The following is a 461373-nucleotide window of genomic DNA, read 5'->3' as shown; positions in this document are numbered from 1 at the left end:
TTGGAAAGCACGCTCCATCTCCCATACTTGACTGACCAGAGGGGCAATGCGTTTGGAAGATGCCTGATAGCCCCCGGCTGGATATAACACGAAGCCGTCATCTTGCACATAGGCAAGCGGCTTTTCGTCTTTCGAGATAATCAGCGCTTCATCGGGGTTAGGTTGTTTGACGGATAGCCCTTCTTTTCTCAACTGGTAACGAAGCACTTCCAGCAACCGATCAGTGATTTCCATCGACTTTATCCTTTTTTGTCCCCTTCGGACGTGGTTTCGATAAGGGCTGAGACGGTTTCTTTTGTTTTTCGGTTGAAGCCGAACGGTTTGGGGGCTGGCGCATGAGTTGTTCAAAGGGACGAAGTTTTCCTTCCGTAAATAACATTGAATGGCTCCTTTCGCTTTAATCCACAGATTTTTTTGCTTATACACATGTTGTCTACATGTTTTTCCACAAATAAAAGAGAACGAACTATCTTTCCATGCCACGGTCTTTGTGCCGGAGCAACCATTCTTTCTTCGCTTGCTTGGATAGCTCCCCGCCCATTACGCTGATTTTGTCATCGACATCCATTTGGGTACGCATCGCAAGACTCTCCATCATGGTCAGCAGTTCCAACAATAGCTGTTCCGCCAAGGCTAGATGGCGATCTGCTTGCCGCAAGGCAGCAGCCGATTCCTTCTCCATTTTGATCATGGTGCGTAGTGTGGAAAGGATACGGTTTGCCATCCGCTTTTCAGCCTCTGCTTGGTAGTTGCCGCGTTGTTTCTCCAAACGATCTGGGTCGGACGTATAGAGACGGGCTAGCTCCAGCTTGGCCTGCACGTAATCGTTGACCAGTTCTGCCAGATATCGATTGTCACGCAGTAGTTCCTGTACCAGCTCGTCGATATGCATTTTGGTTTCCTGCGGCAGCAATTGATAAGCTAGCCTCCCCGTTGGAGGAAGGTGGCGGCGCAGTTCAAACAGCCGGCTCGCCAAGTGTTTAACGGAAGACGATTCGATGAGATGGTGCTTTGGGAAACGAAGCAGGGAGTCTTCGTTTTCGTGTTCAAAGCGACGCTGGATAGCTCGGAACGCTTTGGGATTCAACTGTTTCAGGTAAGCTTCAAAATCGTCAACAATGCGGTCGGTTTCTTTTGTGATGCCGGATTTGGCCTCGTCTCGCAGTGCACTAAATTCCTTGATTTTATAAGCGAAAGTGTCTTTGATGAGCTGCTTGCGAATACGATTGGGGATTTCAGGATGGGTGAAGTTTTTCGTGATGGTTTGCGACTTGTCCCAAAACACGACGTGGAGATGCGGATGGTCGCGCTCATTATGGAAGGCAGCGGCCCACCATAAGTTTTCAATCTTGATCTGGTTTTGGGTGGAGAGGGTGGCGATATGCTGTTCGATATAATGTTGCCAATCGGTGAAATCCGTTAAGCCGAGTTCAAGCGCGGTTTCGGTTTGAAATGAAATGACACTGCGGTACATATTTTTGCCTTCCCGGGAGATTTGTCGGGCCATCCGGGCGACTTCTTGCCAAGAATCAAAGGCTTTGAGCGTCCCGGGCTTCATTTTTCCAAACAGCCCGTGGCTCTTGTTTGGATGTTTAACCGCACCGGGACGGGTGGCGATATACCCGATGTGCACATAGTTGTTAACAGCCGTTTTCGGATGATTCGGATGAAAAAAGCGCTGTTTATAAATCAGCGCCGACATCGGTATCTCCTCCCCGCAGTCGTTCCAGATTTTGATCGAAGGCATCGCCGGAAAGAAACAGCTTTTCGGCATCGTTCAGTTTCATCTTGGTGTACTCGACAGCCAATTGACGAGCTTTCCGTTCGATTTCTCGAAAGGTGGTGTAACGATGCGTATCAATGAGGTCGGCAATAATCGCAATCGTGGAATAGTACGCCGCGGCGGACATGATGAGGTCTTTGCTGGCAAGTCCGGCTAGTCGGTTACTGAGGCCATTAATGGCAACGCCAATTTCTTGGCGGATGATAGTGGTAATGAAGTCGATCTCCTGGGTATAGGCTTCGATGGACATCCCTTTTTGGATGAAGGCGCGTACTACGTCTGCCATGCTGAGATGCTTGGAAGCCGCGTATTTCTTGAGCGAATCGTACTGTGATTTGGGCAGCTTGACGGTGATTTGTTCGGTTTTTTCTCTTCTGGCCAATGGCATCTCCTTCCTCTAAGACAGTTGTATAGCGACATTCGATTGTCGGGGGGAACTACTAAAAAATGTCGGTGAAAGCTCTGCTTTCACGCTGTTTTCTCGCAAAATGACATTTTGCTATTCCTGCCTTTACACCACTCCTAAGAGTCCCTAAAGGCGGGCCTCTTGGAGAGTGGGAAATCTGAAAAGATATCTGATGAGAAAAAAGATTAAGGCTCATAATCATAGTCCTCCTCTGTGATGAACTGTTTTGTTTGGTGTTTATGTTTGCTCTGTCTGAAGGAAAGGAGATCTTCATTGAAGTCTTTCTGAGTAGGTGTTTGAATCGACGTTGCATAGCCGAGCTCAGCATATTTTTGGACAAATTTAAAGGCAGCCTCTTGTCCCCAATTGGGGGCAGGGCTGCCATTTTGAAATGTGGCGTTATGGTCATTATCTAAGCAGAAAATGATTTGTTTGATATTTTGGTAAGTGAGAAAACGTTCCAGAGCTTTGTCTGATAAGCAACCTAATGAGATTCGATGATCTTGCTTCCAATCTTGATTTGATAGCTTTGTTAGGCTTGCGTGACTCATTGCATCGGTAGGGCTTTCAAATACATAAGCAGATTGACTACTTCCAGTGATATGGAAGGGATAGCTTTTATCTGAAAATGTCCGATCCTGTTTGAACGGATACTTTGGATTGCTTCCTCGGAGCGAGCAGTATTTGGCTGTTCCAGCCTGATCGTAACCAACAAAGACGCAATTGTATGTTTTATCTTGTTGATATAGTTTCTTTTCTCGAATAAGAGAAAAAATAATATCGGGTTCAATACCACGAATTCGATGAAGGTACCATACTACTCGTTTATAGTTAGAGGCCCTGTCTGGCAGAGTTAATTTGCCGGAAGGCTGGGAATGGGCAAGGGATGATTGATGTTGTGGCAAATCTGCATCCAACAAGTACGAAACGGCTTCTTTAAAATTCAATTGCATGAATCGTATGACAAAATCAATGGGACCACCATATGTGTCTGTCGAGAAATGATAATATTTATTGCTATCTCGAAAAAAGTAGAGGCCGCCACTTTGTTTCGCGTGGAGTGCGCGTCGACCTCCATTTTCGAGAATATAGCCATGGTATTTGGCGAGGTCAATCAAGTTGATGTTGTTGGCTATAGTTATTTTATCTTTTGATAAGTAGTAAGAGGCTTTCATTTAAATCACATCCCGTAGCAATATAGATTATTCATTTAAGGAGGGAAAAGAAGGAAGATGTCGAATCTCGTATATATAAAGAACTATTTTTCCGTAGGTCAATAGTCATATGATAACGGGTGCTAATCATGATATAAAAAAATGAATTGGGAGATAGGTTAAATGGATATAGACTATAACAAAATTAGGTTATATAAGGATCGTATCAGGATTTTTTTTATAATATATTTCTTTGGAGAAGATTATCAAGATTCAAGGCGTCAAAACTGTTGTAAAGTGTTGCATTCTGAAGTGAAAATTCAAAAAATAGATTTTCTTTTAAGAAACCCAGATTATCTCGCATATGAATTGTTGGAACTACTCAAGTTAGGAATAGTGGATAAAACAGAAATTAGAGACGTGATAAAAAAGATTTTCGTCGAAAACGAACCGGAAGTACGCAGATTAGAAATGGAGAAATTCTTTTTTGGCGCCTACGAAGACATAGATCAAGTTATTGCATTTTTGATTTCTTGTGGTTTTATTGAATATACGAGTGAACGTGATATAAGTTTAAGAGTAATTAAAAAAAGTTATTATGTTACAAAAGAAGCTGATGAGAAAATGATTGAAAATCTCAAAAGTCTTGAAGTTTTAAATTGGTATGTTAAGAGATGTGAGTTAATTAAAAGGTATTTTGGTGATTATTCTGGCTCAAGTTTAAAAGCTTTACAATATCAAATCGATGAGTATAGAAATACTTCTTATAGAGAACACATTAGTGATATTCAAGAACTTGTGAAAAATCAATTTTTTGAGGAGTTTGGTGAGAATCTATGAATAAAGAATTAGAGAGAGTAATTAGTAAAAAAATTGAAGGATATAAGCATTTAGATATCAGTCAAGCAAAATCCCTTATTGGGTTTGATTCTGTTTACGAAGATATGCCAGTTTCAACAGGGAAAAGATTGATTGTAAGTTATCTAGAATTTAATGGTCAAAAGAAAAATGGTGACAATATAGATTTTAAAAAGGAATTTGAAGAAGGTATAAACATCATTATCGCAGATAATTTGAGGGGAAAATCTACAGTCTTTAAAGTTCTGAAGGCAGCATTAGTTGGGGACGTTAACAGTATTAAAGCTGATGTAAAACCTTGGATAAAGAATATTACTGTGGGTTTTAAAATAAGTAATAGAGACTATACAACGGCAATATCTTTGGAGAAAAGATTTAAAGGTACACTATTCAACGTTTCATGGGAGAAGTTCTCGTGCGAGAAATCTGAGGGTGTACCCATAATATTTGAAGCGAACAGTAACAAACAATATAGTGAAGAAATTCAAAAGTTTTTCTTCAATCAATTTTCTTATTACTCCTTAAAGTGGACACAAAAGTCACCTGCAAAAGATAGCAATGATCTTCTAGAAGCGGGTGCAAGCTGGAAAACATATTATAAGTCTATTTATTTGGAATCAAAAGATAGCGTATCTTTTTATGGAGGACAGGATCAAAAGGTTTTTCAAATGCTATTAGGGTTTGAATATACTAATTGGATAAATCATCTTAGTGTCAAAAGTGATATGTTGCAGTTTGAGATAAGCAAACATAAGGAATTCGAGAACCATAAGGATAATGATGGAAGAATTAAAAAAGATGAAATTGATCTTATGTTGGGGCAAATTCAAAGGAAATTAGAACAAATCTCCGATGGTTTTCCAATGCAAGAACTCTCTCGACTTCAAAAGGAATATAACCGAGTTATAAATAGAATGAATAATACGAATACAGAAACATTAAAGGCGAATCAGGAATCTCAAAAAATAATTAAAAAACAGGCAGAAATAATGAGAAATCTGGAGGAGTATGACCACGAGGAAAGAAGAATTCATAAGGAGATATTAAAGAACAATCGGCTCCTAAACGACTTGCTAGAATATATAGAAATTGGACATTTTTTTTCTAATCTAGATATCAAGTATTGCCCGAGTTGTAATCACGAGGTACATAATCATCATGCTAACATTGATGGAGCTTGCCCTTTATGCCACGAGCATGTAAATAATAACGATGATAACAGGCAAGTTTATGTCCTAAAGATTGATGAAATTAAGGAATTAATAGAGAAATTAGAAGAAGAGAAAGCTCTAATTAAAGTGAAGAAACAGGGAATAAAATATGATTTAGAAGAGACGAATCGAGCATTAGGAGAGATAAACAATCATCTAGTGTTACATGAAAAAAATGAAGAAGAGATGGATACTGAGCTTGCTAATATTATCAATGATATTAATTTGATTCGACAAAACAATAATGATATGTCAGAAGAAGAAAAAAGGTTAATAGCTGAGAGGGCAGTGCTGCTCTACAGGAGGGACATCGCTAGTGATACTAAAAGCAATCAGTTGGTAATAGAAAAAATGGAAGAGGAATTAAACGTTCTAAATACGGTGGTTGATTTTTTAGATAAAAATAGATATGAAAAAAGTAAAAATATTTTAGAAACTTTGGCAGGTTTAATGTTGAGAGAAATTCATGAATTTGGACTTGAATCAATTACAGATATTAAAATCGATAATAAATTTAGTGTAACGTATATTCAAAATGGCATAGCTGTGAAGTTCGATGATATTGCGGAAGGAGAGCAATTGAGAGTAAAGCTTGCTTTTTATCTAGGTCTTATACAGATGGACATCGAGAAAAATTTCGGACGTCACACAAGATTTCTCATTATTGACAGTCCTAATAAAGAAGAAGGAGATTCCAAATATTTGGAAGGTCTAAAGGATGTCCTCATAAATATCCATGATAGACACGGCGGAAATTTGCAGATCATTATTGGAACTGCTACACGCGAGTTAGAAAACATCTTAAAGAATCAAACTGTCTACCATAAGGGAGATTATGTGTTCTAATGGAAATATACACAGAATATTTTAACTGGGAACTGAAACATAAGATACGATTTTGGGACGAGACTTTTGCAGTTGAATCCGATTCATTAAGTGAGAAAGATATTATTAACTTTACAAAGAAAGTTATTATGGAGACAAGTGAAAAAATATATTGTAAAAGACGATCGTTACAAGAGTTGCTTATGATGGTTTATAGGGAGAAGGTAAAACCAAGGCGGATAATTGGATTATTGTTAGATGAATGGGAGGAAGTACAGGAAGCTAGCATTGAATGTTTGAGACTTAAGTATCTAGCTATTTTTTACCAAAACGAAGCAGAAGATATAAAAAGTGTGCTTACAGAAAAATTGAAAGACGATAGCTATGAGATTATGTCAGAAGCAAACTACCAATTAGGACTAATTACTATATTTGAAGCTAACGATTCACTTTCAAAAGAAGATTACAAGCATAGAATTTCTGAAGCAAAGGCATTATTTGAAACAGCAGTAGCGAACGAAGAAAATAGAATTGATGCGGAAATTTTTAAAACTATCTGTGGATATCTGATCGATAGTTTATCTTTTAAGTCAAGAGCCACTGATGAAATATACAGACGTATTATGTCATTGATATGGGAAACTAGATTGTTTTCAATTGATGAAAGTTTGAGTGCAGTTTTTATAGGGATTAGTAGAAGTATCTCGAAGTTGCACATGTTAAAACAAAGTAATCCAGAATACTGGATAGATTATAGAAGTGAATTTAATAATTTATGTGTTCAATTTTATGAACTGAAAAACATCGAATATAAAGCGAATCCGTTTTATGAAAAGTTAGTAAGAAAAACGAGTGAAAATATTATTGTGAATGTTGTGGAACCTATCTTTAAGTATAATTATAAGGCTACTCTCTCAAAAATCGATGTATTATTAAATGATAACAATATTTCTACCGCAGAGAAGGAGTTTTTAAGTTACTTGAAAAGCATTATTATTAAAGATTCAATCTCTGAAGAAAGCACAAGCTTAAGTAACATAAAAGAATTTTATCCTATGGTTGATGAGGCGGATATAGAGGCTTTATTTGTTGGTTTACATGGGGCTAATAAAAGTGCCGCAATATGGAACTTTTTAAAGATTACTAAACGTCATACTTACAATTCATTGCTAAATTCGTTGGTCCTCGCTTGTGTGAAATTACAAGGAAATCATATATATCGAACTGCATCGGAAGATGATCGAAATGGATTTATAAAAAACATTTTGGAGGCAGTAGGGTTCTCAACCAAAGACCAAACAAGATGGGGGGTATCGAATACAGGAAAATCTGCAGGTGAGGTTGATATTCTAATTGAGGAAAACAACTTTCCTTATTCAGTCATTGAGGCACTTAATTTATCGTCTCTAAATTCTAGCTATTTGAATCTTCATATAAATAAAATTTTTAAATATGATACAACGGGACTTCCTTATAACTTTCTTATTAGCTATGTGGTAGTAAAGGACTTTAGGGCATTCTGGGGGAAGTACAAAGAGCATATTGCTCAACATGAATACCCCTATAAATTAGAGAGTATTGATTACAATATAGATAACGAGTTTGATTATTCAGGTGTAAGGATCGCATTGACAAGACACAATAGAGATGGAAAAATTACCGGCTTATATCATCTATGTGTAGTGATTTACGAAGTATAGCGTACAGATATTGCCAATATGTCTGTGCGCTATGTTTAGTTTAACTATATAACTTCTAAACAAAATATCTACTTTATAATTGCTCATATGGGAGCGTAATGGGAGGGGCATTTATGCAAATTTCAAAGCTCAATTTGAAGAACTTCAGAAGTTTTGGCAATGAAGGGACAACAATATCATTGAATAAGCTTTCTGGTTTCGTTGGAGAAAACTCTGCAGGCAAGACTGCCTTGATACATGGTTTAGTTAAACTTTTTGGCGTAACTTCGAACGAACGAACATTAGAAAAGTCGGATTTTCATATCCCTAAACAAGCCAAAGTGGAAACCATAAAAGAACTTCAACTTTCAATTGAAGCTCGGATTGACTTTCCAGAATTAATGGAGACAGATCGAGAGACTTTGAGCCGAGTTAGTATTCCTCCATTTATCAATCAACTCGTTGTTCGTGCTCCTATTGAAGCACCTTATTTACGTGTAAGATTAATTGCAAAGTGGACTTCTGATAATACTCCCGAAGGAGAAATTGAGCAGAGGTTATATTTTGTTACCGTAGCTGAAGGTATTGACGAAACTGAAGAGGATCTAATCCCGGTCACTCCGCATCAACGTTCAACAATACAAGTAATATATGTTCCTGCAGTAAGAGAGCCATCTGCACAACTAAGAAATGCATCGGGCACAATACTTTGGAGGATTTTGAATAATATTTCTTGGCCAGATGATATAAATGACTCCATTAAAGTAAAAATGGAACCTGTCAATGAATTATTTGACGGCATTGATGGGGTTTCGCAAATAAGAAGTGTCATCGGAGAGGAATGGAAAAAATATCACAAGGATGCTCGTTATCAAGATGCAAAATTACAATTTAGCAGTTCTACACTGGCTTCTATTCTTAAAAAAATTGAAGTGTCTTTTTCTCCAACACATGATCTAGGCGAATATAGTGTAGAGAAACTTGGGGATGGTCTTCGATCACTGTTTTATCTTTCTTTGGTATCATCCTTACTTGAAGCCGAGATAAAAATTACTGGGAAATCAAATGCTTCTCTTACTATTCTCGCAGTGGAAGAACCGGAAAATCATATCTCTCCTCATCTTCTGGGACGAGTGATGGAGAATCTAAAGAATATTGCGGATAAGTCAAATGCTCAAGTTATTCTAACTTCACATAGCGCTTCGATTATAAAACGAGTCGATCCAGAAAATCTTACTCACTTGAGAATTGATCAGACGAGTTTCACAACAATAGTCAAGAAGATAATTTTGCCTAGTAAAACATCGGATGCCTACACATACATCAAGGAAGCAGTGAGAGCATTCCCAGAAATTTATTTTTCAAGATTGGTAATTTTGGGCGAGGGAGATTCAGAAGAGATCGTAATTCCCAAAGTACTCGCAGCTAATGGAATACACCCTGATGATTACGGAATAGCAATTGTGCCATTAGGGGGAAGACATGTTAATCATATGTGGAAGCTACTTAATGAGTTGAGCATTCCTCATATTACTTTATTGGATTTGGATCGTGAACGTGGCGGTGGTGGTTGGAGTAGGATTAAGTATGCAATTAAACAGTTATTGCTTAATGGCCGAAACCGTGAAGAATTATTAAAAGTTCGGTATGGACAAAGAGAAGAATTTCTTTCAGATGCCCAAATAGAAGAAATGGATGAATATCCAATGACTCCTGATTGGGTAGAAACTTCGATGAATAAATTATGGCTTCAAAGACTGATGGAAGATAAATATAATGTCTTCTATTCAGCACCTCTAGACTTAGATTTTCTTATGCTCGAAACATTTCCTTATGCCTATAAGGAAACAGTACCTAGAGGGCCCAGCATTCCTGATCGTACTCAGCATCCAGATAAATATGCAGAAAAAATTAAAGGTGGTATTATTGCGACATTAAAGAATGAGAAGGCAACAGGTTACACATATACAGAAGAACAACATGAACTTATGGTTTGGTACAATACGCTATTTCTTGGACGAAGCAAACCGAGCACACACATTGAAGCTCTGATAAAATTGGACGATGATGATCTGATAATGTTCATTCCTGATATTTTTTGTAGGTTAGTTACGAGAGTAAAAGAAATACTGCAAAAGGAAGATTAAGATCATGACATATATAAAATCAGAAAGCTGGCGTCCATCGGAAGGAATTACATTGGAACCAGCAGCAGAGATAGCAGTTAAATCGGAGCTAAATAATCTTATTTTAGCAGGGCCAGGAGCGGGAAAAACTGAGCTGTTAGCTCAACGTGCGTGCTTTTTATTACAAACAAATTTATGCCCAAACCCACAAAAAATCTTGGCTATTAGTTTTAAGAAAGACGCGGCGGAAAACTTGAAGAAAAGGGTAGAATTGCGGTGTGGAAAAGAACTGGCTGCAAGGTTCGAATCAAGGACATTTGATTCGTTTTCTAAACAATTATTAGATCGTTTTAGATTAGGCTTACCAGATGCTTATCGTCCAGTAAAACACTATAAGATTGTAACTAATAATAGGGACATTCGAGAAATAGCTACTGGTTATATCATTGAACGCCATCCTAATCATCCTAATTGGCAGCATGAGATTAACTTTAATCTCTTGTATAGGCGCTTAACGGAGGATGTTCTTCCAATTTATGATGATGGAGATGATATCTATACCTGGATTTTGATAAGGCTTTGGGATGTTATGATTCATGGTAGGAATGGGTTTCCGGGCTCATTGACGTTCCCTATGATTTCAAAACTTGCTGATTATTTGCTTAACCAGAACCCATTAATCAAGAAGGCGCTTCAGGTGACATATAGTCACGTTTTTTTGGATGAATTTCAAGATACAACTTACTTACAATATGAATTGGTAAAAACAATATTCTTAGAATCTTCTGCAATATTGACAAGTGTAGGGGATGATAAACAGAGAATTATGGGATGGGCTGGCGCACTTTCCGATTCATTTCAACAGTTCAACCATGATTTTAATGCAAGTCAAATTGAGTTAACACATAATCATAGGTCTGCTCCTAGATTAATAGAAATTCAAAATGTTATGGCTAAGATTATCAATGAAAATACTGCGGATGTCACAGTTTCTAGCAAACATAATGATTTAGAGGGAGTATGTGAGGTTTGGAATTTTCAAACCCATTTAGATGAGGCTTTTTTTGTAGCTTCGAGTGTAGCAAAAAGAATACAGCAAGAAAATGTGACTCCACGCGATATTTGTATACTTGTAAAGCAACATGAACATATTTATGCCCGAAATATAATTGTGGAGTTAGGAAAACAAGGTGTTCAAGCTCGAATTGAAAAAGAATACCAAGATTTACTATCAGAAGAATGTGTACAGCTAATTGTTGATTTTCTTAAACTAGCTACAACAGAAAAAACACATGATTCATGGGTACGGGTTTCAGAAGTTTTGTCTTTTGTACAAGGTTATGATCCTGATCAGGATCATACAAAAATATTAAAAATGGAATCGAAACTTGATGAACATATCCTCCAAATTAAACGTGAATTTATTCAAGCGATAAATGATGAAAATAGTTGTAAACAAAAGATTGAAAAGGTTGTTAACGGAATTTTTTCCTTTATTGAGACGGAAAAACTCTTTCGATTATATCCAAAGTATGCTAGCGGGGTGTTTTTCAGTCAATTAGTTGATGAAACAATTGAAAAACTTACAACTGCTTATTTGAAATATTTAGACTGGAGTAAAGCTATTTCTGATTTCTTGGGATTGTTTAGTATACCCATAATGACAATTCATAAGAGTAAAGGATTGGAATATGATACTGTCATATTTCTAGGACTAGAAGACGATGCATTTTGGAGTTTCCGAACACAGAGAACTGCAGATATGTGTGCATTTTTTGTTGCATTGTCGAGAGCTAAGAAGCAATGCTTTTTCACTTTCAGTGAATCCAGAGAAATCTTACATTATGGAAATCTTCAGGTGAGACCTCAATTTAGTAATAATATTTCATCTCTATATCAGATATTACAGAATGCAAATGTTGAAGTTAGAAATATTACAGAAGCAAGGGGCTAAAAATGAAAATTTGGGGTGTTGATCTATCGGTTATTATTGTTGCATTGGTGACTGCGTATATAGGTTATCAATTCAATCATCGATCAAAAAAAAGAGAAGCATTTCTAAAGGAGCTGAACACAAGCTACAACGAGATTTATTCCCCAATGTTTGAACAATTGTCCCTTATTGTAGCGACTGAAGATAAAAATGAGAAATTAAAGATGATTGATACTTTCATTCAGGAATATTCGGGTAAAGAATCAAAAATTCGATTAATAGCCTCATCGTTTATATTGGACTACTTTCATAAACTTAGGAAAGTCTACATTAAATATAAAGAAGAGGAGAGCAGAGTCAATGAACGTGAGCTTTTAGATAAAATAAATGGACTGTTTCCTATGATTGAAGATGAATACTGGAATGCTCATGATACTATTTATGAGGATCACAAGCAATTTATCAGTGATACATTTAACAATCCCTTCTTTGTTGTACTATCTAGCATATTTAGAATTGTTTATCACTTGTCAGTATTTGTATTTTGGATAAGTGCGGTTATTCTTTATTTTACAATTGCTCATTTAATTGTTCCTCTTGAATGGGTGCCCAAATGGTGGAACATCACTTATGCACTCTTATTAGTTCTTTTGGCAATAATGTTTTTTGGGATAATGATGATGTTTAAAGAAATGCTGATAAAGAAAAATAGAAGAGAAAGCAGAATTTCGAAGAACTTGAAGAAAAAAATAAAAAGAATTTTTACTAGATAATTGAGCAGTGCCTTAAATCCCCTTTCTAGTGTAGAAAATTGGGGAAATAACGAGGGAAACTTATCTCAGTTCTCTCTGTCAATCTCCATGTCATGAGAAAGATTTCCCTCAACGATTTCCCCATTAAACTGTTCTTGGTCTTGCAGTTCTTTAAACTCCAGTGTTGAATTGATTTCGGATTGTCGAGCCACTAGTTGTTGCAACTTCTGTTCCTCTTCAAATGGTCTACCAATCTCCTTCTGCGCGGCTGCAAGCTTCTCCATAGTATCTTCTCGACTTTGCTCGATCTCCCGGAGCATTGCTGGAATTTTGGCAATCAGGTTCTCCAACCGTGATAGATTCCCCAATGCCGATTCTCCAAGCTCGATGGAGTAGGTTTCCGCTCCATGTACTTGCAGATGGACAGATTCAAAAACAGAACGAAGCAGGTATAGCGGGAAGCCGAAAAATTGACCAATCTGTACCGCAGGTTGCCCCGCCTCGGCCATGTTTGCCAACACAAGCAGAACTTCTCCGGCCTCGGGCCGTTCTTCATAAGTCTTGCCATCAAATTGAATTGAAAAGGATGTCTGGCGATGTTGTTCCGCCGTCTGAATATCGGTCAAAACCTTTTTCCGTTTTTCATCGCAGACTGTAATCATCGTTGGGTAGCTTCTTTGAATTTTGTTTTCGAGCACCGTTTGCTCATTTTGCCAGTTGGCTTTCAGCAGTTTCAATCGCGCAACTTCATTATCTACGTGCATTTTTTCAGCGAGCAGCGGGTTGCCGGTAGCCACGGCCTTGACTTCGGCAGCCGTTAAAACGGTTTCGTCGGCATCCTCGCAGGAACGGGAAATACTCTTGCCACTCATGACTTGGGAGATGTAGCGAAGCTTCTGCTCTTGAATTTGCCACAGGTAGGCGTCAAATGTTCCCTTGGTTACGTAACGAAAGATCTGAACCGTCTCGTTCCGATTACCTTGCCGCAAAATACGTCCATCCCGTTGGGTAATATCAGCCGGACGCCAAGGACAATCTAGATGGTGAGCGGCAATAAGCCGATCCTGCACATTCGTTCCCGTTCCCATTTTCACAGTGGAGCCAAGTAGAATGCGAACTCCGCCGCGGCGCACGCTTTCAAATAATTCTTCTCTTTGTACGTCTGTTTTCGCATCGTGAATAAAGGCAATTTCTCCTTCCGGCACGCCTTGAGCCGTCAATTGCACCTTTATTTCATCATATACGTTGAACTGCCCGGGTTTTGGAGTACCGCTGTCGCAAAAGATCACTTGTGTTAGTCGATCCTCATGAGTGTGCTGCCAAATGTCAAAGACATTGCCGATGCAGCTATTGAGTTTAGAATGCGGATCAGATGGAGCGCCCTCGTCGAGCAACCTCGGATCAATGGACATGAGCTTGGCTTCATGGGTGAGTTTTAGCATATTGTCTTCGGATGCATCGACTTCATTTTTACGAATTTTCTCGGCGCGAACCACAAACTCGTCCATGATCTGCCGTTGAAATGGCGAGCATTCACTGACGACCACGGTTGCTTTCTCATCCTTCAGTCCAGGAGTGGGGAGATTCAGCATATCGGCGGTCTGGATATCTGTGACCAATTGAAACAGACTCATCAGTTCAGGCAAATTATGAAACTTGGCGAAACGGGATTTCATTCGATAGCCGCTGCCTTCTGGTGTCATTTCCAGAGAGGTCACAACTTCACCAAAAGTCGCGGCCCAGTTGTCAAAGAAGTCTAGACCGAGTTTTTGTAGCAGACGCGGCTGAAGGTAACGTTGCATCACATACATTTCGGACATGCTATTGCTTATTGGTGTACCCGTCGCGAAAACAACACCTCTCCCGTTATTCACCTCTTGCAGGTATTGGCATTTGAGCATCATATCAGTGGCCCGCTGGCTGCTTGACTTGCCAATTCCGGCCACATTCCGCATTTTTGTATACGTAAAGCAATTCTTATAAGCGTGAGCTTCATCGACAAACAGCATATCTACGCCAAGTTGCTCGAAGGTGAGCAGGTCGTCCTTTTTCCCTTCATTAACCAAACGTTCCAGCCGGGATTTCAGATTTTTTTCAAATACGACCATCTGCTTAATGCTCCAGTCGTCTCCTTTTTCTTTTTTCATCTGATCGATCATGCGTGCCACATTGTGGATTTCATCTTCTAAAAGCCGTTCCTGCCGTTCGCGGGAAATCGGGATTTTCTCGAACTGCGAGTGCCCAATGATAATGGCGTCATAATCGCCCATTGCGATACGCGACACAAAGCGTTGACGGTTGGCAGGTGTAAAATCTTTTTTGGTTGTGACGAGAATAGTGGCCCCAGGATAGAAACGCAAAAACTCATTGGCCCATTGCTCCGTAAGGTGATTGGGAACGCAATACATTGGTTTTTGTGCTACACCAATCCGCTTCAAGGTCATGCCAGCAGCGACCATGGCGGCCGTTTTTCCGGCTCCAACTTCGTGGGCCATTAGTGCCGTTCCTGAATAGAGGATACGAGCGGCTACATCTTTTTGATGTTTTCGCAGCTCCATTTCTCCACTCATCCCAGAGAATACCAGATGCTCACCGTCATAGTGGCGAGGGCGGATCGTATTAAATTTATCGTTGTATATCGCCAGCAGTTTGTCTGCTCGCTCTTTATCCCGAAACAGCCACGAGGCGAATGCTTCGCGCATTTGTTGCTGCTTTGCTCGGGCAATCATGGTTTCTTTAGCGTTCACAACATATTTCACTTGTTCTTTCCCGGTTGAGTCTAAATATTGGACGGGATCTCGAACAGTGACGCTTTGCAAATTTAGACTGTTTTCAAAAATTGCGTACGCGTTGGCACGATCCGTACCGAATGTTTGATTTACTTTTATGGAGTCTCGCTCCAATGATTTGCCCGATACACGCCACGTATTGGTGTATTCCAAGTAATCAACATCCACAGTATTCGTGTTTCGAAGCACCTGTGATGTGCCAAATGTTTCATACATAAAATCTCGGTAATAGCGCACGGGAATCCACGGACTGCCGATACGAAAATCAATTTCTCCGGGCAGAAGAGGGGCAGGCTGTACACGGGTCAATGCTTCAACATTTCGATTAAATATAGGATTCTCTTGAGCTTTCAATACGGCATAGGCTAATTTGTCTTTAACGTGACCAGACAAATACTCTTCATCAAGCTCCCAGCCCTCATCAATGTCCCCTGTGTAATTTTGCGGGTTTAAATAGATGCGTTCTCCAAGCTCCTCACGAACCTCGGCTGTTGTTTTGTTGCACAAATATGCAATATAAGGCAAGTCAATTCGCAGCCTTTGATTGAGGCAAATTTGCAGCGCTTCAAGGGCAGATTCGGTATGCTCGGGGAGGCGATTTGGTCGGATGGTTGGACGTGAGAAAATGGCTGCTTTACTCCAAGTTTTCTCAGGAGTTAAATCCTCAATGGATCGTAGGAGTGGGAGTTGATCATCATCAGCAAATGCCGTTATATTTGCTCGTTCGTTTATTGCACCGTATGAACGAACAAAACGATCATACACTTGATTGAGTAGCCGTTGGGCTACTGAAAGTTCAGCTTCGTCATACCCGTCCTCCTGTGATTGGATGTCAATGACGTCAAGCAGGGCGGTTCTGATTTCACATAATCCTCTAATTCGCTCCGCTTTTTTTCCTTGAATATTTTGAGAGAGCAGTTCATCATTTTCGCAGTAGTAAATGCGGTTATCTTCTATGATAAAAGTGAAATTTTTAGCACCGCTTGGTGCTTCACGACGTTCCGGTTCAACGGTGTCCATTATCCCCGATGATAGAGAAGGCGGTAATGAAGCAGCCGGAGGCGGGATTGTTGCTTGCAAGGAATGAAGTGCCTGCTCCAAAGCAGGGGGAAAGTCTTGCCCTTCTAGTGGTATACAGGCGGTGGTTTGCTCCGCTCCATACATGCCGCGATCCCAGACCATACGTCCAAGTACCATTTCAGGGTGAGACAAATAATAACGGTTAATGGGAACATCGTCATCGGTCGACCCGACCTCTACCCACTCTGGCCATTCATCATTGGGAAAGAGGCGCGGAGAGGCACGTTTCTGCAGAAAGACGATGTCCGTCGTAACGGTTGTTCCGGCAAGGGATCGAAAGGCAGTGTTGGGCATACGGACTGCACCGATCAACTCAGCCTGCTGTGCTAATAACTTGCGTACACTGGCATCTTGCTTGTCCAGTGTGCCCTTGCTAACGATAAAGGCCAACATGCCGCATGGTTTTAACATGTCCAGTGATTTAATAAAAAAGTAATCATGGATGAGATAATTGCTTGTGTATCGTTTGTCAAACACACGGATATTGTGAAACGGAACGTTACTGAATATGGCATCGAATCGAGTATTCTTCCAGTCCACGGTCTCAAAGCCTTGCAGACGGATGTTGGCATTTGGGTAGAGTTGGCGGGCGATTCGGCCGGTTAAAGGATCAAGCTCCACACCGTGCAGTTCGGCGTTATCCCACTCTGAGGGAAGAACGGAGAAGAAATTGCCTGAACCCATGGATGGCTCTAACAGCATCCGTCCTGTGCCTTCCGTAAGTCCGAAACGTTTTAAAGTGTCGTGAATGGGACGGATGATCCCTTGTTCGGTGTAGAAGGCAGTTATGGTTGAACTGCGCGCCGCTGCATATTCATCCTCATCCAACAATTGTTTTAACTCCGCATATTCATGTTCCCAGCCGGAGGCGGTTGGATGGAACGCATTGGCTAAACCGCCCCAACCGACATAACCGGCCAAGATGTGTTGTTCTTCCGAATTAGCCTGTTGTTGCTCCTCCTCCAATTGCTTGAGCAACCGAATGGCTTCCACATTGCGCTTGTATTTGCTTTTCGGACCGGATACGTAAGGAGAGCGGGACGGATCAAAACGATAGTTGCTTGCTGTAGAAACGGAAATGGTTGTACCAGTGGCGGTAGGATCCGAATCGTGGGAGGTTGGCAATGGATTGTCGGAAACAGGAGATGATGTCGGTTGTAGCTGGTTTTGGGTCGGGGCGGAAGCCTGAGCATTTTCGGTTTTCTGCTCCTCTTGTTCGTTTTGTGCGATTTGCTCGGCATAACTGAATAAAGACCATTCTGGCTCTAGCGGCGGGAAAGGAGGGAGACTTTCGCTATACCGTCCTTCCTGTATCAGGGTGAGCAAGATGGAGGCAACTTTTTTCCAGGTCAGCGTCACTTCGTGCTCGCCATTTGTATCTGTCCATAATAGCTCAATGCCTTTGCCACTGGTCATGTACCCTTGCAGACCAAATCCCAAGTCTCCCCTAGCCCCGCCTATACCGTACGCATTTTTTAGCATAGATACAAGGTCAGCAGGTTTCACCGGATGATGCTCGGTTACAAATTGATAAATGCGGGGTTTGAGCCTTTCCACGCCCTGATGCCGTTGCACCAGAACTTCCAGCATTTCCTCCGCAGTTCGACTCTCCGTAAGGTTATCACCAGTTTCAGGCGAAAAAAAAGAACCGCTGGTTTGCGGCTCCATAGTTGGTTTGGATGAAGTTATCTCACCTTGAATACGATGTCGTTTAAAATCAGTTCTTCGGCGGTCTCCTTGATCTGATTCAGATGACGTGTCCGCTTCAGCGTGTCGTCGGTCTGGGGCAGGGGACGAAGCCGTAGAAGCTGCTCCATCAGTTGTTCCAGCTTCGCTTGGGCTTCCTGTTCCACTTGGTGCATTTTCTTCATGAGGTCGCCTTGCATTTGAAGAATCTGAAAGCGTTGTGGGTGATGGTTGCGCAGGTAATTTAGCGCCATTCGTCCGTAACGGCCCAGCGGCTGCTCGTCCGCTTGCAGTTCGTTCGAGATTTGCAGATTGGGATAGAGCAGGCCGTCTATTTCGTGATAGGTCAGGTTCGGTTTCTCTCTCTTGTCCATGAGTAACACTCCTTTCTTCTTTCATGATTTTTACATGCCTAGCGATATCTTGCAGTAGGGCGTAAGCAAGCGTATTGACTTGATGCCCTAATCGTGCGGTTAATGAAAACGAATCGAAATGAATGATCGTGGAGAAATCCATATCTTCCGGTTCGGGCAGATTGCAACGGTGGTGAATGAGGAAACAAATACTCTCTTGAATTAAGTCTTGCATGTGTTGTTCTAATCCATGTCGAGGAATGGAATCCAGCATATGCTCCTGAATATCAATTTCAATATCTTGAAGCAGTTCATCTATGGATGAGATGGTGGCTTCCCTAGATAAGCTTGCAATGGCTTCACTCAAATTGGTCGTATCATAAGAAGTGAGCCTTCCAGCAAGCTCATCGGGATTGATGGACTCCAAGTTCCAGAGTACAGGAAGTTGCCTGCCAGTCGTTTGTGTTACATCAAATAAATGGCTTAGAGTGGGGTGGCCTTGTCCGAAATCGCAGACGGCAATGCTTTTCTCTCCTGCTTTCACATAGCGGCCAATTTGGTTCCAGATAGGTAGGGGAGCCAACATGGTGGCATCTGGATTTTGACTATAGATCAGCAGCGAGTTATCAAAAGAGTACTTATAAATAGAAGAAGCAAAGCGCAAATAATTCTTCCAGGTTTCTCCGCTTTGGGTCAGTTCTGCAATCGCCGACTCGTATAGATTCCGCAATCGTTCGACTCGACGCATGATGGGGTCTCCTTTCCTTCGGTTGTTTGTAATGCAAGCTTCCTAATGTTCCAAATCGTAGTCAAAACGGTTGTCCGTATCGGTCTTTGGTATATGAATAAAATCATGGGGTTGTAAGCGCGTATACTCGGCATAACGCAATTTGACGGCTTCAAAAAAATAAGAGAGATGGCTGGTGTCAAACATAAAATATGGGCTGTAATTTCGGGCGGCATCCCTTTCTTCGTCCCCGGAGTAACCGTTGTATAAGTTGAACGCCAAACGTGTCAATTTAATGGTGGAACTGGTCTGCCAGCCTTTATTAAGTCCTTCTGGGCGAATGACGTTTTCATCGAAATCGTACAGATCGCGAACGTGGGAACGGGTTTGCTCCGTCAAGCCAAGCAAGTAAAACAATGGTTGACGATACGGGTCCGTCTGGCTGTGAGTCATGCGAAGCATAGCTTCATAAAATTGATGATGATCAAGATCTTTAAACTTCGTTAACATATTCATCCTCCTTGGTTTTGATCGAATTGACGTTGATGAGTGAAATACATCTCCAGCGCCTTTTCGATAACTTCCTCAACCTCAGATGCTTTGCTCTCCGGTGTGAAGTACTTGGCATAAACTTTGTGATTGAGCTTGAAGGGAGCGGGTGACTTGCTGCGCGGCTTGCGAGTAGCTTTGCCAGATAAGATTTTTGTTGCTTGATCAGTGGTGAGTTTGCCGGAGTATGTTCGCAACAATTCGGCTTTCTTCATGTCCACTTTGTACTCGTTTTGCGTCAAAATTTCTTCAATGAAGCTTTGCTCTGTTTCTGGTAAATACGAGAGGCTCACTGCTGGATAGATACCAATTTGCGCATCGTCCACGCGTCGTTTTAGCTCAATTATTAAATGGTCAATTCGCAGTAAGCGGGCAACCGTATTTTTGGATAATCCGTATTCAGCGGCTACAATTTCTCTACTATTCAACTTGTGCCCTATTAGGGCACAAGTTGAACTTTCCTTGTCATACTGCGGGTTTTCCAGCTTTTTAAGTTCGTCGATAATGTCGTTGCGCTTCCCTTGGGAGAACATATCGGAGTACCGAAGAGACAGCACTTTGGATTTTTCAGATGGAAGCATTTCGCTAAATGAGCGCTGAAGCACGTTCGTTTCCACGACATACATAAGCGCTTCTTCATCGGCGAGATTTTCCTTTACGATGGCGGGCAAATTCTCCAGACCGATGAGCAATGCTGCATTCATCCGGTTATGCCCAGCGAGCATCTCGAAGTCGCAGCCATTCTCATCCGTCGCGATTCTACGAGTGATAACAGGTACGAGCACGCCATTACTTTCAATGCTGTTCGCCATATCCGTAAGCCGTTCTCCCTCATATAAGCGAAACGGATGATTCTTGAAAAGTCTTATTTTATTTATCGGAATAGTTTGTATACCTCCTTTTGGGTCGGAGGTTTCCTGTGGTTGTTCCGAAAGCAGCAGTAATTCATCAATGCTGGCTAGTTTGGGAACAGGACGTTTAGTTGCCACTCGCCATCAACTCCTTGGCTAAATCCTTATAAGCTACTGCGACCTTCGATTTTGGATGAAATTCAATAATGCTCTGGCTGTAAAAGTTTGCTTCCCCAACTTTGACGGAATGAGGAATTTGGATATTGAACACACGGAAGGTTTCTCGGTAATAGACTTTTACCAAACGAAAAGCTTCCTTATATAAATTGGTCCGCGTATCACACATCGTCATCAAAATGCCTTCAATGCTGATGCGCGGGTTGATCCGCTTCTTTACCTTCACAATGATCTTGAGCAATTGGGTCAAACCTGTCGCAGACCATAGCTGCGGATTGACCGGAATCAGCACACTGTCACTGGCCGCAAGTGCATTGATGGTTAGCAAGCCAAGCGAGGGGTTCGTGTCGATAATAATGTAATCATAGTTGGGCTTCATCGGTTCCAGCAAAGAAGCCAGCGTTTTTTCGCCGCCCATTTCATCGCGCAGGTTGATTTCAGCTACGGATAATTCAATGTTGCTTGGAATCAGGTCGATGTTGCCATGCGAATGAATGTATTCTTCGGGCGATGGAAGTGGTTCATCCGTCATCATAGCGTTCATGATGTTGAACATTGAAAACTGGAGTTTGTCCGGCTGCTCAATGCCAAAGCACATGGTCAGATTGCCTTGCGGGTCGAAATCGACCAGCAGTACTTTTTTTCCTTCATTAGATAAGGCGTAAGCCAGATTATAAGCGGTGGTCGTTTTGCCTGTTCCACCTTTCTGGTTGGCGATGGTAATCACCGTTGTATTGGTCATTTCAAAACCCTCCCTGAAGCGATTGCTTCATGTTAATTTGTCAATGGTAGGGAGCGGGCTGTTCTGTTATCGTTCTCTCCGAGTTCTTCCCAACGTCCAAAAATGGCTTCATTTTAGGTAGTCACCGGGAAGCCTTACGGAGCCTGAAAAAAACGAAGAAACCCGCGAAAAACCTTGATTTTACAAGGCTTTTCGCGGGTTTTAGATTCCTCTTCTTTGACTTAGTTTCTGCTATCTTCCGAATAGCATGCGCGACTCAAAATCGAATGGGGAGACCCGTGGAGGTTCGAGTCCTCTCACCGGTACCACATTTATAACAAGCAGTTCATTAGGGAATGATTCTAATGAACTTTTTTTATTTTTATGACCTCATTCATTGTATCCTCCGAAGTACATCACTTCTCACAGCCCTCCTACCGCGAACCGCAGTGGCGTCCACGAATAGATCCAATCTCGCGTCGTCTGCGACAAGAACTCCGGAGCCATGTTCAGCAGCGGCATGGAGAAGAACATTAACAGTACGAGCAGACCGGGATTTCCTTTGGCTTCAACCAAGCACTGATCCCATCATCGCTACCCCGAATACGGTAAACACGATCAGGACGAGCACTAATCCAAGCCACTTCATTTATTGTGTAAATATTTTCATGATTCTCTTCCCCTCATCATACGGTCACTTCATTCTTATTTTCGCTCGGCTTCATTGGGTCATTGACGTTATAATTTATCGATCGCTGAGCGGAGGCTCGCCGTCGAGCCAATTCCATTCATTGTTCTCCATAAAGATAGCGGTTGAAAGCTGCGGATCGAAGCCGGGATTCCGGAAGCCGAGCATGATGCTTGCGAAGGCTTTGCATTTCTCTTCCGTAGGGTTTCTCAGCATGTCATTTGCCATTTCGATAAAACCGTCCGGTTTTTCCGGGGCGCTCTCGACAGACGTCATCAAAGACTTGTGACAAGGGAACAGGATGCGATTGTGGGCGAGAATGAGGCGGCCGCCGAAAAGCGCGAGCTGGCTGGCGGAATGGGCTAACAAATAAGGATTATTTTTTTTGACTGCTTCTTCTGCGAAGTAAAAGCCGTACAAAACGATCTGTGCGAAAAAATCCCGGATGTTTCGGTCGCGATTGGCTTCGGGATATACCGGAATTTGTGCGAGAAGCGAATCCAGATCCGGAATTCGCGAAAACCATGCCGTGGATCCGACGAAGGAATATCGTGTCGGCTCACTGCCGCGTTCGGCCGCCTGTTCCAGAAATCGAAGATTGATAATCTTGCCGTCGATATATCCACCCTCATAATCGCAAATGTCCTTGTCGTGGTTCATGTACGCCAGATTGTGTGATTTTTTGCGTTCTGCATATGATTCGTCGTTGACAAGCAGATAGACGTCGACGTCCGACGATTCTCTCGCTTTCCTTTGCGCGACGGAACCCGCTGTAATGACGGCCAGAATGGAAGGATCCGTCTGCAATACCTCCGTCAATTTGTCCAATGCCCGCTTATGATGTTCGTACATTGCTATCCCCCCTTGATCTTAATAAGATGATCTAATAGTAGCAAAACGGAGTGGACCGAAATATGGGCTATTCCGCCAAATTGTCCTGAAGGGAATCGGCCGGGACCCGAAGCACTGAAGTCAACCCGGCTGCAGGAAGATCTGATTAGCGATTTGCTAGCCGTCGAGGACGAAGGAGACAAGCTTTCCGAGCACGAGCTATATGCTCTGGTGTTCGTCTTGATCATTGCTGGCCACGAAACGACGGTAAACCTGATCGGTAACGGGATGTTGGCCTTGCTGGAGCATCCGGAGCAATGGGAGAAGCTACGGGGCAGCCCAGAGCTCATTTCGTCGGCGGTCGATGAAATTTTGCGCTACAACGGTCCAGCTGAGGTAAGCAACACCCGATGGGCAACGGAAGATTTCGAGTTCGGAGGGAAAAGCATCCGCAAAGGAGAAATGGTGTTTGTCTCCTTCTCCTCTGCCAATCGCGATGCTAGGAAATTTTCAGACCCTGACGAATTCGATATTACCCGCAAAGTAAACAACCATATCGCGTTCGGTAAAGGCGTCCATTACTGCCTTGGCGCTCCTCTTGCCCGGCTGGAAGGTGAGATCGCGATAAGTGCCTTGATTCGTCGCATGCCTAATATCCGATTGAAGATAAGCAGCGACGAATTGGAATGGAGACCCGGCATGATCATTCGTGGGGTAAGGGAAATTCCGGTATCATTTTGATAGATTTGTCTGTTATAGCAGTTGCACTTGCGAGCCGGGAAAAGAGACGCAGGAATCAAAAAAGAAGTACATTTACACTTATATCTAGATCCCCCGTCGGGCAGCTTCCCCTTGAAGAATGGATAGCGTAATGCGCGAAAATGCTTGCTTCTATACCTGGCTGTACCAAGTGATAAAGCGTTCAAGGATCACCGACATCTCGGCCCGGGTCACCGCACCCGCCGGATCCAGCAGATTGCCCGGCTTGCCATTCAGGATCCCCCTTGCCACCGCCCAATCCATCGCTCCCACAGCCCAGTCTGCGATCTCGCCCTGGTCTGCGAAGCGCGGACTGTCGCCGCCGGCGTCAGGCGCTCCGGCGTACCGGTGCAGCAGCGTGATCAACTGCTCGCGGGAGATCGCCGCGCCCGGCGTGCTGCCGTCGCTGATCCCCGCCGCGATCGCCCAGTCCTGCGCTTTGCTGTACCAGGTGTCGCCGCCTTCGGTATCGGCGCCATCCAGCCGGGCCAGCACGGTGAAGAGCATGGCGCGGCTCATCGACGCGCCGGGAGCGAAGACGCCGGGCTCGGTGCCCCGGAACAGGTCGCGGCTGGCCGCGAAGCCGATCGCCTCGGCGGCCCAATGGCTGCCCGGCACATCGCGGAAGGCGACCGGGTTCTCCATCAGCTGAACGGACAGCTCGCCCCGGGCCAGGAAGCGCAGGCCAGCCACTGTCAGCACGGAGGTGCCGAGGATCGTCCGGCTGCCGTTGGCATTGACGATGTAGGCGACGGTAGACGCCGAGGCGCCCACAACGGGCAGCGTGATCCACGCCTGGGCCCTGCCAGCCGGCAACTGGACGCTGGCTGTCACTTCTCCCCGCGCGCTCTTCAGCATCTCCACCTGTACACCGTCTGTATCCGTGATGACCGCGCGTCTGCTGCCATCCGGCCAGGTCGTCGTCTCGGTCACCGTACCGGTAGCCGGGTCAGTGACGCGGGTGGTCGTGCTGCCGTCCGCGTTCTGGACGGGTTCGTCCGTATCAGTGTGGTCCGGATCGGCAGGCTCGTCAGGATCAGTGTCATCGTCCGGCTTGACGGGATCAGGGTACGGGAACCACCCGCCGCTGCTGCCGGTATTGTAGACGGCGACCGTGACTGTACAGGTCGCCGTGTGGCTGCCGTCCTCGGTCGTCGCCGTGATGACGGCAGTGCCGGCGGTATGGACGCGTACTAGCCCCCCGGCATCGACGGACGCCACGGCCGGGTTGGAGCTGCTCCACGTTACACCCCGGTTCGTCGCATCCGCCGGCGCCACCACAGCGGTGAGCTGGACGGTGGCGCTGCCATGGTTCGTATACAGCGTGGCGCTCGTCTGGTTCAGGCGCACGCCGGTGACGGGTACCGGCTGCCCGGACGGATCATAGGCCAGGACAGTCAACGCCACATGCGGGCTCGATTGATGGGTGCCCGTGGCGCGGTAACGGACCCAGTACGTCCCCGGCTCCAGATCGGTCAGGACGGTCTCGTCTGCGCCGACAGGAGTCCAATTCGCACCCTCGTCGGCTGACCATTCCATTGCGCCATTCACCCCGTCGATGCTGCCGTCCCCGGCCGCTTCGGCGGTCTCGTGGCTGGCCGTGAGCCCTTCGGGTGCTGCTTTTGCGCCGCCGGTGACCATCACCTTGAAGTCGTCGAAGTCGATCGAGGCGTTGGCGTAGCCGTCGATGCCGAAGCGCTGGCCGGTCAGCCGGTCGCCGCCGGTATGGCGGAAGCTGTAGTCGGTGGCGACCAGGACGTCGTCGATATAGACGCTGTAGGTTTTGGCGTCCCAGTCGGCGACCATCCGGATGTCATACCATGTGTTCAGGACAGCATCCTGTACTCTGACTTTATTGGAGGGGCCGTTCTGGACGATGATCTTGCCTGTATCAAAGGCTGTCACCATGGCATAATTGCCTGTGCCGCTGTCATTGCGCACCATGGCGCCGTTGGCGTATTGGAAGCTGCTGTTCAGTCTGGCACGGTAGGCGATGACGATGCGCTCGCCCGGGGCGGCATTCACTTCGCCGGCAAATGGCAGGAACAGGTTGGCCTTGCCCGAGGTCGCCGTAGTGGTCAGACGCAGGAACTTGTTGCCGCCTTCCTCTTGCACCGCAGCAATCGCGCCATTGGTCAGATCCTCGGTCGTGATGCCGTAAGGATACTTGCCGGTCTCATCGCCGGAGAAATCCCGGTAGGCGTGATAGACGACGCCATCCTCGGTGAGGCTCAGCGAGTCCAGCAGCGCAGCTTCCGCATCAGCCAGACGGGCGACCGCAGCTTCGAACTGCGCTTCATCCAGCTCGGCATCTGCGGCCAGCTCATCCGCGACGTCGAGCTCTGTGAGAAGGGCGTCGTAGGCAGCCTGACTATAGTTGCCCAGTCCTTCGCCCAGCGGGTAGGAGAAGTTGACGATCCTGCCGCGCATGATCGACACGAGCTCATCAAGTCCCCAGCTCGGCAGGACTTCTACAGTCGCTTCCGCAGCAATGCCTGCTTCCTTCAGAAGACCGTGTACCTGCACCGTGCCAAGGGAATTGAAATCCAGTCCCTGCAGCATCCAGGTGACCTCGGCCATCCCGGTCACCCCATCCGGACCTGTCACCGGAATCTCGCCGGGCAGCTCAGGCACCCTGCCGGAAGGCGTCTTAGCGTTCACAGGAGGGACCTGGATTCCCGACTCTCCGGGGTCGGCGGCTATCGCAAGATGGAATGACGTTTCCTTGCCTTCGAACGCTGCGGTGATCACGGTCTCGCCCCGCTGGATAGCCTGGACGAGGCCGTCTTCAGTCACAGCTGCTACTTCGGTATTGCTGCTCGCGAAGCTGGCAGCGTCCGTCACATCCTGCACTTCATAGTCACTGAAGTGAGCGGTGAGCTGCAGCGGTTGACTGGTCTGCCCGCTAACCAGGATTGGCTCCAGCCCGCTGATCGCGATGGATTGCACCGATACCGGCGCCTCCGTGACGGTCAACGTTGCCGTCGCCGTATGGCCGCCATAGCTTGCCGTGATGAGGGTGCTGCCCAGGCCGATCGCCCGTATCGTACCGGCAGACGGATCGGTCACCTCGATCACTTGGTTGTTGGCGGCAACCGAGTACGTAACACCGCCAGCAACAGGCTGGACAGGATTCCCGGATCCCGGATCTGCCGCCAGCTCCAGCACCGGGGGCAGCGTGCGGTTATCATTGCGTCCCAGCGTATACCCCGGAGCATCGAAGGCGATGCCCTCGACCGGTCCGATCACATCCAGACTGTCGATCTCGACATAGTGCTCGCCTTTGAAGAAACGGACCGTATTGTCCCCTTGCGCCAGATGGACTCTTGCCGTGGAGACGCCCCAGTGATTCCAACCGGAGTAGACGGCGTTGAGCCTGCCGCCGGAGCCGCCGTTCACCGACAAGATCAAGTGTGCCGTCCCGCCGCTCGGCGAGCCGTTGGCCGTACGGGCGGACAGCGTATAGAACCCCGCGGTCGGCACGTTGACGGTGAATTCCGCGTAATCGCCGACTTGGTCGATCTGGGTGATCTTCATGCCGCCGGAGGCAGTGGCCTCCCGGCGGACGGCGGGACCGTCTCCGCTGCCCGGATCCTTCACCAGCCTGGCGTGTTCCGCCTCATAGCGCTGCCGTGCCGGCTCGCCAGATGGCAAGGCGATCGGGACGTTCGAGGAGACGGGCTCGCCCAGATTCGGCGTGTCGTCTGCGTTCCAGGTGAAGGTCTGGGCGCGGATGCTGCGGGTCCAGCCCGAGCTCTGCCAGCGCGCAGCATGGTAAAGGAGCCAGTCCTCGCTGCCGTCGGGCGATGTGGTAAAGCTGTGATGGCCAGGCCCGTAGACGCCATTGGCGGTAGAGAAGATCGGTTCGCTCTTTTTGTGCCAGGATGCAGGATCCATCAGATCATCGCCGATGCCGGCCGTGATCAGGCCGAGACAGTAGCTGTCGGTCCAGCTGCCGTTGGCGGAGTAGACCAGATTGATCGTGTTGCCCCGGATATTGACCTGGGGGCCTTCATTGATCCTGGCTGGAGAGCTCTCCCAGTCATACTCGGACTCCGAGATGAGCACGCGCTCCGAGCTGGTCGTCCACGGGTTGCTCATCTCGGCAATATACAGATTCTGAAAGCTGCCGTCCGTGTTCTCCCAGCCCGACCAGAGGAAGTACAGCTGATCCTCGACCTCCAGCACCGTGCCGTCGATCGCCCAGCGGTCGGACGGATCGGTGATCTTCCCCTTGAAGGTCCAGGTGCCGGTCAGCGGATTCTCGCTCTCGTTCTCCAGGACATACATGCGGTGGTTGGCATTGGTCCCGTTGTCGGCAGCGAAATAAATGTACCATTTGCCTTGGACATGGTGGATCTCCGGGGCCCAGATGTTGGAGCTGTACATCGTGCCTCTGGGCGGTGTCCAGGCTACGATCCGGTCGCCGCCCTCCAGACCGGTGATCGTCCTGGAGCGCCAGAGCGTGACGTTCCCGCCAGTCGTATGTGTATAATAATAGTAGCCGTCCGTGTGCTTGTAGACCCAAGGGTCGCCGCCGTTCTGGAACAGAATATTATAGAAGTTCGACACCCCAGGCACCCCCGCAGCCGCAGCCGTGCCGCTCCATTGCGGCAGCATCAGCATCACTGCGAGCCCTAACAGCAGGTACCTGAATTTATTCCTCAACATGTGCAGTCCTCCTTGGATTCATTTCCTTGTTTGTCCAACGCTCAGGCGAATATTTTGTCACCCCCTTTACTTGCATGCGCCATTTAAACCGCTTTCATTTTCTGTTTCCTGATGACTTGGTTTTCTGGCTATGGTGCTCATTCTACCTTTCGGAAAATGGTAAAAAAATGTACGATCTTAAATTGTTTTTTGTATCCAGTTTAAAATGAACTGTTTTATCTTGGATCGGGCTAAAGAGAGTACAAAGATCCATTTAAGATAATCCATTTTTATTGCACAAGCGCGAGCGTACACTTAGGTACATGAGAAACCTCGCCGCAGGCTGCCAGCCGGCTGAGAGGAGACTCAACTTTTAATCAACGAAGGAGGATACAAGTGAAAGCGGTTACTGAATCGTCCAGCATCCCTATCAAACGAAAGAGAAAGCTGCTCTACAGCCTCAGACGTGACGTGATGCTCTATGTCCTGCTGCTCCTGCCGCTCACCTATATCGCCGTCTTCCGATATGGTCCGATCTATGGCGTGCTGATGGCTTTTCAGGATTATAATATTTTCCAGGGCATCAGCGGCAGCGAATGGGTAGGGCTAGACGTGTTTAAGTTTATCTTCGAGCAGAAGAGCTTCTATCGGGCCTTGAAGAACACGCTGGTGCTCAATACCCTTGACTTGGTCGTCGGCTTCCCGGCACCGATCATCCTGGCGATTCTGTTGAACGAGCTGTGGCATACCCGCTTCAAGAAGATTGCCCAATCGGTCCTGTACCTGCCGCATTTTCTCTCGTGGGTGATCATCGGCGGCATGGTGTATCTGATCTTCTCCACGAGCGGGATCGCCAATAGTCTGGTGACGAGCCTGGGCTTGACCGAGATCGAATTTCTCTCCCGCAAGAACAACTGGATCGTCCTGTACGTCCTTGTCGGCGTCTGGCAAAATGTCGGTTGGGGCACGATCATCTATCTCGCTGCGCTGGTTGGCATCAACAAGGAGCTGTATGAGGCGGCGGCGATCGACGGCTGTACCCGGATCCGCAAGATCTGGCATATTACGCTGCCCGGCATCAAGCCGACCATTATTATCCTGTTGATCCTGCAGATCGGACGGATGGTGTCGATCGGGTTCGACCGGCCGTATGTACTGGGCAACTCGCTGGTCAGCGAATACTCCGATGTCATCAGTACCTATGTATACCGAATCGGTATCGGAGCTGGAGATTTCTCGCAGGCGACGGCTGTCGGGCTGTTCCAGTCGGTGGTGGGGCTGATCTTCCTGCTGACGGCCAATTACATTACCAAAAAAGTCGGCGAGCAGGGCATATGGTAGGAGGCGAACCATGTTAACCAATCGAAAAACCGGGCTGGCGGATCTCGCCATTATCGTATTCATTACCATCGTAGCGCTGACCTGCCTGGTTCCGTTTCTTTATATGATCGCGCTTTCTTTAAGCTCCAACAATGCGATTATTTCTCAGAAGGTCGGGCTGTGGCCTGTCGAATTCACGCTGGATACGTACAAAGCCATTCTTAAGGATGCGGAAATGGTATACGCTCTCGGGTACACAGTTGTTCTGACTGCGTTTTTTACGCTCACTTGCATGGTCGTGACGATCTGTGCGGCTTATCCGATGACCAAAAAGCGGCTTAGGGGACGCCATTTTTTCCTCGCCATCATGGTCGTGACGATGTACTTCAGCGGCGGGCTGATCCCGGACTATATCCTGGTCAAGAACCTCCAGCTCATGAATACGATGGGCAGTCTGATCCTGCCGGGGGCGATGAGCGTGTTCTATATGATCATCCTCAAAACGTTCTTCTCCTCGCTGCCAGACAGCCTGGAGGAGTCTGCGGCCATCGACGGCTGCAGCGAGCTGGGCATTCTGGTGCGGATCGTGCTGCCGCTGTCGATGCCGGCGATTGCGACCTTAAGCTTGTTCTATGCGGTCGACCGGTGGAACGGGTTCCAGGACGCGCTCTTCTATATTACCGACAAAAATCTGTATCCGATGCAGCTGAAGCTGTACCAGATTATTACTGAGAGCCAGCAGCTGGACAATCAACAGCAAGGGGAGGGCGGCTTCGGCACCCATATCGTCCCCGAATCGCTCAAGGCGGCCAGCGTTATTTTTGCCACGGTGCCGATCCTGCTGGTCTATCCGAAGCTGCAGAAATATTTCGTCGACGGGCTGATGCTCGGGGCCATCAAAGGCTAAAGGCAAGCATTGAAAACCTAAAGGAGAGGGTATCCATGAAAAGAAAACCTTGGTTGTCTTATGTACTGACATTGACTCTGATGACGAGCTTATTGGCCGCATGCAGCGGCAATACAGCGAATAGCCCGCAGCCATCCAACCACACGCCGCAGACCTCGAATGCACCGGAGGAGAAGCCCGCAGACCCGCCGGCAACGCTGACTGTAGGCATCTTCGACCGGGGGATCCAAGGGCAGCCGGATCTGAACAACAACACCTGGACGAGGTACATAAACGAGAACTTCGGCAAGGCGAACAATGCCGTCGTCAAGTTTGTGCCGATCCCTCGCTCGCAGGAGGTCGATAAGCTGAATGTGCTGATGGCGGCCGACGAGGCGCCTGATGTGTCGTTCACTTATGACGGCGCTACCGTATCAAGGTATGCCAAGATCAACGGGATCATGGAGCTGGACGAACTGCTGGAGGAGCACGGGCAGCAGCTGAAGGCCTATCTGGGCGAGACCGTGCTGGACTATGGCGTATATAACGGCAAGCAGATGGCCATTCCGGCGAAGCGGACGTCTTTGGCGTGGAACGGCCTGTTCATCCGCAAGGATTGGCTCGATAAGCTCGGTCTGCCAGTACCGACGGACCAGGATGAGCTGTATGAGACACTGGTGGCATTCCGGGATCAGAACCCGGGCGGGGTAGATGGTGTGATCCCGTGGGGCGTCGCGGCGACAGGGATGAACTACACGTTCGGCAACCTGGCGGAGTCCTTCTGGGAGGAGCAGACGGAGGAGGAGTTCGTGACGATCCCGGGCTGGCTGCGGCCAGGCAACAAGGAATATCTCCGCTTCCTTAACAAGCTCTACAATGAGAAGCTGATCAGCCCCGATTTCGCGCTCGACAAAACCGCGCAGCAGGCAGATGCTGACGTCACCAACGGCAAGGTCGGCTTCTTCGGCGCCAACTGGGATTATCCGCTGCGTCAGAATATCAGCGAGCCGCTGAAAGCCAATGTCCCGGAAGCCGAGTTCCTGCCGGTCGACACCTTCAAGAACTATGAAGGCAAATACAAAAAAGTAGCCTATAACGAAAACGGGATCAACGTCATCATCCCCAAGAGCAGCAAAAACGCCGAGCTGGCGATGAAATACCTGAACTGGATGGCTGATCCCGAGGTGCTGTTCTTCCTGCAGTACGGCGAGGCAGGCGTGAACCATGAGATGGCGGACGGCATCCCGCAAGTCATCAATCAGACCGGAGACAACATGCAGACCAGCTATCTAAACCTGGACTATACGCTGGTGGTCAACGGCGTTGAGCTGGGCGATCAGGAGAAAAATATCAAGGCGCTCGCTGCGTCGGCGCCGGGACTGGAATCGGTTGCGGAGCTGTCCTACAAGATTAACACGACCGATACCTACACGCATTACTACTACGAAACGCCTAATGAGGCCAATATCAAATTCGGCAAAACGCTAAGCGATCTGACCAAACAAATGACGGATCGTCTCATCGTCTCCAAGCCGGCGGAATTCGACGCCCTGTACGACCAGCTGGTAGCCGAATACATGGAAGCTGGCGGGCAGGCCGTCATGGAAGAAAACATCAAGCTGTATCAGGCCCAGGAGCAATCCAAAAGCTAACAAATCAGCAGTGCGCGGATAGCGCCAATTACGCTGCCGTCAGTATCCGGGAGCAGTCTGAACCCCGCAGCCTACCGAGCTGCGGGGTCGCAGGCTTTTTGCATGAGAGGCGAGCAATCCTATGGTACTGCAGACGAATTAGGCGTAAACTATACTCAGGGTTTTCCAAATATGATATGTTTCCGGGGCCCACGCACAGTATCAGGCTATGCTTCGAAGAAAAGGCTCTACTTTGTGGGGTTCTATAGAGGAGGTCCTTATGTATCGTGTTCTGATTGTGGACGATGAACCGTGGGCGATCAAAGGCATACGCAACGCCTTCAACTGGAGCAAATACGGTTTCGAAATTGCCGGGGAGTTCACGAGCCCCCGCAAAGCCTTCGAAGCCATCTGCGCGCAACCTCCCGATCTCGTGTTTACGGATATCCAAATGGGCGAGATGTCGGGACTCGAGCTGATGCGGCTTATCCGGGAGCAAGATCTGGATGTTGGCTTTGTGGTTGTAAGCGGATACTCGGAGTTTGCTTACGCCCAGGAAGCGTTAAGGTTCGGGGCTCTGGACTATTGTCTGAAGCCGATCGACATCGAGACTACAGACGGACTGATCGAGAAGCTGTTGCAGCAGCTAAGCCAACAACAGAGCAAGAGAAATCAACTGATGCTGGAAGCCCTTACCTCGGCGGACAACACAGAGGTTCAGCGATTTACGCCCTTCTTTGAAGAATCGGAGAAGGTCTGGTATCGCGTCGTTATGCTGGATGGGGAAAGTACTGTAGAGAGCCGCTCCGTATTCGCAGGGTTCGACAGCAGCAAGAGGATGGTCGTCGCCTCCGGCAAAAGGAAAACGCTGCATATTCTGAAAAGCGGGGACCGGGCCGAGCTCGGGCAGTTGGACAATGCGGCTTTTGACGGGGAGGCGTTAAGAGCGGCGGGGATCAGCAGCATTACCGATGACCGGGAAATGGTAGCGAAGCTGATCAAGGAAGCGGATCTGGCGGTTTCGCAGCTTTTTATCCAGGAAGGTCAGGGCCTCTTCACGTACGAGCCGAGACTGGAGATGGTCAAGCCGTTTATCGAAGAGATCCCTTCTCTGATCGAGGAGAAGACGCCGGAGGATATCAAAGCGTTTATTCATCGGATCCAGTCGTACTTCAGGCAGCAAGACCTGGGCATGGGAGAAGCGGTCTTCTTGTGGAATCAGACCGTCGGCGTGCTGATGGGCACGTATGCCGAGGCGTTGAAGGACATGGAGCTTGAGTTTCTGAATTACGTCGAGTTACAAGAGCGTTTCGAGCACTTCGAATCGCTTTGCGGGTTTATTCATGATGTATTGGTCTATCTCAAGCAGATAAGCCGGCCGTTGGATAACGATGGGACGATTCATTCCTGTTTCCTCCAGATGGTGCAATATATCGATCGCAACTACGAGCAGCGGTTGTATCTCAAGGAACTGGCCGCGCAGTTTCATATCAACCAGGTGTATTGCTGTCAGCTGTTCAAGAAGCTGCTCGGCAAGACGTTCTCGGAATACGTAACCGACCTGAGGATCAGAAAAGCTTGCGAGCTGCTGGAGCAAAGCCCGTGGTCGATTGAAGAGGTCGCCGCCAAGGTAGGGTATGTTGATTACTATTACTTCAACAAGGTATTCAAAAAACAGTGCCGGATTACGCCAGCCAAGTATCGAAAACGGAGCCTGGAGGGAGCCGCGTGCGTCTCAGCCGATTGAAACTGAAGCATCAGATCCTGTTTATCTTTTTGATTGCGATCCTGTTATTTACGGTCATGGAGCTTTATTTCTACTACAGCTTTTATCATCTGACGCAGAAGCGCGCCGCCAATTACGGTCACACGATCATCGAACAAACGCGTCAGAAGATCGACTCGGTATTCGAGGATATTATCGTCAGTACGAACATTGTGGTGAGCAACAAGAAGATCCAGGAGTTTACGATCGTCGAGGACAACTACAAGCGGAATATTGAGATCGGAGCATATGTGATCGATCTGATGGATTATATGCGTTCCTTCAACTCCTATGTAAGCGGCATGATCATCAGCGACAGCAAGGGCAGGCGCGTCTTCAGCTCGGCGCCCGCCACCAGCGAGGTTTTTTTTTGAAGCCATACGATGATTTCATGCGTACCTACAGTCAGCAGGAAGACGCGGACGGCGGCATCTTTACGACGCTGCTCCAGCATGACAAGACGGAAGCCGAGTACTTCTTCTATGTCGCACCGATTATCGAATCGATCGGCGGCGTTCATTTTTTGCAGAAAACAGGCTATTGCTCGGTCATGGTCAATACCAGCAAGCTCCAGGAGCTGGTTGAGAATACGGAGCTGACACCTCATTCAACGTTGTCTATCCTGAACAGTCATAATGAGATCATCGCTTCCAACCGGATGGCGGGGCAGGCCGAGTTAGCCGAGGGTCAACTGCTGGCGGAGCGAGGCAGCGAGGATTATATCATCCAGCGGACAGATCTGGAGCTGGCGGACGGCTGGAGCATCGTCAGTCGGATCCCGGTACGCGAGCTGACAACGGATATGAATGCGATACGAAGAGTGAGCATCATTGCCGGCATCGGCATGACGCTCAGCATGATCCTGCTTGGCTATTACTTCCTGAACAGTCTGACCCGGCCGGTCATGGGGCTGATAGCGGATATGCGGAAGATCGGCGGCAGAGAGCGGGGCTTCCGGGTCAAGGTTCGTTCAACCAATGAGGTTGGCGCGCTGGCGTACGATATCAACCGCATGATCGAAAATATGGAGCTGATGACGCGGGACATCTTCCATGCGCAGGCCCAGCTCTATGAGATGAAGCTGAGCAAAAAACAGGCGGAATTCTCTGCTTTGCAGAGCCAGATCAATCCTCACTTCCTCTACAATACATTGAACTGCATCAGCAGCATCGGACTCGAGTACGGCAGCAGGGAGATCGCCCAGATCACCTCTTGCATGTCGAGAATCTTCCGTTACAGCATCAAGCAGGACGAACTGGTAGCGATCCGCGAAGAGATCCAGTGTGTCGAGGATTATATGCATATCATCTCGATCCGTTACGAGAACCGCTACGAGATGGAGGTGCAGGTCGATGACGCGGTAGCGGAGCTGAAGACGCCGAAGATGATCCTGCAGCCCCTCGTCGAGAATGCGGTCTATCATGGGCTCGGGAGCAAGGAATCGGGTGAAGGTCTACAGGTTATCGGAAGCCTGAATGAGCAAGGCGATGTATGCTTCCGGATTACCGATAGCGGAAGAGGCATCGCCAGCGATGCGCTGGAGAGGCTGCGGGCGAAGCTGGAAGCTGCCCCGGAGGCGATCGATCATCCTTCCGGCAGCAGCATCGGACTCAGCAATATCCACTCCCGGATCCGGCTGCTCTTCGGCGACGCGTACGGGGTAAGCGTAGAGAGCCGGCCAGGACGCGGCACGACTGTCATCGTTACCATTCCGAGCATCTAGCGAGGCTGCTGCTTGATTATTCATTTCCCCATTAGATATGATGCTAATGGGTCTTTTTTTATAGAACGGGTTGAAGAGGGGGAAGAAGATTGTACAAGATCGTATTGGTCGAAGACGACTCTGAGCTGAGAAGTCTGATCTCGCGGATGTTGGAGAAGTATGAGTATCGCGTGTCCGTCATCGAACGCTTCGATGATGTCGTGGGGCAGATCATGGAGGCGGAGGCGAACGTCGTGCTGCTCGATATTCATTTGCCGGGCGTGGACGGCTTCCATATCTGCAGAGCGATCCGCAAGCAAAGCCATGTTCCGATCCTGATGATCTCGGCGAGAAATACGGAATCCGATCAGATCCTCGCCATGGAGCTGGGAGCAGATGATTATATGGTCAAGCCGTTCAGCGTCGAATTGCTGCATTCCAAGATCAGAGCGTGCATCCGGCGGACCTATGGCGAATATGAAACCAATCGGAGCGGCGTTCACCTCGGGGATTTTGTCCTGGATGGCGATACCTTTCTTGTTTCCTATCAAGCCCGGCGGGTCGAGCTGACCAAAAATGAATTTAAAATCGTCAAGCGACTGGTGCAGGATCGCAACGTATTCGTCTCCCGCGAAAGCTTGCTGAATGAGTTGTGGGACGATGTCGCTTTTGTCGATCCCAATACGCTTAACGTCCATATTTCCCGAATAAAAAACAAACTGAACGAGATCGGGATCGAAAATGTCATTCATACCAAAAGAGGCTACGGCTACAAATTCGTGACCTACTGGTTAGGAGATGCAGAATGAAACGGGCGGTTTTCAGTTCCTTTTTGAAAGATCATTTTCTGTACACGTTATCCTTTTATGCCAGTGCCGCGCTGGTCATTCTGTTCGTCTGGCTGCAGACGGGAAGGCAGCTCGAAATCGCTTATCCCGTCATACTGGTCACCTTCGTCTATTTGATTTTCATGAGTATACGAGCCTTTCGCTATGCGGCTTTCCATCGTTATCTCGAGCGTTCCGAAGACCATTCCCATCCTACAGCCGTTATACAGGGCTGGAGTGAGGAACAGAGACACGCTATCCATACCCTGCACACGGCCGAGCATCGTTATGTTTCGCTGCTCGATCAATTCGAGATGAGAAACGCCCAAAAAATCGACATTCTTTCGCGGATGATCCATCAGATCAAGACGCCGACTTCCGTAATAGATTTGATGCTGCAGAACAGCAGAGATGAAGCCCTTGCCCCTGCAATGCTGGATAAGATGAACAAGGAAAATCAATTGGTCAACGAACGTTTAAATCAGGTTTTGGCCTATTTGCGGCTGGATGCGTTCCAGCAGGATTATCGGATCGAGAGCACCGATCTGATCACGGCGCTGCGCGAATTGATCAATCGCCAGAAAGAACAGTTTATCCTGCATGACGTTTACCCCAAGTGGGACATTGCGGAGGAGCAGGCCGACGTGCTGACAGACCGCAAATGGAATAGCCTGCTGCTGGAACAGATCGTTTCGAACGCGATCAAGTATACTTCCGTCCAGCAAGCTGCGAGAGAAGTTGCTTTTCGCATCGAGAGAGACGAGGGGCGAGTCATCCTGGTCATATCGGATACCGGCATCGGCATACCCGAGCACGATCTGAGAAGGGTCTGGGAGCCGTTCTTCACAGGCGACAACGGCCGCCGGGTAAGAAGCTCCACCGGCATCGGACTGCATATCGCGAGAAGCATCGCGGAGCAATTGAACCATATGGTCACGATTTCCTCCAAGCAAGGACAAGGCACGACCGTAAAGATTGCTTATCTAACGAAATCGTAAGCTAAGCGTTAGCTGACGTAATTGTATCGCGGCTCCCTCGTCCCTATAATGGCATTAAAGCTGAGAAGGAGGGGGCGCTATGTGCGCGGTAGTCGGAAAAGGCATCAAAAAAGTGTTTGGAAGCGGCAAAGAAGTTATCCAGACGATAGCTCTATCCGGTATCAATATAGAATTGGAGCAGGGAGAGTTTACTGCCATAATGGGTCCTTCCGGAAGCGGGAAGTCATCCCTGCTAAACATCCTGAGCGGGTTCGATAAACCGACATCCGGAGAGGTGCGAATCTGCAATGTTGCATTTAGCGGCATGGATGGCGATGAATTGGCATTATTCAGGAGACAGCATATCGGCTACATCTTTCAGGAATTCAACTTGCTGGACAGCCTGACGATCAAGGAAAACATCATGCTGCCGATGATTCTCAATCGGGACAAGCTTGCGGTTATGAACGACAAAGCGGACAAGCTCATGGAACGTCTCGGTATCGAGCATCTGTGGAACAAATATCCTTATCAGGTGTCAGGCGGGCAGCAGCAAAGAACAGCGGTTGCCCGGGCGCTGATCAACGATACGTCGGTCATCTTCGCCGACGAGCCAACCGGCAATCTGGATTCCAAATCGACCAGGTCGGTGTTGGAGAGCTTGAAAGCCGTTAACGCCTACTATGGAACTACGGTCTTGCTCGTCACCCATGATCCGTTCGCGGCGAGCTATAGCGACAGGGTGCTGTTTCTCAAAGACGGCAAACTGCGTACGCAATTGGACAAGAAAGCTTCGCAAGAGGCATTCGCAAAAGAAATCCTCGATCATCTGGCCGTGTTGGAGGACGATGAATATGACGTTTAACCGGTTCATCTTCAAAACCGTGCTGGCCAATTACAGAAAATATGCCGCTTATTTTCTGTGCATCTCCTTTTCAATGATGATCCTTTTTTTGTTCTCCTCGATCTGGTTTGCACCGGGATTTTCAGATCAGACTTCGGCAGGGACGAGGCAAATCGTGTTGATCGGCGGCGTGCTTTGTGGCGGTTTTTCTGTCTTTCTGATTACATATGCCTACCATCATTTCTTGAAAAACCGAAATCGCGAAATGGGTATTCTATTGTCTTACGGGCTGCTCTACCGGGATTTGAAGAAGATGATTATCCTCGAGAACAGCGTGATCTTCGCCGGTGCTCTTCTGGCGTCTTTGGCCAGCGGCAGCGTATTGGCCCGACTCATCTTCATGGTAACGACAGCGATCCTGGAGCTGGAGGAGATCCGGTTTTCCTTGACGATTCCCAGTTTCCTGTTGACAGCGGCTTGTTTTGCGCTCATCTACCTCACGATCGTAATCTTGACGCTCGTCAAGCTGAAGGAAACGACGATCACCGCGATGATGCAATCCAACCGCTTGCAAGAGCTCAGGCGCACCGGGAGCAAGCTTGCTTCCTTCGCAGGACTGGCGATCATGTTCGCAGCTTTGTTGTTTTTGTATTTGTACACGAGCGATCCGTTGAATACGGATTCGATGCAGAAGGCAATTCTCTTCGGCCTGCTTGCATGCATCGCCGGCATCTGTTTGTGGATGAACAATTTCATTGGCCTGATGGTTGCATTATGGAAAAGGAGAGCGACTTTCTACCATCGCAACCTTCTGATTCTTTCGGAGTTTGCCTCCAGGTTTGCCCAAAATCGGTCCGTCATCCTGATGGTGTGTCTGCTCAGCATCGGCATTGTTTTTTTTGCTACGCTATCCTATACGCTGTATAACCAAAGCTACGAAGTGGCCGATAAAGAACAATGGAACGATGTGGCATTCAAGGATTACGATTCGGTCCAGCTGTTGGCAGGCCTGGACCTGGAAGCCCTCCAAGCGGAGACGGGGACGGATATAAAGAGGATCCAGACATTGGAGGTTGTCTATGTGGAAGCGCCGGAGCTCCGACATGCCCCATGGCGCACCAACAAGCAGGTGATCGCGGCTTCCAGCGACACGGCCAATCTTATCTTGCCGGAGCCGGTTGCCGTCACCCCGGGCGCGGCACTCGTGTTGGACTTTAATGGGGCGAAGGGAGAAGCCTTGACGTATTTTCTGGATGAAGCGAAGCTTGCAGTCGGTCATCAGACGTTTTCATTTCGACATGAGGGGACGGACCGGGTCCAATTATTCGACCGCTATATGTTCCCGCAGCCCTTGCTTATTGTACTGCACGAAGGGGACTATCGGAACGTTGCAGATGCAGCGGCGACGGAGGAGCGGGGGACTATCATCGTCGTTGATTTCGCCGACTGGATGCAGAGCGGGGCGTTCGTGGAGCAACTGAAGGTCCGGATGAACGAGGAGCTCGCGGCCACTGACGAGAGTCGCGCGGCTGCCGTCGCGTCGATCGCCGAGCGGTATCCGGAACCGTTTACCATTTTCTCGAAATATGACCGTTTTGCCCATACGAAGCGTGTCGGCGGCTTTGCTCTGTTTATCCTCTCCTTTATTAGCTTACTCTTTTTTGTGACCGTATGCGTTGTCCTCTACTTCAAAGTGTTTGCCGATCTGGAGGAGGACCGGCGCAAGATCAAGCTGCTGCATACGATCGGCGTTACGTCGGGTGAAGTCAAACACTACCTGGAGCAAAAGCTGAAGATGGTCATCGCCTTGCCTGTCGCAACCGGCAGCTTGATCGGATTGATCTTATGCGTGACGATCCATTTCGGCCAGACGATGGAGCTCGAGATCGACCGCGCAACCATTCTGGTCAATGGCTTGAAGATTACCGCTTTGTTTGCGGTCGCCATCGCTATCTACTACGCTGGCTTGAAATCAGCCTATCGAAGATCGGTATAAGCCTTGTCGTCGGACAGGATACATTTTCCAGACATTAGGCATAGGATGGGGTAGCTTGAAATATGGAGGGAATGAAAATATGATGCATGCTGTTCCACAGGCAACCATGGCCCCGGCCTATCCCTATTACTCGTGGCAACCCTATCAGCCTTATCCTGCACACATTCATCCTCACTACATGATGGCCTATCCACCGGTGTATCCGCCATACTATAGCAATGAGCGGTTCAGTTCTTTGCAGGCGGCGGGGATTGGGGATCAGGGCAAAGAGCCCTATGTCGTTAACATCGAACAAGTAACGAAACAGAATCACACGTACCGTACGGCTATATGGACGGGGGAGCATTTCCAGGTCACCGTGATGAGCATCCCTGTCGGAAGTGACATCGGATTGGAAGTCCACCCGGATACGGATCAATTTATCCGAATTGAAGAGGGGCAGGGCCTGGTTCAGATGGGGGATTCCAAAGACAAGCTGGATTTCGAGGCTGCAGCCTACGATGACTTTGCTGTCATGGTCCCTGCCGGGAAGTGGCACAATCTGACCAACACCGGCAACAAGCCCCTGAAGGTATACGTCATTTATGCGCCGCCGGAGCATCCATTTGGCACTGTTCATGCTACAAAGGCTGACGCTATGGCATCCCACGAATAGCAATCAAGAGGGGGCGCAGGTTCCCATCTGTCTCCGGTATTCCTTCGGCGAACGCCCCTCGAGTTTGTTGAACATATGGGTGAAATAATTGGAATCATTGAAGCCGACGGCTTCGGCGATCTCGAATATTTTCATGTCTGTGCTGCCGAGCAGGAGCTTCGCTTTTTGCATGCGCAGAGACTGGATATAGCCGGTGACGCTCTCACCGGTTTCTTTTTTGAACAGGTTGCTGAAATAACTGGGGTTGAGGTGGACATGGGCCGCCACTTCGGACAGTCCGCATGCTTCCATATACTTGTCCTGGATGAAACGGACCGCTTGTTTGACGGGCGTGTCGTTTTTGCTGTCCAGCCAAGCCTGGTGCGCGTCCAGAAACCCCTCGATATGTGCCTGCAGCCAAGCTGTGATCGCTTGCGGCGAATCGCATGTGTACAGGTCGCTCCACGCGATGGGGCTGGAGGACATCGGCCACTCGGAGAACTGGACCTGGACTTGCCGGATCAGCGCGGTCGCCAGCAGCAAGGCTTCGATCTTCCCTTTTTGCAGAGGCAGCGAGCTGATCGTGTCGGCCTGCTGTTGCAGTAAGGCTCCCAACTGACTGTTATCGCCTGACATGAGGAGGGCAAGAATCTGGCTCTCCTTTTCATGGAGGGCCGCTTGGTCAATCAGGGAATCGCCTAACGCATAAGCCTCCACTCCTGCTCCCCGATCCGGATCGACACCATAACGTTCGTAGCTCTGCTGCAGATCTTCAGGCATACGGCATGGCACGGCGCTGCTGTATACAAGGCTCAGCTTCAGATATTGACGCACCGAACGGGAGAGGGTGTCCAGCCAGGAAGCGGGGAGGGTCGCTGCAGAAGCGGCCCTGTCGACGAGCAGCGCCCATTGCGAGACGGTGAGCGGGATCAGGCGATACCCGTCTCCAAACCAGTGCTGCAGATGTTCCCGCATGATGTTGACAACAGCGTACTGCAATAGCGGGATATCCTGTGCCGTATACAGCTTCTCCCCTGAGGCATATGCGGGAACCGAGAGGAAACAGACTTCTCCTGCCTCCATACGGCCGAGCAGCATCTCCAGCTCGCCGGGATTACAGGAGATCCCCAGCATGGCGGAGCGCAATTGGCTGTCTTCATGCTGCTGTCGCCATTCTTCGATGAGCCGCTGAGACTGGTGTTCTTCCTGGAGGCGGATATAGGTCCGGTCGAGCAGGCTCAGGATGTCTGCCTCCACGCACGGTTTGGTGATAAAATCCAACACGCCGAACTTGAGCGCGGACTGCGCGTAGGCAAAGTCCTTGAAGCCGGTAATGATGACGATCTTCGTCTTCCAGCCGCGGCTGCGAATCTCTCTTGTCAGCTGCAGCCCGTCCATGCCGGGCATCCGGATATCCGTGATGAGCAAGTCCGGGATACAAGCCTCCATCTGGAGCAGGGCTGCCTGCCCGTTGGCCGCTTCTCCGGCTACGATCCACTCGGAGGACCGTTTGCCGGCCAGCTTCAGCAGCCCTTTGCGAAAGTTGGGTTGATCTTCAGCGATAAACAGCTTGCCTTTCATAACTTATCCTCCTGCCCTTCTTGCAGTGCCGTTATTGGGGGAAGCTTGATGCGGACGGTCGTTCCCTGACCCACAGCCGTAATGATGTCCACGCCATAGGGAGCGCCGTAGACGAGCTCGATCCGGCGCAGCACGCTCTGGATGCCGATGCCCGTGCGATCTCCGCTCGGCTGGTAATCGTCATGATGGAGCAGCCCGTGCAGCGTAGGCTCATCCATGCCGCAGCCGTTATCGGTGACCTCCAGCTGGAGGATATCGTTGCGCAGCAGGGCTTCGATCCGCAAGACGCGACCCTTCTCCATGTCCCGGAAGGCGTGAACGAACACATTTTCGACGACTGGCAGCAGCAGACAACGCATCATGGGCGCAGCCAGCAGCGCATCGTCTGCCCGGATATCCGTCTCGATCTCACCGGTGAACAGCTCGGTCTGGATCGTGATGTAGTTGCGGACCTGCTGCAGCTCTTCCCCCAAGGTCGTCTGTGACTGGAGGGGCTCAAGGGAGTACTTGAGCATCTCCGAGATGGCGTGGATGAGATGGGCGGCCTCCAGTTGGTCCTCGCTGTACAGCTTCCAGTACAGTTCATTGAACAAATTGTGCAGATAATGGGGGTTCAGCTGCGCCTGGATCGCCTTCAATTCCAATTCCCGCTGGCTGATCTGGGCCAGGTAGACTTTGTTGATGAGCCCGCCTACCTGCTCGGCCATCTGATTGAAGCTCTCGCCGATGTAACCCAGTTCATCGCCGGACCGTACCCGGATCCTGGCCGAGAAGTCGCCGCCGCGCAGCCTTCGCAGTCCCTGCATCAGATCGGCCAGAGGGGACAGGAGGGTCCGGGACGAGATCGTGATCAGCAGGGCGCTAAGGGCAACGATGCCGATGCCGGCCAAGGCAAAGATCCGGATGATGTCTTTGTTCTTGCGCTGGATCTCCTGCAAGGAGACGCCCCCGAGCAACGTGAAGCCGGCAGGCTCCAGCCGATGTTGGACAACTAAGTAGGTGATACCTGCCATCTTGGCATAGTGAGGTTCCCGGGAACTGGTCAATTCCAGGAGCTGATCCGTCTCCTCAGGCGACGTGTTGGCATAGAGCAGGCCGCCTTCGGGCTCCAGCAGCAGCACCTTGCCGTTGCGCTTCAGATCCGACAAGACCTTGCCGACGAAGCTCTCCTCCAGCACCATCATCATCGTCCCGTAAGGCACCAGCTTGTCGTTAAGCATCCTTCGGGCCGCGATCAGCACGGTTCTGCGGCCGCCCGGATCGATGCTGCTCGGCAGACTTGCCCTGGCCCATACCAGGTTGCCGCGGTGCGTGTGCAGCCTCGCCATCACCGAGGCTACATCGTCCGGATACGGCGTCTGTGAAGCGCCGTTTCTGGAGACGATCGTCAGCTCATCCCGTTCATTGAACAGGAAGACGGAACGGATCGACGGCGCATCGACCTGCAGGTTGGTCAACTGTTCCTCAACATACTTGCGGTTCTTGTATTGGGTGAAGAGCTCCCCTTCGGAGGTTACGCTGTCCTTGACGAAGCTCTCGATCGAAGGATTCAGGATGATGGATTGGGACACCCGGTTGACTTCCTGGATCGTCAGCTCCAGACGGGCCAGCGCCTGTTCGTTGGCGATCGAGAACTGCGTGCTGATCTCGTCCTCCATCAGCTCGATATTAACCTGATAGACCAGCCAGCCTGCGAGGGCAAAAGCAAGCGAGACCATGCAGGAGAGCAGGACCGTCAGTTTGATTTTGAAGCTGCCTTTGATTGTCTCGACGGCCGCTCTTGGCCAACCGCTAGGATGCAGACCAATCCCCTCCCGGCAAGATCTTGATGTAATCCGATTGTACCCTTTTTGGATCTGCTTTGAAATAAACATGGCCCGGCGGGTGCCGGACCAAATAATTTCTGTGTTCATGTACAGAAGAGGCGAACGAACTACTGCAGCTGCGAACGCACCATTTCCAGCGTGTCCTCGCCCAAGAAGGCGGTCTCTTTATTTTCCTGATACCACTCATCCATGTAGGCCTCGATCTGCTTGCCGCCGCCTTTCTCCCACGCAGCCTGGGCATCGGCTATCGCTTGTTCAGCCGAATATTTCGCGCCGCCGATGATGCCTTTGACCAGAATATCGCTGACTTCCTTGCTGACATTGGTGTTGATCACGACCAGTTCGCTTGGCAGGACCGGCATATGCTCATAGTGAGCGAGCGCAGGATATTTGGCCTCCGGGTGAAGCAGGTAGCTGTCCGCTTGCTTCATCATGTCCAGTCCGGCCTTTTGGTCCGGGTCATTGACATCGAAGGCGGCCTCGGACGTCAGATGGTCATTTTGCGGCAGCGAGAAGAACATCGTATAATCGGCAGCCCAGTCGACTTCCTTCATATTCTTGTCGTGATCGGTTACTTTCAGCACGCCATCCGCATCCTTGGACCAGTGCTCGCCTTCCATCCCTTTCCTGAGCGTGAGCACCGTATCGGACTGGAGCATAAAATTGATATACTCCATCGCTGCCTGGGGATTGTTGGCTGCGGCATTGATGACGGTCGTCATTTGGATCGGGTTGGTGACATGATGGACGAATTGTCCCATGGACGAGCGCGGCTGCATCATCGGAGCAATCTCTGCATCCGGCACGCTTTTCTTGATCGTCTTGATGTCCGAGACCGTGCTTTCAAACCAATTGGTAATCGCAGGGGGCAGGTAGACGCCCATCTTGCCGTTAAGGTAATCCTGTTTGGCTTTGGCGCCGTTCTGGTCCGCCAGATAATCACGGTCGACGAGTCCTTCCTCGAACAGCCGTTTCTTGAATTTCAGCGCTTCCAGCGCATTGTCCCAGCTGCGAACGACACGGTCGTCATCCGAGATCTTCCAGCCGTTCGAGCCGAACATCGAATCCACCATGCCGCCCGAGGTATAGCTCATGTTGATGCCGTACGTGTCCTTTTTGCCGTTGCCGTCAGGGTCTTGCTCCACAAAAGCTTTCAGGACCGTATACAGCTCTTCCGTGGTCGTAGGCACCTCCAGATTCAGCTTCTCCAGCCAGTCCTTCCGGATAAAGGCCACGCTTTGCAGATGCGGCTCGTTGATCTTGCCGATCTCGTACAGTTTGCCGTCCGGCTTGGTCCCGACTTGACGCAGCTGCGGATACTGCTCCAGCAGCTTCTCGTACTCGGGCGCATACTGCAGATAATCGTCGAGCGGCAGCAGCTGCTTCTGCTTATACAGCGAATCGCGGAATCCGGTGTCATAATCGTTGACGATGTCCGGCGCGGTGCCCGAGGCGAACATGACGTTCAATTTGTTGACCGCTTCCGAGCGGAGCACCGGCACGAACTTGACCTCTACCGGAGAATGCTCGTTCATCCAGGCGGTCCAGCGGTTGTCCTCCAGCGTGCCTTCCGATGCGGGGATATTGCCCCGGTCATATACGGAAGCTGTAATCTTCGGTTTGGCGTCGCCCTGCTGCGCGCCTTCTTTGGGCTGGCTGCAGCCCGCGACGACGGTCACGGCGAGCCCGACGGTCAGGATCGACGAGCAGACTTTTTTGTAGCTATGGGTTGAATTGATCATGGTACTAACTCCCCCTCGTTATGTGTGAATGCATGCTAGGCTGTCATCCCTTGATGGAGCCGAGCATAATGCCTTTGACAAAATATTTCTGCAAGAACGGATAGACGATCAGCATCGGCACCACCATGACCATGACGCCTACCGCCTTGAGCTTCTCGGAGACCAGCTCCTGCTGCTGCACCATATCCATCGCCATCATGTTGGACATGCTCTGCATCTGCAGCATGCTCTGGACGATGACCGGCAGGTTCTGAAGCTCCGTCCGGTTGATGTAGAGGATGACGTTCATAAACATGTTCCAGTACCCGACCCCGTAGAACAGCGTCAAGGTAGCGAGCATCGGAAGCGACAGCGGCAGCACAATGCGTGCAAGCAGCCGGACCTCGCCGCAGCCGTCCATCTGGGCTGACTCGATGACTTCTCCGGGGATGTTCTCAAAATAGCTTTTCATAATCAGCATATTGTAGGTGCTGACCAGTCCGACAAACCATAGAGACCAGAACGTATTGGTCAATTGGAGATTGTTCATCACAAGATACGTTGGAATCATGCCCCCGTTGAACAGCATCGTGAACAGGGCCGCCAAGGTGATGGGCTTGCGAGCGTACAGATACCGCCGGGACAGCGGATAGGCGGTCGTCACCGTGACCAGCATGCTCAAAAATGTGCCAACCAGTGTGATGATGACGCTGTTGTTGAAGGCTCGCAATGCCGGTGTATTCTCAAAAAAATAGCTGTATGCCGTCAGGTCGAGTCCCACCGGCCAGAGCCAGACGCGTCCCAGATCGACCGCCTGCCCTTCACTTAGCGACAAGGCAATCAGATGCAGGAAGGGGAGAATGCAGGTGAGTGCGATGATTATCAGTACCGTATGAATAAATCCGCTTAATACCTTCTCCCCCATGGATTCTCTCACTCCCGATCCCTCCTTTCAGAATAATCCCTGATCGAACTTCCGCGCCAGCGCATTGGCCGACAAGACCAGGACCAGGCCGACCAGGGATTCGAACAAGCCCATTGCGGTCGTCAGGCTGAATTGGGCCTGCTGCAGGCCGACTTTGTACACGTAGGTGCTGATGACTTCCGCTTTCTCCAGCACCGTCGGGTTCTGCAGATTGTACACTTGGTCGAAGCCGACCTCCATCAAGCGGCCCATCCCGAGGATCAAGAGCAGGATGATCGTCGGCCGCAGTCCCGGCAGCGTGATGTGCCAGATCTGCCGCAGCTTGCCTGCGCCATCCAGGCCGGCGGATTCGTACAGGCTAGGGTCGATGGCGGATAGCGCGGCGAGATAGATGATGGCACCGAACCCCATTTCTTTCCACATCCCGGAGCCGACGAAGATGGCGATCCACGAGTCCGCACGGTACAGGAACGGCACCGGCTCCATCCCCCATTGCATGAGCAGCTTGTTGAGCGTGCCGCCGTCAATCGAGAACAGGGTCAGCACCAGACCGGCTACGATAACCCACGATAGAAAATGAGGAAGGTAGATGATCGTTTGAATCCACCGCTTCAACCAGCTCTTGCGCACTTCGTTGAGCGCGATGGCAATGATGATCGGTGCGGGGAATCCGAACACCAGATTGAGCACGCTGAGGTGCAGCGTGTTCCAGATGATCTGTAGTGTGGCGCTGGACTGAAACAGAATTTCGAAATACTTGAGTCCCGCCCATGGACTCGCCAAGATGCCGTCGTAAAAATTATAGTCTTTGAAAGCGATGACTAACCCGCCTAAAGGCAGGTACCGGAAGATGGCATAAAACAATAACCCCGGAATCAGCATCAGCAGCAGCGGCAGATTTTGCCGGAAGCGCTTGCTTTGGTAAAAGGCTTGCTTTGCCTGTGGCTTCCGCTCTGTGCCGGCGACGGCAGGCGAAGATGTCATGCTCTCCCCTTCTTTCTCGATCGTAGTTTGGCTGGGTTGCCAACAATGTATCATGGCGCCGGGCACGCAATCCTTAATAATCTCTAGGTTTTTCTGTAGTATTTTTGTTTGCTGCGAAGAAAAGATCAATACCAAGAAGTTGTAGTGTACTGTTTATACCAGTACAAAACCAGTATATCATCAGTTTACAAATTCGTGCAGTTAAGTATATCATCGATATACGGTTGAAATGCTAACTATTTGATTCCTCACTAATCTTAACAAGGAGGTTATCGGTTTGGTTCAAGATAGTGAAAGTTCGAATGGGACGAGGATGCGAATCATGGAGGCAACAGCTCAATTGCTGGCCGCCTCACCTACCGGGGAAATTTCAAATCGGGAGGTGTGCGAAGCCGCAGGTGTAAAGGCACCGACTCTATATCACTACTTTGGCGACAAGGATGGTTTAGTACAGGCTGTCGTTATGGATGCATTCGAACGGTATCTCGAGCAAAAACGAAAGGTTGGCCTTACGGGTGACCTTAATGCGGATTTCCGCCGAGGGTGGGACATGCACGTTGAATTCGGAGTAAGCAACCCTGCGCTGTACGACCTGATGTACGGCCGTCCGCTGATTCGAAGTATGTCTCAGGTAGCATCTGTCGCCCAGTCTGAGTTGCTGAAATTCATGCGCTTATATGAAGATGCCGGTCGCCTGCGGCTGCCTATCAGGATAGCGCTAGACGTCGTGGAATCGGTCGCGATCGGGGTAACTCTTCATCTCATTCGTACCAATAGCACCGTTTCTGATCCCTTGGTCTCCATCACTCGCGACGCCGTAATGGCAGCGTTAATCAGCCCGGATCCCGCCTACGGAAGCCATCCTGCATCGCCAGAAATCGTAGCCGCCGCTGCCCGTCTGCGAGAGGAATTACCGAGAGGCCAAGTTTCAACCCTGAGAGCATCGGAAATAGCACTACTGCATGACTGGCTCAACATACTTGCCGGAGACACAGAATGATAAGAGGAATGTGCGATCTTCATTTCCCAAAGGGAGGCAAACTGAACAATGACTCAAACTAAAACGGAACAAGGTAACTATGAAAGCGAAGGACAGGGCAAGCGTGCTTTATCAGAAGAACAGATCGAACAGATTCTGCAAACGATCGCAAGCGACTTCGGTGTATCGATGCGCTCCCCCATCCTGCACACTCCAGCCGAGTATGATCTTGACTTTGAGGAAGTAACGTTCCCTTCTCTGGACGGTGTGCCACTAGAGGGCTGGTTTATTCCGGCACCCAGCTCGAATAAGCTCATCATTGCGAATCATCCGCTGTGGTTCAGTCGCTCCGGTCTTCCATCTCACCTCGAACCGTGGAAGACGATCGGCGCCGCCGGAGGCAACGATTTTGAGGTCAATCTCGTACCGGACTACAAAATATTGCACGATGCCGGGTACAATGTCTTGACCTATGACTTCCGTAACTTTGGCCACAGCGGAGCGGCCAACGGAGGTATCATCAGCGCAGGCATTTTCGAAGCACGGGATGTCATCGGCTCGCTGAACTACGTTCGCAGCCGCGAGGATTTGCGAGATATGATCATTGGATTGTTCAGCCGTTGTATGGGCTGCAACGCTACGATGTTCGCCATGGCCAAATACCCCGAAGCCTTCCGGGAAGTTCGTTGCATGGTCGCGCCGCAGCCGCTTTCTGTCCGAGTCACGCTTGAGCAGTCCCTGGCTCATATTGGAATCGCAGACCGAATCGACGATCTGGAAGAACGCATCAGACTGCACAACAGCTTTAGGCTAGATGATATGTCTCCGGTCCAAGCGGCAAAGAGTGTCAAGATTCCGACGTTCCTCTACCAGGTTCATGACGATGTGATGACCCGGCCAAGCGACATACAGGCGATGTACGACAATATTCCGATAGAAGAGAAGAAGCTCTTTTGGATTAAGGGAACGTCACGGCGCTGGGACGGATATACCTACTTTGCGAAGGACTCTAGCCAAATGCTCGATTGGTTCAACACTTACATGAATTGATTCAAGGCGAAAATAGCTCACGGATGCAAAAACGAGTGCAGGCAGAAACTCGGACCCAGAAAGATCATACTCGCTTCTCTTCGAAACGTTTTATAATCCACCCGAAAAGGGTTGCCTGAATGACCGCACCGGCAATTGAGCCAAATGTGAAAATCATCGCGATGTCTTTTGGCGTAAATCACATTCGTTGTCCTAAGGGTAAGGATACAAAAAATAAGACCATCGGGGTGCTCACTGAGCCGACGATGGTCTTATTTCGGGTGTATAGGAAGCTAAGCATTAATGAACCTGGAGAAATTTTGCGTCTTGTTCCGGATAACGGATCTCGTGATCGCCGAAGTGACCTGAGCGCTCTACCTTTGTTTTCAGATAGCGTGCATTATATTCCGACTGATCGCCCCAGAGCGGAACCCTGCCCAGGACATTCAGACCGGCCGACCGCAAAGCCTCGAGTTTCTTAGGGTTATTGGTGATCAGACGGACAGGGATCGCATGCGCATCTTGTGCAAAATCGCCGTATACCAACACACTCGATTGCTGGCTTTCCGCCAGGTTTAAAATAGACAGACGACGAACAAAGAACTCCACATTAGCGCTGCGGTACTCGTCTATAGCAAGTTGATCTTTCACAGGCAGCCAGCAATACCACTGAAAGACGACGGTATTGCCTTCCAAATTGACTGGCAAATTGATAGGCCCTACCAGCATGAGCGAGGTTGTATCTGAACCGACAGTATGGATCTTGTCGCCAAGCAGGGATAATGCGTGAGGTTGCAACATAGTTGGCACCTTCCTTTGATTTAGAAGGGCCCCAACGCTTTGCGGCAATCGAGAATTCTCTGGCTAATCTGAGCGGCAAGGTGCTCTCGGAGAGGCTGAAGACGTTGGAGGAGGAGGGAATCGTCGAGAGGAAGGTATATCCCGAGAAGCCGGTGCGGATCGAATATTCGCTCACGGAAAAAGGCCACGAGCTGGCGCCGTTGCTTGAGAATATCGCTAAATGGGCGTCTCGCTGGATCGAACTGCCTGACGATTCCGACCCGAAATAAAACGGAGATGAAAAGCGGCTGTTTATGATGCAGTCGTTTTTAATTTTTTATTATTATGTAAATAAACCTGACATTTATATTGACAGTCAATAAGGTTAGACATATAATTCAACTAGGTGTTAGGTTATTTGACAAATGAATTAGGGTTCCCGTAGCACCACCTCTGGGAGCAAAAAAGCTGTCTAGGGTTCCGTTGATCAAAGCCGCGCAGGCATCAAGCTGCTGCTTCGCTGGGTCAAGTCTGGTCCGAGAGACTAGCGTACAGCGAAGGTTTGTAGCCGGGTTGCCGGCGGCCGGATCTGTATAACACGGAAGGATAAAAGCCAGGGAGATCATTGGATCTCTCGGGCTTTTCTTTATTTCCGGGGCAAAATGACGTGAAAAAGAGACAAAGGAGAGGGATCTGATGCGGAGAATGGGACGGCAACGGATGGTCATGGGGATGCTGGCTGCGCTGCTGCTGCTGGCGGGTTGCGGAACGACGACGGAAGGAGGCTCGGGAGCCGGCGGCAATAGCGGCAGCGGCGATCCCGTGACGATCGCACTCAGCCCGTGGCCGGGCTGGTACATGTGGTATGTGGTACAGGAGAAGGGATTCTTCGAAAAGCATGGCGTCGACGTCAAGCTGGAGTTCTTCCCGGTGTATAGCGATTCGCTGCAGGCGCTGGCGACCGGCAAGGTCGATGCCAACAGCCAGACGCTCAGCGATACGCTGGCGCCGCTGTCCAAAGGCATCAAGCTGAAGGCGGTACTGGTCAATGACAACTCGCATGGCGGCGATGCGATCGTAAGCCGTCCCGAATACGATACGATTCCCGACCTCAGAGGCAAGACAGTAGCTACAGAGCTCGGCACGGTAGACCATCTGCTGCTGCTGACGGCGCTCGATCAGCATGGCATGACGGAGAAGGATATCAACTTCGTCAATATGACGGTCAACGACGCCGGTCCGGCCTTCATCGCCGGCAACACCGATGCCTCCGTCCTGTGGGAGCCGTTCCAGACCAAAGCGGTCAATGAGGGGCAAGGCAAGGTGCTGTTTTCCTCCGCCGATGTACCGGGCCTGATCCCCGACCTGCTGGTATTCCAGGAGAAGGTCGTAGAGGAGCGTCCGGAGGATATCCAGAAGATTGTCGACGCCTGGTTTGAAGGGCTGGCTTACTTTGAGGAGAACCGGGATGAAATGATGGAGCTGCTGGCCAAGCAGGCGGAGACGACGCCGGAGGATTTTGCGCTGGGGATCGAGAGTATCCGGCTGTTCAGTATCGAAGACAATCTTGCTGCGTTCCAGCCGGGCGATTCCTACACCTCGCTCAGCTACACGGCCGAGAAGACAGCTGAATTTCTGCATGGGCTGGGAATGGTGGATGCGATGGATGATTTTGAGAGCTTCCTGGAGCCCCGGTTTGTGCAAGCGGCAGGGAGTGAGTAGCGATGGACATCCCCAAAAAAAGGCCGCAGCGGCTGCAGATCTTTAAGGAGATCAGTCCAAGGGCATTTCTGCTTACGGCAGTCGTCTCCTTTGTCCTGCTGATCGGCGTCTGGCTGCTGCTCAGCACCTCCGGCGCCGTCAATCCGATCTTCCTGCCGCCGCCGCAGGCCGTTCTTGCGGAGCTGTTCATCCAGCTTGGCAGCGCGGAGTACTGGGGGCATATCGGCATCAGCGTGTTCCGCGTCTTCAGCGGATTTGCCCTTGCTTGCGCGATCGGCATCCCGCTGGGGATCCTGGCCGGTACATTCAAGTTCAGCGAGGCGTTCATCGAGCCGCTGATGGAATTTATCCGCTATATGCCAGCCGTCGCTTTTATCCCGCTGATCATGGTGTGGGCTGGGATCGGCGAGAGCTCCAAAATCCTGCTCATCTTCATCGGCTGCTTCTTCCAACTGGTGCTGATGGTCGCCGATCTGACGCGGCGGGTGCCGCATGATCTGCTGCATGCCTCCTTCACACTGGGAGCCAGCCGCTGGCAGGCGATCGACTCGGTGCTGATCAAGGCGATCCGGCCCCAGCTGATGCATACGCTGCGGCTAATCCTGGGCTGGGCCTGGACCTATCTGGTCGTGGCGGAGCTGGTAGCCGTCAACAGCGGCCTCGGCTATACGATCATGAAGGCGCAGCGCTTCCTCAATACGGAGCAGATCTTCGTCGGGCTGATCGTCATCGGCCTGCTGGGCTTGATCACCGATCGGATCATGGCTTATCTGAACAAACGGATGTTTCCGTGGGCATAATCCCTTGCTGTCCCGGGTTAAGGCCTGGATTGCGAGATAAATAACTGATTATTCAGATTATTAATCGAAGGAGTGAATATAGAATGGATGCCATATCTTCAACGATTGCCATAACCCTGCCGCCGGGCGCCAAATGGTCGGGCATCATCGGCCGCGGCAAAGCGATGACTTTTACTGCCGAGGAGAGTGGCGCCAACCTGTCGATGCTGCTGTACAACGCGGCCGATCTCTCGGAGCGCTATAGTATGGCTGACTCGCTCAAGGCGCAGTACACGGCATTCCTGTCGCATGGGCGCGTGCTGATGTCAGATAACGGGCGCGTGCTGGCTGCCATCACAAGCGATACCCTTGGCTGGCACGATACGATCTGCGGTCATACGACGGCAGAAGAAATCGAGACTGTCTACGGCCACACGAACTACCAGCAGCATCGTAATGACCGGCTGCGGAACGGCTTCGACAACTTCATCATCGAGCTGACCAAGGCTGGACTGGGGCCGCGCGATCTGGTGCCGAATGTGAATCTGTTCTCCAAAGTAGTCAGCGATGAAGCGGGCATGCTGCAGCATCTCCCCGGGCACTGTCCGGCAGGCGCTTCCGTGACGTTGCGTGCGGAGATGGACCTGCTGCTCGTGCTCTCCAATACGCCGCATCCGCTGGATCGCTCGGCACGCTATCCCTCGGTTCCGGTCACGATGGAGGTAGCCGATGCCCCGGCGACGGGGGCAGGCGACGAGTGGGTGGAGAAGCGTGCGGAGAATCGGCGCGCTTATGAGAATACATGGTCTTATTATCGGCTGAAGAGCAGCTGAAGGGAGCGGATGAGGAAGATGAACAGCAGTTTGACATTGCGGGAGAGCAAGCGCAAGGAGCAGGATGCCATCCTGGATATGACGGTGCTGGCGGGCGATGGCTGGTCCCATGAGCTGGAGCCTGGCCAGGTGCTCCGGATCGTCGATGTCGAAGGCAATCAGGCGGCGGACACCCTCTTCTATGATGCCGAGCATCCGCAGGATCATTACAGCGCGACGAGGACAATCGCCGGGCAGGGCAGCATCTACCTGACGACAGGCTCGGTACTGCGGGCAGAGTCAGGGAAGCCGCTGCTGACGATTATCGCCGATACATGCGGACGACATGACACCTTGGGCGGCGCCTGCTCGGCAGAGAGCAATACCGTTCGTTATGCGCACGAGACGCTGCCGATGCACAACTGCCGGGACACTTTCCTGCTGGAGCTGGCCCGCCTAAGCGAGCGCTATACGAAGCGGGACTTGCCGCCGAATATTAACTTTTTCATGAATGTGCCGGTGACGCCGGCCGGCGAACTGCAATTTGCGGATGGCATCTCGGGGCCGGGCTGCTATGTGGAGCTCGAGGCACACTGCCGGACGCTGGCGCTGATCAGCAACTGTCCGCAGCTCAATAATCCTTGCAACGGCTACAATCCGACACCGATCCGCGTGCTGGTCTGGGACAACTGAGAGGGGAAGATATCATGTTCGACAAAGTATTGATCGCCAACCGGGGCGCGATCGCCGTACGGATCGAGCGCACGCTTCGCCGGATGGGCATCGCCTCGGTAGCTGTGTATACAGACGCCGACCAAGACAGCCTCCATGTCGACGGCGCCGATGAAGCGGTCCGGATCGGCGACGGCCCGGCCAAGGACAGTTACCTGAACGGTGAGCTGATCCTGCAGACAGCTGTTGCGACCGGTGCGCAAGCGATCCATCCCGGTTACGGCTTCCTCAGCGAGAATGCGGCGTTTGCCCGGGCTTGCAGCGAGCAGGGAATCGCCTTCATCGGACCGGCGCCCGAGCAGATCGAGCTGTTCGGCCTCAAGCATACGGCCCGGGCGCTGGCCGAGCGCGCCGGTGTGCCGCTGCTGCCGGGCACGGGACTGATCGCCTCGGTGGAGGAAGCGGCTCTGGAGGCGGCGCGGATCGGTTATCCCGTCATCCTCAAGAGTACGGCTGGCGGCGGCGGCATCGGCATGCGCGTCTGCGAGAGCGAGACGGCGCTGCGCGAAGCCTATGACAGCGTCAGCTATCTGGCGGAGAATAACTTCAGCAATGGCGGTTTGTTCCTGGAGAAATACATCGCCAGGGCGCGTCATGTCGAGGTGCAGATCTTCGGCAACCGGTTCGGCGAAGTCGTCGCATTAGGAGAGCGGGACTGCTCCATCCAGCGCCGCAACCAGAAGGTGCTGGAGGAGACCCCGGCTCCGGATCTGCCGGAGACCGTGCGGACGGCGATGCTGGAGAGCGCCCGCAGTCTGGCCGCCGAAGCCGGTTACCGAAGTGCGGGTACGGTGGAGTACTTGTACGATCCGGACAGCTGCGCCTTTTACTTCCTGGAAGTCAATACCCGGCTCCAGGTCGAGCATGGGGTGACAGAAGAGGTGCTCGGTCTGGATCTGGTGGAATGGATGGTGCGGGAAGCGGCCGACGAGCTGACAGAGCTGGCGGCGCTCGTCCCTGCGCCAGTCGGACACAGCATCCAGGCCCGCATCTATGCGGAGGATTGTCTGCAGCAGTTCCGGCCGAGCGCCGGCCAGCTGGATGCCGTGCGGTTCCCGGCAGATGCCCGCATCGAGACATGGGTTCGCGACGGACTGACGGTGACGACGCTCTATGATCCGATGCTGGCGAAGCTGATCGTCCGCGGCAAGACAAGGGAAGAGGCGCTGGCCAAGCTGCATGATGCCTTGGCGGCGACCCGCGTGTATGGCATCACTACGAATCTTGGCTACCTGCAGGCGCTGCTGCGGGAGCCGGACTGCCGCAGCGGCCGCGTATACACGACGATGCTGGAGCACTTCACACCTGCCGAGCCTGCGCTCGAGGTATTGGACGGCGGCGTCCAGACGACGATCCAGGATTGGCCGGGACGGACGGGCCACTGGGATGTCGGCGTGCCGCCGTGCGGTCCGATGGATCCGCTGTCCTTCCGGATCGGCAACCGGCTGCTCGGCAATGAAGAAAGGGCGGCCGGTATGGAGCTGACGCTGCGCGGCGGCGCCTACCGGTTCCGCGACCGGATGCGTTTCTGCCTAACCGGAGCGGACATGGACGCACGGCTGGATGGTCAGCCGGTGCCGCGCTATGTCCCGGTACAGGCGGAGCAGGGGCAGGAGCTGCAGCTGGGCGAGTCTGCAGCCGGGATGCGGGCGTATTTGCTGGTGGCCGGCGGCTTCGATATGCCGCAGACGCTGGGCAGCGCCGCGACGTTTACGCTGGGCGGCTTCGGCGGTCATGGCGGCCGGGCGCTCCGGACGGGGGATGTGCTGGGCGTGCTGAAGGAGCAGGCAGAGGCTGCGGATGGGGCGGCTCACGGCCCGTCCTTTGACCCGGCATTTGGCCGGGAGTGGACGCTCGGCGTCATCCCCGGTCCCCACTGCACGACGGAGTTCCTGCAGCCGGACTATCTGGCACAGCTTACCGACTACTCATGGGAAGTCCACTTCAACAGCTCGCGGACCGGTGTGCGGCTGATCGGTCCGGCGCCGTTGTGGGCCAGGGAGGATGGCGGAGAGGCGGGCCTGCATCCCTCCAACATCCATGACAATGCCTATGCCGTTGGCACGCTGGATCTGACCGGCGACATGCCGATCCTGCTCGGTCCCGACGGGCCCAGCCTGGGCGGCTTTGTCTGTCCGGTGACGACGGCGTCGGCCGAGTTGTGGAAGATCGGCCAGCTCCGTCCAGGCGACCGAGTTGGCTTCCGGCTGCTGACACTGGAGGATGCAGATCATCTGCGCCAGGCTCAGGAGCGGGGGCTGCGGTCGGTTGCAGCCACAGCGCTGCCAGCGGGAAGTGCGTTGTATGGTGCGGCCGAGACGGATCCGGCGCCAGTCGCAGAGCCCGTCATTTCGTATGTGGAGAAATCAACACGATCTCCAGTAAGCAGCGAGGTAGGCTCTGTCCGCTCGAGACGGCTCCTCCCGCCCGAGTATCCGGTGCTGGCAAGCGAGCGGGAGGGCCGCCGCTTCCCGTTGACGATCCGCTGCAGCGGCGACTGCAATCTGCTCGTCGAGTACGGCGAGCTGGAGCTCGACCTGCTCCTGCGGTTCCAGGTGCATGCGCTCATGCAGGCGATCCGCGAGAGCGGCGTGCTGCCGGTGCTCGATCTGACGCCGGGCATCCGCTCCCTGCAGGTGCATATCGACCCATCGGAGATGAGCGTCCGGGAGGCGTGCGGTCATCTGCTGGAGCTGGATGCCGGTCTGCCGCCGATCGAGTCGATGCGCGTCCCTTCGCGGGTCGTCCGGCTGCCGCTCTCCTGGGACGATCCGGCTACCCAATTGGCTATCGAGCGGTACCAATCCAATGTCCGTCCGGATGCGCCATGGTGTCCGAGCAATCTCGAATTTATCCGCCGTATCAACGGATTGTCCTCTGTGGAGGAGGTGCGGCAAGTCGTGTACGACGCCAACTACCTGGTGCTCGGACTGGGCGATGTGTATCTGGGTGCGCCGGTCGCTACTCCGACCGATCCGCGACACCGGCTGGTGACGACCAAGTACAATCCGGCGCGCACCTGGACCCCGGAGAATGCGGTCGGCATCGGCGGCGCCTACATGTGCGTCTACGGCATGGAAGGGCCGGGCGGCTATCAGTTCGTCGGCCGGACGATCCAGATGTGGAATCGGCTGCGGCAGACGAAAAGTTTTGTTGACGGCAAGCCCTGGTTGCTTCGCTTCTTCGACCAGATCCAGTTCTATCCGGTGGAGGCGGATGAGCTGCTGCAGCTGCGGGAGGACTTCCTGCGGGGACGGTTCGAGGCGGATATCGAGGAGACAACGTTTGATCTCGGTGAATATGTGGCCTTCCTGACCTCCATCGAAGAGGATGCGGGAGCGTTCCGGGAGCAGCAGCAGACGGCTTTCCGCGCCGAGCGGGACGACTGGCGGGCACAGGGACTGGCAGAGTATATCTCGGTGCATGATGTGCCGGATGCTGCAAGCGAAGAGTCGCTGCCGGAAGGCGCCGTCCCGGTACGCTGTACGATGCCGGGCAGCGTGTGGCGGGTGCTCGTACAGCCGGGCGATCGTGTGACCAAGGGCGAAGCGCTCATCATCGAAGAGAGCATGAAGATGGAATTCCGGCAGGAGGCGCCTTGTGACGGCATCGTCGGCGAGATCTACGTCAAGCCCGGAGACGAAGTGCAGGCCGGGCAGCTGATCGTCAGCCTGCTGGGCGAAGAGCTGGCGGCCGTATAAGGAGCGGCGGCTCGGCGGGACTGGCAGAACAGGAGCATTCGCGAAAGGAGCGTGGTACAGATGAGTCAAGCAGCACAGCAGACACGGCATGACGTAAGGCATGCGGAGTACACGGCAGGCCAGCGGGCAGAGGCGCGTCCGACCAAGGGGGAGTCCATCCCGGCACGTATCGAGATCGAGGGCGTACACAAACGGTATGTCTCCCGCAAGAACAGCTTCGAAGCGCTGCGTGAGATCCATCTATCCATCGGCAGCAATGAGTTCCTGACCATCCTGGGCCCATCGGGCTGCGGCAAGTCGACGCTGCTGCGGATGGTGGCGGGGCTCGATGAGCCGACGGAGGGGAGACTGCTGATCGACGGCGAGGAGATCGTGGGTCCGGGGGCGGACCGCGGGATGGTGTTCCAGGGGTACACCTTGTTCCCATGGCTGACGGTGCGGGAGAATATCGAGTATGGTCCCAAGCTGCAGGGCATCCCGACGCTGGAGCGGCGCAGCATCTCCAACCATTGGCTGTCGGTGATCCGGCTGGAGAAGTTCGCACAAGCCTATCCCAAGCAACTGTCAGGTGGCATGAAGCAGCGGGTGGCGATCGCCCGGGCCTTGGCCAACCGGCCTAAGGTGCTGCTCATGGATGAGCCCTTCGGGGCGCTGGACGCGCAGACCAAGCTGGAGATGCAGGAGATGCTGCTGGAGGTGTGGCAGCGTGAGAAGACGACGGTGCTGTTCATCACCCACGATATCGATGAGGCGATCTTCCTCTCCCAGCGCATCGTCGTCATGGGTACGGGGCCCGGACATCTGGCGGCGGAGTATGAGGTGCGTCTGCCCGAGGGGCGCTCTGCGGATGTGCGGGAGCACCCCGACTTCCTGGCGCTCAAGCGTGAGCTTTCGCAGTTATTGAAGCACTAAACTCAATATATACATGATGTATGTTGCTCCCTAATGGCAGACAGGTTACTTTCCTGCTGTCAGAAGGGGAGTTTTTTTGTGTCGAATTCAAGCTGCGAAAGTTGAGCTCTTCATCCAATTACCCCAACGAGCGACTGGTTTGATCTTTGATTAATTGAATGAAAGCCTGCAATTCCTTTATAAATAATTTCGCAGCTTGCCCCCTAAACTTGTCCGTACGATATAAGATACAGATGTCTTGACTAGGAGTAGGATTAATCAGGGTTATCGCAGCAATATTATCATCATCGATGTAATCTAGCAGCATTTTTGGAAGAATGGTCGCTCCTATTCCTTGCTTAACCAATGAGAGAAGTGACGATAAGGTCGAGGTCACAATCGGGTTGTCAATCACGATTCCTTGTTCCCGACAACAGGATTGAATAACTTTGGTCATTTGATGTTCAGAACCGAACAGGACCATCTTCAGTTGCTGAAGCTGATCGAATGGAACCACTTTGGACTTCGCAAAGGGATGATCCGGACGGACAGCCAAAGCAAATTCCTCATGAAACAGAGGGATAACAGCCATCCGTTCATCAGCCTTCGACGGAACAGTAGTTACACCAAGATCTCTAGTACCGTTAAGCACCTGTTCGTAGACATCCATGGTCTCTGTTACGCTTATCGAGAGCTTGGGATGAGTGTTATGGAGTTCAATAAGTAAAGCATCGAACAGTAATTCTCCATCTCCCGGTAAAATGCCGATATCCAATCTGCCGCTATCCAACGTTTTAAGATCCATAATCGCCTTTTTTGCATAATCAACGTGTTCAAATATGTATTGGCTTTGCTCAAGCAATATTTTACCTGCTTCGGTTAATGCTATTCGCTTTCCGATGCGATCGAAGAGAGGGAGACCGAGCTCGTTCTCCAGAAACTTAATTTGTTGACTTAGATTCGATTGCGTGGTGCAGAGGTTTTCTGCCGCCCTGGAGAAATGCATCTCTTTACAAATCGCAGCGAAGTATTCCAACTGTCGTAATTCCATTGCATGTACCTCCTCAAGGTCCTATCTCCACTGCCATTATAGCGATTGCGACCTGTTGTCATCAATTGTTAATTATCGATTACTGAAAACGATGGATTGGATCGGAATTACGTCATTGTTGCATAGAAGCAGGAAAGCTATGCTTGGAGGGTAGAGAAAACAAACGCATTCCTTGAGGAGGAGTCAATTATGGCACAATCAATTATTCATACGGGTAAAGTACTTCGCCAGATCATCATCGGTCAGCTTCAGCAAGTACCGGAGACACAAATGGATATTCAGCCAAAGGGATTTAACAACACGATTCGCTGGAATGTTGGCCATCTTGTCTATTGGATGGATAAATACACGAGATTAAACTTTGGTTCACCAATTGAAATTTCGGTACACTATGAGGAATTGTTTAACTCAGGAACAAGACCATCCGATTGGACAATAACCCCGCCGTCGAAGGAAGAACTGATCGCACAATTGTCTGCTCAGTTAGCCCGGTTCTCTGAATTGTCGCCAGAAATGCTCGATAAGAGTCTGCAATCACCTTTCGAAATGGGACCTTTTAAATTCCATACCTCCGGAGAATTATTTAACTTTGCTTTGATGCACGAAGCGATTCATCTTGGGGTCATCACGAGCCAATTAAAGCTGGTATAAGCCGAATAAAAGTTATAAACACCCTTGACAATTGAACCAAATTATTATAAGTTATGCATGTTAGTACTTACACACATCGAAAGGATGAGAATGACATGCCTGGATCCCATAAATTCGAAACCTCTGATAAATTTATCATGGCAGCAATCGATCTTATGTCGGAGAAAGGCTATAACGGAGTTACGACACTGGAAATCGCCCAGAGGGCAGGCTTCAGCGAGGTCACTTTGTTCCGTCATTTCAAGAGCAAACAAAATTTACTTGAGACAGCATTCCAGCGTTACCATTATGCTGGGGAGATGACTCAATTATTTGGAAACCGGATCAAGTGGGATCTTCATGCCGATTTGCTGATGATTGCTCATAGTTATCACGACATTATGTACCGGAATCGGAAGCTAATCATGATTGCTTCCAAGGACGGCAGTAACCTCCCTGGATTCCGTGAGCGAACACATCAACATCCGCAGCAACTTAAAGCTTTATTGGTTGACTACTTTGAGACCATGATTCAGAGAGAGAGGATGGTCGAAACGGATCCGGAGACGAAGGCGCTATCGTTCATTTATTTGAATTTTGGTGCAGCCATCGGACGTATGAATGAAGATCCCTTGCTTAGAGACATTCCGTTCGACAAATTTATCGAGGAAGAAGTGTGGCTTTTTGTTAGGGCATTATTGCCCTAATTTTTTCTGTCAAAAATGATAGTAAGTACTTACACCCTTGTCGAAGAAGTTTCAAGAGATTACACCAGCTCGTAACTTGTCTAGAGGATGAGCTGGGCGTACGCATCGGTGAACGAAAGGGAGCGAGTGGTATGCGTGTAGTCAGGGTAATTCGTTTTGGAGGTCCCGAGGTGCTGGTTCCAGGCGAGGCGCAGGATCCGGTTGCTGGGCCGGGTCAGGTCGTGGTCGATGTGTCGGTAGCGGGCATGTCTTTTGTCGAGACCCAGATCCGACGTGGTACCGACAAGTGGCATGAACGACCGCCATTGCCATACGTGCCAGGAGGTTTAGTGGCTGGGCGTGTGAGCTCGATCGGCCCGCAGGTGGATCCAACTTGGCTGGGGCAGCGTGTCGTCGCCAGTACGGGAGAGACCGGCGGTTTCGCTGAGCGAGCGGTGTCAGCGGTCGGGGAACTGTTTCGGGTTCCGGATGGCCTGGGTCTGCCGGATGCCACCGCCCTTTACAGCGACGGTAGCACGGCGCAGGGGCTTGCCGAAAACGCGAAGATTGTCTCCGGCGATTGGGTGCTGGTCGAAGCGGCGGCCGGTGGGGTGGGAAGCCTGCTGGTGCAGCTTGCCCGTGCGGCGGGTGCACGGGTCATCGGAGCTGCCCGTGGATCGTGGAAGCTTGATGTGGTCCGAGAACTAGGCGCCAATATAGTGGTCGACTACTCCGAACCGGACTGGACCAAGCAAGTGCTCGCAGCGACCGGCGGAGCGGGACTTGATGTTGCATTTGACGGTGTCGGCGGCCAAATTGGGCGGGCCGCGTTCGAAGTAATGGCCCCCGGTGGCCGTTTTTCAGTGCATGGCGCCTCCAGCGGCGAGGCTACTTTCATCGATCCTGCGGAGGCGAGCCACAGAGGCGTGGAAGTGAAAGGTATCGAGCAGCTCTTTGATTTCGGGCCGAATGTATTGCGGTGGGCTGAGCAGATGATGTCTCTGGCGGCAGCGGGACTCGTCCGGCCGCTCATAGGGCAGACCTTCCCGTTAGAGCGTGCCGCTGACGCCCACACCGCAGTTGAGAATCGCGCCGCCGTGGGGAAGACCCTACTGCTGATCTGAGAGGCCTGTAATATAAAAAAAACTGCGAAATATAAACAGCACCATGTTCTTCATAATTGAAGGGTATGGTGCTGTTTTGTATGTTCTTCCTGCTGGAGTCGGAGTTTACAAGCAGGTAGAGATACGTTTCTAAGATACAGAAAGCATCAGACCATCCGCATTAATTATGGTTAGAATGATGATTAATGCAGTAAAGACGAGGGCCGCTGCCGTTTTGCTGATTGGATCTTTGACCCTGAAATGGGCTAAACACGCTAAGAACATAGTGACCCCAAGCCAAATACCAGCCCAGGCAACCGCCTCTACGTACCAGTAGCCAATCACGAGTAACGCTACACCGACTAGCTGGACGAAACCTGTAAAGCTCGGGTTCGACAGCTTGACCTAGAAGAAATGAAAGATTATGGTAACTTCCACTCACTCAAGTCAAATCCGTCTTCGGACCTGCTATTTCAAAATAGGTGAAGAAAGGAATGAAAATGTTATATGATGCGACAGAAAGCCAGTGGTAATTGTTTACCTATTCATCAGTTCAAGCGATTTATCAGTTGATTGATACTGCCGGACAGAACGGTTTTCTGGAGACGATCAGTGATACAAATCCATAAGGCAACAAAACAAAAAAGGGGAACTGGACTCGCACAAAAGCGAGCCCAGTTCCCTTTTTTAGATTCTTATCCCAAGCCAAGCAAATCCGTGTACCCGAAAACGAGTGCATGAGTTGGAGCGTCAAGGGGCGGTTTTCGTTTTTAAAATTCCCGTGCAACTTCGCGTGTCCGGTGGAGTGCTTTTTCTTTTATTTGTAATGCTTGATCAGGATACTCAGCCATTCCTTCGATAAAAATTCCACTAAAATTAGAAATTCCCATGAACTCCATAATGACGTTTAGGTGGCGGTGGCCCATTTCCCAACTTTCGGCAGGTGACTGTGAGCCAGGTGACATTATACTGCCACTGGCTTGAATGTGAATCGCTTTTTTGTCAGAAAGCAAGCCGATCCTGCCAACATCGGGAAGATATTTGAAAGTCTTGCCCACTATGCAGATGCAGTCAATATATGCTTTCAATATCGGAGGATAAGAGTAGTTCCAAATAGGGCTGACAAAGACATATTTGTCTGCAGCCACAAATTGATCAACTAGTTCATTGATGCGCCCGACTTTCTTTTTCTCATTCACGCTTAACTCTTCGAAAGCTGTGCCGGTTTTAAGCTTTTCCCATCCGTTAAAAACGTCTGCATCCAAGTGCGGAATATCCATCTTAAACAAATCGAGATGAATCACCTCTTCTAGGGGATGGACGGTACGGTAAGCTTGTAAAAATTCTTTTCCGGCCGCCATGGCATGCGATTGCGCATCGTCGAAAGGATGGGCGGTGATATAAAGTACGGTTCCCATAAAAACGTAATCCCTTCCTTTTTGAGGATTGACTGCCGATTTAATCGCGAGTGGCCGAGACATCCACCAGTTGTCGTGTTGAAACATTAATCCGGTTATAAAGATTAACCGTCGCAATGCCTGTGATGAGTGTAGCCAGTGCGCCTTCATCATAGTGAATGGAAGCCTTCTGGTACACATCGTCCGGTACCGGATCGGTACAGTCTTGAAGGCGGGTCATCGATTCACTGAGTGCCAGAGCCGCGCGTTCAGCATCCGTGAAATTTGATGCTTCTCGCCATGCGGATACAACGTAGAGCCGTACCGCCGATTCACCTGCATTCATAGCATTGCGGGAATGAAGATCCACGCAGACGCTATCACCATTAATTTGGCTGGCGCGAAGGTAAGCAAGAAACAGGGTGCGGGCGGGCAAAGCATTTTTTTCTGCAGACGCAAATAACGCCTTGCCCAGCGTTTGCAAAGCTTGGCCTACTTCGGGCAAACCCATAAGGGGATTGCTCATTCTGGATGGTTGCATAAGATACTCTCTCCTTTGTAATTGGATATAGAAGCCTTCCGTTATGCCTCTCACTGCAATGACGTATTGGATAGGGAAAGTGTGACAACTCAAACCTGACGATAGGATTTTGTGCTTACAAGGGGCACCAGCGAAATTACGCCAAGTGTGCCTAAGATGGCGCCAACCCATAAAGGAGAGATCAGACCATATCCCATGCTTATCGTCAGCCCCCCGATGGAAGAGCCGATAACAACTCCAAATGTGATGACCGATGAATGTACGGAGTTAACCAGGGAGCCATCGTTTGCTGCTTTCATCACCCGGGCGGCCATGGCTGGATTCATAGGTACCCCGACAAGTCCAAGCACGACAAGCATGAGGATCGTAATGATAGCATTTTGAGAAAAAATGGTGAAAATAACCAGGCAGACCGTTAAGGTAATAAGCCCATACCACAGAATCGGGATCGTGTAACGATCTGCAAATCTACCTACAACTATATTCCCTACCACGGTTGCAGCACCGTAGAAAGCTAATAGAAAGGGGACAACGGCTGAATCAAAGCCAGTTATTTCTGTGAGAATAGGTGTGAGATAGCTAAATGCGGCAAATGTTGCTCCTATGATGAGTGTGCTTGTTGTGAAAGCAGCCCAGAGCTTACGATTTTTAAAGACGTTCAATTCTTTTTTTAGGCTGATTGAAGTCGTATTAGAAAGGGAAGGAGAAGGAATGATCTTCTGTACCACCAAACCAGCAAACAATACCAACACAGCCACAAGCCAAAAGGTTATGCGCCAACCAAATTGCTGATCAATGAATATGGCCATGGGAAGCCCCACAACCTTAGAAATCATTAACCCCCCAAGCACAACTGAGACCGCCCTCCCGCGGAACTCAGCTCCAGCAAGATTGACCGCAATTGCAATCGATACGCCAAAGCAAGCCGACGAAGCCACACCGGTAATGACTCTTGCTGCGAACATCATTTCATAGCTGGTGGCCAACGCACCGAGCACCTGACCTGCAAAAAAAGCAGTGATCAGAGTTAATAGCGCCTTCTTGTATGTAACCTTCAGCAGCCCCAATGTGATCAACGGGCCGCCCACCACCATACCTGCAGCATACGCAGAGATCAGATAGCCTATCGCCGGGATGGATACTCCAAACTCCTCTGAAAGTGAAGGCATCATACCCGCCACCATAAATTCTGAGGTGGTCATTGCGAATATGGTTAAACCCAAGACGTAAATAGCATATGGCACAACAAATCCTCCTAATTTAATTTTTTACCATTAAGTACAAAATTGCTTGAAAAAAAGTGCTGCTGAAAGAAATCGCGCAGCAGCTTAATCACTTTAATTATTCTTCAAGACCATCTTTTAAGATAGAGCTGCTAAAGCCCCTTCTATTCCAGCATGCAGTACATCATCACTTTGTACCATCTGCCCCAATACGCATAAACCGTAATAGCTCGTTAGAAAGAAGCGAGCAAGCTCAATTGCCGATCGCTCGGATGTAATTTCACCTGATTCTATGCCTTCCTCCATAACTCCAAGCAACGATTTCTCTAGCTGTTGAACATGTTGTTCTACAAGACGTTTCACTGCCTTTTCGTTCCCTGCTTGTTCCATTGCGCTTTTAATAGCCAGGCACCCCCGGCGTTCAGATGTTTGTGGATCAACATGCATTCCCCATTTTATCAATTCACGCAACCGATCTTTAATAGGAATGGGACGGCGTAGAATTTCCTTTTGAACTTGGATACCTATTTCTTGATATCGTTGCAGGGCTAGCTCAAAAAGTTCATGTTTGCTGCCGAAAGCGTTGTATAGACTCCCTTTCCCAAGGCCAGTTTGTTCACAAAGTTCCTGAGTTGAACTTGCTTCAAAGCCTTTCTTCCAAAAAACTTCCATAGCGGCTTCGATTACGGCTGTATCCTTGAATTCACGTGGTCTTCCACTCACAGGTATCCTCCTCTCCAGTTTGTTATTATGAGCTACTGTAACACTTTTGTACCGAACAGTCAATTAACATGTTTAATCCTATAATAAAACTAAGCACCTTTTTTGACCATAGCACATTTTTTCACTCGCTTAGCCCCCTATTTTCCGCAAATTCCCGCCAGTAAAATATGGTGAGGTGAAAAAAATGTGTTGCTTGCGTGAGACCCGCCCTGCGAGCATAATGGGTGTTGGCTGCAGCCCGCTTAAACTACGCATGGAGTTTCTTGAGTTGGAAGGAAAGGGGCGGTGTAAGGAACATGTTCAAGAGCAGGCGATTTCAGTACAACATTCCATTGTTTATTATGTTTGCTCCGATAATCGCTTATTTTCTCATTTTCAGATTTGCCCCAATGGGTGGACTGATGATCGCATTTAAAAATTACAACTTCACAGACGGCATCTGGGGAAGCAGCTGGGTTGGACTGGATCACTTTCGTACCCTGTTTACCAACCCGAACATGCTGAATATCTTGCGCAACACGCTTGTGCTGAGTCTCCTGCAATTGGTGCTTGGCTTCCCGTTTCCGATTCTTTTGGCACTGATGATTAATGAAATCCGCCGATCGTGGTTCAAGAAAACCGTGCAAACCGCCGTTTTCTTTCCACATTTTCTCAATTGGGTTATTGTCGGCGGCATTGTAATCACGATTTTTGCGCAAGAAACAGGCATTATCAATACCATGATGAGATGGATAACCGGAGACAGCTACCCTTTTTTGTACAATTCGGGTTCATGGCTGGCGATCTTCATCGGATCAGGCATTTGGAAGAGTGCCGGATGGGGAGCGATTATTTATTTGGCAGCATTGGCCGGGGTTGACCAGTCACTATACGAAGCGGCTGGACTCGACGGGGCCAATCGGTTGAGACAGATGTGGCATATTTCCCTTCCTTCGATTCGACCCGTCATTTTTATCATCCTCATCCTGTCGATCGGGAGCATCATGGAGGTCGGGTTCGATCAGGTCTATATGCTGCAGAATTCAGCCGTGTCACAGATTGCCGATGTCATTTCAACCTGGAATTACAGGGTAGGCATAACCGGCGGGAGATTTAGTCTCGCTGCGGCTTTAGGATTTTTCGAATCCATTATCGGTCTCATCCTGGTGTTGACGGCCAATGCGATTGCACGCAGATTTAATCATGGATTGTGGTAGGTGATGAGGATGCGAGAATCACGAGGGGACAAAACGTTTGGTGTCGTCAATAACATCTTGCTGCTGTTGTTCAGTTTGAGCTGCCTGCTGCCCATGGTCCATCTGCTTGCTTTGTCATTCAGCTCGCAGTCGGCCATCGTATCGGGACAAGTCGGGCTGTGGCCGGTCGGTTCGACGATGCAGGCCTACGAGAAGCTATTCGAAAACAGCCGTATTTTAACCGCCTTCAAAAATAGTGTCATCATTACGATCGTTGGCGTAGCCTTGAATCTGCTCTTTACGATCTTGTGTTCATTTCCTCTGTCCCGTTCTTATATGTATGGCCGGCGATTCTTTACCTTGGCGATCGTCTTTACGATGCTGTTCTCCGGCGGACTCATTCCGGGATATTTGCTGGTCAAGTCACTGGGGCTGGTCGATACTTACGGCGCGATCTGGCTGCCGGGTCTGGTCAGTGTCTACAACATGCTGGTGATGCGTACGTTCTTTATGGGGATCCCCGAAGAATTGGTCGAATCGGCGCGGATGGACGGCGGCGGAGAATGGACTGTCTTGTTCCGGATTTTCCTGCCGCTTTCGCTGCCAGTTATCGCTGCCCTCGGGTTGTTCTATGGGGTGGGGCATTGGAATGCATTTTTCAATATGCTGATTTTCATTCACTCTCCTGATAAACACAATCTGGCTGTCATGGTCCAGCAGATGATTATGAGTCAGTCCATCATGCAGGAGATCGGCAATTTATCTCCCGAAGATTTTAAGACGATTACGCCTGAATCGATCAAATCGGCAGGCATCATCGTGATGGTTGTGCCGATGCTGCTGGTTTATCCGTTCTTGCAGAAATACTTTATCAAAGGCATGTTGATTGGCGCTGTGAAGGGTTGAGAACATCACAAGGAGGTTTTAGGGTATGAAGACAATGACAAAAAACGTTTCCCTGATGCTTGCATCACTCTTGGTATCCGTGTCTATTTTGGCTGCATGTTCATCAGGCAGCAATGAGGGAACTGCAGGTAATGATCATTCGAATGCTCCGAAAAGTCCCATTACCGTCTCGATGTATGACCGGGGCAACGTCCCCCCGGAAGTGGGCACGGTCGATAACAACTTATGGACGCAGTGGATTAATGAAACGATTCCAGTCGAATATGTTCCCGTGCCTCGCTGGGAGTCTGTGCAGCGGTTCAATACCCTTCTTGCCGCCGGCGATGCACCCGATCTCATCCTCGAATACGATAACGCGTATCGCAATCAATTATATTTGCAGAAGCAATTGATGCCGATCGAAGAGCTGATCGAGCAGCACAGCGTGGAATACAAAGCATTGCTGGAGGAATTCCCGCTGCTGCGGCAATTGGGCACCAAATCGGATGGTCAGCTCTATGAGTTTGGACGATTGCTGGGCTACATACCGGGCGGATATCTGTTTATCCGGGAGGATCTGTTGGAAGCAGCTGGACTCGAGGTGCCGCAGACGGTGGAGGAAGCACATGAAGCGATGAAGAAGGTCAAAGCGGAGCAGCTGGCCACGTTCGGCACAAATATGAGCGGTTACAATTGGATAGATGTTGCTTTTCAGAATACGACGTGGGTGCTTGAAGATGGCGACATGGTGAAGGATTGGGAACGTGTTGCGGCTGCCACCCGATATAAGAAGCAGCTTTTTGACGAAGGGCTGGTTGACAGGGATTATATGACGGATAAAAATGGAGAGAAGGCGTTGCAAGATTTTGTACAAGGCAACACGTTCATGTTTGGATTCGCGGGGAATGCCTTACTCGTCTATAATAATTATGAAACCTTGAAAAGCAATGTGCCGGACGCGAAGCTTGCTGTCATCCCGCTGCCCCGCAGCGAGTTCGGTCAGTTCAGCCCCTATTTTAACGATCCGGTCCAGATGACCGGCGTGGTCAATATCAAAGCGGCAGATCCGGAATCGGTGATGCGCTATGTAGATCTGATGAGCAGTGAAGCGATGGCTCATACGCTGAAGTATGGACAGGAAGGCGTTCATTATGAGATGGTTGACGGCGTAGAGCAGACCTTGGATCAGGACAAATACGAAAAAGAGGTCAGCTGGCTGGGAGACTATCGGATGTTGGGCGGACAACATATTATTAATGAGTTCACCAAGTATCTGGAGGATTTGGACCAGTCAGATCCATTCGATAAAGAGGTTCACACCCTGCTGGAAACGGCGTTTAACCTCTACATTGACAGAGAACGGCCCTTGCCGGAAGTGACCAAATACATGCCCGGGCTGCCGGATGATATCCAGTTTGTCGTCTCCAATGTCAATGAGCCCATGTCCGATCTGTGGAGCAGAGCTATCGTCGGCGGCAGCAGCGCAACGGTCGAGAAGACGCTGGAGGAGGCGAAGACATTGTGGTCCAGATCTGACGGTGAACAAGTCGAACAGTTCTATCTGGAATGGTATAGAGAAAACAAAGACACATGGGTTTTCACAGAAGATCTCTACGATATGAATTTCTAATTTGGTGAAGGCGGCTTCTGTCTGCAGCGTCTGTTGCAGACAGAAGCCTCATGTTATGATGCGATTAGGGGTGAAAGAAGGTGAGCCAGGAAATGAAAACGCGTTCATGGTTTAATCGCTTGCTATTCACCTATCTGCCTATTTTTTACCTGTCAGTTGGCATGCTTGTGTTTATTTTTCTGATGGTGATCAACCAGCTTATGGAGCGTCAAATGACGCATATGAGCGAAAGCTATGGCAAATATGTGACGCAGCAGATAGAATCCTCTTTGCAAAACATAGAACAGCTCATGATTACCGAGATTCATAACAATCCGGAGATTAAGCAATATGTGTATGGAGTAGACGACGAGCTGAACAACCGTTATATGCTGGAGAGAAGCTTGTTTAAGAAGTTCAATTCCTATCTGATCGATTTCCCTTTGATTGACTCGATTTATATTGTGCGGTTCTCAGACCATAGGGTGCTCAGCACGAGTGTGTCTGCGCCGCTGCAAGAGTTTGGAGACCGCTTATTTATTGAGCCGAAGCTGGAAGGATCGATCCCTCTGGAGTGGAGCGGGATCCGTCCGTTTAAAGTGTTCCCGACCGATCAGCATGACTACGCCGTGGTTTCCCTTGCCAAATCGATAACGCTGGGGTCCCAGGCCCGCGGCATTCTTGTAGCGAATGTGTCGGGGGCTGCGATTCAGAGGATGGTTCGCGGGATGAATACGTTAAATGTCAGTTCGACCTCTATCTATGATCAGAACGGGGTGCCCGTCTTTGAAACTGCACCAGATTCCGGGACGATGCTCGCCTCTGTCAACTCCCATTATACCCATTGGAATATTCAAACCGGGGTGCAGGATAAGGTAAATTACAGTATTGTCTCCAGTCTCAAGGAGGTTTGGACCGTCATTGGGTTTGCATCCCTTATCTTTTTTTCAGGGTTGATGATCTACTTTGCCCGCAGGTACACGTATCCCATTGACCGGATGATGAGCAGCATCAAGAAATATTTGAAATCCCGACCCGAGGAGCTGCCTGATATCCTTCATGAGCATCCGGACTATATTGACCGGGCTGTACACCACTTGATCGATGTCGCCAACCAGATCAGTGATGTCCATAAAGAAAATAGTTTGCACCGGCAAAAGCAATTTTTTGTGGATCTGATTCGTGGCAATGTCGTGGAAGAACAGGAAAAAGGAAACGAGTGGGTTGAGGAATTGTACGGATATGCCGATTATCATATTGCGGTTGTTATGATTGATCGTTACGATGAATTCTGCTCGGTGTATCCTGTTCGAGACCAATACCTGTTGAAATATGTGATGTCGAATGTAGCCCAGGAAGTAGCCAAGTCCTACGAAGTGATGATTACTGTAGAATGGCTGGATAGCGGTCGCATGGCTATGCTATTCAAACTCAGCGAGCACAATCCTTTAACGAAGGAAAAGATATGCACCATAACCGAGGCTTTGCGCAATTGGATTAACAGCAATCTCGATTATGCGGTATCCATTGGTGTTGGAGCTTCTGCAGCTGCGATAACCGACATCGCCCGTTCGTTCAAAGAAGCGGAGGAAGCGCTGTCCTACAAAAAATCGGTAGGCGGGAACCGGGTCATCGCCTATTGGGAGCTGGAGGGGAATGTATTTGCCGGGATGCCCAAACAACTGCAGTCGATCCGCGACATTGCCGAATCGTTCAAACGCCGCAATATGGAATGGAAGGGACACTTTGACGGCCTGATGGATACTGTACAAGGCAAATATTTTCATCCCCATGATATTGTCAATTTACTTCATTTCATGCTCTTTCACATCTCCAAGGAAGTATCTGAGCTGCCGCTTCCTTACCGTGAAGTCTGGGACGCGGCCATGGTGGAGCTGAATAAGGAATTGGAACATTTCGAATCCATAGTCTCGCTGCGTCACACCTTTGCGACGGTCTTGACTGCGGCGATCGAGCAGATGAATACCTTGCGTCCGGGCCGCAGCAGTCAGGAGCTGCTCGAGGAAGCCAAAGTCTACATCGAGCAGCAGTACAGCAACCCCGATCTGAGCCTGCAGCTGCTAAGCGACAAATTTCAAATCAACCAAAGTTATTTGAGCCGTCTATTCAAGGATACCTACAGCGAGAATTTCGTGGATTATTTGACAAGAGTACGTATGGATCGGGCCCGTCACTTGCTCATTCATACGGACGAACAGATTGGGCAGATCTCACAGCAGGTCGGGTATGCCCATTATTTTTCCTTTAATCGCATGTTCAAACGAATCTCCGGTGTCACGCCGGGAGAATACCGCAAGCAATTTACTTCCTCCAAGCGGGAAGCAGAATAGGAGCAGTGAATATGAATCGAGAACAAAGGATAAGTTGGATTGGCGATGCTGCGTTTGCAGCTTCCCGCAAACTGGATATACGTCATAAAGAAATGGAGGCTGCTCCTGAGGCCGGTCAGCATCCGGATGATCTGCTCAACCATCACCTGCTGCTTCGCAAATCATTTGATTGCGGGGACACCGCGCCGGTTCAGGCAACTTTGTCTATCAGTGCCGACGATTACTGCAAAGTATATATTAATGGCCAGTATGTCGCTGAAGGACCGGCGCAGGGTTATCCGGACAGATATTATTATCAACGATTAGAGATTCAGTCTTACTTGCAGCCGGGACCCAATGTCATAGCGGTACATCTCTATTATCACGGTAAAATCGCCAGATCCTATACCTCCGGTGATTACCGGCATGGGTTGTGGGCGAGCCTGGAGGCGGATGGCAAGACGCTTTTGGTCAGTGATCCAAGCTGGCGGATCCAAGCGGCAGAGGAGTTCACAGCCAAAACGACCCTCGGTTATGACACCCAATACCACGAACATATCGACAGCCGCTTGGCAGCGACGGGCTGGCGCGAGCTGGACTTTGATGATCGCTCTTGGTCGCCTGCCGCCCTGCAGCCGGGTATGGAGGATATGCAGCTGATTGCCCAACCCACGCCTCCGGTACAGTTATCCACCCGGTATCCTGCGGAGATTCGCCGGATTGGCGAAGATCGGCTCTGGATCGATTTTGGCCAGGAGATCACGGGAGCCTTGCGAGTGAAGGCTTCTGGAGCAGCGGGGCAAGTGGTGGAGATCGGCTGCGGGGAAGAGCTGCTGGACGATGGCCATGTACGCAGTACCATGCGCTGCAACTGCGATTACCGGGACCGGTGGACGTTGTCGGGCGGTGAAGGGGATGTGTTGGAGTGGTTTGATTATAAAGCCTTCCGGTATGCCGAGATCATCACGCCGCCAGGTGTACAGGTGGATCAGGAGAGCATCTATGCCGCCGTTCGTCACTATCCTGTCGATGAAGCGGGTGGACAGCTGCGATCCGATTCGCAGCTGCTGGATGCGATCTGGCACATTTGCCGGCAAGCCGTTGTGTACGGCACCCAAGATTATTATACGGATTGTCCCTCCAGAGAGAAGGGCGGCTATCTGGGTGACAACACGATCATTGCCCAGTCTCATTTTTACATTAGCGGGGATTTGCGGCTGTTCAAAAAAGCGTTGGAGGACTTCGCGGCCACGACATCGATATGCCCGGGCATGATGGCTGTTACGCCAGGCAGTCTGATGCAGGAGATCGCCGATTACTCCCTGCAATGGCCGATGCAGGTGCTGATGTATTACAAGCATAGCGGGGATGTGGCATTTGTGAAACGGATGCTGCCTTACGCGCAAGGTCTGGTTGCCCATTTCCAAGCGTTCGGCGGGGCTGATGGTCTGCTGCATAACGTAAATGACAAGTGGAATCTGGTAGACTGGCCGGTAGGCTTCCTGGACGGGTACGATTTTCCTCTGACCAGACCAGTGGGACCCGGATGTCATAATGTGATCAATGCGTTTTATCGGGATGCGCTCCGGAGTACGAATGAACTGATGAAGATCGCGGGCGAGGAGGGGACGTTGTATGATCTGGCAGCCTTCGATGCCGCGTTCCATCGTGCTTTTTGGGATGAGGACGCAGGATTATACCGGGATGCTACCCGCTCGTCCCATCATTCGCTGCATGCCAATATGCTGCCGATGGCATTTGGTATGGTGCCTGGCAGCAGCCGGTCAGGCGTAGTGGCCTTTCTCAAACAAAAACGGTTGTCCTGCGGCGTATACATGGCCTATTTCTATCTGCGTGCGCTCGCCGCGGCGGGCGAGTACACGGCGATCTGGGACACCATCTTAAGTCAAGAGCCGCATGAATATCCATCGTCTGACCCTAATGATCCGGATGCGGTAACGGTGACGTACGGCTATTGGGCGAACATGGTCAAGGAAGGGGCTACCACATGCTTCGAAGCCTGGTCCAAAGAACTCAAGTGGAACACCAGTCTGTGCCACCCGTGGGCCAGCTCGCCGATTCCGATTATTATCGAAGACATCCTCGGCGTCCAGCCAGCCGAGCCGGGCTGGGGCAGCATCTTACTGCGCCCGCATCTTCCGCCGGATATGCCTGATGTGGAATTGACCTTGCTCTTGCCCTGCGGGAGCGTTCTTGTCCAGGTGAGGAATGGCGAGGTGACGGTGCATCCGCTTACTTAGCATCTGGTGAACAACAAAAAACAGGAGGCATAAAAATGGCCAGCATTCTCATGTGCTACCCGGAGGGACGGCACAAAGCACTGACACTGAGCTACGATGACGGCCGGTTCGCCGATCGGCGGCTGGTGGAGATCTTCAACCGGTACGGGCTCAAGGGGACCTTTCATATCAACGCCGGCCTGCTGGGTGCGCCGGATCGCCTGGCTGCGGAAGAAGCGGTCAAGCTGTATGAGGGCCATGAGATCTCGGCCCATACGCTGACGCACCCGACGATTGCCCGCTGCCCGAATGAGCAGATCATCCATGAAGTGATGGAGGACCGCCGCCAGCTGGAGCGGATCACCGGTTATCCCGTCCGGGGGATGTCCTATCCGAACGGCTCGTACAGTCCGCGGGTAAAAGCGCTGCTGCCGGGGCTCGGCATCCAGTACGCCCGCGTCGTGGCAAGTACGGGGCAGTACGGCTTGCCTCACGACTTGTTGGAGTGGCAGCCGACCTGCCATCACAATTATGATCTGATGAAGCATGCCGAAGCGTTCGCTGCTCTGCATAAGCAGCAGTATTTGTACTTGATGTATGTATGGGGACACAGCTATGAGTTTGACAACGACAACAATTGGCATCTCATGGAGGAATTCGGGGCTTTCATCGGAGGCAAGTCGGACATTTGGTATTGCACCAATATGGCGTTCGTGGACTATGTCAAAGCCTTCGAAAACTTAAGATTCGCGGCGGATCTGAGCTTTGTCTATAACCCGTCAGCCGCCGACGTCTGGCTGCAGACGAACGGCGGCACGGTTCAGGTTAAGGGCGGGGAGCAGGTGTCGCTGAAGCGCCAGACAGAATACGATCAAGGAATAGATCAGCGTCACTGTTAAATTTCCAGGTCAGTCCGAACGAATCGACCAGCATGCCGAAGCAGGAAGACCAGGGCATAGCCGACAGCGGCATGATCACGTGGCCGCCAACCGACAGCTTTTCGAAATAGGTGGCCATGGCTTCTTTATCTTCAATTACGATGCTGATCAGCATCTGATTCCCTTTCACTAGCTCGCCGGTTACAGCTTTCATGGACGGCAGCAAGTCGGATATCATCAATCGGCCGCCTGCAAATTCCAGGGAAGACTCCATAATCAGCGCTTGCTCTTGTTCGGGCAAGGGATATTGGGGATCCTGCGGCATATCCCCGAACCGGACTTTCCTTACGTTGCTTGCTTCAAATACCTCGGCGTAAAATGCGATGGCTTGCTCAGCATTGCCGTCAAAATTCAAGTATGCGATGACTGCCATTTGTCATACCTCCTCTTTGTAATACATTGATTATAGGCTATAATAGGTGACATCTTAGATGTCATCTATTAAGCGTGGTCCCAAAAAAATTGGAGGCTTTCCATGAACAAAGTAGAACGGCTCATTTCGATTGTGATGATTTTACTTCAGCGGGAGGTGATGTCAGCAACCGCATTTTCAGATTTGTTCGGTGTTAGCAAAAGAACGATCCTGCGCGATATGGAGACGCTGGGTCTCGCTAATATTCCGATCTATGCGATCCATGGCGTGCACGGCGGGTATGCCATCATGGATACCTATAAGCTGGATAAGCGTCTGTTAAGTCATACGGATTTGGAACATGTATTGACAGCACTGAGCGGACTGGAGCAATTGCTCGTAAGCAGGGAAGTGGAGTCGACCGTGAGAAAAATCGAGTCTATGGTGAGTGCTGTCACTCGCAAAGAGGTAGTGCAACTCTCATTTTACCATTGGCAAGGGCGTTCCGAGCTCCTGCCTGTATTGGACTTATGCCAACAAGCTATTGTGCAAAATAGGCTGGTCTCTTTTGCATATCTGGACCGCAGGGGCATCGCAACGGATCGCACAGTGGAGCCGTATCGTCTCCATTTTAGCGAGCGGAGCTGGTATCTCAAAGGCTTCTGCCTGGAACGCCAGGCTTATCGGACCTTCAAGCTGACCCGAGCGGAGCACTTCAGACTGCAGGAAGGCCGATTCGTACCGAGGGACGACAGCTCGGAGGAGATGAGGGAAGAAGATTATCGGAGTCAGCTTGTAGCAGTCAAAATGCAGATCTCTCCTCTGGTGAGAGAACATTTCGTTGAACGATACGGCCGCAAGTGTATGGATGATTCCGACCCGGAATGTCTGATCGCTTCGATTGAAGTCCCGCAAGACGAGGAAGGCTTCCGATTTATAGCCGGCTTCGGAGCGGCCGTCAAGATCCTGGAACCCTCATCCTATGTGGAGCAATTCATGGCTTTTTTGGAGGGGATGATGCAGGTCTATAGGAGAAAAGAAAGGAAGGAATAATTGAGGTGGGCAGTTGACGGAAACTAAGATTCGCGTTATCTTAGATATAATAGATATTAATAATCTATAATAGTCAGGCTAAGGAGTTGCGGATAATGACAAACACACTTTTCGATGCAGCGGTTTGGGAACAAGCTTGGCAGGAAGATGAGCATACGCCAGTGAACAAGATGAGGAAAGCCGGTATTAACCCGGCGCGCTCATTTGATACCAAGGCCCAGACATTCGACCGTGAGGTGTTCAGCGAGGCGGGCCGGAAGCGGGCCAGACGGATCATCGGCTGGCTGGAGGATCAGGGTGTTGTGCTGGAAGGGGCGAAGATTCTGGATATCGGCGCGGCGTCGGGCGGATTTGCAGTGCCATTCGCCGAGAAGGGGGCGCACGTAACCGCGGTGGAAACTTCGCCGCCGCTAGTGGAGATGCTGGAGGCGCGCCGTGCCAGCTTGTCGCGCGGGTCGATCGATATCGTCGCCGAGCCGTTCGAGGAACTCGATCTGGAGGCCAGGGGCTGGCTGCAGAGCTTCGACCTTGTCTTCGTCTCGATGTGTCCGGTCATCGTAGACTGGGCGAGCGTGCAGCGCGTCCTGAGCTGTGCCCGCGACTATTGCTATATGAGTCTGTCTGTTGGCGGCAGGGAGCATAGTCTGTTCGATGAAGTATGGCCGCTCGTGTCCAGCTCCATCCGGACGCACGAGAACCTGGAAATGTCTTATCTGATGAATCTGCTGCTGCTCCACGGGTATGCCTATCAGTCGCTCGTCACCCGGGAGATGAAGACGACAGAACTGCCCGCAGTCGCAGCGTTGGAGGAGGTCCTGTCTTTGCTAAAGATGTATGATATCCCCGCAGATGAGCGCGTCCGGGGGATCGTCACCGACCATCTGGAGCGCAGCTATCCACAGGGACCAGTGACGATCAGCCAGGGCGGCCGCTTCGGCAAGGTGCTCGTACGATTGAGCGACCAGCGCATGTACAGCAGAGAGGAGCGCGACTAGCTTGCATTACGTACGCGGCAATTGCTGCGGAGGCGTTCTATCTGGCCCTTGAAATGTAAAGCCATCCCCGTCTGCAGACAGGGATGGCTTTTACATCGGCCTAGTTCGGAACGTGGCTCAGATCATTCGTCACCAAGATCTGATCGACTTCGGAATCAGATTCCCTGCCCTTCAACATCAGGGTGTGGATGCCGCGATGAAGCTGGTACGTATTGACCTCGATCCAATGGAATTGATTATACGTATGGGACTCTGTTTTCAGATAGGGATAGCCGACATTATCAGTATTCATGCGAACATCCATGGAGTTGGAGCCTCCGTCCGGATAATAGACTCTAATCCAGACCTTCCACTCGCCGGTATGCGGAATGTTCACCCCGTACCCTGCCGTACCCGCGTAAGCTGTAGGTGTGAAGATCGTCTGTCCGTTCGAAGCGCCTGCACGATTCCTTACTTCCATCGGCGCTGCGACAGCCAAGTCCTCGGCTTCGAGCAACAGATAGTGAGGCGCGCTTGCCGGCGGCTGCGGCGCAGGATAGGTCAATTCCCCATTCGCGTCGATCTGGGCATTAGTCAGACTGCCCTCTGATTCATAGCTGACGAACTTTGATTTCAATAAGTAGCCGTTATTGTAATCTACCCCGTTCACCTTGCGGGAGAGGATCGTATTGCGCTCCAGATTCTCTTGAAGATACAAGCTATCGTTTCCAGTTTGAACCGTCACTTGATGGACCGCCTGATTCACGGATTGCGTAATCTGGATATTCTGCATATGACTGTTGAAGACCGTTAACGAGCTGAAGTCGTTGGCATCTGCCATCTCCAGGACAAATCCCATCCGTTTATTCTTATCGGTCAGCAGCACATTGGTGGCTGAGTAGTTCAGATAGCTGGTAAGACTGATGACCGGATCGCCATTAAAGGACGTATCCTGCTTCAACAGAATAGGGCGGCTGGCATCGATATTGTTATGACCGTTGATCGCGATGACATCTGACGCAAGAAAGCGGAGGCCGATATAGGTTTGTCCCAGCTGATAGGCCAAGGTATCCGTAGTGGCGAGAGAAGTGTGTGTACCGTTCCAAGGCGATCCGTTGATCAGGATACCGCTGAAGTCCTGGCCTGGAGCCAGCTCATCCTGATGTCCCAGCTCGGCCTTGACACGCAAGCTTTGCACGGTACGGTTTCTTGGATCGAAGTTATAACTGACGACTGCTTTATTCTCCTTCTGTACGGAAGTGACCCAGTGATGATTGAAGTCATCGAGATGAACCGGAATGTCGGTTGCGCGGAAGGCAATGCCGCTTCGTTCGTTGCCATTGTTCACCAGCATCTGGATGCTGTTCTCCTGATTTTCATTGCTTAAGACGGTTTTGGTCGTATTCATAATGCCCAGTGAGCTTCGTCGTCCCGACTGGGTAGCAAGCGAGTAGTGCGGCGTCTGATAGACATGAGAATCCACTCTGCCGAATTGGGCTTGCCATTCCATAGGCTGCGTTTTCTTCTGCTGGTAGATGCTCCTAACCGCCGCATTCGGCTGATAGTCGCTTAATAGCAGCTCTGTGCGCGGCTTAAAATCGAAGTTTTCGAGAGGACCTTCATCAAAGTACAGATAAAAGGCGGTCAGGACGGAAGGATTGGGGACAAATCCGCCATTCAGCGGTCGGGAGCCTGTTGTCGAGAACATCGTGCTAACCGGATGCATCTGATGAGCTACCGTGTACCAATGGAATTCAACCAGTTCGAGCAGGATCGCTTTTAATGTCGGGTCCTGGGCGTGTGAATAGGCATTCTGCAGGGAGGCGAGCTGAACGATATCATAGTTTCGGGAGCCGTATTCATTGATGCCGAACGACTCGGTAAACTGTTTGTACTCCTGCGCCCAAGCGAGCGCGGTCTGCTCATTGCCGACGGTTACCAGCGCATCGATCAGCGCCAGGAAGATATTGCCGTACCAGACCGGCACGTTCTCCCTCAAACCGAGGATGCATAGCTCGGCTTCCTGCAGAGTGCTCCCCAGTGCCGTCTGCACATCAGGCTCAAGCATGCTGTAATGATGATGATAGATATAGCCCAGAGTCGGTATGATGAACGCCACCGCATTGCGGTCGTTCACGGCCGTGTCCTCGTAGTACCAATAAAAATTACCCCGATTCGGCCCCGAAGTTTCCTGAAGGTCGATGACTGCCCGGATCAGATCGTTGGCGCGAGCCATCTCGATGCCTTTCTCCAGATAACAGTATGCCATCCACGCGCCATCCCGCGATAGATGTTTGCCCACGGAAGCATTGAACACCAGGTTCGTCGTTGCATTAAACTGAGGTTCGTAGACGTCCACGCACACATCCAGCATGTCCGCTTTTCGGTCGGCGAAGGTGGAGCTTGATGAAGCAGAGACAGCAGGACTGCTGACGGTATACATCGGAAGCAGCAGCAGGGACGCGAGCAGCAAGAGTAAAAGCCTTTTCATAAACCATACCCCTCTCAGCGTTTAATAGATTACAATATAGATGTATCATACACATGAGGGGAATGGCATTCTCAATATCCTCACTTATGAGCAGCATTACATATTTGAATAAAAATGATGATCAGTGATAAATAGCGAGATCAAACGGTTGTTATTGGGGAGGATTGCTGGCTAGCTGCCGTTTCTGATATTCGCCGGGCGTAACGCCAGTACTTTTCTTGAAGATCCGAATAAACGTATTAATATTGTGGCAGCCTACCTGCTCGGCAACCTGCTGAACCTTGGCATTGGACTGGCATAGCAGCTGTTTGGCGTTCTCTACTCGCACCCTATTGATATAATCGACCAGCTTCATCCCGGTCTGTTTTTTGAAGTACGTGGACAAGTAGCTGCTCGTGATGTTTAAGGGCCCGGATAACAGATCCAGCGGCAGATCTTTGGCGTAATGTTTATGGACATAGTCCGTTACATAATCTATGATATAATCCGATTTTTTCTCCTCTGCGTTCCACCTCTCCTGAATCAGCGCATATATAGCGGTAAAATAATGCTCATAGTCATCGATAGAATGAAAGATATCGGAAAACCGCCCGGGTGCCAGCTCTGTAATCTCCAAATCGATATGCAGAGGGATCGAATGAAGCTTTTTAATGATATAGCGGGTAAGATCCTCGGCATGTAAGGCAAACGTCCCGGATACCGTGCCCTTCTTGTGCAAACGGTGCAGATGCTTAATTGTAATCTGCGCCAGCTCATCGATTTGCGCCGGAGCCCAGTGCGTATCGATGCTTCGCACAATATCATTCAGCAAATGCCAGTTGCTCGGCTGCGGTGTGGAAGGCGATACAATCTGCGTCTCATCGTTCAACTGCCGCATATACAGCCCGCCGGAGAGCTCGTTGTACACCTCCGCGAATTCGGTTCCTGCATCTTGGACAGGACTGACGACAATCGTATAGAAGCCGTTCTCCCGATCCTCATCAAACACTTTCTTGAAGTATTGCAGCGTAGGATCAAGCTGTTCCCACTCCGTATCGGAGAAGATAAGGGACACCACCTGATCGGATTCGATCTGCAGCGTCACAGCATTGATGAACGTTTGCGACAAGATTTGTTCGATGAAGGCTTGGGAGAAGTACGTCCATTCCTCCAGTCCACTTGGCGATTGTCGCTTGATCGGATTCAGGCTGAACAGGATCATCACATAAGGAAGTGAGGCGCTGTGAGGGTCAGCATCGTCCTGTATACGTGTACGGATCCGTTTCAGTTTATTAAGATACGAATAATACTTCAGCTGCGTAGTTTGGCGGGCCAGATGTTGATCGGCTTGTTGGCTCGATTGTCTAGCCTTGATCATCTCACTGCCCAGCCAGTCAAATTCAGCGATGCGAGACGAGAAGGTGCCGTTGTCGACCGAATCGGTCTGGAACCCCTGGATTAACTGCTGCAGCGGGTGATTGATCCGATGGCTGAACCAGAGGGATGCGAGCAGGGCGGTTGCGATCGAAACCATCATGATCGTAATGAGCGTCAAGGTTTGCTGACGACTTTGAGCGGCGAGCGATTGATTGAATACTTTATAAGCATAGACAAGCTCGGTAACTTCGCCTGTATGGTAGATATAATAATCGTTGTTCACCTTGGTATAGCCTTGCTTGTCAGGGAAATGGGGAATGTCTTTCATTTGGTCGGGATGAGAAGCATACAATGCCTCACCTTCACTGTTTAAGATGAAGAAAGGCGATTCGGAGCTGAGCTGGGCAAACTGGCGAAAGGAATCCCGGCTATTGACAAAGGCGATCATCATGACGTTCGGCCGATACGGGTATTTGATAATGACGGGAATCGCGTCGCCCAGCGAAAGGTTTTGCCCGAAGTGACTGCGGGTAAATGGCGCGTCTGCAAGCAGCGTAAAACTGTGAGCGGATTCGAACTGATCCTGCCAAAAAGAAGGCGGATACAGCTCACTTTGCATAAACTTGCTGAACATCGTCGCCGGACTGGTTGTGCCTGACCATTCAATAATAAGCGGTTCATCCTTGAAGTACAGGACAATATTATGGACGAGCAGCATAGGGTTGGCGTTCATATATTTGAGCTCCTCATGGAGCTTTTTAGCCAGCTCGAATTTTTGTCCGGTTCGCTGCGCCGACGTGAACTGGACTACTTTGTAATCCAGAAGCAAGCGGAGCATTTCAGATTTGAGCAGCAGAAATTGCTGTTCATAGTCCCTCGTTGCTTTCTCCAAATTCAATTGGTTCTGTTTAATGATCTCGCGGCTTGCGCTATTCTTGTATAAAGAAAACTGAACGAGATTATATAAAGACAACGTAGCAATGACAATTAAGAAGCCGGTAATCAGTTTGTAAAATAAACTTTTCTTCATTGCCGGGCCCCCTTTATCTTTATATTTCTATCTCATCACCATATTTATAACTAATCTATAAATGACAACAGATGTGAAAGAACCTGCGATATCCAAGAGTAAGACTATAATGTACTATCAAGGTGAAATTAGTCAAGCTGCTGTTCACATCATAATTGAAAAAGGGAGAGATCGTATGACAGGGTCAAAAGCAACGAACACGTTCAAGCTCGGTGTCTTCATGATGATGGCGCTGACCATCGTCGTCTCAGGCTGCAGCTCCGACTCCGGCAGTTCGGAAGGGACGAGCACGCCCGCACCAACGAATCAGCCGGCGTCCCAGACGCCATCGACGGACGAGGGCATATTGGAGGACAGAACGATCTCCAAGTTTCTGTTATCTAATCCCACCTGGCCTTACGATGAGCAGTGGCCGATCTGGAGCATGATCAAGGAGCAGACCGGCTATGACGTCTCCGTACAGGTGTCCGCAGGCAATTATGATGAAGCGCTCAACCTGATCATTGCCGCCAATTCCACGCCGGATTTGCTGTATATGCCGGATATCGCCACAGCCAATCGCTTTGGCCAGCAGGGTGCTCTCGTCAATTTGCTTGACCATCTGGACGTTATGCCGAATTTTACCCAGTGGATGGAGCAGCATCCTGAAGCGGTAGAAGCTGCAAGAGCTGCGGACGGCAATATCTACATTGCGCCAGTCGAAGGAATCGGGGAAGCGAACAGAGATGTATGGTACTACCGCAAGGATATTTTTGATAAACACGGCTTGGAAGTGCCAAAGGATTATGATGAGATGTATGAGGTGCTCAAGGAACTGAAGCGTCTTTATCCCGAGAGCTACCCGTTCACCTCGCGCAGATGGTTTATACCGCTCGGCCAGATGGTCACGGCCTTCGGAGCACCAGCCAAAATTACAGCGGATGTAGAGCCTGTCTACTATGACTTTGACGAACAGACGTTTAACTATGGCCCGATTACAGAGGGCTACAAGAAAATGGTGGAGTACGCAAGCAAGTTTTATGCGGAGGGGCTGATTCCTCCCGACTTCCTCACGATGGACAACAAGCAATGGCAAGATATCTATGCGTCGGACAAAGCGTTTATCACGCCGGACAAGATCGGAAGAATCGACTTCCTGAATTCGGCGATGCGGGAAGGGAATCCGGAATTCGACATCCAGTTCATGCCGCCGCCGGCTGGAGAAGCGGGGGGTGAGCAGATATCGCCGTTCACTGCGCAAGCAGAGGCCAGCCTGTCGGTGTCTACAAGAACGAAGCAGGTCGAAAATGCGATGGAATATCTGGACTTCTTCTATAGCGAGAAAGGCATGCTGCTGTCGAGCTGGGGAGCAGAAGGCGTCTCCTATGAGACGGTCAACGGGGAGAAGCGTTTCCTGCCGGATTACAAGACCGTATCGGACATTCGGATGAAGCTGGGATTGGCTACGCCGGGGGTAAGCACATGGATCGATAATGAAGCGCATGTGTCCTTGTCCTCTGAAGAGACCAAGATTGCCTACACGGAAGCGCCGAGCTATGATGCGCCGAGACAGCCGACTGTACCGTTCACGGAGACGGAAAATGAAGAAGTCGCGCTGCTCGAGCAGACGATCAAGAAGTACAGCGACGAGCAGATCGCCCGGTTCATCCTGAATGAAAAGGACCTGAGCGAATGGGACAGCTACGTAGAGGAAGTTAGAGCCATGGGCGTCGACAGGCTGCTGGACTACTACACTTCAGCTTATGAGCGCATGCAGCATTAATCGCATCCGACAGGAGGTTCCACTCCGGGCTTTGCGGCGGCGGAGCCTCCTGCATCATCTTAGAAGGAGGAGGGCTTACTTGTGAATAGCATGGAGACTGCGCCTCTTGCCGATCATGTTCAGGTGCAACACAAAAAAACATGGCTTCAAAAATGCTACAGAGATCGCTATTTGCTATTGCTGATTCTTCCATGCGTGCTGTATTTCTTGCTGTTCAAATATTTGCCGATGCTCGGCATCGTGGTCTCGTTCAAGCAGTACAACATCTTCAAAGGATTGATGGCCAGCGATTGGGTCGGGTTCAAATATTACGCCATGTTCCTCCAAAGCAGAGACTTTATTCCGGTAATGCGCAATACGCTGCTGCTGGGTCTCTATAAGCTGGTGTTCGGGTTTCCTGCGCCAATCATCCTTGCCTTGCTGCTCAATGAGGTCCGGCTGGGCATTCTGAAACGATTCACGCAATCCATCACCTATCTGCCCCATTTCATCTCCAATGTCGTCGTCGTCAGCATGATGGTGATGTTCCTGTCGCCGCGCGGCGGCCTGATCAATCAGATCATCGGCTGGTTCGGCATCGAGCCTGTGAATTTCATGATCAAGTCGGAGATGTTTCGCGGTCTGTACGTGCTCTCGGAGATCTGGCAGCATGTGGGCTGGGAAGCGATCATCTATCTCGCCGCCCTGACAGCGATCGATCCGCAATTGTACGAAGCCGCCAAGATGGATGGAGCGGGGAGATGGAAGCAACTGCTCCATGTGACGTTCCCAGGGATCGTGCCGGCGATCGTCATCTTGCTGATCCTGAACATTGGAAAAGTGCTGGAAATCGGGTTCGAGAAAGTGTATTTGCTATCCAACCCGGCCATTTATGAAACATCAGACATCATCGGCACTTACGTCTATCGAACGGGACTGCTGAACGGCAATTACAGCTACGGCACAGCAATCGACGTTTTCTCGGGCATCATCAGCCTGATCTTTATCGTCGGTGCGAACACACTGAGCCGAAAAATCGGCGACACGAGTCTCTGGTAGGAGGTGCACGGCTTGAAAGCAACATTTGATATTTACCAATGGATCATCGGGCTTATCTTGCTCTTGATATCGATCACTATGCTTTACCCGTTCATCTATATGCTGGCTGTGTCGCTCAGCTCCGATTATCACGTCATGCGGGGAGACGTCACGATCTGGCCGAAGGGCTGGACGCTCAAGTCCTATCGTCTGGTGCTTGAAGACTCGCGTATCTTCACGGCCTACCTGAACACCTTCATCTATGTCTCGCTGGGGACGGTGATTGCTCTGGTGACTACGGCAATGGGCGCTTACGCGCTTGGCAAACGTGGCATGGTGATGCATAAGCCCTTGACGCTCATGGTCATCTTCACTATGCTGTTCAACGGCGGCATGATCCCGACTTTTCTAGTCGTGCAAGAGCTCGGCCTCATCGATACGATCTGGGCGATGGTGCTTCCGGGGGCGGTCAGCGTCTGGAACTTGATTATTATGCGAACCTTCTTCGCCAATATCCCCAAGGAGTTGGAGGAGTCGGGGAAGATCGATGGACTGAATGAAATCGGCATTTTCACCAAAATTGTGCTCCCCTTATCCAAGCCGGCGCTGGCGACCATCGGTCTGTTCTATGCGGTAGCGCTATGGAACAACTTCTATATGGCATTGCTGTACTTGCGAACCGAGAGCATGTTCCCGCTGCAGGTCATCCTGCGAAACATCGTGCTGGCTGGAGAATTCGACGGCGGCGGCGTCGGAGGCGACGAGGTGATCGTGGAGGAATCCTTGAAGTATGCCACCATACTCGTGTCCACGCTGCCGATCCTGCTGCTGTATCCGTTCTTGCAGAAGTATTTTGTGAAAGGTGCGATGATCGGGTCCGTCAAAGGGTGAAGGCGAGCGGAAGTCTGAGTCATTCCAGTTAGTTGAAAGGAGAAGGTTATGCGGACATCCCCGTTGAAAACGGCTGTACTTGGCGCCGGCAAGATTGCCGACAGTCATTTTGAAGCTATTCGCGCAGTGGACGGCTTCGCGGCGTGCGCGGTGGTCGATATCGACAAAGACAAAGCACACGCGTTTGGTGAACGTTATGATATCCGGGCATATACCGATTATCGCGAGATGTTCGATAAAGAATGTCCGGATGTCGCGATCATTGCGTTGCCTCATTTTCTCCATAGGGAAGCTGCACTTTACGCCGCCGCCCGTGGTTGCCATCTGTTGCTGGAGAAGCCGATGGCGCTCGATGTGCAGCAATGCGACGACATCCTGGCGGCAGTGCGTGAGTACAATGTGCGTCTGCTGATCGGGCATACGCAGCACTATTTTGCCGAGAATCAGAGGGCCAAGGAAATCCTGCGCAGCGGTGAGCTGGGACAGCTGGTGATGATCAACGACGTTCGTCACGTCCAGTACTATAGCGACAACAGGCCGGAGTGGTTCTTCCAGAAGAAGCTGTCCGGGGGCGGGATTCTGACCAATCTCGGCGCGCATGCCGTGGACAAGATCCAGTGGATCACGGACAGCCGCGTCCGCAGCGTGAAGGCGTCGCTTAGCCGCCACGGCGCTCGCGGCGACGTCGAGGGAAGCGGCGTGATCTACCTGGAGCTGGACAACGGCATCCCGGCTACGATCAGCCAATCCGGGTACGCGGGGGCCTCGCGCAATGAGACCGAGCTGGTATTTACAGGCGGGATGCTGAAGCTGGTCACCGGCAGCGGCTTGTGGATCAGTCGCAGCGGGGCATACGAGCCCGTGGAGATGGCTGCGGCGGCGGACCCGTATGAGCTGCAATATATCGATCTATTGATGTCCATACGCGAGCGGCAAGAGAGCTACAGCTCCGGCGAGTACGGGCGGAGTGTGGTAGCGGCGATCGAGCATATCTACAGGTCGGCGGCGACAGGTGCGGAACAGGAGTTGCCTAGGGTATGAGTGACGATCCGCCAGGGCGGCCGCTTCGGCAAGGTGCTCGTACGATTGAGCGACCAGCGCATGTACAGCAGAGAGGATCGCGGCTAGCTCGCGTCAAGTACCCGGCAGCTGTTTATTGCGCTCCCGGAACACCTCGTTGTGCGAGGAGACATAGGCCATCCCGGGCGCATCCGGCGCCAGGTAGCGCTTGGCGCTATTGACAGCCAGGATGGCATCGTTGAATGCGCCTGCGATCAGGCGGACTTTGCCGGGATGGGCAGCGCAATCCCCGGCGGCGTACACACCCGGAATCGCCGATTCGGTCTGTGCGTTGACGCTGAGCAGTCCATCCTCGATCTTGAGTCCCCATTCGGATAACGGGCCGGCGCTGCTGGTATACCCGTGGCTGATGATGACCTCATCGACTTCGAGCATCTCTTGCCCGCCGCCGTCCGGATGGGCCAGGGTGACGGCATGCAGACGGTCCCCGCTGCCAAGCAGCTTGACGATGCGACAGGGGGTCCGTACGTCGGCAACCTGTCGCATCGCCGCCACATTTCGCTCCATGGCGCGGAATGTCTCGCTGCGGTGCACCACCGTTACTTGGCTGGCCAGCTCTGCCAGCTCGATGGCCCAGTCGACAGCGCTGTTGCCGCCGCCGGAGATGAGCACCCGCTTACCGCGGAAGCGGTCCAGCTGGCCGACAGTATAGTGGAGATTCGTCACTTCATAGCGCTCGGCCCCTTCGATATCCAGACGCATGGGCTCCGCTACGCCTCGTCCTACGGCGACAAGTACGGTGCGCGAGTAGTGCCGCTCCCCCGTGTGGGTGCGCAAGACGATGAGCCCATCCGGCTCCCGGCGTTCCAGTCCCACCACCTGCTGGCCCAGGACAACGTCCGGGTCGAACGTGACAGCTTGCTGGGCGAGCCAGCCGATCAGCTTCTCGCAGCGGATAGGCGGGATGCCGCCGACATCCCAGATCATTTTCTCCGCATAGGTGTGCAAGAAGCCGCCCAGCTCCCCTTTGCCCTCGATCAGCTTGACCGACATATCGCGCATCCCGGCATAGAAGGCGGCATACATGCCGGCCGGACCGCCGCCGATGATGGTCAGATCCACGATAGCTTCCTCTTTCATTTCAGGAGCCCCCTTATTGTCCAAAGGCGTCCAGGATGACGTCGATCGCATAGCTGTCCGCCAGCGGCGACATCCCGACGTTGAACCATTCTTTGCCGCCGACCAAGTAGACCTGACCTTGTTGCACTGCTTTCAGCCCCTGCCACAGCGAGCTGGAAGTGAGCTCGTCATACGCGGTTTTCACTTCTTGGCTGGACTCGTCGTCCAACTGGATGATCAGATGATCCGCATCGTAGTCCGGCAGCACCTCCAGCGAGATGGAGAGCGCCGCTTCCTGCTGGGGAAACGCCTCGACCGGCTTCAAGCCGAGCTGCTTGTGCACCAGGCTGCCGCGGGCTATGTTCTCGCCGTGGATGACGAGTTCCTTGGCCATCACCCGCATGTACAGGACGGTCTCGTCGCCGACCAGCGTGTCGAGCTGCTGTGCAGCTGCCTTCTCTTTGGCCTGCAGTTCAGCGATGACTTGCTCTGCGGCCGCTTCCCTGCCGAGGACAGCTGCGATGTCGCGCAGCTCGTCCCGCCAGTCATCACGCTCTGGCAGCAGCACGGTAGGAGCGATCTTGGACAACTGGTCGTAATCCTTCTCTGCCCACCATTGGGGAGCCAGGATCAGGTCGGGCTCGGCAGAGAGGATGGCTTCAAAATTAGGCGTCTTGGCAATGCCTGTTTTGAGCGTATCTTGAAAGGGCTCTTCCAGATAAGCGGGGAATTCGTCATGATAGTTCTGCACCGCCACCGGTACGACTCCGAGCGCATAGAGTAATTCGGGATAGACGACGGACAGCCCGACCACACGCTCCGGATGTGCCGGAATCTCGATCGCGCCGATCGCGCTCTCGACGATCCGGTGCTGTGGGCTCTGCTGCTCCGGCTGCGATTGTTCGGCAGCGGAGCTTTCTTGGGCTGTCTCAGGTGTGGTTGCCCCCGACGCAGTGGCATTGCCGCTGTCCGTATCCTTACCTGCATTACCGCAAGCCGTAAGTATGGCAAGCAGCAACAGGATGAGTATGCCTGTCCATCTGTGTTGTCTGATCATGATCCGATCTCCCCCCTACTAGGTCATTTTTAATGAAAAATGTTTTAATTAAGATTAATAATCATTTTCATTTAGATGTAGTATAAAGGAAAATAATCGGCGCGTAACAGTCACGATCAGGACTTTGTTCTATGCACGATCATGCCATCGCTTGCGGACTTCATCGAGGATCAGGTCATGCGTGAAGGCCGTGTATTCGGATAGCGGACTGGCGCTGAGGCGGTCGATGCGTCCATTGCGCACAGCGTCCAATGCCTGCCACTGCCCGCTGTTCTGAAGTGCTTGCCACTGCTCCATCGCCTGCCGGTCCTCGTCCACGATCACGAGCAGGCGGTCGGCCTGCAAGGTATCCAGCATCGGGAGACTAAGGAACTCTCCAGGCCAATCGGATACCTGGCTGCCGGGTTTGGCGAATCCCAGATCCTCGTAAAAGACATCTGCGATGGTTCCGCTTCCCGGAACGGAAAGGCCCTGCGCTTGCACCCGCATAACAAGCAGACGTTCGTCACGGATCGCGGAAGCAATCTGCGCTCTGAGCGACTCAACCTTCCGGCTATAGCGGGTAAGCCAGGCCTCGGCCATCCCGGGAATCCCGAGGAACCGGGCGACTTCGCGAAGATGCCCGCGCCAGTCTTGACCGCTCCACGGGACCTCGTATACAGCAGCAGCCGCTTCCACTAGCGCCAGCCGCTCTTGCGGGTGCAGGAGGCTGTCGATGGCAAGGATGATATCACAGCTGCCGGCTGCGAGCTGATCGACTCTTTCTCCCGTGTCATCGCTTAAAGGAAGCACACGCTCGGTCTCGTACTTCCGTCGATAATAGCCGGTCCAGGGATGGCTGGCGGGCGCGGCACAGGGAATAATCTGCAGCGCCAGCAGGATGCCGATTATCTGAGGATGGTAAGCCGCGATCCGCTGCCGGCTGCTGCGCATAAAAGCGGCAGGCGTTATTCCCGAGATCTGTTTGAATTTGCGCCGGAAATAAACCTCGTCGGGGTAGCCGACATGGCTGGCGATGTCCTTGAGCGGATAAGGGGACACGGCGTTCATGAGAATCTGGGCCTGCCGGATGCGGTAGGAGGCGAGATAGTCCATGGCACTGCAGCCGTATCTTTTTTTGAACTGCCGCATAAAGTGCCGCTCGCTCATCCTCGCTGCCTGGGCCAGCTCCGTGATCGTCATCTTCTGCCGAAAATGGCGTTCAATATAGTCCCTGGCGTTGGCCAGAGCGGTAGTGTCGCCTTGTACTGCGCCGCTTGCATCGTCCAGCAGCATATACAGCAGCTCCTGGAAGCGGACTTCGGCGCCGAATCGCTGCAGCGGACGGTTCTCCTGCCATGGGCGGACGATCGCCTCGCAGGCCAGGGCCAATGCCAGTGGCGAGGAGGCTGTAAGTTCTTGAAGAGGCAGCCGCGCATCCGGTCTGATCATGCGGATGCGCTCCGTATCACGCTCCTCCTGTACGTAGACGTCAAATCGTAGGACATAGCTCCCTTGCTCATCCATCCCGCGAATCATCGCCTCGGCGAGTTGTCCGGGACTGCCGGCGTATGCGCAGCCTGCGCACAGCTCGATCAGCTGGCCGTCCAGACTGAGCGTCCCCTCGCCGCTGACGACACAGATCAGCAAGTGGGATTCGAGGAACTGATTGCCCAGCGACCACCTTCCGGTCCGGTCACCGATCCGTTCGACGGCTCTTAGTTTGAAGCTTAGGGACGCCAGCGAGGCGTAGACGCTCTCCCCGTTATGGATATCCGACACCGTTCATCTCCCCCTTCCTTATGACCTGTAGTCACGATGTTACCAGCTTACGGCGGAATCGCCCGATTGACAAGACCCTCCCGCTGCCAGTACCTGTCATACCGCTTTACGCTCGACTCCTTTACAATAAGCGTATCCAGGTACATTAATCTGTACATGAAGGAGAGGAAGCTTATGACACCATGGGCATTGGTTACAGGGGCGGACAGGGGATTGGGGCTGGCTCTGGTCAAGAGGTTGTTGGCTGGCGGCTGCCATGTGTTAGCCGGGCAGTTCGCTGATGAAGAAGGGGAGCTGGGGAGACTGGAGTCGCAATCGGGAGCGAGGCTGATCCGACTACGGCTCGATATAAGCGATGCCGGGAGCGTCGCGACGGCTGTGGAGAGGGTGAGGGCAGTCACGGACCGACTGGATATCCTGGTCAATAACGGCGCCGTCTTGGGCAACATTACGGCGACCATCGAGGATGAACTGGACTTCGCCGAGATGGAGCAAGTGTTCCGGGTGAACACGCTGGGCGCGCTTCGCGTGACGCAGGCACTGATCGGTCTGCTGCTGCAGAGCGACAGCAAGCTGCTCGTCAACATCTCCTCCGAGGCAGGCAGCATCGGTGATTGCAAGCGGACAAGCTGGTATGCCTATTGCATGTCCAAGGCAGCGCTCAACATGCAATCGCAGCTTATCTACAACCAGATCCGGCCGCAGGGAGGCAAGGTGCTGGTCATCCATCCCGGCCATGTGCAGAGCTACATGCAGGGCAAGCTGGACACGACCGGAAAGCTGACGCCAGACCAATCAGCCGCTCGCATCCAGCTGCTGATGGAACAGCGTCTGGCAGCTCCCGCAGACGGCGAGCCTCTGGCGCTGCTGGACTGCGAAGGGAGGGTGCTGCCATGGTAGAGCCGCATCCGCACCCTATCCGCACGCTGCTGATCGGTGATCAGGAAACCGCGCCGTATCATCCGTTGGAAGCGGTCCAGGACCGGATACTGGCGCTGCTGGGCGGCGCATTTGCAGTCACTGCCTCCGCAGGCCGCCACCTGCTGCGTGAGGACAGTCTGTCGGCGTACGAGCTGTGCATCTCTTATACCGATAGTTGGGATCAGGCGCCGGCACCCGAGGAGACGGCAGGCCTGCTGCGGTTTGTAGCGGGCGGCGGCGGGCTGCTCGTCATTCACAACGGGATCTCGCTGCAGGCCAGCCCGGAGCTGTGCCAGCTGATCGGGGCCCGATTCATCGGCCATCCGCCGTTTGCTTCGCTGCCTTTCAGCGTCGCAGCACCTGAGCATCCGATCGCCAAGGGGCTTGAGCCCTTTACGATGGAGGAGGAGCCTTACCGGTTCGAGCTGGATCCGCTGTCTGAGCTGGATATCCTGCTGACTTACGAGCATGAGGGCGAGGACTGGCCGGCAGCCTGGACACGTACTTATGGGCTGGGGAGAGTAGCTTACCTGATGCCGGGCCACCACGCTCCATCCTTTGATCATCAGGCATATCAGGTTTGGATCGTGCAAGCAGCTGGTTGGGCGGCGGGAAGATAGCAAGCGGTATGGAAGAAGGGGGTAGACCAGACTACAGGAAATAAAGGGAAAAACCACTTTACTACCGAAAGTATATCAAGTATACTATCGGTATTAAATGATGGAGGTGCTGTATGTTCAAACCTGGTGTTACCGTATGGTATAGTGTCAAAAGCTTGCAGGGAAGTCTTGAATTCTATAAGGATAAGCTTGGCTTCGAAGTGGTCTTCCACGATGCGGAGGGCGGCATGGCCATGATGAATACAACGACCGAAGGCTGTATCATCGGATTCTCGGAAGCGCAGGAAGTGGTGCCTTCGACTTCCTCGACGGTGTTCGAGGTGTATGATATCGATGCTGCGCGCCAGACGCTGGAGCAGAAGGGCGTGACCTTCCTCGGCGAGACGGAGACGATCCCGGATATGGTCAAGCTGGCGACCTTCATCGACCCGGACGGGCACAGTCTGATGCTCTCTGAGGAACTGACGCCGCTCTGAGTACAGAACAACAGGTAATCCGGCTCGCCCAGGCGCTGTCCGGACAGTGGACAGTGCCCATTCTGCTCGCGATGGACCGCGTCCGGGGGCGGTTTACACCGCTGCAGCATGAGCTGCAGATCGCTCCTGCAAGACTCAGCGATAATCTCAAGCGGATGACAGAGGCTGGTCTGGTGACGCATCTGAGTCCGCACGAACGCCGCCATCCCGCCCTGCCCGAGTATGTGCTCACCGAGCACGGCCTGCTGCTGCGTGATGCGGCCCAGGCACAGCAGGCGGCCGAGCAAGCCCTTGGTTACGGCCGGCTGTCAGCCAAGGCCTGGAGCATGCCTGTGCTGCTGGCGCTCCATTACCGGCATGAGCGCTTCAACCAGATCGCCCATGCCCTGGAGCAAGTGACACCGCGCATGCTCTCGAAGCGGCTGGACGAGCTGCATAGTCTCGGCGCTGTCGACAAGCAGCTGGACGGTCAGGCCCGGCCGTCCTTCCTCTACGGGCTTGAACGCGCATCACAGCCGCCTGTACGTCAACTGGCGGTCGATCTGGTTTCCATCGTGTGATCGGCTGCGGTATGATGATACGGATCGGCAGTTCGGGGAGAAAGGCTCATCACACTCGTTTTTTTGGGGTGCGGTGAGCCTTTTTATGCTGTGTATCTTCTATTGTGGATAAGCAGGTCGAAGGATTCCGTGAATAGGGAGGTGAGTGGTAATGAACCGACGAGAGGACACAGTAGGCGCTAATTCGAGCAGGACGTGTGTTTGGCTCGACTTACGGACAGAGGATACGTTATCGGTCTGAAAACAGGACCAAATGAGCACAAAACCAGCACATAACAGATCGTGTGTCCGTAGGGCCTGCTCCGGGTAAGGTTTTGTTCCAAATAGACGCTATGGTGTCCGTTGTCGGCAGTTCTAGGCTGCATAAATAGGTTTATGAATATTGACCCTCAATATGGTATATACGAAGATCTGCCGTTAGCCTGAAAAATGGTCAACAATCCAAAACATTGCATATATCTCTCCCGTACCGGATCTGCTACCATACTAGGCAAGCTTGCACAGGAAGGAGATTATATGCAATCCAACTTACGAATCGGCATGATCGGACTGGACACCACCCGGGCGCCGGCATTCACCCGTCTGCTGCACGAGGAGAGCCACCCGTACCATGTGCCGGGCGGCATCATCGCAGCCGGATACCCCGGCGGGTCGCCGAGCTTTGAGCTTAGCATCACCCGGGTCGACAGGTTCACCGCGCAGCTGCGCGACGAATATGGTGTGAGCATCCTGGAATCTCCGGAAGCGGTGGCAGAGCAGTGCGATGCGATCATCCTGGAGTCCGCAGACGGGCGGATGCATCTGGAGGAGTTCAGACGGATCGTGTCTTACCGCAAACCGGTATTTATCGACAAGCCGCTGGCGGTTGCCAGCGCGGACGCCCGGACCATCGCAAGTCTGGCGGAGGAGTACGGCGTGCCGGTCATGAGCTGCTCGGCCGTCCGCAGTTCCGCAGCTCTGACGGAAGGACTGGCGCTAGCCGGCGGCTCGCCTGTCACCGGTGTGGACTGCTTCGGCCCGCTGCCGCTGGAGGATGCCCAGCCCGGCCTGTTCTGGTACGGCGTCCATACTGCGGATATGCTCTACCGTGCGATGGGACGAGGGTGTAGCGAGGTGACCGCGGTGACCCAGGGCGACCATGAGGTGATCGCGGGCGTGTGGGGGAGCGGCAGGATCGGCACGCTGCGCGGCAACCGGAGCGGCAACGACCGGTTTGGCGCGCTGCTGCATACCGAGGCAGGCACGAGCTTCATCGATGTGGACAGCCACCCCAAACCGTATCTGGCCAGCTTGCTGGAGGAGATGCTGACGATGTTCCGGACGGGCGTCTGTAGCGTGCCGATCGATGAGACGGTCGAGATCGTCCGCTTCCTGGAAGCGGCCAACGAAAGCCGAATCACAGGTCGTCCGGTGGTCTTATAGAAGTGCGAAAATGAAAGGGGCAAGTGAGATGGAAGAAAGACGCGAACTGCGCGTAGCTTTGCTTGGGGCCGGCATCATCGCCGGAGCGCATCTGGAAGCCATCGCAGCCACGTCAGGCGTCATGGCATGCGCGGTGGCGGATATCGACCAGGCCAAAGCCGGCGAGCTGGCGGAGCGTTTCGGGATTCTGAGCTATACCGACTACCGCGACATGCTGCGCGAAGAGCGTCCTGACATCGCGGTCATTGCGCTGCCGCATTTCCTGCACAAGGAAGCCTCGCTGGCAGCGATCGCGTATGGCGCTCACCTGATGCTGGAGAAGCCGATGGCGCTCTCGACCGCTGAGTGCGATGCAATCATCACAGCGGCGGAGCAGGCAGGGATCCGGGTGCTCGTCGGTCATACCCAGCATTACATAGCAGAGAATATCGAGGCCAGGAAGTGGGTCCGCAGCGGCGAGCTCGGTACGCTCATTATGATCCAGGATAACCGTCATCTCCCGTACTTCCGGGCGTCTCGTCCGGCGTGGTTCCTGGACAAGGCACGCTCAGGGGGCGGCATCCTGGCCAATCTGGGGACGCACTCGATCGACAAGATCCAGTGGCTGACAGACAGTGCCATATGCCGGGTTAGCGCGATGACCTCGCATCATGCGGACAGAGGCAACGTCGAAGGCAGCGGGATGATCTTCATGCGGCTGCAATCCGGCGTCGCCGCCACCATCGTCCAATCCGGCTATCCGGGCGAAGTCCGCGACGAGACGGAGCTGATCTTCGCCGGCGGGATGCTGAAGCTGGCGACCGGCCGGGGTCTGTGGATCAGCCGCGGCGGCCCCTACGAGCCGCTGGCGGTGCCGCAGACGGCGACGCCGTTCGAGAGACAGTATGCCGAGCTGGCGGCGGCGATCCGGGAGGGCCGGGAGACGGATTGCCCTCCTGCCTATGCGCGCGGCGTCATCGGCGTATTGGAGGCCGTCTATCGTTCGGCAGAGATGGGAGAAGAACAGACGATCGACTAGCAGCACTCACCACGTACAGAGAGGAGACTGACTGATGAGATGGGATGCGCTGGGCGTATTGACGGACGAAGTGTCCGATGATCTGGAGGAAGCGCTGGACTGGGCAGTAGACAGCGGCCTGAAGCATGTGGAGCTGAGAGTAGTAGACGGTGTACATGTCATGGATCTGACCGACGAGCAGCTGCGTGAAGCACGCAGGAAGGTGGAGCGGCGGGGTCTGTTTGTCTCTGCGATTGCCTCCCCGGTGTTCAAGTGTGCATTGGACACGGAGCGGCAGGTCGCTTCAGGAGACACCTTCGGCCAACAGGAAGAGGATGTGGAGGCGCATTACCGCAAGCTGGAGCGGGCGCTGGACATAGCCGGGCTGCTCGGCACCTCGCGGATCCGGATATTCTCTTTCTGGCGGGAGAGCGATCCGTCCGCCTACAGCGAGGTAATCGTCAGCCATCTGCAGCGTGCGGCGGTGCTGGCGAAGGAGCGGCAGGTAACGCTGCTGCTGGAGAATGAACCGTCCTGCAACGGCGGGTACGCGGACGAAGTGGCTGAGCTGGTCGAAGCTGTTGGTTCGGCAGCGCTGCAAGCGTTGTGGGATCCGGGCAATGAAGCGTATGGCGGCCGGGAGGCGTTCCCGGCCGGCTATGCCCGGATCCGGCAGTCGGTCGGACATGTGCATCTGAAGGATGCGCTTATCCGTCCTGACGGGTCGCCGCAATGCGTGCCGCTGGGATCGGGCCGTGTCCTGTTGCTGGAGCAGCTGCTGGCGCTGCAAGACGATGGTTACGAAGGTCTCTACACGTTGGAGACACATTATATCCCGGAGGGCGGCACGAAGCGAATGGGGACGCAGATGACCCTGGACGGACTGCGAGCCGTACTTGCGAAGGAAGAGGGGAGCAGAGGATGAACATCGCAGCCTTTAGCGGCGCCTACAGCGCGTCCAATTTCCGGGAGGCGGCCTCCGCCGTCAGTCGACTGGGCTTCCAGGGCATCGAGATCGCCGCACGCGGCAGCCATCTCGCGCCAGCGTCGACGGCGGATCAGGTGAGGGAAGTGAAGGCGATCGCCGATGGCCATGGCTTGGCGATTCCAGTCCTGGCAGGCTATGCCGGTGGGTTCTCGACGGCGGCGGACGAGGCCTGTGAGCAGGCTTACGGGGACTTCCTCGAGCTGCTGGAGATCGCCGGGGAACTCGGTGCAGGGGCGATCCGGGTCCAACCGGGCGGGCCCAACGCCTTTCTGGCGGAGCCGGGTCACTATGAGCGGGCAGCCCGCTGGCTGGACCGCTGCGCCGAAGCCGCGCAGCCATGCGGCGTGAATGTGCTGGTGGAGCTCCACAACGAGACGCTGGTCGAGTCGGCCGATGATGCGCAGCGATTGCTCGATCTGCTGGAGTGGGACAATATCGGCTGGATCCACGACGCCGGCAACATGTATATCTCGGGCGCGGACTACGGCGCGGACTCCGTCCGCAAGCTGCGATCCCGCTTGTTCCATGTCCATGTCAAGGATGAGCGACGCCTGGATCCGCAGCTGCCGCCGCAGCCAGGCGAGTTTACGGCGCGGACGCGCCGCGGCGACGAGCGTTTCGTGCCTTGTCTGCTTGGAGAGGGCGAGGCAGATCACCACGGCTTGTTCGCGGGTCTCGCCGAGATTGCCTATACCGGCTGGATCACGCTGGAGTGCCACGCGCCGCTGCCGCCAGACGCGATGGCGGCTGATTTGAAGACAGTGCGTACGTTCTTGAACTACTGATTTGTGAAAAAGTTAGGAGAGGATCGGATCGTGTCTGGAGAAGCGCAGCGCTCGCCTGAAAGCTTTTCGCAGAAAAGCTAGCTTCGGAAGCATACGCTGTCCCCGGATTTCAACCCCTGCCGGGGTTATCTAATCAAGAACTTTGGGGACAACAGCGATCGGAAGAACGAATCGTCCACGCAAACTATTTTTCACTATTTAGAAGGAAGGCGATTAAAGTGACCCAACGCGTGTTGAAAGTAGGACTGATCGGCCTGGGACGCAGCGGCCGGGATATCCACGGCAATCTGCTGATCCAACTGCCCGAGCTGTACACCATTGCGGCTGCAGCGGACCGGATCCCGGAGCGCCGGGAGCGGGCCGTGCGCGAATACGGCTGCCGCACGTACGCCTCCTGGCAGAAGATGACCGAGCAGGAAGAATTGGATCTGGTCGTCAACGCCTCGTTCAGCCACGAGCATGTGCCGATCACGCTGGCGCTGCTGGAGCGCGGCTGCAGCGTGCTGTGCGAGAAGCCGCTGGCCCGCACAGTGGCAGAGGTAGACCGGCTGATCGAGGCGGCAAGCCGCTCCCGCGGCATCCTCGCCGTATTCCAGCAGGCGCGCTATCAGCCAGCCTTTCGCCAGCTGCAGGAGGTGATCGCCTCCGGCGTGCTGGGGCGGATCGTCCAGATCGATCTGACGATCAGCGGCTTTGCCCGGCGCTGGGACTGGCAGACGCAGCAGAGCAAGGGTGGCGGCAGCCTGATGAACACGGGGCCGCATCCGCTCGATCAGGCGCTGCAGCTGTTCGGAGGCGACCGGCTGCCGGATGTGTACTGCCGGATGGAAAAGGCACTGACGCTGGGCGATGCCGAGGACTACGTCAAGCTGATCTTGAGCGGACCGGACGCCCCGCTGATCGACATCGAGATCTCCTCGTGTGCGGCTTACTCGCGTCCGGCGTACCGTGTTCAGGGGACACGGGGCGGTCTGCAAGGGGATGGCAGCCGACTCGAATGGAAATACTATCTGCCCGATGAGGCGCCCGAGCAGCTGCTCGCGGAGGCCCCGCTGGCCAAACCCGACGGCACCCCCGCCTACTGCAGCGAGCAGCTCTCCTGGCAGGAAGAGAGCTGGGAAGCGCCGGCGGCGAGCGTGACGCCCTTCCATGAGATGACGGAGATGCTGTACACCAAGCTGCACGATGCCTTGACCAATGGAGCTGAGCTGGATATTACCTTGCAGCAGGTGCGAAGGCAGCTGCAAGTGATGGAGGCTTGCCGCAGCCAGAACCCCCATCTCTATACCGGATAACAACGAGCAGCCCCGAGTCCGCAGCGCGGATTCGGGGCTGCTGACATATTTGCTCTCCTAATCTTCTAATCCAGCGTCTGATGCTGCCGGCGGTACTCGGTCGGCGTCACCCCGGTATGCCGCTTGAAGGCGCGATTGAACGGAGCGACGGTCAGATAGCCGACGAGCGACGCGATATCCTGGATTTTCAGGTCGGTGCTCTGCAGCATCTCCATTGCTTTCCCCATCCGGAACGTGTGCGTGTATTCGCTCAGATTGATCCCTGTCTTTTCTTTGAAGTACGAAGAGAGATAAGAGTTTGTAATATTCAGCTTCTGCGACAGCAGATCCAGGGAGATGTCTTCTCCGTAATGAGACTCCACATAATCTTTGACGAAGGAAATCATATAATCGGACTCGCTGGCCTCCTTCTTATTTCTAACCGTCTGAGCCAGCAGCGACAGATAATGCTCGAAAAAATGTTTGAAATCGTTCACCGTGCGGCATGCCTTGAGCGCTTCGTAAGTTTGCTTCGGATTCTCGTAGCCAGGTACGGTCAAGGACTTGGCATAGATGACCTTCAGCGCTTTCTCCACGATCTGCTTGCTCAGCGCGATGATATGATGGGCAGGGGCACCGGCTTTGTGAAGCTGTTCGATGAGCTTGTGGACGAGCGGGATGACGATCGCATCGTTGCCCGCATGAAGATTGGCCGTCAGTTCCTGCTCCTGGGCCAGCGTCGGCAGCATCGGCAGCGTCAGCGGCTCCAGGCTGGAGAACACCTGGATATCTTCATCGAGTCTGCGCTGGCCCGTGTACTCGAGCACCCTGTCGTACGTTTCATTGAACTGCTCGGCATCGCTTCGCAAAGCACTGATTCCGATGGTGAATTGGAAGTACAACGTTTCGGGCTGCAGCAGAGAAACGAGCGGTTCCAGCGCATCCTTCTCACTGCGGTGGTGCGAATGCTCGAAGAGGATCGTCAGGATCACATTTTGTTCGATCTGGAACGTCAGCGAATCGGGACTGCGGCTGTGGAAATGCATGCGGATCAGCTCGGTAATCAGCGCATAAGATCGGCTGGATTCAAGCGCTGTGCCCGACAAAGCGTCCTTTTTGAGCGTCAGATGCGTCAGGATCAGACGGTAGGGCCGGTTGCTGTCGATGGCCATCTTAATATCGGTCAGATTGGCGGAGATCATCTTGAGCCGGCTGATATAGGCATACTGCTGCAGCAGCGAGTTTTTGGTGTCCAGATCGCGGTGAATCGTATGATTGATCCGGAACAGATCGTGGATCTTCTCGGCGAGCAGCTTGAATTCGGTGATGCGGCTGGGCTGCAGCGCGAGCGGCTGACCGAGCTGCTCTACGGCCTGCAGGATATTGTGCAGCGGATTCTGAAACTTCCTGGCGAGCAGCAGAGCGACGATCAGGCTAAGCACGCAGGACGACAGCAGGATGAGCAGGAACACCAGATTCATCTGCTTGAACTGGCTGGTCACCGCCCGGATCGGGATCACATCGACATACATATAGCCCGTCTGCGCAGCCTGCTGGTAGAAGTAGATGGTCTCATCCTGCTCGATAAAGCCTTGCCCTGTCAGAGCAGTAAACGCCGGATCCCCCTCCGTTGACCGTCCCGAGGAAGCGAAGATCGGCTGCCCGCTCCGGTCAAGGATGTAGAACCAGCCGCTGTCGGTGCGCTGATGAAAGTCCTTATACATCCCCGTACCATCCACAAGTCCGATTACTCCGAATTGCCTATCATTTTCCTTTTTGGCCAGCACCGGCAGGAGGGTACCATAGTAAGCGTTGCCATATGGCGTTCGTTCGTTGAACTCGGCGCCGGAATAGATATGGAAGCTTTGCGATTTGGGCAGCTCATCCTGCCAGAAGTCAGGCCCGTACCGATCACTGGCATAGAATTTGGAGAACATGGTCTCGGGATCCCGGCTGCCATCCTTATCGATGAGCAGCTTCTTGTCTTTGAAGTAATAGATGATATTCTCCAAATATAAGATGGAGTTGTTCAAGGTGCCTTGGAGATCCTGCTGAATTTTGAACATCGTCGGGTATTCGGAAGGACGGCTGTGTACATCCAGCAGCGTCTGTACTTCTGTATTGAATACATGGGCCATCAAATTGCTTTTGAGCTGGACAAAATGCTTTTCGTAATTGGCGACAGTTGTATGTAAGTTGAGGCTGTTGTTTTTAATAATCTCACTACGAATGTTATCTCTGAAAAACATATACGAGAGGTAATTAAAGGAAGTGAGGAGTAAAATGATTCCGCCAAAGCTGATACATAGCGCTGTGAAGAGAGACGTGTTTCTTGGGCTGGCGAGCTTCATTTTACGGCCCCCGATCGAAAATAAAGTCCATTTTTGCTCGCTAAAGTATAGCACAGCCGCGAGAAAAGCGACAAACATCACTTTTTCGCATCCTTGACTTGTTTTTAACTGCGCAGGCTGCAAAGCCTTGACACCGCAAGATAGATCAAGCTTTGCAAAACGAAATGATTTTGCATTGGCGTCAGTTTTGCTACGATCATGATGTCAATTGGAAGCGGTTGTCGATGAAACCTGCATAACTTACACAAGGTTGGGGGAATGGCCGGATGCATCCTGCGGATCGAGCAATGCCTGTATTCAAGAAAGACAGCTTCGCCCGCAAATGGGGACGAAGCAAATATTTGCTGCTGTTGTTTTTGCCTACTTTGTTGTACTACATTTTGTTCAAGTACGTCCCGATGTTCGGAATCGTGGTCTCCTTTAAAGACTACAATTTATTCCGCGGCATCTGGGCGAGCGATTGGGTTGGCTTGAAATATTACCGCATGTTTTTTGACAGTCCGGATTTCTTCAAGCTAATCCGCAACACGTTCCTGCTGGGACTGTACAAGCTGATCTTCGGCTTCCCGGCCCCGATCATTCTGGCGCTCCTGATGAATGAGCTGCGGCACATGATGTTCAAACGTTTCGTCCAGACGGTCAGCTATCTGCCGCACTTCATCTCCAATGTCGTCGTCGTCAGTATGCTGACGCTGTTCCTGTCGCCATCGAGCGGATTGATCAATCAACTGATCGAGGGCTTGGGCTTGGACGCGATCAACTTCATGGCGCGCGAAGACATGTTCCGCAGCATCTATGTGCTCTCGGAGATCTGGCAGCATGTCGGCTGGGAGACCATCATCTATCTGGCGGCTTTGACCGCGATTGATCCGCAGCTCTACGAAGCTGCCCGTATGGATGGTGCGTCGCGCTGGAAGCAGATGCTGCATGTGACGCTGCCGGGTATCCGTGCGGCCATCATTATTGTGCTGATCCTCAATGTAGGCAATGTGCTGGAGATCGGCTTTGAGAAGGTGTTCCTCATGCTGAACCCGGCCATCAACGGCACGGCGGATATCCTGAGCACCTTTGTCTACCGGACAGGACTGACACAGGGCAATTTCAGCTATGCTGCCTCCATCGATCTGTTTACCAGCCTGATCAACCTGGTCTTCATCCTGACGGCCAACTGGATTAGCCGCCGGGTGAGCGAGACTAGCTTATGGTAAGGGGGAACGCACCAACATGAGAGCCAGACTATCTGTATTCGACCTATTCCTGTTCGCGTTTATGGGCGGTATGATCGTCGCCACCTTGTATCCGTTCATCTATATGATCGCCGTCTCCTTGAGCAGCAATGTGCATGTGCTGAGGGGCGAAGTGTTCCTGTGGCCCAAAGGCTTCAATCTGAACGTCTACAAAATGGTGCTGCAGGATCCCAAGATCATCCAAGCCTACATGAACACGATTGTCTATGCCGTACTCGGAACAGCAATGTCACTTATCGTGACAGCAGCCGGCGCCTTCGCCATATCCAAACGCGAAATGATGTTCCAACGCGGCTTTATGATGATGATTGTCGTCACCATGTTCTTCAGCGGCGGCATGATTCCCACTTTTCTCGTCGTACGCGGCTACGGTATCGTCGATACCATCTGGGCGATGGTATTGCCGACGCTGGTCAGCACCTGGAATCTGATCATTATGAGGACTTTTTTTGCAGGACTGCCCAAAGAGGTGGAGGAATCCGGAAAGATCGACGGCCTCAGCGATATCGGCGTGTTCTTCCGGCTGGCGCTGCCGCTGTCCAAAGCCATCCTGGCCACTATAGGCCTATTCTATGCCGTTGCGATATGGAACAACTTTTTCTCCGCGATGCTCTATCTGCGCAATACCGATCTGTTCCCGCTGCAGGTCGTGCTGCGCAACCTTGTGCTCCAAGGGGGCGGCAATAACGCCGGCGGCAGTGTCGGCGGCGACTCGCTGCTCGTCGACGAGTCCATCAAGTTTGCGACGATCATCGTCTCCACGCTGCCAATCCTTATGGTCTACCCGTTTCTGCAGAAGTATTTCGCCAAGGGCGCGCTGATCGGGTCGGTCAAAGGTTAACATAGAGTCATGCCATCAATCATCTTGGGAGGGTTCAAGTCAATGAAGAAGAAATGGGTATCCGCATCATTGGTTTTGGTCATGGGGGCAACGCTGCTGGCAGCATGCTCGAACAACGGGGGCGCCAATACGCCGCCGGCGAACACAGGTGAGAATACAAGCACGCCGGAAGCGCCGGCAAAACAGACATTTACGTTCCTGAACTATAGCAACCCTAGCTGGCCATATGACGAGAACTGGCCGATCTGGAGCTACCTCGAGGAGAAGACCGGCGTAACGCTGGACATCCAGACACCGCCGGGCGGTTCCCTGGAAGATACGCTCGCCCTGACGATCGCTTCGGGCAATCTGCCGGATCTGCTCTTCACGTTTACCAAGCCGCTGGCCGACAAATACGGTCAGCAGGGAGCGTTGGTCAATATCCTGGATTACGTGGATCAGATGCCGAATTTCAAAGCGTGGATGGAGGAGCACCCCGCAGCCGTGCAGAGCGCCATCGCGTCCAACGGCGAGATGTATATTTTCCCCAATCAGGGGATCGGCGAGACGAACCGGATGATCTGGATGTACAGAGAGGATGTCTTCAGCGAGCACGGCCTGGAGCAGCCCGAGACATGGGAAGAACTCTACGAGACACTCAAAGAATTGAAAGGGCTGTACCCGGATAGTTATCCGCTGACCTTCCGCAGCGGTCTGCGTTATCTGATGAACTTCGGCGCATCCTTTAATACCGTCGGTTCGATGAACGCCGATTTGTCTGCTGTGTACTATGACTTTGACAAGGAACAGTGGGTGTACGGAGCGACGGAAGACAACTTCAAGACGATGGTCGAGTACATGAACAAATTCTATGCCGAGAAGCTGATCCCGCCGGATTTCCTGACGGTCGACACGAAGCTGTGGCAGGATCTTATGTCTACCAATCGGGCCTTCGTCACCTTGGACTATGTCGGTCGGATCGATTTTTTCAACTCGGCGCTGCGTGCCGAGAATCCGGATTTCAACCTGAACTTTATGGCGCCGCCGGCCGGATGGGAGGGCGGACCGCGCAAAAACGCCTTTACCCAGATTTCGCAAGAAGGCTTCATGATCTCCTCCAAGACCAACAAAATCGACGAAATCGTAGCATTCATGGATTTCTTCTACACCGAGGAAGGCCGGACCCTTGTCAGCTGGGGCAAGGAGGGCGAGAGCTACCAAGAGGAAAATGGCGCCAAGCAATTCATCGAGACATACACGGACGTATCCGACATGCGCAAAAAGACGGGGCTTTCTACCGACGGCACCTATATCTGGTTTGACTATGACGCGCATATCTCGCTTGCTTCTCCTGAGCTGAAGGATGCTTATGAGCAGGGGCCGCAGTATGACAGCCAGCAGCAGCCGATCCCGGCTTTCACGGCCGAGGAGCAGGAGGTGCTCAGTACTGTGGGGGATGCCCTCAACAAAAACCGTGATGAAAATATCTCCAAGTTCATCATCGGCGAGCGCAGTCTTGCCGAGTGGGACAGCTATGTCGATGATCAGAACAAACTGGGTGTAGACAAAATTGTTGACACGTTCACCCAGGCTTACGAACGGACGATGAATGCGGCCAACTAGGTCAGACCTGACTGCTTGCTGCTTAAGGGAGGGGGATGAGCGTGATCAAGTTGCTGCAACAGGGAGATTACGAAGAAAGCCTGCAGCTGGCCGAATTTGCTTTCCAGCGCGTCTTGTCGCCGGAGGATAAGGCGGCCAGGCTGGCGGCGATGTCGGGCGAGCAGATCTGGGGCTGGCTGGAGGAGGGCCGGCTGGCCGCCCAGCTCTCCGTGCTCCCGCTGCAGTTCTGGGTAGGCGGGCAAGTATGGGACATGGGCGGCATCGCCTTTGTCTCGACCTGGCCGGAGTACCGCCGCAAAGGCATGATCGGCCGGCTGCTGGGTGCCTCGCTGGCGGCGATGCACGAGCAGGGTATCGCCTGGTCGGCGCTGGCGCCGTTCTCCTATGCCTTCTACCGCAAGTACGGCTGGGAAGCGGGCATCGACTATATCCGGTACGAGGTGCCGTCCGAGCGTTTGCCCCGGCCGGCTGCGGCCGAGGGCAGCCGGATCCGCCGGGTACCCCGGGACAGTCCCGTCCTTCGCCAGCTGTACATGCGTTATGCCCGGCAGTTCAACGGCATGCTGTCACGCTCGGAGGGTTGGTGGGCGACCCGCGTCTTCGGCAAGAAGCAGGGGATGGTCAGCGTCTACTGGAGTCCGTCAGGAGAGGCGGAGGGGTACATCTTTTATCAGGTCAGGGAGCAGGTGTTGTCCGTGCATGAGATGGTCAGCCTGACCGAGGAGGCGCGCCGGGGTATCTGGCGTTATCTGTCCCAGCATGACTCGATGATCAGCCGGGTGCTCTGGCATGCGCCGCTTGATGATCCATGGACATATCTGCTTGAGGAGCCGCGAGTGGGCCAGGAGATCGTTCCTTACTTTATGGTGCGGATCGTCGATGTGGAGCGGGTATTCCGCGACTATGCCTTTGTGGAGCAGACGGATGAAGAGGAGCGTGCGTTCTATATACAGGTAGAGGATGCGCAGGCATCTTGGAACACCGGCACCTACAGGTTATCGCCGCTTCGTCCAGGGCCGGACCGGGTTCAACGGCTCGGGGATCAGGAAGATCGCCCTATCGCGGTTGCCTTGCCTGCCGAGGCTTCGGTCCTCGCTTGCGATATCCAGACGCTCTCCGCGCTCTTAATTGGCTACAAGTCAGCTACCCATCTTCACGTGGCCGGCAGGCTAATCGGCGAGGCCGCCGAAGCTGCCCGTCTGGGACGCTACATTCCTGCCACGACGCCGTTTTTGGCAGATTATTTTTAGAAGCCAGACTGTTGAAAACGGCCGGAGAGGCACGGAATCGAATCTGGAGAAGCGAAGCTTATGCTTACGAAGTCGCTTTCTTGCAGAAAGCGTGCTAGTCCCCGGATTTCACCCCTAAAAGGGGTAAAAATCAAAGAAATCTGGGGACAACAGCGATTGGAAGATCGATCCCTGACCGTAGGCTTTCTTTTTTCAACAGTCTGAGAAGCACACATAACAACAGCATAGACCGATCATACGTCGACCCGTCGCCAAGTCAGCCATTTGCATTCTAAACTTTAGAATTGTGGGAGGTTGTAACGGATGAAGACGAAGATCATGATGGGATTGCTTGTTATCTTGTTAATGGCAAGTGCAGGGAGTGCGGCCTATGGTGCTCCGAAAGTCAATACGTTCGAGAGACCGGCAGCCGGGAATGCGTATACGCTGAGCCAGTGGGGGCAGGATGGCTGGAATGCCCCATGGAGTGAGGGGATGAGCAATCGTACGATCATCGACAGTCAGCATAGTTATCGAGGCGGCAAGTCGCTGCGTGTTTTTTATCCCAAAGATGAGATTGGTCCTTTGAATTCGGGGGCATCGGCGCCGTTCGCGTTGACACCTGGTAATGAGTATTATCTCTCGTACTGGATGAGACTGAGTGATGATTTCAGCTGGGGTACGTCGCTGTATGCAGGCAAGCTAGGTTTAGGTCTGGCCGGTGGTGGCTCCTGTTCGGGAGGGATGGTGTGCGACGGCTACAACGGCTTCAGCTCCCGCATGATCTGGCTCAGCGGCGGCAGGGCAGCGATCTATTACTATCATATGGGCAACGCTGGCCAATACGGGGACTATGTGGAGCTCAAGAACAGCAGTGGTTCGACCATCGTCTATCCGAAGGGACAATGGTTTAACATCGTGCAGCGGCTTAAGGTGAATACCGTAACGAACAACCAGGCCAATCCCGATGGAGAGATCGAGATCTGGTACAATGGCCAACCGGCAGCGAAGAAAACGGGATTGCGCTTCGTTCGCAATGGCGATAAGGTCGACAAGGCCTATTTCTCCTCGTTCTTCGGCGGTGCGACTGATGAGTTCGCTCCGGCCAACGATTCATACGTCTGGTATGACGATCTGAAGGTATCCACGAGCCGGTCAGAGATCTGCGAGCTGGCATCCGGCGGCTGCTACACCCGCAAGACCGAGGCAGAGAACTACACGTATATGTCGGGAATCATGACAGAGCCGACGCCGGATACCGGAGGCGGGCTCAATGTCGGGGGGATCGACAGTCAGGACTGGATGGCCTACACCGGGATCAACATCCCGAGTGCAGGCGTCTATCAGATCGACTACCGGGTTGCTTCGATTAATAACGGCGGCCAGATCTCCCTCGATCTGAACGCCGGAGGCGGTGGCGGAACGGTACTCGGTACTGTCAATGTCCCGAATACCGGCAGTTGGTCCGCCTACCGGACGATCTCGCATACGGTGACGATACCGGCGGGTACCCACCAATTCGGCATCTATGCCGTGACCGGCGGCTTTGACCTCAACTGGTGGCGGCTTACCAAGTTATATTGATCTTTTGGAAGGGGGGAGTCTCGCAGGAGGGTCTCCCCTTCTACACTAGCTATGGAAAAGGAGAGGAATCCATGATATCTGTTCGGTTCAGAAGAAGCGTGTCGATGTGGTTGGCAGCGCTGCTGACCATCAGCAGCATCCAATTGTTTTCCCCTGCGGAGGAGGCGTTCGCCGCACCGCAGGAGGTGCCGATTTCCTTGACGCTCAACAATATGGATTCGCCGGCCAACAGCACCGGCGATACGGTCGGGACGGCCGGCATTGCCGTGGAGGCGAACGCGGACCCGGCTTATATCCGTGAAGGGACAGGCTCGAAAAAGTGGCTGCTGGCCTTTAACGATGCCTCAGGTACGCTGACGGCGGGTTCGGCGCTCATCTATCCCAAGCATGCCCCGCAGGTTGATCTGAACGGGTTCGAGACGCTCAAGGTATGGGCGTATTCGGAGAAAGCCAGGACGGGAGATCAGGCGGACAAGCCGATCCAGCTCCGGTTCTTCATGAAGGGTGATACCAACTACTATTACTACCGGCTGCCGCTGGATTGGAGCGGCTGGAAGGAGATCGAGGTGCCGCTCGCCGTGGTGCAGGAGCAGCGGAGCAGTGCTGAGGCCAAGCCGTGGGGGCCGCTGGACTATATCCGTTTCGACCAGGCGGGCGTCTCCGGGACGACGCTGGACGCCGGGCTGCAGATCTATCTCGACGATATGCGGCTAACCAGCAATGGCGAGCTTCACCCTGTCGTAGCCGACAAACCGGCCGGTGAATATACCAACCGGGTGACGGTCGCCTTGTCGACGCAGACACGACCGGCCAGTCTTGCCGAGCTGTATTATAAACGCTCGGGTGTGGATGATGTTTTCCAACGTTACACCGCTCCGATCACGCTGACTGAGGATACGACGCTTATCACCAAAACGGTACTCCAAGGCGTGGAGAGCGAAGAGACGGAATACGAGTATACGATTGTCTACCGGGATGTCGTAGAGCCGGTCGAGGCTTCACCGCAGGCGGGGACCTATGCAGAAGCCAAGACCGTCACGTTAACTTCCGCAACGGAGGGCGCCTCGATCTTCTACAAGCTGGAAGGCGAGGATGCCGATTTCACACCCTACACGGCACCGCTGACAGTCGATGCTTCGAAGACCATCACGGCTTATGCCGTATCCGAGGACAAGACTAGCGAGGAGATCAGCCATGCCTATACGATCGATCTCTCCGGAAGCGGCAGTCATCCGATCAGCGATATGGAGGGTTTTACGGGCTGGACCAATACGACACCGGATTCGGAGCATCCCGTAATGGGCGAATTCTCGGGCCGCTGGAACAACCCCGCAGCCGCAATCAACGTGACGGGGATTACCGCACCCTGGGACGATCATGACCAGATCGAGTTCTGGTTATACTCGGAGCGGGCGTCCAACAAGAAGATCTATTTCATCCTCCAGACGCCGGACAACGATATTCCGGGCAATGAATACTTCATGGCGACCTTCTTCGTGGACTGGTCCGGCTGGAAGAAGGTTGAGCTACCTTTTAATCGCATGTTGAATTCCAACGGTCATGCAAATTTTGCGAATTTCACCCAGCTCATCATCCATCCGCGCTGGTATGGCTCGGATCCTGAGCCCGATCCGACAGATATCCTTTACTTCGACGGCATGGCGCTGGCTAAAAACGCCATCGAGCCCTCGATCAAGCGAATCGATAAAGGTGCGCTGCCGGGAGCGGAACTGGAATATACCTTCCTGCTGCGCAATATCGGCGGAACAGATACAGCCTACAGCATCTCCCCCAAAGTACCGTTTCCAGCAGGCTACGAAGTCGGCTATGAAACGGCTACAGAAGTCGTAACGGACGGCGAAGAGACGGAAGTAACGTTCCGTGTGCGGGTGCCTGAGGGGGCGCAAGCGGGTGAGACGGCTCATGCAGCATTTGCGGTCATACCGCAGCAGGGCGGCAAGGAGGTCGCGATTGAATTGAATATTGCCATCGGGGAGCGGGGGAGCAAGGTGAAGCAGCACCCTTATGTGATGGTCGCGGCAGAGGAGCTGGATGCGGCCAAAGCCAAACTACAAACGTACCCATGGGCGCAGGACTACCTGGCGGCTGTGCGGGCGAAAGCGGATGACTGGGTGGACAAGACGGTCTATTATCCAGCCAAGCCCGCTGGGGCGACGACCTGGTTCGTGTGCGGCGACGTGACGTTGATCTATGATTACAACAGTCCGCATGCCCACCGGTGTCCAAGCGATGGCCAGATGTATACGGGCGAGCAGGTGGACGCGGGATGGCGGTTTACGACCCATACGCTGAACGTTCAGGCGGCGCGCAATCTGGCGATTGTGTACGCACTGACGGATGAGGTGAAGTATGCGGCCAAGGCCAAGGAAATTCTCGTTAACTATGCCAAGCTGTATCCTGAATATCCGCTGCAGGCGCAGAACGGCCGGCTGTTCTATCAGTCGCTCGACGAAGCGGTGCAGATGATCGAGCTGGTGCATGCCTACGATCTCATCGAGTCCAGCGGCGTGTTGAACGAGGCGGAGAAGCACGACATCGAGCAGAATCTGTTCGCCCCTTCTGCCCGTACGCTGCAGGCCTACGATGTGGGCAAATCCAACTGGCAGACCTGGCATAACGCGGCCATCGGCTTGATCGGCGCCGTTCTGGAGGACGAGATGTTGATGGATCATTCCGTGAACGGACGCAGCGGTTTCCGCTTCCAGATGGAGAACAGTGTGCTGTCGGACGGCTTTTGGTACGAGGGCGCAATCGGTTATCACGTCTATGCCCAGTATGCGCTGCTCCACCATGCGGTCGGACTGCGCGGGATGGGCTATGACTTGTTCGCCAGCGAGCCGTTCAAGAAGACCTTCGATATGCCGCTAGACTACGCTTTCCCGGATCTGGGGATCATCAACAGCAACAATTCCAGCAAGTATCCGACCAGTCTGGCCGCGCCGGGCCGGGTGGTGCCGATGGATTACGAAGCGGTATACGCTCATTATGACGATCCCGTCTACGGCGCGCTGCTGCACCGGCTCTATGAGGAGAACGGCAGGCCGCGGGGCGGTTACATCGTGCCGGGTGACCCGACCTCTGGCATTGCAGGGGAGCAGGCGGTGTTCTTTGGGAAGACCGCGATCGACAATGTCGGCGAGTGGCCTTCCGCCAGCCGCAACTTTGAGGGATTGGGTCATGCAGTGCTGCGCTCAGGTACGGGTAGCGACCAATTGTACGCTTTGGTCGATTATGGCAATCATGGCGGGTACCATGGTCATTTTGACAAGCTGCATCTGGAGGTGTTCGGCCAAGGCGAGCGTCTTGCTCCGGACAAAGGCATTCCTGCGTACAGCAATTCCATGTTCGAGACGTACTACAAAAAGACATTTGCCCACAATACCGTCACGGTAGACGGCGATACCCAGCAGATCCCGGCCGAGAACGGCGTCGAGATGCATGAACCGACCAAGCTGTTCCTGCCGGGTGAAGAATTCGGCATCATGACCAACAGTTCCACGAAGGCCTACGCCAACATGACGCGTTACGAACGGACGGTAGCGGTCACCGGCGATTATCTGATCGATCTTTTCACCGTAGCCTCGGATACCCCGCGTCAATACGACTGGCTGCTGCACGGCCTGGGTGAATTTACGCCGGGCAGCGAGCTGACACCGATGGGGGAAGCGCTCGGGACGAAGGATGCTTATCCATTCTTCCGCAACGGGCAGGCCACCGCGCTGGAAGAGGCGTGGAGCGGCGAGTGGCGTCTGCCGAGCGGAAACGGACTGAAGCTGCACAGTCTGACCAGCTCGCCGGAGCAGCCATCTGTGATGATCGCAGGCGAGGCCCCGGGCCCGGCCAACGATACGAGCGCCTACTCCACGACTGTCGTGAACCGGATTACGGACCAGCAGGAAGTGCAATTCGTCAATGTCATCGAGCCGCTCTCCGGTGAGAGCCGGATCGAGAGCGCAGGACGCACCGCGGATGACAAGATCGAGATCAAGCTGAAGGACGGCCGGAAGCAGGTGTTCTACTTCAATGGTGCCATGGAAACTGAGGGTCAGCTGCACTATTATTGGACGGACGGCAGCGGATACCGGGCGGAGGATGTAAGCGTCGAGGCTGACCTGGCGGGTACGGAGTTGCAGTTGACGGCTGATGTGCCATCCGGCGTCACCGCTGTGACGGCGATCGTCTACGCTCCGGGGACGACCCGAGTATTATGGAATGGCGAGCAAGCTGACTTTACGGAAGACAATGGATTTGTGCGCGCAGGCTTCACGGCGAATCCTGAAGAGGAGCCGCCGGTGTCGCCTCCCGGATGGACAGGAACGATCTCCCCGCCAGTCAGTCAGAGCCGTGTGGAGCGCTTGGTAGCACCCGCTGTAGAGGCCCAACTTGCACTCGGGGACGCGATTCGCGTGTCGGTCCCGGCAGGTGCGATGGGGGAATCGACCCGGTATACGGTCGAGCAAGTGAAGGATAAGCAGCTGCTGCAGCGGTTGTTCGGAGACAGCCTGAAGCAGCTGAGCGGCGTATTCGAGATTACGAAGGATAAGGAAGGCAACTTCCTGGTGCCGATCCGGATCCGTCTGGCGTTTGACCCTTCTATGCTGACGGAAGGGCAGGAGCCATCCATCCATTACTATGATGAACAGCAGCAGGAATGGGTCGCCATGGGTGGAGCAGTTGAAGATTCGTTTATTGAAGTAACGTCCGGCCATTTGACCAAATTTACCGTGCTGGGGGTGGACGCAGCAGAAGCGGGGGAGGAAGAGACTGGAGAGCCGGGGCCGACTGATCCGGTTGAGCCGTCGTTGCTCTCCGATATCGCCGGGCACTGGGCCGAGGCGGATATCCTGACGGGGCTGCAAGCCGGTTATGTGAAGGGCTATGAAGACGGTTCCTTCCAGCCGGCGCGTCCGGTCACGCGAGCAGAATTCGTCGTCATGCTCATGAACGCGCTCCAGCCGGGTGGACAATCGCTGGCGCTGCCGGACTTCCGGGATGTGGAAGCGATCCGCGACTGGGCCGTACCGGCAGTCTCGCTGGTGGTTCAGTCCGGGCTGGTGCAGGGTTATGAGGACGGCAGCTTCCGTCCGGATGCCCGCTTGACGCGGGCGCAGCTTGCCGTCATCCTTGCAGGCGCGCTGGATCCGGCGGCAGTGGAGGCTGAGGGAGCTGTGAGCTTTGCTGACGCATCCAACATCCCGGCTTGGGCGCTCCGGGCGGTCAGCCGCGTGCGCGAAGCGGGACTGATGCAAGGCAGGACGGGCAACCGGTTCGAGCCGCAGGCGGAAGTGAGCAGGGCCGAAGCAATTACCGTCATCGTGCGTTTGATGCAGGAGCGAGGTTGATAAGCAGTATGGCGTAAGGACATGAAAGCGGCGCATCTTCCCGGATGTGCCGCTTTTTTTGTGCGCTTGGCATGCATTTCGCAGAAGGTGTGACGTCCTGGATTGGTGATCAACGCTGTTCATTGCCGAATTTGCAGCCGTCTGGGCAGCAACTTTTCCCATGGGGTTTTGTGTTATGCTGGAAGGACCAAGCTTGTTATGAAAGAGAGGGTTTGCAGCATGACAACAAGACGTGTGCTGTATATCGAAGATGATCCGGAGATCGGGCAGTGGGTTAAGGAGGAGCTGGAGCAGCGCGGCTATGCGGTTCATTGGCTGCGCTCCGGCGAAGGCGCGGAACGGGATGCGACCGGACACGATGTGGCGATTCTCGATATTATGCTGCCCGGCCTGGACGGGTTCACAGTCGGGCAGCGGTTGAAGCAGACGGCGCCGACGCTGCCGGTTCTGCTGCTGTCTGCCAGGACTGCAGTGGATGACAAGCTGCAGGGGCTAAAGTTCGCCGACGATTACGTCACCAAGCCGTTTCACGCCGACGAGTTGGCCGCCAGGCTGGAGGTGCTGCTCCGCCGCAGCGGAACAGGGCTTGGCCAGCGTATCAAGCTCGGGGAACATATCCTAGTCGATCCGACCGGCCATGCGGTAGTGGATATGCGCACGGGCGAAGAGATCGTCCTGACGGCCAAACAGCATCAGATTTTGATGTACTTCCTGCGGCATCCGAACCGGATCCTGACCAAAGAGCAGATCTTCGAAGCGGTGTGGGGGGAACGGTATATGGATGGCGACAAGACGCTGATGGTCCATATCCGGCATCTGCGCGAAAAGTTGGAGCTGGATCCGAGCGCGCCGGAGATCGTCGAAACGATCCGGGGCGTCGGGTATAGGATCAAGCGATGAAGCGGGCCGGGTCTTTTTTCCACCGTTATTTGTGGGTCCATTTTGTGCTCGTGATTCTACTGCCGATTCTGCTGCTTGTGTCGGTTGTTGGCGTATTCCCTTCCCAGGGGCAATCAGCTGCGGACATGCAGCATCAATCTCGCAGCATAAACCTGCTGGTGGGCCTGATCATGACCGTATTTCTCGGCGTGTCGTGGCTGTTCTTTTATCGTCTCCGCCAGCGGCTGATTCGCCTGCAAGAAGCCATGACCGTCTCCACAGACGGCACGGGGCTGCCGCAGCCCGTGCCTGTTCAGACGGGGCGGATGGACGAGGTCGATCAGCTGCAGGCATCCTTCAACCGGATGCTTCGCCAGCTCGAAGAGAGCCGCAGCCGCGAGTTGGAGGAGGAGTCGCTGCGGCGGCGGCTGATCGCCAATCTGTCACATGACTTGCGGACGCCGCTGACCGCCCTTAGGGGGCACGCCTCCAGACTTCAGAGAGAGTCGCTTAGTCTGGCAGGACGCCACTCGCTCGAGGCAGTTGACCGTACGATTACCCGCGTCGGCGGATTGATGGACGACTTGCTGGCCTATACCTTGCTTACCTCGGGCAAATATCCTTACCGTCCGAAGCCGACGGATATGGTCCGTCTGATGAGATCGGCCGTCGCTTCCTGGTATCCGGCATTCGAGAGCGCAGGCTTTCATATCGAAGTCGATCTGCCGGAGCACGCTGCGTTCACATGGGAGGTGGATCCCGGGTGGATGACGCGCGTGCTGGACAATCTGTTCCAGAACGTCCTCCGGCATGCGGATGCCGGCAAGTATGTCGGCATCGCCGTGAATGCGGAACAGGAACAGCTGACGATTAAAGATCACGGTCCCGGCATGGAGCAAGGTTCGAACGATCAGGGAGCGGGCATCGGGCTGTCAATCACGACGCATATGCTGAAGGAAATGCGGCTGCAAGCTGTATGTACCTCGGATGAGAACGGTACGGTCGTGCGGATCGAAACAAAGTTAAACGGAATTTAACCAAAGCGCTCACCGGAAATTTACTTGCACGGGCTATGATAGGAAGCATGATAGGAAGGAGAGGATATCATGCTTACCATTCATCATCTCGTGAAGCGCCGCGGTTCCCGCGATATATTGAGGGATATCAGCTTCGAGGCCCGTCCGGGACGGGTGACCGGATTTCTTGGACCGAACGGCGCAGGCAAAAGCTCGACCCTCCGGATCCTGCTGGGACTTGACCGCCCCACCTCAGGCACGGCTCACATCAAAGGCATGCCGTTTGCGAAGCTTCACAGCCCGCTTGCTGTCGTCGGGGCCGTGTTGGATGGTTCCGGGGCCCATCGGTCCCGGACCGGACGAGCACACCTCCGCTGGATCGCCCGTGCCGCAGGGCTGCCGCGTGCCCGCGTCGAAGAGGTGCTGGAGATTGTGGAGCTTGCCGACGCCTCTTCCAAACGTGTGGGCAGCTACTCACTCGGGATGGGAAGGCGTCTTGGGCTGGCCGCTGCGCTCCTCGGCGACCCAGAGATTCTGATCCTTGACGAGCCAGTGAACGGGCTGGATCCGACGGGCATTCGCTGGCTGAGAACCTTTCTGCGTGAGCGCGCAGCTGCCGGCCGGACCGTACTGCTCTCCAGTCATTTGATGGGAGAGCTTGCCGAGACGGTGGACGATGTCGTGGTCATCCATCAGGGCCGGATCGTCGCGGACGGCACGCTTGCCGAAGTTACGGGTACGCACCGTACGCTGGAAGACGCGTTTTTTGCCCTCACGACAGGGAAGGAAGGCGGTACAAGATGAGGGCGCTCGCGGGTGAATTGTCCAAGCTTGCATCGCTTCCTTCGATCTGGATCGCGATGATCACCGGGGTGGTAGTCCCGAGCGCGATCGCCGCGGTCAACGCTGTCTCGACCCGGAATGCGATCACCCGGGGAGCGGAGAGCATGGCGGGGATCGACACTGGTTATCAAGAATTGGCGTTTGGCGTGATTGGCGTCATTATTGTTGGCGTGGTCGCAATCAGCAGCGAATATTTCACCGAGGGCGGCGAATCCGGCGGCGGACGCCAGATCACCGCCAGCCTGACAGCCATGCCGTCCCGCCTTCACTTCCTGCTGGCCAAGGCGGCGGCGGTAGCCGTGATGAGTGCCTTGCTCGCGGTGGCCGCGACAGCCGTCACGATGAGCGTGCTTCATCTCGTACTTGGCGAGCAGGTGCTTGTCCCGATGAGCACAGATGGGGCGCGGCTGTTCGGCGTTGTCTGTTACTGGGTACTGACTTCCCTGCTGGCCTTTGGGATAACGCTCCTGACAAGGAGCGGCATCATTCCGTTGGCTGTCCTGATCGTCAATACCTCTTTGGTGTCCGTAACTTATCTGCTTACGCGCCTCACGCCCCTCGCGAACTACCTGCCCGATATGGCGGGGATCCGCATGTTCGTGCGTGATATCGCCGACTCCACAGCGGACTTCTCTCCGTTGGTAGGCGGTGCGGTGATGACGGCTTGGGTAGCTGCTCTGCTCGCTGTCGCCGCTGTTGTGTTCTGCCGGAGAGATGCATGAGGTCCCAGCGGACTCGCAGCCGGGAGGCTGTACAGGCGCTTGCTGCGGAACTGTCGAAGCTGTGGTCGCTGCCGGCTGTGTGGCTAACCCTTGGGATTACGGCAATCATGAATCTCGGCTTATCCGCAGCTTTCGCCAGCCATGCTCTGCAGGACTCGGCCGGCGTACCAAACGTCCTGGACATCGGTCTCGCTCCGCTCAGCTACGTGATAGCCGGCTTTGTCATTCTGGGCGTTCTGGCGACCTGTTCCGAGTATACCGGCGGTCAGATCCGCACGACGCTCATAGCGGTGCCGCGAAGAGGCATGCAGCTTGCCGCTGCGCTTCTCGCCCTTACGATTCTTGTACTGCCAGCCGCGACACTCATCGCCGCATCCGGTATCCTGCTCGCCGGCATCATCTTAGCCGGTAGCTCAGCTCCTGTTCAGGCGGGGGATGTCGCTGCAGTCCTTATAGATGTGGCCGGACATCTCGTCTTGAACGCGCTGATTGGCACGACGGTCGGTGTCCTGCTGCGGCGAGCACAGGCGGCCATCATTGTCCTGCTCGGCTACCACTTTATTGCCGGCCCGCTCTTGCGGGAGCGGACAGCCCTTGCAGATTACCTGCCCGATACCGCAGGGCTGCCAGACCCGGGACAAAGCCCCTTTGTTCTGCTCGGCTGGACGGTCGCCCTCATTATCGTAGTGGTCACCGTATATCGCAGGCGAGACATATGACATCCAGACCGAGAGCCGAGTGCACGTCGGCTAAGAGAGAGAGGCCAATGCCAATTGCGCATGGCCTTTTTTGTATTGCTGGGCATGCCAGGCGAGCTGCCCCGATCTTGGTAGAAGTCCAAGTAACATTGTGCCCCTTGTTGGGCGGAACCCCTTGGTATGGTGGAATTCAAGTAACATTGTGCACCTGGTCGGCACAATTCCGCACCACGCAAGCCGCTCGCTCAAGGGACCTGTCATCGGCGTGCTCACCGCGCGGGGCAGGAAGCGCTAGATGGAACTCGAATAAGTTAAGAGCGAGATTTCAAATAAGGAAAAAACTTTTTTTCGAAGGTTGTCGATGTGACGGTCTGTCATTCGTTGTAATAGTAGAGGCCGGCAATATGGATGTTCGGCTGTACCTTAACACTAGGAGGAAGATACGATATGCGATTTATGATGATTGTCAAAGCGACTACAGATTCCGAGGCGGGAGCGCCGCCGAGCCCCGAGCTGTTCGAAGCGATGATGCGCTACAATGAGGAGCTGGCCAAAGCCGGCGTGCTGATCGCAGCAGATGGGCTGCATCCATCCTCCGGCGCGATCCGCATCTCATACGAAGAGCCGGGCGGCAAGCCGACGATTATCGACGGGCCGTTCAGCGAAGCCAAAGAGCTGATCGCCGGCTATACGCTGATCGAGGTGCGGTCGCGAGAGGAAGCGATCGAGTGGGCGCTGCGGATGCCGGATCCGCACGGAAACGGCGAGGGGCGGATCGAGCTCCGGCAGGTGTTCGAGGGGCCTGAGCTTACAGAGGATGCCGAGATGCTGGCGGCGCATGAGACGTTAACCGAAGAGCTGCAGCGGCGCAGCCGGTCATGACAGATCGAGCCAGCCACCGTGCGATCGATGCGGTCTGGCGTCTGGAATCGACCAGGCTGATCGCAGCCCTGACCCGCATGGTCCATGATGTCGGCTTGGCTGAAGATCTGGCGCAGGATGCGCTGGTCATCGCGCTTCGGAAGTGGCCGGAGACGGGGATCCCTGATAATCCGGGAGCTTGGCTGATGACAGCGGCCAAACGGCAGGCTATCGATCTGATGCGCAGGAACAAGGTGCGCGACGAGAAATATGCCGAGGTCAGCCGCAGCGCCGATTTGTTCACGGAAGATGACAGAAGCGGGATGATGGACGGCGAGCTCGGGGATGATGTGCTGCGGTTGATCTTCATGACGTGTCATCCCGCCCTCACCCGCGAGGCGAGAGTGGCGCTGACGCTGCGGTTGCTGGGGGGACTCTCGACAGAAGAGATCGCACATGCCTTCTTCGTGTCCGAGCCCACCATCGCCCAGCGGATCGTACGCGCCAAGCGGCGCTTGCGTGAAGTCCGGGCCGAGTTTCAGATCCCGGAAGGCGACGAGTTGAAGAACCGCATGGAGACCGTGCTGGAGGTTATCTATCTCCTCTACAATGAAGGTTATGCGGCTACCTCGGGCAGCAGCTGGATGCGGCCGCTGCTCTGTCAGGAAGCGCTGCGGCTGGGACGGGTACTGGCGGAGGCCGCCCCGGGGGAGCCGGAGGTTCATGGCCTCGTGTCGCTCATGGAGCTCCAGTCGTCGCGGTTTCGTACCCGGGTCACACCGACAGGCGACCCGATCCTGCTCCAGGACCAGAATCGGGCGTTGTGGGATCACCTGCTGATCCGTCGCGGCCTAGAGGCGCTGGAGCGTGCCCGATCGCTGGGTCATCTCCTTGGCCCCTATGCGCTGCAGGCATCGATATCCGCCTGCCATGCGACGGCGCGGACCGCAGAGGAGACGGATTGGGTGCGAATCGCAGCTCTATACGAAGCCCTGTCCCGCGTGATGCCCTCACCGGTTGTCGAATTGAACCGGGCGGTTGCGATAGCGATGGCCTTCGGGCCCGCATTCGGGCTCCAGCTCGTCGAGCAACTGGAGGCTGTGTCGTCGCTTGCCGAGTATCACCTGCTGCCCAGTGTAAAAGGCGACTTCCTGGAGAAGCTGGGACGCCGCGAGGAAGCGCAAGCGGCGTTCCAGCGGGCGGCTACGCTCACGCGTAATGAGAAAGAACGGGAGCTGCTGCTGAAGCGAGCCGCGGCATGCGAATCAGACGGCGACGGGGAGGAGAACGTGACATGAGATTTATTTTGCTGACCAAAGCGAGCCGGCATTCGGAGGCCGGGATTAGGCCGAGCGGGAAAAGTCTCTCCGCCACTAAAGCATATTATGATGAACTTGAGGCGGCAGGTGTGCTGGTTGCAGTGGAAGGGTTCATGCCCAGCTCGAGCGGACTTCGTCTATCGTATCCCGTCCCGGGACATCGGCCGGTACTGACGCCAGGCCCGCTGCATGACGTGCAGGAACTCATCTCAGGCTACGTCATGATTGAGGTCAACAGCGAAGACGAAGCGATCGCATGGGCGCTGCGGATGCCTGATCCCAACGGATACGGAGAAGGAGCTGCCGAGCTGCGCCGGATGCAGGAGCTTCCCTTGAACGCCGGCAGTCCGTTCCAGCAGACAATGGAAGACGAGTTAAGACTCAGCATCGGTTTGCCAATACAAGGCAGCATGCGTCAAGGCCAGGAGTAGTGTAGTCCCGGTTCGGGACAAGAGCAATTCCCAATCCAAGTAGCAGAGGAGAAGTAATCATGAGTCAGGAAATCACCGATTTTATCGCCGCCGTCCAGGAGTCTTGGCAACGTGAATTATGTACGAGCCTTCGCGAGGTTGTCCATGCTGCCATCCCAGATGTACAGGAACGAATCCAGTACAAGAAGCCGCATTTTCTCAAAAACGGCAAGTACGCCGCTGTCATCTCGACGTCCAAGGATGCGGTGAGCTTTACCATTTTCAATACGACCGAACTGTCGCTGCCTGAAGGATTCGACGGGCCGCCGGAGCGCAAGACGATCAAGCTGCGGCAAGGGCAAGAAGCGGATAAAGAACAGCTGGTGGCCCTGGTCACTCAGGCGTCATCAACCCTTGCATAGACGACCTGCGGGCGGTTAGCAGAAGAGCTGTGAGACAGAATGCAACCGATAGACCAGCGGAATAGCGGCCAAGCTGAGGGCACAGTTGCCAAGCTGCGCCGATCGTCGCGAGCGGACCCAGTAGCGCCTATATTGAACAGAGTCGGGACTCTGTGCAAAGAACGGACAGACGTTCCGTTATGTGCAGGATTTCCGTGTTAAATTGGCCTCAAGGAGTTATATAGCGAATCGTCTGTCCGTAAGCGTGTTTCAAAAGCAGGTATAGGCTGGAATAGCGTCTACTGTGTCCGTCCGGCTCGGAATATAAGGCTAGCGGATTACTCATACAAAGGAGTTCTGACATGAACAGCGTAACTTCAAAAGACGGCACCCGCATTGTCTATGACAAGACAGGGCAAGGCCCGGCACTCATCCTCGTCGCAGGCGCCTTCAGCTACCGCAAGTTTCCGGGGCAGGTGCAGCTCGCGGCACAGTTGTCGGACCGATATACCATCTATAATTATGACCGCCGGGGGCGGGGCGATAGCGGAGATACACCCACCTACGCAATCGAGCGCGAAGTGGAGGATCTCGAAGCCTTGATCGCTGCAGCTGGCGGTTCTGCCTATGTGTGGGGCTTGTCCTCGGGGGCGGTGTTGGCGCTGAAGGCTGCTGCAGGAGGTGCGAATATTACCAAGCTGGCTCTCCATGAGCCGCCTTTGGTCGTGAGTGGGGAGGGACATAGACCACCGACAGATTTTCTTGCCCGCGTGACGGCGCTGATCGCTGCAAATGACCGGGCCGGGGCAATCAAATATTTTATGACAAAGGGGATGGGCGCTCCGGCATTCATCGTGACGATGATGCGTCTCATGCCCGGTGTCTGGGGCAATCTGATGGCGGTGGCGCACACGCTGCCTTATGATGCTGCACTCATGGAAGGCTACATGAATGGACAGCCGCTCTCCCGTGAGTGGGAAGCATCCGTTGCCATGCCAGCCCTGGTATTGGCGGGAGAAGAGAGTCCGGTGGCGTTGCGCAACGGTGCCCGGGCGCTGGCTGAGCTGCTTCCGGATGCCGAGCTGCGAAGCAAGCGTGGCCTCGGTCATACCAGGAAGCTGGATGCCGAGCGCATCGCAGCCGAGTTGAGAACTTTTTTTGTGTAACGCAAAGAAGAGACATCCCGCCTCATCTTACGGGATGTCTCTTGCTATTATGACAACTCCAAATGCTGGAGCATCCGTCTCAGCATAACTGCCGCTTGGGCGTTTGTTGCCGGCTGCTTGGGAGCAAACGCCCCGTCTGGCGAACCGACGACGATACCAGCTGTCGTCAGCTGTGCGATCGGCTCCCTCGCCCAGACGGCTATGTCGCCCGCATCGGTGAATCGGGCGGCGGCTGCTTGCTCCGCACCGGCAATCGCTGTTAGCCCTGCAGCGCTGCCGCGCTGTCTGGCAAAAGCAAGCGCCCGGACCGTCATCACCGCCATCTGCTCGCGGGTAACGGGCGTCTCTGGTCTGAATGAACCGTCCTCATATCCGCCGATCAGTCCCGCTTCCCGTGCCGCCGTGTATATACCGATATTGGGGTCAGCCTCCTCCACATCGGCAAATCCGTGGGGCCCGGTCATCTCCGGAATGCCAAGCGTCCGGACGAGCAGCGTCGCAAATGTTGCCCTGCTGATCGGTGCATCTGGAGCGACGCTTCCTTCCTTGTCGATCTCCCATATCCGGGTGCCTGTCAGAACTCCGATATCGGTCCCGGCCCAGTGACCCTGCCAGCCTGAGTAGACAGGCACGGACTCTACGACGGTGAACAAGCCAGGCTGCAACGAGAAGAAGGCAATCGGGTCTGAACCGTCCTGGCTCATGCGGGCGGGCGTCCTGTATAGACGCTGACCTTCGGCAATCCGTACAACGGAGATACGCTGCCCGTCAACGGGAGCATCGACAGCGATGCTGTGGGCGATATAGCCGTCGTCGTATGCCGCAGCAGCAATCCCGTCCAGCAGGATGGACAGCTCCACGATCTCCGACAACGACCGCATGCCCTGACGGGATAAAGCATGCTGCGCTGCGTCCTCGTCTTCATCTGTCAATCTGGCGATGCGGATCGTCACAATCTCGCTGCTGGTGTGCTGGCTGACGAGTGCCAGCGGCAGTGTGATGCCGGCACCGTTCACCCGAAGCTCGATCGTGCCGTTTGGATGTGCTAGCCAGGATCGACGCAGCGCCGAAGCCGGCAGTTCAGCAAGCACAATCGATTCAGTCAGGTTCATGTCGATGACCGCATGGCCGCCGGCCTCCTGATCATCCAGCATCGCGAGCACCTGCGTCTCATCGAATGTCAGCGTTGCGGCATACCGGCCGTCTGCTGCCTGATTCGATGTCAGCTTCACCTGGATATCAGCTCCATTCACAGACACGACTGTTGTAGACTGCGGCTGCGGCTCTGGGGGCAGCACGGGGGGATAATAGATCCATCCGCCGCCCGTCTGCGATCTGGCCAGCACGATGCGCCCCAGCTCAAGCGTACTTCCAGCCGGGACATCCACTTCCCTTGTGAACGGTTCATAGCCGGGAGCAGATATCTGAATCGTGACGGCAGCAGCGCTGAGATCCGTAATCTGAAAGGTGCCGTCAGAAGCGGTAACCGCCATGCTCTCCCCATTGACCGTCACTGCCGCACCGGATAGCGGGGTGCCTCCAGAAGCATAGACCGTCCCTGCAATAGATCCGGTAACAGGAGGCCTGGCCTGCACCGTCACCGTCACCTCTGCCGTGTGGCCGCCATCTGCGGCCTGCGCCGTAACCGTCGCGGTTCCCGGAGCTAACGGCGTGATCTCGCCCGAAACGTTGACCGTGGCCACACCCGGAGTGTCGCTGCTCCAGCTGACCGCCTGGTTGTCGGCATCGGCCGGTTCGATGACAGCTGTGACGCGCTGCGGCGGATCGCCTGCCGTCAGCGTCAGCTCCGTAGGCTCCACACGAATACCGGTCACCGGGATTGCAGCCCGGATATGTGATGCCTCCAGCTGCACGACGCTCCAGGCGCGGATCAGTCCGCTCTCGTCCGTCTCGTATAGACTGAGGTACTGGCCTGCCGCCGCTCCCGCGATGTCATCGCCTGGCGTGTAGGGCGATGCTTCCGCCGGGGCATGATCGCCGACCAGCGGCCGTGCATGTGCCTCTGCTGACAGCAGATACACGAGACGGTGGGTTGGCTCTATCAGTTCCCCGGATGCCGCGACACTCCCGATCACAGCTCCGGGATAGACCTCGAAGGAAGCGATATCTGGCGCTTGCTCGGTGACTTCAAGCTGCAAGGTCGCTTCTGCGGTGCCGGATCCGATATCCTCGGCAGTGACATGGATTGCAAATGAACCGGCTGTCTCCGGTGTCCCGTGGAGCATGCCGGATGCCGACAGCTCCATGCCGTCCGGCAAGCCGGCGGCGCTCCATGTCAATCCTCCGCCAGCGCCGTCAAACGCGCTGAGCTGAACCTCGTACGGCTCGCCCTTGGCGGCCTGGGGCAGCACCTCCGTCAGGACAGCTGGACGCAAGTAGGGGTAGCCGCCGTTTACATCCGGATGAATCGCCCAGATAGCAGAGAAGTCCCAGTCGACGTACGTCGACTGCAGGTGCATCTCGGCCGTCACCTTCGCTATCGCGCCGCTAGTCGATCCTTGTGCGACACCGGTGGCCGTGCCGGTCGTATCCGTGTCGAAGTAGGATTGCTGGATCCCCCCTCCGCCGAATACATCTCCTGTCAGACCGCCATAGAGAGCGAAGAAGGCGCCTGTATTGGCGGTCTGGTCTATGGGCCCGGTTGCGTAAGTCCGCTGGACAGTGCCGTGTATCATAAATGACGTCAACCCGGCGGAGCGCAGCGCAAATGAGCCGGAGTGTATCCTATTGGAGACGGAGCCCATGGCATAGGCGTCTTCGATGCTTCCATTCCCCAGGGATCCCACAAGGCCGCCAGCATACATATTACCCGTGGGGCCGGCCACGACGTCAGCGGTACTGTAGGCACGCGTGATCGTACTGTTATTTGCCGAACCGACAAGACCGCCGGCTACGCTTACTCCGGCCGCGGGAAACGTTCCGCTTTCCACCGATCCGATCGAGTAAGAACGATCGATGCTGCCTCCCTGTATGATCCCTGCCAATATGCCGGCATTTGCGCCTCCATGGATATGGCCTTCCACGCCCAGGTTGCGGATGACGCCGCTTGAGCTGCCGAAGAAACCGGCCGCCTCCAGATCATTTCCCGTCACAGAAACGCCTGATACAAGGTATCCGTTACCGTCAAATACACCGGTAAAGGCAGGCTTGTCATTGCCTCCAAAAGGCAGCCAATCGTACCCCGACAGATCAATGGATGCCTGAAGCCGGATATGCGCCGATAGATAATCTTCCTGGTTGCTGTTGATGTGAATCAGATGCTCCCGCTGCGACACCAATACCCATTCGCCGTGCTCCGGCGGCTTCGCGTCCAGCTCGGCCCGCGCACTCGGGACCGGCAGCGCCATCTGGATGACGAGCACCATAATCAAGAGCCATGAGCTGCCGATAGTCAACTGTCTCAAACGATCCTCTCCCCTAACAGTGAATGCAAATGCACATTTTCTTCCTTACTCCATCCAGTTTAGTATAAAATGAAACTATCAGATAGTTCATATTTGTGTCATGTTAAGCCCGGGAGTGATCAACAGTCATGGAGAAATCAAACGAATCGGCCTATCATTCTGACGGGATGTATCCTATCATCGGTATCGATCAGCAGTTGGACAGCCTGGCTTTCTGGATGAACGATCCGGATGCCGGGTTAGATCTTGTGTCGGTTACAGGCATTGGCGGGATCGGCAAAACGACGCTGCTGCTGGAAATGAGTAAAATGGCTGCCCGGGGCGGGGCGATGACGCTATGGCTGGACGGCCAAAGCGAGCTGGTCTCCCCCGCAGCTTTCTTATCTGCGCTGGAGCTTGGTATGGAGAGTGAATACGGCATACGCCGCAGCACAGATACAACGCTGCTGCAAAGCATTGTCTCGGAGATGGGCAACCGCAAGACCGTCCTGCTGATCGACAACTGTGAGAATATCAGGAGGCTGGAAGGCTGGTTGATGTCCAGCTTTCTGCCTTTGCTGGCGGCCTCCGACTCACGCACCATGCTCGTGTTTGCTTCCCGGAGAGGGCTGGCGCTATCCTGGCGTACCAATCCGACGTGGGGACCGCGCTTGCAGCATGTGCCGCTCCGACCTTTCTCACGCAGACAAGTCCTGGACTATGTGCGTGCTTGCGGGCTTGAACCCTCGCTGCAAGAAGAAGTCGCTCAGCTGACGGACGGGCATCCTTTATCGCTGGCGTTAACCATCGACCTGATGCGTTCGGAGAGCGCGGATTCGGCGCGGGCGCTGCATGAGCTGCCGTCTCTGCTCAGTGCCGAATTGCTGCAGGAAGTCACCTCTCCTGCGTTGTATGAAGCGCTGGGGGCATTGGCGCTGCTGCCGACTGCGGAAGAGCCGTGGCTTGACCGCTTGCTGCCGGCGCCGCTGTCGGCTGCCGAATATATGGCGCTGGGCCAGCTGTCGTTTGTCCGCCAGACATCCAGTGGGATAGTGCTGCACCACGTCGTCGCCCGCCTGCTCAGAGAGGATAACGCGCGGCGGCGGCCACAGCGATACCGATCGATGCGCCGCCGCACGCTTGAGCTGCTGGCCGAGCAGTTCCCTACCGTCGACCGGCGGATGCAGATGCGCTTCGCAGCGCATGTGTTGGAGCTGTACCGTGAGCTGTTGCCGGATGCCAGTGCCTATGCGAACTTCGCTACACGTCTGGAGCCGGGAGAGGGGCGGATCGCTTGCGAAGCAGATATGCCTGGCCTGGAGCGGCTGCTCGCCGGCTCTAAGGCAAGACCCTTTTGGCAATCCGAGCTGGTGAACCCGGATCAATACGAAGCGCTGTTATCGGCGATCTACCGCAGCTGTCCGGAAGGGATCGTCGTCGTGCATGATGAGAGCGGATCGCCGTTGGCGTTTTGTGCCGGACTGCGGCTGCACAAGGGTACGGTTCCGCTTATGGACCAGTTTGCTCCGGGATGGAGGGTGGTTTTTGGGGACGAGTCGGAAGAGCTGGCGGAACGTCCGGCCGAGCTCGCAGACACCTTGTTTGTCCTGCTGGCTGCAGTCGACGTCAGCCGGCGACTGTATACCGCAGAGGAGTTGGGGGCCCTGCTCATGCAGCAGTGGCTCATTTCGTTGACTGATGGCTTGCGGGGCATCGCCCTGACGGCCGATCCCCATCTGCATGCGCTGCTGCCCCAGCTGGGATTTCGGGAAAACGGGCCTTTGTCGATAAGCCAATCATCGGAGGAGCAGTTGTCAGATGAGGGAACAGCCTTGAAAGCATGGGTGCTGGATTTCCGGCAGGCAGCTTTTCATGATTGGGTGCAGCAAGTGATCCAGCACTCGGAGGCCACAGATGTTGAAGAGACGATGATTGCCGAGGGGGCTGCGGCCAGCGTTGCTTCCATTGAGCGACAGATTCAATCTTCTGCAGTCGTCACCGGGGAAGAAATGAAGCTAGTACTGGAGCATCTGTTTGAAGCAGACAGACTGGGTGGCCTGTCATTGCTGCGACGCTGGGGGTTGAATGGGCCGGCAGTAAGAGAACTGGTAGTTGAGATGCTGCAGGCCGCTGTGCCGACGCCACCGTTGTCGAAGGCGGAGCAGCAGCTGCTGTACAATAGCTACATCCGGCGTGAGGCCAACAAAAACGAGCTCGCCGCGGCCTTCCATATGAGCAGATCCACGCTGTACCGCCATACCAAAGCGGCCATCCGTCACTGTGCTGATGTGTTGTCGCAGCGGTTATTTCCTTAATGCGATGGCAGCTGCGCCCTATAACAATGACACGGAATGTGGTAACCTGTACCTGACTCTAATGTGCGAAGAGGTGTGCAATGGAAGTTACAACGATTGTGCTGATCGTACTCGGCTTTATGATGGTCACCTCTGCGCTGATCCTGACGATCATCTTCCGGATGATCAAGGAGAAGCAGGGAGAGAAGCGGCAGCGACAAGCCATTCTGGCTGAAGGCATCGCCGCTTCAGCGGTGATCGAGTCGATCCGCATGACGAACTCGACGATGGATCAGCAGCCTGGCGTAGTCCTGGAGGTGTCGTTCGTCAAGCCGGACGGCGAGCCTGCCAAGGCGATCATCGACACGTTTATACCGGTAATTCATGTACCTGCATTCCAGCCGGGCGAGACGATCGAGATCCGGTATCTGGATGGCGACCCGATCCAGGCAGAAGCAGTGGAGGCGTATATCCCTTAAGGGATATGCGCCTATGATGTATATGGCGATAAGGTAATATTGTTTATATATATCGTTGTTTTGATAAAATAACGATTTATTGTCCGGGGGTGATTGGCATGCCTACGATTCGACCAAGCTCAGACCTGATGACGTATGAAAAGTTAGTGGGGAATTTTGAGTTGCATAAGCTCTTGGATGAAGGGTTAGAGGCATCGCAACGCCGTGAAGTGAGGCCGCTCCGATATCCGCAGTGGCAGACCCTAGGAAGTATCCCGATTATGGACAAAAGTACAATTAAAAATGGAAAAGTAGACCTTACGGGATGGTTTAAAGACAAAAGTCAGGCTGTTGAAAAACTCCTATGAATTCAACGAATTAACGCGGTACTGTGGTATACTAATCGTAACTAGGAAAGCGGGGGATGCGCGATGAGTTCAGAGCATATGCACCAGGGAAGAAACCAAGTTGAATTGGTGAGTCTAGACATGCTGGTTCCGAAGGATCATTTGCTTCGGATGATTGATGAACACATCGATTTTTCTTTCATCACGGAGAAAACCAAACCCTATTACCCGAAGACGCAAGGCCGTCCCCCGATCCCTCCCGTCCGTCTCTTTAAAATGATGTTAATTGGTTATTTGTACGGCATTCGTTCCGAGCGCCAGTTGGAAAACGAAATCAACATGAACCTCGCATACCGTTGGTTCTTGGGGCTGGGCTTAAGCGAACGAGTACCTGATCATTCCACCATCAGTCATAATCGCAATGAGCGTTTTAAAGACAGCTCCATCTTCCAAGAGCTATTTGACGAGCTCGTCCATTTGGCCATCCACCATAATATGGTAGGAGGTCGCGTTTTATTGACCGATTCGACGCATGTTAGAGCGAATGCGAACAACAATCGATACGTCATGCAGACGGTTGAAGAGACGCCGCATGCGTATCTTCAAGAACTGGAAGAAGCCGTGCAAAAGGATCGGATCAACTCTGGAAAAAAGCCGCTGTCTCCTGCGAAGGAGACAGCGAAGGAAGAACAACGGAAAACCAGTCTGACTGACCCGGAGAGCGGCTTTATGACCCGTCCAGGCAAGCCCGAGGGCTTTCATTACTTGGATCACCGCACCGTAGATCACAAGTTCAACATCATCACCGATGTGTATATCACGCCTGGGAATGTCAACGATTCTGTCGTGTATATCGACCGACTCCGGCGGCAGATTGAAACCTTTGGCTTCCATAACTTAGAAGCCGTGGCGCTGGATTCTGGCTATATGACCCCCTACGTATGCAAACAAACACTGGAAGCGAAATTGTTTCCTGCGATTGTCACCCGAAACGCTGCGACCCGTGCCGGTACGCTTCCTAAAGCTAATTTTACGTATCATTCCAAAAACGATACCTATATTTGCCCTCAGGGCCAAGAGCTAACTTACAAACACACGAACCGGGAGGGGTACCGCGTTTACGGGTCGGATTCCTCGCAGTGCAGGACATGCCCGTTGTTGAATCAATGCACATCGGATAAATCCAAGCAGCGAAAAATTCAACGCCACATATGGGAAGGATTCCGTGAGCGGGTAGAAAAAAATGCGGGCAGCCGGACCGGGCAGTTGCTGCTGAGTTGGCGACAACGAAAGATCGAGCCGAGCTTTGGCGAAGCCAAAGAACTTCATGGTTACCGACGAAGCAAATTTAGAGGGAGAGCCAAAACGCAAGAACAGGCTCTCCTGACGGCGTTTGCCCAAAATCTGAAAAAGATCGCCTGTTATCTGGCCAAGAAGGCCAGAACTGGGTACCATCGTGAAAATTTCTGCCTGGCTTTCTTTATCTGGCTCCGTCAGCCTCTCCAACGTGCTTTTTCAACAGCCTGAAAAGTGCAGTTAGCATCCTGATAAATGGATATAAAAGGTAATTGCAGCTCGATTAATTGTACTTCTGTCGTTATGAACCTTAATGTAGGCTTATTTTTAGAATGTAGTTGTACTTTTGTCCTTAGCTAGCTTAGCTGGCGCGAGTTCTTCCTGAGCAAGCGCTAGGCACACCAGAAGATCAGCGACACCTAACCCTAGTTGCAATCGTTTCTTCCAACCTGTATGGTCGATCAGTGCCCAGGTCCCAGCGCGCGGGATTCGTCTTAAATTATAAACGTTCCCTCCGTTGCTGAACTCCTGCGTCAACCGCCGCAAAACAGGGTAATAGAGGGGTGGGCAATCAGGCGCTCCCTGCCCAATTCGCCAGGCAATACATAAGGTTATCTACTATTTGCATAGCGGGAGGCTTGAACCAGTGAGTGGATGGGAAACGGTGGTGCTGTTCGCTTCAGGCTGCACCGCAATCTGCTTTTTAAGCATGTGGTATTATAAAATTCTGCGGTTATGGCCGTGGTCATACAACAAAGCCGGGCGGCTGATCCTCGGTCTTCTGCCCGTGATGGCCACGATCATCATATTGAGGGTCCTTCGCACGTCGGCTTCTTTTGATGTCGTGGATGATGGTCTGTATATATCCATGTATCTGCTGCTCGGTTTCTTGTGTCTCGCATTCGGCAGCATGATGCTTCGGATGGTGCTCGACCTGTCGTGGGATGACGATGCGCTGCGGCGGAGCAACCGGGCCGGTATTGCGGCGGTTGCCGGAGCGTTCCTGGGGATGACGATGATCTACACCGGGGCCAATATCGGCGACGGACCGGGCTGGTGGACTGTTGTCGTAGCCGGCGGACTGGGCTTTGCGGCCTGGCTGGCGCTGGCTGCTCAGTTCAACAAGTTCGCGCATGTGTCAGAGCAGATCACCGTAGACCGGGACATCGCCAGCGGCATCCGCTTCGGTGCCTACCTGCTCGCCAGCGGCATCTTCCTGGGCCGGGCATCGGCGGGAGACTGGACCTCCTGGTGGATGACGATCGTCGAGTTCCTCGACGGCTGGCCTGTGCTGCTCCTGGTTCTGTGGGCGCTTCAGGTCGAGCGTTCGCAGGTGAACCGCTCCCATACCCGAGGCAGCCGCCACGACCAGACGCTGCCGGCAGCGCTGATCTGGGCAGTGCTGTATGTCGTGTTCGCAGTTGTCAGCGTGATGCTGCTGCCGGCGATCCCGGGCAACTCGATCCCGACGTTCGGTGCCGCACCGTGATGCAGGGCTTGAAGCTGGCTGCGATCCCTCACGATCAGTATGACGACTACCGGTATGACGTCATCTTCAAGGCTTACAAATGGGATCCCCAGGTCGAGGATCATAATACAGTGGCCCGTCATGTGCTGCTGCTGAGCCGCGAGGCCGCCGGGGAGCTGGAGCGGCAGGCGGAGCTCCTGGCTCAGGAGACGGTGCGGATGGAAGAGGCGCTGCTAGGCAGGCTGTCCCTCGCCAGGCAGCTTGGTCTGCCCCGGCAGATCCAGCAGACGCTCGAGCGGCTGCAAGGCTACGATTCGAGCCGTCATGTCCGGCTGATGCGCTTCGACTTCCATCCGGCGCCGGATGGTTGGGCCATCTCCGAGGTGAACAGTGATGTCCCGGGCGGACTGGCGGAGGCAGCGGTGCTTCCGGGGATAGCGGCGCGTTACTTCCCCGGCTACGAACCCCGTCACGACATCGCCGCCTATCTGCTGGACGGGTTCAGAGCCCGGATCGGCGAGGCAGGGACGCTGGCGCTCGTCCATGCAACAGCGTATTCGGATGATCGTCAGGTGATGGAGTACCTGAGCGATTACTTCCAGGCGCATGGCTACGATACAGTGATGGCAGCGCCGGATCATATCCGCTGGGAGAGCAAGCAAGCGTATAGCCTCGCCGCAGGCCAGGAGGGGCAGCTGGATGGACTCCTGCGCTTCTATCCGCTGGAATGGCTGACCAACCTGCCCCGGCGCTCGCAGTGGCGGGACTTCTATGACGGGGAGACGAGCGCCTGCAACCATCCGATCGCGATGCTGACCCAGTCCAAACGCCTGCCCCTCATCTGGGATGAGCTGGGTGTGGAGCTCTCCGCCTGGAAGCGGATGCTCCCCGAGACCCGGGATCCCCGGCAGGTCAGCAGGCCGGGGGAGGAGTGGGTCTACAAGCCGGCGCTTGGCCGGGTAGGCGAAGGCATCCTGATCCCGGAGGCGGTCACGGCCAAAGAACGCAGGAAGATCGAACGGTCTGTCCGTTGGCGTCCCGGCCGATGGATCGCGCAGCGCCGCTTCGTCAGCCAGACCTTGCCGGCCGGAGAGCAGGGTGAGTATCATCTGTGTATCGGCGTGTTTACTGTGGGTGGCAGATGTGCGGGCTTCTACGGCAGGATCAGCCCTTATGCGCGTATAGATCACAAAGCGATCGACATCCCCGTGTTGGTCCAGAAAGAAGGTGAAGAGCATGCTGGATAACTTGAGCGCCTACAAGAGCTGGGCCCCGGCAGGGGCTGTCTGGACGGAGTGGGCCAAGCCGGTAATGTTTATCCGGCCGCCGGATACCGACTGGATCGCGCTCGCCGAGCCGCAGATCAAGTATGTCCAGCCTTCTCAGCATAATACGATGCTGATCCTGGATCTCCCGGATGTCCGGGGGGTGGAGGAAGGGCTGGCCCTGGCCCGGATGGGCTACCGGCCGGTGCCGCTGTACAACGGCGTGCGCAGTCCCAAGTCCAATGCAGCCGTCGTGCCGGTGGAAGCCCTGGTCAAGGCACTGTACAACGGCGCACAGCTGCTGGGCGGTCTCGGATTGCCGGCCACCGCGCCGCCGGCTTTCCTGTTGGATGCGAACCGGATGAAGGGCAAGGGCAAGAAGCCTGGCCAATTCGATAATCGCTGGTGCGTGCTGCCGCAGGATATGCCTTCCGCTGCTTACTTGCGCAAGCAGGGCATCGAACGGATCATCCTGCGCGGATCGGCAATCGAGAATGATCTCTCCCACGTACTGAAACGGTATCAGGAGCAGGGGATCAAGACCTATCACTCCCGCGGGGGCGAGGCGCCGCGCGAGACCACGATCGTCAAGCCGCCCTTGTACCGCACGATCGGCTATCGTCTCAAGGCGATGACCGGTCTGACGCGCCACAGCGCCGGCGGGTTCGGGGGCAAGGTCCCTGATCCGACGACCAGCAGCGGATATGGGTAATACCGTAGATCAGCCTGCCATGCGGCAGGCTTTTTAGATTGTGTCGGGAGGGATTTGCCGCAGCCTATCGAATCTTTACCTATCAGTCCCCCTTCGCTGACTGGGGTGATATACAGGAGCTCCGATTACATGCTGAGACGAATTGTATTTTTTCTTCTTATCGGGTTATGGCTGGCTTACGTCGTCACGCCATTCCTCACTACTAACGCTATTGATGCTTGCGTCCGTACGGATCCAGGAATGGCCGACTACAGCGGGTGTGCATTTGAGGAGGATACCTTATACAGACTGCAGGGGGAATGGTCCTTTTTTCGGGATGCCTTACTGCCCTATGAAGCCATCGGAACTGGCGCAGCACCGGCCATGGATGGTTATATTCGTGTGCCTTCCTCGTGGAGCGGAGCCTGGACGTTTGATTCCGGGAGTCGTCACGGCCATGGAACATACCACCTGCGCCTGATCCTGCCGCCGTCCGAGCAAGAGTATGGCATACGAATCGGCAGCGTGCGCTCGGCCAGCCAGGTGTTCATCGATGGCAGGCCTGCAGGAGGCAGCGGGGTGCCCGGCACGACAGCCGAGACGACGCTCTCGTATAATCAGCCCTATATGGTTACCGTCGGGACGGGTGGCGAAGCGGTCGATTTAGTTATCCATGTCGCCAATTACACCTATTGGCTGAGCGGAATCGCCGAGCCGCTGATGGTCGGAAGCGCAGATGCTGTGGCCAGCCAATCAGCAACTTACGGACGATATGATCTGGCGGTTATGGTCAGTCTGGTGATCAGCGGCGTGTACTATGCCTCTTTGGGCATGCAGGACCGCAAAGAGCCTTCATTTTTTCTGCTGGCCCTGTTTTGTCTCGTTACCTCGCTGTTTGTTGTTGCTCACGGTGAGAAGCTCATCTATCTTTACATTCCCTCCCTGCCTTATAGCACATTATTGCATTTGCAGACCTTAACCCCCATTGCAGCTATGTGGTCGATGATTGGCTATGCCCATTCCATCAGCCCCACCCGCATCTCTCGACTGGCCTTTAGGCTGGCAAGCGTGTGGTTTGCGGGGTTCACGGTCTTGGGACTGCTGACCGGAGGCGAGAGCTCGGCCTTCAATATGCCCCAGACGATTGTGCTGCAGCTGCTGATGGCGGCAGCATTCGTCGCGTACGCCATCTCCCGGGCGATCCTCCAAGGCATCACCGGATCGGTCTATCTCGTGGTTGCGATGATGGGATTGATCCAGTTCTCTGCCAATTATGTGGCCAACGCTGCCTTGCTGCATGAGGTTTACGTGCAAAAGCCTTTTGGCATCGCGATCTTCCTGCTGGCACAAGGATTGTTTCTGGGAGCGCGGAGCAAAGCAGCGATGGACAAGACCCGCGAGCTGACGGTGGAGCTGCGGCGGCAGAGTGCGGAGAAGGACGAGTTCCTCCAGCAGACGTCCAAGGAGCTGCGGACACCGCTGCAGGCGATGCTGCACATGGTCCGCTCGCTGCTGGATGGTGCAGGCGGACCGCTCACAGACCGGCAGCGCAAGGATATGCTGCTCCTGGAGCATACGTCCCAGCGTTTATCCTTCCTGATGAACGACCTCTTCGACTACGAGCGGATCAAGGACGGCAGCATGGCGCTGAGGCGGCAGCCGCTGGAGCTGGCCAGCTTGGTGGAGGTCGTCGTAGAAGTATTCAGACAGGCACGTCCCGATCGCCGGATCCAGCTGCGCAACGCGGTCAACCCTCATCGCTACATGGTGCTCGGAGATGAGGACCGTGTCACGCAGATCGTCTACCATCTGATCGAGGAAGCGATGCAGGAGCTCGCCGAGGGCAGTGTCGAGATCACGGCATCGGAAGATGCGGGATATGCTCGGCTGGAAGTTATCGCTGCAGGTCCCGGCGCCGCGGCTGCAGCTCGCCCTGAGGGGGTTGGCGTAGCGATCAGCCGTCTGCTGGCCCGTCTTCATCATGGCGAGTTGTCGACAGAGCGGCGGACGGAGTCGGAGCGTCGATATGTCGTGCGGCTGCCCATGCCCGGGCCATCGGCCCGCGGGGAGCTGCTTCCGGCGACGGAAACGGCCAGGGCGGAAGTATCGGCTACCGGACTGGAGGTCAGGCCGCGCGAGAGCGGCAGGGAACTGGCTATCCGCATCCTGGTTGTCGATGAACTCGTGCAGGCGAGAGCACTGGCGGGGCTGCTCCAGGCTCAGGGCAACGAGGTGCTGGAGGCTCGCAGCGGCGAGGATGCGCTGCGGGTGCTCGCGTCGGAGGGGGCCCTTGATCTGGCCGTCGTCGATGTACTCCTGCCGGACATGTCGGGATTTGCGCTGTGCCGGCAGATCCGGCAGACACACAGCCTCATCGACCTGCCGATTCTGATGACGACGGCTGCTTCCCGTGTCCAGATGAATGAGACGGGACTAGCCGCCGGCGCCAATGATCTGATCCGCAAGCCGTACGAGCGCCAGGAGCTGATGGCGCGTGTGCGGACACTCACACAGCTCAAGCGCTCTGCGTCGCGTCTGCTGGACTCGGAGGTGGCGATGCTGCGAGCGCAGATCCGGCCGCATTTCCTGTTCAATGCATTCAATACGATCATCTGGATGAGCAAGCGGGATGCGTCCCGGACCAGCCAGCTGCTGCGCGATCTGAGCCGTTTCCTGCGGGGCAGCTTCGACTTTGGCGACGGACAGTCGCTGGTGCCGCTGAGCAACGAATTGGCGCTGGTCAAGGCGTACCTGTCCCTGGAGCAAGCCAGGCTCGGCGAGCGCTTGCGGATCATCTACGAGGTGGAGCACTTCGAGCCGACAATCCCGCCGATGGTCATCCAGCCGCTGGTGGAAAACGCTGTCCGCCATGCATATGACCTCGACGCCGACCGGCTGACGATTACAGTATCTGCTCGGCAGACGGCAGCGGGTGTGGAGATCAGCGTCTGCGATGACGGTATCGGGATGTCGCCGGAGCAGCTGGAGATCTGGGCACGGGAGTCGAAGCTTCCGTCGAGCGGCGAGGGCAGCGGTATCGGACTGTCCAATGTGAATCGGCGGCTGCTGCGCATGTTCGGCCGATCCTTGGACATAAGGGCCAGGGAAGGCGGCGGCACAGTGGTGACGATGAGGCTGCCGGGAGAGTAACAAGACTGCACAGGTGCGGCCCATGACGTATTAGGGTCTGCCAAGATGCTAACGGAAGGCAGCGACCTTATTCCGACCATTCCTGCACCGAATCCGTTGTTAAAGGAGCTTCGGGCTAGCTCCTTTATTGACCTCCGGCTTCAACGCTTGTATGGCTCCGTTCCTAATGCCGTGCTGGCATGCTTGATATCTTAAGGAGGGATTGACTATACTTTTACATAGTCAGGGGGTGACGTTATGGAGATGCATATCTTCGTCGTTGAGGACGACGATGGGTTATATGAGGCGCTGAAGACCGGTTTAGAATCGTGGTCGTTTAAGGTTTCAAGGCCCGATCGTTTTGATGAGGTCATGCGTTCGTTCTCCGAGGCGCAGCCGCAGCTCGTCATCCTGGATGTCGTGCTGCCCAAGTTCGACGGCTTCCACTGGTGCCGGGAGATCCGTGCCGTCTCGCAGGTGCCGATCCTCTTCCTGTCATCGCGCGACCATCCGATGGATATGGTAATGGCGATGAACATGGGAGCAGACGATTATATGCAGAAGCCTTTCCATACGGATGTGCTCTACGCGAAGATACAAGCGCTGCTGCGGCGAACCTATGCTTATGGCGAGAGCAGTTCGGATGTGATGGAGTGGAACGGCGCCATCATCGATATGAAGCGGGGCGTCATCCGCAAGGATGGGCAAGAGGCGGATCTGACCAAGAATGAATATTATATACTTGTCGTGCTGGTGCAGGCGAACCATGAGATCGTCTCTCGGCATGAGCTGATCCGCAAGCTGTGGGAAGACGAGCAGTTCGTCAACGACAATACGCTGACGGCCAATATGACCCGCCTGCGCAACAAGCTGGAGCCCCTCGGCCTGGCCGATGCGATCGTGACCAAAAAAGGGCTTGGCTATATGGCAACTTCGATATAGGAGGAAGCCGATGTTCATACGATATATGGTTGCCCGGAGGAGCTGGCTTCTTCTGTTTGCGGGACTGCTGGGTTTGACCAATGCGCTGCTGCTGCTCGATTCGGGTCTTGCGGTGAATGCTGCATCGCTGATTTATTTAAACGGTCTGTTTCTTCTTATACTGGTGGTCTTCGTCCTGTGGCGCTACAGGCGGGAATCGGCCTACACGGCTGCCCTCGATCAGTCGCGCGATGCGCTATCGGCGCATTGGCTGGAGATGCTGCCCGAGCCTGCGCACAAGCTTGACGAGAGCGTCCATGCGTTTCTGCAGGCCGTCGACCGTTATCATAAGCGCGAGCTCTCCGAAGTCAAGGCTGCGCAGCTCATCGAGAATGACTTTACGGCTGCCTGGATCCATGAGGTGAATACCCCGCTCACGGCAATGAAGCTCATCCTCGACGCCTACCGGGATGACGAGGCAGTGCGCCGGATCGCTGCAGAGTGGCTGCGTATCCATCTGCTGATCGACCGGCAGCTCTATATAACGCGTCTGCCTGCCTTGGAGTCGGACTATGTGCTGGAGACGGCCTCTCTTCAGCGCGTCGCTGCCGATGAGGTGCGCGAGCTGGCCTCGTGGTGCATGGAGAAGAATCTTGCGATCAGCATAGAAGGCGAGGATGTCGAGGTCGTGACCGATCGCAAATGGTGCCGGTTCGTCTTCCGGCAGCTGCTGACGAACGCGATCAAATACAGTCCCTCCGGCACCACGCTGACCATCGTGACGGCAGAGGATGCGTCCGGGCATGGCACGCTGGAGCTGCATGACGAAGGTCCGGGGATCCGGCCGCATGATCTGCCGCGCATCTTCGACAAGGGCTTCACTGGAGACAACGGCAGAATCCACAACGCGGCCACGGGCCTCGGTCTGTATCTTGCCAAGACCGTAGCGGATAAGCTGGGCATTGCCTTAACCGCTCAATCTGGCTCAGGCACTGGCACGGTGATGCGCTTGACTTGCTCTAGCGCCAATGCCTTTGAGGCTGTCCGGCGGAATGCCGGCAGCTAGTCCGCTTGTCATTGCTGCGGCAGGCACTGCTTTTCATCGAGAAGCAGTGCCTTTTTTTGCTTCCGCCAACCAACATGACAATATTGTCACTTTAGATTAGGCGCTTGTCATATGAAGCATGCGACAACCCGGCATGGAAGATCGTACAATTAAGCCAACGACAACGACCAGGAGGCACCGGCATGAATGAGACGAAATCACGGGATACCGTGCTGCAGACTAGGAATGTACAGAAATCCTATGGCACGAAAGGGAATACCCAGCAAGTGCTGAAAGGGATTGATCTGCACGTGGCGCGGCAAGAATTTGTTGGCATCATGGGGCCCTCGGGTTCTGGCAAGACAACCTTGCTCAATGTATTGGCGACCATCGACCGGGCGACAGACGGTACGATTACCATCGAAGGATCGGACATTTCTGGATTTAGAGATAAAGAGCTGGCGGCTTTCCGGCGCAATCATCTGGGCTTTATCTTCCAGGACTACAACCTGCTGGATACGCTGACGGTGAAGGAGAATATCCTCCTGCCGGTATCGCTCAACAAGATGAGCAAGCGCGCAGCGGAGAAGGAATTCCAAGAGATCGCAGCCGTGCTGGGCATCGAAGAGCTGGCCAATAAATACCCGCATGAGATCTCTGGAGGGCAGAAGCAGCGGACGGCTGCCGGACGCGCGCTGATCCATCTGCCGTCGATCATCTTCGCGGACGAGCCTACCGGGGCGCTCGATTCCAAGTCGGCTTCCTCCTTGCTGGGCACGATGGAGGATATCAATCGCAAGCGCGATGTGACGATCATCATGGTGACGCACGATCCGGTAGCGTCCAGCTACTGCAGCCGCGTCGTCTTCTTGAAGGACGGCAAAGTGTATGCCGAGCTGCATCGCGGCGACAAGACACGGCAGGCATTTTTCAAGGAAATTATGGATGTACAGGCCGTACTCGGGGGCGATCACGTTGACAGTCTTTGAGCTTGCGCTGCGCAGCATGCGGCAAAATGTGAAGCATTACTACCTTTACTTTTTTGCGCTAATTTTCACGACGGGTTTGTACTTCATTTTTGCGACGCTGCAGCAGGATGCGGCGGTTCAGGAGCAGACAGGCAGCAGTACGGACTTCTCCGCTGCATTTCAGGTGGCGGGGATCCTGCTGATTGTCATCGCAGTCATCTTCACCGTCTACGCGAACCGCATTTTCTTGAAGCGGCGGAGTCGGGAGCTCGGATTGTATCAATTGATCGGCCTTACCAAAGGGTGGGTGGTCCGGTATCTGATCATTGAGAATGTGGTGCTCGGCATAAGTGCACTTATTCTCGGCATTGTGTCAGGGGCGCTCCTCTCCAGGCTGTTCCTCCTGATCCTGCTGCGGTTAATCGGCTTAGAGGAGGTAGTGGGCTTAGGCTTTTCCATACCAGCAGCCGTGCAAACGGCACTTGTATTCTTGCTGGTGATCGGCCTAACGTCTCTCCAGATGGCAACGACCGTCTATCGCAGCACGCTGCTGCATCTGTTCCAGGCCGACAGGGAACAGGACCATCCTGCGCAGCCGCGAGCATTTGTGGCCACGGTATGCGCGTTGCTGGGCCTAGCTTTAGTCGGTTACGGCTATTGGCTGTCGGGACGGATGATTAATCATTTGCTATTCCTCAACATGCTGCTCGTGCTGGCCGCCACCATACTCGGGACCTACCTGTTGTTTCGGGTGACCATAGGCTGGATTCTGTACCGGATCCGCAAGCGCGCAAACGGTCATTTGGGTCTGGCCAACAGCTTGTCACTGGCGCCGCTCATGCATCGGATGAAGGATAGTGCAGGTTCTTTGACGCTGATCACGGTGCTGTCCGCCATGACGATAACACTGGTTGCCATCGCCTATTCGATGTATTACTCGGTAGAGCGGGATGCACGCTGGGCATTGCCCTTTGATTTTCTGTTCGAGAACAATGAACAAGCGGCGCTGTCGTTTCAAGAAGATCTGGAACGTCAAGGGATCGCTTATGAACAAGGGAGAATCGATGCGATTCGCCTGCAGGGGACGATCTATGACGACGAGGGCGACTCTGAAGGCACGACGAGACAGTTGCTCTTGCTGCCGGCGGAGCAGCTCCGGCAAATAGGTGCGGATGTGCCGATCCCGCCCTTGGGCGAGGTGGTGTACCATAATGCCAGAGCGATTGTCGAGGGCCTGGAGCAGATCGGGGAAGACATCCGGTTTGCAGGGGATGAGGCTTCCTATCGGCTGTCGGATCTCGCCGTGACCAATCTGGTGAATTACAACGTACACGGCATTCAGCTTCTGGCTTCCGAGGCAACGATTCAAGCCGTCAGCGAGCAGACGGCAGAGAACGAGGAGTTTGAGAGGATTCACTTTGATACCTTCCAGATGGAGGATTGGGCAGGACTGGAGCAGGCGTCGGCAATCTTTGCGGCGTACGTAGCGGCTGACCAGTTCTGGCCAGATTTTTACTCGGATTATGAGGCTGGACTGCAAATGCTCGGACTGTTCATTTTTATTGCGGGTTTTCTGGGACTTGCCTTTTTGATCTCCACCGGCAGCATCTTGTACTTCAAGCAGATGACCGAAGCGGAGCAGGAGAGGCAGAGCTTCAAGACGTTGCGCCAGCTTGGATTTGATACGGGAATGATCATGCGGGGCATCATCCGCAAGCAGGCTTTCGTATTTTTGATCCCGCTGTTTGTCGGCATCCTCCATGCGGTATTTGCGGTCAAAGCTGCCTCCATTTTGATCATCTCGGATATTACGGTGCCGACGGTAATTGCCATGACGGCCTACGCATTGGTTTATTTTATGTTCGCCATCCTGACCATCGGCTACTACCGGAACGTGGTCAGACGTGCAATGGGGTAATGAGTTTAATAGCAGAGGAGTGGTACCTTGAAAAAAGCAATTGCTGTGATCGTAGCCATCGTAGTTGTGCTTGGGGGATTATATATGGCGTTTAAAGAAGATTTTGACCGATTCAATCCGCTTTATGAAGAAGAGCATGTCTATGTGATGATTCATGAGCCGGGGGATGAGGATGAAGGCCGATACTACTACCGGCTTACTGGCTATAACGAGGAGGGGGAGCAGCGAAAGGTGAGATTTTCAGCCAGCACAGATTTAGAGCAAGGCATCTATCTAAAGGTGCTGGCCAAAGGGTCGTATACGAAGTCCTGGGAATCCGTCACTGAGGAGGAACTGCCGGCTGGCGTGGCTTGGTAAGTTGCAACGGATTGCGCTTATGAACGCAAGATAACAGCAGCGATGACTAGCAACACGAATACGGCACTGATGATTTTTGGTTCCGTGTAGGGGAGAAATGTAACGCTGATTGCCAGCCATAGGACAGCGGCAGCAATCGTGAGCGCGACAGCCGGCCATTGAGCCAACAGTGTTGGTGCCTGCATGACAAGTATGAGGCCGAACAAGCCAAATAGAATCTCTCCCAATGCAAAGGCGGTGTTCATGCCATAATAATAAGTTGTCTCTATACTGGGAATTCGTTTGCCCCTTATATGCTGGGACAGCACATCAACAATGAATAGCATGGCACCCGAGAGAATCAACCAGCTATAGGCTACTAACCACAAGGTCATCTTCATCGTTATGCATTCTCCTCAGCCCCGCGCCATTGCATTCGACAGCACATCCGGGAAGTATTTTCCGGCAAAACGCAATAGTTTGGAGAAGCCCGGAACGACGCGCTTCCTGTTGCGCTCCATCCCCAGGATGCCATGCCCCACGAGAGTATCCAGGCTCATGCTGGGGATGGGGCCTTCGGTTTCAGGCAGAAGATTGGTTTCCGCCACGAGGGGCGGCACGAGTTCCATTACGTGAATGTTTGTTTTGGAGTTCCTGAGTTGGACCCGCAATGCGTCAGTAAACATATGGACCCCCGCCTTCGTAGCCGAATATACCGGATGAAGCGGTGACGAGACATAGGAAAGGCCCGAGCTTACGGTGACGATCATGGCTTCGGGCTGCCTTGCCAATTGCGGGAGCAGGGCTTCAGTCATCCAGATGGTCCCATTCAGGTTCGTCTCGACCTCTGCAGTGGTCCGCTCCAGATCGATGGTATCGTCCATGACTTTAAATTCGCGCATAATCCCTGCCGAGTTGAACAGGATCGAGACGTCGGGATAGTGTTCACGCAGGAAGGCGGCCATGCTGCGAACAGAATCGGCATTGGCGACATTGCCTTGCAGACCGACCAGTCCTTTGTATTTCTTCGTCACCTGATCGAGGGTGGCTTGATTTCGTCCGATGACGATGACTTTATTGCCGCGTTGGAGCAAGGCTGTGGCAAAGGCGAGCCCGATGCCCGAAGAACCGCCTGTAACAACGACTGTACGATTGGATAATTTCATGAATGATTCTCCTTTTAGTTACGTTTTTTGTTTTTTGTAACCCGTGAATGACCTAAGCATACAATGCCGAGTTACAAAAGTCAACAGTTGTAACTTGTGTTGGTAAAGGGTATACTAACATCATGAAAAATTTAAGCAGAGAACTCATTATGGATACTGCGCATCGGATGGTTGTCGAGCAAGGGATGGAGAAAGTCAATCTGTCCAAAGTCGGCTCTGAGCTTGGAGCGACTCATGCTGCGATCTACAAGTATTTTTCGGGTAAAGAAGAGCTATGGACCGAACTGGCCCTGTCGTGGCTGGATCATGAGCTGGCGCGGCTTTTTCCTTTTGACACGGACAAGTACACGTCCAGGAAGGATATCGTGCATGACTGGCTATGGACATTGAGCGAATCCAAATACGAGGCTTATGTGCGCGAGCCTGAAATGTTCAAGCTGTACACCGCCTATATCGACCGGAATCCCGCAGTGCTCGTGCGGCACATCGGCGATCTGGTGGGCAGTTTGAAAGCAGCGAGCGGTATTGAGGACCATGGGCGGTTGGTTGCCATTCTAATGGCTTTTTCTTATTTTTCCGCGCCTGCTTATGCAGACAATTGGCTGCATATGGATTTCAAAGGCGAATTCGAAGCGGTGTGGAAGCTGATCGAAGCGGGGATTGAAGCTTAAATCTATTCATTAAAAATTCAAGCAGACAGTCTGCTTGGATTTTTTTTTTGGCTTGTTTCACCAATATTCATATTACAAAATGTAATATATAATTGACATTTAGTAATGTGAAATGATATTGTGTTAGTGGAAGGAGATGGGGCATCTTGAAGAATAAAAAAATGAAGATTGCCAGAATAGAAGCCGAAGTATCCCAAGAGCGATTAGCCGAGATCGTGGGTGTGACTAGGCAAACCATAAATTTAATCGAGTCGGGCAGTTACAATCCAAGTCTTAAGTTATGTATTGAGATATGCAAAGCACTTAACAAAACATTAAACGATTTATTTTGGGAGGAATGAGCATGAGTGGAGAAAAGACGGTTAAAGAGACTAAAATGGTCATGATGGTTTCGTTGATTGTTGCTATCATCCTTTTGACAGCCGGTCTGGCATCAGGACAATTGGAGATTGCTTTGCTTTCAGACAACAAGGCTTTGTTCGCATTGTCACTGTTACCGCTAAGTCTGGCATTCGTTTCTTTCATGAAGCTATCAAGGATAAAGCGATCCCCGCAGAAGATGCGAAGCGTCCTAATTAAAGAGAATGATGAACGGCTCGTAGCCTTGCATAACGAAGCTGATGCAAGAACGTTTAAAATAATGTATGGGTTAATGTTTTTAGCATATTTTGGTTACACGTTTCTGTTCCCGCAGGAAGTCTTCAAGTCTGCTGGTTGGTGGATGTTGATCATCCTCCTGTTGGGGTCCATGCTCCTGCAAGGCATATTCCGGCATCAGATATGTAGAACCAATACGAATGCTGGCATGAATGAGTATGAGGTCGAGCAATAACGGTCATCAAAAAAACCTTGCCCCAAGGTCGGCGATCTGAGGCGAGGTGTAAGGCGGTGTCAAAAAAGTGCCTGCCACATCAGAATGGAAAAGGAGCCCGGCGCCGTATACGACGGCCCAGGCTCCTTTTAGTCATATCAAAAGTCCGGTAACCAACTACTTGTTGCTTCCCCGGTTCCAAGGCGTCCCAAGATAGGGAAGTGCCCAGCGGTCAAGTCCGTACCAGCCGGCTACTTTCCAGGCCAGGACGAGCCATGTGGCCAGGATGAAGAGCAGCGGATTGGTACTGAGCGTGCCGGCAAACAGGAAGGTGACATTCATCAAGCCGCCAAAAAAGGCGGCGATTCCGGTCAGCAGCCCCAGGATCAACCCCAGTCCTACCAATACCTCACCGTAAGCGACGAAATAAGAAAAGAGTGTGGCATTGGGCAGTACGGCGTTCTCCAGGAACCAAGCGTACCAGCCCGTCACTTCACCGCCTTCCGCAGACTTGGCGAGCGCGCCGTTGACGAAGCCGGTGACAGCCACGCCGGCATCCTCTCCGACCCAGGCACTGCTTGTGACCTTCTTCCAGCCCGCTGTCAGCCAGGCATAGCCGAGATAGAGACGGACGACCAGCCAGATCAGGCCAGACTTGGTGTTGCTGAACAGGAACTGCGAGACCGGATTGTCCGGGATAAGGATAGTTCCGTTGTCCAAGTTGGTTTTTGTGCGCATGCGATCCTCCTCGGTTCAGTCATGTTAGGTGGCAACAACTTACAGTTGAATTTCACCATATCATAGCTTGATTCGTCAAGGGAATCGTCGATATTCTGTGCTGCTGGAGCAGCTCCGGTTGAGGCGAGCATACTGCCGCAGCGCTGGTCAGTCCTCAGGGGCGGCATCCGGCGCCAGCAACGCCTCCATGGCGAAGGCGGTGCGGAAACGCAGGCTTTCGGCGGCGTCGCAGTTCCCGTCCGGTCAGGCGCTGGCATTTGTCGAGACGGTAAGTGACTGTGTTGCGGTGCACGTAAAGGCGCTTGGCGGTCTCTGCCAGCTGACAGTGCGTCTCGTAGAACATATGGAGCGTCTTCATGAGCTCCCCCCGTTCCTTGTCCTCCAATTGCATCAATTCCTTAAAGGTCTGCTCATAATATTCCTTCATCTCCTCGCGGGGCAGCAGCCGCAGCAGATTAGTCAGATCCTTCTCCCGGTAGGGCTGGACAAAAAGCCGCTTGCCGGCTTCGTAGCCCTGCGCCAGCGCCTTGCTTGCTTCCTTGTAGGAGAGCGGAATGTCAGTCAGCTTGGAGACCGGGTTGCCGACGCCGACCGAGACCGGCATCTCATAACTGGACTGCATCCTGTGAACCATCGCCCGCAGCTGCGGGACCAGGGAGCGTTCCTCTTCACTGCCGTTTTGGGTCGGTGCCGGGAGAGCGATGAGATAGCAGAACGTATCGTTTTTGGTGAAGAGGACGAACGGCAGCTGCAGCTCCGTGAACTCGCTCTTGAGCAGCTGATAATACCGGTCCCGGTCTGAGATGAGCGGGCCGCCGGGGGGCTGGGGCACCCCCGTCTCCACACCGCCGCGCCGCGGGTCGCGCTTGGCCAGAGCGCACACATAGACCGGATGGTGCAGCAGGCCGTAATGTTTGCTGCGATGCAGCAGCTCTTGCTCGGAAGCGATCAGACCGTCGACGAAATCGGAGAAGAACTCGTTTTTATAGCGTCTCGACTTTTCCTGGACGGCTTGTTTCTTTACGAGCTCAAGGCCGATCACATTGGCGGCTTGCTCCATGGCATGGCGCGTCAGTGCCTGATCTCTCCCCGGCCGCTCAGCAAGCGTCGCCAGATAGCCTTCGAGCTGTAACGTATAGATCGGCAGCAAGTGCGCGATTGCTGCCGCTTCGTGACTGCCGGGCAGCGGCAAGCTCAGTTCGGTGAAGCCGTCTGGGGCTGCAGCAGGACATGCGGCGGCGATCGCCTCCAGCCAATATTCCGCCTCCGGCTTGAGACTGGCAAGCTGGGGACAGCCGTGCACCAGCTTCAGCTCCGTGTCCAACAGCAGAACCGGGGCACCGATGAGTGAGGCGAGGGCATCTACGATCTCAGGTGTGCTCTGCCCTTTCATGATCATCTCTGAGAGCTGCTTGTGAGTCGACAGGGCGTAGTGCAGTTCATCCGTCCGCTTCTCCAGGATATGACTGAGGGATTGGTTGGCAAGCTCGCCGATCGAATGGTCCAGCGACAGCTCGATGATCGGGAACCCCAGTTCGTCAGCCTGTCTGACGATTGCCTCGGGGACTTCCTCCAGGAAGCGTTTGGTCTTGATGGCGATTCCTGCACAGCCGACCTCAGCCATGTTGGTTACCAACGCGAGCAGGGCATCAGGGTGGTCTTTCATCGCATAACCGGTCGTTAGCAGCAGTTCATGGGGCTTAAGATAGTGGATGATATCCGGCGCATCCATAATATTGACGGAGAGGACCTGGCTGCCCGAGAGACCTGACTGACCGGCTACAATGCGGGCATTTCTGTAGATGGGCAGGGTGAGGAGCTGTTGGAGCAGCATAGGAGCACCTCTTTCACTGATATCGCGTAAGTATAGTTAACGTAGTTATACCATGTTTCGCATCGAAAGTAAAAGAATTGTTGTGCGAATTGCTCAAAAAGACCCAGGTTGATTTGGTTAAATTGAACAATGACAAAAGGGATGTGAGGCAGTATGATGAATACATACCTGAAAGAGTTAGTTAATATGACATATAAATCGAAATGGAGTTGATGGCATGAAGCTGGAAGTGCGGGATGTAGGCAAAGGGTTCGGCGAACGGTCGATCTTGAGGGACATCAATCTCGACGTGCATGAGCATGAGTTCATCTGTATCCTGGGCCACAGCGGCTGCGGCAAATCCACGCTCCTCAACATGATCGCCGGCTATCTGCATCCGGACACAGGCACGATCAGTGTCGATGGCGACCCGGTCAAAGGTCCCTCCAAGTCCAGGGGGATGGTGTTCCAGGATCATGCGCTTTTCCCCTGGATGACCGTGCTCGACAACATCGCCTTTGGACCGGAAGTACAAAAGGCAGGCAAGGCACAGGCTCGTCAGACGGCAACTGAATTTCTGTCGCTGGTCGGCCTCGACGCTTATGCCGACAGCTATCCGTCCGAATTGTCGGGCGGCATGAAGCAGCGGGTCGGCATCGCCCGGGCGCTCGCCGGGCGGCCGGAGATCCTGCTGATGGATGAGCCGTTCGGGGCGCTGGATGTCCTGACTCGCGAGACGATGAGGATGGAGCTGCAGAAGATCTGCGCCAAGCTGAAGCCGACGATTCTGTTTGTCACGCACAGTATTAGCGAGGCGGTCAGCCTGGCCGACCGGGTCGTGGTGATGAAGCATGGCGAGATCAGCGATATTTTCGAGATCGGCCTGACGCATCCGCGTTCCTTCCATTCGCCGGCTTCGGCAAGATGATGACCCGAATCGAGCGCATCCTGATGGATGAAGAGCCGCAGGAAGCCTTGCAGATGAAGGTGGGGTCGTCATGAGTGGTGCCAAGCTGAGCGCAGTCAAAGAACACACGTTGCAAAGCGCCGCCGACCTCCAGGGGAACGGGTCGAAGGTGGCGGGGCTTAAGCCAGCCGGCCGGCCGGGCGAGCGTACCGTACCCAAGCCTTCTTTTTTCAAGCGCTATAATCTGCTGCCGTCCATCGTCTTCTTCCTGCTGTGGGAAGGCTTCTCCCGGATCAACGAAACGATGGTATTCTTCAATCCAAGATTCCTGCCGGCGCCGAGCGTCCTGGTCCAGGAAGGCTGGGCGCTGGCTCAGACGGGCATCATCACCGAGAGTATTATGTCAAGTACGATCCGGATCTTCGCAGGTTTCCTGCTGGGCAGTCTGTTTGCTGTCGCACTCGGCGTCTTCATGAGCAAGTTCCGGACCGTGGAGCGATGGTTCTCGCCGATCCTCAATCTGGTGGGACCGATTCCGGCGCTGGCGTTGCTGCCGCTCTTCATCATCTGGTTCGGGATCGGCGAGTTTCCCAAGATCCTGCTGATTGCCTGGACGACGTTCATTCCGGTGCTCGTCTACACGCTAGACGGCTTCAAGTCCGTACCGTCGACGCTGATCCGCTCGGCGCTCAGCCTGGGCGCATCGGAGCGGCAGATCTTCACGCGGGTGATGCTGCCGGCGGCGATCCCCAACTTCCTGGTGGGTGCGCAGGTCAGTCTCGGTCTTTCCTTCTCGGCACTCATCGTCTCGGAGATGATGGGGGCGAGCTCTGGATTGGGATATATGATCGTCGATGCGCGCAACTACTTCAAGATTACCAATATGTTCGTCGCCATCATCCTGATCGGCCTCGAGTACAGCTTGTTCTCCTATATGCTGAAGCTGTTCGAGCGCAGAGTGCTGTCATGGCGTAAAGGAGGTCTCCGGGACGCACTCGAATAGAGAGAAGCCGTTTCACCTTGTCCGTCTGCTGACGGCGGGCGGACAAGAGCGCCACAGCGCTTTGTTCTATTATCTATATCAAGGGGAGGAAATATCGATGATCAAAAAAACATTCCAATGGGGTCCTGCGCTGGCGGCTGCGCTGGCAATTCTGCTGCTGCTCGCAGCTTGCGGGGGCGGCAATACAGGCAATAACACGCCGACCAATGCGCCTGAGACGCCTGCCGCTGGCGGCGCGAACAATGATGAGCCGGAGGCGGAGGCAGCATCCCAAGAGCTGGAGACGACGACACTGACATTGGTCGGTGTGCGGGATGCACAGATTTCCTCGCAGCAGATTATTGCCGACAAGCTTGGTTATTTTGCAGATGAAGGGCTTGATGTAACCAGTCAGCTGATCGAGAGCGGTCCGGATATCGGTCCGATGGTGGCGGGCGGCAGCGCCAAGGTGAGCATCCAGACCAACTTTATGGACATCATCCTCAAGTCGACGGATATCCCGGTCAAGATCATCGCGCCGCTGGCACAGATCGCCGGTACCCAGGCTGTGGTCGGCGCGGCTGATCTTGAGCTGACCAGCGCCAAGGATCTCGAAGGCAAGACGATCGGCATCCCGAGCGGCGCCGACGTGATGATCGCGATCAACAATATGGCGGAGGAGCTCGGCGTGGACGCGAGCAAGATCAACTACGTCAACCTGGCGCCAAGTGATGCCGTAGTCGCCCTGGAGCGCGGCGATATCGATGCGATGGCGAGCTGGGAGCCGTTCATCACCAAGGCGATCGAAGGCGGCGGCAAATTCCTCTTCAGCGGTACCAAGAGCGAGCTGCCGGACAATCCGGGCGATGTCGAGTGGATGAGCGTGCATACGACGATCCAGGTGACAGACGACTTCCTTGAAGCCAATCCGAATACGCTCAAAGCAGTGCTGCGGGCCTTGCAAAAAGCGACTGACTATATCAACGACAACCGAGAGGAAGCGATCGAGATCCTGGCGCCGGAGCTGCGTCTCAGCGTCGAAGAGCTGACGGAAATCATGGGGCGCAACGTGTACTCGATGGAAGTGGATGCCTCTTATGTCCACGGCAGCAACGGACCGGCGGTCGGCGAATATCTGCAATCCGTAGGCAATATCACTGCGATCCCGGATCCGGCGTCCTATCATGATCTGTCGCTGCTGGAAGCGGTCGATCCGGCGCTGATCACCGAGCAGCTGCAGTAACGGAACGGCTGATGAGTATGACAGAAGAAGGAGAGATCGTCCATGGAGGCTGCGACGAAAGTAGATCTGCTCATCAAGAACGGGGCGGTCGTCCTGAAGGATGAAGTGCGCCGGCTGGATATCGCCGTCCATGACGGCAGGATCGTCCGGCTGGGCGAAGATTGGGGAGGCGCAGCCATGCAGACCGTCGATGCCGACGGTCTGACCGTGATGGCGGGGATGGTGGATAGTCATGTCCACCTCAATGAACCCGGGCTTGGCGATTGGGAAGGCTTCGACACAGGGACGGCGGCGCTGGCTGCCGGAGGCTGTACGACCCTGATCGATATGCCGCTCAACGGCATACCGCCGACCGTCAGCAGCGAGGCGCTTCGCCGCAAGCTGCAAGCGGCGGAGGGCACAGCCCGCATCGACTATGCTCTGTGGGGCGGTCTGGTGCCAGGCAAGCTGGATGAGTTGGAAGGGCTGGCGGCTGCCGGTGTGACGGGATTCAAAGCGTTCATGTCCTCGCCGGGCGATCCCGACGAAGACGCCTTCCGCGAGGTGGACGACTACACGCTGCTGGAAGGGATGCGCATCATCTCGCGGCTTGGCCGGGTGCTGGCGCTGCACGCCGAGAGCGAGCCGATCGTCTCCGCGCTGGCAGCTCAGGCGCGGGCTGCTGGCAGGACATCGCCGGCGGATTATGCCGCTGCGCGGCCGGTGCTTGCGGAGCAGGAGGCAGTAAGCCGGGCGTTGTTCTACGCGGAGCAGACGGGCTGCGCGCTGCATTTCGTGCATATCAGCAGCAGTGCAGCGATCCGGATGATCAGGGATGCCCGGCGCCGCGGGCTCGATGTGACGGCGGAGACATGTCCCCACTACCTGCTGCTCACGTCGGAGGCATTCGATACGGTGGGCGCCGCGGCCAAGTGCGCGCCGCCGCTGCGGGACGTAGCGGAGACGGAAGCGATGTGGGAGCTGCTGGCGGACGAGGCGATCGATCTGATCGCCTCGGACCACTCGCCATGCCCTGAGGCGCTTAAGGCGCAGCCGGATTTCTTCGAGGCGTGGGGCGGCATCGCCGGAGCCCAGAGCTCGCTGGAGCTGATGATCGGTGAAGGTCACGTGAAGCGCGGCCTTCCGCTGCCGCTGCTGAGCCGGCTGCTGTCGCTGGCGCCGGCGCAGCGCTTTGGGCTGCATCCGCGCAAGGGCGAGATCCGGATCGACGCCGATGCCGATCTGGTCCTGCTCGATCTGCAGCGGCCGTACCGGCTGGAGCGGGAGCAGCTGCTGCAGCGGCACAAGCACAGCCCCTATATCGGGCGGACGATGCACTGCCGGGTAACGTCAGTCTACAGCAGAGGCAATCTCGTATACGGTGCCGGACAGGGTTTGGCAGGCGGCGCTGGAGGACAATGGCTGCGGCATGGAGAGACACGCTAGGGCGATAACAGAGTGGGCTTGGAGCAAAGGAGGAGCGGCCATGGAGCAGGAAGTATTATCCCATCCCCAAGAGCAAGAGAGGCTGCTGGCCAGGCTGGAGACAGAGGTAACAGGTGTATTGGAGTGGCTGTCGGCATACAGCGAAGGCGACGGTGCCGGTGTGACGCGGCTGCTCTATACGAAGCCGTGGCTGGCTGCCCAGCAGGCGCTGGCCGCCCGGATGGCCGGGGTCGGGTTGGAGACGGCTTATGACGAAGTCGGCAATCTGTACGGCAAGCTGCCGGGCAGATGGGCCGAGGCGCCGTCGATCGTCACGGGTTCGCATATCGACACAGTAATCCAGGGCGGCAAGTATGACGGCGCCTACGGCATCGCTGCCGGTCTGGTCGCTCTGGAGTATCTGCATCGCCGCTACGGCAAGCCGCTGCGCAGCCTGGAAGTCGTCTCGCTGTGCGAGGAAGAAGGGAGTCGCTTTCCGCTAGCCTATTGGGGCTCCGGTAATATCGTAGGCAAGCGCTCTCATGCGCAGATCGCGGCGCTGACCGACAGTGAGGGCAGGAGCTTCCCGGATGCGATGGCCGCCTGCGGCTTCGGTCCCGGGAGCGCCCGGCCCGCGCTGCGCCGGGATATCGCTGCCTTTGTCGAGGCGCATATCGAGCAGGGCGGCGTGCTCGAATCGGAAGCGCTCGGCATTGGCATCGTCGACTCCATCGCCGGACAACGGCGCGTGCGGGTCGAGCTGACCGGCGAAGCCAACCATGCAGGCACTACGCCGATGCATCTGCGCCGGGATGCGCTGGAGGGCGCCGGCCTGATGATCCACCTGCTGCGGCAGGAAGCGATCCGCCGGGGCGCGCCGCTCGTCGCGACGGTAGGCAAGCTGCAGGTTTTCCCCAATGTGCCCAACGTCGTCCCTGGCCGCGTCCAGTTTACAGTGGACGCCAGGCATACCGACGATGCGAGGCTGGACGATTTTTGCGAGTGGATGCGGACGACATTTGCGCAGCTGGCCGAGCAGCGCGGATTGACGGTCTCGTTTGACGAGTGGTTCCGTGAAGAGGCGGTCCCGCTCGACAGCGGCTTGCAGCGCAAGTTGGAGCGTATCTGCAGCGAGCAGGGCATTCCGGCGCGGCGGATATCGAGCGGCGCCGGCCATGACGCGCAGATGTTCGGCGGCCACTGCCGGACTGCGCTCCTCTTCGTGCCGAGCCGGCGGGGCATCTCGCACGCACCGGAGGAGTATACCTCGCCGCGCGAGCTGGCGGTGGGCGTGCTGGTGCTGGCCGAGCTGTTGTACAAACTGGGTTATGAGGAGGAGGAGCAGCATGCGTAGTTATCCCGGCTGGTCGCCGCCGGCGAGGACGATTATGACACCGGGTCCCGTCGAGGCGGACCCCCGTGTCTTGCGGGCGATGGCGGCGCCGATCGTCGGTCAGTTCGACCCGGCATTCACCGCGCTGATGAATACGACAATGGAGCAGCTGCGGGATCTCTTCCTGACGGCTAACCATTGGGCCTACCCGGTCGACGGGACGTCGCGGGCCGGGCTGGAGGCGGTGCTCGTCAGTCTGATCGAGCCTGGCGATACGGTGCTGGTGCCGATCTACGGCCGGTTCGGCCATCTGCTGCATGAGATTGCCAGTCGGTGCGGCGCCGAGGTCGTCACGATGGCTTGTGAGTGGGGGCAGACCTTTGCTCCCGAGTCGATCATCCAGGCGATCCGGACGCATAAGCCCCAGCTGGTGGCGATGGTGCATGGCGAGACCTCGACAGGCCAGCTTCAGCCGCTGGACGGGATCGGTGCCGCCTGCCGCGAGACGGGCGCGCTGCTCGTCGTCGATGCGGTGGCAACCCTGGGCGGCGTGCCGGTGCGTACCGACGACTGGCAGCTCGACGCCGTGATCGGCGGGACGCAGAAGTGTCTGTCCGTCCCTTCCGGGCTTGCTCCGGTGACGTACAATGAGCGGGCAGAAGCCAAGCTGCTGCGCCGCAAACAGATCGAGCGCGGCCTGCGCGGCGCCGGCGCCGCCGCCCAAGCCGGAGAGCTCGGCGCCATCCGCAGCAATTATCTGGACCTGAGCCAGCTCCAGGATTACTGGAGTCCGGCCCGGCTCAATCATCACACCGAATCGACCAGTATGCTGTATGCCCTCTACGAAGGGCTGCGGCTGGTCGCGGAGGAAGGGCTGGAGGCTCGCTTTGCGCGGCATCGGGCGCAGGAGGCGGCGCTGGTGAGCGGCATCGAGGCGATGGGATTGTCGCTCTATGGCGAGCGGCGCACCAAGCTGCCGGTCGTCACCTGTATTACGATCCCCGCCGGCATCGACGGCGAGTCGGTGCGGGCGATGCTGCTGGAGCGGTTCGGGCTGGAGATCGCGAGCTCCTTTGGCCCGCTGCAGGGCAAGATCTGGCGGATCGGCACGATGGGCTACAGCTGCAGCATGCGCAATGTGCTGTTCACGCTGGGCGCCCTGGAAGCGGTGCTGACCTGGCACGGCGGCAAGGTGGCGGCTGGCGAAGCCGTGCAGGCGGCGCTCCGTACTTATGAAGGCTTGGCTCTGCAGCCGCAGGAGTAGCCTTCGGATGGAGGGTTTGGCACTGGGCGGTCAGATCTGCTTTCCGGGATTCCCGGAGAGCAGGTCTTTTTTTGCACTTCGCTTGAAGGCTGCTGCGCCCTTCGCAGCCCTGTGTTATTCACCCGGCGCCAAAGACAGCGGGTGCAGAAATCGTTGGACGTGCTATAATGGGGCTGTTATGATCCAATCGGGGAAGGGTGAGTGTATGAGGCCTCCGTATACAGCTGGGGAGTTGAAGCAGGAGATCGTCAAAATTTACAATACCATCAACCAGGAAATTTTCGGTATCGGCATTACCTCTCAAAAAATCGATATTGCAGGCGACAAGGTGTACATCTCTGCGACGCATAAGCGGATTCCTGCGATGAAGATTTTGGACAAGGATCATCGCACCCTGACCGCAAGTGTCGATATGCTGCTGATGGAGGAGAACAAGCGGTTGCTGCGGGAACAGCTGGAGCGGCATTTGGGACTGGACGTGAAGCTGATCCACAAGGATTACGATTATCGAACGGAATATTCAGGGACGGTGATTATACTTGGAGGCAATCCGATCAAAACCTGACGTTAAAGTGACATTAAATTGATGATGTTGTTATTTTTTTTGGAGTTATTGACGGAAAGTCTAACTGTATGATATATTACCTTACAAGATAACTGAAGGGGACAAGAAATAACCTCTGAATATCTATCAAGGAATTAACAGATAAGGTGCTGTTTCTTCTCCGATAAATTGGGGAAAGCTGCAACGCCATATCGGTTAGCTGAAAGGCATACTCGTAGCAGGTAATGGAGAACTCTGTGATCAGAGAGCTTTGCGACCGCTAATTATGACATGGCCGAACCCTGAGAGGGGGGCGGGCGATCATATTTAGCGGTTTTTTTAATTCGCAAATGTTTATCGGCGTACTGCATGCGGGATGAAAGGAGAACGGGCATGGAACAAAAGACAACGCAAGTAACAAACAAGGATGTTGTAGCGGCCTTGAATATCATCACCCGCGGACGGATGGTGACGAGCTGGGATGAGGTGTCATCCGGCAGCAATCCTTACGTCGTCACCAAGACCTCGCATATTCCCGGCAAGGGGATCGTGGAGATCCCCGGGCTGGTCTTCGGAGACCCGGCGGGGCTGGTCAGGCGTATCGGCGTGGGCATGACATTGACCGAATCCATGATCGAGCTGGCTTCGGGCATGGGGCTTGATCTGCTGGTCGTGCATCATCCGGTCGCCGATGCGGCGAGTTCGGGGGGCGTGCCTTTTGCGGATTATCTGCCGCTGTATGGTCTGTCGCTGATCGAGCTGCACGAAGCCTTCCACGGTCTTCATCCCGGAATGACGATGATGCACGGTCACCGCAAGCTCTCGACCGATATTGCCTTTGGGGGCGTGCCCGGCAATGTCCTGCACAAAGGAATCGCGTTGGAAGGCATTGCGACTGTAGCAGGGCTGCTCAGTCAGCTCGCCGGCTGGCTGGATCGCGACAGTGACCAGCGCCTGCTGGAGGCGGAGCGGATGATCCGCGGCGAGTCCTCGCTGCAGGAGGCGACCATGGCCAATCCGGCGCGGCTGCTCAGCGGCAGGATGGACAAGCCGGTCAAGCACATCCTGCATTTCTTCCCGCATACCGGGTTCTCGCTGGAGCATCTGGAGCAAGCGCTATTGCTCTATCCTGAGACGGATACGATCATCGTCAGTATCAGCCGGGTGAGGGAGGATCATCCTTTCGTGACGCTCGCCCGGGAGCGGGGGCTGAACTTCATCGTCGGCAATTCGCATTCCGTCGAGATCATGGAGAATGGTCTGCCGCTCGCCTATGCGCTGGAGATGCTGCTGCCTGAGGTGGAAGTGTTCCTCCTGCGCGAGCGGGTGACGGCGGTGCCGCTATCGGATATCGGTTCGAGCCAGATGGTTGACTACGGCAGGGGGATCGCGGAGGACCATCTGGTCGCCGGGACACCCCGCGCCGTTCAAAATATATAGAAGCGATACCAGGGAGGACGAGAATCCATGAAAACCGTGATGAAGAGGCAGTCCCTATTGTTAATGTTGTTGTGTTTGATGTTGATGATTGCTGCCTGCGGCACCAATAACGAGCCGCAGGCGAGTCCTCCTCCCGCCAGTGCAGAAGAGGGCGCTGCGGCCGAAGAGAACCGGACGGAGACGGAAGCTCCGGCGGAGGTGGTCACGGTCAAGTTCTCGGAGGTCATCCGTTCCATCTTTTATGCACCGCATTATGTCGCGATCGGCCAAGGCTTCTTCGAGGAAGAGGGTCTTGAGATTGACATGAATACCGCGCAGGGCTCTGACAAGGGGGCGGCGGCGCTGATCGCCGGTACGGCGGACATCTCGCTCGTCGGTCCGGAGACGGCCATCTATATCTACAATCAGGAGGGGGACAACAAGATCAAGATCTTCCATCAGTTGACGATGAAGGACGGTTCCTTCCTGCTGTCGCGCGAGCCGATCGAAGATTTCTCCTGGAGTGATCTGGAGGGCAAGACGGTGATTGGTTGGCGGCCGGGCAGCGCGCCGCAGATGGTGATGAATTCCCAGCTGCTCCGTGAAGGCGTAACCGGTGCCGATGTCGTGACCAATCTGGCTTCCCCTGCGATGGCAGGAGCCTTTGCGAGCGGACAGGGTGATTTCATCCAGCTGTTCGAACCGGTCGCCTCGACGCTTGAGCTCGAAGGAGCGGCGCACTACGTGGCTTCGATAGGGGAGATGTACGGCAACTTCCCTGAGACATCGTATGTAGCAACAGGTGACTACATCGCGAGTAACCCGGAGGTCGTCGAAAGGTTCGTGCGGGCAGTGACCAAGGGTACGGCTTGGCTTATGACGGCCGGTGATGACGAGATCGCCGAAGTGTTGATGCCGTTTTTTGAAGGAACCCCTAAGGAAGTTGTCATCCAGTCCGTGAACCGTTACAAAGCCCAGGACACCTGGTCCGAGAAGCCGGAGCTGACGCAGGAGATGTTCGACATCTTGCAGGATGTGCTGGTTGAGAACGGCGTATTAAAAGAAGAAGAACGGATCACTGAGATGAGTGACGTCGTCGATATGAGCTTTGTAAATCAATTGCCGTAAGGAGGAGGATGGCCATGTCGCAAGCCGAAGTGGAATTTCGGGATGTGTGTCTGCGTTACTTTACGCTGAAGGAAGAGACGGAGGCGCTGCGCAATGTCAATCTGTCGATTGAAGCCGGAGAATTTATCAGTATCGTGGGGCCGAGCGGCTGCGGGAAGAGCACGTTGCTCTCCCTGATCTCGGGCATGCTGAAGCCGACGAGCGGTCGGGTGATGATCGAGGGCGAGGCGGTCGGCGGTACGTCGCCCAAAGTGGGCTACATGCTGCAGCATGACCATCTGTTTGAATGGCGGGATGTGCTGAGCAATCTGTTGGTGGGGGCCGAGATTCGCAAGATGGATATGCAGCGTGCCAGGGGCAAGGCTTTGGAGCTGTTGGAGAGGTATGGCCTTGGCGGATTTGCCAAGCATAATCCCGGGCAGCTCTCCGGTGGTATGCGCCAGCGGGTGGCGCTGATCCGAACGCTGGTCGCCGAACCGGACATTCTGTTGCTGGATGAGCCCTTCTCGGCGCTCGATTATCAGACCCGGCTGACATTGGCGGACGAGGTGCATTCGATTATCAAGGATCAGGGCAAGACGGCGATTCTGGTCACGCACGATATCTCCGAGGCGATCAGCATGGCGGACCGGGTCATGGTGATGAGCAAGCGCCCGAGCACGATTTCGTCGATCTACCCGATGCGATTTGAGGAAGGGGAGCATTTGGCCCCGTGGAAAAAGCGGGAAGCGGGACGTTATCCGGCCTACTTTAATACGATATGGAGGGAGCTGGAAGGTCATGTCGTCTCTACCGGTTAAAAAAGCAGGTGCGATGGTGGCGGACGGACGCGGCGGAAATGAACCAAAGACACATGAGCCATCCGCCCAGTATGCTTTGTATTTAAGAAGTAAGAAACGTGAGTTTTGGCTCATTCGAGGCGGCCAGCTGCTGCTTTTGATCGCCTTCCTGGGGCTGTGGGAGCTCGCAGCGGGGATGGGGTGGGTGAACCCGATGCTGACGAGTCGTCCTACCCGGATCTACAACTCGTTTGTCGAGTTGGCCCTGCAGGGCGAGCTGTTCCGTCATACGTGGATCACGGCGTGGGAGACGCTGGTGGGCATCGTCGTCTCGATGGTGATCGGAACGGCGGTAGCGGTGTTGTTCTGGTGGTCGACATATGCCTCCAAGGTGCTCGAGCCTTATATGGTTGTTCTGAATGCACTGCCTAAGGTAGCGCTCGGGCCGATCTTCTACATCTGGCTGGGGGACCGGTATTCCATCTATGGGATGGCTGTGGCGATCTCGGTAATCGTTACGATCATCATGATCGAGAGCGGGTTCAAGGAGATCAGCAAAACGAAGCTTAAGCTGATGGAATCGTTTGGGGCGACGCGCGGCCAGATGCTGCGGATGGTTCTGCTGCCGGCGAGTGTGCCGACGTTTATTGCGACGCTCAAGGTTAATGTGGGACTTACGCTGGTCGGCGTCATCATGGGCGAGTTCTTATCTTCAAAAGCGGGACTGGGATATCTGATTACTTACGGGGGGCAGGTATTCCAGATGAATCTGGTTATGGTCAGTATCGTTATGCTTGCGGTGCTTTCCGTCCTTTTCTACAGTGTAGTCACCTTGGTCGGGCGGTACGCTTTGAGAAGGAATCATTTTGAGTAGAAGTCATAAAAGTTAACAATAACATGACGCAAATTTGGGTGGTGTACCAAAAGAAAAAGAAAATGTAAAATCCGCATTTGACCATCACCATATGAAACGCTTTCATATATAATATTGGAAGGAAAATCGGATTTTTGCTGATGGAATCGACTATTTGTTCGGAAAAAGCCAAATAAAATTGTATACCAAATGCCAAAATTATGTTCAATTCATCCTTTCTGTGATACAATTCGAGTGAAACTCAATAAAAACGGGGAAAGCAGAGGGATGCGGATGTTAGGTTTATCGCATTATTTGTATGCTTTTATAACTCTCAGTGTTATTATTGTGATGCTTTTTCGAAAAGGCGTTGTGATTCCTTCGTTGGTTGGGACATTCTTGATCGGATGGGTGTTCACGGGGGATGTCCTCAGTGGGTTCAAGGCGGTATACAATGCCAATCTAACGGCCGCTCAAGAGTTGTTTACAATTTTCCTCATTATTACCTTTATGGTTGCTCTGCTGGCGTCGCTCAGGGATATAGGTGCGGATCGGCGGATGATTCAGCCCATCCAGAAGTTCATGCTGAATGGACATTTGGCATTCTTCATTCTGGCAGGCATCACCTTTACGATCTCTCTGTTCTTCTGGCCTACGCCGGCTGTCCCGCTGCTCGGCGCCTTGCTGATCCCGGCTGCTGTTCGCGCAGGACTGCCGCCGATGAGTGCGGCCATCGCCATCGCGCTTGCGGGGCAAGGGATGGCGCTGTCATCGGACTATATCATGCAGGTCGCGCCTATGCTGAGCGCCGCTGGGGCGGGCGTGCCGATCGCTGCAGTTGCCGACAAAGCCCTGATCCTCTCGCTGATCACCGGCGGTGTGGCGATCACGACCGCCTACCTGATGAACCGCAGGTCGATTCGCACACCGATCACTGCGGGGCAAGGAGCGACGGCTACTATTGTCAATGTCAAACCTGCAGAAGAAAATGAGTCTACCCATCTGGGCGAGGTGGCGGCAGCGGTGGAGACGCTCGAACCACGTATGGAGAGATGGTCGAAGCTGTTTGCGATATTGGTGCCCCTGTCGATGCTGAGCGTAATGATTGTCATGATCATCAGTAAATTTGGCGGTCTGGGCAGCTTCGAGGGCGGAGATGGCGCGGCATTTATCGGCGGGGTGGCGATCGTTTTGCTTATCATGGCCTCGTTTGCCTTCAGCAAGCTGAAGGCGCTGGACCGTATCAGCGACCATCTGGTGGAAGGCTTTGTCTTTGCATTCAAAGCGATGGGACCGGTCATTCCGATCGCAGGATTTTTCTTTCTGGGCAATTCAGACTTTGCCGGCTCCATCCTGACTCTCGGCGAGGGAGCGACAGCGCCAGCATTCCTTTTCGACCTGGTATCTGCGATCCAGCATGCGATTCCGTCCAGCGCTTCGATCACCGCCTTTGGCATCCTGATCCTGGGGATCGTAACCGGCCTTGACGGCTCGGGCTTCTCGGGCTTGCCGCTGACAGGTTCGCTCTCTGGCGCACTGGGTCCGGCAGTGAATGTCGATCCGTCCACACTGGCCGCGATTGGTCAGATGGGCGCCATCTGGGCCGGCGGAGGGACGATCGTCGCCTGGTCCTCATTGGTGGCAGTTGCGGGCTTCGCGGGCGTATCGGCATTGGAACTGGCGCGCAAGAATTTCATTCCGGTTATCCTGGGGCTAACCGTCGCCGTGATCGTAGCGCTTATCATCTGGTGATCCGGGCACGCGCATCTGCAAGACGATCTTCATAAGGTCCGCCGGCAACGGATGGCTGCTCGCTCAGCAGGGCAGGCAGCAGCTTGTCGATAGACTGCTTTAGTGCCTGTGCCATGATAACAGCCATATCCTGCACAAAGGTGAGGCTCGTCTTGTCCAGTACCTTGGCGTTGATCGGTCCGTAGTTGTTGATGATCCCCTTTAGATGAATATGGCCGACCCCCGGCAGCTCTTTGCCCATACTGGTGCCAGGCAGGAGAGGACCATGAACCAGCTGGATCGTGCCGATCTTGAAGTATTGGCCGAGACAGGCATCTAGTGCGATGGTATAGGCCTGGGCGTGCTTTTTGTTCAGATAGGTCAATGTCTTCTTCAGATTCAGCGCGTGGACAGGCTTCTCCAATGTCCCGAAGAGTCGGACATGCCGGTTGCCCGCATACGTCTGCGCTAGCAAGCTGTTGATGGCAGGGCCCAGAGAGTCGCCGGGCGAACGATTCGTGCCTATGCCGACGATTACGATCTGTCGGAATTGCGTGTGGCGCTCCGCATGCTCGGTCAGTCTGTCAGCCAGAAAGGAAGGCGCGGATCTGTCAAGATAATGTGTATGGTGCATCATCTATACATCATCCTCATATGAAAGAATATACGCATGTCATTTCATCATACTCCGAAATGCCGTAGATTTCAAAGCGGCTGACTCACTCAACAACAGTTTGGTATACAATAAACCTTATTGAAGGGAGGTGAAACGGATGCATCCTGGCCCATCCTATCAGCTGCAGCAGATGACCTGGCCCGAGGTAAGGGAGGCGCTCCAGACCGCCCGGTTGGCCATCATCCCGCTTGGCGCGCAGGAGCAGCATGGTCCCCATATGGCCGAGAGCTGCGACGCCGTACTGGCGGAGCAATTTGCCATCCGGTTGGCGGAGCGGCTCCATCCGCTCGCGATCATGACGCCGCCGATCACGATGGGCGTCTCCAGCCATCATCTTCATTTCCCCGGTACACTCTCGCTGCAGCCATCGACACTAATCGCGATTCTCCGGGATATGATCGTCTCCTTGAAGCCGCACGGCATTGGGCGCTTCCTGATCGTCAATGCCCATGGCGGCAATCAGGCGACGCTCGGCGTTGCCGCCGATGTGCTGACCAGAGAAGAGGGGATCGAATTCTATTATGCCAAGACGACCGCTTCGGCCAAGGATGTGATGGACAAGCATATCTCTTCCCAGCTGTTCGGACACAGCTGCGAACGCGAGGTGTCGGAGGCGCTGTACCTGGCTCCCGAGCTCGTAAGACAAGACCGGCTGGCTAAGGGGGAACTCGTGGATGGCGGACGGTGGCGCAAGCTGCGGCCGGGCAGTCCGCTGCAAGGCTTCTATTATTATGAAGAGATGACCGCAAACGGTTGTATCGGAGATGCTCCGCAAGGCAGCCGCGAGCTCGGCGAAGCGCTCGTGGAGACGGCGCTGACGCGGCTTGCACAGGCGGTCAGAGACATCTTGGAGCGATGAGACTGCAGACTTTGCTCTTGGTGGCGATCCTGGTCTACTTGATCTCTGTTCTATTCCCCGAGCTTCCGCTGGGGTGGCTCGTCTCGTGCTTCAGTGTGCTGATCCTCCTGCTTGTTATCAGCCGGGTGGGTGCCTATGTACGGCTGCTCGGGCTGCTGATGCTGGGGATCGGCGTGCTATTGCTTGTCTCTGCGGGAGCGGAGTGGCAGCACATACTGCTCAGCTTCGGCCGGATGATGAATATTCTGAGCTTGTTTGCCCTCGTGCCGCTCATCGCCCTGCCGATCGAGCTGGGTCGCTATGCACAGCGGATCCGTCAACTCATCGCCCGCCGGGTCCGATCGTCGGGGCTGCTCTACACCATCACTTCCGTTCTGACCTATATCGCCAGCTCCTTTATGAGCCTGGGGGCGATGCCGGTGATGTATCAGACGATGCGGCCTTCGATGGACCTGTACCCGATCGGGCAGAAGGAGCGATTCATCAGTCGCTCCATCACGCACGGCTTTGCCATGCCTACCGTATGGACGCCGGTGACGCCGATCGTCGGCATCGTCGTCGAGATGACCGGCGTGCGATGGCTGCATATTATCCCCATCCTGATCCCGTTCAGCCTGCTTGGCCTGGCCGCTGACTGTGTGATCGCCTACGCGATCGCCCGGCGCCGCCGCAGGCAGCTGGCCGCTGTTGCTGGCCTTAGTACAGCTCCCGGAGAGGCAGCTTCTCACGTCTCCGCTAGTGCAGCAAGCACCGAAGGGGCCGTACTTACGGGGACGGAGCCGGATGGAGCGGCCGACGGGGAACGGCTGACCGATGACAGCCCGGCAAAGGGGGCCCATCCGGTTCACATTCTGCTCGCAGTGGTCGCGTTAAACGGTTTGATCTCATTTCTTGAGAGTCGACTGCATCTTGGTTTCTTATTGCTGGTCACGTTGACGGTGATTCCCTTTGCTCTCGTGTGGTCACTCATGCTCGGCAAAGGACGAGCCTTCCTGGCGCTCAGCCGGCAGCGGCTGCCCCAGCATCTGGGCCGGATGAAGGAGCAGTTCTATATGTTCCTGAGCGCCGGATTTATGATCACGGCGATCCAGTCGACGGGAGCGATGCAAGCGATCAACGCTGCGCTGGGCAGTGTCAAGGAGGCGGTAGGAGGCGAGCTGTTCGTGCTGCTCATCCCATTGATTCCGCTCGGGCTGGCTTTTGCCGGCCTGCAGCCGGCTGTGGCGCTGGCACTGGCGGCCGAGGCGATGAATCCCGCAGCGCTAGGCGTCTCGGTGGAGATAGCGGCGATCGCCATGCTCACGGGCGCTGCCGCCGCATTTATGATGGGGCCTTACAACGCTACGGCCAGTATGATGGCGGGCCTCATCAACCGGAGCGCCTACAAGGTCTCCAACTGGAATCTGCCGTTCACCGCCGCATATATCGGCATGGCAACCATATTGCTGATTGTGCTGGAAATGTCGGGTTGACAAATGCCGGGCGGCTGGGCAATAATAGTCACACCTTATTATTTTGGTATACCATATACCAAAATTCAAAATCTGATCTCACAGAGAGGAGACTGGACAACATGACACAAATCATTGAAAAAAACCGCTTGATGAACAAAGAGGAATTCCGCCGCGCATTGGAGCAGGCGATCGAGGGGAATGCCGTAGCCAAAGCTCCTTTCACGACGATGTGGGCCAATGGCGAACTGAAGCGGGAGCACTTCGCCCGCTGGGTGGAGCAGCATTACGCGTACGTCGGTCCGTTCGCAGAGTATCTCGCTTATGTCTATGCCAACTGTCCGCATGAGGATGCAAGAGACTTCCTGCTGCAGAACATGTGGGAGGAGGAGCTCGGCGGCGATCGCCATACCGATCTGCTGATCCGTTTCGGCGAAGCGTGCGGAACGACGCGGGAGCGGGTGGTGTCGATGAAGGAGCTGCTGCCGGAGACGATCGGGCTGCAGTCCTGGTGTTACCGGATGGCCTTCAAGGAGAATTTCCTGTACGCGACTGCGGCGCTCGTAGTCGGTCTGGAGTCGCAGGTGCCGGCGATCTATCGCCGCCAGACGCCGACGCTTCGCAATCACTACGGATTTACAGACGAAGAAGTGGAATTCTTCGATCTGCATATCGTCTCCGATGAGATCCATGGCGAGCGCGGCTATCAGATCGTCCTGGAGTATGCCAGGACGCCTGAGGAGCAGCAGCGCTGCATCGAGATTGTCGAGGAAGCGACGAAGATGCGACGGATGTATATCGCCGCGATATCCCGAGAGTTCGGGCTCGGCTAGACTCAGCAAGATCAGTAAAGTCCAGCAAAGGAGGCAACCATGCCAGTAGATACGGCAGTACAGACCTATCATAACCTGATCAACGGCGAGTGGCTGCCTTCCTCGAGCGGCGCCACGTTCGACAGCATCAATCCGGCGCGCAGCGGGGAAGTCGTCGGACGGTTCCAGGCCTCTGTCGAGGCCGATGCGGTGGCTGCGGTGGAGGCGGCGCAGCAGGCCTTTGCCGGATGGCGGCGGACCGCGCCGAGCAAACGGGCGGAGGTCCTGCATAAGGCGGCAGACCTGCTGGAGGCAAGGATCGAGCAGTATGCGGCGGAGCTCACGCAGGAGGAGGGCAAGACGCTCGCGAGCAGCCGTATGGAGGTGAAGCGTTCGGCCCAGACATTGCGATATTACGCTTCCGAAGGGTTGAACGTCAGCGGCAGCACACTTCCGTCGGATGACCCGGCGACCTTCGTCTATACAAAGCGAGAGCCGCTAGGCGTCATCAGCGTGATCACGCCGTGGAACTTCCCGATCTCGATCCCGGCCCGCAAGATCGCGCCGGCGCTCGCGACGGGCAATACGGTCGTCTTCAAGCCGGCTTCCGATACGCCGCTCATCGCCCTCCGGCTTGCCGAGGCGCTTCATGAGGCGGGACTGCCGGCAGGCGTCCTTAACTTCGTCACCGGCTCTGCGGCGGATACCGCGGGTCCGCTCCTGACCCACCCGGCAATCAAAGCCGTCACCTTCACCGGCTCGACCCGCGCCGGGGAGCAGATCCACCGGACCGTGCGGCTGTCCACCCGGGTGCAGCTGGAGCTGGGAGGCAAAAATCCGCTGATCGTGCTGGAGGACGCGGATCTGGAGCATGCAGCCGAGCTTGCTGTCAAAGGCGGCTTCGAGCTGACGGGGCAAGCCTGCACCGGTACCAGCCGCGTAATCGTGATGGACGCCGTCCATGACGCCTTTGTAGCCAAGCTGCTGGAGAAGACGCAAGCGCTGCGAATCGGCGACGGTCGTGAGAGCGCCACCGAGATCGGCCCCTTGGCCAATGCCCGGCAGCTGCAGACCGTGCTGTCGTACATCGACATCGGCAAGGAGGAAGGCGCGCAGCTCGTCAGTGGCGGGCGTCAGCTGACGGAGGGTGCGTATGGGCAAGGCTACTATGTCGAGCCAGCCGTATTCACCGGGGTGAAGCGGGGGATGCGGATCGCCAAAGAGGAGATCTTCGGCCCGGTCATCGCCGTCATCCGGGTCAAGTGCTTCAAGGATGCGGTCCGCGCTGCCAATGACGTCGAATACGGCTTATCGGCAGCGATCTGCACGGCGGATCCCGACCGGATGTCTTACTTCATCGATCATATCGAAGCGGGCGTCGTCAAGGTGAACCGTCCCACGACCGGCAACAGCATGAACGCCCCGTTCGGCGGGATGAAGATGTCCAGCACGGCCACCTACCGCGAATCCGGACGGGCGGCGCTCGATTTCTACTTGCAGGAGAAGACGGTCTACCATGGCTCGCAGCCGATCCGCTTCTGCTGCGGCAACTAGCAAAGGAGGCAGGCAGAGATGAGATTAGCGATAAAGCTGGAGCTGGCAGAAGCCAAAACGATGATCGAGGCGGCCAAAGCTGCCGCCGATGGAGCCAATGTGCTCGAGACGATCTGCATCGTCGACGACGGCGGTTGCGTCATCGCCTTGGAACGGATGGATGGCGCGCGCATTACCGGCCCTGAGATCGCGATCGCCAAAGCCTTCACGGCAAGCGGACACAAGCGCTCCACCCATCTGTTCAACCAGCCGGGCGGACCGGCGTCGACGACGGGCGAAGCGTTCGGCATTCATGTGATGATGCCCGGCAAATTTGCCATCTTTGTCGGCGGCTTTCCGATCGTTGTGAATGGAGAAGTCGTCGGGGGCGTCGGCATCAGCGGCGGCAACGGCGAGCAGGATACGATCGTCGGCACCGCGGCGCTCCGGGCGCTTCAGGAATACTTGGGCAGCGGATACGAGGTGCTGACGCAGGCGGATATCAAGAAGTAGCGGGACCGGGTTGGTGTTGTGAAACGACTGGCGTTTCGTATACACTATGGAGTAACAACCCAATTCGGAGGTATACGACATGCCAGAAGGCCCCGTGATCTGGAAAGATGAAGAGCTCAGCCCCATCCGCGACAAGGTCTATGAATATCTGAAGCAAGCGATCGTCCACGGTGTCTACAAATCCGGAGACCGGATCGTCGAGCGCGAGGTGGCCGGGCAGTTGAACGTCAGCCGCACGCCGATCCGCGAAGCCTTGTTCCGTCTCGAGTCGCAGGGCTTCGTGAAGACGCTGCCGCGCAGAGGCGTCGTCGTCTCCAAGCTGTCGCCGGAAGAGATCGTCGAGATCTTCACGATCCTGTCGGTCACCGAGAGTCTGGCGATGAAGCTGGCTGCCCAGCGGGCGGAGGAACCCCAGAAGGACAAGCTGCGGCAGATTATCGCTGAGATTGAAGAAGCGCTGGAGCACAATGTGCTGCGCGAGGAGCATTGGCGGATTCATTTCAAGATCAATGCCGTCGTCTTCGAGGCGGCGCGCAGCCCGCGGCTGCAGGCGATGATCGACAGTCTGTCGGAGTATGTGCAGGCATTCGTCCACTTGGCCTATGAGCTGCCGGGGAGGCTGCGCAAAGCGATGGAAGAGCATCTCGATCTGGCGCGGGCCGTCATGGCGGGCGAAGCGGAGCTCGCGGAGAATCTGACCAAGATACATGTGGAGAATGCGAAGAAAGCATACTTGGAAGTCCTGGCCAAGGAGTAGCCAGGAAGAGTTGGAGGTGCGTCGATGCCCAACATCACATTGCATCAGCAGGGCGGGACATACGAGCAAGAGGTGCAAGAGGGCAGCAATCTGGTCGTCCTGGCGGGGGTCAAGAAGCTTCCCCACCTGAAGTATGGTTGCGGCATGGGCAAATGCACCAAGTGCACCATCCGCGTCATCGCCGGCGGCGAATCGTTGCAGGAGCCCAATTGGAAAGAACAAAAAATGCTGGGCGAACGGCTTGCGCAAGGCTACCGGCTTGCATGCCAGCTTTATATTACGGCTGATCTCGAGTTCAGCCAAGAGTAGCGATTAGGAGGGGAACGACCCATGAGCGATTATGTGCTGATGACGACAACCGAGCGGTACCGCACGGTGACCGACCATCCCCATCTGGAGAAGGTGGCGGAGTACGAATACCATTTCTTCGGCAAGAAGATGTCGACCTTCACCATCTGCAAGATCGTCGATCCCGATATCCGGATTACGATCCAGGGCGTGAAAGAAGTATTCCCCGACAACGTGATCCCGCTCAAGGTGTTTCCCAAGTCGGATACGGTGGAGGACATCGTCAAGGAGATCTTCGAGTTGGATCTGGACGAGGAGAACAAGATCGTTCAAATCAGCTGAGCCCTTGCGGCAGCAGATGTAGAGAAGGCCGGAGCAGGCCGGCGGCGCGGATGCCGTCCGGGTCTCTCCGGCCTTTGCTGCGACAAGCGGCAGCGCGCATGCCTGCTGCTTAGGCGCCAGGCCGCTCTGGCCCGCCTGGTCCAAAAGCAAGAAGGAACCGCGCTGGTGCTGCGGTTCTCCCAGGGCGGACGGGATTTCTTCATTGCGCCGCATTGATGCGGCGCTGGGCGATTTTGTTCAAGCGGGCCAGGTCTTCTTCTCCCCAGGCGATCGTCACGTCTCCCGAGACAAAGGTCTGGCAAGCCAGCCGATAGCCCTCGTCCAGCTTATCCTGTCCCAGCCGGGCGACTTCTTTCTTCATGATACGGCTCAGATTGTCCTGACCTTCAACGATCCGGACTTTGCATGTACCGCACAGGCCGCCTCCGCATTTGTAGGGGACGGAGCCTTCGTAGCGGATCGAGGTGCGGAGCAGATTGCTTTCCTGTTCCACTTCGATCGTCTTGCCGGATGTTTGAAAAGTGACGGTTGGCACGAGCATCCCTCCTTTATAGTATGGGCTCATTATAGCACAATACATTGGTTTATGGTATGCCATAAACCAATGATCGAATAGAATTAGAAAGGTGGATGATGACTTATGAATCGAATAGGAATTATCGGTCTGGGCACGATCGGCGAGGATGTGGCGGAAGCGATCCGCGCGCAGTCGGCTGGAGCGGCGGAGCTGGCGGCCATCCTGGTACGCGAGCGGAGCCGTTGGGCAGCGCACCCGCTCTTGCCCTGGATCGTCGAGGATGCGGAGGCCTTTCACAGCACGAAGCCGACGATCGTCGTCGAAGCGGCGGGGCACGAAGCGGTTCGGCTGTATGGGCGGGATGCGCTGGCGCGCGGGGCCGACCTGATCGTCGTCAGCGTCGGCGCCTTGGCGGATGAGACGCTGCTAAGCGAGCTCAAACGGACGGCGGAGGCGTCCGGACGCAGGATCATTATTCCATCCGGAGCGATCGGCGGACTCGACCGGATCGCTGCCGGCAGCCTGGGACCGATCGAGCAGGTGTCGCTGACGACCCGCAAGCCTCCGCAGGCTTGGTATGGCACGGTCATCGAGCAGCAAGTCGATCTGGCCGGGTTAACAGAACCGTACACGGCCTATGAAGGCGCAGCCCGTGAGGCGGCGCTCCTCTTCCCGGAGAGCGTCAATGTCTCGGCTGCCCTTAGTCTGGCAGGCATCGGGATGGACGAGACCAGGGTCAAGGTCATCGTCGACCCCGGCATTGCCAGCAACACGCATGAGATCTCGGCTAGCGGCAGATTTGGCCGGATTCGTCTGGAGCTCCAGAACACGCCTTCCGCTCGCAACCCCAAGACCGGCTATATCGTCGCGATGAGCGTGGTCAAGGCGATCCGCGACCAGAGCTCCGCATTTGTCATTGGGATCTAGAAAACGATCTCGCCTCTTGACCTTTACGTATACGTAACAGTTTATACTGAAGCAGAGGTGAACGCGGATGTACAGTGTAAATAAGATGACTAAACTTACCGGAGTCACTCGCCGGACCTTGCATTATTATGATGAAATCGGTCTGCTGACCCAATGAGGTGAGGGCAAATGGATACCGGCGCTACAGCGAGCGCGATCTTATCCGCCTGCAGCAGATTCTGCTGCTGAAGTCACTGGGTTATAGACTGGAGAGTATTAGAGAATTGCTTGCTGGCGAGACTTCTTCCGGTGAGGATGAAACTGCTGTCTGGGTAGCGTCCCTAAAGCAGCAGATCGTCTGGATCGAAAATATGCAGCGTGAATTGACGAGAAAACGGGTTCTCCTGCAATCGGTGATCCATGCGATCGGGACAAGCGGCAAGCTGCATGCCGCGGAGATCCTCGGTCTGCTCGGCCAACTGGAGCATCGCGAGGTGGAGGGAGAGGTCATCCCGGCGAGCTTTGACGAGAAGGGATTTACGCCGGAAGAGCAGCGCATCCTCAGCAGTCTGCCGGTGATGGGCAGCGCGGATCCCCGAGTGGAGGACTATATCCGGCTGCTCGGCGGCATACGCACCCTAATGGATAACAAGGCTTCGCCTGGGGCCGCAGAAGCGCAGGCGATGGCGGAGCAGCTGTACCGCTGGGCGCTGTCGATATTTGAGGGCAACGAGATTCTGCTGTCCAAATATTGGCATCTGCTTGCTCCCGGGGACAGCGGCAAGTCGCCAGTGTACGGTCACGACCAAGCATTGATGGATTATATCGGCCAGATGATGGATGTATTGTTGAGCGCAAAGGGGGACTCAGCCAATGATCAGTCGTAACGCGGCTTCGAGATGGTCGGCTTCATCGGTCTCAAGCGGGCATCGGTGAAAGATAGCTGGGGCAATTACGGACTGATGCTCGGAGCGTTCGCGATGAGCCTGATGTTGCTTTCAAGGGCGCTGGAGACCATCGCTCTCAGCACCGCCTATGCCGTGTGGGCCGGGATCGGCACATTGGGCGCGGCTGGGCTGGTGATCATACTGTACCGGGAATCGGTATCGCCCCTGCGGATCGTCGCCATGCTGGGAGTCATCGGCTGCATCATCGGCTTGCGGCTGACGGCATAACCGGATTTGTCGATAAGGCGCAGCGGCTCTTGCCGCACGCGGTTCCCAGCACCGGGTTTTGGCAGGCTTGTTGGATTATCACTGGATACGCAGGGAGATTAAGGAAGATGAAAAGCACAGGGAGGTGATCTTACGAAAATGATTAAGCTTTCTTAAGGTTTTGCTAAGTCAAAACTCAAACCCTGCCCGCCGAATCCCGGTAAGATAGAGACATCAAGCCGGACAGGCTAACATGAAAGGTGGCTGGGCATCATGAATATCAAACGAACCACAGCTCCCCTGCTGTTCATCATCAGTGCGCTATTGAGCTTCGGCGGGACATGGCATACATCTGCGAATCCAAAAGACCGAAAAGCTGCCCGCAACCGCGACTGGCGGCTGCGGCTGGTGAACCGATGGCATGCGATTCCGCAAGACTATATGATGGAACTGGTGCAGCTTCCCGGCGGCGAGTCCGTCGATGCACGGATCCGCCGGGCGCTTCAGCAGATGCTGGATGCCGCGAGGGCTGAAGGTCATTATACTGTAGTGAGATCCGGGTATCGGACGCGGGCAACCCAGCAGCGGATTATGGAAGAGAAGATCGCGGCCTGCCGCGCAGATGGACACTCGCCAGAAGCGTCCAGAGAGCTGGCCGAAGCTTGGGTAGCGCTGCCGGATCACAGCGAGCATCAACTGGGAATTGCAGTGGATATTAATGCGGACAAGGTCCGTTCGACAAACAGGGAAGTGTATGAATGGCTGGGGCAAAACTGCAGCCGCTTCGGTTTTATTCTCCGCTATCCGCGGGATAAAACGCATCTGACCGGCACGCGTTACGAACCTTGGCATTTCCGTTATGTGGGACGAGAAGCGGCAGAAGAGATGGAACGCCTGGGCGTCTGTCTGGAGGAGTATGTGGGAGGGGAGAAGTGACAGGGGCTTGCCTGCTGGAATATACTATTTAATAGCTGCCGCCCGATTTCAGACCGGGAGATTCCCGCTTGTAATTGACGTGCAGCTGGTCGCGCAACCTAATAACTGCTGCTTTGGCATCTTCGACCTCAGTCAACTTGGGTAATGAACGTGGGTAATGGATGTTAAAAGGAGGAGTGTTTGATCATGACCCTGTCACGGTTGTTAAAGTTTTTTGCAGGTTTAGCCGAATTGTTTTTGGCCATCCCAGTCCTGGGAGGGGCCCTGATCATTGCCAGTAATTACACGTTGCTCGGCATCATGCTTATCGTGCATCTGGTTACGTATGTGCTGTCCCGGTCCAATCATGAGCCGGCTTACGGCCCGGCTATAGGCATTGTAACGTCTTTGCTGGCATGGATCCCGTTCGTCGGCTGGTTCCTCCATTTGATGTCGGGTCTGTTCCTCCTGGTGAATGCGACCCAGCGAGGCAGCGGGCCAATCCAACGAACATGACATTTCGAGCTTATTTCAAGGAAAATTGAAAAAAACGCTGAATGAACTTGATTTTTCGAACTCGATTGCGTTTTTTACGTCCTATGCGACGAATGAATATGAAAAATCGAGTTCATAGGCTATTCGGGATGGGGAAGCGTGCGACACTTATGCTGTCGACACAGCCGCCCCTACCGTCGCGCCTCTTACCATCCCCCCCGGGCCCCTGCTGATCAAGCAGGGGCCCGGGGGTTTTTGCTGGCGGAGCCAGGATTCCCTGACCTAACCAAGCAAGTTCTACGCAAGCTGGAAGGAGGCGAAGGACGCCCTGCCCCCAGAGCGTTTCTCAGTATTCAAACTCCAACCGGATTACCAGCACCTCGCCGGGATACTCGTCCACAGGGATGGCCTGGATCTGCAGATACGGCTTCTCCTGCCAATACCAGGGCAGCAGCGCCAAACGCACCGGCAGCTCGCGGCCGTCATTCAGCAGTACGGCCCGGGTCGGCAGCCGATCCAGCGGCTTTAATGTCACACTGCTCGTCTGCAAGTCGCGGCAGGCATGGACATAGATATGGTTGCCTTTGCGCGTCAGCAGCACCTGGTCATAATTGTCCGATTTCAGGTAAGTGGCCGGATACGTCCCGTCGAACGCTTCCCGTACTTTGCCGAACCACGAGCCGATCGCGCGCAGGGTGGCAATGTTGTTCTCTGCGATGGTGCCGTCGGCGCGGGGGCCGACATTGAGCAGATAATTGCCGCCCATGGCGAGGATCTGATCGATGCTCTGCATCAGGAATTTGCGGCTGTAATCATCCTCGTCCGTCCGGTAGCCCCAGCTCTCGCGCCCGAGCGACTGGCACGCCTCTGTCGGCTTGTCGAAGGCATGCCCTTCCGGCAGTTCGCGTTCCGGTGTACTGTAGTCCCCGTCATCTGGCCCGCGGTTATTGATCAGCAGTCCGGGCTGCAGCGACCGCGCATAGGCGTTGAGCTCGGGATTATAATACTCCGCGACGTTCACATCCCAGAACAATTGGTAGATCGGACCGTACCCGGTGAGCAGCTCGCGGATCTGTTCCTTGACGTACGCATAGTAGCGGTCCAGATCGGGCTCATCGTCCGCACGCGGGCCGAACATCTCATGATGCCGTCCCTGGTTCGGATAATGCGGATGATGCCAATCCGGGCACGAATAGTACAGGCTCAGCGGGAATCCGCGCCTATGGCACGCCTCTGCCAGCTGTCTCAGCACATCCCGCCCGTAGGGGGTATTCATGATATTGTAATCCGTCTGCTCCGTATCCCACATGCAGAACCCGTCATGATGCTTGGTCGTAAAGCAGAGGTACTGCATCCCTGCTTCCTGTGCCAGATCCAGCCAAGCCTCCGGGTCGAAATGGACGGGATTGAACTCGTGAATTAATCGTTCATACTGCACTCGGGTCGTATCCCCGCGCCACAGAATCTGCTCATGCCAACCAGGAATCGCATATAATCCCCAATGGATGAACATGCCGAACCGGAGGTCAAAAAAACGGTCGCGGCTGTCATGGAATCGCTGTATTGTCACATCTAACGCCTCCCAAAAGAGTATTGAACCCATCATAACGGCTCCCGTTGACACCCGGTACCGGCTTTGCTAACCTGATATTAGTGAATATTAACCTTATTCCTACTAAAATAAGGGAGGCATGCTCATGCAACCCCATTCTCCCGATACGGAGTCCCTGGCCAGCGTACTCGCGCATCTGCAAGCCGATGTCATCATGGCCAACCTGCAGCAGGTAGACAGGGAGTGGCGGCGGGACGATTACGTACATAGCTTCAACCGGATGTATCTCATCCTGGAGGGGGAAGGCAAGGTCGTCGTAGACGGCAAAACTTATTATCCACAGAAGGATCAGCTGGTCCTCATGCCATGTCATGTCAGACAATCCTATACGGCTATCAGCGATCGGCCGTACTACAAATATTGGTGTCACTTCACGGCCAGGGTAGGCAACCGCGACTTGTTCGAGCTCTACCGTCTGCCGGTCGTGCTCGATCTGGACGATCCGGAGGCTGCGCAGCAGCTGTTTCGGACGATGATCGCACAGCAGGCGCTGCGCACCCCTGCCAGCGTGCTCCAGACGCGGGCAGCGATGATGCAGCTCATCGCGCTTGCCATCGGCCAGTCGCCGCCTCCCGAGCCCGGGGGCGCTGCCCAGCCGGGCAAGCTGACTCGGGTGGCCAGCTATATCGAGGCTAATCTCGACCGCCGGATGACGGTGGAGGAGCTGGCCCAGCTCGTCCATTATCATCCCAACTATTTCATCCGCGCTTTCCACGCTGTGTTCGGCAGCTCGCCGATCCAGTACATCAACCGCCGCAAGCTCGACCGCGCGCGTCAGCTGCTTGCCGGTGAGATGCCGATTGGCGGCATTGCCCGCGAGGTCGGCATCGACGAGCATAATTTCTCCTCCATGATCAAGAGCTACACGGGCTTTACGCCCCGTGAATACCGCCGTATCGTGAAACGGTAAGCGGGCTTGTCCAAATAAAAGCCTATGTGATTTTCTCATCTGCTTAGCTTTTATTTCTCCGGAATGAAACGCGCTGCGCCGTATGCATATGAAGCCAGTTTTGCTTTGCAAAACTCTTAGGCGCAGCCGTTTCACCTTGGCCGCCGCCATCCCCCGCCTTTGCAGGCGGTCCGGGCCTTGGCGAGACCCGGGAATGGCACCTCCCCCGACCTGAGTCTAGGTGCAAAAACCGCCGCAGGTCCGTTTTGAAAAATCCCGTCACACCCTACAATAGAGACATAGAAGCGGAATGACAGGCGGACGTGCCAAGCGGCCGGACGCATTCGGGCCGCGGATCCGATATACGAAGAAAGGTGGTGGGCACTGATATGAATGGCAAAACAGCGCTCGGAGTATTGTTGGTGATTATGGGTGGATGGATCGCACTGAAGATTTTGGGGATTACGCTCGGACCGATTATCGGCTTCCTGTTCCCGATCCTTCTCATGGGACTCGGCTACGTCGGCATCAAAAACGACAGCAAGCTGATCGGCGGCGTCATGTTCGCAATCGGATTGATCATGCTGCTGGGCAAGCTTTCCGGATTTTTCATGTTCCTGGTAGCGGTCGGACTGGTCGTCCTCGGCGTATCGATGTTTAAGAACAACAAACGAGCTTATTGATCCAGACAAGTATTCTTGATGAAGCGGAGGGCAAACGATGAGTTTATTCAAACGGGTGAGAGATATAACGGTAGCTACGCTGAATGAGCGGCTGGAGAAGGCCGAGGATCCGGTCAGGCTGATCGACCAGTTCCTCTGGTCCACCAGAGAAGAGATTATCCAGGCCGAGCGGTTGTACCAGCAGTACGCCGGCCACGGCAACCATCTGCGGACCCAATGGCTGCAGGCCGAGCAACAGAAAGACAAGCGCGAGCAGCAAGCGATGACGGCGCTCAAGGCCGGCGAGGAGCAAGTGGCGCGGATGGCATTGCAGGAAAAGGCGGCACACGACCAACGGGCTGCCCAGTATAAAGAGCTGTATGAGCAAAGCAAGCAGAATATCGACGAGCTTGAGGCGCATCTCCAGGAGCTGCGGAGTGAGTACCAGAGCGTATACGACAAGCGTGAATACTACTCGGCGCGGATGGAGTCGCTGCGATTGCAGCAGCGCATGAATGCACGCTATAATCAGGATTCCGGAGGCAATCCAAACAGTATGTTCCGCAGGCTGGATGACCGGATCAACGATATGGAGCTGGAAGCAATCAGCATGAGGGATCTCCGCAGAGCCGGGGAGCGCTTGATGCACCAGACGAACGCAACGATGCATTCGCTGCACTCGACGATCGAGCAGGAGCTTCAGCAGCTGAAACGGAAACTCGAAAAGGAAGGTTGATGACGTCATGAAGAAATTGTACCGATCCACAAGGGACAGAAAGCTACTAGGCCTGTGTGGGGGAGTTGCCGAAATGCTGAATATCGACGCTACGCTTCTGCGGGTGCTGTTCATTGTGGCGGTCATTTTCTCCAGCGGCGCAATGATCCTGGTGTATATCCTCGCAGGATTGGTCGTTCCGAAAGAACCGCCTGTCTATACCGGATTCGGCGGCGGCTTCGAAAACAGATACAACAACCCCTACGGCCCGGGAGGCCAAGGGTACTATAACTCCGGTCCTTCGCACAGCGATCCATACGGACGCCCCGGACCGGCAGACTGGCAGTCCCAGCAGCGGCAGCAGCCGCAGGGTGACGAGCGCTACGGCAGGAAGTCCTCGGATCTGGATGAGATGATGGACGACATCGAGAAGAAGGCGCTTCGCAAGGAGCTGGATGAGCTCAAAGCCAAACTTTCCAGATATGAGAAGGGAGATCGTTAAGATGGGGATTTTTAAACGGATGAGAGATATGACTAAAGCATCTTTCCATGAAATGTTGGATAAGCTGGAGGATCCGGTCGTCATGCTGAACCAGTACCTCCGGGATATGGAAGCCGAGATTCATCAGGCTGAAGTGACTGTCGCCAAGCAAATGGCTAACGAGCGCCGCATGAAGCAGCGCTTCGAGGAAGCGGCCCGCCATGTCATGGACCGGGAGAGCAAAGCCGAGCAGGCGCTGCGTTCCGGACATGAAGAGTTGGCTCGCAAGTTGCTCGAAGAGAAGGTATACTATGATCAGAAGGCAAATGAGTACAGCGACCTCCATGCACAGGCCAAATCCCAGGCCGATGAGCTGATGACGCAGCTGCATGAGATGAAGGATGAGTTCTACCAGCTGCGCAACAAGCGCAATGAGCTGGTGGCCCGGGCACAGATGGCCAAGGCCAAAAAGCAAATGTCCCAGCTCAGCGGCACGCATACGATCGAGAGCGGCAGCGCGGCTCGCGGCTTCAGCCGGATGGAGGAGAAGATCGTCCAGATGGAAGCGGAAGCCGATGTCATGCGCGTGCCTGGCGGTTACTACAGCAACACTAACCGTGGCATGAGTTCTCTTGATGCCGGCAAGCAACTGCAGGTTGAGGAGCAGCTGCGGGCGATGAAGGCGAAGCTGAATCCACCGGAGCAATCGGAATAAGCACTGCGCACCTGGAGTGTCGGGGCCTTGCCTCTCACTCCCGGTACCTGCAGGATAGGTAGCAAGCAGGCTTTGACGCCGGCTTGCTATTGCACGTTCTTGATGCGCCGTGCGTCTGGATGGCAGCATCCGCAGAGGAGAGTACATAAATAGTTTGGAAGGGGTGTGCACTCATGAATGGCAGCAAGCCGCCGGCCAAGCCGGTCAATCCGGTTCATCCTCCCCGGCGCAACACGGCGGAGACGATCCTGTGGCTGCTTGTCATCCTAGGTCTGCTCGTCCTTGTGCTGCAAGGCACAGGTTATTTGCCTTGGTTTCAATTGCAGGGGACGGCAGCCGTCATCGGGTTGTCCGTGATCGGCGTAGCTCTGGTGAGCGGGGCCGTGTATAGTTATCTGCAGAGCATGAAGCTCAAGCAGACGATCAAGCGGCTGACCGAGCAGCAGCGCAACCGGTTCCGGGGCGTCACGATCAACTCGGACGACGAGCCCGAGGAGACAGTGGAGCAGGAAGAGGAGAAGCTCCGCAACGAGCAGCTGCGCTTCACGGCGATTACCGAGGAGCGGCAGAGGCTGGCCCGCGAGCTCCATGATGCGGTCAGCCAGCAGCTGTTCGCCATCTCGATGACGGCAACTGCAGTAGGACGTACCCTGGAGAAGGACTTCGAGCGGGCCCGCCGTCAGGTCGAACTGATCGAGGAGATGGCTTCTGTCGCGCAGTCGGAGATGCGCGCGCTGCTGCTGCATCTGCGTCCGGTTCATCTGGATGGCAAAAATCTGGCGCAGGCGCTGCAAACGCTGCTGGAAGAGCTGCGGCAGAAGGTGCCGATGCAGATCACCCTAGAGCTGGATCCGATCGTGCAGCTGCTGCCGCATGTGGAAGACCATCTCTTCCGGATCGTCCAGGAGGCGTTGTCCAATACGCTGAGGCATGCCAAAGCAAATGAACTCATCATTCGGATCGAGCGCCACGGCAAGCAGCTGCGGCTGACGATACGGGATGACGGCATCGGGTTCGACATGGAGGAGAAAAAGCAGACTTCATACGGACTGTTGACCATGGAAGAGCGCGTCATGGAGCTGGGCGGCACAATACATGTTATCACGGCGCCCGGTCAAGGTACGGGGATCGAGATCTGGATCCCGATCATAGCGGAGGAAGGCGGAGGCGAATAAGCCGATGGAACAAGAAATTAAAGTACTGCTGATCGATGATCATGAAATGGTAAGAATCGGACTCGCGGCCGTGCTGGATACCGAGGACGGCATCGAGGTCGTAGGAGAAGCCAGCAACGGCATGGATGGGATCCGGCTGGCTGAGGCATACAAGCCGGAGGTCGTCCTGATGGATCTGGTCATGGAGCCGATGGATGGCGTCGAGACGACCAAGAAGCTGCTGGAGATTCACCCGGATTGCAAGGTTATCGTCTTAACCAGCTATATCGACGACGGCAAGATGTATCCGGTGATCGAGGCAGGGGCGTTCAGCTATCTGCTCAAGACCTCCCGGGCCAGCGAGATCGCCGACGCGATCCGGGCCGCTTCACGGGGGCAGTCCGTGCTGGAGTCGCAGGTGGCAGCGAAGATGATGAACCGGTTCCGTCAGCCCAAAGCGCCGGAGACGAAACCGCTCCATGAAGATCTGACGGAACGGGAGATGGATGTGCTCATGCGATTGGCCGAGGGCAAGTCCAACCAGGATATTGCAGATGAGCTGTTCATCGGCATCAAGACCGTGAAGTATCATATTACCAACATTTTCTCCAAGCTGGATGTCGACGACCGGACACAGGCAGCCATCTACGCCCATAAGCATGACCTCGCGAAGTAGCATCTACCGCGCGTTTGTAAGCCCCGCATCTTTCATTTGACTATGGAGGAGCGGGGTTTTTGCTGGGATTTTAATCACTCAATTTTCGCGCCCCAATGAGCTTCATTTTAAGCGAGGCCTATTTTTGCACAGGGGGAGGCTCCTGCTTGCTGGTCCTCGCCGCAGCCCCGCCCAATCCAGCCGGATGATAAGAGCAATAGTCAGCTTGTTGAAAGACATGTCCTGGCGATAAAGAAGAGGGCCCTATAAGAGCCAAACGCTATAAGAGCCCAAATGGTGCTTACAGCCTCTCGTCGCAAGCCGTTCAACTTCTAAGACCCGTACTCTGGTATATCGGAATACGCGACGGAAAAGTACGGATGGTCATTCCTTTGACAGTCGGGAACAAGCATTTGAGTCGGAAACAAGCTCTCTACTCTAACTCAGCGTCAACTCCAGCATTGGATGTCTGATTTACTCAGTTGCATTAAGGCTTCTTTACCGATTTCTGGAGGCGAAAGTTGAGTTGATACGTTTCTAGGGCCCCCGCAAAGTACCTGATTATGCTTCGAAGACAAGGCTCCACGTTGTGGGGCTTCTTGTCTCCGCCTTAAGTGCAGCACCGACCTAGACCTAAAGCTAGGTAGAAAAACCGCCCCTGGTCTGTTATGCCAAACCCCTTAACCCGGTACAATAAAGACATAAGCGAGACAGACAGCTTCAAGGAAAGGATGAGCCAACACGATGAAAAAGTTGTATCGCTCGACAAGAGACAGAAAACTGTGGGGCATCTGCGGCGGCATCTCCGAGATGACGGGCTGGGACGCCACGCTGCTGAGGATCCTGCTGATCGTCGGTACCGTGCTGACGCATGGCGCACTATTGTTCGTCTACGCCATCGCCGGTTTCGTCATCCCGAAGTCGCCTGAACCGCCTTATGGACTGGCCGGCATGGCGGGCGGAGGCAGCTGGAATGCCTATTCGAATTATGGCTCTGCCGCCGACCGCACTTATGATGCGCCGGAAGCCGCTCCGGGCCGGGTAGACCGGATGATGGCGGATATGGAGACGAAGGCGATGCGCAAGGAATTGGATGAACTGCGGAAGCGAATGGCTAACTATGAGAAAGGGGATAACTAATCATGAGTATTTTCAAACGTCTGGGAGATATGACAAGAGCATCGTTGAATGAAGCATTGGACCGCGTGGAGGATCCGGTGATCATGCTGAATCAATACCTGCGCGACATGGAGAATGAGATCTTCGAAGCGGAGCGCACGGTAGCTAAGCAGATGGCATCCGAGCAGATGACCAAACAGCGTGCGGAGCAAGCAGCCGAGCTGGCCGCATCCCGTGAGCAAGCAGCCGAGCATGCGCTCCGCGAAGGCAATGAGGAACTGGCGCGCAAGCTGCTCGAAGACAAGCTGGCGGCCGAGAAGCAGGCCACTGAACTCCGTGATCGTGCGGTGGAACTAAGCTCGCATACCGAGCAGCTCAGAAGCGATCTGGAGCGGATGAAAGAGGAGTTCGTCAACCTGAAGAACAAACGTCAGGAACTGGCATCGCGGGCCGAAGCGGCCAAAGCCTCCAGACAGCTGTCCCAAGTCATCAGTCAGCCTGTGATCCAGGCAGGCGGGGCATCGCGGGGCTTCCATCGGATGGAAGAGAAGATTATGCAGCTGGAGGCCGAAGCGGTTGTGAGCCGGACGACCGGCTTCGCGCCGACGTACAGCGGCACGCCGAGCACATCTGTTGACCCCGGCGCACAGCTGAAGGTTGATGAAGAGCTCGAAGCACTGAAGCGCAAAGTGAATAACTAAGCTGACGAAGGCCCGCTGTCCACCTGGACGGCGGGTTTTTCAATACCGTATAGGATGCCTGGGAGTCAGGCTGCAAAGTGCGGAATTAGCGGCAGAAAGGGTCGTTGGAGCTGCTCGCACCGGAGATTGCGCCGCAATAGCGGCAGAAGGGGTCGTTGGAGCTGCTCGCACCGGAGATTTCGCCGCAATAGCGGCAGAAAGGGTCGTTGGAGCTGTTCGCACCGGAGATTTCGCCGCAATAGCGGCAGAAAGGGTCGTTGGAGCTGCTCGCACCGAAGATTGCGCCGCAATAGCGGCAGAAAGGGTCGTTGGAGCTGCTCGCACCGAAGATTGCGCCGCAATAGCGGCAGAAAGGGTCGTTGGAGCTGCTCGCACCGGAGATTTCGCCGCAATAGCGGCAGAAAGGGTCTTTGGAGCTGCTCGCACCGAAGATTGCGCCGCAATAGCGGCAGAAAGGGTCGTTGGAGCTGCTCGCACCGGAGATTGCGCCGCAATAGCGGCAGAAGGGGTCGTTGGAGCTGCTCGCACCGGGGATCTCGTGGCAATAGCGGTCGGGCCGGCCATTCACCTCGCTCCAAAGCAGCACTTGGTCGCATGCTCGGCGGCATCATAACTTTTTGGTGTAACCTCACATTGAAAGTTGAATAAGTATGAAATTTCGTGCTTATTTCGGGCGGCGAGCCGATAATTGCAGAATAAGCATGATATTTCGTGTTCATGGCGGCATTTTGGTAAAATCGGGCCAAATGAATATGAAATTTCATATTCAACGCATCGCGGTTGGTGCATCGGATGCAGCATTGGATGCACCATCCTCGATGCTGCATTACCACGCAATAAGGCCTTTGCCGCAATTCCTTCAAAGCCCCAACTCTTGCCGAGTTACTGCTCTGGCCCTAAAACCTGCCTAGGGGCTAGGGAGTACAAAACCAACAAATAACGGATCGTGGGTCCGCTGTGCCTGTTTCGGGCAGGGTTTTGTCCCTAACCCATCTGGCCCAGCAGGAAATCGAATATGGCTTCATCCTCATCGCGGCTGAAGTTGGCGGTCTGCTCCGGCAGCTCCACAGTTCCCTGCGCCGCCACAACGGCAAGGATGCGGGTCGTCTCCTTCAGCAGCACAGCATCGTCCGGGCCGCGAAGCATGACGAGCTTGGGATGATTCGCTCGTTTGAAGCCTTCGACGAGCACGACATCCATATCTGTCATCCCTGCGAGCAAGTCCGCTAGCTCCGACGGCTGCTTGCGGATCCAGGCGGTCTGACGGGCAGAGGTGATGGCGACCGCATCAGCCCCTGCCTCCTGATGCTTCCACGTGTCGGTACCCGGATGATCAAGCTCGAAGTCATGGCCGTCATGCTTGACGGTTCCTACCCGCAGGCCGCTTGCTTTGAGATGCCGCAGCAGCTTGCAGAGCAGCGTAGTCTTGCCGGCGTTTTTGTAGCCGACGATCTGGACGACAAAGGGCATGGACATACCGATTCTCCTTCCGTTTTACTGGTGCCATTGTACCTCAAACTCGGGTGATGGGAAATGGCGGCGGGCGGAATAGTCAGCTTTTATTTTGGGGCTGCGGCCATTTCTGGTATGATATGAGAAAAGCGCAAGAGGGGATGTTGGATGTGGGGGAAGAGGAACTTTCACGCTTTAATCGCCGTGCCGTCCCCGTCGGGGAGGCGCAGCAGCTGCTGCTGAGCAGGCTGAGCGGGGTGGAGACGTCCCGGCCGGTGGAGCATGCGGCGCTATGGGAGAGCGGCGGCCGCAGGCTCGCCCAGGCGCTGACGGCGACGTCGGACTGGCCGCCGTTTCCGCGGGCGGGGCTTGACGGCTTCGCCATCCGCAGCGCCGATGTGCTGGAGGCGTCAGCGCGCGAGCCGGTGACGCTGCGGGTGATCGACGCGATCGCGGCGGGAGAGGTCTCCCGCGCGATCGTCGAGCCCGGCACGGCCGTGCGCCTGATGACCGGCGCAGCGGTGCCTGAGGGCGCGGACGCCGTCGTCATGCTGGAGCAGACGGCGCACGCGCTGCTGGCCGGGGCGGCGGCGGTGCAGGTGAAGCACGCCGCCGCCCCCGGCCAGCATATGGCGCAGCCCGGCGAGGAGTTCCGCCTGGGCGGCGCCCTGGCCGGGCCCGGCACGCTGATCACGCCGGGCCATATCGCAGTCTTCGGCACCTTCGGGTATGCCGAAGTGGCGGTCTTTGCGAAGCCGCGCATCGCGGTCTTCGCGACCGGAGGCGAGCTGCTGCCGGTGGGCGCGCAGCTCGAACCGGGCCGCATCCGCGACAGCAACAGCGCGATGCTGGCGGCGCTGGTCGCGCGCAGCGGCGGCGAGCCGGTGCTGTTCGGGGCGCTGCCGGACAGGCTCGACCAGATCGTCGCGGCGATCGATGTTGCGCTCACCTCCTGCGACGGCGTGATGACAACCGGCGGTGTCTCGGTCGGCGACTACGATGTCATGGCGGAGCTGATGAGCAGCATCGCCGAGACGGGCGAATATAGCCGTATGCCATCGCAGGTGCTGTTTACCAAAGTAGCCATGCGTCCCGGCAGCCCGACCTCTGCCGCGATGATCGGGGACAAGCCGTTGCTCGCTCTCTCGGGCAATCCGGGAGCCTGCTTCGTCGGCTTCGAGCTGTTCGGCCGTCCGCTGATCCGGCAGCTGCTGGGCGACGACATGCCGCTCCCGGCATCGCTGCAAGCGGAACTGGGGCACGGCATCGATAAGGGCAGCCCGCATGAGCGGTTCGTCCGCTGCCGGCTGCGGGTAAGCGACGGGCGTCTGCAAGCGGACCCGCTCGGCTACGGCAAGTCCGGTATGATGGCCTCTCTGCCGGCATCCGAAGGCTTGATCCGCGTACCTTCGGGCTCCCGAGGGGCTGCTGCGGGCGACCAAGTGGAGGTACTGCTGCTGCGAGACGCACCGATGGAACAGTAACTGATCAACCGAACTTTTTCTATTGACATCAAGGTGAAACTTCTACGCCTAAGAGATTTGCAAAGCCAAACTAGCTACATAAGCACAAGCGTCGCAGGTTTCATTCATCAGTGGTGCCGCGCAAGCGGCATGAGCGTCTTGTATTCAAAAAAAGGGCCCGGGGGCCCTTTTTATTGTTTGGTCACCCCCCCTCGAGAGGACGGAGTAGCCGCTAATTCGAACAATGACGTGTTTGTGGCAGCACTTTCGGACAGAGGGTACGCTATCTGTCTGGTAACAGCGCATTTATGCCTCAATCCCAGCAATAGCGGAACGTGTGTCCGGCGAAGTAGCATAGAGCCGGGGTTGGTTACAAATAGACGCTAACGTGTCCGTCCCAGTCGCCCATCCCGTCCTAACCTTCCTTGAACGCCAGCAGCTCGTATGTGATGACGCCCATCGGGGCGCTGACATTTACTTTGTCTCCGACTTTCTTGCCGATCAGCTCTTTGCCGAGCGGGCTCTCGTACGAGATCTTGTTATCGGCCACATCCGCTTCCACCGGGCTTACGATCTGGTACTCGATGTTTTCCTTGAACTCGAGGTCATGCAGCGTGACAGCGCTGCCGACACTGACCACACCGGCAGCCCTGCTGCTGGCGTCGACTACTTTGGCGGTCTTGAGCATCCGCTCCAGCTGCAGGATTCGCGTCTCCATGAAAGCCTGGTCGTCCTTGGCTGAGTGGTACTCGCTGTTTTCCTTCAGATCACCGTAACTGATCGCTACTTTGAGGCGTTCGGCGAGCTCCTTGCGCTTGACCGTTTTCAACTCCTGCAGCTCGTCTTCGAGCTTGGCCAGCCCTTCCGGCGTCAGGATCAGTTCATCTTTCTCCACGTGTGCAGCAACCGCCCTTCTTGTTTGTCTTTGGCTGTCCAAAGAGTGTTATGTGCTGCTCCTATTGTATACTATAAGTCTGTTCGAAGCCAAGATGATCCGTGACCGCAGGGCTAAGTATACGACTTGACGAAGGATGATAATCCAGGTTTACTTGAGATTGAGGTGATCAAATCGGATGGATACCAATTATTATGGTACGTTTATCGCGGTCGCGGAGGATTGTCCTGCAGAGCAAGGCGTCGTCCCCCCAACAAGAGGCGGATCAAAGACCAAGGCAGGCATCGAGTATGAGCTGGCCGCAGCCAATCCTTATCGTTATACATCAGACGAGTTGCTTATCGAAACCCATATCCGCCACAAAGGGATGACGGAGGAGGAGCTGCTGCAGCAAGGCGAGGCGATTAAAGCTGCTTTTACGAGCAAGCCTCAGCCTTGCCTGCGCGCGTCCATGCTGCCCAAAAAATTCGGCTGGGGCATTCATTTCGATAGCAAGGGAAGGTTGGCGTTGTACCCGGTGGAGTCTGCGGAGTACCGCGCTTTCGTCGACGGCAGCCGCCCGGACACCAAAGTGCTTCGGGCAATGCGCAACAAAAAGAAAAGCACATGAAGAGCGCCAACTGATCCATACGGCAGTCTGTTGTGGCTGAAATGTTGGAGATTACGGCTGTGTAGGGTGACCGGATCAACCAAAATAGCGATGTCCCTAGCGGACACCGCTATTTGTTCTGCATTAGAAGCGCACGGCTCCTATATGTCAGGCTTGTTCGTTGATCATCCAGCCGCTGTGGGGCATATGCCAGTATGCCTGCATGGAGGCTTCGTAAAGCGTAAACTGGTGCATCAGGTGATCTGCGGGGTTCATCATCTCGCGGGCGGGCAGCTCGCTCAGCTGGCGGAGCATCTGCTCCATCCGCGCAGCCCAGCCGTAAGGACCGCCAAGCTCGCGCTCGACTTTGCCGGGATCTGCCGCCAATGCTGCTCTGAGAGTTGCTTCGTCAAGCGACCAACTGCTATCCTCCTTGCGGAGGAAGCCCAGCTGGGCATAGGCCGGGTCGGACATGACGCTCTCCAGCCGTAGTCTGAGCTCCGGATTGAGGGACTCGGTTACCTCGGTCTCCAGACAGACCAGGGGCCGTAATCTGTCCATAAGGCTCTGGATCCGTATGACGATGGCGTCCGTATCCTGGGCAACCCGCACCGTTATCGGCTGCTCAGCGGATGCTGCCAGCTGCAGCTTCACTCGGCCAGCGTCCAGAATGAGCTCGCTGCCGCGAGCCTCCTGGATCGGACCGCCGTCGATCTGTACACGGGCATGCTCTGCAGCCAGGGAGCGCCTGCCTGCGCCGATGGCCGCGATGATGGATCCGTGGGCGTCACTTAGCCGGAAGCTGTGCGCGGCTTTGACCTCCAACGCCAACAGCTCCCTGGCGCTGTCGGCCAGGATGTCGACGTCCAGGCCAATATCCGCTTGCCGGATCGTCTGCTGCAGCTTGGCCAAGATATGCCCGTTGGTGTCTGCTGCGTTAACATCGATGGTGAGCCGGGTGGTATGCTCGCCGACCACGGCCTCGAAGATATGACGCCCGGGCTCTGCGATGGAGATGCCGTCCTGTGCCAGGTCATAGCTGCAGATCGACTCTGTCCGCGCCGGTGACACGATATGGATCGTATAGGTATGCAATTGGGCTCCTCGGCTGACGCTTCCAGCCAGGCAGCTATCTGATGATGAAGACAATTGCCGTTCCTTCCAGGGGGAGGTATGTGCATGCAGGAAGCTGTGGAGCTCCTGAAGCATCTGGTCGCTTGCCTCACGCCATTCGCGGACGCTATCCGCTGCCGAACGAAGCGTGCGGGCCCAGGTGCCCTTGCCGAAGTAGGAATTGCTATTAAAAGGAGAAATCAGCGATTCCTCATATTGCTGCGGATATGTGGCGTAAGGCATGACCGGTGACACCCGGCTTGCATATTCGGTCCGGGAGATGCTCCTTGCAGAATGTACCATGCGTGCACCCGCCTTCCATGAGGGATAACCTTGCTCTATCCTATACTTAACCCCTTTAGGGATAATTTTACCACTTCCCATAAAAAATGTTGAGCGGCCGCATCAAATGATTAGATGACAGGAAGGAAAATACAAGTTTGAATGGAAATTGTATAGACGCTGAGCAAGCGAGCACATGCTAGCCTAGCAGCTGCACGTACTCGCCCCGTATTGATCATGACAGTACCCTGCTCCAACATGACAGTCCCCAGCTACAATAAGAGGAAGAGGAAGGCCAGCAGGCCAAGCTCCAGTGCGAGCGGCGGGCCAAAGGGATAATACGGCCTTGGGCCATAGCCGGGATAAGGGCCGTAGGGATAGAAAGCCTGTGTTTGAGCAGTGGTATTCTCAGCGGCTTTCTTGCGGTTTTTGGCGTTTTTTTTCTTCTCCGGCTTGGCGGCGCTGATATCGGCCCCATAGCTGTGATGTGCGTGTCCCGGATGACCGGAACTGTCTGACGGATGGTCATTAAGCATCAGTCTGCCGCCCTTGCAGGAGCTGAGCACACCGACGTAGCGGCTGCCGTCCTTCATGACTGCGCATACGACCTGACCGCAGAACTGGTTGATCCGCTCCTCGTGGAGCGGAAAAATGGGTTCCATGCGTTGACACCTCCCAGTGCTTCTGCGAGCAGTATATTCACCCGGGGGCGAATGTGTATGGTCAAATACCCAGGAAGTAAAAAGGCGTTTGCAACCAACGATGGAGGAGGAGATGGCAATGGCAATGGCAGATCATCCACAGGTGTCCAAACGGTGGCGTGGTGTCTGGCTGGCGCTGCTGGTATTAATCGCTGGCGCGATCTGGCTGGTGCGACAGGAAAGCCCTATTCCCGCCGGCAGCCAGCCGGCTGTGTCTCTGCCGGAGACGGTGAAGCAGGTCCGGGAATGGATCGACCCCTGGCTGACTGGAGGCGTTGCAAGCGCCGAATGGTCGTACCGCTGGGACGGACAGGCGACCGGAGCCGGGCTGTCGGCGTTAGGGGAGCGTCTGGGGCTGCCCCCCGCTGCACAGACGAGCGAAGGTTATGTCTCCCGCCGTCAAATCGGGGAGGCTTCCTGGACATTATGGCATGACGAGCCTCAGTTCGTGCATCAGGAAGACGACGTTCTAGCATTTGTCCTGCTGCTGGAAATGCCGCCGGGGCTCTCGCGCGAGGAGCTGGCAGAGCTGGCGGATCGCACGGCAACGGGGGTGGCGGAAGGAGGGATCGAGGCGAGATGGTCGCTATCGTTCCGCGGCGTCTCCGATTCGGAGGAGACGGTGCAGCGGATCGCGGACGCGGCAGGCGCCAGGCTCGTAGAGCGGTATGAGGATAGTGGTTCGTCGAGCAGCACATACTATACGGATCGTGTGCAGCGTTCGGCGTTCAGCGGTGAAGCCCGGGTCAACCTGCAGCTTGCCAGCCATTATGACCGGCTCTCGGGGCGTTATACGATTGCCGGCGGTATTCCTCTGATTACTGGTGATTACAGCGCCCGCGATTACTAGAGCAGAGTGGGGCAGTCATCCGTATTTTTTTATAATGCCTCAATAGCACTTCCCCATCAGATATGCTAAACTACGTACAAGATTATCAGTAATGGATGCTTTCAAATACATAAGAAAGAATGAGGGATTATGGCAGAGCACTATACAACGGAACCTATAGCTGCCGCAGGAGCGGTATTTTACTTGTTTGGAGCTACCGGCGATCTTGCCCGCCGCAAGCTGTTCCCCGCATTGTTCAGTCTATATAAGGAAGGCAAGCTTGCGGACGATTTTGCGGTCGTCGGACTGGCCCGCCGTCCCCGTACCAACGAGCAATTCCGGGAAGACGTGTATGAGTCGATCGTCGAGTTCTCCCGCTACAAAGCGGATGACGCCGAGCTATGGCACCGGTTTGCCGAGCACTTCGTCTATATGTCGCTGGATATCAACAATGTCGACGGCTTCCGCGAGCTGAGCGAGCTGACGGCCCGTCTCGATGCGCAGTTCGGCATCCAGGGCAATCGTCTATTCTACCTGGCGCTGGCGCCTTCGCTGTTCGGTCCGGTATCTTACAACCTGCGCGACGGCGGTCTGCTGGAGACCAAAGGTTGGCATCGCGTCGTCATCGAGAAACCGTTCGGATACGACCTGGCGTCCGCCCAGAAGCTTAATGATGAGCTGGCGCAGGTGTTTGACGAGAAGGATATCTTCCGCATCGACCACTATCTGGGCAAAGAGATGGTCCAGAACATCGAAGTGCTGCGGTTTGCCAATGCGTTCTTCGAACCGCTCTGGAACAACAAGCATATTGCTAATATACAGATCACGCTGTCCGAGACGGTAGGCGTCGAGGAACGAGGCGGCTATTACGACAAGTCCGGCGCGCTTCGCGATATGGGCCAGAACCATATGCTGCAGATGCTCAGCATGATCGCCATGGAACCGCCGAGCCGGCTGCATCCCGAGGACATCCGCGATGAGAAGGTTAAGGTGCTCCGTTCCTTGCGGCAGTACGACACGCCGGAGCGGGTGCGCCGTCATGTCGTGCGCGGTCAGTACACGAGCGGCACCGCTCGCGGCAAGGATCTGCCGGGCTACCGCGAGGAAGAATCCGTGGCGCCAGACTCGCAGACGGAGACCTATTTTGCCGCCCGGGTGATGGTGGACAACTTCCGCTGGGCGGGCGTGCCTTTCTATATCCGGACGGGCAAGCGGATGCCGGTGAAGACGACAGAGGTCGTTATCGAGTTCAAAAATGTACCCAATAACGTGCTGTTCGGCGGCAAGCATCAGCTCAATCCCAACCTGCTCGTCATCCGCGTCAATCCGATGGAGGGCATCTATATCAAGATCAATGCCAAAAAGCCGGGCGGCACGGATTCGCAGGTGCAGCCGGTGGCGATGGAATTCTGCCAGAGCTGCCTGATCGGCCTGAACACGCCCGAAGCCTATGAGCGGCTCATCTTCGACGCGACGCGCGGCGAGTCGACGTACTTCACCCGTTGGGACGAAGTGGCCCATGCCTGGGCATTTGTCGACAAGATCGCTGCGGCCTGGCGTGAGGAAACCGCTCCGATCCCAACCTATCCTGCCGGTTCCTGGGGACCGCAGGAGACCGAGCAGCTGCTGGCCAAAGACGGCTACCACTGGTGGCCGGTGAACGGACAGGACGAAGACAACGTCATTTGGGTGTCCAACTCTAAATAATGATTGGTCAATAAAAGTTTCTGTGTTTAGACGGAGTTACCAGAGGAGTTGCGGAGGGAAGAGGGAGGCTGGAAAAAAGCTTATGATTCCGATGTCGCTTTCTTTCAGAAAGCGTTGAGCGCTCGCCTTTGTTCCCGGATTTCTACCGCTGAGTCGGTAAAAATTATGAAATCTGGGAACAACAGCGATTGGAAGCCCCCTCTACCCGCAGCAACCCTCGCAGGACGAAGTCTAGTACAGTTTGCTTTTTTGAGCCAATTTGCTACGAACGAAGGGAAGGCAAGCATGAGTAAACCAATAACCGACGAATTGAAAAAAGAGGTAGCGCGGCGCCGGACGTTCGCGATCATCTCTCACCCCGATGCGGGTAAAACGACGCTGACCGAGAAGCTGCTGCTCTTCGGCGGCGCGATCCGTCTCGCAGGTACGGTCAAGGCGCGCAAAGCCAGCCGGCATGCCACCTCCGACTGGATGGAGATCGAGAAGCAGCGCGGCATCTCCGTCACCTCCTCGGTCATGCAGTTCGATTACCTGGGCCACCGGGTCAACATCCTCGATACGCCCGGTCACCAGGACTTCAGTGAAGACACGTACCGGACGCTGACGGCCGCCGACAGCGCGGTCATGCTGATCGACGTCGCCAAAGGCGTCGAGGCGCAGACGATCAAGCTGTTCCAGGTGTGCCGCAAACGCGGTATCCCGATCTTCACCTTCATCAACAAGCTTGACCGGGAGGGCAAGAGCCCGTTCGATCTGATGGAGGAGCTGGAGCAGGTGCTGGGCATCCGCGCAGTGCCGATGAACTGGCCGATCGGGATGGGCCGAGATCTGTGCGGCGTCTACGACCGGATGAAGGACCAGGTGGAGCTGTTCCAGGGCAACGATCACTCGAAGATCGAGGTCCGCAAGGTTGACAGCTACAACGATGATATTATCGGCCAGATGGCCGGCGAGTTCCTGCACGAGCAGCTGAAGGGAGACCTGGAGCTGCTGGACGTCGCAGGCGATCAGTTTGATCTGGAGAAGGTGCAGCAGGGCGAGCTGACGCCGCTGTTCTTCGGCAGTGCCGTCAACAACTTCGGCGTCCAGACCTTCCTGGAGAACTTCCTGCAGCTCGCGCCGTCGCCGACCTCACGTGTAAGCTCGGAGGGCGTCATCGAGCCGACCGAAGAGAAATTCTCCGGTTATGTGTTCAAGATCCAGGCCAACATGAACCCGGCGCACCGCGACCGGATTGCGTTCCTGCGGATCTGCTCGGGCCGCTTCGACCGCGGCATGAGCGTCAAGCATGTGCGGGTGGGCAAGGAGATCAAGCTGTCGCAGCCCCAGCAGTTCCTGGCTCAGGACCGCGATATCGTCGAGTCGGCGTATCCCGGCGATATTATCGGTTTGTTTGACCCCGGCATTTTCCGGATCGGCGACTCGCTCTCCCAGAGCGGACAGATTACGTTCAATGAGCTGCCGACTTTCTCGCCGGAGATCTTCGCCAAGGTCACCGTCAAAAATGCGCTCAAGCACAAGCAGTATCAGAAGGGCATCGACCAGTTGACCGAGGAGGGCACGATCCAGGTGTTCCACTCGACCGGCAACTTCGACGAGACGATCCTCGGCGTCGTCGGCCAGCTGCAGTTCGAGGTGTTCGAATATCGGATGAAGGGCGAGTACGGGGTGGATATCCAATTGCACCGGCTGCAGTTTCAGTTCGCCCGCTGGATCGTCGACGACAAGATCGATCCGTCCAAGTACCGGATTAATTCGACCCTCGTCAAGGACAAAAAAGGCAACTATGTCGCCCTGTTCGAGAATGAATATGCGATGCGCACCGCCATGGACAAAAACCCGACCTCGCAATTTTTGGAGACCGCGCCTTAATGAAAAATTCCATCAAATTGTACACGCAGAGTCCCATGCTAAAGAAGCATGGGACTCTTCCGTTTTTAGCCTTACTTCGGTGCTAAATTTAGCTAAAATAAAGCGCTTTATTTCAGCGAAAAATATTTACACTAAGCGGCTCCCTGGACTATACTGATCTTGTAATCAAGCAGGTTTAGAGGTTGCTAAATTTAGCAAAACGGATGTGGGATTTACTTTATTTAGGGGGAGTAATATGACGATACTTCAGATGAATTTTGAAAGTCAATATTTGAAATCGAATCATGACATTTCGATTATTTTGCCCAACAAGCCAAGAGAGATATCGGCAAAGGAATTTTATGAAAGCGGTAAAAAATATAAAGTATTATGGCTGCTGCACGGCACCTTCGGCGACCACTCCGACTGGGTCCGTCGCACGAATATCGAGCTATACGCCATCGAGAAAGATCTGATCGTCGTCATGCCGTCCGCGCTCAACAGCAACTACTCCAACTGGGACAAGGCGATGATGGGCTACGGGATGTACGACTACTTCACGGAAGAGCTGATGCCGATGGTGCACAACTGGCTGCCGGCTTCGAGCAAGCGCGAGGACAACTTCATCGCCGGGCTGTCGATGGGCGGGCGCGGCACGATCAAGTTCGCGGTCAACCATCCGGACAAATTCGCGGCGGCAGCGGTGCTCTCGGCGGCTCCGGTCGACTTCAGCTCGCTGACCGAGGAAGAACTCCATAAGGACGATATGTTCGCCCGCCGTCTGCTCGGGATGGTGGAGAATGCAGGCGGTCTGGAGGCGTTCATCCAATCCGAGGAAAATGTCTGGGACCGACTCGACAAGCTGGCGGGCACTGGGCAATTGCCTCGTCTGCTGTTCGCTTGCGGGGAGGACGACACGATGATCTGGGACAACCTGAAGCGCTTTAGAGCGCACTTCGACGCCAAGGACATCGCTGCCTCGTATTGGAGTCTGGCGGGCTATGGTCACGAGTGGCGGTTCTGGGACCTGGCGATCCAGCACGCATTGGAGTTTTTCGGCCTGGAGGATGTAGGCGCAAGCCCGTATTGATCGCATCACCATCCTATGAACGAGAGGACAGATAAACCGATGAGCGGAAAGATTGTGATCCTGCCTGGCGACCCGGATGACAACAACCGGGATTACTTGCCGGAGGCGATCAAGGACTCGACATTAGTCGTAAATGAAAACGGTAACAACTCCCAGGTTTATCCTGAACGGCTGAAGGAATACAAGGAGAAGATCATCGGCGATCAGGAGGACACCTGGTACGAATATGTACCTGCCTCCTACGATGGGAGCCGCAAGGTGCCGCTTGTCGTCGGCATGCACGGCGGCCTCATGACCGGTTGGGGACAGGCGATCTACACGTCCTGGACGCTGGTGGCCGACCGCGAGGGCTTCATCGTGTTGTTCCCGAGCGCCGGCTTGCGCCGGTTCTGGATCGTCGATTGCGAGAAAGACAAGCTGGATATCGCCGCATCGCCGCGCGAGGACGGCATCTACATCAATATGCCCCCTGAGCGTCCAGAGGATAACCATGATATGAATGTCATCCTCGCGCTGATCGAGCGGATGAAGCAGAAGTACGAGATCGATGCGGGCCGCGTCTATATGCAGGGCATGTCGATGGGCAATATGATGACGAGCCAGATCGTCCGCTACTACGGGCATCTGTTCGCCGGCAAGGCCGGCTCAGGCGGACCGTCGAGCCCCGGGCTGCTGTTCGACCGCAATGACGTGGTGATCAATCGCGGCGGCCCCTTGGCAGTGTGGCAGACGCGGCTGGAGCATGATATTACGCCGCCTCACTTCGAGGGCGATACCGAGTACGTCGTCCGCCGCAACCGGGAGTATTGGCAGCGGATCAACGGCTGCCGCAGCCTGCCGGAGCTGAAGGTGATCGGCGAGGACAACTTTGCCTTCTACAAGGGCGAGCAAGCCGACATGGTGTTCCGCGATGTGAAAAACCGCGACCACGGCCAGACGTTCGACGATGCCCAGCTCGTCTGGGACTACCTGTTCTCCGGCTCCCGGAGGGCGGAGGATGGCCGGATCGTCCATGATGAGTCGATCTCGCCGCGTCAGGGCGACGCCTTTAATATCGTACTCATGGCAGGATGCGAACGCGCTTATGTGAACAACCGTCTCGCCCTGATGAAGGGACCTGCGATCAAGCGGCAGAAGCTGAAGTACCATGGTTTGAACGGCGACTCGATCGTCCGTGGCGAATACTTGTGTGTCCCCGTATCGTTTATCGCCGAGGTGTACGGCGACGGCTCGGGTGTCCGATCCGGCGACGAGGGGCAATCGGCGGAGCTGACGCTGCGGGACGGCCGGACGCTGCAGTTCGCGCGCGGCAGCATTGGTTGCGTGGTCGACAATACGGTGCATGCGATGCTGTGCGAAGCGATCTACGTCGATGGCGAGCTGTACGTACCGATTCAGTGGATCAGCCAGCGACTGCTCGATCATACCGCCTCGACATGCGAGGACGTGCTGTACATTACGGATCATTACGCCGAGCTCTCCAAAAATATGGCGCAGCTGATCCGCGACGAAATTTTCGGCTGAAAGGATGTGCCGGCGTGGCCGTTATTAAAATGAACTTTTTGTCCAAGGCGCTCGGGATGCAGACCAACCTTACGGTATGTCTGCCTAGCTACAGCTTTGCCGACAGCATGGAGGGACGCGAGGTCGCTTACGTGCAAGGCATGAAGTTCCAGTGCCTATACCTGATGCATGGCGGCAGCGGCGATGACAGCGATTATGTCAACTTCACGAATATCGTCCGTTATGCCGATCGCAACAAGCTGGCGGTCATCATGCCGGGGGTTCACAACTCGGCGTACACCGATCTGCCGTATGGACGATACTTCACCTATGTCGCGGAAGAGCTGCCGCAGCTCTGCGAAGCATTCTTCCCGATCTCCGGCAAGCGGGAGGATACGTTCGTCGGCGGGCTGTCGATGGGCTCGCACGGGGCGATGAAGCTGGCGATGCTTTACCCCGAGCGATACAGGGCGGCGCTCATGATGTCCGGTGCCTCGTATCGTCCAGGCATCCCAAGCATCGTCAAGACGAAGAACGGCGAGTTCGACTGGGAGACGGACATGCGGGTCCCGGTCGGGCAGGAGCTGCAGGACAACCTTCATGACGAAGCGTTCCTGCGCGGCACCGTCAATGACGTCTATGCGGCGGCGCGCCGCAATATCGAGGAGGGCAAGCTGCTGCCGAAGCTCATCTTCCGGGTCGGCGACAGCGATCATGCGCTGTACCGGACGATCCGCGCCGAGGAGGATCTGAGGCAGTGGGGCTATGATACGACGCTGGAGATCGTGCCGGGGATGGGCCACGAGTGGGATCTGTGGGACGAGACGCTCCGGCTCGCTGCCGATGAGTGGCTGCCGCTCCGTCGGACGCCGATCTATCCCGACTGAGGACTAGATAGGATGAGGAAGAAAGGAGGGAGAGGATGGCCAGACCAGCAGTCGGTAAGCGTCAAGCAGATCGCCGAGACGCTTGGTCTGTCGCCGAGCACCGTATCGATGGTGCTCAACAACCGGAGCGGTGAGTTTCGGATCGCCGAGAGCACAAGCCAGCGGGTGCTGCTTACGGCCCAAGAGCTCGGGTACCGCTCCTCCGAGACGCGAGTCAAGCGCAAAAAACGCGGCTTCGGCAAAACGATCGTATGCACCTTTTGTCCCCATAACTTCGAAAAGGGGCCGATGTCTTCCTTTTACGAAGGATTCTATCGCTTCATGAAAGAGCAGAGCGACCATTACGAGACGATTATTTTCCCCTTCGAGCTGGGTTTGCTGAAGCAGAAGATGTCGTTTATCTCCAAAGACTTTATGGCCGGCGCGGTCATGATGGCGCTCACCGAGGAGGATCTGGAGTTCCTCGAGAACACCAAGTTCGATGTGCCGATCGTCCTGTACAACCGCACAGCCAAGGGCTATTGCTCGGTGCTGACCGACGACTATTCCGTCGGCAACAGCGCGATGGAGCATTTCATCAAGCGGGGCCATGAGCGGTTCGCGATCGTCTCGCCCAACTACTCCAGCCGGGCGCTTAGTCTGCGGTCGACCGGCTATTGGGACAAGCTGAGGAGCTCGGGGCTGGAGAGCAAGGGCGCAGTCGCGCTGCCCGTAACCTACGGCGACGACAGCGATGCAGGCGGTTATGCGGCTACCAAGGAACTGCTGCAGGGCGACGCGCTGCCGAGCGCGCTGTTCGTCCCCAGCGACAATATGATCAGCGGCGTCCTGCGTTGTCTGAAGGAGCATAACATATCGGTCCCCGGCGAGCTGGAGATGATCTCCTACGGCGACAAGCCGGTCAACTCAATCGTCACGCCGAGCATTACCAGCTTCGTCCCGCCGTCCCGGGATATGAGCTATAACAGCGCCAAGCTGCTGCATTCCTTTATTGAGAGCGGCACATTCACAGATACGGCGAGACTGAGCTTCGAGTCGACCTGTATCTTCCGCGAGAGCTGCCCGGAGTAAATCAGCCAAAGGAGAAGACCATGAACAAAATAACGAATCAGATTATGCTCATCACGTATGCCGACAGCATGGGGAGCAATCTGAAGGAAATGAAGAAAGTGCTTGAGACGCATTTCGAGGGCGTGGTTGAAGGGCTTCATATCCTGCCGTTCTTCCCTTCCTCGGGCGACCGCGGGTTCGCCGTCATCCATTATGACGAGGTCGACCCTGCCTTCGGCGACTGGGAAGATATCCGCCAATTGTCGGAGCGCTATTATCTGATGGCCGATTTTATGATCAATCACGTCTCGATCCGCTCGGAGGAGTTCGTCGACTATATGCAGCGGGGCGACGAATCGCCGTATAAGGAAATGTTCATCCATTGGGACGAATTCTGGCCGGGCGGCGAGCCGACAGAAGCCGATATGGAGACGCTGTATCGCAGGAAGATGCATGGACCGTACAAGGAATTCACGCGGGCGGACGGCAAGACGGTCAAGCTGTGGAACACCTTCTTCGAGGAGCAGGTCGACATCGATCCATGGGCGCCGGCTACACAAAGCTACTACGAGCGCAATCTGGGACGGCTCGCCGAGTATGTGCCGCTGATCCGCTTCGACGCCTTCGCCTACGCTTCCAAGAAGCCTGGCACGAGCTGCTTTTTCGTCGAGCCGGAGGTGTGGGATGTTCTGGATATCGGGATGCGGCCGCTGAACAAATACGGCACGGAAATGCTGCCCGAGATCCACGAGAACTACAAGATCCAGCTCAAGATGGCGGAGCGCGGCCACTGGGTGTACGACTTTGCGCTGCCGATGCTGCTCCTGCACGCACTTATGACCGGGCGCTCGGACCGGCTTCTCCACTGGATGCGGATCTGCCCGCGCAAGCAGTTCACCACGCTCGATACGCATGACGGCATCGGCGTCGTCGATGTCGCCGGTCTGCTGACCGATGAGGAGATCGACCTGGTGCGCGATCGCGTCAATACGAAGGTGGAGCCGCTGCAGCAGTATATCAACTTCCCGCCAGGGATCGTCAAGATGTCCGGCGCCAAAGCGAGACAGTACCAGCTGATGTGCACGTACTATTCGGCATTGGATGAAGATGACGACGCTTACACGCTCGCCCGCATCATCCAGCTGTACGCGCCGGGCATCCCGCAGGTGTACTATGTCGGGCTGCTGGCCGGCGAGAATGACGAGGAATCGCTGAAGCGTCTCGGCGAGCCGCGCAGCGTCAATCGCCACAACTATACGGCGGAGGAGATCGCCGAGCGCGTCCAGCTGCCGATGCTGCAGCAGCTCTATGCGATCATGCGCTTCCGCAACAGCCATCCGGCGTTCGGCGGCGAGGTCGAGATCGGCGAATCGTCAGGTGAGGGCCGGATGGTCATCACCTGGCGGCAGGGCGAGGCATGGACGACGCTGGAGGCCGATCTGGGGACCAAGGCGTATGCGATCAGCGCCAGCGACAGCGAGGGCGCGGCTGAGACGCTCTTCCGTTACGAGGGCGCAGCCGCCGGGGAGGGAGCGCGATGAGCTTCGACCGACGCGTCGATCCCGAGCTGACCGGCGCGCTGGACATCCTGCCCGTGCTGCGGCTGCCGGAGGATATGGGCATGATCCGGTCGTTCGCACCGCCGCCGCGAGACAAATCGCTAGAGGTGCGAGAGACGGATCTATATATCGCAGGGGCAGATGGCCGGCAGATGCTGGTCAAGCGGTTTGAGCCGATCGGTGAGCCCGACGGCCCCCGGCCCGCGATCCTGTGGACCCACGGCGGCGGCTATATCCTCGGCCATCCGGATGGAGAAGGGTATGTGTGTGAGCAGCTCGTCATCCATACCGGCTGTGTAGTGCTGGCGCCCGACTACCGGCTCGCGCCGGAGCATCCGTATCCGGCGGCGCTGGAGGACAGCTACGCCGCGCTGGTGTGGCTCGCGCAATCGGCCGAGGAGCTGCGTGTCGACCCGACCCGAATCGCTGTCGGAGGCGGCAGCGCCGGCGGCGGACTGGCAGCAGCGCTGGCCTTGATGGCCCGGGATCGCGGAGGCCCGCGGATCTGCTTCCAGATGCCGCTCTACCCGATGCTCGATCATCGCAACGAAGCGCCGTCGACCCGCGAGGAACTGCACCCCGCGGTATGGAGCCGTCCCAACAATGAGGTGGCCTGGCAGATGTATCTCGGCACTGCCGACCCGAGTCATCCGTGGGCCTCGCCCGCGCGGGCAGAGGATCTGTCGGGGCTGCCGCCGGCCTATCTGTGCGTAGGGCAGCTGGACCTGTTCCGCGACGAGACGATCGAGTATGCCGCGCGTCTGATGCGGGAGGGCATCGATGTCGAGCTGCACGTCCATCCGGGCTTGTACCATGCCAGCGAGCTGTTCGTGCCGGATGCCGCGATTAGCCAGCGCGTGCGCGCAGGGTATGTGGATGCGCTGGCGAGAGCATTTGCCAGAGCGGTCAAATAGGAGGGGGAAGCATGGGAATCCTTAGGTTCAACTTCCGCTCCGAGGTGCTCAGTCTGACGACCAATGTGACGGTCTGTTATCCGACGAGCGGTCTGACGACGAACCTCGGCTATCGGGAGCCATTGCTGGAGCAAGAGACGAAGCAGGCGTACAAGCCGGGGATGAAGTTCCAGACCGTGTACGTGCTGCACGGCGGCGGCGAGGACGATTCGGTGCCTTACCGCTATACGCGGCTGGAGCAATACGCCGAACGCAACATGGTGATGACGGTCACGCCTGCGGTCAACGACAGCCTGTACACCAACACAAAATACGGCTTTCGTTATCTGGAGTACCTGACCGAGGAGCTGCCGCTGGTCATCCAGTCGCTGTTCGCCTCGGCACCGGGGAGGGACAACACCTTCGTCGTCGGCCTGGCGATGGGCGGCAACGGGGCGCTCGGGCTGGGCGTTATCCGGCCGGATCTGTACAACACGGTCGTCGATCTATCGGGCGGCATCGGGATGACGCTCGATCGCGAGGAATACCGCAAAAGTCTGCATTGGGGCTTCTCGCGGGTGCGCGATACGTTGTATGGCGAAGACGAGTTCGAGGGCTCCGAGCATGATCTTTACGCCTGCGCGGAGCGCAATATCGCCGAGGCCAAGACGCTGCCGACGTTCCGCATCGCCGTCGGCGAGGATGACTTCATCCGCGACCGGGTATTCAAGGACTACGCCGAGCTGCGGCGGCTCGGCTATCCTGTGCAATATGAGGAAGCGCCGTCGATGGGGCACGATTACGAGATGTGGGATGTATACCTCAAGAAGACGCTCGATGAGTGGCTGCCGCTGCGCAGAGCGCCGATCTACGACCATCCATAAGCGAATACCAACCAACTTCAAGGGGGAAGACGAGTATGTGGAAGAAAAGCATGGGCATTGGGTTGACTGTAGTGATGGCAGCGAGCCTGCTGGCGGCCTGCGGCAAGGATAATGCAGAGCAACCGGCGGCTGCAGGGAACAAGGGAGAGGAGCCGTACACGGTCAATTTCGCCTATCATGCGCCGAAAGAAGGCAATCAAGCCGAAGTGAACGAGTTGATCAACGAGCTGACGATGAGAGATCTGAATATGAAGGTCAATCTGATGCCGATCACGTGGGACACATATAATTCCAAAATGCCGATGATGCTGGCGGCCCAGGAACCGATCGACATCTCGTTCGTTTTTGCATTCAGCCTGCCGAGCTTCATCGACCAGGGCTATATCGTCGACGCTTCCGACTACATGGAGCAGACGAAGGATCTGCAGGAGGTGCTTGGCGAGGACTTGCAGGGCGGCTATATCGGCGATATGCTGGCAGGCTTCCCGATGATGAACGTGCGCGCCACGCCATCGGGCATCTTTGTCCGCAAGGACATCTTCGAGGAGCTGGGCTACGAGGCTTCGGACTTCAATATTACGACCGACGACATGTCCACCTTCGGCCAGCTGACCGAGATGTTCGCCAAGGTCAAGGAGCAGTATCCCGACATGACGCCGTTCAACGGCTACCGTACGTTTGGTCTGAACACGATCACGTATATCGACGGTGTCGGCGATCAGTTCGGCGTGCTGGAGAACTATGGCCAGACGGACAAAATTACGAACTGGTACGAATCCGACCAGTTCAAGCAATTTGCGCTCCTGAACCGCGAATGGTTCGAAAAAGGCTACTCGTCCAAGGATATCGCCGTCGACAAGGAGCTGGGCCAGGCCAAGATGAAAGCGGGCAAAACGTTCGCCTTCTTCGCCTCCTACGGCGCGAACGCGCTCACTGATGTCAAATCGCAAACCGGCTACGATACGGTGCTGATCCCGGTATCGCACAAGATGAAGTCGACAACCGCCGTCAACGGCGCGCTGAACGTCGTCCTGAACACGTCGGCGAACAAGGAAAAGGCGTTTGAGTTCCTGAACTGGGCATACACGAACAAAGAATTTAATGACTTACTGAACTGGGGCGTCCCCGGCAAGGACTGGATCGTCAACGACCAGGGTCAGGCTGATTATCCAGAAGGTGTCACGGTATCCACGGTCAACTACCACAACGACTTTGGCTTCATCTATCCGAACCAGTATCTGATGACGCCATGGAGCGGCAGCCCGGCAGACATCTGGGAGAAATACAAGGCGTTCAGCGACGATGCGCTCGTCTCCAAAGCGTACGGCTTCACCTTTGACTCCTCGGCGGTCGCGACGGAGCAGTCCCAACTGGCGGCTGTACTGGCCAAGTACGAGGATGCCCTCTCGTTCGGTGCGGTTGATATCGAGCCGACATTGAAGAAGTTCAACGACGAGCTGTATGCTGCGGGCCTGCAGTCGGTCATGGACGAGAAGCAGCGTCAGCTGGACGAATGGTGGGCTGGCAAGTAATTACAAGTGCCAGAGGCTGCAGACGCAGCCTCTGGCCACTAGTGACGAAGGGAACGGATGGGTATGAGAAAACTAAAGCCGTATATGCCGCTCTATGTCATGATGATCCCGTGCGCGCTATATCTGCTGATCAACAATTATGTACCGATGGCCGGCATTATCGCCGCCTTCAAGTCGTTCAAAGCGACAGAAGGACTGCTGGGCAGTCCGTGGGTAGGCTGGCGCAATTTTGAATATTTGTTCAAGTCCAACGATATGATGATCATCATCCGTAATACCATGCTTTACAATATTGCCTTTATTCTGGTCAATAACGTAATTGGCATCATCATTGCGATTATGATTACGAACGTCAAAAGCAAGCGATACCAGAAATTCTATCAAAGCTCGGTACTGCTGCCGTTTACGATGTCGATGGTCGTCATCAGCTATGTCGTGTTTGCCTTCCTCAGCCAGCAGAACGGTATGCTGAACAACAGCATCTTCCAGAGCAATCCGATCCAGTGGTATAACGATCCTACCTGGTGGCCGCTTATTCTGACACTGGTCCAATGCTGGAAATATGTCGGCTACGGTATTCTGATCTACATTGCAGGCATCTCGGTTATCGACAAATCGTTGTACGAGGCCGCCTCCATCGATGGAGCGGGCGTATGGAAGCAGATTACGCGGATTACGCTTCCTTCCCTCATGCCGGCGATCATTACGCTGTTTTTGCTGAGCATCGGCAGAATTTGTTACTCGGACTTCGGCTTGTTTTATCTGATCCCGCAAAATTCCGGTCCATTATTTAACGTGACCGCCACGATAGACACCTACGTCTATAGCGCTTTAATGACGCCAGGAGGCATCGGCCGCTCTGCGGCAACCGGTTTGATGCAGGCCGTGGTTGGCTTCGTCCTGGTGCTGGGTGCCAATGGGCTCGTCCGCAAGCTAAGCTCAAGGGACGCGATGTTCTAATTCCCGGGCAGAGAAAGGATAAACGGTGATGATCGACAACAAGATTCAACAAATGATCATAAACGGCATACTGATGATCATCGCGATTGCGATGATCGCTCCGCTGCTGCTGCTATTCCTCTCCTCCATTACGGAGGAGAACATGCTTGTGGCCAACGGCTATTCATTTTTTCCAGAGTCGCTCAGCATGGGAGCCTACACCTATATCGCCGACAATTCAGAGATGATATTTAGCGCCTACGGCATTACGATCGTGGTGACGCTGATCGGTACGACGATTGGGCTGCTCATTACGGCGATGATGAGCTTTGCACTCTCGGTCAGAGGACTGCCGGGTACGAGTGTCATAAGCTTCCTGGTCTTTTTTACGATGCTGTTCAATGGCGGTCTGGTGCCGTCCTATATTATGTGGACGAGCATGGGCGTCGTCAATTCGATCTGGGCGTATGTTTTTCCGTTCCTGCTGACGAACGCCTTCAATATTATTTTGATTCGCTCTTATTTTGCCACGAACATTCCAAACGAGATCTACGAATCGGCGAAGATGGACGGCGCCGGCTATTACCGGATATTCGCGACGATGGTGCTGCCGCTGGGCAAGCCAATTCTGGTGACAATCGGTCTGTTTACTGGGCTTAATTACTGGAACGATTGGCAGAATGGCCTGTATTTCATCACCCAGCCGGACATGCTCAGCATCCAGGCGCTGCTCAATAAGATGAATCAGAATATCCAGGCGGTCATCTCATACACGAGCGTCAGCTCAAGCTCAGCAGCGTCCATCCCGCATGTGTCGATTCGGATGGCGATCGCCTTTGTCGCGATTCTGCCGATTCTGGCGATGTATCCGTTCCTGCAGAAGTATTTTGCCAGCGGCATCATGGGCGGTGCAGTGAAAGGGTGACGAACACCCATAAGTTAAGCTCCCTCTCAAAGGCCGAAGAGGCACGGAATCGTTCTGGAGAAGCGGAGCGCTCGCCTTTGTCCCCGGATTTTAACCGCAATGCGGTGAAGATAAAGAAATCCGGGGACAACAGCGATCGGAAGAACGATCCGTGACCGTAGGCTCTGTTTTGAGGGGATTCTTGCATACTGGAGGGAGAGGAAGCACAGACATGAAAGGAACAATCAAGCTGCTGCCTGGCGAGCCCAATGAAGCCAACCGGGATTATCTGCCCGAGGCGATCAAGGGCTCGACGATGGTCGTCAACGAGAACGGCAACAACTCGCAGCCTTATCCCGGTCGGCTCCGCGAGTACAGCGAGACGGTCGTCGGAGAGGCGGCATCGACCTGGTACGAATATATCCCCGCCTCTTATGACGGCTCCAGGCCCGTGCCGCTCGTCGTCTCGCTGCATGGCGGCCTGATGACAGGCTGGGGGCAGGCGATCTATACGTCATGGACGCATATCGCCGATCGCGAAGGGTTCCTCGTGCTGTTCCCCGATGCGAGCGAGCGCAAGGTGTGGATGGTCGAATGCGAGGAGAAGACGCTCGAGATTATTGGCAAGCCCAATCCTGAAGGGTTCTACCTGCATCGTGCGCCGGAGGACCCGGCGGACAATCGCGACATGCAGGTCATCCTGGCGCTGATCGAGCGGATGGAGCGCACCTATGCCATCGATTCTAGCCACATCTTTATCCACGGGATGTCGATGGGCGACATCATGGCGAATCAAATGCTGCGGCATTACAGCGAGCGTTTCGCTGCCGGCTCCGGTTCGGCCGGCATGACCTGGCCCGAGGTGCTGTGGGATGAGGCGGGCGAGCCGCGCCGCCAGCCGGCGCCGGTGCCGGTCATGCAGTCGCGGATGGAGCATGACGAGATCCCATTCCACGACGGGGAGACCGGCATGTTCATCCGCTCCAACCGGGACTTCTGGAAGCGGGTCAATGGCTGCGACTCGCTGCCCCGATTGCGGATCGACGGCGAGAACAACCTGGCGTTTTATACAGGCGAGCATGCCGACTTCGTCTACCATGAGGTGAAGAACCGCGATCACGGCCAAACCTTCGACGACGCCGAGCTGGTGTGGCAGCATCTGTTCGCCAAGGTGGTCAAAGGGGAGGCGAACGACCCGGAAGCGCAGGGCGACGCCTGGTCCGTCGCGATGGCCGCAGGCAGCCGCAAGGCGTACGTTCATCAGCGTCTGGTAGAGATGAGCGGACCGGCGTTCATGCACGATAAGTTGAAGTACCACGGACTGAACGGCGACGCGATCGTCCGAGGCTCTTATCTGATGACGCCGGTGTCATTTGCCGCCGAGCTGCTCGGCGGTCAGGTGACCGAGACGTACGAGGGGCGGGCGGCGGAGCTGATGGTTCCGGATGGCCGGACCTTCCAGATCGCTCAAGGCAGCATCGGCTGCGTCGTAGACAATCGGGTCGAGTCGATGCTGTGCGAGGCAGTCTATCGGAACGGCGAGCTGTATCTGCCGATCGCATGGTTGCTTTGCCGCCACTTTGGCCGCCAGGCCTCCGCTTGCGGGGACGTGCTCTACATTACCGATCATTACGCCGAGCTGTCGCTGTTTACGGCGGAATTGATCCAGGAAGAGATATTGCGTTAATCGAGGTTGTATTGGAAGGAAGGGTGAGCCATATGAGAGAGACATCATCGATTCCCGGTCCCCGGGAACTAGAGCAAATGAAGCGTTTGGGCGATTTCATGAAAGCCCGAAAGCTGGCGGATTACATCAAGCTCAATCGTCAAGCGGAGCCCGGCGGCATTGTATTCGCAGGAGATTCCATTACCGAAGGCTTCCCCGTCCATGAGCTGCTGAGAACAAACAAGCGGCTGTATAACCGGGGCATCGGCGGCGACACGACGACAGGACTGCTGCGCAACATAGGCCATCTGATTCTCGATCTGCAGCCAGCCCAGCTGTTCCTGATGATCGGCACCAACGATCTGGGCGAGGGCGAGTCCCCGGACGCAATCGTGACGCGCATTCGGGAGATCTGCGAAGCGGTGCGGGCACGACTGCCTGAGACAGAAATCGTACTGCAGTCGATCTATCCGGTCAACCGCAAGGCCGAGCCGGCCCTGCCATTTCCGGTCGTCGGCAGCCGATCAGGCGAGGCAATCGTCCATGTCAATCAGCAGCTCATGCAGATTGCCGGCGACCTGGCGGTAAGCTATGCGGACATACACGTCTTGCTGACAGATGAGAGTGGCAAGCTGGACATAACCTACACGTATGATGGTCTGCATCTAAATGTGCATGGCTATGAGGTTGTGACGACAGATATCCAAAGCAGACTGCTGTCATGAAGCCGGCCAGCAGCACTCGGATGCAAGGGTAGCCGCCTATGTCTGAACTACATGTGACCCCGACCGAGACCAAGCCTGTTGTTACGATCTGGAATCGGGCCTTTATTAGCATCTTTATGATCAATATTGTTTTGAATATGGCACAATTCATGATGAACACGCTCATTCCGAACTATGCGGAGCATCTGGGTGCAACGGCAGTTATGGTAGGCATGGTATCGAGCATGTTTGCGGTGACGGCGCTCGGCATCCGGCCCGTCGTCGGCCCCGCCACCGGCTTCTTTCGCAGCAATCGGCTGCTGGCTGTAGCGGTCGGCATCATCTGTGTGGCTTTCTTATGCTATAGTATGGCCGATTCGATCGAGATGGTTATCACAGGACGGCTGCTGCACGGCATTGGCATGGGCTTTCTGGCCCCTTTGTCACTGGCGCTGGCAAGCGATGCGCTCCCCAATGACAAAATCGCTTCGGGCATTGGCATCTTCTCCCTTGGTCAAGCCGTTGCGACGGCAATCGGACCATCACTCGGTCTGGAACTAGTGTACGCCTTCGGATATTCGTTTACGTTTATGGTCGGCGCAGTCATGATGATCATCGTGCTGATGATGGCTTTGAGGCTGAGGAGTCCGGTCCCAGATCGTTCTGGAGGGTTCAAGCTGTCGCTTAACAACTTCTATGCACGGGAGGTCCTGGTCCCAGCCGTCATGATGTTTTTCCTGGCAGGCGCGTACTCCTGCATCAATTCATTCATTCTAATCTACGGCAAGATGAACGGCGTGCACAATATCGGTTTGTTCTTCACGGCCTATGCCGTCTGCGTACTGTTCTCGCGGCCCTTCAGCGGCAAGCTGGCAGACAAGTACGGGCTTGATAAAATGCTTATTCCAGGCATTCTGTTCTTCGCCTTGTCGTTTATCCTTATTAGCTACGCCCGTACCTTGCCGATGTTTCTACTCGCTGGTGCAGTGTCAGCATTCGGTTACGGCATCTGCCAGCCGATTATTCAGACACTGTGCATGAAGCTGGTCGACAAGGAGCGTCGCGGAATCGCGGGTAACACTACCTATATTGGTGTTGACCTTGGTTACCTGCTGACACCGACGCTGGCCGGCGCAATCGTGACGTATGTGCATCATGAGAACGGCAGCATGATCAGCGGCTATTCCATTATGTTCCAGGCAATGACCATTCCCATTCTCATCTCATTGTTTATTTTTCTGGCGAAGAAGCGCAAGCTCGGCTTGTAGCTCCTTCGTTATTTTTTTTCCAAAATCATGATTGACACGAGAACGCATTCATGGCAAAATGTACGCGTGTACATTAATGGTTTGGACTAATCATCCTGCGAGGGAGGGTACGGCTTGCGAAAAGATGTAGCGAAGCTGGCAGGCGTATCCGAGGCGACCGTCTCACGTGTTCTGAACGGCGTTGGTCCGGTCAGGGAGGAGACGCGCCAGCGGGTGCTGGCGGCCGCTGAGGAGCTCCGCTATGTGCCGAGCCAGCTGGCGCAGAGCTTCGCCAGGAAACGCAGCGGTCATCTTGGCGTGATCATACCTTCGCTGCCCAAGGTGCATCTGTTCTCGACGTATTACTTCTCCGAGATCCTGAGCGGGATCGGCGAGTCGGCCAAGGAGCAAGGCTACGATCTGCTCCTGATGTTCCGGCGGCCCGATGAGCCAAGAGATTATGATCTGCTGTTCCGCACCCACAAGATCGATGCTTGCATCATGCTGGGGCTGCAGGATCTCCCCGAGGAACGCCGGGCGCTATCCAGGCTAGCTGAAGAGCGGTACCCTTTTTGCCTGATCAATCAGCGGTTCGAGGGTGAACACTTCCGCACGGTGGATGCCGATCATGTGATGGGCAGCCGGTTGGCAGCCGCTCATCTGATCGAGAACGGCTGCAGGCGGATCGCGCTTGTGAACGGTCCGCTTACTTACTCCAACAGTATCGACCGGCAGCGCGGTTATCTGGAGGCTTTGGCGGAACATGATTTGACTGCGGCTCCCGACTTGATTTACGGCGGCAACTTCGGACGCAAGAGCGGCTATGCGCTCGCCGGGCTGCTGGCAAAGCGCATCCGCACCGGGGACATCGACGGCATCTTTGCCGCCAATGACCGGATGGCGATCGGACTGCTGCAGGGCTTGCGGGAGGCGGCTTTGACCGCAGGCAAGGACTATGCACTAATCGGCTATGATGATTCGGACGGTTCGCGGCTCACGCAGCCCCAGCTATCCTCTGTAGCGGTGCCCTTCTTCGAGATGGGACGCCTTGCAGCCCGGATCCTGCTGTCTGAGGACAGCGGGCAGGAAGAGGGCGCGGGCTTGCCGCTGCAGCTGGTCGTCCGGGAATCGTCCAGGCTGGAGAGACCATTAACGAAATGAGAGGCGGTATGTGAGATGAATCCAGTTCGTGTCGGTATGGTAGGTTACAAATTTATGGGCAAGGCGCACAGCAACGCTTATCGGGCGCTGCCGATGTTTTTTCCCGATGTGCTCAAGCCGGAGATGACGGCGATCTGCGGCCGTGATCCGCAAGGTGTGGAGCAGGCGCGCGCGCAGTTCGGCTGGCAGAGCGCAGAGACGGACTGGCAACAGCTGGTGCAGCGGGACGATATCGATCTCATCGATATCAATGCGCCGAGCGACGCGCACAAGCAGATTGCTCTTGCGGCAGCTGCGGCAGGCAAGCATATCTTTTGCGAGAAGCCGCTGGCGTTGACACTGGAGGATTCCCGGGAGATGCTTGACGCCGCCGAGAAAGCGGGCATCAAGCATATGATCGGCTTCAATTACCGCTTTGCCCCTGCCGTCCAACTGGCCAAGAAGCTGGTATCCGAGGGCCGACTCGGCAAGATCTATCATTTCCGGGCGAACTTCCTTCAGGACTTCATCATCGATCCGGACTTCCCGCTCGTCTGGCGTCTTCAGAAGGAAGTAGCTGGCTCCGGTTCGCATGGCGACCTGGGTGCCCACTTGATCGACCTGGCCCGCTTCCTGGTCGGCGAGTTCGGCGAGGTGATCGGCATGAGTGAGACCTTCATCAAGGAACGGCCGCTGGCGGATTCCATGACCGGGCTGAGCGCCAAGGGCAGCAAGGAAGCGCCGCGCGGTCCGGTGACGGTAGACGATGCGACGCTGTTCCTGACGCGGTTTGCAGATGGCGCGCTGGGCAGCTTCGAGGCGACGCGCTTTGCGGCCGGACATCGCTGCACCAATGCTTTCGAGATCAACGGCAGCAAGGGCAGCGTGAAGTTCGACTTTGAACGAGTGAATGAGCTGGAGGTTTATTTCACGGATGATGCAGAGGATGTGCAGGGCTTCCGCCGCGTGCTGGCGACCGACCCTGCGCATGCGTACATGGAAGCCTGGTGGCCGCCAGGGCATACGATCGGCTATGAGCACACCTTCACGCATGAAGTGCATGAGCTGATGAAGGCGCTGGAGCAGGATCGTCAGCCGGTGCCTAATTTCGTCGATGGCGTGAAGTGCCAGGAAGTGCTGGAAGCCGTCGATCGCTCGATCGCCGAGCGCCGCTGGGTCAGTCTGTCGGAGATGCAATAACTAAAAATGTTGACAATAAAAATGGAAATTCAAAAAGTTCGGTGTTCAGCACCGAATTCGATGCCGAGTAGGCCTCTTGCGTTACTTCGTGATCAAAAGCGGACTTTTTGAATAACCTCTTGAGAGGATGAGATAGATATGAAACAAGCATTGGTTACCTGGGGCGGCTGGGACGGCCATGAGCCGCAGCAAGTCGCGGAGTTGTTTGCAAACGTGCTGCGGGGCGAGAACTTCAACGTCACCATTAGCGATACACTGGATACGTATACGGATGAGAAGCTGATGGCGTCGCTCGATCTGATCGTGCCGATCTGGACGATGAGTACGATCAAGCAGGAGCAGCTGAAGCCGCTGCTCGATACGATTCATGCCGGCTGCGGCATCGCAGGCTGTCATGGAGGCATGTCCGACTCGTTCCGCAATGAGGTCGAGTATCAGTACATGGTCGGCGGCCAGTGGGTCTCCCATCCGGGCGGCGACGGCGTCGACTACCGGGTGGAGATGACCGATCCGGCAGATCCGCTCACCGAAGGCATCGGCGACTTCGATGTCAGCTCCGAGAAATATTATATGCATGTAGACCCGGCTATCAAAGTACATGCCACGACCAACTTCGACGACGTCAAGATGCCTGTCGTCTGGACCAAGACGTGGGGGCAGGGCCGCGTATACCATAACACGCTGGGCCATGTAGCCAATATCGTCGCGATGCCTCAGGTCACCGAGCTGATGCGCCGCGGCTTCCTGTGGGCGGCACGTTAACGTGTGACGGAAGTACTCCCTCACCATAACCTAGGAGTGATATAAGAAGATGAAGCGAAGCAAGGTAGGCATCGTAGGCTGCGGCAATATCAGCAAGATTTATTTTACGAATCTGAAGACATATCCGGAGCTCGAGCTGGTCGCCTGCGCGGACCTCGACGTGGAGCGGGCAAAGGCCAGAGCCGAAGAGTTCGATGTGGCCAAAGCCTATACGGTAGATGAACTGCTGGCTGACCCGGACATCGATATTGTCGTCAATCTGACCATTCCGCAGGCACATGCCAAAGTCAGCATCCAGGCGCTGGAGTCGGGCAAGCATGTCTATGTGGAGAAACCTCTGGCCGTCACGCGCGAGGAAGGCAAGGCGATGCTCGAAGCGGCCCGCAAGCACGGCGTTCGGCTGGCCAGCGCGCCGGAGACCTTCCTGGGCGGCGGTATCCAGACGGTGCGCAAGCTGCTCGACGAAGGCGCGATCGGTACGCCGATCTCGGTCTCGGGCTTCATGCTCTCCGGCGGTCATGAGGTGTGGCACCCCGATCCGGAGTTTTATTATAAGGTCGGCGGCGGTCCGATGTTCGATATGGGACCGTACTATCTCACGGCGTTCGTCACCTTGCTCGGACCGATCCGCCGCGTTACCGGTTCTGCTGTCATCTCTTACCCGGAGAGAACGATCACCAGTCAGCCTAAGCATGGACAGGTGATCCAGGTCGAGACGCCGACCCATTTGGCGGGCGTCATTGATTTTGAGAGCGGCGCGGTCGGCACGCTGATCACCAGCTTCGACACCAAGGGCGGGACCTCCCTCCCCAACATCGAGATGCACGGCAGCGGCGGCAGTCTGCTCATCCCCGACCCCAACAATTTTGGCGGCACCGTCAAGCTGCGCAAAGCGGGCAGCCAGGAGTGGGAGGAGATCCCGCTCACACATGGCAACACGAATAACAACCGCGGCATCGGCGTAGCCGATATGGCCAGGGCAATTGCCGAAGGTACGCCGCACAGAGCCAATGGCGAGCTGGCTTATCATGTCCTGGAAGCGATGCACGGCTTCCATGATGCGTCCGCTGAAGGCAAGCATTACATAATGCAGAGCACCTGCGAGCGGCCGGCACCGATGGAAGCGCTGGAGCCAACCGGCCCTTAAAGGTCAAATATCTTACAGTCCGTCTCTGTACGGACTGTTTTTTTTTGCCTAAAACGCATAAAATATAGACTATAACGTTTAGAGATGCTTGGGGGATGATGGGTTGGAAAAGACGATATACATAGCTGACGGCACCGTGGTCACGGCAGATGCACTGGTAGAAGCGGATGTTGTGGTCCGGGAAGGGCGAATCGCAGCCATACTTGCCACGACAGAGGCCAAACGCCAGTGGTTGGCCGAACATGGTGCCGGGCCCCTGGAGCGGATCGCAGCACACGGGCGGTATGTGATGCCTGGGCTGGTCGATATCCATTGCGATGCCATCGAGAAAGAAGCGCAGCCAAGACCGGGCACGTTGTTTCCGCTGGAAATGGCTTTTCTGGAGTTCGAGCGCAAGCTGCCGGTACATGGCATCACCTCGATGTATCACTCCTTGTCGCTGGGCGTCGGCCTCAGCCTGCGGGGCGATCATCTGCTGACCCGGATGATCGAGCTGATCCACGCGCTGCGGGCGCGCAGGGCGATGGTGCGCCATGGCATCCATTTGCGCTATGAGGTTGCGCACCTGGCAGGCCTCCCGATCATCGAACGACTGGTTGCGGAGCGGCAGGTGGATTATTTGTCTTTTATGGATCATTCGCCGGGGCAAGGACAATATAAGGAACCGGGATCTTTTGAACGGTATGTCATGAAAAATCAAGGCGTCACTGCCGAGGAAGTGAAGAACATCGTCAGCGATCTGCTTAACCGTCAACAGCTGGTAGACTGGTCCCATCTCCGACAGTTGGGCAAGCTTGCAGCCGAGAGCGGCATCGCCGTCGCCTCTCATGATGACGACACACCGGAACGTGTCGATGACTTTGCAGCGTTCGGCATTGCGGTATCGGAATTTCCCATGAACCTGGAAACCGCCCGGCACGCGGCCGGACGGGGGCTTCATGTATGTGTGGGGGCTCCCAACGTGGTGCGAGGCGGCTCGCATGATCGGAATATGAGCGCTGTGGATGCGATCAGGGACGGCTCGGCACGTATTCTGTGCTCAGACTACCATCCGGCCTCGCTGCTCGTGGCCGTCTTCCGACTGGTGCAGGAAGGGATCGTGCCGCTCCCTGAAGCGGCGGCCATGGCTTCGCTATACCCGGCAAGCGCGCTTGGCACAGGTGAGCGGACCGGCTCGATTGCCGAAGGCAAGCAGGCCGATCTGATCATCGTCGAACAGTTGGACGGGTACCCTATGGTCACTCACACGTTGGTTGACGGGCGGCTCGTCTATCAGGGAGCGCCTTACTACTCAGTCTGAGGCGTCTGTTTCTGAATCTTGGTATGAAGGCTTTCCACCATTGCTTGCTGCTGCTGGGGCTGACTTTCCAGCCAGATCATCTCGAAGAGCACGCCGAGACCGGGCAGCGCTTTTTCATCATTGCCTACGGAGCTCTCGATGACATCCCTTAGCTCTTCGTTGGACTTATCGAATACCCGCTGGATGATCGCTTGTCGCAGATTGATATCATTCACCTGGTGTATCCCTCCCCATCGTAGTTGTCACTCCTAGGATGCCCGGAGCCCCGGAGTTTCATGCCGCGTCCCGGGAGTGAGCGCAGCCTGCAGGTATGGTATAATGGGCAAATGGCAGAAGCCATCCGTCTGAAAGGAAGCGAGCAGCATGGCCAAGAAACAATTTGCGGTAATCGGCATGGGCCGCTTCGGCTCCAGTGTCGCGAACAGTCTGACCCAGATGGGGTTCCAGGTGCTGGCGATTGATTCCAGTGAAGAGCGGATCGATGATGTGGTGGATATCGTTACGCATGCGGTTATTGCCAATTCGACCGATGAAGATGCGCTGAAGCAGATCGGCATCCGCAACTTCGAAGTTGTCGTTGTGGCAATCGGCGAAGATATCCAATCGAGTATCCTGACCACGCTTATCCTGAAGGATATGGGAGTCAAGACGCTGATCGTCAAAGCCAAGAATGAGCTGCACGGCAAGATGCTGCAAAAGATCGGCGCCGACAAAGTCATCTATCCCGAGCGGGATATGGGCGTACGGCTGGCCCATCATCTTATCTCTCCCAATATTTTGGAATTTATCGAAATCTCTGATGACTACAGCATCGTCGAGATCCAGGCAACATCGCAGATGATCGGCATGAACTTGAAGCAGTTGGATATCCGGGCCAAATACAGATGCAACGTAATGGCGATCAAGACCGGCGGGCACATGAATATATCGCCATACGCGGAGGATGTCATCAAAGCAGAAGACATCCTGGTTGTCGTCGGCAAAAATACAGATCTAACGGAGCTGGAGCTTGCGTTTTCGGAAGGTTGAGATGCAGATCATGGCTAAACAAGAAATACTACATATTACATCGGTTCAAAACACGCGGGTGAAGGGTTGGGCGGCGCTGCTGGAAAAAAAACACCGCGACCGGACAGGCTGCTTCCTCGTAGAGGGCGTACATCTCGTCCAGGAAGCCCTTGCTAGAGGCGTCGAGCTGGAATGTATCGTCTATGATGTCGTGAGGGGCTGGCCTGAGGAATTGGCGCCACTCTCGGAAGGCGTAGAGCAGGTCGCTGCCTCCAGGCAGATCATGTCGCGCTGTACCGGTACGGATACGCCGCCGCCGGTGTTCGGCGTGGCCCGCAAGCAGCAGCCCGACAGATCGAGCCTGTACAAGCCGCAGTCTCTGGTCGTCGTGCTCGACGGCGTGCAGGACCCAGGCAACGTCGGGACGATCATCCGCAGCGCGGACGCTGTTCACGCGGACGCTGTGGTGCTCGGCCGCGGCTGTGTGGACCCGTACAATCCCAAGACCGTGCGCTCGACGATGGGCTCGCTGTTCCATCTTCCCGTCATCGAGGGAGACCTGTTGGAGCTGCTCCCCGAGGCGCGCCGCCACGGCATCCGGCTCACCGGGACGAGCGTGCAGGCCGAGGAGACCTGCTACAGCCGGGATTGGTCGGCAGCGACCTGGCTGGTCATGGGCAGTGAATCGCGCGGCCTCTCCAGCGAGGTCCAGGAGCTGCTCGACGATACGGTGCGGATCCCGATGCGGGGCAATTCGGAATCGCTCAACGTGGCGATGGCGACCACGGTCTTATTGTACGAAGCCTTGCGGCAGCGGGAGTATAACGGGTGAAAGTGATCGATCTCTCGCTGCCGATCGTGGACGGCATGCCCGTCTATCCCGGCGATCCGCAGGTTCGGGTCCAGATCGCGCACACCTATGCGAGTCATCAATGGGAACTGCGGCAGCTCTCCATGGGGACCCATACGGGCACGCATGTCGATGCGCCTTCTCATATGCATCCCGGCGCAGCGACGCTCGACAATCTTCCTCTGGAGCGGTTCTTCGGGTTAGCGCGCATCGTCGGGAGCGCCGCCCCCAACTGGCCGCCGGACCGTGGTCTGTTCTTCACCGAACCCGCCGGCATCGACAGCTATCCGCGGCTCGCCGAGCTGTGCCCGCCATTTGTGGGCGGGGAGCTGTCCGAGGAGTTGGAGCGAGCGCTGCTGGCGCTGGGGATTGTGACCTATACTGGGCTTCACGGATTGGAGCGTCTTCCGGCTGGATGCGATTTTATGTTCTATGGATTCCCGCTGCGCATCGCTGGCGGCGATGGTTCTCCGGTGCGGGCCGTTGCGGTAGTTGAAGGTTGACTTATTCATATCAATACGGAGGCCTTTGTCATCTGCTGACAAAGGCCTTTTTTTGCTGGTCAGCCACATGCTGCATCGGACCGTTTAACAAACTTTTAGCATTAAGTTTTATTAATATGAAAATTGGTTCAGAATTGGTTTTCTTGGTGAAGGAGTAATGTATTCTGGCGAATGTCAGGGTTTGTAAAACTCATGTACTAAGGAATGTCAGCCGCCGGAGCCAGGTAGATGCATGATGCAATCCGTCCCGGTCGGCTTTTTGAGGGAGATTAGACGATGACAATGGCCAACCCGAACACGCTCCTGCCGCTCACCCACCCCCAAAAACGAATTTGGTATATCGAGCAGCTGTACCCCGGAACGACAGTTCATCATATCTGCGGTACGGCGCTGATGAAAGGCGAAGTTGATATAGAACGGCTCAGCGAAGCCTTGGCGCTCGTCCTGCGCCGGCATGATGCCCTGCGGATGAGACTGGTGACGGTGGAGGGAGACATCTATCAATCTATACATAACCCGGTAAAACCGGACCTGCCTCATTTTGACAGCCGGCATAGCCGCCATCCGGAGCAGGCCTTACATACTTGGCTGCAGGAACTCATCCGCCAGCCGTTCGAGCTGTTGGCGCATGAGCTGTATCAATTTGCGATCTTCCGTACGGCCGAGGGAGAGACGGGCCTGTTCGTGAAGATCCACCATCTTGTCTTCGACGGCTGGTCGACGCAGCTGTTTACACGGGAGCTGAGCCGCTGTTATGCGGCATTGTCCAAGCCTGGATGCGCGAGCTTGCCGGATATCGCGGACATCGCTTATCTCGGGCTGCATGACAGAGAACAGGCATATCTTGCTTCGCCGCGCATGGAGCGGGACCGGCAGTTTTGGCTGACCCAGTTCGATGAAGTGCCGCCGCTGCCGTTCCGCGATTCACCGGACTGGCGCAAAGGCGGGCGCTGGTCGATCGAGCTGCCGGAAGCGCTGTGTGAACGGACATTGGAGTGGGTGGAGCAAAACGGCGTTTCACTGCATGAACTGTTCGGCTTGCTGCTCCAGATGACGATGTACAGCCATTATGGCGTGGCTGATTTCACCTTGGGCGTACCGGTCTACAACCGGACGACCAGCGCCGAGAAGGAAGCGGTCGGCATGTATACAAGCACGATGCCTCTGCGTTGTGTGCTGGACGCGGAGCGGACGCCTGTAGAGCAGCTGCAGGTGCTGCGCCGGTTGTTCCGACAAGGCTATCTGCATCAGAAGTATCCATACGATCTGCTCGTCCAGCAGCTGCGCGGACAGCTGCCGGACGGCGACGCCATGTTCCAGGTCTGTCTCAACACCTATGTTTTCAACCCGCACGAGACGCTGGCAGGCAGCCCATTGTACATCGAAGAGCTGTACAAGGGCGATCAGCTGTACCCGCTCGAGCTGATCGTCAAGAACTGGAGCGGCGGTCAGCTGCAGCTGGATCTGGATTACAAGCTGGCGCTGTTTACTCGCAAGCAAGTTAAGGCTTTGGGCAAGCGGCTGCAAGCGCTGCTGGAGCAGGTGCTCCGGCAGCCCGAAGCGCCGCTGCATGAGCTGGCAGCACTGGCAGAGCATGAGGTTGCAGCTGAACCGCTGCAGCAGCTCCCGAGCCAGACCGTCGTAGAGGCGCTGGCTGCCCGGGCCAGCGAGGCTCCTCAGCGGATCGCTGTCAGAGACGGCGGGCTGACGGTGACCTATGGTGAGCTGCTGACCCGGATCCAGACGATGGCTTCATGGCTCGCTGAGCATGGCGTAGACTGCGGTGACCGTGTAGGCTTGTACAGCGAGCACCGTCTGGACTCGGTGACCGCCATCTGGGCGATCCTGTCGCTGGGAGCGGCCTATGTGCCGATGGACGTAAGGCATCCCGCCGGGAGGATCGCGGATGTGCTCTCGGACAGCGACTGCGCCGCAATCGTGGCTGACCGCGAGCTGCCTGCCGAGTCGCTGGAGCAAGCGGTGGGGGCAGCGGTGCTCCGGCTGGATCAGTGGACGCCGCCCGCTCCGACAGCAGATGGAGAAGTGAAGCCGGAGCGGGAGCTCCCGGGAGCTTCCGGACCTGACGAGCTTGCCTATCTGATCTACACGTCCGGTTCGACAGGCAAGCCCAAGGGCGTCATGATCAAGCACAGCAGTCTGCTCGATTACGCTTTGTGGGCGGCGGAGCGCTATATGCGGGATGAGGACGACGTGTTCGCCCTCTATTCCTCCCCGGCCTTTGACTTGACCGTCACCTCGATCTTCGCGCCGCTGGTGGCTGGAGCACAGATCGATATCTACAGGGAGAGACAGGGCACAGCATCGGTACTACCGGAGATCTTGGCTGCTTCGCGGGCGACGGTGATCAAGCTCACACCCGCGCATCTGGCATGGCTTGCCGAGGCGCCTGCGGCGGCTGCTTCGGTACATACGCTGATCGTAGGCGGCGAAGCGCTCGGGACGCCGCTGGCCAAGGCGGCAGTCGGCGCATTGGGCGGAGTTCGTCTGTACAACGAATATGGACCGACGGAAGCGACTGTCGGTTGCATGATTCACTTGTTCGACAGTCAAAGCGACCGGGAGGCGCATGTGCCGATCGGACACGGGGCTGCGCATGCCCGGATCTATCTGCTCCGTCCAGATGGCAGCGAGGCCGCCGTTGGCGAAATCGGGGAATTGGTGATCGCAGGGACTGGCGTCGCCGCCGGTTACCGGGGGAGAGAAGAGCTGACCCGCAGCCGCTTTCTGCCCGAGCCCGGTCATCCGGGATCGCGCATGTACCGGTCCGGCGATCTGGCCGTCCGGGACGAGGCGGGCATGTATCGCTATCTCGGGCGCATCGACGACCAGATCAAGCTGCGGGGCTACCGGATCGAGCCAGCGGAGATTGAACGGAGCCTGCTCGGGCAGCAGGGGGTGAAGGAAGCGGCCGTGGTGCTGGGAGAGCCGGGGGAAGGCCAGTCCACGCTAATTGGATATATCACTGGAGAATCGGTGGCGGCCGAAGAAGAGCTGCGGCGGGCGCTTGTAGCAAGGCTCCCGGACTATATGGTGCCTGCCCACATCCTGAGGCTGCCTGCGCTGCCTTTGACGCCCGGCGGCAAAGTGGACAGGCGGGCATTGGCCCTCAAGGATGTCCAGTCTCCGAAGGCAGCGGCTTCCATGATGGCGGAGCATGCGGAAGCAGGCTCTGCTGCTGGCGCAGCCGACGGCACGGACCGTCTGGAGACGCTGCTGACCGTTGCCGGCGGTCTGCTGCGCAACCCGCATCTGAGCGAAGGAGATGACTTTTATAGAGAAGGCGGCGATTCGATCAAGGCGATCCAGCTGGCCTCGCGATTGCAGGACCAAGGCTGGCGTCTGGCGCCGTCGGAGATATTGGAAGCAGCTGTTTTGGGGTCTATAGCCGAGCGTATGGAACCTCTTGGACAGTCTGCTCCGGACGGTCCCCCGCTAACAGGAACTCTGCGTCTGCCGCCGATCGCGGCCTGGTTTTTCGAGCAGGACTTGCCGGTGCCGGATTACTGGAATCAGTCGGTGCTGTTGACGCTTGATGAGCGGATCACGCCGTCTATGATCGACGAAGCGCTGACGATCATCGTCCGCCGTCACGATGCCTTGCGTCTCAATGTAAAGCCGGGGACGGAGGACGCCGCTGCCTCCCTGTATTACAGTCCTGACAGCCTGGGCCGTAGGTTCGGATCCAGCCGATCCGACCTGTCGGGACTTGCCGGGGTCACGCAGGCCGCAGCGCTGGAGCGCGCATGCGTGGCCTGCAAAAACTCGCTGGACCTGGAAGCAGGGCTGCTGTTGGCAGCCTGCTGGCTGGACCTTGGTGAAGGAGGGCAGCGACTGCTGCTGACGGCGCATCATCTTGTCGTGGACAGCGTCTCCTGGCTCATCCTCACGGAAGATCTGGAGCGGCTGCTGGCAGCGATGCTGCAGGGCCGTCGCCCGGAGCTTGCGCATCGCTCGGCATCCTACGGCGAATGGGTGGACACGCTGGTGGAGCGGGCCGCACGGCTGCAGCCGGAAGATCTCGCATTTTGGACGGCAGGCGCTGGCGATATGCCAGCGGATGCTGAAGCCGGGGACTCGGCATCATGGCGAGTGGCGGCCGGATCGCCTCCCACATCCGGCCAATGCGTCCTCGGCACGGAAGAAACCGCCCGGTGGCTCGGGCCAGCTAACCGGACTTACCGGACAGAGCCAGTCGAGCTGCTGTTGGCCGCCCTGGCCGTCGCCCTCGCATCCGACAGCGGTACCGGGGAGCAGCATCCGCTCGTCATCCAGATGGAGCATCACGGCCGGACGCCGGCCAGCGGGGCGCTGGACCTCACCCGGACCGTGGGATGGTTCACCAACCTCTATCCGCTGGCGTTGGAACGTCATATGCTGGATGCTGCTATCGTCCTCTCCGGCGAGGCTGAGGGCGCGGCGGGTATGGACGGTGAACGGGTGTCGCAGGCGGTCACTTATGTTAAGGAGCGCTCACGCAGCGTCCCGAGACAAGGCAGCGATTACGGGATCGCCCGGTATATGACAGAGCGGCTGAGGCTGGCCGGACCGTCCTCAGATACCGGTGTAATTTTTAATTATCTTGGCGAGCTGACTACAGGCGGCTCGGGACAACTGATCAGGCTGGCGCAGGAGGCGAGCGGGTCCGATACCCATCCAGCCAACGGGTCGGTGAGCCGGATCGAGGCGCTTGCCTGGGTGGCAGAGGAACGGCTATGTCTCACTGTCCGCCTGAGGGAGGGCGGTGAAGCTGCCGCTGGACGCTTGGCAGCGACATGGTCAACTGTGTTGAGGCAGCTGGTAGATCACTGTATGGCTGCCGAGGTGCGCGGCTTTACGCCGTCCGATTTTGATATGGTGCAGCTGAGCCAGGATGAGCTGGAGGGTCTGTTTGATGTGTAGCCTCTCCAAACGTTCCGTGACAGGTGCACGTCGTATGCAAGGCGGTGCTGCGCGCAAGACACATCGACTGCCGCTGCTCTTGCTTGCCGGATGGCTGTGCTGGCTGGCGCTGGCTGTCCCGGCAGCTGCCGCGACACCTGCAATGGCTTCAGACAGGCTTGCCGCCATCGAGGAGTTTGTACAGCGCCAGATGGACAAGGCGGAGATCCCCGGCCTCGCGGTAGTGATCGTGCAGGACGGCCAGACCGTCTATAATCGGAGCTTTGGCTACGCTGACCTGGAGGAGAGGCGGCCTGCCTCATCGGATACGCTGTACGAGCTCGGCTCCAACAGCAAGGCGTTAACTTCGCTTGCGGTGATGCGGCTGCAGGCCGAAGGCCGGCTGTCGCTGGAGGACCCGGTGACAGACTATATCCCCTGGCTGGAGCTCACGTATCAGGAGGAGCCCCGCGAGGTCAAACTCGGACATCTGTTGTACCATACCAGCGGCATCCCGTTCGCGTCGATCGGTCAGATCCCGCCATCGGCCGGGGACGACGCGGCGGAGACAACTGTCCGTTCGCTGCTCGGGCAGGAGCTGGATTCCGAGCCGGGCTCGCGTTACGAATATGCCACAATCAACTATGCTGTGCTTGGGCTCGTCATCGAATCGGCGACCGGACAAGCCTTTGCGGATTATATGGATACAGCGATCCTGCAGCCGCTTGGGCTGGATGCGACAGTAGCGGGCGTGGAGCGGGCCGATCCCGGGCAGCTCAGCCAGGGCTACAAGGGCCGCTTCACCGAACCGGCCGCCTACAACCCGCCGCTGTACGAGGGCAACGCGCCATCCGGCTATATCCTGAGCACCCCGGATGACGTCGCGCGCTGGCTGGAGCTGCTGCTCGGCGGCGAGCTGCCGGATGGCTTCGATCCAGCCTGGCTGGAAGCGACGCTGACGCCCGACCGGACGGTCGCGCCATCTTCGTCAGGCGCTTCTTACGCCGCCGGCTGGGAGGTCTATCAGGACGGTGCGGGGGAGTATGCGCATACTGGCAGCAATCCGGCGTTCTCATCGTATATGGCTTTCCGTCCTGGGGAAGGCGCCGGTGTCGCCGTCCTGGCCAACCGCAATAGCGATATGACGCCGCTGATCGGTCAGAGCGTGCTGCAGCTCTGGCTGGGCAAGGAGCCGCCGGTGCCTGGACAAGATCTCTTCAAGCGGGCTGACACGTTTGCAGTTGCCCTGCTGATCATCCTGACGCCGGCGGGACTGATCATCCTCGCCTATACCATCCTGGCGCTGCGCGATATCGTTCGCGGCCTGCGCCCTCCGGAGCCGCGATGGGTCAAGTGGCTGACCGCCCTGGCCGGCCGCGGTGCGGCGGCGGCGGTGGCAGCGGCAGCGCTGTATTATCTGCCCCCGGTGATCGGCCTAGGGCTGAGCTGGCACTTCGTCGAGGTATGGCTGCCCCAGACGGTGCTGCTCGCGGTCTGGCTGCTAGCGGCTGTGATCGGCCTGTATCTGCTGTATTCCCTGCTGATCGCATGGTTCCCCCGGCGGCAGGACCGGTCGCTGCTGCAGCCGGTCGTCCTGGCGGTGATGAGCGGCTTCGGCAATGCGTTGATCATCTTCGTCATCAATGAATCGTTTGTCCGCAGCGACAATCTCACGAGCGGACTGGTGGCCTACTTTGGCCTCGCGGTGCTGATGTATGTCGTCGGACAACGCTATATCCAATCGATGCTGGTGCGGCTGACCAATCAGTTCGTCTATGAGAAGCGGATGGAGCTGGCCGGCAAGCTGCTGGAGACGGATTACGCCCACATGGAGCGCCTCGAACGCGGGCGGGTCGAGGCGACGCTCAGCAGCGATACCGAAGAGATCAGCAGCTCGATCGGGCTGCTCGTAACCGGTGGTACCAATGTGGTGACGCTGCTCTGCTGCTTTGCTTACCTTGGGATCATGAACGTCTACGCCCTCCTGCTGTCGCTGGTCATCATCGCGGTACTGGCGGGCATCTATTATCTGGTCGGAGAGAAGGCCAACCTGCTGTTCGAAGAAACGCGCGACATCCAGAACCGGTTCTTCGGCTACATCGCCGATCTGCTCCGGGGGTTCAAGGAGCTGTCGCTGAGCCGTGCAAGGAGGGCGGGCTTCCGCGAGGCGATGGACGAGAGCTGCGAGACGTTCCGGGAGAAGCGGACCGATGCGCAGATGAGATTCGTCCATGTGTTCATCATCGGCGAGACGCTGTTCGTGCTCGTGATCGGCTGTGTCGTGTTCCTGTTTCCGGCGATCTTCGAGCAGATGAACAGCGATATGCTGCGCAGCTACGTCTTTGTGTTCCTGTACATGACGGGGCCGGTCAATCAGCTGCTGGACAGCCTGCCTCAGATCGCTCTGATCCGCGTCAGCTGGGGGCGCGTCAAGAGGCTGATCCGCGAAGTGGACGAGCGGCGCCGGGAATACGAGTCAGACGATGCCGGCCGGTTATCGGCGACAGGTGATAAGCCTGCCGTGTCGGACCAGGCGGATCAGTCGCTGCCGGGGATCGAACTGCGAGGCGTCGTCTACCGGTATCCCGGCGAGACGGGCGGCAGCAGCCGCTTTGCCGTCGGCCCGATAGACTGCGCCTTCCGTAGCGGCGAGGTGACCTTCATCACCGGCGGCAACGGCAGCGGCAAGTCCTCTCTGGCCAAGCTCATCACCGGGTTGTACCGGCCGGATGAAGGCGGGATCCTGCTGGAAGGCCACCCGGCAGCTCCAGAGGAACTGCGGGAGTCATTCACGGCGATTTTTGCCGACTTTCATCTGTTCGATGCGCTATACGGAATCGATACGACGGGCCGCGAAGCCCGAATCGCCGAGGTTCTGCGGCTGCTGGAGCTGGATGACAAAGTCGCTATAGAAGAAGGATCATTCAGTACGACCAGCCTGTCGACCGGACAGAAGAAGCGGCTGGCGCTATTGGTCGCCTATCTGGAAGACCGTCCGTTCTGTCTGTTCGACGAATGGGCGGCCGATCAGGACCCCGGCTACCGCAGATTGTTCTACGAGCAGCTCCTGCCGGAGCTGAAGGCGCAGGGCAAATGTATTATAGCGATTACGCACGACGATGCCTATTTCGATACGGCTGATCGTGTGATCAAGATGGATACAGGACGGCTGGTCCGGAGTACATGATCCATGTGCACGCCTGGCCCAATTCCAATCGAGGACCGGAAGGAAGGGATGCTTATGCTGGGGCGGCTCCAATCATGGCAAGAGGCGATCGGCAATACTCCACTGGTAGAGCTCAAGCATGACAAGGTGCAGCTGTTCGCCAAGCTGGAGAGTCACAATTACACCGGCAGCGTGAAGATTCGTCCGGCCTACACCATACTGGAGGCGGCGATTGCCAGAGGGGACATCACAGAGAAGACAACGGTGATCGAATCGTCATCGGGCAATTTTGCCATTGCCCTGGCCTCTCTGTGCAGACGGCTGGGGATCCGCTTCATTCCCGTGATCGATCCCAACATTAATCCATTGTATGAGAAGCTGTTGCGCTCGCTTTCTCCAAGAGTGGAGAAGGTGACCGTGCGGGATGCCACCAACGGCTACCTGCTGTCGCGGCTTGGGCGGATCGAGCAGCTCATGGCGGAGATCAAAGGAGCCTTCTGGACCAATCAATACGATAATCCCGACAGCGTCCGCAGCCACTACGAAGGCGTAGGGCGGGAGCTGGCGGAGGGGCTGCCGCGCATCGATTATGTGTTCGTGGGCACCAGCTCGTGCGGCACCCTGGCCGGGGTATCGCGGAGGGTCAAGGAGCAGCATCCGGCGGCCCGTATTATCGCGGTCGACACCGAAGGCTCGGCGATCTTCGGCGACCAGCCGCGCAAGCGGCTGATTCCGGGCATCGGCTCCAGCATCGTCCCGGCCAATCTGAAGGAGGCGCTCATCGACGACATCATCCTCGTCCCGGAAGCCGCCACCGTCGATGGCTGCAACCGGCTGATGCGGGAGCACGCACTGTTCGTCGGCGGTTCTTCGGGCACGGTCTATGCGGCGGTCTGCCGTTACTTTGAAGGCATGGCCAGGCCTGCGGACGGCCAGCGGCCAGTCGCCGCCTTTATCTGCGCAGACGGAGGGATGGCGTATATGGATACGCTGTACAACCCGGAGTGGACGGCGCAGCTGCGGGACAATGGCGGTGCGGACGCGCCATGGCCCGCCGCTCGCGAATCGGCCGCTATGCGGGGAGCTTCCCGGCAGGCGGCTTCCGGGATCGCGGCGGGGCGCCGGACGGGGCGGTAGGCCCCGGCCCGCCCGTGGCAGCAGTGAAGACGCTGCGGAGAGGAAAGAACATTGCGCTGTAGCGGGGGACCAGGTGATCCGCTGGCAATAGAGGCAGAAAAGTGCGTTGGAGCAGCCGGAGTGGTGGAAGGAGGAGCTGTAAGGGAAGAAAAGTGCGTTGGAGCAGCCGGAACGGCGGTCAGAGGAGCTGTAAGGGAAGAAAGGTTCGTTGGAGCAGTTGGGATGGCGAATGGAGGAGCTGCAAGGGAAGAAAGGTTCGTTGCAGCAGTCGGATGACGCAATCCGGTGCCGGTGCATATACCAACTAGTAACGAATGTACATAACCATCATCAGGAGGCGATGCATCATGCGGTATCTAAACGACGAGATGATCGATGAGCTGGGCGTGGATTGGCACGCGGCGGCGGATGTGATCGACGGGGCGGCGCTGCTGCTCGGGCGCAAGGACTATGCTCAGCCGATCAAGCCGTACCTGCGCTACGGAGACCCCAAGAATCGCATCATCGCCATGCCCGCCTATGTCGGCGGCGAGGTCGATACCGCCGGCATCAAATGGGTGGCTAGCTTTCCGGGCAATCTCGAGCAGGGCCTGCAGCGGGCGCACTCGCTGACAGTGCTGAACGAGGCTGCGACCGGCCGCCCATTGGCCGTCTTGAACGCTGCCAGGATCAGCGGGATCCGCACGGCCGCGGTCAGCGCATCCGTGCTTCGGCGGTACATGGCACGGAGCGGCATGCCGGAGAAGTGGCAGGTAGGGATCGTCGGTTATGGTCCGATCGGCAGACTGCATCTGCGGATGATTGCCGAGCTGTTAGGCGAGCGGCTTGGTCAGGCGGTCCTTTATGATATCCGTGGAATCGAGCATGAGCATCTCCCCGAACCGCTGCGGGAGCGCACAATGATCGCCGGGAGCTGGCAGGAGGCTTACGCCGATGCCGATCTTTTCGTCACCTGCACCGTCAGCAGCGAAGGCTACATCGATCTGCCGCCAAAGCCGGGCAGTCTGCTGCTGAACGTATCGCTGCGCGATTTTAAACCTGACATCCTCGAACATACCCGATCCATTCTGGTCGACGACTGGGAAGAGGTATGCCGGGAAGGGACGGATATCGAGCGGATGCATCTGGAACGCGGCCTGAAGGCCGAAGATACGATCCCGATCTCCGAACTGGCGGATCCGCAGACGATGGCCTCGCTGCCGCCAGAGGAAGCAGTGATGTTCAACCCGATGGGGATGGCTGTTTTTGATATCGCCATGGCGGCGCACTATTACCGGCTGGCGGAGGAGCGCGGCGTCGGCTTGACGCTGCCGGACTAACGAATCGATGAGGGGTGAAGCAATGGATACGCTGCTGTTTTGTCTACCTTATGCCGGCGCTTCGGCTTCGATCTATCAGAAGTGGAAGGCTCCGCTCGCAGAGCGGGCCACAGTCATGCCGGTGGAGCCGGCAGGCCGGGGCAGCCGGATGGGCGAGCCGTTTTATGCCGGGATGGTGGAGGCGGCCGAGGATCTGGCTGAGATCATCGCGGCGGCACTGCCTGCGAGCCGGCGCGCCAGGTACGCCATCTTTGGCCACAGCATGGGGGCGAAGATGGCTTATGAGACGGCGCGCCTTCTTCGGACCCAGGACGTGCCGGAGCCGGTGCAGCTCTTCCTGTCGGGCGCGCTGCCGCCTCATATCCCAGTCACACGGGAGAAGCAGGCCGCCGAGATGAGCGATGAAGAGTGGCAACAGGAGCTGGAGCGGCAGGGCGGCACACCGCCCGGGTTGTTCGCGGACCCGGAGCTGCGCCGACTGTTCCTGCCGATCCTCCGCGCCGACTATACATTGCTGGAGAACTACCGGCACGAGCCGGAGGCGGCCAGCCTGACGGCGCCGGTCGCCGTGCTGACGGGCAGCCGCGAGGAGCGGTCGGAGCTATCGGCCGAGTGGCAGCGCTACACGAGCGGGCCATGCCGCGTCCACGTGTGTGAAGGGGGCCATTTCTTCCTCCATGAAGACACCGGTACGGTGCTGGATATCATCTCGGCAACTCTAGCAGGCAAGGCGCCTGCGCTTGCGCAGAAAGGAGGCGGCCGATGAGCGGAACAGAGACGCTGACAGGCAAAAAACCGAAGCCTCTCGACAAGGCGGCAGTTCAGGATATGCTGGCGCTGACCAGCATGCAGGAAGGGATCCTGCTGCATGAGCTGAAGGAGCCGGGTCAATCTCACTACAAGGTGCAGTTTGCCGTCTGGCTGGAAGGCGCTATGGATGCCGAGCGGTTCAAGGCTGCCTGGGGACAGGTAGCCGCTTCATCGGACATGCTGCGTACCGTGTACCGCTGGGAAGGATTGTCGCAGCCGGTTCAGATCGTGCTAAAGCAGCATGAGCCGGAGATCGTCATGGAGGATCTGAGCGGCAAGGCCGACCCGGAGGCGGCGCTTGGAGGGATCCGGGACCGTGAACATGCACGCGGCTTTGATCTGACGGAGGCGCCATACCGCATTCTGCTGTGCAGACTATCGGAACGGCGGCATGCGATGCTGATCTGCAATCATCATATCCTATACGACGGTTGGAGCACAGGGCTGCTCTTGGCCCGGTTTTTCGCCGCATACGGGACGGATGGCGCGGCGCTGCAGGCCGATCCGTCGCCCTTCAAGGCTTATGTGCAGCAGCTGCAGCGGCAGGATACAGCAGCCAGCGATGCCTACTGGGAGGCGTATCTCAGCGGACTGGCAGAGACGACGCGTCTCCCTTATGCGGCTGAGGAAGCGATCGAGGGGGCAGCCGGGGCGACTGCGGTAGTGGAGCTTAACGAGGCGGAAAAGGAGCTTCTGCAGGCGGCGGCTAGCGAGCAGCGAGTTACGCTGGCAGCACTGCTGTTCGCCGGCTGGGGCTTGCTCCTCCAACGTTACGGTTATACACGGGACGCGGTATTCGGCACCACGGTCTCCGGACGTACGTCGGACCTGGCCGGCATCCAATCGATGATCGGCCTGTTCATCAATACGGTGCCGCTGCGGGTGCGCACGTCGGAGACGACGACGGTCAAAGAACTGCTGCAGCAGATCGCAGCCGAGCTGAGGACGCGCGGGCCGCACGAGCACACGCCGCTGGCCAGGATCCAGAAGTATGGCCCGGAGCCGGGCGAGAGCTTGTTCGAATCCATCGTCGTTGTGGAGAATTATCCGGTCGATCCCGAAGCGATGAGCGTCCCGGACGGTACGCTTCAGGTAGGCCGTTATGAGCTCGAGGAGACCACGCATTATGCGCTGACGCTGGGCATCGTCACAGGGGAGCGGCTCGAGCTGACGCTCGCCGGCCGCGCCGGCCGCTATGACTCGCACAGTCTCGCCGCGCTCCTCGGCCACTATCGTCAGTTGCTGCTGGCACTCGCAGAGCAGCCGGAGACCCCCGTCGCCGAACTGGCGATGGTGACGCCCGCCGAGCGGGAGCGGCTGACCGGACAGACGGATGAAGCGGCAGACACCTCGGGTACAATCGATGGCCGGTTCGCCGAGCAGGCGCGGCGGACGCCGGATGCGATCGCAGTGAGGAGCCCGGACGGCGAGCTGAGCTATGCTGACCTTCAGCACCTGGCTGAGCGTGTCGCCTGCGAGCTGCATCGCGGCGGGCTGGCGCAAGAGGAGATCGTCGGCTTGCTGCTGCGTCCCTCCCGGTACGTGCCGGGAGCGATGCTGGGGGTGCTGGGGGCCGGCGGCGCTTATCTGCCGATCCATCCTGATGAAGCTCCGGAGCGTCGGCTTCATATGCTGGAGGAGTGCGGCATCACAACCATACTGGTAGATGGCGCAGCGGAGGCAGCCGGGCTGGAGCTGCCGCCAGGTATGACGGTGCTGGGCCTGGACCAGCTGGTGGAACAGGCGTCGCACAAGATGTCTGAAGACGACAGGCCTGAAGCCCGCTCCGGTCATGCTCGGGAGTCGCTAGCGTACGTGATGTATACTTCCGGATCGACCGGGCGTCCCAAAGGCGTTATGGTCGAGCACGGCAGCGTCGTCAATGTTGCTTCCTGGTTTGCCCGCACGTATGGGGTTGGGAGCGGCAGCAGAGTCCTGCAGCTGACCGATTATACATTTGACCCGAGCGTGGAGGACTGGTTCGGCACCTTGCTGCATGGCGGGACGGTGGTCGTTGCGGAGCCTGGACTCGTGCTGGACAAGCCGGCCTTCCGCCAGCGTCTGGAGACAGAGCAGATTACCTTGCTCAATTATGTGCCGTCTATTCTGGGCGAGCTGCTGACGGGAGATGATGAGCCGGCTCCGGCCTCGCTGCGGACGGTCATCTGCGGCGGCGAGCCGCTGCCACCTGCCGTGAAAGACGCGCTCCTGGCACGGGGCTGCGAGGTCTATAACAACTACGGCCCTACCGAGACGACAGTCGACGCGCTGTCGGCGCTGTGCGACGAGACACCGGTCCATCTGGGCGAGCCGATCGCCGGGATGCGCGCTTATGTGCTGGGGTTGGACGGCGAGCCGGTGCCGGAAGGGGCGACGGGCGAGCTGTACCTGGCCGGAGCGGGGGTTGCCCGAGGGTATATGGGAGATCCGCAGCGAACCGCCGAGCGCTTCGTCATGGACCCGCATCAGCCGGGCATCCGGATGTTCCGAACCGGCGATCTTATTCGCCGGGACCGCCAAGGGCGGCTGCGTTATGCAGGCCGCAGGGACGAGCAAGTCAAGATCCGGGGCTACCGGGTGGAGCCGGGTGAGACCGAAGCTGCGCTAGCCGCGGATCCGTCGGTGGAGACGGCCGCGGTCGTAGCGGTCCGCCAAGACGGCCGGACGGAGCTTCACGCTTTTGTCGCGCCAGGCGGAATGGCGGCTGCGCCGTCCGGAGAGACCCAGGGCGATGCGGAGCGGCAGGCCGCGATGCTTGCGCGCCTGGGGCGCGTGCTGCCGGCCTATATGCTGCCGGCCCGCATCCATCTGCTGCCTGCTCTGCCGCTGACGCGCACCGGCAAGACCGACCGCAGGGAGCTGCAGCGGCTTGGGGTCGCCAGCCTGGAGGAGCGCCGTCCGGCCGCCGGGTCTGTGCAGCCACGCGATGAGACGGAGCGCAAGGTATGGCAGATCTGGTCGGATGTGCTGGGCCGTGGCGATTTTGGCGTGACGGACGATTTCTTCGCGATCGGCGGCGATTCGCACCGCTTGATCCGGATTTATAGTTTGCTGGGCAAGGCTTTTCCCGGGCGGGCGACCGTACAGGATCTGTTTGATTACCGCTCGGTGGCCTTGCTGGCAGGCAAGCTTACAGAGGCGGAGCGATCGCAGGAGCCGCCTGCGGACACACTGCGCGAGATTGAATTTTGACCCCAGAGACAAAGGAGGAGCAGGAGATGATCATCTGCGGATTGAAGCTGACGCATGACGGAGCGGTGGCCCTGATCGACAATGGGCGGCTCGTATTCAGTATCGAGGTGGAGAAGCTGCGCAACAATAATCGCTACGCCCAGATCGAGGATACGGCGGTGATCGAGGAGATCCTGGCAGCAGAGGGCTACCGGCTTGAGGATGTCGATTGCTTCGCGGTGGACGGCTGGGGCGGCGATGACGAGGATGCGCTGGCGGTGCAGCCGCGCCTGACGATCGGCGATGGGCACAACTGGCTCGATTGCACCGAAGGCGGGGAGGCTTACCGGCTGGCAGTGGGGCAATATGAGGAGCAGGGACCTGCTGACCCGCTGCTGAAGGAATGGTCCTTCGAAGGGCTGCGGATCGGCGGCCGCAAGCTGCCCTACACGAGTTACTATCACGCGGCGGCGCATGTGGCGGGAGCGTACTGCAGCAGCCCGTTCGCGCAGCGCGGCGAGAGCGCGTACGTCCTCGTATGGGACGGCGGCATGTATCCGCGACTGTACTTCTATGATGCGGAGCAGGGAGGTTTCGAGAATCTGGGTCCGATCTTCCTGATGATCGGCAATATGTACAGCCTGTTCGCTCAGCACTTCGGCCCGTTCCGGGTAAGCGGCGGCTTCGCCAAGGACAGTCTGTCCGTGGCCGGCAAGGTGATGGCCTATATCGCCCTAGGCAAGCCGCAGCCGCAGTGGTATGACATCTGGGATGAGATCTACCTGGAGGCATACGATCATCCGATGGGCTTCGGCAACAAGCTGGCCCGCCTTTTCAAGGAGCGGATAGCAGGACAGGAGGTTGACGATGCCGATGTGCTGCGGACCTTCCACGACTACCTGGGTCAGATGCTGCTGGACAAGCTGGCCAAAAAAATCCGCCGCCACGGCAGCAAGTCTGGCAACCTTGCCCTGGCCGGCGGCTGCGCGCTCAATATCAAGTGGAACTCCGCAATCCGCGAGAGCGGGATCGTCTCTGAAGTGTACGTGCCGCCGTTCCCCAACGACTCCGGCAGCGCGATCGGCGCCGCCTGCTGCGCCCTGCTGGCGCGGGGCGGCGGGCCGGCTCTCGACTGGCAGGTGTACAGTGGTCCGAAGGTCGCCGCATCAGAGCCGGCAGCCGGATGGTCGCAGCGCAGCTGCGGCACCGAGGATCTGGCACAGCTGCTGCATGAGAGCGGCGAGCCGGTCGTCGTCCTGCACGGCCGCGCCGAGCTGGGACCGCGGGCGCTCGGCAACCGCAGCATCATCGCGCCGGCGGTGTCGCCTGCGATGAAGGATGTGCTGAACCGGATCAAGCACCGCGAGCCGTACCGCCCCGTCTCGCCGATCTGTCTGGAGGATGACGCTCCAGAGCTGTTCGAGCCGGGCATCCGCGATCCGTACATGCTGTTCGACCATCGGGTCAAGGCGGCTTGGGTGGATCGGATCCCTGCGGTTATCCATCTGGACGGCACGGCGCGCCTGCAGACCGTGGACCTTCAGGGCAACCCGCAGCTGGCGGCATTGCTGGAAGCCTACAAACGGCTGAGCGGCGTTCCCGTGCTGTGCAACACAAGTGCCAATCTGAGCGGCAAAGGCTTCTTCCCGGATGTCGCTTCGGCGACCGCCTGGGAAGGTGTCAATTATGTGTGGTCGGATGGCCTGCTCTATGAGCGGGAACAAAAGCTGGCGCTTGGCGCCGGCGGTCAAGCGGAAGAAATACAGGGAGTGAGATGAGATGAACAGAGATATCGCAATCATCGGCATGGCGGCCCGGTTCCCGGAAGCAAGGGCGATCGAGGAGGTGCCTGAGCTGTTCAAGCAGAGCCCCGATCTGGTGCGTGAGCTGTCGCCGAAGCGGATCAAGGATGCGACGCTGAATCCGCAGCGGCCGCTGCGCCCGATCGGGTATCTGGAGGATATCGACAAGTTCGATCATCCGCTGTTCGAGCTCTCGCTTGCCGAGGCCCAGGTGATGGATCCGCATCATCGGCTGATGCTGGAGAGCGTCTATCATCTGTTCGAGCATGCGGGTTACGACCCGGATGACTTCGATGGCTCACGGACAGCCGTGTTCGTCTCGGACATCAATCCCGAGTACTACCGGCTCGCCGAGGAGTTCCCCGATACGATGGTTGCGGGCAATTCGCCGGCTTTTGCCGCCACGCGGATCAGCCGCCAGTTCAACCTGACGGGCAATGCCGCGGTGATCGACACGGCCTGTTCCTCCAGTCTCGTGGCCGTTCATATGGCCGTGGGCGAGCTGCTGCTCGGCGAGGCCGACTGTGCGATCGTCTGCGGCGTCAATCTGAACCTGCAGCCCTACCGGGACAAGCAGTTCGAGTTCAATATCTGGTCTCCCGACTGCAAGTCGCGGGCGTTCTCCGAGGACGCCGCCGGCATGTCATGCGGCGAGCTGTCGGCTTCCGTGCTGCTCAAGCCGCTGGAAGCGGCGCAGCGCGACGGCGATACGATCCATGCGGTCATCAAGAGCTCGGCGGTCAATAATAATGCCCGGCGCTCCGCCAGCCCGACCGCGCCCGACAGCATCTCCCAGGCGGGTGTCGTGCGCGACGCCTGGCGCAAGGCCGGGGTGGACCCGCGCCACATTGGCTATATCGAGGCGCACGGCTCCGGCACTAAGCTCGGCGACTCGCTGGAGGTCGAGGGTCTGAGCGCTGCTTTCCGCGACGCCACGGATGAACGGGGAATCGTGCCGATCTCGACAATCAAGTCCAGTCTGGGCCACGGCTACAATGCATCCGGCATCGCCGGACTGGTGCGCGCTGTGATGGCGCTCAAGCATCGGGTGTTTTTCCCGACGCTGCACTTCGAGCGTCCCAATGAGCTGATCGACTTCGAGCACTCGGCGGTCTACGTCAACAAGGAGCTGCGCCCATGGCCGCAGCCCGAGGGTCATCCCCGGTACGCCGGGGTGACCTCGCTCGGGGCGAGCGGCACCAACTGCCATGTGCTGCTGCAGGAAGCGCCGGAGCGGATGCAGGGCAACGGTGAAGCGGAGTCTGGCCCGGCTGGGACGCTTCCCTTCCTCGTCTCGGCCCGAACGCCGGGTGCGCTGCGGCGCAAGCTGGCATCGCTGGCATCGCGGCTGGAGACCGTCCCGGATACCGAGTTGGCGGCGGTGAGCTGGACACTGGCGCGGGGGCGCAAGCATTACCGCTTCCGTTTTGCTGCTTCTGCAAGCAGCGCCTCGCAGCTGCGGGAGCAATTGCTGGCGGCGCTGCAGTCACTAGGCGCGGAAGCTGGGGATCCGGATGCGGGCAGGCATCGTACATGCGGCGAGCAGGGTCAAGGTCCCGGTCAGGCGCATAAGGCAGCTGGCGGAACACAGCAGCCGGAAGCCTCTGAGATGGCTACCGAAGAAGCACCTTCCTCCACTCTCCGCGAGTCTGACGATGCATCTGGCAATGGCTGGACGTTAACGCTGCCGGAGGGCCGCGGCGATCTGGGCAAGGCGATCCTGCTGCTGACGGATCACCCGCCTTTGCCAGAGGAGATCATCAAAGCGCTTCAAGCGCGCCATCCCGTCTATCGGGATGCCTATACGCACGCGCTGGAGCTTGCCGATGCCAGCCGCGAAGGCGTGCGGGCGCTCGCACATCTCCTCGCCATGTACCGTCTGCTGGCGGCTTGGCGGCTGCCGGTCGGCCAACTGCTGCCGATCGGGATCGGGAGGTTGGCAGCCGATGTAATCGCTGAGCGGCGCACGCTGGCGGACGCGATGAAGGCTGCCGAGACGCATATGCCGCAGCCGCTGGAAGGTCTGGAGGGCCGCGTGGACAAGCTGATCGCGGCAGAGACGACGGAGGGCAGAGCGCTCTTCGTCGAGCTGGCTCCAGGCGGCGAGCTCGGCGGGGCGCTGCGGGCCAACATGACGAGCGGTGCCTTCGATGTGAGCGGCCTGCTGCCGGAAACGTCCGGCGATCCGGCGGCCGAGATCCTGTGCGGCTGGTATACGCAGGGGCATACGCCGGACTGGCAGGCGGTGTATGCCGGCAGCCCTGCGCTGCGGACAGAGCTCCCGGGATATCCGTTCGAGCCGATCCGCTGCTGGGTCCGCGAGACGCCGCAGCTGTCGATGGCCGATCTAATGGATGAGACCGGGGCGGAGCGGCAGTCGGAGGAGTCAGGTATACTGCGGGATCCGGATGCTACCGGCTTGGAGCGCCGGATCGCCGCTTTCTGGAGCGAGGCGCTGGAGCTGGACACGCTGGAGCGGGAGGATCACTTCTTCGAGCTGGGCGGCGACTCCCTGCTGGCGACCCGCGTCATCCGGCGGATCCGCGAGGAGCTGGCGGTCAAGCTGGATTTCGAGGACTTGTTCGACTATCCGACGTTAAGCGGCTTCTCTGCTTATGTGGATAGCCTGATCGGACCTGAAGACAAGGTGGCGGCCATCTTCCGCGAGGTGCTGAAGCAGCCGGAGATTGGCCCAGGCGACAGCTTCTTCGAGCTGGGCGGCCACTCTCTGATGGCCAACCAAGTGCTGCTGCGGGTACGCGATGTATTCGGCGTGGAGCTGAACTTCGAGGATATCTTCCGCCATCCGACACCAGCCGAGCTGAGCCGTTACATCGGCGTCAGCCTTGCGGATTCGCCAAGCGCACCAGTCGGCGGCATGTCCGTGCCGCAGTCGGCGCCTGCGCAGCCTGCTGCAGCGACAGGTCAAGTGGACGCGCCCGGGGGGACTGGGGTCCCGCCGCTGCCGGAACAGGATGGCAGTGTGCTGCCGGCTCTGATTCCCCTTGCAGGACAGCAGTCCAGTTATCCGGTATCACCTGCCCAGAAGCGGATGTGGATGCTCAGTCAATTTCCAGAAAGTCTGGTCGCGTACAACTCGCCGTTCTCGGTCGTGCTGGAAGGAGCGCTGGATGAAGAGGCGCTGGAGGCGGCATTCGCAGCGGTCGTGGACCGTCACGAGGTGCTGCGGACCGTGTTCGGCGACGAGCAGGGCGAACCGGTGCAGCTCATCCGGGAACGCGAAGCGCTCGGTATTACACTGGTACGCCGTGATGTGCAGACAGAGGGCGGACTGGCTGCGGCGGAAGCCTGGATGGAGCAGGACCGCTTGCTGCCGTTCGATCTGGCGGGCGGCCCGCTGATCAAAGCTGTGTTGTTCGCCGTGGCGCCTGAACAATATGTGCTCTACATCAACATGCATCATATCATCAGCGACGGCTGGTCCTCCCAGGTGCTGCTGCGTGAGCTTGCCGCGCTATACAATGCCCAGGTGAATGGCGAGGCAGCCCCCTTGGCGCCTTTACGGATTCAATATAAAGACTATGCCCAGTGGCAATCTCGTTCGATAGCAGACGGCAGTTACGATGGCATGGGCGCCTACTGGCGTGAGACGCTGGGAGGCAGCCTGCCGACGTTGGAGCTGCCATTGGACAAGCCGCGGCCGCCTATGCAGACCTACAATGGAGCTCGGATTCGTTTTGCATTGGATGCCGAGACTACGTCCAGACTGCAGGATGGCTGCCGTGCCCATGGCGTGACGCTATACATGGCTTTGCTGGCGGCGACCAATCTCGTGCTGTACAAATACAGCGGCCAATCGGATCTGTTGATCGGTTCGCCGATTGCCGGCCGCAGCCAAGTCGAGCTGGAGGACCAGTTGGGCTTTTACGCCAACACGATCGTGCTGCGGACCCAACTGGATCCGGATGCCTCGCTCGGCGACCTGCTGGAGAAAGCCCGGAAGGTAACGCTGGGCGCGTACCAGCATCAGCTGTATCCGTTCGATCGTCTGGTAGAGGAGCTGGCCGTCAAGCGCGACATGAGCCGCTCGCCGTTGTTTAACGTCATGCTGGTGCTGCAAAATACCGACATAGTGCTGACCGGCAGCAGTCCGTTGCAAGGGGTGAAGCTGCGGGACATGGAGGACCGCGGGGTGACCAGCCTATTCGATCTGCATCTGGAGTTCGTCCCGACGGGAGACGGGATTCAGGCGGCGCTCACCTACAATACCGACCTGTTCCATCATGAAACCATGCAGGGGCTGGCGGAGCACCTGCAGCAGAGCTTGCATGCCTTAGTGGATATGGCGGACTTGCCGGTCCGGAAGTTTGCGCTAGCGGAGACGGAAAAGCCGTCGGAGTTGAAGCGAATTGTGGAAGGCGCGGATCAGTCACCAAGGGATACGCTAGTCCGCGACGTGTCCGAGACGGACCAGGCCAGTGCGGCTCCAGACCGACCTGGAGATCCTGCGAGTGACTCGTTGGTCTCTCCGTGGTCGTGGCCCGAGTCGTTGGGCGACGAGCGCACGCTGGTAGCGGCGACCGGCTTCGGTCTTCTGGGCAGTGCGGCAACGCTCGCTGCTGCTGCAGACGCAGCGCCGGCCTCGGCCGAGACCGGTGCTATTGGACGCCAATTGACCGATCGGCAAGCGGAGACGCTGGTTGTGACGCCGTGGCAGCTGGAGCTTCTGCTCCGGGAGCCGAAAGCGGCACAGAGCTTGCGGAGCGTGCGGCGCATTGGTTTGTTGACGCAGCCGGACGAACTGGTACAGATCTGGCGGCTTGCAGCCCGGCTTGCCGAGCTCGGCATGCGCTGCGAGCTGATCCAGCTATGCGGTCCGCAAGGGCTGGGACTGTTGACCACTTGCACGCTAAGACCGGCTGTTGCGAGTATGACCCATGTATCGCCTTCTCTGCTGCTTGGTACGCCTTTGCCCGGGGTCGAGCTGATGGTGCGGGACGCTGACGGTCAGCCGCTGCCGGCTGGCGTGAGTGGACAGATCTTCTGCCGTTCGGTCTCCGCAAACGATGCGGAAGACTGGCAGGCAACAGGCTGGCTGGGACGCAGAACCGGCAGCGGCGAATACTGCTATGACGGGGAGCCGGGACGCACGGCGAAGGTCAAAGGCTTCGAGCTCCGTCTTCATCACATCGAGCAGTCAGCATTGGAGCTCGGCCTATTCAGCCAGGTTAGAGCCATCATGTGGGCAGGACAGGAGGATGCGCCTCCGCAGCTGACACTGGTCTACCTGGCGGATCGCCCGCAGGATAGCGGTGAGCTCAAGGGACGTTTTAAGGCTGTGGCACCGACTTATGCCGTGCCGGAGCAGTACGTTCAGATCGAACAGATGCCGCTGGATGCTCGCGGAGGTCTGGATGAAGAGGCGCTGCAGCGGATCGTTGCGGAACAGCTGGCAGCTGCGGCATCGGCTGCCGTGGACACCCCGGCCGTCGCGGATAACGAGCTGGAGGAGACGCTGGCAGCAGTGTGGAGCGATGCGCTGGCAGTCAAGCAGGTGGGCCGGCACGATCATTTCTTCGAGCTGGGCGGCGACTCCATCAAGGCGCTGCGGGCCTCCATCCGTCTCAAGAAGCTGGGGTATGCGATTGAACTCAAGGATCTATTCCTTCACCCGACCGTAACCGAAATGGCTGCTTACATCGCCGCGTCTGCACCGGAGCAGAACGAAGCGGCCGAGCAGCGCCGGCGCGAGCTCGACGGTACAATGCGGCAGCGGATGGACTCACTGCGGGAGGCCATTACCAGCGAATGGCATGGCGAGCCGGAGGATGCGCAGCGTCCTGCTGACGCCTACCCGATGAGCGATATCGAGAAGGGACTTGTCTTTCACTCGGTAGCGAATCCGGGCACCTCCGCTCATATGATCCAGTATGTCTATAGCGCCCGCTATGAGCAGTTTGATGAGACGGTCTTCCTGCGGGCATTCGCTCTGATGGCGGACAAGCATCCCAATCTGCGGGCAAGCTTCCACCTGGAGCATGCGGCGGAGCCCGTCAAGATCGTCCATGCCGGGGCGCAGCTGGACGTAACGGTCATTAACCTGGAGGGAATGGGCCGGGAGAGCCAACGCGGAAGGATCGAGTCCGTGATGGCCGAGGAGAACGGCAAGCCGTTCCAATTCCGCGAAGCGCCCTTGTGGCGGACCCGCGTGTTCCATTTGGGTGAGGAACAGTATCTGTTCTTGTTCATTTACCATCAGTCCATCATGGACGGCTGGAGTAACGCGATTCTGATGAAGGAACTGAGCGACACGTATTTTGCTTTGCTGAACGATCCCGATTACCGGCCGCAGCCGCTGCTTCACTCCTACAAACAATTCGTACTCGACCAGTATCTGATCAAGCACGACGAGAGCATGCGCGATTATTGGCGCGAGGAGCTGCGCGGCTACAAGCGTCTGGCGCTCCCTGAGGGTACGGATGCGGAGGGCTTCACGGAACGGGTCACGTACCGCTACCGTCTTGAGCCGCAAGTGCTGGCGCAGGCGACGAAGCTTGCCGGGCAGCTGGGTGTTACGCTCCGCAATCTGCTGTTTGCTGTCTATGCGCGATTGATGAGCCGGCTGACCAATCAGGATGACGCTGTAGTCGGTATCCTGACCCACAACCGGCCTGCCTGCGAGGACGGGGACACGATGGTCGGCTTCTTCCTCAACATGCTGCCGGTGCGGACGCGGTTCGCCGGCGAGGAGAGCTGGGCGGATTATATTCGCCGCTTCCACGCACATATGCTGGAGCTGTCCTCGTATGAGAAGATGGCGCTGTCCGAGATTGCCAGGGCGATCGGTGACGCGCAGGATGCCGGCAACCCGATCTCCGACACGCTGTTCAATTTCACCGATTTCCGCGAGAGCGGTTCGGTCGAGGAGCAGAGCGCGGGCGAGGCGCAGGAAGGCGAACCGCTCGTCGAATCCAAGGTCAACGCCAACAACACGTGGCTGGACTTCAACGTCGATGTGTCGCTGGGCCGGCTTGATCTGAAGATCGACTCGGCGGTGTATGACCGCTCGATCATTGACGACGCGGCAGCATTTTACCGTGAAGCGATCACGCGTCTGGCCGAGGAGCCTGAGCTGAGGCTGTCAGACATCCGTCTGCGCAGCGACCTGCTGGAGGCGCAGAGCGAGGATTATGAGATGGAGTTTGACTTCTAAGTCGGTTGGGCCGGCGGGATATTGGGATGGTCATTGCGGCTGCATGGGGCAACGGACTGCCAATTGGCAGTTGGATCGAGTCGGTGAATGTGCAGAACCAGGGTATCAGTTAAAAGTCGGCGAATGTGCCTAACCAGGTGCAAAAAGTCACCTGAATCGGCCAACTCGAATAGGAGCCGTGGTCCTCACTGGGCCATCACATACCTTGCAGCGGAGCGTGAAGCCGCCGCGTCAGAAGTATATACACAGGGAGGAATAGCGATGACGGAATCGTATGAAACGGGCTCCGGCGGTGGCGCAGCTACCGCAGAGGACCAATGGACACGCAAAAAAATCGCGGCCGCCCAGCGCGAAACAGAGAGGACCTATTGGCGGGGAAGGCTCTCGGGCGAGCTGACGCGCACGGCATTCCCGCATGATCATCTGCAGGCATCAGGAGCCGGCCGGGAGCTGGCCACGGAGCCGCTGACCGTGCCCGAACCTCTCGGCGAGCGGCTGCTGGCGGTCAGCAAAGGCTCCGATCCGGCGCTGCACGTGCTGCTAGCCGCGATTACTGCTGCGCTCACAGCCAAGTACAGCGGCCTGCGGGATATTATCCTGCAGACGCCGATCTACCGCCAGGCGCAGACGGGCTCCTACATGAATACCGTGCTGTTCCTCCGCTCGGATCTGGAAGCTGCGGATCACCTCAAAGCGCTGGTCATGCAAACCCGTGAGCGGATGCGGGAGGCCGGCGCCCATGCCAACTATCCGATGGATGTGCTGGCAGATGAACTGACCGGCAGCGCCGAGCTGGGCCTGCTCAGCGAAGTGGCCGTCGTGCTGGATGCCGTCCAGTCGGCTGAGGACCTGCCATCCGAGAGCTGGGAGCTGCTGTTTGGCTTCCGGCGGGAGGGCAGCGGTGTGCAGGGTGAGCTCCGGTACAACCGGCGCTTCTTTGACCGGGAGACGGCGGCGCGGATCGCCGGTCACTGGAGCAAGCTGGCCAGAGAGATGCTGGAGGCAGCGGACCGCCCGCTGGCGGAGATCAGCCTGCTGAGCGAGGAAGATACGCGGCGGATGCTGCGCCGCTTCAACGGGCGGGCGGATGAGCCTTATGCCTACCGCTTCCTGCACGATCTGCTGGACAGCCATGCCGCACAAACGCCGGACCGCACCGCCGTGGTCTGTGGCGAATCGCGGATGACCTACCGCGAGCTCTCCGATGCCAGCAGCCGCCTGGCCCACTTGCTGCGGGAGAAAGGCGTCGGGCGTGAGGACCTCGTAGCGATTCTCTGCCCCCGCTCGATTCCGTTCCTCGTCGGCATGCTGGCGGTGTGGAAGGCCGGAGGCGCTTATGTGCCGCTGGATCCCGACTATCCGGAGGAGCGGCTGCAGACGATCCTTGGCGACTCGCGTGCCTCGCTGGTTCTGACGGTAAGCGAGGTAGCCGAAGGGAGCGAGCTGCTGTCCCGCGTCCTGCAAGCCGTGCCTCAGCCCTGCGAAGCGCTGCGTATCGACGACGGAGCAAGCGACAGCTATCCGGCACAGACGCCGGAGCTGGAGCGGGAGCTGCACGACCTGAGCTATGTCATCTACACCTCCGGCTCCACGGGCAGGCCCAAGGGAGCGATGCTGGAGCATGTCGGCATGCTCAACCATATGCTGGCGATGATGGAGGAGCTGGACATCGACGAGACCAGTCGGATCGTGCAAAATGCTTCGCAATGCTTCGACATCTCTGTCTGGCAGTTCGTCACCGCGCTGGCGGCGGGCGGTGAAACGCATATTTTCCCCAATGAGCTGGTGATGCAGCCGGAAGCGCTGCTGGAGCGGCTCGTCAGCCGGGAGATTACGGTGCTCCAGGCGGTGCCGACTTATCTGTCGATCCTGCTGGAGACGGCGGAGCTGAACCGGATCAGACTGCCAAAGATGCAGACGGTCAGCGTCACTGGCGAAAAGCTTACCACCGCACTGGCGCGCCGCTGGTTCAACCAATTCCCTGAAATACCGCTGGTCAATGCGTACGGTCCGACCGAGGCCTCCGATGATGTCACGCTGCATGTGCTGCGGGGGATGCCGGATGCCCAGCAGATTCCGGTGGGCCGCCCAATCCGCAATGTGACGATCTACATTCTGGACGAGCAGCGCCAGCCTTGTCCCATCGGGGTCAAGGGCGAGATCTGCGTCTCCGGGCTGGCAGTGGGCCGGGGCTATCTGCATGATGAAGAACGCACCCGGCTGGCGTTCGGCGAGGACCATCTGGCGGCCAGACCTGGCGTGCGTCTGTACCGGACTGGCGATATCGGACGCTGGCTGCCGGACGGCACGATCGAGTATGCCGGGCGGATGGACGATCAGGTCAAGGTGCGGGGCTTCCGCATCGAGCTGAAGGAGATCGAGCATGTGCTGGCCGAGTACGACGGTGTCAAAGAAGCCGCGGTCATCGTCCGCCGGGACGAGGCCTCCGAGGACTATCTCTGCGCGTACGTTACCGCGACTGACCGGCTGTCTGCTACGGATGTCCAGCAGCATGTGGGCCGGGCGCTGCCGCACTTCATGGTGCCCAAGTTCGTCGTTCAGCTGGAGCAGATGCCCGTCACGCCCAACGGCAAGATCGACCGCAAAGCCCTGCCGGATCCGGCAACTGCGATCGCCCAGCCGACCGGCTCGGGGGACGGGCCGCTCAGCGAGCTGGAGCAGCGGCTGGTTGAGGTCTGCTCCGAGGTGCTGGGACTGCCCGACTTCGGCGCCGATGATCATTTCTTTAATGTGGGCGGCGATTCGATACATGCCATCCAGGTGGCGGCGCGGCTGCAAAAATACCGGCTGCTGCTCGATATCCGGGACATCTTCCGGTACCCGACCGTACGGGGCATGGCGGGGGCGGTGCAAGAGAGCATGCGGAGCATCGATCAGGGACCGGTTACCGGCGAGGCCGGCTTGACGCCGGTGCAGCAGTGGTTTTTTGAACAGTTCGTAACGGATCTCCATCACCATAATCAGGCGGCTCTCGTCTATGCCCGCGATGGGCTGGCAGAGGAGCGGGTGCGGCAGGTGTTTGGCCGGATTGCCGAGCATCATGACGCCCTCCGGATGACGTACCGGCAGACCGCTGACGGAACCGTGCGGCAAGTGAACGAAGGTCCGGATTCCGTCCGATTCGAGCTGGAGACCGTTCGCATCCAGGGTGACAACGGTCAGCAGACGCTGGCGGAGGTGACGGAGCTGGCCGAGCGTCTGCAGGCGTCGATGAACCTGGAGACGGGGCCGCTCGTGAAGCTGGGTCTCGCTCATACAGAACAGGGCGATTACCTCGTCATTTGTATTCATCATCTCGTCATCGACGGGATCTCGTGGCGCATCCTGTTCGAGGATTTCGAGAGCGGCTACCGGCAGGCGGAGCGGGACGAGCCCGTGGTGTTCCCTGACAAAACCGACGCGTACCGCGACTGGGCCGAGCGGCTGCAGACCTACGCAACCTCTGAGGCGCTGCTGCGCCAGCTACCGTACTGGGAAGAGGTGGAGTCGCAGCCCTATACAGCACTTGTACCGGACCTGCAGACGTCGGAAACTCCTCGCTACAAGGATGCCCAGGTGGTCTGCATGGAGCTGTCGTCAGATTACACGGAGCAGCTGCTGGGCGGCGTACACGAGGCTTATCATACAGAGATCAACGATCTGCTCTGTGCCGCACTGGGGCTCGCCTTCCAGCGCTGGCGGGGACTGGACGGCATCCTGGTCAATGTCGAGGGGCATGGCCGCGAGAGCATCATCGAGCAGTTCAATATCAACCGGACGATCGGCTGGTTTACGTCGCAGTTCCCTGTGGCGCTGTCTGCAGCGGAGCCAGATGATCCGGGCAAGGTGATTATCGCGACCAAGGAAATGCTGCGCCGCATCCCCGAGCGGGGCATCGGCTATGGTATTTTGCGGTATATGACCCCGGAGGAACACAAAGTGGGATACAGGATCGGCGTCGATCCCCCGGTGAACTTCAACTACCTCGGCCAGTTTGAAAGTCAGGCGGAGGACCAGCGTTTCCAGGTGCAAGCGATGAAGCTCGGCGATCCGAAAAGCGTTATGGAGCTGGGGCGCACGCTGAGCGACAACATGGAAATGCCCGTGAAGATCAACATTGAGGGCGAGATCAGGGAGAACCGGCTGGTGCTGTGCTTCGGGTACAACCAGACGCAATACACCGAGCAGGCCATCGGCGAGCTGGCGGAGCATTACCGCCGCGAGCTGATCCGTCTGGTGGAGCACTGCGCAGGGACGGGAACAGGCAAGCACACGCCGTCGGACTTCCGTCATGCGGATCTGTCGGAGAGTGACCTGGATGACCTGCAATCGCTCATCGACGAAATCGAGGAGTAGGCCCTAATGAGGTTAGCATGGAAAAGGAGAGAGAGTGCCATATGGACAAGATAGCCATTCAAACGATCTATCCGATGACGCCGCTGCAGGAGGGGATGCTGTTCCAGCAGTCGGCAGAAGGTCAGCAGACCGCCTATATCGAGCAGCGTGCGCTCACCTTGAAGGGGGAGGTGCGGGCAGCCGAGCTGGAGCAGGCCATCGACCATCTGGCGGCCAGACATGACAGCCTGCGCACGGTGTTCAGCCAGAAGCCGGGCAAACGCGGCATGCAGGTGGTGCTGAAGGGCAGACGGTGGCGTCTGGCGCAGCATGACTTGACGGCGGGAGAAGAGCCGGAGCGCGAAGAACGGTTGTCTGTCCTGCTGGCTGAGGATCTGGCACACGGCTTTAATCCGGCCAAGGATCAGCTGATCCGGTTTGCCCTCGTCCGGATGGGGGAAGCGGATTACCGGCTCATCATCACCTTTCACCATGCGCTCATGGACGGCTGGTGTCTGGGACCGTTGTTTGGCGAGCTGCTGGAGCTGTATGGCGCGCTGACACGCGGAGAAGAGCCCGTCCTGCCGGAGCCGGTGCCGCTGGAAGGCTATCTGGAGTGGCTGGGCAAACGGGACCGTGAGTCGGCACTCGCGTACTGGTCGGGTACACTGGCAGGCGCAGAGCAGCCTCCCGGCCTGCCGGGGTATGCACCGGCTGGCGAAGGGCAGCCGTACGAGCTGCGGGAGCAGACCTTCACGCTGCCAGCCTCCCTGTCCCGCGAACTGGGTGTTCTCGCCGGCGACCATGGCGCAACCCTCAGTACGCTGATCCAGACCGTTTGGGGGTTGCTGCTGCAGCGCTACCATAATACAGACGACGCCGTGTTCGGCACGGTCGTCTCCGGCCGTCCGCCGGAGGTGCCCGGCATCGAGTCCATGATCGGCCTCTTCATTAACACGGTGCCCTGCCGCGTAGCCTCCAGCGGAGAGGAAACGCTGGGCGGGCTGCTGCGGCGCATGCAGGAGGAAGCGCTGAACGCGCAGCAGCATGCGTTCAGCCCGCTCTATGAGGTACAGGCGCGCACGGGTATCCGAATCGACCATCTGGTCGTGTTCGAGAATTTTCCTATGGAGCAGGAGCTGACGGAGGCGGGGAGCCATGGGGCGGGGTTTGCCGTGACAGGCATGGACTCGCGCGAGCAGACGGGTTATCCATTGACGCTTGCCGTCTATCCCGGCGAAGAGCTGCTCTTCAAGCTGAGCTATAACGGCCATGTTTACCCGGACTACGCCATAGCAGGCATCGAGCGCCACTTGAGGACGCTGCTGGAGCAGGCACCCGCACGGGCTGCTCAGCCCGTCCGCGAGCTGGAGCTGCTAAGCCGTGAGGAACAAGCTGCGCTACTCGGCTTCAACCCGCAGCCGCAATCTTATCCTGATACATCTACAGTACATCGTTTATTTGCCGCGCAGGCGCGCCGTGCGCCGGAGCTTCCGGCGGTGGCAGGGCCGGACGGCCGACTTACATACGGAGAGCTTGCAGCCGAGTCGGATCGGCTCGCCGGGCAGCTGCGGCCGCTGCTGCAAGTGCAGACTGCGGGACTGGAAGAGGCCGAGGTGCCCGATGGCTTCGTGGTCGCGATCCTGTGTCCGCCGAGCTGCCTGCGGGTAGTAAGCGTACTCGGTGCGCTTCAAGCGGGGGCCGCCTTTCTGCCGATCGATCCGGCCTACCCCGATGAGCGGATCCGCTACATGCTGCAGGACAGCGGGGCATCTGTGCTGCTCGGACTGCCGGCAGATGCGGTGCGTCTCGCTGATCTGGGCGGCTCAGCCGCAGCGTTATGGCCTCTGGCGACAGGTACGCTGGCAGCGGTCGTGCTTGCCGATAGTGAGCCGCAAGGAAGCTGGGCCTATGATCCGAGCAGCCGTGAACCGCAGCGGCCAGGGATCGTCGCAGACAGAACGGCGGCAAGCAGACAACCGGAAAGCCTGACGGACGTTGCCGACAATCGCCGACTGGCTTATATCATCTACACGTCAGGCACGACAGGCAACCCCAAAGGGGTGCTGACCGAGCACCGTTCCCTGGTCAACTTTGCTTATTGGCATCAGCGCGACTTTGGACTGGGACCGTCGGATCGGGCGGCCCAGCTGACGGGCTTCGGGTTCGACGTCTCGGTGTGGGAGATGTTCTCCGCGCTGTTGTTCGGGGCGGAGCTTCATCTGGTGCCGGACGAGGTGCGGACAGATGTTCATGCGCTCAATGATTTTTTCCATACCCACGATATTACGGCAGCGTTCCTGCCTGCTCCGCTCTGCGAGCTGTTCCTGGAGCTGGACAATACCAGTCTGCGGCTGCTCACGACCGGCGGCGACAAGCTGCGGGTATACCGCGAGACGCGATACCGGTTCGTCAACAACTACGGTCCGACCGAGTATACGATCGTCACGACGAGCGGCGAATTGACCGAAAATGCGGCCAACTTGCCGATTGGCCGGCCGGTGGACAACACCCGGATCTATATTCTGGACCGCTATAACCGGCTGCAGCCTATTGGCGCGACTGGCGAGCTGTGCATTGCCGGCGACGGGCTGGCTCGCGGCTACCTCAATTTGCCTGAGGAAACTGCGCGGCGCTTCACGGCTGACCCGCTGCACAGCGGCGAGCGCATGTACCGTACGGGCGACTCGGCAGCCTGGCTGCCGGACGGCCGTATCGTATTTCTCGGCCGCCGGGACCAGCAAGTGAAGATTCGCGGCTACCGGATCGAGACCGGCGAGATCGAGTCCGTGCTGTTGCGCCACCCGGCCGTTCACGAAGGAGCGGTCGTGGCTTGGCAGGAAGCAGCTACGCCGCAGCTGGCGGCTTATTATACGACGGATGCGCCAGATGCGGCCAAGCCGGAGGAGGTAAGGGAGTATCTGGCCCGGAGCCTGCCCGACTACATGGTGCCGCTGCATCTGATCCCCTTGCAGCAGCTTCCGCTCACGGCCAATGGCAAGCTGGACCGCGCAGCACTGCCGAAGCCAGTCGTTGCCGGCGGCGAGGCTCAGCCGGAGACGGCAACCGAGCGGCGGCTGGCTGAACTGTGGCAAACGGCGCTGGGCGTACAAAAAGTCGGCATCGACGACGATTTCTTCGCGCTGGGCGGGCACTCGCTGCATGCGATGCAGCTGGCGGCGGAGCTCCGCAAGTCCTATGACGCGGAGATCGGTCCGGCGGCCTTGTTCCGTCTGCCGACGATCCGCACGTTGGCGGCCTGGCTGGACGGGCCAACTCAGCATGAAGGTCATGTGGCGGCCTCCACCGGCTTTGCCGGTACGTCCTCTTCCTTGAAGCCCGCCGGCGAGCGTGCCGTATATCCCGCTTCTTCCGCACAGCGCCGGATGGTTGTCCTGCAGCAGTGGGAGAAGCACGATACCCGCTACAATATGCCGCAGGCACTAGTGCTGGAGGGTGCTCTGGACGCCGGGCGGCTGGAGCAGGCGCTGGCTGCGCTGATCCGGCGGCATGAGCCGCTGCGTACCGTCTTTGACGTGGCGGACGGCGAGATGATGCAGCGGATTCTGACCGATGCATGGGAAGGGCTTGAGCGGTTATCCGATCCAGTGGACAGCGATCCTGCGGGACTGCTGCGGGACTGGGTCCGGCCCTTCGACTTGAGCAGCGGCCCTCTGCTGCGTGCAGCATTGCTGCAGCTAGAGGCAGAGCGCCATCTGCTCCTGCTGGATGTGCATCATGTCGCGACAGACGGTCTGTCCATGGGGCTGCTGCTGGCAGATCTCCAAGCTTTATATGAAGGCGAGAACCTACCGCCTCTCAAGCTGCAATACAAGGACTACGCGGTCTGGCAGCAGGCTTCGCTGCAGGACGGCGAGCTGCGCCGTCAGCTGCGATATTGGGTAGAGCGGCTGAAGGGCGCGGCGCCGCTGCAGCTGCCGCTGGACCGGCGCCGTCCCGTGGTGCAGTCCTTCGCGGGCGATAGCCTGATCCTGCATGTGGATGCAGCTTTGACTTCCCGCCTGCAGGAACTGGCTGCTTCACAAGGATGCACGCTCTATATGGTGCTGCTGGCAGCGTATAAGACACTGCTGTACCGGTACGCCGGACAGTCCGATCTGACGGTCGGCACGCCGGTCTCCGGCCGTACGCATCCGGAGACGGCCGCAATGCAGGGCTTGTTCGTCAACACGCTGGCGCTGCGCAGCTACCCGGAAGGCGAGCGAAGCTTCAGCGACTATCTGGCAGAGATCCGCAGGCTTACGCTGGAGGGGCTGGAGCATCAGGATGTCCCGTTCGAGTCGCTGATCGAGGCTCTCGAGGTGACGCGCGACGCTTCGCGTCACCCGCTCTTTGATACGATGTTTGCGATGCAGAACACCGGACTGCCGGACGGTCGGCTGGGCGGCGTCACGATGCGCGCTTGTGAGCTGCCGGCGGCTGCGGCACGTTTTGACCTGACGCTGTTTGCCGAAGGCGGGGAGCGCCCCGGTGAGCTGCTGCGGCTGGAGCTGGAGTATGCGACAGCCCTCTTTGACCGGGAGACAGCCAGTCGCGTACTGACCCATTATGTTCACTTGCTGAAGGCCGTCGCCGACGATGCGGGGCGGGCGCTGGCGCAGCTGCCCATGCTGGGCGAGGAGGAGCAGCAGGATCTGCTGGCGCAGAGCTGCGGCTGCGCGCTGTCGTTGCCTGAGCCAGCGGAGTTGTATCCGCTGCTGGCTGAGCAAGCGGACCGGACGCCGGATGCGATTGCTCTGGAGGATGCGTCGGGGCGGCGCCTGACGTATGCGGAGCTGCATGAGCAGGCGGATCAATTGGCCGAGCGTCTTCGCTTGGCGGGAATTGGACGGGACGCGCTGGTAGCTCTCATGGCCGGCCGCTCGATCGACACGGTCATTGCTATACTGGCCGTGCTCAAGAGCGGCGCGGCTTACGTACCGCTGGATCCTGCCTATCCGGCTGCCCGCCTGGCCTATATGCTGAGGGACTGCCGTCCGGCTCTGGTGCTGGCTGAGCGCGCCGCCTGGCAAGCGATGGCGGCCGCGGAGCCGTCGGTGTACCCAGGGACGGTATGGGCATGGGATGCAGCGGCGGGCTCCGTGCTGGATTCGGATGAGCTGACAGGTGCTATGCCGGAGGGCGACCGGGCGGCGGCTTCCGCCAATGGGGCGGCCGGACAGACGCCGGATGGCCTTGCTTATGTTCTCTACACCTCGGGCTCCACCGGGCGTCCAAAGGGCGTGATGGTGACGCAGCGCGGACTGGTCAACTACGTCCAGTGGGCGGCGGAAGCGTACAGCGACGGGCGCCCGGCAACGATGCCGCTCTTCACGTCGCTGTCCTTCGATCTGACTTTAACGTCACTATTCGTGCCACTGCTGACGGGCGGCTCGATCCTTGTCTGCGAGGAAGAGGAGGATACGGGCCGGCTGCTGCAGCAGATCGTCGCCAATCCCAAAGTGACGGTCATGAAAGGAACCCCGGCGCATCTCGCGCTGCTGGAGAGGCTGGGCGAGCTGCCCGCCACCTCGCTGCGCCGGATCATCGTCGGCGGGGAGCAGCTATATGCCGCCCCGGTAGAGCGGTTGCTGGCTGCCTGGCCGAGCGAGCTGGAGATCTGCAACGAGTATGGTCCCACCGAGGCCGTTGTGGGCTGTACGCTCTTCCGGGTGCGCAATGGTACACCGCTGGCGGGTGACGATGCCGTGCCGATCGGCGGTCCGATTGCTAATGCAGCGTTGTATGTGCTGGACGAAGCGGGACAGCCCGTGCCGCCGCTCGTGCAAGGCGAGCTGTACATTGGCGGCGCCGGGGTAGCAGCAGGTTATCTGGGCTCGCCAGAGCTGAATGAGGCGCGGTTCGTACGAGATCCTTACCGGCCAGGCCACCGGATGTACCGCACGGGCGATCTCGTCCGACGGCTCCCGTCTGGCGCTCTCTCCTATATCGGCCGTACCGATGATCAGGTCAAGGTGCGCGGCTACCGCATCGAGCTTGGCGAGATCGAGCGGGCGCTGACTGCCCATCCGGATATCCGTGAAGCGGTGGCTGCCCTGAGACCGGCAGAGGGCGAGGAGGGCGGTGCGGAGCATCTGCAGGTGGTGGCCTGGTATACGTCTGCTGCAGAGCAGGAGATTCCGCGAGCGGAATGGCAGGCGCTGGTGGCAGAGCGGCTGCCGGTCTACATGCGGCCGGCCCATCTGATCCGGATGACGGAGATGCCGCTGACAGCCAACGGCAAGCTGGACAAGCGGGCGCTGCCGATGCCGGAGCGCCAGCGCAGCGCGGCTGCCGCGGACGCGCCGCGCACGGCGCTGGAGTCGCAGCTGTCGGCACTGTGGCGTGAGCAGCTGGGCACGGACGCCGGACGTGAGGAGGACTTCTTTGCGCTCGGAGGCCACTCGCTCAGGGCTATGCTGCTGACAGCGCGGATCCGCGAGACGCTGGGCGTGGAGCTGCCGCTCTCCGAGCTGTTCCGTGCGCCGACGATTGCCGCCATGGCGACCTGGATCGAGCAGGCGGAACGAACCGAAGTGGAGCCGCTCCCGACTGCCACGGAGCAGCTGCATTACCCGGTAACACCAGCACAAAAACGGATGTACTTGCTGCACCGCATGGAGGGCGGCGAGCTGGCCTACAATATGCCACAAGCGCTGCGTCTGGATGGACCGCTCGACCACGAGCGGCTGGGCGCTGCGCTGGCTGAGCTGATCGCCCGCCACAGTCTGCTGCGCACCTCATTTGTCATTTCTGAGGGACAGATCGTGCAGCGCATTGCCTCGCAGGCGAACGTCCCTCTGGTCAAGCTGGATTCGCAGACGTCTGATGATGAACAGGAGGCTTTATCGGCTCTGGCGGCTTGGATCCAGCCCTTCGATCTCGCCGAGGCACCGCTGCTCCGGGTCGGACTGCTGCCGTTAGGTGAGACGAAGCATCTGCTCCTGACCGATATGCATCACATCATCGGTGATGCGATTACGGCACAGGTGCTGCTGTCCGAGCTGGCTGCGTTGTACGAAGGGCAGACGCTACCTGCACCTGCAGCCGCGTATGCGGATTATGCCGTATGGCAGACGACGTGGCTCGGCAGCGAGGCTGCAGAACGCGGGCGCGCTTACTGGCGCCGTCAGCTCGGGGGTGAGCTGCCCGTGCTGGAGCTGCCGACGGACCGCCGCCGGCCGGCTGTGCAGACGTTCCATGGCGACCGTCTTTCCTTTGCCGTGAGCGGCGAGCTGACAAACCGTCTGCAGGAGCTGGCGCGCAAGCATGGCGCTACCCTGTTCATGACGCTGCTCGCTGCTTACAAGACGCTGCTCTCCCGTTATTCGGGCCAAGAGGAGCTGACGGTCGGCACGCCAGTGGCGGGACGCACGCATCCGCAAACGACGGAGCTGCCCGGCTTGTTCGTCAACACACTGGTTCTGCGGACCCGGCCGCAGGCCAACCGTCCGTTCGCGCAGTATCTGGAGGAAGTCATGCAGACCGCCATCGAGGCTTACGAGCATCAGGATGTGCCGTTCGAGGAATTGGTGGAGCTGCTGGATATTGCCCGGGATCCCAGCCGCAATCCGCTGTTCGACACGATGTTCCTGATGCAGCAGGAGGAGGTGCGGGCGGGAAGCCTGGGAGAGGCCGAGCTATCGCCTGCCCGGCTGCCATATCGCGTATCGTCCTTTGATCTCACGCTATCGGCAGATGAGACGCCGGAGGGACTGCGCTTCGAACTGGAATACAATACCGATCTCTTCGACGCAGCAACCGTGCAGCGGCTGGCGGAGCACTATAAGCAGCTGCTGCAAGCGGTCACCGATGCACCGGAGACACAGCTCGGGCAACTGCCGATCGTATCGGCGGAAGAGCACCGGCTGCTTACTGCCGAGCTGGCCATGCACCGCCGGCCTGCCGGATCGGAGGCCGACCCGGCCGCCCAGCAGGCATGGCCGGCTGCCGAGCAGTCGACGCTGCCTCAGCTCTTCACGCAGCAAGCCGAGGCCACGCCAGAGCTGATGGCTGTCGTCTGCGGCGAGCGGCGGCTGACGTACCGCGAGCTGCTGGCGGCAAGCCGCCGGATCGCCGCCTGGCTGCGGGAGCATGGCGCAGGGGCAGATACGTTAATCGGACTCTATACGGAACGCTCGCTGGAGACGGTCACTGGTATCATGGGCATTCTAATGGCAGGCGCTGCCTACGTGCCGATCGATCCGGCCTATCCGGCGGAGCGGGTCAGGTATGTGCTCGGAGACAGCGGTGTCCGCATCGTGCTTACACAGGCCAAGCTCGCGGCTGCGCTCACCGAACCCAATGTCGGATATGCGGGCATGCTGCTGCCGCTGGATAGCGAAGAGCTGCAATGGCAGAGCGGCTCCGGCGAGGCGGCAATCCCGGCTGTCCAAGTGCCGGACGCCCAGCCTTCCAGCCTGGCTTATGTTATCTATACATCCGGATCGACCGGGCTGCCCAAGGGCGTGCTCATCGAGCAGCATAGCGTGGTCAACCTGGTGCGCCATAGCTGGCTGAATCTCTACGACGGCCGCACAGGGCTGCAGATAGGAATGGTCGCGTCCCATATCTTCGACGCGTCGGTCCAGCAGTTGTTCGTTGCCCTGCTCACGGGCAGCACGCTGCATGTGCTTACCGAAGAAGTCAAAGGCAATCCGGTGTTGTGGACCGACTATCTGGCCCGTCACGGCATCCAGGCGATCGACGGCACCCCGTCGTACTTGAACGTGATGCTGCAGGCCGGGGGTCCGCGCAGCCGCGAGCTGCAGCTGGATTATATGCTGATCGGCGGCGAGGCGCTGACACCGGCCGTGATTGCTTCCATCCGGCAGTCCTCGGCAGGCGCAGCCTTCCGGATCAGCAACACCTATGGCCCAACGGAGACTTGTGTGGATGCGGCATATTACCATGTCGGGGAAGAGAACCGGCACGTATGGGGCGGGCTGCCGACGATTCCGCTCGGCTACCCGTCAGGCGGAGCCAGGCTGTATATACTCAATGCGCAGAATCAACCGGTGCCGATCGGCGTAGCAGGTGAGCTGTGCATCGCCGGCAAAGGGGTGGCGCGCGGTTATCTGAACCGGGCGGAGCTGACGGCGGAGCGGTTCGTCGCCGATCCGTTCGTGCCGGGCGCGCGGATGTACCGCAGCGGCGATCTGGCCCGCTGGCTTCCGGACGGCACGACCCAGTATCTGGGCCGTCTGGACGACCAGATCAAGCTCAATGGCTACCGGATAGAGCTGGGCGAGATCGAGAGCGCCATCCGCTCGCATCCAGACATTGCAGATAGCGTCGTGATCGTGCATCGCACCTCCGTCGGCGACCGTCAGCTAGCGGCTTATTACACCGGCGAGCCGCAGCCGGCCGGTACGCTGCGCAGCTGGCTGCTGGGGCAGCTGCCCGCTTATATGGCGCCGCAGGTTTATATGCACCTGGAACGGCTGCCGCTTGCCCCCAGCGGCAAGGTCGACCGCCGGGCGTTGCCGGAGCTGCAGGATACGAGCGGCGCCGGTACGCCGCAAGAGAGCGCGGCGCTGTCCGGTCTGGAGCGGCGAGTCGCCCGGCTGTGGGAGGAGGAGCTGGGCGTGAGCGTGACGGGGCGGTCTGCACATTTCTTTGCATTGGGCGGACACTCGCTCAAAGCCCTGCTGCTGAGCGGCAGGATCAGCCGCGAGCTGGGCGTGGAGGTGTCGATGCAAAAGCTGTTTGAGCATCCGACGCTGGGCGCTTTTGCCGACTGGCTGGACGGGTTTCCGGCAGCAGCTGCCAGCGCCTCCAAACCGCTACTGACTCCTGCAGAGGTACGAGAGATGTACCCGGCGACCTCTGCGCAACAGCGGATGTTCGTGCTGCACCGCATCGGAGGCGGCGACCGAAGCTACAATATGCCGCAAGCGTTCATCCTGACCGGGGAACTGGATCGTTCCAAGCTTGCATCGGCGCTGGATGGACTAACCAAGCGACATGCGATTCTGCGGACCACGTTTCATCTGGCAGAAGATGAGATAATCCAGCGGATTGCGGACGCCGCTACGGTGGAGCTGGAGGAGCTTGAGCTGGCGCCTTACCCGCTGCATGGTGTCCATGAGGCCGAGGCCGGAGCTGCCGGTGAGCTGCCTGAGGAAGAGGCGTTTGAAGGGCTGGCCGAGCTGATCGATGCCTGGGTACGCCCGTTCGCGCTGGACCGAGTGCCGCTCATGCGGAGCGGGCTGCTGCAGCTGGATGACCGGCGGCATTTGCTGCTCATGGACATGCACCATATCATTTCTGACGGGGTGACGATGGCGGTGCTGCTGGATGAGCTGGCTGCCCTCTATCGTGGCGAGGAGCTGCCGCCTGTAGAGCTGCAGTACAGGGATTATGCCCTGTGGCAGCAGGAGTGGCTGCAATCTGAAGATTACCGTACGCAGGAGCGGTATTGGCTGGAGACGCTGAGCGGCGAGCTGCCGGAGCTGGAGCTGCCTGCCGACGTGCCGCGTCCGGAGGTGCAGAACCCCGAAGGGGGGCTGGTGTCGTTCCGTACGGATGAGCAGACTGCTGACGGATTGCGGCGGCTTGCTGCCGGGACAGGAGCTACCCTCTATATGGTGCTGCTTGCCGCCTACAAAACGCTGCTTTACCGTTACTCCGGCAACCGCGACCTTATCGTCGGCACGCCGGTATCCGGACGCACCTTGCCGGAGGCAGCAGCGATGCCAGGCTTATTCGTCAATACCTTGGCGCTCCGGTCCCGGCCGGATGGCGACCGGACGTTCATCGAATATATCGGGCAGGTGAGGGAGACGGTACTGGCGGCGCTGCGTCATCAGGATTATCCGTTCGAAGAGCTGGTGGACAAGCTGCAGCCGGTACGGGATACGGGCCGTCATCCGATCTTTGATACCATGTTCGCTATGGAGGACGCATCGTTCTCGGGCAGCAAGGTCACTGCAGCGCGGGAGCTGGGCGGTCTGACGCTGGACGGGTATCCCCTGCCCTTCGCCGCTGCCCAGTTCGATCTGACGGTGACGGCGAGTGAATCGGATGACGGTCTGACGTTCGAGCTGGTGTACAACCGCAGTCTGTTCCGTGAATCAACTGCCCGCCGCCTGGCTGATCAGCTGGCGCACTTGCTGGCCCAGGCAGCGGCAATGCCGGAGCAATCGCTGGATGCCATCGAGATCTCTCCGGCCGCCGAGCGCGAGCGGCTGCTTACGACCTTCCAGGGGGATTCGGTGCCGCTCACCGGGAAGCAGCTCCTGCATGAGCGGTTCGAAGCGCAAGCCCGTCTCTATCCGGAGCGGATCGCTGTCACGGACGGCTCGACCGAGCTGACTTACGCGGAGCTGGATGGCCTGGCAGAGGCGACAGCCGCCCGGCTTCGGCAAGTGGGGATAGGTCCGGAGATGACGGTCGGCCTGTTGGCCCGCCGTTCGGTCTCGATGGTGGTCGGCCTGCTGGCCATCTGGAAAGCCGGCGGTGCCTATGTGCCGGTATCTCCAGCTTACCCGGCAGACTATCTCGGGCATATTCTCCACGATAGCGGTGTTTGTGCCGTCGTGGCGGAGCAAGGGCTGGAGCTGATGCCGAGACAGGCTTCGCCAGCTTTTGCAGGTCCGTTAATCGTATTCGGGGATAGCAGTGAGAGCGCCTTACAGGGGGATTCGGATGAAGCAGCCGAGCGTTCAAAGGACGAGACAGGACCGTCAGTCGACCAGGCCGCTGGACATCGTCTGGCCTACGTGCTTTACACCTCCGGTACGACGGGGCAGCCCAAAGGCGTCGAGGTGGAGCACCGCAGCGCGGTCAATCTTGTGGAACATCTCCACAGCAGTTTATACAACCGTGCATCGGGTCTCTGTTTCGCGCTGAGCGCCTCGCATGTATTTGACGCCTCGCTGCAGCAGCTGCTTACAGCACTTTTGACAGGCGGCACCTTATATGTTATTCCTGAATCACTGCATAAGGATCCCGTCAAGCTGCTCGAAGCGCTTGAAAACAACGGGATCGATAGTCTCGACGGGACACCGTCCTATCTTAACGTGCTCTTGGAAGCGGCCGGAGACAGACGCTTCCCGGGATTGCGTCAGCTGCTGGTAGGCGGTGAACCGTTGACGGGTGAACTGGCCGTCCGTTTGCAGGCTGCTTTTCCCGAGGCTACCATCGTCAATGCCTACGGGCCAACCGAATGTACGGTTGATGCGGTCATGAACATCCTGGAGCCGGGAGCAGTAATCCATGCCGCACTGTCCGTGGCGATCGGTCGTCCGATTGCCAATACCGAGGTGTATGTGTTGGATGACGGGTTGCGGTTATGTCCGCAAGGAGCGGCAGGCGAACTATGCATTGGCGGTATCGGGTTGGCAAGAGGGTACCGCAACTTGCCGGAGCTGACGGCTCAGCGCTTCGTGCGCCATCCGCTTGCCAGCGGCGGCACACTCTACCGCACAGGTGACCGGGTGCGCTGGCAGGCAGACGGCACGCTGGTCTATCTGGAACGGCTGGACGAGCAGATCAAGATTCGCGGACACCGCGTGGAGCCTGCGGGCATCGCCAGCCGTCTTCGCGAGCTTGACGGGGTTGGCGATGCAGCCGTCATTGCACTATCGGGCACCGACGGGGTGCCGGGGCTGCACGCCTACTATACTGCCGAACATTTAATCGATGAGTCATTTCTCCGTGGCAGCCTGGAGCGGACGCTGCCAGAGCATATGCTGCCGCTGACGTTTACCCGGCTCGCCGTCCTGCCGCTTACGACGAGCGGCAAGCTGGACAAGCGGGCGCTGCCGCAGCCGCAGCAGCTCTCCCGCACGAGCAGCGGCGGATCTGCGCTTGCGACCGAGACGGAGCGCCGGCTGGCAGCGGTCTGGCGCGAGTTGCTTCCTGACGTCCGGGCGGTCGGCAGGCAGGATCATTTCTTTGCCCTGGGGGGCCATTCGCTGAAGGCGATGCTGCTCAGCGGCAAGATTCGCCGTGTATTCGGGGTCGAGGTCGCGCTGGCCGAATGGTTCAACCATCCTACACTGGAGGCGCAGAGCCGCCTGATCGACGGGGCGGAGCGTGTCGAGGAGACGGCGCTGGAGCGGGCGGGCGAAGCGCCGAGTTATCCTGCCTCTGCCGCACAGCGGCGGATGTATGTGCTGCATCAGATGGACAAGGATGGCATCAGCTACAGCATGCCGCAAGTGTATGAGCTGACAGGTGTACTGGATGAGCGGCGGTTGACAGTGGCGCTGCAGGCGCTGGTTGACCGTTATGAGGTGTTGCGGACCTCCTTCCACATGGAAGGGGAGGAGGTCGTGCAGCAGGTGCATGACCGCGTTCAACTGGCATTGGAAACGCTGGGTGCTCCGGCGGGCTGGGACGAGCTGATGAAGGGCGGCGGCGTCTCGCAAGCGGCTGCAGCAGCCGAGTGGATGGCCGCACAAGACGCTCCGCTCAGGGGCGGTGTCCTTGTGGCCGACCGGACGGAACAGGCTGTAGAGCTGGCGAGGTATATGCGGAGCTGGAGCGAGCCGTTCCTGCTGGAGCGCGCACCGCTGCTGCGTGCAGGTCTGATGGAGCTGGCGCCTGATCGTCACCTGCTGATGCTGGATATGCACCACATCATCTCCGACGGGGTTACGGTGCAGCTGCTGTTCGCCGACCTGGCAGCCCTCTACGCCCAGGTGGAACTGCCAGCGGTACAATGGCACTACAAGGATTATGCGATGTGGCAGCGCGGATGGCTCGGTGAAGACGAGATCGCCAAGCAGGAAAGATACTGGCTGCAGCAGCTCTCGGGTGAGCTGACGCCTACCCGGCTGCAGACGGACCGTCCGCGCCTGCCGATGTTGTCGGCCGCGGGTGACAGCCTGTCCTTCCGGCTGGATCCTGCATTGGCCCGGCAATTGAAACGATTGGCATTGGCCAATGAGAGTAGTCTGTATATGGTGCTGCTGGCCGCCTACCAGATGCTGCTGCACCTGTATACCGGTCAGGAGGATCTGACTGTCGGCACCCCGGTTGCCGGCCGGACGCATCCGTTGACCGGCGATATGCCGGGCTTGTTCGTCAACACGCTGGTGATCCGGGGACGGCCGCGCAGCGGCCAGCCTTTTACAAGGCTGCTGCAGCAGACGAAACGGACGGCGCTAGACGCTTTTACCCACCAGGACTATCCGTTCGAGGAGTTGGTGGAGCGTCTCCGCGTCCGCCGGGATCCGAGCCGCAATCCGCTGTTCGATACGATGTTCGCGATGCAGCATGCGGAGCGTACAAACGCCTCAACAGATGTGTTGCAGATGAGGGAGGCGCCGCTTGCCCAAGACACCTCGTTATTCGATCTGACCTTGATGATGATGGAAGAAGAGGACGGCGGCTTGCTCGGCTCTGTCGAGTACAGCACTGCGTTGTTTGACGCCGGGACAGCGGCTGCCCTGGCCCGTGATTATGTCACCCTGCTGCGGGAGGCGGTAGCGGCGCCTCAGCAGACGCTGGCGGAACTGGCGGCCGCAGCGGGCATCCTGATGAGACAGCCGGCTGCCCAGGAGCCGGAAGTTGCCGAAGCCTCGGACGCGATAACAGACACGGCCCGGGAAGACGGCGAGTGGACACCGACCGAGCGGCTGCTGGCCAAGGTATGGGCAGACGTACTGGAGCGTGAACCGGTATCGCGAGGCGATGATTTCTTCGCCATCGGCGGCCATTCGCTTAAGGCGCTTGTCCTGACGGGACGTCTCCAGCAGCGCTATGGACTGACGCTCGCGCTGGCGGATGTGTTCCAGATGCCGAGGCTGCATACCATGGCGGCATGGCTTGACCGTACCCAGCCAGGGGCGGCTGCTCATGCGTCCAAGCTGTATGCATCCGGGGTAACGCTCGAGGGCAGCAGTCCCGTGGCGGACGCCTCCGCAGACGATGAGGGGCTGATCCTGCTGCGGACCGGAACAGCCGAAGGCCGGCAGGTATTCATCGTCCACGATATTACGGGAGAGGTCGACGGGTACAGCCACTTCATCCGTCATCTGCAGGGACCGGACCGGTATTGGGGCATCCGCTCGGCAGCCTCAGGCTCCGAAGCAGACGAGCAACAGGATGTGCCGTCCATTGCGGCAGACTATGTGAGGCTGATCCGGAGCAAGCAGCCGCACGGGCCCTACCGGATCGCAGGCTGGAGTCTGGGCGGCACCTTCGGCTATGAGGTGGCCAGACAGCTGGAGGCTGCCGGGGAGCAGGTCGCTTGGCTGGCGATGTTCGACACCATGTCCCCGGACCAATCGCTTGCAGCTGCATCGGCTGCTGCGGGCGGGTCGCTGACGGATTACATTGCCAGTGAGCTGGCAGTGCTGCAGGAGGATGAGCAGTGGAGCCGTTACGATACGGAAGCGATGATGGCACTCGCCTTAGCAGAGGCGGATTACCGCCCGCAGGGCAAGCTGCAAGCCCGGATCCTGCTGTGTCTGGCGTCGGAAGAAGCCGATGGCGGGGAGCCTCTGGACACCGCACTGTGGGAACCGTATGGGGCAAAGCCGCTCGCGTTCTGTTCATTTGCAGGCAGCCACTACACGATTTTCCATCCGGAGCACAGCGAGGTTAACGCCTTGCGATTTGCTGCTAAACTAGAAGATTTGGAGTAACATGATAAGCATATGGCGGTTCCAGGTGATGGCCTGGGCCGCCATAGCTCCTTATGGTAGTATTTCCACAGGTAAGTTATGAAAAAGCAGCCCTCCCGGCTCCCCGGTAGGTTAATAAGATTAAAAGTGCATCTGGTTTCCCGACTTTGGCTCGAATCCCGGAACCTAGCTGCAAAAGTACATTTATTACAAGTGAATTATCCGTATTATTCCAGTTTTGAGCTAGTTAGTTGTACTTTTGCACTTAGCTAAAGTGAATATCCGGTTTTCGGCGCTTTTAGATGCACTTTTCAGGCTGTTGAAAAATGGCCGGAGAGGCACGGAATCGAATCTGGAGAAGCGCAGCGTTCGCCTTTGTCCCCGGATTTCACCCCTAAAAGGGTTAAAAATAAAAGAAATCTGGGGACAACAGCGATCGGAAGATCGATCCGTGACTGTAGGCTTTCTTTTTTCAACAGCCTGACTTTTGCGCTTATCTGAGAGGTTTGCCCGCGACTTACGACGATTGTTCTTTTTCACTGGACGCTTCAAAGTTGAGTCATATACTCGGATAAAGGCGGTGAAGAAGTGTGAGGATGTTGGCGGTACGCCTCAGTCCAGTTGCAGATGATGGACAATACGAGAGGTTGCTTGCCCGCGTATCCCCTGAGCGTCAAAGCAAAGCTTCCCGGTTCCGTTTTCGTGAGGACGCGGTTCGTACGGCAGCCGGGGAACTGCTGCTGCAGCGACTCGTAGGGGCGGGCGACGGAACCTTGGCTTTTCGTTATTCGGATCGCGGTAAACCTGAGCTCATCGGACATTCCGGCGTGCAACACAATATTAGCCATGGCGGTCGCTATGTCATATGCGTGTGCAATGATGAGCCCGTCGGCGTCGATGTGGAGGAACTTCGGCCGGTAGACGACGGACTGGCGGAGAACTGCTTTACGAAGGTGGAAATGGCCTACTTGCAGGGAGCTGCCGACACGGCGGACAGGCTGGCGCGATTCTATGCCCTCTGGACAGGCAAGGAGAGCTACATCAAGTTAACGGGCGAGGGTCTTTCAACGCCGCTTCAATCTTTTGCAGTGCGGGTGGAGCAAGACATGGCCTGGCTGGAAACGGAGGAGGGAGCCATGCTGCCCGCTGCGCTGAAGCTGTGGAAGTTGGACGCGTCGCATGCACTGGCGGTATGCGCCGCCCGTCTTCCGGAGGAACTGCCTGTGCCGGTAATGACACTAGATGAGCTGTTGAAGGACTAGTAAACCGCCCGCAACCGAATAAGTGGCAGCTGGCCACCTCCCCGATCTAAGTGCAAAAAACCTCAAATCGCGCCTCCACAGGGTAACTCGACCCGGCTGACTAGCGTCTGTCCTAACGGGGACAGACGTTTTCAGACGCTCCAAAAAGAAAGCGTTGTCATCTTCTCGTTTTAGGCATATAATAGGTCTATAAGTAAATTATCGATAATCGATAATGCCGAGGGGAGATGTGGGCGCTATAAGAGGAAGCCAGTTATCCGAACCGGCCATATCCATCAGTGAGCATGTATACCGTTCGCTGAAGCAGGATATTCTGACCGGTGACATGCCGCCCGGCGTGCGGCTGATCGTCACGGAGATCGGCAGACGATTCAGCATCAGTCAAGCACCTGTCCGTGAAGCGCTGGAGCGGCTCAAGCAGGAAGGTCTGATCGTCGGTATTCCGAATAAAGGGTCCGTCGTCTCCTCGATTACAGCCAAGGAGATCAGAGACATCTTCGTGCTGCGAGAGCTTATCGAATGCTTCGCTGTCCGCCAAATCATTGGGACGTTGACTGTGGAGGATTACCGGACGCTGGAGTCGCTCATCACAGAGATGGACCTGGCCAGCAGAGTAAGGGAGCCTTTCCGTATCCTGGAGCTGGACATGGATTTTCATGAGTTCTTCTACATGAAGTGCGGCAATCAGGCGATCTTGGAACTGTGGGGGCGGTTGCGCACCAAAGTCATGCGCTTCATGGCGATCTCCAATCGCCACCATTCCACGGATAAGCTGGCCGAGTGGCATACCAAGCTTGTAGAGACTCTCAAAGCGGGGGATCCTCTGTTGGCGGAACAGGCCTTTATCGAGCATATGCACGCGTACAAAATGATCAGTATCGACGAATAGCTGCTACAGAAATTGTTCAAAACTAGTCCGCTTTTGGCAAGGGAAAGAACATCTTAAGCGAACGCATGCACCCTGGTACGACATCCTTGGGCTTCGGAAAGGGGAAACACGCATGGTGAACGAAGAGCTTTTATTCAGAGACGATATGATGATGACGTGGATGCGAGACCGTTTCTTGCAGCTGCTGACCAGCGGTCGACGCAAGTCCAGCTTGCCGCTGAAGCAGGCGTTTGACCAACTTGGACTGCATCCTTACTTTACGTACCCTGCCATCGCAGTACTGCAGCCGATCGGTAAGCGTCAGGATCCGCACTCCCAGACGGAGCAGCTGCGGCAGATTCTGGAGCAGCAGCTGCCGGAGACGGCTGTTGTATATATCGATGAACAGGACCGGGCGGCGATCTTGTTCTCCTGGAGCGTCCGGCATCTGCTGCCGGCGCTGCAGCGGACACTGGCGGAGCAGTGGCAGATGGATGTCGCGATCGGCATCGGCCAGCCTTGCCGCCAGCTGGCAGATGTACATCGGTCCTGCATGCAAGCCGACGCTGCGCTGCAGAGCCGCTTTTATCAGGGAAGCGCGCGCCTGCTGTATGCGAGTGAGCTGAAGCCTTACCGCTCGCTGGCAGATTATCCCGAGCAAGGGGAGAAGGAGCTGCTCGCCGCGATCAAGGCTTCGGAGAGCGAGCAGGAGCTGGCCGAGGCGGTGCACCGATTCTATGAGCCGCTGCTCCAAGAAGGACGGCCGGACATCAAGCAGATCTACGAGCTGACGATGAGACTGCTGATCCGCACCGAGAAGAAGCTGCTCGCTGATCATGGCTGCGGGGAGTGTCACGCGAGGACCGAGGTGACGGCGATTCCCGGCATGGAGACACTGGAAGAGCTGGAGCGCTATCTCGTGCGCTGCTATCTGCAGATCCGCAAGTCCCCGGTGTCCGAAGCCAAAGAGAATCATCGCCGCATCATCCAGAAGACGATACGATATATGGAGCAGGAGTGCGACAAGGCTACGCTGTGCGAAGTGGCCCGTAAGGTGTATATGACACCTACGTATCTCAGTCTGCTGTTCAAGACGAACACAGGCCATACCTTCATCGAGCATTTGACGCAGATCCGTATGGAAAAGGCAAAGGAGCTGCTGCGCACCACGCACTACAAGAACTATGAAGTCGCAGAGCAGGTCGGATACCAGGATCCGAGGTATTTCAGCCAGGTGTTCAAAAAGAAAGTCGGCGTCTCGCCGACCGAGTTCCGCGATGCGGTGGCCAACTGACGCCGCATCTCGTTTTCTGGACCTCGTGTATTGACGAGTTCCCGACATCTGTTTTCATCCCAAAAGCCCCCGCTGCAGCAAAAACTGCTTGCGGGGGCTTTGCTTTTATCACTTGCGAATGGAATCCTACAGCCGCACATCCCCGCCAGGACCGCTGCGCTCGGCAGCATCCTCCAGCTCCTTGTCCCAAGTCAGATGACGATACGGCCCGGCTGCTTCGTCGTTGTCGAACCAGCCCTTGAAATCCTGCCAGAGGTTCTTGTCCCAGGCGGCGTCGATCTGGGCGGTGGTATAGACGCCTTCCTTGAGGCGGACAAAGCCGAAGATGTCTCGTACCTGAGATTTCTCGGCTTGAACCACCGTAAGCTCAGCCAGATGCGGCGGGATGAAGATGACGCCGGAAGGCGTACCCAGCACGACGTCGCCCGGCATGCAGATCGCTTTGCCGATCCGCGTCGGACCGTTCATGCTGACCATCGTGACATCGCCGATCGCCGTAGGGTCGCTGCCCCGATAATATACGTTGATGTTATCAATCTCCACGATCTGCTGATTATCGCGGATGCCGCCCCAGACGACTGCTCCGCCCCGTTTGGTCCGGGTAGAGATGGCTGTGGAGAGATTGCCGCCCACGTAAGTGCCTAGGTGGATCTTATCGAACATGTCGACGACGACGACATCATCATCGGTCAGCGTATCGATGACCCATTGGTTGAAGAAGCCGCGTCTGCCTTCCTGCTCATGGCCATAATTCATCAAGGTTTCGTGCAGATCGGGACGCTTGGGCACCATCACAGCAGTGACAGCCCGGCCCACCATCGTTTTGTTCGGATGGATGATTTTGAAATCGCCTTCAAATTGAAACGTATATCCTCTGTTCCAGAGCGGCCCCCAGGCCTCCTCCAGCGTTATGCGGCGCATGCGTTCCAGGATATCCTCCGGCACCCGGGGTCTGCCATTGTCGAAGCGCTCCCCCTCCCATAGCGGCGTCAGCTGAATAATGTCCTCCCGATGATCGAATTTCAATATGAAGCACCTTCTTCCCTTAGAGTGGTCGAGCCGGACGCGGCATCTGCCGCAACCCTGTCATGCATAGGAAGTCTTACTCTTATTGTGCTGCAGTTTGATCCGGTTGTCGATGTGACTTTCTTGTGTTGTTTGAGAGACGTGCAGTGTAAATTTTCCCCCTATGCCAGAAGTCGTTCATGAAAGAAAACCGACATATTCATAAATTCTTCACCTTCCTTATGTAACCGCTTTCGTATACATTATAGAAACAGCCTCATAACACGACAGTCGCAAGAGGAGGAGGTCCATGTTTAAAAAAGAGAATAACCTTGCCGGCTATATTTTTATATCTCCCTGGCTGATCGGTTTCCTGCTGCTCACGCTCTGGCCCATCGCCCAATCCTTCTACTTGTCCTTCACCAATTATTCAATGCTGGACGTCGGCGCCCCGACGTGGCTAGGGACAGACAATTATGTCAAGATCCTGACCGATGATTCTACTTTTACCAAATCACTTACCGTTACTTTCATGTTTGTATTGATTTCCGTTCCGCTGAAGCTCTTCTTCTCGCTCATGGTCGCGATGGCGCTCGTCAAGAGCTTGCGTGGCATGAATGTGTACCGTACGGCCATCTATTTTCCTTCGCTGATCGGCGGCAGTATCGCCGTAGCGGCACTGTGGCGCAATATGTTTGGCGCCGATGGCTATATCAACCATATTCTTTCTTGGGTCGGTATTGAAGGTGCTGCCTGGATTTCCAATCCGGATACCGCGCTCGGTACGCTGATCCTGCTCAATACGTGGCAGTTCGGATCGACGATGGTCATCTTCCTCGCCGGTCTGAAGCAAATCCCTGGCGAGCTGTATGAATCGGCTTCGGTGGATGGAGCAGGACGTATCCGCAAATTCTTCAGCATCACGCTGCCGATGCTGTCACCGGTTATGTTCTTCAACCTGGTGCTTGGCATCATTGGTTCGTTCCAAATGTTTACCGCTGCCTTTATCATCACCAATGGCGGACCTGTCAATTCTACGTATATGTACGCCCTGTTCCTGTATGAAAAAGCCTTTAAGCATTACCAGATGGGATATGCTTCGGCACTCGCCTGGATTTTGCTGGTCATCGTCGCGTTGTTGACGCTCATCAATTTCGTAGCTTCACGCTACTGGGTATTCTACGAATCGGATGGGGGGAAAACGAAATGAAAACCTTTCGTGCGAGAGTACTTCCCCACATTCTGTTGATCGCGTTCTCACTTCTTATGATCTACCCGGTTATCTGGTGGGTTGGGGCTTCCCTGAAGCCGGCAGCAGAGCTTAGTCTGCCGACGATCTGGCCCACAGAGCCGATGTGGGAGAACTATACAAAGGGCTGGAATTATTCCAACCAGCACAGCTTCGGCCGATTTTTTGCCAATACCTTGCTGATGGAGCTGGGCAATGTAGTCGGTGGCGTCATTACTGCAGCGATCGTTGCCTACGGATTCGGAAGACTGAATTTCAAGCTTCGGGGCATGTGGTTTGCCATATTGCTGCTGACGATGATGCTACCTACTCAGGTTACTATTGTTCCGCAATACATTTTGTTTAATAATTTCGGTTTCACCGACAGCTACGTGCCGCTCATTCTGCCTCACTTTTTTGGCGGAGGCGCCTTCTTCATCTTCCTCCTGGTGCAGTTCATTCGCGGATTGCCGCGCGACCTGGATGAAGCGGCCAAAATCGATGGCGCGTCCGTATACGGCATCTTCGGCCGGATCATCCTGCCGCTCATCAAGCCGGCTCTGGTGACCGTAGGGATCTTCACCTTTATCTGGAGCTGGGATGATTTCTTCGGTCAGTTGCTGTACTTGAGTTCTGTGAGTAAGTTCACCGTCGGACTGGGCTTGCGCATGTTTATCGACCAGTTCGATGTCCAGTGGGGACAATTGCTGGCCATGTCCTTGCTGTCCGTCATGCCTTCCGCCCTGATCTTCATGTTCGCACAGAAGTACTTTGTAGAGGGAATCGCTACAACGGGGCTGAAAGGATAGCATTACACCCAATTAGAGAGGGGATAACACGTATGAAAAAAAGATATGCCAAAAGTGGGTCGCTGATCGCTCTTGCTTCTTTGCTCCTGATGACCGCTTGCTCCGGAGGCAGTAACAACCCTCCGGCGAACGACGGCGGTACTACAACTCCCGCTCCCGGCAACAACGGGGGCAGTACGGGAAGCGCAACCGAGCTTGGCATCATGTGGTGGGGAACGGATGCACGGCACGAAGCAACCAATAAAGCCTTGGACATCTACACGTCTCAGAATCCGAACATTACGTTTAAGACGGAAGCAATGTCTTGGGACGCCTACTGGCAGAAGCTGCCTACCTTAGCTGCCTCCCGGACGATCCCGGATGTCCTGCAGATGGATGCAGCCTACCTGCAAGAATACGTCACCCGCGGACAGCTGGCCGATCTCACCGATATTGATTTGTCCGGCATCGTCGAAGATACGGTCATCGAGAATCTGAAGATCGACGGCAAGCTGTATGTCATCCCACTCAGTCAGAATGCGCAGGGCATGGCCTTCAACAAAGAAGAGCTGGAAGCCCACGGCATCCCGCTGCCGCATCAGAGCTGGACCTACGAGGAGTATTTCCAATGGGCCAGAGACGCGCGCGAGAAGCTGCCGGCGGGCAAATATCCGATTGGCGACAGCGGAGCCTGGGCGGACTACAACAACTACCAGGTCGGTATGGGCGGCGAACCTATCATGGCGGACAATGGCAGAACGTTTAATCTTGATAAGGAAATGTTCATGGAGTTCTATTCGACTTACGCAGAGTTCAGGGAGCAAGGCATCGTTCCTCCTGCCGACCGGAGTGCGGCGTTCCAGGAAAATGATCCCCAGGCCGATCCGATGGCATCCGGCGTTGTGATGACCCGCGGCGCAACAACCGGCTCGGTAAGCGCCTTGGAGTTGCTGATGCCAGGAAAAGTCGGTGTCACGACCTTGCCGGTTGGACCAGCGGGCGGCGGATGGGCGCAATCGACGATATTCCTTGCGGTCAATGCAAGCACTCCGCACATGGATGAAGCCAAAACGTTCGTCAAATGGTTTATCACGGACAAGGAGGCGGGTAAAGCACTCGGTCTGACGAGAGGGATTCCAATCTCCGCTGAAAACTATGCCGAGCTGGAGCCGACCTTGGAGCCTAAGGATATCCTGGGCAAGGAACTCTACGACCTGGCGCTGGATAAGGCGATGCCATTCTATCCCGTGGCTGCGGGTTACTCGGAGTGGGCCGACAACTATGTCAAAGAAATGGAAGCCGTTAGCTTCGGGCAACAGACCATTGAGCAAGCTTACGAGAAGATTAACCGTGCAGGTATGGACATTGCTTCCAGAGCTGGTTAAGCCCGTTCTTCCCAGAACCATCTGAGCAACAGAAGGACTCGCCCGTCTCGGGCGGGTCTCTCTGCAGCTTACCGAAGCCGTTGGTCACGCGAAAGGAGAGATATGATGCAATTGGCCGAATTTTTCCCGTCGCAGCCGACCCGTCTCTGGCAGCTTGCGAAGCAGATGAATGTCAACCATGCGGTGAGCGGCCTGCCATGGGAAGAAAAGATGGAGCAGCCGTGGGAGCTGATGCCGATGATCCGGATGAAGCAGCGCTTCGCCGACCACGGGCTGACGCTGTCGGTTATCGAGTCGATGCCGCCGAGCAACAACATCAAGCTGGGCACGGAGGGGCGCGACGCCGAGATCGAGGTGTTCCAGCGCTTCATTACCCATATGGGAGCGGCCGGCATTCCTGTGCTGTGCTACAACTTTATGGCCCAGTTCAACTGGTTCCGCACCTCGACCACGACGCGGACCAGGGGCGGTGCGCTCGTCTCCAGTTATGATCACAGCCTGATGAAGGGGGCGCCCTTGACAGAGGCCGGAGAGGTGTCGGAGGCGCAGCTGTGGGAGAATCTGCATTATTTCCTGGAGCAGATCGTACCGGTCGCGGAGGCGGCTGGCGTCCGGCTGGCGCTCCATCCCGACGATCCGCCGATCACGCCGATCCGCGGCGTCTCCCGTATCCTGCGCAGCGCCGCTGCCCTGCAACGGGCGATCGACCTGGTGCCTAGCCCTTACAGCGGCATCACGATGTGTCAGGGCACGCTGGCGACAGCGGGCGAGGATATCCCGGCGACGATCCGGGCCTTTGCCGAGCAGGATAAAATGTTCTTCGTTCACTTCCGCGATGTCCGGGGCACCCCGGACAAGTTCGAGGAGACGTTCCACGATGACGGCAAGACCAATATGCTGGAGGCGATGAAGACTTACTATGCCGTAGGCTACAACGGGCCTGCCCGTCCCGATCACGTCCCGACGATGGAAGGAGAAGACAACGCCAACCCCGGTTACGAGCTGCTCGGCCGCTTGTTCGGCGTCGGCTATATCCTTGGTCTGATGGAGGCTGCTGCGGCGGGCTAATATGAGATGAATACCACTTTCGAACAGCCAGTTCCGCTTTCACGGACACTGGCTGTTTTTTTATGCCCAGTCGCAGGCGTCAAGAAAGGAGGGGGCTCGGAGTACCTAGCCGTCGGATATTTAGCTGTATCATCGGGACTCTCTTTTGCTACGATAGAGCTAACTAATCATTTGTGTAGGGGGCAGGGGAGCAGGTATGGAAATGACCAATCTACTCAAAGCCACATCGCGCACGGAGCTCAGAGCTTGGCTGGAGGCCAATAGTCGGGCAGAAGCCTGTTGCTGGGTCGTCGTCAGCATGAAGCCGGAGCCAGACAAAGTGTTGTACCTGGACGCGGTTGAGGAAGCGTTGTGCTTCGGCTGGATCGACAGCACCAAGAAGAAAATCTCGCCCACGGAAGTCGTACAGCGGCTGTCACCCCGGAGCAGGAGAAGCTCATGGACCGAGCTGAACAAAGAACGGGTGCGCCGTCTGGAAAGGCTGGGGCTGATGACGGACGATGGCCGCAAGGTGCTGCCCGAGATGGACCCACGAGCATTCAAGATCGATCCCATGATTGAGCAGCGGTTACAAGAGGATGAACAGGTGTATGCGAATTTCGTGGCTTTTCCGATCCTGTACCAAACCGTGCGAATCGATACAATCCAGAGCGTCAAGGAAGATCCCGAATTGTTCAAGAAGCGGCTGGACAAGCTGATCGAGAACACGAGGCACAACAAGATGTACGGCCAGTGGCATGATGACGGAAGGCTTCTTGAGGAGTGAAGGACAAAAGTCAGGCTGCCCTCAAAACACATCCTGGCGGTCAAGAAGAGGGCGCTCTAAGCACCAGAATGATGCTTGGAATGCGGCAAAAAAGAACGCCCAGTTTATACTGCCAAGGCAGTATAAACTGGGCTTTTCACCTTGAATTATAAGAGATTATATGTTTCACTCCTATATCAGCTTATCATTCTCCGGAATGAAACTTGCTGCGCCGTGTGCTTACGAAGCCAGTTTTGCTTTGCAAAACTCTTAGGCATAGCCGTTCTACTTTGATTGCGAGGTAAGGATCAGCTCCATAGCCGGTCGTTCGCGATCAGCTTATTCCACTGGTCCGTCGCTTCCCAGACGCCGGGGATGTCGGGATGCAGATGGGCTGCCAGCACCTCGTCGTTGAGGTCCTCGATGCCTAAGCCCGGCGCATCCGTCAACGTCATGAAGCCCTGCTGCACCAGTTTGCCCTCATAGCTTGGAGCGACGATGATGTCATCCCACCAATCGACCTCGCAGGAGTGATACTCCAGAGCCATGAAGTTCTCCGTCGCCGCTGCCACATGAGCGGCAGCCAGACAAGCGATCGGGCTTTCCGCCATGTGGATCGCCATGCCCACACCGTAGTCCTGGGCCATGTCGCCGATCTTCTTGGTCTCCAGGATGCCGCCGGAGGTAAGGACGTCCGGATGAATGATCGAGACGCCGCCTGCTTCCAGCAAGGGGCGGAAATTCTCCTTCAGATAGATGTCCTCGCCGGTACAGATTGGCGTACTCACCGCGCGGGCAAGCCGGGCATATTGTTCAGTGTACTGCCAAGGAATCATGTCTTCCATCCAGGCCAGATTGAACTTGTCGACGCGCCGTCCCAGCTTGATGCAGTCCTCGACGCCGATATGTCCAAAATGATCGATAGCGAGCGGCACCTGGTAACCGATCACTGCCCGTACATCGGCTACATACTGCTCCAAGATATCAAGGCCGTGTTCGGTGACGTGGATGCCGGTGAACGGATGGGGAATATTGTAGATATCATAATGACGGTTCGTAATCTCGCGGATTTGCTCGTCGGTCATGTCGTCAAAGTTCTGATTATAACGGTTGCGGGACTTCTCGCGCATCTCCTCCAGGAAGCCGATCGGGGCACTGAGCGTGCCTGGTTCATGGATGAGCTGGCCGATGCCGAGATCCATCTTGAGGAAGGTGAACCCCTGCTCCATACGGAGCTTGAGCGCCTCGCCCATCGCGGTGCCGGTGTTGCGGCCCGTAACCTCGGTATCGCAATACATCCGGACTTTGTCCCGGAACTTGCCGCCAAGCATCTGATAGATCGGAACGCCGTAAGCCTTGCCTGCGAGATCCCAGAGGGCGATCTCAAGGCCGCTTACCCCGCCGCCCTGACGGGCATGGCCGCCGAACTGCTTGATGCGGCGGAACAGCTTGTCGACCTGGCACGGATTCTCGCCGAGCAGGCGGCTTTTGAGCAATAGAGCATAGACCTTGTCTGCGCCGTCGCGGACCTCGCCGAAGCCGGTGATGCCTTGATTGGTATACACCTTGATCAGACTGCTGTGGAAAGGACCGCCGACGATATCGGTGAACCGGATGTCGGTGATCCGCAAGTCGGAAGGCCGGCTGGCTGTATTGACATGAGCCAGCGTTTCTTCATACGTCATCGTCTTCTCTGTCAAACGTATCTCTCCCTTGTATTTCGGATTTGGCAGCATACTTGCGTCAGAGCAGCATACTTGCGCCGTCTAAGCGGATGGCGGCTCCGGATAAGAAGGCGCTTGCATCGGAGGCGATGAAACAGACCAGGTGGCCGACATCCTCGGGCCGGCCGACACGGCCGAGCGGGAAGTGCAGTCTCTGATCGTCGCGTGCAAGTGCTTCTCCTGCGGCAGGTGCCAGTATAGGCGGCGGATGCTTGGATTTGCCGACATCGACGGCCCCTGGCTCGATGGCGTTGACGGTGATGCCATAGTGGCCCAGCTCGATCGCGCTCTCGCGAGTCAGCATGCGGATGCCGCCCTTGCTCATCGCGTAGACGGGATCAAAGTCGGTCGGACGTTTGGCATGGACAGACGAGAGATTGATCACACGTCCCGACTGCTGCTTCTTCAGGTAAGGCAGTACGGCCTGCGTACAAAGCCAGTATCCCTTGAGGTTGGTATGCATAATCTTGTCATAGCTTGCCTCGTCATGATGGAGCAGTTCGAGATTGAGCTGCAGGGCGGCGTTATTGACGAGAATGTTGATCGTGCCGAACCTGTCTGCCGTCTCTGAGACGAACCTCTGGACGTCCTCGCGACTGGCGATATTGCCTTGGACGATGATGGCCTGCCCGCCCAGCGCTTCGATGCGTCCGCGCGTCTCTTCAGCGCCGTCGCGGCTGTTGTTGTAGTGGATCGCGACGCTGGCGCCTCGCCGGGCCAGCTCGACCGCGATACCCTGGCCGATGCCGGTACCGGCCCCTGTCACCAGGGCGGCTTTACCGGTTAAATCCATATGTCACCTCCTAAAAGTTTTCCGAAGGAAAACTCGCTTCGGAAGCATAGGCTTAAGTTTTCCGAAGGAAAACTCGCTTCGGAAGCATAGGCTTAAGTTTTCCGAAGGAAAACTCGCTTCGGAAGCATAGGCTTAAGTTTTCCGAAGGAAAACTCGCTTCGGAAGCATAGGCTTAAGTTTTCCGAAGGAAAACTCGCTTCGGAAGCATAGGCTTAAGTTTTCCGAAGGAAAACTCGCTTCGGAAGCATAGGCTTAAGTTTTCCGAAGGAAAACTCGCACCTTATGGCGCGGGTTTCTTCTTGTGGTCCATGTAATGCAGCAGGAATCCGCCATCGAGTCGGATCGTAGCGCCGTGCAGTGCGCCGGCTTCGTCGCCGGACAGGAACAGCGCCAGCTCGGCAAGGTCGCGCGCCTTGGCTGTCTGCAGCGGGGCTTTGCGGCTGTAGTCATCATAGAGTGTCGAGATAGAGCTGGACAGCAGATCCTCTGCGCCGGCAACAGGAGCGAGCTCGACGGTATTGACCCGTACACCTCGTCGGCCGAGCGCAAGCGCCGCCTCAGCCGCCAGCATCTGGATTGCCCCCTGGGATGCGCTGTATACGAATGAAGCACCTGTCGGCTTCTCTGCATGAATCGAAGTCACATACAGGATCGTTCCGCTGCCCCGCTCCGCCATCCGTCCGCCGATTACTTGGGTGCAGAGGAAGGCGCTTTTGGCATTGGTATCCACCACCTCCAGGAACAGCTCTTCCGTACATTCCTCAATCGAGGTTGCTTCATATCGCTGCTGGTTGTGGACGAGCAGGCTGACCGGACCGAGCTCGGCTTCCAGGTGATCGAGGGACTCGGCCAGCGCTTTCCGGCTGCACAGGTCCAGTTGGAGCAGATGGATGCTTGCACCGGCCGCTCTTGCGGTTGTGAGCTCCTCGCCGATCGCGGCGCCGCCCGATGGACTGTTGAGCGCCAGACGTGCACCTTCCTGTGCGAGTCTTAAGCTTAGCGCCCGTCCGCTGGGCTGGTCGGCATCCGTAATGAAGATCACTTGATTGCGAAGGTTCATGCTTCACCTCTTTTCACTAGCTTCCTCTTTATTGTAGGCCTAACGCGCCGATGCAGCGATGCCGCAAATTTATGATTTGGTTTGAATTTTTTTGAGGGTTTAGCCGCGAGTTGGTAAGGGAGATACAGTTATAGCTTGACGATTGCCAAAAAAGCCCCCTTGGAAAAATAAGCACGGTCATTCTTTCTGAAATGTATGGTAAGATGTCGGATAGTCTTTTTTATTGGAAGGAGAGGGGAGCGTCGATGAAGGCGAGGCTATCCAGCCGGTTCTATAAATATTTTGTTTCTTATTTGCTGCTGATGCTCATCATCTTGCTTGCCACAGGGACTCTAGCTTACGAACGATTGTCCGGCTTATTGCAGAGCAATGTTGACTCGGTAAGCGCAGCCATATTGGCAGAGGTAAAGCTCAAATCGGAGGTCAGTCTGCAAGAGATGGAGCGCATCGCCCTGCAGATTCCAACGAATCCGCAACTCAGTCCGTTTGCAATGGCAAACGGAGGTTATGACAGCTATCGGGCCTTGCAACAAATGAGGATGTATACAACCGGATCCTCGTTTATTTATGATGTCGCTGTTGCATACGGCAACAGCTCAGACATTCAGACACTGAGCTCTGACGGCACATTCGAGTTGTCCGATTTTTTGCAAATGTATGGATACGACGGATCATATGCGAAGCGAATTGAAGCGCAAGTGCGGGATGAAAAGAAACCGCAGATTTTATCCCGTCGGACGACTGATCAGCGTCTGGTCAGTCCTTTTTTACTGTATACGTATCCTTTTCCGGGATCTCGGAGCGAGGAGTTGCGATTTGCGGCATTTGTCATTCGAGAGCAGCATTTTACATCGATGATTCATCGAGTAATGCGAGGTTATGATGGCTATTTTTACATGCTGGATGAAGAGGACGAGCTGATTGCGTCCACATCTTTCGGCCAGATTCGTGGAGAACATGCACAATGGCTGGGGTGGGTTGCGGATGGATACGAAGAGAGCGATCGGCAAATTGGGGATGAGGATGCGTTGTCCCGGTTCCGCTTCACGTCAGATGCAAACGGCTGGACCTATGTATTGATGATGCCAAGAGGACAGTTTCTGGCAGAGACCCGGTCGATTTTGCAGTTCTATGTGTTATCTGTGCTGGGTATTTTCGCTGCAGGCCTGTTCTTGTCGTATCTGTTTGCCAAGCAACATTATCGGCCATGGCGTCTGCTGGCCAGCAAGGTAAATAAAGATCACATTCATGGAAACAAGTCCGTCGAGACGTTCACTCAGTATCCAGCAAGTCCTGTTCAAGGGGAGATCGCTAGGCAAGGAAAGAGAACGAACGATGAATATTCGATCGTGGCCAGAGCATTCCATGAGCTCACGAGTCAGAACAACTCATTGTATTCTCAAATGCAAAAAGGCAGTCGTCTGTTAAAGGAGCAGTATGTGCTTGCCATGCTGCGGGGAGAGGAGGGCAAGCGGGAGGAGACGGCCCAGATGCTCGACAACCCGCAATTCTTGATACAGTATCCTTGTTATGTTGTTATGCTCCTGCAGATTGACAATGCTTCCGAGCTGACGCATATCAATAAACCGTCGCAAAAGGACGCACAGCTGTTCGCCCTTATGAACATCGCAGAAGAGCTGGCTGAAGAGATGGGCGACCGTTATGCCTTGCGGTATCCTGAATCCGCCTCGGTCGCACTGGTGCTTAATTTCCGGCAGACCGATGATGAGCAGAGCGATCTTGAGTTATTGGCAGGTCGGATCCGTGACGTGTACATCCAGTATTTTCGCTATTCGGTCACCGCTGGGATCGGTTCTGTCACGGGTAACAGAGCACAGCTCGGTGTCTCGTTGCGAGAGGCAGAGGCTGCAGTCCAGTACCGCTACTACATGGGAGGCGGTCAGGTCATATCCCAGGCTGTCATGAAGTCACTGACCGATCACGTCTATGCTCACCCACAATCCAGTGAAAACAGGTTGCAGATGGCGATCCGTGAAGGGCGCGCCACTGAGGCGGCTCAGGCGATCGGGGAAATCGCACTGGCGATGAGAGAGCATACGCTGGTGCCGAGTGCTTCCAGGGAAGAATGGAGGCGAATCGGGCTGGATATTGCAAGGAGTCTGGGGGAAGCGGACGACGACTGGCTCAGGCGGGAGAAGAACGCGCTGCGCCACTTCTGGAAAGAAAGGAATGAGCAGCTACAGGATATCGAGCGAGAGTTAAGCAATATATGCGCCAGTCTTTGTGAACATGTCGAGAATAGTAAGGAAAACAAGCATGTAGCGCTGCTGGAGCAGCTGATGCAATGGGCTCATCAGCATTATACGGACAACGGTGTGTCATTGGACGTAATCGCGGGAGAAACCGGCTTATCCCCTTCCTATGTCACTCGTTTTTTCAAGCAACATACGGGGTTTTCGCTGATGCAGTACATCGACAAGCTGCGTATGGACAAGGCGAAGGAACTGCTCCGTACGACTGATTTAAAAGTAGGCGAGATCATTGAACATTCGGGATATGTGGACGAGGCTAATTTTCGTCGCAAGTTCAGAAAACAGGAAGGCGTATCGCCGATCAACTACCGCAGCATAAGCAGGATGGAGTGAGAGGCTGGAAAGGGTGGACAAGAAGACGAAGCAAACGACGCATGGTGGATAGAAATAAGCACTATGCCGCCGAATCAAAATGTGCATGCTGGTTCAGGACTGCTTGTTTACAGCGTTTTCAAAATGCGGGTAGGCTTATGGAGCGGTTGCTGTGGCGAACCGATAACAAGCCATTGGAAGGGCGACAGAGAAAGGAGGGACCTTACACTTGAAAAAAGTCAGCCAAAACTTCCAACTCTACCTCATGCTCATACCTGTACTGTTATTCTTCGGCATCTTTCATTATTGGCCGATGTACGGGGTGCAGATCGCCTTTAAGCGGTTCTCGCCGATGCGGGGCATACTGGGAAGCGAATGGGTCGGTTTCGAGCATTTCGAGCGGTTTTTTCAATCGTTTTACTTTATGAGGCTGTTGTTGAATACCATCGGCATCAGCTTGTACGAGCTTGCGGTCGCGTTTCCGATACCGATCCTGCTGGCGCTTATGATTCACGAAGTCAGCAGCAAAAAATTCAAACGAACCGTGCAAACCGTTACGTATGCGCCGCACTTTTTGTCTGTCGTTGTACTGGTAGGCATGATGACGACATTTTTGGCGCCGACCACGGGAATTGTAAACCATCTGCTTGATTGGATGGGGCTAAACCGTATTTCGTTTATGACAGAGCCCGCTTGGTTCAAAACGTTGTTCGTCAGCTCACATGTCTGGCAGAATGCAGGATGGAGCTCTATCATCTACATCGCAGCCTTGTCCGGTATCGATCCGCAAATGCATGAAGCTGCTGCGATCGACGGAGCAACTCGCATACAAAGGATTTGGCATATAAATCTGCCTGGGATCTCATCTACCATCGTCATACTCCTTATTCTAAATATAGGGACAATCATGAATGTGGGATTCGAGAAAATCTTTTTGATGCAAAATGACTTGAATATTTCTGCCTCTGACGTATTTGCCACATACGTCTATCGCAGCGGCATTCTCGGTGCGCAATACAGCTTCGCTGCAGCTGTCGGTCTGTTCAATTCCATCGTAAATCTTATCTTGCTGGTCGTCGTGAATCTAACAGCACGCCGGCTGAGCGGCAACAGCTTGTGGTAAGCGAGAAGGAAAGGAGGGATGAAGGTGATTCGCAAAGGGCTTAACGATCGATTGTTCGACGTGCTCAATATTACCATACTCAGTTTAATTCTGCTGGCCGTGCTTTACCCGCTGGTATTTGTGATTAGCGCTTCCGTCAGCAATCCGTTTTTGGTCATTCGCGGCGAAGTGCTGCTTGTGCCTAAAGAGATTACGTTTCAAGCCTATCTCCGCGTATTTCGAGACAGTGCGGTGCTGAACGGGTTTATGAATACGCTGTTATACGCGACGACCGGAACGCTGATTAATCTGGTGCTTACTACGTTCGGTGCGTATCCGCTCTCCCGTCCGCTTCCGGGTCGCAAGATCATCATGTTGGTTATTTTGATGACCATGTTCTTCAACGGCGGGTTGATTCCGACTTATATGGTCATCAAGTCGATCGGTATTATCAATACGTACTGGGCAATGGTGCTGCCGGGAGCGGTCACCGTGTTTAATCTGATTGTCATGCGGACGTTCTTCGAGAACATTCCTCAGGAGCTTCACGAAGCTGCGTTGATCGACGGCAGCTCGCAGATGCGAACGCTGGTATCGGTTGTGCTGCCGTTATCTTTGCCGATCATGGCGGTCATGACCTTGTTCTACGGCGTGGCTCACTGGAATTCGTTCTTCAACGGATTGATCTATCTCTCGGATCAGAGCAAGTACCCGCTGCAGCTCATCCTGCGGGATATCCTCATCAATAGTCAGATGCAGGACATGATGAATCTTGCGGACGAATCGGCCGTGCAGCAGCAGTTAATGGGCGAAAGCATCAAGTACGCGCTCATCGTTGTAACCAGCTTGCCTGTGCTCCTGCTGTATCCGCTGCTGCAGAGATATTTTGTACAGGGAGTCATGATTGGCGCTATTAAGGGATAGCGGTATGCGAGGCATATTAACATTGAATATATAGGGGGCAAAACCATGAAAAACATTCGTTCTATCCTCTCCAGCGTGACTGCTGCAGCGTTGGTCATGTCACTGGCGGCATGTGCTTCCGATACGTCCAGTCCGAATCAATCGGGTGAGGCGGAGGACACTGGCATCTCGCTGCGGATGCTTACATCCGTAGCGCCGGTCTATGCGGATTTTGACAATATGATGGTATGGCGCGAGTATGAGGGGATTTCCGGTATTCACATCAATTGGGAGCAGGTGCCGGACACCAGTTTTGTGGAGAAGCGCAATATCCTGCTGGCCAGCGGCGATGTGCCGGACGCCATCTATCGCGCACAGCTGCAAAATTCGGATCTGATGAAATACGGTGCGGAAGGTATATTCCTCCCGCTCAATGATCTGATCGCTGAGCATGCCCCGAATCTTAAGCGGCTTTTCGAGGCGTATCCGGAGGTGGAGAGAGGAATTACACAGCCGGACGGCAATATTTACTCCTTGCCGTTTATCAACGATTTTGAATCGGCGAATTATGGCTTCAAGCTGTTCCTGAACCAGAAGTGGATGGATAAGATCGGCGCTTCCGAGCCGACAACGACGGAGGAGTTCTATGATCTGTTGAAAGCGTTCCGCGAGCAGGATGCGAACGGCAATGGCGAGTTGGATGAGGTGCCGCTGACCGGGGCCCATATCGACATGATTATGCATGCCCTTCGCGGTTTCTGGGGGCTGGGCAATCGCGGCAGCGGTCATCCTTATGTCGATATGGATGAAGACCAGGGATCGCTGAGATTTATTCCTGCAGAGGATAGTTATAGAGAGTTGCTGGAATTTATGGCACAGCTTTATCGTGAGAAGCTGCTTGATGAAGAAATCTTTACGATGAATAATGCAAAAATGACTGCCAAGGGTGAGGCGGATGCGGTCGGCAGCTTTGTATTTGTCAATCCCGTGCCGATCGGCCAGACGACAAAGGATGATTTTGTCGGCATGGGTGCGCTTGTGGGCCCGCACGGCGACCAACTCATCTCAGGTGTCAATCCTACCTTGCGCAGCTCCGGGGCGTTTGTCATCACCAGCGTCAACCCCCACCCCGAGGAGACGATGCGCTGGGCGGATTACTGGTACTCGGAGGAAGGCATGAAGCTTTTCTTCATGGGTAAAGAAGGTGAAACATTTCGGGCGCTTGGCGATGACCAGTATGAGTATGTTGAGGAGATCACCAACAATCCGAACGGACTGACACTCGACGAAGCGGTAGGCCAGTACCTGGCGTGGCCTGGCTCGGGGCAGCCGACGCTGCAGACGGAGAAATTTTCCAAAGGCGGCGCCAGCTACCCCTCTGCGCTGGAGAGCACGGAGAAAGTGAGCGACTATTTCCCGATGGAGGTCTGGCCGGCCTTTACGCACACGGATGAGGAATCGGCCGTGCTCGCTTCGATCGGCAACGACTTGACGACCTACATTAGCGAGATGATGGTCCGGTTCATTACAGGGGCCTCTTCCTTCTCAGAGTGGGACAGTTACCTGGATACATTGGATCGGATGGGACTTGAACGTTATATGGATGTGTATCAGCAAGCTTATGATCGCTATATCAGCTAACGCTGTGCTGCAAGAAGGAGTAGGTGGAACATGAAAGCAAACAGACCAAACGTCATTGTATTCATGACAGACGATCAAGGCTACGGGGATCTGTCTTGCATGGGATCCGATGATGTGAGAACGCCTCATATTGATCGACTGGCTGCTGGCGGCGCGCGATTTACGGACTGGTACGCGGCCAGTGCAGTCTGCTCCCCGTCAAGGGCGTCGCTATTGACCGGGAGGTATCCTGCCAACGCCGGCGTGCGTTCGATTCTTGGCGGTCGTAGGCAGACTAGCGGGTTGCGAACGACGGTTCCCACCTTGTCCTCAGAGTTGAAATCGCAGGGGTATTCGACTGCGCTGTTCGGCAAATGGCATCTTGGCGTACGGGAGGATAGCCGTCCGGAGCGGCATGGATTTGATGAGACCTTCGGCTTCATGGCCGGCTGCATCGATTATTATTCCCATATTTATTACTGGGGCGCTCCACATAATCCGCTGCATGATCTGTGGCATAACGGCGAAGAGGTTCATGAGGACGGCGCGTACTTCACCGATCTCGTTACACAACGCGCAGTGGCGCACATCCGGGAAGCGGCGAATGAGGAACAACCCTTTTTCCTTTACATGGCCTACAATGCACCTCACTATCCCATGCATGCGCCGCGCAAATATACGGATCGATTTGCTCATCTGCCGTGGGATCGCCGAATCATGGCTGCTATGCTCAGCGCTGTTGATGATGGCGTTGGCGAGATCGTGGCAGAGCTGGAGCGGCAAGGCGTGCGCAACAACACCTGTATTTTTTACCAAAGCGACAACGGCCCTTCCCGGGAATCCCGCAATTGGCTTGACGGAACTGAGGATCCTTATTACGGAGGGTCATCGGGGAGCCTTAAGGGACACAAGTTCAGTCTGTATGAAGGCGGAATCCGGGTACCGGGGATCTGGAACTGGCCAGATCGGATACCGGCGGGGCAGATAATTGCCGAACCATGCTGCGCAGTCGATGTCCTGCCGACGATTCTAAAGGCAGCAGGAGGCAGCTTGGCGGAGCTTGAACTTGATGGCAGGGATCTTATCCCCTTGCTGTCACGCAGCGAGCAGCTGCCCGAGCGGGACCTGTATTGGGAACTCGGTGAACAGACGGCTATCCGGCGGGGTAATTGGAAGCTGGTGTTGAATGGACAACTGGAAGAAGGCGCGCCAGCCAGCGATGCCGTACATCTTTCGAATGTCGCGGATGATCCGGGGGAGCGAATTAATATTCGTGAGACGTATCCGGCGCTTGCGAAAGAGCTTGCGGAAGCAGCGATGCGCTGGCGGGAGTCCGTGGAAAGGCGATGGGAACGCGAGTGGTCGCAAGTGTTAGACGTCCATTGAAATCCATACTCACTTAGAAAACAAGGAGCATCTGCGCTCCTTGTCTTTTTTTGCAGGATTGGCTTTAGGGTTTCCTTCTGTTTCCCGTCCCCGCCGCATAAGCTGATACTAGCGGGACAGGAATGCCAAGCATGCGCTGCAGCGGGGAGGGATGCGGATGGCGAGATGGGGCAGACGGCGGTGGCAGATCGGATGGAGCGGGTTCGGCGGGATGCGGACACGGCCGAAGCCGGCGAAGTTCAGGCAAGCCGGGACGAGGAAGCCGCGCGGCAAGAGGCGCAAGCTGTGGTGGATCGTGCTTCTCATCACGGCTTTGCTGGGCTTCCAATTTTTCATCTTCATGGAGCGCAACCTGCGGCCGCCGCTCATGAATATCGCCCAGCTGCGGATCAAGCAGGTGGCGACCCAGGCGATCAACAAGGCGATCAGCGAGCAGGTGGCCGGCCGGTCGGATATCGAAGGGCTGATCGACTGGAAGATGACGGAGAACGGCAAGGTTTCCGGCTTCATGATCAACTATTCCGAACATATGCGCATCACCTCGGAGACGATCAATACCGTACAATCAACCCTGCAAGAGGTCAAAAATATGCCGGAACGCATCCCCGTCGGCAGGGCGCTCGGCAGCGCCATCCTGTCCTCCTTCGGGCCGCGGGTGCCGGTCCGGTTCGAGCCGATCGGCGCCGTCAAGGTCGATCTCCACACCCGTCAGGAAAATGTAGGCATCAACAACATTCTTGTGGAAGTCTACATCCGGATCGCGACGGAGGTGGCGATTATCATCCCGTTCGATACGAAGCCGGAGATCGTGCAGACGGAGATCCCGATCTCGTACCTGCTCGTCGTCGGCGATGTGCCGATGTACTATTACGACAATAAAGGCAACCCTGTGGGCAACAGCGCCGCAGGCGCGCCCAATATTGCGATTCCGATGGGGCGGCTGGAGGAACGCCGCAGCGGTCTGATCGAAGGAGGGGCGCTGTCTCCTTCTCCAGACGTGACATATGGAACAGGGGAGCGGCCTTAGCCGCTCCCCTTCTTTTTCTTGCGGTCGCTCTGCTCCCAGGCCCGCAGGGACGGGTAAGGATCGAATGCCCACTCCACAAGCCCACGGTCCCGATACAGGCCGTAATGCAGGTGCGGCGGGAATTTCCCTTGCGTGCCCGGCTTGCCGTAGCCCGAGCTGCCGACCCAGCCGAGCACCTGGCCTGGCTTCACGACATCGCCGACGCCGACAGTTTTGTCGTAGCCGGAGAGATGCGCGTAATAATGGTAGACGTTGTCGAGGTCGCGGATGCCGATGCGCCAGCCGCCGTAGGGGTTCCATCCCTTGATCTCGATAATGCCATAACAGGTGCTGCGGACCGGCAGGCCGTAATCGGCAAAGATGTCGGTGCCTTCATGGATCCGGTAGCCGCCCCAGGAGCGTCCTGTACCCCAGGTGCTGCGGTAAGAGTAGCGTGTCCCTACCGGGACGGGGAAGGCGTGCTCGAACAAGTCCAAATGGCCAAAGGTGGCATAGATCTTGGCAAATTGGGTTATACGCTGAACCGCCCGCGTATTCTGATAGTACTCCCATAGGCCGATGCCAAAGTCTTCCTGGCTGGTCCCCGACTTGAGGACGTGGTGCGCGATCGTGTAGAGCAGGTCGGTATCGTTGCTGCGGTCGGCCTTGCCGTCCCCGTTGCCGTCGCGCCCTATGCCGCCGAACAAGGCAATACCGGCAGGGCTTGTATCGCTGCTGTCCGGGTTGAGCGTGCCGCCCCATGCCTCCGGAGAGATATAGATGCCGAGCAATTCGCCGCTGGCTTGCCGCCTCTTCGGCAAGGCTTTGTTCAAGGAGCGTTCATATTGATCGATAGCCGCAAAATAATACCATGGAATCGTCGTCACCGTGCTCATCCGCTCGAACAGCTCCCGACGCTGGCCGAGCTGCTGCGAGCGATCCGATGATGCTTTTGGATCCGACGCCGTCCACTCACTTGGGACGGGAGAGCTTTCAGTCTGGGTCAGCACCGCTTCCCGTGCACTTCCGATATCCGGTAACGGGAACGTCGATAACATCCCAGTCAACAGCGTCACAGCGAGCGCGCGTGTCAATGTTCTCCCTTGCCGCACGGACAAGCACCTCCTGTTAAAGTCTATCTCCTCTAACCCCGGATATGACCGGGACTTTCCTGTAGGTTATCATTTGCATATCATTGGATTTTATCCGATTCATGTTATAATGGATGAGATGTGACCATAATCCAGTTCAAAAAGGTGTGTAACGGTCTTTTTGAACAATCTCTATAAGCGGGCGCGCGGCGTCTGTTGAATACAAATAAGGCAGGTAATGCTCCTATGGCTACTAAACCACGTGAAAAGTTGCCCAAGCCGGAATGGCTGCGTATCAAGCTGACGACCGATGGCAATTATAAGGAAATCAAAGACATGATGCGCTCCAAAACCTTGCATACGGTCTGCGAGGAAGCGCGCTGCCCGAACATCTATGAATGCTGGGCCAACCGGACGGCTACATTTATGATTCTGGGTGATATCTGTACCCGGGCATGCCGCTTTTGTGCGGTCAACACGGGCATGCCGACCGAGCTCGATCTTGCCGAGCCGGAGCGTGTCGCGGATGCCGCAGTGCAGATGGGTCTGCAGCATTGCGTCGTCACCTCGGTCGCAAGAGATGATCTGGCGGATGGCGGAGCGATGATCTTCGCCGAGACGATCAAGGCGATCCGCCGCAAGCTGCCGCTGTGCAGTGTGGAAGTGCTGATCCCTGATTTTATGGGCAACTGGGATGCGCTCAAAGTCGTCATGGACGCTAAGCCGGATATCCTCAACCATAATATCGAGACGGTCGAGCGGCTCTCCGACAGAGTGCGCGCCAAGGCCAAGTATGCCCGTTCGCTGGAGCTGATCCGCCGGGCCAAGGAGCTGCAGCCGAACATCCCGACCAAGTCCAGCATCATGCTCGGCGTAGGCGAGCGGTGGGACGAGATCCTCCAGGCGATGGACGATCTGAGAGCGGTGGACTGCAACATTCTTACGCTGGGCCAGTATCTGCAGCCGTCGCCCAAGCATATGTCGATTGAGCGTTATGTGCATCCGGACGAGTTTGCCAAGCTGAAGGAAGAGGGAATGGCCCGCGGCTTCAGCCATGTGGAGTCCGGACCGATGGTACGCAGCTCCTACCATGCGCATGAGCAGGTGAAGTCGGCCGAGCAGGCTCAGACCACAGCCAGATAATATCGGCTGCTTCGCCTTCAGGGGCTGTAGCATCGGCCCTGCCGGATAGGATGGACAAAGGAGTGTATTTGCGTTGATTCATATTGGTGGACGTACGTTCGAGCTGGTACACGAGCACAAGACGGCCTGGAATGCGGAAGCATTCCGCGACCGTTACAGCGATGTGTTGGAACGTTATGATTTTATTATCGGAGACTGGGGCTATGGACAGCTCCGGCTCAAAGGTTTTTTTCGGGACAGTCATCCCAAGGCAACCAAGGACTCGAGTTTTTCCTTCATGTCCGATTATATCAATGAATATTGCAACTTTGGCTGCGCCTATTTTGTACTGCAAAAATCGGCAACATCGAAAAAGTCGGATCCTTCCCAGGACTACGGTCCTGAGCCCGAGCATCACGAGACGGAGCCTGCCGGCGAACCGGCCGATGCAGGCTTGCCTATGACAGAGCAGGAACCTGTAGTTGCTGCGCAAGAGCCTGCACCGTTGCTTCCTCGCAATCAACGGCCCTACAAGTCGCGTAATCGCGGCTCCCGTTCGGGAGGCAAGCCGAGGAGCAGCGACGCTCGTCATCATGAGTCAAAAGGTGCTGACGTGAAGGCTGAGATGCGGGGAGGCGAATCCAAAGGTGCCGGCCGGGCTGGAGACGGCAGAGGTCAGCAGTCTGCGGCCGTCTCTGGCAAGGCCGGAGAAGGCAAGAAACGTGAAGGCACTCCTCCAGGCGCCAGAGCAGGCGGGGGCAAGCCGTCATAAAGCAAATCAAAAAACGGCCAGGGCAAGTAAGCCCCAGGCCGTTTTTTGTTGTTACCCGCTGCCCGCTACAAATGCTGGACATTGTACAGCCGAGCGTACGCGCCGCCGCGTTGCATCAGCTCCTCGTGTCTGCCTTGCTCCACGATGGCCCCGTGCTCCATGACGATGATCTGATCGGCATGGGTGACCGTCGAGAGCCGGTGTGCAACGATGATGGTCGTCCGCTCCTCAGCCAGTTCCTTCAACGCCGTCTGGATGAGCTGCTCGGACTCCAGATCCAGTGCAGATGTGGCTTCGTCAAGAATCAGGATGGCCGGATCCTTCAGGAAGACGCGGGCAATCGCGATCCGTTGCTTCTGGCCGCCCGAGAGCTTGACGCCGCGTTCGCCGATCTCGGTGTCGTACCCGTCCGGAAGCGACTCGATGAAGCCATCGGCATTGGCGCGGCGAGCGGCTTCGCGCATCGCTTCCTCGGTGGCATCCGGATTGCCGAGCAGGATGTTCTCGCGGACGCTGCCGCTGAAGAGGATGTTGTCCTGCAGCACCATGCCGATCTGGGACCGTACGCTCTGCAAGGTGAGCCCGCGGATCTCCTGCCCATCGATCCGGATCTCGCCCTCCTGCGCATCATAGAAGCGCGGCAGCAGACTGATCAGCGTCGATTTGCCGCCGCCGCTCATGCCTACCAAGGCTACCGTCTCGCCGGGCGCAATGTGAAGATTGACCTCGCGAAGCACCCATTCATTGTCCTCCCGGTAGCGGAAGGAGACACGGTCGAGCTCGACTTCTCCACGGACCCCTTTCAAGACTTTGGCATCCGGCGCATCGGTCACGTCAGCGGGCTCCGACAGCAGCTCCATGACCCGTTCCATCGAAGCCGATGCCTGGGTAAGCGTCGTGGACGCATTGACCAGCCGCCGCAGCGGGGTATATAGACGGTCCAGGTAGCCGTAGAAAGCTACAAACTCACCGAGCGTGAGATTGTTGGTGATGACCAGATAACCCCCGTATGCGAGCACGAGCAGCGGCGCCAGCTCGGTCAGCGTATTGATGATGCCGGTGGTCAGCGCATTCCACTTGGTCAGGGCGATGGCCCGGCTCAGGAAATGGCCATTCTTGCCGCCGAACTGCTCCTGCTCGTGCTGCTCCAGCGTGAAGCTTTTGACCACGGGAATGCCGTTGACATGCTCATTCAGATAGCCCTGCATATCGGCAAGCGCTGCGGAGCGGGAGCGTGAATAGTCCCGGAGCCTTTTGTACAGTTTTTTGACGGCGTAAGCATAGAAAGGCAGGATAATAATCGCTACCAGTGTTAGTGTAAGATTCATACCCGCCATAATGACAATGGCGATGGACAGCGTGAAGATGTCCAGCCAGATATTCATCAGGCCGGTTTCGACAATCGCTTTGGTCTGCTCGGCATCGTTGACCATCCGGGAGATGATCTCGCCGCTCTTGCGGCTTTGGTAGAAGCGCAGCGACAGCCGCTGCAGATGGGCATACAGTTTGTTGCGCAGATCATACAGAATCTTGCTGGTCGTCAGCTGCGCGTAATACTGCCGGTAGTACTCGATCGGATAACGGACGATGATAAAGACGACAAAAGCAAGCCCGCACACCGTCAGCAGTTCGCTGGTCTTCTCGGCGACGGGCTTCTCTGCCATCAGGATGTTGTCGATCACATGCTGCAGGAACAGCGGCAGCATGAGCGGGATCGCAAACTTGACCATGCCGATGGCAAGCGTAAGCGCGACAAGCCCTTGATATGGCTTGACGAACTTCAGGTACATGCGCAATTCCTTCATGGCTATCTTACATCGTAGCCCAGGAAAGCCTCGCGCACCCGGTTCCAGAACGGGAACGGACGATAGCGGGCAAACCGGATCCGCTGATCGGAGACGCTGCAACGGATGGCGTGGATGTCCTCCCTTTCGATATTGATGTGATCGATCGCCAGGAGCAGACGCTGTTCTTTCTTGGAGATGATATCGACATGATGATGCTCCGGCAGGACGATCGAAGAACCTAATGTCCGGTAGACGCGGTTGTTGATCGAGGCAATCTCGGCGATCTGCAGCGACGGGATGGACGGATGCAGGATAGCACCTCCTGCGCTCTTGTTGTAGGCCGTACTCCCGGTCGGGGTGGAGATGACGATGCCGTCGCCGCGGAACATCTCGAAGAGCTCGTCATTGACATTGATCTGGGCGACCAGTGTAGCGTTGACGCCTTTGAGCGTAAACTCGTTCAGGGCGAGATATTCGGTCTTGCCATCCGATGTATCGAGCTCGATCTTCGCCAGCGGGTATCTCACCAGGAACGGCTCGGCTGAAGCCATCCGGTCGACGAGGTCCTCCAGCTCATTGGCCTGCCAGTCAGCGTAGAAGCCGAGATGTCCGGTATGAACGCCAATGAACGAGACGTGGTTCAGCTTATGCAAAAAGGTATGAAATGCGTGAAGCAGCGTGCCGTCTCCACCGATCGAGATGACGATCTCAGGCTCGTCCTGATGATGTTCGAAGCCTTTGTCCGCCGCCAGTTGGTGAAGTTTATCCGCGAGTCCTTGCGAGAGGGAATCTCCGCGGTCCAATACAGCATATCTCAACAATAACGGCCCCTTCCTCGTCTTGATTCTACACTGAATGATAGCCGAAAACGGACCGAAACACAATGTCACACGGGGCCAAGCCATCCCCACAGCAGGTAGACGAGCAGCACAGCCAGGATGCTGTGCAGCAGGCGGGCGATAAGAAATGGACCGTATCTCATGCCTGTGCTGCCGATCAGACTGGCGATCTGCGCATGGACCGATAAGCCGCCCCACGACAAGATCCAGGCAGCGATAGCCAGTTGATGGATCAGACCGCCGCCGGCCAGACCCGCTTCACGGCTGCCCAGCGTCACCTCGAACAGCCCGCTGACGATGGCGTCGGCAAGGGCGGAAGGGAGCCCGAGCAGACGCATCAAAGCTTCGATGGCGTCGGCGAATCGGGGGAGGATACCAGCTTGCGTCAGCACCTCCATCATGACAGAGAAGAAGACGACGAGCCCGCCGACGACCAGCATAAGCCGCAGTGCCGACTGGATCGCATCGCGGAGCAGCGTGCCGAGCTCGCGCCCATCGGCCAGCCTGGCCTGGTGCATGGCCGTCAGGGAAGCCCGCAGCCGCCCGGTATCCGTCTGCTGCCCTTCGGGCGGCGGCGTCGTCGGCGCATGGCGGTCATGGAAGCGCATGGCCACTCCGACCAGCATGACCGATCCGTAATGGGCAGCCGCGAGCAGCGGGGCGACAGCGACATTATGGAAGAAGCCGACTGAGACGGCGCCGATCAGGAAGATCGGGTCGGAGGACGTCGTGAAGGCGACGAGCCGCTCGCCCTCCGAGCGATTCACCAGTCCTTGCTCCCGCAGCTGCGCCGTCAGGCGCGCGCCTACAGGGTAGCCCGCTACCAGTCCCATCGTCAGGACGAAGCCGCCGATCCCGGGGATGCGGAACACCGGTCGCATCAGGGGATCCAGCAGCGTCCCGAAGAAATGAACCACCCCAAAACCGAGCAGCACTTCGGAGAGCACGAAGAAAGTGAATAATGAAGGGAATAAGACCTCCCACCAGATCGAGATGCCCCGGATCGAGGCTGACAAAGCTGCTTCCGTGTATAATGTCATGAGCAGGGTGAGTATGCAGGCGATCATAGCGCTCAGAACAACGGGCGAACAAAGTCGGCGCAGCATAACAGCCCCCCTCGAGATACCGCCTTTATTAGGAGATATATGCGACGGGATGGACAAACATCCCTGAACAAATAACGATTATCCATATAAAAAAATAGAAAACGCTTGCAAAAATAGACTGATTTTTGGCGGGGGGTATGTTAGAATAATATTATTGAGCGTTCATAAAGTGGGGCTTTCAGCTTTATAAACCTCTATCACGGAACGGTTGGGGTGGTGCAGATGGCATTTGTCGCCGGAATTCTGGCTTGCCTGTTTGCCTTTGTAATCCGCCAGTCGATCCCGGGCTCGGGTGAAGAAGACTGGAACGGCTATTGAGCTGGATCGCAACCATAGGCCATATTTGACGCACAGTGTCAGCGATCGCTGAAGGAACTGTGTGTTTTTGGCGTAGGTCCGCTCAGGCATTGGTTTCCCCGCGAAAGGCAGCGCAGACAGCCAGTCCAGTCAACTTGATACGATCCATTATGGTATAATGGTCTCTAGTTGTGGAGGGGATAGCGGCCCTCCGGAATATTCAAGAAAATGGAGCTCTGACGTATAATGAACAATAAAATGACGATCTACGAAGCGGTTGGCGGCGATGCGGGCATTCGTACCATCGTGGAAGCATTCTACCCGAAGGTGCAGGCGCATCCGCTGCTGGGACCGCTGTTTCCGGAAGATATCACGCCCGTGATGGACAAGCAGACACTGTTTTTGACCCAGTTCTTCGGAGGACCGATGCTGTACTCCGAGCAGTACGGCCATCCGATGATGCGGGCGCGCCATATGCCGTTTCCGATAAACAGGGAGCGTGCGCTCGCTTGGCTGGATTGCATGAGACAGGCGCTGGAGGAAGTCGGGATGTCGACCGAACTGCGCGAGGCGGTACTGGATCGGCTGTCGGGTCCCGCCTTTCATTTCATCAATACCGAAGAGGAGGACGATTAGGTGCTCGAACCGCTGTATACGATCAAGACCCAGTGCATCTGCTGCGAGCGAACGTTCGAGACATCGCGCATCAGGCAGAGCTTCAAGAAAGCCATCCGCACTGACAGCGACTTCTGCGCTTACTACAAGGAAGGGCATAATCCCGATTATTATGTGGTTCGCGTCTGTCCGGACTGCGGCTTCGCCTCGACCGAGAATTCGCTGTCTGCATTGAACGAAGCGCAGCGCCGGCTCTACCGCGACAAGCTCGGCAGCAGCTGGGTATCCCGCGACTTTGGGGGCGAGCGCTCGTGGGAGCAGGCGCTCCAGAGCTACAAGCTCGCCTTGTTATGCGCGCAGACGGTCAAGGACAAGGAGCGGATCATCGCAGGCCTCCTGCACCATATTGCCTGGCTCTACCGGTACAAGGAGGATACCGAACAGGAGCTGCGCTTCCTGCAGTTCGCTCTCGATGCTTATGTCCGGGTATACGAGGTGGAAGGCGTCTCAGTCAACAACGCCCGTCTGATGTATCTGATCGGCGAGTTGTACCGGCGGCTGGATGATCCTTATGCGGCAGTCAAATGGTTCTCGCGCGTCATCCACGACAAAAAAATCGTCGATGCCGCGATGATCCGCGCTTCGCGGGAGCAATGGCAGCTGCTAAGAGAAGAGATGCTGGCCAAGAAGCTGGAGATGCCGGAGGAGATGCAGCAATCCTGAGCTGGCAAGCCGGGCAGCTGTCTGGCTTAATTGCTCAAGCGGCGGATGACGGTATCCGTCAGCAGATAATCGTTGTCGGCGTCCAGCAGTGTCACTTTGTTGCGACAGCAGGGGAAGACCAGCAGCCGCTTGCGGCCATCGCGGATCTCTTGCAGCTCGCGGGGCTTCATCGGCAGCAGCACATGCTCTTCCTGACAGAATGGGCACTCGGGAAGATAAAGATCGCCCATTGTCTGATCATAAGGCAGACAGCGTTCGAATGGAATCATGATTCGGGCTTGTCCTTTGGTCCCGGCTCGGCAGCTTCTTTGGCTGCTAGTTCTGCCATCTTTTGCAGCAGGATATGGCGCGGCATATGCATCAGATGCTCGATGGGCACGCCTAGCTGCTCGGAGAGCTTGACGGCAGTCTCGGCAGAAATCTGTAAAGGTCTGGACATGGTTATATACCTCCCGGAAATTCAAAATCAATCGACATAGTATGGCATAGTTTTAGTTATACACCTGTTGCGGCGGTTGCGCAAATCCGGCAGATGGCGGGAGCCGTCCCGGCGCGGCGCATCATCAGCCCGAATCATGAGGAGCGATAGTAATGGAGAAGGCATTGCCCACGAGATGGGATCTGGACGTATTTTTCGCCGGGGGGTCATCCTCCGAGAGCTTCAGTGCGGAGCTGGATACACTGACGCGCGAGATCGCGCGGCTGGCTGACGAGACGGCGGGGCGCACGGGCACGGCGACAGATGAACAATTGCTCATGTGGACAGCGGCCGTTCAATCGATTCTGGAGCGGCTCCGCGAAGCGGAGTCCTTCGTCTCCTGTCTGCTGGCCGAGCAGATGAAAGACTCCGGCGCGGCGCGCCTCAATCATCGGGTGCAGACGCTGGCAGCCGAATTCGGACGCGCACTGACCAGCTTTGACGATGCCCTGCGCCAGCTTCCCGATGCAGCATGGGAAGCGTGGGTAAGGCAGCCGCAGCTGGCGGATGCGGCTTTCTATCTGACGGAACGGCGCGAGCTCGCCCGGATGAAGCTGCCGCCCGCCCAGGAGGCGCTTGTCAGCAGCTTGGCGGTGGATGGTTATCATGGGTGGGGGGAGCTGTACAATACGATCGTCTCCGGGGCCCGTTTTGTCTCCCCTCCCGAGGCTGGCGAATCGAAGGAGCTGTCTGCGGGCCAGATGCACAATCTGCTCTCGCATCCCGATCGGGCGGTGCGGGCGGCGGCATTTGATGAGTGGGAGCGGGTCTGGGGCGAGCAGTCGGTGCTCTGCGCGGATGCGCTCAACCGGCTTGCCGGCTTCCGGCTGCAGCTCTACAAGCAGCGTGGATGGGCTTCGGTGCTCCAAGAGCCGCTGCAGATGAACCGGATGAGCGAAGCGGTCCTGTCCGCGATGTGGTCCGCCATCGACGAGAGCAAGTCCGAGTTGACGGCCTACCTGGAGCGCAAAGCCAGGCTGCTGGGCATGGAGCGGCTGGATTGGCACGATGTGGAGGCACCGATCGGCCAAGCGGACAAGACGATCGGCTATGAGGAAGCGGCGAGCTTCATCATCCAGCGCTTCCGGGCTTTCGATCCGCAGATGGCAGACTTCGCGGAGCTGGCTTTCCGGGACGGCTGGATCGAGGCGGAGGATCGCCCGGGCAAGCGGCCGGGCGGCTTCTGCACCTCCTTCCCGAAGACCGGGCAGACCCGGATCTTCATGACCTACTCGGGCACAGCGTCCAATGTGGCGACGCTGGCTCACGAGCTGGGGCATGCCTATCATCAGCACGTGATGAACGATCTGCCGCCGATGGCCCAGGAATACGCCATGAATGTGGCGGAGACGGCATCTACGTTTGCCGAGCTGATCGTTGCAGACTCCGCCATGCAGGAGGCAGCGGACCCGCAAGAGAAGCTGGTATTGCTCGAAGACAAGATTCAGCGTACGGTGGCATTCTACATGAACATCTACGCCCGCTTCCGGTTTGAAACGGCATTCTACGAGCGCAGAGCGGAGGGCACCTTGTCAGCGGATGAGTTGAATGCGTTGATGGAGGAAGCGCAGGAGGAAGCATTCGGCGGGGCAATCGGGCGGAAGCATCCGGCCTTCTGGGCGTCCAAGCTGCATTTCTATCTGACGGACGTGCCGTTCTACAACTTTCCTTATACGTTCGGCTACCTGTTCAGCACCGGCCTCTATGCCCGTGCGCTGGAGGAAGGTTCATCTTTTGCCGGACGTTATGTGGAACTGCTGCGCGACACCGGCCGGATGAATGTGGAGGAGCTGGCGCAAAAGCACCTCGGCGTCTCGTTGGAGCAGCCGGACTTTTGGCGCAGCGCGGTTGCTCTGACGGTGCGGGATATTCATACGTTTTTGGAGATGACGGAGTAAAGCGAGAGGCTTGCCGGGGAGGTTTCCCCGGCAGGCTTTTTTTGTATCTCCCTGCGGACCCAGTCGCGCCTATTTCCGCAAATTAACGATTTGGGGAGGGCGAACGGACAGACGATCCCTTATTCCTCGAAAAAGCGGTCCGAATCCGAGGTTTCGGCTCAAATAACATCTGTCCGCAAATGCGGCGTTTGGGGGTGGATCGTGGGAAATAGGCTCTGCTGTGTCCGTCTCGCAGCTCCGACGTGATGAGAATCACAGCTTGCTGGCACCGGGCGAGGTATAATAACGGTATCTACAAGGGTAAAGTTTGATTATATGCGGTCATAATCGATATATGTTGTGTATTAATTATATATATGATACATTAATTACGCAAAGCAACTCGGTTTACTGTAGTTTAGACAAGTGGTTCAACCGAATATTGCCATCATATAGGGGGGGATGCGGCATCGAGCTGTCAGCGCGTCAGTTGGAGATCATGAATATTGTCAAGCAGCACGCGCCGATCATTGGCGAGCAGCTCGCCGAGATGCTGGGCGTCAGCAGACCGACGCTCCGTTCGGATCTGTCGCTCCTGGTCATGCTGGGCTTGCTGGACGCCAAGCCCAAGGTGGGCTATTTTCTAGGCACGGCCTACCGGCAGGACAATGCTGCCTTGCAGGGACTGAAGACCATGAAGGTCCGTGACATGCAGGGCGTGCCCGTCAGCATCGTGGAATCGTTGTCGGTGCATGACGCGGTAGTTACACTGTTCATGGAGAACGCCAATACGCTGCTCGTCGTGGGCGAGCATAACCATTTTATGGGCATCGTCACGCCAAAGGATCTGCTGAAGGTCACACTGGGCAATTCGAGTGCCGCGACAATACCGGTCAGCATGGTCATGACCCGTTATCCGAATATTGTTACCGTGCATCCCGACGATCCTGTCACTGAAGCCGTCAGGAAGATGATTACGCATCAGCTGGACTGTCTGCCTGTCCTTGAGCGCAAGGAGGAGGGAGCTGAGGCGGTAGGCTGGGTAACGAAGACCAATGTCATTCATCTACTGAAGGATCTGGTGACAGCAGCGGAATAGGGGGAACATACGTTGACACAACAGCAGCGGATCATCTATGTCTGTTCGGATGCCGTAGGAGAAACAGCAGAAGCAGTAGCCAGAGCGGCGATGCGCCAGTTTGCGGCAGAAGACGTCAAACTGCAGCGCTACGGCCACATCCGCAGCGAGGAGGAGATCGCGGCCATCGTGCGCGAGGCAGCAGCGGCCGGCGGTTTCATCGCGTTCACGCTGGTGCAGCCTGAGCTGCGCGAGATGATGAAGGAGGAAGCTCAGCAGCGGGGCGTGCGGATCGTCGATGTGATGGGGCCGATGATGCAGGCCTACATAGACACTTTTAACGGCTTGCCGAGGCGTGAGCCGGGGCTGCTGCACACGCTCGACGACGCTTATTATCAACGGATCGATGCGGTGGAGTTCGCGGTTAACTTTGACGATGGCAAGGATGCGCGCGGCCTGCTGCAGGCCGAAGTAGTGCTGATCGGCGTCTCGCGGACGTCGAAGACGCCGCTCAGCATCTACCTGGCCCACAAGGGCATCAAAGTGGCCAATCTCCCGCTCATGCCGGAGGTGAAGCCGCCGGCCGAGCTCATCCCATCGGCGGAGCGCCTCATCGTCGGCCTGACGATGGATCCTGCCCAGATGGTCAAGATCCGCTCCGAGCGTCTGAAGTCGATGGGCCTGCCCGCCGTCTCGCGTTATGCGTCGGAAGAGCGTATCCACGAGGAGCTGCGGTATGCTTATGAAGTGATGCGGTCGCTGAGTTGTCCGGTTATCGATGTGACAGACCGGGCGATTGAGGAGACGGCTGGGATTATCGTGACTTGGATGCATGAGCGGGAGCGTACGCCGCAATACGACAGATAATCTCAGACTGCCGGAGGGAGCACTTCCGAGATGGTGAGGAGGAATCATAATGGAACGAGAGCTAGCGCTAGAGTTGGTCCGGGTTACGGAACTGGCTGCTCTGGCAGCCGCGCCCTGGATGGGCAGAGGCGACAAGAACAGCGCCGACGGCGCGGCGACAGAGGCGATGCGGCGGATGTTTGACTCGATTACGATCCAGGGAACAGTGGTAATAGGGGAAGGCGAGATGGATGAAGCGCCGATGCTCTACATTGGCGAGCAAGTAGGCAATCTCCAGGGACCGGCCGTCGATGTCGCGGTCGACCCGCTGGAGGGGACGGAGATCGTCGCCATGGGTCTGAACAATGCGATGTCCGTTCTGGCTATCGCACCGCAGGGCCAGCTGCTGCACGCACCGGATATGTATATGGAGAAGCTTGCGGTAGGCCCGGCATTGGCTGGCAAGCTGAGCATCCGCGATCCGATCCGCACCACGGTGGAGAAGGCCGCGCTGGCACTGAATAAACCGCTCTCGGACCTGACAGTGATCCTGCTGGACCGGCCGCGGCATGCGGAGTTGGTGCAGGATTTGAGAGAGGCTGGCGTGCGGATCAAATTTCTCTCGGCCGGCGATGTGGCCGGGGCGATGGCACCGGCGTTTCCCGAGACGGGCATCGATCTGTACGTTGGCTCGGGCGGTGCGCCGGAAGGCGTGCTCGCGGCCGCGGCGCTCAAGTGTCTGGGTGGCGAGATTCAGGGCCGGCTGATGCCCGAGGACGAGGAGCAGTTCGAACGCTGTGTGGCGATGGGGATCACCGAGCCGAAGCGGGTGCTCAGCATGGATGATATGGTCGGCACCGGCGATGTGATCTTCACCGCGACGGGCGTGACGCCGGGCGAATTTCTCGGCGGGGTCCGCTATCTGCCCGACCAGCGGGCCGAGACCCACTCGGTAGTCATGCGGGTGAAGACGCAGACGATCCGTTATATCCGTTCGCTGCACTATTTGCCGAACAAAGCATTGCTCAGAGGCGACAACCAATCCAAGTAAAGGGGTGTTCACGGGTGGAAAGAACATTTGTCATGGTAAAGCCGGATGGATTCGAGCGGGGGCTGATCGGCGATATCGTCAGCCGTTTTGAGAAGAAGGGTTTGCAGCTCAAAGCGGCCAAGGTAATGACGATCCCTACGGCGCTAGCGGAACAGCACTACCAGGAGCACAAGGAAAAAGCGTTCTTCGGCGAGCTCGTCGACTTTATTACTTCCGGTCCGGTATTTGCGATGATCTGGGAAGGCGACAAGGCGGTTACCCATGCGCGTACGCTGATCGGCAAGACCAATCCGGCGGAGGCGGCGCCCGGCACGATCCGCGGCGATTACGCCTTGATCGTCGACAGCAACGTCGTGCACGGCGCCGACTCGCCGCAGAGCGCCGAGCGCGAGATCGGGCTGTTCTTCGGCGGGGAGTAAGTTACCGTTGACGGAATTGGAAGAAATATGATATAGTAGGACCAAATAAACAGGGAACACGTGACGGAAGCACCGTACATTACGCAGCGCATGCGTAATTTACGGTGCTTTTTTGCGTTGTCCCGGAAGGAAAGGAGACACCCGCATGAAACAAGGCCATCTGATCATCGCGGCGAAAGAACAGGACTATATCCAGCGGCTGGCATCCTATATGCGGGATGCAGAGTTCGGTGCCAGCTGGCAGGTGACGGCGTTTTCGCATCCACCGGCGCTAAAGCAATATCTCAAAAATGGTTATCCTGCAGATCTGCTGCTGGCACAGCCAGTGTTTCTTGAGGAAACGGGTGAGCTGCTGTCCTCCGGCGCAGTCGTAGCCGAGCTGGTTCGCCAGCACGGAGGAGGGGAGCGGGGAAGCGAAGTGCTGCAGTTTCAGCCGCTTCCACAGCTCCTGCAGCAGTTGACGGCGCTGCACAGGGAAGCTGCCGGAAGCAGCGTCCAGCCGATCAGGAAGCAGGGCTCGCCGCTCGTCGCTGCGGTTTATTCGGCGGTAGGCGGGATCGGCAAGACGACGCTGGCCCTGCATCTGGCCAGAGCAGCGGCGATGCAGCACAAGAAGGTGTTCTATCTCAACCTCGAGCAGTGGAATGCGGTCGGTGCAGCGCTCGGAGACGCGGCTGACGACGGCTTCTCGCGGATGCTCTACGGCCTCCAGGCCCAGCCGGACCAGGCGTATGCCAGGTTCAGGGAACTGCGCAGACCGCATCCGCTCCTGCACTGCGATACGTTCCCGCCGCCGCAGGGGTCCGGTGAACGCAGCGCATTGACTGGTACGGTCGCGGCTTCGCTGCTGGAGACGATCGCCAGCGGCGGCGAGTACGAGCTGATCGTGGTGGATATGGACAGCTGGATGGATGACGTGTATGCGCACGTAGCCAGAGCTTCGCAGCTGGTGTTCTGGCTTTGCTCCGACGATGCCGCAGTCCGCGGCAAGACCGGCTATGCGCTGGAGCAGTTGAAGAAGCTCAGCGGGTCCACTGCGCATTTGCTGATGAGCCGGCTCCGGATGATCCGGGTCGGCCCGGAGGCGGATAGCCGTCCTGTGACAGCAGGTTGGCATACGGATGGCACGCTCCCGCTGGTGCCGCAGTGGCAGGCGCCTGATCCGTCGCCTGTACCGTTTGCCTCCCCGCAGTACCGTCAAGCGGTGGACGTGCTGATCCGCCAGCTGATCTGGCCGGAGGGAGGCGAAGCTGTTGATCGTAGCAGAGGAGGTGGTGCTGGGGCTGAGGAGCCATATTCGCGAGCGCATTGATCTGGTCGGCGCGGTGACCGACAGCGAGCTGACAGACCTTATCGAGCAGGCCGTCTTCAGATGGGAGGGCTCCGCTGCGATGACATCGACGGAGAAGCTGCAGCTCGTCCGCAGACTGTTTCACTCGTTCCGCGGACTTGATGTCCTCCAGCCGCTGATGGACGATCCGGCAGTAACCGAGATCATGATCAACGATTATGATGATATCTTCATCGAACAGGGGGGAGGGATGAGCCGTTATCCTCATGCTTTCGAGAGCCGGGAGCGGCTGGAGGATCTGATCCAGAGCGTGGTGGCCCGCGTCAACCGCGTCGTCAACGAGTCTTCGCCGATCGTCGACGCCAGGCTGCCTGACGGATCCCGTGTTCATGTCGTCCTGCCGCCGATCGCGCTCAAGGGCCCGACGATGACGATCCGCAAGTTCCCCGAGCAGCCGCTCCTGATGGCGGATCTGATCCGGATGGGAGCGGTCAGCGAAGAAGCTGCTGAGCTGCTGCGCAAGCTGGTCGTCGCCAAGTACAACATCTTCATCAGCGGCGGCACCGGCTCGGGCAAGACAACGTTCCTCAATGCACTATCCCAGTTCATCCCGGCGGATGAGCGGATCGTCACGATCGAGGACTCGGCGGAGCTGCAGATCCGTACCGTGCCCAACCTGGTGTCGCTGGAGACGCGCAACGCCAATACGGAAGGCAAGGGCGAGATCCCGATGCGGGAGCTCATCCGGGCTTCGCTGCGGATGCGGCCCTCCCGGATCGTCGTCGGCGAGGTCCGGGGCGGCGAGGCGTTGGATATGCTGCAGGCCATGAATACCGGACATGACGGTTCGCTATCCACCGGCCATGCTAACAACACCCGAGACATGATAGGTCGGCTGGAGACGATGGTGCTGAGCGCTGCCGAGCTGCCGATTCCCGTCATCCGGCAGCAGATTGCTTCGGCGATCGATGTGATGATCCACCTCTCCCGGCTGCGGGACCGCAGCCGCAGAGTGACGGAGATCAGCGAAGTCACCGGGTTGGAAGATGGAGAGGTGCGGACGCGCTCCCTGTACCGGTTCGTCGAAGAGGGAGAGCATGAGGGACGGATCGTCGGGTCGCTGCAGACGACGGGTGAGGCGATGCGGCACATAGCCAAGCTGCAGATGGCGGGACTTGCGGGGAGGGGGAGCGGGTGATGCCGGAGCTGACCGATTACCGGGTCTACCAGCTGAGCCAAGGTCAGCATGTATTGGCGGTAGCTGTGGGGGCCTTGATCGCATTCGCAGCGTCGTATTTGTTCTATCGTTCCATCATTGTGGCATGTGTGTGTGCCGCAGCAGGGCTCTTGATGCCTAGGTGGTGGCGCCAGGTGTTGGCGGAGCAGCGGCGTCAGCGGCTCCGATTGCAGTTCAAGGAGGCGCTCGCTTCACTCACCTCTTCATTAGCGGCAGGACGCTCGGTGGAGAATGCCTTCCGTTCGCTCGCGGGCGACCTGCAGCTGATCTACCCCGATTCGCGGACGGACATCCTGCGCGAGTTTACGATGATCCGGATCCGGCTGGACAACGGCGAGTCGCTGGAGCCGGTGCTGCGGCAATTCAGCGAGCGTGCGGGGGTCGAAGATATTACCCATTTCGTTGATGTATTTGCGACAGGCAAACGTACCGGAGGAGACCTGGTCGAGATTATCCGGTCGACCTCGCAGACCATCGGCGAGAAGCTGGATATTCAGTTGGAGCTCGGGGTGATGATCGCGCAAAAGAAGTTTGAGAGCCGCATTATGATGGCGATTCCGTTTATCTTCCTGGGCTTCCTGGCCGCTGCTGCGCCGGACTACATGGCGCCGCTCTACGCGAGTCCTATCGGCTACGTGCTGCTGACAGTGTGCCTGGTGGTGCTCGGCCTGTGCTACTGGTTCATGATCAGGCTGATGGCGATTCGCATCTGAGGGAAAGGAGGAGGGGGCTATGGTGCTGGCGCAATTTGCCGCAGCCTTGCTGGTGATCCTTTGGGCAACCGGATACGGCTGGGCGGCGCTGCAGCTAAGACAGACACGAGGCGGCCCGCGGGGCAAGCGCAATGAACCGCTTGCTTGGCATCTTACGCTGCCGTGGCTGGCGGCAGCCGAACGCTTCAATCTTTGGGAACAGCTGCAGTCTTTCCTGACGATTCTGCACAGCCGTTTGCTTATCCTAAACGGCGAACGCCACACGTTCGACGACACGAAGCGTGAGCTGGCGCTGGCCGTTTCTTATGGCTATGCGGCCTTGACAGTTGCGGCTCTAATGGCCTGGCAGAGCGGGGAGCCGGCGATCCTGGCGATCGGCGCGGTGATCGCCGGCATCATCCCTGCGGCCAAGCTCCGCGACCTGAAGACGCGCATCCAGCGCCGCAGGCAGGAAGTGCTGCTGGCGATGCCGGAGCTGATCAGTCATCTGATGCTGTTGATCGGCGCCGGCGAGACGCTCCAGCGGGCGCTGCTGCGTTGTCAGGCGAGCCATGTCAAGGAAACGGCCGCCGGTCATCCGCTGTATGCGGAGCTGACCCGGATGTGCCGCGACATGCACAATGGCGTCGCTTTTCATATTGCGCTGGAGGGCTTCAGCAAGCGCTGTGCCGTCCAGGAGGTGTCGATGTTCACGACCAATCTGCTGCTCAACTACAGGCGCGGCGGCGACCGGCTCCGGCTCTCGCTGCGGGAGTTGTCCTATATGCTGTGGGAAAAGCGCAAGTCGGTCTCCCGCACCTTGGGCGAGGAGGCTTCCTCCAAGCTGGTCTTTCCGCTAGTGGTCATTTTCATGGTGCTGATGGTCATCGTGGCTTCGCCCGCGATATTGATGATGTCTTGAGTGGTTACCTACAAACTGAGGAGTGTGAAGCAAGGATGATGAATTTGAACCAGGCTGTGAAGCAATTTTGGGACGAGGAAGACGGGATCGGGACGCTGGAGATTGTGTTGATTATTGCGGTTGTTATATTGATTGCCCTTCTTTTTAAGGATTGGATCATGGAATTGGTAGAAAGATTATTGGGCCAAGCGGAAGGCAAGGCAAACGAAATTTTTGAATGATGGCGGCGCTCTATTCCATCAAAAGCTCTCGCTCGCTGCGTTCTCTTGTCCGTGGCGAGCGAGGAAGCTTCACCATCGAAGCCAGCCTCGTCTTCCCCGCAGTGTTAGTAGCCCTGCTGGCGATGCTATTCATGAGCATGTATGTCTATCAGAAGGTCGTGCTTTATCACAGCGCTTCGCTGACCGCCGGCCGGGCGGCTCACAGCTGGGACAACAGCCACCGGGATGCGATGAGCGGACTGGCGCCTGCCGGCCAGTATGATGCGCTCTATTGGCGGCTTCACGATGATCATATGCTGGATTCGCTGTTCGGTCTGGTGGCGGACACGGAGCCCGTGCGGGTACAACTGCCTGATGGTGGAACAAGTGAAGGGGGGCTGCCGACTACTAAGCTGTCGGCAGCCGCCGTCTTCATCCCTGAAGCATATGGGGGGGACCTGACCTTTGAAGGCGGCTTGCTGCAGCGTACCGTGACTGCACGGGTGAGGCAGCCGATCCGGATCGCGCCATTGGAGTATCTGATCGGCCATTCGGAGCCCCAGGCCCGGGCCGCGGGTACAGTCGTTGATCCGGTGGAGTTCATTCGCAGCGTTGATCTGGTTAGGTACTACACGGCCAAGTTCGGCGATGGCGCAGATACCAATGCGAAGCGGTCGCAGGCGGCAGAGATCCTGCGCGGCCGCGCCGCCAAAGGAGGCGGCAAGCAATGACTCTGCACACCAAGCAATCCTCCAAACCCCGTCGCCGCGATTTTTTTGGCAGCCCCGACGGCGCGATCACCGTCTTCTTCTCGCTGGTCATGGCCGGCATTCTCCTGTTCACGGCGGTGCTTATCGATTTCGGCCGCATTGCGGCAGCTGACCGTAAGCTGGAGATCGCGGCTCAAAGCGGCATCCGCTCTGTGCTGTCCGCGTATGATGAGATGCTCTACAGCCGGTACGGCCTGTTTGCGCGCGGCGGTTCGGATGCAGACGGCATTTTGGAGCGGGTCGCGGACCAAAGCTTGACATCCCCCGAAGGGGGATTCCAGCTGCTGCCGATGGAGCGGGAGGCTTCGCACGTCAACCCGTCGCAGGTGATGGGCACCCATGACGTGTTCAAACGACAGGTGCTAGAAGAGATGAAATACAAAGCGCCGATTGACTTCACAATGGACATGATCTCCCGCTTCAAGCCGCTCTCCGGCGCGATGAAAGAGGCGACTGCGACCGTCAATTTGTTGGAGCAGATGCGCAAGTTGTACGAGTCGCGGGAGAAAGCGCTAAAGGAAGCCTTGACCTTGCAGCGCACAGTGGCTGCCATCGGTGCTGATTCCGGGTTGAAGAAGCTGATTCCGACCACGATCGGCTCGCATTTGAACGACCAGACAGCCTGGGGAATCGTGGCCGAATATGGCAATTACACGGCTTGGCTGGCCAGTGATGCGCGTACGGAGGACGGTACCGGTCTGCTATATGCCGCAGCAATCGCAGCCTATCAGTCTTCGGCCCGCAGTACGGCCGACGAGATCTATCAAGCAGCCTCTAGAGCGCTTGTTCGCCAAGATCCGCTCCTGCAAGAGGCAATAGCAGAGGTGGAGAAGGCGCAAGATGCCAACCGCGCAATGCATGAGCTGGCAAAGTCTGCTGCTGCTTCGGCACCCGGCGGCTACGACCGCTTGCAAAACGCAGATAGTCCGGGCGTGTCGGGGGATGGGGTAACTTCCGAGGTAAGCGAGGAGTTGGTCAGCATTCGCAAGATGGCCGATGATCTAGTGCTGGCAGATGACTATTTTGAATTATACAAGACCGAGATTCGCGAACAGTTGACTGACTTCCGGGCGGTAGAGATGGAGGGCAACGCCTTTCGGGCGACGGTCAACGCAGCCCTCAACAGCTTGTCTGCCCATCCTATGCTCGAGGAGTCGCTTGGCAGTCTGAACCTCAGCTTTACAAGCTATATCACGCGTTATTCCCAGCCCGGTACAGTGCTAGAGCAGCGACACCTCAAGCTTCCGGCCAACGGTCCCACGGCCAAGCTCCAAAAAGAAAAGGAGGCTGCTGCGGCCGGGATGATGAAGGACGCTCGTGCCCTCCTGCAGCGGATGTCGCTAAGCCCGCAGATCGATGAGCATAGAGAAGCTTTTGAACAGCTGCGTGCGCGTTTTGAGGATAGTGTGCGTTTTAATGCTTATACGGGAGACGCAGGGCCAGCCGATGGCGGTTCTGATGCGAGCGAAGAGACGGCCAGCACGGAAGCAGAGCAAGCGATGAACGGTCTGGGCGGGTTGTTCGGCAGCATGGGCGAGGCAGTGACCGACTTTCGCGATACGCTCTATCTCAACGAATTTGCCGCCCAGCGTTTTGCGCATTTCCCGCCCCAGAAGCTTCAGAATCTGTTCACGGACGGGGGGAGCGAGGAGTTCGCCCATTCGCTTAACGTAAGCCAGCAGGAACTGGAGTATGTGCTGTACGGGATTCATCATCCGGCAGGCAACGTCTCGGCCGCGTACGGCGAGATTTTTGCAGTCCGGCTGGCGATCCGCACGATGGAAGGACTGATCGAAAGCCGCGGGCTCGGCCATCCGCTGCTGATCCTGGCTGCGGCTGTTGTCTATGGCATCGCCAAGTCGGTCGAGGATGTATTGGAGCTGGTGCGTACAGGCAAGACCGAGTTGTCCAAATACGCCAAGGTGGATGTGAGATATGTGGATTATTTGCGGATATTTCTCATGGTGCAGAGCTCGGCGGAGACCAAGATGTCGAGGATGATCGCCCTGATGGAACACAACACGGGCTATCGGCTGGCGATGATGCCGACCGGGGCTTCTGCGGAGATCACCGCTTCGCTGCGGCTGTGGTTTTTGCCCGGGATGATGAAGCAGCTTGCCCGTACAGGGCTGCTGGACGGAAAGGTAACGGGGAATCGCTATGAATCAACGAAAACAGTGGCCTGGTCTTATTCGTAGTCGCAGGGACGAAAGCGGGGGTATCGTACTGGAGGCGGCGCTGCTGCTGCCGCTGGTCTTGTTCGTATTGTTGTTTTTTATCTTTTTGGTGCAGCTGGCCGCAGCGCAGATGGCTTTGAACGATGCAGCTTCGCAGGTCGTCCGGCAGACGGCCGCCCATCTTCATCCGGCCATGCTGGCAGCCGACCGGCTGCCGAAGCGCCCCGATCCGGAGCAGCAGCGGCTGCCGCTGGCGGATATGGGACAGGCTGCGGAGGCGCTGGCCCGGTGGCTTCCCGATCCGGCAGGAGCCCTGATTGAAGCAGCCGTCTCGGGCGACTGGAGCGATGTGGAGGATATGGCTTCATCGTATCTGGCCTCCCGGGTCGCGGAGCCGCTCCTGCGCCGTGTCGCTGAGCCGAGCGTATTGGATGTGGAGCGCCTTAGCGTAGAGAATATGAAGCTGCCGGATCTGCAAGGACGCGATGAAGCTTACCTGGAGCTGACGGTAGCTTATGACTATCCCCTGGGCCTGCCATTTACGCCGCGTTCTCTGACGCTGCACGGGCGTGTATCTGAGCGTGTATGGATTCCTGATGCGGTGCCTTCCGATTCCGGGCGTATGGCCGTTGACGATGCAGGCCTCCTGCAGATCATCGGCATTCAACCAGATCCTGTCAGGCCGGGCCGCAAAGCCAGACTGAGTGTGCGCACGGATCCTGGAGCGGCAGTCGTGCTAGCCGTGCAGTACAAAAGCGGGTCCAGCAAGGCGCGTCATCTGGGGGAAGCGACTGCCGACGAGAACGGCTATGTCGAGTGGGAATGGCATGTCTCCGGCAATACCACTCCGGGGACCTGGGAGCTCTCCGTGACAGGACCTGACGGCAGACAGGTCGGGATGCATTTTGATGTCGTCAAAGCCAATACCCAGTAGTGTATGTTCAAAATGTAAAGGAGCTTAATGATGATGACTATCACAGGCACGGCTGCTCTCCTGATCGTCGCGGCGGCGCTATTCACCGATGTCCGGGCGATGATCATACCGAATCGTCTGACCTTAACAGCCTGTCTAGCCGGTTTGCTGTACCAGGGGGTAATGGGCGGCTGGGGCGGGCTGGCGGAGGCTCTGCTGGGCACAGCAGCAGGCTTTGGACCGCTTCTCATCCTATACCTGTTAAAGGGTGTCGGTGCCGGCGATGTCAAGCTGTTCGGGGCGCTGGGCGCATGGCTGGGACCAGCCGCCGTCCTTCAGGTGCTGTGCTATTCTATATTGTTTGCCGGATTGATTGGGGTGATCATCCTTGTGATTCATCGGCCCTTTTTCTATCGTTGCGTAGATGTGCTGCGGAGTTGGTTCCGTTTGGGAGGGACCAGTGGGACGATGGACGGCTCAGAGGCTAAGCAGCGTCTGCGCTTTCCCTTTATGCTGGCAGTTGCACCGGCTGCCTTGATTTACTTCCTGATTTGAATTGGAGAGGAGAACCGAAATGGAACCATTCCGGATGGATTTTGCCATGCAGCGCGGACATGAGATGTTGCTGGACCGGGAAACGGGGATTGTGCGCGCAGAGCTGGATGAACTGGAACTGAGCATGCTGCAAGCGGCTGACATGCCGCGATTGCTCAAGATGGACTGGTACGACCTGGACGGGCGTATCACATTTCGTTACGTACTGGCGGGCAAACGCATGCTGTCGCATCGGCTGCAGACAGGACCCTTTACGATGAGGCAATATTACCAGTTGATGCTGACCATAGTGGAAGCGCTGGATGACTGCAAACATTATATGCTGCGCAGCGAAGCGATCCTGCTGCATGAGCATTACATGTATGTAGGCGAGGCCTGGTCGGATATTGGGCTGGCATACATGCCGCTGCGCGAAGAGCCGGAGCAGCCGGTAAGAGAGAGACTGATGGCGCTCGCTGTCCGTTGGACGATCCATGTCGAGCAGGTCAATGGCGCCGGACTGCAGCGAATGCTTCGCGAGCTTGGCACATCAAGCGCGGATTGGACCGGCATCCGCGAGCTGCTCTTGGAGCTGACTGCCCTGGCAGCTTTGCCAGATGCGGCCCGGGTACAGAAGCAGCAGATCGGAGCAGTTGAACCGTCGACATATGTGCAGAGCAAAGCTCGGCCGGCTGCGGTACAATCGCGCATGGATGCCCAGCCGTCCCTTCGTCGAGAGCAGGATCTGCGTCCTCCTGCGGCTGCATCGCCTTCACTGGACGTGAAGGCTGCCTCGTGGCACGGTAGTCCCAAGCCGTCCGCAGCAGCAATTGCTCGCGACCCATTGGATCTGCCCGCTCCCGAGAGTCTGGCAACCAAACAGCCGGAGGGGGTGGCCTCCAGACGGAAGATTATCATTGGCGCGATCGTTGCGGTGGCTGCCGCATTGGTGTGGCGCTACGGATATATGGATGCGCCTACCATGCAGCGAGCCATGTTCTGCGGGGGCTTGACCCTGCTCATGGCAGCGGCCGGTTATTGGGTGTGGCGAAGATCGGATAGTGCGGAGGAGACGAAGCTAGAAGCGGAGAGCGCCATTGAGCAGGAAATCCGGGACTACGAGGTGGAACAATCCGCTTGGCGGTGGGGCGGCTGGGAAAGACAGCAGGAGGAAGCTGAGGCAGCACCTGCCGTTCCTGCTTCAGGTCCTGTTTCTGTTCCGGTGTCTTCTATAATCGCATCCGCCACCGAAGCTGGAGGGAGCGCAGCAGGCTGGCAGGTGCCGGACTCGCCAGTCAACCCGCCGACAGTCCCCGCACCGTTACCCGGAAGCGAGGAAACCGTGCTTTTGGGCGCTGCGTCAATGACCGCGCAGCTTAACGGCCACAGCGAAGCGTACCTGGAACGGTTGTGGGAAGGGCGCGCAGAGCGTGTACCGTTATCAGGGGGGCGCTTCGTCATCGGCCGATCCGGCGAAAATGCGGATTACGTGGACGCCAGCTCCGGCCTGTCCCGCTCTCACTTGGAGATCCTCAAGGAAAAGGCGGGGTATGCTGCCAAGGATCTGGGTTCCCGCAACGGCAGCCTGCTCAATGGCGAATCCATGATTCCTTACAAGCTGTACCAGATCCAGCCCGGCGACCAGTTGCAGCTGGCAGGCAGCCACGGGGCGGTCTATACGTTTCAAGGCCATTGACAGGAGCAAGGGGAAATTCCTGTCGGCGCAGAATAACGAGTATGAAAAATCGTATTTATTTATGCGGAATCTCGAAAAAAGGTGCTCCAGCTGTCAGCCGACTAAATCCTTCATTGCCAGATCTACGGTCGGATAGCGGAATTCAAAGCCGTGCTCCTGCGCCCGGCGGGGCAGCACCCGCTGCCCTTCCAGCAGCAGGACGGAAAGCTCGCCGAACAGCATCTTCATCAATACAGACGGTACTGGAAACCAATGCGGCCTGCCCATCGCCCGCGCGATCGCTCGGCCGAACTGGTCATTCGTCACCGGATCCGGGCTGCTGGCGTTGACAGGCCCTTCGGCGGCATCGTTATCGATGCAGAACAGGATGAGGTTGACCATATCGTCCATATGGATCCAGGAAACCGGCTGACGTCCGCTGCCGACCCTGCCGCCCCCGAACAGACGATACGGCAGTGCCATCAGGGGGAAGGCGCCGCCATCCCGGCCCAGTACCAGACTGACCCGGAGCTTGACAAGCCGGTCGGTCTCGATCTTGTCTGCGGCTGCTTCCCATTGGTCGACGACATGGGCGAGGAAGTCAGTCAGACGCGCTTTGCTCGTCTCATCGAAGGTCTCATGCTCTGACGTACCATAGATGGATACGCCCGAAGCATTGACCACGACGGCAGGCCGTCGCGCAAGCGAGTGCGTCAGTTTGGCGATACGGTCTGCTGCCTCCAGGCGCGAGTTCAGTATTCGTTTCTTGGCCTTATCGGTCCAGCGCTGGTTGATCGATTCGCCAGCCAGATTGACGATCGCTTCTACGCCATCCAGCTGCCGGGGCCCGCTGTCAAGCTCATCCCATGTCGCTATATGAAGCCGTTCATGGCTTTTTTTGACACTGTCTTTGGAGCGCGTGATAATCCATACCTCGTCGCCCCGCTCCAGGAGCGCATCTACCAATCTGCTGCCCACGAATCCACTGCCGCCCGTCACCGCCACCTTCATCGCCTTCACCCTTTATTTTGTATTTGTACCTCTAATTATTGTGCGGCCTCGATCGTAACCAGCCACAGCTGGGTTACCTGCTCACCGCCCACATCCTGGGTTTCTTCGTAATACTCGAACTGAACCTGGCTATCCGGTTCGAGGGCATTGATCGCTTCCGTCATCGCATCCTCATACTGAAATGCGGTCGGTCCGTCCACCGTCTCGATCTCGATGGAATGCGTGTCCATGATTCCTACGAACGTTCCCTCTCCGGCCATGGTCTCGGCTTCTGCGGGTACATCGCCTTCCTGAGCCGGCGGCGTCTCGGCGTTCGTCGGCTCCTCAGGCGTCAGTTCGGGTTCCGGCTCGACCTCAGGTGCCGGATCTATCGGGGTATTGTCTGGTGACGGTACCGTCTCATTACCCGGATCGGCTGGCGTATTGCCCGTATTGTTGCTGCAGGCAGCCGTCACGGCCATGAGGATCACCAGCACCAGCAACAACAGCATCCGGGGGCTATGTAGGTAAGAGGAATTTTTTTTCTTCATTATGCGTACACCTCCTGATAGTTTAACGATTCATTACCCTGGGAGGGTGCGGCTCAATCGTCACAGCTCGAGCTGACACAAACCCGTCAAACTGCGCTAGCGACAAGAAACCCCGTCCTGTATCAGTTGGACGAGGTCTTGGATGGCTGGAGCAAATGCTCGTATGGGGAATAGTCAATGTTTTGTTTTTTTAGGAACGAAATCAGACTGCGGTAGTCCCGTGGCGGCGTGGCCAAAATATAGCCTTCGATGCAATGATCTCTTGTGACCTCGGTGGCGCCGCTCTCAATGGCAACCTGACCGATTCGTGCTGCAATGGAGTGCTTGGCGATATCCCGGAAAGGGGTTGGCACGGGTGAAGCGAGCTGATCCAGGAACTGCTTGGACTCCTCCGTCCACATCGGCCGGCTGCGCTCTACCCAGTAATTCTGCCAATCCAGCTTGGATTTGCCGTCCTGCTTGGGCAGCACCTTCAAAAATTTGCGAAACATAAAAAAACCGCCAATCGCCATAAATACAACCATGACGACGCCCCAGAACACGATGAAATACATAAAGCCGTCGGGTGCGCTAGGCATCTTCCAATCACCTCACTAGTAATTATACCGTATTCCTAGATTTATTTCGATATTCCCTGTAAAATAAGATGAACCAGATATGGAAGGGAGCAAGATAGGCCATGTTGAAGATTGGCTCGCATGTCTCATTCTCCGGTAAAGGGCTGCTGACGGCGGCGCAGGAAGCGTCGACGTACGGATCCAGCTCCTTTATGATCTACACCGGCGCCCCGCAGAATACCCGGCGCAAGCCGATGGAAGAGTTATATATTAATGAAGGCAAGGAAGCGATGCAAGCGCAGGGGATCGACGAGATCGTCGTCCATGCGCCGTATATTATTAATCTCGGCTCTTATAAAGATGCCACATATAAGCTTGCGGTAGACTTCCTGCAGGAAGAAATCCGGCGCACCCATCAGATCGGCGTCCGCAACATCGTCCTGCATCCCGGTGCATACACGGATAAAGATGCCGAGTATGGGATTGCCCGGATCGCCGAGGGTCTGAACGAGGTGCTCGGCGGCACGAAGGAGACGGATGTCAATATTGCGCTGGAGACGATGGCCGGCAAAGGGACGGAGATCGGACGCAGCTTTGAGGAGCTGGCCAGGATCATCGACAAGGTCGAGGAGAATGACCGGCTCACGGTATGTATGGACACTTGCCACATGCATGATGCCGGTTATGATCTGATCCATGATCTGGACGGCGTTCTTCAGCAATTCGATGACATCATCGGACTGAACCGGGTAGCGGTCGTCCACGTCAATGACACCAAAAATCCGCGCGGCGCCGGCAAAGACCGTCATGCGCCGGTGGGTGCAGGATGGCTCGGCCATGAGGCGCTCTATGCGATCGTCCATCACGAGCGGCTCGCAGGACGGCCGTTCATCCTCGAGACGCCATGGATCGGCAAGGACGCCAAGACGCAACGGCCGATGTACGAAGCGGAGATCGCTCTGCTCCGAGGCGATGTGCACAAGCGGTTCGGCGGCGAGTTCCTGGAACAAGTCGAGCGGTTGCACCATTTCTTTGAGAAGGAAGCGATCGACCCGCGCAGCTTCGTGCTCGGCGCCTGGGATACGCTCAAGAATGACGCCAAGGCCAAAAAAGCCGATCCCCGCGAACCGATGGAGAGACTCTATGATCTCGTCATCGAGAACCGGGTACTGCCCGATCTGGGCGAGGAAGCCGTCAATCAGCGGATTACGGCCTGGTTTGCCGGCAAATCGCTGCTGGTCAATGCATAAATTCCCATCTCGTGCGATAACAAGGAAGGAAGATAATAGTTATGCCTGCAAACACGTACCAATCCCCGCATTACAAAGAAGACCCGGCCAAACGCAACAGGGCGCGGATGCTGATCTCCTGTCCGGACCGTCCGGGCATCGTGGCAGCGGTGTCGCATTTCCTGCATGAGCAGGGGGCCAATATCGTCCAGTCGGATCAGTATACGATGAACCCCGAGGGAGGCATGTTCTTCATCCGCTTCGAGTTTGACCTGGCTGATCTGGACAAGCAGCTGCCTGTGCTGCAGGAGGACTTCGGGCGGATCGCCGACCGCTTCCAGATGAAGTGGTCGACCTTCCGGGCGAGCCGCAAGAAACGGCTGGCCATCTTCGTCTCCAAAGAGGATCATTGTCTGCTGGAGCTGCTCTGGCAGTGGCAGGCCGGCGATCTCGACGCCGAGATCGCGATGGTTATCAGCAACCACCCGGATATGCAAGGGGTCGTCGAATCGTTCGGCATCCCGTTCCACCATGTGCCGGTAACCGCGGATACCAAAGGCGAAGCCGAGAAGAAGCAGCTGGAGCTCGTCGCCGATAAGGTCGATGTGATCGTGCTGGCTCGATATATGCAGATCATCACACCGAAGTTTATCGAGCACTATCCGAACCGCATCATCAACATTCATCACTCATTCCTGCCTGCGTTCGTTGGCGGCAAGCCTTATGCGCAAGCCTATACGCGCGGCGTCAAGATCATCGGCGCGACCGCCCACTTCGTCACCGAAGAGCTGGATGGCGGCCCGATCATCGAGCAGGATATCCAGCGCGTCAGCCATCGCGACAATGTCGACGATCTGAAGCGGATCGGCCGGACGATCGAGCGCACTGTGCTGGCAAGAGCTGTGAAATGGCATATCGAAGATCGTATTTTGGTTCATGGCAACAAGACGGTTGTTTTTAACTAGCAATCGACACTAAGGCCGCAGACCGGGAATCCCGGCTTCTGCGGTCTTTATTCTGTTTATCATCCAATTAAGCGCTTGCTTTGTTTGACAGGGACCAGTTGAACCGCCAGTTTTACGTTTTATTGTACATACTAGGTAGCAGGTATGGAAAAGCAGGGTCGCAAATGGTACAATATTTCATAGCCATTGCGGAGATCACTCACGCAAAAACAGAGATAGAGACAAGCAAGGTGAAACGGCTGGCGCCTTCCTTGCGGCGCGGCAAGTTTCATTCCGGAGAAATATAGAGAAAGTATAGCGAAATGAAATACTTTCCTATATTTTGAAAAAAAGCATGACCAGAACAGGTATGGGAGGAAATTCAAACATGACAGTTACTCAAAAATCTATCGATCAGCTATCGATCGATACGATCCGGACGCTCGCCATCGACGCGATCGAGAAAGCGAAGTCCGGCCATCCAGGCATGCCTATGGGGGCAGCTCCGATGGGTTATCAATTGTTTGCCAAAAACATGAATCACAACCCGTCCAATCCGACGTGGCTGAACCGCGACCGCTTCGTATTGTCTGCGGGTCACGGCTCCATGCTGCTGTACAGCCTGCTTCACTTGTCCGGTTATGATCTGCCGCTGGAAGAGCTGAAGAACTTCCGCCAATGGGATTCCAAAACTCCGGGTCATCCGGAATGGGGCCACACCGCCGGTGTAGATGCGACTACCGGTCCGCTCGGGCAAGGCCTGGGCATGTCGGTCGGTATGGCGATCGCAGAAGCTCAGCTGGCTGCAACCTACAATAAAGAAAATTTCGATCTTATTAACCACTTCACATATGTTATCTGCGGCGACGGAGATCTGATGGAAGGCATCTCCAGCGAGGCAGCTTCGCTCGCCGGTCACCTCAAGCTCGGCAAGCTGATCGTGCTGTATGATTCCAATGATATCTCGCTCGACGGCGAGCTGAATCTCTCCTTCTCGGAGAACGCGCAACAGCGCTTCGAAGCTTATGGCTGGCAAGTGCTGCGCGTAGAAGACGGCAATGATCTGCCGGCTCTCGAGAAAGCGATCGCCGAGGCGCAAGCCGAGAGCGGCAAGCCGACCCTGATCGAGGTCAAAACGGTCATCGGGTACGGCAGCCCGAACAAAGGCGGCAAAGGCGGACATGCCGGACCGCACGGCTCGCCGCTGGGAGCGGATGAGACCAAGCTCACCAAAGAAGCTTACAACTGGACGGCTGACGAGGATTTCTTCGTGCCGGACGAAGTCCGCGGACACTTCGCGGACGTCAAGAAACGCGGCGAAGAAGCCAACCAGACGTGGGACAAGCTGCTCGCAGCCTACAAAGAAGCTTATCCTGAGCTTGGCGCTCAGCTCGAACAAGCGGTAGCCGGCGAACTGCCGGAAGGCTGGGACAGCGAACTGCCGTCGTACAGCCCTGAGGACAAAGCGGTATCGACACGCGTAGCTGGCGGTAATGCACTAAATGCCCTGGCTGCCAAGGTGCCTAGTATCGTGGGCGGTTCCGCTGACCTGGAGAGCTCGACGATGACCCATCTCAAAGGTCTGCCGGTCTTCAAAGCAGGCAACTATGACGGCCGCAACATCTACTTCGGCGTACGTGAGTTCGGTATGGCAGCAGCGATGAACGGCATCATGCTGCATGGTGGCCTCAAGGTGTACGGCGGTACGTTCTTCGTCTTCACCGACTATCTCCGTCCGGCCGTGCGTCTGGCGGCGATCCAGAAGCTGCCTGTTGTCTATGTGCTGACACATGACAGTATCGCCGTCGGCGAAGACGGCCCGACGCATGAGCCGATCGAGCAGCTCGCTTCGATCCGCGTCATCCCGGATCTGACGGTGATCCGTCCGGCCGATGCGAACGAGACGTCTGCAGCTTGGGCATATGCTGTAGAGAACACCGGCAAACCGGTCGCACTCGTCCTGACGCGTCAAAATCTGCCGATCCTGCCGGGTACGGCCGAGCAGGCGCGCGAGGGCATCAAGCGCGGCGCTTATGTGGTCTCCAAGGAAGAGGGTCAGGCGCAAGCTCAACTGATCGCTACCGGTTCCGAGGTGCAGCTGGCTGTAGCCGCGCAGAAAGCGCTGGCCGAAGAGGGCATCCAGGTACGCGTCATCAGCATGCCGAGCTGGGATCTGTTCGATGCGCAATCCAAGGAATACCGCCAATCCGTTCTGCTGCCTGACGTCAAAGCGCGTCTGGCGATCGAGATGGCTTCGCCGTTCGGCTGGGAGCGTTATGTCGGCGACGAGGGCGATATCCTCGGCATCTCCACCTTTGGCGCTTCCGCTCCTGGCGACCGCGTCATCAAGGAGTACGGCTTCACGGTCGAGAATGTCGTCAGCAAAGTTAAAGCGCTGCTGTAATCTATAACAGACGGGTTAGTCCAACCTTAGCATAAAGGAGCTTGCGCACCATGTCCCAATTCGATCAAGTATCCGTCGTCAAAAAAGCCAACATCTATTTTGACGGCAAAGTGACCAGCCGCGCGGTCATCTTCCCGGACGGCACCAAGAAGACGCTTGGCATCATGCTGCCGGGCGAGTATGAGTTTGGTACCGATCAGAAAGAAATCATGGAGATCCTGGCTGGCGACCTGAAGGTGCTGCTGCCAGGGGAGACCGAGTGGCTGCACATCCGGGGCGAAGGGGAATTCACCGTTCCTGCCAATGCCAAGTTCAAGCTGCAGATCGCAGCTGTAACCGACTACTGCTGCTCCTATATTAGCGAGTAGGATGAGGAAAGGACTGCTACAGGCTATCCGCTGCGGCGATTGCCGGGCAGTCCTTTACTGTGCGGTGCACGCGCTGCCTTGTGTGCCAATTGGTCTTCCATTAATCTAAAGCTGTTGCGAGCTATGAACCTGAATCACTACAAGGAGGAGATCTACTAATGAGCAAAGCCGTTTCTTTCGACTATAGCAAAGCGTCCGCATTTGTCGGACAGCATGAGGTGGACTATCTGGAAGGAGCCGTACGACTGGCTCATGAGCAACTACATAATGGCACAGGAGCGGGTTCGGATTACCTGGGCTGGATCGACCTTCCAGTCAACTATGACAAAGAAGAATTTGCCCGCATCGAGCAGGCCGCCAAGAAAATCCAAGGTGACTCCGACGTGCTGGTCGTCATCGGCATCGGTGGTTCCTACCTGGGCGCCCGCGCCGCAATCGAGATGCTCTCCCATTCCTTCTACAATGTTCAGACAAGCGAGCAGCGCAAGACGCCGCAGATTTTCTTCGCTGGCAACAACATCAGCTCCACATATGTCACCCATCTGAAGCAGCTGCTTGAAGGCCGCAACTGGTCGATCAACGTCATCTCCAAATCGGGCACCACGACCGAGCCGGCCATTGCCTTCCGGATTTTCCGCGATGCTCTGGAGCAGCAATATGGCAAGGAAGAGGCACGCAAGCGGATTTATGCTACTACGGACCGGGAGAAGGGCGCACTGAAAAAACTGGCGACGGAAGAAGGCTATGAGTCATTTATCATCCCTGACGATGTAGGCGGACGTTATTCCGTCCTGACTGCTGTGGGCCTCCTGCCGATTGCAGCCGCGGGTATCGATATCAAGGCGATGATGGAAGGCGCGGCCGATGCTTCCAAAGAGTACAGCAACCCGAACCTGGCAGAGAACGAGAGCTATCAGTATGCCGCTGTCCGCAACGCGCTCTATCGCAAGGGCAAGGATATCGAGATTCTCGTAAACTATGAGCCATCTCTGCATTTCGTCTCCGAGTGGTGGAAGCAGCTGTACGGCGAGAGTGAGGGCAAGGATTTTAAAGGCATCTTCCCGGCGGCCGTAGACTTCTCGACCGACCTTCACTCGATGGGCCAATTCATCCAGGAGGGCAACCGCAACCTGTTCGAGACGGTCATCCAGGTAGGCGAAGTGCCGGAGCAGATCACGATCGAGCGGACGGAAGACGATCTCGACGGACTCAATTTCCTGGCTGGCAAAACATTGGACTTCGTGAACAAAAAAGCATTCGAAGGCACACTGCTTGCGCACACGGACGGCAATGTCCCGAACCTCGTAGTCAATATCAAGGACATGACGCCATACACCTTCGGCTACCTTGTCTACTTCTTCGAGAAGGCTTGCGGCATCAGCGGCTATCTGTTGGGTGTCAATCCGTTCGACCAGCCTGGGGTCGAGGCCTATAAGAAAAACATGTTTGCGCTGCTGGGCAAACCGGGCTTCGAGAAAGAAAAAGCCGAGCTGGAAGCCCGCCTGTAAGGCGGTTGGAACGCTGCTATGCTTAGCCGTTATAAAACTGTCAGGCGACTGGGGAGCCAAGAAATCGTCATCAAGAAGTCCCGCTTTATCGGCTATGCCAAGCCGGTAACGTCCGAAGCGGAAGCGACCGCCTTCATCGAAGAAATGAAGAAGCAGCACTGGAATGCCACCCACAACTGTTCGGCTTATATGATCGGTGAACGCGATGAGATCCAGAAGCAGTCGGATGACGGCGAGCCGAGCGGCACAGCAGGCAAGCCGATCCTGGAGGTTATCAAGAACCGCGGCGTCAAAAATGTCGTCATCGTCGTCACCCGCTACTTTGGCGGCATTATGCTAGGGGCGGGAGGGCTGATCCGGGCTTATACCGACGGTGCCGTCGCCGGACTGGAAGCTGCCGAGGAAATCGTACAGGTGCTGCACCGGGAGGTTCGGGTCGAAGTCGATTACACTTGGCACGGCAAGCTGGAGAATGCTTTTCACCAGCGCGAGCTCCGGCTCGGCGGTACCGAATTCACGGACAAGGTGACGATCACCTGTCTGCCGGAGGCCGGGGAAGCCGAGGCGTTCGTGGCGTGGATCACCGATCTGACGCAGGGACAGGCGGCGATCACCCTCGGCGACGAGATCTACTGTACGGAAGGCGAATAGTTCGAGTCAGGTCGAATCTACTGCCCCGAAACCACTTCGTGATCAAAAGTCGCTTTTCAGCACCGAACTCACTCCGTGATCAAAAGCGACTGGGCATGTTTTGGCCCGTACACGCATAGGGTTCCTATAGAGAAGGATGCGTAGCTGTGTCCTTTCATACCTGACGGATACAGGGAGGAATCGCTATGGTAGCCAGGCGGTTTGCAGCGATTGCGGGACTCGTCTTCGGATTCATGGGAATCTTCGGTTTGTTCGCTGACCAATTGTTCGGTCTGCTTCATCTGCACACGTCGCATATCGTGCTGTACCTGTTGGCTGGACTGCTTGGTCTGCTGGCGGCCTCCGAGGAAGGGTACGCATGCCGCTATGCGCAAGTGCTCGGAACGGTAACCATTGTGCTCAGTGTGCTCGGCGTATTTACAGGAAATGTGTTTGGGCTCATGACGCTTGGTATTGCCGATCACATCCTCCATTTCATTACAGGAGCGATCGGGCTCTACATCGGCTTTGTGCTGGTGGAAGCGCGCGCGCCGGTACGCTCGCGGCGTACAGTGTAGGGGAATGACGGGACGCCATGACATCATACAACGCTTGCTTGAAGCCCGAAGTCGCGGGCGCTCAAGCAAGCGTTGTTTTTTAGAATAATAGAACGGCGGGGCGGGAGACAGCTAACGCTCGTCCATCAGAAGCGATATAATCAGTGTAGAATGGCAGTTTTCAGGAGGACACTTACTTATGTCGAAGTACGATCCACACCATTCCTGCGTCATGTACGCGAATTATATGACGCACACCAAGCCCCACGCCGCAAGGTATAACGATGGATTGAAATTTTATTTGTTCCGCCTTCAGGCGGAAGGCACATGCCGCGCACTGGTTGCGGGGAAATATGAGACCATCATTCCTGGCGATCTGCTCATCTATCCTCCCGATCAGCCTTACGAGCTCAGCATCCAACCCCGAAGCACACCGGGGGCTATCGAGCCTGTCGGTGACTACTTCCTGATGGGCAACGGGGCATGGCTGGATTCGTGGTGGCACACAAATGGCTTACCCTCCAAAACAAACATCGGGTTTGACGACACCGTGATTACCTTATGGAAGCATATAATCAACGAAAAGAAAAACGCGATGCAAAACCAAGAAGTAATTTTGGACTATCTGTTCCGGGCCTTTTGTTTGACTTTGGAACAAGTCATCCAGACCCGTCGGCGTGCCAAAGGCGCTGATATTGCCCTCAAGCTGAAGCAATACATCGATAACCATGCCCATGAACCGCTTCGTCTGGATGACATCTCGGCCTCGGTCGGCTTAAGTGTGTCCCGCTGCTCTTATCTGTTCAAAGCCGCTTTTGGCCGGTCGTTATATGCTTACTGTATCGACGTCAGGCTAAAGCTCGCCGAGCAGCAGATGCTCTACAGCAGTCTTACGCTGGAGCAGATTGCCGAAAAGACGGGATTTCAGAGCTATCCGCATTTTTGCCGCATGTTCCGGGAGCGCTTTGGATATGCGCCAGGCGAATATCGGCACACATTCGGCATAGGGCTCAGCGATGTGTAATACAGGGATCAAGCCTCGGAGTACAGCATCTGCTGTGCTTGCACAAGCTCCGCATGCAGGCTCTTATAATCGACATGCTGCACGATGCCGTCCCCATCCAGCGCCAGGACGGCCGCGGTCGCAGCGGATTGGCCCAGTATCATAAATACGGGCTCCATCCGGATGGAGCCGTAGGCGGCATGAGTGGCAGAGACGCATACCGGAACAAGCAGGTTGGTACACTCCTGTTCTTTTGGCATGATTGCCCGATAACTGATCGGATAAGGCGCGGCCAATCGTTCGTAAAAACCGCCCTCCGAGCTGACATGGCCGTCTGCATTGACATAGTATTGCGTATGGTGCGAGTCCATGGCATAGGAGCCCATGCCAACGGAATCCGCCACCTTGTCCTTCCGTCTGACCACATGCTCCGTTACCACATAATCCCCGAGCATCCTGCGGGATTCCCGGATGTACAACTGAGGCGTCCAATGGCCGGTATCGACAAATTCATCCCGGGGCAGGCCCCACGGCTTGTACACAGCCCGGATCTCTGCCGGGACGCGCGGATGGTTCTGGATCGTCCACACATACCCCTGCTGATAGACACGATGGGCATGCCAGATTTGTTCTCTTGCAGCATAATCCGCCTCGGGATAACTGTGGTTCATCCCGTTGTAATCCGTCGATATGCCGCTGTTGTTATTGGAGTCCGTCTTATCCGGCGTAACCCGGTTGAGCTTGAAAAATTTCGAGGATTGTCCCTGCTCGATGGCCCGGAACAAAATCTCATAATCGGCCTCGTCATACCCTTCCGGCTTCTCGATCTCCAAGCGGTTGTCGGGATTGTTCGTCAAACACATGCGAAAGTTATACGCCTGTACCTTCGTATCTCCATCACCCGCACGTCCGCCGGCGTCCGGGTTGACGCGCCGCAGCAAGCCGCTTTCGGGCACCCCTTTAACCACATAAGGATCGATTCCGCTGGGCAGCTCATTGCCCGTGTGAATGCCGTTCAAGGTTTCCCCGTATTGGGCATTCGACTCGCGGCCGACAACATAGGATACGCCAGCTTTGGCCATCAGATCGCCTTCATAGGTAGCATCAATAAACATCCGGCCGTTGTAGACTTTGCCTGATTCCATACGCACGGCGATAATTTCTGTTCCTTGTTTGGTTACCCCGTCCTTTAAGTCCAGCCTCTCGCCATAAACCACTTCGATCCCGCTTTCCTGCACCCACTCCAGCAAAACCTCAAGGGCGATTTTGGGTTCAAAAAGCCAACATGCCCCGTCTTGGCCGTATTTCCTGGCTACTCTGCGGTAAAATTCCAGGGACAGGCCGCCGATCGCTTCCTTCATGCCCACATCCGTATCTCCCAGTCCGCCGCTGGTCAAGCCGCCGATCCGTCTCCCTTGCTCGATAACCACCACGCTTTTGCCCATGAGCTTCGCTTGAAGGGCTGCGACGATGCCTGCAGCGGTCCCTCCATAAATAACGATAACATACGATTCTTCCTGATTCATATTCCGCCTCCTTATACCTTCATTCAGTTTCACACGCTATTATAAACCGCTTGCGGGCGCGGAGAGAATGATGGATCTTCCTTTTTGAGTTGATGGATCTTACTGTTTCTAGCAGGCTGCAGCAGAACAGTGGAAATGTATCCCTGGACAGTGGACTTGCCCCACTCCTTTCCTTTGGGTCTGCACTTATAATTCAACTTGTCAAGGCATGTTGTCATGGAAGGGGGCTGAATCGTCCAACAAGGAGTCTGGCTTTAACGGTAAAAATGATAGCGCCTTCACAGATTGCAACTGGGCACCCGGATGGGCGAACGGAGCTGCGCTGCCTGATAGACGGGTGGGCAGTAAAATCAGATTGAGGAGGTAGTTATGCTTACCATGACAAAAAAAGCCTTTCATCTGTTGGTGGCACTCGTCGTTATCCTTGCTGCATTTGTGCCGTATACGGCTCATGCGATCGAGAGTGCGGGGAGCTACACGATTTCTTCGGTGGATGTGGTGGACGAGGTAGAGGAGACAGATGAAGATCAGGCAGACGAGGTGGAAGCAGGAGATGAAGAGGACGTTATAGATGGAGTCGATGAAACGGGTGAAGTGGATATTGAGGAGGCCGATTCTTCCGTACAAATCGCAGCGGCTCCGGCCACCATTCAAAATTATCCAAAACCGTCGATTTATCCTTCCTCCAGCGTGTTTTCGCTAAAAGCGGATAACCAAACGGTGCCGGTCCTCAGTTACAAGCCGGACTATGATTATGCTCATTTTTCGTTTGGCGGCACGGTCACGCTTGAAGTGACGGCTAGCGAGCCGATTACTTCTTACTCCATCAGTCCATTAGCCAAAAAAATCCATGGCACGGTAAACGGCAACAAGCTGACGTTTTCGCTTTCTTCCTCTACCTATGTCATCGTAGAAATCAATGGCGCGCGAAAACGGCTCGTCATCGCCGCAGACCCGCTGGAGACGAATATTCCCCCATCCAGCGGAACCGGGATCTACAATGTTACCCAGTCACCGTATAATGCGGACAAGACGGGAGCCGCGATGGCGACAACCGCGATTCAGCGGGCCATTGACGACGCCAACCAAGCTGGCGGAGGTGTCGTATACATTCCAGCAGGGGTCTACAAAAGCGGCAACCTCACCTTGAAGAGCAACGTGACCTTCTACCTGGCCGGCGGCGCAGTTGTTGTCGGTACCGGCAAAGGGGAAGATTACCGTATTGATTTTCGCAAGGATTCACGAAATGCGGATGGCACGTATTTTATCCGGACCGCCGTGAACTCCAATAATATCACTGTACGAGGCCGAGGCACCATTGACGGCCAAGGCATCGCGATGCGTGAGCGGAGGATGCCGGCACCGAATAAAAATGAAGGGCTGCTCAATAATCTGCTGGTTCCGATCGCCACCTCCAATTTTAATTTTGATGGTCTGATCCTGCGGGATGCGGGCTTCTGGTCCTTTATGGTGGTGCGCTCTGATCATGTCACAATCAAGAATCTCAAGGGATTTCAGGATCTGCACAAAATCGAAAATGACGTCATTGATATTAATGAAAGCCAGAACGTGCTTGTCCAGCATTCGATCGCCATCTCGGATGATGACACCTACTCGACGAAAACATGGCTGCAGACTGGGATGTCCAAAGACTGGCCCGGTCAGCTGGAGCATCTGGAGAACGTCGTCTTCGACGATGCTTTGGCGTGGACAAGATGTGCGGCTTTCAAGATTGGCATGGGGGTCGCCCAGCCGCAGATCGGGGTGACGATCCGCAATTCGTATGTCTATCAAAGCGCACGGGCCTTGCTCGTTGATCACGGGTATACCCAGAATACACTGCCGCAGGAAGGGTATGCGCATAACATTACGTTTGAGAATATTGATATCGAACGCGTCGAGATCAATCAGTTCGGCAATTACTGGCTTGGCATCTCGACCAGCACCTCCGGCGATGTCAGCAATGTCGTCGTCAAAAATATCAACATCCGCCAGCTGGGAGGCCAGCAATCCCGGCTGTCCGGCAATGTCACCCGGGGCGGCAAGGTCAGGGACGTCACCTTCTCGGATATCTACGTGAAAGGCAAACTCGCAACGACCTTGAACGACTTGAAAATTAATGTCGTCAATGCCAACGTCGAGGGCATCCGCTTTGCCAATTCCAAGCCGCGGCTGTTCAGCGACAACTTCGAAGACGGCGATATGGCAGGATGGACGTCGGTTTCAGGCAATTGGACCGTCCCGGCAGCCGGGGCGAACTACGTGCTGTCAAGCGGCAGTCAGACCAATACCTCGTTGATTACCGCAGGCAGCGGCGGCTCCTGGACAGATTATGCGTATGAAGCCGGAGTGAGAGTGCCCTATGTGAATGCCAATGCCGGCCTGGTCTTCAGGGTTATGGACGCGGGCAATTATTATCTGTATCGCATCAACGCAGCCAACCAGATGCTGGAGCTGTATAAGTCCATCCAGGGGCAGCTGACACTGGCAGCGAGCACGCCATTTGCAGCCCAGGAGAAGCAGTGGTATCAACTCAAGGTGATCGTCCAGGGGAATACGATTGCCGGTTACGTAGACGGACAATTAAAGATGCAGTGGGCCAACCCGGCCACAGAGTTAACTTCCGGGGGCATCGGATTCCGGACCACTTCGGCTGGCGTTCATTTCGATGATGCCGTGGTATCGCCTATTAATCTTGCACCGATCAACATTATCCTGTCCCATAACACAGTAGCCGAAAATACGACGGCAGGGGGCATGGTCGGAACCTTCACCACTATCGACCCCGACGCGGGAGAGACGTTCTCGTATCAGCTGGTGGCCGGAGCCGGAAGCAGCGACAACAACAGCTTCACGATCTCCGAGAATCGCTTATACCTCGCAGTTACACCGGATTACGAGACCAAGAACAGCTATAGCATCCGGGTGAGGAGCATGGATTCGGGCGGACTGTATTATGACAAGCAGTTTACAATCCAAGTAATGGATGTAAGCGAGCCGCCCCCGCCATCGAATCATACGGTTACCGCATTCAGCGCCAACTTTGAAAATGGGACGATGACAGGATGGACGCCTGCATCCGGCTCCTGGAGCGTGAAGACCGACGGTACCCAAGTGTTGGCGCAGACGGCTACAGCCACTGCGTTCATATCCGCAGGCAGTACATGGACGGATTATACGTATCAAGCGGATGTGAAAATGCCGATCGTCAATGCCAATGCAGGTATCCTTTTCCGAGTCCAGGATGCCAACAATTATTATATGTATCGGTTAAATGGCACATCGCAACGGCTGGAGCTGTTCAAATCGGTCAATGGGGTCTTAACGCTTGTATCAAGCACGCCTGTTACGGCCCAGGCTAATCAGTGGGTTGAGCTGAGGGCATATGTGAAGGGCAATACGATAAAAGCTTATGTCAACGGGACCTTGCAGACGGAATGGACTAATCCTGTAACGGAATTGACGACCGGCAAGATTGGCTTCCGGACGACCTCGGCGAACGTTTCATTTGATAACGCTGTGGTACGGACCCCTGTTTAGTATCAGTACACGAATGTAAAAAGAGGCTGTCCCGAAGCCGTCATCCGGCTCTACGGGACAGCCTTTGGCTTATTTCCGGCATGAAGCTTGTGCTCCTTGCGATAGCGTTCCGGCGTCATGCTCGTGTGCTCCTTGAACACGCGGCTGAAATGCGAAGGGTGCTTGAAGCCGACCTCATAACCGACTGCAGTAATACTTTTGCCGCACTCGATTAATTCAAGCTTGGCCTGATAGATGCGACGATGCATTAGATGCTGGAAAATGGTCATTCCCGTCACTTCTTTAAACGTTTTGGCCAGATAATATTTGCTTAGATGCAGTTCGTTTTGGAGTGCCTCAAGCGTCATCTCATTCCTGAATACGGCTTCTACATAAGTTATAATTTCTTGGACGTGTTGTTCCTTTGATGTCGGCAAAGATGATAGGGTATGTAGCGGCTGTTTGCACAGATCATAAATGAGAATGAGCAGGTCCAGCAGTCGCGCCTGAAACCGCTGATGAGCATGAGGCGTATGCTGCCGGTACAGCTCTTCAAGCTTTTGCAGCGCGGCTTCTACCTCAGCTTTGTCTTCGTTTCTTAGCTGCAGCCGGACATTGTGAAGCTTCTCGAATGGCATAAGCAAATCCGGGGCGTAGGCAGGCTGAATATATTGCTTGAAGAAATAGGGATCGAAGTGCAGCGTGGTACGCACGTAAGCATCGTTATTGATGACATGCGCTTTGTGCAAGGTCATGCCGTGCATCAGCAGCATATCGCCTGGCTCCAAGATATGAATGCGGTCGTTAATCAGATAATTGACCTTGCCCCCGCGAAAATAATAGATTTCATAATGGAAATGGGTGTGATATTGCGTCCGGTTGTTATAGCTGGTCGATGTATGAATGGTAAAGGGGGGCGTGATTCGTCGTTTGATAGGCAATGGGATTCCTCCTATAAGGTCTTTCATCGTTCACCAATCAGAGTCAAATGAATGAGAAATTACGTTAATTCCAAAGAAGTTCGCTTCCTCCAGCCGTGGTACGATATGCCTAAAGACGAGAAGGAGCTAACCGAACATGGAAGTGGTGCGTTTAGGCGTCATTGGACTAGGCAACATGGGTAAAGGACATATCCGTTATATCGTAAAAGGTGAGATTCCCGGCTTGAAGCTGACGGCAGTCAGCGACATCGCGGAATCCGGGCGGCAATGGGCACTGGATCACGCTGGCGAAGGGGTCAGCATCTACAGCGATCCTTATGACATGTTGGACTCCGGAAAGATCGACGGCGTATTGATTACAACGCCGCATTATTCCCACCCGGAACTGGCCATTGCTTGCTTCCAGCGCGGCTTGCATGTCCTGGTTGAGAAGCCTGCCGGCGTCTATACGAAGCAAGTTCGCGAGATGAATGAAGCTTTTGCCAAAACCGACCTCAAATTCAGTATGATGTACAATCAACGTACAAACCCGCTATACCGTAAGCTGAAAGAGATGGTGGACAGCGGAGAACTCGGCGAGATCCGGCGGACCAACTGGATTATTACAACCTGGTACCGCTCCCAAAGCTACTATGATTCCGGCACATGGCGAGCGACCTGGGAAGGCGAAGGCGGCGGCGTGCTGCTCAATCAGGATCCGCATCAGCTCGATTTGTGGCAATGGATGATCAGCATGATGCCGAGGCGCGTTCGCGCGTTCTGTTCTTTCGGCAAATATCGCGACATTGAAGTGGAAGACGATGTCACGGCCTATGTAGAATATGAAAATGGGGCGAGCGGCGTATTCGTTACAACAACGGGAGAGACGCCGGGTACCAACAGACTCGAAATCATCGGCGACCGCGGCAAGGTTGTCATTGAAGACGACAAGCTGACGTTTTGGCGCTTGCGCGTATCCGAAACGGAATTCAATGCAACTTATAAGGGGGGCTTCGGTCAGCCGGAATGCTGGAAGTGCGAGGTTCCGGTCGTTGGCGAAAATACGAATCATCAAGGCATTATGCGCAATTGGACAAACGCAATCCTGCATGGCGAGGAGCTGATCGCTCCGGGCGAGGAAGGCATCAAAGGGCTGATGCTAGCCAACGCGATGCTGCTGTCTACCTGGACCGACAATTGGGTGAACCTTCCCATTGATGAAGAACTGTATGTTGCAAAGTTGCAGGAAAGGGTCGAAAACTCCCGTTATCGAAAAGAAAAGTAACATTGCTATATGGATGTCAGGGCCACCTCTAGAAACCTCTAGGGTGGCCCTCTTCCATACAGCTGACGTTTAGATTAATCCCGATTGCTGCAAAAGCCTGGTTACCATGACAGCGACCTCTGCACGGGTCAAGTTCCCCTTAGGTGCCAATACGTTGCCGTCACGTCCCTGGATGATCCCGGCCTGCAAGCCCGATGACATACTGTCCAAAGCAAAGTCGGCAATCTCGCCAGCATCCGCGAACTTCGACTGCAGCTGTCCTGCTGCATCCCCGGTCAGTTCCACGCTCAAGCCGGTTAATTGCATCGCTCTTGCGATCATCGTCATCGCCTGCTCACGGGTAATGTGTTCAGCCGGCCTGAAGGCACCGTCTTCGAATCCGTTAATCATCCCGTACTTATGGGCAGTCGCAACGACATCATAATACCAGTTATCTGTGGTTACATCATGAAAACGGTTATCTCCGGCCCCCGGTTGCACAAGTCCGAGTCCCCTGATCATAATCGCGGCGAACTCTGCGCGGGTAATATTCCGTCCAGGCTCGAACTTGCCTTCTCCGCTGCCATCAATGACAAGTCGGGAGCCTAAGTCGTTGATCGCTTCCTTTGCCCAATGGGTATCAATGTCCGCAAAGGTCCTGGAACCGGAAACCACAGCGTAGACGCTATTGGTCAAGCTTGCGATGCCGGCATGAGGCTTACCGTCAATTCGTATTGCTTTTGTGGGCACATGAGAGAAGGAGCCGTCAGCATGGAGGACAACGCCGGTCATGATCTTGCCCGAATCGATTTCTTCGGAAAGTGCAATGGTTCTTTGCACATAACCGTCGAATGCAGTAATCTCCGTATCGTTACTGGTGCTGCTGCTGGCGACGATCTTGAACGCTATCGGCTGTGCAACAACCTGGTAGCCTTGCCGCTCCGCAGTGTCCTGCACCTGTTTGACTGTATCCGGCGCAGGCGTTGCTATCGTAATCTGGACCTTGATGTCCTGCAAGGCTGTCTGTCTTCCCAGTTGCTGTAACAAGGCATCCATATTGATGTGCGCCGTGGACAGCGTATAAGTTGCCTTGTCCGTATTGATCTGCAGCAATAGCCCCTTTGCTGCCATGTCCTTCACCATCTGTCCCGTCCATTCTACGACGATCTTGTCCGAGAGAGCCTCAACGGGAATGGTGATCGTGGCTCCATTGCTTTCCTGGGCGATCTTCTGCTCCAAGCGGGCGGGATCGATGGCAATGGTGGTGACGCTATAGCCGTCCTCCTCGGTTGTGGTCTCCCTGCCGAGGCCGGTTTGCGGCGTATCTCCGTCATCATTATCCGTCGGCGGCGCCGGCGGGTTTCCTCCGCCGCCATGGTCCACTGGCGGCTGCCATGTCGTTCCGCCGCCGCCCTCGGTTCTGGCGTTGACCGTCAAGGCGACCGTCTTCGGATCGGTTGTCATGTCCATCCAGTCGGTGCCGTTCCAGCTCTGCTTCTGGAACGTCACTTCGATGAGGTATTGCCCTGCCGTGGAAGTCGTATAGCTGGACGAGTAGACCTGCTCGCTCAGCGTAAACACCCCGTATTTTTCAGACTCCGTGGAGCTCCACTCCACGGGATAATAACGCTCCTCGCCAGGCAGGGTGCCGACTTCATCCTGTCTGTCGCCTGCTGCCGTGATCATAACCGTATCCCCAGCCGTTACGCTGCTGTGGTCGAGGGTGACGGTGTTGTTCGACGCATCCGCTTTGGCGGGGACCTCCGATTGCGTCTGCTTTAGACCGGTCACGAGAATATTGCGGAAGGCCGCATCGACGGATGTTGTTCTTAAGCCGATCGTGCCGGATGTCAGCTCGGTTGCAGGATTGGTCCATTCCAATTGTAATTCTCCATCTACATAACCCTTAATCGTATTCCCGTATACCATCACTTGCAAGGTGTACCATTGCTTCGTCACAGGCGAGAAGGCCGTGCTGGATACCATGGTCATGGCTCCCTCGACGGATTTGAATAATTCCAGCCTTCTGTTCGATGCGTTGATCCGGAACATGTAGAAATTGCTGTTGTCTTGTACTCTGAAGACAATGCCTGCATTGGAATTGGAGATCGGAACTCGGACATCGGCTTCATATGCATAATCCGTCCATGCCTCACTTGCGGTCAGAAGCGCCGATGTATTCGACCGTTGTACCAATACCCTCGCGTCATCTTCCGTTACTACTCGCCAGGTGCCTCCGCTCGGGGTCCAGCCTTCGGTACCCTCGTTTTCAAAGTACTCGCTGAACAACACATTGTCCGGATCGGGTTCGACGGGAACTTCATTGGCCTCCATGATCTGGATCTGGAAGACCTTCTCAACATAAAGGCCGCCTGCATCGGTGCTCCTCACCCGGATGCTGTAGCTGTCTTTGGTTTCGTAATTTAATAGGGTACGCAGGATCAGCGTATCGCCAAGCACGGCAATGGAAAAGCTTCTGTTGTCTGTGTCGCCTTCCCCTGACACAAGCGTATAAGCGAAGGCATCCTGTTCATCAGGGTCTGCTGTGGTGAAGACGCCCACAACGCTGCCCTCCGTCGTATTTTCCGCGATGAGGTTATTGGAAAGCGTAATATCGGTCGGCGCCCGATTGATTGCGGAAACGACAACATCGTCAAACTTCACATGTGCCGACGTGGTTCGGAATCCGACGCCTCCAGTTGTTAGTTCTTCGTCAGGATTCGTCCAGCTTGTCATGGGCTGGCCGTCCACATAAGCCTCGATCGTATTTCCTTGCACAACAACTTTTATCGCATACCACTGCTTGCCAGGCGTAAAGGCGGTGTCGGCTTCCTGTATACGAGTCAAGGTTCCGCCTATGGCTTTAAACAGCTCCAGCCTGTTGGCGGCTGCATTGATGCGATACATGTAGTAGTTGTCTGCATCCGTCACTCGGAAGATCAGGCCTGCGTTTTCTTGGCCATTTGCCAGGTGAGGATGCACTCTAGCCTCAAAGGCGTAATCCCTCCAGGACGCGCCATCCTTGGCGATCAGGAGCGAGTTGCTGGTTCGATTGCCGCTGGACAGCACGTTTCCGTTATCGTCCTGAATGGTCCAACGATCCTCGGGCCGGAGTACCCAGTTATCCAGCGTTCCGGCTTCAAAATCATCGCTGAAGATGGGTGGAACCGTGTTGGCGAACACAACGCCGTTCACATTCTCATTTCTGATGGATGCTTTCAGGTCGCTCAAGCTTTGTGCAAGCACACCCTTCACATAGACATCCGTGAACGTTAAGCCGTTGATCATACCGCCCCGTGTCGGATTCCCTTGAATCTGGGAGGTTCCACCCGTCTGGCGAACATTGATATTTTTGAACAGGACATTGCTTACATCTCCTGATGTGCTGGTCGACACCCTGAACCAGTAATTGCCGAATTGGTTAATGCCGACCCGTTCAATATCAATGTTCTCAAACGTAACATTTTGGGCGTAGCCTTCCTCCGGGAGCGGATTGCTTGTAAAAGCATGGTCGACAAGCAGCGCCCTGGCACTTTGATACACATACGAATTCCGGATGGTTACGTCGATTTGGGGCGTGCATATGCCCATACCGAGCTTGAAAGCTGCGGTACGGGTCCAGGCGAGGCAGTCGTCAAAGACGACATTTTCCAAATGCTCGATTGCGCCTGGCCAGTCCTTGGACATGCCCATCTGCGGCCAGGTTTTGGTGGAATAGGTGTCATCGTCCGAGATGGCAATGGCATGCTTGACCAGCACGTTCTGACTTTCATTAATATCGATGCCGTCGTTCTCAAGCACGCGCAAATCCTGAAACACCTTATAGTTGGTAATCGTTACGTTGTCGGAACGAACCACCATGAATGCCCAGAACCCGCCGTCTCTCAAGATCAGCCCGTCAAATGTGAAGTTGCTGGTTGCAATCGGTACCAGCAAGTTGTTGATAAAGCCTTCCCCTTGCTTATGCGTGGAAGGGGCATGGGTCATCTTGCGATTTCGCATCTCCAGCCCTTTGCCGTCAATCGTTCCGCGTCCCCGCATGGTGATATTCTCGGAGTCTACTTCCGTTTGGATAAAGTAGGTTCCATCCCTTGAAAGCGAATCCTTACGGAAGTCGTTCCGGTAATCCTCACCTCTGCCCGTACCGACAATGACAGCGCCTCCGGCCAGGTAGAAGTCGACGTTGCTTTTCAGGGTAAGATTGCTCGAGGTGTAGACACCGGCTGGAATCAACACCGTACCTCCGCCGGCTTGATGAGCATCGTCGATGGCCTGCTGAATCGCAGCTGATGTGATGGTTGCTCCTGTGTTGTCAGCATTGTACGGCTCGGCAGTTACATCGTAAACGCCGGGATCCGAGCGATCTGGAATATCCGTTTCAAGCGGATCAGCTGCAATGACGAGTCTTTTCCTTATCTTTGCCGGGTCGCTTTCATCCACCCTTTCATTGGGGTCCTCATTAATATCAACGATGACGTAGGTCGAAGTGGAAAGTGTAAATGTCAGCTTGTTTCCATCGACCGTTCCCTCAATATTTTTGGCCAGCGGGCTGATGGAATAGGAGGTGATCGGTTCGTTTGCAGTGATCTCTATGGTGACCGTTCCAGCGAAAGAAAATTGAGCGTAGTCATATTCAGGCTTGTATTGAATGACAGGAACCGCCTCATGATCCGCTCTTAAGGAGTAGATGCTTGATGGGGTATAAATAGAGGGCATCGGGTAGTTCTGAATAATCGCCGCCTCATCCATCGACTCAAGCAATGATGCATAATTATCCTCATCAGCAGTATCCGTTGAAGCTACATAGTCGTATTCATAAATCTCATCTGCACTGGCGGATTGCGGCATTAACCCTGTGAGCATGACCGCAATTACTAATAGAAGACTCATAACTTTTCGCATAACCATACATCCCTCCGCAAAATCAATAATCTTTCTTGAGCACAACATCCAGTCCCGTTCCTGCAAGCGTTATCAATAATGTGGAACGTTTCGTCCCCCCCTTGCCCCCTCTCAGGAAGTTATTCGTTTATTATAATTCTTGTCCATAAAGAGAGGAGTGGGGTGATTTCACTCTCAAGGGACAAAATTGCATGGTGCGTCATTCGCAGAGGAGCGAACCGTTAAAATGTATCCCTAAAGAGTGAGCGTGCCGCACTCTTTTTTACCTCATCGTAGATTATAATAGAACGAATACTCTTTTCGTGTTGCTCGTGGTCATACGGTAAGCTGTTCCGCAGGGACAGCTTCGTTTTTGCATTGTCGAAGCAGCAGCTGAGGTGTCATAATCAAAAGAAAAGCGAATATTGGAAGGTGTGGTCAGCTTGGAATACCTCAGCAGGCAATCCCTGCGCAACAAACTCAAAATTGCATTTCTGGCCGTCATCGTCATCTCTGTCCTGATGACCGGAGGGTTGTCCTACTCGATCTCAGCTGCCATTCTGGAGAAAAATGCGCTGGAGCTCACGCAGGATACGGTAGCAAGGTCTGCACAGATTGTGGATGAGAAGCTGAACAAGCTGATGCTGATTATGATGACCTTCATGATCAGTCAGCCGTTCTACGACATGCTGAGGGATGTGGTCTCCCGGGATGCGAGCAGGTATTACACGCATTTAAGCGATCTTGATAACGTTTTCTCGCAGGCCAGAATTGCAGAGCCGCTCATTCATTCGATCTACGTATCTACGCCGATTGGCGAGTTTTATCCTTCGTCTATGAACCGCAACCGGGCCCATGCATTCGAAGATACCTTTTTGTACGCGCGTATCGAGCAAGAGAACAGAAACCAGTGGGTAGAGGGGCATGAGGATATGCTGTTCTCCGGCAACGAAAGAGTGATCTCGCTGATCCTGCAGCCGATCTTTGACACCCCGGTTAGCGGTGTATATATCATTGTGAATATCCGTGAAGAAGGGTTCCGCAAGCTGGTGCAGGGAAACGCAGGGGAAGATGCAACGAGTTTTTTGCTTAATTCTGCAGGTGAGACGGTCTATCCTGCCAGAGAGCCGCTAGTCCGCCAGGCGGTAGACGCAGGGCAATTGGGCCGGCAGGTGAACCGGCCGGAGGGCAGTCAACCCTTCGTCCTGGAAGGCGAGACCTACCTGCTGAATTATGCCCGTCTGGACATCGCGGATTGGACCATGACGACCATCAGGCCCCGCTCCGTTGTGTTGAAGGATCTGGCGTATGTCAAATGGCTGATTGTCGCCGTAGCTGCCGTGGTCTTTACGGTTACAATGTTAATCTCAGGCGCCTTTGCGCGTTATTTGCTTAAACCGCTGCAAGGGCTGCTTAAGGTCATGAAACGGGTTGAAACCAACGATCTGACCGCCCGTTTTGAAAGCAGAAGCGGCGATGAATTGGGGCAGGTGGGTAATCGCTTTAACCGGATGCTGGAGCAAATCGTCCGATTGATCGATGAGGTGACAGAGGCGCAGACGCACAAGCGAACGGCCGAGATCAAGGCGTTATCGGCGCAGATGGATCCCCACTTTTTATATAACACGCTGAATACGATCTACTGGAAGCTGAAGCTGAAGCAGATCGGGCCTTCGCAGCAGATGGTCCTCTCACTCTCCCGTCTGTTTCAGCTCGGACTGAACAACGGCCGGGAAACGACGACCTTGGCCAAGGAGCTGGAACATGTGCGTCAATATCTGGAGCTTCAATTAAGCTGCTATGAAGGATTGTTCACGTATGAGATTCAAGTGCGCCAGCCCGAGTTGAGCGAGCTGTGGCTTCCGCGTATCCTGTTGCAGCCGCTGACGGAGAACAGCATCTTGCACGGGTTCCGGGATATGAAGAGCGGCGGGCGAATCAAGATCGAAATTGACGGCGACGGGGAGCGCTGGACGCTTGCCGTGCATGATAACGGTCACGGCATGGATGTAGAGCAGGTGGAGGCGATGTTGTTGTCGGAATCGAAGAAGGGCTATGCGGTATCCAATCTCATCCGGCGGCTTCAGCTTTATTATGGCAGTGAGGCTGAGTTCCGCGTGGACAGCAAGCTGGCGCGGGGAACGGTCATTACGATTTCTTTGCCTGTGAAAGGGGAGTATGCGCATGAGTCAGCCTGAGGCGATCAGTCTCTGTATTATCGACGACATCAGAAGCGTTGTGGATGGACTGACTGCCATGAACTGGGAAGATGAGGGCATCCGGGTGGTGGGGTCATCGAGCAACGGGGAAGAGGGTTTGGACTTGATAACCCGGCTGCTGCCGGATCTGGTCATCACGGACATTCGAATGCCCAAGATGGATGGATTACATATGCTGCGCGCCGTTCTGCAAGAGCACCGCAGCTGCAAAGTCATCTTGATCAGCGGCTATGCAGACTTTGAATACGCCCAGCAGGCGGTACAACTGGGCGCTTTTGATTTTGTGGTCAAGCCGTTTTCGGAAGAGGAGCTGATGGCGGCGGTGCTGCGGGCCAAAGCCGAAGTTCTGGACGAGCGAACCAGACTTGTGGACAGGAGGAAGATGGAGACCAAGCTGCGGGAGAGCATGCCGGCGCTGCGCCAGGAATATTGTACTCAACTGGTCAGTCACCGCACGACATGGGAGGAGGCCGAGGAACGCTGGGCGTTCCTGGAGATCGGTCTGCAGCCGCAAGACTTCGTCGTGATGCTCATCGACATCGACCGTTTTCGGGAGCAGGCGTCCGAGCAGTCCGTCCGGGAGATGGAGCTGACCCGGTTCTCGCTGCTCAATATTGTCCAGGAGACCCTTGCTGCTCATGCGCCAAGCGTGGTGTTCCGCGCGCTCCATGACCAGTACCTGGCGATCATCAACGACACCGGATCCTCCCGCCCCATCGAGATCGCTGAGGAGTGCTGCCGCAATATCGAACGCTATACCAAGTTCACGGTCTCCATCGGAGTCGGCGGCAGCGTGGCCGAGCTCAGCGAGCTGCCGGATTCTTACCGCCAGGCCCAGCGTGCGCTCTCTCATCATCTGTTTACCGAAGGCAATGCAGCTATCCGGTATGAGGATGTATATCCGGTGGCCAGCCAGGAACCGTTGGCGCTGGAGTACAAGGACGAGCTGCTCATGGCGCTTCGATCGGGGAATTCCGACCGCGCTGCCTCTATGCTGTCCGCCATCGCAGTGGAGGTGCAGAAGCTGGTCTCCCGTCAAAGCCCGGAATATCTTCTCAGCCTTTACGAGGAATTGGCCGCTTCCGCGATTCGGACCTTTTACGAGATCGTTCCTTATCCGGATATCCAGCCGCTGATCCAGCGATTCAGGGAAGCGCAGCGGACGGCGGGACTGCCGCTTGCGGCCTTGCAGCGTCATCTGCTCGCCTTGTGTACGGAGGGAGCCGAGCTGGTGCGCCGTAGCAGCTTGTCCGAAGGCCAAAAGGTGGTCTACAAAGCAATGGACTATATGAAGCATCGCTTGGCTGAGGATATGACGGTAGGCGAGTGCGCGGCCCATGTGCACCTGAGCGCCAGCTACTTCTCCAGCTTGTTCAAGCAGGTGACAGGCATGACAGTCACGCAGCATGTGACCGCGGCACGCATCCACAAAGCCAAGCTGCTGCTGGTGGAGGGAGCGCAGGTGCAGGAGGTGGCCACGGCTGTCGGATACGAAGAGCGCAGATATTTCAGCGAGATGTTCAAGAAGATCACCGGTCAGACGCCCTCCGAGTTCAGAGCAAGCTATCACGGAGATCGTCCGGAGACATAAGCGCCAGGAAACCATGGAATTCTATCCCTGGAGAGTGAAGTTGCCGCACTCCTTTTCGGAGTTCGAGCTACTATAATAAAAACGAGCTCACAATACAATCGATAATCAAAGGGGTAGAGGGTATGCGGAAAACATGGGCAGGACTGGGCTTGAGCCTGATCCTGGCTGTCGGTCTGGCAGGCTGCAGCAGCGGCAGTGACAACAATAACGGCAATAACGGAGCGGCAGGCAACGGCGGTGCGACGAACGGAAAGCCGGGGACAGAAACGCAGGCGCCCCCGGCGGAGACAGGCAAGCCTATCCAGCTGAAGTACTGGACCGATGATCGTCACGATCAGGAGTACATTAAGGAAATGGTCAACACGTTCAATGAGACGAATGAAGACAATATTCAGGTCGAGCTAACAGTGATGTCCGAGAATTACGCACAAAGCGTCGACATCGCTTTCTCCAGTAAGCAGGCGCCGGATGTACTGCGTCTGAAGACGAACATTGTGGGCGAGTTTGTCAAGAAAGGGTATCTCGCGCCGATTGACGAGTACTTGACGGATGAGATAAAAGCGAAATTTGGCAGTCTGCAGATTGATCATGTCAACCGTTTCGACGGCCAAGTCTATTCGCTGGCCAATACCGGCCTCACCTTGCGACTGGTCTACAATAAGGACCTGTTTGAGCAAGCGGGGATCGGGCAGCCGCCGACCTCGCTGCAAGAGATGGTGGACGCTGCGAGGCAGATTACCGAATTCGGTAAATCCGAAGGCATCTACGGGTTCGCTTTGAACTTCAAATCTCCGAAGTCGGCCTTTGATCGCTCCATTCGGGAGATTCTTTCGCTCAGCGGGCATCAGGGACTAGGGTTTGATCTGAAAACCGGACAATTCGATTTTACGCCGTATTCGCAGGTCATTGAGTATTTCAAGCAAATGCATGAAGACGGCAGTGTGATGCCGGGTGCGGAAGCGCTTGATATCGACCCGCTGCGCGCACAGTTCGCCGCAGGTAAAATCGGCATGTACCTCTCCTTCTCCACAGAGCCGGGCGTCTACCAGGATCAATTCCCGACGGAGATTAACTGGGGCGGGGCCTTGGCACCAACGATTGACGGCGAAATCAAAGGGACATCCGAGATCGTCTCAGCCGGAACCTGGCTCGGCATCAGCGAGCTATCGGCCAACAAAGAAGCGGCCTGGAAGTTCATGGAGTTTATGTACAGCGACGATGTCCTGACAACCTATCATGAAAAAGGTTTCGGCATCGCTATCGTGCCGAGTATTGTGGAGCAGGCCCAAGATCCGGAGATTAACGGGATGGAGGGTTTCCTTGTAGGGGAACATGACTCGCTCTGGCCTGTCGCGCCAATTGTTACGCCGGAGGGCGCGGGATATGCCGACGCATTCTACAAATATATCCTGGCCGGCGGAGATCTGCAGGCCATTACAGAGGATCTGAATACGAGATATAACGATGCGCTGGCCAATGCTGTGGAGAAAGGCGAGGCAACGGTGACGCCAAACCCTGACTTTAATCCAGCAAAACCGCAGGGAGAATAACAGGCGAGGATGGGGCTGCCGCGCAACTTGGCGGATGGCCCTTTTTCTTTCCCCGGGAGGAACGAAGATGAGCTTGAAGTGGAAACGTTTGGGGGAGAATAGCCTGTTTTTGGCACCGAGCATCATTTTGACAGCCGTTCTGGGCATCTACCCCTTATTATGGATGCTGCGTTTTATGTTCTATGACTATGCCGGATACGGCGAGCCGTTGTTCATTGGCCTGGACAATTTTCGGCGGCTGATGCGCGATGCGCTCTTCTGGGAATCGGTTGGCAATACCTTCATCTATGCCGGTGGCAAGCTGGCGCTGACGCTGCCTGTGTCCATGCTGCTGGCGGTTATCCTGAACGGCAAGCTGAGGGGCAGCAACCTGCTGCGCGGGATTTATTTTATGCCGACGATCATCAGTACTGCGGTAATCTCCGTTGTATTCTACACGATTTTCAATTCGTACAACGGCATGGTGAACACTGTATTAATGAAGCTGCACCTGATCTCGGAACCGATCGAATGGCTCGGGCCAAAGCTTGCGATGCTGACCGTCATTCTTGTGGCGGTATGGGGCGCAGTCGGCAACTATATGCTGCTGTTCCTGGCCGGACTGCAGGGTATTCCAAAGGATCTATACGAGAGTGCTTCCATAGACGGGGCCAATGCAGGAAGGCGGTTCTGGAGCATTACGCTGCCAATGCTGGCTCCGGTGGCCCAATTGGTCATTATGCTGGCGATTATCGCATCTCTGAAAGGGTATGAGAGCATCATGCTGATCACGGAAGGCGGGCCGATCGGCCGAACCGAGGTCATGTATCTGTATCTGTACAAATTGTTGTTCCCTGTATCTACGGGTTCTGCTGTAGTACAACAGTTTGGCTACGGCAGCGCTGTAGGTTTTGCCACGGCCATCATTGTAGGAGGGATTACCGGCTTGTACTTCTTGCTAAGCCGCAAAATGAACAAAGTCTATTAAAGGATGTTCAAAAAGTACGCTGCTCATCACGAAGTGTTGCAGGAGGTTTTGAAGATGAATGATCAGGTATTATCCCCGGAGCCAGACAGGCCGCGCAAGCCTGCCGCCCGTCCGCTGCCCAGCCGTGCAGGCCGAGTGGTGAGCCTCACGATCATGTGGCTATTTTTAGTGGTGACGGCGCTATTGACTATCTTTCCTTTATTGATGACCTTATCCGGCTCGCTTAAGACGGGTGCCGAGATGATGACCGGCGGTACCTTACTGCCGACCGAGCTGCAATTCGTGAACTATGCGGAAGCCTGGAGGCAGGCCAATTTTGCCCGGTACACCTGGAACAGCACGTTTGTCAGCGTGATGGTAACCGCAGGCACATTGCTGGTTGCGGCCATGGCCGCTTATGTGGTGGACCGTCGCCAGTTTCCCGGCAAATCCCTGTTTGTGACGACGCAAGCGTCGATGATGTTTATTTCCGTCGGGGCCATCGTGCTGCGCCCGCAATTTGATCTGATGGTTGCGCTGAACCTGAATACGACACTGTGGGGCGTCATCCTGATTCTGATTAGCAGTCATTCCTCCACCTTCTTCATGCTGCTGGGCTTCTTCAAGGCGATTCCCCGCGAGCTGGATGAGTCGGCGATGGTGGATGGCTCCGGGTTCATCCGGACGTTCTTCCGGATTGTGCTGCCGCTCCTGGCGCCGGGACTGGGCGTGACCGGACTGTTCGCCTTCCGCGGCGCCTGGAACGAATACATCCTGCCGCTGGTATTCACGATGACGAACCCGGAGCTGCAGACGCTCACCGTCGGTCTGGCGAATCTCCGTTTCGGCTCCTCCGCAGCGATGCAGATCCATCTGATGATGGCCGGAGCCTGTCTGTCGATTTTGCCGATGCTGCTGGTGTATGTGGTGGCTAACAAGTCGTTTATCCAGGTGACGGCCGGTTCGGTGAAAGGGTAAAGTTCAGGTTGCTATTCGAACAGGACTCAGTGCTTGACATGGAACTGTGGCGCACCGCTACGAGAAAAAGGGGGCTTTCGATCGCTGTTGTCCCCAGAATTTTTGATGAGTTAACCTCCTTAGGGGTTAAATTCCGGGGACAAAGGCGAACGCTTCGCTTCTCCAGCCGCCCTTTTTCTCTCCGCTCAAGAGACCACGGGTTGTCCAACACTGATTTCTTAAGGTCTTTCAACACCCTGAACTTTGAAGAAATAGGAATTGGGAGAGTGATTTACGTGACAAATGATACAGTCGGAGCTTTGAGTTCCAGTCTGGTTGTGACCCGGCATGCGGCCAATCCGGTGCTGGCGCCGGGGGATGTGCCTTATGGTCCGGCGATGGTGTTCAATGCCGGCGTCGCCAAGTTCCAGGGCAAGTATGTGATGGTGTTCCGCAATGATTATGGCGATGAGAAGAAAGGAATCGTCGCTCCTCATCATACGACTAATCTCGGCCTGGCCTTCAGCAATGACGGCATATCGTGGGAGGTACAGCCGGAACCGTGCTGGTCCTGGCATGATGAAGAGGTTATCCGCGTCTATGATCCGCGTCTTACCGTGATTGGCGAGCGGTGCTACTTGTGCTTTGCCGTCGATACCAAGCACGGGCTGCGCGGCGGCATTGCTGTCACCGAGGATTTCCGTTCCTTCGAGGTCCTGAGCCTGTCGCTCCCGGACAACCGTAACATGGTCTTGTTCCCGGAGCTAATCGGAGGCAAGTATGTCCGGCTGGAGCGACCGATGCCTGTCTACAGCCGAGGCGGGGCAGACCGTTTCGACATGTGGATGAGCGACTCGCCCGATCTCAAGTATTGGGGCAACGCCAAGCTGCTGCTGGCCGTTGAAGACGTAGCCTATGCCAATGATAAGGTAGGCCCGGGCGCTCCGCCCGTCAAAACGGACAAGGGCTGGCTGACCTTGTTCCATGCGGTTGACATCGACCCTGGCCGGGGCAAGAACGGCTGGGAGGACAGCTGGAAGAAACGTTATACCGCAGGCATCATGCTGCTGGATCTGGCCGATCCCAGCCGGATCATCGGCAAAGCGGCGGCACCGCTGCTCGCACCGGAGGCTGCTTATGAGACGGATGGAGGCTTCCGCAATGATGTGATCTTCCCGGGCGGCATGATCCTGGAGGACTCCGGGGAAGTCAAAATCTACTACGGTGCTGCCGACACGGTAGAATGCTTGGCTACTGCGGATGTGGATGACTTGCTGCGTCTATGTCTGGAAGGCGGGAAGCTACTATGAACGGACAAATCACGCTGCCGTCCGTCAGTATCCCGGCTGCCGCTGAAGTGGATGTGCTGGTCATCGGCGGCGGGGCTGCCGGGATCGCTGCGGCCATCGCCGCTGCCAACGGGGGAGCGCGCACGATGCTGGTGGAGCAGCGTGGCTTTCTGGGCGGCATGGGAACTGTAGCGCTCGTTCCGGCCTTCTGCCCGTTCACCGACAAGCAGAAGCCGATCATCCGCGGGCTCGGTCTGGAACTGATGGAACGGATGAAGCAAGCATGCAATCTGGACTACCGCACTGCTTACCGGGAGATGCTCGATTGGGTGCCGATCGATCCCGAGGTACTGAAACGGGTCTATGACGATGCTATACTGGAGAGCGGCATTACGCCGTTGTATCATACCTTTGTCTACGATGTTGTACTGTCTGAGGATAGCCGGAAGGTCACAGGTGTTGTGGTTGTCAATAAAACGGGACGATCCTTCATACCCTGCCGGTATATCATCGATTGCTCCGGAGACGGGGATGTTGCTGCGCTCGCGGGCGTTCGCTTTCAAAAGGGAGGCGAAGCAGGCGAGCTGCAGCCCGGCAGCATGTGTTATCTGCTCGCCAACGTCGACCGGCCGGCATTCAACCGGTATCTGGAGGAAAGCGGAGATACGGGGCAGCTGCACAAGACGGTGGAGCGGGCCATCACGGAAGGCGCGCTGCCTGAGGGCCGCAAGTCGATCTCCGGCTTGGCTTGGGTGAGCGATTACCTGGTGGGCGTTAACTTCGGACACGTGTTCGGCGTGGACGGTACCCGTGCCGAAGATTTGACACGGGGAGCGATTGAAGGGCGCCGCACAGCTGAGCGCCAGCTGCAGTTCTTCCGCAGCTACGTGCCGGGCTTCGAGCATGCGCATATGGTGGCGAGCGGGGAGCAGCTTGGGATCAGGGAGACTCGGCGGATTGAAGGAGACTATACGTTGACTGTGGACGACTTCCTGTCGGCGCGTTCCTTTCCGGACGATATTGCCCGCAACGCTTACTATATTGATATTCATCTGGCTCACAGCAAGGGCGAGATGACGATTAACCATCTACCGCCGGGCGTATCCCACGGCGTCCCTTACCGGATCATGCCTGTAGGGATTGACAACCTGTGGGTAGCCGGACGCTGCGTATCCTCGGATCGAGCGGTACAGGGCTCGCTGCGGGTAATGCCCAACTGCTTCTCTATGGGCCAGGCCTCGGGAACGGCGGCCGCCTTGGCGTTGCGTGACGGTAGCGGCTCCCGCGACATCTCCGTCGCTGAGCTTCAGCAGCGGCTGTTGGAGCAGGATGTGTGGCTGGGAGAGGATTACTTGCCTGCCGAACAGCGACAGGAAGATGCAGCGCTGTGAAGGAGCTTGCCCGGCAGTAGAGCTAACGAAAAAAAGGACTTCAATTTCCACAATACTGTGGAGATTGAGGTCCTTTCTCATATTTTATTCTTTCACCGCCCCTAGTACGATCCCCTTGACGAAGAAGCGCTGCAAGAAGGGGTAAACGATGAGGATCGGCAGCATCGCGATGAAGATCTGCGCGGATTTGACGCTCCGGTTGGAGAGCATCGCCATATCCTCGGGCGTGATGCCTGTCTTGCTGAAGTCCTGCACGACGACGATCGTCTGCAGCAGCGTAGCCAGCGGCCATTGTTCCTGAGAACGCAGATACAGCATGCCATCGAACCAGCTATTCCAGTGCCCGACCATCGTGAACAGCGAGATCGTGGCGATCGCCGGCATCGAGATCGGCAGATAGACCGAGAAGAGGATGCGGAACGTAGAGGCGCCGTCCATAATGGCGGCTTCATCCAGCTCCTTGGGCAGCACCCGGAAGAAGTTCATCATCAGGATCATATTCCATACGTTGACCAGTCCGGGCAGGATCAGTACCCAGAACGAATTGATCAAGCCGAGCTGCTGGATCAGCAGATAGTTGGGCACCAGACCGGCATCGAAGATCATAATGATCAGGAAAAACCACACATAGAAGACACGGGCTTTGAATTCGACGCTGCTCCGGGACAGGGAGAACGCGGCCATGATCGTTACAGCCATACTGAAGACGGTACCGATGACGGCCCGCATCACGGAAGTCCAGATCGCATTGGTAAAGTTGTCGTTCTCGAAGGTGCGTGCGTAGCTCTCCAGATTGAAATCAATCGGGAAGAAGGTGACCAGATTGGACTCTGCTGCCGATTTGCCGCTCAGCGATACGGCGAAGATGTGAATCATCGGCAGGATGCATAGGATCGATACGGCGATCAGCAGAGCCAGATTGAAATAGTAAAACACTTTGTAAGATGGGTTCTTGTAATACATGGTCTACCTCCGTTTTAAAAAATCCGATAATTCGCCCATCTGTATGCGACATAATAGCCGCCGCTGATGAGGATAAAGCCGATCACTGATTTAAACAAGCCCACGGTCGTTGCCAAACTGTATTGTCCGTCCTGGAACGAGCGAAATACAAACGTGTCGATAATATCGCCCTTCTCCAGTACCAGCGGATTAATCAGGTTGAAGATCTGGTCAAAGTTGGCGTTCAGCATATTGCCCAGCGACAGTGTGAATACGACGACCATCATCGGCATCAGCGACGGCAGCGTGATGTGGATCGTCTGCTGCATCCGGCCGGCGCCGTCGATCTCGGCCGCTTCATACAGATCCGGATTGATGCCGGAGAGGGCAGCCAGGAAGACGATAGCCGAGAAGCCGAATTCCTTCCACAAGTCACTGATGATGACGGTGGCCCGGAACCAGTCGCCTTCGCCCAGAAACATGACGGGGTCGAGATTCATGAAGAGCAGTAAGCGGTTTACAATGCCATCAAGCGAAAGCAGATCAAGCAGGATGCCGCCGAGGATAACCCAGGACATAAAATGCGGCAGATAGACCATCGTCTGAATCGAGCGCTTCATTCCCATATTGCGGACCTCGTTAAGCATGAGCGCAAACAGGACGGGAACCGCAAGACCAAAAATGATCTTCATGACGGAGATAAGCAGGGTGTTCCAGATGACCTGGACCGTTCCCCGAAGCGTAAACATCAGTTGGAAATTGTCCCAGCCGACCCAGGGCGATTGGCTGATCCCCAGCCAAGGCTTGAAATCCTGGAAAGCCATGACAATGCCGGGCATTGGCGCATATTTGAAGATGATGGCAAGCAGGACCGCAGGCAGCAGCAGCACATGGAGCCGCCACGTTTTGCGGAACGGATTTTTGCGGGTACGCCCGGTTGACGTACTTGGGGGTGATGATATAATGTCGGTATTCTTCATTGGGACTGCCTCCTGATCGGTTTGCTGCATCCGGCTGCAGGAACGGCCCGCAGCGGTTATGAAAAAATTGTAGGCCATGCGATTAGTTTTTGTATACAAGACATCCTAAAGGTCACTGTCAATTTCTTAAGGGGGTCGCTTCTCGGTACTGAAAACCGAATTTTTGAACATGTGTGTTAAAGGGGGAACCACGATTGAAACGGAGCCGACCGATTTTTTTTAAGATTAACGGCGTTATTCTCATCCTGCTGATTCCTACGGTACTGCTCTACACCTACTTCAGCACAACGAGCGTGCAGGTCATCGATTCACAGATGAGGGCCTATAAGGAGAGCCAACTGCTCTTCCTGAAGAGCCAGATCGAGTCGAACATCGAACGGCTTTCCCTGTCGTCCAATGTGCTTGCCCGAGATTCATCAATACTGGATCTCTACCTGAGCATCCTGCGCAAGGATTATCTGCGGATGATCGAAAACCAGTCGCTGGTGAAGGAAAAGCTCTATCTGCAAAGCTTCTCCAGCCATTGGTCCAATGAACTCTCCGTTTATATCCCTGATATCCAGACCCGCATATCCACCACCCTCGGCAGCAGCTATGATCCGGCCATGCTGGAGCAGTCGGAGAATGGCGTGTGGCATTACAGAGGGGACCCGCAAGCGCAGGATGCCTATTATCAGATGCTCATCTGGGATCCCTATCTTTCCAAGGACCAGCCGGACAACGTAAATGCCGTATTCGAGGTCCGTTTCGGTATCGACAATGTGCGCGAGATGCTGCGGCAGTACAATACGGATAATCCCGGACACAGCTTCCTGCTCACGGGATCGGGAGCCGTGTTCGCCGACAGCGGCGCCAAAGATGCCGGCTATGGGGAGCTGGGGGCCGAGCTGCTGGCAGGAGGGCTGGAGGGCATCGGCAACCGGCCTATGACGGTTGAAGGCAAGGATGTCTATCTCAGTTATGCGCCGCTGCCGCAGCTGGGCGCCTGGCTGGTCGACTATGTGCCGCTGGAGCAGTTCCACGCGCCGATCATCCAGAGCCGCAATCTGTTCTACATCAGCATGCTGGTACTGGTGGTGCTGGGGTTCTGCGCTTCTTACCTGCTCTACCTCCATGTCCAGAAGCCGCTCTCTACGCTGACCAAAGCACTCAAGCAATTTGAGATGGGCGACCATGCCTATCGGATCCATCAGCGGTTTCATAACGAATTCGACTATATGATGCACCGCTTCAATGACATGGGACGGGAGATCCAGCACTTGATCCAGAATGTCTACGAAGAACAGAACCGGTCGCGTCTGGCCACCCTCAAACAGCTGCAGTCGCAGATCAATCCTCACTTTCTGTACAACTGCCTGTCATTTATCGCCGCTTGCGCCAAAGCCGGGCAGACCAAGACGATCAAGGATATGGCTTATCACCTCGGCGGCTATTACCGCTATACGACACGGGTCGAGAATCAGAAGGCCACGCTCCGGGAGGAGGTGGATCTGGTGAAGCATTATCTGCAGATCTACACCTACCGTCTGGAGCGAGTGGATTACCGCATCGAGGTGCCGGAGGAGATGCTGGAGGAGCCGGTCATGCGGCTGATCGTCCAGCCGGTCGTCGAGAACGCGATCATGCATGGCGTAGAACCGAAGCCCGGTCCGGGGCTGGTCGTCGTCCGAGGGCGGAGAGAAGCGGGATGGACGATCCTGGAGGTTGAGGACAGCGGCGTCGGCATGACGGAGCAGGCCATCGCGGCATACAGACAGCAGCTGGAGCTGCCGATGAGCGAGGAGACGGGCTGTGGCTTATGGAACGTCCATCAGCGCCTTAAGGTACGCTACGGCGAGGGGGCCGGCGTGACGATCAGTCGATCCGATGCGATGGGGGGACTGTGCGTATCGCTCCGATGGAAGCACGAACTTAGAGCAGACACAAAGGAGAAGAGCTATGAGCCGACTATTATTTGTGGATGACGAACCGGTCATCTTGAACAGCATGGTAGCCAATGACTGGGCGGCGATCGGCATCGAGTCCGTCTATAAAGCCGCGACGGGCTTTGAGGCGGTTGAGCTGATGGAACGTGTGGCCATCGATATCGTCGTTACCGATATCCGGATGCCTGGGATGGATGGGCTGCAGCTGTGCAAGTACGTGCAAGAGCATCATCCTCAGACCAAGTGCATCCTGCTCTCGGGTTACGGCGAGTTCGAGTATGCCAAGCAGGCGATCGTCTACGGGACGGCCAACTATCTGCTCAAGCCGGTGTCGGATGAGGAGCTGATGGACGAGGTGGTCCGGGTCAAGGCGCTGCAACAGGAAGAGTGGGCACGCATCGGCTCTTTCGAGCGGGCGCGGCAGACGCTGCATGCCCATCTGCCCATGCTCCGTTCCAATCTGCTGGGCGACCTGCTTACCGGCATGAGGCTGCCTCAGACCGTGCTCGCCGAGCGGCTGCGCGAGTACGAACTGGCCTTTGAGGCCGGAGCGCCCGGCCATCTGGTGCTGGTGCGCCTGGATGACTCGGAGGCGGCGATCAGTGAGCCAGCATTGTACGCGTTTGCTGTGGGCAACATCGCAAGCGAGTTGTATGCCGGCCGTTATGAGGTATGGCACTGCACCGATGCCAATGGTTATCTGTGCCTGTTGCTGCAGGAGCGCCGGGGAGTGGATGCGGCCCGGCCCGGGAGTGGTCAATTGGAGGAATTGGCCCGCGAGTTGGTCCTGCAGGTGTCGGCGTACCTGCGGGGACAGGTTTCGGTACTGATCGGCGAGCCGCACAGCTTCCCGGCCGATCTGGTCGAGCAATACCGGGGATCGCTCAATGCGTTTCGCAAAATCCCGCGCAGCGAGCAGGGCGTCGTGCTCCGCACCAGGGAAGCCCGCACCCAGCCGCGTTCGCTGGACGCGCTATATGCTCCGCCTAGCTTCCAGCAGCTGCTGGAAGCTAGGCGCTGGCCAGAGGCGCGACAGAAGCTGCAGGCGTTGTTCGAAGAGATGCGCAGCAGACGGCTGGACACGGAGGAGCATATCAGCGAAGTGGTGTATACGCTGATGAATGCATTCCTGTATGTGGCGCACCAGCAGGGGAAAACGCTGATGGAGCTTACCGGCTTCGAGGCCGACATCGCGTCGGAGCAAGGCTTGTTCAGCCGTCTCGATCATGTGATGGAGTGGGCGGAGATGGCGCTTCGCAGTCTGGGGTCCGCCGGGGTTCGCGAGTTTAAGGACAACAAAAGCTTGCTGATCGCCAAAATCCACCGCTTTATCGAAGAGCAGCTGGCCCGGGATGTATCGCTTCAAGCAATCGCGGATCATGTAGGACTTCATCCCGCCTACCTGTCCTCGCTCTACAAGCAGGAGACCAAAGAGAATATCAGCGATTTCATCATGCGCTACCGGATGGAGAAAGCGAGCGTGCTGCTGCGGACTACGGATATCAAAATCTACGAGCTGTCCAGTATGCTGGGCTTTCAGAACCCGCCCTACTTCAGCAAATTGTTCAAGTATCACTACCGCGTCACGCCCAATGAATACCGGGAGCGCAACCAGTCGGAATCTTAACAATTTGCTATATGATCTTAAAACTTTATCTCTTACCCAGCTGTAAGCGCTGTAATAAGATTAAGTTGCAGCTCAATACAGCAGATACTCAAGGGAGGTTCATCCAGAAACATGATGAAAAAGTCAATGCTACTGATGTTCGCAGTGGTGCTGGTGTTCACACTGGCCGCCTGCGCATCGAACTCGGGCAACGGAGGACAGCCGAATAACGGGAGCCAAAGCGGTACGGATAACGGTGCTGAAAACGGTGCGGCTGAGCAGCCGGCCGAGACCGATCCCAATGCGGAAGCGATACAGAACGGCACCTACAAATTTGATCCGCCGGTGACGATCACAACGGTCAAAGCAACGGACGGCACGCTGAAATTCAAAAATGGCGAGAATCTGGAAAACAACATCCATACGAAGTGGGCCAGAGAGGAACTGGGCATCGAGCTTAAAAATATCTGGGAATCGCCAGGCGACCAGTTCGCCACCAAGGTCCGGCTGATGCTGACAGCTAAAGAGGATCTGCCGGATGTGATCAACACCGAGGACATGGGGCTCATCAACGAGTTGATCCAGTCCGGCCATTACCGGGACATTACGCAAGACTTTGAGACGTATGCCTCCCAAGCTGTCAAGGATGTCTATGACTCCCATCCGCTGATGTGGAGCCAGGTAACCCACGAGGGCAAACGGATGGCAATTCCGAACTTTGCCCATGCGGGCAACGATAACGGCGTCCTGTGGATCCGTACGGATTGGCTGGAGAAGTTGTCCCTGGAGCCGCCACAGACGTTTGAAGAACTGGAAGCGGTCATGCAGGCTTTCCTAGACGGCAATGGGGACGGCATCATCCCGCTCGGTCTGAGTCTCGGATCCGGCGGCAACCATCCCAATCCGTTCGCCGGATGGCTTGGCGAAAGCACCTGGGTATTCGGGCCTTACGGCACGATTCCTTATCAATGGCTGGAGCGGGATGGCGAGCTCGTGCACGGCTCTACTCAGCCGGAGATGAAGGAAGGGCTGGAGCGTCTCAATGACTGGTTCAACAAAGGCTACATCTCCAAAGAAGCCGGACTGCATGACGAGAACAAGCTGGCCGAGCTGATCGGGCAAGGACGCGTAGGTATGGTAGTCGCGCCTTACTGGCTGCCCAACTGGCCGATCCCGGATCTGAAGAACAATGTGGAAGGCGCAGACATGAAGCCTTTCCCGCTGCCGACCGTAGATGGCAAGTCGGCTTCCCGCGACACGACGTTCCTGAGAGGTGGCATGCTGGTCAAGCAGGACTTTGAACATGTGGATGCCCTGTTCCTGTATCTGAACCGGATCTTCGGCCGCATTATGAACGAGCCGGGCAGCGAATTCGAGCATGGCTGGGCGCTGGATTATGATTATACGATTCTTCCGGACGGCACCGTATCGGTATCTGAGGATGATATTCCAGGAGAGAAGGTTTCCGTCTCCAAATATGTCCTGATCGATCCGAAAAACCCGTTTACCAATCTGGAGATGCTGGCCAATATTAGCCGCGGCATTGAACCGCAGACATCGGCGGAGCAGCGTGCGGCCCAGACCCACCCGGATACGCTCAGAGCGGCTGAGATTGTCGTCGACGGCTGGGACAACGGTACGGCCATCGCCCAGCAATTTACAGGATCGCCGACGCCGGCGATGCAGTCGAAGAACGGCATATTGATCAAGCTCGAATCCGATACATTTATCAATATGATCTATGGCAAGAAGCCGATCGCCGACTTCGACAACTTCGTCGAGGAATGGAAGAGCATCGGCGGCAATGATGTTACGCAAGAAGTCAACGAGTGGTATCAGAATATGAAGTAACCGGTCGGGGGCCCGCCATGGCGGCGGGTCCCTTTTCGGTAAGAGTGGAGAGGGTTGCCTTGCGAAGCTATGGAAAAGGGATACGCGATACCAGGTTCGCTATCGTGACCATCGCTGCTGCGGCGCTGCTGCTGGCGGGTGCCGGACTGACGATCTCGACTGCGGGGGAGCCAGCCGGATCGACCGTGGTAGCTGAGGTGAACGGCGACCCGATTACGGTGTGGGAGCTGAACCATGCTGCGGGGGGACATCGGGCAGCGGTTATCGAGCGATACACAAGGGATAGCCAGGCGACTTTAGACGCATCATTCTGGCAACGGGAGATCTCGGGGGAATCGCCGATCGAAGTGCTGCGAAAGCAAGCGCTGGAGGATGCGGTTCAGATGAAGATCGAGCTGCAGTTAGCAAAACAATACGGCTTTGTTGAAAGCGTTTCCTACGAAGGTTTGATGGAACAGATGGCGCAAGAGAATGAACGCCGTGCCGCTGCTGTAGCTCGGGGGGAGCCGATCTACGGCCCGCTTCGTTTTGAAGCGACCGCGTTTATTGACTTTGTCCGCAGCAAGATCAATACTTCACTGCGAGAAGAGCTGGCGTTAGGCGAGCTGTCGCCTAGCGAAGCCGAGCTGAGGGACTATTACGAGCATCGCTTGCCGGAGCTGATGCCGCTAGAAGACCGGATCGTGTACGACCGTTATGCGCTATCCTACCTGCGCGATGGCGAGCGGGACGAAGAATTGCGCTTGGAGGCAGGGCGGCTGTCGGAGACACTCCGGTCCCAATTGCTGTCGGGCGTAAAGCTTGATCCGCTGCAGACGACCGATGTCGCCGTACATACCGAGACAGGTCTGGTGTTGGATAGCGACAATGCATCGAGGATGTATAAGAGCGAGAACGCCCTTTATACGGCGCTTCGTGAAAGCGCTATCGGAACAGGCTCTGCTGTCATGGTCGAGGATCGCGCAGCAGGCTGTTATGTCGTCGTATATGTGAGAGCGCGTCAGCCCGGCAGCCGCCCGGTATTTGAGGAAGTGAGGGATCAGGTACGCAAGGTGTATCTTGAACAGGCTTTTGCAGACCTAATCAACTCGCGGGTCGAGGCGGCTGCAATATCCGTGCTGCCTGCGCTTGATGAGCAGATGATGGGCATGACACCGTAAGCAACCGAATCGAGGAGGCTAATAAACGATGAGAACAGGAAACCGCAAGATGATCAGCTGGCTGCTGATCCTGGTGCTGCTGGCCGGGGCAGGCATACCCGGATGGCCGCTGCAAGCGGCTGAGGCGGCTGGCACAGTGTATTACGTAGATGCTGCAGGCGGCGATGACGCCAATGCCGGGACGAGCGAGGGGGCGGCCTGGCAGACGCTCAACAAGGTCAATGCGACGACCTTCCAGCCCGGCGATACGATCCGCTTCAAAGCGGGCGGCGTCTGGAGGGGCACATTGTATCCCAAGGGCTCCGGCGCTGAGGGCAGTCCGATCAGGATCGACAGATACGGCGAAGGTCCGAAGCCGATGATCGCCGGCGGCGGCGCAGCTGCGGCCGTATACTTCTACAGCCAGGAGTACTGGGAGGTCCGACATCTGGAGATTACGAACTATGCTGCTGAAGGCGGCGAACGCCGGGGCATCCATGTCGCGGGCAACAGCGGCGGCTGGAATAATCCCAAGGTCTACCGCCATTTCGTCTTCGAATATCTGGACATTCACAGCGTCAAAGGCAGTCTGGCGATGGATTATGCCCACAATGGCGGCATCATCATCTGGGATCCCAGCTGGAACTACGTCGTGACGGATGTCACGATCCAGCACAACAGGATCTATTCGCTCGATAGCGTCGGCATCTACCTGAACGGGGGCAGCCGTCCGTACTCCTTTAACAACAAGGTGGCGGACAATGTCATGTACGATATCGGGGGCGACGGCGCCTTCATTCTCAATACGACGAACGGCCTGATCGAGCGCAATGTCGTCTATGATACCCACAAGCGTTCGACCAGCTATCATGTGCCGCTCTGGCTGTTCGAATCGAAGGATTCGGTCATCCAGTACAATGAAGTGTTCAATACGCATCCGGGCGGCGACGCCATGGCATACGATTCCGATTACAAGAGCGAAGGCACGATCATTCAGTACAATTACAGCCATAACAATGCCGGGGGCATGTCGCTGGCAGTGAACGACGGTACGCAAGCGGCGAACTTCAACCGCGATACGATCATTCGCTATAATATCAGCCAGAGCGATCTGGGTGCGGTGTTCAACTTCAGCGGTACGCCGGAGAACACGCACATCTACAACAATACAGTCTATATCCCGCCGGGCTCGACGACCAAGGTGGTCGACACGCTGAACTGGGGCGGCTGGGCCAAGGATCAGACGTATACGAACAATCTGATCGTCAATCTCGGCAGCGGAGGCTACAACTTCGGCTCCAGCACGGGCAACGTATTCGACAACAACCTGTTCTACGGCAATCATCCGCAGCACGTGCTGGACATGGATGCGAACAAAATCGTCGCCGACCCGCTGCTGGCAGCGCCGGGGACTGGGCGTATCGGACGCGATACACTGGCCGGCTACCAACTGCTGGAGGGCTCGCCGGCGCTCGCCAGCGGCAAGCTCATCCCGGGCAACGGCGGCCTCGATTTCTTCGGCAATCCGGTTCCTGCGGATCAGCCACCGAATATCGGCGCCTACGAAGGACCGGGGATTCCCGAGGGCGAGGTGCCGCCGGGAGCAGAGCTCGACAACTTGCTCGTTAATCCGGGCTTTGAGAATGAGTTTGCCGGCTGGGGCGTCACCTTCGGCGGCGCAGCGGTTGTGGATACCGAGGTCCGGAGCGGGGAGCAGGCGGCGAGCTTGACTGGCGCCGTATCCGGCATCGAGCAGACAGTTACGCTGAAACCCAACACGATCTATAAGCTCTCCGGTTACAGCAAGAGCACAGGTGGAGGCAGAGCGCTGCTGGGCGTCAAAAATCACGGCCAAGCCGCCAAAGAGGTCGTGCTGGGCGCAACAAGCGACTATGCCGCCCGCGAGGTAGCCTTTACGACAGGACCTGCGGCCAGCAGCGGTGTCATCTATCTCTACAAGCATGATGCCGGCGGTGCCGTCTTTATCGATGATCTGCTGTTGTACGAGTATGGCCAGGTGGATCCGCCGGCTACGCCGCCGAAGCTGCCGCCCGAGCCGCTGCCGGGCAAGCAGAATCTTGCCCGGATTGCCGAGGTGACGGCGAGCTCTTATAATCCGCTTTACCCGCCGGCCCTGGCGACAGACGGTTCAAAAGATATGGGTAGCCGCTGGATTACCGAAGCGGGCAGCTCGGCGCCGCATTGGCTGGAGCTGAGCTGGGAAGAGAGCTACGCCATCGACCGCATCCGTCTATGGAGCGGCGCCGGGGCGGGTACGACCAACTGGCAGATCCGCATTTCCAGATCCAATACTGGGCAGACGGTGCCTGGCAGGAAGCGGCGGCTGTCACCAACAACCCGATGGATGCCCGGATCAACCAGTTCAATGATCTGACCTTCCCGGTGACCCGGACCGACAAGCTCAGGCTGTATGTGACCAATGGCACGGTCAGTCCGCAAACCAATGACAACCACGCCCGTGTCTTCGAGCTGGAAGTGTGGGAGCATGATCCTGACCCGCAGGGACCGGAGATCCCACCGGTCTATGTGCACGGCATCCACGTGACGCCGCAGCACCGCATTTCCAGGATCGACACGGGGCAGACGCTGGCGATCGAGGCCCAGGTGCTGCCGGAGAATGCCGACGACCGATCGCTGACCTGGCGCGTCGAAGCCCCGGACGGCACGCCGACGGCGCTGGCCTCCATCGATCAGCAGGGTCAGCTGACAGCGCTAGGCACTGGCAGCGTGACGGTGATCGCCGAGGCCAACGACGGCTCGAGGGTAAGCGGTCGGACGGTGATCGAGATTGCGGAGCCGCCGGCGCAGCCGAACATCGCCCCGCAGGCTGCAGTCACGTCGAGCTCTGCCCACGAGAGCGGCAGCTTCCCTCCGCAGCATGCTGTGAATGGGAAGCGGCACAGCGGCCCGGACCGTTGGGTGAGCGGGCCGGAAGGACCGCACTGGCTGGAGCTGACTTGGGAAGATGCATATGAAGTGGAGGGCGTGCGCCTCTGGAGCGGACAGAGCGATGCCCAAGGGATGCAGTTGTCCGACTTCGCCATCGAAGTATGGGACGGGGATGACTGGGCGACAGTGGCATCGGTGACCGGCAATACAGAGGATAATTACTACGGCCAATATACCGCGTTGCAGTGGGAGCCGGTACAGACCTCGCGGGTGCGGCTGCAGGTAAGCAAAGGCAATCTGAATGGCGATGACCGGGTAAGACTGTTCGAGATTGAGGTGTATGGCAAGGAAGCGGACGGTACGGATCCCGAGCCAGAGCCGGAATCGCTGCCCGCAATCGGAGTAAGCGGGCCTGCAGCAGCCTATGCTGGCCAGTCTGTGGTGCTGATCGTCGGTGCGACAGCGAGTACGACCGGATACACGACGATCAATGCTATCGTGGCCTATGATCCGGCGGTGCTCTCATTTGCAACGGCCGAGGAAGCCGACGGCATGCTTACCTTGAGCGGAGACGCGATCTCCTCCGGCCGCGACGGACTTTCGATCCTGGGAACGGCGGTCAAGCCGGCAGAAGGGCTGATCAATATCCTCCTGAGTGCGCCAGACAGCTCGCTCCAGGAAAGTGGAGAATGGTTCAAGCTGCATGGGCAGGTCAAGGATCAGCCGCAGTCGGGCGAGACGACAGTCCATCTGACCAAGGCAGAGATTATCGACACGGAGGGTGAGGTTCTCTCGCTGCCGACAGCCGAAGCGACGCATGCGTTCCTCGTGAGCCTTGCAGACCTGGGTGCGCTGGGCGAAGCGATCGCTGCGGCACAAGCGCTGCATGACGGGGCGAGCGCAGGCAGCAGTCCGGGGCAATATCCGGCAGCAGCCAAAACGGCCCTGCAAACTTCCATTCATACTGCCCAAGCGGTACATGAGGATCCGAATGCGGATCAGCAGGCGGTAAGTGGCGCGCTGACAGCGCTGGCAGGCGCGGTACAGACCTTTAGAGCCTCCCAGATCCAGTCGGTGCCGGTGGATAAGGAAGCGCTGCGGCTGCTCATCGAGCAAGCGCAGGTGCTGGTTGACCGTACATCAGCAGGCACCAAGGTGGGCCAATACCCGCAAGCTGCGAAGACGCTGCTGCAGGAAGCGATCCTGGCTGCGGAAACGATCTATCATCAGAGCCATCCGCAGTCGGCAGTCAATGAAGCGGTGGAAGAGCTGAGCAGCCAGTTGACGAGCTACCGGCAAGAGAGGATTACGCTCATCGAAGGCGAGACGCAGATTACGCTGCGGACGTTGTCGATTGTCGCCGGTTACTTCGGCATGACATCGGCAGATCCGGGCTGGAGCGCGATCGCAGCGGCCGATATGCTGGATCAGGAGGAGATCACGATCCAGTCGCTGGCTGCGGTCGCGCGGATGATCCTGTCCGATTGGTACGATGCATAAGCGCGTAAGACGCAGGAGAACGGTGCTTGGTCAACGGCTGCTCTTGATGGCAGTGTCGCTTCTCCTGCTGTTATCGGCATGGCCCGTCACTCCGGCCTCTGCCAAGGAGGCCGAGCCGTTCCGCTTGGCAGTCGCCGAGCAGGGCAGCCGGGTCGAGATCATCATCACCGTAGTCGAAGCAAAGGATCTCTATGCATGGGACCTTGAGGTTGCCTATGATCCGGCGCGTCTGAAGTGGCTGGATGCGAAGACGTCGCTGCCGGGGCTATCGGTCCCGCCGATACGTAAGGAATCCCAGGTCCGCTTCGCCCATACGAGCACCGGCGCCGTCCCGGGCCGGGACGGCACGTTCGAGCTGGCGCGACTCGGCTTCCAGCGTCTCCATGACGGCGGGACATCGGTCGAGCTCAAGAGCGCTAAGCTGGTGGATGCGGAGCTGGCGATGGTCGAATATGCGCCAGGTACAGCAGTTGTGGTCGAAGCGGGTCCGGCGCGGATCGCCTTCGCCGATCTGGAGCAGCACTGGTCCCGGGATGCTGTGCTGGATGCCGTAGCGCGCGGCTTCGTCACCGGCTTCGAGGATGGCACCTTCAGGCCGGATCAGCCGGTCACGAGACAGGAGTTCGCCGTGCTGCTGTCCCGTGCCGCCGGGCTCAGTGGAGACATGGACAGTGGTCCGGCCTTCTCCGATACTGACGCGCTGGCCCCATGGGCGCTGCCATATATCCGGGAAGCTGCGGCCAGGCAGTGGATCACCGGTTATGAGGATGGGACGTTCCGCGGCCTGTCGCTGATCACCCGGCAGGAGCTGGCGGCGGTCCTGGCCCGGACGATGGACGGTTCGGGGGAGATCGACCCGGCAGTCTTGTCCGGCTTCGCCGACCGGCAGGAGCTCGGTGAGTGGGCTGTCCAGCCTCTCGCCCTGCTGGTGGAAGCCGGCATCCTGCAGGGCCGGGGCGAGCGTCTGCTGGCGCCCCGCCAGCAGACCACGCGGGCCGAAGCGGTGACGCTGATCCTGAGAGTGCTGCCGTTCCTCCCGGCGGGGAGCGGGTAAGGCGATAAAGACAAATTGAGAGGCTGTCTCACCGACGCGCATAGCAACGGTGAGACAGTTTTTTGCACTTAAGTGTAGGTTTCCGGGGCCCCCGCAAAGTACCTGCGTACGCTTCGAAGCCAAGCCGCACTTTGTGGGTTATTATATTGGAGGGGCGAAGGAGTAGTGGTTGCCCACGAGAGGACACAATAGCATCTATTCCGAGCAGGGGCGTGTTTTTAGGCTCGTCTTGCGGACAGAGGATACGTTAATTCCTGACATTCTTCAATTTACAAAACGCAAAGCTTTGCTTATAGTGATGTAAAAAGCATCACTATGGCACAAAGTTTCTTGTCCCTTTATTTGGTATCGCTCGTTTTAAAATTAAAGCTCGTCAAAGGAAAGTGGTAGGCGACAGATGTATTTATCAACCCTTAGAGGCTTTCAAAAGGAGATGGAGATGATGAATGATGCGGGCAGAGCAGGATTTCTATCGCTTCGCTACAAATTCATCTTGTTTTTCTGTCTGCTGATTACCATTCCGTTCCTCATAAGCGGGATCGTGACCTACCAGAAGTATTCTGCGAATGTCGAACAAAACGCGGAATCCTACACCTCCCAGATTATGGACCAGATCAAGCTTAATCTCGACCGTTATATCAAGGAGGTGGACCGGCTAACCTTGACGCCTTTTTATGATGAGAATATTATGCGCATCCTAAAAAGACATGACGGGCTGCCGGGACAACCGGAATACTTAACTACGGATGAAGCTTCCAAAATGAATCTGTTCATCTCCTCTTTATCTTTTGACAGGTCAGAAATAAGAGGGATGTTGATCTTCGCCAATAACGGCAGACTGTTCAGTAATCTGGAGCCCAGCGTTCACGCACTATGGGAGCCGGAGTCCTCGGGCTGGATGGACACCGTACTGGAGAAGGACGGCGGGCTAACCATCCTTCCACCCCATGAGGCGGCGTATTACAAGCTGCCGGAGCGCCGGGTCGTGTCGATCGCTCGCGTCATTCGAGACCCTTTTAACCATAAGAAGCTTGGGATCGTAAAAGTCGATATGACGGCGGAAGGCTTGCGCCAGATGCTCTCGCCTGTGACGCTCAGCGCTAACAGCCAGTTGTACATAACCGATCGGCAGCAACGCATGATCTATGCCACATTTGACGAGGAAGTGACGGGGAGCTACGAATCCACGTTAGAAGAGACGGGGACGCTGAGCGGCGATTCCTATCTCAGTGCAGAGGTGATATCCGATTACAGCGGGCTTAAGGTGGTAGGTCTGATTCCGTTGCATGATTTGCGCAAAGAGGCGCGGGAACTGAGCCAATTTACACTTTACATTTCATTGTTATCGCTTACAATCGCTTATGTGCTGGCCGTGCTATCGGCCGACAGGCTGGTGAAGCCGATCCGGCATCTGCAGTCCAAGATGAAGCTCGTGCAGAAAGGCTCGCTGAAGCAGCGTGCGGAGGTACGGACGCGGGATGAGATCGGTCAGTTGACCGAAGTGTTCAACGGCATGATCGAGGAGATCGACCATTTGGTCAAGCAGGTGTATGAGACCTCGCTGCGTGAGCGGGAAGCGGAGCTGTCCGCGCTGCAAAGCCAGATCAATCCGCATTTTATGTACAACACACTGGAGACGATGAACATGCTTGCGCTGCAGCATCAGAATGACGAGCTGTCCCGCATGATCGCCAATCTGGGCAAGCTGCTGCGTTATACGGTGGATAAGCAGGAGCGCCCGGTCTACCTGCTGGATGAGATTAGGTTCGTCGAGGCGTATCTGCAGATTCAATCTTTCCGTCTGAGCGGTAAGCTGCGAACCGAAATTCATATCGATCCCTCCTTAGAGCTGCTGCTGGTGCCCAAGCTCATCGTGCAGCCGCTTATCGAAAATGCCATCGAGCACGGCATCGGCCGGACGCCGCAGACCACCCTGCAGATAAGCGCCAAAGTGATCGGGGATTCCTTGTGCTTGATTGTTCGTGACGACGGCATAGGCATAGATGAGGCTCGGAGAGCGGCGCTGGTCCAGTCGATGACACGCTCCGTGAATGATGAGCTATCCTTACATAACGTTAAACGCGGGTTCGGGCAAGTATCCAGAGGCTTTGCCATGCGAAACGTTCATCAGCGACTGCGACTATTGTACGGAGAGTCGTACGGCCTGACCATCGAACAAACAGAGCTGCCGGGGACGGAGATCCGCATCTGGCTGCCGATGCAATGGGAGGAGTAACACATGTACAAAGTAATCCTAGTTGAGGACGAAGTGACGATTCGAAATGGCTTGAAGCAGCTGATTGAAGACACGATCGGCGGCTACCGCGTCATCGGCGAAGCAAACCATGGCAAAGAAGCGCTGGAGCTGCTGCATGTGATGCAGCCCGATCTGCTTATATCCGACATCCGAATGGCAGAGATGGATGGTCTGGAGATGATCAAGAGGATAAGAGAGAGTCATCGGCAGCTGCATCTGATTATCTTAAGCGGCTATGCGGAATTTGAATATGCTAAGCATGCGCTGCGTTACGGTGTGGCGGACTACTTGCTGAAGCCGATCGACCGGGTTGAGCTGAAGCAAGTGCTGGATAAATTCAGACATGCAAGGGAGCCTGATGCCAGCGCCTTGATTGGTGAGGCCCAAGAGGAGGGAAGGCAGGACAGACAGCTGATCCGGCGGGTTAAGACTATGATCGAGGAGCGACTGGATCAGGAGATCTCGTTGCAACTGCTCGCTGACCAGGTTCACTTGAATCATCAATATTTATCCGTACTGTTCAAGTCAGAAACCGGCCAGAACTTTTCTGCCTACGTCACGAGCCGCCGCATCAGCAAGGCGAAGGAGCTGTTGACTGGCACGAACTTGAAAATTTACGAAGTTGCCCAGTTATCCGGCTATATGAGCGCCAAGCACTTTATGAGCGTCTTTAAAAATGCGGAAGGCATAACCCCGACCGAATACAGAGAAAGCTCCCAGCACTAACCCCTCCCTTTGTTTGTAACATGGCGGAAGGGGTTTTTCTTTACATGCGCTTGGTGCTCGAAAAATCATACCTTTTCTCGAATCCGCATCATTTCGCCGGAGAAGTTTTTTTTCTATAGTTAGATCAGATGAAAACGCTTCTATGCGAGTGCTTCTATCATGAATGAAACTGAAGGGGAGAAGATCGATGAGAAAATGGGGTTTAACGGTGGCAGCTGCCACCCTGGCGCTGGGGATGCTTGCCGGCTGCGGAACGCCAGGCAACAATCAACCGCAAGGAAGCCCGCCAGCAGGAGAAAGCCCGACAGCGGGCGAGGCCGATGCACCGAAGCAAAAGGTGAAGCTGCAGTTCAGCATTTGGGGCAATGACGAGCACAAGGGCATGTACGAAGGACTCTTGGCCGAATTCAAAAAAACGCACGATCATATTGACGTGGAGATCATTACCATTCCATTTGCGGACTATCAACAAAAGCTGTCCATTATGGCCGCTTCCAAAACGGCACCGGATGTGGGCTGGCTGGCAGAGCGGATGATCCCGCAATTTATTGCCTCGGGTCAGCTGGTGGATCTCTCGGCCAGTCTCAAAGAAGATAATGACTATAACTTCGCGGATATCTATCCTTCTACGCTGGATTTGTTCACTAAAGATGAGGCGCTTTACGGTATTCCTTTCTCTACTCCGCCCGGTATTATCTTCTATAACCGCTCTCTCTTCGAGGCCAATAATCTCAAGACGCCGTTAGAGTTGGTGGCTGAAGGAAACTGGACGTACGACTCCTTCCTGGAGTCGGCCCGGGCCATTGCGGATCCGAGTCAGGGGGTATACGGCGTCAGGCTCAACCGCGAGTGGAAGAACTGGTATGATGCGTTACTGCCGATGTTCTGGGCACACGGAGCGGATGTGTTCAACGAAGATGGAACAGCATTTGCGCTGAACAGCGCAGAGGGCAAACAAGTTCTAGAAATGTACAATAATATGATTTTCAAGGATCAGGTTCATCCGAAACCGGGAGATGAGATTACATTTGAAACGGGTAAGGTCGGCATGTACTTGGATCGCTACAGCTACGTATCGAAGGCAAGAGCGATCACGGATTATGAGTGGGATATCGCTCCGATGCCGGAGGGCCCGCACGGTCGCGGCACTTCCATGGGATATGCCGGATATTCGGTATTCGATACGGAACACCCGGAGGAAGCGATGGCATTACTTAAGTTTTTGACCGGCGCACAAGCGATGGGTGTGACTTCCCAATTTTTCGTACCTTCGCGTCAATCGATTCTGGAATCCGACATTTTCTTGAATGCCGATGAGCTGCCTGGCAAGGAGAGCATTCAGATTGCGGTATTGGATCAGATGGAGCAGGCAAGAGTGGCTCCGAGTCACCAGAATTGGCAGCAAATTGATGTCCAGATGCAGACGCTTCTCGATTTGTTGTACACGCAAAGCATGTCGGTCGAGGACGTGTTGGCCCGGATGGAACAGAACATCACGCCACTAATGAAGTAACGGAGCTGATAAGACAATGAAACAACTGTCAGGAGCGGGGGCGGCTGAGATAGCGCCAAAAGTAAGCTATAACAGCAAAAGCAGCCGCCTGCTTCAGAGAGAGAAGTGGTACGGATACTTGTTTATTTCGCCTATGGTGCTGGGATTTCTCATTTTTTTGCTGGGGCCGGTCATCGCAGCTATCGCGATGAGCTTCACCGATCGCTCACTCATGGGAGATTACGCCTTCATCGGACTAGACAATTACAAACGAGCCTTCACGAACGATCCTGTCTTCTGGGAGACGGTCGGCAATACCTTGTATTTCTCGGCAGGTCTGGTGCCGCTCAATCTGATGATGGCGCTGGGACTGGCGCTGCTGCTCCAGAAGAGCATACCGGGTATCGGCTTTTTCCGGACGGCCATTTTCACCCCTGTCGTTACCTCTATCGTCGTCTGGGCTATTGTGTTCAAATACATTTTTGCCACCGATGCAGGCTTGGTGAACCAGATCTTGTCCATATTCGGTATACAGGGCCCGCAATGGCTGTACAGCCTGGAGCTAACGATGCCGGTGGTTATCATCGTCAGTGTGCTGAAGAATGTCGGGCTCAATATGGTCATATTCCTGGCAGCGCTCAAAGATGTGCCGCCCATGTATTACGAAGCTGCCAAAATCGACGGAGCATCCAGGTGGTTGACCTTCCGCAAGGTGACGCTGCCGCTCATTTCTCCATCCGTATTCCTGGCACTGATCCTCACGTTGATCGGGTCGTTGAAAGTATTCGGGCAGATTTACGTCATGACCGGAGGCGGTCCGGGAACAAGCACGTATGTCATGGTGTACTACATTTATCAGCAGGCGTTCAAGCTGTTCCAGTTCGGCTACGCTTCTGCCATTGCATTTATTCTGTTTATCCTCATATTCGCACTGACGCTAGTGCAGTGGACAGTAAGGAAGAGGTGGGTGCATCATGAGCAATAATCGCGCCGGACGATACATGAAGCATTGGCCGACCTACGTGATGCTTAGTGCCGTATCGCTCATTATTTTGGTGCCGTTCTACTGGATGGTTACGACATCGCTCAAGCATCAGACCAAGATTTTTCTGTTCCCGCCGCAATGGCTGCCCAGTCCGGTCGTCTGGCACAATTATGTCGAGGTGTTCGAACGTCAGCCCTTCCTGCTCTATTTCTGGAACAGCGCCTATATCGCCGTTCTCGTTACCGGAGGCACTTGTCTGTTCGCCGCCCTTGCGGGCTATGCGTTCGCCAAGATTTCGTTTCCGCTCAAAAACGTCATTTTTCTCATGCTGCTCAGCAGCATGATGATACCGACCGAGGTTACGGCGATCCCGCTCTTCACCTGGTTCTCCCAACTGGGACTGGTCAATACCCACTTTCCGCTTATTGTACCGCCCATGCTGGGCGCGGGAGGGATGTTCGGCGTCTTTCTGCTCCGGCAGTTTTTTATTACGGTCCCGGGCGATCTGGATGAAGCGGCCAAGATCGACGGCTGCACGCCGTGGACGACCTTCTGGCGGATCATGCTGCCGCTGTCCGCGCCTGCGCTGGCGACGCTGTGCATCTTTACTTTCCTTCACAGCTGGAACGAATTTTTTGAGCCGCTGATATATCTGAATTCCAGTCATCTATACACGCTGCCGTTGTCGTTGTCTCTCTTCACGGACCAGAGCGGTACGGAATGGCATCTGCTGATGGCTGCTTCCGTATTGGCCACGCTGCCGCTGCTCCTTGTCTTCTTTGTAGCACAGAAGAAGTTCATTGAAGGCGTGACGATGACGGGGGTCAAATAACGTCAGCGTGCAAGGCAGCCACTAAGACCGCCGGAAGTACTTGGCTTTGCGTTCCTCCGTCAGCAGCTCCAACTGGCCGCCTTGCAGGATGTAGACGATATCACACAGCGACGCCAGATCCTCGTAGTTGTGGCTGGTGAGCAGCATGGTTTTGTTTTCTCCCTGCAGGGACGTGAGGATTTCTTTTATATCGTTATAGGTTTGATAATCCAAGGCGTTGAACGGCTCGTCCAGCACCAGAATATCCTGCCCTTCCATGATGGCCTGGGCGATGCCCAGCTTCTGCTTCATGCCAAGGGAATAGTTGGCGACCTTCGTCTTCAGCTCCGGATCGAGTCCGACGAGCCGCATGGCCGCCTTGATCTCGGCCGGACCAATGACGCGACGGATGTCCGCCAGAAACTTCAAGTTTTTGAAGCCGCTATAGAGACCGATGTATCCGGGGGTGTTGATGAACATGCCGACATTGTCAGGAAAGTCGAGCTCTTTCCCAAGCTGCTTGCCCCGGACTGACACGCTTCCTTGATCGGGCGCTGTCAGGCCGCAGATGATTTTGAACAGTACCGACTTGCCGCTGCCGTTGGCGCCGACGATGCCGACGGTGGTGCCTTTGGCGACCGTCAGCTGAATATTGGATAAGACAGGGATGCCATGAAATGCTTTGGATACGCCTGTCACTTGAATCTCAGTCATACCATATCACTCTCCCAGAAGAATCAGATAAACCGTCTGCGGTAGCCGCTAAACAGGACGTAACAGACGAGACAGACGATAATGATGCTCAGATACAACACAATGAACGAGACGGACAGCCCGGTACCGGGATCCGCAGCAAAAGGCTCCTGCCGGGCGAGACTGGATATGCCCGCCGGGACATAACGCAGCCAAGTGAACGGAAGCAGATAAAGACCATACAGCATGATGATGACAACAAAGCCGGCTGTGGTGCGCCGCGTCGTCAGATACACGGTCAACAGGATCAGCGACCACAGCAGCAGCTCAAGAAATTTGATACCTGTACCGTAGATCACATGCGCTGCTGCCCCCGATAGTTCACCGGCAAGCTGCGTAATCCCGCCGCCGGGCAGTCCGCCCAGCCAGGCTGCGAGCAGACTGCCCCCTGCCAGCAGCACTGTGTAGCCAAGCAAGAACAGGAGGATAACACCAAGGATGGACAATACCCATTGCCGCTTCGAACGCAGGCGGAACGTCAGCATCAGACTGTGGTCCAGCTGTTCGCGCTCCAGAAAAACAGCGATCAGGTAAAGAGGCACGATATTCATCATGAGCATCGCTGCAAACTCCAGTGGCTGGAATTGTCCCTGTCCATGTCCCCAGAACATCTGCAGCAAGTAATCTTCCCTCGTGCTGCCAGGCAGGTCGAGAATCTGCAGCAGCCTCCAGAGCAACAATCCGCCTACGCTGGCCACCATTGCAGCTATGCTGACGGGAGCCAGCAGTCTTCTCAGATAATACGGGGCGATGCCTGGCAGCGAGAAGGCGGGTATACGCAGTGTCGGTTTGCGGTTCCAGTGCTTGCGGATGACTAAGAAACAGCCGCAGACGATGATGGCAAGCGAGACGAAGCTCACGACTAGCGCATAGGGATAAGTCAGGTTGTACATAAAGATCACATAATTGTTGATGATCACAAACGGCAGACGGGTAAGCTCTGGCATCCGCTTCATCGCGAACACCATGAGGAAATAGAGAACCACGAAAATCCATACGAGCTTCCGTCTGCCCAAGAAATGATGCAGCGTCATAAACAGAAGCGACAGCACACTCAATCCTGCAATCATGTAGATGACAGATACTGCAGTAGCCTGCCATGGGGTATGAAAGTACTCGCTGAACATCGTCAATAGTTCGAGCCTGAGATTACTCGGATCCTCAGCCGGAAAGGACATGTCATGAGACAGCCCGATTCCGACCATTGCAATGACGGCGAGTTGAATACCTGCAAACACGGCCATGTTGACCGTCAAAGCGGCCGCCTTGGCGCTATAATACCTGATGTAGCTGCGAACGCGGAGCTGCACGTAATCCCGGTCATTCTCCAGGTGGGCGGACAGCAGGTAAAAGTAGACGAGGGTCATGAAAAAGGTCAAATAATAATGATCCGAGATTATCGTCAATACAAAATTGGCATGGGAAAATTCATAGTCCCGCCGTTCAGCCAGGCTGTACACCCCGCATCCCAGCACCAGCAGGACCAGTCGGGCGCTCAGGAAGCGCCGGACTTCATAGGCAATGATGGCTCGCATGCGTCTGGCCTCCTATAAGTTTTGCGAAGCAAAACTGGCTTCGAAAGCGAGTGCTTAGTTTTCCGAAGGAAAACTCGCTTCGGAAGCATACACTATGACGGGTAAACTGTGACTTTTTTGATCTTGGTGTAGAACAAGGCGATAAAAGCCATGAACAGCAAAGCAAGTAAAGGACCGACAAATAACGGAAAGTAGCCGTATTTGTCGACACTGTAAAACTCGGGATTAAAGCTGATGTATAGCCGGTGATTCATATAACCAATGATCTGAAGAAGATAATTTTCCAACATTACATAAATAAAGGGCCCGGTCAGAATGACGAAGATGTTCTGAATAAAGAGCGACAGTACAAAACCCATCGTAGCGACTAATGCGGACAAGATGCCTTGCCAAAAGCTTAATAGAAGCCCATATACGAGCGGTTGATGAACGAACAAGGGGCCTAGGAAATGCTGGCTCTCCAGCCGGGGTACTACCTCTCCAGTCTCCGGACTGATCAAGCCATAAGAAGGTATAATACCCGGCTTGATAAACAGCGAATAAACAACACCGAGGAACATCGCAATGAACATAACCAGAAACGATGATGAGGCTGCGGCAATCCACTTGGACCATAGATAACGGCTTTTGCTCACGCGAGGCAAGGTATACAGCAGAAAGTTGTCTTTGCGTTCGTAGTACATCAGCCAGCACACCGGCATCACCGCGATAAAGGGAAACAGGAAGACGATAAACTCAATGCCGACCTCCCACGCTTCGAGGTCATGCTCCAACGAGTAGTTTTTATACAGCGTACCGGTTAGTGCAACAACCGCAGCGGTCACGAGTACCAGCGTAAAGAGGACAGGCCATCTTAATTTCCTCCATTCGAGCAGCAGCAGATTTTTCATACATTCCTCCTATAAGTTTTGCGAAGCAAAACTGGCTTCGAAAGCGAGTGCTTAGTTTTCCGAAGGAAAACTCGCTTCGGAAGCTTGGCTTAACAACATGAGACTACTATAGCCCTGACGCACGGACGGGACAATAGCTGGGGAACAAACAAGGGTTTTACAGGAATGAACGTTTTTCATTCCTGCAAAACCCTTGTTTGACATGCTAACCATCACGTGTTCTGGTTCGATATTGCGCTTATCCATTATGCTCCGATATATAAGCCGTGTTAAGTGTACTTTTACATCTGCAAGACAATAATGACGGCCCAAAGGGAGAAACAAGTGCACTTTTGCACTAGTGGGCCGTAACGAAGTATCGATGTTCTCTCGACCGGAACAATCGGCGTTACATTCGGTTATCCCTCGGATATGATCAGGACTCACGGAATCAGCACTCCAATCGAAAGATAGGGAATACCATCTAATTCCGTATTCCGGGTGATGATCTTGCCGCGCTGTTGCAGGACGATCCGTTTTACGTTGTACAGGCCGTAGCCTCTAGTGCCGCCCCCGGCATTTTTGGTCGTGTAGCCTCTGGTAAACATCTGCCCGAATTCTTCCTGCGAGCGGGCCGCGCCGGGGTTCAGGACCGAAATCTCTGTATGTGCGGAGTCTGCGGCCCGGCGGGTGGTGATGATGATCTCGTCTCCGGGATAGGAGGCTTCGATCGCATTGTCCAGGAGCACGCCGATGATCTCGATCAGCTGATGCTCGTCGGTGGCCATGGCTGCGAAAGAAGCGTGAATCCGGCTGGTCAAGGTCAGCTTGAGCACCTCCGCCATCTTCATCTTGGAATAGACGAAGCCGCCGATGACCTTGCTGTCGATCTGCAGCACTTCCCGGACATCCGAGCGCATGATGACTTCTTGGGTATAGGCGGCCATCTGCGATTGCGCCTCCTGCAGACTATCCGAGGTCTCCACGATGCTGCGGGCGGCTAGCAGCTGATTGTGGAATTCATGCTGCCGTGCACGCACCTCCGACACCAATTCGTCGATGACCGGGATATACTGCTCGATAGCGGCAAAGCGTTTTTCCCGACGCGATCTTGTATTATGTTCGTAGATGATCCAGAGGTTCATACTGATGACCAGTGAGAATACGATAAGAATAAATAACAGATTTTCCAGCACAAACGCCGTGTCAAAATTGGAAAAGACAATGATGGCCAGCACGGCAAGTGAAGACTGGATCAGCATGACCCGGCTGAACAGCCCGCTGAAATCATCGAGAAACCCGCTGCCGCGCTTGAAGAGAAGCAGGTAATATAAGCCTGCGGCGAGCAGCAGCGTCAGCGTACGGTGCAGATAAGGGAATAAAGCTGAGGCGCTGTCCCCCAGTACCAGACCCGCTGCCGAAATGCTGAAGGTGCGCAGCAGGATCCAGATCAGGAAGCTGAGCAGCGTGACGACGATCGTCTTCATATTGGAAGCAGGGCGGATCCAGGCACTGTTCAAAATCAGCAGACCGCACACCATCAGCAATAAAAAGACCGGATTATTGACCGGCAGAATATCAAAATTGTTGATGTTGAACATCTCGAACAGACTGCGGGCGTGAGTAACATCAAGCCTTAGCAAGATGCAGAATCCGTGAAAGGAAAAAAACCAGGCGACCACGCTTTTCTCCAGCCGGATCGGCTGCCCGGACAAAGCATAGCAAAGCAGCAGCATAATGACCGAGTCCAGCAGGACCTGGATATAGATCATCGGCTGCCTCCAGCCAGTAGGTTGTCGCGGTATTTTTGACCGATTGGGATCGGTGGCGCTCCCTCTGTCAGTACTGCTGTCCCCACCGTTTTGTCTATTCTGGCAAGATACGCCTTGTTAATAATGTAGCTCTTGTGACATTGGACAAATGACGGATCGTTCAGCAGCTCGCCCATCTTGCGCAGTGAAATGCCCGCCAGCTTGTCTGCACGGAGGCCATGCCCGCTCTCCCGGCGATGCAGCACCAGGTTTTTGCCAAACGATTCGATATAGACGATTTCTCGCATCTCGTATTCAAAGATGTGACTTTTCTGTTCGATCCGGATGGTCGGTCTATGGTGATCTGAGGTCAGCTGCCCGCGGTACTGAAGTGCTTCTTGCAGCGCCTCCTGCACCTCTTCCCGGGTGAAGGGCTTGATGAGGAAGCTGTAGCATTTGATCTCCCGGTAAGCTATAAGCTCTTCACCTGCAAGAGCCGTAGCAAAAACAATCGGCGTATAGCGATAAGGGGCCATGCCCCGCAGCTGGCGGGCCAGCGTCGTCCCCTTATAATCCGTTAATTGGATGTCCAGCACGAACAGATCGATGGGCTGCTCCGCGGCGATCCGCAGCGCTTCCGCAGACTCTCCGGTCGTCCAGACCTGCCCGGCGCTGACGAGTTCCCGCAGAATCGCCAGCAGCAGCTTCACGATATGCGGATCATCCTCTACGATCAAGATGTTCAATTCAGACACCCCCATTCTCTAGCCATGTTATCTATCATTATTTACGGTTCTCGCCGGATGCGCAACCACCTCTCAAAAGATTGCATTTAGTAATTGACTGGACGGCCCACATTCTGCTAAAGTGATAATACCTACCGAAATAATAGGGATTATCATACCAATGCCTGTACGGGGCGATCGGACATACCGAAGGTCTGGGAGGGTTACTCAAGGTGAATGTGATGTTTCGCAGCCGCTGGTGGAGCTTCGGGTTCCGAAGCACTGTCATGCTGTACTTTATCGTACTAATCGTCTTACCCATCATTGGCATCTACGGCCAATCATTCTCGCTCGGCTGGTCCCCCTTTTGGGAGAGCGTCAGCGACCCGCTCGCCTGGAAAGCTATCCTGCTGACGATCCGGCTAGCTGTCATAGCCGCCCTGATCAATATCGCTGTCGGCACGATGATCGGCTGGGTGCTGATCCGGTATACCTTTTGGGGCCGCCGGCTACTGAACAGTCTTGTCGATCTGCCGTTCGCACTGCCGACAGCCGTAGGCGGACTCATGATCCTGCTGCTGCTGGGACCCAATAGTCTGGTTGGGGATATTGCAGGCTTCTTCGGCATCGAGATTGTCTTCCATGAGCCTGCGATTGTCATCGCCATGGTCTTCGTCACCTTCCCGTTCGTCATCCGTGCCGTGCAGCCTCTGCTGGAGGAGATGGACCGTTCGGAGGAAGAGGCGGCTTATACGCTTGGGGCCTCCAAGGCCAAGACCTTCTTCCGGGTTATCCTGCCGACGATGATGCCTGGGATTCTGAGCGGGGGCATGCTGGCATTCTCCCGGGCGCTGGCCGAGTTCGGAGCGGTCGTCCTGATCGCGGGCAATATCCCCGGCCGGACACTCGTAGCCTCGGTCTACATCTTCGGCGAAGTGGAGAGCGACAACCCGCAAGGGGCGGCTTCGGTATCCATCGTCCTGCTGACGCTGTCCTTCCTTATCCTCTGGATCGTCAATCTGATCCAGTCCAGGAGGGCGGGCGCATGAAGAAGCTATGGATTACGCTGACGTACGCCGTCTTTACGATCCTGATCATCATCCCGCTGGTCCGCATCTTTATCGGATCCTTGGATGAAGGCTTCAGCGGCTTCCTGGAGGCGATCACCCGACCGCAGTCGCTGCATGCGCTGTATATGACCGGCCTCATCGTCGTTATCGTGACGGTTATCAATACGCTGTTCGGGGTCATGCTCGCGCTCTATCTGGTCCGGGCAACCTGGCTCAGCAAGCGGCTGCGTCAGCTGCTCAACAGCATTGTCGACCTGCCGTTTGCTGTCTCGCCGGTTATCGGCGGTCTGATGATCGTCCTCCTGCTCGGGCCGGGTACCGTGATCGGCAGCTTTTTCGGCGATCTGGGCTTCAAAGTCGTCTTTGCCCTGCCGGGCATGATCCTGGCGACGTTATTCGTTACGTTCCCGCTGATGATCCGCGAGGTCATGCCGGTGCTGCAGGAGATCGGGACACAGCAGGAAGAGGCCTCCTCGACACTAGGCGCCTATCCGTTCTATACCTTCTGGAAGGTAACCTGGCCGTCGATCCGCTGGGGCGTCATCTACGGCGTGGTGCTGACGGTAGCCCGCTCGATGGGCGAATTCGGGGCGGTGCTGGTCGTATCGGGCAATATTATGAACAAGACGCAGACGGCGACGACGCTCGTCTATCAGGATGTCGAGAATTTCAATGTGCTGGCTGCCAACAGTGTAGCGCTTGTACTGGCTGCAGTCTCGATTGGTCTGCTGCTGCTGATGGAGTGGGCAAAGAAACGAAGGGAGCATTAAGCCATGCATATCGAGGTCACACAGCTTAACAAGCATTTTGGCGAATTCCATGCGGTTCAGGACGTCAGCTTCTCCATCGAGAAGGGGCGGCTGATCGGTCTGCTCGGCCCCAGCGGCGGCGGCAAAACCTCCATCCTGCGTATGCTGGCCGGACTGGAGACGCCAACGTCGGGGGATATCGTCTTCCACGGCAAACGGGTCAATGACCTGCCGCCGCAGGAGCGCGGCATCGGATTTGTCTTCCAGAACTATGCGCTGTTCAAGCATATGACGGTCTACGACAATATCGCTTTTGGCCTGAAGGTGAAGAAGCAGTCCAAGGAGCAGATCCGCGAACGCGTCACGACGCTTGTTGAGCTGACCGGTCTCAAAGGCTTCGAGCACCGGCTGCCGCATCAGCTCTCCGGGGGACAGCGCCAGCGCGTCGCCTTTGCCCGCGCGCTTGCGCCGGAGCCGCAGCTGCTGTTGCTCGATGAGCCGTTTGCGGCCATCGACGCCAAGATCCGTCAAGAGCTCCGCACCTGGCTCAAGGAGATGATCGAGAGACTCGGCATTACCTCGATCTTCGTTACTCATGACCAGGACGAGGCGATCGAGGTGGCCGATGAGATTATGATCATCAACAAGGGCCGCCTCGAGCAGAAGGGCACGCCTTGGGATATCTACAAAAGCCCGCAGACCCAGTTCGTCGCCAGCTTTATCGGCGAGTCGACTATCGTCCAGGACGTCTCGCGGCTCAAGGGCTTCGAGGTGGCGGCCGAACGTCCGGGCGTCCGGGCACTGATCCGGCCGGAGTATATCGAGATCGGCAAGCCGCATGAATTCCGGATTGCATCGGCAACAGAGTCGGGCAAGATCAAGCAGCTGCACTTCCGCGGCAGCGAGTGGATGGTCGAGGTAACGGTCGGCGACACGACACTGATCACCTACCGTTCGCTGGAGAAAGAGATTCTGCAGCCCGGCGATGAGATCAGCGTCCTCGTGCACAGAGCCTATCTGTTCACCGACGAAGACAGCTGGATTATGGAGAACCGTCTCAAAGAAGATCCGATGCCGGTTCACATTTAATAATAATAACACGCGTTCAAACTATGCGTTCAACCTTTAACAGAAAGAGTTGTGTATATAGATGCCATTAACCAACCTCATCAGGCGTTCCTTAGGGCGCAGCATGCTTTTGCTGCTGCTGTGCGCCGCGCTTGCCGTCAGCGGCTGCTCTGGAACTGATCATGAGACGGTGGACGGCGAGCCTGCCCTGCAGGGTGACATCACCCTGGTGATCGGCGCTTATTCGGTCGTCAAGGATGTGTTCGCCGAGCTGCTGCCCATGTTCCAGGAGCACTGGCGGGAGCAGACGGGGCAGACGGTGACCTTCCAGGAATCCTACGAAGCGTCGGGGACACAGGCGCGCGCGATCGTCGGCGGCTTCGAGGCGGATGTGACAGTCTTGGCCATGGAGGGCGACGTCGAACGAATCGAGCGAGCGGGGATGATCACGCATGACTGGCGTCAAAAGGCTGCAGGCGGGATGATCACACGTTCGATCGTTGTGCTGGGCACGCGGGAAGGCAACCCGAAAGACATCCGCGATTGGGAGGATTTGACCCGGGATGGTGTCAAGGTGCTGTACCCCAATCCGAAGACCTCCGGGGGCGCGCAGTGGGATATCAATGCCATCTACGGTGCCGGACTCAAACGCTCGGAGCGGCAGGGAGGCGTGGCGGATCCGGCTTATGCCAAGCAGTTCCTGGAGCAGGTCCATGCCAATATCGAGTCGCTGGACAAGAGCGGACGCGCTTCGATGGCTGCCTTCGAATACGGCGTCGGCGATGTCATCGTTACTTACGAGAACGAACTGATCGCCAGGATCGCGCAGGGCGTGCCCTATGACATCGTGATTCCGCAGGATACGATATTGATCGAGAATCCGGCTGCGGTGGTCGACAAGAACGTGGATATGCACGGCACGCGCGAGGTCGCAGAAGCCTTTGTCGACTACTTGTACGGAGAAGAGGCGCAGTCGCTGTTTATGGACTATGGCTTCCGGCCCGTCAACGAAGCGCTGGAGGGAGCTGCGGCAGACCAGTTCCATGTTCCTGAAGGACTCTTCGATATCGAGTATTTGGGCGGCTGGCCGCAGGTGCGCGAGCTGCTGTATTCGCGCCGGGGCATATGGTATCAAGTGCTCGCAGGCATCTGACGCTGGCGGGGAATATGCGCAACCAAAACAACCATCCTGCGAACCGGGGAGCCGGAACGCAGGATGGTTGTTTTTGTACATCACGATTTGCTTCAGGCTTCAACCGTGCGGCCAAGCACGAACTTCTCGATCACGTGGCGCACGCCTTCTTCATTGTTGGAGCGCGTCACGTAGTCGGCAATCGCCTTCAGCGGCTCTACCGAATTGGCCATCGCCACGCCCAGTCCCGCTACCTCCAGCATCTCGCGGTCGTTCCACGAATCGCCGATCGCGATCACCTCATCCATCGTGCAGCCCACATGATGGGCAGCCATATGCTGCAGCGCGTGGCCTTTCGTGCCTTCTTTATGCATGAACTCCAAATAGTGCGGCTTTGACTTGGTAATGTGCACGCGGTCGCCGATCAGCGGCGCCAGCTCCAGGGCAACCTCGTCCAGCAGCTGCGGATCGTCAATAATCAGCAGCTTGTTAAGCGGCTTGCGGATCAGGGACTCCAAGTCCGGCTCGACCAGATAAGGGATGTTGGACAATCGGGAGTAGCCCTTGGCCTTGTCGTTGTCTTCGCGTACATAGAGCACATCGTCCACATAAAGCTGCAGGTGCAGCCCCTTGCGCGAGCAGTATTCCAGCAGCTCCAGCGCGGCGTCCTCCGGCACGTTGCGCTCGTAGAGCACCTCTTCGTCGATCAGTGTCTTGACGAGCGACCCCTGGTAGGTGATGATCGGTACGTTGAGGTCGATCTGCTGGGCAATCTTCCGGGCAGACGCGTACATGCGGCCTGTGGCCAGCGTCACGGTCACACCTTGCGCGACGGCTTCGATGAGCGCCGAGCGGGTACCCTCGCTAACCTGGATATCATCGTTCAGGAGCGTATCGTCGACATCAATGGCTATCAGCTTATAAGTCATGGGTTTCTCTCCTTGTACATGAGCTAGATTGATTGTAGCGGAAAAGCTATACCGGCACAAGACGTACAAGCGTCTGCTTGAAGCCTGGCCACGAATGCGATAGAGTGGTATCAATAGCAAGTTTGAATGGAGGACAGCAGATGAATCTACCCCAATCACCGAAGCGCCGTCAGCGGCGGACTGCGCTCCTCGTTATTCTCTGCTTAATCACTGTCAGCCTCGGATTTGCCGCGGGCCGGTGGTCGATGCTGCTGCAATATCCGATGCTGCAGGAGCCGGTGTTTCGCAACCTGGATACGACATACAAAGAGATCATGAACGATTACCTGGACGGTGCAGAGGCCAGCAGCCTGCTGCACGGGGCTGCGGAGGGAATGGTCGACTCCCTGAATGACCCTTACTCCAGTTACTATACGACAGAGCAGGGATCAAGCTATCTTGAACGGTACGAGAATTCATTTGTAGGCATCGGACTGGAGCTGCGCCAGGAGGACGGGAACTTCTTGATCGAGTCTCTGGTTGCAGGCGCGCCGGCGGATCAGGCCGGATTGCGCAAAGGCGATATCCTCATAGAAATCAACAATATGGAGCTCGCAGGCAAGACTCTGACTGAGATCGTCCAGTTGACCCGGGGCGAAGAAGGCTCCGAGGTGACGCTGACCATCAAGCGCGAGGGGATGCAGGCCCCGTTCGAGCAGGTGCTGGTCCGTGCTCCGGTGCCGGTCATTACAGTGGAGTATGAGATGCTGGAGGATGGGATCGGCAGCATCCAGATCATCCGCTTCTCCGAGGACACGGCCGCCGAGTTCGACGAGGCTGTCCGGGAGTTGACGCGTCAGGGCATGAGGGGGCTGATGCTGGATCTGCGGATGAACCCGGGGGGGCTGCTCCGCCCGGCGATCGAGATCGCCAGCCGGATCGTCCCGCGGGACGAAGTGATCGTGCAGGTCGTCTACAAGGACGAGAAGCATCACAAGACGCACCGCTCGCGGCAGGAAGAGCCGTGGGTGCTGCCGCTCGTCGTCCTCGTCGACGAGAGCAGTGCGAGCTCAGCCGAAGTGCTGGCTGCAGCACTCAAGGATTCGGCCGGGATCGAGATCGTTGGGGTCAAGAGCTTCGGCAAAGGCATCGTCCAGACCTTTCAACAGTTCGAGGACCATTCGGTCCTCAAGCTGACGGAGGCGCAGTGGCGCCGGGCGGACGGGAGCTGGATTCAGGACGTGGGCATCGAGCCGACGGTGGAGGTGCGCATGCCCGACTACGCTTTGCTGCCGTCGCTGCCGTCTGATATCGATATCTCAGAGGGAAGCTTCGGCCAGCATGTCAAGACGGCTGAGCAGCTCCTCGCCACGCTTGGGTATCATCCGGGCGAACCGGAGGGCATCTTCGACGAAGAGACCCGGGCGGCCGTCCAACGTTTTCAACGGGATGAGCAGCTGCCGGTGGATGGCGTGCTGAGCGGCAGGACCTCGTATCGGCTGGTCGAGCGCGTACGTGACAAAGTTGTCCGCGAGGATCCCCAGCATCAGCGTGCAGTCGAGCTGCTGACGGCTATGCTGCGGGAACAGGACCCCTCTTGATCCGCAGAGCAGTCAGACGACACTGTCCGTTTGCCGGGCAAGCACGGTTCATCGATGATTTCACTGGACCGGAGTCTAGTTCATAATCAGACAAGGGACGGTTTTCATCTCCATGATCGCCGACTATCATAAATGTAACGGAAGACAAGGGATGCTGTATTCCAAATTTATGTATAGGTGGAGAATGATCGATGGAGAAGAAAACCGTCTATATTTTATTGTCGGACACGGGGACCTTGTTCACAAGGATGATAAGGCTGTATACCAGACAACCGCTCAACCACGCCTCGATCGCGTTCGATGCCGACCTGCGGGAGGTATACAGCTTCGGAAGGAAAAGTCCGGGCAATCCATTCATAGGCGGCTTCATCAAAGAGGATCTGAGCAATGAACTGTTCCGCAAGGCGACCTGCGCGGTCTACAGCTGTCGTGTCAGCAAGCGCAAATACGACCAAATCCGTAATTATGTTCGGAGCTTTGAGCAGAATCCGGAGCGTTACAAATACAATCTGCTAGGCCTGTTCGGCGTTATGCTCCAGGTTCGAGTCAAACGGCAGCATGCTTTCTTTTGTTCGCAATTTGTCGCTTCCGCTTTTGAGAAAAGCGGGGTAAGCCTTGTCCCCAAATGCGCTTCGCTGACGACCCCGGCGGATCTGGAGCGCTCGCCTCTACTGAAGCTGATGTTCCGCGGTGAGCTGAGCGGGTTTGACGTCCAGCGGGCTTGATTGTGCTCCGAGGCGTGCGGCAAGCATAAATACAATACAAGCCAAGATTGCCCAGACCTGATATGATAAGAGAAAACCAATCATCAGGAGCGTGGGAGCGTGAACGAAATTAGATGGGGCATCATCGGTTGCGGCAATGTCACGGAGGTGAAGAGCGGGCCTGCTTTTCAAAAGGCCGAGGGCTCGAGGCTGACGGCAGTAATGCGCAGGGACGGCGCCAAGGCGGAGGATTATGCGAGAAGGCATGGCGTGGGGAAATGGTATGCGAACGCGGATGACTTGATCCGCGACCCGGAGGTGGATGCGGTCTACATCGCGACGCCTCCGGCGGAGCATCTGCCGTACACGCTCCAAGCTGCTGAGGCCGGCAAGCCAGTATATGTCGAGAAGCCCATGGCGCTGGATGCGGAAGAGTGTCTGGAGATGGCTGAAGCGTGCAGGGCGGCCCGAGTGCCTTTATTCGTTGCCTATTACCGCCGGGCACTGCCCCGCTTCCTGAAGGTCAAGGAACTGCTCGATACGGGCGCGATCGGCCGGATCCATGCCGTCAACACCCGGCATTGGCGGCGTCCCTCCGAGCAGGAGATGCGCGGAGATCTGCCATGGCGGCTGCAGCGCGAGATCGCGGGCGGCGGCCACTTCGTCGATCTGGCGAGCCATACGCTCAATCTGATCGACTATCTGGTCGGCCCGATCACGCAAGCCGAGGGACGGAGCTCCAACCGCGGCGGCTACTATGAGGTGGAAGACCTCGTATCAGGATTCTACCTGACCGAGAACGGTATCCACGGCAGCGGCCAATGGGGGTACACAGTAGGGGTGGAAGAGGATATCAATGAGATCATCGGCAGTGAAGGCCGGCTTATGTTCGCCACCTTCGCTGAGACGCCCATCCGGCTGGAGCGGGGAGATAAAGTTCAGTCCTGGGACATCCCGCATCCGCCCCATGTCCAGCAGCCGCTGATTCAGACCATCGTGGATGAACTGAGGGGCGCGGGCAGCGGCTGCCCGAGCGATGCCGACTCGGCGATCCGCACCAGCCGGATCATGGATGAGCTGCTGCGGCCATACCGGCCCTGACAGTCGGGGCCAAACAATGGTAAAGGGTGCTGCCAACCGCTTAAGTGGTGCGGAAAGGGGTCAGGAATGCTTTAGGAATCGCCGTCTCGAAACGCAGCTGCTCTCCGGTGCGCGGATGGCGGAAGGCAAGCACCCGGGCATGGAGTCCGAGCCTGCCGATGATTTTGCTGGCAGCGCCGTACTTTTTGTCGCCGACGACAGGGTGGCCGATCTGTTCCATATGGACGCGGATCTGGTTTTTGCGTCCCGTCTCCAGCGTGACCTCAAGCAGGGAGTTGGTACGGTTGCTCTGCAGCACCTTGTAATGAGAGATGGCATGCTGTCCGTCACCAGGCCGCTGACTTGCATACATACGCAACGTCTTGGTCTCCTTCAGCCAGGACTCGATCTTCCCTTCCGGTTTTCGGACTTGTCCCTCGACCAGTGCGACATAGCTCCGTTCGGTGACGGCCTCCTGCCAGTCTTCCTGCAGCTGCTGCTGTACTTGCTCGCTGCGGGCGAACATCATCACGCCGGAAGTATCCCGGTCGAGACGGTGGACGATGAAGATGCGCTGCCCGGGGTCCTTCTGGCGTACATAAGCGGTAAGCTGACGATAAGCGGTAAGCTGTTCTTCTTTGTCCGATGCGATAGAGAGCAGTCCTGCGTCCTTGTGGATGACGATGATGTCTTCATCTTCATGCAGGATCGACATGCCTGTAAGCGGGGCGCTCTGCGGCTCCCGTTCTCCGACCATGACGAGCTGTCCCGGCTGAAGCGGATAGTTATGCGCGGAGACGGCTCGTCCGTCGACCGCCACCTGCTTGCGCGTCAACAGCGATTTGACGGCGTTGCGGCTGAGCTTGGCATACCGGCTGATCAAAAACGGGAGCAGCTCTTCGGCTTCCTTAACGGTAAACTGTCGTACTCCGGCTGAGGCGGCTTTTACCGTTCTTTTTTTGGCGGAGGGTATCTTGGCCTTGCTTGGGGAAGCAGGCTGTTTTTTTGGTTTCTTCATCATTGCGGGATCCGTCCTTTGCTTGGCATTATCCCCCTACTATAGCATGAGTTTGGCCCGGGCGCTATCGCGGCGGGTTAGTCGAGAGGAGAGTAGATAGGAATGACACAACAGACTGCGGAGCCGGTTATCGAAGCGCTTGGACTGGTCAAACGCTACGGTTCATTTACCGCTGTAGACGGTGTCTCGTTAGAAGTCAGACCGGGAGAGGTATTCGGCCTGCTCGGTCCCAATGGCGCGGGCAAGACGACCACGATGGAGATGCTGGAGGGGCTCCGTCTGCCGGATGCCGGCAGTGCGAGCATAGCCGGCTTTGATACGCGGACGCAGCTGGCGAGGGTGAAGGAGGTCATCGGCGTACAGCTGCAGTCCACCTCGTTGTTCGATCTGCTGACGGTCCGAGAGATCACTGCGATGTACGCCAGCTTTTACCGGGTACCGACACTCCCTGTAGAACCGCTGCTGGAACGGGTGCTGCTGCAGGAGAAGCTGGAGGCGCGCGTCAAGCATCTGTCCGGCGGTCAGAAGCAGCGTCTGGCGATTGCACTCGCTCTGGTGAACGATCCGAAGGTGGTGTTCCTGGACGAGCCGACCACGGGGCTGGACCCGCAGGCTCGCAGGATGCTATGGGACATCATCCTGGGACTGCGCGATGAGGGCAAGACGATCGTGCTCAGCACGCACTACATGGATGAAGCGGAGATCCTCGCCGACCGCATCTGCCTGATGGATCGCGGCAGGGTTGTTGCTCTGGATACGCCGCGGCAGCTGATCGAGCGTCTGGCTTCGGACAGCGCGATCGAGTTCGAGGTGACGGCGGCAATGCCGGATGCAGAGCGCGGCAAGGATCATCTGCTTGCGCAGCTGCGCGAGCTGCCGGCAGTCCGGCAGGCAGAGATCCGCAAGGATCACGTCCTCCTTTACACCGGCGACCTGCAGTCCTCGCTTACCGCACTCGTGGAGATGGCAGCGCGGGAGCGCCTGCCGCTTACGGGTCTGCAGACCCGCACAGCTTCGCTGGAGGATGTCTTCATCCAGATGACCGGAAGGAGTCTGAGAGAATCATGAAAGCCTATAAGCAACTGACATTGGCGCAGCTCAAGCTGTTTGCCCGCAACCGGCAGATGCTGTTCTGGAGCGTCGCCTTCCCGATCTTCCTGATGGTGATGATGGGCTCGTTTCTCGGTCAGGGCAACAACCTGTCGCTGCAGGGCATCCTGGTCGATGAGGACGGATCGCCCGCCTCTATCGAACTCAAAGAGCGGCTGCTCGCCGCAGGAGCGCTGTCCCTGAGCGAAGGCGACGATACCGGAGGGGCGATGGCCGCGCTGCGCGGCGGTGAGACGTCACTGGTCATCGTCCTGCCTGCCGGCCTGGGGGCGGCAATCGATGCGGATCTTCCGGACGGAGGCGGTGCGTCGCCAGTCCGCCTGTACACGGATGAAACGCAGCTGACGGTGTCCGAGCTGGCGCGCACAGCGGTTACGTTCATCATCGACGAGGTCTCCAAGGAACGGACCGGCTATGTCCCGCTGCTTGTCGTGGAAAGCGAAGGCATCCAGTCGCTTGAGCTGTCTTACATCGATTTTCTGGTACCCGGCATCGTCGCCATGATGATCATGACGACCAATCTGAACGGTGTAGCCGGGCAGATCTCCTCCTGGCGGGAACGCGGCATCCTGCGCCGCATGCAGAGCACGCCGCTGCATGCGTCATCCTTTATCGCCGCCCAGATCACGGCCAGACTGTTGTTGAACGGACTGCAGGCGGTCATCGTGATCGCGATCGCCCAGCTTGTCTTTGGCACGCAAGTGAATGGCTCGTGGCTGCTGCTGTTGGCCTTTGTCGTCGCAGGCACGCTGGCTTTTATGTCGATCGGCTTCATCATCGCAGGCGTCGCCAAGACACCGGAGAGCGCCGGACCGATCTCGGGCTTCGTCTCCTTCCCGCTGCTGTTCCTTGGCGGGGTATTCTTCCCGATCCAGAACATGCCTGAGCTTCTCCAGCCCATCGTCAAGCTCCTGCCGATTGCGCATCTGTCCACGGCGCTGCGGCAGATCATGAACGTTGGCGCCTCGCTCGGCGATGTCTGGTTCGAGGCGGCCTTGCTTGGCGGCTGGCTTATTGTCGCCTTCGCTGCCGCAACCTTAACCTTTAAGTGGGAATGAATCGCTCCAAAGTTTAGATAGACAAAACTCGGAGACCGGTGATACGATATTGTGGCATGGAAGAAAAAGGTACATATTGGAGGAAAACGGACGACATGAAAAGAGTACCCCGCCTCATTGCAACAACGGTAATCGCAGCCAGCTTGGCCTTTCAACCCATCTCCGGCTGGACGCTGAAGCCGCTCTCCGTTTCTGCCGCCGCTACGTTGTCCGAGATCCAGGTTGTCGTCGATGGCGAACGCTTAGCCTTCCAGACGGCGCCGTTCCAGCAGAACGGATATACGCTGGTGCCGATGCGCACGGTATTTGAAGCGCTTGGCGCCAAAGTAAGCTGGGAGCCGCAGACCCAGACGATTTTTGCATTAAAGGACGGCATCTCGATCTCACTCTCAGTCGGGGTCAAGCATGCGGTCGTCAACGGCAAGACGCAGCAGCTCGATGCGCCCGCACAGCTGCTGCAAGGTGCGACCATGGTGCCGCTGCGATTCGTAGCCGAAGCGCTCGGCGCCGAAGTCGCGTGGGACGGCGCAGAGCGCACTGTAAGGATCCGTTCGGCGGAGCAGATCTGGGCCGACGAGATGGACGATATCGATTGGGCCGGGGAGTGGGAGCCTGCTGTCTGGCATACGAGCGACATCGTGGCCAGGTATGACGATAGTGTCGTGACGATTCTCACGGATCGTTCCCAGGGCAGCGGGATGGTCGTCGGCGACCGTCTGGTGCTGACCAATCATCATGTGGTGGCCCGCGCCTCTTCGGGAACCGTAGAGTTGACGGACGGCCGCTCGATCAAGATCAACGGGATCGTTGCTTATGATGAAGCTGCCGACCTCGCTGTCATCGAGACCTCATCCGATCTTGATGCTTTGCCTGTGATGATCGACGAGGGCTTCCGCTCCTACAAGGGAGATCCCGTCATTGCGATCAGCAGTCCCAAGGGATTCCGCAATACCGTATCGGAAGGCGTCATCAGCAATTATCATTACGAGGACGGGGTCGCTTATATCCAGACGACTGCCCCCATCGACCGTGGCAGCTCGGGGGGCGCCTTGTTCAATCAATCCGGCATGGTCATCGGCGTCATCACCTCGATGATTCCCGATACGACGGCACAGCTGAACCTGGCCGTCTCGGGCGAGCATATCTTTGCTTTGTTGGAGCAGGCGGAGGGTCGTACCGCAGCTGCAGCGTTCCTGCCGTCGTCCCTGCCGGATACGCTGGCAGGCGCCTCCGAGGCCAGCATCGCCCAGCTAATGGAGGAGGAGTTCTCCGTCTTATGGACCGAGGCGGGTGCGACCGTGCTGACGGACTGGCAGGTGAAGCGCGATGCTCAGGGCTGGCTGATCATCCACGCCCGGATCAATCCAGGGTTCTATACGACGTATGCGGACAAGATCCGGCAGGATATGCGGTTCTGGGCGCTCAGTCTGGGTGCCGATCTGCAGCGGCTGCTGCCCGAGCAGACGATCCAGGTGCTGGTCCGCTACGAGCAGGAGTTTGCCTTTGAACCGCGCGGGTTCGCCCCCGGCGAAGTGATCAGCCTGGGCAATCAGAAGTGGAAAGTCAGCCACCCGGTTATCGATCTTCAAGTGAAGGACCGCGGCTATATTCGCATACCGGACTAATTCATTTATTCTTCTGTAGAGCTCTGCCGATTATGCAGGGCCTTCTTTTTTGCTGAAGGATTGGGTACAATGGGGGTAGTTTGACGTTTGGAATGACATATTTGTGAGGAGTATTACCATGAAAGTAGTGTTATCTACCCTTAATGCCAAATACATCCATACCTCGCTGGCGCTGCGCTGTCTGAAGGCGTACAGCGAACGGGATTTCGATATCGATATCGCCGAATTTACCATCAAAGATCCGGTTATGAATATCGTCTCCGATCTGTTTGCCAAGGATCCTGATGTCATCGGCTTCTCAGTCTACATCTGGAATATCGAGGAGACGATTACCGTCATCAATATGCTGCGGAAGATCAAGCCATCGCTGAAGATCGTCCTGGGCGGCCCCGAGGTCAGCTATGATATGGGGTATTGGATGGACCGGCTGCAAGAGGTCGATTTTATCGTCGTCGGCGAAGGCGAGGAGACGTTCCATCATCTGCTCAGCGAGCTCGCAGGCGAGCGCAAGTTTCATATGGTCTTCGGCTTGACCTACCGCAAGCACAAGGCCGACGGCGAGGTTGAGATCGTCATGAATCCGCCGCGGCCGAAGCTAGATCTGGCCCAGCTGCCGAGTCCTCATCGTTTTGCCGAGGACATCCCTCATCTCCCCAACCGCGTCGTTTACTTTGAGACCAGCCGCGGCTGCCCGTTCAGCTGCCAGTTCTGCCTGTCCAGCATCGAGGTGGGCGTCCGTTATTTCGATATCGAACGCACCAAGGCCGATCTGCTGTATCTGATTGAATCCGGCGCCAAATTGATCAAGTTTGTCGACCGGACGTTTAATATCAAGCGCGACTATGCGCTGGAGATGTTCAAGTTCCTGATCGAGAACCATCAGGGAACGGTCTTCCAATTCGAGATTACAGCCGATATCATGCGTCCGGAAGTCCTGGATTATCTTGCCGAGCATGCCCCGCCTGGCATCTTCCGCTTCGAGATCGGCGTCCAGTCGACCAACGATCTGACCAATGAGGCGGTGCAGCGCCGCCAGAACTTCACCAAGCTGACGCGGACGGTCACGAAGGTCAAGGAAAGCGGCAAGATCGACCAGCATCTGGATCTGATCGCAGGTCTGCCGCACGAGGACTATAACAGCTTTCGCAAGACCTTCAACGATGTGTTCGCGCTTCGTCCGGAGGAGCTGCAGTTGGGCTTCCTCAAGATGCTGCGGGGCACCGGGATGCGGCTGGATGCCGAAAAGCATGGCTACATCTACATGGATCGGGCACCGTACGAGATTCTCGGCAATGACTTGCTGCCGTTTGGGGATATCGTCCGGATCAAGCGGGTCGAGGATGTGCTGGAGAAGTATTGGAATGCGCATCGGATGGATCATGCCTTGCTGTATCTGGTGGAGCGGGTGTATGACTCGCCATTTGATTTCTTCCAGCAGTTCGGCGATTACTGGGAGGAGCAGGGCTGGCAGAAAATCGGTCATCAGCTGGAGGACCTGTTCTCCCGCCTCTGGGCGTTCCTGGAGACGCACGCAGCTGCGAGCGGCTCCCGTTCCCTTGATCGGACTGTCGTGCTCGGCTTGATGAAGCTGGATTACTTCCTTAATCACAAGTACAAGCCCCGCAAGGTCTGGTGGGGGCACGACATGGACAAGTCCGAGTGGCAGGCCTGGATGAAGCGGCTGGCGCATCAGCCTGCAGACGTCTCGCCAGCCTTCGAAGCGCTCGGCATGGGCGAGAAGGAGCTGCACAAGCACGCGGTGATCGAGCGGATCCCGTTCGACATCCAGGCCTATGTGGAGGCAGGCAGGCTGGAGCAGGGCGAGACGCTGCTGGTCGTCCTCTATATGCCGGATGAGGCGGGACGTCAGCAGGCTTCGCCTTATTATTTGCGCCTCTCACGACAGGTGGCTATCGGCTAAGGTGAGCGATGCGCAGACCCAAAAGGGACCTTCAACGGAAAGGTCCTTTTTGTCATATTAGCCCCCATGCCGCTGAGCTGCAACGCACCTCTCTTCTCCTCAGCTTTTTCTTATCGTGCGAGTATAAGAGTAACGCAGACAAACGGAGCCCAGCGCGTAGCTGTAGGCGCCGTCTATTGATGCTTACAGCGCCCTCGACCAAGCGGCCTAAGGCAGTTCGCTGCGGATGACGGTCAGCTGCCCATCCAGCTCGTAGGCGCCCAATGTAGCAGGGAGCAGGAAGCACTCCCCGGCTTTGACCTCGAGGGAGCCGTCCGCCCAGCGCAGCGAGCCGCTGCCGGCGGCGATGACGAGGATGACAAAGCTGTCGGATGGTACAGCAAGGCTGGCGACACCGTCGATGACACCTTTCTCGACGATAAAGTAAGGCGAACGTGCGATCTCGAGCCACTCCCCGGCCTGTACTCCCTCCGTATCCGTATAAGTGGCTCCTGCGCCTTCATAAGCCGTCACATTGAGCGAGTCTTCGACATGCAGCTCGCGGAGCTGGCCGTCCAAACCGGGGCGGTCGTAATCGTAGACCCGGTAAGTCGTGTCAGAGTTCTGCTGGATCTCGGCGACGACGATGCCGGCACACAGCGCATGCACCGTGCCGGCAGGGATGTAGAACGCATCCCCAGCTTTGACAGGCACCTCCTGCAGGCAGTCCATGACCCGGTTCTCCGCCAGCGCCTGCTCTAGCCGGCTGCGGTCGACGCCTTCCTTGAGCCCGTAGATGATCTTGGCGCCGGGCTTGGCGTCCAGGATATACCACATCTCCGTCTTGCCCAGCTCTCCGGCAGGGAGCTTGTCGTAGTCGTCCTTGGGATGGACCTGGATGGACAGATCATCATTGCAGTCGAGCAGCTTGATGAGTAGCGGGAAGCGGGCCCCTTCCTTGTAGCCCTTGCTGCCGAACCAGGCAGCGCCGTATTGCTGGCGGATCTCATCGAGTCCCATGCCGGCAAGCTCGCCGTTTACGGCCTTAGTTGTACCGTTGGGATGGTCGCCGATCATCCAGCCTTCGCCGATATTGCCTTCCGGCACGTCAAGACCAAAGCGCCGCAGCGCTTGCCCGCCCCAGATGCGTTCTTTCATCTCGGGTCGGAATTGGATCGGATACGGTTTGATCGTCATGGTAATCTCTCCTCTGTATGTAAGTTGCGGACTTTTTGAACAACCTCTAAGATTGGCGGCGTTTCTCGATAGCGATGAGAAAGGGCGCCCCCTGCTTCTGCGGCATCCGGTATTGAACGCACTGACAGAGCGATGGAGACTGGGAAGCGGCCCAATCTGTCACGGCATCCGCCTCCTCGGCGCCCCCAGGGTGCCCGGGATAGACGACCGCAGTGATGATCCCGCCTGGCCGGAGCAGCTCAAGCCCGTCAGTCAGTGCGGCGATCGTCGAATCGCTGCCGGTAATGATCCGCTGATCAGCTTCAGGATCAGGGAGATAGCCCAGGTTGAACATAATGGCTGATACACTGCCCTGAACCTCGGGCGGGAGGAGCTCCAGCATGTGGGCGTGACTGTGCGCCAGCAGGACGATCTTGGGACGCCGCGAGCCTGCTTCCCCGGCGAATCTGGCATCCAGCCGGTCAGCTGTACGCTCCAGCGCCAGCGGCTGGATATCAAAGGCGTAGATCGATCCCCGGGGGCCGACCGTCTCGGCCAGGAATTGGGTATCGACGCCTGTGCCGGCGGTAGCGTCGATGGCGACATCCCCAGGGAAGAGACGCTGGGCGATCCAGCTCTGGGCCAGGGTCAGCACGGAAGGAAAGCCCATCAGCTGGCGCTCCAATGCTTGCCCTGCCAGCTATCGCGCCGCTTCAATTCGGCATCTATGCCATTGAGCACGTCCCACTTGTTCAAGCTCCACATCGGACCGATCAGCAGATGGCGCGGCGCATCGCCGGTCAGACGGTGGACGATCATCGAGGGCGGCAGCAGCTCCAGCGTATCGACGACCAGTCCGATGTACTCGTCTCGCTCGAGGAAACGCAGCAGTCCGGCATCATACTGCTTGACCATGGGCGTCTTGCGCATCAGATGGAGCAGATGGATCTTGATGCCCTGGACGCCCATGCCAGCGACGGCGAGGCCGGTCTGCAGCATCATCTCCCGATTCTCCTGTGGGAGACCATAGATGATATGGGAGCAGACCCGGATGCCGCGCGCTCGCAGCCGGGCGACGGCATCGGTATAACAAGCGGTATCATGGGCGCGGTTGATCAGCCTGGAGGTGGACTCGTGCACAGTCTGCAGTCCTAACTCGACCCAGAGGTACGTGCGTTCGTTCAATTCGGCCAGGTAATCCACTACATCCTCGGGCAGGCAGTCCGGGCGGGTGGCGATCGAGAGTCCGACTACCCCTGGCTGCTGCAGGATGACTTCATAATACTCCCTCAGCACCTCTATAGGCGCATAAGTGTTGGTATAGGCCTGGAAGTAGCCGATATATTGGGCCTGGGGCCATTTGATGTGCTGGCGGCTGCGGATGCTGTCGAACTGCGTGACGAGATCGTCGCGGCGGCTGCCGGCAAAATCACCTGAGCCTCGGGCGCTGCAAAACGTACAGCCGCCTGCGGCTATCGATCCGTCCCGATTGGGACAGGTAAAGCCGGCGTCAAGGGTTACTTTAAACACTTTCCCGCCAAACTGCTGCCGCATCTCATGGTTCCACGTGTGGAACCGCTTGTCCTGCCACAGCAAGGGACTGTCGGCGGAGTGGATATGGGTATACATGATGGACAAACCCTTTCTGCATCCCCGGACATTAGGGGATTCGCAAACTTTCACCGCTTTTTATTGTACCTGAAATGAGGTCCAGGCGCCAATGATGAAAACGTGAAGAAAAATGGATTTTGGGCTTGCAACACCTTACATGATGTGTTATATTAAAAGTGTGATAAATCAAGGTTTTTCACAACTTCCGATGCCACGCCACTCGTCATAGCAGATCAGTATTATGGCTATACTGTTACTATCCAAAACGTGAGGTGATGAGGAATGAACACATCCGTAAAAATTCCCCAAGGCGATGAGAAGATCACAGTCGAACTGACGGTAAAGGAACTGATGGCGCTTACAGGGACCCGCTTCCACGGCGACCATATGCTGGAGATCGGAGCCCGCAAGAAGCTCAAGAGTGTCCTCGCAGACACCTACAGCATCGAGAACGCCAAGAGAGACCCGATCGACTACCAACTGCTTAACTAGTCCAACTTGACAGCAGCCTGCGGATCATGGATCCAGAGGCTGCTTTTATTTTTGTGCAAGTTCTGGCACAATAGGACGATAACCAATGTTGATGGAGGAGCATAAGATGCGTTTGCGAGGAAGAAAAGGAATACGAGAAAGCCTGGAGGCTCAGCCGGAGCTGGTCGTCCTCGATGCCAAGGGGTACAAGGGGCGCTGGCGCGAGTTCTTTGGCAACGACAATCCGATCTATATCGAGCTCGGCATGGGGAAAGGCCGGTTCATCAGCCAGATGAGCGGCCAGAATCCGCAACACAACTATATCGGCGTCGATATGTATGATGAGCTGCTGCGCCGCGCCAGCGAGAAGGCCCGCGCGGTCTGGGAGGAGAAGGGAGAAGAGCGGCCGCCCAATCTGGCGCTGCTCAGGGCCAACATCGAAGACATCGAATCGATGTTCGACCCGGGCGAGATCCGGCGGATCTACCTGAACTTCAGCGATCCTTGGCCCAAAAGCAAACATGCCCGCCGCCGGCTGACTCATCCGCGTTTTTTGGCGAAGTATGCAGCTCTGTTGGACGAGCATGGCGATATTCAATTCAAGACGGATTCCCGGTCGCTATTCGAGTTCTCGCTGAACAGCTTTGCCGAGATGGAGCTGCTGATGCACAATATCTCGCTCGATCTGCACCAGGACGGCATCCGTGAGGACCTTGTCCTTACTGAGTACGAAAGCAAGTTTATCGACAAGGGTCAGCCGATCTATCGGCTGGAGGCGCTTGTCGGCGCCACGGCGTTGCGCGCATACAGGGAACGTCGTGATGCAGCCTATCAGGCGAACGCGGGCCAAAAGGAAACGACCAGCAAGGCGGTTACCGAACCAAGCGCTGCGCCCGCAGCTACGTCTGAAGGATAGTGCAGGCCAAGATACATGCGCGACCACGCCACCGAGATGCCGATGATCATAACGGGCGTCAGCAGCAGCAGCGACATCTCCGGATGAACGAACAGCCAAGGCATCAGCCAGGCGCAGACGGCGGTGGTATGCCCGGAAGGAAACGAAGGGTCGAGCAATGTACGTTTGCCGGTATTAACATTACTCAGCGCCTGGTAAGGGCGCAGCCGCTTGAACTTGCGCTTGACCAGCGCAACCGGCAGATGGCTGAGCGCAACGGCGGTCAGCGCTTGCCAACCGGCAGTGCTCCAAGGCGGACTGGCAAGCAATCCGATCATCAGCGAAGCGGTTAAAGTGAAGGTAGCGCCCCCCAGATGGGTGATGGAGCCAAGCCAGCCGCTGAGCAGCCGGTTGAGCAGCAGATTGATCGGTCTGCGGTTAGCCCACAGAAGCATGCGCTGTTCAGCTTTGATGAGCCAATTTGTAACCCGCTGCATTAGGGTACCTCCCGTTTTTTTGTTCATGGTCACCTCCAGTGTAACGGCCGATTGTTCTCGTCATGTCAACGGTATAATAACGTATATTAAGATCGGTTTAAAGGTTTTTTTATTTTATCATCCGTCTAAGCGACCGGCGTTCTCAATGAGAATGCCGGTGTTTTTATTTGTAGGCGGCATCGTTCAAGCAGGGTTAGCGCGTCTTTAGAAAGGTGTCAATTGTTTTAGGATTCCCTCCCGATGGCTATAGATGTAGTGTGGAGACCAGATTGAAGTACATAGGAAAATGATTGTGAGGGAAAAATAGTGTCACGTCGCGCACATTTTGTAACCTTTTGCTGAGCGGCGCCGTTTATAAGGACAATGGTAGCTAAAGTTGAGCTAGACGCCGTAAATGCGATGAAGGGGTCAGGAAACCGAGGAAAGCTTGCACCAGAGTATCAATTGGCTGGAAAATCATGCCTAGAGATATATTTAAGCTGAAAATCCGGTTTTGACAATTGATCAGAAAGCGAGCAAAATCAATATGGCTGCTACACATAAAAAATGCAGCCTGCCCTGACGACAGACATGCATACAGAGAGAAAAGTCTGCGAAGCGAGACATGTACAGAGAGAAAATGAAAAAAAAGGGGTCTTAAGGGGGCACAGTCAAGATGGTAGACGGTTTTGTTATTGGCATGCAAATTTTATTGGCTTTGGTAGGGGTGTATCAGTTCGGCATCGCGATGTTCGGACTGAGGCGCAGGCGGCAGATGCGTCAGGCGGCGCCGCGCAAATCATTTGCCGTCCTCGTGGCGGCGCACAATGAAGAGCAAGTCGTCGGCGCGCTGATCGACAATCTGAAACGGCTGGATTATCCCAAAGAGCTGTACGACATCTTTGTCATCTGCGACAACTGTAACGACGGCACGGCTGATGTCGTGCGCAGCCATGGTGTCCGGGCTTGCGTCCGCACCAATCCCCATCTCCGGGGCAAAGGCTATGCGATCGAATGGATGCTCAGCGAATTATGGGCGATGCCTCGCTCGTATGACGCTGTCGTCATGTTTGATGCCGACAATCTTGTGAGTACCGATTTTCTGAGGCATATGAATGCCGACCTGTGCGAGGGCAAGCAAGTCATCCAGGGGTACCTGGACACTAAGAACCCAGGCGATTCTTGGGTTACGGCCGCCTACGGCATTACTTACTGGTACTGCAATCGACTGTGGCAGCTCTCTCGCCGCAACCTGGGGATGGCCAACTTCCTGGGAGGGACGGGCATGTGTTTCGAGTCCGCTCTGCTCAGAGAGATGGGCTGGGGAGCGACGAGCCTGGTCGAGGATCTGGAATTTACGATGCGCTGCATCCAGCGCGGGATTCATCCGACCCTTAACTACGAAGCTAAGGTGTTCGATGAGAAGCCGATTACGTTCAAGGCGTCGGCGAGACAGCGGCTGCGCTGGATGCAAGGTCATTTCCATGTGGCCAGGCGGTTCTTCTTCCCTCTGCTGTGGCAAAGCATCCGCGAGCGCAGCTTTGTCAAGTTTGATGCGGCACTCTATTCGGCCAGCGTGTACAACGTCTTGCTGGGATTCCTGCTGACCGCGCTGCTGTGGGGCGATTACATCCTGCCGGCGGACAATGTCTTTGCTTCCATGTATACGTATCTTCCGGCAGGGATCGTGGCCTTCGCCATGGCGATGGCGGTCATCCAATTCCCGGCGGCGCTGATGCTGGAGCGGGTGACATCCTGGAAGATGTACGCCCATCTTTTGACACTGCCGCTCTTCTTGCTTTCCTGGCTGCCTATCACCTGCTATGCTTTTTTTACTCAGAACAACAAGCAATGGAGCCACACCCAGCACACGAGGGTCATCCGACTGGAGGATGTGCAGAGCAAGCAAGCAGGCTAGAGCTCAGTTGTTGACAAGGTTTGTGCAGCGTGCTATAGTATTTAAGTGGTTATTGCCACACCTTCAAGAAGAAGCGCCCGCTTCTCACCTGACCAACACGGGTTGGCTGGTTATTCGATGAATCAACCGTGCCGGCAAGTCGCTATGGCGACGATCGCCTGCTGAGGAATGGTTATGGAGTGCGGGTCCGTGAGGGCCCGCATTTTTTTGTTTTATCGGGCCCCCCGCAAAGGTCCTGATGACGCTGCGAAGTTAGGGCTTCATTTTGCGGGGATAGGTGACAATCTCGTCGGCAAGCATGTAGAAGACTATGGAGGTGGAACGTTATTAGCAGAGAACATCAGATCAATGACGAAATCCGGGCAAGAGAAGTACGCCTGGTAGGTGCAGAAGGTGAACAAATCGGCATCAAGCCGTTTCGTGAAGCGCTCCAAATGGCGATAGATCTTAACCTGGATCTGGTTAACGTCGCTCCTACAGCGAAGCCCCCCGTATGTCGGATTATGGACTACGGCAAGTTCCGCTACGAGCAGCAAAAGAAAGAAAAAGAAGCACGCAAAAATCAAAAAACTGTCGATCTGAAAGAGGTCTGGTTCCGTGTGAACATCGAGGACAACGACTATCAGACCAAGATGCGCAATGTCGTCAAGTTCCTGAAAGAGGGCGACAAGGTGAAATGCTCGGTCCGCTTCCGCGGCCGGGAGATCACGCACGCTTCGATCGGACAGCGGATTCTGGACAACCTGGCAAAGGAAGTCGCGGAGCTCTGTGTTGTGGAACGCATGCCCAAGCTAGAGGGCCGCAGCATGATTATGATTCTTGCGCCAAAAACTACTTCTTAACCAAAATACCCTAGGAGGACCACAACATGCCTAAGATGAAAACACACAGCAGTTTGAAGGACCGTTTCAAAATTACCGGCACCGGTAAAGTAAAACGGTACAAAGCTTACAAAAACCATTTGCTCTCCCATAAGTCCGGTCGTCAGAAGCGCGTCCTGTCGGGACAGCCGCTGATGGCAGCAGGCGACGTAAAACGTCTGCAACGCGGTCTGGACAACTTGAAGTAATTATAAACACAATCAAACAATCAGTTTTTAGCAGCGAAACAATAGAGCGATTAAGCACATTACAGGAGGGCTAATTCATGGCAAGAGTGAAAGGCGGCTTTGTCCGCACGCGTCGTCGCAAAAGAATTTTGAAGCTGGCAAAAGGATATTTCGGTTCCAAACATAGACTGTTTAAATCGGCAAAAGAGCAAGTGATGAACTCACTGCTCTATGCTTATCGTGACCGTCGCCAGAAAAAGCGTGATTTCCGCAAGCTGTGGATTACACGGATCAATGCGGCAGCTCGTCAAAATGGCTTGTCCTACAGCAAGTTTATGTACGGTCTGAAACTGGCCGGCGTAGAAGTCAACCGCAAAATGCTCGCCGACCTGGCAGTGAACGACATCGGTGCGTTCAACTCGCTGGCTGGCGTAGCCAAAGACAAGCTGAACGCTTCCTAGGCGATTCAGCCTGCTCTCGGCAAGGCCCGGTGTCCCTCGCGGATATCCGGGCTTTTTTTTGTAGATGGATAGACGAAGCCCAAATTTGTTGCCCGGTAGACAAGGGTACAGGCTCACCTCCCTCCCTGCGAATACACTGTTGCATCACGGGAGAGGAGGGATAAGATGCGCAAAGTATCCCGGGAAGCAGCTCGCAAGCTGGTCGGCAAAGCCATCTACGCGGTGCGCAAGGACGGTACGAGAGTAACTGGCCGGCTGGTCAAGGTCAGCGGTCAGCGCCTGATTCTGCGTCCGCTGGAAAAAGGTAAAAAGGTGAATACCAAAGCAATCCTGCCGTTGGTCCTGTTCGATCTGCTGGCAATCGGTACGCTGCCGTTCGCAGGCGGCTTTGGCGGCGGCTTTGGTCCAGGGTTTGGTCCTGGCTTTGGCCCTGGTCCTTACGGAGGCGGCGGCTTTGGACCTTATGGCGGCGGCTACGGCGGCAAGTGCTGCAGCAGCGGTCCGTTCTTCTATTAACTATATCGACCGGGGCACGGGGGAATACCCAGTGCCCCGGCTTTTTTTTAGAATATTAAAGTATATGTCTTACAAATCTACTTGGCTTCTATTTCTCCGGAATGAAACGCGCTGCGCCGGTGCTTGCGAAGCTAGTTTTGCTTTGCAAAACTTTGCGTTAGCCGTTTCACCTTATACAAGACGCTTGTGCAGCTCAAAGCAGCGATAGTCTGACAGATAGCTCGTCGTCACATATCCCAGCCGCTCGTAGAAGCGGCCGGCGCGTATATTATCCTCGTCCACGAATAGTCTGGCGAACGTGCAGCCCGACGACAGGCCGTGCTGCTCGGCCCGGAGCATCAGCTGCTTGCCCAGGCTGCGGCCCTGTTCACGGGGATGCACAACGAGCATATCGATCAGCAGCTGCTCCCCGGAAGGCACGAGGTGGACGAAGCCGAGCGGCAAGCTGCTGCGGCTCCGGGCAGCCACAAAGGTCTGTCCTTGGCGAAGCCGTTTGGGGAGTTCCCGCAGTACTTGCGGGTCGCCTTCGCGAACTGTGTGCGATCTGGGGATCAACTCGGTCCGGATAAGACGAAGAATCTCCTTGGTATCCTGGCGCTGGTTGCGCGGGCGGATGATGGTCATCGTTAGGTCGCGCTCCTTCACCGTTCTGACTTGATCCGCATGGTTGCGGGCAAGATATTATATGATATCGGGGGCCGCAGCGTACGTTGCGGATCAACTTTTTGGGCGCCCATCCGATCCTGGTCTTGACGAAGCGACACACAGCGCATATAATTAAAGCTAACCTATCATAAGCAATCGGCAATGATGAGGACGAAGTGTTAAGGGCCCTTTTGCTCAGAGAGTAGACGGATTTGCTGAGACCGTCACCAGAATCCCTTTTCTACGAGCTCACCTCGGAGCTGTTTTCCTGAAAATCCTGTTGGACTACTAGGGAGAATCGCCCGGCACGCGTTACAGTGCCGCAGGTAAGTGCAGGCTGCGACCTGTCTTACTTCATGAGGTTGTATGTCGTGAGACGTATGACAAATTCGGGTGGTACCACGGAAGCTAGACCTTTCGTCCCTCAACACAGCAAGTGTGTTGGGGACGAAAGGTTTTTTTGATGCCTGGAGCCCGCCCGGCACAAAACCTGGAGAAGGAGGATGACTATGAACGCACAAAGTGCAGCGCTAAAGTCAAAGGAAGAAATAATGGATAAGCTGGTGAAGCAAGAGGTCATCAGCGGCTCGGAAATACTGCTTCGCAGCTTGGTTCTGGAGGGTGCGGAATGTGTCTTCGGTTACCCCGGCGGTGCCGTCTTGTATATTTATGACGCCATGCACGGCTACTCCGATTTCAATCATCTGCTCACCCGTCATGAGCAAGGCGCCATTCATGCGGCTGACGGCTATGCGCGGGCCAGCGGGAAAGTCGGTGTATGTATCGCCACCTCGGGTCCGGGAGCAACCAATCTGGTAACAGGGATCGCTACTGCCTACATGGATTCGGTGCCGCTGGTCATCATTACAGGCAACGTGGCGACGACAGCGATCGGTACCGACGCCTTCCAGGAAGCGGATATCACGGGCATTACGATGCCGATCACCAAACACAGCTATCTCGTGCGCAACGTCGAAGACTTGCCGCGTGTTATACATGAGGCGTTCTACATCGCCAATACCGGCCGCAAAGGACCGGTACTGATCGATATTCCGAAGGATGTGTCCGCCCAGACAGCCTTGTTCAAGCCAGTAGACGAGGTCAATATCCGCGGCTACAATCCGACTGTTCACCCTAATAAGCTCCAGGTTGACAAGATGCTGAAGGCGATCACCGAAGCCGAGCGTCCAGTCATCCTGGCCGGGGGCGGCGTGGTCTACTCTGGCGGCCACGAAGAGCTGCTGGAGTTCGTGACCAAGACCCAGATTCCGGTGACGACTACGCTGCTCGGCCTGGGCGCGTATCCGAGCGGCGAGGGCCTCTGGATGGGCATGCCGGGCATGCACGGCACGTACACGGCCAATATGGCGATTCAATCGGCCGATCTGCTGATCAATATCGGCGCGCGCTTCGATGATCGAGTAACGATGAAGCTGCAGGGCTTTGCCCCGCATGCGCGGGTCGTCCACATCGATATCGACCCTGCCGAGATCGGCAAAAACGTCCCGACGGAGATCCCGATCGTCGGCGACATCAAGACGGTGCTGCAGCTCGCTAACCGCGAAGCGAAGCCGGCTGTGCGCGCCGATGCATGGCGCACCCAGATCCAGGAGTGGAAGCAGTCGAAGCCGCTCAAGTACATCGACTCCGACACCGTGCTGAAGCCGCAATGGGTCATCGAGATGATCCACGAGACGACGAAGGGAGAGGCCATCGTCACCACGGATGTCGGCCAGCATCAGATGTGGGCGGCCCAATACTACCGCTTCAACCAGCCGCGCTCGTGGATCACCTCCGGCGGACTGGGGACGATGGGCTTCGGCTTCCCGTCGGCGATCGGTGCCCAGATGGCATGCCCGGATCGGGTCGTCGTCTCGATCAACGGTGACGGCGGCATGCAGATGTGCGCTCAGGAGCTGGCGATCTGCGCCATCAATAATATCCCGGTCAAGGTCGCGATCATCAACAACCAGGTGCTCGGCATGGTGCGGCAGTGGCAGGAGATCATCTATGACAATCGTTACAGCCACATCGACCTGGCAGGCAGTCCGGATTTCGTCAAGCTCGCCGAAGCCTATGGCGTCAAGGGCTTCCGGGCCACCGGCAAAGAAGATGCGCGGGCGGTCTGGGAAGAAGCGCTCCGTCATCCTGGCCCTGCCGTCGTCGAGTTCGTCGTACGGAAGGACGAGAATGTATTCCCGATGGTCACCCAGGGCAATACGATTAGCGAGATGATAATGGGGGATTCGGAATGAAGAAATTTACGATAGCCGTACTGGTTAACAATCAGCCTGGCGTGCTGCAGCGGGTCTCCGGCCTGTTCGGCCGCCGCGGCTTTAACATCGAGAGTATCACGGTAGGCACCTCCGAAGAGCCTGGACTCTCCCGGATGGTGATCGTCACCAGCGGCGATGACCGTACGCTTGAGCAAGTCTCCAAGCAGCTGTACAAGCTGATCGATGTCATCAAGGTTACCGATCTGAGCGCTCACCCGATGGTTGGTCGGGAGCTGGCGCTGATCAAGGTGAGCGCGGAGCCGAATGCCCGGCCGGAAATTCTGGGTGTCGTCGACACCTTCCGGGCTGCTGTCGTCGATATCGGTTCTCATACGCTCATGGTTCAGGTGGTCGGAGATTCTGAGAAGATCGATGCGATGGTCGAGCTGCTGAAGCCTTACGGCATCCGGGAGCTGTCCCGGACAGGCGTGACGGCGATGATGCGGGGTAATGCGCGCTAATCGCGCGCATCCGCAGGACTAACATATAAGCTTACCCGTATTATTGAACGGGAGCTTGAGCGGGCGACAACCGGCGCTTGTCTTTCGCCCCTTCGAGCACCCGTTCAATAGGGTTCAAATTAAAGGAGGCATTCATTCTCATGGCAGTTAAAATGTTCTATGAAAAAGATGCGGATCAAAACGTTCTGCAAGGCAAAACAATCGCGGTTATCGGTTATGGCAGCCAGGGTCATGCCCAAGCGCAAAACTTGCGTGACAGCGGCTTGAAGGTTGTAATCGGTCTGCGTGCAGGCAAATCCGCCGAGAAAGCAAAAAACGACGGCTTCGAAGTTCTTTCTGTAGCTGAAGCTGTAAAAGTGGCTGACGTGGTCCAAATCCTGATGCCGGATGAGACCCAAGCTCGCGTATATAACGAAGAAATCAAACCGAACCTGAAAAAAGGCGCGGCTCTGATGTTCTCGCACGGCTTTAACGTTCACTTCGGACAAATTGTACCTGACAGCAACACGGACGTATTGCTCGTGGCCCCAAAATCTCCTGGCCACATGGTACGCCGTACGTATGTTGAAGGCTTCGGCGTGCCCGGGCTGATCGCGATCGAGCAGGATGCTACCGGCAACGCGCAAGCAATCGGTCTGGCTTATGCCAAAGGCATCGGCTGTACCCGCGCTGGCGTCATCGAGACATCGTTCCGCGAAGAGACCGAAACCGATCTGTTCGGTGAGCAAGCTGTCCTGTGCGGCGGTACAAGCGCATTGGTAAAAGCAGGCTTCGAAACATTGGTAGAAGCAGGCTATGCGCCAGAGATGGCATACTTCGAGTGCTTGCATGAGCTGAAGCTGATCGTGGACCTGATGTATGAGGGTGGACTGTCCACTATGCGCGACTCCATCAGCAACACGGCCGAGTACGGCGACTATGTCACCGGACCTCGCGTGGTTACGGAAGAGACCAAAAAAGAAATGAAGCGCGTACTGGAAGACATCCAGGCTGGACGTTTTGCCCGTGACTTCATCCTGGAAAACCAATCCAATGGCGCTACACTGACTGCGACTCGCCGTCGTGAAGCCGAGCATCCTATCGAGCAAGTGGGCAGCCAACTGCGTGAACTGATGCACTGGATCAAGAAGTAAGAAGGATCAGCAACCAATAAAGTAATGCCGTCTATCCCGGACTATCCAGGCAGAGGGGCAGGCCTTTCCTTCAAGGGAGGTCTGTCTGCTCGCGCTGGTATCCGGGATGTTGGTTTGTAAACGGGTCAGTCTTCATATTACGGGGACAGGAGGCACTAGCATGCGCAAAATCTATCTATTCGACACGACGCTGCGTGACGGCGAGCAGTCGCCGGGCGTCAACCTGAACACGCAAGAGAAGGTCGAGATCGCCCTGCAGCTGGAGAAGCTGGGCATAGACCGCATCGAGGCGGGCTTTCCGGCGGCTTCACCTGGCGACCTGGCGGGTGTGGCAGCGGTGGCCAAAGCAGTCAAGAATGCCTCGATTATCGGTCTGGCGCGTTCGCGGGAGCAGGATATCGATGCTGTCCGGGAGGCACTTAAGGATGCTCAGGATCCTTGCATTCATCTGTTCCTCGCGACTTCGCCGATCCACCGCAAGCACAAGCTACGCATGGAGAAACATCAGGTGCTGGAAGCGGCTGAACGTGCGATTCGTTATGCCAAGCAATATTTCAACAAGATCGAGTTCTCGCCGGAGGATGCGGGACGCACCGAGCTTGACTTTCTGTGTGAAGTAACGGAGATGGCGATTCGGGCGGGCGCGACCGTCGTCAATATCCCGGATACAGTAGGCTATATGACGCCGTCCGAGTTCGGCAATATCTTCAAGACGCTCAAGGAGCAAGTGCCGAATATCGAATCGATCCAGCTCAGCGCCCACTGCCATGACGATCTCGGGATGGCGACGGCCAATGCGCTGGCAGCCATCAAAAACGGCGCGGACCAGATCGAAGGGACAATCAACGGCATCGGCGAGCGCGCGGGAAATACAGCTCTGGAGGAAGTGATCCTCACGCTGGCTACGCGTTCCGAGTATTATCAAGCCGAGACAACAATCCAACTGACGGAGATCGCCAAAACGAGCCGTCTGGTGAGCAAGCTGACAGGCATGGTCGTGCCTGGCAACAAAGCGATCGTCGGCGCCAATGCGTTTGCCCACGAGTCGGGTATCCATCAGGACGGGATGCTCAAGGAGAAGACCACGTACGAGATCATCTCCCCGGAAACCATCGGCCTGAAGGAGTCGAAGCTTGTCCTGGGCAAGCACTCCGGCCGTCATGCCTTCCGCGAGAAGCTGCTGGATATGGGGTACGAGCTGTCGGATGAGGCGGTCAATGCGGCATTCGCCAAGTTCAAGGAGCTGGCGGACAAGAAGAAAAATGTCAGCGACGAAGATATCCGGGCCATGCTGGAGGAAAAGCTGGTCGAGACGCCGGAGGTATTCACCCTGGAAGCGGTGGAAGTCAGCTACAGCAACCAGTCCACGCCGAGTGCCATGGTACGGATCCGTTCAACCGCTGGCGGCGAGCAGGCAGTGACGGCGGAAGGCAACGGCTCGGTGGATGCGATCTATAACGCCATTGACAAAGCCACTGCAGAAGTCGTCGAGCTGGAAGACTATTCGATCAAGTCGGTTACCCAGGGCAAGGACGCGCTCGGCGAGGTCCATGTCGTGCTGCAGCAGGATGAGGTATCCGCACAGGGTCGCGGTCTCAGCACCGATATCCTGGAAGCGAGCGCCCGCGCCTATGTCGACGCGCTCAACCGTCTGATCGACAAGCGCAAGTCCGGCGGGCGGCGCGACAAAATGAGCCTAATCTAGGGGAATAACAAAAGGAGTGTAGCCACATGGCAGAAACGAAAAAAATCGCGGTCATTGCCGGGGACGGTATCGGACCTGAGGTTGTCGCGGAAGCGATCAAGGTGATGAAGAAAACCGAGGAGCTGTTCGGACTCAGCTTCGAATTTGAGCACGGGCTGTTCGGGGGCATCGCCATCGATGAGAAGGGCACGCCGCTGCCGCAAGAGACGCTGGACATCTGCAAACGCGCAGACGCTGTCCTGCTGGGCGCCGTAGGCGGTCCGAAATGGGACAACAACAGCAAGGAGCTGCGTCCCGAGACTGGGCTGCTGGGCATCCGCAAGGAGCTTGGCCTGTTCTCCAATATCCGTCCGGCGACCGTCTTCGACTGCTTGAAGGAAGCGTCCACGCTGAAGCCGGAAGTGCTCGAAGGTACAGACCTGATCGTCGTCCGTGAGCTCACAGGCGGCATCTATTTCGGCGAGAAATTCCGCCGCGAGGGCGAGCATGGCCAGGAAGCGGTCGATACTTGCGTCTACAACGTGACCGAAGTGGAGCGGATTGTCCGCCAGGCGTTCGAGATCGCCCAGAAGCGCAGCAAGCGTCTGGCATCGGTAGACAAGGCTAACGTACTCGAGACATCGCGTCTGTGGCGCGAAGTCGTCAACCGGATCGCGCCGGAATACCCGGACGTAGAGCTGGAGCATGTACTCGTCGACAACTGCGCGATGCAGCTGCTGCGTCGTCCGGCAAGCTTCGATGTCATCGTCACAGAGAACATGTTTGGCGATATCCTGAGCGACGAAGCAGCGATGCTGACCGGTTCGATCGGCATGCTCTCCTCTGCTTCCCTGGGCGAAGGCAGCTTCGGCCTGTACGAGCCGGTGCACGGCTCGGCGCCGGACATCGCCGGTCAAGGCATCTCCAACCCGATCGCGACGATCCTGTCGGTGGCGCTGATGTACCGTCTGACCTTCGGCTACGATGCCGCCGCGCAGGCGATCGAGGACGCTGTTGCAGAAGTGCTGAACAACGGCCACCGCACGGGCGACATTGCTGTCGACAAGAGCCAGGCGATCGGCACGACCAAGATGGGCGACCTGATCGTAGCCGCGCTCAAAGCGTAATACCGCTAGCAAGCAACCTCGTTATAAAGTTTATTTTCGGCATGGTTGACGCCCCGCATTTGTGGGGCTTTTTTTGTCTTTGACAGCAACGTATACAACTGGCAAGCTTCCGATCCCGAGGGCCTGTCGCGGCCGGCAGTTGATTGCGGTATCGCCAAAAGTGGGACGCGGAGACGGGGCAAGACATTATTTTTCTCATTTTTTTAATTTTTTTTATCGAAATCAATTTATGATGCAACCATTCGCCCTTCTCATCCGTCTTATTAGTATAGAAAACAAAAATCTAACAAAGAGCTGGTTCAGCTTCCTCCGGACAGGGTAAGGAAAATGTAAGGTGGACGGGAATATGCTATAAAAGGGAGAGAATGCAATGAAAAAACCTCTGTTGAGCGCACTTGTCGTTATGATTGTTCTGATCCAGTTTGGCGCGGCGAGCGCCAAGGACGGTGCGTATCAGCCTGTGCCCGCTTCTCCCGATACGCATACCGCCTACATTGAGTCGATTACAAAGCAAGATGGCAAGATTACGATTGTTGCGGACTACATACAATGGTTCGAAGGTGCTGAAGCTGATGAGCAATTCCGTTTGTATGAGCAGGATCCGGAGATGACAGAAGCGCCTGACGGCTATTATATAATTAACGATGATGACGGACTGGTCGAGTTGGAGGTTGCGGCTGACGCGGAAGTGCTTATGCAGATCTACAATCGTACCGGTGTTATTGAAGAAGCTGAGATCATGTGGAATGAGTCGATCGGTATCGACAAATTTATCGAGATTATCCAAGACCAAGAGGAATGGGATATGAGAGATTTCCCCTACCATTTAACTGTAATTGATGGAAAAATCATTAAAATTGTACAACAGTACATTCCTTAATGTTCTCTCATAATTAAAATTAACAGCAGCCTGAAGCCTTGTGCTTACAGGCTTTTTCGCCATTCTTCGCTTTATGAAGTTTTTCTAATGTTTAAAGAGGTAGGATTTTGGCTTTAAAGGGCGAATCCCTGTAGCATAGGAAAATTAATACTACCGATGCCGAATTCTCAGTTTTGCCTGAGAAACGGGGGATCCAACCCCGGGTGAATTAATTCCGTAAGCAAGGAATTATAGGGAAACTCTCAACCGAACCCTCAGCTAACCTCGTAGGCACGAAGGGAGAAAAAGTCTTGAAACGATTTATCGCACTAATGCTCGCAGCAGTAATGTTTGCCTCATTTGCAGGTTCCGTAGTCGCAAGCGAAAAGGATCTACGCGCAAAGGTCAACAAGGTTGTAGGCACGCCTTACAAATATGGCGGCACCACAACAAAAGGTTTTGATTGCTCGGGTTTTGTTCTTCATATCTTCAACCAGTACAATGTCAGTCTCCCAAGAACATCCAGCGCACAAGCGCAAAAGGGCACTAAAGTGAATCGTTCAGATCTGCAGCCTGGCGACTTGGTGTTCTTCAACACAAGCGGTAAAGGCATTTCTCACGCAGGCATTTATCTCGGCAATGGCGAGTTTGCACATTCGTCCAGCAGCAAAGGCGTTATCGTCAGCAAACTGTCCAGCTCTTACTATGACAAGCGTTATGTAACCGCACGTCGCGTCGCATCTGCCAAAACGTTTATCTAACGCGATATTACATAGAGCCACAAGCTCGAACAAACAAGCCCATTGCGGGCTTGTTTTTGTTTGACCCTACAAACATATCGACAGTTAGATATTGGACAAGCCGATAAGCAGGGATTGTCAGGCGAGAGGAGAATATACTATATCAGGCAGAACTATCAATCCGGACATCGAATCCGTGATTAGTCGGAGAATAAGACGGGTAAAATGTGACAAAACGACGAGGCTAAACGATTTGCTTCGGAAGCAAAGTTCCGGGCAGGCGAGCCAAAGGAGGGGTCGAAATGAGCTTTTGTTGTGGCGCCAGCATGTTAGGGACAAAAGGAACGTTGAAGCATTACCGGACACACATCCACAATGTACCGATTATGTTTTGTCCGGTCTGTCATCGGGTAGAGATCCACTACCTGATCGAAAGCGAATATGAAATACTGGCTGAATACGCTCATGGAGACGGTGCTTCCGAGGTCGACTTCCACGATTATGTGGAGCAAGAGAGCGCAGCACTCGCCGAAAACTGTGTCAATCATGAGCATGAGGACCCTATGGAAGTGGTGCACAGTCAGATCGATATGGCGCTGGACCTGCTTAGCTTCGCCAAGCAGCTGCAGGATCATGAGTGGGAAGCTCAACTCAAGAGGCGTCTGGGCGTGCTGAATAAACGACGCAACAAATTGCAGCATAGACGAACGTCTGAGGGTTATTGTTAATTCCGAATCTCGCCTCCGCGTGCCCGGAGGCGTTTCTTTTTGTGTACACCCCCTCAACAAATTACAACAAGTCGAAAGCTATCAATGTGAGGTGGAGCGGTTGGTACTTGTATTGTTCAAAAGGTGGCTAGGGAAGTCCCGGAAGGGGGACGGTTCAGGCCATCAGGGCCGAGAATCGCCGGAAACCATCGTCGCGCGCATTGCCTGCGGGGAGGAGGAGCTTCTCAGTCCTTTTATCGCTGCCTATGAGCCCTTTATCATCAAAGCGACCAGTCGGTTCTGCAAAAGGTATATCGATCCCGCACATGATGACGAATACAGTATTGCGCTAAGCGGTTTTCATGAGGCGATCCGACAGTACGAGCCGACGGCGGGAAAATCATTCATCGGCTTTGCGGAGACTGTCATCCGGCGGCGGCTGATCGATCATCTTCGCAAGGAGCGGCGGCATGCCCCGAGTGTGCCGTACAGTGCACTCGAAGGAACCGGCGAGGAAGGCAGGCTGAACCGGATCGAAAAACAACAGTCGATGCGCCATTATGCGGCACATCTTCAGGCAGAGGACCGACGGCAGGAGATTGAGGAATTCAACGCCCAATTGCAGCGGTTTGGAATATCTTTTGCCGAGTTGGTGAAGAGCTCCCCCAAACATGCCGATTCCAGGCAGACGATGCAGCGGATCGCTGCGGGAATTGCCGGTAATGCTGAGTTGCTGGAGCTGCTGCATCAAAAAAAACAGCTGCCCATTAAAGATATCTTGCCGTTTGCCGGAGTGACTCGCAAAACACTGGAACGCAATCGGAAATTTTTGATCGCTCTTGTATTAATCCATGCCGGTGCTTATCCGCACTTGCACGCTTATCTGACCGGAGCCGCGCAGCAGAAGAAGGGGGGAAGTGAAGCATGAAAAGCGGAATCATCGTAGACGCCGGCATAAGGTATTGGATCGTCTTGACCTCTGACGGACAGTTCCGCAAAATACGCAAAACCCATCATGCCGTCATTGGCGAAGAAGTTGTCCTTCCCGCTAAGCCTCGCAGTGCTGCTCGCATGACGGTCACCTTAATTGCAGCCGCTGCTGTGATACTACTGCTGCTTGCGCTTCCAAACATGCTGCGCTCCTACCCCGAGGTGGCTGTTTATTTGGCGATCGACTTCAACCCTTCTCTGGAGCTCGGAGTCGACCGAGATGATCGTGTGCTGGAGCTGCGTTCGTGGAATGCCGATGGAGCGACTATGATCCGAGACCTGAAATTTGAGAACATCGGGATGCAAGAGGTGCTGGGCGAGATCGTCGAGCGTGCCAAGGATGGCCACTACTTGACCAGCGAAGCGGCAGATGTCATCGTTACCAGCGTCATGACCGGTTCCCGTCCGGACGCTTTGCTAGAAGCCAGACTAGCCGATCAGGTGAGTCTGGTATTAGAGTCTGCGCTGGACCTGACTGTGACCGTACTGAGTGCCCCGGCGGAGCTGCGGGACGAAGCGGCCGAGCACGGGATGACCCCGGGCAAGATGGCTATCTATCTGTTGTCCAAGTATGCGAATGAACCGATCCGGATGAATGAGCTGCGACAGCTCTCAATTCATCAAGCGATGGCAAGACACGGCGGCTTGGAATCCATTATCGGTCAGTTGGATGCAGCGGGATCCAGAGAAGCGCTGGAGCGGATGCTAGGGCAGGAGCTGGCTCATGAAGGGGAAGAGCCGGCATCTTCGAACGACGGCCCTTCGGAGCAGTCCCGCGGCGGAGGCGGGGGAGAGCTGCCGGAGGGAGCATCCATACCAGGCGAGGGCCGGGGATGGATGCCGGATCACACGCCGCATCGGGCTGACTCCGAACAGCCGCCTGTTCACCCTGTTGAGCCTGAATCAGTCGAACGACCGGAGACAGGGGGCGGGAAGCCGCCGTCTCCCCAGAAGCAGCCGCCGCCCTCTCCTCAGAAGAAGCAGCCTCAAGAAGACGAGCGAGCCGAGCAGGGCAATCGGAAACAAGGCGGTTCCAAAGAAAATCCGGGCAAGAATAATAGGGAGCCGGGACACAAGACCCAGGAGAAACAAAAGAAGCCGGGAAACCATGAAAAAAAACCGGGAAAGCCCCGTAACCCAAGCAATACTGAGGGACAAGAACGAGAGGGGCGGGATCAGCCCGAGCGCTCTAATCACAAAGGGCCGCCCAAAGCGGCATGAATCGCTATCGGGCTGTCTTGCTCATGTCGAAATGCGGCGGAGGTTTCGACACAATCTCTGATTGACACCGATTACAAATTATAACTATGATTATTGTACATTTAAATAATCCAACTTATCGGATGTGATGAGAGAATGCTGACGAGACGATCCAAGCATAACCCACAGGTCAGGTATGCTGTTTGCAGTCACAGCGGAGCGGGAATGCCCTTTATTCAGAAGAAGTATTACCTAATCCTCTCCGATTATGTCCGCGCCAGAGACGTGTCATCTCAACGTAAGCAGGAGCTGGGACGCTACCTGCAGAGTCTAACTCCTGAGGAGATCGCTGCGGTTCACGAGCAGGCGACCCAGCAGATCATGGAGGACAAGTCGGCTGGTGATGTCTCTACAGTGTACAAGCGGAGTACAAAGATGCTTATAGAGCTCATGGCCAATCACAAGCATCGCCCATCTCTCCAACAGTCCACTGATGAGACTTTCAATGAGATGAAAGAATTGCTCTTCAAGTCTAACCGCTCCACACAATTGATGAAAGATAAATATGAAAATGTACTCCAGCACATGGATAGCGGGATTGCATTATTCGACAAAGATGGGCTGCTGACTTTTGTGAACCTCCAGATGGCTCGAATCCTGGATATCCCCCGAACTACCTTGATCGGCTGCGATGTTCTGGAGATCGCAACACATGAGGCGCTGCGCCGGTCGACGAAACGGATGATTATCCGCCTGTTCAAGCAGATGATCAGGCAGCGGAGCCGCTATTTCGAGCTGCAGGATGCTGGTGGGCGACATCTGCTTGTGACCGTGACTTACGGCGATCAACTGGATGGCGATTACCTCGTCAGTGTAAAGGATGTTTCCGAGTACAAGCAGATCGAGCAGACGGCTTATCAGAACGATAAGCTGGCCATGCTGGGCAAGATTGCAGCAGCGATTGCCCATGAGATCCGCAATCCGTTAACGTCCATCCGTGGTTTCATCCAGCTTCTCAGACCGCATCTGCTCGCACTGGGCAAGGAGGAATACGCACGGATCATCCTCTCGGAGATCGACAGAGCCAATGAGATCATCAACGAGTTTCTCAACTCGTCCAAGCCATCAGCGCCGATGATGCAGCTGGTCTCGATTAATTCGCTGCTCAAGGAAGTCATCATGCTGTCTGAGAGCGAAGCGCTGATGAAAGGAAGCTTGATCGGGTATGAGAGCTGCAGTGAGCCGCTGCATGTCTCGATAGATGTCAAGCAGGTTAAGCAAGTGATTCTGAACATCCTAAAAAATGCTCTCGATGCCATCGTGGAGCTGGAAGGGCGGCGGGATGGCCGGATCGATGTCATCAGCCGCAAGGAAGGAAAGTATGCCGAGATTACGATCCGCGACAACGGCAAGGGAATGGAGAAGCAGACGATGAACCGCCTTTTCGATCCGTTCTTCACGACGAAGGCGGAGGGTACGGGACTAGGATTGTCTGTCAGCTACCGAATTATCCGCAATCACGGCGGCTTTATCAAGGTCGACAGCAACAGCGGCGAGGGCACGACCTTTACGATCTATTTGCCAATGGTGCGATAAACGTCTAGAATCGGTGTAAAGACCGGTTCTTTTTTGTTCCGGGCGTGAACAGGAGGCAGAAGAAATGAATGTAGAGATTACATATGGCCAGCAGGAGCATGAGTCGGAAGCGGACGTGATCCTGACTTTCGTGACGGAGCGGGAGCTGATGCCCCGAGACGGAGAGGTCGTGCATTGGATCCATCCCCAACTGGACGATGCCCTGCGTCATCTGCATGCAAGAGGGCTGTACCGCGGCCGGGAGGAGGAAAATTATGTTCTGCCGACGTTGGGACTACTGCCTGCGCCCTTCGTAGTCTATGTCGGACTGGCGCCTGAGATGACAACCGACGGCTTGCGGCTGGCCGGCGCGGCGGCTGCCCGTGCAGTGCAGTCATTGAAGCCGGTGCAGCTGTGTGTGCTGCTGCCGCAATATATCATCCAAGGATCGAGTAAGTGTGAAGCGTCCGTGGCGGCGCAGGCTCTGAGCGAAGGGCTGATCCTCGGCGGCAACAGTCGGCAGGCGATCAGGCGGGAAGAGAAGGAAGACACTTCTCTGTCCTCCGTCGCGCTGGTACCGCTGGGTACGGAGTCGTCACCGACATGGACAGAGGCCTGGAAGTCCGGTATCCGGCGCGGACTGGTGTACGCCGAGGCGGTCTGTTACGCACGCGAGCTGACGAACCGTCCGGGCAATATGCTCACCCCCGAACAAATGGCTGAAGAAGCGGAACTGCTGGCTGACGAGCTGGAGCTGGAATGCGAGGTGCTGGACGAATGGTCGGCGGCAGAGCAAGGGATGGGCGGCCTCCTGGGAGTTGGTCAGGGCAGTGCGCACCCGCCTCGCATGATTGTGCTGCATTATGAGGGAGCGCCGGGGGACAAAGAGGTATGGGGATGGATCGGCAAAGGGATTACTTTTGATACAGGCGGCATCTCCCTCAAGAAAGCTGCGGGCATGGAGGAGATGATCTCCGATATGGGCGGTGCGGCAGCGGTGCTCGGAGCGATGCGGATCGTAGGCAAGCTGCGTCCGGCTGTGAATATCGTGGCAGTCATCCCGGCTGCCGAGAACATGCCGTCTGACCGTGCCTTGAAGCCTGGCGATGTCATCACGACGATGAGCGGACGTACGGTGGAGGTCGTTAATACGGATGCCGAAGGCAGACTGGTGCTCGCTGACGGACTGACAACAGCGATCCAGCGGGGGGCGACCAAGCTGGTGGATGTGGCGACCCTGACCGGAGCCGTCATGGTAGCGTTGGGCGATGCAGCGACGGGCGCGGTGAGCAACAGCCGCAAGCTGATGGAGCAGGTAAGCGAGGCCAGCGAACGCAGCGGCGAACGGGTCTGGGAGCTGCCTTCCTATCCGCTCTACCGCAAGCAGCTCGACAGCGATGCGGCCGATATGAAGAATGCCGGCGGACGATTGGCGGGTACGATCACCGGTGGCTTGTTTATAGGCACATTCGCAGAGGAACTGCCATGGGTTCATCTGGATATCGGCGGTACGGCCTGGTTGTCCAAAGCCCGGGGCTGGGATGCCAAAGGGGCGACCGGCGTTATGGCGCGTACCTTGGCCCAGTTAGTAGCAGGAGCAAGATAATCCGGAATCGATTTCGTGAAAGAGGCCTGAATTAGGCCTCTTTTTGGTGAGTGCGTCCCAACCTGACACCAGAATGAGAAGAGGGTGTATTGCAGGAACCTGTAGAGTTAGAAAACTTGACAATTTCAACTGTATCTAGTATCATTACAGTATGTCGAGACAGTAATGGCTGATTTCTAAAGTGTATCTGTAGTTGTTACAGTTTAAAAGAGGTCACGTTATAACTCTTACAGAACAGGTGGTGCTGGACCATGACATTCCAAATTGGCGACTGGGTGCAAGGCCATACCAGCAATGGGGAGCTTGTGCACGGGTATATCGAGTCCATTGGCGATTTTCAAGGTATTATCAAGCTGCACGTCATCCACTCTGATCATGATAGCATCATAGACAAGTTTGTCGGCGTGCGCGAGCATGAGTTGAAAAAGCTGGAGATCACGCCCCTTGACGAGGCCCAGTCGATCCGTACTTTGATCGATGCGGCGCTCTCTGGCCGAGACGAAGGCTGGTTCATGGAACTGGCTGCGCAGCTTAAAGATGCGGAAGAGCGCGATACGCAGCAGGAGCCGTTTACTGGCGGCGCGTACAACAGCAGACTTAACTTCCTTAAATTCTAGCATTACGATAGCAAGCCGACAGCAGGGAGGAGACACCGTCCCATTTCCTGCAGTCGGCTTTTTTCTTTTTTTTGGCTGCCTCCCGGTTTGTTTCTGATCTCGGATGAGTGGTGTAAAAAGATACATGGAACATAACTGACAACGGTCTCGCGGGCACGTCAGTGACGCGATAAGACGGGAGGATGAGCAATGATGAAACCGATCAAAGCAGGCATTGTAGGAACTGGCTTCTCAGCGATTGCTCATATCGAAGCGCTGCGCCGGATTCCCGGAGCCACGGTGTGGGGCATCGCCGGGAGGGAACGCGCCAAAGCGGAACAAGTCGCTGACGAGATGGGGATTCCGAATGTATATGACGATTATCAGGCGATGATCGATGATCCCGAGATCGAGATCATCCACAATTGCACACCCAATGCGCTGCATTATGAGATCAACAAACAGGCGCTGCATGCGGGCAAGCATATCCTATCCGAGAAGCCGCTCGCAGTGACATCGGCCGAGTCACTGGAGCTGGCGGAGCTGGCGCAGCAGGTCAATGTCCGGAGCGGGGTGTGCTTCAATTATCGTCATTATCCGATGGTGTCCGAAGCGCGTGAGTTCCTGCGCAAGGAAGAGAATGGTGAAGTCATCCACGTCCAGGGCAGTTACCTGCAGGACTGGCTGCTCTATGAGTCCGATTACAGCTGGCGCCTCGACCCTGATCTGAATGGTCCCTCGCGGGCAATCGCCGACATCGGCTCCCACTGGTGCGATGCGGTCCAGCACGTACTAGGCAGACAGATTACCGAGGTTTGCGCCGATCTGAAAACTGCGCATGCCCATCGTCAGCGGCCGCTGGTGCAAGGGACGACCTTCCAGACCGCCGAGGGTGCGGAGTGTGAAGAGGTGGCGGTCACTTCCGAGGATTATGGCAGTGTGCTGATCCGATTTGATGACGGCGTGCAGGGCGTCTTCACGGTGTCGCAAGTGGCTGCCGGCCGGAAGAACCGGCTGGTCTTCGAGATCGCAGCCGGCCAATCGGCTGTCGCTTGGGATCAGGAACGGCCCAACGAGCTGTGGATTGGGCGCCGGGGACAGGCCAATGAAGTGATCCTGAAGGATCCCGAGACGCTCTCCAAGCGTTCGGCTAGACTGGCTCATTATCCGGGCGGTCACCAGGAGGGCTGGCCGGATGGACTCAAGAATCTATGTCGCGATTTCTACAGCCATGTCCGCGATCCGAGACAGCCGCACAGCTACGCGACCTTCAGCCAGGGGCATCAATTAATGCGGCTTGTGGAAGCGATCCTCTGCAGTCATGAAGAGCGGAGATGGGTCACCGTTCAACAGGATTAAGTCTTCCGAGTCGCTACATCTCCAGCTCGTGCCATAGCTGCAGCGCCGCACCGGCAGCGACGGCATGCTCCCGCAGCAAGCCTTTGGAGAAGCGCGGGGTGTAGTCCGGATAGTAATAGGTATGTTTGAGCGCGATCTCGATCGCTGTCTCATAATACGATTGGCTGGCACTGATCAAAGCTCCGCCGAGCACGACCCTCTCCGGATGAAGGATATTGATCAGATTGGCGAGGCCAATCCCCAGATGGGCCGCCGATCTGGTGAAGAGCTCCCGGACCATGTCGTCTCCGGAGGCCAGTGCCTGTACCAGGATATCGTAGTTGACCTGTTCGACCTCGATCCGGAACCGCTGCAGCAGATGATCCCTGCCTGACTTGATCAGACTGCGGGCCTGCTGCTCCAGCGCTTGCACGGAGACGAACGCTTCGAGCGCACCGTAATTGCCATGGTGGTCCAGCCGGGGGCCGTCCTGCTGGATGATCATTTGGCCGATCGCCCCCTCCATATCGACGCTGCCCCGGATGATCTTGCCTCCGGACATCATCGCGGAGCGCAACCCGACCCCCGCATGCACATAGAGCATATGCCCGAGATTGGCCTCGCGATATGACCAGTGCTCTCCTGCCAGGGCGGCGTTAGCGCCATTGTCCAGCCTGGCAGCAAAGCCGGTTCTCTCCTCAAGCATGCTGCAGATGGGTACCTGACTCCAACCTTTGGCCGTGAAATACAGCGGTTCGAGGATCATTCCGCGCTCGCGGTCCAGCGGACCGACCCCGCCGATTCCGATCCCCAGTACGTCCTCCCGCCGAATCTGATGATCCCTTAGAAAAGCAAGCGCATTGGCTTGAACATATTCGGTTAAGCGGTCCGGATCCATAGCTTCGTCCATCCGCCACTGGATAATGGAGATGGGATTAAGCTGCATGTCGAACAAGGCAAGTGCCGAGTAAAGCCTTGAAATCTCCAATCCAAAAATAAATTTGTGGCGACGGTTGATCTGGTAAAGCGTCGGTCTTCGGCCGCCGCTGGACGGCCCCAGACCATCTGCGTTGAGCAAGCCCATTTCCACCATTTCTTCCAAGGTACGTGTCAGCGTACTGCCGGATACGGCGACCACAGGGCGCAGCTCGGTTTTGGAGAGCGGCCCGTGCTGGGCTATAAAATTGTAGATAAGCCGCTTCACGGATAGCGGGCGATCGCCTTGCAGCATGTGTCTACCTCCGTTTCTTTTCTAGGCTCTGTTTCATTCCTTCCATTATAGCGAATCCCGCTCAAAGGTACCATTCCCATCTGTCAAGCACAATTTATAAAAATTGGTCGAAAGTGCTGAGTTAATCCCCTGTGAAATGACCATTTATGATAAATATCATAATTTTTGATAAAAACTTTATGTCAAAATGAAATAAAGGTGGTATACTAGAAGCTGAGGATGTCATAGCTAACTAGAGGTGAGTTCAGGATGAATGCTAAACATGTATTTTTGCTGCAGCTCTTTTGGAGCTTTCTACGGATGTCGCCTACAGCTTTTGGCGGCGGCTATGCGATGCTTCCGATCATCGAGAGAGAGATCGTAGAGCGGCGGCAATGGATGGATAAAGAAACGCTTGGCGATCTGCTGTCGCTTGCGGCGGCGGCTCCCGGAGGCGTCGGGATCAATGCCGCTGCGGCGGTAGGGTTCCGGGTGGCCGGAGGGCTAGGTGCGATTGCTGCCGTGCTGGGCATGACTATGCCGGCGTTTGCACTCGTGCTGGGGCTTGGTTTCGGATACGAAGCAATATCGGCACAGGCTAAGGCGATTGCCGCGCTTCAGGGCATTAAAGGCGGTGTGGTGGCGCTGATTGCCTTTGCTGCGTGGCGGATGGCCAAGGCGGCGATATTTGATACCGCGACGTTGACGATACTTGCAGCTACTCTTGCCTGTCTGATCTTGACGCCGCTGCATCCAGGCTGGCTCATCGGCGGAGGGCTGTGTATCGGGTCGATCATCATCGCCGGCAAGGGATGGCTCGGCATCGAACGACGGCTGGAGAAGCCGCGTAAGCCGCAGGAGCCGGATGAGCTGTATCCCGAATATTACATCTGATTATTAGAAGGAGGGACTGGGTGTGTGGGAACTCTTTATAACCTTTTTGAAGATCGGCTGCTTGTCGTTTGGCGGCGGCTATGCGATTATGCCGATTATTGAATATGAAGCTGTCACTAGAGACTGGTTAAGCAACACGCAATTTCAAGAACTGGTGTCGCTTGCGGGCATAGCTCCCGGACCGATCGCAGTCAACAGTGCCACGCTGATCGGGTACCAGCACTCCGGCTTAATCGGGGCTGCGTCCGCCACAGCTGGGATGGCATTGCCTTCGTTGCTTGTGATGGCGCTGTTTACCGTCATACTGCTGGGCAGCTCCAGACTCCCGGTGATCCGGCGCGTCCTATATGGACTGCGGCCGGTCATAGCAGGGCTGATCGCTTATGCAGCTTTACGGTTTGCGTTGCCGGCAGCAGGGATGGATGGTCTTGGCGAATGGACTTTTTTGGGAACGCTGCTGATCGCTGCCGGTTGTTTTGTAGCTTTGACGAGATACCGGGCTCATCCCTTATCGGTCATCGTTGCCGCCGGTCTGGCGGGCATCATTCTCTTCTAGCTAATGGCTGTTAGATTATTGACCATAATTGTTATAAATGTTAGTATTTTTGATGTTATAATAACTAATGACCAATCAAAAATACTGTCGCTTAACTGGAGGATGGAGCATGGGCGAGAAGAGATGGACCGTTGGCAACTGGACGTTCAAGGCATGTGAGGAAGAAGAGTGGCTGCCGGCCAAGGTGCCTGGTTGCGTACACAAGGATCTGCACCGCAATGGGCGAATAGACGATCCTTTTTATGGCACCAACGAGCATCGTTTGCAATGGATCGATAAGAAGGATTGGGAATACCAGTCCGTATTCGAGGTGCCTGCAGAGCTGTTGTCGCAGACGCGAGTCGAGCTTGTGTTCGACGGGTTGGACACCTACGCAGATGTAACGCTTAACGGCCAGGCGATCCTCTCAGCAGATAACATGTTCCGCTCCTGGCGAGTGGACGTCAAGCCTTACCTGGTGAATGGCTCCAATACATTGCACATTCGCTTCCGTTCGCCGATCCAGGAAGATCTCCCCAAGCTGGAGAAGCTCGGATATCAGCTGCCGGCTTCCAATGATCAGTCGGAGCTCGGCGGACTGGGTGAGAAGAGAGTCAGTATCTTCGCCCGCAAAGCGCCGTATCACTATGGCTGGGACTGGGGGCCGCGTCTGGTGACGAGTGGCATCTGGCGCGAGGTGCGCCTCGAGGCCTGGAGCGGCATGCGGCTGAACGATCTCTATATTAGACAGGACGAAGTGACGGAGGGCGGAGCGAAGCTGACAGCCGTCGTCACCGTCGTCTCCGAGCAAGCCGGAGAGGCCGAGCTGAAGCTGGAGGCAGCTGGCATGAGCTGGAACCGCAAGGTCGCGCTGGCGCCAGGCGAACAGACGGCGGAGCTGGAGCTAACCATCGAACAGCCGCAGCTGTGGTGGAGCAGAGGGCTAGGCGAAGCGCATCTCTACACCTTCCGCGCGGCGTTGACCGGCCAGGGCGGCACAGCGGAGCGCAGCGTCAGAACCGGTCTCCGGACCGTGCGTCTGGTGCGAGAGAAGGATGAGCAGGGTGCAACCTTCTACATCGAGCTGAACGGCGTGCCGGTCTTCGCCAAAGGCGCGAATCATATTCCGGGGGACAGCTTCGTCACCGAAATGACCCGCGAGCGGTATCGTCATGAAGTAGCTGCGGCCGCTGCGTCCAACATGAACATGCTGCGCGTATGGGGAGGCGGCATCTATGAGCATTCGGACTTCTATGAGCTTTGCGATGAATACGGGATCCTCGTCTGGCAGGACTTCATGTTTGCTTGCAGCATGTATCCCGGCGATCAGGCATTCCTGGACAGCGTCCGCGCCGAGGCCGAAGAGAATGTGAAGCGTCTGCGCAATCATCCGTCGATCGCGCTCTGGTGCGGCAACAACGAGATCGATACGGCCTGGTCGCATTATAAGGACGAGAGCGCCGGCTGGGGCTGGAAGAAGGCATTTACGCTGGAGCAGCGGGAGAGGATCTGGGCCGATTACGAGGCGATCTTCCACGAGATTCTGGCAGATGCGGTCGCCGAGCATGCGGACGGCATTGATTATTGGCCATCTTCACCGATGTGCGATCTGACCCGCGACGAGCATCAGCATGGTACGAGTACCACTACCGTTGGTGACATTCATTATTGGGGCGTGTGGCACAACAGCGAACCGTTCGACAACTACAATATTTATGTTGGCCGATTCATGAGCGAATATGGTTTCCAGTCGTTCCCGGAGTACAAGTCGGTCCGGACGTATGCCGAAGAATCCGACCTGGAGCTGGAATCGGATGTGATGCTGGCTCACCAGCGCAACGGGGCGGGCAATCGTCTGATCAAGGAATATATGGATAAGTATCTGCCGGAACCGAAGGACTTCCCATCTTTTCTTTACATGAGCCAAGTGCTTCAGGCGGAGGCGATGAAGACGGCCATCGAGGCGCACCGCAGGCGCAAGCCATTCTGTATGGGCTCGCTGTATTGGCAGATGAATGATTGCTGGCCTGTCGCATCCTGGGCAGGCATGGATTATTATGGCCGCTGGAAGGCGCTTCAATACTATGCTAAGCGCAGCTTCCAGGATGTCATGCTGTCCCTCGACGGCAGCAGCGAAGGCAAGGTAGGTATTCATCTCATCACTGACTCGCTGTCGGAACTGGAAGGTGCGGTAAAACTAAGGCTGTATGATTTTGACGGGACGCAGTTGAAAGAAGAGATCCATGAGGCGGCTGTGGAGAGCAACGGTGCGCGGCATATCGTCTCGCTGGCGGTAGATGAGCTGCTGGCAGGCGCCGATGCTTCGCGTACGGTGCTCGTGGCCGAGCTATGGCAGGGCCTTCAACTGCTCGACCGCAAGGAGCATTATTTCGTCCCCGGCAAGGAGTTGGCGTTGCAGCCGGCGCACATCGAGATTGTGGAAGAAGCGGGGGGCGACGGCCCACGGTACACGCTGTCGACCGATGTGCTGGCCAAGCAAGTGTGGCTGTCATCCGAAGCGGAAGGCATATTCTCGGACAACTATTTCGATCTGCTGCCCGGCCACCCGGTGACCGTGTCCTTCGAAGCGCGAAGCAACGGGGAGCGGCCATTCGTTCCGGCGGCTCCGGGAGCGCTTGTCGTCCGGTCGATGGCTGACTTTATCGTTGTTTAGGAGTAACTATGCAACACATTTAACATGTGGATCAATAGGTCGTCGGAGTAGGGAAGAAGACCGCTGAGGGTAGTGCTCGCTCACAAACGGACACAGTAGCCCTTATTTCGAGCATGGGCGTGTTTTTAGAGATGCTTGCGGACAGAGGATCCGTTATCGGTCTGTAAACGGGGGCTAGCGGGCGTCAAGCCAGCACTTAACGGATCGTGTGTCCGGAGGGCCTGTTCCTGGCGGGTTTTTGTGCAAAATAGAGCCTATTGAGTCCGTATCGAAGTACCAACCTTGAGTGTAGAAGAATTCATTCGTGGCTTAATCCGTCATAGTCTTGAAGACGGTGTTGCGAGTGAAATACGCTGCCTGTAACCTAACTAAACGTGTGCTAGAGAAGGATGATTCACGATCTCACCGGTATCGAAGAAGCGCAAGCCAGCAAAGAAGAAAAAGAAGAGTCCAATCGCATTAAGCAAGCACCTGCTGAACAAAGAGAAAGTCAACTATATCTGTTTGCAGTGTAGGAAAGAGGAACACATTCCGCTAGGTGTCGTGAGGGACATGGATTTTATGGATGATGGTGATCCCACGGTAGCTCCGCAATTTCGTATTGAGCGGAAAGTCTACGGGCTGCCTTTGAAGATGTATTCTAACCCCATTACTCTAATCCTAAGGATACAGCTTCAACAGCGGCTGGAGCCAGTACCCATCCCCTCCGGACCGCAAAAGTAACTATTTCCACATAAAAAGGACCGTCAGGACGATTTTCTCTGACGGTTTTTCTTATAACGGGCAAAAAAAATGATATTCAAACCATAAAGCAGATGTTATAATGGCACAAACAGACATAAACAAACATAAAACAAAAACGGAGGCATATTAACTATGGTACAAAGCTTGTGGGACAACGAGAAAGCATCGCAGCAGGAAACCGGACTGGAGCAGCTGGTCTATCGTTCCAATCTGATCGGCTCCGATCGCCGGGTGTGCAACTGGGGCGGCGGCAATACATCTACCAAGACGGTGGAGAAAGATTTCCGCGGCCGCGATGTCGAAGTGATGTATGTCAAAGGCAGCGGATCGGATCTGGCTACGATGAAAGCGGCTAACTTTACCGGTCTGCGCATGGAAGATATCCGGCCGTTGATCGAGCGTGACGAGATGCCGGACGAAGAGATGGTCGCTTACTTGGCTCACTGCATGATCGACAGCAAGCATCCCCGTGCGTCGATCGAGACGCTGCTCCATGCGTTTCTTCCATTTAAGCATGTCGACCATACGCATCCCGACTCGATCATCAGCCTGTGCTGCGCCGACAACGGCAAGGAGCTGGCCAAGGAGATCTTCGGCGACCGCTATGTCTGGGTACCTTACGTGCGCCCGGGCTTCACCCTCTCCAAGATGATCGCCGAAGGCGTCCGCAATAATCCGAACGCCGAGCTCGTCCTGATGGAGAAGCACGGTCTGGTCACCTGGGGCGAGACATCGGAAGCGTGTTATGCCCAGACGATCAAGATCATCAGCGAGGCAGAAGCATATATCGAAGCACGTGTTGAGGAAGCGAACCTGTTCGGCGGCGCGCAATACGAGACGCTCCCTGAAGCGAAGCGCCGCGAGCTGCTGGGCGAGATCATGCCAGTGATCCGCGGTGCAGTGAGCCAGGGCCAGAAGATGATCCTCAGCTACGACGACGGCGACGACGTGCTGCAGTTCGTCAACAGCCGCAACGCCGGCAGCCTGTCGCAGGTCGGAGCGGCGTGCCCCGATCACCTGGTGCATACGAAGATGGTGCCGCTCTATGTCGAGTGGGATCCAGCCTCCGGTGATGCTGCGAGTCTCAAAGAAGCCGTGCTGGCGGGGATCCGCGCCTTCGAAAGCAAATACGTTGCCTACTTCGAGCAGAACAAGCATATCGGCGACAAGATGTTCGAAGCGGCGCCGCGCGTCATCCTCATCCCCGGTATCGGCATGATCAACACCGGCAAGAGCTGGGCGATGTCGCAGGTCAGCGGCGCGCTCTATCACCGGGCGATCGCCGTTATGCGCGGCGCGACCAGCCTGGGCGAGTTCGTATCGCTCAGCGAAAATGAGTCTTATAACGTCGAATACTGGCCGCTTGAGCTCTACAAGCTCTCCCTGGCTCCGGCAGAAGCCGAGTTCTCCCGCAAGATCGCCTTTATCACTGGCGGAGCGGGCGGCATCGGCAGCGAGACGGCCCGCCGTCTGGTATCGGAAGGCGCCCATGTCGTGCTGGCCGACTTGAACCTGGAGGGCGCGCAGAAGGTAGTGGAAGAAATCAATGGTCAGTATGGCGAAGGCCGGGCCATCGCAGTCAAGATGGACGTCACCAAGGAAGACGAGGTGCTGGCGGCCTTTGCGGAGAGCGCGATCGCTTATGGCGGCGTGGACATTCTCGTCAACAATGCGGGCCTTGCCACATCCAGTCCGTTCGACGAGACGTCGCTGAAGGAATGGAACCTGAATATCAATGTTCTGGGAACCGGGTACTTCCTGGTCGCCCGCGAAGCCTTCAAGCAGATGAAGGCGCAGCGCATCGGCGGCAACATGGTGTTCATCGGCTCCAAGAACTCCATCTACGCCGGCAAGAACGCTTCCGCCTACAGCGCAGCCAAAGCGCTGGAAGCTCACCTGGCCCGCTGTATCGCCAGCGAAGGCGGCGAGTTCGGCATCCGCGTCAACACGGTGCTGCCGGATGCGATCCTGCAAGGCTCGGCGATCTGGAACTCCAACTGGCGCAATGAACGGGCGGCTGCTTACGGGATCGAGCCGGATCAGCTGGAGGAGCATTACCGCAAGAGAACGACGCTGCTGGTCAATATTTATCCGCGTGACATCGCCGAAGGCATCGCCTTCTTCGCCTCGTCCAAGTCGGAGAAGACGACCGGCTGCATGCTGACCATCGATGGCGGCGTGCCGGCAGCATTCACCAGATAGGAGGAGAAGCAGGATGCGTACCAAAGGGGAATTGCACTGGATCATACCCGATTGTTACATTCCTGCAGACAGCTCCGGGTCGCTGGAGAGCCACGAATCGATCTGTGTGCTCAATATCAATCCGGAGGATGCGCTTCTGAGCGTCACGGTCTTCTTCGAAGATCGTGACCCGCTCGAGGGCATTAAGGTCTATGTGGCAGGGAAACGAACCAAGCATATCCGCACGAGTTCGCTCCAAAAGGACGGCGAGACAATCCCGGTGGGCGTACCGTATGCCGTGGAAGTGAACAGCGATGTTCCCATCATTGTCCAATACAGTCGTCTGGACTCCACTCAGCCGGAGAACGCATTGATGACGACAATGGCGTATCCGCTTTCGTAGAAAATATATTTGTTTGCCTCCAGAAGTGCCGATGGGTGCGGAATCGATTCTGCAGCGATCGTAAGAACGATCCGTTACCTTGAGGCCTTGCTGTGGGGAACTAAAACTAAAGATAAGGGAGAATTTACGATGACAGATCGCGCTTATCAGCTCTTCGAGGAGCAGCAGCAAGCACGCGGCATCGACATCAGCGGTGTCAAAGCAAAGTTGAAATCGCTTCAGATCGAGACGCCTTCCTGGGGCTACGGAGATTCCGGAACCCGCTTCAAGGTATTTCAAAAAAACGGCGTCCCCCGCAATGCATTCGAGAAATTCGACGACGCGGCGCAAGTGCACAAATATACCGGCGCCTGCAAATCGGTAGCGATCCATATCCCGTGGGATAAGGTAGAAGACTATGGCAAGCTGCGCAGCCATGCAGAGAGCCTGGGGCTGACGATCGGCGCCGTTAATCCGAACCTGTTCCAGGAGGAGGACTATATGCTGGGCAGCGTCTGTCATGCGGATGCCGCGGTACGCCGCAAGGCAACCGATCACCTGCTGGAATGCGTCGATATCGCCAAGGCGACCGGTTCGCAGGACATCAGCCTGTGGTTTGCCGATGGCACCAACTACCCGGGGCAGGGCAATATCCGCAAGCGGAAAGCGTGGATGCAGGAAGCACTGGCCGAGATGTACGGCGCGTTGACGCCGGAGATGCGGATGCTGATCGAATACAAGACGTTCGAGCCAGCCTTCTATCATACCGATCTCGCCGACTGGGGCATGTCGTTCAATATGGCGAACAAGCTGGGCCCGCAAGCGCAGGTGCTGGTCGACACCGGCCATCACGCGCAGGGCATCAATGTCGAGCACATCGTTGCCTATCTGATCGACGAGCAAAAGCTGGGCGGTTTTCATTTCAACAGCCGCAAGTATGCGGATGATGATCTGATCGTCGGCACGACCAACCCGTATGAGCTGTTCCTGATCTTCTATCAGATTCTTGAAGCTTCGCTGGACGAGAATGGCGCGGTCAGGGACACCGTAAGCAATATCGCTTACATGATCGACCAGTCGCACAATATCGAACGCAAGATCCCGGCGATGATCCGTTCGGTGCTCAACGTCCAGACCCAATACGCCAAAGCGCTCCTGATCAACCATGACGAAGTGCGCGCCGCGCAGGAAGCCGGCGATGTGCTGGCTGCAGAAGATGCCGTACGCAAAGCTTCGGAGTTCGACGTCACACCGCTGCTGCAAGCGGTACGCGAAGAGCAGGGGCTGCCTGCCGATCCGATGGCGGCGTATCTTGCGAGCGGCTATGAGGAGAGCATCGCGCCGCGCGGCAAGGGCGGTGCCAGCTGGTGAGCGTCCTCGCCTTCGATCTTGGCGCAAGCAGCGGCAGAGCGCTCCTCGGCAGCCTGGAGAACGGCAGACTGACGGTTCAGGAGGTCCACCGCTTTGCCAATGATCCGGTCCATACGGGCAAGCACATGCACTGGGATATCCTGCGGCTATACCATGAGATAAAGCAAGGCATCATCAAGGCCAGACAGCAAGGGCTGGCCTTCCGCAGCATCGCCATCGATTCGTGGGCGGTCGACTTCGGATTGCTGGATAAGAACGGCGAGCTTCTCGGCAACCCATACCACTATCGCGATCATCAGACGGACGGCGTGATGCCGAAGGTGTTCGCAGAGATCTCCGAGAGCGAGCTGTTCGGCCGCAGCGGCATCCAGTTCCTACAGTTCAACACGATCTTCCAGCTGTATGCGATGCGGCAGCGGGGGGCGGTGGCGCTGGAGCAGGCCGAGCAGTTGCTGATGATTCCGGATCTGCTGAGGTACTACCTGACTGGCGAACGCAAGAGCGAGTTCTCCAATGCGACGACGACCCAGCTGTATCATCCGCTGCAGCAGGATTGGGACCGCGAGCTGATCGAGCGGCTAGGTCTCTCACCCGATCTGTTCGCTCCTGTGGTCATGCCGGGCACGATCGTCGGACAGCTGCGTGCGGAGCTGGCAGAAGAGCTGGACGTCCCGGTATGTCCGGTTATTGCAGTGGCGGAGCATGATACCGGCTCTGCCGTTGCAGCCGTTCCCGCAACCGGCGGACCGTTCGCCTATCTGAGCTGCGGCACGTGGTCGTTGATGGGGACCGAGGTCCACACTCCGGTACTGACCGAGCGCGCCCGGGAGCTGAACTTTACCAACGAAGGCGGCGTCGGCGGCACGTTCCGGCTGCTGAAGAATATTATGGGGCTCTGGATCATCCAGGAGTGCCGGCGGATCTGGGTGCAGGAAGGGCAGGACGTTTCCTTCGCCGGCCTCGTCGAGCTTGCCAGGGCGGAACCGGCCTGCGTCAGCTACATCGATCCGGATCACGACTCCTTCTTCAACCCGGCTCATATGCCGGCGGCGATCCAGGCTTATTGCCGAGAGACTGGTCAGCCAGTGCCCCAGACGCAGGGAGCGATCGCCCGCTGCGTGATGGATTCGCTGGCACTCAAGTACCGCTATATCCTGGAGCTGACGGCCGAGCTGGCGGACACCTCGTTTGCAGGTCTGCATATGGTTGGCGGCGGCATCCAAAACCAGCTGCTGTGCCAGCTGACGGCAGATGCGATCGGCAAGCCTGTCTGGGCGGGACCGGTTGAGGCGAGCGCAATCGGCAATATTCTGGTACAATACATGGCATTGGGTGAGATTGCTACGATACGTGATGCGCGGCAGATCGCCGCAGAGTCGTTCCCTGTGGACGTCTATGAGCCGCAGGAGCCTGCGGTGTGGAATGCGGCATACACGGCGTTTCTTCAGGTGACGGGGCTGAGCGGACAAGCCTGACGAGAAGGTCGCGCGAATAAGACTTCGGGAAGTGATTGCGATGCTTGTAATGGAACGGTATGAGAAGATCGTGCAGCTCGTCAATGAGCGAGGCAGCATCCGGGTGTCGGAGCTGAGCGAGCTGTGCGGGGTAACAGAGGAGACGATCCGCCGCGACCTGGACCGGCTGGAGCAGGCGGGGCGGCTCAAACGGAGTCACGGGGGAGCGGTCAGCGTCAAGGAACAGCAGACCGAGGTACCCTATGCCGAGCGGGAGATCGCGCATATCGGCGAGAAGAAGCGGATTGCCGCAGAAGCGGTACTGCATATTCAACCCCGGGACCGGATTATCCTCGATGCGAGCACCACCGCTTGGTATATGGCTTCGATCATGCCGGACATCCCGCTGACGGTACTGACCAACTCCATCAAAGTGGCGATCGCCCTGAGCGTCAAGGAGCGGGTCGAGGTGATCTCTACCGGCGGTACGTTGGCTCCACGATCGCTGTCATATGTGGGCCCGCTTGCCGAACGCTCTCTGGAATCGTACCATGTCGACAAGGCATTCATCTCCTGCAAGGGCATCCATCTGGAGCGTGGCATCAGCGAGACGAACGAACAGCAGGCGATCATCAAGAGCCGGATGATCGGCATGGCAGAGCAGGTATTCCTGATGGCGGACTACAGCAAGTTCGGGCTCAAAACCTTTGCGCATGTCGCAGGTCTGGAGAAAGTCGATACGATTATTACCGATGATCAGATCGATGAAGGGGTCTGCGCCAGTCTCCGCGAGTTGAAAGTGCAAGTGCAGATTGCCTCTAATTAGGAAAACACACTTTAGGGAAAACATGTCGTCCTGAAAATAGGCGGCGTGTTTTTTTGCATTTCAACTCGCGGAACCCTTTCGGTAGAGGGACGTATGAAAGAGGGTAAACTTTAACCGGAGAGGAAGTGGCCATCCCATGGAAGACGTCACGTTGATTCACGAGCGCCGCGACCGGAAGATGCAGCCGTTTTACTGGATCCTTTCATTTGAATGTTTTACACTGCTGGCGATTTTCGGTCTGGCGCTGGCTGGATTATCGGGCTTTGGGGCGGTTCAGTACGGCGGCTGGACTTTGCTCCTGCTGCTGCTCGTACCAGTGGGCTTGTGGCTTGCATGGACCGGCTGCAGGCTGCTGAGCAAGTTCATTTGGGAGAATACACACTTGAGCACCTACCGGTTGTATCGCGACCGTGTGGAAATGGAGCGCTATGACAAAGGGAGTCGCACGAGAAGCGAAGAGGTGATTCGGTTTTCGGGTGTGGTACAAGCCAGTATTGGTCATCATGTTGCCATGTACCATTATGCATACATGGAAACCAAATGGCGGGAAAGGCAGCAGCTGGCCCATATTCTACCCAGCCTGCTTCTGGTTCACCAGTCGGCGGACGGACTAAGAGCGGCGGAGATTCCCTTTTACGATCTCCGTGATATGCAGCCTTGGCTGGAACGGCTGCAAGCGCTGGATGTGCCGTTGCACGTCTATACCCGCATGTTCAATACAACGGACGAGGCAGGCCGGGCTATGCTGCTCACGGAATCGGAGGACACGATGAGCTACACCTATGAGGAGGCGCTCAAGCTGAGGCATGATCGGTTGCTGCAGCAGATTCAGACCTTTAGCGACAAGGGGGTGCAAGCATGATCGATCCAGCAGCCCTGGTGGCGCCTATACAGTTGATCACGCTGGGCATCATTGCGATTGCATGGATTGCTCTGTTGGTCGGCCGTTATGACCGGCGTACCATCATCAAAAGCGGACTGGGAGCGACGGTCATCCTGTACGCCGTTGTCGGCTTGCCGATTGCCTATCTCCTATCGGGGGGCTGAACGTTCCAGACAGCAGCGGATCTTGCGTGACAAGATCCGCTGCTGTCTTGCTATATTGCCGGATTGCGAAGGCGTTGACATATTGCAATTCATTGCACTACAATACGTAGTGTGAGGTGGGGGAAGTCATGAAGATAGATCATTTTAAATACCACGAAAGGGGGATGAATCGTTTTTTTGGCCCTCTGGAGGCGCGTGTCATGACGATCCTGTGGGACAATACGGAACTGACGATCAAGGATGTCCAGCACCAGCTCGGGCTTCACCAGGACAAGCCGCTCAGCTTCAATACGGTGATGACGGTGATGAACCGGCTGGTGGACAAGGGATTCCTGCACAAGCTGCCCGGCCGCAAGGCGTCGTCGTATCGGCCGACACGCTCGCGAGAGCAGTTCCTCGAGGATCAATCGAAGGAATTGACTGGCGAACTGCTCGAGGAGTTCGGCCCCCTGATCGTCAATCATATGGTGGATGCGCTCGACGAAGCGGATCCGAATCTGCTGGATCAACTGGAGAAACGCATTCAACAACTCAAAAAGGACCGATCCTGATGTGGAATCATCGTTCGCGTAACGTATTCGCCATCTCCATGCTCGTCTCGGGCATCGTGGTGGTGCAGATGCTGCTCTACGCTTGCCATCTGCTTCTGGGATGGAATCTGAAGACCAACCTGTTTCATCTATGCAATATGTGGATGCGCTCAATGGGGATCTTCTCCGTCGCTTACCTTCTGGATGCGATCGTGCTCACAACGCTGACTTCGCTACTCGTTGCCGTCATTCGGCAGCTGCGGGCCGTTAGCGTCGCTTCCCGCAAGCTGGAGGACAGCAACGACAGCCGCAGCACAGCTCTGATGAACCTGAAATACGGGGAGGAAACGGGCGGCAGACTGCTCGTCATCCGTTCAGCCGTGCCTCATGCCTTCACGATGGGCTTCGTCCGCAGACGTATCGTATTGTCTACGGGACTGCTGGAACTGCTGGATGAGGAGGAGGAGCGGGCAGTTATCCTGCATGAGATGCATCATCTGAGGCATCATGATCCGCTCAAGACGTTTATGATGACGCTGTCCGCTTCCGTGCTCTGGTATGTACCGGTGCTGAGATGGCTCGCTGACAGCTATTATCTGGCCAGAGAGATCCTGGCTGACGGCTACGCATCGCGAGTGCAGGGCAGTGAAGCCTATATCGGCGGTGCGCTGCTCAAGCTGCTGCGCTCCGGCCAATCAGGCGCTCAGCCCTTCGCCCATGTCTCGTTTGCCGAGCATGCGGTCGATTACCGGATTCGCAAGATTTTGAATCCGCGGCAAGACGTCTCGCCCACGCTGCCGTTATCCACGTTGACCGGATCGGCGGGCATGGTGCTGCTGCTCATGGTCATGCTGTTCTGGTCGATGGTATAAGAGGTGTATCTTGTTTCTTGCCGGACCGTATCCGGGCGAACGGTCCGGCTCACTACAAATTTTAACACTACAACATGTAGTGTTCACGGAGGTTAATACATGAAAGCTTCAAATGCAGAACTCGGCAGTATGATCGTGCGTATCGGACTCGGATTTATATTTTTTATGCATGGGCTGCAAAAATTCCAGGGCGGCATTGACGGTACAGTCGGTTTCTTTGAAAGTCTCGGCATCCCCGGATTTATGGCTTACGTTGTCGCGCTGGTTGAACTGCTCGGCGGGATCAGCATGATGGTCGGTTTAGGGACGCGCATCCTCAGTCTGGCTTTTATCATTATCTTGCTCGTAGCAACCTTTGCCGTATCCTGGGGATCGGGATTCTCCGGCAATGAGCTGCATCTGGCATTGGGCCTGATGGCGTTGCATCTGCTGATTGCGGGCAGCAGACTGGCTGCGGCGGACAGCCTGCTGGGGCGCAGGAAGTCTGTGTGACTTAGCTGGATTCTTTGTCTCATCCACGAGCAGCATTTGCTTCAATGCAACCCTCGTGTCTTCTGACCGTCTAATGGGTAAGAGTGTATACGATCAAGTGGGCAGGGGAGCTGAGAACAAATGGAGCATCCACGATGGATAAGAAGAGTTCTGGTCGGACTGCTTGCAGGGATGATGATCGTTGCGGGCTGCAGCCGCAACGAGGAACCGCCGGTTACGAACACGGATCCGCCGCCGGTCGAACAGCCGCCGGAGGAGCCGGAGGACGCCGTTCCACCGGAAGAGGTGCTGGCAGAGGAATGGGACATGCTCAAGGAGGAAGCGACCGAGGCGGGCGAGTTGATTGCATTTCTGGATGCACGACTGGTCGAGGCCCCGGACGAACTGGCCGATCAGATGATCCGGGATACATTTGCTTTTTATGAGCAGGACCTGAGCTATTCGCAAGAGCAGTTTTTCAGTCAGGATCTGCAGTCGGTGCTGGCTGGCATCCATCTGCCGCTAACCGAGGCGAGCGTGGACGAGGTACAGGATGAGACGGTGCGTGAGCTGATCCGCAGCAAGCTGGTGGGAAATTACAAATTTATCACCTCCGAGGGGGCCTTCTTCCCGATTGTCGACTACGGGGCGTTTCGCAGATACGCAGACCACCTCAGTTACGACTTAACCGCATATATCAACCTGAAGGCTATGGAATCCGATAAAATCTCCGCCAGCGACGGCGGTCTGATCATCGGCTGGGACGAGTTGGCCCTACGGCTGCTGACGGCTGAGGATTATCTGCATCTGTATCCGAACAGCCCCGAAGCGGATGAAGTCCGGGACATCTATCTGAACGATTATTTGCAGAAATATATGTACGGTCTTAACAACACGCCCAATTATGATGCCGAGACGCTGCAGGTAACTGATGACGCTGAAGCCAGCTATCAGGCGACCGCGGAGGAGCATGCCGGCACGGTGACCGGTCAGCTCGCTCAGGGCTTCCTTGATGTGCTGGAGGAGACGGAAGGCCAGATCTTTACGGGTTCCTATACCGAGCCGACGGAGGTGCCGGAGGTGAAGGCGTACCGGGACAATCTGGAATCCACCTTTGATCGGCTGATGAGGCAGCAAGGTGAGATTTCGTGAGACCAATCTGCTATAATAGCTCTATAGCTACTTAATCAAAGTAAGTATTTAGGAGGAAATGTAGTGGAAATCGGTATCAGTACCTTCGTAGAGACATCCCCCGACCCGCAGACGGGCGAAGTAATCAGTCATGCCCAGCGGTTGAAAGAGGTGGTGGAGGAGATCATCCTGGCTGATCAGGTCGGACTGGATGTATACGCTGTGGGCGAGCATCACCGGGAGGATTACGCCGCCTCCAATCCGGCGATCGTCCTGGCGGCTGCGGCGATGCAGACCAAGCGCATCCGTCTGAGCAGCGCTGTGACCGTACTCTCTTCCGATGATCCGGTCCGTGTGTTCCAAGCCTTCGCCACGGTCGACGGTCTGTCGGACGGGCGGGCGGAGATTATGGCGGGCCGTGGCTCCTTTATCGAGTCCTTCCCGTTGTTCGGCTACGATCTGGACGACTATCATGAGCTGTTCGAGGAGAAGCTGGATCTGCTGCTGCGGCTTCGCGAGCAGGAGAAGGTCCAGTGGCCGGGCGGACGGCACCGGGCGGCGATCCCGGGTCTGGGCGTATACCCGCGCCCCGTGCAGCAGCCGCTGCCGGTATGGATCGCCTCGGGCGGCACCCCGGAGTCCGTCGTCCGCGCCGGACAGCTCGGGCTGCCGCTGGCGCTGGCGATCATCGGCGGCAGTCCGGCTCAGTTTGCTCCACTGGTCCAACACTACAAACGCGCTGCCGCACGGGCAGGACATGATCCGGCGTCGTTGCCGGTCGCATCCCACTCGCACGGCTTCATCGCGGATACGACAGAGGAGGCGGCAGAGAAGTTCTTTCCTTCGACCCAGAGCGTCATGAACAAGATCGGCCGCGAACGCGGGTGGCCCCCCTACACAAGAGCATCTTACGATGCCGCCCGCAGCAGAGACGGCGCATTGTACGTCGGCAGTCCCGAGACGGTGGCGGCCAAGATCGTCGATCTGCATCGCAATGTCGGTGTGACGCGCTTCCTGATCCATATGCCGCTCGGCACGATGCCGCATCATGAGGTGATGCGGGCGATCGAGCTGCTCGGCACCGAGGTGGCGCCACGCGTGCGTGCGGCGCTGGAGAAGGACGCATAGACACAACGGCTAACGATGGAATCCGGCATCGCATCCTCTTCGAAGGATGATGGTGCCGGTTCGTTTTTATATGCGTTATAGCCAGCTTTCGCTTCTTGCGGTGGAAGCAGCGGCTGACCGTTGACCGGCTAGCGGTGGGCACGAGAGATTGCTGGGCGGCTGGGATGTGTCAATATTCCGGGTAGCAGCCTGAGCTGTTGACTGGCATCGATGTCCCCAAGAAGTGCTGGACCCGCGGTGTCAGTCATCGGACACAATAGCGCCTAAAGTTTACAAAATCGTGATTTGTGAGGGGCGAAAGGACAAGAGATCCGTTATTTGTCGATGGCCTGGTCCGAAACCGCTGTTTCGCAGCAAATAACGAACCATCTGTCCGCCAAAAGCGTCATTTGTGGACTCAAGGGTGAATTAACGTCTGCTCTGTCTGCATCATGGGGGGTCCGTTTGATGAGACTCGTAAACAGGTAGCCAGATATACATCGGGGAGAATCGTCCGCAAGTGGAGGGCCATGTACGTATCAGCTGTAAGCGGCTGCGACATGAATATGAAAATTCATACTCGATGGACCGATTTTTTCAAGCATGATTTTTCATATTCATACGGTTGCTTGCTTTACGTCCCAAGAAAAGGATTTGAGAAATCATGCTGCGCCTCTGCTAACGAAGATAGCTTTAGCTCCGCAAAACTTTGAGCCCCAGCCGTTTCCCCTTGGATCGACTGCGGGTTATTTATGCTTTGCGTTCGCGCCCGCTTTAAAGTATGATGGAAAGAATGATTCATTGAATTTTTTGAGGTTGTTCAAAAAGTCCGCTTTTGATCACGAGGTGATTTCTTAAGAAGCGGATTCGACATCGAATCTTGAATGCAGTCGGATAAGAGTTTCCGCAGGAAACTAGCTTCGTAAGGTTCCGCTTAGGTGCTCACGTAGCCATGCTTCCGAAGTCGTTTTCTACGAAAACGTGGACGCTCCTCATTTCCTCCTGTATTCAACCTTCTCGGTGCTGAAAACCGAACTTTTTGAACACACATTTTATGTCAAAGGGGCAACGAAGCGATGAATGCAAAAGCAGCAATCAACTACAAAATCGTCGACTGTACGATCCGTGACGGCGGACTCGTCAACAACTGGGACTTCAGTATCGAATTCGTCCAGCATCTGTACCAGAGCCTGAACGAAGCCGGTGTAGAATATATGGAGATCGGCTACAAAAACTCGCCAAAGCTGCTCAAGGGCGCCGACGCGGCCGGTCCTTGGCGCTTCCTGGATGACGACTTCCTGCGCAAGGTGATCCCGCAGAAGCTCGATACCAAGCTGTCGGCGCTCGTCGATATCGGCCGTGTCGATGAGAGCGACATCCTGCCGCGCGAGGAGAGTCTGCTGGACCTGATCCGGGTCGCCACCTACATCCAGGATGTAGACAAGGCCCTGGAGCTGGTCAACCTGTTTCATGAGCGCGGCTATGAGACGACGCTTAACATTATGGCGCTCTCCAATGTGATGGAGCATCAGCTGCTGGAAGCGTTCGAGCAGATCAACGACAGTGTCGTCGACGTCGTCTACATCGTAGACTCGTACGGCTCCCTGGCGCCTAGCGATTTCAACCTGCTGGTGGACAAGTTCAAGAAGCACCTGCCGAAGAAGCGGCTGGGCGTGCATACGCACAACAACATGCAGCTGGCCTTCGCCAACACGCTCGTGTCCGTCGACAAAGGCGTCGAGCTGCTGGATGCCTCCGTCTACGGCATGGGTCGTGCCGCGGGCAACTGCCCGACGGAACTGCTGGTGGCGCATCTGAAAAATCCGAGATACAATGTTCGTCCGGTACTCGATATGATCGAGCAGCATATGCTGCCGCTCCGCGAGAAAGAAGAGTGGGGCTACATCATCCCTTACATGATCACCGGCATGTTCGACGAGCATCCGCGTTCGGCGATGGCGCTGCGCGGCTCGGCAGACAAAGACCGCGTCGTCGACTTCTATGACAAGCTGACTACGCCGGAGGTCTCGCCAGGCCAAGCGTAAGCGGCAGATCCATCCTCACGGAGGAACGAGTATGCAGGAATTCGCCAAGATCAGAACGCAAAAAATCTACGAACAGATCGCCGATCAGCTGCAAGCACGCATCGAGGCTGGCGGCTGGCGCAGCGGTGACAAGCTGCCCTCCACCAAGGAGCTGTCCGAGCAGTTCCAGGTCGGCCGCTCGACGATGCGTGAAGCGCTGAGTGCGCTCAAGGCCAAAGGGCTGATCGAGATCCGGCAGGGCGAAGGCTGCTTCGTCCGGGAGCTCAGTCCTGCGGAGCTGGAGCTGCCGGGGCTGCTCCTGCCGGGCAAGGAGTCCGTGCTGGAGCTGCTCGAGGCGCGTAAAGCGCTCGAGATTGCAAATGCTGCTATTGCTGCAGTAAAGCATACGGATACCGACTTGAAGGCGTTTGAGGAGCTGCTCGGCAGCATGAAGGCCCATATCGGCGACGAAGCCGAAGGCGAGGCTGCCGATATCCGGTTTCACCAGCTGCTGGCGGCGGCGACGCACAACAGCATCATGGTGAGGCTGTTGGAATCGATCTCCTCCCAGATGGAGACGGCGATCCGCGAGACGCGGCGGCTGCAGATGTACAGCAACGCTGAGGTGTCGCACCGGCTGTGGGATGAACATCAAGCCATCTACAACGCGGTGGCGGCGCGCGATGCCGCCGGGGCGGAGCGGGCCATGCGCAGTCATCTTGATCATGTCGAGCAAGTGCTGCGGGCGTATATCGAAGGGTGAATCTACAGCAATTTGTGGATTACCCCTTTTCTTTTTATGAGATGTCTGATAACCTGATAACATAGTGATTTTACTTTGAGCGCAGAGGTGCAAACTCATGAAAGTATCCTTGTTCATCACGTGTCTGGCGGATAATCTGTATCCGGAGGTTGTTGAAAGCGTTGCCCGGATTCTGACGGACTACGGCTGTGAAGTCGATTTCCCCGAAGCTCAGACCTGCTGCGGCCAGCCGGCCTTCAACAGCGGTTATCAGGATGAAGCGCGGGAGGTGTCGAGGCAGCTGATCCGGGCATTCGAGCATAGCGATTATGTCGTCTCGCCTTCGGGATCCTGTACCGGCATGGTGCATCATTTCTACCCTTATCTGTTCCGTGACGAACCGGAGTGGGCCGCCAAGGCAGAGGCGCTGGTGGGCAAAATGTATGAATTCTCGCAGTTTCTAGTCAATGTGCTTGGCGTAGACGACGTAGGGGCGTCCTTCCCGCACAAGGTGACCTATCATCCTTCCTGTCACGCGATGCGTCTGCTCGGCGTCAAGGAGGAGCCGATGAAGCTGCTCTCTTCTGTAAGCGATATGTCGTATGTCGAGCTGCCGAAGCGGGAGGACTGCTGCGGATTTGGCGGCACCTTTGCCATCAAGATGGCGGATATGTCGGAGGCAATGGTGTGCGAGAAGGCGGGCCATGTCTGTCAGACCGGCGCCGAGGTGCTGGTGGGTACGGATATGGGCTGTCTGATGAACATAGGCGGGCGGCTGAACAAGGAGGGCAAGCCGGTGCGGGTGATGCATCTTGCGCAGCTGCTCGAAGAAGGGAGAACGAAACGATGAGCGGACAAGGACATACAGCGGTGGATGAGCGTATCGGCACGGGGCTCAAATCCCGTACCAAACATGCGTTAGCCGATGAGTTTTTGCGCAAAGCGGTCGCCTTCACGACGGATAAGCTGAAGAGCGGACGGTTGCAGGCGATGGATACATTCGGTGACTGGGAAGCCTGGCGCGAGCGCGGGAAAGCCATTCGTTCTCATACGATCGACAACCTGGACTACTACCTCGGCCAGTTTGCCGACAATGTGGTGAAGGGCGGAGGTCATGTCTACTTTGCCAAGGAAGGCAAGGATGCGGTAAAGACGTTCATGGACATCGCCGAGCGCAACAAAGCCAAGCTCGTAGCCAAGGGCAAATCGATGGTCTCCGAGGAGATCCATCTCAATCAGGAGCTGGAGAAGAAAGGCATTGACGCCATCGAGACGGATCTCGGCGAATATATCCTCCAACTGGCGCGCGAGACCCCCTCGCATCTGATCATCCCGGCCATCCACAAAAACAAACAGCAGATCGCCAAGCTGTTCACCGACGCTTCGGGCGAGCACTTCGAGCCGGAGACCAAGGTGCTGGCAGAGTATGCGCGCAAGAAGCTGCGCAATTATTTCCTGGAGGCAGATATCGGCCTGACGGGCTGCAACTTCGGCGTCGCCGAGTCGGGCTCGATTACGCTGGTGTCCAATGAGGGCAACGGCCGGATGGTGTCGACGCTGCCCAAGGTACATGTTGTCGTCATGGGGATGGAGCGGCTGGTGCCGACCTTCGAGGATCTCGAGGTCGTGCTCAACTTGCTGGCCCGCAGCGCCACAGGTCAAAAGCTGACCACCTACACGTCCATCCTGACCGGACCGAAGGCCAGCGGCGATCTCGACGGCCCCGAGGAGCTGCATGTCATCATCCTCGACAACGGCCGCTCGGAACAGTTGGGCGATCCGATCTTCCAGGAGGTGCTCAACTGTATCCGCTGCGCGGCTTGTCTCAATGTATGCCCGGTATACCGTCATGTCGGCGGCCATACGTACGGCTCGGTCTACAGCGGACCGATCGGCGCCGTACTGACGCCGCTGCTGCAGCAGGATATGAAGGAGGCGGGCACGCTGGCCTACGCTTCGAGTCTGTGCGGCGCCTGCTACGAGGCTTGCCCGGTGAAGATCCCGCTCCATGACATGCTCGTACATCTGCGGCACCGCAAGGTCAAGATGAAGCTGACCGCGCTGCCGGAGCGGGTCGCGTTCAAATCGTACCAGACGATCTTTGGCAATATTACCCTCTACAAGCTGGCTACCAAATCGGCTTATTATTTGCAGAAGCCGCTTGTGCGCGGAGGCATGATCAAGTCGGGTCCGCCGCCGCTCTCCGGCTGGACGCAGTCCCGCTTTATGCCGATGCTGCCGAAGCAGTCGTTCCGGGACAAATGGGGGGCGCTGCAGCAGGAGCTGGCGCGCAAGAAGAAGGAGGGGAACCAGGCATGACCGTAGAATCGAACAGACGCGCACCCGGCACGACGACTGGCCGGGATGCTTTCATGAACAATATCGCCTCGCGGCTTGGCCGTCGCGCGCCGAGTCAGACGCCGCCGGAGCGGCCGTTCAAGGGCGTCCCCGACTTCTACCGCGAGCGTACGCTGACCCGGGAGGAACACATCGAGCAGTTCATGGCGAACTGGACGGCGTTGAGCGGCAAAGTATTGATCGTGAGCGAAGCGGAAGCCCCGGCGGCGGTAGCTGCTTATATCCGGCAGATCTGCGAGGAGCACGGCATCACCCGGATTACCCGGTGGGAGCATGAAGAGCTGATCACACTCGGCTTTGACGAGCCCGTCCGCGCTGCTGGGATTGAGATTGTGCCGTGGCAGCGACGGGGCTGACGGACTCGATCCCGGGCCTTCTCCAAGTGGCGAGGACGGTCACTGGCAGCAGCGGGAGCGGCTGCTTCGGGCAGCAGAGACCTGCCGGCTAGGCATCGTATGGCCGGACTATGCGGTCTCCTCGACGAGCTCGCTGGCTCTGTTTAGTCACCGCGGCAAGGGCCGGTCGGTCAGCCTGCTGACGGATGCGCTGCTGGCGATATTCCGGGCGGATCAGCTGGTGATGCGGATCGGCGAAGCGTTTGAGCATTTCAAGCGCCAGTTCCCGGACGCTGCCGATATGCCGGCTTCGCTCAATCTGATCACCGGCCCGAGCCGCAGCGCCGATATCGAGAACGATCTGACGATCGGCATCCACGGACCGGGCAAGGTCCATGCTGTCATTATCCGGTAGTGTCTGCAGCAGTGGGCTTCATAATAACGCTCGATTATGGTTGTCCCGCGTGGCGGGGCAGCCTTTTTTAATGGTGGATCAATCGCACGCCGCAGTGACGCGACGCAAGAAGCTGGGTAATGGTACAATAGATGAGGACGTTTGCATCCAGATCACTGGACCACGGGAGGAGAGACGAATGAGCGAATCAACAAAAATCGAATCAATCATGGCGCTGCTCGAAGCGAGACAGCCGCTGCAGCCGCTGCAGCCAAGACGGATCTGGGACGAAGAACTGGACAAGCAGATTGCCGAGCTGCGCATCCACGATCTGAACGCGCAGGCCGCTGATGCCGACAAGGTGCTGGCGATCCAATCGGGACTGCATCTGTGGAACGATAGTCTGGACCGCTCCCATACGCTGTCCCAGGATATGCATCACCCGACAGGAAGTTACTGGCACGGTATCATGCACCGCATGGAAGGCGACTTCAGCAACTCGAAATACTGGATGCGCCAGACTGGAGATCATCCGGCAATGACCGAGCTTCACCAGGAGGCGGTTCGCTGGCTGACGGAGCAAGGGGAGCTGGAGTCGCTGTCTGCCGGGGAGGTGCGCACTGCGCTGAAGCAGCTGCGCGATGGCGCCGCCTGGGACCCGTACCGGTTTGTCGATGCCGTCGAGCGTCTCCAGTATGAGCGCCAGGACGACGACCGTGCGCGACAAGCACTGGAGCGGCTGCAGTATCTTGAGATGCGTGCGCTGCTTCGATACTGCATGGCCGCTTGAACGAACAAGCCGAAGAGACCGCTGCGGATCATCGATCATCCGTTGCGGTCTCTTTTCAAAACGGAATTATAGGCCGACCAGTTCTCCCTCGCCGCGGATGGCCGCTGCCTGATGCTTTGGATTAGCATGGAAATAGCCGGTGCCGCTCAGACGTTTGCCGCCCAAGGTGATAAGCTCCAGCTCAATCGTAATATTCTCTGCCGTATAATAATGCTGCAGCAGCGCTTCGTCGGCGACGCCGTTGACATCCAGGTACCACAGCCGCGAACCGAGCTCCGTCACGACGACGAGCTGTGCGGATGCAAACAGCAGCTCCAGCGTCTGCTGTTGCGAAGTCATGTGGATTTCGGCCAGCTCAAACTGTTCCATTCCCACCCCCCTTTCTGATCCCGATAACTACGAATGCTCACCATTTCTTCCCCAACAATAAAGAGGCGGCGCTCGTTTGTCAAATTAGGCAAGAAATGCTGGACAAGCGCTACCGGTTTGCTTCAATATAAGTATTGACGCTTTGGAACAGGGAAGAGGTAAGACATGAAGGAACACATACAGGAAGCATCACTCATCATCGAGCCATTGGGGGACCGCGCAGTGACGGTGAGCGCGCCTGCTGTCCGTTCACGGAGTCAGGGGGCGGCGCTGGCCGCCAGACTTCATCAGCTGCGCCCCGAATGGCTGATCGATACCGTCCCCGCCTACGGGCAGGTGACGGTATTCTACGATGCCGTGCTGCTGGTCCGCCAAGCCTCGCGGCGCGGCCGGCATGATACACCGTTCGCACTCGTCTGCGAAGCGCTCCAGAAGCTGCTGGCCGGGGCAGGCACTGATCCTGCCAGCGGCGAAGCACGCCTCATCGAGATTCCGGTCTGGTACGGCGGTCGCTACGGGCCCGATCTGGAGGAAGCAAGTGCGCGTGCCGGAGTGTCTCCCGAGCGATTCACCCGGATGCATCAAGATGCCGAGCATACCGTAGCTATGATTGGTTTTATGCCGGGCTTTCCTTACTTGACGGGACTGCCTGCCGAGCTGGCGCAGCCACGCAAGGCCACGCCCCGCGCCAGTGTGCCGGCAGGCTCTGTCGGGATCGCAGGTGAGCACACCGGCATCTACCCGTTGGCTGTTCCCGGCGGCTGGCAGATCATCGGACGGACGCCGCTGCCCTTGTTCCGCCCTGCCGATGAGGAACCTGTGCTGCTGCGGGCCGGCGACCGAGTCCGCTTCGTCGCAGCTTCGCCCCCTGCTCCATCAGGCCGAGAGGAGGGAGGACAGCCATGAGCTTGCGTGTCATGACACCCGGACTGTTCACGACGATCCAGGATCTCGGCCGCACCGGACTCCGCCATACCGGGCTGGCCGCTGGCGGCGCTATGGATGAGTACGCCCTCCGTATCGGCAACCTGCTCGTAGGCAATCCGGAAGGCGCTGCAGGCCTGGAGATGACGCTCACAGGCGCAGAGCTCCTCGCTGGGGCGGACATGCTCGTCGCTGTCTGCGGCGCGTATATGTCGCCTCACGTCGACGGCGAGGAGGTGCCGACGTGGCGGCCGCTCTGGCTGGCCCGGGGCGCCCGTCTCCGCCTGGGCCGCGCAGTGATTGGCTGCCGCGGCTATGTGACAGTAGCCGGCGGGATCACCGTGCCGACGGCGCTGGGCGGCCGCGGCACCGACGTGCGCGCGGCGATCGGCGGTATCGCCGGGCGCGCGCTGACCCCGGGCGACACGCTGCCGGCCTATGGCGCAGCGGGCTCGCCCTGGGCGAGCGCATGGGCGGCTGCGCTCGCCGCGCAAGCGCGGGCTGCGGGGCGGAGCTGGGCCGCCCCGCCCTGGTGGGTGCCGCCGGCAGCCTACGGCGGCGGCGACGCCCCTGGCGGCATCGTGCTGCGCGCGATGCCGGGCCGCGAGAGCGGGCAGTTCAGCGCAGCTGCCCGCGAGGCCTTCTACCGGGAGCCGTACCGCGTGGCTCCCGCGTCCGACCGCATGGGATGCCGCCTCGGCGGCCCCATGCTGGAGCGCACTTCCCGTGCGGAGCTGCTCTCGCACGGGGTGGCGCCCGGCGTCGTGCAGGTGCCGCCGGGCGGTCAGCCGATCGTGCTGACGGCGGATTGTCAGACGACCGGCGGGTACCCCTGCATCGCCCATGTCGCGTCGGCGGACCTGCCGCTGCTGGCTCAGGCCAAGCCGGGCGACTATGTCCGCTTCCAGCCGGTCACCCTGGCCGAAGCCCAAGAGCTCGACCGGCTCGCCGAGCTGTCGATTCGCCATGTCGCGATTGGGCTTCAAGGCCGGCTGCCGTAAGGAGCTTCGAGTGAGCTAGCGATTGCTGCTTGTACGATTGTGAACATCAGGGAGGAAACCATGTCCATCAACAGGGCGGAGAAAAAAACGATCTGGACAGCTCTGCTAGCCATTCTGAGCTTTGCAGCGCTGCTTGCGCTGCAGGGCTGGATATATACGGATTTCGAGCTTCGGACTTATCTGCTGATCCATACGGGCATCGAGCACATCAATTATGGCGTTTGTTTTGCCATGCTGCTGCTTGGCAGCATCTTTTTTCTGAACAGTCTCACTGCACATCGGCTCTATCTGGCGGCTTTGTATCTCGTTGTGGGAGTTCTTGAATTTATGCACGTGTGGACTCACGAAGGGATGATGTATTACGTTCCTTACGGCGACACCTCTTCCGGTCTGGTCTTCTCCGCAGTGTCCCAGATCGTCAGCGCAGTTGGACTGTTCGCAATCTTCCGCATGCCTGACCGGCAGATCGCGGCGAGCCGCAGGCTGCCGGTATTGGCAGGCGCTGCGCTGCTTGCGGCCTTGCTGGTAACCGGCGTGTATGCTATTTTCTCGCGGTGGGGCGATCAGCTATTATCCGGGAGTTCGCTTACAGTGATTCGAGGGGCAGCGGCACTGACGGTCTTGACGGGTCTGGCCATGGCCGTCTTCACGATCCTCTACCGCAACCGTACCGAACGCCCGCAGGCGCTGCTGACGATTATTCAGGCGCTCACTTGGCTGATTGCCGCTACGCTCTCTTTTGGTGCGGCTTCCACTGGGACGGATGCTTTTATGGTTGCGGGACATGTATACAAACTGATCGGCTATTACTATCTGATCAAAGGCATCTATCTCGTCACCGTCGAGCAGCCTTACCGACAGCGCCAATTGGCCGAGGAGCGGATCAACTATCTAGCTTACCATGACGAGTTGACCGGACTCTCCAACCGGCGGCTGCTATCCGAGCGGTTGGGACGGGAGCTGGCTCGATCCCGTGAGAGCGGTTCCCTCATGGCCCTGCTGCTGCTGGATGTTGACCGCTTCAAGACGATCAATGATTCACTAGGGCATACCGCAGGAGACCGGATCCTGCAATCGGTCAGCGAACGGCTGCTCGCGGTGGTGGAGAAGCGGGAGCACGTTTTTCGGATGGGGGGAGACGAATTTACGATCCTGCTCACCGGACTGGGAGCCCGGGAAGAAGCGGAAGCGACAGCTGCCCGGATCGTCCAGGCGTTCGCGCTGCCCATCCGCCTGGAGCAGAGTGAATACCACATCACGGTCAGCGTAGGTTTGGCTTACTATCCCGGGGATGCGGACAACGTGGACGATCTCGTCAAAAATGCGGATATGGCGATGTACAGCGCCAAGGCGCTGCGCAATGAGTACCGGCTGTTCGCGCCGGGGATGAACGCCACAGCCAACGAGCGGCTGTCCCTGGAGAATGATCTGCGCCGGGCGATAGAACAGCAGCAATTTATGCTGCTGTACCAGCCGCAGCTGGATCTGGCGACGTCACGTACTGTAGGAGTAGAAGCGCTGGTCCGTTGGCAGCATCCGCAGCGGGGGCTGCTTTCTCCGAGTGCCTTCATCCCGCTGGCAGAAGAAAATGGCTTTATCCTGCAGATCGGGGAATGGGTGCTGCAGGAGGCATGCCGGCAGAACAAGGCTTGGCAGGATCAGGGCTTGCCGCCGATTACCGTGTCGGTCAATCTGTCAATGCGCCAGTTTGCCCAGGCCGATCTCGTGGCTCGTGTGCAATCGATACTGCACGAGACCGGCCTCTCCCCTGAGCATCTCGAGCTGGAGATTACAGAGAGCATGACCTCTGACGTCGACTATGCGATTGTAACGCTGACCGAACTCAAAGCGATCGGGGTCAAAATCAGCATCGATGATTTCGGCACCGGCTACAGCTCCTTGCTCTACCTGAAGAAATTCCCCATCGATAAGCTTAAGATCGACCGTTCGTTTGTTACCGATCTAACGCTTGGCAGCAATGATGCGGCGATCGTCACGACCATTGCCATGATGGCCCGTCATATGAATCTGAGAGTAACTGCCGAGGGGGTCGAAAACAGCAGTCAGCTGGCTTTCCTGAAAGAGCAGGAGTGTCAGGAAGCGCAAGGGTATTACTTTGCCAAGCCGATCTCGCCGGCCGAGATCGAGTCCTGGTTGAGACAGCCTACCCAGACAGGCGCTTAACTTGACCGTACGATGCCATCAGGGGCCGCCCGGCCCCTGTTCAAGCCTTTGCTTGAAATACTTCATGACTCGTGAGTTCCCCTCGCATGAGTGGTGCTCCGCCACTCATGATTCCTCCGAACTGGAAATGCCGTTATGATACTAAGGTGCCGTGAGGCGCTGTGGCTGCTAGGCATGCCCTGTCGTGACTAGAATGCTTCATCGAAGCCAATTATGTCCCCCCGATCTGGGAGGTTGTCCCTCAGCAGCGATTTGGTGATTGCAAGAGACAGCGAGCACCACAAAGAGCGCCGATTGCTCGGCGCCGGTAGAGAGTAGGGAAGTCGCAGTATACCGCCCTATGACGATAAGTGCAATAATACCCTTATTTTGTTGGTTTTCCCCGTTCTGGTGCATAGTAGGTGCAAAAGTGCATCTAACACCGTGGTTTTTACCAATTCACTCCCATATTCCCGCTGTATATGTGCAGATTTGCACTTAAGCTAGGCTCAGAGACTGTTTTGCGTTTGTTAAATGTACAATTGCACTTACTGTCCCCGCAAAATAGCTGGTTTGAGTGACCAAGTGTGATTGGCGCGGCTTCCGAGCTCCATAAGTACCCGAACTCGAGGCCACGCACCACTTTCGAGGCAATCTTTTACCGGGGGCCCCCCCGAAAGTAATCGGCCTCAGCTACGAAGCTTCGCGTCACTTTTGGGGGATTGTTTTACCGGGGGCCCCCCCGAAAGTAATCGGCCTCAGCTACGAAGCTTCGCGTCACTTTTGGGGGATTGTTTTACCGGGGGCCCCCCGAAAGTAATCGGCCTCAGCTACGAAGCCTCACGTCACTTTTGGGGGATTCCTTTACAGGTCGCCCCAGTTCAGGTTGGAGGACTTGCTGTAGTTAGTCACCTTCTGCTCGAAGAAGTCGGTCTTCATGCCGTTCATGTTGCTGAAGCTCTCGACCCAGCGCATCGGGTGCTCGACAATCTCAGGATACAGGATGTCCAGACCAAGCTTGCGCAGCCGCTCGTTGGAGAGGAACTTGATGTACTGGTCGATGATATCGTTGGTGAGGCCGGCGATCTGGTTGTTGGTGATGTATTGCCCCCACTCGATCTCATGCTCGACGGCGGTCTTCATCATCTGGCGCAGCTCCTCGACGAACACCGATGTGAACAGCTCGGGGTTTTCTTTGCGGACTTCGCGGAAGATGCCCTGGAACAATGCCAGATGCGTCAACTCATCGCGCTGGATGTATTTGATCTCGGAGACGGTGCCGAGCATTTTGCCTTGACGTCCGAGCGCATAGAAGAAGCTGAAGCCGCTGTAGAAGTAGATGCCTTCAAGAATATAGTTCGCCATAATCGTCTTGACGAGATTTTGCGACGACGGGTTGGCGATGAAATTCTCGTACAGATCCGTGATGAACCGGTTGCGCTTGAGCAGGTTTTTGTCTTCCCGCCACAGGTTGTAGATCTGGTCCCTGACCTCAGCCGAGCAGACACTGTCCAGAATGTACGAGTAGCTTTGACTGTGCACCGCTTCCTGAAAGGTTTGAACCGTTAGGGTCAGATTGACCTCAGGTGCCGTAATGTACTCGTTAATGTTGGGCAGATTGGCCGTCTGCAGGGAATCCAGAAAGATCAGAAAGCTGATGATCTTGTCGTAGCTGTTGCGTTCGGAAAGCGACAGATTCTTATAATCCTTGGCGTCCTGCGCCAGCGGGATTTCTTCGGGAATCCAGAAGTTGTTCATCATTGTCCGGTACATCTTCGTGGCCCAGTCGTATTTGACATTGTTCAGCTCAATCAGATTAGTGGTGTTGCCTCCGATGATCCGGCGCTTGCCCCAGTCACGATCGCCGTCCTCATTGAACAGCTTCTTGGGCTGCAGTTCCATTGTAGATCCTCCTTAAAGTATACAAGCTGATATCATAGCTTACAGGTCGCGGTTGATCCGCTGCTTGCGGGGTGTTCGAAAGCAGCGGTCAAACGCAGACTACAGCGCCTTAGGAGCTGCAGCTCTCGCAGTCGTCCACTTCCAGACTCTTGTTGCGGACGTAGTAGACAGTTTTGAGTCCGTTCTTCCAGGCCGCCATGTAGAGGTCCAGGAATTCTTTGGCCGAGTAGTTCGGCGTAATATATAAGTTGAAGGATTGCGCTTGGTCGATATGGCGCTGGCGCTTGCCGGCGGCTTTGATGCTCCAGTGCTGATCGATATGGTGCGCTTCCTTGTAGAACCAGAAGGTATCCTCGTTCAGATTCGGCGCCGTTTGCGGGATGACTGCATTTTTCTTTTCTTCGACGAAGAACTTGTTGAAGATCGGATCGATGCCCGCTGTCGAGCCCGCGATCAGCGAGGTCGAAGCCGTCGGGGCGATCGCGAACATCCAGGCGTTCCGGACGCCATGCTCGGCAACCTGAGCCTTCAGCTCTTGCCACTCCGAACTCTCATAACCGCGCTGCTCGAAGTAAACGCCGGTGTGCCATTCGCTGCCCTCGAATACGGGATACGCCCCTTTTTCCTTGGCAATATTCATCGAAGCCTTAATGGCATAATAGTTAATCCATTCGTACAGCTCGTCCGCCCGTTCGAGATGCTCGTCACTTTCCCAAGCAATACTGTTCAAGGCCAGCCACTGGTGATAGCCGCTGGTACCGAGACCGACCGCGCGGTACTTCTTGTTGGTGATCTCCGCTTGCGGGATCGGATAGTGGTTCAGATCGATCACATTATCCATCATCCGCATCTGGCAGGTAACGACCTCCTCGATCTCTTCCTTGGTACGCGTGCGGCCCAGGTTGAGGGAGGAGAGGTTGCAGACGACATAATCGCCACTCTTGATCTTCGTTGTGATGATGCCGTCCTCGTGCGTGGTCTGGATGAACTCGGTCGGGCTCATATTCTGGCAGATCTCGGTGCACAAGTTGGAGCAGTAGATGATGCCTTTATGCTTGTTCGGGTTGGCCCGGTTGACGGTATCGCGGTAGAAGACAAACGGTGTACCCGTCTCGAAGGAGCTGGTCAGAATTTTCTTCATGATCTCAATGGCAGGTACTTCCTCGCGGCTCAGCGACTCATGGTTCACGCAAGCCTCGTAACGCGCTTCCCACTCTTCGCCATAGGCGTCCTCAAGAGACCAGCCCATGTATTCGCGCACCTCGAGCGGATCGAACAGGTACCACGACTCGCGGTTCTCCACCTTGCGCATGAACAGGTCCGGGATACAGACGCCCGGGAAGATGTCATGCGCCTTCATGCGGTCGTCGCCGTTGTTGGTCTTCAGGTTAAGGAAGTCAAAGATATCTTTGTGCCATACGTCCAGGTAGATCGCTACGGCGCCGGAACGGACACCGAGCTGGTCGACGGCGATGGCTGTATTATTGTAGTTTTTGATCCACGGCACGACGCCGCCGGCGACGCCTTTGTAGCCACGGATGTTGGAGCCGCGGCTGCGGACTTTACCGATGTAGATGCCCATGCCGCCGCCAAATTTGGAAACCTGCGCGAAGCTGGAGTCGACATTGTAAATGCCCCACAGGTTATCCGGTACGGTATCGATGAAGCAGCTCGAGAGCTGGTGGAACGGCTTGCGCGCGTTGGCCAGCGTCGGCGTAGCCACAGTCATCTGCAGGCGGCTCAGCACGTCGTAGAATTTCTTGGCCCAGTGAAGCTTGTCCGCCTCTTTCATCGCCAGGTGCATGGCCACACCCATAAACATCTCCTGCGGCAGCTCAAGGATGTCCCCGTTATAGCCTTTGATCAGATAGCGGTCAGCCAGCGTCTTGAGACCGATGTAGTTGAAGAGATAATCGCGCTCCGGCTCAATGTAGTTGCCCAGCTCCTGGATTTCTTCGCGGGTGTAGTGTTCCAGAATATAAGCGCCATAGAGCTTCTTGTCAGTGAGATAAGTAAGCAGCGAGTAGAAGTCGCCATAGCCGAAGTAGCCGTACTTGCGGTTGATCTGCGATTCTTTGTAGAGATCGTATACAAGCAGCTTGGCGGCGACATACTGCCAATTAGGCTGCTCGATGCTGGTTTTCTCGACGGCGACCTGGATCAGGGTGCGCTGGACTTCTTTGGTCGTAATGTTGTTGCGGAAATACGGGAGAAGTGCGGTTTCGAGCTCCAGCGGATCGCAGCCTTCGAAATCGACGCAGGCAAAATCGATGACCTTTTTAAGCTTGGAGAAAATAAGTTCTTCCTTCTGGCCATTGCGTTTAATAATATCCAATTGCTTGTGTCACTCCTTATGTAAGGACTCATTATGAGACCGTGATATACAATATATTGTTACATGAATAAATTAACACTCTATATCTTGTGTTGTCAAGAAATGACCTTCTTCGACCTGACAAGCTTTCATTGTACCTGATACCACGCGAATGTTCAATGTTTTGACGTTGGAATCAGCTGCTAGATTTAGTAAACTATCATTGGACAGAGGGAGAGAGAGGAAGTGTTCGATTGAATTCATTTGCAGTACCGCCGCGTCTGCGCGCGCGCCGACATATACTGTCGCTGTTGCTCATCGTGATCATGGCAGCCGGCTGGCTCATCCAGCCTTTGCCGGCGGCTGCCCATGCGGTAGCCGAATCGTTTACGCCCGAACCGGGGGCTCAGATGGAAGAGAGCCCGCCGGAGATCGCGATTGCCTTTAATGAACAGATCGAAGCCCAGATCGGCTCGCTGAGGGTGCTCGATTCGCAGTCCCGGCCCGTAACCGATGAACGGGCGACCGTGTCGGATGACCGGACGACGATCAGGCTGGCGATCCCGGAGTTGTCAGAAGACGTCTACACGGTCGCCTACAGCATTATTTCGGCAGATGGCCATCCGGTGTCGGGCTCCTACATCTTCGTCGTCGGCGACCCGCCCGGGGGGCGCGACGCGTCCTCCTTTAATCTGCACGAGCAGATGGGGCATACGGGACATGCCGCCGCAACCCAGCTTACCACCGCCGAGCTGGCGCTGTACGCTGCCAGGATCTTGTATTACCTGGCGATGCTGATCGCCGCCGGGGTGATGCTGTGGTACGCGATGCTGCGCAACAAGAATGAAGTGCTGCTCGGCGTTTTTCGCTCCTGGGGACTCTGGCTGATGCGAGCATATCTAGTCGCTGCTCTGCTCTATGTGTTCGTTCATTCGCGGGAGCTTATGGTCGGCCAGCCATCCGAAGACTGGCTGCGGCTGTTCACACGCACGGAGATCGGTCTAACCTGGGCGGCGATTGTCGTCGTCGCGCTGCTAGGCTTCCTCGTGCTCCGTGGAGGACGCGCGATCCGAGCCATATGGGCTCTCACGGCTCTCGGTCTGGAAGGCTGGAGCGGACATGCGTCTGCTTATGAGCCGCTGTTCTATTCCCTCGGCTTGAATTTTATCCATATCGCTGCTTCGGCGGTCTGGGCCGGCGGTTTGTTCTTCCTGCTGACGCTCTGGTTCGAAGAGCGCAAGGATGCCGGCCGGTTCGCGGAGACATTCACGACGGCAGCTTGGCTCTCGATCCTGCTGCTGACCATCACCGGCGTGCTGTCCGCGCTGCTGTTTATCCCGCGTCCCGACTACCTGTTCTATACCGCCTGGGGGACGCTGCTGATTATCAAGACCGGTCTGGTGCTCCTGGTCATCGCGGTCGGCTTCCTGCTCCGGCTGCGGATTAAGCGCGGCAATCTGCCGGCAGGCTCGCTGCTAAAGGCTGATGCGGTACTAATGGCGCTGATCATCGCCGTGGTGGGCATCTTCACCTATATCAGTCCGCTGCCGGCCAATGAGCCGGTATCCGAACACCTGATGGGCGAGGAGATGCATATCACGCTGCGGATTACCCCTAACGTCCCGGGTGCGGACAATCATATCATCACGAAGGTGTGGCTGCCGGACGAGCTGGGCGAGCCCAAATCCGTCACGCTGCTGCTGCGTTCGCTGGACCAGTCCGACCTCGGCGCCATCGAGATTCCGATCGAGCCGTACGATGATGAAGAGGTAGACACATTCACCGGCTTTACCAAAGCGACCTATCAGGCCACCGGCCGTTATATCCCGTTTGCCGGCGAGTGGCAGGCTCAGATCCGGATCCGCGACAGCCAGGATGTGGAGCGCGTCCATGAAGAGATTTTCCGCAACTATTGACGGCAGCGGAGGCGGCTCGTGCTGATGGAAGGAGAAGCGCCTTATGACCTACAAACAGATCAAATGGCTGATTCTGTGGATTCCGACGGTCACCATCGGAATCTGGGAGTATCTGCGGCATACGGTACTGCTGCCTTATCTATCCATGGAGCTGGGCAATCTGCTCTCGCCTTTTATCGTCCTCGCAGTTACGCTGACCCTGCTTCGCAAGCTCTTCCGCAAGCTGGAAGCGACACAGGAAACGCTTCGGCGCGAGCAGTCGCTCAAGGCGGCGCTGGAGGAGCGGGAGCAGCTGGCGCGGGAGCTGCATGACGGCATCTCGCAATCGCTCTTCCTGCTCTCGGTGAAGCTGGACCGGCTTGAGCAGATGGACAGCAAGGAGGAGGTCCAGGCTCAGACGAGACAGATTCGCAGCACGGTCAGACATGTCTACGAGGATGTCCGCCAGTCACTGGCTGCCCTGAAGGAAGCGCCGGTCGTTACCGACCTGAGCTGGACGCAGTCGGTGAAGACACTCGCCGGCGAGATCGAGTCCGGCAGCGGGATAGCGATCGAGCTCGACTGGCGGTTGTCAGACGCGAACCTGTCTCCGAAAGAGAAGGTCGAGCTGCTGTCCATCATCCGTGAAGCGCTGCTCAACGTCCAGAAGCACGCCCAGGCTGCCTCGGCAACAGTACACTGCTGGGGGCATGGACCTACCGCAGCCGACGGGTTCACCTGCGTCATCAAGGATAACGGAATCGGACTAACGGAGGAACGCCGCACGGCCCGCGGTTGTTACGGGCTGCGGATGATGGAGAGCCGGGCGGAGGCGATGGGCTGGTGGCTTCGGATGCGCTCGGACGGGGGTACAGTGGTAGAGATCGAGAGAAAGGGAGGTGCCCGCCGATGAAAAGGCAGACAGACAGCTCCGCAAGCAGGATCAACGTGCTGCTCGTCGATGATCATCCGCATGGGCGCGAGGGCATGCGGGTCATCCTGGAGGAAGACGCGATGTTCGAGATTGTAGGAGAGGCTGCCAGCGGGGAAGATGCCCTGGAGCTCAATGCAAGCCTCCGTCCGCACATGATCCTGATGGATATCAGCATGCCTGGCATGGGTGGTCTGGAAGCGACTCGGCGGATCAAGTCGGATACGCCAGAGGTCAAGATCGTTATGGTCACGGTCTCCGACGACATCACGCATCTCTTCGATGCCCTGAAACGGGGCGCTCAAGGGTATCTGCTGAAAAACCTGACGCCGTCTTCCTGGCTGGAGTATCTGAGAGCCGTCGCGGTCGATGAAGCGCCGATGTCCAAGGAGCTGGCCTTCCGGCTGCTCCACGAATTCACCCCCGGCGGCGCGCACGCGGACACAGCTCCGGCTGAACTAGCGGCTTCGGTGGCTGCAGCCGATGAGGCCGGAACGACGCCATTGACGCCGCGCGAGCAGGAGGTGCTGGCACGGGTAGCTAAGGGCGAGTCCAACCGCGGAGTGGCCGAAGCGTTAGGCATCTCGGAGCACACAGTCAAGAACCATCTCAAGCATATATTGCAGAAGCTGCATCTGGCCAACCGAGTTCAACTTACTCGTTATGCGTACGAGCAGGGGTTCATGAACCGTTCCCGTTAAGCGATGCGATTGGTCACAAAGCTGTCACGACGTATAGCCCGATCGAGTCATGTGGCGGCGCAGCGGCAAGACTATACTTTCAAGAGAAGCAGTTACTACACAAACAGGGTGGTTGGATAATATGGGAACCAAGCAATTGCGCATCAGTCTGATGATGGCTGTCCTGGCGATGTTGTTTACAGCCAGCGTGGCCAGCGCCCATGTCACTGTCAGACCCGCTGAGGTGGTTCAGGGCTCCTTTGAAGTGTTCAGCGTGCGTGTCCCCAGCGAGACGAAAGGCACGTTTACAACGGAAGTCCGTGTCGCTGTGCCGGAAGGCGTCAACATTACGCGCACCGAGCCCAAAGCGGGCTGGGTTACAGAACTGGAGAAGACAGATAACCGCATCATGAATGTGACCTGGAAGGCAGAAGGCCAGGGTCTCGCCGATACCGAATTCACAGAGTTTCGGATGCAGGGCCGGGTCGCAGACGATGCTACTGAGCTCGTCTGGCGCGCCTACCAGACCTATGCGGACGGCAGTATAGCGGAGTGGATCGGCGCCCCGGGCACCGACTCCCCTATGCCTGCCTCGCTGACTGCAGTCACCGAAGGTGAAGCCCAGGACGACGGTCACGGGCACAGCCAGGGCACCAGTGATGCTGCAACCGGCGCCGGTCAGTCAGCTCCAGCGGACCCGGCTGTTGATGCGCCATCCGCCGATGAAACCGCTGCACCGGCAGCTTCCGGTGTAAGTACGGCCACGCTGTGGATTGCCATTGCAGCTGTAGTCCTCTCGGCGCTGGCGCTGTTCGTCGTCCTGACGCGAGGCCGCAAAGCGTAATGACAGGAATAAGAGCCGTTTGGAAATTCACTGAGATTTCCAGGCGGCTCTTTTTTTAATTGTGGGGTTATTTTATTAGGAAATCTTAATCATTAACCGATTCTAATGAAAATGAAACGCATGACCGTTCCCTGCGTACTACATGTTGTCAGGTTTGCATAGCTATGAGCAATGACCAACGGGAGGAGAACAAGCATGGAAGTACACACGGGGGGAAAAGGCACCGAACCGGCAAGAATGCCGGGCGTGCCCAAAAATTTGTTCCGCAACATCATCATTGGCGTCATCGCATTGGTCGTTATTATGATCGGCTCATCATCGTTCTATACGGTGGAGGAGCAGGAGCAAGCGGCCATCCTTACATTCGGGGAGTATAAATCAACAACTTCGAGTCCGGGACTTCATTTCAAAATGCCTTATCCCATCCAGGAAGCGGTAATCGTGCAGGCTAATCTCGAACAGCGGATCCACATCGGCTATACCGAGCGGGGCGGCGAATTTGTCTCGGTTGACTCCGAGGCGCTGATGATTACGGGCGATGAGAATATTGTGTCGGCTGATGCCGTTGTCGAATGGAAGGTCGCCGATCTGGAGAAATATCTATACAATATCTCGGACTCAGAGACATTCCTGCGCAACTCGGCCATCTCGGCGATTCGCTCCGTCATCGGTTCGAATAAGCTGGATTTTGCGATTACCGACGGTAAGACGGCGATCCAGTCTGATGTGAGAACCAAACTGATTGAGCTGCAAGAGCAATATGAGACAGGGATTCAAATCATCGATGTCAAGTTCCAGGATATCGAGCCGCCAATCGGCAAAGTGCAGGAGGCGTTCAAGGACGTTACGAATGCCAGAGAGCAGCGCAGCACCAAAATCAACCAAGCCCAAAAGTATGTAAATGATATTCTTCCGAAAGCCCGTGGTGAAGCGCAGGCTTTACTGGAGCAAGCAGAATCGGAGAAGCATTCGCGGATCGTCAATGCGCAAGGTGACGTGGCCAAGTTCAATGCGGTCTACAACGAGTTTGTTAAAAACCCGAATGTCACCAGCAACCGGCTGATTCTCGAAACCTTCGAGAAGGTGCTGCCAGGCGCCAAGGTCATTATCTCGGATGGCGGCGGCGATACAGTCAAGTATCTACCGCTGAATGAGCTGCTGAAATCGAGTGGCTCTAATACATCAACAAGCACAAGTACGCCTCCCCCGGCATCTGCACCCACTCCGCCGCCTCCACCTGCGGAGCCGGAAGCCGCCGATGAGCCAGCACAGGGAGGTGCACAATAATGGTAAAACGTATCGGAGCATTGGTTGTCGTTATTGTAGCTCTTATCCTGCTGCTTTCCTCAGTGTTTATAGTCAAGGAAGGCGAATACAAGGTCGTGCTGCGCTTCAGTGAAGCCGTCAAGATCCACAGCAGCCCGGGGATGAAATTCAAGATTCCGTTCATTGAGACCACCACATCGCTACCGAAATATCAGATTGTTTACGATGACAACAAGCCAACTGAGATTCTCACCAAAGACAAAAAACCGATTATCGTTGATAACTATACCGTGTGGCGGATCACAAGTCCTCAGCAGTTCTTGCGCACATTGAGGACGGTCAGCTCTGCTGAAAGCCGGATTGGGGACAATGTCTACAGTACAGTCCGCCGTAAGCTGTCAGAGATCGAGTACGGGGATATTATTAGTGAGAATACCGCCCGTGGCGACCTGAACGCGGAGATTACCCGCGAGGTGGCCGAGACGGCCGACCGTCAGAACTACGGCATTGAAATCGTCGATGTCCGCATCAAGCGTACGGATCTGCCAGAGGAGAACAAGGACAGCGTCTATGAACGGATGATATCCGACCGTCAGTCGATCGCAGCCGGTTACCTCTCGGAAGGAGACGAGGAGTCTCGCAAGATTACGGCTGCCGCCGACCGTCAGGCCCGCGAGCTGATCGCCAAAGCAGAGTCCGACGCCAAGATGATCATCGCCGAAGGCGAGGAAGAAGCGGCTCGTATTTATAATGAAGCGTATGGCAAGGATGCGAACTTCTATCAGCTGTATCGTACGCTGGAGAGTTATGTAACTACGATTCAGGACGAGACGATCATCATGCTGCCGGTTGATTCGCCGTATACGCGAATTTTGCTCGGACGCGAATAAACAGATGCAACACTGGACGGCGTTATGCCGTCCGGTTTTTTTTTGCACGAACTGCAACCGGTTGCCGCGTCCAATGCATCTTAGTAGTATAGAGGTATCAAGAGGGAGTGGAACCTATGTACATCAAGATTAAAGTCGGGACGCTCGTCTTCTGGCTAGCCGTGGTCCTGCTCACCGTTGGCATTGCGAGTGCGATCCGGGACGATCCCAAGCCGGACCGATTGGTCAGTCTGATCATCGATTCAAATCCGATGCATGATGACCGGATCGATATCCGGCCGAGCGGACATGGATATTCACAGGCGAATGACCGGAAGGTCTCCTACGCGCAGGCGCTGGCGTATGCGCAAGAGATGGTACAGGAGTATCCGGAGCATCCCTGGTCGCAGGAACATAGCGCATATACGTTAGGGCATCTTTATCTGAAGAACGGGAACCGGACGGAGGCGCTCAAGTGGTTTACAGAAGCCCTGTCGTCTTTCCGGGCCCAGGAAGCCCATCGGTGGATTGACTTGTTGCGTCCGCAAGTCGGAGAGTCTTCCTCTCCGGCACTCAGCGGTCGAGTGCTGATCGGCGGGGAGCCCCAGTCTGGTGCGATAGTTTATCTGCAGCCTGCGGACGCATCGAACTGGAATAGTCCAGGCTACCTGTATAATCAGGCTACGATGACGGACGATAACGGCGAATACTGGTTTTATAACATCGAACCCGGTCGTTATGAAGTTGGCGTGGGACTGACACCCGAGCAGGTAGACGGCTGGGTGAGGGCGGAAGCGCCCCAGGAGGTGCTCGCATTGGAGAGTGGAACGACGCATACCTTCGATGTCCAATTCGTGCCAAAGCTGCAGACGATTGCGCCCGGAAACGGCGAGGAGATCGGCGAAGAAGAGCTGCATTTCCAGTGGGAGCCCTACCCGGGGGCTGTCAGCTATAAGCTGCATATCCAGTCTATCGAGTTGAGCAGCGACGGCAGCTTGCTCAGCTCGTCTTCGGGTTCGCTGCAAGAGGACTGGCCGGGCACGGAAGCGGTGTATACCATCGCCGAATTGCGGGGCTATGCCAGAGGCATTCATTGGAATGAGGATGGTCCGCTGCCCGCGACGATACTCGGCGTCGTGTATCCCGGGGGTCACTTCAGCTGGTCAGTTGATGCCTACGACGAGCAAGGTCTCCGCATAAGCAGCAGTACCAGCTACTATGGTACAAACGGCGGGCAGATGCCTTTATTTTCGATGTCTGACGAAGGTCAGCTCGCAGGCGACCGCCATGTCCTGGCTCGCGACTGGGAGGAGGCTATTGCAGCGTACAAGCAGGAGGAGCACCACCAAGAGGCCATACGCGCGCTTGGTCTGATCTATGCTTTCGGGGAAGACTTGCGAGGGGAAGGTAAAAATAACGAACTGGCCTTAAGCTATCTGAACCGGCTGACGAATCCAACCGCTTTTGACCTTCAAGCGCTGGACAGTCTGGACTGGGATGCGCAGCGGGAGTGAACGACGCAAGAGAAAGTCGGGGGTCAACCTTACCCACTGACCGTGAGCTTGCAGCCCGGCTGCTGCAAGGCGAGCAGGAGGCGCTGCGTCTGGTGATGGAGCGCTATGGCAGTATGATCATCCGTACCGCTTTTCTGCTGCTGCGCGACCGCCACTGGGCCGAGGATGTCAGTCAGGAGGTATTCATCGCGTTATACCGCAGGATTAGCCAACTGCACGATCACGGCTCGCTAAGACCTTGGCTTGTGAGGATTACGATAAACGAATGCAGACAGCGGATGCGGCGGGCGGCATGGACGCGGCTGATTTTTCTCGACAAGGGATGGGATGAGCGGACGGCGTCAACTCCGGGGCCAGAGGAGTCGGCAGAGGCAATATCGCTCGCAGCAGTCATCCAAACGCTGCCTTACAAATATCGGGAAGTCATTGTGCTGTACTACTACCATGATCTTACAGTAGACGCCATCAGCGGACAGCTCCAAGAAAAATCAAGCACGGTTAAGAGCAAGCTGGCCAGAGCCAGGGCGATGTTGAAGCACAAGCTGCAGGAGGAGGGTTGAACTTGACTGAGAAGAACAAGGTACAGATCATAGAGCAGCTCGACGAGGAGACCAGGGACGTGGAATTTACAGCGGAGATGATGGAGAAGGTTATGAGGCGGTCTCAAACGTCGCTCTCTTGGTGGCAGCGTGAGATACGCATCCACGTTCCAGCAACTTTGGCTGTTGGGTTTATCGGCATCGTCATCGCGTTCTGGCTGCTTAACTCGTCATTGCCTGAGCCCTCTCCGGGTACAGGACCGTTGATTGCTCTGGATTCAGGCATCTTCCTGGAATCCGAGCTGCGCGATTGGCTCAACAAAAAATGAGGAAGCTTACCGCTGGCCCAAAATCTGAATCCATGTCCTGCATTTAATTACAACCTAGGGCCGCATAATCACATCTACGAGTTCAAACGACACGCCATTGACCTTTCATCCACTTGGAGTAGCGACCGATTCGTCACGGCGATACAGCGTTTTAGCGGCAGCAAAATCACGTTCAATCCCGTAATGCCTGTCCTACAAAACGCAGCGGAATTTATGACACGCCCTTACTCCAGCAAGCCTTCTTGACAAGGAAATCTCCAAGCTTGCGCGAGACGGCTGAGGTAAGCTATAATAAGCAAATAACAAATGCAGTGATGGAGAAGAGTAAGCAGTGCTACTGAACAGGGAGAGGACGCCGCGATTGAGAGTGTCTTCACAGCATCAGGCTGCCGAAGTTCGCTCCGGAGCAGCCCTCTGAACGGCTGGCGCCCCGCGTCATGCAACTGTAGGAGGCGCCGGCATCAGACCGTTATCTGGCTAAGGGATTGCAGCGCGTGCTTTTCGTGTGCTTGGCAGTCCGAATTAGGGTGGTACCACGGTTCTTTCGTCCCTTGCGGGGAGAAAGGGCCTTTTTTATTTGGAATCAGGAGGCGAAACAGCTATGAAAGAAAGACTGGAAGCCCTTCGGGGCGAAGCGCTGGAGGCGCTGCAGCAGGTAAACGATCCCGGTGCTCTGAACGAGCTGCGGATCAAGTATTTGGGCAAGAAAGGCGGACTGACCGAAATCTTGCGCGGCATGGGCGGCTTAAGCGCAGAGGAGCGGCCGGTAATCGGCCAAGTCGCCAATGATGTCAGAGGCGCGATCGAGTCGGCTATCGACGCGCTGCAGGAGCGTTTCCAGCGGGAAGAAACCGAAGCGAGACTGCGCGCAGAGACGATCGACGTCACGCTGCCAGGCAAGGCGCCGGCAAGCGGTGCGGTTCATCCGCTGAACAAGGTCGCCCAAGAGCTCGAGGATGTGTTTGTCGGCATGGGTTATACGATCGCCGAGGGTCCTGAGGTCGAGGAGGACTTCTACAATTTTGAAGCGCTCAATCTGCCGAAGAACCATCCGGCTCGCGATATGCAGGATTCCTTCTACATCACCGACGAGATCCTGATGCGTACGCATACGTCTCCGGTCCAGGTACGGACGATGAAACAGATGAACGGCAAGCCGGTCAAGGTCATCTGCCCCGGCAAGGTGTACCGTCGCGATGACGACGATGCGACGCATTCGTTTCAGTTCAACCAGATCGAAGGTCTGGTGATCGACAAGAATATCCGGATGAGCGACCTGAAGGGGACGCTGCTGCAGTTCGTGCAGCAGATGTTCGGCCAGCAGGCGCAGATCCGTCTCCGTCCGAGCTTCTTCCCTTTCACCGAGCCGAGCGCCGAAGTAGACGTCACCTGCGTCCAGTGCCAGGGGCATGGCTGCCGCATGTGCAAACAGACGGGCTGGCTGGAGATTCTCGGTTGCGGCATGGTGCATCCGCGTGTCCTGGAGATGGGCGGCTACGATCCGGAGGAAGTGAGCGGCTTTGCCTTCGGCATGGGGGTAGAGCGGATCGCGCTGCTCAAGTACGGTATCGACGATATCCGTCATTTCTATACCAATGATCTCCGTTTCCTGAGCCAGTTCGCGAGAATGTGACACGGAATTAGCAGCCTGAGAAGAAGAGGAAGGATGAAGACAAGTGAACGTATCTTATAGATGGTTAAACGAATATGTCGATCTTAGCGGTCTGAGCGCGGAAGAGATCGCAGAGCGGATGACGCGCGGCGGCATCGAGATCGACCGGGTGGAGTCGCGCAATCAAGGCGTCACAGGCGTCGTCGTCGGTTATGTCAAGAGCAAGGAGAAGCACCCGGACGCCGACAAGCTGAACGTCTGCAAAGTCGATGTCGGAACCGGCGAGGAGCTGCAGATCGTCTGCGGCGCTGCCAACGTGGACAGCGGTCAGCATGTACCTGTCGCTGTTGTAGGCGCCAAGCTGCCGGGCGGGCTCAACATCAAGCGAGCCAAGCTGCGGGGCGTCGAGTCGCAAGGCATGATCTGTTCCGCCAAGGAGCTGGGCTTGCCTGACAAGCTGCTGCCTCGCGAGCAGCAGGATGGCATCCTGGTGCTGCCCGCGGGCACGGAGCTCGGCACGCCCATCACTGAGGTGCTGGGATTGGAGGACTCGATCCTCGAGCTGGATCTGACGCCGAACCGTTCGGACTGCCTCAGTATGCTTGGCGCCGCTTATGAAGTAGCGGCACTGACCGGACTCGACGTCAAGCTGCCGGAGAGCCGGATCATCGACACAGCGGAACAGGCTGCGGACTATGTAGATGTGACTATTCAAGCTTCCGAGCAATGCCGGCATTATGCGGCACGCTATATCAAGGGCGTGAAGATCGCGCCTTCGCCGCTATGGCTGCAGAACCGGCTGGTGGCAGCCGGCGTCCGTCCCATCAACAATATTGTAGATATAACAAACTACGTCATGCTGGAGTATGGACAGCCGCTGCATGCTTTTGACGCAGACCTCGTCCCTGAGGGCCGCATCGTGGTCCGGATGGCCCATGAGGGGGAAGTGATCCAGACGCTGGACGATCAGGAGCGCAAGCTGGATCCTTCCATGCTGGTGATCACAGACGGCGAGCGGCCGATCGCGCTGGCCGGCGTGATGGGCGGTGCAGGCACTGAGGTATCATCCGATACCGTGAATATATTGCTTGAGTCCGCTCGTTTCGACGGCGGTACGGTGCGCAAGACCTCACGACAGCTGGGGCTGCGCTCCGAGTCGAGCACCCGGTTCGAGAAAGGTGTGGACCCCGAGCGCGTCCTACCGGCACTGGATCGCGCTGCTGGGCTGATGGCTCAGCTGGCTGGCGGCCTTGTCGCCGAGGGAGTCGTGCAGGATGGCATTGCGGGAGCCGAGCCGGCGGTAGTCTCGGTCTCGCTGGCCAAGATCAACCGCTACCTGGGCACTGCGCTTTCCGGTCTGGAGGTCAAGACGATCTTCGGCCGGCTTGGTTTCACTTTTGAAGTTGCGGCTGACGAAGTCTTCGAGGTCAGCGTGCCGACGCGGCGCGGCGACATCACCCGCGATGTCGACCTGATCGAGGAAGTCGCCCGTTTGTACGGCTACGACAATATCCCGACGACACCGATCGAGGGGGCGTCGACGCCAGGCTCGCTGACAGGACCGCAGGCTATCCGGCGCGAGCTGCGCAAGCGGCTGACGAATGCCGGGCTTCATGAGGCGATCAACTATTCCTTCACCTCGCCGGCACAGACCGGGTTGTTCCCGGATATGACCGGGCAGGCGCAGCCGGTTCGGCTGGCGATGCCGATGAGCGAAGAGCGCAGCGTCCTGCGCACCAGCCTGCTGCCGCAGCTGCTGGAGATCGCCGCTTATAACCGCAATCGCAAAAATGATGATGTGTCGGCATTCGAGATCGGCAGCGTCTTCCATACCGACGAGGAGACCCTGACCCGGCTTCCACACGAGAAACACCGTCTGGCGGGTCTGCTCACAGGCAGCAGACGACGGGGCCAATGGAATGTCAAAGCCGAGCCGGTTGACTTCTACGATGCCAAGGGTTTGCTGGAAGAGTGCTTCCGTCTCCTCGGCGTTGCGGGAAGCATCCGCTACGAGGCAGCCGCTCCGGCGCATTTCCACCCGGGACGGACGGCAGCGGTGCTGCTCGAGACCGGACGGGGCCTGGAGAGGATCGGTTATGTCGGCCAACTGCACCCGGAAGAGCAGCGTACTTTCGATCTGCAGGACACCTACCTGTTCGAGATCGAGCTGGCGCCGTTGTATGACGCGGCAGATTCGGCTATCGTCTACAAAGCGCTGCCGCGCTTCCCGGCCAGCGGGCGGGACATCGCCGTCGTCGTCGATCGCGCGGTTGAAGCCGGTGCGCTCACAGCTTCGATCTCGGCGACGGCCGGGGAGTGGCTGGAGTCGGTCGAGGTGTTCGATATCTATACCGGAGAGAAGCTGGGAGCGGACAAAAAGAGCGTCGCGCTGTCGCTTGTCTACCGCCATCCTGAGCGGACATTGACCGATGAGGAAGTGTCTGAGCTGCATGGCAAGGTCGTCTCCGAACTGGAAGAATCTTTTGGAGCCGAATTGAGAAAATAGGCAGGAAAACACAAAGTCACATCGAAGTAGTTCCAAGTGAACAGCGATGTGACTTTTTCCACGCTGGCGAATAGGAGGTAAGAGCCGAATGAGCAATCAGCGTACGCGTGTTACGGTTGATATATATGGGCATCAATACAAACTGGCAGGAGACTCGAGCATCGACGAGATGAAGCGTGTAGCCGCCATGGTCGACGAAAATATGAATAAGCTCGCGAAGGGCTATCCCCGTCTGGATCTGCCGCGAATCGCAGTGCTCGCGGCCGTGCATATGGCCGATGAAGTGTATCGGCTCAGAGAGGATAGTGCGAAGCTGAACGAGCGGCAAGCGGAGTATCAGGCTCTTGCCCAGCAGCTGGAGGAGCGCGAGGCACAGCTGCAGTCGGAGCGCCAAGAGCTGTCCGATGCCGTCTCCCGAGCGGAAGAGTCGCTGCGCAGCGAGCAGTCGGAGCATAAGCGGCAGCTGGAGCACATGCGCGCGCAGCTCCAGCGCGAAGCCGGAGAGCGAGAGGCAGCGCTGCAGAAACAGCTGCAAGCGCAATCTTCGGAGGCGGAGGAGAAACGCAAGCGACTGGAGCGTGAGCATCGCGAGCGCCAGGAGCAGCAGCAGGGGCAGCAGGAAGCTCTGAAAGCGGCGCATGCTGAGCAGCTCCAGCAGGCGGAAGCGGCCAAGGCCGAAGCGCTCGAGCAGCTTCGGGCCGAAGCGGAGACCGCCCGTGCGGAGCTGCTGGAACAGCTGAAGGTCGAACAAGAGGAAGAATTGTCCCGGCGTGAAGGTGTCTGGCAGACGCTGTTCGACGAGTCTGCGGCGGTCTGGAAGCGCGAACGCACCGAATTGCAGCGGCTGATCGGCGAGGAGGAGAACCGCAATTCCGAGTGGCGTGACAAGTATGAAAGCCGGGAATCGCACTGGAACAATCTGCTTCGCGAGAAGGAACAGAAGTGGCAGCAGGAGAAAGAGGCGCTCGAGAAGGGACACAGCCATGCAGCCGAACAGCTTGAAGCAGAGTGGGCCAGCCGTCTGGAAGAGGTTAAACAGCAGTTGGAGCAGCAGAGACAGTCGAGCAAGGAGCTGGAAGCCCGTCACCGGGAGCGTCTCGAGGAGCTGCATCAGACACATCAGAAAGAACGCAAACGTCTCGAAGAGACGCATCAACAGAAGCTGGCTGAGCTTGAGCAAGAGCGCACCCAGTCTGGCGAGAGACTGCAGGAGCTGCAGATCCAGTGGCAGGAGAAACTGTCGGCTGCGGAGCAGGAGCGCGAATCGGCTGTCGCAGCTTTACAAGAGCGGCTGGAGGCTGCAGAAGCCGGCATGATGCAGGCGATGGAGCAGGAAGAAACGCTCCGTTCCAGCCTAGAGGGGCTGGAGCAAGCCCGTCATGCGGCCGAACAGCAGGCAGAAGCGGCCCAGACACAACTGCAACAGCTTGAGAGCCGGCAGTCTGAACTACAGCGGCAACTGGAGGCTTTGCAGCGTGAACTGGCCGAGAGTCAGGCTGCAGCGGAGCAAGAGGCGGCGACTTACCAAGAGGCTGCGGCCAGACTGCAGACGCGGGTAGCGGAGCTGGAGCAGCAGGCCGAGCAGTTGACCGGCCGTGGCCGCCAGCTGGCTGAAGAGCTGGGACAAGCCCGGGCAGAGCAGACCAAGCAGCAGGAACAGCTGCAGGCTGCAGAAGATCAGACGATGGAATATATGATGGAGATCGAATCGCTGCAGGAGCAGCAAGCGGCTGGTCAGCGCCAGCTCCAGGAGCTGCAGAGCCAGCTCTCCGAGAGCCGCGGGCAGGCGGACGCAGCACGCGCCGAACTGGAGGAGCAGCGAGGCGTCGAAGAGACGCTGCGCAGCGAGTTGACGGAGAGCCGCAGCACAGCAGCGGCGCTGCAGTCGCAGCTGGAGCTGCTCGAGCAGGCGGTGGACGCCGTGCAGTCTCGTCTGGCGGAGCGCGAGCAAGAGGCCCAAGCACTGCAGCGTGAGCTTGCCGAGCGTGAACAAGCTGGTGTGTTGCTGCGGCAGGAACTGGCCGAGGCACAGCGTGGTGCAGAAGAACAACGGGAACGTTATGCGACCGAGCAGGAGGACCGCAGCAGACTGCAGGTCGAGCTGGAGCAGGATCGTCAGCGGCTTGAGGAGGCGCTGGCACTTGCGGAGGAACGCGAGCTGTCCGCAGCTGCTCTCCAGGAACAGCTGAATGGCAGCCGCCGCGAGGCAGAAGAGCTGCAGGAGCGGGTTGCCGATCGCGAACGGGAAGCGGCGGAGCTCAGCGAGCTGCTCGCGGCGTACGAGCAGACCGAGCAGGAGAATGCTGCGCGTGCAGCCGAGCTTGGTCTGAAACTGGAGCGGGAGCGCGGACAGCGTGAAGAAGCGGAGCGCCACAGCAGAGCAGCCCAGGAACTCATCGCCGCCAGAGAAGAAGCGGCAGCTGGTCTGCAGGCAGAGCTCGAAGCATCGCAGCGGCAGCTGACAGAGCTGGCTGGGGAAGCTAGCAGTGTCAAGGGTGAGCTCGCTGAGCTGAGGGAGCAGCGTACGCAGACGCAACTGTCGATGCTGGAAGCGCAGCGCCTGGCACAGGCTGCGGGTGAGGAACGTCAGGAGCTGGCCTCCCGCTTGACAGAACGGGAGAGCGAACTTCTGGAGCTGAAGGAGCTGCTGGAGGTCTACGAGCAGCAGGATCATGAGCGTTCAGTACGTGAGCGGGAGTTAAGCAAGGAGCTGGACCAGCTGCGGCGTGATCTCTCCCAGACACAGGCGCAGCAGGAAGAGGCTCGGCAGTGTGCGGCAGCAAGCGAGGCTGAGCTGCAGACCCAGCTGGCAGCTGCTGAGCAGCAGTTGACCGAAGCTCGTGCTAGTCTGGAGCAGGAAGCAACGGATCTCAAACGACAACTGGAGGAGAGCCGCGGCAGCGCAGCAGAAGAGCAGCGCCAGCTAGCGGAGCTACAGGGCCGTCTGCAGGAGCAGCAGCAGGAAATATCGGAGCTGAGAGACCAACTTGAGCAAGCCCGGCAGTCGACCGGACAGGAAGCGGCACGAATCTCTGCCCTGAACGAAGAGCTGACAGCCCTTCGGTTCCGGACTGACCAAGCGGAGCAGGCGGCAGAACACTACCAGCAGGCCGAGAATGAGTGGCGCGAGCTCGAGCTCGAGCTGCAGGAGGAGAAGCGTCAGCTGCACCAGCAAATCGAGCAGACCCGTGACGAGCTTGACCGTCTGAATGAGACGCTCGAAGTCATGAAGACGGCTGAGCTGACAGCCAGTTCGATCCAGGACGATTTTCAGGATCTGCGGGAACAGCATATGAAACTGCGGACGGAGTACAACAAACTGCAGACGGAGTATAACGAATGGATCGAACTTATCGAGCAAAGCTAGAGTAGAGATGCAACACGGTTATGGAAAAGAGCAGTACCATGGGCGTCCTGGTACTGCTCTTTCTTGTTGTTTAGAATATTATGCAACACTTTGGATGTGGATAAGTAGGTTGATGGAATATGGAAGAAGACCGCTGAGGGGAGTACTCGCTCACGAACGGACACAGCAGCACCTATTTCGAGCATGGGCGTGTTTGTAGAGCTGCTTGCGGACAGAGGATCCGTTATCGGTCTAGAAACGGGGGCTAACGGGCATCAAACCAGCAAATAACGGATCGTCAGTCCGCAGGGCCGGTTCCTGGCGGGTTTTTGTGCAAAATAGCGCCTATTGTGTCCGTATCGCAGTGCCAACCTGCATGAGCAGGTTTTGTCCAAATATATGCGTATATGTTTCCGGGATCCCCCGCCTTGCGGATCAAGCTTAAAAAAAGCCCGCTCCGTGAGGGCAATGCCATTAAGCTTAAATAACTTAATGGCATTGCCCGTGTGGGCGAGCATGCCTGCTTATGCTTCGACGATCAGCTTACTGACCATTTTGGCATGGCCGTTGCCGCAAGGAATGTTGCAGATGATCTGGTATTCGCCGGGAGCGTCAAACGTAAACGTTCCAGTTTCGTCTTTTTTAAGCTTGACATCCGTGTTGTTGATCGAGATGCCGTGGTTGCCGTCAGGGCTTTTCAGTGTAATTTGAACCGGCTCGCCCTGTTTTACACGGTATTCGGCTTGGTCAAATTCGAAGTTGGTTGCTTCAATAACCAGTTCTTGCGATGCCGCACCTTGGCTTGTCTCTGTATCTGCCGGAGCATTAACTGGTGTATTATTCGTGCCTGTCCCGCCGTCATTGCCGCCGCAGGCTGCGAGCATGATTGCGAGTGCAAGTGATGTTACGGCTACCGATAATTGTTTCTTCATGATATGGATTCCCCTCCGGATTAGGTTTTACTGACATTTCCATTATAGTCTATACAATCGACTAAGTCGGTGTCTAACTATTGAAGGTAGTATGAACAAATGATGAACGAGTGGTGCGCACGCCATCAAAAGCCCCTGCTCCAATACGGAACAGAGGCTCTTGCCGCTCAGCGAGCAAAAAAGTTAGCTCCGGCTGCGTCCTGCATCGTACGGTGTCGACACCGGGATGAACAGGTCGATGATGCCGATCAGCAGGGCAGCCAGGATGGCGCCAAGGATCGTGACTTCAAAGTTGCCAACGATAAACTGGGCGAGCCATATGACCAGCGCGCTGACGAGGAACCCGACGATCCCTCTCCCAAACGGCGTGACACGCTTCCCAAAGATGCCTTCTATGATCCAACCGAGTGCAGCGATAACCAGCGCCAGCAGCAGAGCGCTCCAGAATCCGCCGATGCTGAAGCCCGGAACGATCCAGCCGACGACCATCAGGACGAGGGCGGCTACGATAAAGCGGATCACATGTCCGAGAAAACGCATAGGTGACAGTCCTCCTTGTTCTATGGTGTAGAGCGGTTGCCTCCTCAGTTTCCCCATCTATGGAAAATCAATGCGCTCAAACGAAAACTGCCTTCCGTTCCTCTCCAGTCATGGCATCGGCGGAGTTCATCCGCTATAATAGAAAACGAAAGGGGTTGTGTCGGGGTTGGACAACAAAATTTTGGCTACGCTAGAATATCCCAAAATTAAACATACATTGCTGCAGCATGCGGCGACCACGCTCGGACAGGAACGGGTGGAGGAGCTTCTTCCGGCAGCTGATCTCGAAGAAGTCAAGCGACGGCTGCAGGCGACAGATGAAGCCTACAAGGCTGACCGGCTGAAGGGCAGCGCGCCGTTCGGGGGCATCGTCAATATCGCCGCGTCGCTGCATCGTGCCCGGATCGGCGGGATGCTGAGCAGCGCGGAGCTGCTCGATATCGCGACAACCGTACGCGGGGCACGGCGGGTCAAGCGACACATCGCCCAGCTGCATGAGGACGATCCGATCCCGCTGCTGGCGACGATAGCGGAGCAGATCTCGGAATCGAAAGCGCTTGAGGATGCGATCGGCTCCTGTATCAATGAGTACGCTGAAGTGATCGACAGCGCCAGCGTTGCGCTGGCCGCAATCCGCCGCGAGCTGCGGCAGGGAGAAGGCCGGATCCGGGAGAAGCTGGAGCAGATGATCCGCTCCTCCTCGGTGCAGAAGATGCTGCAGGACGCGATCATCACCCAGCGCAATGACCGGTATGTCATCCCGGTCAAGCAGGAGTACCGTTCTCACTTCGGCGGCATCGTCCATGATCAGTCCGGTTCCGGCGCCACTTTGTTTATCGAGCCGGAAGCGCTCGTCGTGATGAACAACAAGCTGCGCGAGCTGCGCGCCGGCGAGCAGCGCGAGATCGAGAAGATCCTGCATATGCTGACAAGTCAGGTCGCGGAATACGAGCTCGATCTGGCAGCTGATCTGGACCTGCTAGGACAATTGGACTTTGCATTCGCCAAAGCCAGATTTGCTCATGTGCTCAAAGGCACGCTCCCCCGGATGAATGACAGAGGATTCCTGAAGATCAAGCGCGGCAGACACCCGTTAATTGCACCTGATTCCGTCGTGCCGCTGGATGTCGAGCTGGGCAACAACTTCACGACGATTATCGTCACCGGACCCAATACAGGAGGGAAGACAGTATCGCTGAAGACGATCGGCCTGCTGAGCCTGATGGCAATGTCGGGGCTGTTCGTACCCGCAGAAGACGGCAGTCAGCTCTGTGTATTCGATGGGATCTACGCCGATATCGGAGATGAGCAGAGCATTGAGCAGAATCTGAGTACCTTCTCCAGTCACTTGACCAATATTATCCGCATCCTGGGTTCCATGACACCGAAAAGTCTGGTGCTGCTGGACGAACTCGGCGCCGGGACAGATCCGGCCGAAGGCTCGGCACTTGCCGTTGCGATGCTGGAGCATATTCATCGAACCGGATGCCGGATGGTGGCGACTACGCACTATAGCGAGCTCAAAGCCTATGCTTACAATCGCAGCGGCGTCATTAATGCCAGTATGGAATTTGATGTACAAACGCTCAGTCCCACCTATCGACTGCTGGTCGGTGTACCTGGGCGCAGCAACGCATTTGCGATCGCCGAACGCCTGGGTCTGGACAAGGGCATCATCGATCATGCGCGGGGCGAAGTCAGCGACGAGGACATGCGAGTCGAGCATATGATCGCTTCCCTGGAGTCCGATCGGCTGCAGGCTGAGCGCGATCGCAAAACAGCTGAGGAATTGCGCCGGCAGATCGAGTCGCAGCGGGCCAAGCTGGAGGAGCAGCAGCGCAAATTCGAGGAGCAGCGGGAGAAGCTGCTGGAGAAGGCGAATGAAGAAGGTCGGCAAGCGGTGGCTGCAGCGCGCAGAGAAGCGGAAGAGATCATCGCCGGACTTCGCAAGCTGGCTCTGGAAGAGGGCGCTTCGGTGAAGGAACACAAGCTGATCGAAGCCAAGCGCAAGCTGGATGAAGCGGCACCGGGAGAGCAGCCCCGTAAACGTACGGCCGCTGCCAAGACGGCCCAAAAGATCGAGGCGGGCGATGAAGTGCTCGTGCACAGCTTTAACCAAAAAGGCCATGTGGTCGAGCTGAGCGGCAAAGAGGCGCTGGTGCAGCTCGGCATCATGAAGATGAAGGTCGGTATCGACGATCTGGAGCTGGTCAGCCGCAAGCAGCCCAAAACGAAGCAGCCCCAGCAGGCGGCCAGCTTGAAGCGGACCAAGGATGACCAGGTCCGTTCGGAGCTTGATCTGCGGGGGGCCGCTCTGGATGAGGCGCTTATCGAGGTGGATCGTTTTCTGGATGAGGCTTTTCTGTCCAATATGGGACAGATCTATATTATCCACGGCAAAGGCACGGGCGTGCTCCGCAGCGGGATCTCCGACTATCTGCGCAAGCATCGCCATGTCAAGAGCTACCGGCTCGGCAATTACGGCGAAGGCGGCAACGGGGTAACCGTAGCCGAGCTCAAGTAGGAGGTGTGAGCCATGCTCGAGGAGGTGGATTGGCTGCTGGATAATCCTTATATTGCATCGCTTGCCGATGTGTCAGTTGCTGTGGTAGCTTTGATTATTTGCCTGTTCCTCTTTGAGATCGTGGCCCGCTACAACTGCTGGGAGGAGATAAAGAAAGGCAATCTTTCCGTAGCGATGGCCACCGGAGGCAAGATTTTCGGCATTTGCAACGTGTTTCGTTTCTCTATTGAAGCCAATGAGACCGTCTATCAGAGCATGATCTGGGCCGGATTCGGGTTTGCTATCCTCCTCGCGGGCTATTTTCTTTTTGAATTCCTGACTCCGGTGTTCCGGATCGACGAAGAAATCAAGAAGGATAACCGTGCGGTAGGCTTCATCGCGATGATCATCTCGATCTCGCTTTCTTATATTATCGGCGCCACCGTACTGGCTTCCGGTATGCAGTAGCAGAGAAGGAGCTGTCGGATTTTGAAATACTTATGGGGCATTTTACTGTGCGCAGGAATCGTGTTTTTTGCGCTCGGGATCATATACCTTTTGTAAGTGGTCGTTTAAAATCTTCGTATTTGTCTAGATTAAGGAGGTTGCTGCAAAGTGGAAGAGACGGTCGTGTGTCCGTGGTGTGATACGGAGATCATATGGGATGATGAACTGGGGCCCGAGGAATACTGTCCCCACTGCGAGAATGAACTGAAAGGCTATCGAACGTTGCAGCTTGGAGCGGAAGAAGAGGCGGATGAGCTCTCCCTTACGGATGATCTGCTTCCAGAGCTGGAGGAAGGGGACGAGGCGATGGATGAGGACGTGTCAGATTCCGGAGAAGCGTCCGGATTCCGCCGCACGAACCGGACGCTGCTCGCCTTCCAGGCATCGGTAGAACGTCTGCTGGAGCAGCAGGAAGAGGTGCCGGAGTGTCCGTCCTGCCGGGAGTATATGATGGAGACTGGCAGGCAAACTGTGCAGGAGAGCAGCGGGTATGAGCCGGCGACTGTACCCGGAACCGAACTGCCGCTTTTGGCCAAGCCTTACGTAGCTGTGGAATACGTCTGTCCGACCTGCTTCCAGCTCCAGCAGCGCGTATCGCTGGCTGACCGCGAGCGGTTGATCCGCCAGCTCGGCGAGGCTCCAAACTGAGATTGACGGCATGACCCGGCCTCCTTTGGGGTACCTTACCTAAGGTTACTCGCGAAAGAGGAGGGAACGCTGTATGGAGCAAGGGAAGACAACCATTGCTGCCAGACTGTATGACTGGATCCGCAGCACGAAGTCAGCGGACGATCTGTCGGACGAGCAGGCAAGATCGTCCGGCAGGCGGCAAGGTGCGCTGGACAGGCAAGCGATTCTTCTATTGACCGTTCAAGGGATGTATGCGGCAGCCACGGCGCTTTCCGGCACCTTCGTGCCTGTGTATCTATGGAAGACGAGTCAATCCTTCATGCTGATCGGCTGGTTCACTTTGTTCCAGTATGTGGTCTCGGGGCTGACATTTTGGGTGGCAGGCAAATGGGTTAAAGAGCGGAACAAAATGAACAGTTTGCGCCTGGGCATCGTGTTGTCCGGCGTGTTCTACTGCGCGATACTGCTCCTTGGACAGACGGCGCTGCAAGTTATCATACCGTTGGGGGCGCTAAGCGGTCTGGCTTCGGGCTTTTTTTGGCTTGCTTACAACATTGTCTATTTCGAGATTACTGAGCCGGACAACCGGGACAAGTTTAACGGCTGGGCTGGGCTGCTTGGCTCGGGTGCAGGCATCATCGCGCCATGGATCTCCGGGATGCTGATTGTTGCTTATGCGGGGAATGCAGGCTACCGGCTTATCTTTACATTGTCGCTATGTATTTTCGGCATCGCTGGCGTGCTTAGCTTCCTTCTCAGGAAGCGCAAGACCGCTGGACGCTATAGCTGGTTTTACGGCTTCCGTCAATTCCGGGGCGGCGACCCCGGCTGGCGGGCGGTATTCCTGTCCTTGACGGCACAAGGCGTGAGAGAAGGCGTGTTTCTGTTTCTGATCGGTCTTCTGGTGTATCTGGTCAGCCGCGACGAGAGGATGCTGGGCAACTATTCCTTATGGACATCTCTTGTCGGATTATGTGCCTTCCTGCTGGTCGGCAGACTGCTGACGATGAGGAGCCGCAGCAAGGCCATGCTGTTTGGTGTCATCATGCTAACGCTGGTTATCCTGCCGCTCATTTGGCGGCTGGATTACGTTACACTATTATGGTTCGGAATCGGGACAGCGTTGTTCCTGCCGCTATACTCCATCCCGATGACCTCTTCCGTGTTCGACAGGATCGGGGCGACGGCGGAGGCGGCGAGCCATCGGGAAGAATACATCGTGCTGCGGGAACTGGGGCTGGTCGCCGGCCGGCTGATCGGCCTGGGCGCTTATCTGGTGCTTGTGTCGCAGACGAGCGAACCCGCCGCGCTGATCTGGCTGCTGCTGGGAGTGGGGGTCATGCCGGTCTTCGGCTGGCTGTTCATCCGCAGATATCTGCAGCGGCGGGAGCTGACATAGTCGGCTCAGCGTAACTAGCGTAATTATGGAAGAGAGAGGAACGGACGATCATGCGGGTTGTACACAATATTACGGAATTGATCGGCGATACGCCGGTGATCCGGCTGAACCGGATGACGGATCCCGCTCATGCCGAGGTGCTGGTCAAGCTGGAGCGGTTTAATCCCAGCGGCAGCGTCAAGGACCGGGCCGCATTTGCGCTCATAGACGATGCTGAGCGGCGCGGCGTGTTGCAGCCGGGCGCGGTCATCATCGAGCCGACGAGCGGCAATACCGGCATCGGTTTGGCCATGAATGCAGCCGCCAAGGGCTACAGGCTGATCCTCGTCATGCCTGACAATATGACACAGGAGAGGATCCGGCTGGTGCAGGCTTACGGAGCGACAGTCGAATTGTCCCCGGCAGCCGAGCGGATGCCGGGAGCCATCCGCAAAGCCTTGCAGCTCCAGCAGGAGCACCCCGGCAGCTTCATTCCCAACCAATTTGAGAATCTAGCCAATCCGGATATTCACCGGATCACTACAGCGCGTGAGATTATCCGGCAGACCGGCGGAAGACTGGATGCTTTTGTTGCAACAGCCGGTACAGGCGGGACGGTGACGGGAACCGGTGAAGCATTGAGATCGCAGCTCCCAGATCTGCATATCGCCGTAGTCGAGCCGCAAGGCTCGCCCGTCCTATCGGGCGGCCAGCCTGGGCCTCACAAGCTGGTCGGTACCAGTCCGGGCTTTATCCCGGCGATCCTGAACACTTCAATCTTCGATGAGATCGTCCAGGTGTCCGATGAGGATGCATTGATGACGATGCGGGACCTGGCCCGCCGGGAAGGACTGCTGCTCGGACCCTCATCGGGGGCCGCAGTATGGACGGCTATCAAGCTGGCGGAGCGGCTTGGCGCCGGCAAGCGTGTATTGTGTATCGCTCCGGACACCGGCGAGCGTTATCTGAGCATGGGAATCTTCTGATTACTATCCGATTCCCACCGCTTCAGCTCCTCCAGGACGACAGCACGGCGGTCTCTGATGTATTCGCGGATGTACGCAGGCTCTGCCGCGAACACGTGGTAGTCCCATTTGCGGGTCGAATCGATAGCAATGGCAGGGGCGATGCTGTAGTGCATCGCCTCTATCTGCGGCATCAGCACCTGTTCGGTAAATTCGGTTTCCAGCAAGCTTCTCAGAATTGATTGATATTGCTTGCGCCAGACGGAGAAGCCGAGCAGTTTGCGGGTCAGGCTGTTGTAGCCCTGAACGCGCACCAGATCAATCTCGCACGGCTGGCCGTAGCAGTTGCGGCCCCAGGTGCCCTCATAATCCCATGGCATCATGCGATAGACGCTCCTGCTCCCGCCCTCGTAAAGCGTATAGTTCTGTTCAAAACCGTCATAATTGCCAGTGAGCACGGCACAAGCCAGCCATCGCAGATAGACCGGAATGTCCAGCCGCTCTGTCAGATGCTTGCGCAGTCCACTGCCTGAGAGTCGATGCAATCCACGGATAAAGCTGATCAATCGCTTCTGCGAGTCACGGCCGCCCAGCATGAGCTCGTAGCCTTCCCACAGCGAGGCCTTCCTTTGACCTGTCTCCGGGTCCGCGAGTCCAAAATTGGCGTTGTCATTGACCGCATAAAAGATAGAGCGGCACAAAATCTTGCGCTTGCGGAAAAACGCGCGGTCAACCGACTCGATCTCCAGATAGACCCCCATCGGTACTCCGTTCCACTCCAGCCAGCAGTGCTTTGTCTTCGGGGCGAGAGCCTTGGATCGGTTGAAGAATGCAAACGACAGGGCGTTGCGGATCATGGAAGGATCATCATACTCTGCATTCCAGTGCCGAATGGTGCCGTCCTCCAGATGGATCTCATACGATTTTTTCGGATAGTTCCTTGTGTGGCCGCCGCGGTGGCGAAGCTTGCCCTTCCATTCCTTGTTTCCATCTTCCATTCGAACGTCGATAAACTCCGAGCTCCAGGCATCAAGCGCCTGGAGTTTTTTCAATTGGTCTGTGGCGATCACGAGACGCCGGGCGGGCAATCCGCCTGTCGACATGCGTACCATCTCCCTGATTGAGCGTCATGCTATACCATATTCCAGGCATCTGACTATGGTCACCTGTACAGGTAAAGGGATGGAGTCTAGCAATTGGGCAGGGCTTTGCGCACGGTTTTGAGAGAATTAGATGCTCATCCCGTACCTCTATCATCGCCGGATCATATACATAGAGTAGAGCTCGCACCTCCTTTATCGTTGAGGCAGCTGCGCTGGAAGGAATCGTGCGGGCGGTCACAGGCGTGGACATGCATGCAGAGGATACAAGCTGCCATTATTACGGATCTGGAGGGATCGAGTATGAAAATCAAATGCTGCGGCTCTGCTCTCGGCAACCAAGGATGGAGACATCCCGGCCA

The 461373-nt window shown here is 56.3% G+C and carries 372 protein-coding genes, 1 pseudogene and 1 riboswitch (2 of these 374 cut by a window edge); of the genes and pseudogenes, 292 read left to right on the top strand and 81 right to left on the bottom strand.

Features of this window, described 5'->3' with window-relative positions:
- The 4 genes from ABC336_RS07325 to ABC336_RS07310 all read right to left on the bottom strand — a co-directional run.
- Positions 1–234 carry the 5' end (the start) of a hypothetical protein gene (locus tag ABC336_RS07325; protein ID WP_413238057.1) on the bottom strand. The gene continues 282 nt to the left of window position 1, outside the view, so 234 of the gene's 516 nt are visible here — the first part of the coding sequence; the start codon lies at positions 232–234; its stop codon lies off the left edge, out of view.
- A 232-nt stretch (positions 235–466) separates the two neighbouring features.
- Entirely contained in the window at positions 467–1702 is a 1236-nt protein-coding gene (gene mobP3, locus ABC336_RS07320; RefSeq protein WP_413238056.1) for a MobP3 family relaxase, read from the bottom strand.
- Positions 1683–2165 (bottom strand): hypothetical protein, encoded by a 483-nt coding sequence (locus ABC336_RS07315; protein ID WP_413238055.1) that lies wholly within the window; start codon positions 2163–2165, stop codon positions 1683–1685. Before ABC336_RS07315 ends, mobP3 begins: the two co-directional genes overlap by 20 nt.
- Before the next feature lie 209 nt (positions 2166–2374).
- Positions 2375–3364 carry a DUF3991 domain-containing protein gene (locus tag ABC336_RS07310; RefSeq protein ID WP_413238054.1) on the bottom strand — a complete coding sequence of 330 codons (990 nt, stop codon included), beginning with the start codon at positions 3362–3364 and terminating at the stop codon, positions 2375–2377.
- Positions 3365–3526: 162 nt separating this feature from the next.
- Here ABC336_RS07310 and ABC336_RS07305 point away from each other — a divergent pair, with 162 nt between their 5' ends.
- The 6 genes from ABC336_RS07305 (at position 3527) to ABC336_RS07280 (ending at position 12748) form a co-directional block, all read left to right on the top strand.
- Positions 3527–4183 carry a hypothetical protein gene (locus tag ABC336_RS07305; protein ID WP_413238053.1) on the top strand — a complete coding sequence of 219 codons (657 nt, stop codon included), beginning with the start codon at positions 3527–3529 and terminating at the stop codon, positions 4181–4183.
- Entirely contained in the window at positions 4180–6258 is a 2079-nt protein-coding gene (locus ABC336_RS07300) for a hypothetical protein (protein ID WP_413238052.1), read from the top strand. The genes ABC336_RS07305 and ABC336_RS07300 overlap by 4 nt, the downstream gene beginning before the upstream one ends.
- Complete coding sequence (locus ABC336_RS07295) at positions 6258–7937, top strand: hypothetical protein (protein ID WP_413238051.1); 1680 nt, start codon at positions 6258–6260, stop codon at positions 7935–7937. Before ABC336_RS07300 ends, ABC336_RS07295 begins: the two co-directional genes overlap by 1 nt.
- A 113-nt stretch (positions 7938–8050) precedes the next feature.
- A complete protein-coding gene (locus ABC336_RS07290) occupies positions 8051–10063 on the top strand; it encodes an ATP-dependent nuclease (protein ID WP_413238050.1) in 2013 nt (670 codons plus the stop codon).
- 4 nt (positions 10064–10067) lie between these two features.
- Entirely contained in the window at positions 10068–11996 is a 1929-nt protein-coding gene (locus ABC336_RS07285; RefSeq protein WP_413238049.1) for a UvrD-helicase domain-containing protein, read from the top strand.
- Positions 11997–11998: 2 nt separating this feature from the next.
- Positions 11999–12748: a YfgM family protein gene (locus tag ABC336_RS07280; RefSeq protein ID WP_413238048.1), complete on the top strand. Its 750-nt coding sequence runs from the start codon at positions 11999–12001 to the stop codon at positions 12746–12748.
- Between the two features lie 65 nt (positions 12749–12813).
- Here the strand turns inward: ABC336_RS07280 and ABC336_RS31925 are convergent, their stop codons facing one another.
- The 6 genes from ABC336_RS31925 to ABC336_RS07245 all read right to left on the bottom strand — a co-directional run bounded on the left by ABC336_RS31925 (position 12814) and on the right by ABC336_RS07245 (position 23167).
- Positions 12814–19383: a DEAD/DEAH box helicase family protein gene (locus ABC336_RS31925; protein ID WP_459564703.1), complete on the bottom strand. Its 6570-nt coding sequence runs from the start codon at positions 19381–19383 to the stop codon at positions 12814–12816.
- Positions 19384–19425: 42 nt separating this feature from the next.
- Positions 19426–19872: a DUF6075 family protein gene (locus ABC336_RS07265; RefSeq protein ID WP_413238046.1), complete on the bottom strand. Its 447-nt coding sequence runs from the start codon at positions 19870–19872 to the stop codon at positions 19426–19428.
- A 2-nt stretch (positions 19873–19874) separates the two neighbouring features.
- The gene (locus ABC336_RS07260) at positions 19875–20900 is read right to left on the bottom strand and encodes a ParB N-terminal domain-containing protein (RefSeq protein WP_413238045.1); all 1026 of its coding nucleotides are present in this window, start codon (positions 20898–20900) and stop codon (positions 19875–19877) included.
- Positions 20890–21681, bottom strand: a complete 792-nt coding sequence (locus ABC336_RS07255) for a ParA family protein (protein WP_413238044.1) — start codon at positions 21679–21681, stop codon at positions 20890–20892. The genes ABC336_RS07260 and ABC336_RS07255 overlap by 11 nt, the downstream gene beginning before the upstream one ends.
- A gap of 402 nt (positions 21682–22083) precedes the next feature.
- A complete protein-coding gene (locus ABC336_RS07250) occupies positions 22084–22236 on the bottom strand; it encodes a hypothetical protein (RefSeq protein ID WP_413238043.1) in 153 nt (50 codons plus the stop codon).
- Positions 22237–22405: 169 nt separating this feature from the next.
- Positions 22406–23167 carry a nucleotidyltransferase domain-containing protein gene (locus tag ABC336_RS07245; RefSeq protein ID WP_413238042.1) on the bottom strand — a complete coding sequence of 254 codons (762 nt, stop codon included), beginning with the start codon at positions 23165–23167 and terminating at the stop codon, positions 22406–22408.
- A gap of 93 nt (positions 23168–23260) precedes the next feature.
- Between ABC336_RS07245 and ABC336_RS07240 the strand changes: the two genes are divergently transcribed.
- Positions 23261–23920: a cytochrome P450 gene (locus tag ABC336_RS07240; protein WP_413242459.1), complete on the top strand. Its 660-nt coding sequence runs from the start codon at positions 23261–23263 to the stop codon at positions 23918–23920.
- A 150-nt stretch (positions 23921–24070) separates the two neighbouring features.
- Here ABC336_RS07240 and ABC336_RS07235 read toward each other — a convergent pair whose 3' ends face one another.
- Positions 24071–28609, bottom strand: coding sequence for a family 43 glycosylhydrolase (locus ABC336_RS07235; protein ID WP_413238041.1), 4539 nt, complete (start codon positions 28607–28609; stop codon positions 24071–24073).
- A gap of 375 nt (positions 28610–28984) precedes the next feature.
- Between ABC336_RS07235 and ABC336_RS07230 the strand changes: the two genes are divergently transcribed.
- From ABC336_RS07230 to ABC336_RS07180, 11 genes are all read left to right on the top strand, one after another.
- Entirely contained in the window at positions 28985–29929 is a 945-nt protein-coding gene (locus tag ABC336_RS07230; RefSeq protein ID WP_413238040.1) for an ABC transporter permease, read from the top strand.
- 10 nt (positions 29930–29939) lie between these two features.
- Positions 29940–30815, top strand: coding sequence for a carbohydrate ABC transporter permease (locus tag ABC336_RS07225; RefSeq protein WP_413238039.1), 876 nt, complete (start codon positions 29940–29942; stop codon positions 30813–30815).
- Between the two features lie 35 nt (positions 30816–30850).
- Entirely contained in the window at positions 30851–32446 is a 1596-nt protein-coding gene (locus ABC336_RS07220) for an extracellular solute-binding protein (RefSeq protein ID WP_413238038.1), read from the top strand.
- Between the two features lie 259 nt (positions 32447–32705).
- Positions 32706–34172, top strand: a complete 1467-nt coding sequence (locus ABC336_RS07215) for a response regulator transcription factor (RefSeq protein ID WP_413238037.1) — start codon at positions 32706–32708, stop codon at positions 34170–34172.
- Positions 34154–34564 (top strand): hypothetical protein, encoded by a 411-nt coding sequence (locus ABC336_RS07210; protein ID WP_413238036.1) that lies wholly within the window; start codon positions 34154–34156, stop codon positions 34562–34564. Before ABC336_RS07215 ends, ABC336_RS07210 begins: the two co-directional genes overlap by 19 nt.
- A complete protein-coding gene (locus tag ABC336_RS07205; protein WP_413238035.1) occupies positions 34561–35913 on the top strand; it encodes a sensor histidine kinase in 1353 nt (450 codons plus the stop codon). Before ABC336_RS07210 ends, ABC336_RS07205 begins: the two co-directional genes overlap by 4 nt.
- Before the next feature lie 89 nt (positions 35914–36002).
- Positions 36003–36701 (top strand): response regulator transcription factor, encoded by a 699-nt coding sequence (locus ABC336_RS07200; protein ID WP_413238034.1) that lies wholly within the window; start codon positions 36003–36005, stop codon positions 36699–36701.
- The gene (locus ABC336_RS07195; RefSeq protein WP_413238033.1) at positions 36698–37717 is read left to right on the top strand and encodes a sensor histidine kinase; all 1020 of its coding nucleotides are present in this window, start codon (positions 36698–36700) and stop codon (positions 37715–37717) included. Before ABC336_RS07200 ends, ABC336_RS07195 begins: the two co-directional genes overlap by 4 nt.
- 79 nt (positions 37718–37796) lie before the next feature.
- Complete coding sequence (locus tag ABC336_RS07190) at positions 37797–38561, top strand: ABC transporter ATP-binding protein (protein WP_413238032.1); 765 nt, start codon at positions 37797–37799, stop codon at positions 38559–38561.
- Positions 38551–40536 carry an FtsX-like permease family protein gene (locus ABC336_RS07185; RefSeq protein ID WP_413238031.1) on the top strand — a complete coding sequence of 662 codons (1986 nt, stop codon included), beginning with the start codon at positions 38551–38553 and terminating at the stop codon, positions 40534–40536. The genes ABC336_RS07190 and ABC336_RS07185 overlap by 11 nt, the downstream gene beginning before the upstream one ends.
- Before the next feature lie 82 nt (positions 40537–40618).
- Complete coding sequence (locus ABC336_RS07180; protein WP_413242458.1) at positions 40619–41191, top strand: cupin domain-containing protein; 573 nt, start codon at positions 40619–40621, stop codon at positions 41189–41191.
- Between the two features lie 3 nt (positions 41192–41194).
- Here ABC336_RS07180 and ABC336_RS07175 read toward each other — a convergent pair whose 3' ends face one another.
- From ABC336_RS07175 to ABC336_RS07155, 5 genes are read right to left on the bottom strand one after another with little or no spacing between them, the layout of a single operon-like run.
- The gene (locus ABC336_RS07175; protein WP_413238030.1) at positions 41195–42751 is read right to left on the bottom strand and encodes a response regulator transcription factor; all 1557 of its coding nucleotides are present in this window, start codon (positions 42749–42751) and stop codon (positions 41195–41197) included.
- On the bottom strand, positions 42748–44625 hold the full coding sequence (locus ABC336_RS07170) for a sensor histidine kinase (RefSeq protein WP_413238029.1): 1878 nt from the start codon (positions 44623–44625) through the stop codon (positions 42748–42750). The genes ABC336_RS07175 and ABC336_RS07170 overlap by 4 nt, the downstream gene beginning before the upstream one ends.
- A 59-nt stretch (positions 44626–44684) precedes the next feature.
- Entirely contained in the window at positions 44685–46319 is a 1635-nt protein-coding gene (locus tag ABC336_RS07165) for an extracellular solute-binding protein (RefSeq protein WP_413238028.1), read from the bottom strand.
- Positions 46320–46362: 43 nt separating this feature from the next.
- Positions 46363–47235, bottom strand: a complete 873-nt coding sequence (locus tag ABC336_RS07160; protein ID WP_413238027.1) for a carbohydrate ABC transporter permease — start codon at positions 47233–47235, stop codon at positions 46363–46365.
- A 15-nt stretch (positions 47236–47250) separates the two neighbouring features.
- Positions 47251–48207: an ABC transporter permease gene (locus ABC336_RS07155; RefSeq protein WP_413238026.1), complete on the bottom strand. Its 957-nt coding sequence runs from the start codon at positions 48205–48207 to the stop codon at positions 47251–47253.
- Positions 48208–48484: 277 nt separating this feature from the next.
- Between ABC336_RS07155 and ABC336_RS07150 the strand changes: the two genes are divergently transcribed.
- Both ABC336_RS07150 and ABC336_RS07145 read left to right on the top strand, forming a co-directional pair.
- Positions 48485–49207: a TetR/AcrR family transcriptional regulator gene (locus ABC336_RS07150; protein ID WP_413238025.1), complete on the top strand. Its 723-nt coding sequence runs from the start codon at positions 48485–48487 to the stop codon at positions 49205–49207.
- Between the two features lie 48 nt (positions 49208–49255).
- Positions 49256–50236 carry an alpha/beta hydrolase gene (locus ABC336_RS07145; RefSeq protein ID WP_413238024.1) on the top strand — a complete coding sequence of 327 codons (981 nt, stop codon included), beginning with the start codon at positions 49256–49258 and terminating at the stop codon, positions 50234–50236.
- 279 nt (positions 50237–50515) lie between these two features.
- Here the strand turns inward: ABC336_RS07145 and ABC336_RS07140 are convergent, their stop codons facing one another.
- The gene (locus ABC336_RS07140) at positions 50516–51016 is read right to left on the bottom strand and encodes a GTP cyclohydrolase II (protein WP_413238023.1); all 501 of its coding nucleotides are present in this window, start codon (positions 51014–51016) and stop codon (positions 50516–50518) included.
- Positions 51017–51018: 2 nt separating this feature from the next.
- Between ABC336_RS07140 and ABC336_RS07135 the strand changes: the two genes are divergently transcribed.
- The 7 genes from ABC336_RS07135 to ABC336_RS07105 all read left to right on the top strand — a co-directional run bounded on the left by ABC336_RS07135 (position 51019) and on the right by ABC336_RS07105 (position 59653).
- Entirely contained in the window at positions 51019–51285 is a 267-nt protein-coding gene (locus tag ABC336_RS07135; RefSeq protein ID WP_413238022.1) for a winged helix-turn-helix transcriptional regulator, read from the top strand.
- Positions 51286–51691: 406 nt separating this feature from the next.
- Positions 51692–52717, top strand: coding sequence for an ABC transporter substrate-binding protein (locus ABC336_RS07130; protein ID WP_413238021.1), 1026 nt, complete (start codon positions 51692–51694; stop codon positions 52715–52717).
- A gap of 2 nt (positions 52718–52719) precedes the next feature.
- Positions 52720–53517, top strand: coding sequence for an ABC transporter permease (locus ABC336_RS07125; RefSeq protein WP_413238020.1), 798 nt, complete (start codon positions 52720–52722; stop codon positions 53515–53517).
- Positions 53518–53600: 83 nt separating this feature from the next.
- Positions 53601–54329 (top strand): urea amidolyase associated protein UAAP1, encoded by a 729-nt coding sequence (locus ABC336_RS07120; RefSeq protein WP_413238019.1) that lies wholly within the window; start codon positions 53601–53603, stop codon positions 54327–54329.
- A gap of 18 nt (positions 54330–54347) precedes the next feature.
- Positions 54348–55001 (top strand): urea amidolyase associated protein UAAP2, encoded by a 654-nt coding sequence (locus tag ABC336_RS07115; protein ID WP_413238018.1) that lies wholly within the window; start codon positions 54348–54350, stop codon positions 54999–55001.
- Between the two features lie 14 nt (positions 55002–55015).
- Positions 55016–58741: an urea carboxylase gene (uca, locus tag ABC336_RS07110; RefSeq protein WP_413238017.1), complete on the top strand. Its 3726-nt coding sequence runs from the start codon at positions 55016–55018 to the stop codon at positions 58739–58741.
- 60 nt (positions 58742–58801) lie between these two features.
- Positions 58802–59653, top strand: coding sequence for an ABC transporter ATP-binding protein (locus ABC336_RS07105; RefSeq protein ID WP_413238016.1), 852 nt, complete (start codon positions 58802–58804; stop codon positions 59651–59653).
- Positions 59654–59771: 118 nt separating this feature from the next.
- On the opposite strand, the gene ABC336_RS07100 is transcribed toward ABC336_RS07105, so the two are convergent.
- A complete protein-coding gene (locus tag ABC336_RS07100; RefSeq protein ID WP_413238015.1) occupies positions 59772–60683 on the bottom strand; it encodes a LysR family transcriptional regulator in 912 nt (303 codons plus the stop codon).
- A 189-nt stretch (positions 60684–60872) separates the two neighbouring features.
- Here ABC336_RS07100 and ABC336_RS07095 point away from each other — a divergent pair, with 189 nt between their 5' ends.
- The 3 genes from ABC336_RS07095 to ABC336_RS07085 all read left to right on the top strand — a co-directional run bounded on the left by ABC336_RS07095 (position 60873) and on the right by ABC336_RS07085 (position 63123).
- Complete coding sequence (locus ABC336_RS07095; RefSeq protein WP_413238014.1) at positions 60873–61334, top strand: DinB family protein; 462 nt, start codon at positions 60873–60875, stop codon at positions 61332–61334.
- Positions 61335–61429: 95 nt separating this feature from the next.
- The gene (locus ABC336_RS07090) at positions 61430–62020 is read left to right on the top strand and encodes a TetR/AcrR family transcriptional regulator (RefSeq protein ID WP_413238013.1); all 591 of its coding nucleotides are present in this window, start codon (positions 61430–61432) and stop codon (positions 62018–62020) included.
- A gap of 131 nt (positions 62021–62151) precedes the next feature.
- Positions 62152–63123: a zinc-binding dehydrogenase gene (locus ABC336_RS07085; RefSeq protein WP_413238012.1), complete on the top strand. Its 972-nt coding sequence runs from the start codon at positions 62152–62154 to the stop codon at positions 63121–63123.
- Between the two features lie 129 nt (positions 63124–63252).
- On the opposite strand, the gene ABC336_RS07080 is transcribed toward ABC336_RS07085, so the two are convergent.
- From ABC336_RS07080 to ABC336_RS07060, 5 genes are all read right to left on the bottom strand, one after another.
- The gene (locus tag ABC336_RS07080; RefSeq protein WP_413242457.1) at positions 63253–63501 is read right to left on the bottom strand and encodes a DoxX family protein; all 249 of its coding nucleotides are present in this window, start codon (positions 63499–63501) and stop codon (positions 63253–63255) included.
- A 371-nt stretch (positions 63502–63872) separates the two neighbouring features.
- Positions 63873–64520, bottom strand: coding sequence for an FMN-dependent NADH-azoreductase (locus tag ABC336_RS07075; protein WP_413238011.1), 648 nt, complete (start codon positions 64518–64520; stop codon positions 63873–63875).
- Positions 64521–64560: 40 nt separating this feature from the next.
- A complete protein-coding gene (locus ABC336_RS07070; protein ID WP_413238010.1) occupies positions 64561–65040 on the bottom strand; it encodes a carboxymuconolactone decarboxylase family protein in 480 nt (159 codons plus the stop codon).
- A gap of 89 nt (positions 65041–65129) precedes the next feature.
- Positions 65130–66284: an MFS transporter gene (locus tag ABC336_RS07065; RefSeq protein WP_413238009.1), complete on the bottom strand. Its 1155-nt coding sequence runs from the start codon at positions 66282–66284 to the stop codon at positions 65130–65132.
- A 117-nt stretch (positions 66285–66401) separates the two neighbouring features.
- Positions 66402–66986, bottom strand: a complete 585-nt coding sequence (locus ABC336_RS07060) for a TetR/AcrR family transcriptional regulator (protein WP_413238008.1) — start codon at positions 66984–66986, stop codon at positions 66402–66404.
- Positions 66987–67282: 296 nt separating this feature from the next.
- Between ABC336_RS07060 and ABC336_RS07055 the strand changes: the two genes are divergently transcribed.
- From ABC336_RS07055 to ABC336_RS07030, 6 genes are all read left to right on the top strand, one after another.
- The gene (locus ABC336_RS07055; RefSeq protein ID WP_413238007.1) at positions 67283–68182 is read left to right on the top strand and encodes an ABC transporter permease; all 900 of its coding nucleotides are present in this window, start codon (positions 67283–67285) and stop codon (positions 68180–68182) included.
- Positions 68183–68191: 9 nt separating this feature from the next.
- Positions 68192–69067 (top strand): carbohydrate ABC transporter permease, encoded by an 876-nt coding sequence (locus ABC336_RS07050; RefSeq protein WP_413238006.1) that lies wholly within the window; start codon positions 68192–68194, stop codon positions 69065–69067.
- A gap of 25 nt (positions 69068–69092) precedes the next feature.
- Positions 69093–70676 carry an extracellular solute-binding protein gene (locus ABC336_RS07045; RefSeq protein WP_413238005.1) on the top strand — a complete coding sequence of 528 codons (1584 nt, stop codon included), beginning with the start codon at positions 69093–69095 and terminating at the stop codon, positions 70674–70676.
- 92 nt (positions 70677–70768) lie between these two features.
- Entirely contained in the window at positions 70769–73006 is a 2238-nt protein-coding gene (locus tag ABC336_RS07040; RefSeq protein ID WP_413238004.1) for a helix-turn-helix domain-containing protein, read from the top strand.
- A gap of 11 nt (positions 73007–73017) precedes the next feature.
- A complete protein-coding gene (locus ABC336_RS07035; protein ID WP_413238003.1) occupies positions 73018–75246 on the top strand; it encodes a family 78 glycoside hydrolase catalytic domain in 2229 nt (742 codons plus the stop codon).
- Positions 75247–75281: 35 nt separating this feature from the next.
- Positions 75282–76124, top strand: a complete 843-nt coding sequence (locus ABC336_RS07030; RefSeq protein WP_413238002.1) for a polysaccharide deacetylase family protein — start codon at positions 75282–75284, stop codon at positions 76122–76124.
- Here ABC336_RS07030 and ABC336_RS07025 read toward each other — a convergent pair.
- Complete coding sequence (locus ABC336_RS07025; RefSeq protein WP_413238001.1) at positions 76051–76536, bottom strand: VOC family protein; 486 nt, start codon at positions 76534–76536, stop codon at positions 76051–76053. The two genes, ABC336_RS07030 and ABC336_RS07025, sit on opposite strands and share 74 nt — an antisense overlap.
- 102 nt (positions 76537–76638) lie before the next feature.
- Here ABC336_RS07025 and ABC336_RS07020 point away from each other — a divergent pair, with 102 nt between their 5' ends.
- Positions 76639–77568 (top strand): helix-turn-helix transcriptional regulator, encoded by a 930-nt coding sequence (locus ABC336_RS07020; protein ID WP_413238000.1) that lies wholly within the window; start codon positions 76639–76641, stop codon positions 77566–77568.
- Positions 77569–77663: 95 nt separating this feature from the next.
- Positions 77664–78563, top strand: a complete 900-nt coding sequence (locus tag ABC336_RS07015; protein WP_413237999.1) for a methyltransferase domain-containing protein — start codon at positions 77664–77666, stop codon at positions 78561–78563.
- A 100-nt stretch (positions 78564–78663) separates the two neighbouring features.
- Here the strand turns inward: ABC336_RS07015 and ABC336_RS07010 are convergent, their stop codons facing one another.
- Positions 78664–81033 carry a hypothetical protein gene (locus tag ABC336_RS07010; RefSeq protein WP_413237998.1) on the bottom strand — a complete coding sequence of 790 codons (2370 nt, stop codon included), beginning with the start codon at positions 81031–81033 and terminating at the stop codon, positions 78664–78666.
- 151 nt (positions 81034–81184) lie between these two features.
- Positions 81185–83419: a helix-turn-helix transcriptional regulator gene (locus tag ABC336_RS07005; RefSeq protein ID WP_413237997.1), complete on the bottom strand. Its 2235-nt coding sequence runs from the start codon at positions 83417–83419 to the stop codon at positions 81185–81187.
- A 175-nt stretch (positions 83420–83594) separates the two neighbouring features.
- On the opposite strand from ABC336_RS07005, the gene ABC336_RS07000 reads away from it, so the two are divergent.
- The 4 genes from ABC336_RS07000 to ABC336_RS06985 all read left to right on the top strand — a co-directional run bounded on the left by ABC336_RS07000 (position 83595) and on the right by ABC336_RS06985 (position 88130).
- On the top strand, positions 83595–85181 hold the full coding sequence (locus ABC336_RS07000; protein WP_413237996.1) for an extracellular solute-binding protein: 1587 nt from the start codon (positions 83595–83597) through the stop codon (positions 85179–85181).
- Between the two features lie 90 nt (positions 85182–85271).
- Complete coding sequence (locus ABC336_RS06995; protein ID WP_413242456.1) at positions 85272–86219, top strand: ABC transporter permease; 948 nt, start codon at positions 85272–85274, stop codon at positions 86217–86219.
- Between the two features lie 12 nt (positions 86220–86231).
- Positions 86232–87089 (top strand): carbohydrate ABC transporter permease, encoded by an 858-nt coding sequence (locus ABC336_RS06990; protein ID WP_413237995.1) that lies wholly within the window; start codon positions 86232–86234, stop codon positions 87087–87089.
- A 48-nt stretch (positions 87090–87137) separates the two neighbouring features.
- The gene (locus tag ABC336_RS06985; RefSeq protein ID WP_413237994.1) at positions 87138–88130 is read left to right on the top strand and encodes a Gfo/Idh/MocA family protein; all 993 of its coding nucleotides are present in this window, start codon (positions 87138–87140) and stop codon (positions 88128–88130) included.
- Positions 88131–88223: 93 nt separating this feature from the next.
- Here ABC336_RS06985 and ABC336_RS06980 read toward each other — a convergent pair whose 3' ends face one another.
- From ABC336_RS06980 to ABC336_RS06970, 3 genes are all read right to left on the bottom strand, one after another.
- The gene (locus ABC336_RS06980; protein ID WP_413237993.1) at positions 88224–89249 is read right to left on the bottom strand and encodes an NAD(P)/FAD-dependent oxidoreductase; all 1026 of its coding nucleotides are present in this window, start codon (positions 89247–89249) and stop codon (positions 88224–88226) included.
- A gap of 13 nt (positions 89250–89262) precedes the next feature.
- Positions 89263–90285: an ABC transporter substrate-binding protein gene (locus tag ABC336_RS06975; protein WP_413237992.1), complete on the bottom strand. Its 1023-nt coding sequence runs from the start codon at positions 90283–90285 to the stop codon at positions 89263–89265.
- A gap of 129 nt (positions 90286–90414) precedes the next feature.
- Positions 90415–92046: an AraC family transcriptional regulator gene (locus ABC336_RS06970; protein WP_413237991.1), complete on the bottom strand. Its 1632-nt coding sequence runs from the start codon at positions 92044–92046 to the stop codon at positions 90415–90417.
- A 174-nt stretch (positions 92047–92220) separates the two neighbouring features.
- Here ABC336_RS06970 and ABC336_RS06965 point away from each other — a divergent pair, with 174 nt between their 5' ends.
- The 9 genes from ABC336_RS06965 (at position 92221) to ABC336_RS06925 (ending at position 100110) form a co-directional block, all read left to right on the top strand.
- Positions 92221–92946 (top strand): SDR family NAD(P)-dependent oxidoreductase, encoded by a 726-nt coding sequence (locus tag ABC336_RS06965; RefSeq protein ID WP_413237990.1) that lies wholly within the window; start codon positions 92221–92223, stop codon positions 92944–92946.
- The gene (locus ABC336_RS06960) at positions 92940–93587 is read left to right on the top strand and encodes a ThuA domain-containing protein (protein WP_413237989.1); all 648 of its coding nucleotides are present in this window, start codon (positions 92940–92942) and stop codon (positions 93585–93587) included. The genes ABC336_RS06965 and ABC336_RS06960 overlap by 7 nt, the downstream gene beginning before the upstream one ends.
- Before the next feature lie 113 nt (positions 93588–93700).
- Positions 93701–94063, top strand: coding sequence for a VOC family protein (locus ABC336_RS06955; RefSeq protein WP_413237988.1), 363 nt, complete (start codon positions 93701–93703; stop codon positions 94061–94063).
- A complete protein-coding gene (locus ABC336_RS06950) occupies positions 94060–94623 on the top strand; it encodes a winged helix-turn-helix transcriptional regulator (RefSeq protein WP_413242455.1) in 564 nt (187 codons plus the stop codon). The genes ABC336_RS06955 and ABC336_RS06950 overlap by 4 nt, the downstream gene beginning before the upstream one ends.
- A 516-nt stretch (positions 94624–95139) precedes the next feature.
- Positions 95140–96045, top strand: coding sequence for a Gfo/Idh/MocA family oxidoreductase (locus ABC336_RS06945; RefSeq protein ID WP_413237987.1), 906 nt, complete (start codon positions 95140–95142; stop codon positions 96043–96045).
- 28 nt (positions 96046–96073) lie between these two features.
- Entirely contained in the window at positions 96074–97063 is a 990-nt protein-coding gene (locus ABC336_RS06940) for a Gfo/Idh/MocA family protein (RefSeq protein ID WP_413237986.1), read from the top strand.
- A gap of 34 nt (positions 97064–97097) precedes the next feature.
- A complete protein-coding gene (locus ABC336_RS06935) occupies positions 97098–97967 on the top strand; it encodes a sugar phosphate isomerase/epimerase family protein (protein WP_413237985.1) in 870 nt (289 codons plus the stop codon).
- Positions 97964–98815: a sugar phosphate isomerase/epimerase family protein gene (locus tag ABC336_RS06930; RefSeq protein ID WP_413237984.1), complete on the top strand. Its 852-nt coding sequence runs from the start codon at positions 97964–97966 to the stop codon at positions 98813–98815. The genes ABC336_RS06935 and ABC336_RS06930 overlap by 4 nt, the downstream gene beginning before the upstream one ends.
- A gap of 218 nt (positions 98816–99033) precedes the next feature.
- Positions 99034–100110 (top strand): Gfo/Idh/MocA family protein, encoded by a 1077-nt coding sequence (locus ABC336_RS06925; protein ID WP_413237983.1) that lies wholly within the window; start codon positions 99034–99036, stop codon positions 100108–100110.
- 65 nt (positions 100111–100175) lie between these two features.
- Here ABC336_RS06925 and ABC336_RS06920 read toward each other — a convergent pair whose 3' ends face one another.
- Positions 100176–102227, bottom strand: a complete 2052-nt coding sequence (locus ABC336_RS06920; RefSeq protein ID WP_413237982.1) for a helix-turn-helix domain-containing protein — start codon at positions 102225–102227, stop codon at positions 100176–100178.
- Positions 102228–102706: 479 nt separating this feature from the next.
- On the opposite strand from ABC336_RS06920, the gene ABC336_RS06915 reads away from it, so the two are divergent.
- From ABC336_RS06915 to ABC336_RS06840, 16 genes are all read left to right on the top strand, one after another.
- Entirely contained in the window at positions 102707–103648 is a 942-nt protein-coding gene (locus ABC336_RS06915) for an ABC transporter permease (RefSeq protein ID WP_413237981.1), read from the top strand.
- A gap of 16 nt (positions 103649–103664) precedes the next feature.
- Positions 103665–104528 carry a carbohydrate ABC transporter permease gene (locus ABC336_RS06910; protein WP_413237980.1) on the top strand — a complete coding sequence of 288 codons (864 nt, stop codon included), beginning with the start codon at positions 103665–103667 and terminating at the stop codon, positions 104526–104528.
- A gap of 42 nt (positions 104529–104570) precedes the next feature.
- On the top strand, positions 104571–106130 hold the full coding sequence (locus ABC336_RS06905; protein ID WP_413237979.1) for an extracellular solute-binding protein: 1560 nt from the start codon (positions 104571–104573) through the stop codon (positions 106128–106130).
- Positions 106131–106171: 41 nt separating this feature from the next.
- Positions 106172–107380: a GNAT family N-acetyltransferase gene (locus ABC336_RS06900; protein WP_413237978.1), complete on the top strand. Its 1209-nt coding sequence runs from the start codon at positions 106172–106174 to the stop codon at positions 107378–107380.
- A gap of 303 nt (positions 107381–107683) precedes the next feature.
- On the top strand, positions 107684–108943 hold the full coding sequence (locus ABC336_RS06895) for a carbohydrate-binding protein (RefSeq protein WP_413237977.1): 1260 nt from the start codon (positions 107684–107686) through the stop codon (positions 108941–108943).
- Positions 108944–109014: 71 nt separating this feature from the next.
- Entirely contained in the window at positions 109015–114306 is a 5292-nt protein-coding gene (locus tag ABC336_RS06890) for an S-layer homology domain-containing protein (RefSeq protein WP_413237976.1), read from the top strand.
- A gap of 219 nt (positions 114307–114525) precedes the next feature.
- Positions 114526–115206 carry a response regulator transcription factor gene (locus ABC336_RS06885; RefSeq protein WP_413237975.1) on the top strand — a complete coding sequence of 227 codons (681 nt, stop codon included), beginning with the start codon at positions 114526–114528 and terminating at the stop codon, positions 115204–115206.
- On the top strand, positions 115203–116222 hold the full coding sequence (locus ABC336_RS06880; protein WP_413237974.1) for a HAMP domain-containing sensor histidine kinase: 1020 nt from the start codon (positions 115203–115205) through the stop codon (positions 116220–116222). Before ABC336_RS06885 ends, ABC336_RS06880 begins: the two co-directional genes overlap by 4 nt.
- A gap of 69 nt (positions 116223–116291) precedes the next feature.
- Positions 116292–117005: an ABC transporter ATP-binding protein gene (locus ABC336_RS06875; RefSeq protein ID WP_413237973.1), complete on the top strand. Its 714-nt coding sequence runs from the start codon at positions 116292–116294 to the stop codon at positions 117003–117005.
- Positions 117002–117766, top strand: a complete 765-nt coding sequence (locus ABC336_RS06870) for an ABC transporter permease (protein ID WP_413237972.1) — start codon at positions 117002–117004, stop codon at positions 117764–117766. The genes ABC336_RS06875 and ABC336_RS06870 overlap by 4 nt, the downstream gene beginning before the upstream one ends.
- Positions 117763–118485, top strand: a complete 723-nt coding sequence (locus ABC336_RS06865; protein WP_413237971.1) for an ABC transporter permease — start codon at positions 117763–117765, stop codon at positions 118483–118485. The genes ABC336_RS06870 and ABC336_RS06865 overlap by 4 nt, the downstream gene beginning before the upstream one ends.
- 426 nt (positions 118486–118911) lie before the next feature.
- Positions 118912–119346 carry a YciI family protein gene (locus ABC336_RS06860; protein WP_413237970.1) on the top strand — a complete coding sequence of 145 codons (435 nt, stop codon included), beginning with the start codon at positions 118912–118914 and terminating at the stop codon, positions 119344–119346.
- A complete protein-coding gene (locus tag ABC336_RS06855) occupies positions 119343–120623 on the top strand; it encodes an RNA polymerase sigma factor (RefSeq protein WP_413237969.1) in 1281 nt (426 codons plus the stop codon). The genes ABC336_RS06860 and ABC336_RS06855 overlap by 4 nt, the downstream gene beginning before the upstream one ends.
- Positions 120620–121075: a YciI family protein gene (locus tag ABC336_RS06850; RefSeq protein WP_413237968.1), complete on the top strand. Its 456-nt coding sequence runs from the start codon at positions 120620–120622 to the stop codon at positions 121073–121075. The genes ABC336_RS06855 and ABC336_RS06850 overlap by 4 nt, the downstream gene beginning before the upstream one ends.
- Before the next feature lie 59 nt (positions 121076–121134).
- Entirely contained in the window at positions 121135–121476 is a 342-nt protein-coding gene (locus ABC336_RS06845) for a DUF1801 domain-containing protein (RefSeq protein ID WP_413237967.1), read from the top strand.
- A gap of 341 nt (positions 121477–121817) precedes the next feature.
- Positions 121818–122621: an alpha/beta fold hydrolase gene (locus tag ABC336_RS06840; RefSeq protein WP_413237966.1), complete on the top strand. Its 804-nt coding sequence runs from the start codon at positions 121818–121820 to the stop codon at positions 122619–122621.
- A 47-nt stretch (positions 122622–122668) separates the two neighbouring features.
- Here ABC336_RS06840 and ABC336_RS06835 read toward each other — a convergent pair whose 3' ends face one another.
- Positions 122669–126046, bottom strand: coding sequence for an S-layer homology domain-containing protein (locus tag ABC336_RS06835; protein ID WP_413237965.1), 3378 nt, complete (start codon positions 126044–126046; stop codon positions 122669–122671).
- Positions 126047–126174: 128 nt separating this feature from the next.
- Between ABC336_RS06835 and ABC336_RS06830 the strand changes: the two genes are divergently transcribed.
- The 13 genes and pseudogenes from ABC336_RS06830 to ABC336_RS06770 all read left to right on the top strand — a co-directional run bounded on the left by ABC336_RS06830 (position 126175) and on the right by ABC336_RS06770 (position 142182).
- Positions 126175–128340: a bacterio-opsin activator gene (locus tag ABC336_RS06830; protein WP_413237964.1), complete on the top strand. Its 2166-nt coding sequence runs from the start codon at positions 126175–126177 to the stop codon at positions 128338–128340.
- 80 nt (positions 128341–128420) lie between these two features.
- Positions 128421–128798: a hypothetical protein gene (locus tag ABC336_RS06825; protein ID WP_413237963.1), complete on the top strand. Its 378-nt coding sequence runs from the start codon at positions 128421–128423 to the stop codon at positions 128796–128798.
- A gap of 98 nt (positions 128799–128896) precedes the next feature.
- Positions 128897–129145 carry a hypothetical protein gene (locus ABC336_RS06820; protein ID WP_413237962.1) on the top strand — a complete coding sequence of 83 codons (249 nt, stop codon included), beginning with the start codon at positions 128897–128899 and terminating at the stop codon, positions 129143–129145.
- Between the two features lie 63 nt (positions 129146–129208).
- Positions 129209–130561, top strand: a pseudogene (locus tag ABC336_RS06815) (IS1182 family transposase); the annotation flags it as partial.
- A gap of 505 nt (positions 130562–131066) precedes the next feature.
- A complete protein-coding gene (locus tag ABC336_RS06810) occupies positions 131067–131909 on the top strand; it encodes a DUF350 domain-containing protein (protein WP_413237961.1) in 843 nt (280 codons plus the stop codon).
- Positions 131909–133135: a glutathionylspermidine synthase family protein gene (locus ABC336_RS06805; RefSeq protein ID WP_413237960.1), complete on the top strand. Its 1227-nt coding sequence runs from the start codon at positions 131909–131911 to the stop codon at positions 133133–133135. The genes ABC336_RS06810 and ABC336_RS06805 overlap by 1 nt, the downstream gene beginning before the upstream one ends.
- Complete coding sequence (locus ABC336_RS06800) at positions 133125–133865, top strand: hypothetical protein (RefSeq protein ID WP_413237959.1); 741 nt, start codon at positions 133125–133127, stop codon at positions 133863–133865. Before ABC336_RS06805 ends, ABC336_RS06800 begins: the two co-directional genes overlap by 11 nt.
- A 129-nt stretch (positions 133866–133994) precedes the next feature.
- Positions 133995–136994 (top strand): hybrid sensor histidine kinase/response regulator, encoded by a 3000-nt coding sequence (locus ABC336_RS06795; RefSeq protein ID WP_413237958.1) that lies wholly within the window; start codon positions 133995–133997, stop codon positions 136992–136994.
- A gap of 237 nt (positions 136995–137231) precedes the next feature.
- A complete protein-coding gene (locus ABC336_RS06790; protein ID WP_413237957.1) occupies positions 137232–137915 on the top strand; it encodes a response regulator transcription factor in 684 nt (227 codons plus the stop codon).
- A 10-nt stretch (positions 137916–137925) separates the two neighbouring features.
- Positions 137926–138960: a sensor histidine kinase gene (locus ABC336_RS06785; RefSeq protein ID WP_413237956.1), complete on the top strand. Its 1035-nt coding sequence runs from the start codon at positions 137926–137928 to the stop codon at positions 138958–138960.
- 182 nt (positions 138961–139142) lie between these two features.
- A complete protein-coding gene (locus tag ABC336_RS06780; RefSeq protein WP_413237955.1) occupies positions 139143–139928 on the top strand; it encodes an ABC transporter ATP-binding protein in 786 nt (261 codons plus the stop codon).
- Positions 139885–141825: an ABC transporter permease gene (locus ABC336_RS06775; RefSeq protein ID WP_413237954.1), complete on the top strand. Its 1941-nt coding sequence runs from the start codon at positions 139885–139887 to the stop codon at positions 141823–141825. The genes ABC336_RS06780 and ABC336_RS06775 overlap by 44 nt, the downstream gene beginning before the upstream one ends.
- Before the next feature lie 27 nt (positions 141826–141852).
- Positions 141853–142182, top strand: a complete 330-nt coding sequence (locus ABC336_RS06770; protein WP_413237953.1) for a YxeA family protein — start codon at positions 141853–141855, stop codon at positions 142180–142182.
- Positions 142183–142199: 17 nt separating this feature from the next.
- Here the strand turns inward: ABC336_RS06770 and ABC336_RS06765 are convergent, their stop codons facing one another.
- Both ABC336_RS06765 and ABC336_RS06760 read right to left on the bottom strand, forming a co-directional pair.
- Positions 142200–142562 (bottom strand): hypothetical protein, encoded by a 363-nt coding sequence (locus ABC336_RS06765; RefSeq protein WP_413237952.1) that lies wholly within the window; start codon positions 142560–142562, stop codon positions 142200–142202.
- A 15-nt stretch (positions 142563–142577) separates the two neighbouring features.
- Positions 142578–143327 (bottom strand): SDR family oxidoreductase, encoded by a 750-nt coding sequence (locus tag ABC336_RS06760; protein ID WP_413237951.1) that lies wholly within the window; start codon positions 143325–143327, stop codon positions 142578–142580.
- A gap of 149 nt (positions 143328–143476) precedes the next feature.
- On the opposite strand from ABC336_RS06760, the gene ABC336_RS06755 reads away from it, so the two are divergent.
- From ABC336_RS06755 to ABC336_RS06745, 3 genes are all read left to right on the top strand, one after another.
- Positions 143477–143998 (top strand): TetR/AcrR family transcriptional regulator, encoded by a 522-nt coding sequence (locus ABC336_RS06755; RefSeq protein ID WP_413237950.1) that lies wholly within the window; start codon positions 143477–143479, stop codon positions 143996–143998.
- A 146-nt stretch (positions 143999–144144) separates the two neighbouring features.
- Positions 144145–144339, top strand: a complete 195-nt coding sequence (locus ABC336_RS06750) for a helix-turn-helix transcriptional regulator (RefSeq protein WP_413237949.1) — start codon at positions 144145–144147, stop codon at positions 144337–144339.
- Between the two features lie 2 nt (positions 144340–144341).
- A complete protein-coding gene (locus tag ABC336_RS06745; RefSeq protein WP_413237948.1) occupies positions 144342–144830 on the top strand; it encodes a hypothetical protein in 489 nt (162 codons plus the stop codon).
- Between the two features lie 156 nt (positions 144831–144986).
- On the opposite strand, the gene ABC336_RS06740 is transcribed toward ABC336_RS06745, so the two are convergent.
- Positions 144987–145547: a DoxX family membrane protein gene (locus ABC336_RS06740; protein ID WP_413237947.1), complete on the bottom strand. Its 561-nt coding sequence runs from the start codon at positions 145545–145547 to the stop codon at positions 144987–144989.
- Between the two features lie 154 nt (positions 145548–145701).
- Positions 145702–147381: a PucR family transcriptional regulator gene (locus ABC336_RS06735; protein ID WP_413237946.1), complete on the bottom strand. Its 1680-nt coding sequence runs from the start codon at positions 147379–147381 to the stop codon at positions 145702–145704.
- Positions 147382–147598: 217 nt separating this feature from the next.
- On the opposite strand from ABC336_RS06735, the gene ABC336_RS06730 reads away from it, so the two are divergent.
- The 12 genes from ABC336_RS06730 (at position 147599) to ABC336_RS06675 (ending at position 160968) form a co-directional block, all read left to right on the top strand.
- Positions 147599–148288: an ABC transporter ATP-binding protein gene (locus tag ABC336_RS06730; RefSeq protein WP_413237945.1), complete on the top strand. Its 690-nt coding sequence runs from the start codon at positions 147599–147601 to the stop codon at positions 148286–148288.
- Positions 148289–148358: 70 nt separating this feature from the next.
- Positions 148359–149270, top strand: a complete 912-nt coding sequence (locus ABC336_RS06725; protein WP_413237944.1) for an ABC transporter permease — start codon at positions 148359–148361, stop codon at positions 149268–149270.
- 97 nt (positions 149271–149367) lie between these two features.
- Complete coding sequence (locus ABC336_RS06720; protein ID WP_413237943.1) at positions 149368–150492, top strand: ABC transporter substrate-binding protein; 1125 nt, start codon at positions 149368–149370, stop codon at positions 150490–150492.
- Between the two features lie 42 nt (positions 150493–150534).
- The gene (gene allB, locus ABC336_RS06715; protein WP_413237942.1) at positions 150535–151917 is read left to right on the top strand and encodes an allantoinase AllB; all 1383 of its coding nucleotides are present in this window, start codon (positions 150535–150537) and stop codon (positions 151915–151917) included.
- A gap of 40 nt (positions 151918–151957) precedes the next feature.
- Positions 151958–153250 (top strand): Zn-dependent hydrolase, encoded by a 1293-nt coding sequence (locus tag ABC336_RS06710; RefSeq protein ID WP_413237941.1) that lies wholly within the window; start codon positions 151958–151960, stop codon positions 153248–153250.
- The gene (locus ABC336_RS06705; RefSeq protein ID WP_413237940.1) at positions 153243–154493 is read left to right on the top strand and encodes a pyridoxal-phosphate-dependent aminotransferase family protein; all 1251 of its coding nucleotides are present in this window, start codon (positions 153243–153245) and stop codon (positions 154491–154493) included. Before ABC336_RS06710 ends, ABC336_RS06705 begins: the two co-directional genes overlap by 8 nt.
- Before the next feature lie 205 nt (positions 154494–154698).
- On the top strand, positions 154699–155058 hold the full coding sequence (locus ABC336_RS06700) for a Na-translocating system protein MpsC family protein (protein ID WP_413237939.1): 360 nt from the start codon (positions 154699–154701) through the stop codon (positions 155056–155058).
- Between the two features lie 372 nt (positions 155059–155430).
- Positions 155431–156477 carry a Nif3-like dinuclear metal center hexameric protein gene (locus tag ABC336_RS06695; protein ID WP_413237938.1) on the top strand — a complete coding sequence of 349 codons (1047 nt, stop codon included), beginning with the start codon at positions 155431–155433 and terminating at the stop codon, positions 156475–156477.
- A 63-nt stretch (positions 156478–156540) separates the two neighbouring features.
- A complete protein-coding gene (locus ABC336_RS06690; RefSeq protein ID WP_413242454.1) occupies positions 156541–157584 on the top strand; it encodes an ABC transporter substrate-binding protein in 1044 nt (347 codons plus the stop codon).
- 14 nt (positions 157585–157598) lie between these two features.
- Positions 157599–158384 (top strand): ABC transporter ATP-binding protein, encoded by a 786-nt coding sequence (locus ABC336_RS06685; protein ID WP_413237937.1) that lies wholly within the window; start codon positions 157599–157601, stop codon positions 158382–158384.
- Positions 158365–159237 (top strand): ABC transporter permease, encoded by an 873-nt coding sequence (locus tag ABC336_RS06680; protein ID WP_413237936.1) that lies wholly within the window; start codon positions 158365–158367, stop codon positions 159235–159237. Before ABC336_RS06685 ends, ABC336_RS06680 begins: the two co-directional genes overlap by 20 nt.
- Positions 159238–159504: 267 nt before the next feature.
- A complete protein-coding gene (locus ABC336_RS06675) occupies positions 159505–160968 on the top strand; it encodes a hypothetical protein (protein WP_413237935.1) in 1464 nt (487 codons plus the stop codon).
- On the opposite strand, the gene yyaC is transcribed toward ABC336_RS06675, so the two are convergent.
- Entirely contained in the window at positions 160958–161584 is a 627-nt protein-coding gene (gene yyaC / locus ABC336_RS06670; RefSeq protein ID WP_413237934.1) for a spore protease YyaC, read from the bottom strand. The genes ABC336_RS06675 and yyaC overlap by 11 nt on opposite strands.
- A 136-nt stretch (positions 161585–161720) precedes the next feature.
- Here yyaC and ABC336_RS06665 point away from each other — a divergent pair, with 136 nt between their 5' ends.
- The 8 genes from ABC336_RS06665 (at position 161721) to ABC336_RS06630 (ending at position 168178) form a co-directional block, all read left to right on the top strand.
- Positions 161721–162482, top strand: a complete 762-nt coding sequence (locus ABC336_RS06665) for a creatininase family protein (RefSeq protein WP_413237933.1) — start codon at positions 161721–161723, stop codon at positions 162480–162482.
- The gene (locus tag ABC336_RS06660; RefSeq protein ID WP_413237932.1) at positions 162479–163954 is read left to right on the top strand and encodes a hypothetical protein; all 1476 of its coding nucleotides are present in this window, start codon (positions 162479–162481) and stop codon (positions 163952–163954) included. Before ABC336_RS06665 ends, ABC336_RS06660 begins: the two co-directional genes overlap by 4 nt.
- 101 nt (positions 163955–164055) lie before the next feature.
- Positions 164056–164766: an iron-containing redox enzyme family protein gene (locus ABC336_RS06655; protein ID WP_413237931.1), complete on the top strand. Its 711-nt coding sequence runs from the start codon at positions 164056–164058 to the stop codon at positions 164764–164766.
- 39 nt (positions 164767–164805) lie between these two features.
- A complete protein-coding gene (locus tag ABC336_RS06650) occupies positions 164806–166299 on the top strand; it encodes an aldehyde dehydrogenase family protein (RefSeq protein ID WP_413237930.1) in 1494 nt (497 codons plus the stop codon).
- Positions 166300–166317: 18 nt separating this feature from the next.
- A complete protein-coding gene (locus ABC336_RS06645) occupies positions 166318–166791 on the top strand; it encodes a GlcG/HbpS family heme-binding protein (protein ID WP_413237929.1) in 474 nt (157 codons plus the stop codon).
- A 79-nt stretch (positions 166792–166870) separates the two neighbouring features.
- Entirely contained in the window at positions 166871–167548 is a 678-nt protein-coding gene (locus ABC336_RS06640; protein ID WP_413237928.1) for a GntR family transcriptional regulator, read from the top strand.
- A 24-nt stretch (positions 167549–167572) separates the two neighbouring features.
- The gene (locus tag ABC336_RS06635; protein WP_413237927.1) at positions 167573–167857 is read left to right on the top strand and encodes a 2Fe-2S iron-sulfur cluster-binding protein; all 285 of its coding nucleotides are present in this window, start codon (positions 167573–167575) and stop codon (positions 167855–167857) included.
- Positions 167858–167878: 21 nt separating this feature from the next.
- The gene (locus tag ABC336_RS06630) at positions 167879–168178 is read left to right on the top strand and encodes a hypothetical protein (protein WP_413237926.1); all 300 of its coding nucleotides are present in this window, start codon (positions 167879–167881) and stop codon (positions 168176–168178) included.
- A 199-nt stretch (positions 168179–168377) separates the two neighbouring features.
- Here the strand turns inward: ABC336_RS06630 and ABC336_RS06625 are convergent, their stop codons facing one another.
- Entirely contained in the window at positions 168378–168719 is a 342-nt protein-coding gene (locus tag ABC336_RS06625) for a 2Fe-2S iron-sulfur cluster-binding protein (protein WP_413237925.1), read from the bottom strand.
- Positions 168720–168818: 99 nt separating this feature from the next.
- On the opposite strand from ABC336_RS06625, the gene ABC336_RS06620 reads away from it, so the two are divergent.
- From ABC336_RS06620 to ABC336_RS06595, 6 genes are all read left to right on the top strand, one after another.
- Complete coding sequence (locus tag ABC336_RS06620) at positions 168819–169622, top strand: aspartate dehydrogenase (protein ID WP_413237924.1); 804 nt, start codon at positions 168819–168821, stop codon at positions 169620–169622.
- Between the two features lie 67 nt (positions 169623–169689).
- Entirely contained in the window at positions 169690–169779 is a 90-nt protein-coding gene (locus ABC336_RS06615; RefSeq protein WP_413237923.1) for a MerR family DNA-binding transcriptional regulator, read from the top strand.
- 1 nt (position 169780) lies between these two features.
- Positions 169781–170488: a MerR family transcriptional regulator gene (locus tag ABC336_RS06610; protein ID WP_413237922.1), complete on the top strand. Its 708-nt coding sequence runs from the start codon at positions 169781–169783 to the stop codon at positions 170486–170488.
- Positions 170489–170500: 12 nt separating this feature from the next.
- Positions 170501–170776: a DMT family transporter gene (locus tag ABC336_RS06605; protein WP_413237921.1), complete on the top strand. Its 276-nt coding sequence runs from the start codon at positions 170501–170503 to the stop codon at positions 170774–170776.
- A 252-nt stretch (positions 170777–171028) separates the two neighbouring features.
- Positions 171029–171691: a M15 family metallopeptidase gene (locus ABC336_RS06600; protein WP_413237920.1), complete on the top strand. Its 663-nt coding sequence runs from the start codon at positions 171029–171031 to the stop codon at positions 171689–171691.
- A 186-nt stretch (positions 171692–171877) separates the two neighbouring features.
- Positions 171878–172186, top strand: a complete 309-nt coding sequence (locus ABC336_RS06595) for a hypothetical protein (RefSeq protein WP_413237919.1) — start codon at positions 171878–171880, stop codon at positions 172184–172186.
- A gap of 325 nt (positions 172187–172511) precedes the next feature.
- Here ABC336_RS06595 and ABC336_RS06590 read toward each other — a convergent pair whose 3' ends face one another.
- Entirely contained in the window at positions 172512–173735 is a 1224-nt protein-coding gene (locus tag ABC336_RS06590) for an alpha-L-fucosidase (RefSeq protein ID WP_413237918.1), read from the bottom strand.
- 127 nt (positions 173736–173862) lie between these two features.
- Here ABC336_RS06590 and ABC336_RS06585 point away from each other — a divergent pair, with 127 nt between their 5' ends.
- From ABC336_RS06585 to ABC336_RS06545, 9 genes are all read left to right on the top strand, one after another.
- Positions 173863–174687: an AraC family transcriptional regulator gene (locus ABC336_RS06585; RefSeq protein WP_413237917.1), complete on the top strand. Its 825-nt coding sequence runs from the start codon at positions 173863–173865 to the stop codon at positions 174685–174687.
- Positions 174688–175055: 368 nt separating this feature from the next.
- Positions 175056–175349, top strand: a complete 294-nt coding sequence (locus ABC336_RS06580; RefSeq protein ID WP_413237916.1) for a LiaF transmembrane domain-containing protein — start codon at positions 175056–175058, stop codon at positions 175347–175349.
- A 37-nt stretch (positions 175350–175386) separates the two neighbouring features.
- Positions 175387–176064, top strand: a complete 678-nt coding sequence (locus tag ABC336_RS06575; protein WP_413237915.1) for a PspA/IM30 family protein — start codon at positions 175387–175389, stop codon at positions 176062–176064.
- 7 nt (positions 176065–176071) lie between these two features.
- Positions 176072–176545, top strand: a complete 474-nt coding sequence (locus ABC336_RS06570; RefSeq protein WP_413237914.1) for a PspC domain-containing protein — start codon at positions 176072–176074, stop codon at positions 176543–176545.
- 1 nt (position 176546) lies between these two features.
- The gene (locus ABC336_RS06565; RefSeq protein ID WP_413237913.1) at positions 176547–177239 is read left to right on the top strand and encodes a PspA/IM30 family protein; all 693 of its coding nucleotides are present in this window, start codon (positions 176547–176549) and stop codon (positions 177237–177239) included.
- Positions 177240–177412: 173 nt separating this feature from the next.
- The gene (locus ABC336_RS06560) at positions 177413–178414 is read left to right on the top strand and encodes a sensor histidine kinase (RefSeq protein ID WP_413237912.1); all 1002 of its coding nucleotides are present in this window, start codon (positions 177413–177415) and stop codon (positions 178412–178414) included.
- 4 nt (positions 178415–178418) lie between these two features.
- Positions 178419–179069 (top strand): response regulator, encoded by a 651-nt coding sequence (locus ABC336_RS06555; protein WP_413237911.1) that lies wholly within the window; start codon positions 178419–178421, stop codon positions 179067–179069.
- Between the two features lie 723 nt (positions 179070–179792).
- A complete protein-coding gene (locus ABC336_RS06550; protein WP_413237910.1) occupies positions 179793–180188 on the top strand; it encodes a PspC domain-containing protein in 396 nt (131 codons plus the stop codon).
- 2 nt (positions 180189–180190) lie between these two features.
- A complete protein-coding gene (locus tag ABC336_RS06545) occupies positions 180191–180868 on the top strand; it encodes a PspA/IM30 family protein (RefSeq protein WP_413237909.1) in 678 nt (225 codons plus the stop codon).
- A gap of 85 nt (positions 180869–180953) precedes the next feature.
- On the opposite strand, the gene ABC336_RS06540 is transcribed toward ABC336_RS06545, so the two are convergent.
- Together ABC336_RS06540 and mobB are read right to left on the bottom strand one after the other, a co-directional pair.
- On the bottom strand, positions 180954–181454 hold the full coding sequence (locus tag ABC336_RS06540; protein ID WP_413237908.1) for a hypothetical protein: 501 nt from the start codon (positions 181452–181454) through the stop codon (positions 180954–180956).
- 398 nt (positions 181455–181852) lie between these two features.
- Complete coding sequence (gene mobB / locus ABC336_RS06535; protein WP_413237907.1) at positions 181853–182344, bottom strand: molybdopterin-guanine dinucleotide biosynthesis protein B; 492 nt, start codon at positions 182342–182344, stop codon at positions 181853–181855.
- Between the two features lie 137 nt (positions 182345–182481).
- Here mobB and ABC336_RS06530 point away from each other — a divergent pair, with 137 nt between their 5' ends.
- Entirely contained in the window at positions 182482–183804 is a 1323-nt protein-coding gene (locus ABC336_RS06530) for a molybdopterin molybdotransferase MoeA (RefSeq protein ID WP_413237906.1), read from the top strand.
- A 394-nt stretch (positions 183805–184198) separates the two neighbouring features.
- On the opposite strand, the gene greA is transcribed toward ABC336_RS06530, so the two are convergent.
- A complete protein-coding gene (gene greA / locus ABC336_RS06525) occupies positions 184199–184678 on the bottom strand; it encodes a transcription elongation factor GreA (protein ID WP_413237905.1) in 480 nt (159 codons plus the stop codon).
- A 178-nt stretch (positions 184679–184856) separates the two neighbouring features.
- On the opposite strand from greA, the gene ABC336_RS06520 reads away from it, so the two are divergent.
- Positions 184857–185288: a DUF6157 family protein gene (locus ABC336_RS06520; protein ID WP_413237904.1), complete on the top strand. Its 432-nt coding sequence runs from the start codon at positions 184857–184859 to the stop codon at positions 185286–185288.
- A gap of 147 nt (positions 185289–185435) precedes the next feature.
- On the opposite strand, the gene ABC336_RS06515 is transcribed toward ABC336_RS06520, so the two are convergent.
- On the bottom strand, positions 185436–186683 hold the full coding sequence (locus ABC336_RS06515; protein WP_413237903.1) for a hypothetical protein: 1248 nt from the start codon (positions 186681–186683) through the stop codon (positions 185436–185438).
- Positions 186684–186934: 251 nt separating this feature from the next.
- Positions 186935–187324: a hypothetical protein gene (locus ABC336_RS06510; RefSeq protein ID WP_413237902.1), complete on the bottom strand. Its 390-nt coding sequence runs from the start codon at positions 187322–187324 to the stop codon at positions 186935–186937.
- Between the two features lie 118 nt (positions 187325–187442).
- On the opposite strand from ABC336_RS06510, the gene ABC336_RS06505 reads away from it, so the two are divergent.
- The 21 genes from ABC336_RS06505 to ABC336_RS06405 all read left to right on the top strand — a co-directional run bounded on the left by ABC336_RS06505 (position 187443) and on the right by ABC336_RS06405 (position 212157).
- Positions 187443–188213, top strand: a complete 771-nt coding sequence (locus ABC336_RS06505) for a YwmB family TATA-box binding protein (protein WP_413237901.1) — start codon at positions 187443–187445, stop codon at positions 188211–188213.
- 129 nt (positions 188214–188342) lie between these two features.
- Positions 188343–189899: a glucose-6-phosphate dehydrogenase gene (gene zwf / locus ABC336_RS06500; RefSeq protein WP_413237900.1), complete on the top strand. Its 1557-nt coding sequence runs from the start codon at positions 188343–188345 to the stop codon at positions 189897–189899.
- A gap of 285 nt (positions 189900–190184) precedes the next feature.
- Positions 190185–191771 (top strand): peptide chain release factor 3, encoded by a 1587-nt coding sequence (locus tag ABC336_RS06495; RefSeq protein WP_413237899.1) that lies wholly within the window; start codon positions 190185–190187, stop codon positions 191769–191771.
- A 235-nt stretch (positions 191772–192006) separates the two neighbouring features.
- Complete coding sequence (locus ABC336_RS06490) at positions 192007–192840, top strand: alpha/beta hydrolase (protein WP_413237898.1); 834 nt, start codon at positions 192007–192009, stop codon at positions 192838–192840.
- A gap of 39 nt (positions 192841–192879) precedes the next feature.
- Positions 192880–194364, top strand: coding sequence for a CE1 family esterase (locus ABC336_RS06485; RefSeq protein ID WP_413237897.1), 1485 nt, complete (start codon positions 192880–192882; stop codon positions 194362–194364).
- Positions 194365–194378: 14 nt separating this feature from the next.
- Entirely contained in the window at positions 194379–195230 is an 852-nt protein-coding gene (locus ABC336_RS06480) for an alpha/beta hydrolase (protein WP_413237896.1), read from the top strand.
- A 12-nt stretch (positions 195231–195242) separates the two neighbouring features.
- Entirely contained in the window at positions 195243–196301 is a 1059-nt protein-coding gene (locus ABC336_RS06475; protein ID WP_413237895.1) for a LacI family DNA-binding transcriptional regulator, read from the top strand.
- Positions 196302–196321: 20 nt separating this feature from the next.
- Positions 196322–197821, top strand: a complete 1500-nt coding sequence (gene gtfA, locus ABC336_RS06470) for a sucrose phosphorylase (RefSeq protein ID WP_413237894.1) — start codon at positions 196322–196324, stop codon at positions 197819–197821.
- A complete protein-coding gene (locus tag ABC336_RS06465; RefSeq protein WP_413237893.1) occupies positions 197818–198753 on the top strand; it encodes an alpha/beta hydrolase in 936 nt (311 codons plus the stop codon). The genes gtfA and ABC336_RS06465 overlap by 4 nt, the downstream gene beginning before the upstream one ends.
- Positions 198754–198764: 11 nt before the next feature.
- A complete protein-coding gene (locus ABC336_RS06460; RefSeq protein ID WP_413237892.1) occupies positions 198765–199616 on the top strand; it encodes an alpha/beta hydrolase in 852 nt (283 codons plus the stop codon).
- 35 nt (positions 199617–199651) lie between these two features.
- On the top strand, positions 199652–201148 hold the full coding sequence (locus ABC336_RS06455) for an ABC transporter substrate-binding protein (RefSeq protein ID WP_413237891.1): 1497 nt from the start codon (positions 199652–199654) through the stop codon (positions 201146–201148).
- 63 nt (positions 201149–201211) lie between these two features.
- Positions 201212–202108, top strand: a complete 897-nt coding sequence (locus tag ABC336_RS06450; RefSeq protein ID WP_413237890.1) for an ABC transporter permease subunit — start codon at positions 201212–201214, stop codon at positions 202106–202108.
- A 28-nt stretch (positions 202109–202136) separates the two neighbouring features.
- On the top strand, positions 202137–203012 hold the full coding sequence (locus tag ABC336_RS06445; RefSeq protein ID WP_413237889.1) for a carbohydrate ABC transporter permease: 876 nt from the start codon (positions 202137–202139) through the stop codon (positions 203010–203012).
- Between the two features lie 211 nt (positions 203013–203223).
- Positions 203224–204678, top strand: a complete 1455-nt coding sequence (locus tag ABC336_RS06440; protein ID WP_413237888.1) for a CE1 family esterase — start codon at positions 203224–203226, stop codon at positions 204676–204678.
- A gap of 32 nt (positions 204679–204710) precedes the next feature.
- A complete protein-coding gene (locus ABC336_RS06435; RefSeq protein WP_413237887.1) occupies positions 204711–205382 on the top strand; it encodes a GDSL-type esterase/lipase family protein in 672 nt (223 codons plus the stop codon).
- Between the two features lie 38 nt (positions 205383–205420).
- On the top strand, positions 205421–206629 hold the full coding sequence (locus tag ABC336_RS06430) for an MFS transporter (protein WP_413237886.1): 1209 nt from the start codon (positions 205421–205423) through the stop codon (positions 206627–206629).
- A gap of 114 nt (positions 206630–206743) precedes the next feature.
- Positions 206744–207769 carry a LacI family DNA-binding transcriptional regulator gene (locus tag ABC336_RS06425; protein ID WP_413237885.1) on the top strand — a complete coding sequence of 342 codons (1026 nt, stop codon included), beginning with the start codon at positions 206744–206746 and terminating at the stop codon, positions 207767–207769.
- Between the two features lie 15 nt (positions 207770–207784).
- Positions 207785–208948, top strand: a complete 1164-nt coding sequence (locus tag ABC336_RS06420) for a Gfo/Idh/MocA family protein (RefSeq protein WP_413237884.1) — start codon at positions 207785–207787, stop codon at positions 208946–208948.
- 138 nt (positions 208949–209086) lie between these two features.
- Positions 209087–209710: a ThuA domain-containing protein gene (locus ABC336_RS06415; RefSeq protein ID WP_413237883.1), complete on the top strand. Its 624-nt coding sequence runs from the start codon at positions 209087–209089 to the stop codon at positions 209708–209710.
- A gap of 49 nt (positions 209711–209759) precedes the next feature.
- Complete coding sequence (locus tag ABC336_RS06410) at positions 209760–210857, top strand: Gfo/Idh/MocA family protein (RefSeq protein ID WP_413237882.1); 1098 nt, start codon at positions 209760–209762, stop codon at positions 210855–210857.
- A 103-nt stretch (positions 210858–210960) separates the two neighbouring features.
- Positions 210961–212157 carry an alpha-D-ribose 1-methylphosphonate 5-triphosphate diphosphatase gene (locus ABC336_RS06405; protein WP_413237881.1) on the top strand — a complete coding sequence of 399 codons (1197 nt, stop codon included), beginning with the start codon at positions 210961–210963 and terminating at the stop codon, positions 212155–212157.
- Here the strand turns inward: ABC336_RS06405 and sspI are convergent.
- Positions 212145–212372, bottom strand: coding sequence for a small acid-soluble spore protein SspI (gene sspI, locus ABC336_RS06400; protein WP_413237880.1), 228 nt, complete (start codon positions 212370–212372; stop codon positions 212145–212147). The genes ABC336_RS06405 and sspI overlap by 13 nt on opposite strands.
- 148 nt (positions 212373–212520) lie before the next feature.
- Between sspI and ABC336_RS06395 the strand changes: the two genes are divergently transcribed.
- The 16 genes from ABC336_RS06395 (at position 212521) to ABC336_RS06320 (ending at position 261333) form a co-directional block, all read left to right on the top strand.
- Complete coding sequence (locus ABC336_RS06395; RefSeq protein ID WP_413237879.1) at positions 212521–213186, top strand: potassium channel family protein; 666 nt, start codon at positions 212521–212523, stop codon at positions 213184–213186.
- A gap of 10 nt (positions 213187–213196) precedes the next feature.
- A complete protein-coding gene (locus tag ABC336_RS06390; protein ID WP_413237878.1) occupies positions 213197–213997 on the top strand; it encodes a TrmH family RNA methyltransferase in 801 nt (266 codons plus the stop codon).
- Positions 213994–214518: a cyclase family protein gene (locus ABC336_RS06385; RefSeq protein WP_413237877.1), complete on the top strand. Its 525-nt coding sequence runs from the start codon at positions 213994–213996 to the stop codon at positions 214516–214518. The genes ABC336_RS06390 and ABC336_RS06385 overlap by 4 nt, the downstream gene beginning before the upstream one ends.
- A gap of 276 nt (positions 214519–214794) precedes the next feature.
- The gene (locus tag ABC336_RS06380; protein WP_413237876.1) at positions 214795–219438 is read left to right on the top strand and encodes an amino acid adenylation domain-containing protein; all 4644 of its coding nucleotides are present in this window, start codon (positions 214795–214797) and stop codon (positions 219436–219438) included.
- 34 nt (positions 219439–219472) lie between these two features.
- The gene (locus tag ABC336_RS06375) at positions 219473–222604 is read left to right on the top strand and encodes a cyclic peptide export ABC transporter (RefSeq protein ID WP_413237875.1); all 3132 of its coding nucleotides are present in this window, start codon (positions 219473–219475) and stop codon (positions 222602–222604) included.
- Between the two features lie 54 nt (positions 222605–222658).
- Entirely contained in the window at positions 222659–223720 is a 1062-nt protein-coding gene (gene sbnA, locus ABC336_RS06370) for a 2,3-diaminopropionate biosynthesis protein SbnA (RefSeq protein ID WP_413237874.1), read from the top strand.
- 347 nt (positions 223721–224067) lie between these two features.
- The gene (locus ABC336_RS06365; RefSeq protein WP_413237873.1) at positions 224068–225039 is read left to right on the top strand and encodes a 2,3-diaminopropionate biosynthesis protein SbnB; all 972 of its coding nucleotides are present in this window, start codon (positions 224068–224070) and stop codon (positions 225037–225039) included.
- A gap of 22 nt (positions 225040–225061) precedes the next feature.
- On the top strand, positions 225062–225805 hold the full coding sequence (locus tag ABC336_RS06360; protein WP_413237872.1) for a thioesterase II family protein: 744 nt from the start codon (positions 225062–225064) through the stop codon (positions 225803–225805).
- On the top strand, positions 225802–229041 hold the full coding sequence (locus ABC336_RS06355; protein WP_413237871.1) for an amino acid adenylation domain-containing protein: 3240 nt from the start codon (positions 225802–225804) through the stop codon (positions 229039–229041). The genes ABC336_RS06360 and ABC336_RS06355 overlap by 4 nt, the downstream gene beginning before the upstream one ends.
- 26 nt (positions 229042–229067) lie before the next feature.
- Positions 229068–230798 (top strand): carbamoyltransferase N-terminal domain-containing protein, encoded by a 1731-nt coding sequence (locus ABC336_RS06350; protein ID WP_413237870.1) that lies wholly within the window; start codon positions 229068–229070, stop codon positions 230796–230798.
- Position 230799: 1 nt separating this feature from the next.
- The gene (locus ABC336_RS06345) at positions 230800–237996 is read left to right on the top strand and encodes a condensation domain-containing protein (RefSeq protein ID WP_413237869.1); all 7197 of its coding nucleotides are present in this window, start codon (positions 230800–230802) and stop codon (positions 237994–237996) included.
- A gap of 261 nt (positions 237997–238257) precedes the next feature.
- Positions 238258–242352: an amino acid adenylation domain-containing protein gene (locus tag ABC336_RS06340; protein ID WP_413237868.1), complete on the top strand. Its 4095-nt coding sequence runs from the start codon at positions 238258–238260 to the stop codon at positions 242350–242352.
- 41 nt (positions 242353–242393) lie between these two features.
- Positions 242394–257930 carry a non-ribosomal peptide synthetase gene (locus tag ABC336_RS06335; RefSeq protein WP_413237867.1) on the top strand — a complete coding sequence of 5179 codons (15537 nt, stop codon included), beginning with the start codon at positions 242394–242396 and terminating at the stop codon, positions 257928–257930.
- Positions 257931–258505: 575 nt separating this feature from the next.
- Positions 258506–259171: a 4'-phosphopantetheinyl transferase family protein gene (locus ABC336_RS06330; protein ID WP_413237866.1), complete on the top strand. Its 666-nt coding sequence runs from the start codon at positions 258506–258508 to the stop codon at positions 259169–259171.
- Between the two features lie 229 nt (positions 259172–259400).
- Positions 259401–260060 carry a GntR family transcriptional regulator gene (locus tag ABC336_RS06325; protein ID WP_413237865.1) on the top strand — a complete coding sequence of 220 codons (660 nt, stop codon included), beginning with the start codon at positions 259401–259403 and terminating at the stop codon, positions 260058–260060.
- Positions 260061–260172: 112 nt separating this feature from the next.
- A complete protein-coding gene (locus tag ABC336_RS06320) occupies positions 260173–261333 on the top strand; it encodes a helix-turn-helix domain-containing protein (RefSeq protein WP_413237864.1) in 1161 nt (386 codons plus the stop codon).
- A gap of 126 nt (positions 261334–261459) precedes the next feature.
- Here ABC336_RS06320 and ABC336_RS06315 read toward each other — a convergent pair whose 3' ends face one another.
- Complete coding sequence (locus ABC336_RS06315) at positions 261460–262359, bottom strand: RraA family protein (protein WP_413237863.1); 900 nt, start codon at positions 262357–262359, stop codon at positions 261460–261462.
- A gap of 289 nt (positions 262360–262648) precedes the next feature.
- On the opposite strand from ABC336_RS06315, the gene ABC336_RS06310 reads away from it, so the two are divergent.
- The 5 genes from ABC336_RS06310 to ABC336_RS06290 all read left to right on the top strand — a co-directional run bounded on the left by ABC336_RS06310 (position 262649) and on the right by ABC336_RS06290 (position 267573).
- The gene (locus ABC336_RS06310; protein ID WP_413237862.1) at positions 262649–263548 is read left to right on the top strand and encodes a carbohydrate ABC transporter permease; all 900 of its coding nucleotides are present in this window, start codon (positions 262649–262651) and stop codon (positions 263546–263548) included.
- Positions 263545–264375: a carbohydrate ABC transporter permease gene (locus ABC336_RS06305; RefSeq protein ID WP_413237861.1), complete on the top strand. Its 831-nt coding sequence runs from the start codon at positions 263545–263547 to the stop codon at positions 264373–264375. The genes ABC336_RS06310 and ABC336_RS06305 overlap by 4 nt, the downstream gene beginning before the upstream one ends.
- A 32-nt stretch (positions 264376–264407) precedes the next feature.
- A complete protein-coding gene (locus tag ABC336_RS06300) occupies positions 264408–265739 on the top strand; it encodes an ABC transporter substrate-binding protein (protein WP_413237860.1) in 1332 nt (443 codons plus the stop codon).
- A gap of 105 nt (positions 265740–265844) precedes the next feature.
- Entirely contained in the window at positions 265845–266807 is a 963-nt protein-coding gene (locus tag ABC336_RS06295; RefSeq protein ID WP_413242453.1) for a mannonate dehydratase, read from the top strand.
- A gap of 196 nt (positions 266808–267003) precedes the next feature.
- Positions 267004–267573 (top strand): YdeI/OmpD-associated family protein, encoded by a 570-nt coding sequence (locus ABC336_RS06290; protein ID WP_413237859.1) that lies wholly within the window; start codon positions 267004–267006, stop codon positions 267571–267573.
- 287 nt (positions 267574–267860) lie between these two features.
- Here the strand turns inward: ABC336_RS06290 and ABC336_RS06285 are convergent, their stop codons facing one another.
- The 3 genes from ABC336_RS06285 to ABC336_RS06275 form a co-directional block, all read right to left on the bottom strand.
- On the bottom strand, positions 267861–269237 hold the full coding sequence (locus ABC336_RS06285) for a mandelate racemase/muconate lactonizing enzyme family protein (RefSeq protein WP_413242452.1): 1377 nt from the start codon (positions 269235–269237) through the stop codon (positions 267861–267863).
- Positions 269238–269295: 58 nt separating this feature from the next.
- Positions 269296–270069 carry an SDR family NAD(P)-dependent oxidoreductase gene (locus ABC336_RS06280; RefSeq protein ID WP_413237858.1) on the bottom strand — a complete coding sequence of 258 codons (774 nt, stop codon included), beginning with the start codon at positions 270067–270069 and terminating at the stop codon, positions 269296–269298.
- A gap of 280 nt (positions 270070–270349) precedes the next feature.
- On the bottom strand, positions 270350–271129 hold the full coding sequence (locus tag ABC336_RS06275; RefSeq protein ID WP_413237857.1) for an SDR family NAD(P)-dependent oxidoreductase: 780 nt from the start codon (positions 271127–271129) through the stop codon (positions 270350–270352).
- A gap of 245 nt (positions 271130–271374) precedes the next feature.
- Here ABC336_RS06275 and ABC336_RS06270 point away from each other — a divergent pair, with 245 nt between their 5' ends.
- The 6 genes from ABC336_RS06270 (at position 271375) to yunB (ending at position 279752) form a co-directional block, all read left to right on the top strand.
- Positions 271375–273735, top strand: a complete 2361-nt coding sequence (locus ABC336_RS06270; RefSeq protein ID WP_413237856.1) for a helix-turn-helix domain-containing protein — start codon at positions 271375–271377, stop codon at positions 273733–273735.
- A gap of 244 nt (positions 273736–273979) precedes the next feature.
- Positions 273980–274837: an ABC transporter permease gene (locus tag ABC336_RS06265; protein WP_413242451.1), complete on the top strand. Its 858-nt coding sequence runs from the start codon at positions 273980–273982 to the stop codon at positions 274835–274837.
- A 27-nt stretch (positions 274838–274864) separates the two neighbouring features.
- Positions 274865–275740, top strand: coding sequence for a carbohydrate ABC transporter permease (locus tag ABC336_RS06260; protein WP_413242450.1), 876 nt, complete (start codon positions 274865–274867; stop codon positions 275738–275740).
- 45 nt (positions 275741–275785) lie between these two features.
- Entirely contained in the window at positions 275786–277360 is a 1575-nt protein-coding gene (locus ABC336_RS06255) for an extracellular solute-binding protein (protein WP_413237855.1), read from the top strand.
- Positions 277361–277390: 30 nt separating this feature from the next.
- A complete protein-coding gene (locus ABC336_RS06250; RefSeq protein ID WP_413237854.1) occupies positions 277391–278725 on the top strand; it encodes a sulfatase-like hydrolase/transferase in 1335 nt (444 codons plus the stop codon).
- Positions 278726–278882: 157 nt separating this feature from the next.
- Positions 278883–279752: a sporulation protein YunB gene (yunB, locus tag ABC336_RS06245; protein ID WP_413237853.1), complete on the top strand. Its 870-nt coding sequence runs from the start codon at positions 278883–278885 to the stop codon at positions 279750–279752.
- Here yunB and ABC336_RS06240 read toward each other — a convergent pair.
- A complete protein-coding gene (locus tag ABC336_RS06240) occupies positions 279749–280843 on the bottom strand; it encodes a M23 family metallopeptidase (RefSeq protein WP_413237852.1) in 1095 nt (364 codons plus the stop codon). The two genes, yunB and ABC336_RS06240, sit on opposite strands and share 4 nt — an antisense overlap.
- A gap of 225 nt (positions 280844–281068) precedes the next feature.
- On the opposite strand from ABC336_RS06240, the gene lipA reads away from it, so the two are divergent.
- Entirely contained in the window at positions 281069–281965 is an 897-nt protein-coding gene (gene lipA, locus ABC336_RS06235) for a lipoyl synthase (RefSeq protein ID WP_413237851.1), read from the top strand.
- A gap of 73 nt (positions 281966–282038) precedes the next feature.
- On the top strand, positions 282039–282716 hold the full coding sequence (locus ABC336_RS06230; RefSeq protein WP_413237850.1) for a YutD family protein: 678 nt from the start codon (positions 282039–282041) through the stop codon (positions 282714–282716).
- A 65-nt stretch (positions 282717–282781) separates the two neighbouring features.
- Here ABC336_RS06230 and ABC336_RS06225 read toward each other — a convergent pair whose 3' ends face one another.
- The 3 genes from ABC336_RS06225 to ylbJ all read right to left on the bottom strand — a co-directional run bounded on the left by ABC336_RS06225 (position 282782) and on the right by ylbJ (position 286448).
- Complete coding sequence (locus ABC336_RS06225) at positions 282782–284521, bottom strand: ABC transporter ATP-binding protein (RefSeq protein WP_413237849.1); 1740 nt, start codon at positions 284519–284521, stop codon at positions 282782–282784.
- Between the two features lie 2 nt (positions 284522–284523).
- Positions 284524–285321 carry an NAD kinase gene (locus tag ABC336_RS06220; RefSeq protein WP_413242449.1) on the bottom strand — a complete coding sequence of 266 codons (798 nt, stop codon included), beginning with the start codon at positions 285319–285321 and terminating at the stop codon, positions 284524–284526.
- 68 nt (positions 285322–285389) lie between these two features.
- Complete coding sequence (gene ylbJ, locus ABC336_RS06215; protein WP_413237848.1) at positions 285390–286448, bottom strand: sporulation integral membrane protein YlbJ; 1059 nt, start codon at positions 286446–286448, stop codon at positions 285390–285392.
- Positions 286449–286991: 543 nt separating this feature from the next.
- Here ylbJ and ABC336_RS06210 point away from each other — a divergent pair.
- Together ABC336_RS06210 and ABC336_RS06205 are read left to right on the top strand one after the other, a co-directional pair.
- Complete coding sequence (locus ABC336_RS06210) at positions 286992–287381, top strand: globin domain-containing protein (RefSeq protein WP_413237847.1); 390 nt, start codon at positions 286992–286994, stop codon at positions 287379–287381.
- Complete coding sequence (locus tag ABC336_RS06205) at positions 287382–288083, top strand: DUF2225 domain-containing protein (RefSeq protein ID WP_413237846.1); 702 nt, start codon at positions 287382–287384, stop codon at positions 288081–288083. It begins immediately after the preceding gene.
- A 26-nt stretch (positions 288084–288109) separates the two neighbouring features.
- Here the strand turns inward: ABC336_RS06205 and ABC336_RS06200 are convergent, their stop codons facing one another.
- Together ABC336_RS06200 and ABC336_RS06195 are read right to left on the bottom strand one after the other, a co-directional pair.
- A complete protein-coding gene (locus ABC336_RS06200) occupies positions 288110–288352 on the bottom strand; it encodes a hypothetical protein (RefSeq protein ID WP_413237845.1) in 243 nt (80 codons plus the stop codon).
- Positions 288349–288522 carry a YycC family protein gene (locus ABC336_RS06195; RefSeq protein ID WP_413237844.1) on the bottom strand — a complete coding sequence of 58 codons (174 nt, stop codon included), beginning with the start codon at positions 288520–288522 and terminating at the stop codon, positions 288349–288351. The genes ABC336_RS06200 and ABC336_RS06195 overlap by 4 nt, the downstream gene beginning before the upstream one ends.
- Positions 288523–288674: 152 nt before the next feature.
- On the opposite strand from ABC336_RS06195, the gene ABC336_RS06190 reads away from it, so the two are divergent.
- The 15 genes from ABC336_RS06190 (at position 288675) to ABC336_RS06120 (ending at position 304264) form a co-directional block, all read left to right on the top strand.
- Entirely contained in the window at positions 288675–290459 is a 1785-nt protein-coding gene (locus tag ABC336_RS06190; RefSeq protein WP_413237843.1) for a M3 family oligoendopeptidase, read from the top strand.
- Between the two features lie 469 nt (positions 290460–290928).
- Positions 290929–291537: a CBS domain-containing protein gene (locus ABC336_RS06185; protein WP_413242448.1), complete on the top strand. Its 609-nt coding sequence runs from the start codon at positions 290929–290931 to the stop codon at positions 291535–291537.
- A 12-nt stretch (positions 291538–291549) separates the two neighbouring features.
- The gene (locus ABC336_RS06180; protein ID WP_413237842.1) at positions 291550–292383 is read left to right on the top strand and encodes a pyruvate, water dikinase regulatory protein; all 834 of its coding nucleotides are present in this window, start codon (positions 291550–291552) and stop codon (positions 292381–292383) included.
- Between the two features lie 49 nt (positions 292384–292432).
- Positions 292433–293413 (top strand): class II fructose-bisphosphatase, encoded by a 981-nt coding sequence (gene glpX, locus ABC336_RS06175; RefSeq protein ID WP_413237841.1) that lies wholly within the window; start codon positions 292433–292435, stop codon positions 293411–293413.
- A gap of 14 nt (positions 293414–293427) precedes the next feature.
- Positions 293428–293832, top strand: a complete 405-nt coding sequence (gene ndk, locus ABC336_RS06170) for a nucleoside-diphosphate kinase (RefSeq protein ID WP_413237840.1) — start codon at positions 293428–293430, stop codon at positions 293830–293832.
- A gap of 145 nt (positions 293833–293977) precedes the next feature.
- On the top strand, positions 293978–295144 hold the full coding sequence (locus ABC336_RS06165) for a P-loop NTPase family protein (RefSeq protein WP_413237839.1): 1167 nt from the start codon (positions 293978–293980) through the stop codon (positions 295142–295144).
- Positions 295086–296321 carry a TadA family conjugal transfer-associated ATPase gene (locus ABC336_RS06160; RefSeq protein ID WP_413237838.1) on the top strand — a complete coding sequence of 412 codons (1236 nt, stop codon included), beginning with the start codon at positions 295086–295088 and terminating at the stop codon, positions 296319–296321. Before ABC336_RS06165 ends, ABC336_RS06160 begins: the two co-directional genes overlap by 59 nt.
- Complete coding sequence (locus ABC336_RS06155) at positions 296321–297073, top strand: type II secretion system F family protein (protein WP_413242447.1); 753 nt, start codon at positions 296321–296323, stop codon at positions 297071–297073. Before ABC336_RS06160 ends, ABC336_RS06155 begins: the two co-directional genes overlap by 1 nt.
- A gap of 19 nt (positions 297074–297092) precedes the next feature.
- Entirely contained in the window at positions 297093–297974 is an 882-nt protein-coding gene (locus tag ABC336_RS06150; protein ID WP_413237837.1) for a type II secretion system F family protein, read from the top strand.
- Positions 297975–298009: 35 nt separating this feature from the next.
- Positions 298010–298195: a Flp1 family type IVb pilin gene (locus ABC336_RS06145; RefSeq protein ID WP_413237836.1), complete on the top strand. Its 186-nt coding sequence runs from the start codon at positions 298010–298012 to the stop codon at positions 298193–298195.
- The gene (locus ABC336_RS06140; protein ID WP_413237835.1) at positions 298192–298905 is read left to right on the top strand and encodes a TadE/TadG family type IV pilus assembly protein; all 714 of its coding nucleotides are present in this window, start codon (positions 298192–298194) and stop codon (positions 298903–298905) included. Before ABC336_RS06145 ends, ABC336_RS06140 begins: the two co-directional genes overlap by 4 nt.
- Entirely contained in the window at positions 298902–301142 is a 2241-nt protein-coding gene (locus ABC336_RS06135) for a TadE/TadG family type IV pilus assembly protein (protein WP_413237834.1), read from the top strand. The genes ABC336_RS06140 and ABC336_RS06135 overlap by 4 nt, the downstream gene beginning before the upstream one ends.
- Positions 301105–302055, top strand: a complete 951-nt coding sequence (locus ABC336_RS06130; RefSeq protein WP_413237833.1) for a hypothetical protein — start codon at positions 301105–301107, stop codon at positions 302053–302055. The genes ABC336_RS06135 and ABC336_RS06130 overlap by 38 nt, the downstream gene beginning before the upstream one ends.
- Positions 302056–302082: 27 nt before the next feature.
- Positions 302083–302589, top strand: a complete 507-nt coding sequence (locus ABC336_RS06125) for an A24 family peptidase (RefSeq protein WP_413237832.1) — start codon at positions 302083–302085, stop codon at positions 302587–302589.
- Between the two features lie 19 nt (positions 302590–302608).
- Positions 302609–304264 carry a DUF6382 domain-containing protein gene (locus tag ABC336_RS06120; protein WP_413237831.1) on the top strand — a complete coding sequence of 552 codons (1656 nt, stop codon included), beginning with the start codon at positions 302609–302611 and terminating at the stop codon, positions 304262–304264.
- 93 nt (positions 304265–304357) lie between these two features.
- Here the strand turns inward: ABC336_RS06120 and ABC336_RS06115 are convergent, their stop codons facing one another.
- The 3 genes from ABC336_RS06115 to ABC336_RS06105 all read right to left on the bottom strand — a co-directional run bounded on the left by ABC336_RS06115 (position 304358) and on the right by ABC336_RS06105 (position 306362).
- Positions 304358–305254 carry a TIGR01777 family oxidoreductase gene (locus ABC336_RS06115; protein ID WP_413237830.1) on the bottom strand — a complete coding sequence of 299 codons (897 nt, stop codon included), beginning with the start codon at positions 305252–305254 and terminating at the stop codon, positions 304358–304360.
- Positions 305255–305289: 35 nt separating this feature from the next.
- The gene (locus ABC336_RS06110; RefSeq protein ID WP_413237829.1) at positions 305290–305784 is read right to left on the bottom strand and encodes a hypothetical protein; all 495 of its coding nucleotides are present in this window, start codon (positions 305782–305784) and stop codon (positions 305290–305292) included.
- A gap of 122 nt (positions 305785–305906) precedes the next feature.
- A complete protein-coding gene (locus ABC336_RS06105) occupies positions 305907–306362 on the bottom strand; it encodes a DUF2621 domain-containing protein (RefSeq protein WP_413237828.1) in 456 nt (151 codons plus the stop codon).
- Positions 306363–306463: 101 nt separating this feature from the next.
- Between ABC336_RS06105 and ABC336_RS06100 the strand changes: the two genes are divergently transcribed.
- The 8 genes from ABC336_RS06100 to ABC336_RS06065 all read left to right on the top strand — a co-directional run bounded on the left by ABC336_RS06100 (position 306464) and on the right by ABC336_RS06065 (position 315005).
- Positions 306464–307591, top strand: a complete 1128-nt coding sequence (locus ABC336_RS06100) for a deoxyribonuclease IV (protein WP_413237827.1) — start codon at positions 306464–306466, stop codon at positions 307589–307591.
- A gap of 41 nt (positions 307592–307632) precedes the next feature.
- Positions 307633–308535 (top strand): formyltetrahydrofolate deformylase, encoded by a 903-nt coding sequence (purU, locus tag ABC336_RS06095; RefSeq protein ID WP_413237826.1) that lies wholly within the window; start codon positions 307633–307635, stop codon positions 308533–308535.
- A 367-nt stretch (positions 308536–308902) separates the two neighbouring features.
- The gene (gene tkt, locus ABC336_RS06090; RefSeq protein ID WP_413237825.1) at positions 308903–310918 is read left to right on the top strand and encodes a transketolase; all 2016 of its coding nucleotides are present in this window, start codon (positions 308903–308905) and stop codon (positions 310916–310918) included.
- A 50-nt stretch (positions 310919–310968) separates the two neighbouring features.
- Complete coding sequence (gene ppnP, locus ABC336_RS06085) at positions 310969–311286, top strand: pyrimidine/purine nucleoside phosphorylase (protein ID WP_413237824.1); 318 nt, start codon at positions 310969–310971, stop codon at positions 311284–311286.
- 158 nt (positions 311287–311444) lie between these two features.
- Complete coding sequence (locus ABC336_RS06080; protein ID WP_413237823.1) at positions 311445–312794, top strand: glucose-6-phosphate isomerase; 1350 nt, start codon at positions 311445–311447, stop codon at positions 312792–312794.
- An 18-nt stretch (positions 312795–312812) separates the two neighbouring features.
- Entirely contained in the window at positions 312813–313445 is a 633-nt protein-coding gene (locus tag ABC336_RS06075) for a YigZ family protein (protein WP_413237822.1), read from the top strand.
- Between the two features lie 185 nt (positions 313446–313630).
- Positions 313631–314002, top strand: a complete 372-nt coding sequence (locus tag ABC336_RS06070; protein ID WP_413237821.1) for a DUF4383 domain-containing protein — start codon at positions 313631–313633, stop codon at positions 314000–314002.
- Positions 314003–314180: 178 nt separating this feature from the next.
- Positions 314181–315005: a helix-turn-helix domain-containing protein gene (locus tag ABC336_RS06065; RefSeq protein ID WP_413237820.1), complete on the top strand. Its 825-nt coding sequence runs from the start codon at positions 314181–314183 to the stop codon at positions 315003–315005.
- Between the two features lie 8 nt (positions 315006–315013).
- Here the strand turns inward: ABC336_RS06065 and ABC336_RS06060 are convergent, their stop codons facing one another.
- Entirely contained in the window at positions 315014–316510 is a 1497-nt protein-coding gene (locus tag ABC336_RS06060; protein WP_413237819.1) for an FAD-dependent oxidoreductase, read from the bottom strand.
- Between the two features lie 369 nt (positions 316511–316879).
- On the opposite strand from ABC336_RS06060, the gene ABC336_RS06055 reads away from it, so the two are divergent.
- Positions 316880–320050 (top strand): 3-keto-alpha-glucoside-1,2-lyase-like domain-containing protein, encoded by a 3171-nt coding sequence (locus ABC336_RS06055; RefSeq protein ID WP_413237818.1) that lies wholly within the window; start codon positions 316880–316882, stop codon positions 320048–320050.
- Positions 320051–320100: 50 nt separating this feature from the next.
- Here the strand turns inward: ABC336_RS06055 and ABC336_RS06050 are convergent, their stop codons facing one another.
- Positions 320101–320970 (bottom strand): helix-turn-helix transcriptional regulator, encoded by an 870-nt coding sequence (locus tag ABC336_RS06050; RefSeq protein WP_413237817.1) that lies wholly within the window; start codon positions 320968–320970, stop codon positions 320101–320103.
- 136 nt (positions 320971–321106) lie between these two features.
- On the opposite strand from ABC336_RS06050, the gene ABC336_RS06045 reads away from it, so the two are divergent.
- On the top strand, positions 321107–322234 hold the full coding sequence (locus ABC336_RS06045) for a Gfo/Idh/MocA family protein (protein WP_413237816.1): 1128 nt from the start codon (positions 321107–321109) through the stop codon (positions 322232–322234).
- Between the two features lie 69 nt (positions 322235–322303).
- Here the strand turns inward: ABC336_RS06045 and ABC336_RS06040 are convergent, their stop codons facing one another.
- Positions 322304–327115 carry a 3-keto-alpha-glucoside-1,2-lyase-like domain-containing protein gene (locus ABC336_RS06040; RefSeq protein ID WP_413237815.1) on the bottom strand — a complete coding sequence of 1604 codons (4812 nt, stop codon included), beginning with the start codon at positions 327113–327115 and terminating at the stop codon, positions 322304–322306.
- A 422-nt stretch (positions 327116–327537) separates the two neighbouring features.
- On the opposite strand from ABC336_RS06040, the gene ABC336_RS06035 reads away from it, so the two are divergent.
- From ABC336_RS06035 to ABC336_RS06005, 7 genes are all read left to right on the top strand, one after another.
- Positions 327538–329292 (top strand): cache domain-containing sensor histidine kinase, encoded by a 1755-nt coding sequence (locus ABC336_RS06035; protein WP_413237814.1) that lies wholly within the window; start codon positions 327538–327540, stop codon positions 329290–329292.
- On the top strand, positions 329279–330904 hold the full coding sequence (locus ABC336_RS06030) for a response regulator (RefSeq protein ID WP_413237813.1): 1626 nt from the start codon (positions 329279–329281) through the stop codon (positions 330902–330904). Before ABC336_RS06035 ends, ABC336_RS06030 begins: the two co-directional genes overlap by 14 nt.
- Before the next feature lie 122 nt (positions 330905–331026).
- The gene (locus tag ABC336_RS06025) at positions 331027–332454 is read left to right on the top strand and encodes an ABC transporter substrate-binding protein (RefSeq protein ID WP_413237812.1); all 1428 of its coding nucleotides are present in this window, start codon (positions 331027–331029) and stop codon (positions 332452–332454) included.
- Positions 332455–332521: 67 nt separating this feature from the next.
- Positions 332522–333421, top strand: a complete 900-nt coding sequence (locus tag ABC336_RS06020; protein ID WP_413237811.1) for a carbohydrate ABC transporter permease — start codon at positions 332522–332524, stop codon at positions 333419–333421.
- 54 nt (positions 333422–333475) lie between these two features.
- Complete coding sequence (locus ABC336_RS06015) at positions 333476–334378, top strand: carbohydrate ABC transporter permease (RefSeq protein WP_413237810.1); 903 nt, start codon at positions 333476–333478, stop codon at positions 334376–334378.
- A gap of 275 nt (positions 334379–334653) precedes the next feature.
- On the top strand, positions 334654–335667 hold the full coding sequence (locus ABC336_RS06010; protein ID WP_413237809.1) for a glycoside hydrolase family 130 protein: 1014 nt from the start codon (positions 334654–334656) through the stop codon (positions 335665–335667).
- Positions 335664–337037 carry an FAD-dependent oxidoreductase gene (locus ABC336_RS06005; RefSeq protein WP_413237808.1) on the top strand — a complete coding sequence of 458 codons (1374 nt, stop codon included), beginning with the start codon at positions 335664–335666 and terminating at the stop codon, positions 337035–337037. Before ABC336_RS06010 ends, ABC336_RS06005 begins: the two co-directional genes overlap by 4 nt.
- Before the next feature lie 84 nt (positions 337038–337121).
- On the opposite strand, the gene ABC336_RS06000 is transcribed toward ABC336_RS06005, so the two are convergent.
- Together ABC336_RS06000 and ABC336_RS05995 are read right to left on the bottom strand one after the other, a co-directional pair.
- Positions 337122–338000, bottom strand: coding sequence for a carbohydrate ABC transporter permease (locus tag ABC336_RS06000; RefSeq protein ID WP_413237807.1), 879 nt, complete (start codon positions 337998–338000; stop codon positions 337122–337124).
- Between the two features lie 14 nt (positions 338001–338014).
- Positions 338015–338959 (bottom strand): ABC transporter permease, encoded by a 945-nt coding sequence (locus tag ABC336_RS05995; RefSeq protein WP_413237806.1) that lies wholly within the window; start codon positions 338957–338959, stop codon positions 338015–338017.
- A gap of 194 nt (positions 338960–339153) precedes the next feature.
- Here ABC336_RS05995 and ABC336_RS05990 point away from each other — a divergent pair, with 194 nt between their 5' ends.
- The 12 genes from ABC336_RS05990 (at position 339154) to ABC336_RS05935 (ending at position 357236) form a co-directional block, all read left to right on the top strand.
- On the top strand, positions 339154–340923 hold the full coding sequence (locus ABC336_RS05990) for a cache domain-containing sensor histidine kinase (RefSeq protein ID WP_413237805.1): 1770 nt from the start codon (positions 339154–339156) through the stop codon (positions 340921–340923).
- Positions 340898–342511: a response regulator transcription factor gene (locus tag ABC336_RS05985; RefSeq protein ID WP_413237804.1), complete on the top strand. Its 1614-nt coding sequence runs from the start codon at positions 340898–340900 to the stop codon at positions 342509–342511. The genes ABC336_RS05990 and ABC336_RS05985 overlap by 26 nt, the downstream gene beginning before the upstream one ends.
- 111 nt (positions 342512–342622) lie before the next feature.
- Entirely contained in the window at positions 342623–344341 is a 1719-nt protein-coding gene (locus ABC336_RS05980) for a hypothetical protein (protein ID WP_413237803.1), read from the top strand.
- Positions 344342–344400: 59 nt separating this feature from the next.
- Positions 344401–345501: a hypothetical protein gene (locus tag ABC336_RS05975; RefSeq protein ID WP_413237802.1), complete on the top strand. Its 1101-nt coding sequence runs from the start codon at positions 344401–344403 to the stop codon at positions 345499–345501.
- A 28-nt stretch (positions 345502–345529) separates the two neighbouring features.
- Entirely contained in the window at positions 345530–347875 is a 2346-nt protein-coding gene (locus tag ABC336_RS05970; protein ID WP_413237801.1) for a right-handed parallel beta-helix repeat-containing protein, read from the top strand.
- Complete coding sequence (locus ABC336_RS05965; protein ID WP_413242446.1) at positions 347842–349890, top strand: discoidin domain-containing protein; 2049 nt, start codon at positions 347842–347844, stop codon at positions 349888–349890. The genes ABC336_RS05970 and ABC336_RS05965 overlap by 34 nt, the downstream gene beginning before the upstream one ends.
- A 22-nt stretch (positions 349891–349912) precedes the next feature.
- Positions 349913–350944: an S-layer homology domain-containing protein gene (locus tag ABC336_RS05960; protein ID WP_413237800.1), complete on the top strand. Its 1032-nt coding sequence runs from the start codon at positions 349913–349915 to the stop codon at positions 350942–350944.
- A gap of 439 nt (positions 350945–351383) precedes the next feature.
- Positions 351384–353180 carry a cache domain-containing sensor histidine kinase gene (locus ABC336_RS05955; protein ID WP_413237799.1) on the top strand — a complete coding sequence of 599 codons (1797 nt, stop codon included), beginning with the start codon at positions 351384–351386 and terminating at the stop codon, positions 353178–353180.
- A gap of 3 nt (positions 353181–353183) precedes the next feature.
- On the top strand, positions 353184–353927 hold the full coding sequence (locus tag ABC336_RS05950; protein ID WP_413237798.1) for a response regulator transcription factor: 744 nt from the start codon (positions 353184–353186) through the stop codon (positions 353925–353927).
- Between the two features lie 187 nt (positions 353928–354114).
- A complete protein-coding gene (locus ABC336_RS05945) occupies positions 354115–355440 on the top strand; it encodes an ABC transporter substrate-binding protein (RefSeq protein WP_413237797.1) in 1326 nt (441 codons plus the stop codon).
- Between the two features lie 16 nt (positions 355441–355456).
- Positions 355457–356404, top strand: a complete 948-nt coding sequence (locus ABC336_RS05940) for a carbohydrate ABC transporter permease (RefSeq protein ID WP_413237796.1) — start codon at positions 355457–355459, stop codon at positions 356402–356404.
- On the top strand, positions 356394–357236 hold the full coding sequence (locus ABC336_RS05935; RefSeq protein WP_413237795.1) for a carbohydrate ABC transporter permease: 843 nt from the start codon (positions 356394–356396) through the stop codon (positions 357234–357236). The genes ABC336_RS05940 and ABC336_RS05935 overlap by 11 nt, the downstream gene beginning before the upstream one ends.
- Positions 357237–357257: 21 nt before the next feature.
- On the opposite strand, the gene ABC336_RS05930 is transcribed toward ABC336_RS05935, so the two are convergent.
- From ABC336_RS05930 to ABC336_RS05910, 5 genes are all read right to left on the bottom strand, one after another.
- Entirely contained in the window at positions 357258–357929 is a 672-nt protein-coding gene (locus tag ABC336_RS05930; protein ID WP_413237794.1) for an ABC transporter ATP-binding protein, read from the bottom strand.
- Between the two features lie 23 nt (positions 357930–357952).
- Positions 357953–359503: a hypothetical protein gene (locus ABC336_RS05925; RefSeq protein WP_413237793.1), complete on the bottom strand. Its 1551-nt coding sequence runs from the start codon at positions 359501–359503 to the stop codon at positions 357953–357955.
- A 92-nt stretch (positions 359504–359595) separates the two neighbouring features.
- The gene (locus ABC336_RS05920; protein ID WP_413237792.1) at positions 359596–360393 is read right to left on the bottom strand and encodes an ABC transporter permease; all 798 of its coding nucleotides are present in this window, start codon (positions 360391–360393) and stop codon (positions 359596–359598) included.
- 422 nt (positions 360394–360815) lie between these two features.
- Positions 360816–362144 carry a sensor histidine kinase gene (locus ABC336_RS05915; RefSeq protein WP_413237791.1) on the bottom strand — a complete coding sequence of 443 codons (1329 nt, stop codon included), beginning with the start codon at positions 362142–362144 and terminating at the stop codon, positions 360816–360818.
- Positions 362141–362869, bottom strand: coding sequence for a LytR/AlgR family response regulator transcription factor (locus tag ABC336_RS05910; RefSeq protein WP_413237790.1), 729 nt, complete (start codon positions 362867–362869; stop codon positions 362141–362143). The genes ABC336_RS05915 and ABC336_RS05910 overlap by 4 nt, the downstream gene beginning before the upstream one ends.
- 221 nt (positions 362870–363090) lie before the next feature.
- Between ABC336_RS05910 and cysT the strand changes: the two genes are divergently transcribed.
- From cysT to ABC336_RS05890, 4 genes are all read left to right on the top strand, one after another.
- Positions 363091–363897 carry a sulfate ABC transporter permease subunit CysT gene (cysT, locus tag ABC336_RS05905; RefSeq protein ID WP_413242445.1) on the top strand — a complete coding sequence of 269 codons (807 nt, stop codon included), beginning with the start codon at positions 363091–363093 and terminating at the stop codon, positions 363895–363897.
- Positions 363894–364688 carry a sulfate ABC transporter permease subunit gene (locus ABC336_RS05900; protein ID WP_413237789.1) on the top strand — a complete coding sequence of 265 codons (795 nt, stop codon included), beginning with the start codon at positions 363894–363896 and terminating at the stop codon, positions 364686–364688. The genes cysT and ABC336_RS05900 overlap by 4 nt, the downstream gene beginning before the upstream one ends.
- A 3-nt stretch (positions 364689–364691) precedes the next feature.
- The gene (locus ABC336_RS05895) at positions 364692–365756 is read left to right on the top strand and encodes a sulfate/molybdate ABC transporter ATP-binding protein (protein ID WP_413237788.1); all 1065 of its coding nucleotides are present in this window, start codon (positions 364692–364694) and stop codon (positions 365754–365756) included.
- 61 nt (positions 365757–365817) lie between these two features.
- A complete protein-coding gene (locus tag ABC336_RS05890; protein WP_413237787.1) occupies positions 365818–366888 on the top strand; it encodes a sulfate ABC transporter substrate-binding protein in 1071 nt (356 codons plus the stop codon).
- Positions 366889–366980: 92 nt separating this feature from the next.
- Here the strand turns inward: ABC336_RS05890 and ABC336_RS05885 are convergent, their stop codons facing one another.
- Positions 366981–367796: a Cof-type HAD-IIB family hydrolase gene (locus ABC336_RS05885; RefSeq protein WP_413237786.1), complete on the bottom strand. Its 816-nt coding sequence runs from the start codon at positions 367794–367796 to the stop codon at positions 366981–366983.
- A 140-nt stretch (positions 367797–367936) separates the two neighbouring features.
- Here ABC336_RS05885 and ABC336_RS05880 point away from each other — a divergent pair, with 140 nt between their 5' ends.
- The 3 genes from ABC336_RS05880 (at position 367937) to ABC336_RS05870 (ending at position 371181) form a co-directional block, all read left to right on the top strand.
- Positions 367937–369376 carry a S41 family peptidase gene (locus tag ABC336_RS05880; RefSeq protein WP_413237785.1) on the top strand — a complete coding sequence of 480 codons (1440 nt, stop codon included), beginning with the start codon at positions 367937–367939 and terminating at the stop codon, positions 369374–369376.
- A gap of 191 nt (positions 369377–369567) precedes the next feature.
- Positions 369568–370101 carry a hypothetical protein gene (locus ABC336_RS05875; protein ID WP_413237784.1) on the top strand — a complete coding sequence of 178 codons (534 nt, stop codon included), beginning with the start codon at positions 369568–369570 and terminating at the stop codon, positions 370099–370101.
- 99 nt (positions 370102–370200) lie between these two features.
- Entirely contained in the window at positions 370201–371181 is a 981-nt protein-coding gene (locus ABC336_RS05870; RefSeq protein WP_413237783.1) for a Gfo/Idh/MocA family protein, read from the top strand.
- Positions 371182–371221: 40 nt separating this feature from the next.
- On the opposite strand, the gene ABC336_RS05865 is transcribed toward ABC336_RS05870, so the two are convergent.
- Positions 371222–372181 (bottom strand): RluA family pseudouridine synthase, encoded by a 960-nt coding sequence (locus ABC336_RS05865; protein ID WP_413237782.1) that lies wholly within the window; start codon positions 372179–372181, stop codon positions 371222–371224.
- A 99-nt stretch (positions 372182–372280) separates the two neighbouring features.
- On the opposite strand from ABC336_RS05865, the gene ABC336_RS05860 reads away from it, so the two are divergent.
- The 4 genes from ABC336_RS05860 (at position 372281) to ABC336_RS05845 (ending at position 377892) form a co-directional block, all read left to right on the top strand.
- Positions 372281–373246, top strand: a complete 966-nt coding sequence (locus tag ABC336_RS05860; protein ID WP_413237781.1) for an ABC transporter ATP-binding protein — start codon at positions 372281–372283, stop codon at positions 373244–373246.
- Complete coding sequence (locus tag ABC336_RS05855; RefSeq protein ID WP_413237780.1) at positions 373243–374346, top strand: ABC transporter permease; 1104 nt, start codon at positions 373243–373245, stop codon at positions 374344–374346. Before ABC336_RS05860 ends, ABC336_RS05855 begins: the two co-directional genes overlap by 4 nt.
- Positions 374347–374441: 95 nt before the next feature.
- Positions 374442–375971 carry a stalk domain-containing protein gene (locus ABC336_RS05850; protein ID WP_413237779.1) on the top strand — a complete coding sequence of 510 codons (1530 nt, stop codon included), beginning with the start codon at positions 374442–374444 and terminating at the stop codon, positions 375969–375971.
- A gap of 118 nt (positions 375972–376089) precedes the next feature.
- Positions 376090–377892: a B12-binding domain-containing radical SAM protein gene (locus ABC336_RS05845; RefSeq protein ID WP_413237778.1), complete on the top strand. Its 1803-nt coding sequence runs from the start codon at positions 376090–376092 to the stop codon at positions 377890–377892.
- Between the two features lie 207 nt (positions 377893–378099).
- Here ABC336_RS05845 and ABC336_RS05840 read toward each other — a convergent pair whose 3' ends face one another.
- The 3 genes from ABC336_RS05840 to mnmL are packed head-to-tail and all read right to left on the bottom strand — an operon-like array spanning position 378100 to position 380676.
- Positions 378100–379068 (bottom strand): type I phosphomannose isomerase catalytic subunit, encoded by a 969-nt coding sequence (locus ABC336_RS05840; protein WP_413237777.1) that lies wholly within the window; start codon positions 379066–379068, stop codon positions 378100–378102.
- Positions 379069–379114: 46 nt separating this feature from the next.
- Complete coding sequence (gene mnmM / locus ABC336_RS05835; protein WP_413237776.1) at positions 379115–379717, bottom strand: tRNA 5-(aminomethyl)-2-thiouridylate-methyltransferase MnmM; 603 nt, start codon at positions 379715–379717, stop codon at positions 379115–379117.
- Positions 379717–380676: a tRNA modification radical SAM protein MnmL/YtqA gene (gene mnmL / locus ABC336_RS05830; RefSeq protein WP_413242444.1), complete on the bottom strand. Its 960-nt coding sequence runs from the start codon at positions 380674–380676 to the stop codon at positions 379717–379719. Before mnmL ends, mnmM begins: the two co-directional genes overlap by 1 nt.
- A gap of 264 nt (positions 380677–380940) precedes the next feature.
- Here mnmL and ABC336_RS05825 point away from each other — a divergent pair, with 264 nt between their 5' ends.
- Positions 380941–381150 (top strand): hypothetical protein, encoded by a 210-nt coding sequence (locus tag ABC336_RS05825; protein WP_413237775.1) that lies wholly within the window; start codon positions 380941–380943, stop codon positions 381148–381150.
- 106 nt (positions 381151–381256) lie between these two features.
- Complete coding sequence (gene trmB, locus ABC336_RS05820; RefSeq protein WP_413237774.1) at positions 381257–382045, top strand: tRNA (guanosine(46)-N7)-methyltransferase TrmB; 789 nt, start codon at positions 381257–381259, stop codon at positions 382043–382045.
- Here the strand turns inward: trmB and ABC336_RS05815 are convergent.
- Positions 381961–382521: a phosphatase PAP2 family protein gene (locus tag ABC336_RS05815; protein WP_413237773.1), complete on the bottom strand. Its 561-nt coding sequence runs from the start codon at positions 382519–382521 to the stop codon at positions 381961–381963. The genes trmB and ABC336_RS05815 overlap by 85 nt on opposite strands.
- Positions 382522–383176: 655 nt before the next feature.
- Here ABC336_RS05815 and ABC336_RS05810 point away from each other — a divergent pair.
- From ABC336_RS05810 to ABC336_RS05790, 5 genes are all read left to right on the top strand, one after another.
- Positions 383177–384418 (top strand): glycosyltransferase family 2 protein, encoded by a 1242-nt coding sequence (locus ABC336_RS05810; protein WP_413237772.1) that lies wholly within the window; start codon positions 383177–383179, stop codon positions 384416–384418.
- Positions 384419–384762: 344 nt separating this feature from the next.
- A complete protein-coding gene (infC, locus tag ABC336_RS05805) occupies positions 384763–385260 on the top strand; it encodes a translation initiation factor IF-3 (RefSeq protein ID WP_413242443.1) in 498 nt (165 codons plus the stop codon).
- Between the two features lie 26 nt (positions 385261–385286).
- Positions 385287–385487, top strand: coding sequence for a 50S ribosomal protein L35 (gene rpmI, locus ABC336_RS05800; RefSeq protein ID WP_020617658.1), 201 nt, complete (start codon positions 385287–385289; stop codon positions 385485–385487).
- A gap of 77 nt (positions 385488–385564) precedes the next feature.
- Positions 385565–385927, top strand: a complete 363-nt coding sequence (gene rplT / locus ABC336_RS05795) for a 50S ribosomal protein L20 (protein ID WP_128657090.1) — start codon at positions 385565–385567, stop codon at positions 385925–385927.
- Positions 385928–386092: 165 nt separating this feature from the next.
- Complete coding sequence (locus ABC336_RS05790) at positions 386093–386443, top strand: hypothetical protein (RefSeq protein ID WP_413237771.1); 351 nt, start codon at positions 386093–386095, stop codon at positions 386441–386443.
- A 171-nt stretch (positions 386444–386614) separates the two neighbouring features.
- On the opposite strand, the gene ABC336_RS05785 is transcribed toward ABC336_RS05790, so the two are convergent.
- Positions 386615–387067 carry a GNAT family N-acetyltransferase gene (locus ABC336_RS05785; RefSeq protein ID WP_413237770.1) on the bottom strand — a complete coding sequence of 151 codons (453 nt, stop codon included), beginning with the start codon at positions 387065–387067 and terminating at the stop codon, positions 386615–386617.
- A gap of 530 nt (positions 387068–387597) precedes the next feature.
- On the opposite strand from ABC336_RS05785, the gene ilvB reads away from it, so the two are divergent.
- The 14 genes from ilvB to ABC336_RS05715 all read left to right on the top strand — a co-directional run bounded on the left by ilvB (position 387598) and on the right by ABC336_RS05715 (position 403401).
- Positions 387598–389343 (top strand): biosynthetic-type acetolactate synthase large subunit, encoded by a 1746-nt coding sequence (gene ilvB / locus ABC336_RS05780; RefSeq protein ID WP_413237769.1) that lies wholly within the window; start codon positions 387598–387600, stop codon positions 389341–389343.
- Positions 389340–389825, top strand: a complete 486-nt coding sequence (ilvN, locus tag ABC336_RS05775; protein ID WP_413237768.1) for an acetolactate synthase small subunit — start codon at positions 389340–389342, stop codon at positions 389823–389825. The genes ilvB and ilvN overlap by 4 nt, the downstream gene beginning before the upstream one ends.
- A 140-nt stretch (positions 389826–389965) precedes the next feature.
- On the top strand, positions 389966–390958 hold the full coding sequence (ilvC, locus tag ABC336_RS05770) for a ketol-acid reductoisomerase (protein ID WP_413237767.1): 993 nt from the start codon (positions 389966–389968) through the stop codon (positions 390956–390958).
- A gap of 160 nt (positions 390959–391118) precedes the next feature.
- A complete protein-coding gene (locus ABC336_RS05765) occupies positions 391119–392663 on the top strand; it encodes a 2-isopropylmalate synthase (RefSeq protein WP_413237766.1) in 1545 nt (514 codons plus the stop codon).
- A 26-nt stretch (positions 392664–392689) separates the two neighbouring features.
- Positions 392690–393769 (top strand): 3-isopropylmalate dehydrogenase, encoded by a 1080-nt coding sequence (leuB, locus tag ABC336_RS05760; protein ID WP_413237765.1) that lies wholly within the window; start codon positions 392690–392692, stop codon positions 393767–393769.
- Positions 393770–394139: 370 nt separating this feature from the next.
- Positions 394140–394649 carry a hypothetical protein gene (locus ABC336_RS05755; protein WP_413237764.1) on the top strand — a complete coding sequence of 170 codons (510 nt, stop codon included), beginning with the start codon at positions 394140–394142 and terminating at the stop codon, positions 394647–394649.
- 147 nt (positions 394650–394796) lie between these two features.
- Positions 394797–394936: riboswitch (cyclic di-AMP (ydaO/yuaA leader) on the top strand.
- Between the two features lie 3 nt (positions 394937–394939).
- The gene (locus ABC336_RS05750) at positions 394940–395389 is read left to right on the top strand and encodes a C40 family peptidase (RefSeq protein WP_413237763.1); all 450 of its coding nucleotides are present in this window, start codon (positions 394940–394942) and stop codon (positions 395387–395389) included.
- 281 nt (positions 395390–395670) lie between these two features.
- On the top strand, positions 395671–396096 hold the full coding sequence (locus ABC336_RS05745; RefSeq protein WP_413237762.1) for a hypothetical protein: 426 nt from the start codon (positions 395671–395673) through the stop codon (positions 396094–396096).
- A 100-nt stretch (positions 396097–396196) separates the two neighbouring features.
- Complete coding sequence (gene sigI, locus ABC336_RS05740; protein WP_413237761.1) at positions 396197–397003, top strand: RNA polymerase sigma factor SigI; 807 nt, start codon at positions 396197–396199, stop codon at positions 397001–397003.
- Positions 397000–398286, top strand: coding sequence for an anti-sigma factor domain-containing protein (locus ABC336_RS05735; protein ID WP_413237760.1), 1287 nt, complete (start codon positions 397000–397002; stop codon positions 398284–398286). The genes sigI and ABC336_RS05735 overlap by 4 nt, the downstream gene beginning before the upstream one ends.
- Positions 398287–398490: 204 nt before the next feature.
- A complete protein-coding gene (locus ABC336_RS05730) occupies positions 398491–399861 on the top strand; it encodes an ATP-binding protein (protein ID WP_413237759.1) in 1371 nt (456 codons plus the stop codon).
- A 64-nt stretch (positions 399862–399925) separates the two neighbouring features.
- On the top strand, positions 399926–401446 hold the full coding sequence (locus tag ABC336_RS05725) for a leucyl aminopeptidase (RefSeq protein ID WP_413237758.1): 1521 nt from the start codon (positions 399926–399928) through the stop codon (positions 401444–401446).
- A gap of 251 nt (positions 401447–401697) precedes the next feature.
- The gene (locus ABC336_RS05720) at positions 401698–402063 is read left to right on the top strand and encodes a hypothetical protein (RefSeq protein WP_413237757.1); all 366 of its coding nucleotides are present in this window, start codon (positions 401698–401700) and stop codon (positions 402061–402063) included.
- 192 nt (positions 402064–402255) lie between these two features.
- A complete protein-coding gene (locus ABC336_RS05715; protein WP_413242442.1) occupies positions 402256–403401 on the top strand; it encodes a Gfo/Idh/MocA family protein in 1146 nt (381 codons plus the stop codon).
- Between the two features lie 13 nt (positions 403402–403414).
- Here ABC336_RS05715 and ABC336_RS05710 read toward each other — a convergent pair whose 3' ends face one another.
- Complete coding sequence (locus tag ABC336_RS05710; RefSeq protein WP_413237756.1) at positions 403415–404611, bottom strand: ROK family protein; 1197 nt, start codon at positions 404609–404611, stop codon at positions 403415–403417.
- 249 nt (positions 404612–404860) lie between these two features.
- Between ABC336_RS05710 and ABC336_RS05705 the strand changes: the two genes are divergently transcribed.
- The 23 genes from ABC336_RS05705 (at position 404861) to ABC336_RS05595 (ending at position 427452) form a co-directional block, all read left to right on the top strand.
- Positions 404861–405484, top strand: coding sequence for a chromate transporter (locus ABC336_RS05705; RefSeq protein ID WP_413237755.1), 624 nt, complete (start codon positions 404861–404863; stop codon positions 405482–405484).
- Positions 405485–405506: 22 nt separating this feature from the next.
- A complete protein-coding gene (locus ABC336_RS05700) occupies positions 405507–406040 on the top strand; it encodes a chromate transporter (RefSeq protein WP_413237754.1) in 534 nt (177 codons plus the stop codon).
- A gap of 109 nt (positions 406041–406149) precedes the next feature.
- Positions 406150–408693, top strand: coding sequence for a beta-mannosidase (locus ABC336_RS05695; RefSeq protein ID WP_413237753.1), 2544 nt, complete (start codon positions 406150–406152; stop codon positions 408691–408693).
- A 389-nt stretch (positions 408694–409082) separates the two neighbouring features.
- Positions 409083–409208: a hypothetical protein gene (locus ABC336_RS05690; protein ID WP_413237752.1), complete on the top strand. Its 126-nt coding sequence runs from the start codon at positions 409083–409085 to the stop codon at positions 409206–409208.
- Positions 409209–409569: 361 nt separating this feature from the next.
- Positions 409570–411639 carry a bifunctional aldolase/short-chain dehydrogenase gene (locus ABC336_RS05685; protein ID WP_413237751.1) on the top strand — a complete coding sequence of 690 codons (2070 nt, stop codon included), beginning with the start codon at positions 409570–409572 and terminating at the stop codon, positions 411637–411639.
- Positions 411640–411652: 13 nt separating this feature from the next.
- On the top strand, positions 411653–412021 hold the full coding sequence (locus ABC336_RS05680; RefSeq protein WP_413237750.1) for a sensory rhodopsin transducer: 369 nt from the start codon (positions 411653–411655) through the stop codon (positions 412019–412021).
- Between the two features lie 129 nt (positions 412022–412150).
- Complete coding sequence (rhaI, locus tag ABC336_RS05675) at positions 412151–413371, top strand: L-rhamnose isomerase (RefSeq protein ID WP_413237749.1); 1221 nt, start codon at positions 412151–412153, stop codon at positions 413369–413371.
- Complete coding sequence (rhaB, locus tag ABC336_RS05670; protein ID WP_413237748.1) at positions 413368–414846, top strand: rhamnulokinase; 1479 nt, start codon at positions 413368–413370, stop codon at positions 414844–414846. The genes rhaI and rhaB overlap by 4 nt, the downstream gene beginning before the upstream one ends.
- A 40-nt stretch (positions 414847–414886) precedes the next feature.
- Complete coding sequence (locus ABC336_RS05665) at positions 414887–415651, top strand: DeoR/GlpR family DNA-binding transcription regulator (protein ID WP_413237747.1); 765 nt, start codon at positions 414887–414889, stop codon at positions 415649–415651.
- Between the two features lie 136 nt (positions 415652–415787).
- The gene (locus tag ABC336_RS05660; protein ID WP_413237746.1) at positions 415788–416513 is read left to right on the top strand and encodes a hypothetical protein; all 726 of its coding nucleotides are present in this window, start codon (positions 415788–415790) and stop codon (positions 416511–416513) included.
- Positions 416510–416698, top strand: coding sequence for a hypothetical protein (locus ABC336_RS05655; RefSeq protein ID WP_413237745.1), 189 nt, complete (start codon positions 416510–416512; stop codon positions 416696–416698). The genes ABC336_RS05660 and ABC336_RS05655 overlap by 4 nt, the downstream gene beginning before the upstream one ends.
- 128 nt (positions 416699–416826) lie before the next feature.
- Complete coding sequence (locus tag ABC336_RS05650; RefSeq protein ID WP_413237744.1) at positions 416827–417249, top strand: BlaI/MecI/CopY family transcriptional regulator; 423 nt, start codon at positions 416827–416829, stop codon at positions 417247–417249.
- On the top strand, positions 417249–418100 hold the full coding sequence (locus ABC336_RS05645) for a M56 family metallopeptidase (RefSeq protein ID WP_413237743.1): 852 nt from the start codon (positions 417249–417251) through the stop codon (positions 418098–418100). The genes ABC336_RS05650 and ABC336_RS05645 overlap by 1 nt, the downstream gene beginning before the upstream one ends.
- Positions 418101–418199: 99 nt before the next feature.
- Complete coding sequence (locus ABC336_RS05640; protein ID WP_413237742.1) at positions 418200–418592, top strand: DoxX family protein; 393 nt, start codon at positions 418200–418202, stop codon at positions 418590–418592.
- A gap of 120 nt (positions 418593–418712) precedes the next feature.
- Positions 418713–419723 (top strand): hypothetical protein, encoded by a 1011-nt coding sequence (locus ABC336_RS05635; protein WP_413237741.1) that lies wholly within the window; start codon positions 418713–418715, stop codon positions 419721–419723.
- A gap of 63 nt (positions 419724–419786) precedes the next feature.
- A complete protein-coding gene (locus ABC336_RS05630; protein WP_413237740.1) occupies positions 419787–420830 on the top strand; it encodes an LLM class flavin-dependent oxidoreductase in 1044 nt (347 codons plus the stop codon).
- 1055 nt (positions 420831–421885) lie between these two features.
- Positions 421886–422854: an aldolase catalytic domain-containing protein gene (locus tag ABC336_RS05625; RefSeq protein WP_413237739.1), complete on the top strand. Its 969-nt coding sequence runs from the start codon at positions 421886–421888 to the stop codon at positions 422852–422854.
- Positions 422855–422885: 31 nt separating this feature from the next.
- A complete protein-coding gene (locus ABC336_RS05620) occupies positions 422886–423596 on the top strand; it encodes a FadR/GntR family transcriptional regulator (protein ID WP_413237738.1) in 711 nt (236 codons plus the stop codon).
- Positions 423597–423693: 97 nt separating this feature from the next.
- Positions 423694–424425 (top strand): (Fe-S)-binding protein, encoded by a 732-nt coding sequence (locus ABC336_RS05615; RefSeq protein WP_413237737.1) that lies wholly within the window; start codon positions 423694–423696, stop codon positions 424423–424425.
- Complete coding sequence (locus ABC336_RS05610) at positions 424422–425894, top strand: LutB/LldF family L-lactate oxidation iron-sulfur protein (protein WP_413237736.1); 1473 nt, start codon at positions 424422–424424, stop codon at positions 425892–425894. The genes ABC336_RS05615 and ABC336_RS05610 overlap by 4 nt, the downstream gene beginning before the upstream one ends.
- Positions 425891–426289 carry a hypothetical protein gene (locus ABC336_RS05605; RefSeq protein ID WP_413237735.1) on the top strand — a complete coding sequence of 133 codons (399 nt, stop codon included), beginning with the start codon at positions 425891–425893 and terminating at the stop codon, positions 426287–426289. The genes ABC336_RS05610 and ABC336_RS05605 overlap by 4 nt, the downstream gene beginning before the upstream one ends.
- Positions 426264–426683 (top strand): LutC/YkgG family protein, encoded by a 420-nt coding sequence (locus ABC336_RS05600; RefSeq protein ID WP_413237734.1) that lies wholly within the window; start codon positions 426264–426266, stop codon positions 426681–426683. The genes ABC336_RS05605 and ABC336_RS05600 overlap by 26 nt, the downstream gene beginning before the upstream one ends.
- Positions 426684–426861: 178 nt before the next feature.
- Positions 426862–427452, top strand: a complete 591-nt coding sequence (locus ABC336_RS05595; protein ID WP_413237733.1) for a hypothetical protein — start codon at positions 426862–426864, stop codon at positions 427450–427452.
- Positions 427453–427518: 66 nt separating this feature from the next.
- On the opposite strand, the gene ABC336_RS05590 is transcribed toward ABC336_RS05595, so the two are convergent.
- Positions 427519–427821: a hypothetical protein gene (locus ABC336_RS05590; protein ID WP_413237732.1), complete on the bottom strand. Its 303-nt coding sequence runs from the start codon at positions 427819–427821 to the stop codon at positions 427519–427521.
- A gap of 165 nt (positions 427822–427986) precedes the next feature.
- On the opposite strand from ABC336_RS05590, the gene pxpB reads away from it, so the two are divergent.
- The 3 genes from pxpB to ABC336_RS05575 are packed head-to-tail and all read left to right on the top strand — an operon-like array spanning position 427987 to position 431930.
- On the top strand, positions 427987–428727 hold the full coding sequence (gene pxpB / locus ABC336_RS05585) for a 5-oxoprolinase subunit PxpB (protein ID WP_413237731.1): 741 nt from the start codon (positions 427987–427989) through the stop codon (positions 428725–428727).
- Complete coding sequence (locus ABC336_RS05580; RefSeq protein ID WP_413237730.1) at positions 428724–429746, top strand: 5-oxoprolinase subunit C family protein; 1023 nt, start codon at positions 428724–428726, stop codon at positions 429744–429746. The genes pxpB and ABC336_RS05580 overlap by 4 nt, the downstream gene beginning before the upstream one ends.
- A 60-nt stretch (positions 429747–429806) precedes the next feature.
- On the top strand, positions 429807–431930 hold the full coding sequence (locus ABC336_RS05575) for a putative bifunctional diguanylate cyclase/phosphodiesterase (protein WP_413237729.1): 2124 nt from the start codon (positions 429807–429809) through the stop codon (positions 431928–431930).
- A gap of 843 nt (positions 431931–432773) precedes the next feature.
- On the opposite strand, the gene ABC336_RS05570 is transcribed toward ABC336_RS05575, so the two are convergent.
- Both ABC336_RS05570 and ABC336_RS05565 read right to left on the bottom strand, forming a co-directional pair.
- Entirely contained in the window at positions 432774–433811 is a 1038-nt protein-coding gene (locus ABC336_RS05570; RefSeq protein WP_413237728.1) for a ribonucleotide-diphosphate reductase subunit beta, read from the bottom strand.
- Between the two features lie 109 nt (positions 433812–433920).
- Positions 433921–436146, bottom strand: a complete 2226-nt coding sequence (locus ABC336_RS05565) for a ribonucleoside-diphosphate reductase subunit alpha (protein ID WP_413237727.1) — start codon at positions 436144–436146, stop codon at positions 433921–433923.
- A gap of 233 nt (positions 436147–436379) precedes the next feature.
- Here ABC336_RS05565 and ABC336_RS05560 point away from each other — a divergent pair, with 233 nt between their 5' ends.
- The 12 genes from ABC336_RS05560 (at position 436380) to zapA (ending at position 452477) form a co-directional block, all read left to right on the top strand.
- On the top strand, positions 436380–438041 hold the full coding sequence (locus ABC336_RS05560; RefSeq protein WP_413237726.1) for a copper resistance CopC/CopD family protein: 1662 nt from the start codon (positions 436380–436382) through the stop codon (positions 438039–438041).
- A 43-nt stretch (positions 438042–438084) separates the two neighbouring features.
- A complete protein-coding gene (locus tag ABC336_RS05555; RefSeq protein ID WP_413237725.1) occupies positions 438085–438933 on the top strand; it encodes a sensor histidine kinase in 849 nt (282 codons plus the stop codon).
- Complete coding sequence (locus ABC336_RS05550) at positions 438930–439652, top strand: response regulator (protein WP_413237724.1); 723 nt, start codon at positions 438930–438932, stop codon at positions 439650–439652. Before ABC336_RS05555 ends, ABC336_RS05550 begins: the two co-directional genes overlap by 4 nt.
- 121 nt (positions 439653–439773) lie before the next feature.
- A complete protein-coding gene (locus tag ABC336_RS05545; protein ID WP_413237723.1) occupies positions 439774–440475 on the top strand; it encodes a YcnI family copper-binding membrane protein in 702 nt (233 codons plus the stop codon).
- Positions 440476–440670: 195 nt separating this feature from the next.
- Entirely contained in the window at positions 440671–441762 is a 1092-nt protein-coding gene (gene hflK, locus ABC336_RS05540; protein WP_413237722.1) for an FtsH protease activity modulator HflK, read from the top strand.
- The gene (hflC, locus tag ABC336_RS05535) at positions 441762–442631 is read left to right on the top strand and encodes a protease modulator HflC (RefSeq protein WP_413237721.1); all 870 of its coding nucleotides are present in this window, start codon (positions 441762–441764) and stop codon (positions 442629–442631) included. The genes hflK and hflC overlap by 1 nt, the downstream gene beginning before the upstream one ends.
- 116 nt (positions 442632–442747) lie before the next feature.
- Entirely contained in the window at positions 442748–444124 is a 1377-nt protein-coding gene (locus ABC336_RS05530) for a hypothetical protein (RefSeq protein WP_413237720.1), read from the top strand.
- Entirely contained in the window at positions 444121–444684 is a 564-nt protein-coding gene (locus ABC336_RS05525) for a sigma-70 family RNA polymerase sigma factor (RefSeq protein ID WP_413237719.1), read from the top strand. Before ABC336_RS05530 ends, ABC336_RS05525 begins: the two co-directional genes overlap by 4 nt.
- A 2-nt stretch (positions 444685–444686) precedes the next feature.
- Positions 444687–444992, top strand: a complete 306-nt coding sequence (locus tag ABC336_RS05520; protein ID WP_413237718.1) for a hypothetical protein — start codon at positions 444687–444689, stop codon at positions 444990–444992.
- A 601-nt stretch (positions 444993–445593) separates the two neighbouring features.
- Positions 445594–446625: a phenylalanine--tRNA ligase subunit alpha gene (gene pheS, locus ABC336_RS05515; protein ID WP_413237717.1), complete on the top strand. Its 1032-nt coding sequence runs from the start codon at positions 445594–445596 to the stop codon at positions 446623–446625.
- A gap of 43 nt (positions 446626–446668) precedes the next feature.
- Positions 446669–449110 (top strand): phenylalanine--tRNA ligase subunit beta, encoded by a 2442-nt coding sequence (gene pheT, locus ABC336_RS05510; RefSeq protein ID WP_413237716.1) that lies wholly within the window; start codon positions 446669–446671, stop codon positions 449108–449110.
- 88 nt (positions 449111–449198) lie between these two features.
- Positions 449199–452477, top strand: coding sequence for a cell division protein ZapA (zapA, locus tag ABC336_RS05505; protein WP_413237715.1), 3279 nt, complete (start codon positions 449199–449201; stop codon positions 452475–452477).
- A 503-nt stretch (positions 452478–452980) separates the two neighbouring features.
- On the opposite strand, the gene ABC336_RS05500 is transcribed toward zapA, so the two are convergent.
- Positions 452981–453388: a cupredoxin domain-containing protein gene (locus tag ABC336_RS05500; protein ID WP_413237714.1), complete on the bottom strand. Its 408-nt coding sequence runs from the start codon at positions 453386–453388 to the stop codon at positions 452981–452983.
- A 183-nt stretch (positions 453389–453571) separates the two neighbouring features.
- Positions 453572–453928, bottom strand: coding sequence for a phage holin family protein (locus ABC336_RS05495; RefSeq protein WP_413237713.1), 357 nt, complete (start codon positions 453926–453928; stop codon positions 453572–453574).
- Between the two features lie 166 nt (positions 453929–454094).
- Between ABC336_RS05495 and ABC336_RS05490 the strand changes: the two genes are divergently transcribed.
- The 5 genes from ABC336_RS05490 to cysK all read left to right on the top strand — a co-directional run bounded on the left by ABC336_RS05490 (position 454095) and on the right by cysK (position 459932).
- Entirely contained in the window at positions 454095–456452 is a 2358-nt protein-coding gene (locus tag ABC336_RS05490; RefSeq protein WP_413237712.1) for an endonuclease MutS2, read from the top strand.
- Between the two features lie 12 nt (positions 456453–456464).
- Positions 456465–456899: a DUF350 domain-containing protein gene (locus ABC336_RS05485; protein WP_413237711.1), complete on the top strand. Its 435-nt coding sequence runs from the start codon at positions 456465–456467 to the stop codon at positions 456897–456899.
- Positions 456900–457046: 147 nt separating this feature from the next.
- The gene (locus tag ABC336_RS05480; RefSeq protein ID WP_413237710.1) at positions 457047–457586 is read left to right on the top strand and encodes a hypothetical protein; all 540 of its coding nucleotides are present in this window, start codon (positions 457047–457049) and stop codon (positions 457584–457586) included.
- 73 nt (positions 457587–457659) lie between these two features.
- Positions 457660–458967: an MFS transporter gene (locus ABC336_RS05475; protein ID WP_413237709.1), complete on the top strand. Its 1308-nt coding sequence runs from the start codon at positions 457660–457662 to the stop codon at positions 458965–458967.
- A 50-nt stretch (positions 458968–459017) separates the two neighbouring features.
- Positions 459018–459932 carry a cysteine synthase A gene (gene cysK, locus ABC336_RS05470; RefSeq protein WP_413237708.1) on the top strand — a complete coding sequence of 305 codons (915 nt, stop codon included), beginning with the start codon at positions 459018–459020 and terminating at the stop codon, positions 459930–459932.
- On the opposite strand, the gene ABC336_RS05465 is transcribed toward cysK, so the two are convergent.
- Positions 459908–461014: a CotH kinase family protein gene (locus ABC336_RS05465; RefSeq protein WP_413237707.1), complete on the bottom strand. Its 1107-nt coding sequence runs from the start codon at positions 461012–461014 to the stop codon at positions 459908–459910. The genes cysK and ABC336_RS05465 overlap by 25 nt on opposite strands.
- Positions 461015–461314: 300 nt before the next feature.
- Here ABC336_RS05465 and ABC336_RS05460 point away from each other — a divergent pair, with 300 nt between their 5' ends.
- Positions 461315–461373, top strand: the start of a protein-coding gene (locus ABC336_RS05460; RefSeq protein ID WP_413237706.1) for a hypothetical protein. The gene runs 661 nt beyond the window's last position; only the first 59 of its 720 coding nucleotides appear in the window; it begins with the start codon at positions 461315–461317; its stop codon lies beyond the right edge, outside the window.

Source organism: Paenibacillus jepli (assembly GCF_047238105.1).
Classification (GTDB): domain Bacteria; phylum Bacillota; class Bacilli; order Paenibacillales; family Paenibacillaceae; genus Paenibacillus_D.
The sequence above is the reverse complement of the archived record's forward strand: the minus strand, read 5'-3'. Positions and strand labels throughout refer to the sequence as shown.

Excerpts from the sequence above, each read along its gene's own strand:
- ABC336_RS07140 (WP_413238023.1), bottom strand. The coding sequence starts at position 51,016 with ATGTTGCAACCTCACGCATTATCCCTGCTTGGCGACAAGATCCATACT.
- ABC336_RS05635 (WP_413237741.1), top strand. The coding sequence starts at position 418,713 with ATGGAGCATCCACGATGGATAAGAAGAGTTCTGGTCGGACTGCTTGCA.
- ABC336_RS05985 (WP_413237804.1), top strand. The coding sequence starts at position 340,898 with ATGAGCCGACTATTATTTGTGGATGACGAACCGGTCATCTTGAACAGC.
- ABC336_RS07225 (WP_413238039.1), top strand. The coding sequence starts at position 29,940 with ATGTTAACCAATCGAAAAACCGGGCTGGCGGATCTCGCCATTATCGTA.
- ABC336_RS06455 (WP_413237891.1), top strand. The coding sequence starts at position 199,652 with ATGTGGAAGAAAAGCATGGGCATTGGGTTGACTGTAGTGATGGCAGCG.
- ABC336_RS06915 (WP_413237981.1), top strand. The coding sequence starts at position 102,707 with ATGCATCCTGCGGATCGAGCAATGCCTGTATTCAAGAAAGACAGCTTC.
- ABC336_RS07190 (WP_413238032.1), top strand. The coding sequence starts at position 37,797 with ATGTGCGCGGTAGTCGGAAAAGGCATCAAAAAAGTGTTTGGAAGCGGC.
- mnmM (WP_413237776.1), bottom strand. The coding sequence starts at position 379,717 with ATGGGCTTTCCTTCCGTGCTGACCCTGGCCCAGAGCTGGATCGCCCAG.
- ABC336_RS05920 (WP_413237792.1), bottom strand. The coding sequence starts at position 360,393 with ATGAAAAATCTGCTGCTGCTCGAATGGAGGAAATTAAGATGGCCTGTC.
- ABC336_RS06200 (WP_413237845.1), bottom strand. The coding sequence starts at position 288,352 with ATGATTCCATTCGAACGCTGTCTGCCTTATGATCAGACAATGGGCGAT.
- ABC336_RS05605 (WP_413237735.1), top strand. The coding sequence starts at position 425,891 with ATGACCGTAGAATCGAACAGACGCGCACCCGGCACGACGACTGGCCGG.
- ABC336_RS06860 (WP_413237970.1), top strand. The coding sequence starts at position 118,912 with ATGCGATTTATGATGATTGTCAAAGCGACTACAGATTCCGAGGCGGGA.
- ABC336_RS05790 (WP_413237771.1), top strand. The coding sequence starts at position 386,093 with ATGCGCAAAGTATCCCGGGAAGCAGCTCGCAAGCTGGTCGGCAAAGCC.
- ABC336_RS06275 (WP_413237857.1), bottom strand. The coding sequence starts at position 271,129 with ATGAACCTTCGCAATCAAGTGATCTTCATTACGGATGCCGACCAGCCC.
- ABC336_RS05620 (WP_413237738.1), top strand. The coding sequence starts at position 422,886 with ATGCAGGAATTCGCCAAGATCAGAACGCAAAAAATCTACGAACAGATC.
- ABC336_RS06025 (WP_413237812.1), top strand. The coding sequence starts at position 331,027 with ATGCGGAAAACATGGGCAGGACTGGGCTTGAGCCTGATCCTGGCTGTC.
- ABC336_RS05755 (WP_413237764.1), top strand. The coding sequence starts at position 394,140 with ATGAAAAAACCTCTGTTGAGCGCACTTGTCGTTATGATTGTTCTGATC.
- ABC336_RS06655 (WP_413237931.1), top strand. The coding sequence starts at position 164,056 with ATGACACAAATCATTGAAAAAAACCGCTTGATGAACAAAGAGGAATTC.
- ABC336_RS07195 (WP_413238033.1), top strand. The coding sequence starts at position 36,698 with ATGAAACGGGCGGTTTTCAGTTCCTTTTTGAAAGATCATTTTCTGTAC.
- ABC336_RS06620 (WP_413237924.1), top strand. The coding sequence starts at position 168,819 with ATGAATCGAATAGGAATTATCGGTCTGGGCACGATCGGCGAGGATGTG.
- ilvC (WP_413237767.1), top strand. The coding sequence starts at position 389,966 with ATGGCAGTTAAAATGTTCTATGAAAAAGATGCGGATCAAAACGTTCTG.
- ABC336_RS06135 (WP_413237834.1), top strand. The coding sequence starts at position 298,902 with ATGACTCTGCACACCAAGCAATCCTCCAAACCCCGTCGCCGCGATTTT.
- ABC336_RS05765 (WP_413237766.1), top strand. The coding sequence starts at position 391,119 with ATGCGCAAAATCTATCTATTCGACACGACGCTGCGTGACGGCGAGCAG.
- ABC336_RS06740 (WP_413237947.1), bottom strand. The coding sequence starts at position 145,547 with ATGCGCACAAAAACCAACTTGGACAACGGAACTATCCTTATCCCGGAC.
- purU (WP_413237826.1), top strand. The coding sequence starts at position 307,633 with ATGCCTGCAAACACGTACCAATCCCCGCATTACAAAGAAGACCCGGCC.
- ABC336_RS06585 (WP_413237917.1), top strand. The coding sequence starts at position 173,863 with ATGCAACCCCATTCTCCCGATACGGAGTCCCTGGCCAGCGTACTCGCG.
- ABC336_RS06680 (WP_413237936.1), top strand. The coding sequence starts at position 158,365 with ATGTCGTCTCTACCGGTTAAAAAAGCAGGTGCGATGGTGGCGGACGGA.
- ABC336_RS06115 (WP_413237830.1), bottom strand. The coding sequence starts at position 305,254 with ATGAAGGTGGCGGTGACGGGCGGCAGTGGATTCGTGGGCAGCAGATTG.
- ABC336_RS05945 (WP_413237797.1), top strand. The coding sequence starts at position 354,115 with ATGAGAAAATGGGGTTTAACGGTGGCAGCTGCCACCCTGGCGCTGGGG.
- ABC336_RS06705 (WP_413237940.1), top strand. The coding sequence starts at position 153,243 with ATGCGTAGTTATCCCGGCTGGTCGCCGCCGGCGAGGACGATTATGACA.
- ABC336_RS06510 (WP_413237902.1), bottom strand. The coding sequence starts at position 187,324 with ATGGAACCCATTTTTCCGCTCCACGAGGAGCGGATCAACCAGTTCTGC.
- ABC336_RS06630 (WP_413237926.1), top strand. The coding sequence starts at position 167,879 with ATGAGCGATTATGTGCTGATGACGACAACCGAGCGGTACCGCACGGTG.
- ABC336_RS05730 (WP_413237759.1), top strand. The coding sequence starts at position 398,491 with ATGCCCTTTATTCAGAAGAAGTATTACCTAATCCTCTCCGATTATGTC.
- ABC336_RS06795 (WP_413237958.1), top strand. The coding sequence starts at position 133,995 with ATGCTGAGACGAATTGTATTTTTTCTTCTTATCGGGTTATGGCTGGCT.
- ABC336_RS07115 (WP_413238018.1), top strand. The coding sequence starts at position 54,348 with ATGAACAGCAGTTTGACATTGCGGGAGAGCAAGCGCAAGGAGCAGGAT.
- ABC336_RS06300 (WP_413237860.1), top strand. The coding sequence starts at position 264,408 with ATGAAAAAAAGATATGCCAAAAGTGGGTCGCTGATCGCTCTTGCTTCT.
- ABC336_RS05660 (WP_413237746.1), top strand. The coding sequence starts at position 415,788 with ATGGAAGACGTCACGTTGATTCACGAGCGCCGCGACCGGAAGATGCAG.
- ABC336_RS06020 (WP_413237811.1), top strand. The coding sequence starts at position 332,522 with ATGAGCTTGAAGTGGAAACGTTTGGGGGAGAATAGCCTGTTTTTGGCA.
- ABC336_RS06515 (WP_413237903.1), bottom strand. The coding sequence starts at position 186,683 with ATGGTACATTCTGCAAGGAGCATCTCCCGGACCGAATATGCAAGCCGG.
- ABC336_RS06155 (WP_413242447.1), top strand. The coding sequence starts at position 296,321 with ATGCCGGAGCTGACCGATTACCGGGTCTACCAGCTGAGCCAAGGTCAG.
- ABC336_RS06390 (WP_413237878.1), top strand. The coding sequence starts at position 213,197 with ATGGCTAAACAAGAAATACTACATATTACATCGGTTCAAAACACGCGG.
- ABC336_RS06410 (WP_413237882.1), top strand. The coding sequence starts at position 209,760 with ATGAAGCGAAGCAAGGTAGGCATCGTAGGCTGCGGCAATATCAGCAAG.
- ABC336_RS06615 (WP_413237923.1), top strand. The coding sequence starts at position 169,690 with ATGTACAGTGTAAATAAGATGACTAAACTTACCGGAGTCACTCGCCGG.
- ABC336_RS06195 (WP_413237844.1), bottom strand. The coding sequence starts at position 288,522 with ATGTCCAGACCTTTACAGATTTCTGCCGAGACTGCCGTCAAGCTCTCC.
- ABC336_RS05970 (WP_413237801.1), top strand. The coding sequence starts at position 345,530 with ATGAGAACAGGAAACCGCAAGATGATCAGCTGGCTGCTGATCCTGGTG.
- ABC336_RS06145 (WP_413237836.1), top strand. The coding sequence starts at position 298,010 with ATGATGAATTTGAACCAGGCTGTGAAGCAATTTTGGGACGAGGAAGAC.
- ABC336_RS06190 (WP_413237843.1), top strand. The coding sequence starts at position 288,675 with ATGGAGAAGGCATTGCCCACGAGATGGGATCTGGACGTATTTTTCGCC.
- ABC336_RS06935 (WP_413237985.1), top strand. The coding sequence starts at position 97,098 with ATGAGATGGGATGCGCTGGGCGTATTGACGGACGAAGTGTCCGATGAT.
- ABC336_RS05595 (WP_413237733.1), top strand. The coding sequence starts at position 426,862 with ATGAGCGAATCAACAAAAATCGAATCAATCATGGCGCTGCTCGAAGCG.
- ABC336_RS06560 (WP_413237912.1), top strand. The coding sequence starts at position 177,413 with ATGAATGGCAGCAAGCCGCCGGCCAAGCCGGTCAATCCGGTTCATCCT.
- ABC336_RS06605 (WP_413237921.1), top strand. The coding sequence starts at position 170,501 with ATGGTCGGCTTCATCGGTCTCAAGCGGGCATCGGTGAAAGATAGCTGG.
- ABC336_RS06055 (WP_413237818.1), top strand. The coding sequence starts at position 316,880 with ATGCTTACCATGACAAAAAAAGCCTTTCATCTGTTGGTGGCACTCGTC.
- ABC336_RS07015 (WP_413237999.1), top strand. The coding sequence starts at position 77,664 with ATGACAAACACACTTTTCGATGCAGCGGTTTGGGAACAAGCTTGGCAG.
- ABC336_RS06675 (WP_413237935.1), top strand. The coding sequence starts at position 159,505 with ATGCGGATGTTAGGTTTATCGCATTATTTGTATGCTTTTATAACTCTC.
- ABC336_RS05950 (WP_413237798.1), top strand. The coding sequence starts at position 353,184 with ATGTACAAAGTAATCCTAGTTGAGGACGAAGTGACGATTCGAAATGGC.
- ABC336_RS06340 (WP_413237868.1), top strand. The coding sequence starts at position 238,258 with ATGACGGAATCGTATGAAACGGGCTCCGGCGGTGGCGCAGCTACCGCA.
- gtfA (WP_413237894.1), top strand. The coding sequence starts at position 196,322 with ATGAACAAAATAACGAATCAGATTATGCTCATCACGTATGCCGACAGC.
- ABC336_RS06865 (WP_413237971.1), top strand. The coding sequence starts at position 117,763 with ATGAGGTCCCAGCGGACTCGCAGCCGGGAGGCTGTACAGGCGCTTGCT.
- ABC336_RS06270 (WP_413237856.1), top strand. The coding sequence starts at position 271,375 with ATGAAGGCGAGGCTATCCAGCCGGTTCTATAAATATTTTGTTTCTTAT.
- ABC336_RS06755 (WP_413237950.1), top strand. The coding sequence starts at position 143,477 with ATGGATACTGCGCATCGGATGGTTGTCGAGCAAGGGATGGAGAAAGTC.
- ABC336_RS05965 (WP_413242446.1), top strand. The coding sequence starts at position 347,842 with ATGGATGCCCGGATCAACCAGTTCAATGATCTGACCTTCCCGGTGACC.
- ABC336_RS06800 (WP_413237959.1), top strand. The coding sequence starts at position 133,125 with ATGCTGGATAACTTGAGCGCCTACAAGAGCTGGGCCCCGGCAGGGGCT.
- ABC336_RS06725 (WP_413237944.1), top strand. The coding sequence starts at position 148,359 with ATGAGTGGTGCCAAGCTGAGCGCAGTCAAAGAACACACGTTGCAAAGC.
- ABC336_RS05640 (WP_413237742.1), top strand. The coding sequence starts at position 418,200 with ATGAAAGCTTCAAATGCAGAACTCGGCAGTATGATCGTGCGTATCGGA.
- ABC336_RS06965 (WP_413237990.1), top strand. The coding sequence starts at position 92,221 with ATGACACCATGGGCATTGGTTACAGGGGCGGACAGGGGATTGGGGCTG.
- ABC336_RS06375 (WP_413237875.1), top strand. The coding sequence starts at position 219,473 with ATGCAAGGCGGTGCTGCGCGCAAGACACATCGACTGCCGCTGCTCTTG.
- ABC336_RS07300 (WP_413238052.1), top strand. The coding sequence starts at position 4,180 with ATGAATAAAGAATTAGAGAGAGTAATTAGTAAAAAAATTGAAGGATAT.
- ABC336_RS06975 (WP_413237992.1), bottom strand. The coding sequence starts at position 90,285 with ATGATCAGACAACACAGATGGACAGGCATACTCATCCTGTTGCTGCTT.
- ABC336_RS05715 (WP_413242442.1), top strand. The coding sequence starts at position 402,256 with ATGAAACCGATCAAAGCAGGCATTGTAGGAACTGGCTTCTCAGCGATT.
- ABC336_RS05875 (WP_413237784.1), top strand. The coding sequence starts at position 369,568 with ATGGAGAAGAAAACCGTCTATATTTTATTGTCGGACACGGGGACCTTG.
- hflK (WP_413237722.1), top strand. The coding sequence starts at position 440,671 with ATGGAAGTACACACGGGGGGAAAAGGCACCGAACCGGCAAGAATGCCG.
- zwf (WP_413237900.1), top strand. The coding sequence starts at position 188,343 with ATGGCAGAGCACTATACAACGGAACCTATAGCTGCCGCAGGAGCGGTA.
- ABC336_RS05655 (WP_413237745.1), top strand. The coding sequence starts at position 416,510 with ATGATCGATCCAGCAGCCCTGGTGGCGCCTATACAGTTGATCACGCTG.
- ylbJ (WP_413237848.1), bottom strand. The coding sequence starts at position 286,448 with ATGCTGCGCCGACTTTGTTCGCCCGTTGTTCTGAGCGCTATGATCGCC.
- ABC336_RS06330 (WP_413237866.1), top strand. The coding sequence starts at position 258,506 with ATGTTGGCGGTACGCCTCAGTCCAGTTGCAGATGATGGACAATACGAG.
- sbnA (WP_413237874.1), top strand. The coding sequence starts at position 222,659 with ATGCTGGGGCGGCTCCAATCATGGCAAGAGGCGATCGGCAATACTCCA.
- ABC336_RS07075 (WP_413238011.1), bottom strand. The coding sequence starts at position 64,520 with ATGGGAACCGTACTTTATATCACCGCCCATCCTTTCGACGATGCGCAA.
- ppnP (WP_413237824.1), top strand. The coding sequence starts at position 310,969 with ATGTCCCAATTCGATCAAGTATCCGTCGTCAAAAAAGCCAACATCTAT.
- ABC336_RS07130 (WP_413238021.1), top strand. The coding sequence starts at position 51,692 with ATGCGGAGAATGGGACGGCAACGGATGGTCATGGGGATGCTGGCTGCG.
- lipA (WP_413237851.1), top strand. The coding sequence starts at position 281,069 with ATGGCTACTAAACCACGTGAAAAGTTGCCCAAGCCGGAATGGCTGCGT.
- ABC336_RS06445 (WP_413237889.1), top strand. The coding sequence starts at position 202,137 with ATGATCGACAACAAGATTCAACAAATGATCATAAACGGCATACTGATG.
- tkt (WP_413237825.1), top strand. The coding sequence starts at position 308,903 with ATGACAGTTACTCAAAAATCTATCGATCAGCTATCGATCGATACGATC.
- yyaC (WP_413237934.1), bottom strand. The coding sequence starts at position 161,584 with ATGATGCACCATACACATTATCTTGACAGATCCGCGCCTTCCTTTCTG.
- ABC336_RS06825 (WP_413237963.1), top strand. The coding sequence starts at position 128,421 with ATGGAAGTTACAACGATTGTGCTGATCGTACTCGGCTTTATGATGGTC.
- ABC336_RS05915 (WP_413237791.1), bottom strand. The coding sequence starts at position 362,144 with ATGATCTATATCCAGGTCCTGCTGGACTCGGTCATTATGCTGCTGCTT.
- ABC336_RS06700 (WP_413237939.1), top strand. The coding sequence starts at position 154,699 with ATGAGGCCTCCGTATACAGCTGGGGAGTTGAAGCAGGAGATCGTCAAA.
- ABC336_RS06295 (WP_413242453.1), top strand. The coding sequence starts at position 265,845 with ATGCAATTGGCCGAATTTTTCCCGTCGCAGCCGACCCGTCTCTGGCAG.
- ABC336_RS07255 (WP_413238044.1), bottom strand. The coding sequence starts at position 21,681 with ATGACCAATACAACGGTGATTACCATCGCCAACCAGAAAGGTGGAACA.
- ABC336_RS06335 (WP_413237867.1), top strand. The coding sequence starts at position 242,394 with ATGGACAAGATAGCCATTCAAACGATCTATCCGATGACGCCGCTGCAG.
- ABC336_RS06910 (WP_413237980.1), top strand. The coding sequence starts at position 103,665 with ATGAGAGCCAGACTATCTGTATTCGACCTATTCCTGTTCGCGTTTATG.
- ABC336_RS06210 (WP_413237847.1), top strand. The coding sequence starts at position 286,992 with ATGAACAATAAAATGACGATCTACGAAGCGGTTGGCGGCGATGCGGGC.
- ABC336_RS05590 (WP_413237732.1), bottom strand. The coding sequence starts at position 427,821 with ATGGAACAGTTTGAGCTGGCCGAAATCCACATGACTTCGCAACAGCAG.
- ABC336_RS05825 (WP_413237775.1), top strand. The coding sequence starts at position 380,941 with ATGAACACATCCGTAAAAATTCCCCAAGGCGATGAGAAGATCACAGTC.
- ABC336_RS05685 (WP_413237751.1), top strand. The coding sequence starts at position 409,570 with ATGGTACAAAGCTTGTGGGACAACGAGAAAGCATCGCAGCAGGAAACC.
- ABC336_RS06165 (WP_413237839.1), top strand. The coding sequence starts at position 293,978 with ATGAAACAAGGCCATCTGATCATCGCGGCGAAAGAACAGGACTATATC.
- ABC336_RS06130 (WP_413237833.1), top strand. The coding sequence starts at position 301,105 with ATGAATCAACGAAAACAGTGGCCTGGTCTTATTCGTAGTCGCAGGGAC.
- ABC336_RS06635 (WP_413237927.1), top strand. The coding sequence starts at position 167,573 with ATGCCCAACATCACATTGCATCAGCAGGGCGGGACATACGAGCAAGAG.
- ABC336_RS05895 (WP_413237788.1), top strand. The coding sequence starts at position 364,692 with ATGCATATCGAGGTCACACAGCTTAACAAGCATTTTGGCGAATTCCAT.
- ABC336_RS31925 (WP_459564703.1), bottom strand. The coding sequence starts at position 19,383 with ATGCGTCGAGTCGAACGATTGCGGAATCTATACGAGTCGGCGATTGCA.
- ABC336_RS06305 (WP_413237861.1), top strand. The coding sequence starts at position 263,545 with ATGAAAACCTTTCGTGCGAGAGTACTTCCCCACATTCTGTTGATCGCG.
- ABC336_RS05570 (WP_413237728.1), bottom strand. The coding sequence starts at position 433,811 with ATGGAACTGCAGCCCAAGAAGCTGTTCAATGAGGACGGCGATCGTGAC.
- ABC336_RS07050 (WP_413238006.1), top strand. The coding sequence starts at position 68,192 with ATGCGAGAATCACGAGGGGACAAAACGTTTGGTGTCGTCAATAACATC.
- ABC336_RS06395 (WP_413237879.1), top strand. The coding sequence starts at position 212,521 with ATGGCCAAGAAACAATTTGCGGTAATCGGCATGGGCCGCTTCGGCTCC.
- ABC336_RS06225 (WP_413237849.1), bottom strand. The coding sequence starts at position 284,521 with ATGAAGGAATTGCGCATGTACCTGAAGTTCGTCAAGCCATATCAAGGG.
- mobB (WP_413237907.1), bottom strand. The coding sequence starts at position 182,344 with ATGTCCATGCCCTTTGTCGTCCAGATCGTCGGCTACAAAAACGCCGGC.
- ABC336_RS05545 (WP_413237723.1), top strand. The coding sequence starts at position 439,774 with ATGGGAACCAAGCAATTGCGCATCAGTCTGATGATGGCTGTCCTGGCG.
- ABC336_RS05725 (WP_413237758.1), top strand. The coding sequence starts at position 399,926 with ATGAATGTAGAGATTACATATGGCCAGCAGGAGCATGAGTCGGAAGCG.
- ABC336_RS07070 (WP_413238010.1), bottom strand. The coding sequence starts at position 65,040 with ATGCAACCATCCAGAATGAGCAATCCCCTTATGGGTTTGCCCGAAGTA.
- ABC336_RS06895 (WP_413237977.1), top strand. The coding sequence starts at position 107,684 with ATGAAGACGAAGATCATGATGGGATTGCTTGTTATCTTGTTAATGGCA.
- ABC336_RS05555 (WP_413237725.1), top strand. The coding sequence starts at position 438,085 with ATGACCTACAAACAGATCAAATGGCTGATTCTGTGGATTCCGACGGTC.
- rhaI (WP_413237749.1), top strand. The coding sequence starts at position 412,151 with ATGACAGATCGCGCTTATCAGCTCTTCGAGGAGCAGCAGCAAGCACGC.
- ABC336_RS06250 (WP_413237854.1), top strand. The coding sequence starts at position 277,391 with ATGAAAGCAAACAGACCAAACGTCATTGTATTCATGACAGACGATCAA.
- ABC336_RS06595 (WP_413237919.1), top strand. The coding sequence starts at position 171,878 with ATGACCCTGTCACGGTTGTTAAAGTTTTTTGCAGGTTTAGCCGAATTG.
- ABC336_RS05665 (WP_413237747.1), top strand. The coding sequence starts at position 414,887 with ATGCTTGTAATGGAACGGTATGAGAAGATCGTGCAGCTCGTCAATGAG.
- ABC336_RS05475 (WP_413237709.1), top strand. The coding sequence starts at position 457,660 with ATGGAGCAAGGGAAGACAACCATTGCTGCCAGACTGTATGACTGGATC.
- ABC336_RS06985 (WP_413237994.1), top strand. The coding sequence starts at position 87,138 with ATGCGGACATCCCCGTTGAAAACGGCTGTACTTGGCGCCGGCAAGATT.
- ABC336_RS06120 (WP_413237831.1), top strand. The coding sequence starts at position 302,609 with ATGGAACCATTCCGGATGGATTTTGCCATGCAGCGCGGACATGAGATG.
- ABC336_RS07045 (WP_413238005.1), top strand. The coding sequence starts at position 69,093 with ATGAAGACAATGACAAAAAACGTTTCCCTGATGCTTGCATCACTCTTG.
- ABC336_RS06790 (WP_413237957.1), top strand. The coding sequence starts at position 137,232 with ATGGAGATGCATATCTTCGTCGTTGAGGACGACGATGGGTTATATGAG.
- ABC336_RS06695 (WP_413237938.1), top strand. The coding sequence starts at position 155,431 with ATGGAACAAAAGACAACGCAAGTAACAAACAAGGATGTTGTAGCGGCC.
- ABC336_RS06355 (WP_413237871.1), top strand. The coding sequence starts at position 225,802 with ATGAGCGGAACAGAGACGCTGACAGGCAAAAAACCGAAGCCTCTCGAC.
- ABC336_RS06040 (WP_413237815.1), bottom strand. The coding sequence starts at position 327,115 with ATGCGAAAAGTTATGAGTCTTCTATTAGTAATTGCGGTCATGCTCACA.
- ABC336_RS07295 (WP_413238051.1), top strand. The coding sequence starts at position 6,258 with ATGGAAATATACACAGAATATTTTAACTGGGAACTGAAACATAAGATA.
- ABC336_RS06890 (WP_413237976.1), top strand. The coding sequence starts at position 109,015 with ATGATATCTGTTCGGTTCAGAAGAAGCGTGTCGATGTGGTTGGCAGCG.
- ABC336_RS07290 (WP_413238050.1), top strand. The coding sequence starts at position 8,051 with ATGCAAATTTCAAAGCTCAATTTGAAGAACTTCAGAAGTTTTGGCAAT.
- ABC336_RS05900 (WP_413237789.1), top strand. The coding sequence starts at position 363,894 with ATGAAGAAGCTATGGATTACGCTGACGTACGCCGTCTTTACGATCCTG.
- ABC336_RS05575 (WP_413237729.1), top strand. The coding sequence starts at position 429,807 with ATGTCCATCAACAGGGCGGAGAAAAAAACGATCTGGACAGCTCTGCTA.
- cysK (WP_413237708.1), top strand. The coding sequence starts at position 459,018 with ATGCGGGTTGTACACAATATTACGGAATTGATCGGCGATACGCCGGTG.
- ABC336_RS06845 (WP_413237967.1), top strand. The coding sequence starts at position 121,135 with ATGAGTCAGGAAATCACCGATTTTATCGCCGCCGTCCAGGAGTCTTGG.
- ABC336_RS07095 (WP_413238014.1), top strand. The coding sequence starts at position 60,873 with ATGGCACAATCAATTATTCATACGGGTAAAGTACTTCGCCAGATCATC.
- ABC336_RS06930 (WP_413237984.1), top strand. The coding sequence starts at position 97,964 with ATGAACATCGCAGCCTTTAGCGGCGCCTACAGCGCGTCCAATTTCCGG.
- ABC336_RS06265 (WP_413242451.1), top strand. The coding sequence starts at position 273,980 with ATGCTCATACCTGTACTGTTATTCTTCGGCATCTTTCATTATTGGCCG.
- ABC336_RS06440 (WP_413237888.1), top strand. The coding sequence starts at position 203,224 with ATGAAAGGAACAATCAAGCTGCTGCCTGGCGAGCCCAATGAAGCCAAC.
- ABC336_RS05880 (WP_413237785.1), top strand. The coding sequence starts at position 367,937 with ATGAATCTACCCCAATCACCGAAGCGCCGTCAGCGGCGGACTGCGCTC.
- ABC336_RS05940 (WP_413237796.1), top strand. The coding sequence starts at position 355,457 with ATGAAACAACTGTCAGGAGCGGGGGCGGCTGAGATAGCGCCAAAAGTA.
- ABC336_RS06080 (WP_413237823.1), top strand. The coding sequence starts at position 311,445 with ATGAGCAAAGCCGTTTCTTTCGACTATAGCAAAGCGTCCGCATTTGTC.
- ABC336_RS06105 (WP_413237828.1), bottom strand. The coding sequence starts at position 306,362 with ATGCCTAGCGCACCCGACGGCTTTATGTATTTCATCGTGTTCTGGGGC.
- mnmL (WP_413242444.1), bottom strand. The coding sequence starts at position 380,676 with ATGTATACCCATATCCACTCCGCCGACAGTCCCTTGCTGTGGCAGGAC.
- ABC336_RS06665 (WP_413237933.1), top strand. The coding sequence starts at position 161,721 with ATGCATCCTGGCCCATCCTATCAGCTGCAGCAGATGACCTGGCCCGAG.
- ABC336_RS05680 (WP_413237750.1), top strand. The coding sequence starts at position 411,653 with ATGCGTACCAAAGGGGAATTGCACTGGATCATACCCGATTGTTACATT.
- ABC336_RS06360 (WP_413237872.1), top strand. The coding sequence starts at position 225,062 with ATGGATACGCTGCTGTTTTGTCTACCTTATGCCGGCGCTTCGGCTTCG.
- ABC336_RS06530 (WP_413237906.1), top strand. The coding sequence starts at position 182,482 with ATGTTGGATGTGGGGGAAGAGGAACTTTCACGCTTTAATCGCCGTGCC.
- ABC336_RS07035 (WP_413238003.1), top strand. The coding sequence starts at position 73,018 with ATGAATCGAGAACAAAGGATAAGTTGGATTGGCGATGCTGCGTTTGCA.
- ABC336_RS06550 (WP_413237910.1), top strand. The coding sequence starts at position 179,793 with ATGAAAAAGTTGTATCGCTCGACAAGAGACAGAAAACTGTGGGGCATC.
- ABC336_RS06065 (WP_413237820.1), top strand. The coding sequence starts at position 314,181 with ATGTCGAAGTACGATCCACACCATTCCTGCGTCATGTACGCGAATTAT.
- ABC336_RS06005 (WP_413237808.1), top strand. The coding sequence starts at position 335,664 with ATGAACGGACAAATCACGCTGCCGTCCGTCAGTATCCCGGCTGCCGCT.
- ABC336_RS06850 (WP_413237968.1), top strand. The coding sequence starts at position 120,620 with ATGAGATTTATTTTGCTGACCAAAGCGAGCCGGCATTCGGAGGCCGGG.
- ABC336_RS06125 (WP_413237832.1), top strand. The coding sequence starts at position 302,083 with ATGATGATGACTATCACAGGCACGGCTGCTCTCCTGATCGTCGCGGCG.
- ABC336_RS05925 (WP_413237793.1), bottom strand. The coding sequence starts at position 359,503 with ATGCGAGCCATCATTGCCTATGAAGTCCGGCGCTTCCTGAGCGCCCGA.
- ABC336_RS06905 (WP_413237979.1), top strand. The coding sequence starts at position 104,571 with ATGAAGAAGAAATGGGTATCCGCATCATTGGTTTTGGTCATGGGGGCA.
- ABC336_RS05955 (WP_413237799.1), top strand. The coding sequence starts at position 351,384 with ATGATGAATGATGCGGGCAGAGCAGGATTTCTATCGCTTCGCTACAAA.
- ABC336_RS06320 (WP_413237864.1), top strand. The coding sequence starts at position 260,173 with ATGGTGAACGAAGAGCTTTTATTCAGAGACGATATGATGATGACGTGG.
- ABC336_RS07125 (WP_413238020.1), top strand. The coding sequence starts at position 52,720 with ATGGACATCCCCAAAAAAAGGCCGCAGCGGCTGCAGATCTTTAAGGAG.
- ABC336_RS06495 (WP_413237899.1), top strand. The coding sequence starts at position 190,185 with ATGAGTAAACCAATAACCGACGAATTGAAAAAAGAGGTAGCGCGGCGC.
- ABC336_RS05890 (WP_413237787.1), top strand. The coding sequence starts at position 365,818 with ATGCCATTAACCAACCTCATCAGGCGTTCCTTAGGGCGCAGCATGCTT.
- ABC336_RS06435 (WP_413237887.1), top strand. The coding sequence starts at position 204,711 with ATGAGAGAGACATCATCGATTCCCGGTCCCCGGGAACTAGAGCAAATG.
- ABC336_RS07000 (WP_413237996.1), top strand. The coding sequence starts at position 83,595 with ATGACAGGGTCAAAAGCAACGAACACGTTCAAGCTCGGTGTCTTCATG.
- ABC336_RS06150 (WP_413237837.1), top strand. The coding sequence starts at position 297,093 with ATGGTGCTGGCGCAATTTGCCGCAGCCTTGCTGGTGATCCTTTGGGCA.
- ABC336_RS06780 (WP_413237955.1), top strand. The coding sequence starts at position 139,143 with ATGAATGAGACGAAATCACGGGATACCGTGCTGCAGACTAGGAATGTA.
- ABC336_RS06690 (WP_413242454.1), top strand. The coding sequence starts at position 156,541 with ATGTTGTTGTGTTTGATGTTGATGATTGCTGCCTGCGGCACCAATAAC.
- ABC336_RS06735 (WP_413237946.1), bottom strand. The coding sequence starts at position 147,381 with ATGCTGCTCCAACAGCTCCTCACCCTGCCCATCTACAGAAATGCCCGC.
- ABC336_RS07030 (WP_413238002.1), top strand. The coding sequence starts at position 75,282 with ATGGCCAGCATTCTCATGTGCTACCCGGAGGGACGGCACAAAGCACTG.
- ABC336_RS06645 (WP_413237929.1), top strand. The coding sequence starts at position 166,318 with ATGAGATTAGCGATAAAGCTGGAGCTGGCAGAAGCCAAAACGATGATC.
- ABC336_RS06625 (WP_413237925.1), bottom strand. The coding sequence starts at position 168,719 with ATGCTCGTGCCAACCGTCACTTTTCAAACATCCGGCAAGACGATCGAA.
- ABC336_RS07085 (WP_413238012.1), top strand. The coding sequence starts at position 62,152 with ATGCGTGTAGTCAGGGTAATTCGTTTTGGAGGTCCCGAGGTGCTGGTT.
- ABC336_RS06960 (WP_413237989.1), top strand. The coding sequence starts at position 92,940 with ATGGTAGAGCCGCATCCGCACCCTATCCGCACGCTGCTGATCGGTGAT.
- ABC336_RS07310 (WP_413238054.1), bottom strand. The coding sequence starts at position 3,364 with ATGAAAGCCTCTTACTACTTATCAAAAGATAAAATAACTATAGCCAAC.
- ABC336_RS06285 (WP_413242452.1), bottom strand. The coding sequence starts at position 269,237 with ATGACGTATGAAGAAACGCTGGCTCATGTCAATACAGCCAGCCGGCCT.
- ABC336_RS06870 (WP_413237972.1), top strand. The coding sequence starts at position 117,002 with ATGAGGGCGCTCGCGGGTGAATTGTCCAAGCTTGCATCGCTTCCTTCG.
- ABC336_RS06945 (WP_413237987.1), top strand. The coding sequence starts at position 95,140 with ATGCAATCCAACTTACGAATCGGCATGATCGGACTGGACACCACCCGG.
- ABC336_RS06475 (WP_413237895.1), top strand. The coding sequence starts at position 195,243 with ATGAGGAAGAAAGGAGGGAGAGGATGGCCAGACCAGCAGTCGGTAAGC.
- ABC336_RS06420 (WP_413237884.1), top strand. The coding sequence starts at position 207,785 with ATGAATCCAGTTCGTGTCGGTATGGTAGGTTACAAATTTATGGGCAAG.
- ABC336_RS06015 (WP_413237810.1), top strand. The coding sequence starts at position 333,476 with ATGAATGATCAGGTATTATCCCCGGAGCCAGACAGGCCGCGCAAGCCT.
- mobP3 (WP_413238056.1), bottom strand. The coding sequence starts at position 1,702 with ATGTCGGCGCTGATTTATAAACAGCGCTTTTTTCATCCGAATCATCCG.
- rpmI (WP_020617658.1), top strand. The coding sequence starts at position 385,287 with ATGCCTAAGATGAAAACACACAGCAGTTTGAAGGACCGTTTCAAAATT.
- ABC336_RS05690 (WP_413237752.1), top strand. The coding sequence starts at position 409,083 with ATGATTCACGATCTCACCGGTATCGAAGAAGCGCAAGCCAGCAAAGAA.
- ABC336_RS06565 (WP_413237913.1), top strand. The coding sequence starts at position 176,547 with ATGGGGATTTTTAAACGGATGAGAGATATGACTAAAGCATCTTTCCAT.
- trmB (WP_413237774.1), top strand. The coding sequence starts at position 381,257 with ATGCGTTTGCGAGGAAGAAAAGGAATACGAGAAAGCCTGGAGGCTCAG.
- uca (WP_413238017.1), top strand. The coding sequence starts at position 55,016 with ATGTTCGACAAAGTATTGATCGCCAACCGGGGCGCGATCGCCGTACGG.
- ABC336_RS06490 (WP_413237898.1), top strand. The coding sequence starts at position 192,007 with ATGACGATACTTCAGATGAATTTTGAAAGTCAATATTTGAAATCGAAT.
- ABC336_RS06955 (WP_413237988.1), top strand. The coding sequence starts at position 93,701 with ATGTTCAAACCTGGTGTTACCGTATGGTATAGTGTCAAAAGCTTGCAG.
- ABC336_RS07055 (WP_413238007.1), top strand. The coding sequence starts at position 67,283 with ATGTTCAAGAGCAGGCGATTTCAGTACAACATTCCATTGTTTATTATG.
- ABC336_RS07185 (WP_413238031.1), top strand. The coding sequence starts at position 38,551 with ATGACGTTTAACCGGTTCATCTTCAAAACCGTGCTGGCCAATTACAGA.
- ABC336_RS05885 (WP_413237786.1), bottom strand. The coding sequence starts at position 367,796 with ATGACTTATAAGCTGATAGCCATTGATGTCGACGATACGCTCCTGAAC.
- glpX (WP_413237841.1), top strand. The coding sequence starts at position 292,433 with ATGGAACGAGAGCTAGCGCTAGAGTTGGTCCGGGTTACGGAACTGGCT.
- ABC336_RS05625 (WP_413237739.1), top strand. The coding sequence starts at position 421,886 with ATGAATGCAAAAGCAGCAATCAACTACAAAATCGTCGACTGTACGATC.
- ABC336_RS06600 (WP_413237920.1), top strand. The coding sequence starts at position 171,029 with ATGAATATCAAACGAACCACAGCTCCCCTGCTGTTCATCATCAGTGCG.
- ABC336_RS06940 (WP_413237986.1), top strand. The coding sequence starts at position 96,074 with ATGGAAGAAAGACGCGAACTGCGCGTAGCTTTGCTTGGGGCCGGCATC.
- ABC336_RS06310 (WP_413237862.1), top strand. The coding sequence starts at position 262,649 with ATGTTTAAAAAAGAGAATAACCTTGCCGGCTATATTTTTATATCTCCC.
- ABC336_RS06460 (WP_413237892.1), top strand. The coding sequence starts at position 198,765 with ATGGGAATCCTTAGGTTCAACTTCCGCTCCGAGGTGCTCAGTCTGACG.
- ABC336_RS06685 (WP_413237937.1), top strand. The coding sequence starts at position 157,599 with ATGTCGCAAGCCGAAGTGGAATTTCGGGATGTGTGTCTGCGTTACTTT.
- ABC336_RS05935 (WP_413237795.1), top strand. The coding sequence starts at position 356,394 with ATGAGCAATAATCGCGCCGGACGATACATGAAGCATTGGCCGACCTAC.
- ABC336_RS07020 (WP_413238000.1), top strand. The coding sequence starts at position 76,639 with ATGAACAAAGTAGAACGGCTCATTTCGATTGTGATGATTTTACTTCAG.
- ABC336_RS06555 (WP_413237911.1), top strand. The coding sequence starts at position 178,419 with ATGGAACAAGAAATTAAAGTACTGCTGATCGATGATCATGAAATGGTA.
- ABC336_RS06000 (WP_413237807.1), bottom strand. The coding sequence starts at position 338,000 with ATGTATTACAAGAACCCATCTTACAAAGTGTTTTACTATTTCAATCTG.
- ABC336_RS06875 (WP_413237973.1), top strand. The coding sequence starts at position 116,292 with ATGCTTACCATTCATCATCTCGTGAAGCGCCGCGGTTCCCGCGATATA.
- ABC336_RS05865 (WP_413237782.1), bottom strand. The coding sequence starts at position 372,181 with ATGATGAAGAAACCAAAAAAACAGCCTGCTTCCCCAAGCAAGGCCAAG.
- ABC336_RS06430 (WP_413237886.1), top strand. The coding sequence starts at position 205,421 with ATGTCTGAACTACATGTGACCCCGACCGAGACCAAGCCTGTTGTTACG.
- ABC336_RS05580 (WP_413237730.1), top strand. The coding sequence starts at position 428,724 with ATGAGCTTGCGTGTCATGACACCCGGACTGTTCACGACGATCCAGGAT.
- ABC336_RS05860 (WP_413237781.1), top strand. The coding sequence starts at position 372,281 with ATGACACAACAGACTGCGGAGCCGGTTATCGAAGCGCTTGGACTGGTC.
- ABC336_RS06545 (WP_413237909.1), top strand. The coding sequence starts at position 180,191 with ATGAGTATTTTCAAACGTCTGGGAGATATGACAAGAGCATCGTTGAAT.
- ABC336_RS06380 (WP_413237876.1), top strand. The coding sequence starts at position 214,795 with ATGACAATGGCCAACCCGAACACGCTCCTGCCGCTCACCCACCCCCAA.
- ABC336_RS05745 (WP_413237762.1), top strand. The coding sequence starts at position 395,671 with ATGAGCTTTTGTTGTGGCGCCAGCATGTTAGGGACAAAAGGAACGTTG.
- ABC336_RS06520 (WP_413237904.1), top strand. The coding sequence starts at position 184,857 with ATGGATACCAATTATTATGGTACGTTTATCGCGGTCGCGGAGGATTGT.
- ilvB (WP_413237769.1), top strand. The coding sequence starts at position 387,598 with ATGAACGCACAAAGTGCAGCGCTAAAGTCAAAGGAAGAAATAATGGAT.
- ABC336_RS05930 (WP_413237794.1), bottom strand. The coding sequence starts at position 357,929 with ATGACTGAGATTCAAGTGACAGGCGTATCCAAAGCATTTCATGGCATC.
- leuB (WP_413237765.1), top strand. The coding sequence starts at position 392,690 with ATGGCAGAAACGAAAAAAATCGCGGTCATTGCCGGGGACGGTATCGGA.
- cysT (WP_413242445.1), top strand. The coding sequence starts at position 363,091 with ATGTTTCGCAGCCGCTGGTGGAGCTTCGGGTTCCGAAGCACTGTCATG.
- ABC336_RS06660 (WP_413237932.1), top strand. The coding sequence starts at position 162,479 with ATGAGACTGCAGACTTTGCTCTTGGTGGCGATCCTGGTCTACTTGATC.
- ABC336_RS05485 (WP_413237711.1), top strand. The coding sequence starts at position 456,465 with ATGCTCGAGGAGGTGGATTGGCTGCTGGATAATCCTTATATTGCATCG.
- ABC336_RS06840 (WP_413237966.1), top strand. The coding sequence starts at position 121,818 with ATGAACAGCGTAACTTCAAAAGACGGCACCCGCATTGTCTATGACAAG.
- ABC336_RS06100 (WP_413237827.1), top strand. The coding sequence starts at position 306,464 with ATGTTGAAGATTGGCTCGCATGTCTCATTCTCCGGTAAAGGGCTGCTG.
- ABC336_RS07040 (WP_413238004.1), top strand. The coding sequence starts at position 70,769 with ATGAAAACGCGTTCATGGTTTAATCGCTTGCTATTCACCTATCTGCCT.
- hflC (WP_413237721.1), top strand. The coding sequence starts at position 441,762 with ATGGTAAAACGTATCGGAGCATTGGTTGTCGTTATTGTAGCTCTTATC.
- pxpB (WP_413237731.1), top strand. The coding sequence starts at position 427,987 with ATGAAGGAACACATACAGGAAGCATCACTCATCATCGAGCCATTGGGG.
- ABC336_RS05610 (WP_413237736.1), top strand. The coding sequence starts at position 424,422 with ATGAGCGGACAAGGACATACAGCGGTGGATGAGCGTATCGGCACGGGG.
- ABC336_RS07090 (WP_413238013.1), top strand. The coding sequence starts at position 61,430 with ATGCCTGGATCCCATAAATTCGAAACCTCTGATAAATTTATCATGGCA.
- ABC336_RS07105 (WP_413238016.1), top strand. The coding sequence starts at position 58,802 with ATGAGTCAAGCAGCACAGCAGACACGGCATGACGTAAGGCATGCGGAG.
- ABC336_RS07215 (WP_413238037.1), top strand. The coding sequence starts at position 32,706 with ATGTATCGTGTTCTGATTGTGGACGATGAACCGTGGGCGATCAAAGGC.
- rplT (WP_128657090.1), top strand. The coding sequence starts at position 385,565 with ATGGCAAGAGTGAAAGGCGGCTTTGTCCGCACGCGTCGTCGCAAAAGA.
- ABC336_RS06650 (WP_413237930.1), top strand. The coding sequence starts at position 164,806 with ATGCCAGTAGATACGGCAGTACAGACCTATCATAACCTGATCAACGGC.
- ABC336_RS07145 (WP_413238024.1), top strand. The coding sequence starts at position 49,256 with ATGACTCAAACTAAAACGGAACAAGGTAACTATGAAAGCGAAGGACAG.
- ABC336_RS06785 (WP_413237956.1), top strand. The coding sequence starts at position 137,926 with ATGTTCATACGATATATGGTTGCCCGGAGGAGCTGGCTTCTTCTGTTT.
- ilvN (WP_413237768.1), top strand. The coding sequence starts at position 389,340 with ATGAAGAAATTTACGATAGCCGTACTGGTTAACAATCAGCCTGGCGTG.
- ABC336_RS05710 (WP_413237756.1), bottom strand. The coding sequence starts at position 404,611 with ATGCTGCAAGGCGATCGCCCGCTATCCGTGAAGCGGCTTATCTACAAT.
- ABC336_RS06885 (WP_413237975.1), top strand. The coding sequence starts at position 114,526 with ATGACAACAAGACGTGTGCTGTATATCGAAGATGATCCGGAGATCGGG.
- ABC336_RS05810 (WP_413237772.1), top strand. The coding sequence starts at position 383,177 with ATGGTAGACGGTTTTGTTATTGGCATGCAAATTTTATTGGCTTTGGTA.
- ABC336_RS06730 (WP_413237945.1), top strand. The coding sequence starts at position 147,599 with ATGAAGCTGGAAGTGCGGGATGTAGGCAAAGGGTTCGGCGAACGGTCG.
- ABC336_RS05495 (WP_413237713.1), bottom strand. The coding sequence starts at position 453,928 with ATGCGTTTTCTCGGACATGTGATCCGCTTTATCGTAGCCGCCCTCGTC.
- ABC336_RS06110 (WP_413237829.1), bottom strand. The coding sequence starts at position 305,784 with ATGAAGAAAAAAAATTCCTCTTACCTACATAGCCCCCGGATGCTGTTG.
- ABC336_RS07165 (WP_413238028.1), bottom strand. The coding sequence starts at position 46,319 with ATGATCAATTCAACCCATAGCTACAAAAAAGTCTGCTCGTCGATCCTG.
- ABC336_RS06280 (WP_413237858.1), bottom strand. The coding sequence starts at position 270,069 with ATGGATTTAACCGGTAAAGCCGCCCTGGTGACAGGGGCCGGTACCGGC.
- ABC336_RS07025 (WP_413238001.1), bottom strand. The coding sequence starts at position 76,536 with ATGGCAGTCATCGCATACTTGAATTTTGACGGCAATGCTGAGCAAGCC.
- ABC336_RS06415 (WP_413237883.1), top strand. The coding sequence starts at position 209,087 with ATGAAACAAGCATTGGTTACCTGGGGCGGCTGGGACGGCCATGAGCCG.
- ABC336_RS07175 (WP_413238030.1), bottom strand. The coding sequence starts at position 42,751 with ATGAAAGGCAAGCTGTTTATCGCTGAAGATCAACCCAACTTTCGCAAA.
- ABC336_RS06640 (WP_413237928.1), top strand. The coding sequence starts at position 166,871 with ATGCCAGAAGGCCCCGTGATCTGGAAAGATGAAGAGCTCAGCCCCATC.
- ABC336_RS05855 (WP_413237780.1), top strand. The coding sequence starts at position 373,243 with ATGAAAGCCTATAAGCAACTGACATTGGCGCAGCTCAAGCTGTTTGCC.
- ABC336_RS05550 (WP_413237724.1), top strand. The coding sequence starts at position 438,930 with ATGAAAAGGCAGACAGACAGCTCCGCAAGCAGGATCAACGTGCTGCTC.
- ABC336_RS06745 (WP_413237948.1), top strand. The coding sequence starts at position 144,342 with ATGAGTGGAGAAAAGACGGTTAAAGAGACTAAAATGGTCATGATGGTT.
- ABC336_RS05615 (WP_413237737.1), top strand. The coding sequence starts at position 423,694 with ATGAAAGTATCCTTGTTCATCACGTGTCTGGCGGATAATCTGTATCCG.
- ABC336_RS06485 (WP_413237897.1), top strand. The coding sequence starts at position 192,880 with ATGAGCGGAAAGATTGTGATCCTGCCTGGCGACCCGGATGACAACAAC.
- ABC336_RS05845 (WP_413237778.1), top strand. The coding sequence starts at position 376,090 with ATGAAAGTAGTGTTATCTACCCTTAATGCCAAATACATCCATACCTCG.
- ABC336_RS06465 (WP_413237893.1), top strand. The coding sequence starts at position 197,818 with ATGAGCTTCGACCGACGCGTCGATCCCGAGCTGACCGGCGCGCTGGAC.
- ABC336_RS07220 (WP_413238038.1), top strand. The coding sequence starts at position 30,851 with ATGAAAAGAAAACCTTGGTTGTCTTATGTACTGACATTGACTCTGATG.
- ABC336_RS06255 (WP_413237855.1), top strand. The coding sequence starts at position 275,786 with ATGAAAAACATTCGTTCTATCCTCTCCAGCGTGACTGCTGCAGCGTTG.
- ABC336_RS06775 (WP_413237954.1), top strand. The coding sequence starts at position 139,885 with ATGTACAGGCCGTACTCGGGGGCGATCACGTTGACAGTCTTTGAGCTT.
- ABC336_RS05850 (WP_413237779.1), top strand. The coding sequence starts at position 374,442 with ATGAAAAGAGTACCCCGCCTCATTGCAACAACGGTAATCGCAGCCAGC.
- ABC336_RS06070 (WP_413237821.1), top strand. The coding sequence starts at position 313,631 with ATGGTAGCCAGGCGGTTTGCAGCGATTGCGGGACTCGTCTTCGGATTC.
- yunB (WP_413237853.1), top strand. The coding sequence starts at position 278,883 with ATGGCGAGATGGGGCAGACGGCGGTGGCAGATCGGATGGAGCGGGTTC.
- ABC336_RS06365 (WP_413237873.1), top strand. The coding sequence starts at position 224,068 with ATGCGGTATCTAAACGACGAGATGATCGATGAGCTGGGCGTGGATTGG.
- ABC336_RS05785 (WP_413237770.1), bottom strand. The coding sequence starts at position 387,067 with ATGACCATCATCCGCCCGCGCAACCAGCGCCAGGATACCAAGGAGATT.
- ABC336_RS06575 (WP_413237915.1), top strand. The coding sequence starts at position 175,387 with ATGAGTTTATTCAAACGGGTGAGAGATATAACGGTAGCTACGCTGAAT.
- ABC336_RS06710 (WP_413237941.1), top strand. The coding sequence starts at position 151,958 with ATGGAGCAGGAAGTATTATCCCATCCCCAAGAGCAAGAGAGGCTGCTG.
- ABC336_RS06855 (WP_413237969.1), top strand. The coding sequence starts at position 119,343 with ATGACAGATCGAGCCAGCCACCGTGCGATCGATGCGGTCTGGCGTCTG.
- ABC336_RS05465 (WP_413237707.1), bottom strand. The coding sequence starts at position 461,014 with ATGTCGACAGGCGGATTGCCCGCCCGGCGTCTCGTGATCGCCACAGAC.
- ABC336_RS06920 (WP_413237982.1), bottom strand. The coding sequence starts at position 102,227 with ATGGCCCATGTATTCAATACAGAAGTACAGACGCTGCTGGATGTACAC.
- ABC336_RS07100 (WP_413238015.1), bottom strand. The coding sequence starts at position 60,683 with ATGGAATTACGACAGTTGGAATACTTCGCTGCGATTTGTAAAGAGATG.
- ABC336_RS06140 (WP_413237835.1), top strand. The coding sequence starts at position 298,192 with ATGATGGCGGCGCTCTATTCCATCAAAAGCTCTCGCTCGCTGCGTTCT.
- ABC336_RS06765 (WP_413237952.1), bottom strand. The coding sequence starts at position 142,562 with ATGAAGATGACCTTGTGGTTAGTAGCCTATAGCTGGTTGATTCTCTCG.
- ABC336_RS07180 (WP_413242458.1), top strand. The coding sequence starts at position 40,619 with ATGCATGCTGTTCCACAGGCAACCATGGCCCCGGCCTATCCCTATTAC.
- allB (WP_413237942.1), top strand. The coding sequence starts at position 150,535 with ATGGAGGCTGCGACGAAAGTAGATCTGCTCATCAAGAACGGGGCGGTC.
- ABC336_RS06350 (WP_413237870.1), top strand. The coding sequence starts at position 229,068 with ATGATCATCTGCGGATTGAAGCTGACGCATGACGGAGCGGTGGCCCTG.
- ABC336_RS07170 (WP_413238029.1), bottom strand. The coding sequence starts at position 44,625 with ATGTTTATTTCAAAGCAGATCCAAAAAGGGTACAATCGGATTACATCA.
- ABC336_RS07155 (WP_413238026.1), bottom strand. The coding sequence starts at position 48,207 with ATGACATCTTCGCCTGCCGTCGCCGGCACAGAGCGGAAGCCACAGGCA.
- ABC336_RS07280 (WP_413238048.1), top strand. The coding sequence starts at position 11,999 with ATGAAAATTTGGGGTGTTGATCTATCGGTTATTATTGTTGCATTGGTG.
- ABC336_RS06805 (WP_413237960.1), top strand. The coding sequence starts at position 131,909 with ATGCAGGGCTTGAAGCTGGCTGCGATCCCTCACGATCAGTATGACGAC.
- ABC336_RS06995 (WP_413242456.1), top strand. The coding sequence starts at position 85,272 with ATGGAGACTGCGCCTCTTGCCGATCATGTTCAGGTGCAACACAAAAAA.
- ABC336_RS06045 (WP_413237816.1), top strand. The coding sequence starts at position 321,107 with ATGGAAGTGGTGCGTTTAGGCGTCATTGGACTAGGCAACATGGGTAAA.
- ABC336_RS06030 (WP_413237813.1), top strand. The coding sequence starts at position 329,279 with ATGAGTCAGCCTGAGGCGATCAGTCTCTGTATTATCGACGACATCAGA.
- ABC336_RS05735 (WP_413237760.1), top strand. The coding sequence starts at position 397,000 with ATGAAAAGCGGAATCATCGTAGACGCCGGCATAAGGTATTGGATCGTC.
- ABC336_RS06570 (WP_413237914.1), top strand. The coding sequence starts at position 176,072 with ATGAAGAAATTGTACCGATCCACAAGGGACAGAAAGCTACTAGGCCTG.
- ABC336_RS06075 (WP_413237822.1), top strand. The coding sequence starts at position 312,813 with ATGCTTAGCCGTTATAAAACTGTCAGGCGACTGGGGAGCCAAGAAATC.
- ABC336_RS05980 (WP_413237803.1), top strand. The coding sequence starts at position 342,623 with ATGATGAAAAAGTCAATGCTACTGATGTTCGCAGTGGTGCTGGTGTTC.
- ABC336_RS06505 (WP_413237901.1), top strand. The coding sequence starts at position 187,443 with ATGGCAATGGCAGATCATCCACAGGTGTCCAAACGGTGGCGTGGTGTC.
- ABC336_RS05720 (WP_413237757.1), top strand. The coding sequence starts at position 401,698 with ATGACATTCCAAATTGGCGACTGGGTGCAAGGCCATACCAGCAATGGG.
- ABC336_RS06880 (WP_413237974.1), top strand. The coding sequence starts at position 115,203 with ATGAAGCGGGCCGGGTCTTTTTTCCACCGTTATTTGTGGGTCCATTTT.
- ABC336_RS07265 (WP_413238046.1), bottom strand. The coding sequence starts at position 19,872 with ATGTTAACGAAGTTTAAAGATCTTGATCATCATCAATTTTATGAAGCT.
- ABC336_RS06820 (WP_413237962.1), top strand. The coding sequence starts at position 128,897 with ATGCCTACGATTCGACCAAGCTCAGACCTGATGACGTATGAAAAGTTA.
- ABC336_RS07120 (WP_413238019.1), top strand. The coding sequence starts at position 53,601 with ATGGATGCCATATCTTCAACGATTGCCATAACCCTGCCGCCGGGCGCC.
- ABC336_RS05695 (WP_413237753.1), top strand. The coding sequence starts at position 406,150 with ATGGGCGAGAAGAGATGGACCGTTGGCAACTGGACGTTCAAGGCATGT.
- ABC336_RS06060 (WP_413237819.1), bottom strand. The coding sequence starts at position 316,510 with ATGAATCAGGAAGAATCGTATGTTATCGTTATTTATGGAGGGACCGCT.
- ABC336_RS07235 (WP_413238041.1), bottom strand. The coding sequence starts at position 28,609 with ATGTTGAGGAATAAATTCAGGTACCTGCTGTTAGGGCTCGCAGTGATG.
- ABC336_RS06290 (WP_413237859.1), top strand. The coding sequence starts at position 267,004 with ATGGAAATGACCAATCTACTCAAAGCCACATCGCGCACGGAGCTCAGA.
- ABC336_RS07010 (WP_413237998.1), bottom strand. The coding sequence starts at position 81,033 with ATGAAAAGGCTTTTACTCTTGCTGCTCGCGTCCCTGCTGCTGCTTCCG.
- ABC336_RS05995 (WP_413237806.1), bottom strand. The coding sequence starts at position 338,959 with ATGAAGAATACCGACATTATATCATCACCCCCAAGTACGTCAACCGGG.
- ABC336_RS05500 (WP_413237714.1), bottom strand. The coding sequence starts at position 453,388 with ATGAAGAAACAATTATCGGTAGCCGTAACATCACTTGCACTCGCAATC.
- ABC336_RS06830 (WP_413237964.1), top strand. The coding sequence starts at position 126,175 with ATGGAGAAATCAAACGAATCGGCCTATCATTCTGACGGGATGTATCCT.
- ABC336_RS07005 (WP_413237997.1), bottom strand. The coding sequence starts at position 83,419 with ATGAAGAAAAGTTTATTTTACAAACTGATTACCGGCTTCTTAATTGTC.
- ABC336_RS07285 (WP_413238049.1), top strand. The coding sequence starts at position 10,068 with ATGACATATATAAAATCAGAAAGCTGGCGTCCATCGGAAGGAATTACA.
- ABC336_RS07305 (WP_413238053.1), top strand. The coding sequence starts at position 3,527 with ATGGATATAGACTATAACAAAATTAGGTTATATAAGGATCGTATCAGG.
- ABC336_RS05815 (WP_413237773.1), bottom strand. The coding sequence starts at position 382,521 with ATGCAGCGGGTTACAAATTGGCTCATCAAAGCTGAACAGCGCATGCTT.
- zapA (WP_413237715.1), top strand. The coding sequence starts at position 449,199 with ATGAGCAATCAGCGTACGCGTGTTACGGTTGATATATATGGGCATCAA.
- ABC336_RS06980 (WP_413237993.1), bottom strand. The coding sequence starts at position 89,249 with ATGAAAGAGGAAGCTATCGTGGATCTGACCATCATCGGCGGCGGTCCG.
- ABC336_RS05840 (WP_413237777.1), bottom strand. The coding sequence starts at position 379,068 with ATGACGATCAAACCGTATCCGATCCAATTCCGACCCGAGATGAAAGAA.
- ABC336_RS05705 (WP_413237755.1), top strand. The coding sequence starts at position 404,861 with ATGAATGCTAAACATGTATTTTTGCTGCAGCTCTTTTGGAGCTTTCTA.
- pheS (WP_413237717.1), top strand. The coding sequence starts at position 445,594 with ATGAAAGAAAGACTGGAAGCCCTTCGGGGCGAAGCGCTGGAGGCGCTG.
- ABC336_RS06580 (WP_413237916.1), top strand. The coding sequence starts at position 175,056 with ATGAATGGCAAAACAGCGCTCGGAGTATTGTTGGTGATTATGGGTGGA.
- ABC336_RS05530 (WP_413237720.1), top strand. The coding sequence starts at position 442,748 with ATGTACATCAAGATTAAAGTCGGGACGCTCGTCTTCTGGCTAGCCGTG.
- ABC336_RS06760 (WP_413237951.1), bottom strand. The coding sequence starts at position 143,327 with ATGAAATTATCCAATCGTACAGTCGTTGTTACAGGCGGTTCTTCGGGC.
- ABC336_RS05650 (WP_413237744.1), top strand. The coding sequence starts at position 416,827 with ATGAAGATAGATCATTTTAAATACCACGAAAGGGGGATGAATCGTTTT.
- ABC336_RS06720 (WP_413237943.1), top strand. The coding sequence starts at position 149,368 with ATGATCAAAAAAACATTCCAATGGGGTCCTGCGCTGGCGGCTGCGCTG.
- ABC336_RS06450 (WP_413237890.1), top strand. The coding sequence starts at position 201,212 with ATGAGAAAACTAAAGCCGTATATGCCGCTCTATGTCATGATGATCCCG.
- ABC336_RS06345 (WP_413237869.1), top strand. The coding sequence starts at position 230,800 with ATGAACAGAGATATCGCAATCATCGGCATGGCGGCCCGGTTCCCGGAA.
- ABC336_RS05645 (WP_413237743.1), top strand. The coding sequence starts at position 417,249 with ATGTGGAATCATCGTTCGCGTAACGTATTCGCCATCTCCATGCTCGTC.